A 461,373-nucleotide genomic window follows, 5' to 3' on the forward strand; every position below is an offset into this window, starting at 1 on the left:
ACCCGGCAAAGTGAAAATCCAGGATGGGGTTCGAATTAAAAAAGATTTAAATCACAGCGACCTTCCTGACCCAATTGCTGATCGTTTTAAAGATTTAGAACAAGAAATTGCCAAATTAAGCAGTGAATTAGAGGAGCTTAAGAAAGAAAGGAGTTTGGTTAATGGCCATTCAAATTTATAATACATTATCAAGACAAAAAGAACCTTTCATCCCTTTAGAGGAAGGGAAGGTAAAAATGTATGTGTGCGGTCCAACTGTTTATAATTATATTCATATAGGAAATGCAAGGCCGCCAATTGTTTTTGATACGGTTAGAAGATATTTTGAGTATCGAGGTTATGATATCAAGTACATCTCTAATTTCACAGATGTGGATGATAAATTAATCCGTGCGGCAAATGAATTGGGAGAAGAAGTTCCAGTTATTGCAGAACGCTTTATTGATGCCTATTTTTCAGATGTTTCAGCGCTTGGCTGCAAACGTGCTGACGCTCACCCAAGAGTGACTGAGAGTATGGACATTATTATTGAGTTCATTGAAGCATTGATTGAAAAGGGATATGCCTATGAATCGGAAGGCGATGTCTACTACCATACCCGCAAATTTAAGGAGTATGGCAAGCTTTCCCACCAATCCATTGATGAGCTTCGGTCAGGAGCCCGCATTGCTGTAGGGGAAAAGAAGGAAGATGCTCTTGATTTTGCCCTTTGGAAGGCGGCGAAAGAAGGAGAGATTTATTGGGATAGCCCATGGGGAAAAGGACGCCCTGGCTGGCATATCGAGTGCTCCGCAATGGCGAAAAAGTATTTAGGCGACACGATTGATATTCATGCGGGCGGGCAGGATTTAGCTTTCCCTCACCATGAGAATGAAATTGCCCAATCGGAAGCAGTAAGCGGAAAGACGTTTGCGCGTTATTGGATGCATAACGGCTATATTAATATCGATAATGAAAAAATGTCTAAATCCCTTGGTAACTTTGTTCTTGTCCATGACATTATCAACAAGCATGATCCACAGGTGCTTCGATTCTTTATGCTGTCTGTTCACTATCGAAATCCGATTAACTATAGTGAAGAATTATTAGGAAATACGCGAGCTGGACTAGAAAGAATTAAAACATCCTACCAAAACTTGAGGCATCGTCAAGAAACAAGTGCGAATTTGACTGAAAACAATCAAGAATGGCTAGAAAAAATTGCAGCACAGCACGAAGAGTTTATCAAGGCGATGGACGATGATTTTAATACAGCAAATGCCATTTCAGTTCTTTTCGAGCTTTCCAAATTAGCGAATTATTATTTAATGGAGAAAAACACCTCCGTACAAGTGATTGAGGCATTTACGAAGGAATTCGAAGATCTTTTCCTAGTGCTCGGACTTACTTTGGACTCCCAGAAAGATGAGTTACTCGATGAAGAGATTGAACGCTTAATTCAGGAGCGTATTGAAGCACGAAAGGATCGAAACTTCCAATTAGCCGACCAAATCCGTGATCAGCTGAAAGACATGAACATCATTCTTGAAGATACACCTCAAGGAATTAGATGGAAAAGAGGCTAAACCATGCTTCAATACGATAATCACATTGATGAGAAACAGTTAAACAGCCTCGCCCTTGCTTATATGGGCGATGCTGTTTTTGAAATCTATGTCAGAAGACATCTTATCCAGCATGGACAGGTTAGACCTAATCAGCTGCATAGAGAGGCCACTCATTATGTATCTGCTAAAGCTCAATCCGCTATTATCCGCCAATTGCTGGATTCAGACTTTCTGACAGAAGAGGAAATTGCCGTTGTGAAAAGAGGAAGAAATGCAAAGTCTGGTTCTGTCCCGAAAAATACCGATGTTCAAACATACCGATATAGCACGGCATTTGAGGCGCTAATTGGCTATTTACATTTATCAGGTAAAGAGGAGCGGCTGGAGGAAGTCATCTTATCTGCATTTCGAATGGTAGAAGATAAGAAAGGAGGAAATTCCAAATGAATCAAGATTTTATTATGGGAAAAAACCCTGTGATGGAAGCACTTAAATCAGGACGGGATATTAATAAAATTTTCATAGCAGAGGGGTCACAAGGCGGGCAAATGCAGCAGGTTATTGGGCTTGCCAAAGCGTCAAATGTATTTGTTCAATTTGTCCCAAAGAAAAAATTAGATCAGATGGCGGAAGGGAATCATCAAGGGGTCGTTGCCCAGGTTGCGGCCTATCAATATGCGGAAATAGATGATCTTTTTCAAGCAGCAGAAAAAAGAAATGAAGCACCCTTTTTCTTATTATTGGATGAAATAGAAGACCCTCATAATCTAGGGTCGATCATGAGAACAGCGGATGCAGTAGGTGCACATGGAATTATTATTCCGAAGCGGAGAGCGGTAGGCTTAACGGCGACAGTGGCTAAGGCCTCGACTGGTGCTATTGAGCATATTCCTGTTGTCCGTGTGACAAATATGGCTAGAACGATCGATGAATTAAAGGAAAAAGGCGTATGGATTGCGGGAACTGATGCAAAGGGAAGTGAAGATTACCGCCGTTTTGATGGAACATTGCCGCTTGGGCTAGTGATCGGCAGTGAAGGAAAAGGCATGGGCCGATTAATCCGGGATAAATGTGATTTCTTGATCCATTTACCGATGGCAGGCCATGTGACTTCACTGAATGCATCAGTTGCTGCAGCTCTTTTAATGTATGAGGTATTCAGGAAGCGACATCCTCTTGAGGGATAGAAATGGACATCCTACTTGTTGACGGATATAACGTAATTGGTGCTTGGCCAGAGCTAAGAGAACTTAAAAAAAAGGATTTAGCAGCTGCGAGAGACCGATTAATTGAAAAAATGGCAGAGTATCAAGGGTATTCTGGATATAGAGTCATAGTCGTTTTTGACGCTCATTATGTAAAGGGTACCGAAAAGAAATTTAAGGATTCAAAGGTTGAAGTTATTTTTACACGGACAAATGAGACGGCTGATGAAAGAATTGAGAAGCTTGCCATCAGCCTAAGCAATATCAAAACCCAAGTTCATGTTGCAACCTCCGACTATACAGAGCAATGGGCGATTTTTGGACAAGGTGCACTGCGAAAGTCTTCGAGAGAATTATTAAATGAAATGAATACGATTGAAAGTAAAATAGAAAAAAAGGTGAAGAAGATTCAGGAAAAACAGCCATTCTCTAGAATTCCGCTTAGCAAGGAAATGGCAGAAATTTTTGAAAAGTGGCGCAGAGGAGACCAATGAGTGGTTGACGCTGGAAAAATTCTTACTGTATAATATTTCTATCTATGCTTGGTACGGTCGGGGGGATCTTAGTGGATACTGACTTGAAAACAATCGATGAGAATAATTTAGGGTATACGCAGCTTGAAGATGAAGAATTGATTGATTTAGTGCATAAAGGCGAGAGTGAAGCGTTAGATTATCTGATTCATAAGTATCGCAATTTTGTGCGTGCCAAAGCAAGGTCATATTTTTTAATTGGCGCAGATAAGGAAGATATTGTTCAAGAAGGAATGATTGGTTTATACAAGGCTATTCGTGATTTTAAAGAGGACAAGCTATCTTCGTTTAAAGCGTTTGCAGAGCTGTGCATTACTAGACAAATTATTACAGCTATTAAAACCGCCACAAGGCAGAAGCATATTCCGCTGAACTCATACGTGTCATTGGACAAGCCGATTTATGATGAGGAGTCAGATCGGACGTTAATGGACGTTATTTCGGGTGCAAAGGTAATGGATCCAGAGGAATTAATTATTAATCAGGAAGAGTTTGATCATATAGAGGTCAAAATGTCCGAATTGCTCAGTGATCTTGAAAGAAAAGTACTTTCCCTTTATTTGGATGGACAATCTTATCAAGAGATTTCTGAAGAATTAAACCGTCATGTGAAGTCAATCGATAACGCTCTGCAAAGGGTGAAACGAAAGCTTGAGCGGTATTTGGAGATACGAGAAATTACTTTATAGAGCGGGTGAGAACAAGCAGATCACTCTTTCTTTCGCTTTCCCTGTTATTGACATCGTTTATGGTCCGTGATAAAGTTTTAAGGACGTAATTGTATTTTAGTAGGTGGAATGATGAGAAAAAAAGTAGTACTAGCTTGTAAAGAGTGCGGGTCCAGAAATTATTCAACGATGAATAATAAAGACTCCGAGCGCCTGGAGCTTAAGAAGTATTGCAAAACATGCAGCAATCATACTATTCATAGAGAGACAAAGTAAGGTTATTATATACGAATTTTATATATGTATTTTTCTAAATTTCATAAACTCTTATTCACTAGAATAATCGTAATTTGATTATTTAGTTTGGTTAAATACATTATGAAATTTACTTAGATTATAAGTAAGTTGGGGGTTACAATATGCAGCGCATCTTGAATTTTTTCCGCGATATTGGACGTGAAATGAAAAAGGTTAGTTGGCCAAAGCGAAAAGAAATGACTGGCTATACTGTAACAGTCCTAGCCACTGTTGCGTTTTTTGCAGTGTTCTTCGCTGTGGTTGACTTAGGTATTTCTGAATTGATTCGATTAATTCTTGAATAACCCCTGTATATCCATGGTATAATGGTGAATAGCACAGGAAACATCTGCAAAGCCCGGTAACGGGTTTTTTATTTGGTTAAAAATATGTTTTCAAATCGTAAAAAGGGAAACATTCTTCAAGTTTTAGTCAGTTTTTTACGAAAATAGTCAAAACTATTTTAATGATACAGGGAGGGAAGGACGATTTAGTCCCCTTGAATGGAAAAGAATTGGTATGTTGTTCATACGTACTCGGGTTATGAAAATAAAGTAAAGGCAAACCTGGAGAAACGTGTAGAATCTATGGGAATGCAAGATAAAATCTTTCGGGTTATTGTGCCGGAAGAAGAAGAAACTGATTTCAAAAACGGCAAAAAGAAAGTAGTAAAGCGTAAAGTTTTCCCAGGATATGTGCTCGTAGAAATTGTGATGACAGATGACTCATGGTATGTAGTTCGGAATACACCAGGTGTTACGGGCTTTGTCGGGTCAGCTGGTCACGGCTCTAAGCCGACACCGCTATTGCCTGAAGAAGTTAATGTAATCTTGAAGCGTATGGGTGTTGAAGAAAGACGAGTAGAAATTAACTTTGAAATAGGAGAAATGGTCCAAGTGAAAGAGGGGCCATTCGCCAACTTTACAGGATCAATTGAAGATATTGACAGAGACAAAGCGAAAATTAAAGTCCTTGTTAATATGTTTGGCCGGGATACACCGGTTGAACTAGATTTTTCTCAAATTGAGAAACTATAACGAAATGCGGAGAGCGCCCGGTTAAAGGAACGCAGACTAAGAGCGCCACGTCCTGTGGCAACGTCTGCATGACCCGCATCCTGCAGGCCTCAAGCATTAGACGAGCCTGCATGAAGGTTGTACTTTAATCTTCTTGCCGGATTGGCTTATGACCTCGATCCGATGGCGCTCAGAGCTAGACAGCTCTCTAACTTCAAAAAGGTATCCTTTCTATTTTTACAAAAAAACTTGAAATTAGCTTTGAAAAGTGGTAATATTTCAAAGGTCAGTATGTCTCAGGTTCAGAGACCGGACTATTGTTTGTTCTTTATCTTGATATAAAGACTATAAGTTGAGTGGGAGGGGACCCTAACAGTCACTAAGGCCCCAATTACCACATCACGGACTTTAAGGAGGTGTGTCTCGTGGCTAAAAAAGTAATCAAAATTGTAAAATTACAAATTCCAGCAGGTAAAGCTAACCCTGCACCGCCAGTTGGACCTGCACTAGGTCAAGCGGGTGTTAATATCATGGGATTCTGTAAGGAGTTTAACGCACGTACAGCTGAACAAGCTGGCCTAATCATTCCTGTTGAAATTACGGTTTTTGAAGACCGTTCATTTACATTTATTACGAAAACTCCTCCTGCTGCCGTTCTTTTAAAAGTAGCAGCTGGAATCCAGTCTGGTTCTGGTGAACCAAACCGTAATAAAGTAGCAACAGTCAAGCGTGACAAGGTACGCGAGATTGCTGAAACAAAAATGCCTGACCTAAACGCTGCTAGCGTAGAAGCTGCAATGCTTATGGTTGAAGGTACTGCACGCAGCATGGGTATCGTTATCGAAGATTAATCCATGCTTAAAGTATTAGGCAGTTCAATGGGGTTGCGTTGCTGAGCTTAGTTTCACACGCAACCTTTGTTCTGTCTAAGACTTTTGTTTTTCTAAGTGGGAGGATATTCCGCTAAAACCACAATTTTAGGAGGAAATAAAAATGGCTAAAAAAGGCAAAAAGTTTTTAGAAGCTGCAAAGCTTGTAGACCGTATGAAGGCTTATCCAATCGAAGAAGCAATTGATCTTGCAAAGAAAACAAACTTTACTAAGTTTGATGCGACTGTAGAAGTTGCTTTCCGTTTAGGGATTGACCCTAAGAAAGCTGACCAGAATATTCGTGGAGCAGTTGTGCTTCCAAACGGTACTGGTAAAACTCAACGCGTTTTAGTATTCGCAAAGGGTGAAAAAGCGAAGGAAGCAGAAGCTGCTGGAGCGGATTATGTTGGCGATGCAGACTACATCAACAAAATCAGCCAAGGCTGGTTCGAATTTGATGTAATCGTTGCGACACCTGACATGATGGGTGAAGTTGGTAAGCTTGGTCGTGTATTAGGACCAAAAGGCTTAATGCCAAATCCTAAAACTGGTACAGTTACATTTGATGTGGAGAAGGCTGTTAACGAAATTAAAGCAGGTAAAGTAGAATACCGCACTGATAAAGCTGGTAACATCCACGTTCCTATCGGTAAAGTTTCTTTCGAAAACGAAAAGCTTATCGAAAACTTCAACACAATTTTCGAAACAATGCTTAAAGTTAAACCATCTGCTGCAAAAGGTACTTACATGAAGAACGTATCTGTTACTTCAACAATGGGACCTGGCGTTAAAGTAGATCCTTCAACTGTTACAGTTAAGTAATTATTGGAAATAAACTTATAAGATTGACAAACAAAACTACATTTAGTAATATGTATTTTGTTGTTAAAATATATTACCATTTGTACCGTAGACAGCAGGTGCTTCTTGCTTAATATCCTGCCGAGGTCATACGATAGATTATTGTTTTCCCTATTGTATACTCCCTCCATGTCTGCTTGATGTGGAGGTTTTTTATTGAACGGTATAAGTGCAGAAATTTCTACAGGAGGTGTAAAGATGAGCAGCGCTATCGAACAAAAGAAACAAACTGTCGAAGAAATTGCTGACAAACTAAAGGCTAGTGTATCAACAGTTGTTGTTGACTACCGCGGTCTAACTGTTGCTCAAGTAACTGAACTTCGTAAACAGCTTCGTGAAGCTGGTGTTGAATTCAAAGTATACAAAAATACTTTAACACGCCGTGCTGCAGAAGTTGCTGAACTAACTGCTTTAAACGAAGTATTAACTGGTCCGAATGCTGTTGCATTCAGTAGTGAAGATGTAATTGCTCCAGCAAAAATCATCAATGATTTTGCTAAAAAGAATGACGCACTTGAAATTAAAGCTGGTGTCATTGAAGGAAACGTTGCAACTGCAGAAGAAATTAAGGCTCTTGCAGAACTACCATCTCGCGAAGGCTTACTATCTATGCTACTCAGCGTGCTTCAAGCACCTATCCGCAATCTTGCTCTTGCTGCAAAAGCTGTTGCAGATCAAAAAGAAGAACAAGGCGCGTAAGTTGAATTTTTTAACGATTAATACATCGGTTTAAACCAAATATAAGGAGGAAACATTATCATGACTAAAGAACAAATCATTGAAGCAGTAAAATCTATGACTGTTTTAGAATTAAACGACTTAGTAAAAGCTATTGAAGAAGAATTTGGTGTAACTGCTGCGGCTCCTGTAGCTGTTATGGGTGGCGCTGCTGGTGCTGCTGTTGAAGAAAAAACTGATTTTGATGTAATCCTTGCTTCTGCAGGCGATCAAAAAATCAAAGTTATCAAAGTTGTTCGTGAAATCACAGGTCTTGGACTTAAAGAAGCAAAAGAACTTGTTGACAACACTCCTAAAGCAATCAAAGAAGGCGCTTCTAAAGAAGAAGCTGAAGAAATCAAAGCTAAACTTGAAGAAGTTGGAGCTGGCGTTGAAGTTAAGTAATATAAAAAGAAAAAAGCCCGCTGTATAGCGGGCTTTTTTTAACCTCTCATTATTTCTGCAACCAAGTCCCCATTGGAGGTGATGATATCATGTCAGAACATTATTATTCCAAAACGCAAAGTACAGAAAGCAATCCTAAATATTGGAACTTTACTTTAAAGGGTCATCCATTCCGTTTTAAGACAGATAATGGAGTATTCTCAAAAAGTGAAGTTGACTTTGGATCAAGGCTGCTAATTGAAACGTTTGAACAGCCAGCAATTGAAGGAAACATTTTGGATGTTGGCTGCGGATACGGACCGATTGGACTTTCAGCAGCAAAGCTAATGGAAGACCGGCTTGTCCACATGGTAGATGTCAATTCAAGGGCGTTAGCTCTCGCGCGTGAAAACGCAGAGTTAAATAAAGTTAAAAATGTATGTATTTATGAAAGTGATCGACTTGAAAATGTAAAGGATGACAAATTTGCGGCAATATTAACGAATCCTCCAATTCGGGCGGGCAAAAAAGTTGTCCAAGATATTTTTGAGCAAAGCTATCAAAAATTACAGAAAGGCGGAGACCTCTGGGTAGTGATACAGAAAAAACAGGGAGCCCCGTCAGCAATTGAAAAGCTATCAGAATTTTTTAGTGAAGTAGAAACGGTAGAAAAGAAAAAAGGCTATTATATTTTGCGGGCAAAAAAAGATTGACTTGACTTTTTGCGTATGTTAGCATTATATAATGCCAACATAATATATTCCGATTATTTACTAAAATGCACAAAAGTTGTATAAATTTGGTTCTTAATGGGAAAGATAACAAAATAATTGTCGTAATGTGAAAATGTGGTTTTTTGAACTAAAAACCCTTTTTCTTTTTGTCTTGGCTGAATTAGTGATTGTTGTTGATTTAGCCATATGTGCGCATGTGACCGGTTCAATTCGGGACGAAAACATTCGAAATCATGTGCGTAATGGCGATTTGTAAGTCAACAAAATTAATTAATATAGCTTTTGTCTTAAGATAGGACAGTTGTTCTATTTGAGAATATTATTGCCATTAAGCTTGATTTGAGGGGTGAATCAGTTGATAGGTCAACTTGTTCAGTATGGACGACACCGCCAACGTAGGAGTTACGCGCGAATCAGTGAAGTTTTAGAATTACCAAATCTAATCGAAATCCAAACCTCTTCTTATCAATGGTTTCTTGATGAGGGTTTACGTGAAATGTTCCAGGACATTTCGCCGATTGAAGACTTTACTGGTAATTTATCGCTTGAATTTATTGATTACAGCCTTGGCGATCCAAAGTATTCCGTTGAGGAATCGAAAGAACGAGATGTTACATACTCTGCACCATTACGTGTAAAGGTACGTCTTGTAAACAAAGAAACAGGCGAAGTTAAAGACCAGGATGTCTTTATGGGTGACTTCCCGCTTATGACTGAAACAGGTACATTCGTGATCAATGGAGCGGAACGTGTAATCGTTTCTCAATTAGTTCGTTCACCGAGTGTATACTATAGTGGAAAATTAGATAAAAACGGGAAAAAAGGCTTTACGGCAACTGTAATCCCGAACCGCGGCGCTTGGCTTGAGTATGAAACAGATGCCAAGGATGTCGTGTACGTTAGAATAGATCGTACTCGGAAACTGCCCGTTACGGTTCTTTTGCGTGCCCTTGGGTTCGGTTCTGATCAAGAAATCATTGATTTGATTGGAGACAATGAATACATTCGCAACACGTTAGAGAAAGACAATACAGAAGGTACAGATAAGGCGTTATTAGAAATTTACGAACGCCTCCGTCCTGGTGAACCTCCAACTGTAGACAATGCGAAAAGCTTATTAGTTTCAAGGTTTTTTGACCCTAAGCGTTATGATTTAGCAAACGTAGGAAGATACAAAATTAATAAAAAGCTTCATATTAAAAATAGATTGTTCGGACAAAAATTAGCTGAAACGCTAGTAGATCCGGAAACAGGTGAAATTATTGCTGAAAAAGGGGTAACTCTTGATAGGCGTACACTTGATCGCATTCTGCCAAACCTTGAGAAGAACATCGGCTTCAAGACTGTCAGCCTTGTAGGTGGAGTTTTAGAAGAGGATATTACACTTCAGTCTATTAAAATTTATGCGCCTAATGAAGATGGCGATAAGGCTATTAATGTAATTGGGAATGCGTATGTGGAAGAGGCTGTTAAGAATATTTCGCCATCGGATATTATTGCTTCTATCAGCTACTTCTTTAACCTACTGCACTCTGTGGGAGATACTGACGATATTGACCATCTTGGAAATCGCCGTCTGCGCTCTGTTGGTGAGCTCTTGCAAAACCAATTCCGTATTGGCCTTTCCAGAATGGAACGCGTTGTTCGTGAAAGAATGTCCATTCAGGACACAAACACAATCACTCCGCAGCAATTAATCAATATTCGCCCTGTGATTGCATCTATTAAAGAGTTCTTTGGAAGTTCACAGCTATCTCAATTCATGGATCAAACGAATCCTCTTGCAGAATTAACACATAAACGTCGTTTATCTGCATTGGGACCTGGTGGATTAACGCGTGAACGTGCTGGTTTTGAAGTGCGTGACGTTCACTATTCCCACTATGGCCGTATGTGTCCGATTGAGACTCCTGAGGGACCAAATATTGGACTAATTAACTCATTATCATCCTTTGCGAAGGTAAATCGATTCGGATTTATCGAAACACCTTATCGCCGTGTTGACCCTGAAACGGGCAAAGTAACAGACCGTATTGACTACTTAACGGCTGATGAAGAGGATAACTATGTAGTGGCTCAGGCAAATGTGCTTCTTGCTGATGACGGCTCCTTCCTTGAAGAGGAAGTTGTTGCCCGTTTCAAAGGTGAAAACACAGTTGTCCCTCGTGATCGAGTTGACTACATGGACGTTTCACCGAAGCAGGTTGTATCCGCCGCGACTGCGTGTATACCGTTCCTTGAAAATGATGACTCCAACCGTGCGCTAATGGGTGCAAATATGCAGCGTCAAGCTGTACCATTGATGCAGCCGGAAGCTCCAAGAGTGGGTACAGGGATGGAATATGTATCAGGAAAAGATTCGGGTGCTGCAGTTATTTGTAAGCATGAAGGAATCGTTGAACATGTTGAAGCCCGTGAAGTATGGGTTCGCAGAATTGTTAATGTAGATGGCCAAGAAGTAAAAGGCGATCTTGATAAATATAGAATGCTGAAATTCATCCGTTCTAACCAAGGAACTTGCTACAACCAACGCCCAATTGTTGCTGTAGGCAACCGTGTTACAAAGGGTGAAATTTTAGCAGATGGTCCATCTATGGAGCTTGGAGAACTAGCGCTTGGACGTAATGTTCTAGTTGCCTTCATGACGTGGGATGGATATAACTATGAGGATGCTATCATCATGAGTGAGCGTCTCGTGAAAGATGATGTTTATACCTCTATCCATATTGAAGAGTATGAATCTGAATCTCGTGATACGAAGCTTGGTCCTGAAGAAATTACTCGTGATATTCCAAACGTTGGGGAGGATGCTCTTCGCAATCTGGATGAAAGAGGAATTATTCGTACAGGTGCTGAGGTTAAGGATGGCGATCTTCTAGTAGGTAAGGTAACGCCTAAGGGTGTAACGGAGCTTACTGCGGAAGAAAGATTATTACATGCTATCTTTGGTGAAAAGGCTCGTGAAGTACGTGATACTTCCCTTCGTGTTCCACACGGCGGTGGAGGAATCGTTCTGGATGTTAAAGTCTTTAATCGAGAGGATGGAGATGAGCTGCCTCCGGGTGTAAATCAGCTTGTTCGTGTGTACATTGTTCAAAAGCGTAAAATCTCTGAAGGGGATAAGATGGCTGGACGACATGGTAACAAAGGGGTTATCTCGCGTATTTTACCAGAAGAAGATATGCCTTATATGCCAGACGGAACACCAGTTGACATTATGTTAAACCCATTAGGGGTACCATCACGTATGAACATTGGACAGGTGCTTGAGCTTCATCTTGGAATGGCTGCGAGATCTCTAGGTATTCACGTAGCATCACCTGTATTCGATGGTGCTACTGAAGAAGATGTTTGGTCTACGATTGAAGAAGCTGGAATGGCTCGTGACGCGAAAACAGTTCTTTATGACGGACGTTCCGGAGAGCCGTTTGACAACCGCGTATCTGTTGGTGTCATGTATATGATCAAGCTTGCACACATGGTTGACGACAAACTTCATGCTCGTTCGACAGGTCCATACTCTCTTGTTACACAGCAGCCGTTGGGCGGTAAAGCTCAATTCGGCGGACAGCGTTTCGGAGAGATGGAAGTATGGGCGCTTGAAGCGTATGGCGCTGCTTATACATTGCAGGAAATCTTAACGGTTAAATCGGATGATGTTGTAGGACGTGTGAAAACGTATGAAGCTATCGTCAAAGGTGAAAACGTTCCAGAGCCTGGTGTACCTGAGTCATTTAAAGTATTAATTAAAGAACTTCAGAGCCTGGGTATGGATGTTAAGATTCTTTCAGGCGATGAGGAAGAAATTGAAATGCGTGATATGGAGGATGAAGAGGATCTGCAGCAAGCTGAATCCTTCACAATTGCTCCTGAACCGCAAAACTCAGAAGCCGAAGAAGTTGTTACAAAAGAGTAGGTTACGGATAAAATTTAATATTAGTTCACAGCCTTCGCTTATTTAAGCGGGGCTGGAACATTAAAATTGCACCCCAATTGCTTTTTATGGGCAAAATGGGCATAGCCCGGAGATAAAAAGGGAGGTAGGCCCCTTGCTAGATGTAAACAATTTTGAGTATATGAAAATCGGTCTTGCTTCACCAGATAAGATCCGTTCATGGTCACATGGTGAGGTAAAAAAGCCTGAAACGATCAACTATCGTACGTTAAAACCAGAAAAAGACGGTTTATTCTGTGAGCGTATTTTCGGACCAACAAAGGACTGGGAATGTCATTGCGGAAAATATAAACGTGTACGCTATAAAGGTGTAGTCTGTGACCGATGCGGCGTTGAAGTAACGCGTGCAAAGGTACGTCGAGAAAGAATGGGTCATATTGAGCTAGCTGCTCCTGTTTCCCACATCTGGTATTTCAAAGGAATCCCAAGCAGAATGGGACTTGTTCTTGATATGTCTCCTCGTGCGCTGGAAGAAGTCATTTACTTTGCGTCTTACGTAGTGACTGATGCGGGCGACACAGCCCTTGAAAGAAAGCAATTGCTTTCAGAAAAGGAATACCGGGCATATCGTGAAAAATACGGCAATAAGTTTCAAGCTTCGATGGGTGCTGAGTCCATTAAAAAGCTTCTTTCTGATATTGATTTAAATAAAGAAGTTGATATTTTAAAAGATGAACTTAGAACCGCACAAGGACAGCGAAGAACACGTGCGATTAAGCGTTTAGAAGTACTGGAGGCTTTCCGTGGTTCAGGCAATGAGCCTTCTTGGATGATCCTTGATGTGCTCCCTGTTATCCCACCGGAGCTCCGCCCGATGGTTCAGCTTGATGGCGGCCGTTTCGCAACATCTGACCTAAATGATTTATACCGCCGTGTGATTAATAGAAATAATCGTCTAAAGCGCTTATTGGATCTTGGTGCGCCTAGTATCATTGTTCAAAACGAAAAGCGCATGCTTCAAGAAGCTGTGGATGCATTAATTGATAATGGCCGTCGCGGCAGACCTGTTACAGGGCCTGGTAACCGTCCATTAAAATCACTATCCCACATGTTAAAAGGTAAGCAAGGACGCTTCCGTCAAAACCTATTAGGGAAACGTGTTGACTACTCTGGCCGTTCGGTTATCGTTGTTGGACCTAACTTAAAGATGTATCAGTGCGGACTTCCGAAAGAAATGGCATTAGAGCTTTTCAAGCCATTCGTTATGAAAGAGTTAGTCGAGAAGGGCTTATCTCATAATATTAAATCGGCCAAACGCAAAATTGAACGTGTTCAGCCAGAGGTTTGGGATGTTTTAGAAAGTGTTATTAAAGAACATCCAGTTCTTCTTAACCGTGCCCCTACTCTTCATAGATTGGGCATTCAAGCGTTTGAACCAACATTAGTTGAAGGCCGTGCTATTCGCCTTCATCCACTCGTTTGTACAGCCTATAACGCTGACTTCGATGGTGACCAAATGGCAGTTCACGTTCCACTTTCATCAGAAGCACAAGCTGAAGCGCGTCTATTAATGCTTGCAGCCCAAAACATTCTGAATCCGAAAGATGGAAAACCAGTCGTTACTCCTTCTCAGGACATGGTATTAGGAAACTATTACCTGACTCTAGAAAGAGATGGCGCTGTTGGAGAAGGTATGATTTTCAAGGATATTAATGAAGCGTTGCTTGCGTATCAGAATGGATATGTCCACCTACATACACGTGTGGCAGTTCATGCTGGTTCTTTGAAAAATCCAACATTTACACCGGAGCAAAATCAGAAGCTTCTTATTACAACAGTAGGGAAACTTATTTTTAATGAGATTTTACCAGCGTCATTCCCTTATATAAACGAGCCTACAAGACAAAATTTAGAGGAAGAAACTCCAGCTAAATATTTTGTGGAAAAAGGGCAAGAAGTACTTTCGGTTATTCGTGAAATGCCGCTTGTGGATCCATTTAAGAAGAAGATTCTTGGTAATATTATTGCCGAAGTTTTCAAACGGTATAAAATCACTGAAACATCAAAAATGCTTGACCGCATGAAAGACCTTGGATTTAAGTACTCTACAAAAGCAGGTATTACAGTTGGTGTTTCTGATATTGTAGTACTTGGTGAAAAAGAGCAGATTATCCAAGAGGCGCAAGTAAAAGTTGATAATGTTATGAAGCAGTTTAGACGCGGTCTTATTACAGAGGATGAGCGTTATGATCGTGTTATCTCTATTTGGAGTGCTGCGAAAGACACTATTCAAGAAAAATTGATGAGATCACTAGATAAATCAAACCCAATCTTCATGATGAGTGATTCCGGAGCCCGTGGTAACGCGTCTAACTTTACCCAGTTAGCGGGTATGCGCGGACTGATGGCGAACCCGGCCGGTCGAATTATTGAGTTGCCTATTAGATCAAGTTTCCGTGAAGGCTTGACCGTATTGGAATACTTTATTTCTACTCACGGTGCTCGTAAAGGTCTAGCCGATACAGCACTAAAAACGGCGGACTCAGGTTATTTAACACGCCGACTAGTAGACGTGGCTCAAGACGTCATTGTTCGTGAAGATGATTGTGGTACAGATAGAGGCTTATTAATCAGTTCATTGAAAGACGGCACGGAAGTAATTGAAACTCTTGAAGAACGTCTAATTGGGCGACATGCAAGAAGGGCTATTAAACATCCGGAAACGAAAGAAGTAATTGTGCCTGAAAATGGTCTAATTACTGAAGATCTTGCTCAAGAGGTTACAGAAGCAAACATTGAACAAGTATGGATCCGTTCAGCATTTACTTGTAACACGCGCCACGGCGTATGTAAGAAATGTTACGGTCGCAATCTAGCAACAGGTCAAGAGGTTGAAGTAGGAGAGGCAGTAGGTATTATTGCTGCTCAATCTATCGGTGAACCTGGAACACAGTTAACGATGCGTACATTCCATACTGGAGGGGTTGCGGGAGACGATATTACACAAGGTTTGCCGCGTATCCAGGAATTGTTTGAAGCACGTAACCCTAAAGGGGTAGCTGTCATTTCTGAAATTGAAGGTGTTGTAGTAGGAATTAATGAAGGCAGAGACCGCCAGCATGAGATAGTTGTCCAAGGTGAAGTGGAATCCCGCACATACTCAGCGCCATACACTGCTCGTCTTAAAGTAGCAGTGAATGACCAAGTAGAACGCGGACAGGAGTTAACAGAGGGTTCGATTGATCCGAAGGAATTAATCAGAGTGAAGGACGTCACGGCTGTTCAAGAATACTTATTACGCGAAGTACAGAAGGTTTATCGTATGCAAGGGGTTGAAATTGGTGACAAGCACATCGAAGTAATGGTCCGCCAAATGCTTCGTAAAGTACGTGTCATTGATGCTGCTGAAACAGATGTATTGCCAGGGACTCTTCTTGACATTCATCAGTTTACAGATGCTAATGAAAAAGCGCTTCTTGCTGGTAAACTACCTGCTACAGGACGTCCAGTTTTACTGGGAATCACGAAGGCATCTCTTGAAACAGATTCATTCCTATCTGCTGCATCATTCCAAGAAACAACAAGAGTTCTTACAGATGCGGCAATTAAAGGAAAACGCGATGAGTTACTGGGATTAAAGGAAAATGTTATCATTGGTAAGCTAGTCCCAGCTGGAACAGGAATGCAGCGATATCGCAGAGCAGAACCTTACACGAAGGAAGAAGCGGCTGAGGATGCACTTCCTGTAGAATAAATTTAAATGATCGGTGCTGGCTCAATTGCTTGGCCAGTACCGTTTTTTTGAAGTTACTTCATCATTTAATTTTTAAAAATATAAGTTTGATTGTTGACATCGGAAAATGAAGATGGTAATATAGCAAAGGTGCTCCTATTAACTGGATACTTTGGAGGATGTCACATATGTCTTATGAAAAAGTATTGCAGGCAAAAGGTATAATAATAGGAACTAGGCAAACAGTGAAAGCACTGCAAGCAGGAACAATTAAAGAAATTGTCATTGCCAAAGACGCGGATCCGAAAGTGATAGCGAAAGTGGCAAGTAAAGCAACTGAGGTAAATGTTCCGATTCTCTATGTAGACTCCATGAAAAAGCTTGGAAAAGCATGTGGGATAGATGTTGGTGCAGCAGCTGTTGCGATTATCATTTAAAAACTGTTTTTGTAGAATGGCTCTGCAAAGACTTTGTTTTTTGCAACAAAATGAACCACCTGGATGTGTGGGCTTAACAAAATAGTGAAGGGAGGACAATTCAATGCCTACAATTAACCAATTAGTGCGCAAGCCTCGTCAAACAAAAGAGGATAAATCAAAATCACCTGCGCTAAACAAAGGCTATAACAGCTTCAAAAAAGCACAAACAAATGTTTCTTCACCACAAAAACGCGGTGTATGTACTCGTGTTGGTACAATGACTCCAAAAAAACCAAACTCAGCATTACGTAAATATGCTCGTGTGCGTTTATCTAACGGAATCGAGGTTAATGCTTATATTCCTGGTATCGGTCATAACCTGCAAGAACACAGTGTTGTTCTAATTCGCGGCGGACGTGTAAAGGACTTACCGGGGGTACGTTACCATATCGTTCGTGGAGCATTAGACACAGCTGGTGTTGCTAACCGTATGCAAAGTCGTTCTAAATACGGTCAGAAGAAACCAAAAGCAGCGAAAAAATAATTTCAATAAAATAAAGAAAAGAATTTTTGAAAGGAGGAAATAATATGCCACGTAAAGGTCCTATAGCAAAAAGAGACGTATTACCGGATCCGATTTACAACTCAAAGCTTGTTAGCAAACTTATCAACAAAATGATGGTTGACGGTAAGAGAGGTAAATCTCAAGCAATTCTTTACTCAGCATTTAATATTATTAGCGAGCGCGCTGGAAAAGAGCCAATGGAAGTTTTCGATCAAGCGCTTAAGAACATCATGCCTGTACTTGAAGTAAAAGCACGCCGTGTCGGCGGATCAAACTACCAAGTACCAGTAGAGGTGCGTCCAGATCGTCGTACAACTCTTGGTCTTCGCTGGTTAGTAAACTACTCTCGTCTACGTGGAGAAAAGACGATGGAAGAGCGTTTAGCAAACGAAATTCTTGATGCAGCTAACAATACTGGTGCATCAGTTAAGAAACGTGAAGACACTCACAAAATGGCAGAAGCTAACAAAGCATTTGCTCATTATCGCTGGTAGAATTTATTCTCAATACAAAATATTACTCATACTAGGAAGGAGAAAGACCCAATGGCAAGAGAGTTCTCCTTAGAAAATACTCGTAATATCGGGATCATGGCACACATTGATGCCGGTAAAACAACAACAACTGAGCGAATTCTGTACTACACAGGAAAAATCCACAAAATCGGTGAAACACACGAAGGTGGAGCTCAGATGGACTGGATGGAGCAAGAGCAGGAGCGTGGGATCACAATTACATCTGCAGCAACAACTGCACAATGGAAAGGTCACCGCGTAAACATCATCGATACACCAGGACACGTAGACTTCACAGTTGAAGTTGAACGTTCACTTCGTGTACTTGATGGTGCAGTAACTGTACTTGATGCTCAATCTGGGGTAGAACCACAAACTGAAACAGTATGGCGCCAAGCTACAACTTACGGCGTACCACGTATTGTTTTCGTAAACAAAATGGATAAACTTGGTGCGGATTTCTTATATTCTATCAGCACACTTCATGATCGTTTACAAGCGAATGCAGCAGCGATCCAACTACCAATTGGTGCTGAAGATACATTCAGAGGTATCATTGACTTAGTTGAAATGGACGCTACATTCTACAACAACGATCTTGGAACTGATATTCAAGTTGGAGAAATCCCAGAAGAATATCAAGCTCAAGCCGAAGAATACCGCGAAAAGTTAATAGAAGCAGTATCTGAATTCGATGAAGATTTAATGGAAAAGTATCTTGGTGGAGAAGAAATCACTAAGGAAGAGCTAAAAGCAGCGATTCGTAAAGGTACTTTAAGTGTTGAATTCTATCCAGTATTGTGCGGAACTGCTTTCAAAAACAAAGGTGTTCAAAAAGTTCTTGATGCAGCAGTTGATTACCTTCCATCTCCTCTGGACATTCCTGCTATTAATGGTGTGAACCCAGAAACAGATGAAGCAACAGAACGTCATGCAGATGATGAAGAGCCATTCTCTGCTCTTGCATTTAAAGTTATGACTGACCCTTATGTTGGTAAACTTACATTCTTCCGTGTTTACTCTGGTACATTGAACTCAGGTTCATATGTGAAAAACTCAACGAAAGGTAAGCGTGAGCGTGTAGGACGTATTCTGCAAATGCATGCTAACTCACGTGAAGAGATTTCGATTGTACATGCTGGAGATATCGCAGCAGCTGTAGGTTTGAAAGACACGACTACAGGGGATACACTTTGTGATGAAAAATCTCCTGTTATCTTAGAATCAATGGAATTCCCAGAGCCAGTTATTCAATTATCTATTGAGCCAAAAACTAAGGCTGACCAAGATAAAATGACAACAGCTCTTCAAAAACTTCAAGAAGAAGATCCGACATTCCGCGCACATACTGACCAGGAAACTGGAGAAGTAATTATTGCAGGTATGGGTGAGCTTCACCTTGATATCCTTGTTGATCGTATGCGTCGTGAATTTAAAGTGGAAGCTAACGTTGGTGCACCTCAGGTTGCATACCGTGAAACATTCCGCGGTTCAGCTTCAGTTGAAGGTAAATTTGCTCGCCAATCTGGTGGACGTGGACAATATGGTCACGTTTGGATTGAATTCTCTCCAAACGAAGAAGGTAAAGGTTTCGAGTTTGAAAATGCTATCGTTGGTGGGGTTGTTCCTCGTGAGTATATCGCACCTGTACAAGCAGGTCTTGAAGATGCGCTTGACAGAGGAGTTCTTGCTGGATTCCCATTAGTTGATATTAAAGCTAAATTATTTGATGGATCATACCATGATGTTGACTCATCTGAAATGGCATTTAAAATCGCTGCATCAATGGCGTTAAAAAATGCTGCGTCAAAATGTAACCCTGTAATTCTTGAGCCGGTAATGAAGGTTGAAGTTATTATTCCTGAAGAATACATGGGAGATATTATGGGTAACGTTACTTCACGCCGTGGTCGCGTTGAAGGTATGGAAGCACGCGGCAACGCTCAAGTTGTTCGTGCAATGGTTCCACTTTCAGAAATGTTTGGTTACGCTACTTCATTACGTTCAAGCACACAAGGTCGTGGTGTATTCTCTATGACATTTGATCATTACGAAGAAGTGCCAAAATCAATTTCTGAAGAAATTATCAAAAAACACAAAGGTGAATAAAAGTAATTGATTTTACCTTTTTAATCAAGTATAACTACTATTGTAGGCATCATGGCTGCGAAAAGGATTTACCTTTTCGCAGCTCAAAAATACTTAATTTTTATATATTAAAGGAGGATTTTCCTAATGGCTAAAGCTAAATTTGACCGTTCAAAACCCCATGTTAACATTGGTACAATCGGACACGTTGACCATGGTAAAACTACTTTAACTGCTGCTATCACTACTGTTCTTGCAAAGAAAATGGGTGGAGAAGCAAAAGGTTACGACCAAATCGATAACGCTCCAGAAGAAAAAGAGCGTGGAATTACTATCTCAACTTCTCACGTTGAGTACGAAACTGAAAACCGTCACTATGCACACGTTGATTGCCCAGGACACGCTGACTACGTTAAAAACATGATCACTGGTGCTGCTCAAATGGACGGCGGTATCCTAGTAGTATCTGCTGCTGACGGCCCAATGCCACAAACTCGTGAGCACATCCTTCTTTCTCGTCAAGTAGGTGTACCTTACCTTGTTGTATTCATGAACAAGTGTGACATGGTTGACGATGAAGAGCTTCTTGAATTAGTAGAAATGGAAGTTCGTGACCTTCTTTCAGAATACGACTTCCCAGGAGATGACATTCCTGTAGTTAAAGGTTCTGCTCTTAAAGCTCTTGAAGGTGAAGAAGCATGGGAAGAAAAAATCGTTGAGCTTATGGCTGCTGTCGATGAGTATGTTCCAAACCCAACTCGTGACACTGACAAGCCATTCATGATGCCAGTTGAGGACGTATTCTCAATCACTGGTCGTGGAACTGTTGCTACTGGACGTGTTGAGCGTGGAGTAGTTAAAGTTGGAGACGTTGTTGAAATCACTGGTTTCACAGAAGAGCCAAAATCAACTACAGTTACTGGAGTTGAAATGTTCCGTAAATTACTAGATTACGCTGAAGCTGGAGATAACATTGGTGCTCTTCTTCGTGGTGTAGCACGTGAAGATATCCAACGTGGACAAGTGCTTGCTAAGCCAGGTACAATCAAGCCACACACAGTTTTCAAAGCTGAAGTTTACGTATTATCTAAAGAAGAGGGTGGACGTCATACTCCATTCTTCACTAACTACCGTCCTCAGTTCTACTTCCGTACAACTGACGTAACTGGTATTTGTAATCTTCCTGAAGGCGTAGAAATGGTTATGCCTGGAGATAACATTGAAATGCACGTTGAGCTTATCGCTCCAATCGCTATCGAAGAAGGAACTAAGTTCTCAATTCGTGAAGGTGGACGTACAGTAGGCGCTGGCGTTGTTGCTACAATCGTTGAATAATAATTAATGATAGAAACCAGGTGGGTGACGATCCATCTGGTTTTTTATTTTGCGTTTTTTTATAGAGGCTAAGGAAATAACTCTGTTTCTTCTATAAATATATGTTGAATAAAATTATTGCTGATATCAAAATGAATTGAAAATAGATTTATGAAATTATTGGATTCTTCCAGTCACGCTTGAAAAAATGAATGAATGCCGCTATAATAATACGAGTGTGAAAGACATCTAGAAATTGCAGTATTTACTGTTGCAATTCACTTGTGTTTTCTGTATAATAGACAATGTTGGTCTTTGACTGCGATGAAGTGAAAGGTTGCTGACACACCCGGCCGCTTTGCCATGGCGAGTGTGTGGGAAATTTTCACGGAGAATGTCTATTTTAAAATAGGCGAAAAGGAGGGAAAATAATGGCAAAACAAAAAATTCGTATTCGTTTAAAAGCGTATGATCACAGAATCCTTGATCAATCTGCTGAAAAGATTGTTGAGACTGCAAAACGTTCTGGTGCGGCTGTATCTGGTCCGATTCCATTACCGACTGAAAAGTCTATCTACACAATCCTTCGTGCGGTTCATAAGTACAAAGATTCTCGTGAGCAGTTCGAAATGCGTACGCACAAACGTCTAATCGACATCGTTAACCCAACACCACAAACGGTAGATTCACTAATGCGTTTAGATTTACCATCAGGTGTAGATATCGAAATCAAACTTTAATGAAATAAATTTAACTTAACTATCTAGGAGGTGTGACTGAAATGACCAAAGGAATCTTAGGAAGAAAGATTGGTATGACTCAAGTGTTTGCTGAAAACGGTGATTTAATCCCGGTAACAGTAGTTGAGGCAGCTGCTAACGTTGTTCTTCAAAAGAAATCAGTTGAAACTGATGGCTATGAAGCAATCCAAGTCGGATTTGATGACAAACGTGAAAAGCTATCTAACAAACCTGAAAAGGGCCATGTTGCTAAAGCTAACACTGCTCCTAAGCGCTTCGTTCGTGAGTTACGCGGAGTAAATTTAGGAGAATATGAAGTTGGTCAAGAAGTCAAAGTTGATATTTTTGCAGCAGGTGAAACTGTTGATGTAACAGGAATCTCAAAAGGTAAAGGTTTCCAAGGCGCCATTAAACGCCACGGACAATCACGCGGACCAATGTCCCACGGTTCACGTTACCACCGTCGTGTCGGTTCAATGGGTCCTGTTGCTCCAAACCGTGTATTCAAGGGTAAATTATTACCTGGACGCATGGGTGGAGAGCAAGTGACAGTACAAAATCTTGAAATTGTAAAAGTTGACGTTGAACGCAACCTTTTACTAATCAAAGGTAATGTACCTGGAGCTAAAAAAGCTTTATTAAAAATCAAAAGTGCGGTTAAAGCATAGTAATAAGTCGGAAAGGAGGAAATAAGAATGCCGAAAGTAGCATTATTTAACCAAAGCGGATCTCAAGTTGGTGAAATCGAGCTTAATGATACGATCTTTGGTATTGAGCCTAATAACCACGTTTTATTCGAAGCGGTTGTTATGCAAAGAGCTTCTTTACGTCAAGGAACTCACAAAACTAAAATTCGATCTGAAGTAGCAGGCGGCGGTCGCAAGCCATGGCGCCAAAAAGGCACTGGCCGTGCTCGTCAAGGTTCTATCCGTTCACCACAATGGCGTGGCGGTGGTACTGTGTTTGGTCCTGTTCCACGTAGCTACAGCTATAAGCTTCCTAAAAAAGTTCGTCGCTTAGCGATCAAATCAGCATTATCTTCTAAAGTGTTAGCAGAAAACATTTTAGTATTAGAAAGCCTTGCTTTCGAAACTCCAAAAACAAAAGACTTTAAAGGTGTTTTAAAAGGTCTTTCTATTGAATCCAAAGCACTTATTGTAACAGCTGACCTTGATGAAAACGTAGCATTATCTGCTCGTAACATTCCTGGTGTAACTGTTGTAACTGCTACAGGAATCAACGTTCTGGACGTTTTAAATCATGATAAATTAATCATGACGAAGGCAGCAGTTGAAAAAGTAGAGGAGGTGCTTGCATAATGGATGCACGCGATATCATTAAGCGCCCCGTAATTACTGAAGCTTCTTCTGATTTAATGGCAGATAAAAAATATACGTTTGAAGTTGACGTTAGAGCTAATAAAACTCAAGTTAAAGATGCTGTAGAAACTATCTTCGGTGTTAAAGTTGAGAAAGTAAACGTTATGAACTACAAAGGTAAATTCAAGCGTATGGGACGTTTTGGCGGATACACAAACAAACGTCGTAAAGCAATTGTTAAATTAACAGCTGACAGCAAAGAAATAGAATTCTTTGAAGTTTAATATTAATTGAAGAGGAGGGAATAAAATGGCGATTAAAAAGTATAAACCTACCTCTAACGGTCGTCGCGGCATGACAGGTTTCACTTTCGAAGAAATCACTACTGATAAGCCCGAAAAGTCCCTGTTAGCTCCATTAAATAAAAAAGCAGGCCGCAACAACCAAGGTAAGATAACTGTTCGTCATCAAGCCGGCGGTCATAAACGCCAGTATCGTATTATCGACTTTAAACGTAACAAAGATGGCATTCCAGGACGCGTTGCTACGATCGAGTACGATCCAAACCGTTCATCAAGAATTGCACTAATTAACTATGTAGATGGTGAAAAGCGCTACATCCTAGCTCCTAAAAACCTAGAAGTAGGTATGGAAGTAATGTCTGGTCCAGAGGCTGACATTAAAGTGGGTAACGCTCTGCCATTAACAAACATTCCAATGGGTACTGTAATCCATAACATCGAGTTAAAGCCTGGTAAAGGTGGACAATTAGTCCGTTCTGCAGGTACTTCTGCTCAAGTTCTTGGTAAAGAAGGTAAATATGTTCTTGTTCGTCTAAACTCTGGCGAAGTACGTATGATCCTTGCTACTTGCCGTGCAACTATCGGCCAAGTTGGTAACGAGCAACACGAGCTTATTAACATCGGTAAAGCAGGACGTTCCCGCTGGTTAGGTAAGCGCCCAGCTGTTCGTGGATCTGTAATGAACCCTAACGATCACCCACACGGTGGTGGTGAAGGACGTTCACCAATCGGACGTAAGTCTCCAATGACTCCTTGGGGCAAACCAACACTTGGTTTCAAAACACGCAAAAAATCAAACAAGTCGGATAAGTTTATTGTTCGCCGCCGTAAAAAATAACGGGATTGTCCTACGGTTCACGTATGGAACCGTAGATCAATCGCGAAGGGAGGTTCACTCATGGGTCGCAGCTTAAAAAAAGGACCTTTTGTTGATGATCATTTAATGACTAAGATCGAAAAGCTAAATGAAACTGATGGCAAACAAGTTATCAAAACTTGGTCTCGCCGTTCTACGATCTTCCCGCAATTCATCGGACACACAATTGCAGTTTACGATGGTCGTAAACACGTTCCTGTATATGTCACTGAAGACATGGTAGGCCACAAGCTTGGAGAATTTGCTCCAACACGCGCTTACAAAGGGCATGGCAATGATGATAAGAAAACAAGACGTTAATGAGAGGAGGGCATTCTTATGCAAGCTAAAGCTGTTGCAAGAACAGTTCGTATTGCTCCTCGTAAAGCTCGTTTAGTCGTAGATTTAATTCGAGGAAAGCAAGTAGGTGAAGCAGTAGCGATTTTGAACTTAACTCCAAAAGCTGCTTCTCCAATCGTAGAGAAAGTTTTGAAATCTGCATTAGCAAACGCTGAGCACAACTACGAAATGGACGTTAACAATTTAGTGGTTGCTCAAGCATTCGTTGACGAAGGACCAACACTAAAACGTTTCCGTCCTCGTGCAATGGGCCGTGCAAGCCAAATTAACAAACGTACTAGCCATATTACTATCGTTTTATCAGAAAAGAAGGAGGGATAATCAGTGGGTCAAAAAGTAAATCCAGTCGGTTTGCGTATCGGTGTTATCCGTGATTGGGAATCAAAATGGTACGCAGGCAAAGACTATGCTGATCTTTTACACGAAGACCTTAAAGTTCGTGAGTACATCACAAAGCGTCTGAACGATGCTTCTGTATCAAAAGTAGAAATCGAACGTGCAGCTAATCGTATAAACATCACTATTCACACTGCCAAGCCAGGAATGGTTATTGGTAAAGGTGGTACTGAAGTTGAAGCACTTCGTAAAGCTCTTAACTCACTTACTGGCAAACGTGTACACATCAATATTCTTGAAATCAAAAAAGCTGATATCGATGCGAAATTAGTTGCGGAAAACATTGCTCGTCAATTAGAAAACCGCGTATCTTTCCGTCGTGCTCAAAAACAAACTATTCAACGTGCAATGCGCGCTGGTGCGAAAGGTATCAAAACAATGGTATCTGGACGCTTAGGCGGTGCTGATATCGCTCGTTCTGAATCTTACAGCGAAGGAACAGTTCCACTTCATACTCTTCGTGCTGATATCGATTATGCTACAGCTGAAGCTGATACAACTTACGGTAAGCTTGGTGTGAAAGTATGGATTTATCGTGGAGAGGTCCTTCCTACGAAGAAGAAATCTGAGGAAGGAGGCAAATAATATGTTACTGCCTAAACGCGTAAAATATCGTCGTGTGCACCGTGGAAATATGCGCGGTCAATCAAAAGGCGGCACAGAAGTGAATTTCGGTGAATTCGGTCTGCAGGCTACTGAAGCTTCATGGATCACGAACCGTCAAATTGAAGCAGCTCGTATCGCTATGACTCGTTACATGAAACGTGGCGGTAAAGTTTGGATTCAAATATTCCCTCATAAGCCATACACTGCCAAGCCTCTAGAAGTCCGAATGGGTTCCGGTAAGGGTGCTCCTGAAGGATGGGTAGCAGTTGTTAAGCCTGGGAAAGTAATGTTCGAAATTGCAGGTGTTTCTGAAGAAATTGCTCGTGAAGCTCTTCGACTTGCTGCACACAAGCTTCCGCTTAAGTGTAAGTTTGTAAAACGAGAAGAAATTGGTGGTGAATCAAATGAAAGCTAATGATATTCGTGACCTTACCACTGCCGAAATTGAACAAAAAGTCAAATCATTAAAAGAAGAATTATTCAATCTTCGCTTTCAGTTAGCGACTGGCCAGCTTGAGAATACAGCTCGTATTCGTGAAGTACGCAAATCAATCGCTCGTATGAAAACAGTGATTCGTGAAAGAGAAATTGGTTTTTCAAAGTGAAATTGAGAGGAGGTTCGCACAATGAGTGAACGCAACCAACGCAAAGTTTACACTGGGCGTGTTGTTTCAGACAAAATGGATAAGACCGTTACTGTCCTTGTTGAAACTTACAAAAAGCACCCTTTATACGGTAAACGCGTTAAGTACTCTAAAAAATTCAAAGCTCATGATGAGCAAAATACAGCGAAAACTGGCGATATTGTCCGTATTATGGAAACTCGTCCGCTTTCAGCTACAAAACGCTTCCGTCTTGTAGAAGTAGTAGAAAAAGCAGTTATTATCTAATTGTTCGGAAAAGAGTTAATTCCGAAGGGAGGTTACACACATGATTCAACAGGAATCACGTTTGAAAGTTGCAGACAACTCTGGTGCTCGTGAAGTACTTACAATTAAAGTTCTTGGTGGCACTGGCCGCAAATACGCTAACATCGGTGATATTATCGTTTGTACAGTGAAACAAGCAACACCAGGTGGCGTTGTTAAAAAAGGTGATGTTGTTAAAGCAGTAGTTGTTCGGACAAAGAGCGGTGTACGCCGTAATGACGGTACTTACATTCGTTTTGATGAAAACGCATGTGTAATTATTCGTGACGATAAGGGTCCTCGTGGAACTCGTATCTTCGGACCTGTTGCTCGTGAACTACGCGACAGCAACTTCATGAAAATTATTTCTTTAGCTCCAGAAGTTCTATAATTAAAACTAAATTGCCTTTAAGGAGGTGCTTACTGATGCATGTGAAAAAAGGTGACAAAGTTATGGTCATCTCTGGTAAGGATAAAGGCAAAACGGGTGTCATTCTTGCAGCGTTCCCTAAACAAGACCGAGTACTTGTTGAAGGAGTAAACATTGTGAAAAAACATTCCAAGCCATCCCAAGTGAATCCGCAAGGCGGAATCATTAGCCAAGAGGCTCCGATTCATGTGTCAAACGTTATGCCTGTCGACCCTAAGTCTGGCAACCCAACACGGGTAGGCTATAAAACGGTTGATGGCAAAAAAGTACGTGTAGCAACAAAATCCGGTGAAGTTCTAGATAAATAGTTTATAGAAGAAGGGAGGTACAATGAATGAGCCGCCTAAAAGAAAAGTATACAAAAGAAATTACTCCTGCTCTTATGAGCAAGTTCAACTATAAATCAGTTATGCAAGTACCTGCGATTGATAAAATCGTTATCAACATGGGTGTTGGTGATGCTGTTCAAAACGCTAAAGCATTAGACAATGCGGTTGAGGAATTAGCGCTAATTGCTGGTCAAAAACCAGTTGTTACTCGTGCAAAAAACTCCATCGCTGGATTCCGTCTTCGTGAAGGTATGCCGATCGGTGCTAAAGTTACACTTCGTGGAAAACGTATGTATGAGTTCTTCGATAAGTTAGTCTCTGTATCACTTCCACGTGTACGTGACTTCCGCGGAATTTCCAAAAAGTCATTCGATGGACGTGGAAACTATACTTTAGGTGTTAAAGAGCAGTTAATCTTCCCTGAGATTGATTACGATAAAGTAAACAAAGTTCGTGGTATGGATATTGTTATCGTAACTACAGCTAATACTGATGAAGAAGCTCGTGAACTTTTAACTCAATTTGGAATGCCGTTCCAAAAGTAATCGCTAAATAGAGGGAGGCGAAAACGTGGCTAAAAAGTCAATGATTGCGAAACAAAAACGCACGCCTAAATACAAGGTACAAGAATACACACGCTGCGAACGTTGCGGACGTCCACATTCTGTTTACCGTAAATTTAAGCTTTGCCGTATCTGTTTCCGTGAATTAGCATATAAAGGTCAAATTCCTGGCGTGAAAAAAGCTAGCTGGTAAACCTATAGGTTTAGGAAGGAGGTAAAAACAATGGTCATGACAGATCCAATTGCAGATTTGCTAACTCGCATCCGTAATGCGAATATGGTACGTCACGAAAAATTAGAAGTTCCTGCTTCTAATATCAAAAAAGAAATCGCTGATATCCTTAAGCGTGAAGGTTTCGTACGCGATGTTGAGTTTATTGAAGACAACAAACAAGGAATCATCCGCATTTTCTTAAAATACGGTTCAAACAACGAACGTGTAATCACTGGTCTAAAGCGTATTAGCAAACCTGGACTTCGTGTATATGCAAAAGCTGATGAAGTTCCACGTGTACTTAACGGCCTTGGAATTGCACTAGTTTCTACTTCTCAAGGAGTTCTTTCAGATAAAGAAGCTCGCGCAAAACAAGTTGGCGGAGAAGTTTTAGCATACGTTTGGTAATAGAGTTTCTTAATGAATGGAGGTGCAATAAATGTCTCGTATAGGTAAAAAACCAATTGAAGTTCCAACGGGTGTTACAATTAACATCGATAGTAAAAACACTGTTACAGTAAAGGGCCCTAAAGGTGAACTTACTCGTTCATTCAGCCCAGACATGATGATCCAACTGGAAGAGAGCGTACTTACAGTTTCTCGTCCATCTGAGTCAAAAGAACACCGTACTTTACACGGTACAACTCGTGCATTACTTTCTAACATGGTTGAAGGTGTATCCAAAGGCTTTGAAAAAGGTCTTGAGCTAATCGGGGTCGGATACCGTGCTCAAAAGCAAGGTACTAAACTTGTACTAAACGTAGGATACTCTCACCCTGTTGAAATCGAACCTGAAGCTGGCGTGGAAGTTGAAGTTCCATCTAACACAAAGGTTATCGTTAAAGGTATCAATAAAGAACGTGTTGGTGCTTTAGCAGCTAACATTCGTGATGTTCGTCCTCCAGAGCCTTACAAAGGAAAAGGTATCCGTTATGAAGGCGAATATGTGCGTCGTAAAGAAGGTAAAACTGGTAAGTAATGCCGCATAGGTAAACGAAAGGAGTGACTTAAATGATTACGAAGGCTGACAAAAATGCAGTTCGTAAGAAAAGACATGGCCGTGTACGCGCTAAACTTTCTGGAACTGAAGCTCGTCCTCGTTTAAACGTGTTCCGCTCTAATAAGCATATTTATGCTCAATTAGTTGACGATGTTAAGGGAGTTACTTTAGCAAGTGCTTCTACTTTAGATAAAGAAGTAAGTCTAGAATCTGCTGGCAATGTTGATGCAGCGACTAAGGTCGGAGAATTAGTTGCAAAGCGTGCTGTTGAAAAAGGCATCAAAGCTGTCGTATTTGACCGTGGAGGATACCTCTATCATGGCCGCGTTAAAGCATTAGCTGATGCTGCACGCGAAAACGGTTTAGAATTTTAATAGACAAAGGAGGGACACAAAAAGATGCGTCGTATTGATCCAAACAAACTTGAACTTGAAGAACGCGTAGTTACGGTTAATCGTGTTGCGAAGGTTGTTAAAGGTGGACGTCGTTTTCGTTTCTCTGCTCTTGTAGTAGTAGGTGACAAAAACGGTCATGTCGGCTTTGGTACTGGTAAAGCACAAGAAGTACCAGAAGCAATTCGTAAAGCGATTGAAGATGCTAAGAAAAACTTAATCGAAGTACCAATGGTTGGAACAACGATTCCTCACCAAGTTATTGGTAACTTCGGTGCAGGGGAAGTACTTCTAAAACCTGCATATGAAGGTACTGGAGTTATCGCTGGTGGACCAGTTCGTGCGGTACTTGAATTAGCTGGTATTGGTGATATTCTTTCTAAATCTTTAGGAACAAACACACCAATCAATATGGTTCGAGCTACTTTGAACGGTTTAACACAATTAAAACGTGCTGAGGACGTAGCTAAATTACGTGGTAAATCAGTAGAAGAACTGTTAGGATAAGGAGGGAAATCAAATGGCGAATAAACTAGCAATTACCCTCACTCGCAGCGTGATTGGCCGCCCAGGGGACCAACGCGAAACAGTTAAAGCTCTTGGCTTACGTAAAATGCACCAAACAGTTGAGCATCAAGATAATCCGGCTATTCGCGGAATGATCAATAAAGTTGCTCACCTTGTTACGGTAAAAGAAATATAATATTCACTCTTCTACAAAATAAGGAGGTGCCAACATGAAACTTCATGAATTAAAGCCTGCAGAAGGTTCACGCGGGGAGCGTAAACGTAAAGGCCGTGGAATCGGTTCTGGTAATGGTAAAACTGCTGGTAAAGGTCATAAAGGTCAAAATGCTCGTTCTGGCGGCGGAGTACGCCCTGGTTTCGAGGGTGGTCAAACACCTTTATTCCAACGTTTACCGAAACGTGGTTTTACAAACATTAACCGTAAAGAATATGCGGTAGTGAACCTTGATGCTCTAAATCGTTTTGAAGAAGGAACGGAAGTAACTCCTGAACTTCTTATCGAAACAGGTGTAGTCAGCAAGGAAAAAGCAGGAATCAAGATTCTTGCAAAAGGCAAAGTTGAGAAAAAGCTTACTGTTAAAGCTCATAAATTCTCCTCTGCTGCAAAGGAAGCGATTGAAGCTGCCGGCGGTCAAACTGAGGTGATTTAATGTTTCAGACAATCTCCAATTTTATGCGCGTGGGTGATATAAGAAGAAAGATCATATTCACCCTTTTAATGCTGGTTGTATTCCGCATCGGTACATTTATACCGGTACCAGGCGTGAATGCGGAGTTTTTGAAGTCACAAGATCAATTTAATGTATTTGGTCTTCTAAATACATTTGGCGGCGGAGCATTAATGAATTTCTCCATATTGGCAATGGGAATCATGCCTTATATCACGGCATCCATTATCATTCAGCTTTTACAAATGGACGTTGTTCCTAAGTTTACTGAATGGTCAAAGCAAGGAGAAGTGGGACGTCGTAAGTTAGCTCAGTTTACCCGCTATTTTACAATTGTACTTGGTTTCATCCAAGGTTTTGGTATGTCCTATGGGTTTAATAACCTGGCAGGTGGGCAGCTGATTGAAAATCCAGGCATTGGAAGCTATCTTCTGATTACAACTGTATTAACGGCTGGAACTGCATTTTTAATGTGGTTAGGTGAGCAAATTACATCTAAAGGTGTTGGGAATGGAATCTCTATCATCATCTTTGCTGGGATCGTAGCTGGTATTCCATCAACACTTAACCAAATCTACGCTCAGCAATTTGAAAATGCTGGAGAGCAGCTATTCCTTCGCATCGTTACAGTCGTATTAATTGCTATTGCTGTTGTTGCTATCATTGTAGGTACCATTTTTATTCAGCAGGCTTTAAGGAAAATTCCTATTCAGTATGCAAAAAGAATGGTAGCAGGCAAAAGCCCTGTTGGAGGTCAATCCTCACACTTACCTTTAAAAGTAAACGCTGCTGGTGTTATTCCGGTTATCTTCGCTGTTTCTTTTATTGTTACTCCTAGAACAATTGCCTCGTTCTTCGAGCAAAATGATGTAACACTCTGGATTCAACGAGTATTTGACTACTCACATCCAATTGGAATGGTAGTGTACAGTGTACTTATCATTGCCTTTACTTATTTCTATGCTTTCATTCAAGTGAATCCGGAACAGGTTTCTGATAACTTGAAGAAGCAGGGTGGGTATATTCCTGGCATCCGACCAGGAAAAAATACGCAAGAGTATTTAACGCGCGTTCTCTATCGTTTAACATTTGTAGGTGCCTTATTCCTGACAGCTATTGCGATTCTGCCAGTTATATTCATTAATATTGCCGGCTTGCCGGAATCAGCTCAAATTGGAGGAACTAGCTTACTCATTGTTGTCGGTGTTGCACTAGAAACGATGAAGCAACTAGAGGCTCAGCTTGTTAAACGTCACTATAAAGGCTTTATTAAATAATTTGGTTTTTAGGGAACCACGAAGGTCCCTAAAAGCCAATCATATTTAGGGGGATTTCACATGAACCTAGTATTAATGGGGCTCCCTGGTGCCGGAAAAGGTACACAAGCAGAAAAGATTGTCGCTAAATACGGCATCCCTCATATCTCTACTGGAGATATGTTCCGTGCAGCCATCAAGGATGAAACGGAACTTGGCCTTCAGGCAAAATCATTCATGGACAAAGGCGAACTTGTTCCTGATGAAGTAACAATCGGCATTGTCCGCGAAAGATTATCCAAGGACGACTGCCAGAAGGGCTTCCTGCTCGACGGCTTTCCTCGAACTGTTGCTCAAGCAGAAGCATTAGAAAATATCCTTGTGGGACTAGACAAACAGATTAACTACGTGATTAATATTGATGTTGATAATAGTATTCTTATGGATCGCCTTACTGGCCGTCGCATCTGTAAAGATTGCGGTGCTACTTATCATCTTGTTTTCAATCCTCCTGGAAAAGAGGGAGTATGCGATCGCTGCAACGGAGAGCTGTATCAGCGTGCTGATGATAATGAGGAAACTGTGAAGAATCGCTTAGATGTTAATATTAAACAAACAAAACCACTGCTCGATTTTTACGAAACAAAAGGTTATTTGCGCAATATTGATGGGCAGCAGGAAATAGATAAAGTATTTTCTGAGGTCAACCAATTACTTGAGGGTTTGCAATAATGATCATTTGCAAAACACCGCGTGAAATTGGAATTATGCGCGAGGCTGGTAAAATCGTAGCATTAACTCATGAGGAACTGAAAAAACATATTGCGCCCGGCATTACAACGTTAGAGCTAGATGCAATTGCGGAACAGTTTATTCGAAAACACGATGCAATTCCATCCTTTAAAGGTTATAATGGCTTTCGCGGCAGCGTTTGTGTTTCAGTTAACAATGAGCTTGTCCATGGCATTCCTAGTAATCGGGTATTAAAGAATGGCGATATTATTAGCGTTGATATCGGTGCTAAATATAACGGTTATCATGGTGATTCTGCTTGGACGTATCCTGTAGGTTCAATTGATAAGGAAACTCAAGTTCTTCTTGATGTGACCGAGGAATCATTATATAAGGGCCTTATGGAAGCTAAACCAGGTGTGCGTCTGTCGAACATCTCACATGCGATTCAAACGTATGCGGAATCATTTGGTTTTTCCATTGTACGTGAGTATGTGGGTCATGGAATCGGGCAAGACTTACATGAGGATCCGCAAATTCCTCATTATGGTCCCCCAGATAAGGGCCCGCGTTTAAAACCAGGAATGGTTCTTTGTATTGAACCCATGGTGAATGCAGGAAGCCGATATGTGAAAACGTTAGAAGACAATTGGACAGTTGTGACGGTAGACGGCAAAATGTGTGCCCATTTTGAGCATACGATTGCGATCACCGAAACAGGCTATGAGATTCTTACCAAAGCTTAAGTCAGGTTATATATCTCACTGTTAATGCAATTTGTTCTGCTTTTAGTCAAACCGTATTGGTTCTTTGCGGACTAGATGCTATTGATGTGGTATAATAATAAGGTTGTTGTATGGCTGATATTTTTCTAAGATTCATCTTAAGAATACACCAGACTGCATCTGTAAATTTATTGATCATGCATCTCCAGAAGTTCAGGAAGTTTACAAGAATCCGGTTGTGTAATGGATGGAATACACTTTGATTTTTATGCACAGTAAAGAAATGAATTCGTATATATTTGAAAAAGGGGGACTTGTTCGATGGCGAAAGACGATGTAATTGAAATAGAAGGTACTGTTGTTGACACTTTGCCAAATGCCATGTTTAAAGTAGAATTAGAGAATGGTCATACTGTACTTGCTCATGTTTCTGGGAAAATTCGCATGCACTTCATTCGAATTCTGCCTGGAGATAAGGTAACAGTTGAGCTTTCTCCATATGACTTAACTCGCGGAAGAATCACTTATCGTTTTAAATAACCACTGCACTCCGTACTACTAAGGAGGTTAGGATAATGAAAGTAAGACCATCAGTTAAACCAATCTGCGAAAAGTGTAAAATTATCCGCAGACGTGGAAAAGTTATGGTTATCTGTGAAAACCCTAAACATAAACAAAAACAAGGCTAAAAACAAGGAGGTGCGCAAAGAATGGCACGTATTGCTGGTGTAGATATTCCACGTGAAAAACGTGTAGTAATCTCATTAACTTACATCTATGGGATTGGTAAAGAAACAGCTAAGAAAGTTTTATCAGAGGCTGGTGTTTCTGAAGACACTCGTGTTCGTGATTTAACTGAAGATGAATTAAATAAAATCCGTGAAGTCATCGATAAATTAAAAGTTGAAGGTGACCTTCGCCGTGAAGTATCACTTAACATCAAGCGTCTAATGGAAATCGGATGCTACCGCGGTCTTCGTCACCGTCGTGGTTTACCTGTTCGTGGACAAAATACTAAGAACAATGCTCGTACACGCAAAGGTCCTCGTAAGACTGTAGCGAACAAGAAGAAATAATCAGTAAAGGAGGTACTTTAAATGGCACGTAAAACTAATACACGCAAACGCCGTGTGAAAAAGAATATTGAACAAGGTGTTGCTCACATTCGTTCTACTTTCAATAACACAATTGTAACTATTACTGACGCTCATGGGAATGCACTTTCATGGTCAAGCGCTGGCGCATTAGGTTTTAAAGGTTCTCGTAAATCTACTCCTTTTGCAGCGCAAATGGCAGCTGAAACTGCAGCGAAGGCTTCTATGGAGCATGGAATGAAAACTCTAGAAGTAACTGTTAAAGGACCTGGTGCAGGTCGTGAAGCTGCAATCCGTGCACTTCAAGCTGCTGGTTTAGAAGTTACTGCAATTAGAGACGTAACTCCAGTTCCTCATAATGGTTGCCGTCCACCAAAACGTCGCCGTGTATAATTTTTCTGTATAATTTTTGTATCCTTGTCTATAATGGGATATGATGGAAAAGTTTTTTGCTTTTATACAGACTATTATTCAAGTTGTTGTGCGCAAAACGGGAACGTATACATGGGGAATTTCGGTTATGAATATAGCCGGGGTTTCGACGTTTTGAAGGAGGGTGTATTTTCATGATCGAAATAGAAAAACCAAAAATCGAAACGGTTGAGATCAGCGATGATGCCAAGTACGGGAAGTTCGTTGTAGAGCCACTTGAGCGTGGATATGGTACAACTTTGGGTAACTCCTTACGTCGTATCCTTTTATCCTCACTTCCTGGTGCCGCAGTTACATCAATTCAAATTGATGGGGTACTTCATGAGTTCTCAACAATTGAAGGCGTCGTAGAGGATGTAACATCTATTATTTTGAACATCAAAAAGCTTGCACTGAAAATCTACTCTGACGAAGAGAAGACGCTTGAAATTGATGTACAGGGCGAGGGTGCTGTTAAGGCTTGTGATATTACTCACGACAGTGATGTTGAAATTCTGAATCCAGATCTTCACATTGCAACTTTAGGCACAAATGGCCATTTACGCATGCGTTTAACTGCTAAGCGCGGCCGTGGATATACGCCGGCTGTCCAAAATAAAAGAGAAGATCAGCCAATTGGTGTCATTCCAATCGATTCAATCTATACACCAGTTTCACGTGTTTCTTTCCAAGTAGAGAATACACGAGTAGGCCAAATGACTAACTATGATAAGTTAACATTTGACGTTTGGACTGACGGAAGTACTGGTCCTCAAGATGCTGTTGCACTTGGTGCTAAGGTTTTAACTGAGCATTTGAATATCTTCGTTGGTTTAACAGACGAAGCGCAAAATGCTGAAATTATGGTTGAAAAAGAAGAAGATCAAAAAGAAAAAGTACTTGAGATGACGATCGAAGAATTAGATTTATCTGTTCGTTCATACAACTGTTTAAAACGTGCTGGTATCAATACCGTTCAAGAATTAGCTAATAAAACGGAAGAAGATATGATGAAGGTTCGTAACTTAGGCAGAAAGTCTCTTGAGGAAGTTAAACACAAACTAGAAGAGCTTGGGTTAGGCCTACGAAAAGATGATTGATAAGCAAAGCGTTTTGAAGCATTTTTAAGTAGCTACTAAAGCTTAAAGAATCACTTCAACAAAGGAGGGAAACTTTCATGGGATACAGAAAGTTAGGACGTACTAGCTCTCAACGTAAAGCTATGCTACGTGACTTAGCAACAGACTTAATCATCAACGAGCGTATTGAAACAACTGAAGCTCGTGCGAAAGAACTTCGTTCAGTTGTTGAGAAAATGATCACTCTTGGAAAGCGCGGCGATCTTCACGCTCGTCGTCAAGCAGCTGCATTTGTTCGTAATGAGGTAGCTAACGCTGAGAATAATCAAGATGCAGTACAAAAATTATTCAGCGATATCGCTTCTCGCTATGAAGAGCGCCAAGGCGGATATACTCGTATTATGAAGCTTGGACCTCGTCGTGGAGACGGAGCACCAATGGTCATCATCGAGTTAGTATAATTTTTTAACAAAAGGGGCGAGAGACAGTTTATTCAGAAACTTGTTCATTGCCCCTTTTCTATAAAAAACCCTTCTGCCTAAATGTGGCACCCGAGGGATAAAGTAAAAAGTGAGCGTTACGATGAGCATATGGGAGTTTTCTTTACTTTTTGGCTTTAGCCAAATGGTATGTTCATATACCATTCATATGACTGGTCTAGCTCTTGCACCTTTCCGATTTTTTAGCACACGTATAACAGGTGGGGCCTGTTTTTTCGGAAAGGTGCAGGCTTTTTAAATTAAGGAAGTAAAATGACAACTGTTGTATGGGCTTTTAATAGGGAGGCAGATTTGGCATTTTATACAGCTCAGATAACAGATTTGAATTTAGAGATTTTCGTTTCTTTCTTGAGGGAAGTGTAATTTCTGATGTATTTGTTATCAGCATTATTTATATCCACTGTCATACTATTGAAGCTCGCCAATTGTGGCGGGTTTTTTAATAGACAAAAATCCTATATTTGTGTTGATTGTCTGGCAGTACAGTTTAGAATAGAGAGAGATGAGTGAGATGAGGGGAGGAACAACTATGAGCAAGAGACCGCTAGTCCAGCTTAAAAATATCTCATTTCAATATGATATTCAAGCACCGTATGCACTTCAAGATGTGTCCTTTGAGATTTATGAAGGGGAATGGCTTGCGATTGTAGGTCATAATGGCTCTGGCAAGTCTACATTAGCCAAACTGTTAAATGGTTTGCAGTTCCCACAGGAAGGATCCATTACTGTGAACGGTATCCCTTTAACAGAAGAGACAGTTTGGGATACTCGAAAAATTATTGGAATGGTCTTTCAAAACCCAGATAATCAGTTTGTTGGAACGACTGTTCAGGATGATGTGGCTTTTGGTTTGGAAAATAACGGAATTGCTAGAGATGAAATGATAGAAAGAGTTCAAAACTCCTTGGAAAAGGTGAAAATGGCGCAATTTCTCGATCAAGAGCCGCACCATCTATCAGGTGGCCAAAAGCAAAGGGTGGCGATTGCAGGTGTCATTGCTCTTAGGCCTTCCATTATTATTTTAGATGAAGCAACATCCATGTTGGATCCAAGAGGCAGGGAAGAGGTTCTAGAAACTGTTAGGGAGTTAAAAGAAACCAATAATATGACCGTCATTTCCATTACACATGACTTAGAAGAGGCGGCAAAAGCTGATCGCATTATTGTGATGAATAAAGGCAAGCTGTATAAAGAGGGGACGCCGGCTGAAATTTTTCAAATGGATGAAGAGCTGGTGAAGCTGGGATTAGATATTCCCTTTCCTGTCAAAATGAGTAAGCTATTAAAGGAACAAGGCATTTCCTTATCTAGGCATTTTTTATCTGAAGAAGAGTTGGTGACTGAGCTATGGACATCTCACTGCAAAAAGTAGAATATCGCTATCAGGTAAATACCCCTTTTGAACATTTGGCAATTAAGGATGTTTCCATTGATATCCCGTCTGGAACGTTTCTGGCGATAATCGGTCATACAGGCTCGGGAAAATCTACGGTACTTCAGCACTTAAATGCCCTGCTACGGCCAACAGCAGGAAAAGTCGTTGTTGGCGATAAAGAAATCACATCGGATAAAAAGCAAAAAAATCTGAGGGAAGTACGACAAAGAGTCGGCATTGTCTTTCAATTTCCGGAGCATCAATTATTCGAAGAAACGGTAGAGAAGGATATTTGCTTTGGCCCAATGAATTTCGGCGTTTCCGAGGAGGAAGCGAAGAAAAGGGCTAGAATTGCTATCAAGCAAGTAGGGATAGCTGAAGAGATTCTGGAGAAATCCCCGTTTGATTTATCTGGTGGACAAATGCGCAGAGTTGCGATTGCTGGGGTATTAGCTATGGAGCCAGATGTGATCGTCCTGGACGAGCCTACAGCAGGCCTTGATCCGAGAGGGCGTAAGGAAATAATGGATATGTTCCATGCACTTCATCAGGAAAGAAAGCTATCAACCATTCTCGTCACTCACAGTATGGAGGATGCTTCTCGATATGCCGATCAAATTGTGATTATGCATAAAGGAGAAGTGTATAAAAAAGGAACCCCTGAAGAGATTTTCTCATCGCCTGAAGGCTTAATTGAACTTGGGCTGGATGTACCAGAGGTTGTCCGTTTTCAGCAAAAAATTGAAAAGGCCTTTCAAATGAAGTTTCCTCAAACGTGCTTATCTGTTGAAAAGCTAACGGAGGAAATTGCTGCTGTCGTAAAGAGGGGTGACCAAAAATGATGGAGAAAATGATTTTTGGCCGCTATGTACCAGCTCAGTCTGTTATACATCGAATGGATCCGCGTTCCAAGCTGATTGTGATTTTTCTTTTTGTTTGTATCGTTTTTATTGCAAACAACAGTTTCACCTATGGGGCTTTATTGATTTATACTTTTTTAATGGTTTCGATGTCAAAGGTTCCTTTGCGATTCATTCTTACAGGTCTGAAACCTGTTCTTTGGCTTGTGCTATTTACTTTGCTCTTGCATTTGTTTTTGACAAAGGACGGGGAAATTCTCTTTCAAGCAGGCTGGTTTACCATTTATGAAGAGGGATTAAGGCAAGGGCTGTTTATTTCTATGCGCTTTTTCCTGCTGATCCTAATGACGTCTATTCTAACGTTAACAACGACACCCATTGAAATTACAGATGGTCTTGAAAGCTTGCTGCATCCTTTAAATAAAATTAAGTTTCCCGTTCACGAGCTTGCTCTCATGATGTCCATCTCTCTTAGATTTATTCCAACGTTGATGCAGGAGACGGATAAAATTATGAAGGCCCAGACAGCAAGAGGTGTAGATTTTACAAGCGGACCGATTAAAGACAGAGTGAAGGCAATTATTCCACTTCTCATCCCGTTATTTGTCAGTTCCTTTAAACGGGCAGAGGAGCTTGCGACAGCCATGGAAGCAAGGGGATACCGCGGCGGTGAAGGAAGAACCAAATATAGGCAGCTCAGCTGGAGCTTTACCGATTCATCGATGATTGTACTTCTTGGAATTTTAACGATTGTTTTATTCTTATTAAGAACTTAATGGGGACCCTTGATAATGAAAAGAAGGTTTAAGTGTTTAGTAGCTTATGATGGAACCCAGTTCTCTGGCTATCAGGTTCAGCCGAATAAGCGGACTGTACAAAGTGAATTGGAAAGAGTCTTGAAGAAGCTTCATAAAGGGGCGGACATAAAGGTAAGTGCTTCCGGGAGAACGGATGCAGGAGTCCATGCAAGGGGACAGGTCATTCATTTTGACTCTGAGTTAAATATTCCGCTGGATAAGTGGGATATCGCGCTTAATTCTCTTTTGCCTGATGATGTTGTTGTTATGAATACAGAAGAAGTTGATGGCGGATTCCATGCCCGATTTGATGCAAAGGGGAAGGAATACCGGTATTTTATGAATCTTACCACAAAGAGAGATCCTTTTAGCCGAAATTACGCCTTTCAGTACCCTTATCCTTTGAATATTTCAGCAATGAGAGAGGCAGCTGCCTACCTAATTGGAGCTCATGATTTTACGAGCTTCTGCTCTGCCAAGACAGAGGTAGAGGATAAGATTAGGGAACTACAGGAAATTGATCTGAAAGAGGGGGAAGGCTCCCTTGAGTTTCGCTTTGTTGGCAATGGCTTTTTGTATAATATGGTTAGAATTCTGGTGGGCACTCTTCTAGAGGTTGGAGCTGGAGAGAGAGACCCGAATTCCATGCGGGACATTTTAGAAAAAAAGGATCGATCATTTGCGGGAAAAACAGCTCCCGGTCATGGGCTTTATTTGTGGAAGGTTTTTTATTAGTGAAATTTTCAAGAATAAAATTTGAAATTCCTGTAAGAACCACGCGGTCGCGTTGTGAAGGCATTTTTGTGAAAAAAAATGTATCAAAACAACTAAACCACGCGTAACATTTTATTGACATTAGCTGTATAAAAGTGTATCATAGCAAAGGTATTGTTATTAAAACCACGATAAGCCCCGGAACTTATTGTGTCTAAGATAAATGAAACCAATGAAATGATGAAGATGGAATTTTTAGGAGGGAAAATAATGCGTACAACGTTTATGGCGAATGCAAACAATATCGAGCGTAAATGGTACGTGGTTGATGCAGAAGGCAAAACTTTAGGTCGTCTTGCTAGTGAAGTTGCGTCAATTCTACGTGGTAAACATAAACCAACTTACACACCACATGTTGATACTGGTGATCATGTAATTATTCTTAATGCAGCAAAGATCGAATTAACTGGTAATAAATTAAATGACAAAATTTACTACCGTCATACAAACCATCCAGGTGGTTTAAAACAAAGAACTGCTAATGAAATGCGTACGAACTTTCCTGAGAGAATGTTAGAGCTTGCTATTAAAGGCATGCTTCCAAAGAACACTCTTGGTCGTCAAATGTTCAAGAAATTACACGTATATGCTGGCGCTGAACATAAGCACCAAGCACAACAACCTGAAGTTTACGAACTTCGTGGATAATTTATAGGGGAGGTTATTAACTTGGCACAGGTTCAATATATTGGTACTGGTCGTCGTAAGAGCTCCGTTGCACGAGTTCGTTTAGTTCCAGGCGATGGTAAAATTATTATCAATGGTCGTGAAATTACAGATTATATCCCATTTGCAGCATTACGCGCAGTTGTAAACCAACCGCTAGCAGCTACTGAAACTCAAGGCAGCTATGACGTGCATGTAAATGTAAATGGTGGAGGTTACACTGGTCAAGCTGGCGCAATCCGCCACGGTATCGCTCGTGCGTTACTTCAAGCTGATCCAGAATACCGTCCAACACTTAAAGCTGCTGGACTATTAACTCGTGACGCTCGTATGAAAGAACGTAAAAAATACGGTCTTAAAGGCGCTCGTCGTGCACCTCAGTTCTCAAAACGTTAATATTGGCTTTTCAAGGCTCTCAGACCTTTTGGTTTGGGGGTCTTTTTGTGTTGTTAACCTTTATTTCTCCGTGGAGAGGAAAGGGTTGTTCGTGGTAAAAGAGGCGAGGTTTCATTACCCGTAGGAGGGGAAAAAGGGTTTTTCATGGTAAAAGAAAAGAAGTTCTATTGACCACGAAGGGAAATAGTTTTTTTTCGTGGTAAAAGAACTTCAATTGGAAGGCCCTTAAAAGCAAAAGGATACTTATAGTGCCAAGTAAATAAAAATCACATTAAAACAATACTGCAGCTAGTGTTACCTAAGAGTTTTGTTTGTCATTTAATTGCCATTCACACAAAATATCTATGCCGTCTAGATCCAATCGATTTAAAGTTCTGCAGAAGAACCCATCTAATCGTTTTTTTTGACGTAACCACTTTACACCATTCATGAACGGAGCTAGTAGTTATGCTTTTATCCGGAAAAAGCAGCCTAAACTCTTTAATATTGCGTAAGACCGCAGAGTCAATTTCCTCCATACACCTGCATTTAACACATACAATTTCCCTATCTCCAACGGAAACCTCAAAAGATTGACAGGCTGCACAAGGAATTCCCTTTTGAAGTTGATCATACTCATAAGATGGTATTCGGGTATACGGGGATTTAGTCTGATGAAGCGAGATTAAAAGGTCAGAAAGCTTCTTATGATGATTATTAAGCTTTGAGGGTGTTTCATTTAACTTTTTAGAAAGCGATTTAGCTGGGTTGGTAAAATTATCGAAGCATTTAAAGGGGCTTGATATAAAGTGAATTCGGGGTTTACAAAGGTGAGGTATCCTTCAATAGGTAGATTAGTTCCATGATTTTTAAGTAAAGAACGGAGTAATGACTTGCTGCGTTTTAACTGATCCAATGGATTCGTAATTTCAATATTAGATGAGACTCCACGGAATTCTTCTGAATCGTATAGGTAATCACCTTCAAATTTTTTTATTTCTATAAGGAAAATTGTAAGTTGAGAAATGATTAACGTATCAATTTGAAATACAGAGCGGTTAAACTCAAGGCATAAATCATTTAAAATATACAAATCACATTCAAGTTTCGCTGTTAGTTCATCAAAAAATACTTCACCTTGATATCCTTTTTCAAGTTTTAAATAGTACCTTTTATCATTGGGTGTCAAGTTCATTCGTGCATTTAAATACCTGAGAATTTCCAATTCATTTGACACAACACGAGCCTTTACATGCATAATCAAATTTCAGCTCCTATTCATAATTTTCTACACTACTCAATATGGACAAATCTAGCCTTAGTTCTAAAGGTGAAAAGGAAATAAATGGTTGTTGGAAGGGGGGTATCAACGGAGTTTAAGCAAGGGGTTTAGGTCCTTAGTTGTTTCAATGGGTCTACTCTTTTATTGTAGCACAGTCAATAATTTAAATGGAACTATGTTTAAGCCCCAAGCACCTCTTATGGACTAGAGGTACCTGGGGCTTTTCTTATTTTAAAGATATTTTGTCCGACTAATCTACGCGCTTTTCGCTCATCAGTTCGCTGACGGTACTGAGTTTGTATCCTTTTGATTTAATTTCGGTTATCATGCTTTCCAACCCTTCAGCGGTAGGCTTTGTTGGATGCATGAGAACCATTGATCCATTCTCTACCTTCGACACAACCCTTCTAACCATTTCGGAAGCAGCTGGTTTTTTCCAATCAACCGTATCGACTGTCCAGAGAATTGTTTTCATATGAAGACGGTTAGCGACTTGAATGGTGATCTGATTGAAACTCCCGCTTGGTGGGGCAAACCATACTGGTGTAATGCCAAGGGTTTCTTTAATAACATCATTCGTCTTTTTCAACTCCATCATAGTTTCACCCTCAGAACGCTGCTGAAGATTTGGATGACTATAGGCGTGGTTGCCAATCTCATGACCGGCCTCCTTAATCAACTTGGCTAGATCTGGATTCTTTTTAACCCAACTTCCATCGAAAAAAAACGTTGCCTTTGTTTGATGCTTTTTCAAAACATCGAGCATCCCTGGGATGTATTCATTTCCCCAGGCCACATTAATTAAAAAGGCGATCATAGGTTTTTCCGGATTCCCCCTATAAATCGGTTGAGGACCCAGATCTTCTAAATGGACATTTGGCGATATTTCCTTAAAAACAATATCGTTTTTATTGAATTCACCACTTGTTTTCATTTTTTTATAACTTGCATTAATGTCTACACTCAGCCCATTGTAACCGGGTATCGCTTTCCATATTCGATCTACTTTTGCATCGATCGGCTCAATATAGTGCTGATCACTGTATGCCTTAATTTCTCTATAAAGTTGATTGTCTTCATTCATTTCGGACGAAGTTGTAAGTACGACCTCATGATCGGACAAAATTGCCTTAGCATAATATGGGCTGATGAAAGTCCCTAGCAATAAAACGAACGTACTCAATATAATCTGCTTTCGTATCAATGATAACCCTCCATTTTGTATTCTGATGGTATTATGTTTCCCATTCACAAGAATAAAAATAGGTTTGGATGTAGGAAGAATAGGTAGTGCAAAGAAAAATCTGCGGCTTTTATTAAAAATTGGCAGCTCGACTTTTAGTATGTCTCCCCTTGCATCGTTAAAGACTATTTCTAAGAGGTGAGACAGCATGAATGTAATTACAACCTTTGTAGAAAAGAAAAGAGAAAAACAAATTAAATATGAAAAATCCGTATTACGTGAAATTTCTATAAAAGCTCTAAAAGAAAAAGTGCAGCAGCATTTTGGTTCCTCACGATTTATGAACGGGCTGCTGATGAATAGTGGAATAGAAGAAGCCTGCTATGATGTGGCCATTGAAGCGTATTTATTAGGTGCACACTTTAGCAGGTTTGGATATTATGGAGAAAGCGCGGAGGATGTGAGATACCGCTGTCGGCAAGAAGAAAAGCATTTGGTTGATACGTTATACCATTTCCTGCTGTATTGGGGGCATGGGGAAGAAGGGGTAATCAGTGAATCCCTTTATTATTTATGCGAGCAATACGTATTATACTGGTGGATGGAAGGCTTTAATAAAGGGGAGAAAAGACATAGATTGAGACTTCATTAATGTATTTGTCTAGCTTCAGGTCCATGTCGACTAGAGTAAGCCGCTTACGCATTCCAAAGTTCTAATACTCCAACTCGTCCCATATATTGAAATGAGGACGAGCGGGAGGGCTGACTATTTAATGGGGAAAAGACTAAAAACGGGGGCATTTGCCATAGGCCTTATTATTTTGTTTTTTATTCTGCAATATGACTTCACAGATAATGACTCGTGGGAATCATGGAATTTGCCTCTGACAGGAAAAATTATACTGCTGGATCCTGGTCACGGCGGGCCGGATGGGGGTGCTGGTGATGATGACGCACTTGAGAAAGAAATTGCTCTAGCAGTATCTCTGAAGGTCCGCGATCTTCTCCAGCAGCAGGGGGCACTTGTTTTGATGACAAGAGAGGACGATCGCGATTTAGCTCCAGATGGGACAAGGGGATACAGCCGAAGAAAAGTGGAGGATCTGAAGCAAAGGCTGGAAATAATCAATAACTCAGGAGCAGAGTTTTTTGTAAGTATTCATTTAAATTCGATTCCATCTCCTAGGTGGAGCGGAGCCCAAACCTTCTATGCTACAAAACGAGATGAAAATGCTCGAGCGGCTAAGTTTATTCAAGATGAGCTTCGGCGAAATCTTGAGAATACAACGAGAAAAGCAAAAGTGCTAAACAGTGTTTATATATTGAAGAACGCAAAAATTTCCGGCTCACTCGTAGAGATCGGTTTTTTATCAAACCATGCTGAGAGAGCGAACTTAAAGAAAGAGGAATATCAGAATAAAGTGGCCGCCTCTATTTACAATGGGATTTTGCGTTACTACTCTGATGAAAAAGAATTAATAGAGACGGAATAAAAGGTGCTGCTTAAAAAGCATCTTTTCTTTATTATTGTGCCAATAAGGTGTGATACAATTAACAGTGGGGAATAAATGATATGGTATACTTTAATGGAAACGAATACAAAAAGGCAGGTGCTTAATTTGTTAACTGAACAAAATATAAGAGAAGTCTTAAGTGGAATCCAGGAGCCATTTTTACATAAAACTTTAGGTGAATTAAACGCAATTGAAGAGATAAAGATTAAAGAAGAAAAGAATCATGTAAGTGTGAAGGTGCTAATTGCCAAAACAGGAACAGCTGAGCAGCTTCAGCTCCAAACTCAAGTAGTAAACGTTCTAAAAGAGGCAGGGGCGGCTACGGTCGGAATTCGATTCAGCGAGCTGCCAGAAGAGATTTTATCACAATATCGCCAAGCAGCAAAAGAGGAAGATAAAGGATTGCTCTCCCCAGATAGCCAAACAACCTTTATTGCGATTGCGAGCGGAAAGGGCGGGGTAGGAAAATCGACTGTTTCTGTAAATCTAGCCGTTTCATTAGCAAGACTAGGCAAGAAGGTCGGTCTGATTGATGCAGATATATATGGATTCAGTGTGCCTGATATGATGGGCATTACAACTCGTCCTGTCGTAAGAGGGGAAAAGATTATTCCAGTGGACCGATTTGGTGTAAAAGTTATTTCGATGGGATTCTTTGTTGAAGATAATTCACCGATCATTTGGAGAGGTCCAATGCTAGGAAAAATGTTAAACAGCTTCTTTAATGAAGTCGAGTGGGGAGATATTGATTACTTGCTGTTAGATCTTCCTCCAGGAACAGGGGATGTAGCATTAGATGTTCATACTATGCTTCCGTCCTGTAAAGAAATCGTTGTGACAACTCCTCATCCAACAGCTGCTTTTGTTGCAGCCCGTGCAGGTGCCATGGCGATTCGAACAGAGCACGAAATATTAGGGGTCATTGAGAATATGTCCTATTTTGAAAGTAAGGTTACGGGTGAGAAGGAATATGTCTTCGGAAAAGGCGGCGGGGAAAAGTTGGCTGAAGAGCTTAGTACTAGCTTGTTAGGGAAATTGCCATTAGAGCAGCCTAATTGGAATGAAGAAGATTTTGCTCCATCCATATATGATGAAGAACATAAGCTAGGTAAAATCTATAGCGATATTGCGCAAAAGATTGTACAAACATTAGAAAAATAACAGTAAAAAGAGGCTGTCCTTGCTTTAGACAACCTCTTTTTAGGTTTGGCAGGGGCGTTATTCGCCTCCGCCGCCCTCTGAGCCACCGCCAGATTCCTCGCCACCGCCGCCCTGTTTTTCTCCACCCTTCTCGCCACTTTTTACTTCCTCAGCAGCTTTTAAAAGAATGTCCTGAATTTTGGCTTTAAAGAGCGGGCTTTCAAAGGTTTCCTTTACAACAGATTGCAAATGTTCACGGTATTCCTTGCTTTTTAATACTTTTGTTACTTCTTTTTCTAGTTCAGGGTCTTGTAAGACTTCAATCATCATACCGCGATACTCAGGATCCTTCATTAAATCTTTTAGAAGCTTTTCATTTTCTTTTTTCATGCTTTTTGCGATGCTTTCAGCAAACTTAGGATCCTCAAATGACTTCTTCCAGAATTCCGTTCCCTTATCGGATGTTAATGTTTTTTCGATTGTCTCTGTAACGATTTTCTGATCCATGACAAGCTGCTGTTTTATTTTATCATCTTCCATTAGTTCTTTTATCGCTTTTTTACCGTCATCGGTTTTTAGAATATCGACAACCATCTTTTTTGTTTGCTCATAATCCATCTGTTTTCCGCCAGTTTCACCTTGAGCACAGCCCGTCATGAGAATGATCAGCAGAATTGGCAGGAGCAAACGGAATTTCTTTATCATATTTTGAAGCTCCTTTCAGGAGAAGGTATCCTTATTTCTAGAATGAAGAAAAAGACCAAATTTTATTCGCCTCAAAATACAATACCTAGATTTTTCAAAGCATGGTTGGTACAATCATATAGGTGAATAATTTTTACTATGGAGGAAAAACAAATTGACTAGCCGAAATTGGGTAAAGCTGTTCCTGTCCACACTTTTAGTAGGGGGATTAACTACTGGGGTTGTGGGTTTTATTGTTCGATGGAAAGAATTCGAATCTATATTTGTTCCTTTTGATTTTCTTGAAGTATTATCAGTATTATTATGGTTAATTGGTGTTGGATTAATTTTTAGTATTCTTAGTCAAATGGGCTTCTTTGCTTATCTAACAATTCATCGATTCGGATTAGGTATTTTTAAATCACGATCTTTGTGGAATGCTGTTCAAGTTTTCCTTATTTTTTTCGTTCTATTTGATTTAGTTTATTTCCGCTATACTGCTTTTGCAAAAGAGGGAGAAAGCATAATGCCTTATATCGGCATTGCTTTATTTTTATTGGCTGTTGCTATTTTTGTAGCATTCATTAAGGTAAAGCAAACGAATAAGGATGCGTTTATTCCTGCTGTATTCTTCATGGTTGTCGTGACAACGATTGAGTGGGTTCCGGTCTTAAGGGTTAACGAACAGAGTTGGGTATTCCTTATGATATTTCCATTATTAGTATGTAACGCCTATCAACTGCTTATTCTTCATAAGCTTAATGAAAAGTCTCAAATACATAGACAACGAATTTCATCAAAAAAGCCGTCCAAATAATGGGCGGCTTTTACTTAATTTCTTTAGTTCTAGTTTCAGCATTGGCGAGCATCTCAGAAACGGTCACGAGCTTTAGCCCTTTTTTATTAATATTATTTATGATCGCCGGCAGGGCTTTTGCCGTTTGTTTAGCAGCGTCTGAAGCATGAAGGAGAATAATATCCCCCTTTTTTGCCCGTGAGACATTATTGACAATTTCCTCTATACCTGGGTTCGTCCAGTCCTTTGAATCAATGCTCCAATGAACGACTGAATACCCAAGCCTTTCAGCAATTATTAGAGTCCTTTGATCGAAATGACCAGTCGGGGCGCGAACAAGCTTAATATCTTTTACGTTTAATTTTTTAAACACAACTTGAGCCTTTGCTAAGTCCTGCCTGATTTTGGCATCCTCAAGATCTGAATAATCCTCATAGTTATATCCAAGAATGCCAATTTCAAATCCTTCTTTTACAATTCTAGCCACTAAATCCGGATGGCGCTCTGCCCATGAACCTGAAAGGAAGAAGGTAGCTGATTTAACATTCTCCTTTTGTAAGACATCAAGAATAGGTTCTGCTTTCTCGTCCCCCCATCCAATATTAAAGGTAAGGGCTAGATCCTTTTCTCCCTTATATACAGCCTTTGGTCCATCTTTCGTTGAAAAAGCCGGCATGTGGACAATGTTCCCGATATATAAGAACCATGCAGCAAAAAAAGCAAAAACAATAATTAAACCCATTTTTTTTATTGACTTTCCATCCCAAATATAAAAGAAATTCATTTCTCTCACCTCGTCCAATACTCCTTGTCTCAATCTTATGCTCAGAATTTTAATAAATGAGTTTAAAAACAAATTCATAAATTATTTTTATTTGGAAAATACTACAAAAATCAAATGACATGAGAGAGTGATATAGCGTGCTAGGATTTTTAATTAATGATAGAGAACAGAAGGAAATGCAATACTTAATTAAGAGAGAAATGGATGAGATTCTGTTTGACTTAAATGATGAGCGAATTGATCATATTGTAAAAAGAGCAATGGAAGAGAGATATAAGATATTATTTTCTTTATTCAAGAGGGTAGCTCCACCAGAGGAGATACTGCGATATACACGCAACATTCAGTGGAGAGAACAAAAAGGGTAAAATAATAAAATAAATTCTATTGACTTGTGTAATAATTGCTGTTATAGTAATAAACGTCGCTGATGACGAGTTGAAATAAACTTTTAAAAAAGTTGTTGACACTTTAGGCGAAAGATGATAAATTTAAAAAGTCGCTTCTGAGCGATAAGATAGTTCTTTGAAAACTGAACGAACAAAAACGTCAACGTTTAATCTTTTAGTCTTTTTATTAAAAAAAGACATTTATGAGCTAATCAACTCACAATTTATTGGAGAGTTTGATCCTGGCTCAGGACGAACGCTGGCGGCGTGCCTAATACATGCAAGTCGAGCGAACTTGCGGGAGCTTGCTCCCAAAAGTTAGCGGCGGACGGGTGAGTAACACGTGGGCAACCTGCCTGTAAGACTGGGATAACTTCGGGAAACCGGAGCTAATACCGGATAATTCTTTTCTACTCATGTAGGAAAGCTGAAAGATGGCTTCGGCTATCACTTACAGATGGGCCCGCGGCGCATTAGCTAGTTGGTGAGGTAACGGCTCACCAAGGCAACGATGCGTAGCCGACCTGAGAGGGTGATCGGCCACACTGGGACTGAGACACGGCCCAGACTCCTACGGGAGGCAGCAGTAGGGAATCTTCCGCAATGGACGAAAGTCTGACGGAGCAACGCCGCGTGAGTGATGAAGGTTTTCGGATCGTAAAACTCTGTTGTTAGGGAAGAACAAGTACCGTTCGAATAGGGCGGTACCTTGACGGTACCTAACCAGAAAGCCACGGCTAACTACGTGCCAGCAGCCGCGGTAATACGTAGGTGGCAAGCGTTGTCCGGAATTATTGGGCGTAAAGCGCGCGCAGGCGGTCCTTTAAGTCTGATGTGAAAGCCCACGGCTCAACCGTGGAGGGTCATTGGAAACTGGGGGACTTGAGTGCAGAAGAGGAGAGTGGAATTCCACGTGTAGCGGTGAAATGCGTAGAGATGTGGAGGAACACCAGTGGCGAAGGCGACTCTCTGGTCTGTAACTGACGCTGAGGCGCGAAAGCGTGGGGAGCGAACAGGATTAGATACCCTGGTAGTCCACGCCGTAAACGATGAGTGCTAAGTGTTAGAGGGTTTCCGCCCTTTAGTGCTGCAGCAAACGCATTAAGCACTCCGCCTGGGGAGTACGGCCGCAAGGCTGAAACTCAAAGGAATTGACGGGGGCCCGCACAAGCGGTGGAGCATGTGGTTTAATTCGAAGCAACGCGAAGAACCTTACCAGGTCTTGACATCCTCTGACAATCCTAGAGATAGGACTTTCCCCTTCGGGGGACAGAGTGACAGGTGGTGCATGGTTGTCGTCAGCTCGTGTCGTGAGATGTTGGGTTAAGTCCCGCAACGAGCGCAACCCTTGATCTTAGTTGCCAGCATTCAGTTGGGCACTCTAAGGTGACTGCCGGTGACAAACCGGAGGAAGGTGGGGATGACGTCAAATCATCATGCCCCTTATGACCTGGGCTACACACGTGCTACAATGGATGGTACAAAGGGCTGCAAGACCGCGAGGTTTAGCCAATCCCATAAAACCATTCTCAGTTCGGATTGCAGGCTGCAACTCGCCTGCATGAAGCCGGAATCGCTAGTAATCGCGGATCAGCATGCCGCGGTGAATACGTTCCCGGGCCTTGTACACACCGCCCGTCACACCACGAGAGTTTGTAACACCCGAAGTCGGTGGGGTAACCTTTTGGAGCCAGCCGCCTAAGGTGGGACAGATGATTGGGGTGAAGTCGTAACAAGGTAGCCGTATCGGAAGGTGCGGCTGGATCACCTCCTTTCTAAGGAAGATTTGAAGTACTTGATACTTCAATAAAAGACGTTACTTGTTCGTTCAGTTTTGAGAGAATTATCTCTCAAAACTTTGTTCTTTGAAAACTAGATAATAATTTGAAGAAGCAATAACCGAGTAATCGCCATTTTAGTTATTCTCTCTATTATATATAGAGTTTAAAACCAAATCACAATTCAGAAGAGTTGTGAGGGGGATGAGAAGCAAGCAGATCAAGGAAGCGACAGAACGAGCACCGGAGCGTACGTAGTTGGTACGCGAGGAGCACAGTGACGGAGCTGACGCAGAGATGCGCCGCTTATCATTCACCGAACAAGGTTAAGTTAATAAGGGCGCACGGTGAATGCCTTGGCACTAGGAGCCGATGAAGGACGGGACTAACACCGATATGCTTCGGGGAGCTGTAAGTAAGCTTTGATCCGGAGATTTCCGAATGGGGGAACCCACTGTTCGTAATGGAACAGTATCTTTACCTGAATACATAGGGTATTGAAGGCAGACCCGGGGAACTGAAACATCTAAGTACCCGGAGGAAGAGAAAGCAAACGCGATTCCCTGAGTAGCGGCGAGCGAAACGGGATTAGCCCAAACCAAGAGGCTTGCCTCTTGGGGTTGTAGGACACTCTATACGGAGTTACAAAGGAACGAGGTAAATGAACAGGTCTGGAAAGGCCGGCCAGAGAAGGTAAAAGCCCTGTAGTTGAAACTTCGTTCCCTCCAGAGTGGATCCTGAGTACGGCGGGACACGTGAAATCCCGTCGGAAGCAGGGAGGACCATCTCCCAAGGCTAAATACTCCCTAGTGACCGATAGTGAACCAGTACCGTGAGGGAAAGGTGAAAAGCACCCCGGAAGGGGAGTGAAATAGTTCCTGAAACCGTGTGCCTACAAGTAGTCAGAGCCCTTTAACGGGTGATGGCGTGCCTTTTGTAGAATGAACCGGCGAGTTACGATTACATGCAAGGTTAAGTTGAATAGACGGAGCCGCAGCGAAAGCGAGTCTGAATAGGGCGTATGAGTATGTGGTCGTAGACCCGAAACCAGGTGACCTACCCATGTCCAGGTTGAAGTCCAGGTAACACTGGATGGAGGACCGAACCCACGCACGTTGAAAAGTGCGGGGATGAGGTGTGGGTAGCGGAGAAATTCCAATCGAACTTGGAGATAGCTGGTTCTCTCCGAAATAGCTTTAGGGCTAGCCTCATGTTGTTAGAATCTTGGAGGTAGAGCACTGTTTGGACTAGGGGCCCTCATCGGGTTACCGAATTCAGACAAACTCCGAATGCCAAAGATTTATCCATGGGAGTCAGACTGCGAGTGATAAGATCCGTAGTCAAGAGGGAAACAGCCCAGACCACCAGTTAAGGTCCCAAAGTATACGTTAAGTGGAAAAGGATGTGGAGTTGCTTAGACAACCAGGATGTTGGCTTAGAAGCAGCCACCATTTAAAGAGTGCGTAATAGCTCACTGGTCGAGTGACTCTGCGCCGAAAATGTACCGGGGCTAAACGTATCACCGAAGCTGTGGATGGACATCTGCGATGTCCGTGGTAGGAGAGCGTTCTAAGGGCGTTGAAGCTAGACCGTAAGGACTGGTGGAGCGCTTAGAAGTGAGAATGCCGGTATGAGTAGCGAAAGATGGGTGAGAATCCCATCCACCGAATGCCTAAGGTTTCCTGAGGAAGGCTCGTCCGCTCAGGGTTAGTCGGGACCTAAGCCGAGGCTGAAAAGCGTAGGCGATGGACAACAGGTTGATATTCCTGTACCACCTCTTTACCGTTTGAGCAATGGGGGGACGCAGGAGGATAGGGTAAGCGCGCTGCTGGAATAGCGCGTCTAAGCAGTTAGAGTGCAAGCGAGGCAAATCCCGCTTGCGTTAAGCTTGAGCTGTGATAGCGAGGGAAATATAGTACCGAAGTTCCTGAATCCACACTGCCAAGAAAAGCCTCTAGCGAGGGAAAAGGTGCCCGTACCGCAAACCGACACAGGTAGGCGAGGAGAGAATCCTAAGGTGAGCGAGAGAACTCTCGTTAAGGAACTCGGCAAAATCACCCCGTAACTTAGGGAGAAGGGGTGCTCATTTGGGTGAATAGCCCGGATGAGCCGCAGTGAATAGGCCCAGGCGACTGTTTAGCAAAAACACAGGTCTCTGCGAAGCCGCAAGGCGAAGTATAGGGGCTGACGCCTGCCCGGTGCTGGAAGGTTAAGAGGAGGGGTTAGCGCAAGCGAAGCTCTGAATTGAAGCCCCAGTAAACGGCGGCCGTAACTATAACGGTCCTAAGGTAGCGAAATTCCTTGTCAGGTAAGTTCTGACCCGCACGAAAGGCGTAACGATCTGGGCACTGTCTCAACGAGAGACTCGGTGAAATTATAGTACCTGTGAAGATGCAGGTTACCCGCGACAGGACGGAAAGACCCCGTGGAGCTTTACTGTAGCCTGATATTGAATTTCGGTACAGCTTGTACAGGATAGGTAGGAGCCTTGGAAGCCGGAGCGCCAGCTTCGGTGGAGGCATTGGTGGGATACTACCCTGGCTGTATTGAAATTCTAACCCGCGCCCCTGATCGGGGCGGGAGACAGTGTCAGGTGGGCAGTTTGACTGGGGCGGTCGCCTCCTAAAGAGTAACGGAGGCGCCCAAAGGTTCCCTCAGAATGGTTGGAAATCATTCGAAGAGTGTAAAGGCATAAGGGAGCTTGACTGCGAGACCTACAAGTCGAGCAGGGACGAAAGTCGGGCTTAGTGATCCGGTGGTTCCGCATGGAAGGGCCATCGCTCAACGGATAAAAGCTACCCCGGGGATAACAGGCTTATCTCCCCCAAGAGTCCACATCGACGGGGAGGTTTGGCACCTCGATGTCGGCTCATCGCATCCTGGGGCTGTAGTCGGTCCCAAGGGTTGGGCTGTTCGCCCATTAAAGCGGTACGCGAGCTGGGTTCAGAACGTCGTGAGACAGTTCGGTCCCTATCCGTCGTGGGCGCAGGAAATTTGAGAGGAGCTGTCCTTAGTACGAGAGGACCGGGATGGACGCACCGCTGGTGTACCAGTTGTCTTGCCAAAGGCATAGCTGGGTAGCTATGTGCGGACGGGATAAGTGCTGAAAGCATCTAAGCATGAAGCCCCCCTCGAGATGAGATTTCCCATAGCGTCAAGCTAGTAAGACCCCTGAAAGATGATCAGGTTGATAGGTTTGAGGTGGAAGCGTGGCGACACGTGGAGCTGACAAATACTAATCGGTCGAGGACTTAACCACATTTAGTATGATTACTCGAATAACTTCTTCAGCATTATCTAGTTTTGAGGGAACAAACCTCAATAAAATAGGTCTAGTGGCGATAGCGAAAAGGTCACACCCGTTCCCATCCCGAACACGGAAGTTAAGCTTTTCAGCGCCGATGGTAGTTAGGGGCTGTCCCCTTGTGAGAGTAGGACGTCGCTAGGCCTTAATTTTTTACTATTCCGCAGTAGCTCAGTGGTAGAGCATTCGGCTGTTAACCGAACGGTCGTAGGTTCGAATCCTACCTGCGGAGCCATTTTTTTGATGATTTAAATGAGCAGGTAGTTGTGATGCTTCCATAGCTCAGCAGGTAGAGCACTTCCATGGTAAGGAAGAGGTCAGCGGTTCGAACCCGCTTGGAAGCTTACCTTAATAATATTATATGGCCCATTGGTCAAGCGGTTAAGACACCGCCCTTTCACGGCGGTAACACGGGTTCGAATCCCGTATGGGTCACCATTTCGGAGGATTAGCTCAGCTGGGAGAGCATCTGCCTTACAAGCAGAGGGTCGGCGGTTCGATCCCGTCATCCTCCACCATATATGCCGGCCTATCTCAATTGGTAGAGGATTATAAAAGCTTACAGCAACGAAGCTTTTTTACCTCGAATGGCAAACTTTTAAAATCTGCGACAAAGACCATAGGGCTTTGGATCACAGTTATCAGCAGCAACTAAATTAGAAATGATTATTTAATTATGCCGGCCTAGCTCAATTGGTAGAGCAACTGACTTGTAATCAGTAGGTTGGGGGTTCGAGTCCTCTGGCCGGCATCTTATAATTTGGTGGGGTAGCGAAGTGGCTAAACGCGGCGGACTGTAAATCCGCTCCCTTTGGGTTCGGCGGTTCGAATCCGTCCCCCACCACCATTTATTTTTAATAAAAATATTAAAAATGGACATGTTATAACTAGTCCTTTTTATTTTGTAAATTATGTAGTTTACAATGGGCTATAGCCAAGCGGTAAGGCATCGCACTTTGACTGCGACATGCGTTGGTTCGAATCCAGCTAGCCCAGCCAGTTTTTTTAAAAACAGCTATGAAGCTTTACATCGTTGAATAGTTTTTAAAAAAACTTGCGACAAAGACCGAAGGACTTTGAAGCAATTTCCGACTACAATCAAAATTCAAGAAACAACATTACATTACGAGCCATTAGCTCAGTCGGTAGAGCATCTGACTTTTAATCAGAGGGTCGAAGGTTCGAGTCCTTCATGGCTCACTTAAGTAAATGAAAGAAGACCTTTAGGAAGATAATTCCTAAAGGTCTTCTTTCATTTTTTTTGATGAACCCTTTTTATCCGAAATATTAAAGGTGCCGGGCAATCAAGAAAAGGTAATGATGCCTATCCAGCCTAAAAAGTAGGTGGACCGGTCACCAAAAAGAGGTTCTGATTCCCGTCCGACCAGAAAAACAGAGAGAAAGCCCCTCATAAAGTGTTTATGATGCCCCCCTTCCTCTAAAGAACCACTCCTAAAACCACAACAAAGCATGCTGCTGAATATAAACGGTCCAAAAAGTAAAAAAATTAGGTTAATTCCGCATATATATACAGACTTTTGTCGAGTTGAGTCATTTCCTTGAATGGGGTTAAAATAAAAGTAGAAAATGAATTATTGGCTTAAGGGGAGGGCTTTTTTATGAAAAAGTTGGCGATTATTGGGATGCCTATGGATTTGGGTCAAGCGAGACGTGGAGTAGATATGGGGCCAAGTGCCATTCGATATGCAGGTGTGAATGAACGATTAAAAGCATTGTTTGATGAAGTTCATGACAAGGGGGATATTGCCATAGGCAGACCAGAAGTAGAGGTGGATCCGGTCTCCAACCTGCGTAATTTAAATTTAATTGCGGAAAAAACGGAATTGCTCGCTAAAGAGGTGGATCAAGCCATTGAGGATCAAGCATTTCCACTTGTGCTTGGAGGAGATCATAGTATTGCGATTGGCACGTTGGCTGGGGTCGCAAAGCATTATAAAAATTTAGGCGTTATTTGGTATGATGCTCACGGGGATTTAAATACGGCCGAGACTTCCCCTTCAGGAAATATCCATGGGATGCCGCTTGCTGTTAGTTTAGGCATGGGTCATCCATTGCTTACCAATGTGGGTGGCTATGCTCCGAAAGTAAGGCCTGAGAATATTGTTATAATCGGAGCTCGTGCTTTAGATGAGGGCGAAAGGGAACTAATAAAAAAGCTGGGTATTAAAGTGTACACGATGCATGAAATCGACCGTTTGGGAATGACGAAGGTTATGGAAGAAACGATTAGCTATTTGAAGGGAAAAACGGATGGGGTCCATCTGTCTCTTGATTTGGATGGCTTAGATCCCCATGATGCACCAGGAGTAGGAACTCCGGTTATTGGCGGTATTAGCTATCGGGAAAGTCACTTAGCTATGGAGATGCTAGCCGAAGCCCGATTAATAACCTCAGCTGAATTTGTGGAAGTAAATCCTATCTTAGATGAAAAAAATAAAACAGCATCAGTTGCTGTTGCATTAATGGGTTCATTATTTGGCGAAAAGCTTCTATAATAGAGAAACAGGCAGTGGCTCAAAATAGCCCTGCCTAATTATTTTTAATCTGGGTGTAGTATAAATTGAGCAGCCTATCTAATTCTGTGCTCATGTCTACTACTCGTTGGCTAGACAGAGGTGAGGAGGATGCTAAATTAATCATTTCTCTCCTGCAATCTTCTATATCCTTTAATAGTTTACATTCACACACATGAGACCACCCCTTTTTTGCTTATTGGGAGCTTAGGATTATCTGTTAAATAATAGAAATGCCTAAGCATGTACACCTTTTGGCAACTTTTCTTACTATAATCCCCGTAAAATAAAATTATTAAACCACAGCAGTAAAAATTTGTTAATATAGATATGGTTAGTATTTTTTAAAAAAAATGAAACCTTTTCCGCTATCGATCGTAATATCGATTAGCCGCACTAGAGCGGAGGTAAAAGAAAAATGGAGACAATCGTAAAGAAAAGGATTAAGCAGGTATTAAAAGGGGATCAGGATGCCTACGCAGAAATAGTAGAAATCTATAAAGAAAAGGTTTATATGATTTGCTACAGAATGCTGGGAAATAGACATGAAGCAGAGGACATCGCACAGGAGGCTTTTTTAAGAGCTTACGTGAACATTCATAGTTTTAATATAAATTTGAAATTCTCTTCATGGCTTTATCGAATTGCCACGAACCTATGCATTGATCGGATTCGAAAGAAGAAACCCGATTATTATTTAGATGCAGAGGTTGCAGGGACTGACGGGTTAACGATGTATTCACAAATCGCCTCTGATACGAGTCTTCCTGAGGAGGACCTCGAAAGTCTAGAGCTGCAAGAGACGATTCAAAGGGAAATATCCAAGCTCCCAGAAAAATACCGTACAGTGATTGTTCTTAAATATATTGAAGAGCTTTCCTTAAATGAAATAAGCAAGATATTGGATTTGCCATTAGGTACGGTTAAAACACGAATTCATCGGGGAAGAGAAGCATTAAGAACCCAATTACGATACGTATAACTTTATTCAGTAATCTTCCACCTCTTTAGGTGGTGAATTTGATGCAAATGAGTATCCAATTCAGCAGGGGTTCAAACCCTGGCTGAATAAAGTTAAGCCTCCGGCGAGCCTTTCAATTTTTTAAAGGAGTTTATCGAGCTAGCTCAGGTAAATCTGGGTGCAAATACGCCAGGGCGAATTTGATTATGAAGAGGGTGAGAACTTTGAAGTGTCCATCAGAAGTGATTCTTTATATGCATGAATATTTAGATGAAGAGATCTCAGCCGAACATGAAGCAGAGCTAAGAGAACACTTGCAAAGCTGTAAGGACTGCCAGACGCATTTCCATGAATTACGTAAGACCATTGCACTAGTCAGAAGCACTTCACATATACAAGCGCCATCCGATTTTACCGCAAATGTGATGGCCAAATTGCCTAAGGAGAAGCGAAAGGTCGGCTTCCAGCGATGGATTAGACAGCATCCATTAGTAACAGCTGCGTCTCTATTCCTCGTACTCATGATGGGAAGCATCATATCCTCATGGGAACAGGATCATCAATTTTCTGTGTCGAGACAGCCCAATCTTGTTGTACAAAATGACACAGTCATTGTGCCTGAAGGAGAAGTAGTCAAGGGTGACGTCATCGTTAAAAATGGCAAATTAAAAATAGAAGGACAAGTTGAAGGAAATGTGACCGTTATTAACGGAGAGAAATATTTGGCATCGGCTGGGAAAGTCACTGGAGAAATAAAAGAGGTGAATGCTGTTTTTGACTGGATGTGGTATCATATCAAGAAAACAGCTAAAGAGGTAGTAAGCATCTTTGAAGGCAGCGAACCTGAGACGGTTCAATAACAAATGATAATTTCAAAACGGAATCTTGCTTTTAGGCAGGATTCCGTTGTTTTATCTTGAAAGTAAACAGTGTGCAGTACGGGTGGTATTGCTTGCTTTATGGTATAATATGAAAGCTACGTTAATGAATAAATAAGGCTTTTAATATAGATTTGGAGGAAGGATAATGTCGTTTTCAGATTTCTCTATACTGAAATTATTAGCTAATACTGTTGACATTCTCCTCGTTTGGTATGTCATCTATAAACTGATTGTCATTGTCAAAGGGACGAAAGCCGTTCAATTGGTAAAAGGAATCTTCGTTATTCTTCTTGTAAAAGTGATCAGTGATAATTTCCACCTCCAGACACTTGGGTGGATGATGCAGCAAGTACTTACTTGGGGATTTGTAGTGATTGCGATCATTTTCCAGCCGGAGTTAAGAAGAGCCCTTGAACAACTAGGGCGGGGACGATTCTTTTCTCGAACGGGTAATCAGGAATCGGAAGATCAGGAGAAATTGGTAGAGTCGATTGTGAAGGCTGTCGATTATATGGCAAAGCGCCGGATAGGTGCTTTAATATCCATAGAACGGGAAACCGGAATGGGCGATTATATCGAAACAGGCATTCAGCTAGAATCGAAAATTTCGTCTGAATTACTGATCAATATTTTTATCCCCAATACACCATTGCATGATGGGGCTGTTATTTTACAAAAAAATCAGGTGGCTGCCGCTGCATGCTATCTCCCATTGTCAGAAAGTCCATTTATTTCGAAGGAGCTTGGGACCAGGCACAGGGCTGCACTTGGGATTAGTGAAGTGACAGATAGTGTAACGGTAGTTGTTTCAGAAGAGACGGGCAGTGTTTCGCTTACAAAAAATGGCGAATTATACCGTGATTTGCAATCTGAAGACTTTAAGGAAATGCTAACAACAGAATTAATTACACAAAGCCGAGTAAAACAAGCTTCTTCCGCTCGTTGGAATTGGAGGGCGAAGAAAAATGGATAAATTAATTGACAAGCTAATTGGTACACGCTGGTTTATGAAGATTACTTCATTAATTCTCGCCATGCTTCTCTTTACTTCTGTTTACGATCCGCAAAAGGAAGTTTCCAACATTAATGTACCAAGCGGTGAGGATTATGAAATTCTATCGGATATTCCGGTTAAAAGTTATTACGATACCGACAACCTTGTTGTGAGAGGTGTTCCAGAAACAGTCAAAGTGACCTTACAGGGTCCAAAAAATCTGCTGCAACCCGCAAAAGCACAACGTAATTTCGAAGTATATGTTGACTTAGCAAATGCAGAAATTGGCACAAAACGCGTTCCATTGGAGATTCGCAATCTTTCAGACAAGCTGAAAGCAACGATAGACCCTGCCTATGTAAATGTCACTATCCAGGAAAAGATAACAAAGGAATTCAAAGTGGAAGTTGAATTTGACAAGACCTTATTAGAGGAAGGCTATATTTCGGAGCCTCCTGAAGCAGAGCCGAAGAGTATAAAAATTACAGGCGCTAAGGATGTTATTGACAAAATCAGCTATGTGAAAGCAACCGTGAATATTAGGGGAGCCATAAGGGAGACAGTTCGAAGAGAAGCACGGGTTCAAGTGTTAGATCGAGATATGAATAAGCTTGATGTGTTGCTAGAACATGAGATGGTTGATGTCATTATCCCAGTGAAAAGCTTGAGTAAAACAGTTCCAATTAACGTGATAGAAAAAGGAAGTCCGCCAGAGAACATTAAGATTGATTCCATCACAACTGATATAAAAGAGGCGAAGATATTTGGTGCGCAGGATGTGTTAGATAGGACGGATAGTGTAAGGGTGGAAGTGGATGTTAGCCGAATCAATGAGGACACGGAACTATCACTGCCTGTCATTATTTCTGAAGGAATTAATGAAGTAAATCCTAAAGTCATCAGGGTTACGATCCAAACAAGTGAAAATCAGCAAGAAGGAGATCAGGAGACGGAAGCAGATGAGAATAAAACATTCTCTAATCTTCCAATCAGTTTATCTGGTCTTCCTAATCAATATGAGGCAGAAGTGTTATCACCAAATAACGGTGCCAGTCTAACCGTTACAGGAAAAAGTGAAATGATTAAACAATTAAAGGCTAGCGATTTCCTCGTATTTCTAGATTTAACTAATCTAGAAGCGGGAGACCATGATGTCAAAATTAATGTAAATGGTCCTTCGAATGTGCTTTGGAGCCTGGCAACGGATGTAGCAAAAGTTACGATTACACAAAAGGAAGCTTAATATAAATTTATTAAAGGAGCGTATGCATTAATGGGAAAATATTTTGGTACGGACGGGGTACGTGGAGTCGCAAATAGCGAGTTAACTCCTGAGTTAGCTTTTAAATTAGGGCGTTTTGGAGGATATGTTCTGACTAGGGATAAAAGCCGTCCAAAAGTATTAATTGGCCGCGATACTCGTATTTCTGGACACATGCTTGAAGGAGCTCTTGTTGCAGGTCTTCTATCTATTGGGGCGGAGGTTATGCGTCTTGGCGTCATTTCAACGCCTGGTGTTGCTTATTTAACAAAAGCGCTTGGGGCAGAAGCGGGTGTCATGATTTCTGCTTCCCATAATCCAGTGGCAGACAACGGCATTAAGTTTTTCGGTCCTGATGGGTTTAAGTTATCAGATGAACAGGAAAATGAAATTGAAAGCTTTATGGATCAAGAAGAGGATGGGCTGCCAAGGCCGGTTGGGGCAGAGCTTGGACAGGTGAATGATTATTTCGAAGGCGGACAGAAATATTTACAATTTTTGAAGCAAACTGTAGATGAGGACTTTTCAGGCATACATATTGCATTAGATTGTGCTCATGGGGCAACTTCATCACTTGCTTCCCACTTATTTGCCGATTTAGATGCAGATTTATCCATGATTGGGGCTTCTCCAAATGGATTAAATATCAATGATGGTGTTGGCTCAACACACCCAGAAACACTTGCTGCATTTGTAAAGGAAAAGGGAGCAGATGTTGGCTTAGCATTTGATGGAGACGGCGATCGACTTATTGCAATCGATGAAAATGGTGACATCGTGGATGGCGACCAAATCATGTATATATGTGGTAAATATCTGAAAGAACAGGGCAGACTTCGCCACAGTACAGTTGTTTCCACAGTTATGAGCAATCTTGGTTTTTATAAAGCGCTAGAGGCGAACGACATTCAAAGTATTCCAACAGCGGTTGGCGATCGCTATGTAGTAGAAGAAATGAAGAAGAATGGCTATAATCTTGGAGGCGAGCAGTCCGGTCATATTATCTTCCTTGATTATATTACGACTGGCGATGGACTATTAACAGGTCTTCAGCTCGTAAATATCATGAAAATGACGAAAAAGCCATTATCAGAGCTTGCAAATGAAATGCAAAAGTTCCCACAAAAGCTTGTAAATATTCGTGTGACAGATAAGCATCATGTAACAGATAATGAAAAGGTAAGTGCGATTATTTCTGAGGTAGAAAAAGAAATGAATGGAAATGGCCGCATTTTAGTTAGACCATCTGGAACAGAGCCGCTTGTACGAGTGATGGCAGAGGCACCAACAGAAGAGCTCTGCAGCTCCTATGTGGAGAGAATTGCTGCAGTTGTCGTAGAAGAAATGGGATTGAAAGAAGAGTAAACAGGCTATGCATAAGGGAACCGAATTGTTCTCTTATGCATATTTTTATTATATAGGGGGGTCTTCTCCCTGTATTTTCAATTGACGAGAGAGTTTTTTGTGTGTATGATATTACTGTTTTTGTAAATTAAATAGAAAGAAAGGTGGGCAGGTTTTTGGAAAAATAAATAGAAGCGCCTGGACTAATCCAAGGACGGAAATGGCTTAGTTGACGAGGAGGAGGTTTATCGAAATGTTCGGCGGATGCCTCCCGGTTCCAAGCAAACCGTTATTCCATCTTTAAAACATTAGGGTAACTTAATGCACAAAGAGATGGGAATGCTAGTCATAAGAATGACGTTCGATTGAGTCAGCTACTGTAAAAAACACCTTTACTAGTCGCTTGTCAAAAGAAAACGTCAGAAGATAAATAACAGAGATGAGGGGCAAGACTGTCCCAAAAGGCTTCTTGCCCCTTCCGAATTAGGAGGAAAAGAAGTATGTGCGGTATCGTGGGATATATTGGAAATTTTGATTCGAAAGAAATTTTGCTAAAAGGCTTAGAAAAGCTTGAATATAGAGGATATGATTCAGCAGGAATTGCTGTAATGAACGAGAATACTGTCCATGTTTTTAAAGAAAAGGGCCGTATTGCTGATTTAAGAAACATGGTTGATTTTGATGTTAATGCCGAACTAGGAATAGGTCATACTCGCTGGGCTACACATGGAGTGCCAAGTGTAGCTAATGCTCACCCACACCAAAGCGCATCTGGTCGTTTTACGCTTGTTCATAATGGTGTCATTGAAAACTATGAAATCCTAAAACGTGAACATTTGCAAGGCGTTCTTTTTAATAGTGATACAGATACGGAAGTCATCGTTCAGCTAATTGAAATGTTCGCGAATAAGGGATTGTCGACTGATGAAGCGTTCCGAAAGACGCTTAAGCTATTACATGGCTCTTATGCACTTGCCCTTTTAGATGAAAGAGATAATGAAACCATTTATGTAGCGAAAAATAAAAGCCCGCTGCTAGTCGGATTAGGTGACACATTTAATGTGGTCGCATCAGATGCAATGGCGATGCTTCAAGTAACGGACCAATATGTAGAATTAATGGATAAAGAAGTCGTCATTGTGAGAAAAGATGAAGTGGCGATCGTGAACCTTGATGGTGAAAAAATCAGCCGTGATCCTTATACAGCGGAATTAGATGCAAGCGACATTGAAAAAGGAACATACCCGCATTATATGTTAAAGGAAATTGACGAACAGCCTTTAGTGATGCGAAAAATCATCCAAAGCTACCAGGACGGAGAGGGAGCTTTAACGATTGATGACGAAATTCTTCAAGCAATGAATGAGGCTGACCGTATTTATATCATTGCAGCGGGAACTTCCTACCATGCAGGACTTGTTGGAAAACAGTTCATTGAAAAAATGGCGAAAATCCCAGTGGAAGTGCATATTTCCAGTGAGTTTGGCTACAATATGCCATTGCTTCCTGAAAAACCTCTATTCATCTTTATTTCACAGAGCGGGGAAACTGCAGACAGCCGTGCTGTACTTGTGAAAATTAAAGAAATGGGCTATAAAGCGATTACGATTACCAATGTGGCGGGCTCAACACTTTCCCGTGAAGCGGATTACACATTACTGCTTCATGCTGGCCCCGAAATTGCTGTTGCTTCGACAAAAGCGTACACAGCACAGCTTGCGGTATTAGCGATTTTAGCTGAGGTTACAGCAAAGAGCCGTGGAATGGAAATGGATCTTGATCTTTCTCGAGAGCTTGGCATCATTGCGAATGCGATGGAAGTGCTTTGCGATGAAAAGGAAGAATTTGAATCCATTGCCCGTGAGTTTTTGTCAGTTACTCGAAATGCGTTCTTCATCGGTCGTGGGCTAGACTTCTATGTTGGTCTTGAAGGCGCACTGAAGCTGAAGGAGATCTCTTATATTCAGGCAGAAGGGTTTGCTGGAGGTGAATTAAAGCACGGTACGATTGCTTTAATCGAGGAAGGCACTCCGATCATTGCCTTAGCTACACAAGAACGCGTCAACTTAAATATCCGCAGCAACGTCCAAGAAGTCGCTGCCCGAGGAGCCAACGCGTGCATCATTTCTATGAAAGGTCTGGAAGCAGACGAAGATACTTTTGTCATTCCAGCCGTGCACGAACTATTAACACCTCTTATCTCTGTTGTACCATTACAACTAATTTCTTACTACGCTGCCCTACACCGTGACTGTGATGTCGATAAGCCGAGGAATTTGGCGAAGAGTGTAACGGTGGAGTAGTAGGTAAATTAGGAAACTGATGCTGTTGTCTCCAGACAACTCAGTCGTGACCTAGTGTTTTTAAAAAATTAAGATGTACTCTTGAAAAGTAAGTTGTACTCTTGAAAATTTAAAGGAATGTCTCAATTTTGGAGACATTCCTTTTTTCTAACTTATAATAATTAATTGCTTCTTCAACAATCGCGCCCTTTAATGGAATAACTAAATTTGATTTCATTAATAAACCCAATTATTTCTTCCTTCACCAAAGCACCGGCACGACAATAAGGGAAAGGCGACAGCTTTTAATTAGCTATCGCCCTTTTTATCACCATTTAGATTTTTGACTTTAAATTTTAATATCTATTCTTATAGAATTTAAAATTACTACTTTCCTTTATAAATTATTACTAATGATGCATTACTTAAAAATCTGCTATCGTGGGTTCTACAATATCCTTTCTTCGATAAACATTTAAAATGAGTCCTAAAACAGCAGCGTAAAAGAGGATCTCACTTCCTCCATAACTAATAAACGGCAGGGAAACTCCCATGATTGGCACGATTCCAAAGCCCATCAAGATGTTCCAAGTAGTAGGAACGGCAAATAATGCAGCACCACCAATTACGATCAACCTCCCATAAAGGTCCTTTGTTTTAAACGCATTTTTTAAGATTCTTGAAATAAATATCAGTAGGATCAAACAAAGAACGATTCCGAATGCCCAACCAAGAGAATAGACGAGGAAGGGGAAAGCAAAATCTGTATGTGATTCTGGTTGTCAAACTAAAATAAAGTTTGGCGTATGAGAAAAAAGTCTGCTTAAGAATAAAAAAGTTTGCATAAAGTCTCGTGGGTGTATCCAGAGTATGGGTATATTCACGGGGCTTTTTTATGTTTATTGTGGGCTACCAAAGTTTTTTCGTGAGGATCAAGATGCCCCTAACGGGGGGTAATTCCTGCATAAGTACAGCACAAGGGACATTTCCTAAAACTCTGAATAAGAAGCACGGTTTCAAACCAATAAAGGAAAGCCCACGTCCAGCAACGTGTAACACGCCCCAAGCAAGGTTCTCGCCCTTAAAAATAAATATATATAAATAATTAGGCATAGGTGAATTGGTAAGTATGGGGAATGACGGTGGTACAGGGGAAACCGTAAAGTATAGTAGAGTGCTCATTTTTCATGGGAAGCCCACGTCCAGCAACGTGTAATACGCCCCAAGCAAGGTCCTCGCCCTTATAAATAAATATATATAAATAATTAGGTATGGGGTCAGGAGGTAAGTATGGGGAATGGCGGTGGTACAGGGGAAACCGCAAGGTATAGTAGAGTGCTTCATCTTCCAAGGGAAGTCCACGTCCATGAAGGTATACCATGCTTCAGACATAAGCACTCGCCCATAAAGAAATAATGAAAAATAAAAATAAATAATTATGTATGGGTAACGTGGAAAGTATGGGATTGACGGTGGTATATGAGAAACCGTAAGGTGCTAGGTATGATGCAGATGGATGAAAGGTATCTTCGATACCTCATTTATTGGCGAGGTGCGAATATCATTACTGAAACACCCGCTAAACAGATACCAGCACCTATCCAATCGTATAAATCAGGTGTACCCCATCTTCATATACGGAAGGACTCCTCCATAGCAGCATATACTCTGTATGGAAATGTTCGAAATGTAGTAATTACCACATTATTACGCCAAGGCTACTCCTCCGAAAACACCCCAATAAGTGGCTTTCTTTTCTTAAACAATAGCCAAATTAGATCCCCCTCCACCAATTTCGGCAATTCCAACAAATATAAAAAATACAATTGCATAGGCACCTCATTAGAAGGAAAGAATCGGTTATGGTACAGGGGGCACCGTTAGGTGCCCTAATTGGGTTTTGGTCACTCCTCTAGTATGGTGATCTCTCCACTATGTTTAAGCAAACTTTATTCTTATCATTTTTATTTTTCGAGTTCATTTTCGGCAGAAAACGGGCAAATCCTTGAGCAAACTTTATTCTTAAGGAATAATCTGGATAATCCCATTGAAGTCAGATTTGGCAAGGGGTGAACGTGATTCCTCGCTTCTACAAACTTTATTCTAATTTAACATAGTTACAAAAAGTTATTTGCAGTAAATATCTTAGGTGAAAGAAGAATGATAATAATGTTCCCTTAAAATCATAAAAAAGATTGCTGAGGGATATTGAATGTGTCTAACCGGCCCGTTAGAATCGAGTTACAAAAATTCACCTTATCGTAGCAGAGGAAGTGAAAAATGACTAAACGTAATCAATCTTGGAATGAGAATAAATATAATCGGTTTGTTAAAGAAGGACGGGGACAGGGAACAGGTAAGGAATATAAACCATGGTTGACTATTCAGGATTTTCCTTCTATGGGGAGAGTATCACGAATACTAGGGTGGAAGAGTGGTAGAGTACATCATTTATTTTCAGATTTGCAGGCTCGCTACTTTTATATGCTGGAGTGGGAAGATACAGTTGTTGACATTCGAGAACATTATCCCCTGTTGGACCTTGAAGATAATATTCAACATAAATCAGATTTGAATTTCAAACTATTTACAGATAAAGATAGTGGATATCCATATACACTAAGCACTAATTTCCTAATAACGATAAACAGAGCAGACGGAGTTAATTTGCATTTAGCCAGAAGCATAAAAATGGCTTCGGAACTTGAGAAGAAAAAGACATTGGAAAGATTAGAGATTGAACGCCGATATTGGACGGAAAAAGGAATAGACTGGGGAGTTGTTACTCAAAAAGAAATTTCTAATGTGCTTGCAAAAAATATTGAATGGGTGCATTCCTGCTTATATTCATATGCTGAAAGAGGTTTTACACAGGATGAACTAATTTATTTAGGCACCTCTTTAATAGAAAGATTAGTAGATGCCAAGCATTCAATTAGAAAGATTACTGCTGACTTTGACAAGGAATTTAATTACGATTCAGGAACAGCGTTGTTTGTGTTTAAGTTTTTAATTGCTTCCAAACAGATTGGGATAGATATGACTAACCAAATTGACGTAAATCTATCCAATCCAACAATAGAAGTAAAGCCACGAGTTACGAATGAGGAGGTAAAAAGAAAATGCTTGTAGTTAATAATCTTATTTCCTTCACTGATTCAGAAAACGAGAAAGTAGTAGAAAGGGTATTATGGCTTAATAAAGAACATGATTATGGGTATTTTTTTAATATTCATACCACCTCTTTGCCCTATGAAAGGAATATTTCAGAAGTGGAAGAGGGGCTTAACAAGGGTAGCATAATTCTTGTTGAAAAGGACCCATTCAGTCGGTTGATAAATGAACATGATATTCCTAAAAAACATCTGTCCTTACGTGACAGTACTTGGGAAATCATAAAGGATATTGTGGAGTTGGAGCCATTTGTCTACCACTCTGCAGAAAGAAGAAAATTAATTCTAAAAAAGAGTGAAGCCCACAATATTCATGAAAGTACTGTTATCCGCTATTTAAAGAAGTATTGGCAACGCGGTAAGACAAAAAATGCTCTTTTACCTGACTATTATCTGTGTGGAGGTAAAGGAAAGGAAAAAAAGGCCAGTGAGGTAAAAAGAGGACGGCCTAGAAAGCATGGACAGGTAACAGGTGAAGGAATAAATATTGATGAAAATATCAAAAAAATGTTTAGGTCTGCTATAAACAAGCATTATTACTCCTCTACCGAAAAATCACTTACTCTTACCTACGAACTAATGTTAAGGGAGTATTTTAGTATGGATAGTAAAGTGAAAGGAGATGTGGAAATACCCGTAATAAAATCCTACGGAGAGTTACCATCACTAAATCAATTTAGGTATTGGTTTGAAAAGGAAAGAGATATCAAAAAAGAAATTAGCCAAAGAAAAGGTCGGAAAAATTATGACCAAAATCATAGAGCAATTATAGGCGAGTCAACATCAGAAGCATTAGGTCCCGGTGCAGTTTATCAGATTGATGCAACAGTAGGCGATTTGTACTTGTTATCAAGATTTAATCGTGATTGGATAATTGGACGACCTGTAATTTATTCCGTAATGGATGTTTATAGCAGAATGATAGTCGGTCTTTATATTGGATTAGAAGGTCCATCTTGGGCTGGTGCAATGATGGCTTTGGCTAATGCTGCTTCTGATAAAGTTAGTTTTTGTCGGGACTTCGGAATTGAGATTGAAAAACATGAGTGGCCAGTTGCACACCTTCCAGAATCTATTTTGGCTGACCGAGGGGAATTAGAGGGAAATAAAGTTGATCCCCTAATTAATAACTTCGGAATAAAAATTTTAAATACACCTTCATACAGGGCTGACTTAAAAGGAATAATTGAACAACATTTTCGAGTTACCAATACAAGAACGAAGGCTTTTCTACCGGGTTCGGTAAAGCCTGTTAAAGAACGTGGTGATCGTGATTACCGTTTGGAGGCACAGTTGGATATTTACCAGTTTACTCAAGTGATTATCAAATGTGTTTTATATCATAATAATCAACATTATCTTACAAACTATCAGCGTGAAGAAATGATGGTGGAGGACGGAATAGAGTCTATTCCAATACAACTCTGGGAATGGGGGATAAACAACAAATCTGGAAAGTTACGTCATGTTTCAGAAGATGTTGTAAAACTCAATCTCATGCCAATGGGCAAGGCTACCGTAACTGCAAAGGGGATTGCGTATAAAGGATTACTCTATGGTTCAAAACAGTCTTTAAAAGAAAGATGGTTTGAAAAGGCACGGAACCGGGGCACTTGGAAAATTGAAATAAGTTATGATCCAAGAAATATGGATTATTTATATTTACGGGATGAAAATGGTTTGAGTTTTGATAAATGCTTTTTATTGGAACACCAGCAACGATATAAGGGCAAGGTGGTTGAAGAAATTAATTACTTGCTAGAATACGAGAAAATGAAAGAAAAGCAACACAAGGAGAAAACATTACAATCAAAAGTTGATTTAAACACTGAAATCGAAGAGATCGTAAAACAGGCTAAACTGGAAACATCCCAAAAACAAACGGATGTAATTAGTAAAAGGAGCAAAATAGGGAGCATTCGAGCAAACCGTGCTGTTGAAAAAATGATACAACGTGATGAAGAGGCTTTTGAATTAAATAAAGTTAATATTGAAAACTCTAAGATTGTTCCTTTTAATCAATCAGAAAGTGATGAATTTATGGGAGATTCAGGGTTTGATTTGTTGTTGAGAAAGCAGAAGGAGGCTTTAAAAAAGAAAGATGAATAAGATTATTATTCAAAATGGCAGTGATGCTATTGTTGCTGAATACGGGGAACAGGTTATCAAGGAATATAGTGGGAATCCTTTCATTGAAGCACTTCCTTCTATACTCTCTACAGAGGAAGCCATTGAAAAAATGGCTATATATGCCGAATACAATCCAAAAGAAAGAATGCTAGATAAACATTATCGCATTCATTTAGTACAAAGATTATTCCAATGCTTTCAGCCGTTATGGATACACTTGGACTTAGAAAGTAGAATCTCCAGAGTAATTCGTCAGGGGTATTTGGCAAGAAATCCTTTTCGAGCCGGGTATGCACAGGGCTTGCAGGAAGGACATCGAAATATCAAAGGATTGCAAAGTGAACTAAGCAATAATAGTGTTTTTAGAACAACTGCAGCAGGTTTTACGATAATCGGTGTGAGTGGTATGGGAAAAACAACTGCTATAAATAGGATTTTGTCCTTATACCCTCAAGTTATCGTTCACAAAGACTATAACGGAATAAATTTCAGTATGTATCAACTTTCATGGCTTAAACTCGATTGTCCTTTTGATTCTTCCTTGAGAGGACTAGCCTTGGAATTTTTTCGAAAGGTCGACGATTTATTGGGAACAGAATATCACAAAAAATTTGGGCTAGGTAGAAAAACGATAAATGATATGTTGGTGATTATGTCTCAAATAGCGAGAAACACAGGGCTGGGTGTTTTAGTTATAGACGAGATTCAGCATTTAAGTAAAGCAAAAAGTGGTGGGGATCAAAAGATGCTGAACTTTTTTGTAACACTAGTTAATACAATTGGTGTTCCAGTTATTTTAGTAGGAACTCCCGCTGGATTGTCTATTTTGCAAAGTGAATTTAGACAGGCAAGGCGGGGAAGTGGTCAAGGAGATATGATTTGGGATAGATTAAAAAACAACCAAAACTGGGAGTTATTGATTAATGCGCTTTGGGGTTATCAATGGACCAAGAAACAGATTCCTTTAACAGGTGATTTTAAAAATACCTTGTATGAGGAAAGCCAAGGTATTATTGATATTGCGGTAAAACTTTACGCTATGGGTCAAATTGATGCCATTATGACAGGGAGGGAAGAAATAACACCAGAAACCATTAGTCAGGTGGCTAATAAGCATTTACAACTTGTTAAACCAATGATTCAGGCTTTGAAGTCGGGTAACATTAGTAAGATTGCAAAGTTTGAGGATATCAGTACAGTAGATGTAGATTTTTTAGGATTTATGGATAGAGAAAGGGCTTCTATTGATTTGCAAATGAAGATAGAGGCAATAAAAAGAACGCAAAAGAAAAAAGAACAAGAAATGAGTATATCCATAAAAGAAAAGGCAATTTTGAAACTTATAGAATTGGATTTTGAACCAAACGAGGTTCAAAAGGTTGTAGAGGAAATTACTGAAAAAGAGGGAAATTTGGATATAAACGAATTGGTTGTGAGAGCCATTCAGGGAATATCTGTTGCATATAAACGAAAGAAAAGGTCAAAGAAGGAAGAATCTTCGGTAGTGAATGATATAAGAAATTTAGTTATTGAGGGACGAAAAGAGAACAAGACAGCGTATGAAATTCTTAGTAATGGTGGCTTTATTAAAAGTCATGAAAACGATTTTGGTTGGACAGGGTGATGGGAAATGATGACCTTCTTTCCTGTCCCGTATAATGACGAACTTTTATACAGTGTTTTGGCGAGATACCACGTACGTAGTGGAAACGTCAGTATCAAAGCAACACAAAAGGATATATATGGAACGGACAGTATTACAGCAATAATGGACTTGCCTTCTCATATCTATCGTATTATGGAAAACCTTCCTGTCGGGCATCATTATACACCCGAATACCTAATTGCAAATCATACACTGTATCCATTTTATGCTGCTTTCCTGCCTCCTGACCATGCTGCTAAAGTTAAAGAATCTATGATTGGGGATAATGGGGGCAGCATTTATAATAGGATTGGTTTGATGGCAAGTTCAGTTAAGTTTAATCAGTACTTTAAATTTTGCCCCCAATGTGCTGAAGAAGAGATGGATAATCTTGGGGAAATGTATTGGCATAGGATTCATCAAATACCGGGAGTTCTTGTTTGTCCAGATCATAACATTCCACTGTATGATAGCCAAGTAACTGTTAGAGGTTATAACAAGCATGATTATAGATTAGCCGCTCCTGAAACCTGCAAAAAAAGTGCTTCGGAATCAATTTACACTGATATGATTATGGAAAAGGCAATCAAAATTACAGAAGATATTAAATTCCTGTTAAGTAATAAGGTAGAAAATAAGTCGTTGGACTGGTTTAAAGAGCAGTATTTAAGTAGGTTAAAAGAACTTAGTTTTGCAAATGTAAACGGTAGGGTAAGAAAAAAAGAGTTGCTAGAGTCCTTTTTGGATTTTTATGGACATGGATTACTGGAAAAAATGCAGTCAGATATTAATAATAATAACAATTGGCTAAATGATATGCTTCGTAGAAACCGTAGAACTACCCATCCCTTAAGACACCTATTATTTATACAGTTCCTCGGAATTTCCATTTCGGATTTTTTTAGTAAAGAAATCGAATATAAACCGTTTGGAGAGAAACCTTGGCCATGTTTGAACCCTGTTGCTAGTCATTATTTGAGCCCCGTTGTTACCGACATAGAATTAAAGCATGGTACGGATAGTAAAAGTCCCATTGGGTTATTTAGGTGCGATTGTGGCTTTATTTACCTCAGAACAGGTCCTGATAAAGAAGAGAAAGACAGATACAAAATAACTAAGATTAAGCAGTTTGGCCCAGTATGGGAAGCCAAATTAAAACAACTTACTAGACAAAGACTAAGTTTAAGGGAAACGGCAAGGCAATTGAAGGTAGATCCAGCCACAGTCAAAAAATATGCTAAGAAATTAGGTTTACAAACATATTGGATAAAAAGAAGTGAGGAAGAGGATAGAAGTAAAAATTCCATTAAGCAGGATTCTCCTTCCAAGAAGAGAGAAGGATACAGAAGAGAATGGCTTAAATTAAAAAAACAATATCCCAGCAGCAGTAAAACAGAATTACGCCAACTTAACAATAGTGTGTTCACATGGTTATATCGTAATGATAGGGACTGGTTGAATCGAAACTCCCCTAATTTAAAATCAACCGCCAATGATAATCATAGGGTTGACTGGAAGTATCGGGATGAGGAAATTTACGAAAATGTAAGAGTTGCAGTCAATGATTTGTTATCTGTCGAGAAGCCCAAACGTATTACAATAAGTTCAGTAGGCAGTAGAATTGGAATTAGACCATTATTGGAAAAACACCTTGATAAACTTCCAATGACAAAAGGGTATTTGAATGACAAAACTGAGAGTATTAAGGACTTTCAAATTAGAAGGTTACAATGGGCAGTACAGGAGTTAAAGGAAGACGGACATGATTTGTCCTTATGGAGAGTTTACCGAAAGGCTGGAATAAGGGAAACATTCCAGTATGAACTACAAGAAGAGGCATTAAAATTAATTATTGAAAACAATTATTTGTAAACGTATTAATTATTATTGTATCCTATATTTTATCAGAAAATATATAATACAGTAAGGAAGAAGGGGCGGGGTGGGATAGGATTTCCCACCTTGCTTTTAAACTATTTGTCTATTACAATGAACTTTTATCACTGAAAAATGAAGGGGAAAATGGCTCTTAAATCCAAGTTAATGGTTTCCCTATATGTTTGTATAAGATTAATGCAAAAAACAATTTGAAATTTCCCCCTAGGATTATAAATCAAAAAGTACTATCTTCTAACCTTTTTAATGCCTTCTCATATGCCACGTTCCTTTCTTTTTCCTCCCAATCAAGCCTCTGTAATATCCGTTGCCAATATATATTTCCCTCAACTGCATAAGATCTAGCAGTCTCCCTCCATAAAAATGCCTCAGCCTCTTCAAGGACAATATAGTGCCTACTATAAATTTTAAAGTGAGGCATACCATCTTCTTTGATTAAACTATAAATTGTAGAAGGACTTGTCCGAAAATGATTTGCTGCTTCTTTTATAGTCAAAACAGTTCTTCCGTAGTAACTTTCCTTATCTTTCTTTGCATAGTTTTTTATTTCATTTGAAAAACTGGCTAATTCTTCCCTGATTATCTTTCGAAGTATTTCATCAATCATCGTAGGTTCCTCCTTTGTCTTTTGAAAGTTGTCGATTTCAGATTGAACTGTTTTCACATCCCAATTTTTATCTGGATCAGTCCAACCAAACTTTTTATAACTCTCAATTGTTTCTATAATTTCATTCTCATCTAGTATTATCCGAGATTTAACTTTTCGATGAGGCATTGCTCTTGATAGTGTCAATTGTCGAATTACGGAAGAACCAATACCAGTTAATGAGGATACTTCTTTGATAGTTAGATATTTTTTTATTGGATATTGTTCACTCTTGTTTAATTTATTTACTGAAATAGATATTTCATCTTTAAGGATGGATTCCAAAAGGTACTCAAATGAATAACTACTTAACTTTTTTCCCATTTATAGACCTCCTTTATTTATATATTTTTCCATTTTAAATCACCAATTTTTAGGCTTCCATTACTATTTTTATCTAAAATCACATCGAAATTGTGTTTCTTATAAAAGTGAACCAATCTATCTATATGACCACTATCAACACTGGATATCCAGCCAGTGATACTATTTATATTCCTTTGCTTTGCAATCTCAATAAGGCTACTAAGTAATATGCTTCCGTAACCGTGATTAGATAGATATTCTTCAATTTCAATGTCGGCTAAAGAAATACTAGTAAAGTCATCATTGAAAAATGCTTTTAAAACCGGATCTGGGTACAGGATTCCCTTCTTCGTTATGACTCTAACCCCAAGAAAAATGGTTGTTTCTTCCTCTTTGGGTGTTTCGTCATAAAAGTGTCTATATAGAATTAAATTGGCACCTTCCTTTTGGATTGTTGACATTAATTCAAAGCCTTTAGATGTTATCATTTCGGATTGGTATTTTCTCTCAAATTCAATATCACTTTTCCTTTTTAATGGTGCAATTTTACTTCTACTAAATATTTGCTCAAATATATTCATAAGCAACCACCTAACTAATTTTTACGAAAATATGTTCGTATTTATTGTATACTATTATATATTTTATGGTACAATTTAACTACAGAATTTTACAAATTTTTTATATTAGGGGAGATTAGAGTGGCTTTATTTTCAAGAAGAGACTTAATTAATAAGGCAAATTCTGTAATACAGAAAAGTTACTACACTAAATCGGCTTCAACTATATTAAACGAAAGTTACAAAGCCTACAGTCCATTTAAAACATACGATATTTTTCTTTCTCATAGTTACCAAGATGCAGAGGTGATTTTAGGATTAAAAAATACTTTAGAGGAAAGGGGATATGAGGTATATGTTGATTGGATAGAAGACAAGCAATTAAGCAGGGGGAATGTAAATGCACAAACAGCAAATCAGATAAGAAACCGAATGAGAACTTGTAGAAGTTTATTCTTTGCTACTTCTGATAATTCTTCTGATTCGAAGTGGATGCCATGGGAATTAGGATATTATGATGGTTATAAAGGAAAAGTAGCAATACTACCAATAAATAATTCATCATATCAGAAAGATTCCTTTGAAGGGCAAGAATATTTAGGATTATATAACTATGTTATTGATAACCATGGATTTGTGTATATTAAATATTTAAATGGAACAATTAAAAGTTTTAGAGAATGGGTCTCGGAATAAAAAGGGGGAACTATTTTGGAACTAAGTAGGGAAATCAATAATTTTATAGATGAATATGTTATTGCATTAAAAGAAGGAAATGCTGCAGTTTTTGCAGGTGCAGGTTTATCTATACCTTCTGGAGTTGTTAATTGGAAGGAACTATTAAGGCGTCCTGCGTCAAGACTAGGACTAGATGTGGAAAAAGAAAGTGACTTAGTATCATTGGCACAATATATCTATAATGATTCCAAAACCAAAACACCTTTAACGGAATTAATAAATAATCACTTTAGTCAAACAGGAAGAATAAACCGCAATCATGAAATCATTGCAGAATTGCCTATACGAACATTTTGGACAACTAATTACGATAAACTAATTGAACAAGCCTTAATCCAAGCAGGAAAGAAACCTGATGTAAAAAAACGAGTTAATGATTTGGCTGTGATTAAAAGTAAAAGAGATGCTGTTGTATACAAAATGCATGGTGATGTGGAAGTAGCAGATGAGGCAATTTTGATTAAAAATGACTATGAGTTATATGAGAAAAATAACCAAATGTTCACAATTGCTTTAAAGGGTGATCTAGTTTCTAAGACCTTTTTGTTTATAGGCTTTAGTTTTGAAGACCCGAACCTAGAACATATCTTAAGCCGAATTAAAATATTATTAGATGACCATACTCGAACCCATTATTATTTTATAAAAGAGGTGCTTGAAGAGGATTACCCAGATAATCAGAAGGGGAAAGAGCAGTTTCAATACGATAAAATTAAACAAGATTTAAAATGTGTTGATTTAGAACGATATTCCATTAAACCCCTTATGGTAAAGAGGTATGAGGACATTACTACAATATTGGAGGTTATCACTGAAAGATTTAATAGAAATAATGTACTCATATCTGGAAGTGCAGATGAATTTAGTGACTATACAGTTTCAGGAATAAGAGCACAAGATTTTATTCATAAACTAAGTAAAACTTTGAACCAAAAAGAATTTAAAGTTGCCACTGGATTTGGTTTGGGTGTGGGGAGCGCCGTAATAAATGGTGTATTAGAAGGAATGGAGGAATTAGGAACACGAAATATTAATGAACACTTAATAATGAGACCGTTCCCTCAATATGCAACAAACGGTAAGGATATAAGCCAATTATGGGAGAAATACCGACAACAACTCCTAAGTGAATGTGGGATAGCCATATTTATGTTTGGAAACAAAATTATTAAAAAGCAAGACACAGAAGAAGAGACTGAAGTTGTAGAAGCAAATGGTGTTATTAGAGAATTTGATATTGCGGTAGATAAAAATGTAAAGGTGATACCAATAGGCGTTACTGGATATGCAAGTCGAAAGTTATGGGAACAGGTAATAAACGATTTTGATAGATATTACCCTGATTATCCATATTTAAAAGATAAGTTTATTAAACTAGGTGAAGACGGTATTGATTTTAATCAACTAATTAATATAGTAACAGATATAGTTATTGAATTTAGAGGAGGAGAATAATGGCTAGAAAAACATTTTTCAGTTTTCATTTTGAAAGGGATTCTTGGAGAGCAGGTCAAGTAAGAAATAGTGGGCAATTTAAAGGAGATAAAGCAGGATTTATTGATAAAGCAGATTGGGAAGAGGTTAAAAGAAAAGGTGATCAGGCAATTAAAAATTGGATTGATAAACAATTAGAAGGTACTAGTACAACTGTTGTACTTATAGGGAGTGAAACATCTGAAAGAAAGTATGTAGGTTATGAGATTGAACAAAGTGCAAAAAGAGGTAATGGACTATTAGGTGTTTATATACATCGTGTTAAAGATGCTAATGGCAGTACGGACACGAAGGGGAAGAACCCTTTTGATAATTGGTATTATGAACGGGATGGAAAAAAAGTTTATTTCTCAGAAATTTATCCTACATATGATTGGGTAAGTGATAATGGACGAGATAATCTAGGTAAATGGATTGAAGCAGCCGCCAAAAAGGCTGGTAAATAATATTTGAACTTGGTCAATGGAATAATTGACTAGGTTCAAATATTTACGAAAAGAATTAAATTATGAAGCATTTAAATTTTATTACCATAATTAGTTAAGGTACAGAAAATGAGTATAGCATTGCTATACTCGATTAAAATACCTTATTTCGAATTGTTCAGTTCTCGTTAATTGATTGATTAACTCATTATCAAATTCATTTTCTAAAGGTTTGTTTAAATATATGTAGTCTAATTCTGAAAGAGGGGAGTTAAGTAATTCCATTAATTCAATGCTTTGATTGAAGGTATCTAGAAATACTCCTTTAATTACATGGTGGGTTTCTAATTGTTGAATTAATTCATTGACATGGAGTACTGCCTGTTCTGTACTTTCTTCTTTGTTTTTTTGATAATAAATTGCTACATTTGCCACTTGTTTCACCCTTTCCATTAGGGTATTGTTAAAAAGTAACTTATATATGATATCACATAATTCGACTCAAGTTAAAGATTTTTTGTTATAATTGGCTTACTAGAACAAGTTGAAGGGAGACTATAAATATGTTATATAAATTTATTGACTTGTTCGCAGGAATTGGTGGTATTCGTCTGGCGTTTGAAGAATATGGAGAATGTGTATTCTCTTGTGAATGGGATATGAAGGCTCAAGAAACATATGAAGCAAACTTCGGACATAAACCAGTAGGTGATATTCGATCAGTAGATGAAAAAGAAGTCCCAGATCATGATATATTGCTTGCAGGATTCCCATGTCAACCGTTCAGTATTGCTGGTGTTTCTAAGAAAAAATCATTAGGTAGAGAACATGGATTCCTTGATGAAACACAAGGGACTTTATTTTTTGATATAGCACGAATTATTAAGGAAAAGCAACCACAGGCATTTCTTCTTGAAAATGTTAAGAACTTAAGAAGTCACGATAAAGGTAAAACATTTAAGGTAATAAAAAAAGTATTAGAAGAAGAGTTAGGCTATACAGTTTACGATGAAGTTCTAAACGCTAAGGGTCTTGTTCCTCAAAACAGGGAACGGATCTATATTGTAGGATTTAAGAAAAGATTGAAATTTGATTTTCCCAAAATTCCTAAAGAGGGTCCAGCATTAAGAACTATCCTAGACGATAATGTTGATGATAAATATACATTATCTGATAAACTCTGGGAGTACCTACAAGCCTACAAAGAGAAACACGCTAAAAAAGGTAATGGTTTTGGTTATGGGCTTGCAGACTTAGATTCATATTCAAGAACTCTTAGTGCTAGATATTACAAAGATGGAAGTGAGATTCTAATTCCTCAAGGTGAAGGAAAGAATCCTCGTAAATTAACTCCAACTGAATGTGCCCGCTTGCAGGGTTTTCCAGAAACGTTTAAGATTGTAGTATCGAATACTGCTGCCTATAAACAGTTTGGAAATTCTGTAGCAGTTCCCGTTGTTCGTTTAATTGCTGAAAAAATGGTACAGGCAATAGAACGGGACGAAATACTACCAGTGGAAGAGGGTCAATTGGAGTATGCAACAGTCGGAAAAGTTAACTAGTTTGTTGGAGGCGGCCAGAAAGATTGGCCGCTTTTATTGTAAGTATGTTACTGCTAACGATGTTGGTCTTACCAATGCACATCAAGAAGGATTACATATTGCAAAACCTGCTTGGAATATCTTTTTTGAAACGCAAGGAGTAAAAGGGGAAAACAAGGATAAATATGTAAAAATACATATAGATGGATTTTATCCTTTTGAGAGCCGTGTTATTTACTATGGTAGAGGGACAAGGAATGAATACCGAATAACTCGTTTTTGGACAAATTCACCATGGGACAAAGACCAACAAGTAGGAAACCTTATTGTATTTCTACCAATAAGTGAAGAGGATTTCAAGGTTTACATACTAGATACAGAAGAAGAGATTGAAGACTTTACTGATCACTTTTCATTAAACTTAATGGGCAACAATGCTATCTATGACGGTGGTAGAGTTTCAGATATTGACCTGTCTAGGAGGTTGGAAGAGGAAATAGAATATGCAGTATCACAGTTTGATGATTTCCCTGCAACTGCTGACATGGCCGATATTACAAGACAGATACACCATGAGGTTTATAAACGGAAACCATTTACTCCTGATCTGATTATACTTGAATGGGTGAAAACAGAATACAGCACATTCAAGGCACTTGAAAGGCATCTATATCAAGAGTATTTAACGGAGCCATTCGGGGAAGTAGAGTTTTTAGTTGAAGTTGCTAATACTATTCTAAACCGTAGAAAGAGTAGAGCAGGAAAGAGTTTGGAACACCATGTAGATTACTTATTTTCTTCTTTTAATCTACCATTCTCTCATCCCGGTAGATCTGAAGGAAACAAGAAACCAGATTTCTTACTTCCCTCTAATGCTGCCTATGCAGATATGTCTTATCCAGCAAGTGATTTAATCTTCTTAGGTTCTAAAACTACTTGTAAGGATAGATGGAGGCAGATTCTAAACGAAGCGAATAGGATAGAACGTAAGCATTTATTAACCCTTCAACAAGGAATATCCCCAAACCAATTAAATGAAATGGAAGATGAAAAGGTCACCTTAGTTGTTCCTAAACCGTATCATACTCTTTATCCAGAACAATACCGTGATCGCTTATGGACGGTTGAAAAGTTTATACAGTTTGCAGAGGAGAAGTACAAATCTTGAGACCTTTCGAGGTCTCTTTTTGTTATTATTTAAAGGTAGTATTTTGTATTCTAGGAGGACAAAAATTGAAATCATTAGGTGAGTATTTTCCATCATTAATAAGTGAATGGCACCCCACTAAAAATGGAGAAAAATCTCCTTTTGACGTTTCATATGGGTCTGACTATGAGGCATATTGGAAGTGTACTATTTGTAAATTTGATTGGAAAGTACGAGTGGCTAACAGAACCCTTCATAAAACAGGATGTCCTAATTGTAATAAAAGATGGAACCATTCGTTTCCAGAACTCGCGCTTCTTTATTACATAAAACAAATATTTTCCGGTGCAATACTAGATTTTGAAATCGAACATGATCGTTTTAAGGGAGTAGATATTTTCATTCCATCTATCCATACCGTAATTGAATATGATGGTTACTTTTATCATAGAAAACAGTTGGATAGGGATCGTGAAAAGACGAGACTCCTCTTAGAACAAGGATATTATGTCATTCGAATTAGAGAAGGTAAATTGCAGGATTTAGGGATTATTCATTCAAAACTGCAAGTTTACTTATACCACAGAAATGGAGAACCTTCAGTAAATAAATGTATTAAGGACGTCTTATTATTATTATGTAATATCCATAATATTGACAAATCTGCGCAGCAGTTAATATTTAAATTCAAAGAAGAAGTAAATATCATTAAAGACACAATCCCAATTCTTGGACAATTACTTCCTGTTGTCCAAGAGAATAATCTTCTAGAAATGTACCCGGAATTAGAAAAAGAGTGGCACTTTGAAAAAAATCAACCTTTTCTACCACAACATTTCAAAGCAAAATCAAACTATTCTGTCTGGTGGAAATGTGATAAAGGTCATGAGTATGATACGAAAATTATTAGTCGTACAAAAGGTCACGGTTGCAGGTTTTGTGAAGGCTTAGAGGTTACACAAGATAATAGTTTATTAAAGTTATATCCAAGCATTGCAAAAGAATGGCACTATCAAAAGAATGGTATTATTACCCCCGATAAAATACATGGCCGTTCTAATAAAAAAGTTTATTGGATATGTCCAAACTGCAATTCCTCATACGATAAAATTGTGAATGAACGTACTGGTGGAAGAGAAAATTGCCCATATTGTGCGGGAAAAAGGGTTAATAACACAAATTCATTAGCAACAATGCGGCCAGATTTAGCCAAAGAATGGCACCAAACTAAGAATGATAAGAAGCCAGACGAAGTATCTACGGGTTCTCATTACTACGCTACTTGGAAATGTGATCGAGGACATACCTATCAGGCATACGTATATGAACGCAGTGGGGGACGAGGTTGTGGAATATGTTATGAAGAAATCGGGCGGTTCAAACCTCATAAGGTTTCAATTGAAAAAAGTATTATAACCAAAAAGCCCTATTTATTAGCCCAATGGGATTTTGAAAAAAACACTGTTATTCCTGAAGAGGTTGGGGCATACGCAAGGCAACTCATTTGGTGGCGGTGTTCAAACGGATGTAGTTGGCAACAAGAGCCAAATTCAAGAAATAGTTCAAGATGTAAAATTTGTAGAGTTAAAGATTGAGATTGCTAACTAATAGTTTTTTAAGAGGTGAAATATTTGATTAACTATGTTCTTGTGCTTCTAGCATTATTGATAATAGGTGTTTCTTTGATTATTCGCGCTGGTCGTACTGAATCAAAAAATTTAGATGAAGCGTATGAGTATCTAAACAAGTTTCGTGAATATGGTAATAGTATTTTCAAAGGAAAGGAGAATTACGAGGCCTATGAATGGCTAACAATGAGAGGGCCAAAAATGCAAGCCAAGGTTGGGGAATTAGGAATTGCAAGAGGGTTTATTCCCCCGTATTCAAACATTCAATATAACACATATCAGATTATCGTAAATGCACTTCCTACATTAAGAGATGAGGCAAGAGATCCAATGAGAGGCTATAACAGCCTTCAGAATATATAGTTCAAAACTACCTCACAATGATTGATGATGTGCTATTAAGGTATATAGGAAGGTTAGAAAATAGACTGGAAGATTTTAAGGCACAGTTAAAGAACCCTTTTATTTGGTTAAGAGAGGGTGTTCAATTTTTTGTGCAAATACCAATTCTCCTTTTATATTGGAGTGGATTAATTAAGTATGCTACTTATTATCGGTTCACTAATAATATCATAATAAAGTTTATAACTTTCATTATTATTGTAGTTGGCTTAATCAGTTCAATAATCACTATTGTAACTGGATATAATCCTTTCATGGAAATATTTAATAAGTATTTAGGTGATTTAAAGTAAAATGTATTTTTCAACATTGCTAGAAACGGGGCTAAAGTCAAGAGAGTTTCAATTATACTAAATATTTAAGGGGATCGAAATGACTAAATCTGGAACTATTACAATTGAATCATTTGAGTTATCTGCTTTAGAACAACTCTCAAAAATAATCGGTGATAGGTATACCGGTTCTGGGATAACGAATTTTTTCCATAAAGCAGGATTTACAAAATATCAGCATGACGGAACAACCAAGTGGAGATTTGTTTACGAAGTTTTACAAGATATCCAAAGCATACCTTCAGGTCAATATCATATTATAAAAATTATTCAATTACTATGTAATCCCCAAGAATACATAAATAATGGCGATTACCATGAAGAAATTGTGGGACAAGTAAACGAGATAATAAAGTTTTATGGTCTAAAAATAAGTTTAGAGACTGGTCAAATTGTTTATACAGGAAAAAAAGACACTAGATTAAATCGAAATTCACAAGAAGTAAAAGCATTTGATTCAAGGAATTACCATGAGGAGATTCGTAAGCATGGAAGGGAACTCTTTGCTGAAGGTAGATATTTTCACGCAGTCTTTGAATGCTGCAAGGCATTTGATAAGTATGTAGCAGATAAGGCGAAATTAGATAAACATGGATCAGATTTAATGAGTGCAGCATTATCAATGAAAGGTAGTTTAAAACTAAATAAACAAGTAACTGAAACGGATCGTAATGAGCAAGAGGGTATTATGCACCTTTGTATGGGCGTTATGAGGGCAATTCGTAATCCTAAAGGGCATGAACTTGCCTTAGAATGGCCGATTGATGTCAAGGATGCTCTAGATATTCTTTCTTTGTTAAGTTTCTTATTTCGCCAAATTGATAAGTCTATTTATTGGGGATAAACTTTCTGTGTTGGAATATTAGGAAACCGATGTAACTTTGTTTAATTTGTGATTCAAGAAAAGAGTGAGAAATTCTCACTCTTTAAAATTCGTCCATTTTAATATGATTAGATAAAATTGAAAAAAACAGTATAGAAGTACTTAATTTATTGTATTTTAATTGCTTGTTGCAATTTTGCTTTATAAAGTATCTCATTAATATTCCACCATTCGTTGTTAGGGAATGTTTTAATTATTAGAGTTGTTCTAATATCACGATAGGAATCCACCTTATCAACTGACACTGTAACTGTAATTTCTGGTTCCGCTGCTAACCAATTAAGACTTAATTCATATGTATTCGGCTGATTTTCTGGTTGGCCAGCGATGGGGTTCCTTGTTACCTTTATTAAACCTAACTGTTCAAGTTCTTTAATATGATCTATTGCTTTGTTCTTAGAGCATCGTGCAGCAGTTGCTATTTGTTCATATGTCATATAGAATTGGCTATTCTCCCCTCCGAAGCGTTTGGAATGAATTAGTAACGCGTTGATTGTATAGTGCAACTTTTTGGGATATTGATAAATAGTCAACATTTCACTTCTAGATACTATAATTTCTGTTTTTCCTTCAGCCAGCACTATGTTCTTTTTATAAACAAGATTAACAATTCGTGTAATTTCTTGAAAGCAAGTTTTAAGAGGGGTTTTATAAAATTTAGGATCTTGTTTTTCCATCCATTCTTTAAGTCTTTGCTCACATTCTTGTTTTGAAATCTTTAAGGTATTAAAATAGATTGCTAGTTTACAAAGAGAAGCATTTCTGGAATTTGGTTTTTTCAGTCCATTCTTATATAACGCTGCTAATGAATTTGGGGTTTCTGCAGCCAAGTCTAGATGAGATAGGTCTTGACTAGTTTCATTTTTAATTGGTTTTACATTCTCCAATATACTTTTTGTTACTTCTGGTAAATCATTGATTAAATCCTTTATAATCTCAGCATTTATAGGCTCTATTGTTAAAATAAAATCTAAGGATCGAATAGGCTTAAAGCCATTTTGGACGTCAACATACCAGCAAATATTATCAAGCGGATTCTTATTTTTAAAATTGATGCTCAAAGGGAGTTTTAAGCCTTGAGTAGGTGAAGGCCTTTTTTCAATTTGACCGTTAATAATTCCATCTAGGAGATTAAGTGTTGATTTGACCGCTGCATTATAGAGTTTTTCCATTGATTTGTATGGAATCTCCTTTGAAAAGTAAATATCTACATGATATCCCTTCGTACCGCTCCAACTTGTGAAAATTTTATCGGTTTGGATACCTAAGCCATTTAAAGATTCATAGAGAGCCAAAACCACCCTTCTAGCCTCTGCTTTATCGGGGATATCTACATCAAATGTCAAAAATTTAGTGTGTGTTTTTCTGCAAAAGATACCGTATGTATTTTCTCTCATTAAGTGCGACACTAAAAATCCATCGTGCAGACGTTTATGACTTTTGTTTTCATACGCATTAAAAGTTTGATAACCATTACCATCGTTATTTTGTTTGATGTACTTGTATCTTACTGTAATGAATAACTCCTTTAATTTGTTCAAAACTGCATTTAATTCATCCAAAAAATCACGTCCTTTCTATTTTTTAATCAAATCTTCTATTTTAATATTCCCCCTTATTACAATGTTCACGGCTTAATATTGTTATATCATAAGAGCAAAAAGACCAGATTAATATGTTAGAACATAATTGTGGCGAGTTGTATTCGGCAATCAAAAAATGCTGTTTATGGCAGTATGTTTTATGAATGTAAAAAGAGCCTGAATATATAAGAAATGCATAAATTCTTGCATACTATAGGCTCGAAAATTTTATTCCTTGTTGTATTAATGCCCCCGTTACTTTAAGTACAATTCTTCACAATATGAAAGTTGTTTATTTCTTTAGGATATTTCAAACTCTAATTTTTTTACTGTAGTAAAAGTGAAACTGCACATTGCAAAAGTAATAACGCCAATATAATATTTACTATTTGATAATGTTTGATATATGTCTTTTGTAATAATCCTCCAAAAAATATCCAAGTCAGGGTAGCAATCGTACCTACTGTGGCAATAATCATTTCAAAAAATAAAAGCGTCCCCAGTGATGAGTAATAAGGTGTAATATATCCTGTTAGTGCGGTAATTCCAAATAAAAATATCTTTACATTCACAATTTGTAAGACAAAGCCGGTCCAAAAAGAGGGTTGTTTGTCAGAAGTTTTATTGTCTGGCTTACTAATTGCAACCTGATAGGCGAGCCACACAATATAAATAGTTCCCGCATATGTAAGGACATTCATGATTGGATTTATTAAGTTGTCTAATCCAAAAATAAAGAAAGCACATAATGCTTGTACAAAAAAGTAACCGGCAAAGATACCGAAGTATAATGGTTTTCCCTTTTTCCACCCATAATTTGTCATCGTATTTAATGCTAGAATATTACCGGGTCCCGGTGTAAAAGCATTAATTAGTGCGTAGATCACAAATGAAAATAACACTTGAACTCCCATATCAAAATTCACTCTCCAATTTTACAAATCTCTTCATTCATTATAAGGGAGTTTCCTAGGTATACTGTAATGTTAAATCAACATAGCCTGATATAACAAAAGGTTATATCAGGCTGCCTATTAAGTCGATTTTCAATTATAATTCCTGTGCAACCTTTTTTAAGGCATCTACATATATTTCACCAAGTCTAGTTAATGTGACATCACTATGCTTTATTATTCCTACACGTATGACTTCATCTACATTAAGAGGTACAGCAATAATATCATCCCCATGAAGATATTTAGGAAAAACTCCCGAAGAAATGGTATAACCGTCGAGACCAATCATGAAATTAACAATTGCTGCTCTGTCACTCACTTTGATACTTTTCTTTACACTTCTTGTACTTAAAATTTCTTCTGAAAAGTAAAAAGAATTGTATTCTCCTTGCTCAAAAGAAAGGCATGGGTAGTCATCTAATTCATCCAAATTAATAGATTCTTTGTCGGACAACGGATGTCTTTTACTAATAAACACATGGGGTTTTGCAGTAAATAGTTCTGAAAAGGTTATGTTACTTTCTCTTAACAGTTTTAATATTACTGATTCATTATAGTTACTTAAATAGATAATACCTAACTCACTTCGTAAATTTTTCACATCTTCAATGATTTCATAAGTTTTCGATTCTCGAAGTGTAAACTCATATTCAGCAGCCCCAAATTCTTTTACAAGTTCCACAAATGCATTGGCTGCAAAAGTATAATGCTGGGTTGAAATACAAAAATTTTGCTTAGTCGGCTCTTCACTTAAATATTTTTCTTCAAGCATATTAAACTGTTGTAATACCTGTCTGGCATAACCTAGAAACTCAGACCCTTTATTAGTAATAGTAACTCCTCTATTTGTTCTAATGAATATAGTGATTTTAATTTCCTCTTCTAATTCCTTAATCGCATTCGATAATCTTGGCTGGGAGATGAATAAACTTTTTGCTGCTTCATTCATGGACCCCTTACTTGCTACTTCTAATACATACTTTAATTGCTGTAAAGTCAAACTGAACACTTTCCTTTCAAAGGTAGTCATTCATCGAATAAAAGAAGCATCTTCATTAGAAAATATATCATTAATAAAATTGGGATGCATAGTTAATATGTTTGATGGTAAAGCGTATTTATGAAAAAATTTATAATCTAAAGATTCGTTTGAATTAAAACGAAGTGTTCCTTCTGTAATTTCTGCTAATAAACAAGTTGTTAATAGTTAGGATCAGAATAAACACCTATCATTTTTTTAAAAGTTTAATTGATTATAACACAGCAACATAAGCATTAATATCCAGACCTTTTTGAAAATCTTATTCCTTTAAATGGGCAAATCGTTGTTCACAAGGTAAACCCCACTCTTAAACTAAACTGCCCGTTAATACAATAAGCACTACCAATTGTGTATAAACATAAGCGTTTATACAGTTTTCCATTGAGAAATGATACAAAATGATTTATAAACATACTGCCAAAACCTACATCATTTAAATGCCAGAAACACGAGTTTTGTGAAAATGTGAAATGCCTATTTAATCAAGATATTCTAAGCATATAAAAACATTTTAAATACAATAATTAAGTACTTCTGTACTATAATTTTTAATTACGTCTATCTATACTAGTATGGCTTTTTAAGGAATATTTTTATTTTGGAATTAAACAGATTGAAAACAAGGATAGATCATATGTGTGTATAAAGTAATATGTGTAAAATATTTTCACTAGAAAGGTGTGTACACTCATATGGTTAGCAAGGAAAGACAAAAGAAATTGGATTACGTTAAGGCGATTCACAATGATTATACTATTGTCATTGCAAAGCATCCCCGCTTCGAATGGGTAAATCATTCGGAAAGCAAGTTTATTTACTTTTTATACATTACGAAAAGTCAAAAGTGTTTCGTAGATAAAAACACAGCCCATGTAGGTGAATTTAATATCCTTTGTTTTCAAAATTTCTATTCATCCTTCATAAGTCTAATGAAGGTGATTGTACCTATACTGGCTGAATATATTTTAGACAATGACGAACTCTTTAAAATAATCATGTTATGTGAGGAATTAGAAGATCCGGATGAAGAGCCGCTCCATGAGAAGGATAGCGATGAATGATTAGAAACGGCAAGGATACTATCCTTGCTATTTTTTTATTTACAAAAATCTACAACAATATCTATATGGGTTTCATTAATAATAAAGGTTTTTCCTTTCTAAAAAAGAAGTTACAAATAGAGCATTCCCTTGAAATAGGGGATCATGAAGAAAGGAGAGGAGATAAATGGGCAAATATGAATTTAGCGTTCATGAGTTAATTAGAATAAATGAGTTATTTAATGATGCAGCAAGTGTCTTATTTCATAACTTAAATAAATTTGTTTACGTGGAAATAATCGATCGTGAAGGTGAAAAGAATTGTTTTACTTTGACTAAGAGAGATTTTAAGGCGATTCAAACTGATTTTTTTATTAGTGTATTGAATGATATAATCCTAGACGGATTGGACGAAGAACTAATTATGAGTGTTAAATTAAATCCCAGTGTTGAGAATTTTCCAGTTGAAATCATTTTTAAGTATCAAAATGAAATTCATGAAAGGTACTTTTGCAATTTCAAAGAACTAGGATTTATCTATAATTCATTGAAAAAACAAAAAGAAAATGTTAAATAGATAAAATTAATTGAAGGACAAAAGAGTGCTCACCAATGACAAAGCCTGTATTAGCGTAAATATTGATTGTAATACGTTGATGCAAAGTAGGGAGGTGTGCATATGCAATTGAAAAATGAACCAACAATCATGGGAATAGATGCCTCACTATCTTCTACTGGCGTTGCTATAACAACCCTCGAACAAAAAATTGTCATTCTTCATACAATAAAAACCAATGCTGATACACCCATTCACAAAAGGATTCATTTTGTATATATGGAACTTGAAAAAATAATTGACGATCACTATGTACAACTGATTTTATGTGAAAATAATTATACTGGTGGAAGTAAGGAAGTAAATTGGGTTATAGGAATAATCTTTCTCATTGCAGCAAATAAAGGGATAGCAATAAAGACATATGCTCCGGCTTCCATTAAGAAGGCTGTCACAGGTAACGGAGGAGCCAGTAAGAAAGAAATAAAACCGGCTATTCATAAAATTTACGGTGTTCTAAGAACTAACGAGCATGTACGTGATGCATTGGGGATCATACATTGTTATTTTGTCAAAGAAGGGGAGGTAAGAGATCTATAAATTAACGGCTCCAGTAGTATTGCATATTGAAGAGTAAACATAGCGTTTGCTCTTTTTCATTTTTGTAAATACTATCAATAAAAGGAGTTGAGCATGATGTATAAACATGAAATACATAAATCATTCACATATTTATTTTTCTTTGTAGTAACAATAATTTTTTTAATCTCAACGGTTCCTATATCGTTCCAAGTTGACGAATACACATACATGACTGCCTTGATCTTTTCTATAATTGGTACGGTTTGTTTTAGTGAGATATATTTCGGATTACATGAAACAATCAAGGATAAGGATTTCCTTGCAATATTCGTCCGAAATCTTTTTCTACTCTCCGTTTTTTTGATTAACTGTTCCATAGTGTTACTAGGAAATTGGTTTGTACTGCAGTACGGACTAGTAGATACGTTAAATTATACATGGTACACAGTTATTGCTGGCTTTATATGGTTAATTAGTTTTCACATTGCCAAGATAATACCAAATCTCCCAGCAATGGTATTGAAGAAGAAGGAGCAATAGATCCCGCTCCTTTTTTCTATTGTCAAAATATGTCGAATAGGTACTTTATTTGCCGTTGATTTGGCCCTGACTGTAACTCTCGATCAACGTATAATAATAGAATATCCATAATTTTTAATAGAGTGGAGGGGTTTAATATAGATTTGCTAATACCTAACAAGAAGAAAAGAGTGAATACTCACTTATATAATGCCTTGTGTAGAATGCTTTTAATCTTATTGTTTACTCCTTTGACCTTACAATTCTGGGATCACAGTTTTATGTCTTTTATCATTGTTGCATATCTAACCATGCAGGCAGGGGGATTTATATATAAGCGTATGTATATTCCAACGTATCAATACGCTGTCTATGAGAATGAATATAATAAAAAAATGCCAACTGTTTTTTCGTGGGTTATGCTTACTTTAGTATTATTTGTTTCAATAATATCTGGACTGATACTATTCTTTCAAGGAAACAACGTGTTTTCTGCTTTCTTCATGCCTTTCTTTTTCTTCATGGGAGCATTCTGTTGGAATCTAGTAATTAATACTTTCACCGAAACGAGGGAATACCATGAAGGAGATTAATTCAAATATCCGTTTTGTTGTTACATTTTTTATTTGGGCAATCATATTTTGTATTATTTATTCAGTTTTGTTTTACCCAATCAATTATTTTATCTTAAAATTTAGTCCTAAAGACTATTTTGGTTTATTTGCTGGGGTTTTCATTTGTAGTGGTGTGCTTTTTCACCGTTTCTATTTAAACCTATTTGATAAAGTAGTACAGTACTTTCAAATCAAGAATGAGACATTCTGGAATGGTATTGCACTTATTGCTTTTAACTTTACAGGTTTGTTCGCAGGTTTCCTAGTTTACCTGATTACTAAAGACTTGACCTACGCAGAAGTTACTGCAATGGTTTATAGTTGCGGGGCAATTAGTTGGTTTATACCCCTAAATATAATTAGAAGGGAAGTAAAGGAAAGACAAATTAGGGAAGAAAGATCTAACAAAATCTTTATAGATGAGAATGGAATTAAGAGACTTTATTTTAAATTATAGGTATTGATTAGTAATAATTAATATTAGTTAATAACGATTCAGAATTTTTTATGTGCGATAATAACAATGTAAATAAGTTATTTCAAAATGTCATTAATTAAAAAGGAAATTGCTACTTGTTATTGAACTAGCCTAGTGTCAGGACTAAAGATTTCTCATAGATTCCTGATGGTTAGTATTCCTTGAAATGTCTTAGATTCCTTTCTTGTGCATACGCCCTTTTCGTTTGGAATAATAATTATGCACATAAGACTAGATAGTGATATTTGCTATTTGGTCTTTTCATTTTTGAAAAATAAGACCGAATATAGTAGTTTTTTGTGATTTCCATGCCTTACTTTTAGGAAAATTTTATTAATGAAAATAATAAATTCACCTTCCGAAAAAAATCCATAGATAGTGATTAATGTAATTGTTTATTGTCTAGAAAAAAGAAAGAAAACGAATAAATTAGATTTTCAATAACATTTATTTATTTTGAAAGTTTATGGCAATATTCAGTACTTTTTGACTGATTTTAAGGATAAGCCGTTTGACTAATCATGTGAATTTTCGGATCAGACATGGGCAATTTTTTAAAGGTTTATGCTCCTAAAAGTTTAATAGATACATCAAAAAAGAAATACTGAAAGGAGAGTACTCATGACTGATTGGGAACAATTCACAGAATGGATAGAGCATTTAGGGACAGGTTCTATAGTAACACTATATGTAATAATTTTTGGGGGGCTTTTTTTACTTTGTATAAATGCTTTAGTTGAAAGGGCATTGAAAGATAATATAAAAAATTTAATTATCTCAAAGTATATTTATAATTATTGTGTGCTTTTTCTTCTTGTTGGAAGTATTATTCTTGGTTTAACCCTTTGAAATAGGGTGTATTTGGTAATTGGAAAATGCCGTTAATGGTAGTATCTTTATGAATATAAGAAGGCCTAAAATACGCAAGTAGTGCATAAAAACCTACATATTTTAGGCTGTTTTATTTTATTCCTTATTGTGTTAAGCCTTCGTTAGTTGAAGAGCATAATTAACTTTTAATGCTATTTATATACTTTGTAACATTACCCAAACAGCAACTTCCCTGTGGATTGTTAACTTCGCAACCACATCGGTTTTCCTTTATGTTTTCTCGAATATGTTCAATTGGATTAAGGGAAAGTTCTTGTTTAACATGCTTCTTAATCTTCTCTTTTGTCCAGTCAAAGCAATAGCAAATAGGTGTTGTAACATGGTCATCTTTTTGATGTGTTGCTACCTTTATGTCAGATGTAAGATACTTCCTATTATCGGCATCAAAATAAACTACATCACACTCTTTACTTGAACAGAAATAGTGATTTACATTCGCATTTAAAGTTTCTAATGCAGTCGGTTTAAGTAATGACTTTAGTGTAATCAACTTTACGTTTTTTGCTTTATTATTACAAGTTGGACAAACACCATCATTTTCTATTTTCACTTCATTAACCTTACTACTACAACAATCCATCGTTCTCCCACCTTTATTTATCATTCATTACGGTTTCAATAATAGGACATTCACGTAGAGATTTTTCATCAGGACAACATTCTTTTAATTTCATTAGCATGTGTTCAATTCGTTTTAAATTTCTAATTTTGTCTTGTACTTCATCAATTTTTCGGTTTACAAAGTCATACATATCCCTACATCTTTCACTATCTTTATCAACAACTCCAAGTAATTTATTAATTTCTGCTAAAGAAAATCCTAAATCTTGCATTCGTTTGATAAAATTTATGCGATTAACAGTATCATCTGAATAAACCCTATAGCCTGAGTCTGTTCGGGATGGTTCAGAAAGTAACCCTATCTTTTCGTAGTATCTAATTGTTTCTTTATTTATACTACATTTTTCAGCAAGTTCACTAATTTTATATCTCAACTGAATCCCCCCCTATAAATTATAAACCCTGTACCATAGTACGGGGTAAAGAGTGTTTTAAAATTATTTTTTTATTGAACCTAACCGCCCCATTAGTGAATAATCTCTCCGTTATTGCAGGACTAATTTCCTGTTATTTTTTTAAGGGAAATTTACCTTATTACTTGAAGATGATTAGATGCGCGGTATAATCTTCATCATCAAATACAGAGGTGAAGAAGTGAAAAGATATCTTGGAATTATTACTGACATAAATGACCTTGAGAGTTATAAAGAAAGTTTGAGAAACTTTGCAGCAAGAGTTAATAAAGAAATAGATGTGATTTTTTTAAAGGAAACAAAATTGATAGCAGAATTTATCAAAGAAAATCATGAGAAATATTGCAGGGTCATTTTTTATGATTATGAGGAATTTAATAATATTAAACAATTGCAAAATGTCTTTCGGCTTTGTCAACACTATAATTTAGAACTGTCAATTATTAAACAAGATATCCATTCTGATGTTGCGGTAGAGTTGTCATATCTTCTGCAGGTTATATAATAGGTAGGAGTAGATATTGTTAAAAAAAGGCTATACAGATATTAATAATGGTATAGGAGATAGCATATGATTTGTGAATGTGGTGGAGTTCTAAATGTAATACGAATAGAAGAGTATCCAAAAGATCTGAAAGATAAAATTAACTATAAGCGTCTTTGTGATGTAGAGTGTTTAAAATGCGGCAGTGTTAAATATAGTCAACCTTATGATTGGGGTAATATTTTAAACCCAGTTAGAAATCTTAATTGGACAAATAAGTAAGAATTTTATCAGTATTGAGGTTTGTATCATGATCCAAAAATTCTTAACAAAATGACATTAAAAATAAAGGAAATAAACCCGATAAGTGGAACTAGAATAATATTAGAATTCCCCTTAATTCTAATATTTTGAGTATGTGATAAAAATTATACTTTGCTCTTCCTTTAAAATTGACTAAAGACCAGACATTAATTTTGTTTGGTCTTTTCCATTAATATTCATTTTATTTTTACTGAATAAACTCGCCACAATTATCTTTTAACATACCGATCTCGTCTTTTGCCTAATATGTTATAACAATTGTAAGCCAATCAAATTGGCAAAATGAAAGGAGAGGATGAGGAATGGAAAAATTAATAAAAGAAGAAATGGAAAACTTATTTAATATAGGTGTAGGAGATCAATTTAATTTCGTTGGTTGTTATAAGGGTGAAAAGGGAAGTTATCTTATTGATCGAACTGATGGCCAAACGTACACTGACGACTTTTTAGCAGAAAATACAACTGAAGCGATTGAAATTCTATTTGAAAAGGTTGAAGAAATGATTGATGATGCGCAGAGGTGGCTATCAAAAAGATATTCGGAGTTAGACCGAGAAAATCCTTATGAAAGTAGAGAAGAAGAGTTACGAGAAGAATTACAGGATAAATTGAAAGAGGTGGTCATAACTGCCCTTTATAGGCTTCAATATGAAAATTTGAAGAACATAATTACAGAAGAGCAAGAGTTACAATTGGCCGAATTAAAATATAATAGGTTAGTTAAGAAATATGGACTTAAAGAGGAAGTAGATTTACATTTTAATAACTATAAATAGGGTAATAAGGAGGAGACAAAAAAATGGAACTATTGAATAGTAATGACTTAGAGGTTGTTAGGAGTATGTATCTGCAAGCACAAAATAAAAGTGCCAGCCTCAACAGTGATGGTACATACAATTTATATTTGAATTTCGGTTACGGGTGTGACGAATATAAGGTTACTGAGAAACAACTAAACTACATTCGACAATAAACAATACGCAGTATTATTTGAGATCCTTCAAAAATGAAATGGTGCTGGCAATGAGTTTAAAACGCGCTATAATACGACCAATAACAAGTTTGTCAGATAATATGTCTTATGCGACAGAACCTATTGCTTAGGCTATATTTTTTCGTCGCATAACATAAATAATCATAATTCAATTTTTGTCGTATAACATTGTGTAGGAGGCGTTGTCCTATGGAAATCATTTCAGTCACTTTTTCTCAAGCATTCGAGGGATTTAAAAACTATTTATTTGAAAAAAACAGAAGTATCAATACCATTAAAAGTTATGGTCAAGATTTACGCTTCTTTGAAAGTTGGTTGTATAATAATATACACTCTAATCCAATCATGGTTCAGGAAATAACGAAAACTGATATAAAAGATTTCGAGCGTGAAATTAAAGCAATCCCTTCTTTATCACCAGCGACTATTAACCGCCGACTGGTAGCAGTTAAAAAGTGGGCTGATTATTTGTTTATATCCAAATTTTCACCTGTAAACTTAGGTGATGAAATTGAAGTCAAAAAGGTCCAAAAACAGAATACCATTCGTTGGTTAACGAGACAAGAGGTAGGGCGATTATTACATGCAGTTGAAATGACGAAGCACAAAAATCTCCAAAAGGGATTATTACATGAAACACTTATTATTCTTCTAGTTAATCTCGGTTTAAGGATCGATGAGGCGTGTTCTTTAACCAAGACCTCAATTTCTTTTCGCAATAGCATAGTAAATGTAACCGGCAAAGGGAATAAGCACAGAATCGTTCCCTTAACAGAAAAAACCAAAGCACATATTCAAATGTGGCTTGAAAATAGGGACAAAGATTCAGATTACATTTTGATTAGCAGCAAAAGCAATCAATTAAGTACCAGAGCCGCCCAGCATATCTTAAAAAAATATAGCACCCAACTTGGAATAGAGATAACACCACATTCATTGAGACATACATATTGTAAGCAACTTGCAAATAGTGGGGTTGGTCTTCAAAGTATTGCAGAATTAGCCGGGCATTCCTCAATGGATACCACACGTATATATGTTACGCCGTCAATAAAGGAACTTCAGATGGCTTTGAAGAAAACAGAATTTTAATAACCAGTATTCATCTGATCAAATAGGGAGATAATTTCCCTATTTTTTTATGTTCACCTAGGAGCCACACCTTTTTTCGTTTGCGGACAAAAATATTAGGACGCGTTAGAATATTCTTATAAAGTTATCAAACAAACGTCATTTTTTGTCTGAATGGAGAAGATAAAATGTATTATTTAGACTTAGTATCTAGTTATTTTTGTGTAGTAGGTCTTTTATGGTTCATAATGATAATTTTTGTTAAGTTTGCACCGTCAATCTTGAAACAAGGAAAAGAAATGGCGGCTATATTGCAGGCAAAACTTCTATTGCTAAGTATTCCTTTATCGTTCCTGCTGGGATATTTTATATTTCATTTTCTCAATATTTATGAGTATATGAGTTTAGTTTAATGGATAACTGTTTAAAAGTATCCTTAAATAACAGTAAACTTTTTGGTGGCAAGATGATCGCTTTCACAAAAATGAAGGGTAGGATCTAATGTGTTTGGATACTTTAAAATTTATTTAAAAATTGATTATTATAGTGAGATTGACTTGCCGGTAGATGTTGGACTCCCAAAAAATAAACGGTCACTTAGTTTAGTGGCTGATTTAGAAATTCTAGAACTATTTTTACTAAATATTGATAGAAAAGCAGTAATTCGAGTAGTGCTATATAGTAGGAACAATAAACTAAAATTAGAGTACTATCAGAAGTTTAAGCAGATTTGCAGTAAGTATAATTTTAAGCATGGAATTGTTTAAACGGTTCATTTTATGGTATGGGGTTATTTGGATAGTCCTATTGATGAATTTGAAAAAGAACACGGAGTAAAGGAGTCAGTTAATGTTGCAATTGAAGACCTTGAATTGGAACATTAATATCAAAAAAATTATTGAGATAGCCTTGAGACAGCATTGAACTTTTATGATAAGTCGATACCCCAATAGAAGAAGAACATAGAGAAGATTAGTGATAATGGAGTGGTTCTGCCACTCTTTTTATTTTCTTTTTTACTACTTTTTTCAATAATCATATTTCCTTGCCTCATAATCCAAGGCCAGAAAAGAATAACGCAGGAGGCTGGTATTATATTTTATCTGAAATGCTAAGTGGACGGAATATAGTGTTTACTGATGCAAAACACTAATAATTAATGATACTTTTTTCAAAAATTTTAAGAGAAACAAGGGTTTCAATATTGGATAGAGAAGATAAAGGTATCAGGAAACTTCCCCTTAGATTCCTGATGGTACTCCTTAATACCTTGAGTGTTTTTCTTGTGTAAATCCTTTTCTTGGATGTCTTAAAAGACCAAACAGATTATTATTACTGTTTGGTCTTTTTGTTTAAAAAAATAAGGCTGCTATGATGTTTAGCCTTACGGAAAACAATATTATTTTCTTTCGCTAAGTTCCTGAAGTAATTCTAATGCCTTTTGACTATTCTTCATATTTACATGAATATATGATTTTAATATTTCAATTTTTTCCTCATCAGTTTTATCTTCTCGTTTTTCTAGTTCATTTATTATTGAAGCGTCCTTGAAACTATAGCCATCATCAATGTTATTAAAAATACTACCTAACATACCCTTTAGTTCATCAATATGGAAATGTTTTTGTTGAGCCATCCTAATAGTTCCATAAAAAATTGAGATTATATAATCAATTAATTCCTTTTGAACTTCTTTTTCCTCCTCCGTAAAATCTTCAAAAGATTTTCCTTCAGATAACAATAGATGGGTTAATGCAAATAAAAAAATGTAGTTCGAATCATTTTCAGGTAATTTAACCCCTTGCTTTTCTAAGAAATGTTCTTTAATTTTTTCCGCTGAAAAATTTGCAAATTCCTCTAAATAATCTGGAGCCCAAGTATCTAATATATATTCCCTGTTTCCAACCAAAAAGTCTACAGATGTATTAAAAATATTTGCTAGTTTGATGATATCTTCTAAAGCAGGTCTTCTAACATTCGTAATGTATTTGTGTAAATTTGATTTGTTAAAACCGTGTTTATCCATTAAAGATCCTTTTGAAATATCCATATTGTTCTTGTCTAACAGAATCTGTAGGCGATCCCCAATCATTACTTTTTCATCACTCATAACGTTTCACCCCGAAATATGATTTAAATAAATAATATTACTTATTGAACCAAATGTCCATCTGTTTGTTCTGCTTTTTAAAAAAGTTTACCTTTGGGTATTTACAAATAATAAACAACAGTGATATCATAAATCTACAGTTTGAACCAGATGTCCACTTTTAGTCTATTTCATATTATTTTAGTTTCTTTTTGGGTGAATAAAATCATTAGGGGGAGATTTTATGTTGAAAATGGAAGATGCCAGTAGAATTATGAAACCGGGTTTTATGAATGTCGTTGCAATTAAAAATCAAAAATTGAATACCATAGAGACAGTATTTATCATTAAAGATTTTAACTATAAATTGGAAAAATTAATGAAATCACATTATGCAAATGTAAGAGCAACTGTACAAGGAAATGAAAAAGCAAATGGATTAATCTTTATGACAAGGTTTAGTGGGATGAAAAATAAGATTTACCACTCTTGGTTTGATAAGACATTACAGGTGAATGAATTGTTCTATTTAATTAATCAAGAACGATTGCAGTACTTTTTAGTTGATGAGAAAAACAAACCATTTGATATTTTAGTGATTCCAAATGAAATAAGGGAAATTGCTTGTAAATATCTTGAAGGAGAAGACCTGTTGTGGTCAATTGATGAATTTAATCAGATGGTACAAGAAACTATGAATAAGTATAAATCAACTAATCGTATATGGGACCTTATAACAATGAAGGCATGAATAGGGGTGGCAGGGAATGAATAATTCAAGGTATAAAAGATTACAAGACTTGGAAGAGGAACTACGTATCATTCGTTCTTTATATGATAGATTTTGGACTGAAATGTCTCAACAACAACAAGATTATCTAGGAAACATTGAGCACAAAATTGTTAAAGAAATTCGTATTCTTGAGGAGCATTAAATGGTTTGCCTTCCATAGAGATTTAAATTAACGCTTGGGAATTATTAGCCAGCAACTAATTTTAACTGTTTGTAAAAGGAAGTAAAGAGAAAATTATGACGAAAGAAGGGATTTTTTATGATTGGAAAATTACGATATTATCATTCAAAACTACCTAAAGAACTCGACTATTATTATGTATGGCTGCCAGACTGCGGTCATTCAATTATGTGTGTATTGTCACAACATATAGATGATGCAAGAAAAGGTGATATTTCGGATTATATGTTGCCTGTTCCTGTTAAATATGTATTGGAAAAAGGTTATATTGCCCATCCAGAGTGTATTGAGGTGAAAGCACGATATATTTTGCCATTTGGCCTTCTAATAGAAGGAAATTACGAAGAGTGGTAAAACTGATTGTTTATAGCATTTAATAATCGAGTAGTTAGAGATATGCATGCTTTACAAAGTCAATTATTAGGAGGAGTTTTAATGAAGAAGAAAACCAACATTTCAACAATTTGCTGTTTAGAGATTTTTGGGAAGAATTACAATGTTGAATTGTATCATCAGAAAGAAGACGATCCCAAAGAAATGAGGAATATATTAGATAACATTACTATGGCTATGTATCTAACAAAGGCAGATAACATAAAAAAAATGAAAGATTTAATAAGAGAGATTAAGTGTCCATACCTTATTGAAGTTACAACAGTTAAGATTTAAATCTACAGGTAAAATCAAACACATTAGAGGAGATGTTTACACATTTCCACAGGTTTCTAAAAATAGAAGTCAGCCTCCCACACAAAAATGTTTGAGTGGGTCTTCATGAATTTAAAAGGGACAAGGAGGGATTATATGGACTTTGAAGTTCATTTATACAGAATAATAATCGGTTCATTTATTGAAGATTTAAGTAGTGATTATGAATTTGATGATTTTTCCATCATTAATAAATTTGAGGAAGAACTCGAATTGAAGGAATCGGTTAATGCTGCAATGGAAGATTTTGAGTTAGAACATCTATATCAACAAATTATTGATCACTGTCCTTCTTTTAGGAATCCAGAGTATTGGGTTAGCCTTAAGACAGCATTAAATATTTATGATAAGTCGATACGGCCAACAGAAGAACGGTATTGGGAAGATTAGTAATTTTAGAATTTAAAGGACAGGTAAAAATGGGTAAGTATGTTCTTACATTTATGTGCTTTTTCTATATCAATTTTCTAATATAGGGAGGAGATTTTATGGCATTTAAAAAACTGCCTTATAAAAATGCTTTAGTAATGAATGTAAATGGCAATCTTCAAGATGTTACCAATTTAATTGATAATTTTGCAATAGGAATCTTTGAGATTGCTGATGTCAATGATGAGGATTTTAAGAATGTACAGAGAAATTTTGGACTTACCTTAGAACTCAGGAAATTCCTAATCGAAAAAAATGTAGATGTTATTGTAGTAAATAGCATTTCGGACTTTACTCAATTTGAACAATTATATTCCTTTGTTCATCTATTTACTTTATTGAAATTTAATATAGTTTTTGCTAAAGAGAGGATTGACACGGGAAAGAAGCAGAATCTTTTTGAAGTACTAAAGTATGTTCAAACTTCTATTTCAAGAGCAGGATAATATACTTATCCTGCTCTTGCTAGTAGGCTTAATTATTTTAATAGAAAGTTTATTCAATTAGGAGTTTAAAATTTCCTAATCTTTTTGCTGTATATTGGATATGTCTTATTGCTCAACTAAAGTCTCGTTAATGAATGGAGGTAAAAGGCTTTTATTTACCTACATATTCAATCCTAACCCCATTTACCTTCCTATTCATTTCGGAAGATTCAGAGGAGTTATCATAAATAACCTTTAGGGTATTTTCATCAATCCATTTAATAGAAAAATCTTTATCTGACCTAAATGTATTTCCAGATTCATTTTTAAAATCTTCATCTTTATCTAAAATAGATAATTGTGGTGAAAAACCTGTTGTTGCACCACAACTTCTTTCGAAAATATAAGCCACATTTTCGCCATTGGGAGAAGGGAACTTTTGTTTAATATCATTTCCACACATATCCTCAAATAAAAAATCCAATAGATACTTACCAGCCATAAATCCAATTAATATTATGATAATCATCATTAAAGTCGTATTAAACCTTTTTGTCATAGTACCATCCCGAAAATTCGAAATATATTTCTAGCATCCTGACCCATTAACACAAGAAGCGATTGCTCTAATTGAACGATCATGCTCAGACAGTACAATAAAGTTTAAACTTCTTCCTGAAATATTTCTGATTTTATCGGCTTTAAATTTAAAGGAATTTTAAACTCCTGAAGGTTTTCTATATGATTAAAAAAATCATCTATATAATCATAATCCATTGACCATTCTCCTGTTTCTAACTTACTCAATTCATCTGTGGGTTTAAATAAAAATTTACAGTGGAGTTGTTCCATTCGTGAGTATTCATCTTCTTCATACACAGTAAACTGACGTACAAAATCAAAGAGAAATAGTTCTTCTCCAGTAAAATTATAAACACCACATTGGAATAGGATTTCTATATCTTCTTCTCCCACAACTGGTTTCTTACAAAATACCTTAAATGTTTCCCAAACCCTTTTTATATCATCGGTATCTTCACCAATCATATTTTTAAGGTAACTTTCAGCATTCTTAACCGTAATCATTACAACACCACCGATATTATTATGTGCTTCCTCTTCTTCCTCAACTAAAGCCCCGCTAATTGAAGAATTGGTGAAAAACTATTAAAAGGACTCCTAATAAAATCAAACCAAAAATAATGATTAATCCACTGGTATCCAATAAAACACCTAATATTGCCCAAGTGAGATAGAAAATTTTAGTCTTTGTATTTTCATCCTTATAATTCTTGTAGGCTTCTTTGATTAACCACCCTAAAATACTACATCCGAAAACAACCAAAATAATCCCAATAACCACTATCTTCATAATCGTTCAGTTTTCTTACTCCTTTTTTTAAAAGGTTCTATATCAGTAAGTTTGTCACTTTTTTAAATCCACTATTCTGCCCCTTACTTTAAGATGAAAAAAGCATTACTGTTGTTCCAGTGATGCACTCCTTATTGAAGAAAATACTCAATATTCGAATCAATCTTTGTATCCTTTATAACCACGACGTTTTAGAATTACATCTTCAACGAATTGATTAAATTTCTCCTCCGCTTCAGTTCGTAATTTGACTGTAAAAAGGTAAGGATAATCAGGATTTTTCTTGTAGAAGGAATCAAAAATTTCAATTTCATCTTTAGAACAATACTCAAAAAAAATGTCCCACGTTCCTTGATCATTTTTATACCCAATGGCTTCTATAAAATCATCATTTTTTTCGACGTAATAGCAAATATGCCAATGGCGTCCTTTTAAATGTTCCTCTATTTCTTCGGCATACGGGTCAAAGGATGTCTCTACCTCGATTAATTCCATCCCTTGGGAAAGGTGGTTTCTTTGAATAGTGATTGGTTCAGGTAATTCTTCATTATCATATAAGATCCCCGCCAAAGAGTATGCCAAATCCATTTTTGCATTTGTTATCGCTTCACGTTTTGTTTCTCCTCTTGATAAGGGGAAGTCCCACCCTGATTCAGGAAACAAAGTGGGGAAATAAACACAAAATATTCCTTCATCGTCCTGTTGGATGAATGCTGGATAAACTAATTTATCGGAAATTACCATAGCCACACATCCTTTAATCAATAAGCCTTTTTATAAATCGGTAAAGGTTTAAACCCACCATTTATTTCTTCTTTAAATATTTGCAACTATTAATAACCTGCTGCTATCCCTACTGAACTATACTGCCGCCATTACTTTAATAATGCGATATCAATAAGATAAAAATATGGCTATAACACCGAAAATAACTGCAACAACCCCCAAAATAAGTCCTTTTGATAATTTTTTATCCCATTTATTTACAAAGATATTTGATATACTTCTATCGTCATTTATCGCCTCTTTAAATTCTTTCTTGAATCTAAATGTTTGTATGAACAGTATCATTAATAAGATTATAGAAATTAAACCTAAAACTACTCTTAGCCAATCCAATAATTATCAGTCCTTTATTCAAAAGGCTTTATTACACCATATTTTTAATGCTAACTCTTTCTATACTTTTGTTCCATCGCCATCCAATATAGTAAGCCTCCAATAAGTCCACAAATCATAAAAATTATAACGCTCTGAGTTTTAATCATAATATTCTCAGACCAATGCGTCCAAAGTGAGTAAATTAAACCCACAGGAAGTCCCCAACCAAGCATACAACGTAAGAGAATAAATCTAATCTTCCCTTTTGAATGAACCTTTTTCCACTTTTCTTTTTGTTCACTATTCATATACTCCACCCAAATAAATCATTAAATTTGTATCAAATATCATATTTTGCCCAAGGGTTACACTATTCTGCAAGTTAGTTGAAAAAAGGCAAGTCTAATTTGACGGCCTTTCTTAATCGATTAACACCCATAATTAATTTTAGAACAAATATTTTAGTGAATTGAAAATAGAATAAGAAATACTGATCAAGCCTAATATAAATAAAAATATACTCAATTTGAGGTAGCCATTATTATCCTTAAATTCTTTATACGCTTCAAAAAATAAAAACAAAGAAAATACCATAAGAATCATGCTTTTTACCATTGGTTCATTTGAAAAATATTCAGCAACTAAATATAAAAGCATAAAAAAGATGTATTTTAAAATTATTGCCCCCTCCCTTTTTGTCCATTTATAACAATTAATAAAAATATAGACATCTGCCACTAACTGCTCCGTTACTTCAATAAAAAGTAATCCCATATAGTTTCTTCAACCATAAAAAATTCTTCGTGTGAACATACGGCTAATATACATTTTTCATTGTGATAAAACATTAAGTCTTCTGGTAGTTCAGGGCTAATCCAATCAAAAAGAGAATTGCAACGTTCTTTTAAAAACTTACTTGTAGTATTATTTAAATGAAAATAAAAGACGTATGCTGTACCCCCAGCAAGTTTTGTTGTTTCCCATTCTCGTTGAATTTTCCTTTCGAGTAAATATCCTTCAATATCGGTGATCAAATTATCAATATAGGCAAGACGCACTTCTTCAATCTCCATCATTTGTCTATTCTCAACAAAAGCAAAACGATTGCAATGTTTTGATAAAATGTCAATTAATTGTTTATATCGTTTGCCCTCTACATTTTCCGTAAACATTAACATATTAATTCCTCCCCGAATTCCTGCTTTTTTCACGCATTTAACTCTTCTGACTTAGTTTGCAAAAAGAGCAACTGCTTCTTGTTTCATAATCGCTTCTGTTTGTTGAACAAGGATTTTAATATACTTTCTTTTCAAATATAGCAAGTTTCTTAAATTTTTTATCAAAACTTTGCCGTTGAATTAGATTATTCAACCAAAACTTCGCCCTTTCAAAATCTTCATTTTTAATAAATGCTTCTATGGCTTGTTTAAAATTATTACTGTATTTAAAACTCTCATTTATCATTATTTCAAGCCCTTGATTGTAGCAGTCAGATGCTAATTTATATTCCTTTGTTTTTGTATATAACATTCCCAAATAAATTAAACCACTTGATTTTTCTTCTTTACTGAAATTTGTTTGTTTAAGGGCTGAATTCATAATCTGGATTGCCTTTTTTCTTAAAAATAAACTCTCATATGTATAGGCTCTATAAAAAAAGTCCTCATACTTCCTTAATGGTTTGATTAGTGAAAAAATACTCATTTATTCCATCCTCTATACTTATTCTTTGTTATTTATTGTTTCCTTTAAATTAAGGTTTTAGATTTATTTTTTTGTCAATATAACCTGTTTTCGTTAGTTCCATATTTCCTAATTCTAGTTTTATATAAAATTTCAAATACTATGTCTATATCTAAAATAACAAAATCGGTGGAATATTTTACAACCTCATTACAGGATTTTTAGAAACAAATATTTGTTTGTATGTTTGTATCTATGTCAAACTAAAATAAAGTTTGGCGTATGAGAAAAAAGTCTGCTTAAGAATAAAAAAGTTTGCATAAAGTCTCGTGGGTGTATCCAGAGTATGGGTATATTCACGGGGCTTTTTTATGTTTATTGTGGGCTACCAAAGTTTTTTCGTGAGGATCAAGATGCCCCTAACGGGGGGTAATTCCTGCATAAGTACAGCACAAGGGACATTTCCTAAAACTCTGAATAAGAAGCACGGTTTCAAACCAATAAAGGAAAGCCCACGTCCAGCAACGTGTAACACGCCCCAAGCAAGGTTCTCGCCCTTAAAAATAAATATATATAAATAATTAGGCATAGGTGAATTGGTAAGTATGGGGAATGACGGTGGTACAGGGGAAACCGTAAAGTATAGTAGAGTGCTCATTTTTCATGGGAAGCCCACGTCCAGCAACGTGTAATACGCCCCAAGCAAGGTCCTCGCCCTTATAAATAAATATATATAAATAATTAGGTATGGGGTCAGGAGGTAAGTATGGGGAATGGCGGTGGTACAGGGGAAACCGCAAGGTATAGTAGAGTGCTTCATCTTCCAAGGGAAGTCCACGTCCATGAAGGTATACCATGCTTCAGACATAAGCACTCGCCCATAAAGAAATAATGAAAAATAAAAATAAATAATTATGTATGGGTAACGTGGAAAGTATGGGATTGACGGTGGTATATGAGAAACCGTAAGGTGCTAGGTATGATGCAGATGGATGAAAGGTATCTTCGATACCTCATTTATTGGCGAGGTGCGAATATCATTACTGAAACACCCGCTAAACAGATACCAGCACCTATCCAATCGTATAAATCAGGTGTACCCCATCTTCATATACGGAAGGACTCCTCCATAGCAGCATATACTCTGTATGGAAATGTTCGAAATGTAGTAATTACCACATTATTACGCCAAGGCTACTCCTCCGAAAACACCCCAATAAGTGGCTTTCTTTTCTTAAACAATAGCCAAATTAGATCCCCCTCCACCAATTTCGGCAATTCCAACAAATATAAAAAATACAATTGCATAGGCACCTCATTAGAAGGAAAGAATCGGTTATGGTACAGGGGGCACCGTTAGGTGCCCTAATTGGGTTTTGGTCACTCCTCTAGTATGGTGATCTCTCCACTATGTTTAAGCAAACTTTATTCTTATCATTTTTATTTTTCGAGTTCATTTTCGGCAGAAAACGGGCAAATCCTTGAGCAAACTTTATTCTTAAGGAATAATCTGGATAATCCCATTGAAGTCAGATTTGGCAAGGGGTGAACGTGATTCCTCGCTTCTACAAACTTTATTCTAATTTAACACTGGTAACAATTGAAAATTCATGTCAAACTAAAATAAAGTTTGGCGTATGAGAAAAAAGTCTGCTTAAGAATAAAAAAGTTTGCATAAAGTCTCGTGGGTGTATCCAGAGTATGGGTATATTCACGGGGCTTTTTTATGTTTATTGTGGGCTACCAAAGTTTTTTCGTGAGGATCAAGATGCCCCTAACGGGGGGTAATTCCTGCATAAGTACAGCACAAGGGACATTTCCTAAAACTCTGAATAAGAAGCACGGTTTCAAACCAATAAAGGAAAGCCCACGTCCAGCAACGTGTAACACGCCCCAAGCAAGGTTCTCGCCCTTAAAAATAAATATATATAAATAATTAGGCATAGGTGAATTGGTAAGTATGGGGAATGACGGTGGTACAGGGGAAACCGTAAAGTATAGTAGAGTGCTCATTTTTCATGGGAAGCCCACGTCCAGCAACGTGTAATACGCCCCAAGCAAGGTCCTCGCCCTTATAAATAAATATATATAAATAATTAGGTATGGGGTCAGGAGGTAAGTATGGGGAATGGCGGTGGTACAGGGGAAACCGCAAGGTATAGTAGAGTGCTTCATCTTCCAAGGGAAGTCCACGTCCATGAAGGTATACCATGCTTCAGACATAAGCACTCGCCCATAAAGAAATAATGAAAAATAAAAATAAATAATTATGTATGGGTAACGTGGAAAGTATGGGATTGACGGTGGTATATGAGAAACCGTAAGGTGCTAGGTATGATGCAGATGGATGAAAGGTATCTTCGATACCTCATTTATTGGCGAGGTGCGAATATCATTACTGAAACACCCGCTAAACAGATACCAGCACCTATCCAATCGTATAAATCAGGTGTACCCCATCTTCATATACGGAAGGACTCCTCCATAGCAGCATATACTCTGTATGGAAATGTTCGAAATGTAGTAATTACCACATTATTACGCCAAGGCTACTCCTCCGAAAACACCCCAATAAGTGGCTTTCTTTTCTTAAACAATAGCCAAATTAGATCCCCCTCCACCAATTTCGGCAATTCCAACAAATATAAAAAATACAATTGCATAGGCACCTCATTAGAAGGAAAGAATCGGTTATGGTACAGGGGGCACCGTTAGGTGCCCTAATTGGGTTTTGGTCACTCCTCTAGTATGGTGATCTCTCCACTATGTTTAAGCAAACTTTATTCTTATCATTTTTATTTTTCGAGTTCATTTTCGGCAGAAAACGGGCAAATCCTTGAGCAAACTTTATTCTTAAGGAATAATCTGGATAATCCCATTGAAGTCAGATTTGGCAAGGGGTGAACGTGATTCCTCGCTTCTACAAACTTTATTCTAATTTAACAATTCAAATCATTATAAAGTCCGTTACCGAACCATCCCGCTTCTGCAAGGACACTCCTAACCGCCATATACATATACCCTGTTCCATTTGGGTCGGCATCTGGGTTTATAAAAGCAAGTAATCTAGTAAACAAATAACTTTGGCGTGAGGTCATGATGATCATAATTACGAAGATGGCACCAGCCATTAGATTAGTTACGACTAGTTTGATAGTTAATTTCTTATGAACTCGGGCAAAAGTAAACATTCCTAGTAAACAGAAGAAGTAAATGATACCAACCATAAAGTCTGGCACCATCATGTAGAGCAAGATGGGAATCCAAAATAAAACAAGAAGAAAACCTTGTTTTTTCCAACTACGAAACTCATTCATTTTGTTAAAAATTCCCGCCCAAGCAAGAAAAAAGAAAAATAAGCTCATTATAGTGCCATCGACCGCGAGGCCTGAAAGTGAAACCCACTTTTTTGCTCCGTTGACCATATATCCAAATAAATGGAGATATAAATGGATCAACAAGCCGATAGCATAAAAGTTCATCCACCAGTTCATTATTTTTTGGTAATCAAAGAAAAAGAACACAATAATTACAGGAACAGCTAGGGAGTACCAGATAGCCTGTCGCTCCATAAAATAGGTGCTTGATAAGGAAACTTCGGGAATTCCACCAACTAACGGAAGAAAACTAATACTAGCAAAAATAACAAATAAAACAATAAGAACCCAATCGATTTTTGGCTTATGAAGGGGATTTAATTTCTCTCCGATGGAAAAAGGATTTCCCATTTCTTGAATGGCCTTTTCATCTGAATCCTCCTCAGAAAATCCTCTTTTTTTGTAAGATTGACTTAACTCTTGCAGATGATGAGTAAGCTCTTTTTTTATCATGGTGTGTGCTTCCTTAGATTTCACTTTGGAAGTAACTTTACTTAAAAATTCTTCAAATTTGGGAGAACTCATAAGGATGCCTCCTTTATTAAGTGTTTAAGGGATATCTCTTGTTTTGAGATATCTTCTTTATAAGTAGCTAAGTATTTTTTTCCTTCGGAATTTAAGGAGTAATATTTCCTTTTATTAATCCAATTAGAAGTAAGAATTTCTTTATTTTCTAATAGATGTAGAAGTGTATAAAGCTGCCCTTCATTTTTTTGGAAAGTACGTTCGTTTTTTTGAAAAAGTTGGATGGAAATATTGTAGCCATCCTTTGATTCATGCTGAACAGATTCTAATATAGCTATAATGGTTTCGCTATTCCAATTATCAAATTGTGATTGTTGATTCGTACGAATGGCTTCTTTCACGGCACTTTTTCTTTCATTTGAAAAAGAAAGATCCTTAAAAATTGATTTTTTCATCGAACTCTTTAGGTTCATAAATGGATCATTCATCTCCTAAACCTCCTCTATCATCTTGTCTTTTAGTAATTCTTTCGCACGCTTTAATCTCGTTTTTAATGTATTTATATTTACTGTAGTAATCTTGCTTATTTCTCTTAAAGACAGTTCTTCATAATAATGCAGAAATACGACTTCTCTGTACTTTAGAGGTAAATTCATGACAGCATTAGTTAAAATATCTTCTTCACTATTTTTGATAATTTCCTCTTCAACCTGTTTTGATTTTGAAGGGATATAATCCAAAATTTTATCGCTAAGCGTTATTTTTCGATAATGCCAGCTTCTTAAATAATCCTTACAATGATTACTAGCAATACGATATACCCAAGTCTTTATTGTTGCCTGCTGATTAAACTGATTTAACTTTTCATAGCACTTTATAAATATCTCTTGCGTTAAATCTTCTGCTGTAGCTCGGTTTTTAACATATGTATAAACGAGATGCAGGATATCATCGCTATATTCATGCATTAATTGATCAATTATCTGCTCTCTCTCGTCCAGCATACTTTCGTCTGTCACCGCCAATTGTTTTAGTCCATTCATAGTGTCACCCTCTCACATAGTTTAGACGAAGCTAACCTTCATCCGGTTTGAAGAAATAAAAGATTTTTTATGAGCATCTGTAATCTAGAGTATAAATAAAAAGGAACAACCTCTTATCAGATTGTTCCAGCATGTTGAAGGTAGGTTAAATGGCTTATAAAACTACTTATTCGACTATTGATTCCTTATTTCTCAGAAGGAACTGAAATGACAACAACTCCTAAATTCAGCATTGCTTATCGTTGTAAATCTGCATTTTCCGTTGTCAAATAGTTTAAGTGTAAACCCTCACAATATCTACTTTGCATAAAAATTGTTATTCAACAATCTGGCCCGTTTGTTGAACAAAGGTAAAACTTATTTCTAAACTAATCCGCTCCGATGTTTAATAAAAAAAGCGATCCTTCATTATTGAAGAATCACCATCCGTTATATATCTTCCAAAGTTTCCTGATTTCAAACTTATGATTTATTAATTTAATGGCGACCTTGTAGTTTTCGAAGCTAATAGGTCACACTTAGTTTGTCTATAAATGTACAAGGGAACAAATTATGGGTCATATTTGAGTTGTTTAATATTAATTTATTTTGCATCATTAATCAATGTTTCAAGGAAATTTAGGTCACGACTTTGTTGTCTGAGAACAGCTGTTGTCTCATAGAAAAAAAGTTCTTTGCTCGATAAAAAAGTTCTTTACTGAAAATTAATGTTTTTTACTTGAGTCCTTTAAGGTTTCCTTAAAGGACTTTTTTTATTTTTTAATCTTTATATTGTTTGTGAAATGTTTTACTTAAACTAACGGATCAGGTTAGTGAAGAAGGTGTTTTCAATCTCTTAGAAAAAAGCCTTAAAGAAAGAATTCAAATGGAAGTTTCTTGTAATTATAATTTTGTCATCAACCCATAATCCTTTAATAGCAGTGTTTTACAATAGACATACGTTTTTGTTAATAGGGTTGTTCCTATGTGGACGAGTCACATTATTAGTAAAGTATCTTCAATTATGATAAATTTATGAACGAAAATATTATATTGAAAAACAGGATGGTGCGGATGATGTCAATAAAACAACTTAAAAGTATTGAAGAATTAAATGAATTTGTTCAACAACCTGGGAAACATTTGTTATTAAAACATAGTACAACTTGCCCAATCAGTGCCAAAGCGAATGAAGAATTTCAATCATTTGTTAATGAAAATGAAACTACTTCTGCCGCAATGGTCTTGGTAATAGAAGATCGACCTGTATCAAATCATATTACTGAAGAATTTGAAATTAAACATGAATCTCCACAAATCTTGCTATTTGATAATGGAAAAGTTTCTTGGAATACTTCTCATTGGAAAATTACAAGAGATTCGATCAAGGAGGCTCTGAACGCATGAGCAAACAAGTCATCGTTTATTCCGCGCCTGGTTGCGTAGAATGCAACTACGTTAAACAAATGCTAGAAGAGGAAAAAATTTCATTTGAAGTAAGAGACGTAATGTCAAGTGTGGAATATCAACAGGAAGTCGAAAAATTTGGCTTTATGGGTGTACCTGTTACCGTAGTTGGAGATAAAGCAATTAAAGGCTTTAATCCCGAATTAAAAGAACTTATAGAAACAATTGAAAAGTAAGGTTAGCCAAAGTCATGATGTAAAGTCATGGCTTTTTTAGTGCGCTAAAAGTATTCCATCCCTTCAGGATTGACCAGAGACGAGAGATGGTATATAAAAAAAGTAAAGTTGTCGCTAAATCGGTGCTCTCCATCCCTGCTTGTTTCGCAATCGGGCCAGATTGTGGAACAACATCCTTCAAAGAAAACTTTATTTTTAAATTAAATTTTAGAAGAGTTTGTGAGGGGTTGTTCTTATACTAACGGGAGGTTAGTTTAACAAGAAAAGATATTTCAGGTTAAACTCCCTCGTGTTAATGTTACTCTAACGTTAATTTCAAACCTTTTTGATAATATTGTGTCATCATTTCTTCAGGAACCATGCTTCCACCAGTCCCCCAAAATAATATGTGTTCCCTTACTCATCTTTTCCGTTAAACTATGCTTCCGTAAATAATCGATTCCCTCTTTATATAATTTACTTGGTCCTATCATGCCTGCTAGTGCAGAAGGTTCTAAATGAATCCCCTCTGTATCGACTAGTTCTTTTAGCAACTTATACAACTGTTCATCGCTAACTGTATAATTACCACTTAAAAAAGGTTCCATAGTTTTACCCACAAACCCAGATGGCCTTCCTACAGCAAGTCCATCCGCGTCTGTTACATTATCTATACCAACATCTTGTACAGAAACTTTATCATTAAGTCCAGTCATTAAACCGAGTAACATACATGGTGAGTGGGTAGGTTCTGCAAAGAAACAGTGAACATGGTCTTGATACAATAATTTCAAACCAAAAGGATGTAGCCACTGCATATCCTAAAAATAGGTCGTGAGAATTTTCATCATCCACAAAATAACATGTTGGGTCACTATCTGCTTGGTTTCGACCTTCCTCTACTGCTTTACTATAATCAGCTTCATATTCAATAATTTTGACATTTTTGCTTCTAAGCAAGTCTTTTTTCCATTGTTTTGCCTCAGCTGACATATGAACAGAAACATTAAAACCCAACTTTGCACTGATGATGCCAATACTAAGTCCTAAATTTCCAGTCGAGCCTACTGCGATTGAATATTGTGAGAAGAAGGTTCGAAGCCTATCACTATCTAAAATCGAATAATCATCATGAATCGTTAACAATTGATGTTGAAAAGCTAATTCTTCTGCATGTTTGAGAATTTCATAAATCCCGCCTCTTGCTTTAATAGATCCTGAGATAGGAAGGTGACTATCACATTTTAGTAATAATTCCTCTAATATAGGTTGTTGATAATTCTGTTCTAAGGATTGTTTCATGGCAGGAACTTTCACTAAAGGAGATTCTATGATACCATTCATTCCTTTTGTTTCAGGGAAAACCTTGGCGATATATGGAGCAAAGCGTTTCAACCTTTCCTCTGCCTCTCTTACATCTTCTTGAGTTAGGGGGGATTTTTTAATTCCCGATTGAAAGGAACAACAACGGGGTTAGAAAAAACAGCAGGGTTTTATGCAGACAAGGACACTACCTAACCCCTTGAAAATCCTCTATTTTCCATTTTTTCACCAAAAGTACGCTTTGTTGTTTAGTTGTTGGGTCTACCCCTAAGGGTCTTCCACCATACTATGTCAAAGGCACATTTTCATTTTTGCCGTTACCCTACGGCATGATTTGGAATTTACTGTTACTAAGAAACAAGCTTCCAGATTTTCGAAAGGAAAGGGTGCACAGATTATGGGAATCCGTCAAATACCTACTTTATCTTTTGTAAGGGCCACAGATTCAATTATTTTAGAGCTTAATAATGACCTGACATTACTTACATTAGACCCTATCACCACGACCGCTGGTCAAAAAATTAAATTCGATGCTATGATTGAGCTCTTTACTGTTTTCGAGGTGAATGCGAATTTCTTCTGGGGTCTCAGTTATCAATTAAAACGTCAAACGAATGGATTGCCGCCGGTAACGGTTGTAAGAAATGTATTACAGCGTCTGGGAACCAGTTTTGATTTTACCAATGTTGAGACGCTTGTTCCAAACCTGACATTTGTTGATACTCCAGATGCCGGTACTCATATTTACACGATCACTTTTGAATTATTCAGTGTATTAAATATTAGAAATATTGCTGCAGAAGAACGCAATATGAGTGCAAATGTTTTCCCTTGAACTTGACAAAAATGTATTTTGGGTATTTTTGCACATCCCCCCGAAAAGGTTGATTAAGAGAAAAAGCAACACATGTCAAAACGTATATAATACTATTGACATGTTTCAAATCACATTATGTTGTAGTTATTCCATTATCGGCCGCTTTACTGAAATAAGGAAAGCGTCTTTGTTTATGAAAAGGGCCGTTTAATGGAGGAAGAATAGCAATAAATATTCATATTTATGGTACAATTGCAAAAATCTTATTAAATAAGGCGGTAAAGTAATGACTATTAGATGGGATGAAATAACCTATGATAATTTAACTAATATAGAAAAGGCGTTGGAAATTTTTGACCAAGCATAATTTATTAGAGTTATTTTATAAAGAAAAATATTGGTTAGTAAATGGAGTAGATAACAAGATTCTTAGGAATTGCTTAGAAAAGATGGGTGTGGAAAAAGTACCATTATTCAACTAAACAAGCCAATAGAAGCTAATCCTTATTTCATAATCGGGCGCAATTCTTGAATTGGAATTGTGCCTTTTTCAATGCAATGGACTCTACTAATCTTTATTGGAATTTAATACTACATACTTCGAACTAAGTATCTACTGTAATAAAATTAATTTTGTAATATGCTATTACAAGTAGGTTAACAATGTTAATTTATGTTTTATTCAAAGCTCTCTAGAATGTTCAGTAAAAAATACTATAAAGAGTCCTAAAATGAAAAAGAAAATAAACTATTTAATCTTACTTCTAACTGCCATCTTTATAGTTGGTTGTTCTAACGTAGAAGATGCATCCGTTACAGATAAAGAAACAGATTCACAAGATGTAACCACAGTTGAAACAAATTCAAATAATAGCGCAAAAGAAGAGACGATCACAACGGTTGTAGATGAACCAGTAGTGGAAGAAACGCCAACCGAACAAAATAATGACCTGTTCTCGGGATACAAACTTATTGAAGTTGATGGTGGTGATTTGTCTGGACATCGTGAACCTAACGTCGTTGTTGACATTGGTTATGGGGACCGAAAGTATTGGGCCTTCACGAATGAATTTGGGCAACTAGTCCGTGTCATTGCTGACGAAATCATTCTACAAGATGACCGTACCGAACCTGTAACATCGTCTGGCAGATACTACTCTGATGAAGCAAAAGTTCCTGGTGTCGAAAGAGCAGATTTAGATGAAGGACATATCATTGCGGATTCTCTCGGAGGGGTATCGAATGCTTATAATATTACTCCACAAAATAGTACGCTCAACCGACATGGTGATCAAGCATATATGGAGGATGCCATTCGTAAAGCTGGCGGGGTTACTAATTTTGAAGCTATTATCACATATCCTAATACGGAAACACAGATTCCTTCTCATTATAAGTACACTTACACTTTAAAAGGGAATAAGATTGTGGATGAGTTTGATAACGGCAACCCTGATGAAATAAATAAATCTCTAGGCTTAACAGAAAGTAAATCAACTAAATCAAGTTCTAATAAGTCCAATGCTTCGAATGGTGCTGAAGATATTTCTAGCGTTGATACAGATGGAAATGGTCAAGTAACAATTAAAGAAGCAAAAGCAGCGGGTTACAGTATGCCTATCACCTCGGACCATTGGCTCTATAAATTTATGGATGATCGTGATGGAGACGGTACCGTTGGTGAATAAACACCTAGAACTCAAGGCAAATTAAATGAATGAATAAACGGGTGACTTTACAGAAACAATCGGGCGCGATTCTTCAATAAAGAAGATCGCTTTTTTCCGTTTTAGGGCCATTAAATGGAGAAAGAATCTCAAGAAAAATTGAATACTTATTTAATGATAGTATGTTTGTTTGTAAAAGATTGCTTAAATTAACGGGGCAGTTTAAATTAGCTCCACGTCAAGAATATCTTCTTATTCAAGTAACAGGGTGCGATTCAGATATAGGAATAATAGAAAAGATAAAATGAACTCCTTTTTTGTTGAGGCAGCCATATATGGAAAAAAAGCCCTGTGGTTTTAATTCCACAAGGAGCTTGGAGCTATTTATATCAGTATAAAGTAGGGATTGGATAGCAGGCAGCCGTTTCAATGAATCTTTCATCAAAGCCATAGAACGTCCAGAATGTACCGTTCCACCTATATCCTGCAACTTCACCATATTGAAGATACGTTGGGTAAAACCAGAATCCCTCCCCATTCACTAACCAAACATAAGTGTAATTATTTAAACAATCGACTAAATAGTGTGAAGGAAACGGTTTTGGTGGAACGTATGCGGGTGGAGGGGATTGAGGTTGTTGTCTCATTGTACCTTGAGGTGGAAAGAATGCCATCTATTTTCACTCCTTTATTAGATAATTACCCAACATAATATGCTGAAAAATATTGAAGAGTTAAAAATTAGGGCAAAAATCAAGGTGAGTTAGGATAAAAAATATCCAGCTTGTGAAGAATTATTCTTAAGCTACGGGTGCTATTCTTCAATAAAGGATTTATTCAACAAATGGGGCGCTTTTCTGTAAATTACAGAAAAGCGCTTGATAATGGAATTAAATATTTTGTTCAACTACTAGTGTCTTTTTACAGAGTGGCATAATTATTTACTATTTTTTAATCTCTCTTTCATCACTTCTGCCAATTGTTGAGAATTTAAATTGTCTTCTTCTTGTAATTTTTCAACGATGTTATGATAATCCTCTTTATTTCGATTCTGACTTAATTTATAAGCAGCTTGAACTTCTTGCACTTTTATTTTAAAACCGACAATCCCTTTTAGTTGACTTTCTAATAGCTGAGGCGATAACTTAACCCATAATACTGGGTTTTCACGTTGTTTTTCATACTTCTCTAGTAACTTTGTAAGATCTAGTTTCAATTCCTCTTCACCTAATATACTTGCTTGGCCATATACATGTACTGCTTGGTAATTCCATGTAGGTACATTTTCATGTTCGTACCATGAAGAAGAAATATAACCATGTGGTCCTTGAAATATGACTAGAACCTCTTCACATGTTTCAAATGTTCTCCATTGAGGATTCCCATATGCCATATGTCCAGTTAAATAATATTCCTCTCCATGTTTATGAAGCCCTAATGGAAGGTGGGAAGCAATGGGTTTCCCTTTTTTTGTTGTGACCAATGTTGCAAATGAGTTTCCCTCAATAAATTCTATAATTTCACTGATATTTGTGACTTGAAAGTATTTTGGAATATACATAATAGCCTTCTCCTTTTTATCACTATTTTTGATGGGTATGGATATTCATTATTGTTTATAAGCGAAAAATGGAGTGCATCGTTTCAGAATTAAAAAAGCAATTCAAACAACATATTTCCATAATTGGAGAGCAGTCTGGTTTGTACCTATTAGTTAAGATACATCAAAAACGTTCAGAAGGCAGGTTAATTGAGCGTGCAGCCTTTAATGGTGTGAAAGTATACCCTACTTCGATCTACTTCATTAATAACCATTCTGATGAACCCATTATAAAACTTGGTTTTAGTAATCTTACTTGTAAAGAAATTCAATTAGGCGTGAAGCTTTTAAAAAAGGCTTGGTTATAAAAAAAGCCAAAAACCAAGAGAGAGCTCTTGGTTTTTTGGCTATTACTTACCCGTTTCAGCAAAACGTTTGATTCTCTCGCCCACTTCATCACGAACACGTTGGAAGAAAGCCCATTTTTCTTCTTCTGTTCCTTCAGCTTTTGCTGGGTCATCAAAGCCCCAGTGTTCACGTTTAACATGAGGTGGTGTCATAGGACATTTATCAGCAGCATCTCCGCATAATGTTACAACTAAGTCAGCATTATTTAAGATTTTAGGATTAATAATATCTGAAGATTGATTAGAAATATCCACTCCTGCTTCTTTCATTGCCTTTACAGCATTTGGATTTAGACCATGTGCTTCAATCCCAGCACTGTACACATTCCACTCATTACCTAGATAGTTCTTTGCCCATCCTTCTGCCATTTGGCTTCTGCAAGAATTTCCTGTACATAAGAAGTAAATTGTTTTTTTAGGCATACTGTATTTCTCCTTTTATAATTAGTGAATGATTAACAGCCATATATATAAGCCAACTAATGTAATAAATAGGGTTGGGATGGTTAAAACAATACCTGTTTTAAAGTAAGTACCCCATGAAATCTTAACCCCTTTTTGAGATAAGACATGCAGCCATAATAAGGTGGCCAGAGAACCAATTGGCGTGATTTTCGGACCTAAATCTGATCCAATCACATTTGCATATATAAGCGCTTCTCGTATGACACCACTTGTATTTGTATCTGCAATAGCTAATGCATCAATCATGACGGTAGGCATGTTATTCATAATCGATGAAAGAATAGCTGCTATGAATCCCATTCCAACAGTAGCTGCAAACAGACCTTGATCGGCAGTCACTTGAATAAGATCAGATAAAATATTCGTTAAGCCTACATTTCTTAATCCGTAAACGACAACATACATGCCAATAGAGAAAAAGACGATGGCCCAAGGCGCACCCTTAATAACGGTGCGAGTGTTAACAGCATGGCTTCTTCTAGCCATGAAAAGGAAAAAGATAGCTGCAATACTAGCGATTATTGAGACAGGAATGCCTGTAAATTCACTTGCAAAATACCCTACGAGCAGTATCGCTAAAACACCCCAAGATAATCGAAACATTTTCATGTCACGAATAGCTTCTACAGGCTTCTTTAATTGGGCTATATCATAATTTTTCGGTATGCTTTTCCGAAAGTATAAATATAAAACAAAAATACTTGCAGCTAAAGAAAAGAAGTTGGGGATAATCATCCTCGAAGCAAATTCTGCGAATCCAATACCAAAGAAGTCTGCAGACACAATATTAACTAAGTTACTTACGACTAGAGGAAGAGATGTTGTGTCCGCAATAAATCCACTTGCGATGATGAATGGAAAAACCATTTTTTCATTAAACTTAAGATTTCGAACCATTGCCAATACGATAGGAGTCAAAATAAGCGCGGCACCATCATTCGCAAAAAACGCTGCTACTAAAGCTCCAAGTACGGACACATAAATAAACATTAGAATACCATTTCCTTTTGCAGCCCTAGCCATATGAAGAGCGGACCACTCAAAGAAACCAATTTCATCTAATATAAGAGAAATAATGATGATTGCGACAAATGCCAATGTCGCATTCCAAACGATGGAGGTTACATCGATTACATCTTTAAAATCAACCACTCCAACAATTAATGCCAGGATAGCGCCACCACACGCTGACCAGCCGATTGATAAACCTTTAGGCTGCCATATGACTAAAATAAGTGTTATTAAGAAAATCACTGATGCTAATATAACTGATGTCAAAACTTAACCTCCTATTACTCACACGAAATGCGTAATCCCTGTTCTTCTAGTTCTTGTAATTTAAAATCCTGACTTGGAAGATGCTCGAGCATTTTTTTAATCAATGGATAATACTCGCTATCTTTATTTAAAGAATAAATATTCCACTGACCGCGTCTTGTTTCTCCAACGATTCCAGCATCTTTCAGCTTACGAACGTGTTGACTAATAGAAGGCTGACTTGCCTTAAATATTTCAACAAACTCACAAACACAACAATCGTGAGAGTCTAAAATTTTTATCATTGTTAGGCGTGTTTTATCACCCAACAATTTTAAGACAGTTGCAGCTTTTTCTATTTCAATCGTTGATACTTGCATGAAAGCACCTCCTAATTTCATCCGTGTATCAATATATAATAATTTGCTTATATAATCAATAAGAAATTATTTTTAGTTTTTAAATTTATTCATTAACTTATTCATATATTGAGATAGGAAAGAGGGACCTTTCTCATTTCTTCTTAAAAGGTATATTGAAATAACCAGAACAACAGCAACAAAAATTAAGCAGGGTATGATTTTTATAAATATTTTTAACTTACTCTCTAAAAAGCTACAAAGTTGTGTTACATGTCTCTAATTCTTGATCACACCCAATACTTTTCTTTAGTTCAAATGGATTAACATAAAATGAAGTACCAATTTTCTCAATAAAATGGTCTGTAGGATGCATTTTACTAAGTTCAAGATTAATAATTGTATTTTCAGTAGTTTCGGTTGCTTTGGCTAATTGCGATTGTGTAATTCCTAACCTTTCACGAATTTTTCGAAGCCCCAATCCATAATTTAAACAAGGTTCATTCAACACCCGCATAACCTCCCTTAATAGATATATCAATATATAATAATTTACTTATATAATAAATTGCTTATTTGGTCGGTTCAAGTGTTTCATGTGAATTTTTTGTAAATATTTTTATAACTAGCCAATTGTGTATAGTTTTATCCTCTAATGTGAGTAAAAAAAACAAACCCTGTACTTAGGGCACAGGGTAATGGGATAATATACAATATTTATTTTAACTAGAAACAATCTACCTCTTCTTATTTATTTTTTTTGACTTCTTCAATTTCTTCAATTTTCACAGCGCAACAAGAGCTACCTTCTTCTTTGACTTCTTCTATCTTTACATTACAGCAAGACTTATCTTTGCTCTTTTTAAACCATACCATTATCCTCACCTCCTTTAAATTAAGTAAAAGAGAAATCCTGATATAGAAGCCATAAGAACAACAGACACAACAAATGCCGAAACAAGACGTTTTTGAAAGATTGAATTTAACAGTGCTACTTCTGGCAAGCTAGCGCCAGTTGAACCAATCATTAATGCCATAACTGGCGGGAAGGCCATTCCTTTTGCAATAAGTATTTGAGATAAGGGAATCATCGTTGATATTCGTATATACAGTGGAATTCCAATGATTGCAGCAACCGGAACTAACCACCACATATCGGCTCCGAGATAAGTAGTAATCCATTCTGTCGGAACTGCTCCATGTATGACTGATCCGATCCCAGCCCCTAATAAAAGATAGGGATAAACATTTTTCATGAGGCTCAAAGTCTCTCTTAATGCACCCCTGAAACTGAACTTAACACTCTTCTCGTTAAAACCCGTCATGGTTACTTTTTTAACAGCTGTTTCAAAACCAAGTTTTTCTAATGTTAAACCGATAAAGATGGATAAGGCTGAAGTAACGAGAGTATAAATAATTGCAACCTTAACCCCTAGTAGAGTTGCCATAAGCGTGATGATCGTTGGGTCTAAAACAGGGGAGGCAAATAAAAATACCATCACTACGCCAAAACGAACCTTCTTATTCAACAAGTTCACTATTACTGGAATAGTAGAGCAAGAACAAAAAGGAGTGATAAACGCGAATGAAATGGCTGCGGAAACTCCGATAAACGTGTTTTTTCCTGATAAATATTTGTTAAGTTTTTCGTAAGGGATTACCCCCTGAAGTAGACTAACTAGAAAAGAAATTGCTACAAAAAGGATTGTTAGTTCCAATGCAATCGATATAAAATCTTGAATGATTTTTTCAACCATCTTAAAAACTCCTTTATTATTTGCATTTTGCAAGTATTTGTTATGTTTTTAGAACAAAAAACCTAACACTCTGATTTTCTATATCGATCTATAAAAAATTGTAAGATTATGCATGTTATTTACTTGCAATTTACAAGTATTGATGAGAGGGAATTACCCCCAAAAAGGCTTGCAACACATGCTGGATTTTGCCATTGCATCATTTAACAACTTTATCGAACGAATAACAGTTTCTTTTTCAAATTCATTCATATGAGAAAATACTTCATTTAAATACTCATTCACTTTTTGATCGATTGTTGTTGCAACATATTTACCCTCTGTTGTTAATGAAAGAATGCTAATTCGTTTATCATTTATATCCGGTGTTTTTTTCACTAATTTCATTTTCACTAATGATTGCACCTGGCGGCTAAAAGTTGTGATGTCTGTGCCCAATGTATCTGCTATTTGTTGCATCGATGGTTCGTGTTGATTGTCAATCTCATAAAGAATATGACTTTGAATGAGCGAAATATCAAAACCACCAGCACTGCAGCAATTTTTGTTCAAATGACCAAAGCGTCGGGTTATAACCTGGAATAAACTTCGAGTATTTTCCATTTTCTTCACTCCTTATATTTAATTATATAAATTAATTTGCAAAATGCAACTATTTAATAAATTAAATTTCGTAATTTAGGAAGACCTTGATAGGTGTACCATAGCAACCTCTTAGCGAAATTTTCAACTTATCCTGTTTGGCATTTATCCGATACAAGCAGGATTAGGAAAGAGAGGGAAAGCATTTTTTCCACTTACTAATTTATTGGCTCGCTATGGAATCAAAACTTTGAACGAAAAGCTACATAAAAAGTAACAAAACAAAAAAGTTAAGCATTTGAATTTGGTTAATTTTTCATTTATCATTAGCTAGGAAACTAATTTTTATTTAGAGTTATTATTAATGGAGGTAATAGATTATGAGTCATTCTCGGACAACTGCTTACCTAATTGATCAAGTGTTTTTAGATCGATGGTCTCCTCGATCTTTTATGGAAAAAGAAGTTTCTGATGAAGTTTTATTTAGTCTCTTTGAAGCAGCTCGTTGGGCTCCATCTGCTTTAAATATCCAGCCTTGGAGATTTATTTTAGCCAGAACACAAGACGATCGTGAAAAATTCTATTCTTTTATTTTTGAGGGAAATCTTGCTTGGTGTCGGAAAGCCCCTGTTCTCGCGTTAATAATTTCAGAGATGAATAATGAAAAAGGGCTTAATAAGTCCCACGCCTTTGATAGTGGAGCCGCATGGGGTTTTCTTTCACTAGAAGCCACTAAAAAAGGGCTTATTACTCATCCAATGACTGGGTTTGACTTTGAAGCAGCCCGCAAGGTTCTCGATATTCCGGAAAAATATGCAATAAATGCATTAGTAGCGATTGGATACCAAGGTGAAAAGGAGGATCTTCCAGAAATACTGCAACAAAGGGAAAATCCATCTCCAAGGCGTGAAACGAAAGACTCCCTTTTTGAAGGAAGTTTTGGTCATCAAATTAAAGAGTATGTTCATGTATAGAAAATACTATATTACTCTATAAATTTAAATTATATTATCTGAGTTAGATATTTTTAGTAATAGATAAAAAAATGGGTCTGTTTTTAGCAGATCCATTTGATATCGTGATATTCCAATTCCCTTAATAAGCAGTATGCACTTTTTTAATAATCTGGAATTCCAATCAGCCCGTTTTGATTTCCAAAACAACCTTCCCCTTTGTACGCCCAATCCTAACATATTCTCCAATTTACCTTCTCTTACTTGTATAATTGTAAGTATTTCGTGGTTTTCTCCTCTTTATTTCTAAAGATTCAGTTAATCTTAAACAGATCAATTTTTAATAAATCACTATGCAAGCTTTCCTGCAAATCTTTTACTTTTTTGCAAACAAAGAGGCAAGTGCAGACTGATTGAATCCTTTTACTATGAGCCAAACTGCTAAAATCATTTCATTCGCTGCTACCGGTATAGCCAGAATACCACCCCAAACAGAAAGTTGAGGAAATACGCCGAACATGACGAACAAGGCACAAATAAAAATTAGAGTTGCCCCTGTCATACCTAAAATGGCTATAAATCTTGGTACGAGCCTGGTTTTATAAAATATATAACTGTACATCATTGTATTAATTCCTAGCATGAAATTGGGGCCAAGCAAAAAAGTCCAGTCATGGATTGCATGCAGTACTATTCCGGAGGTTTGATAAGATGCGGTATCTGGGGATCCTAATGCGACAAATTCTCGGCTTAATGTCAAAAGGGACAATACGCTGATTACACCAATAGTAATAATAATCGCTTCTAGAAATCTGAAACAAACATGCCATAGTGCGATCGTTTCATTATATTTTCGTAAAATCGGAAACATGATTGTTGCAGTACCAACCGCTGAAACGACAAGAATGAGTTCCATAAGTGCCCCCAGTACGATTTGATTGGCATGTTCAGAACCATTCACTAAGTAATCAGGACCGTTTAGGATAGGGTCGTATAATAAAAGACCTGCAACCGCCGAAACAGCTGCAAGAATAAACAGTGTCCCCACAATTTTGGCTGCTTTTTTGTTTGAATTCATATATTTATCCCCTTCTTTTAATAAATTTACAAACAGTAAAGCAAAAACAATAATCATTCTTACAGCTTTGAGTTGTCCCCATAAAAGAATACTTCTTCTAGCGGTAAGTTAAAGGCGTGGGCAATGCGAAAAGCCAATTCTAGAGATGGGGAGTAGTTTCCCTTTTCGAGAGCCACGATTGTCTGTCGTGTAACGCCAACCTTGTCTGCCAATTGCTGCTGTGTCATTTCATCATGATTGAAGCGTAATTTTCGGATGTGATTGCCGACAAGATTCTTCTTGCTCATATTAGACTCCTCTCCGATAGTGATATAGTCTCGTAGCAGATCCGGTTAAATCGGAAATGAATCCCGAAGTGATCAGGATAATGAACATTACATGTAAAGGCTGGTAGATGATCAGGGATCCCATTGCAAGAAGAAAGCCGATGATAAAAACAAAAAACGCATTCCGGAACGCTTTCAAGTCAATTAATTTATCCAATTCATCCGCAAAATTTGGTTCCTTTTCTCTGGTTGTAATTCTAAAGACGATATTAAAAATAATGCTGATAATGATGTGTGCGATGATTGAAACCAAAGTCAAGATGAGGACGAAGGAACCCCAATAACGAAAGGACTCTGCCGACTCCATCTCCCCGCCGGGATATTGCGGGTACATGTACAAACAATAAAATCCAAAAATGAGAATAGTACTGATCAACGACAAGATACTTTTCTTCTCTTGATAGGTCATATTCAACCTCCTTGTGTAGTTATTTTTACATCATGTTAAGTTTGATAAACATAATGTAATATAAACTATACATCAAGTCAAGTTTTTGTTACATAAAAAATAGAAAAATTTACCTCCTCTTGCCAATGTGGCAATAAACGAACTTCGTAAAAGCAATATCAAGATCTTTTATACTAATGATCTTGTAGGGCTGAAGAGAAGTATAGAGGTAGAAAAGTTTACTTTTTGATAATGATTTCATACAATAAAGTGGATAATGATTATCCGAGTTATTGTATTTAGTGTAAATATTTATAAGAAAAATTATTTTAGAAATAGGCGGTGATTTGAATGCAGATGAAAACTGGAGTAGAACAGTCAGTGTATGCCATTTTTATTCTTAACATGTTACCGGATAAAGCGGTATTACCTGGGGAAGCGATAAGTCAACAATTGGGAGCTTCACCAACATATTTCCAAAAATTGTTAAGGAAGTTAGTCAGTGCGGATTTGATTACTTCTGTGCCAGGGGTAAAAGGTGGGTTTAAATTACGGAAAAAACCTGAAGACATTCGGATATACGATATTTACCTAGCTATAGAAGGTCAGCAATCTCTTTATTCTTCCAGTGGTGTTTTGAATGACATGCTTGAATTAGAAGAAGAGAATAGCTGCTGTATGTTAACAGACTTGATGGAAGAAGCAGAGTCTTCTTGGAAATCTGTGCTGAAACGAGAAACAATTGCATCCTTATTTGAGGAAATTAAGGATGGATTTCAACCCAAAGTGCATGAACTGCAAGAATGGATAAAAGAAAAAATGGTTTTATGAAATTCACGGAAAAACAATTAGTAAGAGCTTGATCAAAATGAAATATTTTTATCGTTTGAGAAAACGGACAGGTTAGACAACTTCATATCAATTTAAATATCCATTTGTTCTAGTGTCGCGTGAACATCTGATCTCAGATGCATTGAATTAGATTTAAGCACAGACTAAAAAACTCGATTTACCGATAGAATAAGCTGATTGGAAGGATGTTAAAAAATGAGATTAAGTATATTGGACCAAGCTCCCATTACAAGAGGGAATACGGCAACGGGTGCTTTAAAAAAGGCGGAAGAGTTGGCTGTTTTGGGAGATGAGTTAGGCTATTATCGAATGTGGATGGCAGAACATCATGGAACAAACGATTTTGCAAGTTCAGCTCCTGAAGTAACCGCAGCTCATTTGGCTGCAAAAACGAGAAATATTCGAATAGGCACTGGGGGAGTGATGATGATGCATTATTCTCCATTAAAATTAGCTGAAGTATTTAAAACGTTAAGCGCATTTTCGCCAGGCAGGATTGATTTTGGTGTTGGCCGAGCTCCGGGTGGCGACCAGCGTTCCATCTATGCTTTATCTGAGGGACGTCAGCCGCTGCTGCATAATATGTATGAAAAATTTGATACGGCATTGCAGTTAATCAATGATGAGGTACCCGAAGATGACTTATATAAGCATACAATTGCCACACCATCCCAAGTCGTTTTGCCAGAGGCTTGGCTGTTGGGGTCGACTGGCAATAGCGCTGTTCAAGCTGGACGGAGAGGGGTAGGCTATTCTTTTGCACAGTTTTTCAATGGTGAAATGACTAAAGAGATTTTAGCTGCATACAAAAGGAACTTTCAGCCTTCAGCTTTTATGGAGAAACCGCAAATCAATGTTTCCTATATGATAACAACAGCCGAAACAAAAGAAGAAGCTGAATATGAAGCAAAGCCACAAGATATTTGGCGATTACTGTTTATGAGAGGCAGATTCGAGGCAGTTTTATCACCTGAGGAAGCCCGAGATTATCCATTGACGGAAATGGATCGCATGATTATTAAAGAAAATCGCAAAATACATTTAGTTGGGGATGCGAAAGAAATAGCAACTTTGCTACAAAAAGAACAGGAGCAATACGAATTTGATGAAGCGATGATCGTTAGTATTCCTCATTCCCAAGAGAAACGTTTGAATGTTTATCGATTATTAGCCCGGGAATTGTTATGAGTTTGTGGGTAGGAGAAAAGTGGAACAATTCAAATCAAGAACCTAGATTTTTCTAAAAATGGATCCGGAACAGTCTAATATAAGTATTTTGTAGAAATCGCAGCAAACCCCTAACAACATATAAAGTGCCAATAAAAATATGCCTGCCTCTCCTCGAGTTTTGTCGAAACGGCGCAGTAGCTTCGACTTTTCAAGGAGAGACAGGCACTGTTGTGCTTTTTTGTCTCAAAAGGCTTTATTCTGGATAGCTTCCCATCATTAATAGTTGGATTGCATGTTAGAGAAATCAACTGGACCGTCTTCGGCTAAGTGACAAGCTACCTGATGGGCTTTCCCAGGGATTGAGTGTAGCTTCGGCTCTTCCTTTGCACAGCGGTCAAATGCGAATGGACAACGTGTATGAAAACGACAGCCAGATGGCGGGTCTATTGGAGAAGGCACATCTCCTTTTAATACGATCCGCTCTTTTTTCTCTGAAATGTTTGTACTTGGTATGGCAGATAATAAAGCCCTTGTGTATGGGTGCTGCGGGTTTTCAAATAGAGAATGTTTATCTGCGATTTCGACAATTTTACCAAGGTACATAACAATAATCCGATCAGATATATGGCGTACAACTCCAAGATCATGTGAAATAAAGAGATAGGTTAACTTGAATTTCTGTTGCAGATGCTTTAATAAATTCAATACTTGAGCTTGAATGGATACATCAAGTGCTGAAACAGCTTCATCGCAAATAATCAGTTTTGGATCAACAGATAATGCACGGGCAATCCCAATGCGCTGACGTTGCCCACCGCTAAATTCGTGAGGATAGCGATCAACCTGATGTGCACCAATGCCAACAGTCTCAAGCAGTTCAACAATTTTTTGGCGTCTGTCTTTACGAGGAACAACATTTTGAATTTCAAGTGCTTCCTCTAATATTTGACTTACTGTTTGACGCGGATTCAGAGAGGCATAAGGATCTTGGAAAATAATCTGCAAATCTTTACGCTTCTTTCTCATTTCAGATTTACTTAAGCTAAGTAAATCTTCACCTTGGAAATTAATTTCGCCGGAGTAAGGATTATCTAGACGCAAAATCGCTCGGCCTGTCGTAGATTTCCCACAGCCGGACTCACCGACAATACTTACTGTTTCTCCTTCATTCACATAAAAACTTATGTCATCTACTGCTTTAACATGATTCACTGTTCTTCCAAGAAGTCCGCCTTTAATCGGGAAGTATTGCTTTAGGTGTTTTACTTCTAACAATGCTTGTTTACTCATGACCAACCGCAACCTCCTCTTGCCATTTTTCTGTATGAATCCAGCAACGAACTTTATCACCATTTTGCAAATCTTTTAGCTCAGGTAACTCAGAATGGCAAATCTCTTTCGCATGCGGACATCTTGGAGCAAATCTACAGCCTTTCGGTAAGTTGAATGGGCTTGGAACAGAGCCATTGATCACCGACAAGTCACCATCAACATCTTCATCATGTTTCGGTACGGAGTTTAAAAGACCGATTGTATAAGGATGCTTCGGATTGGTAAATAACGTTTTTACATCCGCGTATTCAACTACTTTCCCGCAATACATGACAGCAACCTTGTCACACATTTCAGCAACAACGCCAAGGTCGTGGGTAATCATCATTAAAGAAGTGCCAAGTTCTTCTTGTAATTTTTTTATTAATTCAAGAATTTGTGCCTGAATCGTAACGTCTAAAGCAGTTGTAGGTTCATCAGCAATGAGTAATTCAGGATTACATGCTAATGCAATCGCAATCATCACACGCTGACGCATCCCGCCCGATAATTCAAACGGGTACTGCTTTGCCCTCTTCTCCGGCGAAGGGATACCTACTAAGCTCAACATTTCAATTGCTTTATTCCATGCATCTTTTCGATTTAATTTTTGGTGAATTCGTATCGATTCGGCAATTTGTTCACCACAAGTTAATGTAGGGTTCAATGATGTCATTGGCTCTTGGAAAATCATTGAAATATTATTTCCCCGAATGCTCATCATCTGCTTTTTTGATTTCTTTAGCAGATTTTCACCTTTAAAAATAACTTCTCCTCCAACTACTTTTCCAACAGGCTCCTTCAGAAGACGAAGAATGGATAGGGAAGTAATACTTTTTCCAGAACCTGATTCTCCGACGATTCCAAGCGTTTTCCCTTTTTCTATGGAGAAATCAACTCCATCAACCGCTTTTACTTCCCCCTCGTCTGTAAAAAAGGAAGTTCGCAAATTTTTAACCTCAAGGATTTTTTCCGTTTTTGATTGTGTCATCTCTTTTTCACCAGCCTTAATTCAAGTCAATCCGTTTGTTAATTAAACGGTAAGTAATATCTACGAGGGTATTTACAAAAACAAAAAGAACAGCACAAATCAGAATGGTCCCTTGTACCATAGGGAAATCATGAGCCCGAATGGAGTCAATAATCAATCGGCCTAACCCATTAATAGCAAATACCGTTTCGGTAACTACAGCGCCACCTAATAAACCGCCGAATTGGAGTCCAACTACAGTTACTACCGGGATTAACGCATTTCGCAACGCGTGTTTATAAATAACTAGTTTATCACTGACACCTTTAGCATAAGCAGTACGGATATAATCTTGGTCAATTACTTCTAGCATGCTTGAACGAGTCATACGAGCAATAATGGCAGCTCCCCCAGTACCTAAAGTAATAGCTGGAAGAATCATGTGTTCCCAAGATCCCCATCCAACGACTGGCAGCCAGCCTAAGTTGACAGAGAAGAAATAAATTAACATAATTCCGAGCCAGAAGTTTGGCATTGAAAGACCGAATAAAGCCGCAAGCATTAGCGATACATCTGCAAAAGAATATTTTTTTGTTGCAGAAATAATACCTGCGATTAATCCGGTAATGACAGCCAAAGCCGTTCCAATTACAGCCAGTTGAACGGTAATCCAAAAGCGTGACTCAAAAATTTCATCTGTGACAGGACGTTTTGTCCGAATGGAATTTCCTAAGTCCCCTTGAACTGCATTCGTTATATATCGAATGTATTGCTCATGAAGCGGATCATTAAGCCCTAAATTTTCCCTCATTTGCTCTACCTGTTCTGGATTGGCGTTTTCCCCAGCCATAATCTGTGCAGGGTCTCCGGGAATTAAATGCATCATTAAAAATACCGCTAGTGTAACCCCGATCATAACGGGAATCGTTTGAAAAATTCTGCGAATAATGTATAAAAACATGTAGCTCACCTTCCCAATTTTATTTCTTCGCTTTTGGATCTAATGCATCACGCAATCCATCACCAAATAAGTTAAATCCAACTACAACGAGTAAAATGACAAAACCGGGGAACAAGGTTAAATGTGGTGCTTGAGCCACATAAGATCGTCCTTGTGCCAGCATCGTACCCCATTCCGGAGTTGGCGGCTGTGTACCCATTCCAAGGAATGAAAGTGCACTCGCGGTAATAATAGCTGATGCAATGTAAAGTGTAGATTGAACGATGATCGGTGAAAGAATATTGGGAAGAATATGCTTAAAGATTATTCTAAAATCACTTGACCCCATAGCCCGGATCGCATCTATGTATTCTAATTTCTTCACACTTAAAGTAGACCCGCGAACAATACGGGCGAATGTTGGTATAGCAAAAAAGGCAACGGCAATTATAACATTCGTCGTACTGGCTCCTAGTATACTCACAATCGCTAAGGCTAGAAGAATACCTGGAAAAGCAAGTAATACATCACAAATTCTCATAATAACGGAGTCTATCCATCTACCGTAATATCCTGATACTATTCCTAAAACAATTCCAACAACTGCACCAAGTACCGTTGATAAAATCCCTACAGTTAATGAGATTCTTGAACCGTAGAGCAGCCTGCTTAAAATGTCGCGGCCCTTATCATCTGTACCTAGCCAATGTTCAGATGAAGGAGTTTGAAGTTTCTTGCTCATTTCTATATGACTGGGATCATATGGTGCGATAACTGGAGCAAGGATTGCTAAAATAGCAAAAATAATGACAATAAATGCCCCTGTCATGGCGGCTTTATTTTTTGAAATCTTTTTATAAAAGGCTCCCCATCGAGCTGCTTTTGCATTATGCTCTTTGACAGGAATGGCTGTCGAAGATTGAATTTCTGGTTGATGATCCATACCCTTTCATCCTTTCTCTACTTGACTCGAATAATTTTTCTGGCAAATAAAACATAGTTTTAATCATAACGATGCTATTCTGATATTACAATATTTTAATATTTTAGGTCGTCCTTCACCCTCCGCCCGCTAGTTTTCTCGAATTCGACATTGTATTACTCTAACATAATTGCTTTTAATATTGGAGATCATTAGTTTTTTTATGATGTATATTACATTTTTATTAAACTATTAACAAGTTTTTTATATTTTTCTAAAATAATTCTTGTGTGAAATTAATTTTTAGATTAGTATAACAATTATGCTGTAAAATTTAAGGAGGTAATTTCATTGAAGAGTAAGAAAAATTTATTTCTAATGCTAGTATTAGCACTCGTACTTGTCCTAAGTGCTTGTGGCGGAAATAATACTTCATCAGGAGAAGATAAGAAAGGCAGTTCTGGCGCTAAGGGCGGCGGAGATTTCGTATTTGTAACTGGGGCAGATGCTCCAACTCTTGATCCACACGGTGTAAATGACACTGCAACTACTGATGCAACGTCACAAATTTTTGAGCGTTTAACTGATTATGCTGAAGACGGATCTGTTGTTCCATTACTAGCAACAGAATTCAAAACAATTGATGATACTACTTGGGAGTTTAAGCTTCGTGAAGGGGTTAAATTCCATGATGGAACTGATTTCACAGCTGAAGCAGTCAAAATGTCGCTTGATCGTTTAATCGACCCTGAATTTGCTTCACCACGTGCAGTTGTTCTTAATATGATCGAAGAAGTAAAGATTGTTGACGATCATACTGTACATATCAAAACGCAGAACCCTTTTGCTCCACTTCCTGCTCACTTAGCACATAATGCTGCTTCAATCATCGCTCCTTCTGCAATTAAAGAAGAAAACGATGGTGGTAAAAAGGTTGACGAAAACCCTGTAGGTACGGGAGCATTTAAATTCGCAACTTGGAACCGTGGTGCTGAGCTTAAATTTGAAAGATTTGAAGATTACTGGGGAGAGAAAGCAACTCTTGATACAGTTACGTTTAAAGTTGTTCCAGAGCAGGCAACACGTGTTGCTATGCTAGAAACTGGTGAAGCGAATGCAATGTTACTAGGATCTTCTGATGTTGCTCGTGTCGAAGCAATGGATCAAATCGAAATTAACCGTGTTCGTGGAACTCGTATGGACTATGTTGGTTTCAATATGAATAAAGCGCCATATGATAATTTGAAAGTTCGCCAAGCAATCGCAATGGCAATTAACAAAGATGAGATCGTTGACGGTATTTTAGAGGGACAAGGTGTTGCGGCTGTTGGGCCATTAGCTCCGACAGTAGTAGGTAACTCTCAAGAGTTAACTCCTCTGCCATATGATGTAGAAGGTGCGAAGAAATTACTTGCTGAAGCTGGATTTGCTGATGGTTTCAAAACGACGATTTTTGTAAATGAAGGAAGCAAAGAACGTGCTGACATCGCTGAATTAGTTCAAGCTCAACTAGCTCCTCTTGGAATTGAAGTATCAATCGAAACAATCGAGTGGGGTACTTTCATTGAAAAAACGGGTGCTGGTGAGCATGAGTTATTTGTCCTTGGGTGGACAACTGTAACTGGTGATGCTGACTACGGTTTATACGCATTATTCCATTCTTCTATGCATGGTTCAGCTGGTAACCGTTCATTCTATACAAATGCTAAAGTTGACGAATTATTAGACAAGGCTCGTATGAGTCCTGATCAAAATGAGCGTAATGCATCTTACAAAGAAGTTTCTGAAATTCTTATCGAAGAAGCTCCAATGGTTTATTTACAACATCCTGATTTTGTCTTTGGATCAAACGGTGTTGCCTCTGGATTATTCGTTAACTTCAGTGGTACTCCTTACTTTAAGGATGTTAAATTAAAATAATCTTACTTTTTTTACACACAACAAGTGCACGCTTCTGAGGCGTGCACTTTTTATTATAGAAGAAAAGCTAAGGAAGCAATCGCTCCAACTGTTATGAGAACAATTATGATTTTTGCCAAGAGGGTGACAGAATCTTTTTCTTTTTGGTTAACTTTTGCTTCCTGTTCATTGACAACCTTACGATATTCCGGACTGCAGCAGCCCACTTAGGCCACCTGATTCCAGTCAGAGACATCTTCCTCGAGAGGGAGGTTGTTGGCGCGAGCCTTGGCAGCAGCACGGAAGAACAGGGTAATTAAGATGGCAGCGCCGATGATCCCGCCAATCCAGGCAATGTTCATAGGCAGGCCGAACCCAATTTGTGCATTTAAGATGTAAGTGATTACCATTACTAACATGAATGAACCAGGTATCAACGAAATCCAGTAATTTTTTCTGGCAATATATAAATACATGGCACCAACGAAAAGGGCAATGACCGCCGTCGCTTGGTTAGCCCAGCTGAAATATCTCCATAAAAGGTTGAAGTCAATTTGAGTTAACACAACGGAAATTGCAAATAACGGAATAGCAATCCAAAGACGGCTTGATAATTTTCTTTGCGCAATGTTTAAGTATTCAGCAATGATCATTCGAGCGCTACGGAAAGCAGTATCTCCAGAAGTAATTGGCAGGACAACAACCCCAAGAACAGCAAGCGTTCCGCCAATTGCACCCATCATTGTCATAGAAACTTCACTAACAATTGCACCTGGTCCACCGGCAGCAAGCAGGTCGCTTAATCCAGTATAACCGTCGAATAGGCTCATGGCAGCTGCAGCCCAAATCATCGCAATGATTCCTTCTGCAATCATCATGCCATAGAAAATTTTGCGTCCCTGTTTTTCTTTTTGTGTCGTGCGAGAAATAATTGGTGTTTGTGTCGCATGGAATCCTGAAAGCGCACCACATGTAATCGTAAAGAAAAGTAATGGAAAAATTGGCGCGTTAGCAGGATGGAAATTTTGGAATGAAAGTTCTGGAATTGGTGCACCTGTTACGATTAATCCGATCCCAACTCCAAGAGCACTGATGACAAGCAATGCACCGAAATATGGATAAAAACGTCCAATGATTTTATCAACTGGAAGAAGTGTTGCTAAAATGTAATAAATAAAGATAGCAGCAATAATTAAGCCAAGAGCTACTTTTCCGTCCATCAAAACATTAAGCAGGGCAGCTGGTGTAGAAACAAACACAGTCCCAACTAATAATAACAGTAGAACAGCGAAGGCATTTACCACGTGGCGCATAACTTTCCCTAAAAATTTGCTTGCCAGTTCAGGTAAATGAGCCCCTTTATTACGGATGGAAATCATCCCCGTTAAATAGTCGTGCACAGCACCGGCAAAAATACAGCCGACAACAATCCAGATAAATGCTACTGGGCCGTAAAGTGCTCCCATGATGGGACCAAAGACAGGTCCTGTTCCAGCGATATTTAATAGCTGAATTAATGAGTTCTTCGGTGTACTCATTGGCACATAGTCAATTCCATCATTATTAACATAGGCAGGAGTCGCTCTTTCTTCTTTCACCCCGAAGACCTTTTCTACGAATTTGCCATATGTGAAATAACCAATGATCAGTAAAGCAACGCACGCTAAAAATGTATACAAATCCTCTTCCCCCTTTATAAAAGATGAATGCGGTTACATAGTCTAGTATAAAAAAGAAAGGAGGTGAGAAGGGGGATTTGAGATTAACAGGTAGAAATTTAGGGCTATGATGTTTTATAAAAGGACTAAAATACAAAATATTGTGAATAGTGGTGAATCTAATAAGCTAAGTATAAGATTAGATCTCTAATTTAGTCCTTAATGCTTTGATATAATTTCTACTGACCGATAACATCTCCTTTCTTCCTTCTATTTGTAATTGATAGGCTCCATTAAACCAGGGTGAGAGCCGGGTGACATGCTCTAAGTTTACAAGAAAACTTTTGTGAATTCGGAAAAAGCCATAACCAAGAAGCCTGCTCTCCAAGTCTTTCAAGGGTGTTTTTGTTTCAAACTCGCCATTTCTTGTAATAAGTTTTGTCAGCTTTTCATCTCTAACGATATAGAGAAGTTCCTTTGGCTCAAGATAATGGATTTCACCGTCTGCCTCGATCGCAAGTTTTCCCGTTGATTTTCCAATGTCCTTTTCCTTATGAGCACTAAGTTTCCGTTCAATTCGCTCGATTGTCTCCTGTAATTGATCCTCATCATAGGGCTTCAGTAAATAGTCAACCGCGTCGTACCGGAAAGCTTCAGCGGCAAATTGTGGATAGGCCGTTGCAAACACAACTAAAGGTGCCTTTTTCAGCTCCATTAGCGCCTTGGCGGCCATCATTCCGTTCATTTTTGGCATCTCCACATCAAGGAATACGACATCGGGCTGCAGCTGAATGGTCTTCATCACACCTGATTCTCCAGATTCTGCTTCACCTGCGATGTGAATTGAAGAGAAACCCTCTAATAAATGCCTCAATTCATCCCGGCTGTATGGTTCATCATCGACAATGAGGGCTCTGATGGATTGTTCCACTGGTGTTTCACCTCCGCAAATGGAATGGAAAAAGAAATTTCCGTCCCTTTTTCTAGTTCACTATTAATTTTAAGAGCAGCGTGATCTCCAAAAATATTAGTCAGTCTGCGATTTACATTATAAAGGGCCAGGCCACTCCCAATCTCAGAAGTTATTGGTGCTTTGCAGATTTGATCAGACCGATCGGCGCTCATTCCATGCCCATTATCTGTTATTTTTACATGGGTAGCTTGATTATGGGTGAAAATCGTCATTTTTATCATACAGTCACGTTCTTTATCCTTCATGCCATGTTTAATGGCATTTTCAACAATCGGCTGCAGAGTGAGGGGAGGGATATTCTGTAATAATACCTTTTCCTCAATTTCATAGATAATTGTAAGTTTATCTATAAATCTAGCTTCTTCAATTGCGAGATAGGCCTTAACCTGTTTTAGCTCCTGCTCAAGTGTCGTTAAGGCTTGAGTTGTAACGGATAGATTTTGCCGTAAAAAATGGGACAGATAGACAAGCAACTTCCGAGCCTTGGCTGGATTAATCCGAATGAGTGAGAGAATCGTATTTAGTGTATTAAAAAGAAAATGAGGGCTTATTTGTGCCTGCAGCGCCTTGATTTCTGCTTCTTTTGCTAGCTGATAAGCTTTGTCCGAATCTGCCAATTCCAGCTGATTGCTGAGGAGGGCGCTGAGACCGGAAATTAGCTCCATAATGACCGGATTGATTTCTTTTTCCGACCGAAAGTAAAATTTAAGTGTTCCAATTGTTTTCCCCCGTTGTTTTAAGGGAGCAATTACTGCCGCACCTAGCTTGCAGCCCTTTACACGGCAACGAATTGTCTCGTGATCCGCGGTAATCATTTCGCCTTTTTTAATGACGGCCCAAGTGATTTGTGTTTGGATAGGGCTATCTGGGCGGTGATGATCATCACAAAGACCGACATGGGCTAAGATTTCCGATGAGTTGGTCATAGCAACTGCACTTGCATTAATTTCTTTATGGATGATTTGACAGACGGCTTTTGCTGATTCACGATGTAACCCGTTTCTTAGGTGGGCCAAAGTTTTTTTCATAATTCTCAGTGTTTTTTGCGCCTGTATGGCCTCTGCTTTTTCCTTTTCATTGATGACACTTTTAATGATGAGGAGGAATAAAGCGCAGCCGAGTCCGTTTGCTAGTATCATCGGCAAGCCAATGATTTCAACAAGAGTCCAGGCTTTATCAAACGGGCGGGCGAGCAGCAAAATAATCAGCATTTGCAGGGATTCAGCAAGAGCACCGATGAAAAAAGCTGAGCTCAATTTCACATGTTTATTTTTCCGGTAAAACAACCCTGCAAGGATTCCTGAAATGATTGTCGCTAAGCCACAGGAAAGGGCGGTAAATCCCCCTAACGAAAAACGGTGGATGCCGGCAACCAATCCGGCGCCGATTCCGACTCGGTAACCGCCTAGCAGGCCGGCTAAGACGACTCCAATAACACGAGAATTGGCAATCGCTTCGTCATCGGTAAGGTCCGAGGTCCAGCGGTTAAACTGCAGACTATCTGTACTAAGCGATAACCCAGAATACGTCCCAATGATCCCGAAAAAGCCAAAAAACAAAATTGCAATTATTTGCTGTTTTCGATTTAATTGATTCTGGTAAATCATACTGCGGAAAAAATGAAATCTCGTTAACACAAACGCAATCGTGACAAGTATTCCAAGCCGCTCCACCATCGTCACTAGCAATTCAAACATAGCCGTACCCGCCCTCCTCTTTTATCCAAATATTTAATCTATTTATAATTGTAGCAGTTTTTTGAAGGGTCGTAAATTTGGAAAAAAGGCAGATAAATAGTATGAGTAAAATATAACTTTGAGAGTTTTCATAAATAGCATTCATTGAAACAACTAAAAGTTAAAAGGGTTATTGACAAAAGTAAAAATAAGTATTATTATTATCTCGAATTAAAGATAATTTAATTCAAGATTATTAGGGGGTGAAATAATATGGAGAGAAAATGCACGAATTTACCCTTTCTGATATTAATGCAAACATCTAAAGAAATTCATGAGCGAATAAAAGAAGAAATGACAAAAAACAAATTAAGTATAACGGAATTTTCCGTTTTAGAGGTGCTTTACCAAAAAGGGAAACAAACCATTCAACAAATTGGAAAGCGCATTTTAATCTCAAGTAGCTCGATGACCTATTGTTTAGACAAGTTAGAGCAAAAAGGTTTATTGAATCGATCCGCCTGTCCAGATGACCGCCGAGCGATACATGTGATGTTAACTGATGATGGAAATGTATTGATGAAGGAAATCATGCCGAAATATCATGAGTTAGTTGATGGTCTGTTTGATTCACTAAATTCTGATGAGGCAGAGACATTGGTGCACCTATTGAAAAAGGTAAGAGATAGGGTATAAGCTAAATTTTTTTAAAAATATACTTCGAAATTGAGATACTTCAATTGAAGGAGATGTGCATGAATGGCAGATTTTATACAGCTAGTAAAAGAACGGAGATCTGCAAATAATTTTCTTCCTGATCAATTAATAAAAAAAGAAGAATTAAATGAAATATTTGAGTTAGTCAAACTTGCACCATCGGCTTTTAATCTACAACATACAAAATATGTAACTGTCATAGACCAAGCAATGAAGGAGAATTTAAGAAAGGCTGCAAATGGGCAATATAAAGTATCGAGTGCATCTGCGGTTATTCTTGTTCTTGGTGATAAACAGGCATATCAGCAGGCACCTGAAATTTATGCAGGATTAAAAATGTTAGGCATAGTAAATAAGCAAGAATATGATCATATGGTCAATGATACGGTTTCTACCTATGAAACAAGGGGTAAGGAATTCCAAAAGGATGAAGCGATTAGAAATGCTTCTTTATCAGCTATGCTCTTTATGATGGCTGCCAAGGAGAAAGGATGGGATACTTGTCCGATGATAGGATTTAATCCTGAAGCGGTCAAGAATCTATTAAATATAGGTGACCAATACGAAGCAGTGTTAATGATTTCACTTGGGAAAGAGAAAGTAGAAAGCCGAAAACCACGAGGGTATCGTAAGCCAGTTAGTGAATTTGTAACTTATATCTAGTTTGATAAATAGGAGTGAAATAGAATGGATAAAAAAACAATGGGTATTCATCATATTACGGCAATCGTAGGTCATCCCCAAGAGAATATAGATTTCTATGCTGGAGTTTTGGGCCTGCGTTTAGTGAAACAAACGGTTAATTTTGATGATCCAGGCACGTACCATCTATATTTTGGCGATGAAGGCGGGAAGCCAGGAACAATTATTACTTTTTTTCCATGGGCTAATGCGTATCAAGGAAGGATTGGCGATGGTCAGGTAGGCGTAACTTCTTATGTTGTTCCTAAAGGGGCCATGAGCTTCTGGGAAGAGAGATTAGGGAAGTTTAATATTTCTTTTACTAAGGCAGAGCGGTTCGGTGAACAGTATCTGGCGTTCGATGATCCGCATGGGTTACACTTGGAAATTGTGGAGCGGGAAGAAGGAGAAGTCAATACTTGGACCTTTGGAGGGGTAACTCCAGAAGTAGCGATCAAAGGCTTCGGCGGTGCAACATTATTATCCGCTCAGCCAGACAAAACAGCAGAACTGTTAGAAAAAGTAATGGGGCTTGAGCTTATTGGGAAAGAAGGAGACTTTATCCGCTTCCGTTCTCTAGCTGATATTGGAAATATTATTGACCTGAAAGCAACTCCGTCTGGAAGAGGGCAAATGGGTGTTGGAACCGTGCATCACATCGCATGGAGAGCGATTGACGATCAAGATCAATTGGAATGGCAGAAATACGTGGCAGCAAATGGCTATGGTGTAACACCTGTTCAGGATAGAAATTATTTTAATGCCATTTACTTTAGAGAATACGGAGAAATCTTATTTGAAATTGCCACAGATCCTCCGGGGTTCGCTCATGATGAATCTCAAGAAACGATGGGAGAGCAGTTAATGCTGCCTGCACAGTATGAACAATATAGAGCTAAGCTTGAACTCAGTTTAATACCAATTAAGGTGAGAGAATTAAATTAATTTTGCAAAGGAATGATTCCTATGCTTTCCATTGATCCTCATACAAATACGGAACGGGATAATTATAAACTTCTAATTGGAAGCATTATTCCAAGGCCGATAGCATTTGTTACAACTTTGTCCGAAGATGGCGTTTTAAATGGGGCTCCTTTTAGTTATTTTAATATTGTATCTTCGAATCCCCCAATGATTTCTTTATCGATACAACGTTCCGCAGGGAGACAGAAGGATACTGCCAAAAACATTCTTGAGAAAAAGGAATTTGTCGTTCATATTGTTGATGAACAGAATGTAGAAAAGGTAAATAAAACGGCTGCCAGTCTGCCTCCTCAGGAGAGTGAAGTAGAGTTAGCAGAACTTACACCAATCGAAAGCATGAAAATCTCTGTTCCAGGTGTTAAACAGGCAAAAATTCGAATGGAATGTATACTGGAACAATCCTTAGAATTGGGAAACCAAGAAGTACCCAGCTGTGATTTTATCATCGGAAAAGTGGTTCAGTTTCATATAGAAAATGATATATATGAAAATGGAAGAATCGATTTTGAGGGATTGGCAGCTGTTAGTCGATTGGCAGGTAATTATTATGCGAAAATCGGAGAAGTTTTTGAAATAGAAAGACCTAAATAGTAGGAGGATTACTAATGAAACATATTTTTAACAAAGGAAAAGATTCCAATAAACCGACTTTATTAATGCTTCATGGAACGGGAGGAAATGAATTAGATTTATTGCCTATCGCCGGAATGATTGATGATGAAGCTTCTGTATTAAGTGTGAGAGGGAATGTTTTGGAAAATGGAATGCCTCGATTTTTCAGAAGATTAGCTGAAGGGGTTTTTGATGAAGAAGATCTTATTTTCCGAACAAAAGAATTAAATGAGTTTCTTGATGAAGCGGCAGAAAAATATGGCTTTGACCGAGATAATATTATTGCAATTGGTTACTCAAATGGAGCGAATATTGCTGCAAGTTTATTATTTCACTATCAACATTCGCTGAAGGCTGCTATTCTTCATCACCCTATGGTGCCTAGAAGAGGGGTAGAGCTTCCTGATTTATCCGGAAAATCTGTGTTTATTGCAGCTGGGACAAACGATCCTATTTGTTCACCAGCAGAATCTCAAGAACTGCAATCACTATTAGAAAAGGCGAATGCAAAAGTTGAACTTCATTGGGAAAATAGAGGTCATCAATTGACAGCTGAGGAAGTTAAAGCAGCTGGCAAGTGGTATCTGACTTTATAATATCGGTTAATGGTCTGACGAAATAGGAAGGCTAATTGATATTTTTTGAATATTAACCAATGCATTAGGTGGTCATGATGAACTCGGTATATCAACCTTTAGCTACTGAAAATATATTGGATCTCATTTGGAGTAATTCAACAGATGCTATTTTTGCCCTTGATTATGATGGCTCAGTAATTGACGCAAATCCAGCCTTTCAAAACATGCTTGGCTGGAATACGGAGGAACTATACGGTATTGCGTTTCCTCCGTTCATTGTCAATATGAAAACAGTTTTCATCTAGATAAAATCATAATTCCATCTGGAAAGTATGAAAATACCATTTTACAAAAGTGAGCATATATCTTGAAGTCAAAATATATTAAATGATAATATACGAACTAGGAATTAAATTTCGGAGGAGACATCTTATGAAAAACAAAAATGAAATTGGAACTTTTTTACTTCGAATTGTGTTAGGACTTGTCTTTTTAGCAAATGGAGCTGCTAAGTTCCAAGGCGGTATAGGGAATACAGCAGGCTGGTTTGAAAGTATAGGAATTCCAGGATCCCTTGCTTATCCAGTAAGTATTATTGAATTAGCGGGTGGTATTGCAATTATTCTAGGCTTAGGAACAAGGATCGTTTCAATGCTATTTGGTATGATCATGATTGGCGCAATAGTTACTGTGAAATTGCCAGCAGGATTCCTAAATGGATATGTTTACGATCTTGTACTTTTAATCATTGCAATTCACATGGTATTGAATGGAAGTAAGTGGTTTTCACTTGGTCAATTGCTATTTAGAAGCAAGGAAGCATAGAAATTCAATAAATCATCCCATTATATTTAAACTGAGAATTATGAGTTTAATATATAATAAAATCCTGAAAACAGGGAATAATGGAAAGCAGAGCATTGAAAATCACTCATTTTCAATGGGGGTGGTTCTTATAAGGATTATTAAAATAAGTTAGAAGGAAGGTATCATAGATGGGCTTTTTAGATAAATTATTTGGAAGATCAAAGGAGACGAAAAGTATGTCAAACGTTAAATTAGCAGTAGTTTTTTATAGCATGGGTGGAACAAACTATCAATTAGCAAAATGGGCTGAAGAAGGAGCTAAAGAAGCTGGTGCTGAAGTGAAAGTATTAAAGGTTCAAGAATTAGCTCCAGAATCTGTTATTGCGGGAAATGAAGCTTGGAAAGCAACTGTCGATGCAACAAAAGACGTTCCAGTAGCTACATCGGCTGACATTGAATGGGCGGACGCAATCATCTTCAGTGTTCCAACTCGTTTTGGCAACATGCCATCACAAATGAAGCAATTCCTTGATACTCAAGGCGGACTATGGGCTACTGGTAAAACAGTGAATAAAGTAGTAAGTGCGATGACCTCTGCACAGAATCCACACGGTGGTCAGGAAGCTACACTGTTATCATTATATACTTCTATGATGCACTGGGGTGCGATTATTGCCACTCCTGGTTACACAGATCCAGTGATCTTTGGTGCAGGCGGAAATCCATATGGAACAAGTGTAACTGTCAGTCAAGATGGTAAAATGATTGAAGACGTTCAAGGGGCTGTAAAGCATCAAGCAAAACGTACTGTTACAGTTGCAGAATGGGTTAAAAAAGCAAACCAATAAGGATATTCAATAAAATAGCACCCACTTTAAGGGTGTTATTTTATTTACAGATCAAGTTAAATATATATAATTAATACAGTCGTATTAGTAAAAAAATCCCGATGGGGAATTTTACATTTGAAAAATGCAATAAAAAGGAGTAAAATTTACTATCAGATTCATCACAATATAACCAATAACGATGTATAACCTCTAGAATATGGCTTGAGGGTCTCTACCAGGAACCGAAAAATCCTGACTACAAAAATGAATTGATCATTTTTGTAGTCAGGATTTTTTTTTTTCTGAAAAAAAAGCACTTTTAGATGATAGTTTAACACTTTTATAAAAGAATTAGAAAGGAATAGTGATTTCATAATGAATTTGAAAGTTTTTATATTGGCACTCTCGACAGTTGCCGTTGGATTAGTTGAATTAATTGTGGGCGGCATCTTACCTGCCATCGCGGATGATTTTAATATTTCACTTAGTACTGCAGGACAGTTGATAACAGTGTTTGCACTTATATATGCAATTGCAGGCCCTGTTTTACTTGTTTTAACCAGGAAAGTTGAACGAAAAAAATTATATCTTATTTCATTATTTATTTTTTTTATTGGCAATGTCATCACGTATTTCAGTCCAAACTTCACCTTAATGATGATTTCCAGAGTATTGACCGCTATGAGTACAGCATTAGTTGTCGTACTTTCATTGACCATTGCTGCGAAAGTTGTCAAACCATCCCATCAGGCAAAGGCGTTGGGGCTTATTTATATGGGAATCAGCTCATCCCTTGTTTTAGGTGTCCCTTTGGGTATTTTAATTTCCAACACATTTGGATGGCGAATCATATTTCTAGGTATAGCGATCTTATCCATCGGATCGATTATACTCATTTCCCTGTTTTTAGAGCAGATACCTGGTGGTGAAAAGACAATTCCCCTATCAGAACAAATAAAAGCGGTTGGCAGCCCAAAGATAGGAAGTGCCCATCTTGCTACTTTATTTATGCTGGCAGGACACTATACACTGTATGCTTATTTCACACCATTTTTGGAAACGAATCTCCATCTCAACTCAAATTGGATCAGTGTATGCTATTTTATTTTTGGACTAGCGGCAGTAAGTGGGGGAGCATTGGGTGGAACACTTTCTGATCGGATTGGCGCTGAGAAAAGCATTATCATTTTCATCAGTTCATTTGCTGTGATCCTATTTTTGCTTCCATTTACGACTTTTTCCCTTGTAGTATTCATACCAATGATGATGATTTGGGCTGCATTGAGCTGGAGCCTTGCACCACCGCAACAAAGTTATTTGATTGGAGTCGATCCTAATACATCTGATATTCAACAAAGCTTTAATAATTCAGCCATACAAGTGGGAATTTCACTTGGTTCTGCTATAGGTGGCATTGCTTTAGAACAAACTGGTTCGATCTCCAGTATGGCTTGGGTTGGAAGCGTTATTGTTATCATTGCTTTACTGTGTGCAGTATTTTCTTTGACTAGACCTGCTACTTCCAAAAGGTCTGAATTGAAAAGCGCATAATTCTGTTGTTCTCACCTATTACTCACAAATCATTAGATCTTAACAGAGCATTTGGTTCCCCTCTTGTGTAAAATTCTGCTGGAGCGGGAACCAATTGCAACGAATAAAGACCATGGCTAGATTTTTTTGCAGATCATGGGCAAAAAAAAAGAGAATTTCCTTCACAGCATTAAAGAAAATTCCTACTTTCCTGTTTTCGTAGTCTTTTTTATTTGTTGTAGATAATGACGAACCTCTTCTATTGTAATACCGATCTTCTTAGCTTCAAGAATTAGTGCCTTCCACTCTTTATCTAATTCGCCTTTCATGCTTTTCCCCCTATTCACTCCTTAAATTCAATTAGACAGCTGTAACTGCTCTATAATATAGGCCATACGATTTTAGTTCGATAACTACGCTAGGGCTAGCATAGGGAATTGTCTAGTTTGATAAGCATTCTTTAGCGGTTTTATACAATGAGGGCAGGGGAAAAATAAGATTATTATTCTTCCTATGCTAAACTTTTAAAGAATAATTTAAAAAACGGGCTTTAATATCATCAAAATAAATAGCAGCGTGCCCAGTCCTGAGGCGACATAGTATAAACGATTTGCTTTCCCAAGATAAGCAGACTGAGGCTCAGGAAGAGGTTCATGATCGGGTAATGTAGGATCTTGCAGCCAGGCAGATAGTTGTTTTGTGACAGGAGCTATGAATCCAACAACAACAATTTGGACTCCTATATACAAGAGGATGGAGGCCAAAATCCATAATTCAGTAAAGGACAGACTCGATAAAACGACAAGGGCAATTCCAGTTAGCACGGCAATCGTTCCGCCAATCTTAGGGAAATATTCAAGCTTTTTTGATAGCATAAGAGACTGCTTGAGCTCACCAATGGATTGCTTCTTTCTAAGGAAGATATGCCCAAAATAAGTGGGTCCCACTCCGATGATAGCGGATAAAACATGAATAAGTACTAGCCATTTCATATTGTATTCCTCCTAGGCTTAAGCATTTCGAGTGCTTTTCCTCATTTATCATAGCTGAATATCTGTCATTAACATAAGTTACAAGTGTCATATAATTGTCATTGAATGAACCGCTTTTCATAAGATGTTATTATTAGCCATTACTGTATATGGATTATGATAAAATATGGTTAAAGGAAATTACTGTCAGGTTCGGATGAGAGGTGAGCGTTATTAAGAAGCTGCGAATTGTGATTGCCGATGATCAAACATTATTTCGGGAGGGCCTGCAAACTATTCTTAATTTAGAAGATGATATGGAGGTAGTAGGGGTGGCTGATAATGGCCAGAAGGCTCTGGAGATTGTGCTTAAGCATGATCCCGATGTGGTCTTAATGGATGTCGAGATGCCAGTCATGAATGGGATTGAGAGTACTCGCCACATGAAAGAGCAGTTTCCTAACACAAAGGTATTGATTCTATCTACCTTTGCGGAGGATAACTACATTGTGGAAGGACTAGCCCATGGTGCTTGTGGTTACCTGCTGAAGGACCTCCATGCGGATACTTTGATTTCCAGTATACGAAGTGCTGCGACAGGGCAATTCATACTTCCAGCACCGATTGCGGCAAAATTGGCTTCACGACTCTTAAAAGCATCTGAGATAACCGATACACCTTTCGCTCATCACCGGAAACCTGAACATTTGATTGAAGAATTAACAGAGCGTGAGAAGAAAATGGCGAACTTAATCGTTAAGGGCTTCACGAATAAAGAGATAGCGGCTCGCTTGTTTATGAGCGAGGGAACAGTTCGGAACTATATTAGCGTCATTTATTCCAAGCTAGGAACTAATAATCGAAGCAAGGCGATCTTATTATTAAACGACCTCTTAGGTGAAGATAAAGCAAATACATAGAAAAAGACATCGGGCCAGCTCCAGTTTAAGGAGAGGCGGATGTCTTCTGTTTTTAGTTTCACAATTAGGATACGGGAAAGCGGATATCCAACACATAATTCCATGCTTCTTCGGAGTGAATATGAAGGATTCCTTGCTGACTCTCTACACGTTTTTGCATCGTTGTTAATCCAAAGCCGAAATCCTTCTTGTGAGTGGGTTCACCATTATTTTTTAGTTGAAATAGAATCAAATCGTCCTCCTGTTTCAAAGTAAAGAAGAATGCCTGACAGCCCCCGTGCTTAATTCCATTTGTTAGGCCTTCTTTCAATGCCATAAAGATCATATTTTTTTGAATGATTGAAAGTGGAGGAAGCTTAGAGATCGAGCTTTCAATTTGAACTCCAGCATATTTTATTGTTTCTTCTATTATATGGAGTAAGGCTGCAGGTAAGTCGTAATTCCAATCGGCATCTTTCAACAGGCGGACCGATGTTCGGATTTCATCTAACCCTTTGCGAATAAGCTGCTGAGAGATTTCCATTCGTTCGATGGCCTGTTCGGGTTGTTTAGCGATTAGCCTTTTACCGGCTTCAATCTGTACGATGGTTGTCGTTAATGTGTGTCCAACGATATCGTGAATTTCTTGTGCAATGAGATTTCTCTCTTCAAGTGCAGCAATTTCTACAGCCGCTGCCGTACCCTCTTGAATGCTCTCCACCAGCTGTTTGTGAGTCTTTTCAAGCTCTCTCGTTCTTTCTAAGACTCGTTGTTCTAAAAGACGGTTATCCTCTTCTAGCTGTTTGGATAATAATTGTAAGCTGGCAGCATACTCCTTTGCATGAGTATCTGCTTGCCGGTATCTTCTTATGATGATAAGCGTGCCTGGTAAAACAATGGCAAAAGGACGAACGATTTTGACCATATTCATTATGTCCATCAAATTAGCTGCTAGAGCTAGATTAAGAGCAATTTCTAAAAAAATAAAAAGGATGAGTCCAGAGGAAAAGAGTATTAACTCCGGATTTTTTTGCTTTTTTATTGAGAGTATTGAAACGACTAGAATGAGCAGTACATTGAGCGCAATAAGAATGCTAAGCACGGGAAATAGAAGGGCGACAATTTTTGCATGAATAGCTGTGGCAGCAATGCCAGTGATTCCTACCGCTGTAAAAAGATAAGTAGACCAAAGCACCGATTTCCTGTATACGTGATATATGATTTCACGGAAAAGCAGCAATAAGAGTAAGATAGCGATGAATTGACCTATTGCTATTAAATAGAACTGAGTGACAGCTGGTATAGGAAAGAACAGCTGCCTAGAAAGCGAATAGGTAACATACGGCCATATCGAGAAATGAACAATGATAAATAAAGCATAAAATAATAGCAGGCGTTGTTTTCGATTGTATAAATATAGGAATAGCGCAAAAACACCCGTGACAAAAAAGCCGATGATACTAACTATATTTATAGCATCCATCTTTAATAGATAGTCTATTACTTGAGCTTCAGAGCCTAGGGTATGGTGATAAGGAATTTTCCCCTGAAGGCGAATATATACATCATCTGAAGAGTTATTAAGGTTAAAACTATCCCAACGTGGTACCCCCTTTCGGGGATCCCTATCGCTTAGATCTCCAAATTGATGGATTAGCTGATTGTTTTGGTATACCTCATAGTAGAAAGGACTAGGATAGAAGAATAGCTGCAGCCTCTCACTATTTTTCTCAAGTGAATGCTGGATTTGCAGTTCATCTTGAAGGTCGGATATAGAGAGACGGAGCCATATTAAGGCATTGCCACTATTCTTTTGGTGAGCATATGGGGTCCAAGCAGAATCTGTAGGTATCGTGGTTGGCTGTGAAGCATGACCCTGTTCACTAAGCGGTTCCAAATGGTATTGGATGGAGGAGTGGGGTATCTCTACATAGTCACTAAACCCATCGGAGCCATTTGCTTTTGCAGGGAGGATGCTGAGTGTGGAAAGGATGAGAACAAGCAATAGTAAGAGAATAGTAACATATTGAAATTCCTGTTTAATAGTATTCATTAGCTTAACCATTGAAATTCCCTCCTCAATCCCAAATTGACTATGTTCTTTTGTAGCGGCTTTAGTCAAATTATAAATCAGGTAATGTCACATGAGGAAGTTACATCTGTCATTTTTCAGAAAAGGTTCAAAGTGTCTATTATTGGTGTGCTTAAGGACATTTCGAGTGAAAACAGGAGCTGAACTGTAAATGCTTGATATTGGGGTCCAATTATACCCTTTTCGTCAAGAGGGATTTGGATGGTTAGTCCATAATCATTTGAAAAAATCTTTTACAGCAATATCTAGCTAATTATCGTATTTCAGTTTGCAATAAAGTTGCACCCTTACACCCATTTGGATAAAATTGTCTAAACAGGTGTTCTTATGTCCAAAGGAAAAAGATTCTGAAATTGAAGAGTGAGAATTAGCAAGGTCGTAGTTCGGATTTTGGGGTTGACTATGGTAATGGTAATAGATTCAAGGTGCATCCTCATTATGAAAACCTACGAGATTAAAAAGTATAAAGACTTACAGACAACATGATTTACTATCAGAATTGGAACAAAACTATTCCCTTAATTGTATTATTTGATATTATTGTTGAAATTTAATTGAAGGAGAAACGTTTCAAAACTATCATCTACTTATAAAAGCCACACATAATTTGGCTTCAAACAGCTGGTTTTAATACTTGAAAAATTAATCTTTTAAATTTAAAAATGATTTTTTTTCTATTTTAATTGAAAAAGAGGTACTGAATATGGATAATAAAAAGCTTGGAAATCGAGTTAAATCAATTAGAAAAAACAATAAAATGACATTAAAACAGGTTTCTGAAAAGACAGGTTTATCTATTAGTTTTTTGTCACAGGTTGAACGTTCTAAGAGCTCAGCTACTTTGTCATCAATAAGAAAAATTTCTGAAGCACTGGGTGTTAATCTTAGTGATTTTTTTCAAACAGATTGCGATCCTAAATCCGGAATCATAAAAAAGGAAGACCATAAAGAACATCGTTCTGATGAAGTGAATTTTACATTTACAAATTTATCAGGTATTACAAACCCTATTTTTGAACCCATTTTAGCTACACTTTATCCAGGTGATAAAAATATAAGTCCATACACACATAATGGTCAGGAGTTTATTTATATTCTTGAAGGGACTCTTTCAGTTATATTGGACAATAAAGAGTATAGTTTACGTCCTGGGGACAGCATACATATCGAATCTACAACCCCCCATATTTGGTATAACGATACGGAACAGATAGTAAAACTATTATTGATAACCTCCCCTGTTATTTAAGAAGAATCTAGGAATAAATGAGGTTTACCTTAGAATGAATAAAGTGATTTAATTAGAAAGGAGTCCTAATATAATTTATTGAATAATCTGAATTATTTGTTGACACATTTCAACTATAATTTATAATTAAAATTAGCATTATAAATTCAATACTACTTAATTCCATGTGCTATTGCATTTTTTAAAACAATAAAAATTGAAGTAGCACTTCAAAAGGGGGTATTTCTTGTTTAGTGGCAAAATCATGTTCATATTATTTGTTTAAAAATTGAAGTAAGACTTCAATAATTGATTGGTTTTAGGAACAAAGCCGTATAAAGAAAGGGTCTTTTTTTTACTAATAATTGAAGTGTAGCTTCAATTATTGATCATTTACTAGTTCTGAGGGGAATATTCTTTCTGTCAAAACAAAAAGAAATCAATAAGAACTTTGATTAAATTTAAAAATAGGGAGTGAAATGGCAATTATGTTCAGAAAAATCAGAAAACAATTAATGGTAAGTGTTTTGTTAATAATGGTTATCTCTATTTTAGCGGCCTGTAAATCGGAAACGACTGCTCAGGATGGTTCACAAGTTTCAGGAAAAGTATATAAATGGAGAATGGTCACACATCAAATTCCTGGAACTTCAAGATATGAAGGGACAGTTGTTCCATTTATTGAAGCAGTAAAAGAAGCTTCTGGCGGCAGATTGATCATTGAGCCATATGGAGCTGACACCCTTTTTCCAACAACAGATACATTTGATAATGTTAAAAATGGTGTTGTAGAAATGGCTGCTATTTATACTGGTTTTTGGTCGGGTAAGGATCCTGTATTTGGCCTAGGTGGTGGAACTATACCTGGTGATCCAATTAAAGGATTTAGTCAACATTATTATCGTTCGGAAAAGTTAGAACCTCTTTTAAGTGAAGTTTATGAAAAACATGGAATTAAAAACTTAGGTTCATTCGACTTGGCACCGGAGGAAATATTAATATCTTCAGTTCCTATACGATCAATTGAAGATTTTAAGGGAAAAAATATAAGAGCTGCTGGTATTGCAAATTTATTTTATGGAAAATTAGGAGCCTCATCCATTTCTCTGTCTCCACCTGAAATTTATACAGGATTACAGTTAGGGACAATAGATGCAGCGGAATATAATGACTTTCTTGTAAATAAAGAAATGGGTTTACATGAAGTAACAAAGTACGTTATAAATCCAGCGCTTCATGTCGGACCAAGTAGTGACAAGGAGTTAATTGTTAATCCAAAAGCTTGGGCAGAACTTCCTGACGATTTGAAAGCTATTGTTCTTACTGCTAGAGACAAGGCAAGATATTTATCCGCAATGTCCTATTCTGTAGAAAACCTTAAGGCCAAACAAGAATGGTTGGACAAAGGAGTAGAAATTATTGATTTACCAGAAAAAGATATTGAGAAAATGAGAGAAGTGGCATTTGAATTACTACTTGAATATAAGGAACAAAGTTCAGAAACTGAGAAATATATTGAGGCCTATGCGGAAGTTTTAAACGATCTTGGATATGTCGAAGAAGCGAAAAAATTAGGATATTCTAAGTAGATTAGTAAGCAGTTTAGTTTTTTATTCCATCAATATAAATCTTCTAAAATCTTTTAGAAATATGGTGATCTTTTTATGAGGAGTCTTCAAAAGATAATTACCAGAATAACTTCATGGTCGTCATGGGCTGTAAGCTTTTTAATAATTCCTCTCGCATTAGTGGTAGTTTATACGGTTATCATGAGGTATTTTTTTGCAAAAGCGCCAGTATGGGGATTTGAAGTCCCAATATTTTTATACGGAATATTCTTTATGGTAGCTGGAGCAGAAGGTCTTAGGTTAAAAGTGCATGTTACAGTTGATGTGTTTCCTAGGATGCTTTCATTAAAAGGGAAACAATTTTTGGAAATATTCTCCACTATAATTATTATTATCGTTTGTTTAACTTTAACATGGCACGGATATAACATGGCATGGGACTCTACTTTAATAAACGAACATTCTACACATCAGAGTACATTTAATCCCCCAATTTGGTGGTTTAAATGGTTCATACCATTGTCAGCAGCATTAATTTTATTGCAGGCCTTAAATGAGCTTATCATCTCAATTAATAACTTCATGGGAAAGGAGCGTAAAAACAATGCTTGATTTTACACCAATATTAATGTTTGTTACTCTATTTCTCATGCTTTTTCTAGGAGTTCCTATCGCTTTTTCTTTAAGTTTTACAGGCATTGTTTTTGCCTTTTTTCTTTGGGGGTTTGATAGCACAAGTCTATTAGCCAGTGCTGCCTGGGGAGTCATGAATAACTTTACACTTATTGCCATACCGTTGTTCATTTTTATGTCAGTTCTTTTGGAAAAATCCAATATAATTGCTGATCTTTATGAAACCTTTTACAAATGGTCTGGAGGGCTACGGGGAGGGCTAATAATTGCAACTATTGTTGTTGGAGCAATATTAGGTGCAGTTTCAGGTGTAGTAGCAGCAGGGGTTATTGGATTAGGATTAATCGCCTTTCCATTGATGAAGAAATATAAGTATCAAGAGAATCTTAGCTTAGGCTCAATAATGGCGTCAGGAACACTAGGGCAGCTTATACCTCCTAGCTTAAATATGATCGTTTATGGTGCTATTACAGGAGTTTCCGTTTCTCAGCTATTTGCCGGGGGCTTAAGTGCGGGTATCTTTTTGACAATATTATTTATTATTTATATCTTCATCAGAACATTGATAAATAAAGATATTGCACCTGCACTAGCTAAAGAAAATAGAGCGACATGGGAAGAAAAAATTTCCTCATTAAAAGCTGTTTTTCTTCCAATGTTACTCATTATTATTGTTTTGGGGGCAATTTTTTCAGGTGCTGCTACTCCTACAGAAGGTGGAGCTGTTGGAGTAATGGGAACATTAGTTCTTTGCTCGTTAACGAAAAGAATCAATATCAAAAGTTTATTAAGTTCCTTAAAGGAAACCATCAAAATGTCTACGATGGTTGGATGGATTTTGATAGGTGCCTCCTGCTTCAGTTCAGTTTTCTCCGGAATTGGTGGAAATCGAATGGTAGCTGATATTGCTAACGCAGCACCAGGTGGTAAGTGGGGAGTCCTAATATTATCAGTTTTATTTATTATCTTTTTAGGAATGTTTTTAGAAACAGTAGCCTTAATCATGCTTGCTGCTCCAATTATATCTCCATTAATAGCTAGTTATGGTTTTGATCCATTATGGTGGGGAATCGTCTTTATGCTTATATTGCAGATGGCTTTTCTGACACCACCGTTTGGATTCGCAATATTTTATTTAAAAAGTGCTGTGCCTAAAGATGTTCCAATCGAAAGGATATATAAATCGACCATACCATTTATCTTAATACAGCTATTAGCTGCTATCATCTTTATTCTTTTCCCAGCACTAGCATTATGGTTACCGAAATTACTCCAGTGAAAAATATAATATTATTATTCTATGAGAATCAAATTAATTACGAATATACTTATTGACTGGAATTTCAAAATTGGGCAAATCGTGAAAGCCAAGAGGGAAGTAATACAGTCTTTTATCAGAGTTGTTAATAGTTAGATATTACTTGATTTTAGGAGAGGAAAAGAACATGACCACAATTAGAGGAGCATACCCAGTTTTAATTACCCCAATGACAGAGGCTCAGGAAGTTGACTGGGGCGGTGTAAAAAATAACGTAAACTACTTTCTAGGCCAAGGAGTCGCAGGAATCGTTATCAACGGAAGTACAGGCGAGTTTGTCAGCCTAACAAAAGAGGAAAAATTCCAAATGGTCGAAACGGTTATAAAAGAAGTAAACGGGCGAATCCCAGTCATTGTCGGTACAGCTGCAGAAACAACGAAGGAAACGATTGAATATACAAAACAGGCGGAAGCATATGGGGCTGATTGTGCATTAATTATTAACCCTTACTATATGAAGCCAAAGGAAAATGAAATTTACTTCCACTATAAAGAAATCTCTAATAATGTCAATATTCCAATCATGCTTTATAACAACCCGTTCACATCCGGAGTGGATTTGAGCACAGAGTTAATGCTGCGAATTGGACATGACTGTGAAAAGGTTACGCACATAAAAGAATCTAGCGGAGAAATTGCCAAAGTAAGAGACCTTGCAAGAAAAGGAAAAGGTAATTTTGAAGTGTTCTGCGGTGCAGAAGAGCTTGTCATGGAGTCGTATTTGGTTGGTGCTACAGGTTGGATTTCAGTTGCTGGTAACATCGTGCCGAAGCTTGTTACTGACATGTTCAATCATTTCCAGAATGGTGAGCTAGAAGAGGCATGGGCAATCAACGATCGTATTTTACCTCTTTGTTCTTTCCTTGAAGGATCAGGAAAATATGTGCAAATCGTTAAGAGAGCAATGGAGCTTACAGGTCAAGCAGGCGGCCCAGCTCGCTTCCCGCGTCTAAATTTATCACCTGAAGAAGATCAACACTTAAAAGACATTTTATCGAATCTATCTGTTGCTACTAGAGTATAAGAATAAAGATTAAGTTGATTTACTTAATATTCTTTCAAAGGATGAATATAGATTACTATCAACTTTAATTCGAATTAGTTACAGGTCCGCCTAAGTCGATTTAGATAAACTTAGGCGGACTCTTTTTTCCTTTAAGGTTTACGCCTTGTAGATGACTTTGGGGGTCTCTCTAATAACAGATGATCCTCCTTTTTGGATTTGGTGGAAGATAATATATGTATAATTATGGTAATATAAAGTATATACATTATCAGTGATTGGATGACCTTGCCTGTAGGTTAATGTCATATCACTTTCAAAGTTTTTCTCGTTATTTTTCATAACTTTTCCTCCATTTAGGTTGGTATAAGATTAGTGTCCATTACTAAATCAGATATGAATTAATTACCAATTGGTTGTTTAATTAAAAGTTCACTATGATTAAAGGCATTTGCAGTTTATGGGTTGAAAAATTATGGGGATTTATTGCGATATATTATTATTATTATTAAAGTAATACATAGCCAGTACACCAGCACACTATCGGGGGGAAATTAAAAATGGAATCAAATAATAAACAAACTATTTATTGGTCCTTGTTAAAGAATAGGGAATGGAATTTTTATCTTGCTTCTACTTCGAAAGGGCTTTGCTATGTAGGCTCCCAGAACGTATCATTCAAGGAATTGTCCGAATGGGCGAAGAAACGCTTTCCCGGGAGTCCTCTTGTTGAGGACGATAAAATGCTTGAGCCGTATGCGGTTGAAATCACCCAGTATCTAGAAGGTGAAAGGAAAACCTTTACTGTTCCATTTGATTACAGCGGGACAGCATTCCAGCTTGCAGTCTGGAACGCACTTTGTGAGATTCCGTATGGACAGACAAAATCCTATTCTGATATTGCAAATTATATTAATAAACCAGCAGCTGTTCGCGCTGTAGGGACAGCAATTGGAGCTAATCCGGTATTAATAACCGTGCCGTGTCATCGAGTAGTAGGAAAGAATGGATCGTTAACCGGCTATCGCGGTGGTTTGGAAATGAAAACACAGCTTTTGGACCTTGAAAAAAGGCCATCCAAAAATGAGTGAACAATTTTTTTTGAAATAAGTTATTAAATATTCATTATATTGGGACAGTTATGCTGAGATTTATATTAAAATAGAATAGGAGTCTAAAATAGTAAGAAAGGATGGCTTTGAATGTGGCTTATAAATCCAGAACTGAACCCGATAAATTAATTATTCTCAGATTGTTAAACACACGAATGACTTTGACTGAAAAAGACAGCCAACACTATTTCAGTCTTAAAAAAGGTTATGAAGGGGAGTTGATGTTCGATGCAATGACTGAAGAACTTCAACGTGATTGTTATATTTTAAATGACTTGCTATTCAGGTTTAACAACACCATGTTTCAAATCGATTCTATGATTATTTTTTCAGAAAAAATCTGCTTTTATGAAGTGAAAAATTTTGAAGGTGATTATTTTTGCGAATCTGACAGATTATACAAAGTGCCAAGAACTGAATATAATAATCCCCTTCATCAAATATACCGAAGTGAATCCCTACTCCGCCAGTTGCTCCAGCATATAGGTACTCCCCTCCCTATTGAAGCCAATGTAGTTTTTATCAATCCAGAGTTCACTCTATACCATGCTCCTCTCGACAAGCCGTTTATTTTCCCAACACAGGTAAAGAGCTATTTAAAAAAATTAGATATGACGCCATCTAAACTAACTGGTAAACACAAGAAGCTGGCTGATCAGCTTATTTCTCTGCATAGTGAAGAAAATCCTTATACTTTGTTGCCAGCCTATGAGTACGGGCAATTAAGTAAGGGAATTACTTGCCAAGCCTGTAGTTCATTTTCGATTTCTGTTCATGGACATTACTGTGTGTGCGGTGATTGTGAGCAGGAAGAACTGGTAACAGTTGCTGTTTTGCGGAGTGTGAGGGAATATATGCTTCTTTTTCCTGGGGAAAAAATAACTACTAATATTATTTATGATTGGTGTGGGGGAGTAATAGATAAAAAGACAATTAGAAGGGTGTTATTAAAAAATTTTAATAAGATAGGGACTCATCAGTGGACCTACTATGAGTAATAAAGGCGAGATGACGGACACTTCTTGTGAAATCCTGCTGCAAAATGTCCGTCATCGGTGTTATGAAGGACAAATTAAGTTCAATCGAGAGGCGAGATGTCCGTCATCGATGTTATGAAGGACAAATCAAGTGCAATCGGGAGGCGAAATGTCCGTCATCGATGTTATGAAGGACAAATTAAGTGCAATCGAGAGGCGAAATGTCCGTTATCGGTGTTATGAAGGACAAATTTAGTGCAATCGAGAGGCGAAATGTCCGTCATCGGTGTATGAAGGATAATGCATCACCCAATAGCGTGACAATTACCAACAAGGGCAGGTATATTAAAAGTGCTATTGTTTAATTCATGAAATTCCCTTTGGGGATCTGTCTCATAAATTGAAAGGATGTTGATAAGAATGAATTTATTCCTTAAAGATAAGGCGGTTTTAGTGACGGCATCGAGTAAAGGACTCGGGAAGGCAACAGCGCTGGAGTTTGCCAAAGAAGGCGCTAAGGTTTTATTGTCTAGTCGGAATGAAGAATCATTAAAGAAAGCTGCCGAAGAGATCAAACAGCTATCCGGCAACAGTGAGGTTTATTTCAAAGTTTGTGATATGTCTTCGGCAGAGGATATCTCCAATTTGGTTGCTGCTTGTAAAAGTTTGCTTGGAGGCGTGGATGTACTTATCAATAATACGGGTGGACCGGTTGCGGGAGGATTTGATGCAGTTACAGACGAGGACTGGTTTGCTGCGTTCGAAAAGAATCTTCTTAGCTACATAAGGACGACACGTGAAGTGATTCCATATATGAAAGAGAATGGTTTTGGGCGAATCATAAATATCTCTTCATCTTCAACAAAAGAAGTGATAGACAACCTTATCCTTTCAAACACATTCCGATCTGGGATGGTTGGATTGACTAAATCATTGGCACGCGAAATGGCACCATTCAATATCCTATTAAATACGGTTGGGCCTGGACGAATTGCAACTGATCGTGTGGCTGAACTTGATCTGATTAGTGCAGAGAGAATGAGCATACCTGTCGATGAAGTCGTTTCTAAATTCAAAGGTTTAATTCCGATGGGCCGCTATGGGGAGCCAGAAGAATTCGCAAAAGTCGTTGTTTTCCTCGCATCAGGGGCTAACACATACCTTACAGGGCAATCACTTGTCATAGATGGCGGCATGCTAAAGGCTTTATAATTGTTTAAGTGAGTGATACTGATGTGTTATGTCTATTAGATTGAAATAGATTCTGTGGGAGATCACCTCCCACATTATTGTTTAGCAAGCTTTAGCTTTTTTATCAGCCTCTCAAATAACTCTTTTATCATTCAGGAATCTAGCCAACTGTGGCTAGATTTTTTTAAGTAAAATAGGTCTGCACTCAGGCAACTTGTCGCCTTTATTTGAAATTAATATCGATAAGTTATTAATACTAATGGCAAAAAGAGTAAATACTATCATAAGCAGTTGGCGGTAAAGGATCTTGTAATAGTAAGGGGGGTAAAAGTGGCAAGAGATAAAAGTACAATCATTCATATAGTATTGCTGCTGCTTGTTACTGCTGTTTTTATATGGTCAGTTATCCGGCCAGCTGGATATTTGATATGGATAATGGAAGTTTTACCCGCACTTGTGGTATTAATCATCGTAATTGCAGTCTATAATAAGTTTCGTTTCACCACACTATCTTATATCATTATTTCCATACTTTCGGTTTTGACGTTTATTGGCGGTCATTATACATACTCAGAGGTCCCCCTTTTTAATTGGATAAAGGATCATTTTGATCTAAATCGGAACCACTATGACCGGTTCGGACACTTCCTAAAGGGTTTATTTGCTATTGTGATCAGAGAAGTTTTAATAAGAAAGACTCCATTAACGAGAGGGCCGTGGTTAGTGGCCATTACATTAAGTTTCTCACTTGCAATAGGGGCCTTATATGAAATTATCGAATGGTTATCCACCAAAATAAAAAGAGGCGGAAATGAAACCAAAGAATTTTTGGGAATGCAGGGAGATATTTGGGATGCACTGTGGGATATGTCGTTAACATTTCTTGGTTCTATACTTGCATTACTTATTTTTTCAAAACTTCATAACAAGCTGTTGGAAAAAAGGGCTTCAGGAAATAAAAGATGATCGTGCTACGGAATAAGTGGAAATTGAGTCATTGCTCTATTTCCACTTTGGCTTTTTAAGAAGATTGAGGAATAGAACTGATTATCCCTAATGCTAATCAGTTCTTAACAACGAATACATGTACAAATCATCAAATTTACCACAAGTATTTTCATATTTTCTTAAAAGGCCTTCACGCTGAAACCCACTACTTTCAAATAATTTAATAGATGGGATATTTGGCGGTTCGATCAAAGCCTGGATTCTCATTAAATTAAGATGGCTAAAGCCATAGGCGATAATAGCAGCTAAAGCCTCGGACATTATCCCTTTTCTCCAATAATCCTTTGAGAGCTCAGCACCAATTTCAGCTCTCGAATGCTTTATGGACATGTTAAGAAAGCCGCAGCTCCCTATCACTTCATCTTTTTCCTTTAATGTAATTCCCCAGCGTATTCCTGTGTTTTCTTCAAAAATCTCTTTATACCATTGGATTTCTTCGATTGCGTCATCTTCACTTTGAAAGGGCTCCATTCCAAAGTATTTCATGACCTCTATATCTGATAGATAGGTTAATAAACATGCTGCGTCTCCAGGAACAACCTCTCTCAGGATTAACCGCTCCGTTTCCAATATAGGGAAGGCTTTTGATAAATTCATACGATGATTCCCTCCAATTTTAAACTCTATTATTAATAATTCTCCTTATAATACAACGGTGAGTCAATATTATAGGTGCCTTGGATTCGGGGATAATAAGAACCTGCATCGGTTCCGTGGATATATCCAAATTATCGTGCAAACAATCCAAGTATCGTGCATTACCAAAGTATCATGCATATATCCAATGGTTGGAAACTACCTGTTTGAAAAAATTTTGGGAGGATAAAAACAGTAACAATGTCCATATTATTAGGAAAAGTAATGGAAAGTCCAATCAAGGGTGTGTAAAGGTTGAATGCATTTTATGGATTAGTGTGGATTTTTGCATTGGTTAAATGGGGGGATTTGAAATACTGGAAGAAGTATTACCCCACCATATTATTTTTTGCCTTGTGGGACTTGGTCTATCTCTATTTATTATCGGATCTTTACCCAATGTGGAAATTTAGTCCCCAAGGTTTGGATGCCAATGTCGGGTTAACCAGTGCCCATATATCCCTATCCATCATTCTCATAAAATACCCTGCCACCGCCATTATTTATCTATATAATTTTCCAAATAAAAAAAAGTTGCGTCAATTACTCTATGTGATTAGCTGGGTTCTCATTTACACACTAAATGAATTCATTGATTTTAAGCTTAACTTGATAAATTATTACAATGGATGGAACTTATATTGGTCAACCCTATTTAATTTTGTCATGTTTTTGATACTAAAAACACACTATACACGTCCATTACTTGCATGGGTATTCTCTCTTCTGTTTGTTATATTTTTGTGGAATGTATTTGATGTTCCTAGTAAAGTATTCAGGTAAAATAAAGCCCTCCATAATGCATAAAATAAAATCCTTATCTCAACTGGTGTATTGGTAATCTGTATAGAGTGAGCTGGAAAGTTTAAAAAATAATCAATGCATATTTTTCTTCTCGTGATATTATTGTTTTAGTCAGGAGGAGAAAAAAAGATGAAACGTTATATTGGGGACGGTATGCTGCTTATAACAGCCATTGTTTGGGGAAGTGGCTTTGTTGTCACAGCCATAGCATTAGAATATTTAACCGCTTATCAGGTTATGGCTGGAAGATTTGTTATTGCGACCCTCATACTTATGCTCTTATTTGGATATAAATTCAAAGGGTTTACAAAGTCTATCCTATGGAAAGGCGCCCTTTTAGGAACTTTTTTATTTATCGGCTTTGCCTTGCAAACGGTTGGTTTGGAGTATACAACCCCATCCAAAAATGCCTTTTTAACAGCTGTTAATGTTGTCGTTGTACCTATTATTGCTTATCTCTTATATAAGCGCAGAATTGACCGTTATGAAATGATTGGCTCCTGTATAGCCATCGTGGGTATTGGATTCTTGTCATTGCAAGGTACGATGACTATCAATATTGGTGATGCATTATCTCTCGCATGTGCAGTTGCTTTTGCCTTTGATATTTTTTATACGAATCTTTTTGTCCAAAAGGAAGATGCCATATCACTAACGATAGTCCAGTTCATAACAGCATCTTTACTAAGTGTTGCTGCGGTGTTAATTCAAGGAGATATTCCGACAACGTTTGAAAACGAAGCTATCTATTCAATTGTGTATCTAGCCGTATTCTCAACAACGATTGCTTATCTTTTTCAAAATATCGCACATCAATATACAACGGCGACTAAGGCAGCTATCATTCTATCAACCGAATCCTTTTTCGGAATGGTATTATCGGTTATTTTTTTACATGAAGTGCTGACTGGCCGTATGATTATCGGTGCTGTGTTAATCATGCTTGCTATTTTATTTGCCGAGGTTAAGCCAGTGTTCCGTAAAAAACGGGCGTTGGTGAAATAAACCTTTGTTCATTTTCTTATGATTAGAAAATAACAAAAATTACCTTGTCTGACAGTTGACAATTATATGAAAAAGATGGTAATCTTCAAGAACACTAAACAATTTAGCAAAGGAGCATTCCTGTTAGAAGTATTTTCGGGGACTTGAAAAAAAAAGAGCCCTCTTGGTATGATACGGGGTGTCAAATCGTGTGGCGAATTGACCCCTAACTTAGTTAACCAAGGAGGACTCCAAAATGGATTTTAAACAAAATCAGAAAATAAATCAAGTCACCGAAAAAACACTAGTTGTGGGAATCGACATTGCCAAGCGGACACACTTCGCTTGTTTTGTAGATGACCGTGGACGAGTGCTCCAAAAATCATTCTCTGTTTCTCAATCTGGAGATGGATTCGAGCTTTTCTATCAACGTATTCTCGCTGCAATGAGAGAAAACGGAAAAACAGAAGTCATTATCGGGATTGAACCGACTGGCCATTATTGGCTCAATATCGCCTATTTCCTTGAGGAACGGGGCATCCCCCTAGTCATGGTTAATCCTATGCATGTTAGACGGTCGAAAGAGTTGGATGATAATTTGCCAACGAAGCATGACCGCAAAGATGCACTTGTGATTGCTCGTCTTTTAAAAGACGGACGGTTCAGCTATCCCCGTATCTTGAAAGGTATGGAAGCTGAACTTCGCGTCGGGTCAACGTTAAGAAGCAAATTGACAGAAGAACTAGGGTCTGTAAAAAACATGATCATTCGCTGGTTAGATCGCTATTTTCCTGAATTCACTCAGGTTTTCCCATCATTCGGAAAAATGGCTATGGCCGTACTTGAATGTACTCCATTTCCAAGTGATCTTCACCAGAAACAGCCTGAAGAAATTTTAGCGCTTTATCGGAAGGTCGATGGGTTAAAATCCCCTCAAAGACCGAAAGCAACGAGAATCATTGAAGTCGCCGAGAGGTCTATTGGTGTAACTGAAGGACATAAGATGGCCCGTATTGAAATAGCCACACTTGTCCGCCGTTACCATCAGCTCGAAAAAGATATCGAAAGCATTTCTCAACACTTAGTTAATCTTGTAAAAACGACTGTAGAATATGAATGGTTATCAACGGTTCCAGGGCTTGGAGATACAACAATTGTCGATTTATTAGCTGAAATCGGAAGCTTTTCTCACTACGAAGATCCACGCCAACTAATCAAACTCGCGGGATTAACGTTACGTGAAAACTCCTCTGGCTTGCACAAAGGACAAAAGCGCATCTCCAAACGAGGCAGAAGAAAACTACGTGCCCTCCTGTTCCGAGTGATGATGCCGATGATTCTCCACAACGAAGCCTTTAAAAAGTTACACGAGTATTATACAAACCGTAAGGTTAATCCCTTACGCAAGAAGCAATCCATCGTAGTTCTATGCGGTAAGCTATTAAAAGTACTACATGGGATAAGCACTAAGCACAAAGCGTTTGACGAACAGCGAATGATGAGGGATATTCCTAGTCTCGTAGAGGCTGCGTAAAGCTCTACGTCCCCTTATACCTAGACAAAAGGATGACACGGAGAAGCTGGCAATATTTTCACCATTCGACCGAGAGTCCCTAAAGGAGCTTCGCTAGCCTCTGCCTTATGACTAGACCGAACGAAGGAATGTAGGCACACTGATGCCCAGAGACATGGGAGGGTACGTCATCATAAGCTACGCAGAGATCCATTGTGCATCTCATAATTTCCTATCACTACTTTCTATTATTATCCAGTAGTGACCGCGAAGCGTACCCATATGTTGGAATAGTTTCACATAATATAAAAATATTGTTAGGAATCGTGTCGAAAAATATTTTTTTGACACCTCAACAATGGGTTAAACCATTGATATATCAACATTTATAGAGGGAGGTAAGGACAATGAGAATGGTGAAAATGAACTTCAAGATGAAAAATTTCATACATTGTCCATGCCTAATCTCTGTGTAATTGTGAATTCCAGAAGCATAGAAGGGTATGGGGGAATTTCTATACCTTTTTGGAGATGCATGCTCTTTTTAGGGTATGCATCTTTTTTATTGGAATTTTTTAGTTAATATAAGAGTGAGGAGTCGTTGACAATGCGAAACTGGCAAAGAAGACTGATTTTCAGAAAGGAATCTCTAGATAGTGGGTAGCTATGTTCGTAACCTGAAAGAGAAAGAGGGTTTGATCGATGTTTGATGTTTTAGGGAAGTTGAATCGGTTTTTCGGTCAGTATTGGAGACAATATACAGTTGCCGTTTTCTTTTTAATTATTGCTAGTGTACTTGAGGTGGTGCCTCCGTATTTACTTGGCTCCATTATTGATATTTTGACTGCTGGTGTCATGACAAAAGCGCTATTAGGCCAATATATTCTCATATTCATTGCGATTATTATTGGTGGCTATTTCTTGAACTTCGTTTGGCAGTACCGCTTATTTGAAGGGGCGATTAATCTCGAAAGGATCATGCGCCGTAAGTTAATGCTTCAATTTCTCAAAATGACGCCAACCTTTTATGAAAAAAATCGTACAGGCGACTTGATGGCGCGTGCAACAAATGATTTAAATTCTGTTGCACTAACAGCGGGCTTCGGGATTATGACACTCATTGATTCTACTTTATATTTAGGTGCGATTATTTTGGCAATGGGTTTTATGATTTCATGGAAATTAACGCTCTTTGCCATGTTGCCTGTGCCAATTATGGCGGTTCTCATTCAGTATTTTGGGAAGCTTGTTCATGAACGATATATGAAAGCACAGGATGCATTTGGGGAACTGAATGATAGTGTTCTAGAATCTGTTGCCGGAGTGCGTGTCATTCGTGCTTACGTGCAGGAGAAAAAAGATGAAGTGGACTTTGCCGTCAAGAGTGAAGAAGTATACGAAAAAAATATGCATACAGCGAAAATAAACGCATTATTTGGTCCGATCACGAAAATAGGAACAGGTATTAGCTATGTTGTAGCACTCGGCTACGGTGCTGTTCTCGTATCAAATGGTGAAATGACGGTCGGTCAGCTCGTCACTTTTAACGTTTATTTAGGTCTTGCGGTTTGGCCGATTTTCGCGATTGGCGAGCTAATTAATGTGATGCAGCAGGGGAATGCTTCACTTGATCGTGTGCAGGAAACGCTTAACTATGAAGCGGATGTTCAAGACACGAAGGACCCGGTTGCTGTTGCGGCTCCGAGTGCCATTGGATTTGATGACCTTATGTTTCAATATCCAACGAGTCAGGTGAAAAACTTAAAGAAAATATCCTTGTCACTCAAAAAGGGAGAAACACTTGGAATTGTTGGGAAAACAGGTGCGGGAAAAACAACTTTCCTCAGACAATTACTGCGTGAATATCCACTTAATGAAGGGCAATTACAAATTGGCGGAATCGACATCGCCTCCCAAACTAAAGATCAGATTCTTGATTGGATTGGGTACGTCCCGCAGGATCATGTATTATTTTCACGGACGATTCGGGAAAATATTTTATTTGGGAAAGAGGATGCAACAGAGGCTGATTTGGAAAAAGCCATTCACCTTGCGTACTTTAAAAAGGACTTAGAGAATCTGCCAAGTGGACTTGAAACATTGGTTGGCGAAAAAGGGGTTTCATTATCAGGCGGGCAAAAGCAGCGTGTGTCGATTGCACGCGCGCTCATTAAAGACCCTGAGATCTTAATCCTTGACGATTCTCTGTCAGCAGTCGATGCCAAAACAGAGGCTAGTATTATTAGAAACATTCAAAATGAAAGAAATGACAAGACTACCATTATTACAACACATCGTCTGTCTAGCGTGCAGCATGCAGATCAGATTATTGTTCTAGAAGATGGGCAAATTATTGAGCAGGGAACACATGAAGAGCTTCTCGGACAAAAAGGCTGGTATAAGGAACAGTTTGACCGTCAACAGCTAGAAGGAGGCGGGGCATGAGTACGAGTAAACGATTAACGAAGTATGCGATGCATTTTAAGCGGACCATTTTTATTGGGCTATTTTTCTTATCGGCTGCGGTCTTTACTGATCTTGCAGGCCCGTTTATCGCTAAGAAAATTATCGATGAGCATATGACAATGGGGATCATTGAAATAAAGCCGATTGCTTGGCTGCTCTGTTTATATCTTAGTTTAGCGATCGCAACAGCGATATTACGCTATTTTATGTATATTTATTTGCAAATGGGCGCAAATCGAGTTGTTCAAAAATTGCGCAAGGATGTGTTTGGGCATATACAAACATTGCCAATACAGTATTTTGACAACCTGCCAGCTGGGAAAATTGTCGCACGTGTCACAAATGATACAGAAGCTGTAAGAAATTTATATGTGCAAGTACTTTCAAATTTCGCGACCAGCTTCATCTCGATCGCAGGTGTCTATATTGCGCTGTTTATTTTGAATTGGAAACTGGCGATGATTGCTTTAATTATGATTCCATTTATTTATCTGTGGATGATTGTATATCGAAAATATGCGAAGCGGTACAATGGTGTGATTCGGACGAAAATTGCCGACATTAATGCGATGATTAATGAATCTATTCAAGGAATGACGATTATTCAAGCCTTTCGTCGTGAGCAGCAGATGACGAAGGAATTCGATGATATGAATGAAGAGCATTATGCCTATCAGAGAAAATTATTGTTTTTGGATTCAGCAACTTCCTTTAACTTAGTAAATGTCATACGGCTTATCATGTTTACCATTTTTATCGTATATTTTGGCACCCGTTCCATTACGGCCGCTGAAATGGTGTCTGCGGGAACTTTATATGCATTCGTTGATTATTTAACAAGATTGTTTAATCCTATTACGAATGTTGTAAATCAGTTTTCGCAGCTTGAACGCTCGCTTGTTGCGGGAAATCGTGTGTTTGAGGTATTAGATATCAAAGGTGAAAAAGTATCACAGGAAACAATGCCAAGATACGATGGGCATGTCGTATTCGAAGATGTATCTTTTGCCTATAAAGATAATGATTACGTACTGAGGGAGTTATCCTTTGAAGCGAAGCGCGGAGAAACAGTGGCACTTGTTGGCCATACAGGCTCCGGAAAAAGCTCTATTATGAACTTGCTGTTCCGTTTCTATGATCCGTCAAAAGGGAAGATCTATATTGATGGTGTTGACATAACATCCATGCCAAGACAGACGATCCGCGAGCATATGGGCATTGTTTTACAGGATCCGTATTTATTTACAGGAACGATTGCCTCAAACGTTAGCTTAAATGATCCAAAAATCACGCGGGAACAAGTAGAAGAAGCCTTGAAAGCAGTAGGTGCCGAACGAGTATTAGGGCATCTGGAAAAAGGGATTGATGAGCCAGTGATTGAAAAAGGCAGCACCCTTTCATCTGGACAGCGCCAGCTCATTTCCTTTGCACGGGCACTCGCATTTGACCCCGCGATTTTAATATTGGATGAAGCCACATCCAATATCGATACAGAGACGGAGGAAATTATCCAGCATGCAATGGATGTTCTGAAAAAAGGACGGACAACGTTTATCATTGCTCATAGACTTTCAACGATTAAAAATGCTGATCGGATTCTTGTGTTAGAACGAGGCGTAATTAAAGAACAAGGCACCCACGATGAACTGCTGGCACAAGGCGGCATCTATGACCAAATGTATCAAATGCAAGCTAAGTCATTGCATAAAAAAGTGAGTGTTGGCTAGAGCAAGTAGATATGCTTTTGGGAGAAACATCAGATGGGCATGAAGTTTAATAATAAATATTATTTATAAATAAAAATGACCTCTAGAAAATAGACTTTCTAAGAGGTCATTTTTAGTTTCGCAAACAACTCGGTGAGTTTCGCAAACAACTCGGTGAGTTTCGCAAACAAACTGGTGAGTTTCGCCAACAACTCGGTGAGTTTCGCAAACAAACCAGAGTTTCGCAAACAAACTAGTAAGTTTCGCAAACAAATCGAATATATTTGAGATATATTATTTCGCTCACTAATTTTACATGCGATTATTTGCACGATAATCCGGATTTACGCACATTACTAGTCAATTTACGTTATTCGCCGCGCGAATGAACTTTTTCCCCTTGAACCCACACTTCACGAATGTTTTCGGGGCGTGCAAGATACATAATTTTCTGGAAGATGTCGATTAATTCTTCATTTTCATCAAATAACGGTATTTTAGCTGTGCCTATTTTCGTATCAATAATTTGTACATCCCAAGCGAAATTTTCAGCTAGGCGGCCGATTGGCAGGCTTAAGCTTTCCCCTCCGCCGGCTGTTGCAAGATAGAAAGCTTCATTAATTGTAATCCGAGAATTAGGTTTCCCGCGCTCTTCAGCAGGTACATTCGGATTAACGCCATCCTCTAGCATTCTAGAAGACATAACAGCTTGTCTGACATTATCAAAAAGGCTTGGTGAGAACCCTCCTGAAATATCAGATCCGAGGCCAATTTCTACTCCTTTGGAATGGAGGTGGGCGATTGGAATAACGCTGTTGGCGAAATAAGCATTTGAGATTGGACAATGGCCAATAGCTGTGCCTGTTTTAGCAAATAACTCGGCATCGTCATCATCTAAGAAATTACAATGCGCCATAACGGATTTTTCACGAAGCAGACCAAAATCGTGTAAAGCAAACGCATCGTTCTTATTAAATCGTTCTTTCACATACCCATGCTCCCAATCACTTTCGCTGCAGTGGGACTGAACATAAGTATCATATTTTACTGCTAATTCTCCTAAACCCTTCAATGCCTCATCCGTGCAACTAGGAATAAAACGCGGTGTTACAACTGGATAAACACCCTGTTTCGTTGATTTTGCTAATTCCTTGACGGCTAAAATAAATTCCTCCGTATCCGCTAAGGCTGTCTTCGCATCTGCATCCCGATAATATTCAGGGTTCTGCTCGGGATCATCCATTACAACCTTTCCGACTAAACCGCGTTGTCCCTTTTCAGCACATATTTTTGCTAATTCTAAACTAGCTTGTTTATGAACTGTGGCAAAATAAAGCGCCGTTGTTGTGCCATTTGCCAGCAAAGTGCTGACGACCTCCTGATAGACCTCGTTTGCAAAATCTAGATCAGCAAACTTGGACTCAATCGGGAAGGTATAGGTATTAAGCCAATCGTAGAGCGGAATATCTAATGCTGTACCAGACTGCGCCCATTGCGGTGCGTGAACATGTAAATCGACAAAACCAGGCAAAAAATACTGACCATCAGCTAAGCTATGGAAGTTTTCCTTGCCTTGATACTCATCTAGTAAGGATTGATAATCTCCATCATCCGGGGAAACCATTTTTTCAATCATTCCATCCGAATTAATATAGAAAAGATAGTCTCTTAAAATTTTAACTTCTTTAGGCGACTCGCTGGAAAAAGCAGTCCCTTTGAAAACCACCGAATATTTATTCATTTTTATACACCCTGTTTTTTAGTTTTTTGAAATAATATTCAAATATTATAAGTGATTAAAATAGTAAAGTCTAATTCACATTGTTAATTCACTAGCTTGCTTTTTCGATTGCCAAAAATAAAGAGGAGGATTGTACAGAAAAATATAACTTGCCCTATTATTCTATAAAATTTATAATTATCTTAACACTCGGACTTTTTTATAAATTACCCCCAAGTAAGAAGAGAAGCAAAACAATTGACGATTTTATCTATACATCTTAGTTGCTAGTTTATTTTATAAAAAGAATGGGGTAATAGAAAACCGATGGTGCAACATTCATAAGGGGGGTCATATAGTGAGTAAGAAGAATTTTATCTTTATTAGCATGCTGCTAGTTCTCAGTATGTTCTTAGCGGCTTGCGGCGGTGCCAAGAAAACAACCACCACTGAAACACCAAAAAACAACGAAAATGGTGGAGAAAAGCAAGAAGAAAAGGCTGAAGTGCCACAGAATTTACGAATAAATATTAATACGGAACCACCTTCTTTACATCCAGGTTTAGCGAAGGATACGACTTCTGGTGCAGTATTGCTTCAAACATTCGAAGGTTTAACACGTATTGATCAAGAAGGTAAGCCTGTAGAAGCGGCAGCAGAAAAAATTGAGGTTTCAGAAGACCAAAAGGTTTATACTTTTACTATTCGTGATGCACAATGGACAAATGGTGATCCTGTAACAGCAAATGATTTTGAATATGCTTGGAAATGGGCTTTAGACCCGAATAATCAATCTGAGTATGCATACCAGCTTTATTATATTAATGGTGCAGAAGCTGCAAATACTGCTGGCGGATCACTAGATGAAGTTGGTGTTAAAGCTTTAGATGAGAAAACGCTTGAAGTCACATTAGAAAACCCGACTCCATATTTTACAGAACTAACAGCGTTTTATACTTATTTTCCAATTAACAGCAAAGTAGCTGAAGCTAATCCAAATTGGGCTAACGATGCTGGTGAAAACTACACATCTAACGGACCTTTTGTTATGACGGAATGGGCTCATAGTGATAAAATTGTCCTAGAAAAGAATGAGAATTATTGGGATGCCGGTGCTGGAAAATTAGAAAGAATCGAAATGATCATGGTTAATGATCCTAATACGGAATTATCTATGTTTGATAATGGGGAGCTTGACTGGGCAGGATCGCCTACAGGTAATCTGCCAACAGATGCTATGCAGGCTCTTAAAGATCAAGGGCGTTTAACTACTCAAGCTATTGCTGGTATTTACAATTACAAGTTCAATACAACAATTGAACCTTTTAATAACGTAAACATCCGTAAAGCTTTTGCTCATGCAATCAACCGTCAAGAAATCATTGACAACATTACTCAAGGTGAACAGCTCCCAGCGATGGCGATTGTACCTCCATCTATGTTCCCTGAAAATGAAAAGGGTTACTTCCCAGACAATGATGTTGAAAAAGCAAAAGAATTTTTACAAAAAGGCTTAGAAGAACTTGGTTATAAAGATGTATCTGAATTCCCTGCTGTAACGCTTTCCTACAATACGTCTGAAGCACATCAAAAGATTGCACAGGCGATCCAAGATATGTGGAAACAAAACCTAGGAGTTGAAGTTACGCTTGATAATGCGGAGTGGGCAGTATACTTGGATAAATTGCATTCACTTGATTACGATGTTGGTCGTTTAGGCTGGTTAGGTGACTTTAATGATGCAATCAATTTCTTAGAAATGTACCGTGATGCTGATGGTGGTAACAACAATACTGGCTGGGAAAACAAAGAATTCCAGGACTTACTTGCTAAATCTGCTGTTGAAGGCGATGCAGCGAAGCGTCAACAATTATTAAAGGATGCTGAAGCAGTCTTTATGGATGAAATGGCAGTCGCTCCAATTTACTTCTACACACTAAACTGGGTAAAAGTTGAGAACTTACAAGGTGTTCATGTATCTGGACTTGGTGATGTTCAATACAAGTGGGCTTATTTTGAATAAAGCAGGGCTTTGTAAAAAACAGCTTGAAATTGATCTGAAAAAAATATAAATAACAGGGGACGGTTCTCTTGCTTTCTATTATATTGAAAGCAAAAGGACTGTCCTTTTTGTCATAAATCAAAGATTGATCTCATTTAGATGGTATTTCTTTCAGCGGTTCCTTTTAACTCACGAGAAACAAGCTCTGTCCCCATTTCCCATCTTCTTAAAAAAGTAGTGTGAATATTCCACCACACGGGAATCTCCCGTGTTATAATGATTCAAACAATAGGATAAAGGATTAGTGAATATCAATTGAAATATAAACAAATAAAACCCAAAAAAATATATGAAGAAGTTACTGAAGCCATTTATGGAATGATTCAGTCTGGACAATTAATGCCAGGTGATAAATTGGATTCTGTGCAGCAGCTAGCGGAGAATTTTCAAGTGGGGCGTTCCGCCATCAGAGAGGCCTTATCTGCCTTGCGTGCAATGGGGTTGCTTGAAATGAAGCAGGGAGAAGGTACGTATGTGAAGGCGTTTGATTCAGAGCAAATCCATCTTCCCCTTTCAACAGTCATTTTAATGAATAAGGAAGATATTAAGAACTTGCTTGAGGTAAGAAAAATCATCGAGACTGGAGCTGTGGCAATTGCAGCCAAAAACAGGACAGAGGGAAATTTACATGCTATGAAAGAGGCCCTTGATGATTTGAAAAACGCATATAAGAATGAAGGGTTAATTGAGAAGGCAGATTTTAAATTCCATTTAGCTATAGCAGAGGCTTCACAGAATGTATTACTTGCTAGTCTATTAAACCATATTTCAGAGTTAACACAAGAAGCAATGAAGGAAACGCATAAAATATCGGAATTTTCCAAGCAAGCCTCGAGTGAAGAAATATATGAAGAGCATCTGGAAATTTATAAAGCAATTCTTGAAAGTGACGAAAACTATGCAGTAAGAGCAATGCTTAAGCATTTAGATCATGTTGAAGCCATCCTAAAAAAGTACTTTTAATAAAAGTAATAAGGGATTTTTTATATAACAGGTCATCAGATGACCTGTTGATCAGTAAGATGCTTATAGCTAGGCAATATTATTTAGAGAAGAGGATGAAAATATGAAAGTATCTCTTTTTGCTACATGTTTAGTTGATATGTTTCAAAGTAATGTTGGGAAGGCAACGGTGGAACTATTAGAGCATTTAGGGTGTGAAATTGATTTTCCCGATTCACAGGTTTGCTGCGGGCAGCCAGCTTATAATAGCGGGTATGTTAAGGAATCGAAGGAAGCGATGAAAAGAATGATTAACACCTTTCAGCACGCTGAATATGTCGTATCTCCTTCAGGTTCATGTGCCTATATGTTTCACGAGTATCCGAAAATATTTAAGGGAGATCCTGTTTGGGAGCCAAGGGCAAAAGCGCTTGCTGAAAAGACATACGAATTAACACAATTTATTGTTGAGGTTTTACAAATAGAAGATGTAGGAGCACGTCTAGATGGAAGAGCAACATTCCATACCTCATGCCATATGACAAGATTGCTAGGAGTAAAAGAAGCACCGATGAAGCTATTAAGCCATGTTAAAGGGCTGGAATTTACAGAGCTTCCAGGAAAACATAATTGCTGCGGCTTTGGAGGAACATTCTCGGTAAAAATGTCGCAAATATCAGAGCAAATGGTGGACGAAAAGGTCCAGCATGTAGAGGAGACGAAAGCAGAATATTTAATTGGAGCGGATGGGGGCTGCCTGATGAACATTGGCGGAAGAATCGAACGGAAAGGCAAACCGATTAAAGTCTTGCATATTGCGGAAGTATTAAATAACCGTTAGTAACATTTCACAGAATTTGTGTTTTTCGAAGGGGGAAATAAGAATGCCAATGAAAATTGGAACGGATGATTTTAATAACCGGGTGGACGCCGGTATTCAGAATGCCTTTATGAGAGGAGCGGTTGCCAGTGCACAGGATAATTTAAGGGCAAGGAAACTGATTGCGGCAGAGGAGCTTGGAAACTGGGAAGAATGGCGTTCTCATGGAGAGGAAATCCGACAGCATGTACTTGAAAATTTGGATTCCTATTTATATCAATTAAGTGAAACTGTATCTAATAGAGGCGGGCATGTGTTTTTTGCCAAAACAGCCGATGAAGCGAATGAATATATACGAGGAGTTATTGAAAAGAAAAACGCCAAAAAAGTTGTCAAATCTAAATCGATGGTGACAGAAGAAATTAATTTGAATGCCTGTTTAGAAAATGCAGGCTGTGAGGTCATTGAAACGGATTTAGGAGAATACATTCTTCAGTTGGATGATCATGATCCGCCTTCCCATATTGTTGGTCCAGCCATGCATAAAAATAAAGAGCAAGTGAGAGACGTATTTGCGAAAAAAATAAACTATAAAAAATCTGAAAAGCCTGAAGAGCTAGCCTGGCATGCCAGGGAAACCCTTCGCCAGGAGTATTTAACAGCAGATGTCGGAATTACAGGCTGCAATTTTGCCGTTGCTGAAACGGGTTCCATCTGCTTAGTGACAAATGAAGGGAATGCCGATTTAGTAACAGCATTGCCGAAAACACAAATAACGGTGATGGGGATGGAAAGGCTCGTTCCGACATATGAAGAATTGGACGTCCTTGTTAGTCTATTAACAAGAGCTGCGGTCGGTCAAAAGCTTTCAAGCTATGTGACTGTCCTAACTGGTCCAAGAGATGAAGGGGATGTGGATGGGCCGGAAGATTTCCACTTAGTCATTGTTGATAATGGAAGATCAGGAATCCTAGGAGGAGATTTTCAGTCCATTCTCCAATGTATTCGCTGTGCTGCCTGTGTGAATGTTTGTCCTGTTTACCGTCATGTTGGTGGACATTCTTACGGTTCGATTTACTCAGGGCCAATCGGGGCGGTCTTATCTCCACTGTTAGGGGGCTATGATGATTACAAAGAGCTTCCTTATGCGTCAACATTGTGCGGGGCATGTACGGAAGCCTGTCCGGTAAAAATCCCTTTACACGAATTGCTTCATAAGCATAGACAAGTGATTGTGGAAAAGGAAGGCAAGGCGCCAATTTCAGAAAAGCTCGCTATGAAGGCATTTGGGCTCGGCGCTGCTTCTCCTGCACTTTATAAATTAGGCTCCAAAATGGCACCATCTGCAATGAATCCCTTCACTGTTGGAGATAAAATCTCGAATGGGCCTGGTCCGTTAAAGGCATGGACTGAAATCCGGGAATTTCCTGCACCGAATAAAGAACGTTTTCGTGATTGGTTTAAAGAGCGGTCCAAAGGAGGGAACAATTAATGAAGGGTGCTATACAGAATAGAGATTTGTTTCTTAGCGATATCGCGGGGCGCTTAGGGCGAGATCAGTTCAATGTTAAAGTGGAAAGACCGCGATGGAAGTATCAACCTCAGGATGCAGTATTAAAGGATGCAGATTCGAATGAATTACTCGAAATTCTTAAAATTCAATGCACGAAAATACACACGGATCTCGTTGTAACAAACAAAAACGGATTAAATGAAACAGTGAAAAAGATTGTATCCAACTACGGCGGAGGACCGGTTTTGTCATGGAAAGACTCCCGTTTTGAGGACTTTGGACTAACGTCTTTGTTTAATCAAAAATGGCCAGAAGAAAACATTGAATTTCATGAATGGGATCCGTCAAGAGGAGAAGAAAATATTGAGCTTGCAGAAAAAGCAAATGTGGGCATCACGATAAGTGATATTACCCTTGCTGAATCTGGGACAGCGGTTCTTTTCAGCAACAATAATAGAGGAAGAACTGTTAGCTTCCTGCCTGCATCATCCGTTATCCTTATTCCTAAAAGTACGATCGTGCCAAGAATGACTCAGGCAGCGAGAATCATGAGGGAAAAAGTAAAAAGCGGTGAGCATGTCGCTTCTTGTATAAATTTTATTACAGGACCAAGTAACTCCGCAGATATAGAATCGAGACTTGTCGTTGGTGTCCACGGACCGGTTAAAGCTACTTATATTGTGGTAGAGGATTTATAAAAAGCATAAAAAAAAGCAGGAGTTCCAGAATTGGTTCTCCTGCTTTTTTTATAGTAACTCCTCGTCTTGAGAAGGAATGTCCTTGTCCTTGCTCGGAGGTTTGAAGGCTGCTTTTCTCGCATTCCGGGAGAAAATCCGTCACTAACTAATTTGTCTTTCTTTCGTGTCTGCCACCAAGCTGTGGATGAGTGTTTCTAACATGAATGGCAGCTGGACAAAGGCACTTTCGATATGAAGGCGCTCGGTGCGTTTGTGAGCGTCTTTTCCGAAAGGCCCCACGTTTAGTACTGGAGCTTGTAACTGCTGCATTTCAGTAAATGGAATGCTGTATGTGTCTCCCCATACTGGTGTATTTCGTTCAAAGGCGGTCCAGCCATCAGCATCATCCTGATAAGAAACGTAGCTAAGGTCACAAATACCATTAAAGTAATGAATTTGATTCACTTCTAAATTAAATTTCTCGATACCGATTTTTTTCATTAATTCAACCGATTCGATAACGAGCGGATCATTAGATGTGTTGACCGCCGGGTAGTATGGAGGTGCATAAAGCAGAACCATTGTCGGTCCAAGTTCTTGACACTGGATCATGAGGGAATCCACGATACGGATCGACTTCTCGCGGTCATCCCAATTTGTATTTGATAAAGCGTTAGATTTAATTTTTGCAACAGCTTCAGCACCTAATTTTTTCTCAGCATACTGGAGAAGATCTTCATAGCGTAAGACTTTCACTTTTCCGACCGGCTTAACACCTTCGTGTTCACAAATTTTTAAATAGGCAGTATTACAAGCTTCAGCCGCTTTATTGGCTACTTCGGTGAAAATATCCATTACTTCAGCAGCGCTCCGTTTCATCAGGAAGACGTTATATAGAGCTGCCGCCCGATATGGCGTTTGGGTCGAGTATTCCATTTTTAAGTCTTTTTGCTGAAGTGAAACAGGTAATGGTGTGTTTTCGCCAAGATCAGACTCACGGAATATTGGATTCCATTCCATTTGCTGCGTTAAAAAGGATGCCATAAAGTTAGCAGTCATACCGCTCATCGGCTCTCCGACATGTGTTTCTTTTCCATAGAATAAAACAGCAGGCATGATTTTCCCGATCGTTCCAGAATAAATATAATAGTTGGGATCTCCTGGCGACTGGGAGAATGATGGTTCGCTATTTAAGAATAATTTATATGTCAATTGGTGCTCATCGCGTAAACGTACTAACTCTGGAACTGCAGCACGCATACCAGCTGAGTTCACTTCTTCATCTGGTACAGTAACGAGTAATAAATTGATTGGCCAGTTCTCTATACTCGCTTTTTCAATCATAGCCATTTGAAGGGCTAGACCCATTTTCATGTCCATCGTGCCGCGACCGAATAAGTATTGGCCAGACTCAAGGTCAATCCGTGCGTCTTCTGGAAGCTCGTCTAAACGAGTCATTAATATTTTCGTCAGTTCTTCTGGTTGGAACGCCAGCGGCTCGAGATCCCCGTATTCTTCTGTGTGAACCGTATCAAAATGACTAATAAGGACAATCGTTTCAGTCACATCCGGGTTTTTATATAAAGCGGTAACAACATTGCGTCCTAATCCAGAGTCATGCAGAGCTGTGTGGGTCGGGTTCTTTTTGAAGTAATCTAGCTCCATTAACTTCGCTTTTACAAGATAAGCGAATTCGCACTCTCCTTCTGTAAGGGTTCTGCTCTGCCAGCTTACAAGCTCGCAAAGTAAAGCGCGTAATGATTCTGGTGTGCCCCATTTTACATTACTCATTTCAATAGCTCCTTTTCCAATGGAAGATTTAGGATTTTCCATCAGTTTTTAATACTTGCTAGTGTAAGTCCTAAATACTAACCTTTTTCTCATTTTGCTTTCTTAATGTTACAATAAACTGCTCTAGCCTATCCATTCCTTTTTCCAGCATCGGCATCGCATAAGCATAGGAGATACGAATATAGCCTTCTCCATGTTCAGTAAACGTGCTGCCAGGAACGACTGCTACTCCACCTTCGTAAAGAAGTCTCGTTGCGAATTCGTAAGACGGCATCCCAAATGCTTTAATGGAAGGGAAAATATAGAATGCTCCATTTGGCTTGACGACATCAAGTCCCATATTTGTAAGGCGATCGTAGACAAAGTCCCGGCGCTTAATATATTCAATATTCATTTTTGCAGGCACATCCCGGCAAGCTGTCAATGCTTCGATTCCTGCATATTGGCTTGGCAATGACGCGCAAATTGAGTTATACAAATGGACGTTTAAAACATGCTGCATTAATTTTTCGGGTCCTAAAACAAAGCCAATTCGCCATCCTGTCATAGAATGAGATTTTGATAATCCGTGAATAAGAAACATACGATCACGCAGCTGCGGATAAGATGCGAAAGAGTGATGCTTGCCACCAAAAGTATTTTCGCTGTAAATTTCATCTGACAAAATATAAATCTCTTCGTTTTCTAATACCCCTGCAAGAGTATCCATTAAGTTAGGTTCTAATGTAATTCCTATAGGATTCGAAGGATAATTCAATAGAATGGCCTTTGTTTTCGGCGTAATCATTGCTTTCAAACGTTCCGGTGATGGAAGAAAGCCAGTATCTGACGTATCTAAGTAAACCACTTTTGCCCCGCATAATTCAATAATCGGCTCATACCCCGAATAAATAGGGGCAGGAATGATCACTTCATCGCCCTCTTCAAGGATTGTTCGAAAAACAGAATCAATTCCTTCACTTGCCCCATTTGTTACGATTATCTCTGATTCAGGGTCGTATGAAAAGCCATAAATATCTTCGAAAAAAGAAGCGGTAGCCTGCCTTAACTCTAGTAAACCAGCATTATGTGAATAGGCTGTCTGATTGTTTTCAATGGCACGTATGCCTGCATTTTTTATAGCTTCTGGGGTCGGAAAGTCCGGCTGACCTATCGTTAAATTAACAGCGTCTGGAAAGTTTACAAGTTGATTAGCAAATTTTCGGATTCCCGGGGCCTCCAATTCTTTTGCCTTATGATTTATTGATAGTGACATGCTCTTCACCTTTCTTGGAGTAATCTATCAAATCTATTTAGTAGATGAAATTTTTCTTTATAAAGCAAGTTTATTTTATTTAAATAAACCTGGCAGCCATAATGACAGTGCTGGAATAAAGGTAATGACCAATAGGCAAATAATCATCGAAACCATGAATGGAATAATGGCTTTGACAATGCGTTCGAACTTAACTTTCCCAACACTTGAAGCAACGAAAAGATTGACGCCAAGTGGTGGCGTGATGAAGCCGATAGCTAGGTTCGCAACAAGAATAACGCCAAAATGAATAGGGTCTACCCCTACTGCTATAACAATAGGCAATAAGATAGGAGTTAAGACAACTAATGCTGAGATCGTATCAATAAACATTCCGACTATTAATAGCAAAATGTTGATGGCGATTAAAATAATATATGGATTAGTTGATAACTCTGTTAAAAAGGTAGAAATATCATTCGGAATTTGTTCGAGTGTCATAAAATAGGCAAATGAGACAGATAAACCTATGATAATCATTGTTGTTGCATTAATAACAACGGCCTCACGGAAGCTTTCGAAAACACTTTTCCAATCCAATTCTTTATAAACAAACATTCCGATGATAAGTGCATAAACTACAGCCACAACAGCAGCTTCTGTTGGAGAGAAGATTCCTCCGTAAATACCTCCCAAAATGATGACAGGGATTAAAAGCGCCCACTTTGCATCATTGGTAGCTTTCAGTACGCTTTTGAAATCAAATTTCTGTACCACTTCAGGCTTATAGCCTTGTTTTTTCGAAATAATATAGGATGTAATCATTAAACCAGTCCCAATAAGAAGACCGGGAATAATTCCGGCTAGGAATAGGCTTCCGACAGATACACTTCCAATAACACCGTAAAGGACAAATGGGATACTTGGTGGAATAATAACGCCGATTGAACCTGCGGATGCTGAAACGGCGGCAGCAAACCCGCCATCATATTTTCTGGCAACCATGGCAGGTATCATAAATCCGCCGATTGCTGCCACGGTTGCTGGACCTGAACCTGAAATCGCTGCAAAGAACATACATGCAACTATCGTAACCATTGATAAACCGCCGGTCATCCAGCCAACCATAGTTGTTGCCAGGTCAAGAAGGCGTTTCGAGACTCCGCCTTTCCCCATTAGAATACCAGCGAGCATGAAAAAGGGGATAGCTAGGAGCGGGAATGAATCGAGTGATGTGAATGCCTTTTGAGTAATAATATCAAGTGGCAAGGTTGAGCCAAAGTATATGGCAACGAGGGCTGATACACCTAACGAAATGGCGATTGGCACCCCGATGAACAAACAAATAAATAGTGTTCCGAATAATAATGCAACCGTCATCCGATAACCTCCTCACTTTCCGGTTTCTCATAGTTGCCTTTCCAAATCTCAATTAATTGCTGAATTAACCGAATGGCCATTCCAGCGCCCCCAATTGGTATAGCCATAAATGGAATCCAAATTGGCAGCTGTAAGGCAGGTGTTACCTGTCCGTGCTGGAGACTAATTAAAACAAGCTTTGTACCGAATACAGCCAAGAATAAGGAAATACAGAACCAAATTAATACTCCAAGGCCTTCGAAAATTTTTCTTGGTGTTCCTTTTAAGCGTGTAATAAATGCCTCTACCCGTATATGCTGGCGAAGCTTAACAGCATAGCTTGCACCGACCCATACTTGAAAAATATGAATATAGCGAGCCAGTTCCTCCGTCCAGCTAGGTGCCGACTGGAAGATATATCGACCGACTACTTGACCGAAAATGAGCGCCACCATCAGGACAAGTGTCCATACTAAAATGACCTCTTCGAATCGAGCAAATTTTTTTGCCATGCTTTACACATCCTTTAATAAGGAGGAATCAAGATTAGAATCTTGATTCCTCAAATTTTTACTTATTTGCTTCTAATGCTTTATTAACTAAATCCTCACCAATACTAGGTACATGTTTGTCATACACTGCTTTTGCAGCTTCGCGGAATTTTTCACGCTGCTCCGTACTTAATTCATTAATTTCCATTCCACTTTCCTTCAGCTTTTCTAAAAACTCAACATCTTGTTTTTGTGCAAGCTGACGCTGTTCATCACGGAATTCCTCAGCTTTTGCTGTAACTAATTGCTGAAGATCCTCAGGAAGGCTGTTATAAAAATTGTTGTTCACAAGTAAAATAGTTGCCGCATATACGTGACCACTCATTGTTAGATATTTTTGGACTTCGTAAAATTTATTTGTGTAATAAAGGGAGATTGGTGCTTCCATTGCATCATAAGTTTTTTGTTGAAGAGCCGTGTATAGCTCGCCAAATGCAAATGGGGAAGCGTTCGCTCCAAATGAAGAAAATGTATCCGTATGAACTGGATTTTCTAAAGTACGGAATTTAATGCCCTTAAGGTCTTCTGGAGATTCAATTGGGCCATTGTTATTTGACATATGACGGAATCCGTTTTCACCAAAAACAAGACCTTTCAAGTCATTTTTCTCTAGTTCTTTTAATAAGTCTTGTCCAAGTTCGCCATCAAGAGCTTTATAAGCAGCTTCGTTATTATTGAAAAGGAATGGCAGATCGAAAACCATAAATTTCTTGTTAAATGAAGCAAGAGGGGCTAGGGCAGGAATGGTCATTTCAATATTCCCAAGCTGTACAGCTTCGATCGCTTCACGGTCAGACCCATAAAGCTGCCCATTTGGATAAAGTTCAACCTTTAAACGTCCATCGGATTCTTTCTCAAGCTTTTCTTTAAAATCAACTGCAGCTAAATGTGTAGATTGCTCTTCAGAAACTAAGTAAGCAATACGAAGAGTATGAACCTTCTTTTCACCATCACCGCTTGAAGTGCTTTCTTTTGGACGTCCACATCCTGTGATGACGAGCAAGCCGATAAGTAATAATGCGATTAGTTTTTTCATTATTTTTCCTCCTTATGGAAATAACTTAAGAATCGTTTTTCAACGTTTTGCAGATGTTTAAGCATTTTCTCCTTCGCTAGTGAAACGTCTTTAGACTCAAGGGCCTCAACTAGCGTTACGTGTTCTTCATAGGCTTCGTATGCGCTTACATGGAGTGTGTTAGATAATAAGAGGAATGCACGGTTGACGCCTGTGTTTATTTGATGAATCATTTCCTGGAATTTGGAATTGCCGTTTCTAGAAACAAGAATTAAATGGAATTCACGGTCTAAATCGATGAAATTGTGATAATGATTTTGTTGAACAGCCTCCAATTGATGTTCTAAATTTTCCTTTAATTCATCGAAAAGAAGTTGATCTAATAGGGGCATAATTTTTTCAATGTTATGGATTTCCAGTACTTGCCTCAGTTCCATATATTCCAAAGAATCTTCCTTTGTAAAAGTAGCGACAGTGGCAGGACGTCCCTTTTGCAAAACGATTAGGCCTTCTGTAGCTAGCCGTTTTAACGCTTCCCGTAGCGGGGTGCGGCTAATGCCAAGGTCTGCTGCCAGCTTTTCCTCAGGTAATTCCTGTTCTGGTGCAAGTACAGCGGAGCTAATGTCCTTCTTTAATAAATTGTAGGCTTGGTCAGCCAATGAAACATTATGGATAATTCTTCGCAAAGATCACTCCTCCTTTTAGTATTCAGTATACTGTATACAGGAATATTAAATTATTATAAAGTATTTGTAAATAGAAATATTTATATAATTTTAAATATTAGAAGGAATCAACTAAGGAGTGATCTAAAAAAACATATTATTTAGTAGGGAATATGCATATAATAGATTAATAGAAAAATTTGAAAGTTTAGCAAAATATAATGGATGAGGGGGTTTTCCTATGTTTGTACAAAAACTTATCGAATGTCTAGGCAAAGACAAGGTTAGCCGAAGTGAAACAGAATTATTCCGTCATAGCCATGATGAATCATTTCATAAAGCAGTAGAGCCTGATGTAGTTTGTTTTCCAGAGAGCCGTGAAGAAATTGAGGCTATTCTGGAAATTGCCCGCGAGTATAAAATCCCTGTAACCCCTTATGGAGTTGGTTCAGGACTTGAGGGTCAGGCGATTCCTATTAAAAAAGGGATTTCTATTAACTTTAGCAATATGAATCAGGTTGTTCATTTTTCTCCGGAGGATTTACTCATTACTGTTCAGCCCGGAATCACACGCATGGAATTAAATAAAGTAGTAAACCGGCATGGATTAATGTTTCCGATTGACCCAGGTGCAGATGCAACCATAGGCGGAATGGTGGCAAATAATGCGAGCGGGACAACGGCTGTTCGTTACGGCTCGATGCGTGATCAGCTGCTAGATTTAGAGGTTGTATTGGCTGATGGAACAGTCATTCACACTGGATCTCATGCGAAAAAGTCATCCTCCGGCTATCATTTGACAGGGCTCTTCGCAGGGTCTGAAGGAACCTTGGGCATTATCACAGAAATAACATTAAGGCTCCATGGAATTCCTGAACATACATTAGCAGCCCGCTGTACATTTGACACACCTGAAGAAGGTGCGAAAGCGGCGAAAACAGTTTTGCTGAGCGGAATTCCTGTAATGCGAATGGAGCTAGTAGATGCAGAAAGTATTTCTCAAGTCAATTCATATGGAGGCTATCAATTCCCAGTTAACCATTCTCTATTCTTTGAGTTTGCCGGGACAAAGGGAGCGGTGGAAGAAGAGGCGAAAGTAACGGAACAATTAATGCGTGAGCTTGGATGTGGAAATTGGGAGGCTGCCAGCGGATCGAAGGAGCGGGCGGAGCTTTGGAAAGCTCGGCATGAAATGGCCTATGCATATCGGCATATTAAGGGAATGGCCAATACTGGCGCGGATGTATGCGTCCCGATTTCTCGTCTGCCTGAGCTGGTCGTGTATGCTAGACAGTTAATTGATGAAAGTGGACTAACGGGCGGCGTGCTGGGACATGTTGGTGACGGAAATTTCCATACTATGATTATTTATGATCCTAAGGTGCCTGGTGAAAAGGAAAAAGCCGAATACACGAATGAAGCACTTGCCTTAAAAGCGATTGAGGTTGGCGGGACCTGTACAGGGGAACATGGTGTAGGGCTTGGGAAAATGAAATTCCAAGAAGCCGAGCATGGGAATGCTGTTATTATTATGAAGCAGATGAAAAAAATGCTTGATCCGGAAGGTTTGTTAAATCCGGGGAAAATATTTTTAATGGATTAATAGATATGGAATTGAGAAATTAATAGTTGATTGTTTAAGAGAAACGAATCCTTCTTTTAGATTGGGTTCGTTTTTTAACTGTAAAAAACATCATGTTTTCTATGTGATCCTTAGGAATAAATAGAACCTCTGCAAAGACCTTGAAAGTCTAGCGGAGGTTTCCTATCATTCTCTTTCAATTCTTACACTCACTTCTTTTAAACGTTCAGTTACGAGGGGGACAACCGTATGGAAATAAGCGTTTGCCTTGAATTTTAATTGATTTCCGTCCTTAAAAAAGAATTCATATTCGGGATAGTCCCCTTGCTTGCCTTTATAATAAATGACTCTTTCCACTTCGCTCCAAGTATAGGAAAGTTCTTGCTTAGAAAAGAGAGTTCTATATGAGAGTCCATCCTCCGAAACCAACTTAAAGGATTGGGATGCAGCCCAAAAAGGTATAACACTTAAACATAAACATGCAATGCTCAAAATAATAGAAAGCCTCCGAATATCTAATATGGAAATAAGAATCGCAGCAATCACTAATAAAAGCAATCCTACCCCGTAAACAGTGTAATTTTCACTTGGTACAAAAACTTGAGCAATTCCCTTTTTATGAATAATATCAGCGACTGTTTGAGGAGCAAAGATGAGGAGAAATGGTGCTGAAACGGCTATACATATTCCAATTGCCAAAAAGACATGCTTTGACCGATAATTTTTTTCCAATTATTATCCCCCTAAAATGTTTAATCTTTTAAGCCGTAAGCAATGTTTGAGTAGTAGAGGACAAGGCAATAGCCCTGTCCTATGTCCATATTAGTTTACTTTTCACAGGCGATTTTATCTTTATCTCTATCTAGTTTTTTATTTGCATCGTACACTTCTTTTGATACATGCGGTTTATGTTTCGTTTTCCCGCCTTTGTTTTTTGCTGATGAAGACTCCGCTACTCCCCCCTTGTAACCTTTGTTTAATTCTGTGCAATTTTTGTAAGATTTAGCGGAGGAAGCTGCGTTTGTTGATAAACTTGTTCCAATTCCAAAAATTAGACTACAAGCTAGTAAAGTAGATAAAAGTTTTTTCATTTTCACGTTATCCTTTCATTTGTTATTGATTCTATTTTAGGGAATATTTCCAATATTTTCAATCCTGTTTATGAATGATTGGGACTTTTTATGAATTGGCTTGGATAAGCAACCTTTTTATAAAAATATCCGTCTAATTAAATGGAGGTATAAGTGGATGAAAAAATACGTTTGTTTATTATTTCTGTTTTTCCTAATGTTAGCTGGTTGTTCTAATCAAGAAGAACAATTAACAAGAGTCGATGCTCAAAAGGTGAATGAAGAAGGAAAATACGAAGAGGAAGTTATCATTACTGATAAAGAGATGATAGATTTACTAAAGAATTCCTTTAAAGAAGTGAAGTGGGAGCCCAACACAAAAGCGGAAATGTCGAGAAATGAAGATGTCTTGGCTACTTTATTTTACACTTTTGATAAGAATATGCCTGAAAGACTTTATGAATATAGAATTTGGTTTAATAGCAATGATTCAACCACCATTATCAGTAATCATGAAAAGGAAGGTTATGGAACCTTAGATGGCAAGAACTCAAAAATAATAAAGAATGTTTTTCTTAGTAAAGACTAACGTATGTAGAAGGCCAAATTGCAAATGATTTGGTCTTTTATTATTAATGTTGCAGAACAATAAGCGGATCATGTGACTTGGAGGACACAAAGTCCGTTATTTGTGAAAAAACAGGTTATTTTCTTAAGTTTCCGGACACAGATTCCTCTATTCAGTGGAAAATCAACGATTTCAATGTGTTTTTTCGTAAATAGAGTCCTTGGTGTCCGCTATCCCCTTAAACTAGGGTCATTAAATGAGAATAACGGATGTAAGGTCCGAAAATGTCTTCATCAAAAAGCTTTTTAACAATAATGTTGCCTTTAACTAATCTGATTAGTTAAAATGGTAATATAATTAGTCCCTATGAGAGGATGCGAGAATATGAAAATAACAAAAATGCATTCCGTTTATCAATTAGCTTTTATGCCACGATTATTCCCTGTAAATTGTTATTTAGTTGAGGAGGAAACTAGTCTCACTCTGATCGATGCTGCCATGCCGTACAGTGCAAAAAGTATCATCCAGGCGGCAAAGACGATTGGCAAGCCAATCAAAAATATCATTATTACTCATGCTCATGCCGATCATGTAGGCGCATTAGACATACTAAAAGAGAATTTGCCAGAAGCACAGGTAAGCATTTCTTCCAGGGATTCACACCTATTAAGAGGAGACACCACAATCCTCTCGAGTGAAAAAAACACCCCGATACGTGGTGGGGTTCCAAAAAATATTAAAACCCACCCAGATATTTTGCTTAATGAAGGAGAACATATAGGTTCATTAGAGGTTATTCATTCACCCGGCCATACACCAGGCTCTATCTCCCTTATGGATAAAAGGAATCGAAGTTTAATTGTTGGAGATGCGTTCCAGACTAGAGGTGGGATTGCTGTCTCTGGAACGGTGAAGCCATTATTTCCTTTCCCGGCATTAGCCACTTGGGATAAAGAATCCGCGCTTAAAAGTGCGAGAAAATTAATAGCGTGTCAACCAAGCTTGCTTGCAGCAGGACACGGAAAAATGATTGATCATCCAATGGAGCTGATGAAATGGGCTATTGAACAAGTAGAATGAAATTAGCGTAAGAGAATAGGGGTAATGAAGATGACACGCCGTATGAAAATAGATTTAGCTGTAATTTTACTAAAAGCAACACAATTAATTGATGAACAAGGCTTAGAGAAACTTTCTCTTGGTATGCTTGCTGAAGAGCTGCAAATTCGTCCGCCTTCCTTATACAACCATTTGAATGGATTAAATGAATTGAAGCAAAAGCTAGCCATTCATGGCTCAATAAAGCTATATGAAACTATGCTGCAAGCTGCTGCTGGACGCTCAGGTGACGATGCCGTTAAAGCCCTAAGTGAAGCGTATATTCAGTTTGTTAGAAATCACCCTGGACTTTATGAGGCAACCTTTAGATTTTCTGATACAGATGATAAGGAATTACAGGAAGCACAGGAGTCCATTGTCCGTCTTGCTGTCCAAGTATTGCAAGTGTATAACCTGGAGGAAGAACAAGCGATTCATATGGTCAGGGGCTTCAGAAGCATTTTGCATGGATTTGCCTCCATTGAACAAATGGGTGGCTTTGGACTGCCCTATAATACAGATAAAAGTTTGTCGATTCTCATAGATACATTCATTAAGGGTATTCATTCTTATGAAAATGAGAAGGTGAATAAAGATGATTTTAGAGAGTCTTAAGCTAGTAAACGTCATCCTTCGTTTTTTGCTGGAGCTTATTGGTCTGACTGTTTATGGATATTGGGGATACAAATTGGGGACGACTGCCATTATGAGGTGGGGGCTTGCGGCTGGAATTCCTTTTATGATCGCGGTTGTGTGGGGATTATTTGGATCGCCAAAAGCAACTTTTCAGCTTTCGGGACTCTCTCATTTATTGCTAGAAGCATGCATCTTTCTTGTGCCTGCCGTACTGCTAATTAATCTAGGAAAGGTTCAATTAGCTTGGTTTTATGGGATAATAGTGATTGTGAACCGTATTTTAATGTATGTTTGGGAGCAATGATAGATATTTGATTCAGGATTATGTGATTTGTTAAAGTAGAAAAAGAGGCAGGTGGACAAAATTGGCTAAAACAATCGTTGAAAAACTAAATCTAACCAAATATAAAAAAGCTGCGGTTTTGGGAATGCCTGAGGGTGCAGATTATCTAACAGAATTAAAAGATTATGATACAGAGCTTACGAACAGTCCGTATGACCTTATTTTTGCCTTCGTGTTAGATATGGAGTCTTTAAAAGGCGTTGTGGACCGAGTGATTGAGAACAGTGATTTAACTGAAAATGGATATATCTTTTTGGCTTATCCGAAGAAGGGGAATAAAGTATACCCTACCTTTATTCACCGCGATGATTTATTAGGCGGGTTAGGTGCGGATGAGGATGGTTATATCGGTGCAAGCAATCTTAAATTTGCCCGGATGGTTGGACTGGATGATGTCTTTACCGTTGTTGGCCTTAAAATTGATGCTAAAAGTAAAGAAAGCACTTCTACAAAACCAAGCCAATGTGTGGATGATTATATCGAAATGATTCCAGATGTGGAGAAAGACTTGCAGGATACGCCAGAGTTGCTTGCCTTTTATCGGACATTAACATACGGTTACCAAAAAGATTGGGCTCGCTATGTGTACAGCGCCAAACAAGAGGCAACAAAAGCAAAACGGCGCGATGAAATGAAAATGATACTCGGTGAAGGCTATAAGAGCAGGGATTTGTATCGAAGAGATCATAAGTAAAGAAGTAAACCCGTAAACAAAAAGACGTTCATTAAGTAAAACTAACTTGATGAACGTCTTTTTATGTGTAAATAGAAATAGTCGGTCGACCTATTATTGAATAAACCTTGATGCACGAATTTATTTTTGTTTCAGTAGAAGTGGCATTAATCCTGAAAAGTTAGTCAAAGTTTTAAAAAAATCAGAGTATTTTTTGAAAAATAGGTTGAAATAGGTTGAAATATGGTTTAATATGTTTTTAAAATATTCAAATAATAAATGGGTTATTAATTGTTAAATGACCCATTCTAGCAATTTGAAAAATAGAGGGGGATTAGATGAAGAATTTAATATTGGCTATCGGTTCTGTAGTGCTTTTCGCTTTTTCTTTTTCTGTTGTGCAAGCTGAAGAAGTGAAGCCAACGATAGAGAAAGCAAATGTAGAAATTGAAATACAGGATGGGGATTTTGCTGTAGTTGAACATATAAAACTATTGAATCCGTCAAGTATTGCAGACGGAAAAATCGAACATAGCTTTGCAAAAATTCATGACTTAAAACCTGAAAATGTAGAAATTACCTCAGCAGATCATCAGGTGTTAAAGGCTGAAATTCAAGAGGGGGAAACGCTTGATCGTGTTTTTATTCCAGTGCCAAATAATTTTACGGACTCATTCGAATATACAATCAAATATACAGTTTCAAAGTCTGATGACTTTAAATTGCCATTATTTGTACCGTTACTACCAGGCGAATCGAATGAAAACAACGTAACAATTTCATTTCAGGCACCAGAAGGTACTTTTGTCCAAAAAAATTCATTTCCTATTGTTAAAGAAGCGAAGAATCATGTTGAGAATAAATTAAGCAATCTTCCTTCACATGTTAATTATGTTTATAGTACTAATCCAACTATTTTCCATTCGTATAATATTATTTCAGCAATAACCATTATCGTATTTTTTATCATTCTTGGTGTTTGGGCAAGAGTTGAAAAGAACAATGCGAAAAGGAGGATGGCGTAAATGGGATTTAGCTTTTGGGGAATTGTTGCATTTTTTATTATTTTTATATCTTGTTATTTTGTATGGGCTACGAAAGCGGATCATGAGGAATGAATAAGTTAGGCAGGGAGGAAATTTAATGTTTGAGATTAGTCCAGCATTTTTTTATGTGATTATTGGTTATTTTATTATCATTTTAGCAATTGGGTTAATAGCGGGAAAAGGCAACAAAACAAGTGAGCAGCATTTAGTAGCTGGGCGTTCCATCGGTCCGGTTATTGGAGGAGCGGCTTTAGCAGCAACGCAGTTAAGTGCGGGAACATTTGTAGGTACAATTGGTGTTCTTTATTTAACAGGTGCAAGTTATTTATGGTATTGGCCAGGCTTATTCGCCGGCTGGCTTGTGTCGGCTATATGGATTGCGCCGAAGTTTCAGAAGTTTAATGGAGTGACAGTTCCTGACTATGTAGAAAAACGATATAACAGTAAAGCGGCTAAAGTTCTTGCAGCTGTATTAATTGTTGTAGCGTATTCCGTTTATTTAATTGCTCAATATGTTGCGGGCGGAATAATATTGCAAATGCTTTTTGGTCTTCCAATGATTTGGGGAGCGGCAATTACGGTAGGAATTACCACGATTTATACGATGAAAGGCGGTATGAAGGCAACAACATATAGTGATTTCATTCAGGCAATTATTATGGGAGGATGCTTCTTTGTAGCTATTCCTGTTTTATATTCACAAGCGGGTGGTTTTACGCATGTCGGCAACTTTTTATCAGAATTACAGCCAGATTTAACAGGCTGGCATTGGAGATTTAGAGATCTTCTTGGCTTTGCCTTAGCATTCGGTCTTTCAGTTGCTATTGCACCATATGAGCTAGCACGTATGTATACAATGAAAAATAAACGTACAGTACGTTTAGCAATCGGTTTCTCCTTTATTTTCCAGGCTGTAATTGGAATTGGTGTAGGTCTTGCTGGTTTTGCCATACGGTCTCTATATCCTGTATTAAATAGTGCGGATACGGCTTCATCTATAATGGCCATTAATATTTTACCGCCTGTTATCGGAGCCTTATTTATGGTAGCTATACTAGCTGCTATTATGAGTACAGTCTCAGGAATTATCATTGTTTCCTCCTCTGCAGTATCACATGATATTTATGGAATGATAAAGCCAAATGCGACTGATAAACAGAAAATGTTCGTAAACAAGATTGCTGTTGTGATTTTATCAATCATTCCACTTGTTTTTGCGATAAAGCCATTTGATATGGTTCAGTTTATTGTTTTAGTTCAAGCCTCTCTAGTGGCTAGCTTTTTCTTTGCTGTTGTTGTAGTAGGTTTGAATTGGAAACGGGCAACTGGAACAGCCGCCTTAATTTCAATGATAGGCGGTGTTGTTACAGTATTAATTTGGTATATATTAGGGAAACCATTTGGATTAAACGAAGTAATACCGGGTGTGCTTGTTTCAACCATTTTGATGTTTGTCTGCAGTTTGTTCACAAAGCCAGTTCCAAAAGAATCATTGGCACCGTTTTTTAAAAATTAATAATAGCTAATTGCGCATATTTCTAAATAAGCAAATAATTGGGCTGGATAAAAGTGTCAGACTTCTCTAACAATCTCTCCATATAGTTCCGTTACTATATTTGATGTTAGAGGGGTCTGACATTTTACCGCCAAAAAAATAAATTTGCTTCTATATGATTGTATTCAAGGGAAAATTTTAATTAAAAGATAGGCAGGTAAAGTAATGAAGGAAATCGTCAGCTTTTTACAGGAAAAGCAATCAGAAATGGTTGATAAATTAAAACAATTAGTTGAAATGGAATCACCGTCTAACGATAAAGAGTTAGTAGATAAAATCGGCGAAAAAATCGCCGATCTATTTGAATCCTATACAGGCGGTAAAATCACTGTTATTCCTAATAATCACTTTGGAAATCATTTGCGCGGGGAGTGGGGAGAAGGTGAGGATGGACAAATTCTCCTTTTGGCTCACATGGATACTGTTTGGCCAAAAGATATATTACAGACTCTTCCTTTTCGGATAGAAGGAGACAAAGCTTATGGACCGGGTGCCTTTGATATGAAGGGAGGCATTGTCCAGGGAATCTTTGCACTTCATGCATTAAAGGAATTAAATATTTCACCAAAGAGAAAAATAATTTTTCTTTTTACGAGTGACGAAGAAATTGGCAGTGGAACGTCACGTCAATTGATAGAAGAAGAGGCGAAGAAAAGCAGTGCTGTTTTTGTGTTGGAATCAGCTGCTTCTAAAGAGGGAGCCCTTAAGACTGCCCGGAAAGGGGTAGGTATTTTCAATTTAAAGGTAAAAGGAATAGCGGCCCACTCTGGAATTGAGCCTGAAAAAGGAATAAGTGCCATTAGTGAACTTGCATCCCAAATAACTTATTTGGACTCATTATCAGACTATAGTAAAGGAACAACCTTGAATGTAGGTGTAATTAAGGGAGGTTCCTCATCCAATGTTGTAGCTGCAGAGGCAATGGCAGAAGTCGATTTAAGAGTAACAGCTAATAAGGAATTTGATCGCGTTATCCCTTTAATACAAGATTTGCAATCAACTATTGAAGGAACAAAGATTATGGTAGAAGGAGGAATCAATCGTCCACCGTTTGAAAGATCACAAGAAGTAGAAGAACTGTATCTTCTTGCTAAAAACATTGCAAAAGAATATTTAAGCTTTGATTTAATGGAACAATTGAGCGGGGGAGGAAGTGATGGAAACTTTGCATCACAGTATGCCCCTACACTTGATGGATTAGGTCCAGTTGGCGATGGGGCCCACGCAAACCATGAGCATGCAATCATATCTCAACTCCCAGTTCGCAGTGCCTTGTTAGCCCTATTAATTAAAGAACTTGGATAATAAAAGAGAAAAAAGATTGAAAGAGGTGCCAAATAATGGACGGTTTACGAAAACAGTTACTAGAAGAAGTAAATGAAGAGAAATTAATGGAGTATACAAGAAATATTGCGAGGGAAGTTCGATTCTCGGGTTCCGAAGAAGAATTGCGTGCTTTCCAATATGCAAAGAGTCAATTAGAAGAGTTCGGTTTTGAGACGAAGCTTCATTTCTCAGACGGCTATATTAGTATACCGGTAAGCGGCGAGTTAGAGGTAAATGGTCAATCGTTTAATGCCATTACTCATTCGATGGGAGCAACAACAAATAGTGCAGTTGTTGCTGAACTTATTTATGTAGGAAAAGGAACTGCTGAGGACTTAAAAAACGTTGATATACGCTCGAAAATCGCCTTAATTGACGGTCTGGCAGTAGGTCCTTCGGTAGAGAGAATACAGGCGGCTGGGGGTGCTGCAGCTGTATTTATCAACGCAAAGCATACACATGAAATGATAGTTTCATCCGTTTGGGGAAGCCCTACAACAGAAACCATTTCATTATTACCAAATCTTCCAATAGTCTCTTGCAATTATTATGATGGAACTCTGATTAAGGAAATGTTATCAAGAGATAAGGAAGTGAGGGCTCGTGTATCAACCAAGGTTGATACACAATGGAGAAAAATCCCTACATTAATTGCTGAAATAAAAGGAATGGACGAGCCCGAAAAATTTGTGTTATTTAGCGGCCATATTGATTCATGGCATTACGGAGCAATGGATAACGGATCTGCCAATGCAACTATGCTTGAAGTAGCAAGAATTTTAGCAAAAAGAAAAAATGAACTGAGAAGATCTTTGCGAATGGCATTTTGGTCTGGACATTCACATGGACGCTATGCAGGATCAACGTGGTATTGTGATAATCATTGGGAAGATTTGCATGATAACGGGGTCCTTCATATAAATATTGATTCAGTTGGGGCAAAAGGAGCAGCCGTTTTAACAGAAGCCAACTGTATGACAGAGACGAAGGAACTTGTTCGAAAGTCTGTTCAGGAAGTGGCAGACCAATTTTTTAATGGCACAAGATATAGCCGTGCAGGCGATCAATCATTTTGGGGAACAGGGATGCCATCCTTGTTAATGGGATTATCCGAGCAGCCGCCAACCGATGACCCGGCATCACAAGCTTTTGCCAGTCTATTTGGCGGTGCCAACTCTGGAGGTTATGGTTGGTGGTGGCATACAACAGAGGATACCATAGATAAGATTGATCCAAAAAATCTAACAAGAGATTGCAAAATATATACAGACATTGTCTATAAAGCTTGTACAGAACCAATTGTACCCATTGATCAGCGAGAAGCGGTGAAAGAGTTAAAAGGAACTCTTGAAACTTATGCTCAATTAGGAAATAAGGCACTAAGCTTCGAACTTTCTCTTGAAAGGATTACTGGGTTAGAGGAAAAAGTGACACGATTATATAAGATTGGACAAACGGAGAATTTATCCAGCGAGAAGATTACAGTATGTAATATTGGAATTATGAAGCTATCAAGAGTTCTAGTCCCTTTAAATTATGTAAACGGAAGTAACTTTGAGCATGATTTAACAATCAATCCATCTTGTATTCCTGTCTTAGCAAAAATGAATGAAATTACAGATTTACCGATTAATTCCTCTCAATACTACTTATTAAAAACAGAATTAACGAGACAGTTAAATAAAGTAAATTATGCTTTAAAACAAGCAATAGAAATAGCAGAGGATACCCTATCTAAATTAAGAAGTTAATATTTAGCACAATGTGTTAACTGTTTTATGAATGGTCGTGCACATTGTGCTTTTTGTTTTGTATAATACATTTAAGATAGAGTGGCTCTTAGCTAATATTATTTGCGGGACGTGTACCACATGAAAAAGAGATTAATCATTATTGCAATTCAAGATGAAAATCTTATAAGTTTAAAAATTCAATTAGAGCATATTCTTGGAGATTTTATAGAAATTAAAGGACAAACGCTGAAGGATTTAAAGTTTGGCTTTATTCAATCGGACGATGTTGTTCTTCTTTCAGCAGAAGCTCTTAAAGGATTAGTCGCTCCGTTTTTGCCTGAGGATTGTACTTATATTGCTTCAAGTAGGGATGTAAATATAGTTAATTTGAAAGAGTTAATAGGTTTACCTCCAGGACAAAATATTCTTGTTGTGAATGATCATTATACCGAGACGATGGAAACGGTTAAATCATTGAAACAAGTGTTATTTGAACATTCATATTATCCATATCTTCAGGGCCAGCCTTTGCCTGAAAAAATTGATTATGTTGTAACCCCTGGAGAGAGACATTTAGTTCCAGCAGCATTAGGTGAAATTATTGATATTGGCCCTCGTATTTTGTCATTTGATACAATAAACCAAATCACTCCATATTTCCATATCGAAATAAACCCATCAGTTCTAATGAATCGATATATAAAATCACTTGTATCGACTTCGAAAAGAGTGAAAAATACAATTACTTATTATGAAAATCAGAATCAACATAGGCTGTTTGAAGAAATAAGGACAAATAATAACGCCATGAGAGAAACAATTGACATTGCTAGAAAGGTGGCCAAAACGACTCGCTGTATCCACGTAGAAGGAGAAACAGGGAGTGGCAGGAAGATGTTTGCTGAAATGATTCATAATGAATCGGCATATAGGAACGGTAAACTTCTGACTTACAACTGTTCAGATAAGACAGAGGAATTATTGGACGCAGAGTTATTTGGCAAAGAAGAGGGAAATCATGTTGTACAGGGGATTATTGAAGCAGCCAATGACGGAAGTTTATTTATAAAAAATATTGAGTGTCTGTCTGAATTGCTGCAGGGGAAATTACTTTCATTACTAGAATCAAATGAAATTCAACGAGTCAATAGTACAATATCCGTCACAGTGAATGTAAGGCTTATTACTTCTACTACTGAAAACTTATTATCATTAATGGAACAACAGAAAATCCGGACTGATTTATATTCTTATATCTCTTCGTATATCGTAAGTGTCCCAGCTCTTTCGTTAAGAAAAGAGGATTTGCCTATCTTAATAGCTGACTATAAAAAACAATTAAAAAGAGAAGATATTACCTTTTCTGAAGAGGTTTTGGAAGTTTTTAAACTTTATAACTGGCCAGGAAATGTTAGGGAACTATTTAATGTTATTTCTTATTGTGCATGTTTAGAGTTCTCTAAAATTGAGTTAACCTCTTTGCCGCTGTATTTCCGTGCTGGCTACAAGGAACATTCAAAAAGTGACATTGATTTTAAGCCTATTATTAAAAAGATTGAAGAGCACGGTTTCCTAACCGAGAGCTTAGCGATATTAGCTATTTTTAAAAAAGGGAAGGAACAGCATCAAGCATACGGCAGAACAAAAGTAAAACAATTTCTTGAACAAATAAACATTCATTTAACCGATCAGCAATTACGCCTTCGCATAGATGTGCTAAATGAATTGGGACTCATAAACGTCAGACAAGGCAGAGCAGGCACCACCATTTCTAATAAAGGCGAATACTTTTTAGAAAATTACTAGGGTGCGTTTTGAGCACTTGGGGGTTGTGATCCTAAAAGTAGACACAATAAATTCCTATTTACCGAAAATAATCAGGGGAATAAAGCTGCAGGGAAAAAGACGTTCATTAAGTAAAACAAACTTGATGAACGTCTTTTTTAGCTTACATACATACTTCTTACCTTAAAAATCAATCTTCACTATCTAACCAAACACCCTCCACATACTTTCTCTTTTGCTGCTTATTAATTTTCCGATATTCCTTCGACTTGAAAATGATATCGAAGTCATAGTTTTCGGGGTACAATTCCCGTCCTTTTATATATAATTTTAGCCTTTTGTGATTAACTGTCCGTTTTTCACCATGAATTTGAACAACATAATCACCTTTCGAATCTGGGCCTTTATAAATGATCCCCATTTCGTTTGTTTCGGTTAATAAAACATTATCTCCCTGTTCAAATTGGAAGAAGCTTTCTGTGCTTGAATCCACATATGGCTTTTTAGCAGATCTTCTCGCATATTTATTAATGGCAATTTGTTTTTGATAGCCAGGCTCTTTTAAAATAGCTGCATCCAATTCGTTACGATAGGAGCGATTAGTTTTATAAGTGATTTGATAAGCTTTTTCGATCAATTCTGGATGCATGCCAAGCTTGATAGCGATGTCAAAAGCTTGGCTGTTTCCGCTTTGGCCAAGAAGAAGCCTATAGGTTGGCCGCAACGTATCAATATCAAATTCCATCATCCCATTTAGAAATCCGCTTGTTTTCTCCGCAAATTCCTTCATTTCATTGTAGTGGGTAGTGGCAAATAAAGTAGCACCCTTTTGGTATAGCTGCTCTAGAATTACAATCGCTAGTGCCATGCCTTCGCTTGGGTCTGTCCCGGAACCTAATTCATCAAGAAGGACAAGGGAGCGGTCATTTGTGACTCGCAGAATATCAATAATATTTACAAGCCTTGAACTGAATGTGCTTAAGTTCTGTTCAATGCTTTGCCCATCTCCAATATCAACGAAAATATGCTGAAAAATGGCAATCTCGCTCCCGGGATTAGCTGGTATAGGCAAACCCGTTTGTGCCATCATGGTGAGCAGACCAACTGTTTTTAGAGTGACCGTTTTTCCGCCGGTATTCGGTCCAGTTATTACTAAAGCGCGATGCTCTTCACCAAATCGAATGGATAGTGGAACAGCCTTATCGCCAAGCATCGGGTGCCGAGCTTCTTTTAAGTTGATCACATAATCTTCATTTAATGCAGGAGTCGAACAGCCTGTTTTTCGGCTATAGGCTGCCTTTGCAAATAGGACATCATAATGATGCATCGTTTCAATGGCGATTTTAATTGTATGGTCATGCTGCAGCACTTTGTCCGTTAATTCGTATAAAATCCTTTCCGTTTCCTGCTCTTCAGACATGCGCAAAAGTTCAATCTCTTCTTGAATAGAACCTAGTTCAGAAGGCTCCATATATAAGGTTGACCCTGATGCGGATGAATCGAGAACGGTTCCTTGAATTTTGGAGCGATATTGTCTTTTCACAGAAATGGCAATCCGTCCACTCCGTTCAACGAGTAATGTATCCTGCAGATATGCTGCATATCTCTTAGATTTTACGAGCTGCTGGGCTTTTTCCTTTAGCTTATCTGTTTGGATTGAAAGCTGTCTCCGCAAATAAGCTAAATCGCTTGAAGCATGCTGGTCAACCTGCCCATGACGGATGCAACGGTTAATTTCCTCCTCAAGCTCCCGCACCTCACCAATCGATTCAGCATATAAACTTACATTCGGAGCTGCATAATACTTATCCCTCATGAATTGTTTTAGCTTCGAACAATGCTGCAGGAACGATAGAACATACGTAAATTGATTAGCACGAATATAGATCCCTTTTCGTGCCTGTGTTAAATAAAGCTCCATTTCATCCAGCGTGTGAATAGGGACACTGCTGCTAATTTTGATAATTTCCTCTGCTTCAGCAATCTCCTTTAAAGATAACTCCATTCGCCTTTTATCTGGTAATGGGCGTAATGCTTGAAGGGTGTTCTTCCCACGATTCGTTTTCGCAAAATTTGCGATTTCGTTTAGAATTTCTTGATACCCCAATACATCAATGGTTTGCCGATTCATTTTGAATCCTCCTATTATGATCTTTTATTTGAACCATTTAAACTGCATAAAAAAACCGCCATGAACAAAATCGCTCATGACGGTAAGAAGAAATGGAAACATGCAATGGCAAACTTAAATTGCGCGCAGGACAATAGGGAGGGAAATACCCTCGTTTTCCCTATTTTTGCACACAAAAAAGCTATGACAAAACATGCCATAGCGGGTTCACCAAATCTTCTATGCTATGATGCGTGTTCTTAACATCCCTCGAAAAAGCACATACGAAATAAACCAGTATTTTGACCGGTTTTTTGCATTTTTCAAGGCCGTATGAAAATAACGGTTAGTTAAGAACATTCACACTCATAAAACAAACTCCTTTGAGTTTACATTTTTATACAAATCAAGTATAGCTTAGATGTGGTGGAGAGGTCAATACAAGAATGAAGAATAAAAAGAGGAGTTTAGATTTTTAAATGGAATATTTTAATAATTCTATGCAGGATTTGATTGTGTCAAAACTTAAACAATAAAAATTAGGAGGGATCCATTTGAAAGCCATTATTATAACTGAATTCGGAAATCCTGAAGTAATGAAATATGTTGATACTGATATTCCACGTATTAAGCCAACTCAAGTATTAATAGAAGTAGTAAAAACAAGTGTGAATTATGCGGATGTAAAAGCGAGATATGGAAAAAAGGGCAGCTGGAAATCACCATTTATTCCGGGGCTAGATGCGGCTGGCGTCATTGTTGAAACAGGATCAGAGGTTCAGAATTTATGGGTAGGACAGCGGGTTATTGCTTTTCCATCAGAAGGATCTTATTCGGAATATGTAGTCTCAGAGGAAATGCTTACTTATGAAATCCCAGATAACATTGATTTTGACACGGCAGCTGCTTGTCCAATTGTTTCTTTTCTTTCACATAAGATGCTTCATGATATAGCAAGGATCGAACAAGGAGAAACGGTACTAATTCATTCAGCAGCTGGTGGGGTAGGAACTACGGCTATTCAAATGGCAAAGCTTTTAGGTGCAAGCAAAGTAATTGGAACAGTGGGAGATGAAAAGAAGGGCACGGTTGCTATTCAAGCAGGTGCAGATCATGTTATTAGTTATGACAATGAAAATTTTGCCGATCAGGTGAATGGGTTTACGGATGGGCAGGGGGTTAATATAGTTTTAGATTCCGTTGCTGGGGTGGTCACTGAAAAAAGTCTACTCTGCTTAGCGCCGTTTGGCCGGTTGGTTCAATTTGGTAATTCAAGCGGAACTGCAGGCATATTTAAAACAAGTGATTTGCACGCAAGTTGCAGATCAGTACTCGGGTTCAGTTTAGGTACAACGAGAAAGCTTAGACCCCAATCGCTGCAGGATACAGCCAAACAAGTTCTTCAATACATAAGCGAAGGAAAACTGAAATTTGAAATTGCTCATCGTTTTCCTTTGAAAGAAGCAGTACAAGCTCACAAGCTTATTGAAAGCAGGAAAAGTACGGGAAAAATTTTATTGGATGTAAACTAACTAATGAAAAGTAAAAGTATTGGGGCCAGATTTTTCAATACTTGGTCCCTATAGAAATCCCCAGTATAAATACTCTTTAGAATTTTCTAAAAACATGTTGACGATTTTATTGGAAGCATTTACAATCAAATTAGTAACTTGCATGGTACATGGTAAACCTAATTTATTTAAAAAACTGCCATGGTACATGGTAAATAAACAGAAGCGTATATTTTTTTAAGAAAATCTACCATGGTACATGGCAAAGAAAGGGGCATTTCACATCATGTCTATTCTGACTACGAGTATCACAGCTCAAGTAACGAACGCAATTCGAGATGCGATTGTCACTGGTGAATATGAACCGGGAAAAAAGCTCTCAGAAGCTGCTTTATCTGAACAATATGCAATTAGTCGAACACCAATCAGAGAAGCGTTAAAGCAATTAGAAAGGGAAGGATTAGTTGAAATCATTCCAAGAGTGGGGACGTGTGTTTCAAAGCCGACAGAAAAGGAATTAACCGAGCTATTTACTGTCAAGGAAGTACTGGAGGGGCTTGCTGCGGGCCTGCTTGCGGAAAGCGGAAACGAGGAAATGATTAAAGAAGTCGAAAAAGCTGTTGCTGAAATGGAAAAGGCAGTTCAGACATCTGATCATAAGCTTTATGTTGAGTCGAACAACTTGTTCCATAAAGCGATCCTTGAAGGATCAGACAATTCTAAACTAGATTACTCGTTAAATTTGCTGCTCAATCAAATTCCATATAGCAGGTATGTTTATCTCAGCATTGAGGTACCAAACCGGTTGGAAAAATCACTTCAGGAGCACCAGGCTGTATTAGCGGCTATATTAAGGGGTGACAGAGAGGAAGCAGAGAAAGCCATGCGTGAGCATGTAAGGGCAAGTGGATTGCAGTTAAAAGCAGGAATTGCTAAAAAGCTATACGAAAAAAACAAATAGGGAGGATGCTATATATGAAATTCGGAATTTTCGCAAATTTAACAGGACCAGGACGTCATGAGGAATATCATAAAGTTCTTGATGAAGCAAGAGAGCAAGCTATCTATTGTGATGAAAATGGATATGATTCCATTTGGTATACAGAGCACCACTTTGGCCATGAAGGAAATGAGTTGATTTCAAATCCAATTTTAATGGGTGCAGATATTGCGGCACATACGAAGAGAATTCGCATTGGTCAAGCGGCAAACGTTATTACATTTTGGCATCCGCTTCGACTAGCCGAGGATATTGCGATGCTTGATCAGCTTAGTAAAGGGCGTGTGGAAGTCGGTCTAGCCCGCGGATTATATGGAAGAGAAGCAGCGAATTTAAATACGCTTGCTGATCCAAAGAACCAGGAGCAAAACCGGGCGTTATTCGAAGAAACGTTAGAAATTTTGAAGAAGGCATGGACGAACCGTTTCTTTTCACATGAAGGAGACATTTATCAATTTCCTCCGAAAGGGTTGAAATGGAGCCATCCAATGAGTCCGGCAACACCAGAATATATGGATATGGAAAAGGGAGAAATAGAAAAAATCTCAATTATGCCTGGCACGTACCAAAAGCCTCATCCTCCATTATGGCAAGTAATTGATTCTCCGAGATCCATTGAATGGGCCGCAGAGAATGAAATTAAAGGGATCTTCTGGATGCCAACCGTTAAAGAGCTGAAGGGGCGCTTTGAACTTTATCGTGAAAAGGCTTCGAAAGCCCGAGGGTATGAAGTTCCGCTTGGTGAAGGCATTTCGTTAGTTCGTGATGTTTATGTAGCTGAAACGATGGAGCAAGCACGTCAAGATGCAGCAGAGGCAGTATTAAATAATTATCGCTGGATTTGCCATTGGAGAGGGCTAGGTAATCTAATGGATCCAGGCGAACAAGTAAAGCCAGGACAGGAATTGAACTATGACTTCCTGCACCCAAGAAACTTATTGTTCGGAACTCCTGAATATGTAGCTGAGAAAATTCAAGAACTGAAAGAGGAATTAAATTTACAAGAATTATTACTGTGGGTTAATCATAACGGATTGCAGCATGACAAGATGATGAAGAGTCTTAAATTGTTTACTGAAGAGGTCATGCCTAAATTTACAAACATAAAAGCGGGGGTTTTATAAAATGTTGGAAATTCGAAAAGTTTATACAGCTATTGAAGAAACACGTGTTGAGGGCGGGAAGCAATTAGATAAGCCAGTTAAAATGATCGCAGCTATGCTTGTCATGAAAAATCCTTGGGCTGGAAGAGGTTTTGTGCAAGATTTAATGCCTGAAATTAATGAATACGCACCGGAAATTGGCGAAATATTAGTCGCTGAATTGTTTAAACATATTGATTCTGCTGATGATGTTGAAGCATTTGGCAAGGCTGCTGTAGTTGGGGTAGATGGGGAAATGGAACACGCATCTGCATTTATTCACACATTGAAATTCGGAAACAAATTCCGTGATTCTGTACAGGGAAAAAGCATTTTAAGCTTTACGAATAAACGCGGCGGAGCAGGCTCAGCTGTATTAATTCCAATGGTTCATAAAAACGATGAGTCGAAAAGATCTCATTTCCTTACGTTTGAAGCTTCTATTCCAGATGCACCAAGAGCCGATGAAATTGTCGTTGCCATCGGAGCCTCTACGGGAGGACGCCCGCATCCGAGAACAGGTGACCGTAATCAAGATATGGTTGAAATGGGGCTTGTCTAATGCCTTTAGCCATGTATGATCAAACGACCATTCGTTATGAAGAAAAAGGAAATGGTGAGCCGCTCATTATGATTCATGGTGTTGGCTTGGATCATACAATGTGGGATCAGCAAGTGAAAGACCTGTCAAAAGAGTTCCGAGTCATTGTATACGATATGGTAGGTCATGGAGGATCTGAGCATCCTCCCGGCCCTTACTCACTTGCCCAATTTGTTGAGCAACTGGAAGCACTCATGAATCACTTGCACATTGAGAAGTCCCATCTCATCGGTTTTTCTATGGGCGGCATGGTCGCTCAGGCATTTGCACTGAAACATAAAGAAAAATTAAAGACACTCACAATCATGAATGCCGTTGCGAACCGGACGGAAGAACAGCGGAAGGCAATTTTAAAAAGGGTTGCGGAAGTAAAGAATACAGGACCTGCTGTTACGATCGAGCCTGCAATTGGGCGGTGGTTTAATCAAGAGTATCTAATAAACCATGAAGATACAGTGAACAGAATTCGTAAACGGCTCCTGACAAATGATCCTGCTTCCTATTTAGCGGCATATAGCCTTTTTGCAGCAGCAGATGAGGAATTATGGCTAAAGCTTCATGAAATTAATCTGCCGACTTTCATTATGACAGGTGAAAATGATATAGGATCAAACCCTGAAATGGCTAAACAAATGCATGAGAAAATAGCACATTCAGAATTGCTTATTGTTCCAGAAGTGAAGCATATGCTGCCGGTAGAAAAGGCGGAAATTGTGAATGAAGCGATTCGTATGTTTATTCGAAAACATACGGAATCGGGGAATGAAGGGAGAGATGAATGTGACTGAGTTGAAAAAATATAAGATGTATATAAATGGAGAATGGACAGAATCGTCAAGCGGAGAATACTTTCCAAGCTATAATCCAGCTACTGGAGAACCATGGTGTACTGTAGCAAAAGGAACTGCGGAAGATGTAGATCGCGCTGTGAAAGCTGCTCACCATGCGTTTTTGCACTCAGAATGGGCAAGAATGACGTTTACAGAACGTGGCAGACTTGTCCGCAAGCTTGGTGAGTTGATTGCTGGAAGAGTTGAAGAGCTTGCTGAGTTTGAAACGCTTGACAATGGAAAATTAATTCGCGAAATGCGGGGACAGTTAAGTTATTTGCCAGAATTCTTCTATTATTATGCAGGGCTTGCAGATAAAATCCACGGAAAGACGCTGCCAATTGATAAGAAGGATATGTTCGTCTTTACTTCTAGAGAGCCGCTTGGAGTTGTAGCGGCAATTACACCTTGGAATTCACCGCTCTATTTAACCACTTTGAAGCTGGCTCCTGCTCTTGTGGCTGGAAATACAATTGTGATCAAGCCTTCCGAAATGACTTCAGCTTCTCTTTTAGAGCTTATGAAGCTTGTGGAGGAAGCGGGCTTTCCACCTGGAGTTGTCAATGTTGTAACTGGATTTGGCATACCGGTTGGAGATTCACTTACTTCTCATCCACTCGTTAGACGCGTTGCATTTACAGGAGGTGAGGAATCTGCCCGACATGTTGTGAGGAATTCGGCGGACAATTTTGCACAGGTATCTCTTGAACTTGGCGGAAAATCGCCAAACATCGTTTTTGAAGATGCAAATGCTGATAATGCGGCTATGGGAATTATCGCAGGTATTTTTGGAGCATCTGGTCAAAGCTGTGTTGCGGGTTCTCGTGCGTTACTGCATGTCGATATTTATGATAAGGTGATGCAAAAGTTGGTTGACCGTGTGTCCAATATCAAAATCGGCAATCCGCTTCATAATGACACAGAAATGGGGCCGCTGGCAACGAAAGCTCAATTGGATCGTGTAGAACAATATGTTGCGCTTGGAAATGATGAGGGCGGAAAGCTTGTTTACGGCGGTAAAAAACCAGAACATCTACAGAAGGGCTGGTTTTTTGAGCCTACAATTTTTGAACATAATGATCATAATTCACGGATTACAAATGAAGAAATATTTGGACCCGTATTAAGTGTTATTCCATTTAGGGATGAAACAGAGGTTGTCCAATTAGCAAATAGCACCGACTACGGTTTAGCTGCAGGTATCTGGGTAAGTGATATCGCTAAGGCTCATCGAGTAGCAAAAGCAGTCCGAGCAGGAATTGTTTGGGTGAACACATATCGAAGTATATCGCCGATAGCTCCGATTGGCGGTTCAGGTCTAAGTGGATATGGCAGAGAGAGCGGATATGAAGCAATTCATGAATACACACAAAGCAAAGTTGTTTGGGTCAATACTTCATCTGAACCGATTCCCGATCCATTCATTATGAGATAGGAATAACTGAAAGTAAGTTGTATGAAAACAAAAATTAGAACATCCAATTTGGGAGGGAATTATAATGAAATTATTAGCCATCTCTGGAACAATTACTGGGTCGAAAACAAAAGTGGTGGTACAAAAAATAGCAGAAGAGGTAAAACAGAAACATCCGGAAGTTGAAGTGGAATTTCTAGATTTAAAAGAGTATGATGTTCAGTTTTGTGATGGCCGTGATCCTTCAACGTATACAGGAGATACGAAAAAAGTGATCGATATCGTTTCCTCAGCAGATTTTTATGTAATAGGCACACCTATTTTTCAAGGCTCAATCACTGGCGCACTTAAGAACCTGTTTGACCTAGTTCCTCCAAAGGCTTTTCGCAATAAGGTCATGGGGTTTGCCGCCACAGGCGGAACATATCAGCATTACTTAGTAATCGAAAATCAGCTGAAGCCGATTGCCGGTTATTTCCGTGCCTTTGTTGCTCCGGGTTATGTGTATGCACATAATGACCATTTCAGCTCCACAAATGAATTGGTTGATTCAGAGGTTTTGGAGCGTGTCTCCTCATTAAGTGAGGAAATCGTTTTTATGCAAAAAGCATTAAAAGAACCGAAGCCTAACCCCCAATATAGTTAACTACTATGTTGTATTAAAGTAAATATTTTAATAGCTAAAATGATGGCAGAGTGATTCGCATTCACTAGATTTGACGAAATAGCAACGCCTTTTCCGGTTAGGAGGAGTATGATGAATTCAAATCCAGAAGAGAAGATCCATCTAAATGATTTATCTTTTATACATTTTTGCAAGGAAAAGTACGGGGTTAATAGAGGGGTATACAATACGATTGATGCTTGGTTTTATGATCAAGGAGTTGTCAATATTTTAGAGCGGCGACATTATATTTTATCCTTTCTTGATTCTTTAAATGGAATGCAAATGACAGAGGGCTCCCGACCGAAATTCGGAAATGGCGGCTTAACAATAAAATTACGTGAGTACTTCTTTAGAAGGGATGAAAAAATAATTTCCAATATGGCTTCGAACCTTTAGATAAATCCACTTAAAGACGGAAGGGGTTATAGATATGACATACGTAGATAAAATGATAAGAAAACACTTACTTATCAATGGGGAATGGATTGAAGCTAAGGAATATAACCAATTGCGGTCCCCTTACTCAGGTGAGATCATAGCCGAAATTCCGATTGCAACAGAAGCTGAAACAGATCTAGCAATTGAAGCGGCATTTAAGGCTCGGAAGGTGATCGCCCAAATGCCTGCTCATTTGCGGGCCGAGATTTTGGAAAATTTGGTCAAATTACTTGAAGAGCGAAAAGAAGCAGCAGCTAGGATTATTGCTCTAGAAGCAGCCAAACCTATGACAACAGCTAGGGGAGAAGTAGCTCGAACCATTGAAACCTATAAGTTTGCAGCTGAGGAAGCGAAACGTATTCATGGGGAGACCATTCCGTTAGATGCTGCTCGTGGCGGTGAAAACAGGCTCGCCTACACAGTACGCGAACCAATTGGCGTTATTGGGGCGATTACCCCGTTCAATTTCCCAATGAATCTAGTAGCTCACAAAGTAGGTCCAGCGATTGCTAGCGGGAATACGATTGTCTTAAAACCTGCTTCCCAAACGCCGTTATCTACTTACTTTATTGCAGAACTTCTTCAAGAAGCTGGCCTGCCAGCTGGTGTACTGAATGTTGTCTCGGGAAGTGGAAAAGTTGTTGGCGACAAAATTGTTTCCGATGATCGGGTAAGCATGATTACCTTTACGGGAAGCCCGGCTGTAGGAATTGGCATTCGCAATAAGGCAGGATTGAAACGTGTAACCTTAGAGCTTGGCTCCAATGCAGCGGTCATTATCGATAAAGGTGTGGATCTGGATAAAATTGTTTCGAGATGTGTAACCGGTGCCTTTGCGTTCCAAGGGCAAGTCTGTATTTCTTTACAGCGTGTATATATTCAGGAGGAGCTATACGAAGAGTTTGTCGAAAAGTTTGTTGAGGCGACAGAAAGATTAGTAGTCGGCGATCCGCTTGATTCGAAAACAGATGTCTCCGCGTTAATTTCATCTGCTGATGTAGAGCGCAGCCTCAGCTGGATTCATGAGGCACAGAAAGCTGGTGCCAAATTGGCAGCAGGCGGTACAGCAGAGGGGAACGTTCTACTGCCTACCATTCTATTGGATGCTGATGCAGCATTGAGGGTATCTTGCCAAGAAGTGTTTGCACCGATCGTCTTAGTAAACAAAGTGAAATCTGTTCAAAAAGCGATTGAGCTAGTAAATGATTCACGGTACGGGCTTCAAGCGGGAATTTACACAAACAATGTCCATACAGCACTGGATGCAGCCGATCATTTACATGTTGGCGGGGTTATGATCAATGACATTCCGACATTTCGTGTAGACAATATGCCATATGGCGGCGTGAAGGAAAGCGGTTTTGGCCGTGAAGGATTAAAATACGCGGTTGAAGAAATGACGGAATTAAAGCTAGTCGTCTGGAACCGTAATTAAGGGGGGCTAAAATGGCTTATTATGCAGCATTGCTACACATGCTCGACCCAGAAAAAAACAGTGAAGTTCTCCCGCGTCATATCGCGTACTTAGAAGATCTAGATAAACAAGGAAAGATTTATGGCAGAGGGCCTTTCGCAGATGGATCAGGGGGTCTAGTTGTATATATAGCAGATTCATTTGAAGAGGCGCTTTCGTTAGCAGAAAAAGATCCCCATATTATCGAGAAGGTTCGCCGCCTTGAACTTAAAGAGTGGAAGGTCGTTTAGGATTATTTTTCTTTTAGTCTTACATGGTACATGGCAGCTTAGTAAATTTGATTTTTATAGATTAATAAAAGGGGTGGGTCACTTTGGATTTAACAAAAACGGCTCTCTTACTAATAGATCTTCAGAAAGAAAGCGGAACGTCCGATGTTGTTGGAATGAATGACATTGTTCAAAACGCAAGGGCCCTCATCAACGCATGTCGGATGCAGGGGATTCCGATCATTTACACTCGACATATCGGCAGAGCCGATGGTATAGGCCTTGCCAATAAAGAACCTGTGAATGAGCAGGGTGAACCAATTTATTATCATTCTGGAAAGGAAACCATTGAGATTATAGATGAGATAAAGCCGCAAGATAACGACATTATTATTGATAAATACCGATACAGCGGATTTTATGAATCAAGCCTTGATTTAATGCTCAAAAGCTTGGGTATAAAACATTTGATTATTGGCGGTGTGCTTACGGATTGTTGTGTAATGGCAACAGTGTTAGATGCCTATTATCGTGATTACCAGGTTAATCTCATAAAAGACATTTGTGGGACTACAACAGTAGGAGCGCATATGGCTTCAATCCTCATGCTGGCAAATTGGATATATGATTTAAAAGTTTATGATACAAGTCAAATAGAAAATAAATTGCTAGGGAAAAGCCATCATGTTTGGGAGTCTGAAGTTCCTGATCAGTTACAATTTACTCCAGAGAATGTCAGAGAAGTATTTGGGAAATTATCAAGTACGTCAATGGCTGTTAAGTCCTGAACATAGGCGTTTCATAATATAAAAATACTACTAAATAGGAAAAGGCAGGTGTATAAGTTTGGAAGAATTGCGGCAAGAAGTAGAGCTTGGTACCAACGCAGCCGATCATCTAGATGAAATATCTGTGGAGTATTACGCAACAGAAGAAGTCCCAATGAGTCAAAGAAATATCGGATTTTGGGATATGGTTTTTGTTTGGATTGGAGCTAATTCAAATAACGCATCGTGGTATGTAGGGGGAACGGTCGCCGGTGCTGCATTTACTGGGGCCATTATTGTGGCATTAGTAGCGAACCCAATTGCCTATCTCGTGCTGGCACTTGTTGGTTATATGGGCTACAAGGTTGGTACTTCTACAATGGCTTTGACTAGGCCAGCCTTCGGAATAAGGGGAAGCTTTCTCCCAACAGCATTGAATACGATTACATTTCTAGGCTGGGCGGTTGTTAATACGTTTATTGCAGTTATATCCATGAGTTTTATTTTTAAAGATTTGTTAGGCTGGCCTGCATATGGGGAACCAGGGAGTACCTGGCCAATGATTTTAGGAATAATATTCATGAGTGCCTTGAATTTGGTTGCTGTCTCCTTAGGAAGAAAGTCAATTAAAATAGTAGAAAGAATTGGTGTCGCATTAATTCTAATTCTGGGGATTTGGATTACAGCCATTGTATTTAAAGCCCATTCATTTTCCGACATTATTAGTTGGAAACCCCCTACTGAATCGAAAATGCCGTTCGGCACTGCGATCGATATAATGGCAGCCTTTAGCTTAGCGTGGGTTCTTGGTATTGCTGAATTCACAAGGTATACAAGAACTACTAAAGCAGCAACGATTGCGCCGCTTCTTGGGGCCTGCAGTTCACTCATATGGTTTGCCTTTGTGGGTATCGTAGCAACAATTGGAGCTGCATTATCTACTGGAACCTTTGATCCGAACAATTCTGATCCAAGTACGCTTGTCACTAATTTAGGGCTAGGCTGGGTTGCGCTGATTATGATTATTGTTGCATGTATAACTACGAATGTAGTTAATTTAATGGCAGCAGGGGTTTCCGTTACGAATGTAACGAAGAAAGTAAAGCCGCTGCATTCGATTTGGCTTGTTACAATCATCTCAGGATTTTTAATGCTTGTTCCCCTTTATATGGCAAGCTTCTTAGATACATTTATGATTTTCTTAGAATATATTGGAATGGTTTTAAGTGCCTTACTCGGAATTTTAGTTGCCGATTACTTCTTTATTCAGAAAAAGAAATACGAAGTAAAAGAATTGGAATTGGAAGGCGGAAAGTACTGGTACACGAATGGAGTAAATGTAAAGGCAATCGCAGTCTGGGTTATTGGTGTTGTCTTTTTCCTTGCGATTCGTGATGTAACAATCTTTACAAGTACTACTGGTGCTGTTTATCCGACAATTATTGTAACAGCAATCCTATATAGCATTGTTTCAATGTCAAGAAGGAAAGCTGTTTAATAAAACTCTATTTAACACTATTTCCATAGTTTATATAATCCGAAGTTGAATATTTTGTATGTTGGGAAATTTTGCTAGTTTAATTTTCAAAATGTATTTAAAATTTAAGAAAAGTAGATAGAAAGCACTTGGGAGACAAGTGCTTTCTGCCTTTTTTACTAGAGTTTAGATAATCTAGCATTCTTCGGGGGAGTGTTTTATGTATCATATGAACTTAAGAAAAAAACTCATATTTGTTTCATTCATATTTTTATGTGTACCAAGTCTTCTTATTGGGTTAGTAAGCTACCAGTTATCGCTAAATAGTCTGAATGAATCAGGAAAGTTAATGTTAAAAAACAGTGTGAAACAAACGATTGAGCTAATTAATACAATGGACCAAGAAGTGAAAATGGGTCGTATTAGCTTGGAAGAGGCTCAAGAATATGTAAAGGTCTCCATTTTAGGGGAAAAACTGGCCGATGGGACCCGTCCTATTAATAAAAATATTAATTTAGGGGAAAATGGCTATTTTTACATAATCGATGAAAAAGGGATGCAAGTTGCCGACCCATACTTGGAAGGGACAAATACATGGGATTATAAAGACAGCGAAGGAGAATACTTTTTTCAAAAAATGATTAAAGCAGTTCAAACTCAAGGATCCATTTATATTGACACTATGTGGGAGCTGCCGGATAAGCCGGGGGAAATGGCACTAAACGTTAGTTACGCAGAGCTTGAGCCAACCTGGGGATGGATTGTTTGTACAAATAGTTTCTATCAGGATTTTAATCAAAGAGCGAACGATATTGTAACCGTTCTTGCGATTACTTTAGCTGTATCATTGGCGGTCGGCGGAATTATTATCATTCTTTTCTCGCGCATGATTTCGAATCCTTTAGTGAAATTGGCGAATCAAGTAAAGCAGGTTGCAGATGGAGATCTCACTATGGATGTTCTAAATGTAAAGAATAAGGATGAGATAGGTGTACTTGTACAGGGCTTTCACCAGATGGTTCAAAACATTAAAATGTTAATCTCCCAAATCATGTTTATGTCACAACAAGTGGCAACCTCCTCCGAACAGTTAACAGCTAACGCAGAGCAGAACGCCAAAACTACAGAGCAAATTGTCAGTGCTATTCAAGAAGTTGCCAGCGGATCTGAAGCGCAGACAGCTGGGGCAGAGGATACTGTGCGGAAAATGTCCGGTATGGATATTGGGCTTCAAAGTGTCGCTGCTAACTGTGTAGAAGTTTCACAAGAAGCGGAAAAGTCCTCAATCCAAGCTGAGGAAGGAAATGTTTCCCTACAGCATCTAGTTAGCCAGATGAAAATGATTCGTTCCACTGTCGAACAGTCAAATTCGTCCATCAAGAAATTAAATGATCGTTCATTAGAAATTGGTAACATTTTAGAAATTATTCGCAGGATTGCCGATCAAACAAATTTATTAGCATTGAACGCAGCCATTGAAGCAGCAAGAGCTGGCGAACAGGGCAGAGGATTTGCTGTCGTAGCCGGTGAAGTGAGGTTACTCGCAGAACAGTCAACCAACTCCGTACAGCATATAGCGAACATCATTCAAGAGATTCAAGCTGAGACGGAAAAATCAGTGCACACAATGGATGTGGTGAATGCAGAAGTAGATACTGGACTAGACATCGCGAAGGAAACGGAGCAAAAGTTTCAAGAAATATTAAGCTCACTGCGCCACGTTGCCAATCAAATCCAAGACGTATCAACGACTTCGCAGCAAATGTCCGCAAGCAGTCAGGAAATAACTGCTTCTGCTGAGGAAATGAGTCGGATTGCTCAAAACTCCTCTGATTATTCTAGAAGCGTAGCAGCTGCTAGCGAAGAACAGCTGGCTTCTATGGAAGAAATCGCTGCTTCAGCTTCATCCCTATCCGATTTAGCCGAAGAAATGCAGGCTTTAGTTTCAAAGTTTCGTGTAGAGTAATGGCGGGGCCTTCAATTGGCACTAAGTTCAGCATAAACACAAAAGCAGGAGTATTCTCCTGCTTTTGTGTTTACTAATGATTTTAGAATTCGTACGATAATTGATGATGGTTTTTGGAAAATTCAGGTCCTTCTATATAAAAGGATTGTAAATAAACTCTTAAGACAAAGGGAAATGTAGTGGATTTCCAGAATATATAACCTAATACAAAAATGGAGTGAGAGAATGTTTCCGGCATTAGAGACAGAAAGACTGCTATTAAGGGAAATTGTTGAAGATGATGTGCAAGAGATTTTTAATTGTTTTACGAATAGCGATATGCTGTGTTATTACGGGCAGGAACCGTTAACAAGCATTGAGCAGGCAAAAGAGTTAATCAGATCATTTGAAAAAAACTATCATGAAAAACGCGGAATTAGATGGGGAATCCAAGTTAAAGACCAAAAAGAACTTATTGGTACAATTGGGTTTAATTTATGGTCCCCAAAGCATAAGAGAGCGGAGATCGGATATGAATTGCATCCTAATTATTGGCGAATGGGATATGCGGCTGAAGCTGTTTCTGAGATCATATCATTTGGGTTCAATGAACTTAATTTTACACGAATAGGCGCAGTTGTTTTTATAGAAAACCAATCGTCTAATAAATTATTAACAAATCTTAGATTCGAAAAAGAAGGCGTATTGAGAAATTACATGTATCAGGATGGTGTTCCTTTTGATACATATGTTTATTCTTTATTAAACCCCGATTTAATCAGTCACTAAATAAGAGGAGACTCGAATGTTAATTGTTAGTAAATTAAACTTAGACCCAACTAGAAGAAGTATTATAATTTCAGATATCCATGCAAATCTATCTTTATTTAAAAGACTCTTGGAAAAGATTAAGTACAATGAAGATGACTATTTATTTATTATCGGAGACCTTTGTGAAAAAGGAGAAAACAGTTTAGAAATCGTTCGCTATGTAATGAAGATGACAGAGCAATCCCCAAATGTTTTCGTCACGAAAGGGAACTGCGATATTTTACACCGTTATGTATTTATGGGGAATGAAAAAATTCTCAACTATATGAAGGCAAGAAAAAATTCTATCTTAAATGAAATGCTGGAGCAGGGTCAACAGTCTTTAACGCATTTCAGTCAGATTCAACAGCTTGCACAGTATTATGATACTCATTTTAAAGAAGAACTAAATTGGTTGGAATCATTGCCTGTGGCTATTGAAACAGAGAACTTCATAATGATACACGCTGGTATTGAGGACCGGGCCGATTGGGAAGAAACAGATGAAAACTTCGCTCTATCTGTCGATTCCTTTTTTGATAGAGGGCATCAGGCTAAGAAAACCGTCATAGTCGGACATTGGCCAGTTGTTAATTATCGATTTGATTCCGAGAGCTCCAATAATCCTGTGATTGATTTGGAGAAAAAAATTATTGCCATTGATGGGGGCAATCGGATTAAAAGGGATGGGCAGCTGAATGCCCTTATTTTCGAGAATAATCAATTTTCGTTCGAGTTTGTTGATGAGCCTCATGAGAAAAGGAAAGTTAAAAAAGACTACTTAGATCAGACAGGTCGTGTCGGAACAGTCACCTATCCCAATTATGAAATGAGTATTATTCGCAAAGAACCCTACTTTACCCTTTGCAGGAATATTAAACTTGGGATTGAGCAATGGGTAAAAAATGAGTATTTGGTTGAAGATGATGAGGGTGTGTGGTGTAAAAATGATTTAAGCACTACATTTTTATCTGTCCGACATGGTGAAATTGTAAAGGTGCTCAATGCTGAAGTATCTGGCTACACATTAGTCAAAAAAAGGAACGGTTTAGTTGGTTGGGTGCCAATGGAGGTGTTAGAAGGATTATCATCATGATTATTCATTCTAAAGGCAACCGATATAACTATCATAATAATTTAAAAAAAGGAGAATTCTGATGAGTTCAATTCAGCCAAATATACTTGTTTTTACACCTGATAAGAAAGATGCCGAAGCTTATGCTGACTGCATTCGTAATTTTGGATTTACTTCAGTGAAGGCTGCTGCAACCTTAGAAGAAGCAGAAAAAAACTTACCGCAGACTGAAATCATTTTAGGATGGAAGTTTCCAACTTATATATTAAATCAGCCAATTTCCTCAAATATTCGTTGGTTTCAATCAATGGGTGCAGGGGTTGATGATCTTGTTGCAGATCAATCAATACCTGAAAGTATTCAATTAACCCGTATTGTTGATCAATTTGGAACCTATATATCTGAATATGTATTTACATACCTTTTGCATATTGTGAAAGATGTTTCGCGAATGAGTCAATCCCAAATGGAACGGAACTGGGATCCTTTCATTTCGGAATCTTTAGCAGGGAAAACGATAGGCGTTGCTGGACTTGGATCTATAGGAGCTGAAATTGTGCGTAAAGCAAGAGTTTTTGATATGAATGTGCACGGATTAAGCTTTAGCAGAAAGCAAGCTTCATTAGTGGATCGCCACTATACTTCGAATAGCTGGGCTGACTTTGTTAAAGATCTTGACTATTTAGTCACAATTCTTCCATTAACTGAGGCTACGCATCATATAATCAACGAAAAACTTCTATTAGCGATGAAGCCGGATGCTTGTCTTGTCAATGTGGGCCGTGGGGCATTAATAGATGAAGGGGATTTGTTATCAGTTATGAAGACAGGACATCTTCGTGCAGCAGTTCTCGATGTGTTTGAGAAAGAACCGTTGCCAAATGACCATGCCTTTTGGTCAATGCCGAATGTGTATGTTACCTCCCATTTGTCAGGGCCAAGCACGATCGATGGTGTATGTAGCTTTTTTGCGGAAAATTTAAAGCGATTCATGAATGGACAGCCTTTACACGGGCTAGTAGATCGTGAACGTAGGTATTAAAATGATTATATATTATCCAAATAAAGGTAAAGTTGTATAGAAAAAGGACAAATCAAAAAAGCCGATTCCTAAATATTTTATTAGGGAATCGGCTTTATTTGGATGAAAATCTGCTAAGTGACGGAAATTACCGCATAATAGCGGTACCCTAGATCAATATCAATTGAACTCTCTACAATTGTAATGATGATTGATTGAATGGATAGATTTAACATTTATAAGACTATTGATTTAAGTGACTCTTCCTATAACCATACGTAAAGTAAATGACAAGACCGAGAAATAGCCAAACAGCGAAACCTTTCCATGTAAATGCTGAAAGCTGCAGCATTAAATAGACACAGAAGATAACTGCTAAAGCTGGAATAACTGGAACCCAAGGCGTTTTAAATCCACGTTTGAGATCTGGTCGAGTTTTACGAAGTACAGCAACCCCAAGAGAAACAGCTGTGAAAGCAAATAATGTACCAATACTTGTCAGCTCAGCTAATTTATCAAGAGGAACTAGACCGGCAAGAGAGGCAACCAGTATTCCTGTTACCCATGTGCTTTTTAAAGGAATTTTAGTTTTTGGATGAACAGCGGATAAAGCCTTTGGCAGAAGCCCATCTCTGCTAATGGAATAGAACAGACGTGTTTGTCCAAACATCATGACGATTAGGACTGTTGTAATTCCAACGATGGCTCCAAGAGAAATAAAACCTGCTGCCCAATCTTGATCAATAAATTGCAAACCAAAAGCTACTGGATCTTTCACATTTAGCAAATCGTACGGTACTATCCCAGTCAGAACTAAAGAGACAGCGATATATAAAATTGTACAAACTGCTAATGATGAAATGATTCCTATTGGGAGATTACGCTGAGGGTTTTTGACTTCTTCAGCAGCAGTAGATACCGCATCAAAGCCAAAGTAGGCAAACACGACAACCGCAGCTCCCGTAACGACTCCAGAAAATCCAAACGGCATAAACGGAGTCCAGTTAGCTGGTTCAACATACCAAACCCCAATGATAATGAATAGAAGTACCACAGCCACCTTAACAACAACCATGATGGCATTAAATTTAGCAGATTCTTTTACTCCTCTAGAAAGTAATAAGGTAACTAAAAAGACGATAATAACAGCTGGTAAATCGATAATTGTTCCTTTTGTGGAATCAAAAGCATAGGTAAAAGCCATTGGCAAATGAATTCCGAATCCTGATAATAATCCTTGGAAATAACCTGACCACCCACTTGCTACAGCAGAAGAGGCAAGTCCATATTCGAGAACTAAATCCCAGCCTAAAATCCAAGCAAATAATTCACCGAAGGCCACATAACTATAAGTATAAGCACTGCCCGATGCTGGAATCATCGAGGCAAACTCTGAATAGCATAACGCTGCAAATGCACATGCTAAACCTGCAATGATAAAGGAGAGGATTAAGGCAGGGCCGGCATATTTTGCTGCTGCAACTCCTGTCAAAACGAATACCCCTGTTCCAATAATAGCCCCAACCCCAAGCATGGTTAAATCTACAGCGCCAAGAACCCTTTTGAGTGAGTTATTAGAGGTTTCATTGCCTATCGATTTTTTGCGAAATAAATCCATGTTCTTCTCCTATTATCGATGTCGTTTTTTGCCGAAACAATAAAATTAGATGCTAATTTATTATTTGTAAAAAAATCGTAAGACAGCCTAAAATAAAAATACTTTATTCCTATTTTTACATAGCTATTATAAGGATTTGGCACCAAAATTATACATTTCGATATGAAACCTTTATTTATTAAAATCGTCTATTCGGATAGAAGGGGGAATAAAAGTCATATGAAAAAATTATTTACCTGGTTATTATTATTCTCTTTTATTTTAGTAGGTTGTAATCAAAAGAATGATGTGAAAGGTGAATCCGATATAAAAGGAGTAATTCTTGAGGTTAATAAGGAAGTGGGTAGAATTTTAGTAGAAGATGTTGAAAAGGGCTTGGTTTGGATTACGCTAAAAGCTACAGAGGATATTAATAAATTCCAACCGTATCAAGAAGTCGCAGTCTGGGTTGAGGGTGCCATTGCTGAATCCTATCCGAGTCAAGCAAAAGCATTACATGTTGAAATCATCCCCCCAAAGGAAGCTGTAACGACAAGTGCTGAGGCAGCTGAAGGGGATTTCATCTATCGTATTGTGACTGAAAATGCAGAGTATAAGGAGAATAACCCTGTTAAACTATACGCTGAATTAGAATATGTTGGTGATCAAGAGGAAATTACCATATATCATGCATCATCTGTTTTCCATTTCCCGATGATTGAGAAAACACGTGATATTCCCATTGACTATGCAATGAACCAGCCATTAGTTAGCACCATAATGAAGAAAGGTGAGCCGCTTAGGGAGCGATACAATGGGAGTGGCGGTTATGCAGAAGAAGATGAAAAAGAACTTAAACAGTTTATGAAAAGGATCATGGAGAATCAATTTCCGGCAGGAGACTATTTAGTCAGTGGATTTGCTGACTTTTATATTAATACGGATGAGGAAGAGCAGAAGGACTTTAAGATAAGAGCGCAAATTGCTTTTAAGGTAAAATAATAAACAGGATGAATAAGTCTCTTAATTAAATAAAAGATCGTAAATGGTTGCCAATAATGATTATGTCATTAATGGCAGCCATTTTTTATTTTCACCTTTGTTTTCTTTAAAATAAGCAGGTTAAAGAAAATTTTATATTTTCAAAAAACATGTTGCCATTTTGAAAAAAGTGTAATAGAATAACTTACAATCATTAAACATAGTATTTTCATAGGAATTAGATGAATTATAGATTTTGTCTTCTTAAGGAGGATAGAGGGCTTGGTTGAATCGGCTTTTATTAGGGTGGACAATGTGAGCAAAGCGTTTAGGAATAAGGGGCAAACTGTACGTGTATTAAATGATGTGGCCTTTGAGATTAAAAGGGGAGAGATGATCTCCATATTGGGAGAGAGCGGATGCGGGAAGAGTACGCTGCTTAATATTATTGGGGGATTTGAAAAGCCCGATGAAGGAAAGGTTATTATCGATGGTAATCAAGTGACTCAGCCAAATAGAAAATGTATTATACTTTTTCAAAATTATGGACTTTTACCATGGAGATCTGTTTTGGAAAATGTGGAGCTTGGGTTAGAAGGGGGGAAATTAGGAGTTAAGGAGCGGAAAGAAAGAGCCCGCACATATTTAAACTTGGTTGGATTAGGGGATAAGGGTGATCTATTTCCGCATGAGATTTCCGGGGGGATGCAGCAGAGGGTTGCGATAGCAAGAGCTCTTGCTATCCAGCCAGAATTGATTTTAATGGATGAGCCCTTTGCGGCTTTAGATACATTTAACCGCTATTATTTGCAGGATGAGCTTCTTCGTATTCAAGATCAGGAGAAGACGACCGTTATTCTTGTTACGCATGATATTGATGAAGCCATCTATTTATCAGATAGGGTGATTATGATGAAAGCAAATCCAGGTGAAATAGACAAAGAGTTAACGATTACTCTTTCAAAGCCTAGAGATCGAAGTCATGAGGACTTCCAGCGATATCGAAAGGCAATATTTGAACAATTTCACTTTAACCGCCCTGCACCTTCGATTGAGTTTAATATTTAAATATTTTTATATAAAGAGGAGGGATACGATGAAAAGTTATAAAAAGCTTTTATCCTTATTGATTATTTCAATACTTGCGGTGAGCTTAGCTGCTTGTGGGTCTAACCCATCATCAGCAGGGAAATCCGGAAATGAGGAAAAGCGAGTAGTGAAAATTGGCTATTTGCCGATTACTCATGCGGTTCCTTTGTATTTAGAAAATGAACAGGATTCGTTTAAAAACTTTAAATTGGAGCTTGTTAAGTTTGGTTCATGGCCGGAGTTAATGGACGCCCTTAATACAGGCCGAATAGATGGTGCTTCTGTTCTTGTGACTCTTGCTATGAAGGCAAAGGAGCAAGGGATTGATTTGAAAGCTGTGGCACTTGGCCATAGAGATGGGAATGTATTGGTTTCAGCTAATGATATTAACAGTGTTGAGGATTTAAAGGGGAAAAACTTTGCGATCCCTCATAAGTTTTCTACTCATAATATTTTGCTCTATCAAATGCTTAAACAGGCAGGGCTGAAATATGAGGATGTGAAGGCTATTGAGCTGCCGCCTGCTGAAATGCCTGCAGCTTTATCTGAGGGAAGAATTTCAGGGTATGTAGTTGCAGAGCCGTTTGGAGCAGTCTCGGTATCTATTAAGAAAGGAAAGGTTCTTTATCAGGATACGGATATTTGGAAGGATTCAATTGATTGCGCACTCGTTTTAAGAAATGACTTTATTCAAAAGGAAAATGAAGTGGCTCAGGAATTTGTTAATGAGTATGTCAAAGCAGGTGAATTAGCCGAGAAAAAAGATGACCATACACTGACAGCTTCTTCTAAATATATGAAGGTTGATAAAGAGGTAATGGATCTTTCGTTTCAATGGATTTCTTACGATGATTTAAGAGTAAATAAAAGCAGCTACGATGAATTAACAAAAACTTTAGTGGAAATGGGTTTATCAGAAAATCCTCCTTCCTATGAGGAGTTTGTCGATAATTCACTATTTGATAAGGCGAAGTGATGAAATGGGAAGTGTAAAAAAACTCTCAAATGTCATAGCTGGTTTTGTTCTTCTGATCGCTGCCTGGCAAATAACGATTGCTATCGGGAATTATGATGAAGCCCTTCTGCCTCCGCCGCTTAAAGTGTGGGATGGAATTGTTTCGCTCATAAAGGACGGTTCATTCTTTGTCCACCTGCAAGTAAGCATGATGAGGTTTTTAATTGGTTATTTGGCGGCAGTAATTATTGCTGTCATTTTGGGGCTCATCTTAGGAAGGGTTCTAGCACTTTGGAATATCTTGGATCCGGTAGTGCAGGTTTTAAGGCCTGTTTCACCAATAGCCTGGTCGCCTTTTATCGTTTTGTGGTTTGGGATTGGTGATATTCCCGCCATCGTCATTATTTTCATTGCTGCATTCTTCCCTGTCTTACTATCAACTGTTTCAGCAGTAAGGAAAGTAGATCCAACCTATCTGAAAATTGCTCAGAATTTTGAAATAAGGAAATCGCATTTACTTGTTAAAATTATTCTTCCCGCCGCATTTCCTTTCATTGCAAATGGCTTGCATATTGCTTTAGGAACTGCCTGGATATTCCTGGTTGCTGGGGAAATGGTGGGAGCGCAGTCAGGGCTAGGCTACTTAATAGTAGATGCAAGAAATTCTATGAACTTAGATTTAGTGTTAGCGGGTATTATTTTTATTGGGGTTTGCGGGCTTTTGCTTGATAAGGCAATTGGCTTATTTGAGAAATGGGTAGATAAGCAATGGGGAAGGGCAAACCAATAGCATATTAAGAAAGTTAACAGGTTAGTTTATCTAACTAAATAATAATAACTATATCCTTGAGGAGGAAGAGAAACATGGCGCTATATCTTGTTGAATCTATTTTGAATGAGGCAGTAAGAACTAAGGAAGCATTTGAGGCTAAGGTATCCGAGGTACAGGAATCAGTTAGTGGGAAAAATACTAGTTTAATTGAAGTTCAAGTTTCAAAAGAGTTTTCTAGAGCCTTCTTCATTTTTGAAGGTGAAGACCGAAATGCGGTTACTGAAAGTTTAAGAGAATTAGGAATTTCCGTAGCTCTAATTAAGCCAGTGCGTTTAGTCGGCCAAGATTTGGCGAAGGTTAAGGAACAGAAGGAAAAAGTAAATTATTTAGTCGAGTGGAATCTCCCGGAAAATTTGACTATGGAACAATATCTAGATAGGAAGACGACAAATTCCGTTCATTATGCAGAGGTTCCAGAAGTTTCTTTTTCCAGAACTTACGTATGTGAAGATATGACGAAATGCCTGTGCTTTTATGATGCGCCGGACGAAGGAACAGTAAAAAAAGCACGTGAAGCGGTTAAAGCTCCAATTGACACAATAACTGAGCTTTCATAAAAATGAAAGGAAAACCTCCTTTATGGAGGTTTTCTTAATAAATAAGAAGATTAAATTGTAAAAAGGTGAAACTCCTGCTTGATTTTTCTAAAGAAAGGGGATGGCTGCTTATATGAATTTTGAAAGTTTGCTGCAGACACATCTGAAACCTCTAGTCAGAAAGATAGATTCAGAAGCCCACTACCCAGAAGATTTCCTAAAGGCTATTGGCAAAGAGGGGCTGCTTAGTTCGAAGGATTTGCCGAAGGGAGAAAGACTATCGCGAGAAGTGTATCTGGTAAAAGAAACGGCTAAGGTATGTATGACGACAGCTTTTAATATATGGTGTCATTTAGCTTCTTTAACTTATATCCGAAACACTGATAATCCATTTCTAAAACATGAAATTCTTCCTTATCTTGAAAGCGGGGAATTATTAGGCGGCACTGGCTTATCAAATCCGATGAAATATTATGCGGGTCTAGAGTCTTTACATTTAAAGGCAAAGAGGTCGCAAGATGGCTTTGTAGTTTCAGGGAATTTACCTGCTGTTTCTAACCTAGGAAAAGACCATTGGTTTGGAATTATTGCTGAGGTAGATGAACGCCAACGAATAATGGCTTTTGTCCCGTGCTCAGCTGAAGGATTAACTCTAAAGGAAAAACGAGAGTATATGGGAGTAAACGGAAGTGCCACCTATTCTTGTGCATTTAATGATGTAAGGATACAAGAAGAGTGGATAATTGCTGAACGGGCAGATGAATTTATACTTAATATTCGCCCGGCTTTTGTGCTATATCAAATTCCTCTCGGATTAGGAGTGACAGAGGCATCGATTAAATCTATTCAAAAGGTTTGCAACAAGCAGGGTGGATGCAATCAGTATTTAGATATTCAAACAGATGAACTGCAAATTATTTTAAATGAAATGACTAAGAAAACATTCCAAATTGCTGAAAGCCCCAATATTTCTGAGAAATGGAATGAGTTACTGCAGCTAAGACTTGATGCTGTGAATCTAACATTAAAATCCGTACACGCATGCATGCTTCATCAAGGTGGGGCGGGATACTTGAAAAATAGCGACCCAGCAAGAAGACTGAGAGAATCCTATTTCCTTGTTAATTTAACTCCAACTGTTAAGCATCTGCAAAAGATGATTCAGAAGAACATCACTTTGCCACTTTAAATTTATTTAATAGAGGAAAATTTCAGCTATTAAACCGAGTAATCACATTCGAATTCTAAAACTCGATAATATGAGCTTAGTAATCTCCTATAGGAAAGAAAAGGGTTCCAATAAAAGTTTTGGTAAGACAGACATAAGAACCCCTTGTGATACGAATTACTATTAAGTAATTCGTATTTAACATAGAGAGATATGGGGGAAAAGAAACATTGAACACAATTTCAACTAAGCGAAAACAGAGAATTGCTGAAATGCGCAAGCAAAGAATGAAAGCTCGTAATAAAAAAGTGGCTATTACTACTGCTGCTGGAGCTATTACAGCTATTATCTTATTAAACGGCAAAGCAGAAGCATATAGCTCAGCTTATACAGTTAAACCAAAAGATAATCTATATAACCTTTCTAAAAAGTATCAAGTAAGTGTAGAACAACTAATGGAAGTAAACGGTCTAGTGTCAGAAAAAATTATAGTAGGCCAGCGCCTTCTTTTACCTATTCAACACACTGAAGAGGGTTCTGTTTCATATACGGTCCAAAAAGGGGATACGATATACTCACTCGCTAAACAGTATGAAATATCTATTAATGATTTGAAAAAGAAAAACAATATGAATTCCGACAAAATAATTGCGGGGGAAAAACTCTTATTGCCACTAGAAACCCATAGCGATGTGGAAAGTTACTATACGGTTGTAGCAGGAGATACGTTATGGGGAATAGCAAAGCGCTTCGGGATGACAGCTAAAGAACTAGCTGGTGCAAATGGGCTTAGTAAGGAAATGGTTCTAATTGGACAGAAACTAAATATTCCTGGATCTGTTCAAATTTCTAAAGCGGAAGTGGTTGGAGCTGCTGATAGTTTTACTGTGGAATTTACGGAGCAAGGAAAACCTCTTGTTTTACAAGTGCCCTATGGAACAGCTTCAGATTATCAGAAGAAATCTAGTCAGAAAGTGCATGTGATCCATAAAAATGGATCAGTAATACAAATATATTAAAATGTTGTGTAAAAAAGTATGTGTCGCTCTTTATATAAAGAGCGGCTTTTCAATATGAACATCGAAGGAAACAATTATAAATGGGTTGCCCGTTTCAAATTCTTATATATGATATTGTTTTTTATTCTTTATATAATAATACTAATATAGTTGTTGACATATAGAAAATATAATAGTAATATAAAAATCTCGCTACGAAATACAGGCGAGGAGATGAAAAAGAATTTCTATATATCATATAAAGTGTTGACAATCACAACTGAAAATGATAATATAAGATTCTGTCGCAAACACGATACAAAAATTATTTCAAAAAAGTGTTTGACATCACAAAGATGATCTGATATAGTATTATCTTGTCAGCAACATTAGTTCTTTGAAAACTGAACGAACAAAAACGTCAACGTTTAACTTTTGGTCTTTTTCTAAAAAAAGATATTTATGAGCTAATCAACTCACAATTTATTGGAGAGTTTGATCCTGGCTCAGGACGAACGCTGGCGGCGTGCCTAATACATGCAAGTCGAGCGAACTTTTGGGAGCTTGCTCCCAAAAGTTAGCGGCGGACGGGTGAGTAACACGTGGGCAACCTGCCTGTAAGACTGGGATAACTTCGGGAAACCGGAGCTAATACCGGATAATTCTTTTCTACTCATGTAGGAAAGCTGAAAGATGGCTTCGGCTATCACTTACAGATGGGCCCGCGGCGCATTAGCTAGTTGGTGAGGTAATGGCTCACCAAGGCAACGATGCGTAGCCGACCTGAGAGGGTGATCGGCCACACTGGGACTGAGACACGGCCCAGACTCCTACGGGAGGCAGCAGTAGGGAATCTTCCGCAATGGACGAAAGTCTGACGGAGCAACGCCGCGTGAGTGATGAAGGTTTTCGGATCGTAAAACTCTGTTGTTAGGGAAGAACAAGTACCGTTCGAATAGGGCGGTACCTTGACGGTACCTAACCAGAAAGCCACGGCTAACTACGTGCCAGCAGCCGCGGTAATACGTAGGTGGCAAGCGTTGTCCGGAATTATTGGGCGTAAAGCGCGCGCAGGCGGTCCTTTAAGTCTGATGTGAAAGCCCACGGCTCAACCGTGGAGGGTCATTGGAAACTGGGGGACTTGAGTGCAGAAGAGGAGAGTGGAATTCCACGTGTAGCGGTGAAATGCGTAGAGATGTGGAGGAACACCAGTGGCGAAGGCGACTCTCTGGTCTGTAACTGACGCTGAGGCGCGAAAGCGTGGGGAGCGAACAGGATTAGATACCCTGGTAGTCCACGCCGTAAACGATGAGTGCTAAGTGTTAGAGGGTTTCCGCCCTTTAGTGCTGCAGCAAACGCATTAAGCACTCCGCCTGGGGAGTACGGCCGCAAGGCTGAAACTCAAAGGAATTGACGGGGGCCCGCACAAGCGGTGGAGCATGTGGTTTAATTCGAAGCAACGCGAAGAACCTTACCAGGTCTTGACATCCTCTGACAATCCTAGAGATAGGACTTTCCCCTTCGGGGGACAGAGTGACAGGTGGTGCATGGTTGTCGTCAGCTCGTGTCGTGAGATGTTGGGTTAAGTCCCGCAACGAGCGCAACCCTTGATCTTAGTTGCCAGCATTCAGTTGGGCACTCTAAGGTGACTGCCGGTGACAAACCGGAGGAAGGTGGGGATGACGTCAAATCATCATGCCCCTTATGACCTGGGCTACACACGTGCTACAATGGATGGTACAAAGGGCTGCAAGACCGCGAGGTTTAGCCAATCCCATAAAACCATTCTCAGTTCGGATTGCAGGCTGCAACTCGCCTGCATGAAGCCGGAATCGCTAGTAATCGCGGATCAGCATGCCGCGGTGAATACGTTCCCGGGCCTTGTACACACCGCCCGTCACACCACGAGAGTTTGTAACACCCGAAGTCGGTGGGGTAACCGTAAGGAGCCAGCCGCCTAAGGTGGGACAGATGATTGGGGTGAAGTCGTAACAAGGTAGCCGTATCGGAAGGTGCGGCTGGATCACCTCCTTTCTAAGGAAGATTTGAAGTACTTGATACTTCAATAAAAGACGTTACTTGTTCGTTCAGTTTTGAGGGAATTATCTCTCAAAACACTATGTAAATTAGTGTTTTTTGTTCCTTGAAAACTAGATAATGATTATGAAGAAGCAATAACCGAGTAATCGCCATTTTAGTTATTCTCTCTATTATATATAGAGTTTAAAACCAATCACAATTCAGAAGAGTTGTGAGGAGGATGAGAAGCAAGCAGATCAAGGAAGCGACAGAACGAGCACCGGAGCGTACGTAGTTGGTACGCGAGGAGCACAGTGACGGAGCTGACGCAGAGATGCGCCGCTTATCATTCACCGAACAAGGTTAAGTTAATAAGGGCGCACGGTGAATGCCTTGGCACTAGGAGCCGATGAAGGACGGGACTAACACCGATATGCTTCGGGGAGCTGTAAGTAAGCTTTGATCCGGAGATTTCCGAATGGGGGAACCCACTGTTCGTAATGGAACAGTATCTTTACCTGAATACATAGGGTATTGAAGGCAGACCCGGGGAACTGAAACATCTAAGTACCCGGAGGAAGAGAAAGCAAACGCGATTCCCTGAGTAGCGGCGAGCGAAACGGGATTAGCCCAAACCAAGAGGCTTGCCTCTTGGGGTTGTAGGACACTCTATACGGAGTTACAAAGGAACGAGGTAAATGAACAGGTCTGGAAAGGCCGGCCAGAGAAGGTAAAAGCCCTGTAGTTGAAACTTCGTTCCCTCCAGAGTGGATCCTGAGTACGGCGGGACACGTGAAATCCCGTCGGAAGCAGGGAGGACCATCTCCCAAGGCTAAATACTCCCTAGTGACCGATAGTGAACCAGTACCGTGAGGGAAAGGTGAAAAGCACCCCGGAAGGGGAGTGAAATAGTTCCTGAAACCGTGTGCCTACAAGTAGTCAGAGCCCTTTAACGGGTGATGGCGTGCCTTTTGTAGAATGAACCGGCGAGTTACGATTACATGCAAGGTTAAGTTGAATAGACGGAGCCGCAGCGAAAGCGAGTCTGAATAGGGCGTATGAGTATGTGGTCGTAGACCCGAAACCAGGTGACCTACCCATGTCCAGGTTGAAGTCCAGGTAACACTGGATGGAGGACCGAACCCACGCACGTTGAAAAGTGCGGGGATGAGGTGTGGGTAGCGGAGAAATTCCAATCGAACTTGGAGATAGCTGGTTCTCTCCGAAATAGCTTTAGGGCTAGCCTCATGTTGTTAGAATCTTGGAGGTAGAGCACTGTTTGGACTAGGGGCCCTCATCGGGTTACCGAATTCAGACAAACTCCGAATGCCAAAGATTTATCCATGGGAGTCAGACTGCGAGTGATAAGATCCGTAGTCAAGAGGGAAACAGCCCAGACCACCAGTTAAGGTCCCAAAGTATACGTTAAGTGGAAAAGGATGTGGAGTTGCTTAGACAACCAGGATGTTGGCTTAGAAGCAGCCACCATTTAAAGAGTGCGTAATAGCTCACTGGTCGAGTGACTCTGCGCCGAAAATGTACCGGGGCTAAACGTATCACCGAAGCTGTGGATGGACATCTGCGATGTCCGTGGTAGGAGAGCGTTCTAAGGGCGTTGAAGCTAGACCGTAAGGACTGGTGGAGCGCTTAGAAGTGAGAATGCCGGTATGAGTAGCGAAAGATGGGTGAGAATCCCATCCACCGAATGCCTAAGGTTTCCTGAGGAAGGCTCGTCCGCTCAGGGTTAGTCGGGACCTAAGCCGAGGCTGAAAAGCGTAGGCGATGGACAACAGGTTGATATTCCTGTACCACCTCTTTACCGTTTGAGCAATGGGGGGACGCAGGAGGATAGGGTAAGCGCGCTGCTGGAATAGCGCGTCTAAGCAGTTAGAGTGCAAGCGAGGCAAATCCCGCTTGCGTTAAGCTTGAGCTGTGATAGCGAGGGAAATATAGTACCGAAGTTCCTGAATCCACACTGCCAAGAAAAGCCTCTAGCGAGGGAAAAGGTGCCCGTACCGCAAACCGACACAGGTAGGCGAGGAGAGAATCCTAAGGTGAGCGAGAGAACTCTCGTTAAGGAACTCGGCAAAATCACCCCGTAACTTCGGGAGAAGGGGTGCTCATTTGGGTGAATAGCCCGGATGAGCCGCAGTGAATAGGCCCAGGCGACTGTTTAGCAAAAACACAGGTCTCTGCGAAGCCGCAAGGCGAAGTATAGGGGCTGACGCCTGCCCGGTGCTGGAAGGTTAAGAGGAGGGGTTAGCGCAAGCGAAGCTCTGAATTGAAGCCCCAGTAAACGGCGGCCGTAACTATAACGGTCCTAAGGTAGCGAAATTCCTTGTCAGGTAAGTTCTGACCCGCACGAAAGGCGTAACGATCTGGGCACTGTCTCAACGAGAGACTCGGTGAAATTATAGTACCTGTGAAGATGCAGGTTACCCGCGACAGGACGGAAAGACCCCGTGGAGCTTTACTGTAGCCTGATATTGAATTTCGGTACAGCTTGTACAGGATAGGTAGGAGCCTTGGAAGCCGGAGCGCCAGCTTCGGTGGAGGCATTGGTGGGATACTACCCTGGCTGTATTGAAATTCTAACCCGCGCCCCTGATCGGGGCGGGAGACAGTGTCAGGTGGGCAGTTTGACTGGGGCGGTCGCCTCCTAAAGAGTAACGGAGGCGCCCAAAGGTTCCCTCAGAATGGTTGGAAATCATTCGAAGAGTGTAAAGGCATAAGGGAGCTTGACTGCGAGACCTACAAGTCGAGCAGGGACGAAAGTCGGGCTTAGTGATCCGGTGGTTCCGCATGGAAGGGCCATCGCTCAACGGATAAAAGCTACCCCGGGGATAACAGGCTTATCTCCCCCAAGAGTCCACATCGACGGGGAGGTTTGGCACCTCGATGTCGGCTCATCGCATCCTGGGGCTGTAGTCGGTCCCAAGGGTTGGGCTGTTCGCCCATTAAAGCGGTACGCGAGCTGGGTTCAGAACGTCGTGAGACAGTTCGGTCCCTATCCGTCGTGGGCGCAGGAAATTTGAGAGGAGCTGTCCTTAGTACGAGAGGACCGGGATGGACGCACCGCTGGTGTACCAGTTGTCTTGCCAAAGGCATAGCTGGGTAGCTATGTGCGGACGGGATAAGTGCTGAAAGCATCTAAGCATGAAGCCCCCCTCGAGATGAGATTTCCCATAGCGTCAAGCTAGTAAGACCCCTGAAAGATGATCAGGTTGATAGGTTTGAGGTGGAAGCGTGGCGACACGTGGAGCTGACAAATACTAATCGGTCGAGGACTTAACCACATTTAGTATGATTACTCGAATAACTTCTTCAGCATTATCTAGTTTTGAGGGAACAAACCTCAATAAAATAGGTCTAGTGGCGATAGCGAAAAGGTCACACCCGTTCCCATCCCGAACACGGAAGTTAAGCTTTTCAGCGCCGATGGTAGTTAGGGGCTGTCCCCTTGTGAGAGTAGGACGCCGCTAGGCTAGCCCCAAGAGGGGCTATTATTTTTGATGAATGCATGATCAATTTAAATAAATTGGCCCGTTGGTCAAGCGGTTAAGACACCGCCCTTTCACGGCGGTAACACGGGTTCGAATCCCGTACGGGTCACCATTTTACAGCATAGTAGAAGTGATATATGTTTAACTAATATGCACTTGCACTTTTTGCGCTGAGGAGGATTAGCTCAGCTGGGAGAGCACCTGCCTTACAAGCAGGGGGTCGGCGGTTCGATCCCGTCATCCTCCATCATTTACCGGTGTAGACCTGAACAACTGACTACAATAAATTGGTTAGATGTTAACTTCTATCCGGTATTTTTTATAAAGTACTTACCTCACCATTTTTGATGTGCGGAAGTAGTTCAGTGGTAGAACACCACCTTGCCAAGGTGGGGGTCGCGGGTTCGAATCCCGTCTTCCGCTCCAAAAATATTTTTTGCAGTATAGGAATTAATTCTAATTGTGTTCCTTTATACCTTTATGTATGGGGCCTTAGCTCAGCTGGGAGAGCGCCTGCCTTGCACGCAGGAGGTCAGCGGTTCGATCCCGCTAGGCTCCACCATTATTATATCAAACTAAATGTCTTTTCTTAATTTGGCGGTGTAGCTCAGCTGGCTAGAGCGTACGGTTCATACCCGTAAGGTCGGGGGTTCGATCCCCTCCGCCGCTACCATATTTATGATTTTAATGTGGAGGAATACCCAAGTCCGGCTGAAGGGATCGGTCTTGAAAACCGACAGGCGGGTCAAACCGCGCAGGGGTTCGAATCCCCTTTCCTCCTCCATATTATGCTTAGTGAAAATTATATAAATACCATTATCGCGGGGTGGAGCAACGAGCGTTACTCCTTGAATAAACTGCGAGTTGTACCGATCGAGCTGCTGCTTGATTTAGCATTCTGAGATTGGGACAGTCCTTATGCTATATATGAGCATAGTAAAAAATCATATTAATATTATTATCGCGGGGTGGAGCAGTCCGGTAGCTCGTCGGGCTCATAACCCGAAGGTCGCAGGTTCAAATCCTGTCCCCGCAATCTGGTCCGGTAGTTCAGTTGGTTAGAATGCCTGCCTGTCACGCAGGAGGTCGCGGGTTCGAGTCCCGTCCGGACCGCCATATTTATATTAGGCTCAGTAGCTCAGTCGGTAGAGGATTTTAAAAGATTGCAGCTGCGAAGCATTTCTTCACCGAATGGCAAGCTATTAAAATCTGCGACAAAGACCGTAGGGCTTTGAAGCACATTCCCAAAGCCACACAAACTTTAGGAAGTTACATTAATTAGGCTCAGTAGCTCAGTCGGTAGAGCAAAGGACTGAAAATCCTTGTGTCGGCGGTTCGATTCCGTCCTGAGCCACCATAAAATTTTCAAAATCCCTATTTTTCCATATGGTGGGGTAGCGAAGTGGCTAAACGCGGCGGACTGTAAATCCGCTCCCTTTGGGTTCGGCGGTTCGAATCCGTCCCCCACCACCATTTATAGGGGTATAGTTTAATGGTAAAACGAAGGTCTCCAAAACCTTTGATGTGGGTTCGATTCCTACTACCCCTGCCAAATATAAAAATATGTGAATTATGGCGGTTGTGGCGAAGTGGTTAACGCATCGGATTGTGGTTCCGACATTCGTGGGTTCGATTCCCATCAGCCGCCCCATATTATTTTACAGAGAAGCAATTCTTGAGGTTACTTCAGTGGGCTATAGCCAAGCGGTAAGGCATCGCACTTTGACTGCGACATGCGTTGGTTCGAATCCAGCTAGCCCAGCCAGTTTTTTTAAAAACAGCCCCGAAGCCTTACATCGATGAATGGTTTTTAAAAAAACTTGCGACAAAGACCGTAGGACTTTGAAGCAAATTTTGACCACAATCAAAATTTAAGAAATGGCGGCATAGCCAAGTGGTAAGGCAGAGGTCTGCAAAACCTTTATCCCCGGTTCAAATCCGGGTGCTGCCTCCAAATTTATAAATGCGGGTGTAGTTTAGTGGTAAAACCACAGCCACGAGCGAAACATCCATGTATAATCTTCGAGTTGCCTCGACACATTCACATCCTTGAATTTGCTAGAAGAGGAAGAGGCATGAATGAGCGTAAATTAAATTTAATTTTGTATCAATCAAAAATGCGGGTGTAGTTTAGTGGTAAAACCACAGCCTTCCAAGCTGTTGATGAGGGTTCGATTCCCTTCACCCGCTCCATATAATTTTAATGGGCCTATAGCTCAGCTGGTTAGAGCGCACGCCTGATAAGCGTGAGGTCGATGGTTCGAGTCCATTTAGGCCCATATATTTACTATTCCGCAGTAGCTCAGTGGTAGAGCATTCGGCTGTTAACCGAACGGTCGTAGGTTCGAATCCTACCTGCGGAGCCACTTTTTATCTGTATTGAACAACAGCCTCCTAAGGTGTTGATTAAAGATTAATATTTCTAATTGTACATTAATTACCAATTGGTCTAACCTAATAAAACCGCTATTTCCATATATATATTGTGGATTAGCGGTTTTTTGTATGTATTTGTAAATTATTGTTTAGTAAGCTACGAAAATTGTTTACCTGATGGGAAATTATTAGTTATTCTATGCAACAGAAATGAAGATTCTTTCAATTTGGTTGAAAGTGATAGGAATAGCTCCTTGTTTCGATGAACTAAGGATTTGTCTAAATAAAAGGTAGAAATAGAGTGGTCCAACATTACGTCAATCCCTGTTTGCAGCTTATTTGTGTTGATTGCTTCGTCAAGCTCAGGCATGAAGACAAAATCCTTAATTGAATCCTTAATTGTGATAAGGATAAACCAGCCCGTTCCATATACAAACTTGCCTTGGTTCGTAATTGTCATAATATCCCCGTATTGCAGATGAATAAAGCCACTGACCATGTTTTCTCGCCTGGATCCGTAATATAATGACTGTAGCGTTAACCCTTCCTTAGCTCTCACAATGAATTCCAACGCAGTTACCCCTTCACCGATATGATTATCAGATTAACGGGCTGGATAACCCCACTGATTGAAGTTCCATCTGTTTTACCCTTTAATATCAATTCATATTTCTGTTTTTTTGCTATTATTCCTAGAAAATGATTGTCAGTTTCATGTCTTTTATTGGACAAACATCTTAAAAAGTAAGTGTCATACCAGATTGAAATACTAATTGCGATTGATAATTATTTTCATTTATTCATTGACAATCATTTCCTGACTGTTATAATAAAAATTGTGAGTTGTAGTGATAATGATTTTCAGTATCATTAAAGCTTACGAAAATGTTTACTTATTGGAGATAGTTATGAAAAAAAGATACCTTATCGCCTCGCTCATTGTTCTATCAATCCTATCCCTTTTCGTTGGTGTGAGCCATATAACACCGAAGGATTTGCTGAATCTGCAATCTGATGAAACTCAAATTTTTCTCATCAGCCGCTTGCCAAGATTATTGGCAATCTTATTTGCAGGAGCAGGGATGAGTATTGCAGGGCTAATCATGCAGCAGCTCAGCCGGAATAAATTCGTTTCACCAACAACAGCGGGTACACTCGATGCTACTAGACTTGGAATTCTAGTGTCAATGCTGTTATTTGCGAATGCGTCTCTTCTTGAAAAAATGGTCGTTGCCTTTGTATTTGCGCTCGCCGGCACGCTTTTGTTTATGCAATTGCTTGACCGAATTAAATTTAAGGACGCAATTTTTATTCCGCTTGTTGGTTTAATGTTTGGAAACATCTTATCTTCGATTACGACCTTTTTTGCCTATCGGGCAGATGTCATCCAAAATATGTCTGCATGGCTCCAGGGTGATTTTTCAATGATAATGAAGGGACGATATGAGCTTTTATACATAACGATTCCATTGTTAGTAGTGGCCTATCTATTTGCGAATCGCTTTACAGTCGCAGGTATGGGGGAAGATTTTTCGAAAAACTTAGGTTTGTCCTATAAACGAGTTGTGAATTTTGGACTTATTCTTGTAGCACTAATAACCGTTACGGTTGTTCTAACAGTTGGAATGATTCCATTTCTTGGCTTAATTATCCCAAACATTGTTTCAATTTTTAAAGGGGATCATTTGCAAAAGACCTTACCGCATACCGCATTACTTGGCTCATCCTTTTTGCTTGTGTGTGATATATTGGGACGGGTTATTATTTACCCTTATGAGATTTCGATTAGCTTGATGGTAGGAGTCATTGGCAGCGGAATCTTCCTCTACTTACTATTTAGGAGGAAGGCGTATGCGTAATTCTATAAAAATGATCATTCTCGCTGTACTAGCGATTTTGTTTATCAATATTTATTTATTTCACGGTTTAAATGGCAGCTTCGATTATGCATTGCCGCGAAGAGGAATTAAAGTCATTGCTATGGTTCTAACAGGTATATCCATTGCGTATGCAACAGTGGTTTTCCAAACGATTGCGCATAACCGAATCTTAACACCGAGTATAATGGGGCTTGATTCCCTCTATTTACTCATCCAAACGATTATTATTTTCTTTTTAGGATCCGGTCATGTATTGGTCGCCAATCGGCAGTATAATTTCTTTTTATCAGTTGTAGCTATGATTGTATTTGCCTTATTACTCTATCAACTGCTTTTTAAAAATGGAAAGCGGCCGATATACTTCCTTTTGCTTGTTGGGATAATTGTAGGAACGTTTTTTTCCAGCATTTCTACTTTCCTGCAGGTGCTTATTGACCCGAATGAGTTTCAAAGAGTGCAAGATCGGATGTTTGCAAGCTTTAATAATGTGAATGGTGATTTAGTATGGCTTGCGTTAATCATTATTATCGCCGCAATTGTAATAGGTGTAAGGTCAATGAACTATTTGGATGTTATCTCGCTTGGCCGTGATCATGCCGTAAACCTTGGTGTTCCGTACGATCTAATTGTGAAACGAATGCTCGTTTTGGTAGCTATATTAATTTCTGTTGCTACTGCATTAGTTGGCCCGATTACGTTTTTCGGTCTGATTGTAGCTAATTTATCATATCAGTTTTTCAATACCTACAGACATACCACAATCATTAGTGGTGCAATGGTCATGAGTATCATTGCGCTTGTGGGGGGGCAGTGGGTTGTGGAGCGAATCTTTACGTTCTCGACAACTCTTAGTGTCATCATTAATTTTTTCGGTGGCGTGTATTTCATTTATTTACTGCTAAAGGAGAGTCGATCTAAATGATTCAAGTCCGTGCCTTATCCAAATTTTATGGGAAAAAGCCTGTCGTTGAAAATGTGACAGTCGATATTCATCCAGGAAAAATTACTTCCTTTATCGGTCCAAATGGAGCTGGGAAATCAACGCTGCTTTCGATGGTTAGCCGATTAATCGAAGCGGATACGGGTGAGGTGCTGATTGAAAACTCTCACGTAAAGAAAATGAAATCGAATGACTTTTCCAAGCGTGTGTCCATTTTAAAACAATCCAACTATATGAATGTAAGGCTGACGATTCGTGAACTCGTGTCGTTTGGGAGGTTCCCATATTCAAAGGGGCACCTGAACGAGGAAGATGAGAAGATGGTCGATCAAGCGATTAAATATATGGGATTAACCGATATGCAGCATGACTTTCTTGATGAACTATCTGGTGGCCAGCGCCAGCGAGCATTTATCGCCATGGTAATTGCACAGGATACGGACTATATTTTGCTCGATGAGCCGTTGAATAATTTAGATATGAAGCATTCCGTCCAAATTATGAAAATTCTCCGCCGCCTAGTGGATGAGTTAGGAAAAACGGTTGTCATTGTCCTGCACGATATCAATTTCGCCTCTGTCTATTCAGACCGGATTGTGGCTTTGAAGGACGGGAAGGTTGTAAAAAATGGACCGACAAATGAAATCATTCAGTCGGATTCATTAAAAGAAATATATGATATGGATATTCCAATTAAAAAAATAAATGATTGCCGAATTTGCGTTTATTTTAGTTCATAGAAAAGGAGATTATCAGATATGAAAAAATGGTCATTATTTACCTTAATATTAACAGTTTTCCTTGTACTTGCCGCATGTGGATCGAAGGAAGCAACAAAGGAAGAAGAAAACTCTAATACTGGAAGCGACAAGCCAGTTGAAGAAACTGTGGAAATAAAAATTAAGCATGAACTTGATGAGCAAGAGGTTGTTTTAGACAAAACGCCAGAAAAAGTTGTTGTTTTTGACTTTGGTATTTTGGATACGTTAAATGAGCTAGGTGTTCCAGTTACTGGATTGCCACAGGCAACCATTCCGCCATATTTAGAAAAATATGCTGGATCTGACTACACGAATGTAGGAAGCTTGAAAGAGCCGGACTTCGAGGCGATTCATGCATTAAAACCAGATGTGATCTTCATCTCCGCTCGCCAATCTGATATGTATGAAGAGTTCAAAAAAATTGCACCAACAATTTATGTAGGAGTCGATTACACAAATTATATGGAATCCTTCACACATAATATGGAAGTGATTGCACAAGTATTTGGCAAAGAAGAACAAATGAAAACAGAATTGGAAGAAGTAAATAAGGCGATTGCTGCAATAAAAGAAAAAACGGAAAGCTCTGATGCAAGAACATTAATTATTATGGGCAATGAAGGTAAAGTAAGTGCTTACGGACCAAGCTCCCGCTTCGGCATCCTTCATGATGTATTTGGCTATGAGCCTGCTGATGAAAAGATTGAACAATCAACTCATGGACAAAGCATTTCGTTTGAATACATTTCTGAAACAAATCCAGACATTATGTTCGTAATCGACCGTGATGCAGCATTTGACAGCAATGCAAGTGTAAAGGATGCTATTGAAAACGAGCTTGTGCAAAAAACAAATGCATTTAATAATGGTAAAATATTCTACCTAAATGGCGGTCCATGGTACCTATCTGGTGGTGGACTACAGTCTATGAAACTAATGATTGAAGATGCAAAAGTAGGTGTAGAATAATGTTTTACCAGATTAAAAGAATGGTTGTGAAGGAAGGCTTTTCTGCTACAGTGGTGGAGCGCTTCAACGGTGAGGGACTCATTGAGAAGCAGCCGGGATTTGTTGATCTTCAAGTTCTAGTCAAAAATGTCCGCCGTGGTGACGAGGAAGTATTAGTACTTGTCAGATGGGAAACTGAAGAGGATTGGAAGAACTGGGAGAAGAGCCCAGAGCATATTGCCGGACATAAAGCGAATGCTGGAAAACCAAAGCCTGATTATATAATCGAGTCAAGCCAAAATGTCTATACTGTGGCAGTTAGTAAGTAAATAAGAGATAAAAATGAGGCACCTATTATTGGGTTGCCTCATTTTTGAGTGTTGAGCTACCCGTTTTTCGGATTCTCCGATGGAAGCCTGTGTTAATTCTTTTTCCCCATGTATCATGCAACTTTTAGGAGATTTTGCTAATGCCCCATTAGACTTAGATAGAACCACACTATCTTAATTCCAAAAAATAACATAAAATATAAATAAATGTGTTTCAAAGGAGAAGTGAAGATGAATAAACTCATTGATACCCTTCAAAAGAAAAGAGTTAAAGTAACGAAGATTCCAAAATGGGGAACGTATTTACGGAAGCAATGGGAAGATCACTTTGCGAGTCATCTTAGTGAGGAAGAGAAGAAATCTATTCATTTACATGACAGAAGTAAAAGCAGTGGCTTTTTGTGGCATGTATTCAGCTATGAAACAAAGGAATGCTTGAAAGAGGAACAGGCGAATGAAGCATTTAATCAAATACAAAAGAAGGCGTGCTATGTTTTTTATCAGCATTCTGAAGATGCGTTAATACTTGAGAACGTGTCTAGAATGACTGCCGCTGACTTTGTAAATGAACAGGATGTCTATGTGGTAGATAAGGAATTTGCATGGACTTATGTGAGTACTCATGAAAAAGGGTTGTGCGGACCTTATTTTTCGGGGAAATAGGGATTGGCTGACAAACTCCTTGATTTGGCTAACAAACATTCAAATCTCGCTGATAAATTACTGAAGTTGGCTGACAAACCATCAAATTTCGCTGACAAACTATAAAAAATCAGCATTCTATAGAAAACCGAATCGAAAAATGACTATAATAATAGAAAAACTATCTAAAAGGAACTCATGATGAAGAAAAAACATGTGTGGCTTACAGTAGCTATTGTGTATTGTATAGCTATTTTTATAACGACGGCTTCTCCTGCTTCGACTGGTGGAAATACACTAATGATAATAGCAGAAATTTTCCATCTATCTGAGGAGCAGGCAAGAATGGCTAATCTTCTATTTAGAAAGCTTGTACATTTATCAGCATTTGGGGTGCTTGCTATATTGTTTTACAATAGCTTTGAAAAGCATCGATTTATAAAAGCATGGCTATACACAACAATCTATGCAGCATCCGATGAAATTCATCAGGCTTTTCTCCCAGACCGGACAGGCTCCATTGTGGATGTTGGAATTGATTCCTTTGGTGCGTTGATTGCTTTGATCATAATAAAAATGGCTACCCTCAGAAGAAGGTAGCTTAAACAATTTTCTTCCGAATATAGCCTGATAAAAGATCAATGCATGTGACCATGACAATGATACCTAATAAGATGATCCCCACGCGGTCCCAGTCACGTGAGCTAAGCGCAAAAATCAACGGAGTTCCAATTCCACCTGCTCCAATAATTCCAAGAATGGCAGCAGATCTCACGTTAATTTCAAACCGGTATAAAGTATAGGACAAGAATCCGGGCATCACTTGCGGGAGGACGGCGAACCAGAGAATTTGCAGGCGGTTTGCTCCGGTAGCTGTCAAAGCTTCTGCAGGGCCTGGATCAATATTCTCGATCTCTTCCGAGAAAAGCTTTCCTAGCATCCCGATAGAGTGCAAACCTAATGCCAGCACACCAGCGAAGGATCCTGGGCCAACCGCTTTAATGAACATAATTGCCATAACGATTTCCGGAAATGTCCGAACAAAGCTGAGAATGAATTTTCCTGTATGGGAAAAACTTCTACCCTCGCTCATATTTGCAGCCGCCCAAAAAGCAAATGGAAGGCAGAGGAAAGCTGAAATAAATGTTCCTAAAATCGCAATGGCAAGTGTATCTAGCAGCCCTCGTAATAAATCCTCTCCCTTAGGTAAATACACATAGTCCCAATCAGGGTTAAATATTCCTGAAAAAATCGCTTTCGATACTTGAGCAGCTGTTTCTTTAACCCCTGTTAACGGCATCCCAGAAAAAGCCCAAATATAAATAAGAGCTAAAGCGAGATAGATGATCCATAGACGAATATTCTTTTTCGGTGGCTTCACGATATTTCTTGATGGTTGGCTCATATTAATTTCTCCCGTAATTTAGTACTGATGTAGTCGATCAATAAGACAACGACCAATGTGAAAATAATAATGGAGCTTGTTTTATCATACTCAAAGAATCCAAGTGTTCGGTCATAATAGAGTCCAATTCCTCCGGCACCGACAAGCCCTAAAACAGCAGCCGCCCGAACATTTACTTCAAATGTATAAAGTACATAGGAGATATAATAGGGAAGTACTTGTGGAAGGACACCAAAAAAGATCCATTGAACTTTGTTTGCGCCCACGGAAGTCATGGCTTCGAGAGGCCCCGGATCAATGGCTTCAATCGCTTCATATGTTAATTTTGCCACTAAGCCTATCGAGAAAATCGTTAATGCTAGAATGCCAGGCAGTGGCCCTAATCCGAAAATGGATACGAAAATAGCTGCTAATAACAAGTCAGGAATCGTACGAATTAAGTTCAATACAAAACGCACAGGATAGTAAAACCACGTATTTCGAATAATGTTGCTCGCAGAAAATAGCGCAATCGGAATCGCAATAATAGCGCCAAAGGTAGTCCCGATTAAAGCCATTCGAATCGTTTCAAGCATCGGATGGACAATTTTTCCGAAGTACGACCAATTTGGAGGTAGCATCTGTGCCAGCAGCTCCATCATATTAGGAGCACCGATGATAAGCTCAGTTATCGTTGAATTTGTCTGTATCGCACTGCCGCTAAGCAGCAAAATAATAATAAAAACGGTAAAATAGGTTTTTAGTTTACGAGGAGGTTCAGGTAGAACCTTCTTTTGCGGCTGACTCAGCATACTTCTACCTCTAATAGTTCATCCTTCATAATTGGGCGGCCATAAATTTCCGCGAATGCCTCATCGGTTGCTTTCTCAACAGGCCCGTCAAACACAACCTCACCTGCTCGTAATCCAATAATTCTTGTTGCATATTCCCGAGCAAGATCAATAAAGTGGAGATTCACAATAGTGGTAATCCCTAACTCCTGATTAATTCTTTTTAGGTCATCCATAACTTGTTTGGTTGTTAATGGATCGAGAGAGGCAACAGGCTCGTCTGCTAGTATGATTTTTGCTTCCTGTGCTAATGCACGGGCAATCGAAACGCGCTGCTGCTGTCCACCGGAAAGTTCCGTTGCACGGGAGTAAGCTTTTTCAAGAATATTTACCCTTTCTAAAGCATCGAATGCTAGATTCACATCTGCTTTTGGAAAAAGTCCTAAAATGGTACGCAAAGTAGAATGATAGCCAACCCGGCCTGATAGTACATTTCTTAAGACAGAAGAACGCTTTACTAAGTTAAAGCTTTGAAAAATCATACCTATGTCACGGCGGATTCGTCGTAAATCTGATCCCGTTGCCGTCGTAATCGATTTGCCATTGATAAAAATTTCACCTTCAGATATATCAATCAAACGATTGATTGAACGCAATAGGGTTGATTTTCCTGCACCCGACAAGCCAACGATGACGACAAACTCACCATCATGAATCTTTAAATCAATATTGTTTAATCCTTTTACACCATTTTGGTATGTCTTGGAGACATTCTTAAATTCAATCACTCATATTCCACCTTTGGTTATTAATAAAAAATGCCAAACCAGTTCATTACCCTTCACTGGCTGGCATTTTTGGCTTGCTAAATTATTCGGTTTTTACTCTTTCTGCATAATCGCGAACAATATCAAACACTTTATCTTCAGATGGAGTATAGCCCTCATGGGAGTAAATATCTTTAATGATGGCATGACCTTCTTCATCCTCGCCAATTGCTATAAAGGCATCCTGAATTTTCTTCGCCCATTCCTCACTCATATCGGAGCGGATTGAAATCGTATCGTTTGGAATTGGTTCAGTGAAATGAAGAACTTTTGTCTCCTCGAATACATTTGGATAATCGCCTTTAACAATATTTCGTGCATCTTGGAATATAACTGCTGCATCAACATCACCGTTTAGTAACGCAATCACTGCTTGGTCATGTCCTTTTACTGTAATCCCTTCAACATCCGTAAGCGGATCAATCTTTTCATCCATTAAGGCAGCTGCAGGCCAAACATAACCTGCTGAGGATGTAACGTCTTGGAAAGCAATTTTCTTACCTTTTAAATCTTTCACACTTTTAATATCTGAATTTGCTTTCACTATAAACATAGATTTGTAGAAATCGACTAACTTATCATTGGGTGCCCCTGTTTCATCGTTTACACCGAAGCGTTGAGCTTGCAGAATAACATTTGCGGCCTCTTTTTCATGGGCTTGTACATATGCCGTTGGGGGCAAAAAGCCAACGTCCACTTTTTTCGATGCCATTGCTTCAACAATCGTGTTGTAGTTAGTTGATACGCTGACAGTTACAGGAATTCCTAGTTTGTCCTTCAGTAAACCTTCTAATGGTTTAGCCTTTGCTTCTAATGTGTCTGCGTTTTGCGATGGTACAAATTGAACAGTTAAGCTCTCAGGGGTGTAATCTCCGCCTGATGTTTTGTTCGAGCCGCATGCACTCAAGATGCCTGTTGTTAGAGCAAGAGACAGGCCAATCGTTGCCAATTTCTTAAACATTTCAGTTACCTCCAAGTGGGAAAAAATATTTTACGATTTGAATTATAGCAAACAAGATGGATAGTTCTGTAAAATGGATGTTAATTAATGTAAATTTTTAGTATAGTTTGTTATAAAATAACTTTACATGAAAGAACTGCCTTTATAATTGGAAAGTAATAAGAAGGGACGTGAAGTGAAAACAATGGAAAATGAACGCTGTGAGCTTATTATTATGGAAACAAGCGATCTGCACGGGAATGTGTTTCCGATCAATTATAGGGATAATGAAGAAGTGAATGCAGGGCTAGCGAAGATTGCCACAATTATTAAAAGTGAGAGAGAAAAAAATCAATACTCGCTTCTAATAGACAATGGCGATGTGATTCAAGGGACTCCTCTAACATATTATTATGCAAAGTTCCTTCCAGAAAAGAAAAATCCGCTTGTAAACCTACTAAATGATTTGAATTATGATTGTGCAGTCATTGGAAATCATGAGTTTAATTACGGATCCGAACTAATACAGGCAGCTGTGAACGAATCTCAATTCCCATGGTTATCAGCCAATATAATAATAGGAGAAACGAAGGAAAGTGCATTTGGTCCTCCATATCTTGTTAAGGAATTTGAAAATGGGCTGCGCGTTGCGGTCTTAGGCATTACTACACATTTTATTCCAAATTGGGAAAACCCAAATCATATTGTGGGACTCCAGTTTGAAGATGCGTTAGCTTGTGCCAAAAGATGGATCGACTATATTCAAAAGAATGAAGATTACGATTTGCTTGTCGTTTCCTATCATGGAGGATTTGAACGGGATCTCTCGACCGGGGAGCGGGGAGAAGCCGTGACTGGCGAAAATCAGGCCTATGCTATATGCCATGAAATTGAAGGTATCGATATTTTGCTGACGGGTCACCAGCATCGAATGATTGCGGATACTTTGAACGGAGTGACAGTCGTTCAACCCGGCTACAACGGTCAGGCTTTAGGTAAAGTGAAAGCAGTTTTTGAAAAATTTGAAGGTAAATGGGCTTTAAAAAGCTGCTCCTCACAGCTTATAGAGGTTGACCATTCTGTTCAAGCTGATCCTCACATATTGAAAATGACTGAAAAGTATGAGAAGGACACTCAAATTTGGCTTGATCAGCCAATTGCCAAAATAATAGGGGATATGACGATTTCCGATGCATTAGAAGTAAGATTAGGAGATCATCCGCTTATTGAATTTTTTAATCATGTGCAAATGGATGCATCAGGCGCAAGGATTTCCTCTACTGCTTTATTTGATAATCGCTCTCGTGGTTTTCAGGAACAGGTGACAATGAGGGACATCGTTTCTAATTATATTTATCCGAACACGTTGAAGGTCATTCGAATCACTGGGCAGGATATGAAGGATGCTTTGGAGATATGTGCATCTTATTTTATGCTCGATAAAGACGGTGAGATTCAGGTTAATCCTGCCTTTGCTGAACCGAAGCCCCAACACTATAACTACGATATGTGGGAAGGAATTGAGTATGAGTTTGATATAAGAAACCCTATTGGGGAGCGGGTCGTTAAATTAAGTATTAAGGGAGATCCTGTCCAGATGAAAGTTGAATATGATGTCGTCATGAACAACTATCGAGCCGGCGGGGGTGGCAACTACAATATGTTCAAAGATAAGCCCGTCATTAAAGAAATTCAAACAGATATGACAGAGTTAATCGCTAACTTTATGTTGAAAAGAAAAACGATTTATGCCTCCTGTGACCATAATTGGAAGGTTGTTCGGTGATTAATAACAGACTCGAACGTCCGCAAAAGTGCAGATCTCTTAAAATGCAATAATTAAGAAGTTGATATCAAGGTTTTAAACAATGTAAAGGGGTATCCAAAAGTTGAAAATATAACTTTCTGGACAGCCCCTAAAGCGATTAACCATATTTAATTACAATAGTGTTGAATTCTTTTCCTTTAGTAAACCGGTACCCAGCCTTCTTCTGTTACGAAAATACGGACAGCAACTACTTTTCGGTCGTCTGCGAGTGTGAAATAATGGCGAATATATTCTGGAACAGAGATTAAATCGCCAGGGTTTAAATGCACTTCAAAAAAGCGCTTATCTTTCCCTTGGATTACGAATACCCCGTGTCCGCTTGCGATAAAGCGAACTTCGTCATCTGTGTGATGATGTTCTTTTTGGAAGTTTTTTAATAGCTCGTCAAGATTAGGCGTTGTATCGGATAAAGAAATAACGTCAGCTGTTTTGTAGCCGCGGCGTGCTGAAATATCATCAATTTCAGCTTGAAAAGCACTTAAAATCTCAGCTTTTTCTTCAGCACTTAAATTGAATTTTTCACGAAGGTTATCTGGAAGTTTTTCAATATCCCATTGCTCATAAATAACTTCTTGCCCCTCTAAAAATGCTGCAACCTCGCTTTGCTCTACAATTACTTCATCTGTGCCTTGAATTGTGATTGTTGCCATTAGAATCTCCCTCTCCTATTTAATAGTTGATTTAGCATTAATCAATGCTAGTTGATATTGAAATAAAAATTCGCATGCTTCTAATAGTTTCTTAGCTTCAAAGCCATCTTTTCCCCAGACGGTAATGCCATGGTTTCTAATAAGGACGGCTCCTTTATCAGCATGAATATGCTCTTGGAACTCATCGGCTAAATTAGGGATATGCGCATGATTATGAATAATTGGGATGGTTAGCTCAGCATCCTCTTCCCAAAGATCAAAGGCCTTAATTAATTCTTGATATTGAAAGGTTACTTTTCCTTTTTCACCGTACAGCTCTGAGATGACATTGTTTGCAACTGTATGAACATGAAGACTGCAGCCCGCTGTAGTTTTTTGAAAAACAGCGCAGTGCAGCAAGGTTTCAGCAGATGGTTTAAGATGAGTTTCCTCAACAGCTTTGCCATCTCGGTCGACTAGCAGAAAATCTTCTAACGTTCTTTTTCTCTTATCTTTTCCGCTTGCTGTTACGAGAAACTGCAATGGTTCAGTGTGAACCTTGATGGCCAGATTACCGCTCGTTCCCATAAACCAGTCCCTTGAAGCCAATTCATCCTTAATATCAGCTAATTCATTCCATTTGGATACGAGTGTACTCATACTTTCACATCCAATCTAGATTCAATGATATGGATACAGTCTTGGAAACGTTCGAAAGGCTCGTAAGGAATATTCAATTCCTTGCACTTTTCAATGAGGAAATCTCTGGCAATCACAATATCTGCAAGCTTAGCAGCTTGAAGATCTGTAATTGAATCCCCAATAACGATTCTAGTGTTTTCCTCCGAAGCTAACTGACGAATAATGGAGGGCTTACAGCAGCCACAGCCCTTGCTTGAACAGTTATCATCACACTCATAAGGAAAGACAATTTGAATGTTCTCACTTGAAAAATCAGCTTTATTGCAATAAATTTTTTCAAATGGTCCGAAGGGTTCAAGAACAGGATACACGAAAAAGTCAATTCCACCGCTCACGATATAAAGCGGAATATTTGCCTCTCTAGTAAACTGAACGAATTCAGCAAAGCCTTCTCGTATCACTGCATCCTTCAGTACAAATGAGATAATTTCATCTTTTTTAGAAGAGGGAAGAAGCGAGAACAGCTTGCCGACCCCTTCCTGAATGGAAACCTTTTGACTTAATATATCATCCTTGATGGCGTCCCATTCCGGCGGAGCGAATTCTTTCATAATGTTGATGATATTATCTTTATTCGTAATAGTCCCATCAAAGTCGCAGAAAATCACTGGATTCTTCATTTTGAACCTCCCCATAACTCTAGGGCTATTTTCAATTCTTGGTGTTCTTCTGCAGCGTTGGCCAAATTTTTACCTGCTAGAACAGCGTCAACCGCCTGTCTAAAGGCCTTTCCACCGCCTGCTGCTCCGTGAGGGTGACCGTGAACGCCGCCTCCAGCGTTGATTACGCAATCTTTTCCATAGTCGTCCATTAACAGAGGCACTAGCCCAGGATGAATTCCTGCAGATGGTACTGGAAACGCCCGTTTTACTGCGGATTCTTCAGTCAGGTTCTCACCGATTGCTAATGCTGCACTCTTTTCAAGAGCAACACTGCCATACGGAGAAGGGAATAAGGAAAAGTCAGCACCCGCATATCGTGTTAGCTTGCCAAGTACAAGCTGACTTGCTACCCCGTAAAAAGCAGAAGAGGTGAAGGCTCCGCTATAAGCTGGATGTGCCATAAGCGGGAGTTGAACTTCCTGATCCTCCGCGATTTCCTGCAGAACATCCAGACCATAAGTATGAACATTAAATAAAAGGGCATCTGCACCAAGCTCACGGGCTCTTTTCGCTTTAACCCTTAATTCAGAAGTCCGGCCTGTCAAGTTTACAGCATAAAGAGTACGATGACCTGTTTCCTCATAGACCTGCCGCAAAACATCTTTACTTCTTAAAATACGTTGCTCGAAAGGTGTTAACGGATTATCAAAAAGGATTTCATCATCCTTCACAAGATCCACTCCGCCAAGAGCCTGTTCCCTCAATTGAGCGGTCAAATAATCGATGTCTCTTCCAATAACTCCCTTGAAAATGCTCATAGTCAGTGGTCGATCATAAACATTTAAAGTTTTCCGAATGCCTTCAATTCCGAACCGTGGGCCAGGAAAGCTGCTTAATAGTTCCGAGCTAAACTCTAAATCAAGTAATTTGACCTCACCGTCTAAGGAAAGCTTCCCGAACACCGTTGTTAAAATAGCTGGTAGATCAGCTGAAAAATTCGCACTTGGATAAGCAATTTTTACTTTGCTTAAAATATCATTTTGTTTAACAGGGTGGCGCGTGTCCGAGAATTCCTCGACAGAGATGACGCGTCCTTTATGTTTCTTCAACTGCTCCTGCTCAAGCAGCGGCAAATCTGTCCATGAACCGATCGTTAAGCCAAGTGCGATCCCCTCCGCTTTTTTCTCAAAGGATCCTGGCTTGCCAAATAGCTGATAGGTAGCGATGATTTCACTCATGTTGGTTCATCCTCCTTGTAAAATTAAAATTCTCTATAAAATAAATAAAACCTCTTCAAATAAGAAGAGGTCAATAGACAAACATCTTCTTATTTCTCAGCATGAAAGCTGCAAGAATTAGCACCGTGTCAAATCATTTGATCGGTTGCCGGGTTTCATAGGGCTCGTCCCTCCACCTGCTCTTAATAAGAAAAATATATTCAATTAATTTACGATTCAAAAGTAACTGCCTTTTATTATTGCACCGCTTAAAAATTCTGTCAATACAGTTTGTGTGATTATTTTTTCTATTAGGAGTGTTGTAAAGTGAAAAAACAATTCAGAAAAAAGTGTTGACACTTTCAAAAACAGGTGCTAACATTCATTTCAAGCAAACTAACGTGAATATGTTAAATACTCTTATCATGAGCAGGCAGAGGGATTTGGCCCGATGAAGCCCAGCAACCGACCGTAATACCGTTGTGAAACGGGGCGCTATTAGCGCCGGGATTTTCCCGCAAGGCACGGTGCTAATTCCAACGGAAAGGAAACTTTCTGAGAGATGAGAGGCAGAGAATTTGTATTCGTAAGCCTCTTTCGTGATGAGAAAGAGGCTTTTTATTATTTTCATAGATAGGGTGAGAAAAGATGACAATTTTAGAAAAGAAACAGTATGAGCCGTTGACTGATGAGACAGCGGTGAAGCTTGCGAAAGAGCTAAATCTATTTTCTGAAGGTTCAGTATTGAACTGTCGCGAAATTGGTGATGGCAATCTGAATTATGTATTCCATATAACTGACTCAATAAATGAAAAAGGCGTTATTATCAAGCAAGCTCTCCCTTATGCAAAGGTAGTGGGGGAAAGCTGGCCGCTCACATTAAAGCGGGCAACGATCGAAACGAATGCGCTGAAAAAGCATGGTGAGTTTGTTCCCCAGCTTGTTCCGGAGGTTTATCATGCAAATGAAGACCTTGCCATTACGGTTATGGAAGATTTGTCGCACTTAACGATTGCTCGTGAGGGACTTATTAAAGGGGAATCTTATCCAAAGCTATCAAGCGATATTGGTGAATATTTAGCAAGAACACTATTTTCAACATCGGATTTTGCTTTGCATCCATTTGAGAAAAAACGTTTAGCAGTCGAATTTTCAAATCCAGAGCTTTGCAAGATTACAGAAGATCTCATTTTTACCGATCCATTCTTCGACCATGAGACCAATGATTTCGAACCGGAATTGCGTGAGGATGTAGAGGCCATTTGGAATAATAGCCTTTTGAAGCTTGAAGCGGCTAAGTTAAAGATAAGTTTTTTAACTGAAGCAGAAGCGTTATTACATGGGGATCTACATACAGGCAGTATATTTGCAAGCAGCACAGAAACGAAAGTAATTGATCCCGAATTTGCTTTTTATGGCCCGATTGGATTTGATGTTGGATTATTTATCGGAAATCTATTTCTTCATGGAATTTCAAGAGAGGAAGCGAATCGATCTGTTATTTTTGAGCATATCGAGAATACCTGGGACGTTTTTTGCTCAGTATTTACTGAATTATGGGAAGAGTCAAATCTCGAAGTCTATACAAAGGTCGAAGGCTATAAAGAATACATTTTACAGAAAATCTTTTCTGACACGCTTGGGTTTACTGGCTGTGAGTTAATTAGAAGAACGATTGGTCTTGCTCATGTGAAGGATTTAGACGGTATTGAGGATCATGAGAAAAGAATTGCAGCTAAGAGACAGGCACTTGCATTAGGCGAAACATTAATCTTAAATCGCCACGTGTTAAATTCAGTAAGAGAAGCTATTTCACTGTTAGGAGAGAGAAAGGCATGAAGGTTCCAACATCAATTGAATGGAAAAATGGACATCTGATTATTCTTGATCAGCAAAAGCTCCCTCATCAAATTGAGTATCTTCAGCTTGATACGATTGAGGAGATATTCAATGCTATTGTCACATTAAAAGTCCGTGGAGCGCCTGCAATTGGGATAACTGCTGCATATGGACTTGCGATCGCGGCGCAGCAATATGAAACGATACAATTAAAGGAATTCCACGAACATCTTCAAAAGGATTTTCGTTATCTAGCAAGTTCCAGGCCAACAGCAGTCAATTTATTCTGGGCGCTTGAAAGAATTGCAGCAGTGGCGGAGGAAGCGAAAAGCGTTAATGAAGCAAAAACGGTCATTCTTGAAGAAGCCATAAAGATCCATGTAGAAGATGAAGAAACGTGCAGACAAATTGGCGAGCATGCCCTGTCACTGCTAAAAGGATTTACAAATGTGATGACAATATGCAATGCAGGGTCCATTGCTACGGCTAAATACGGGACAGCACTTGCGCCTTTCCATCTTGGCATTGAACGAGAAAAACAGTTTCATGTGTATGCATGTGAAACGCGTCCAGTATTCCAAGGCTCAAGGCTTACCGTTTGGGAGCTGCAGCAATCAGGTGTCGATGTCACTTTGATCACGGACAGCATGGCCGCCCATACGATTTACTCAAAGGGAATAGAAGCAATTATTGTCGGGGCTGACCGAATTGCTGCTAATGGGGACACGGCAAATAAAATTGGTACCCTGGGCTTGGCGATTTTAGCTAAACATTTCAATATCCCATTTTATGTAGCAGCTCCAGCCTCAACCTTTGATCTTTCAATTTCGAGTGGAATGGAGATTCCAATTGAAGAGCGAAAAGCGGAGGAAATTACACATATTGGCGGAATCCCAGTAGCGCCACTTAATACAAATGTTTTTAACCCGGCATTTGACGTCACTCCGGCGGAATATATTACGGCCATCATTACGGAAAAAGGGATTATCTATCCAAACTTCAATGAAAATATCAAAAGCCTTTTAGGCGAGCTAGTTAGAGAGGGAGAAAAATAATGAAAAAACAACTATCGATATTACTTTTAGCTATTTTATTAGTATCGGCATTTTTAGTGGGATGTCAGCCAAAAAGCAATACGGCTGCTTCCGATCAAAAAGAATCGGATGCACCAAAAAATGCAGAGAAATCAGACCATCCGCTTGCTAATAAAAAAATTGCATTAGTGATGCAGCAAAACTTAGGGACATTTTCAGCTCAATATATTGAAGGTGTTAAAGAGCAGGCAGAAAAATTCGGCGGAACGGTAAATGTTTTTACATCTGAAGGGGACTTAGCAAAAATGGCCTCTAACCTGGATGCAGCCATTAACCAAGGCTTCGATGGGATATTAATCGATCACGGAACAAAAGAAGCTTTAAATAACGGAGTTGAAAAAGCTGTAGAAAAGGGCATTCCGGTCATTGTATTTGATGCTGATATTGAGGTTGAGGGAGTCTCTGTGTTAGAGCAAGGCGATCAGAAAATGGCCGAAATGACATTGAATAAACTAGGCGAAGATGCAAATGGTGAAGCTAATATCGTAAAAATTTGGGTAGCTGGCTTTGCACCAATGGAAAGAAGACAAGTAGCTTATGAAGCATTTTTGAAAAACAATCCTGGCATTAAAGAAATTGCTGCATTTGGAGCGGCGACAGCTAATACAGCATTAGATACACAGGCACAAATGGAAGCAATCTTGAAGCAATATCCGAAGGAAGGACAAATCACAGCTGTTTGGGCAGCTTGGGATGAGTTTGCTAAAGGTGCTGTTCGTGCCATTGAACAAGCTGGAAGAACGGACATTAAGGTTTACAGCATCGATATGAGTGATGAAGATCTACAGATGATTCAAAAGGAAAATAGCCCTTGGGTTGCTTCTGCAGCAGTTGATCCTAAGGATATCGGTCGCATCCAAGTGCGTTATTTATACCAAAAAATTAATGGCGAAAATCCAGAGCAAAAAATTGTCCTAAATCCAGTATTTGTAGACAAAGACAAGCTTCCTGATCAACAAGTTACTACAAACGAGCTAAGCGAATACATCGAAGGCTGGGGAGCAAGTGAACAAGGCTACAATGAAGCATTAAAGGAATTAGAGGAACAGCTTAAATAAGGTATATAGAAAATGAAACGAAAGAAATTGAACGGGAGACCAATTGTTGAATAGTTTCCCGTTTTTCCAGGGAAACACGAGAAAAGTGGAAAGAAGGTTTCGTTAAGGTCTCGTTAGTTTCCCGTTAGTTTCCCGTTTTTCTAGAAATAACGATAAAAGTGGAAACAAAGGCAAAATAGTTTCCACTTTTTATAGAAAACACAAGAAAAGTGGAAACAACGAATGTCCAGTTTAGAAAGGAGGTATTTTCATGACGGATACGCTGCTTGCGATGGAAAAAATACAAAAACAATTTGGGAAAGTATCGGCACTGAATGATGCCTCTTTTCAGCTTAAAAAGGGAGAAATCCATGCACTGCTTGGTGCGAATGGGGCAGGGAAAAGTACGCTCATGAAAATTCTGTCTGGCGTATATGAGCATGACGGCGGGGAAATTCTCCTTGATGGAAAAGAGCTTCGGTTCAAATCACCAAAAGCAGCGAAGGAACAGGGAGTATATTGTGTTTACCAAGAGGTCGATACAGCCCTTGTACCTGAACTTTCTGTTGCTGAAAATATTATGCTTGATACATTTGCCTCTCAAAAAGCTCTCTTCATTTCTAAGAAAAAGATCAATGAAAGAGCAAAAGAGGCATTAAAACAGCTCCAGTCCGAGCATATTTCCGTACAAAAGCAAGCCTTAGAGCTAACGCTTGCTGAAAAACAGATTGTGCTAATTGCACGGGCATTAGTTCACTCGGCAAAAATTATTATTTTCGATGAACCAACTGCCCCGCTATCCTTTCAAGAATCGGGGCGGCTGTTTTCAGTCATGAAAAAATTAAAAAGTCAGAGTGTTGGCTGTATATTTATTTCACACCGGCTTCCAGAAGTATTTGAAATATGTGATCGAGTAACAGTGATGCGGGAAGGGAAGACAGTGAGTACATCAGAAACAGCCTTAACCACACAAGACCAAGTTGTTGAGGACATGCTTGGCTCAGCTTTTACTAGTGAACTTGGAAAGCAAGAGAAGCACATCGGTTCAACATTACTAGAAGTATCAGAGCTAACCGATGGCCATAAGCTTCACGATATTTCTTTCTCGGTTTCTGAAGGAGAAATTGTTGGAGTTGTTGGTTTAGTTGGTGCTGGAAAGACAGAGCTTGCGAAGACTTTATTTGGGGTGACTCCGGCTAAGCAAGGGAAAATTTCACTTAACAAGAAAGAGGAAAAAATTCACCATCCATCCGATGCCATTAAAGCGGGAATTGCCCTAGTTCCAGAAGAACGACGGAAAGAAGGCCTATTTGTTCATGAATCTCTAAGAATCAATTCCACCTTTCCAAATCTGCGAAAATTTACGCGGGGCTTTTTTATGCATAAGCCATCAGAAACTGCCTTTGCCGACCAAATCATCGCCAGTCTCCAAATAAAGACAAATAATACCGAAACTCCGCTTGTAAATTTAAGCGGCGGGAATCAGCAGAAGGTGGCGATAGGAAAGTGGACCTCGCTGGATTCAAGCATTTATTTGTTCGATGAGCCAACGAAGGGTGTCGATATTGGAGCAAAGGTTGATATTTTTAAACTCATCCGGCAAATTTCAGAAAAGCAAAAAGGGGTTATTTATTTTTCTAGTGAAATTCATGAAATCCTTGGAATATCAGATCGAATTCTTGTCATGTACGATGGCAAAATCGTGAAGGAGTTTTCCCGTAACGAAGCCACACAAGAGAAAATTTTGCTGTATGCAAGCGGCGGAAAGGAAGAGCAGCATGAAAGAGAACAGCATTCAGTTTCTATTTAAATATGGTGCTATTGCCCTAATGATATTTATTATCCTCTACTTTAGTTTGATTAGCGATGCGTTTTTCACATATGGGAATTTTGCCGACATTCTGCGCTCAATTTCCATCGTTACGGTACTGGCTTTAGGAGTAACATTCACTTTAGTCGTTAACGGTTTTGACTTGTCAGTTGGATCAACGATGTCATTGTCAACCGTTGTTACAGCCTCATTAATGGTCTGGTATGATATGCCGCTTTGGCTTGTGCTGATTTTACCCATCCTTGTAGGTGTCCTAGTTGGGGTGTTCAATACGTTATTAATTGTCGTCATTGGGATTCCTGATTTGCTTGCTACATTAAGCACGATGTATATTGTTGCGGGGCTTCACCGAACGTATACAGAGGGCTATTCGATTTATAATCATATGCCCTTAACCTCAGGAGGAACGGCGATAGGTGAATTTTCAAGTGCCTTCCTCTGGATCGGACAAGGGAAAATGCTCGGACTTCCTGTTCCTGTGTGGATCATGCTTTTATTAGTGATCTTTGCATATCTAGTGTTAAATCATACGAGATGGGGCCGAGTTTTATATATGACGGGGGGCAATGCGGAGGCTGCCACTTTATCGGGTGTAAACGTCAAGAAGGTAAAGTTTGCGTCCTATGTCGTCTCTGGCATTTTTGCATCAATCGCTGGGATTTTATTTACAGCACGTGTGGGGTCTGGACAAATTGATGCCGGAGCTCCACTCTTAATGGAGGCTGTTGCTGCCGTGTTTGTTGGATATTCCGTGCTTGGTGCTGGTAAACCAAATGCAATCGGGACATTTTTCGGGGCAGCCGTTATTGGAATTTTGCTAAACGGACTGACCATTTTAAATCTACCATATTATGCTTTTGATATTGTAAAAGGTTCTGTATTAGTGCTGGCATTGGCCGTTACTTATATGCATGCAAAAAATAAGCTATCCCATTAAATGGTGCCTGAACTTCGAAGCGTTGGAATTTACGCATTAGGGGTCAGGCATTTTTTTTCCTCATAATAGGTTGTAATATTCATTGGTATCAAAGTATAATAGGATGATTCTACAGGTACAAGGATGGTACATAAATGAAAAAAAGGATTGTAGATATTGTATATATTTTAATAGGATCTTTCCTATTTGCAGTAGGGGTTAATGTGTTTATTATTCCGAATGAGCTGGGAGAGGGCGGGGTAACGGGGATTACCATTATCGCCTACTACCTCTGGCAATGGTCGCCGGGTCTCGTGAACTTTGTCCTAAATTCAATCTTGTTAATTGTTGGTTATAAGTTTTTGAGTAAAATGACCACTATTTATACCATTATTGCTGTTGTCTTTAATTCTCTTTTTTTGCATTTGACAGAGGGCTGGACGATTAATTCAAACGAAATTGTCGTTTCCACGATTTTTGGAGCTGTTATTATTGGTGCAGGGATTGGAATAATCATACGTGTAGGCGGGACAACGGCTGGGTCTACAATCTTAGCAAGAATTACCCAGAAATATCTTGGCTGGAATTTAGCCTATGGGTTGTTATTTTTTGATTTAATAGTGGCGTTTTCTTCCTATTTTATCATTGGCGCTGAAAAGCTGATGCTGACGATTATGATGCTTTATATTGCAACAAAGGTAATGGAATTCGTTATTGAGGGGATTAGCACGAAAAAAGCTGTAACGATCATTTCAGCAGAGCCTGACAAAATAGCGCAGCAGGTGAATGAGGAGATGCATAGAGGTGTAACTGTTTTTTCTGGAAGCGGCTATTACACAAAAGCGCAAAAGGATATACTCTATATCGTCATAAGCAGCCAAGAGATTGTGAAGCTGAAGAAAATCGTAAAAGAGGCAGACCCGAGTGCGTTTATTGCCATTCATGATGTGCGAGATGTGTTTGGACTTGGCTTCGGAGAGATTTCAAAAGCAGATTAATAATAGAAGAAAGTTGAAAAGGATGATTGAAATGGAGGCTAGGCTTCCTTTTCAAACATCCTTATTTGTGGCTTACAGCCGTTTCGCTACATGACACTAGTGCAAACCTATTCGACAGCTTCACCGCTCTTTAAATTGATATCCCCTCATCCATTCTCGCTTCATACCGCCTCATCTTTTTCTCTAGCAGGGCGAAAAGAACTTCAAAGACAAAACAGAGAAGCCAATATATCAAGGCTGCCACTAAATACATTTCCAAATATTTATAGCCATCATTTGCAATAATTTTTGCCATCCCCATGATTTCAATCACTTTAACCGCAAAGGCAAGGGATGTCGCTTTTATAAGACCAATAAATGTATTGCCTAGATTAGGGAGAGATAGGACTAATGCTTGTGGCAAAATAATTCTTCGCAAGCTTTGAGCTGTTGTCATACCTACTGAATAGGCAGCTTCCATTTGACCGGCATGGGTGGCATTGATGGATGCACGGAAAATCTCGGACTGGTAAGCAGCTGTATTCAAGGTATAGGCAATTAAGGCGTATACAATGGGGGATATTTGATCCGCATTTAGACTCCAGCCTAGCTGTTTGTTTAGGAGATCAAACAGAGCGGGTATCCCATAGAATAATACGAATAGAAGCACAATCATGGGCACCCCTCTAATAAAGGAGACGTACACCATGGCGATCCGATGCAAAACGGGCACTTTATAAATTCGGCATAAGGCAATCAAAAGGCCGAACATGATTCCGAGGATCATTGAAAAAACCGCGATGACCAGAGTTAAAGGAACACCCTTCAACACCTCTGGAAATTGCTTTAATGCAAAGTCTAAGTCGAAAATAGACACGAGAGATCACTACCCTTTAAAAAATTAATCTGCAATGCTGACACGGCCCTTTTTTAATACCTTTTCTAAAAGTGCAATCAAATTTTCAATAACAATACACGTGCCCCAATATACTAACGAAATGGTAAAGTACACTTCAAACATGCCAATTCCGTAATTATTTCCTAAAATAATCCGAACCTGCCCCATAATATCAATGATGCCAATCGTAAATGCAAGAGAGGTATCCTTCAGCAATTCAATTATATTATTTCCTAGATCAGGTAAGGCCACTAAAAATGCTTGTGGCAGGATGATTCTCCGCAACGCCTGTGAGTAGCTCATTCCAACACTGTAGGCAGCCTCTAATTGATCCTTTCCGACTGCCATGTAGGCGGATCTAATCACTTCAGAAAGGTAGGCACCTGTATATAATGAAAAGGCAATCACAACAAAAACAAAACGATCCCAGCCATTAATATCAATATTTACAAGCAACAGTAGCTGCGGGAGTCCAAAATAGACAAGGAATAGCTGTACTAATAACGGTGTACAGCGCATAAATGACAAATAGAACGTGGCAATAGCATATGAAATCGGTCTTTTTTGAATCCGAATAATGGCGACAATGACACCGATAATTAAAGAAAAGAAAAGAGAAACACCCAACATAAGTAAAGTAAGTGGGAGCTTATTTAACACTCTCATTAATAAGTCCAGCCAATCAGAGAATCCCGAACTAATCATTTTATTTCACCGCCTGCTGTAAAAATGACTCCGATGATTATAGAAACTGCCATCGGAGTCAATCTATGAAACTATTTACTCAAATTTAAAGCCTTCTTCATTGATATAATCCAAATCCTTAAAGAAGTCGACCTCGAACCATTTTTCAGATAGCTTGGAAAGGGTGCCATCTTCAATTAGCTCGGCAGTCGCTTTATCCATCTTCTGAGCAAGCTCGGTTTCCTTTTTATTGAAAACAACCCAAATTGGTTCTTTCGAAACGATTCCGCTAACTTTTAAATCAAGATTCATTTGTTTCTGCATTTCATTAAAGGTTGTTACATTTAGGAATATAGCATCAGCCTTACCTTCCGCTACTCTTTTTAAATTATCAGCATTTGAAGCATGCTCAATGGTATCGAGTGTTAACGGGTTATCTTTGTGCTGTTCGTTGTATGAATTAAGAATGGTACGCAATCCGCCGCTTGGGGCCATTGGCGGGAACTTTTTGCCAACCATGTCATCCAATGTTTTAATATCATTGCGATCCTTCTTGGTCACAAGTGATGTAAGTGAATATCCGAATTCTTGTTCAGGAAAAAGGAACTTTTCTTGTCTTTCAGGATTTTTAAAGAACCAATTTATTGCGAATGTGTATTTGCCTGTATCAACACCAACTAGATTGGCTTCTTCCTCTCCAAAAAGATATTCGAATTTATATTCAGGAAGCTTTTTCTCGATTTCCTTCATGTAATCCATGTCGTATCCAATTGGCTCATTGTTTTCATCTGTGTATAAGAATGGAGGATTGACTTCATCACTTAAGGCAACCTTTACAACTATTTTTCCATCGTCTTTTTCTGACCCTGTACTTTGCGAGCAGCCTGCGAGGCTAAGTATGAGCACGAATGCCAGAATCGCTATTTTAAATAAACCTTTCATAATAGGAACCTCCAATTTTTAAATTAAATATTCTGGTTCACGGACCAATCGTTTAAGAAACTGCTTCAGCCGCTCGTGCTTTGGATGAATGAGAACATCCTGGGGATGTCCTTGCTCCACAATGACGCCTTCATCCATAAAGACAACTCGATTTGCCACTTCTCGAGCGAAATCGATTTCATGTGTCACGATCACCATGGTAATGCCTTCACCTGCTATTTGCTTAATAATGGACAGCACTTCTCCAACCATTTCTGGGTCGAGAGCGGAAGTGGGCTCATCAAATAATATAACCGATGGGTTTAAAGCAAGTGCACGTGCGATGCCAACGCGCTGCTGCTGTCCGCCGGAAAGCTGTGAAGGATAATCATTTACTTTTTCAGCCAGCCCTACCTTCTGAAGGAGAGATAGGCTAATATCCTTTGCTTCTGTTTTAGGCAGTTTTTTAGCAACTATGAGCCCTTCCATCACATTTTCCAGAACGGTTTTATTCTTGAATAAGTTATAGTGCTGAAAAACCATGGCGGTTTTCCTTCTTAATGTGAGAATATCCTGCTTAGAGGGATGCTTGCCTTGAATGGTAAACCCATCAACGTTTATCTGGCCTTCATCTGGCCGCTCCAAGTAATTGATACATCTAAGGAGTGTGGTTTTTCCTGATCCGCTCGGGCCAATAATAGCAACAACATCCCCTTTATTCACTTCAAGGTCAATCCCTTTTAACACATGATTCTTTTTAAAATGCTTATGGATGTTCCTCAGTTCAATCATATTCCCCCTCCTTGTATGGAAAAATAACTTAGATAACACTATTTAGAATGTTCAAATATCATAAACCATACATTAACATCATTAATCATATCTGTAAAGTAGGATTTAGAGGGTTTTAAAAATTTTATTAATAGATGGTCCAAAGGAAATATTAACAATAAGTTGATTAAACTTAATAAAAATTCTTGACGCTATGATTGATTTTCGTTATTATCAAAGCCAATAAGAATAATCGGAATTATAGGAATATATATATGCCCGAAAGTCATTCTGGTTAAGGAAGTGTGGAGAAAATGTTAGATTTATTTATAAAAAATGATACTCAAAGAAACTGGGTGCAAAAGCTGCATGTAAAAGAAGCTGAATTTAAAAGTAAGTCTGCTAAATATGATGAACAATCAAAATTTCCCAAAGATAACATTCAAAGATTAATAGAAATGGGATATACAACACTCACATTGCCAGCCGCTTATGGCGGAGGTGGCTTAAGTACTTATGATATGACTTTACTTCAAGAAACATTGGCTAGCTTTGATGGGGCAACAGCCCTCTCCATTGGCTGGCATATGGGAGTAGTCGGTGAAATCTATGAGAAAAAGCTTTGGGATGACGGAAAATTGGACTTCTTTGCTGATGAGGTGCTGAAAGGAGCATTGGTCAACCGGGCCGTGAGTGAGGCGCAAACAGGAAGTCCGACTAGAGGAGGACGCCCCGGCACCTATGCGATAAAAAAGGATGGCCATTGGATGATTACGGGCAGAAAAAACTTTACAACCATGTCCCCAGTTTTAACGCATTTTCTTGTTTCTGCTTGGATGGAGGAGAAGGAAGCAATCGGGTTCTTTTTGTTACACAGGGATTTAGAAGGGCTAAGCATCGAGGAAACATGGGATGTTATTTCTATGAGAGGAACAGAGAGCCATGATTTAGTCCTTGAAAATGTAACGGTAGATGAATCCAAGCTTGTTGAGATCAATCATGGGCCAAGAGGAAATCAACTCAATGGCTGGGTCCTTCATATTCCGGCGTGCTACATCGGAATTGCACAGGCAGCAAGGGATTATGCAATCCAATTTGCTAATGAATACTCGCCTAACAGTCTAAATGGACCAATTAGCCAGCTGCCGAACGTTCAGAATTTAATTGGACAAATCGATCTCGAGCTAATGCAAGCAAGACATTTTCTCTACAGTGTAGCAGAGGCTTATGATGATGATTCTAGAAGGCCATTTATCACAAATGAACATGGTGCTGTGAAACATACGATTACCAATTCTGCGATTTCAATTGTCGACAAGGCCATGAGAATCGTAGGGGCGAAAAGCTTACAGCGCGCAAATCCTCTTCAAAGATATTACCGGGATGTAAGAGCGGGTCTGCATAATCCGCCAATGGATGATGTGACCATTCAGAAGCTTGCATTAACTGCCTTAAACAAGAAAAAAGGAGTTTAAATTCTAAAAATTAAATCATTCCTTTTGCTTTACAGTGATAAAGGGTGTTATCATCAACCTAATTAATGTAAAGAAAGGAAGAAGTCTATGTCGTTTGAGAGTGTTAAGGCTCATTTTAAAAAGTGGAATCGCGATGAGGATATAATGGAGTTTGACGTATCAAGCGCGACTGTCGACCTAGCAGCTGAAGCTATTGGCGTTATTCCTGCACGAATTGCTAAAACCTTATCCTTTAGAGGAGAAGGGGACCATGCTATTCTAATTGTTGCAGCAGGCGATGCGAAAATTGATAATAAGAAATTTCGCCAATCCTTTGGTTTTAAAGCGCGGATGCTTTCGGCTGAAGAGGTGGTGGAGCAAACTGGCCATGTCATTGGGGGAGTATGCCCTTTTGGTTTGGCCAATGATTTAGACGTCTATTTAGATGTTTCAATGAAACGCTTTGAAACACTTTTTCCTGCATGCGGCAGTACAAACTCTGCAATCGAGTTGACCTGTGATGAAATTTTTGAATATGCAGCGGCTAAAGAATGGGTTGATGTCTGCAAGGGATGGGAAGAGGAACAAGAGAGAGAAGCTGTTACAGCACTTACCAATCAGACTGGAAATTAAATTTAACTAGATAAGTTCGGGTATAGAAACACCCTATTCCATTCACGTCGATAAAGACAAGAATGAAATAGGGTGCTTTTTTTGAAAAATTGACGAAATCCTTACTGAGATTTTCCCTTCTGTCATGGTTGTAACCAAACTGTAAATAACTCGGGTAAACCCTATTGGGACAAGGTTTGTAGTCTGTAATATTTCTTAATGGAAGGATTTGGAGCAAAAGCCCCTTTTAGTTCCATGTTAAAATTAGGACAAGTCAAAAAAACACATCAGGAGGTAACACATGAATAAGCGAATAGTTACAACAACACTTGCAGTAGCGCTAGGAGTTAGTTCTTTAGGTGCATTTCCATCCGTTATGCAGCCGCTGAAAGCTTCTGCAGGAACAGTAGATGCAATGAAGGCTCCGGCACCTTTCCAGCCGATAGAAGCTTCTGCAGCAACAGTTAGTTCTACGAGTAATCAGAAAGCTGTTGAAGCAAAGGCTGATGAAATCATTAAATTTGCTAAGAGTTTAATTGGGAAAGCGACATATGGAGGAAATTACAGCTATACTTATCCATACCAATTTAAATGTGCATCGTTTATAGACTTTGTATTTCAATCTAAAGGTGTTCATTTAGGCAGCCGTGATGAAGATTATATGATTAAGCAAGGGACGTATGTTCCTAGAAGTCAACTTCAAAAAGGCGATTTAGTTTTCTTTAGAAGTTCAGCTACAGCAACCGTTCCAAACCATGCTGGGATCTATATTGGAGATAATAAAATTATTCATATGGCAAACACAAAATTAAACATTACTATTTCCGATTTAGATAGCACTTCCTACTATAGAAATAATTATATGACTGCACGTAGAGTACTGCCATCTTTACTGCCATCAAACCCGCCAACTAAAGCAGATAACATTGTTGAAGATGCTTATGATCTTATGGATAATGTAACAATGGGCCGAGTTAACGATGAAAAATCTATGAAATTTACTGGCGCTGGCTACGTAAACTATATTTACAAATTAAATGGCGTTAACTTAGGAAAAACTTCTGTAACTCAGCTTTCAAAATTAGGTAAAACAGTATCACGCTCTAACTTGAAAAAAGGCGATTTAATTTTTATTAATAGTACAGTAGGTTCAACAACACCAACTAGGGTTGCTATTTATGCTGGTGAACACCGTATTATAGTGCCAAGTTCACAAGGCATTAGTTCAAGAGTTCTATTGTCCGATTATTATAGCAAGCACTATATGTATGCAAAGCGCGTATATTAATAGAATAACTGTGTTAGGACAAGTCATGTCCATTTAGAAAAAATTCAAAAGAGGCATTCGTATGCGAAAGAGCTGCGAATGCTTCTTTTTATATCCTAAAAAAATCTGCCTAATTGCCGATTTGATCTTCGAGATGCATTTTCCGGATCGCTTTGATTCGTTTTCGCATTTCCCCATTGCCAATCTTAGAAAAATTGCCGACTCCTGGGCTTGTATTTATTTCAAATATTACTGGTTTCCTAAACTGATTAATGCCAAAGTCTATCCCATACTCTATTTGTGGTACTGCTGATGCAGCCACTTTTGCTGATATTGCAGATGCTTCCATTATGAGCTTAATCATATTATTCTTCTCTTTATTTCTCATCTTTAAATGTTCAGATAACAATGTATCAATCGTCATAACTTGAGCTCCCCGGTTTGCATTGATCACTCCATTTTCCGTTGTTTCTTCCGTTGCAATCTTTCCATATATCCCTCCAATCAGCCATTCCCCCCTAAGAATCTGAGCATGTACTCGAATGGATAGAGGAAACCCATCGGGAGTTATGCTTTGGATACCCTCTTGAACAATATATCCCCCAAATCTATTAATTGGATGCAGATGGGGTTCGAAATCTTTAATGTTGACGACGTCCATTTGTATTTTTTTTCCATCAAGACTATAGCCATTAAAACAGTAAAGTCCATTTTTATTTCTATAAACTTTAAAAATGCCTTTTCCTTGCCCGCCTCTATCATTTTTTAAATAGACATATTCATACCGATCTAGTAAATCAGTTAGGTTTTTAGTGGTATATAGCTTTGTTTCAGGAATGTATTTAGTGAGTAAGGGATGTTCACTTAACAGTGTATATTGCCTCCATTTACCAAGTCGTTCCTTCAATACATACACCTCATTTATGGTAATTTGGTCTTACTTTTATTGTATGGATTTAGCGGCAATTCCGTTTGGGTAAGTGTATTAGAAAAACTTAACAATTAATTTGAGTCATTTTTATTCTTTCTTTGGCTCTTCATAACCTTCCTAATATTCGTGTAGATGTCTTTATCCTTTAGTCCTGAAAACATCGAAAGGTCAGGTTTATAGTTTCCTTCAATGATCCAAATGTCCCCTTTCTCGCTAATTCCGATGTCAAAGCCAATCATCTTAATATCAGGATGGTTTACTTCAAGCTGTTCGCTTGCAAAAATACAGATGCTGTCTACTTCATATTCCAATTGGTTCAAATTTGTCACTGAAAAGTTTGAGTTATGAAGACTTTCACCAAGACTTAATAGCTTCTGAGCGGCATTCGTTACAAAGAAACCTTTACCAGCCACTTTTACAATTTTTCCGGTTACTATCCAGGATGATTCCACCTTCTGGACAATGACTCTAACATCTAGCGGACAGCCATCTATCTCTGCTAATGACAATCTTTCCTGAACAAGATATTGATTCTTTGAAAGATATTTAGTGTGAATAAAATCATAGGTTTCTTCCATATTGGATTTAATTTGCTTTATTCTTCCTGTATGGATTTCAAAGGTAGAAGAATCTGTCATAGTAATCTTTACAATTCCTAATCCATGTTGGCCAACACAAGGCTTAATGATAATTTCATTATATTTATTAAGGTATTCGTTAAAGGAAACTTTTGTAAGTAAGTCCGTTTTCGGCACGAATGGAGAGATTGAATGATTTGTAGAGAGTGTCTGGAACTGGTTCCATTTACTTTTCGGAAAATGCAGAATTGAATCTTGAATCCAGAGACCTCTCATTAACTCGTATCCAATCTCTAATACAACAGTATGACAATCGGGATAAAAGTCTCCTAGCTTTTTGGCAGCCAATATAGATAAATTCTCCATTTTATCATCAAAATTGAAATACTTACCTATGGGGGAGCCATATTTGTCTGTACTAGACATATAGTGCCACTCTGTTGCAGGCGAATTTCGGTGAAGGGTGACCAAATAGAAGTAGAATGGACCTTGAAATAAACCTGAGTGTGGCCTTGCTGGCTGAATAATATTATTCTTATGTTTTAATTTATTTTTTCTTAAATACTGATAAAGATCTTCTCTATCTATAAATGCATCCTCGTTCACTTCTGAGAAGATCTTAAACTTATTATTTTTAAAGGTAACAAAGACTTCGCCCCAGCCAAAAGCAGGTTTAATGACAACCGACTTATACTTCTCTAAAAATGAAAATAATGTTGCTTCAGAAAATAATTCAGTTTCTAAAAGATGCTTAGAGAAGCTTTCATCTGAATGTAATATTTTAAATTGACTCATTCGACCTTTGCTGGGCCTCAATGTTCCCATCTCCCTAAAATGTTCATGCATTATTATATTCAGTCAAAGAGTTTTTTCTTGGATGTTTAGGTAATTTACAGCTAGAAAAAACTCTCGGCATAAATGCCGAGAGTTCCAAGGCTTTTATACTTCCTGACAGCCTTGTGCGATAATGGATCCTTGATCAATAGGAGCAGCTCCAGTTTGATTAAAGAAACCTGTTATTTCAAAACTTTGAACATCATCTACCTGTGCTTGCCCAACCATGTCTCTGAACACTGCTTCAAAAGAGAAGTTCTCCATTCCGCCGTTAATCGTCCCAGTTCCTGTTACTTCAATACTGCAGTTTTGACCCTGCTGCGTACATACAACAGAAGTAAATGCATTTGCTGTAAAAGTAAAGTTGTTTTCATCTGGAGTTTCCGTGTCTTCAAACCTCAAAGTAAGAGTAGAAGTTTCAAGTCTAGTTACACAAATATTAGCCCTATAAAACAAATCTCCTGTTATTGTGCCTCCTTGGCCTTCAAATTGTACATTATTACTTGTAGAAACAGCTTCATCATTAGGATCTTGAGGGTTTTGAACGATGACTCCACACGGACAAATAACACCCATTGCTTTTTCCTCCTTTCTGTTTAGGATAATTCAATATATTGATGACCTTAGAAATGTGGCACAGTGTTTGTCCTAAATAAAGTCATTAAAGGTAAAAAGTATGATAGTTTAAGGAGCTATTGCTTCATCCGTAACTTTGACGCCAATTCAATCATTTCCTTAGAATACATATTTCCTTTCAATAAGACAATTGTGTTTTCATCTATAATCTTTTTTAACAAACGATAAACATCACTGCTTTTGCTATAAGAGTAGGTCTGCAGATTTGTGCTGCTTTTCTCTGCTTGATCTGCCATTATACGTGCTAAGCTATTGCCTTTTACAATGAGAATATCTACATCATGTTGAGCAATCATTTCTCCTGCCTGCCTATTAATGGATTTACCCCAAGTCCCTAAACCAAGAATGCTTCCAATTACTGCGACTTTTTTCTTGCCTTTTCCAAGCTGTGTTAATACTTTTATAGCAGCCTCTAATGAGGTGGAAGTTATGCTCCATGTATCGTCCAGAAGAGTCGAGCCATTTATTCCTTCAATCACTTGGAGCTGCCTGTCGAATTTTTGGAATGATTTCAACCGTTCAATAGCTTCCTGAAGATCTATCCCCATTTCATAGACCGCAGCAATCGCTGCTAAAGCATTATATACTTGGTGCTCTCCATATCCTGGTACGAATACAGGATAGATTAGATTATTATGAATAAGGTCAAACTGCATTCCTTCTTCATGGAATTGAATATCTATTGCTCTAAATTGGCTGGAGGGACTCTTGCCAACTTTAATAATCTTTCCAGGAAAATTCGCAAAATCAATTTTACTAGTGTTTTTGTCTTCTGAATTAATAATCAAAATCCCATTATGATCAAGTATTTTTATCATTTCACCTTTAGCCTGAATGTAAGCATCAACTGTTTTGCATTGGCTTAAATGATGTGCACCGATATTCGTAATAATTCCAATTGTAGGCTTGAAGTAATTACCTGCATTTAATACATCCCCGGGTGAACCAACTGCTGTTTCGATTACGGCTGCATCGGTATCATTATCAATGCTTAGGAGGTATTGGAGATGAGCGGTACGCGAATTAGCTGTCTTTTTTGTAGCCGTAACGTTCTTATTTTTTGAGAGAATATGCCGTATCATTTCCTTTGTAGTTGTTTTTCCACATGTTCCTGTTACTGCAACAATAGGAATATCAAATTGACTTCGGTAATAATTTATAAACGTCCAGTATGCCTCATCCACTGAGTCTACCATTACGATAGTTAAGTTGTTAGGGAGCCTGCTGCCACTATAGTCCTTGTGTGTTACAAGAATTAAGGGAAAATACCCCTGTAAATTGTCCCAATCCCTAATTTTATATTTTGCAAATAAAATTGTGTTTTTTTTCTTTAATTGCTTAAGCCGATATGCACCATAGCGGACTATTGTATCATCAGCCCCATGTATTAATTCTCCGCCTATAATGGATCTAATTTCGCTAACTGATATGGGGTTCATTCGGATATTACACTCCTTTCTCATCGTATTTTATGCATCAGTACGGCTTTCTGCTTGTATAGATAACTAGGTAAAATTTAGCTATTTTTAATAATTTGGCTGCTTGTATAGTTTAGATAACTATACAAATATGAGTTGGATACATAAACATATAAACGAGACGAGTTAATGGATATATATATAGGGAGTGGGCTTTTTGAAAACGATATTATTTATTGGAACAAATAAATCGGGTTCGAGCAGAGATGCAATCATGGCTGCGAATAACCTAGGTTACCATACGGTTTTATTTACTAAAAACGCTAAGCAAATGCAGCAAAGAGATCAATATCCCGATGTCCATAAAATGATTTATATTGATACGGATAATCTTAAGGTCATGAAGGAGGAAATAAAGCTGCTGCGCTCTAATGGGTTGGATATTAAGGTGATCGTTAGTTTCATTGATACCTATGTTTGTAGTGCTTCACTTCTTTGTGATGAATTTTGTGAGAATAAATTTTCATCTGAAGCGATAAAGCTAATGAATAATAAGGAGCAAACTAGATTATTTTTGAAAAACCAGCCTTATACACCTAAATTTACTGTTATTAAACCAGGCAAAGAGATTTCATTCGAATCAATTCTACCGATGTTTACCTTCCCTCTAATGGTAAAGTCACCCAGCTCGACAGGTTCAAAAGACGTATTATTAGCTGAAAATAAAGATCAATTATTAGCACATACTTTAATGCTTCGGGAAAAAGATCCGAAAGAGTCAATTATTATAGAAGAATATATTGTAGGGGATCAATACTTGGTTGAGGCAGTAGTTTACAACAAAAAGGTAATGATTGCCGGCGTTATTGAACAGGAAATTACGAGTGGAAAGAGATTTATTATTACCGGCTATGGTGTCATGGTAAATGTCCCTGAGGATATTATGGCTGGAATTAAAGAGGTGCTTTATTCTATTGTTGAGCAATTTGGAATTGTAAACGGAGCTCTGCATTTAGAACTTAGACACGCAAAGACAGGCTGGAAACTTATCGAAATCAATCCGCGAATCTCTGGTGGTGCTATGAATCGAATGATTAAAGCTGCCTATGGATACAGTTTAGTGGAAGAAACACTTAAATTGCACCTAGGTGGAAAACCCTCCATTATTCCGATGTACAAAAAATTTGTGTTCACCCAATTTAAAATCATTTATGAAAAGGGTGTATTAGAAAGAGTGACAGGGAAGGGGAGGGCAAGAAAATCCCCAGGAGTAGTTGAGATTTATGTAAAGCCTAAAAAAGGAACTGTGTTATTTCCGCCTCTATCAATGGGCCATCGGTATGCATATGTAATTGCAACGGGTAGTAGTATGGAAGAAGCAAAGAATTATGCCAAAAATGCACTAAAAGAAATACAGTTTCACCTCAATAAAGAAAAGTAGGCACACCTTCAGAAAAATGACTCTGGTATCACTTACCCAGAGTCATTTTCTATATATCACTATTTAAATGTTTGTTTTAGAAATTTAATGGTTTCATACATATTGGCCCGACTAGCGCCTTTCACCAATACTGTATCGTTATTCACAATCACTCCCTTTAAAAATTCATGCAGTTTGTCTCTATCCTCAAAGTGGAATACATTTGTGGAGGAAAAGCCCTTTTTAATTGCTTGGTCGCCCATTACATCTGTTTGATTGCCGTAAGTGATGAAAAGATCAATATTCTTTTCGTGAATATATTCTCCAATTTTTCGATATTCTGCTTCTCTTAATTCTCCAAGTGCTCTAATTTCTCCTATGACGGCAATTCTTCTTTGCTTTCCGATATTCGAAAGTACATTTACAGCAGCTTTTACCCCTTCAGGATGGGAATGAACCGTATCATCAATGATGGTAATATTATTTTTCCTGTTAAAAACGGTTAATCTTCTTGGGGGCTTCTTAAATATTAAGCCAGCCCGAATTTCAATTGGGGTAAGTCCTAACTGATCTGTTACGGCAATCGCATTTAAAGCATTGTATACATGATGTTCACCGTAAATTGGAATGAAAAATTTCTCTTCATTTCCATGGAGAACTACTTTGAAGGACATGCCGTTATTGGAGTATTTGACATCGAACGCTTTATAATCCGCATTTGAAATTAAACCAACCGTCATAATTTTCCCTTTGAACTGTTCAATTTCCAATAACTCGGAGTTGCGGTCATCCTTATTAATGATAAGCAGACCATTCTGTTCCATGCCATGAATTAATTCTGATTTAGCCTTAGCAATTCCCTTGATGTCGCCATTGAAATAGCCGACATGAGCAAGCCCTACATTCGTTACAACACTAATATTTGGTTTAATGATGCTGCAGTGTTTAGTAATCGTTCCTGGAGAGGCCATCCCGTACTCTAGAACAACAGCCTCATGGGAAGGAGTGATTTCAGAGGCATGGATTTCTGTATGTTCTGCGGTGTTCCAATAGTCTTTAGATTCAAAGGTATTCCACTTTTTAGATAGGATGGAAGCAATAAATGATTTTGTAGTAGTTTTCCCGGCACTTCCTGTTATGGCAATAATGGGGATGGTGCCCTTTGTTTTCATTTTACTTTTTGCTTGATCGATTTTATCTTTTACGGCTTGTTGATTTTTTGCTAAATACATAGCATATCTTATAGAATTTATAACGACATCCATCTCTAAATAAAATGTAGGAGGGCATCCTGGAAGCCAGTTTACTTCATAAACCCAAATTTTTTGATTTTCATCTAATCCGATATCTATCCCCATTTCATCAATTACCTCTTCATATAGCTGCATTTGCAGCTCATCAAGATGCTGAGCCAATGATAATGTAAAATATTCAAGGGTCTTTTTTACATTCATCGCTTCATCTTTAAACTCTTGCGTTAAGAATGGATCTAGATAATTGGTGTACCCTCCATTATTAATATTTGGAATAATGGATCCGCTAGGGGCTATCCGTGGGTAAATGGCCGTAATAACCCATTCTCCTTCGCCATTTTTCTGAACGTGGAGTCTGAAGTCATAAACCTGGCCAGATTTTGTAATAGATTTAATATAAGGCTGCATAATAAAAGTTCCCGAAGAAAGCCTTTCTTCAATTAATACCTTTAATTGATTCTTTGAATACGTCTTTGTCGATGAATTATGGGTCACTAGATATTTATCCTTTTCTGAAGAAATAAAGTAGATGCCTTTTCCTTTCCGTCCGTCAAATGGTTTAAAAACAATATTTTTAAAGGCAGATAAGAATTGAAAAAACTTATCAGTATCTCCTGTAATCCTTTCGGAAGGGATTAAATAGTGAGAAAACTCCTTCCCTTTTTTTAACCTTTCGTATACACTCCATTTGTTTCCTATTGAGTTTGTTGTAAAGGGAATCTCATTTCTTAACTTTTGAATAACGTCTTCCGATTTCGCTAATTTATTCGGATCACCAGCATTGTAAATGACATCTGGGAAGGGCATGCTTCGTTCCACCCATGAGCCATTTTCATAAACCTTTCCTCTAATTGACTGATTGGAAAAATCAACAGCTTTCGGCGTGAAGTAGAAAAAATCAGCCCCTTCAGCTTTAGCGACCGCTGCGAATGCATAGGTCTTATTAACCTTTGTCGGATCCTTCCGATGGTGCAACATTCCTATAAGTGTCATAGCATATACTCCTTTTACAAACTGTCTAGCTTCAGTGCCTAGGGGCTCGCCGACTAAATACGCCACGTCCTGTGGCAACATCGGCACTAGTACGTCCTGTACGTCGGAGGTCATAAGCCAATCCAGCAAGAAGGTCAAAGTACAACCTTCTCACTGGCTAGTCTTATGCTTGTCGCCCCTGGGCAAGGCGCTTCCGCTTTTCTTACTATCAACCTATTTATATTACATTCACTTAGTCAAGCTTTTGAAACGGACATACGTTGAATTTTTAGAATTAAAAAAGTTGAACACGGCTGTTATAGGTTTTGAAAGGGGAAATGTTAGGCATTACAACAAACAAATATGTGATGAATTCATATATTGAAAAGACGTGAAGACACATCAATGGAGTGAATGATATGAAAGAAACCTCAAAAATGAATAAGTGGTATAAGCATCAATTATTAATGGAATGCAATGAGGTAAAAAGGTTTTTACCCGAAACTCACTTATATACAATAGATACGTTTTGGAACATGATGAATCGGAATGAAGATATAATTTTAAAGCCGGTTTTTGGTAATGGGGGCAAAGGAATAATAAAGGTTTCAAAGATTGATCATCAGTTATACAAGGTTTACCTTCAGAAATCAAAAAACGTCATTGTACGTAGAAACGAGCTTGAAAGTCTATTTCAGGAAAGAATGAAAGGAAAACAGTTTCTTGTCCAGACTTATATCCCCTTGGCAAAAGTAAACGGAAACATTATTGACTTCCGTTATGTAGCCCAAAGAAAAAAGGGGGAACAAGAGTGGGTTATTACCGGGAAGTACGGGAAGATTGCTGAAAGTGGTTACTTTACTACTAATATATTGAATGGGGGAACGATGGTATCGGTAGAAGAGGCTCTTCGACATTCAAATATCAACAAATTGGACTTAGAAAAGATATTAGCCGATTTAGAAATCCTATCATTGGCGGCTTCAAAATGTTATTCCAGGAAATTTAAAAATCAACATATTTGGGGATATGATCCGGCCGTTGATGAAATGGGTCAGGTTTGGTTGATTGAGGCTAATGCAGCCCCGATGGTAGACGCATTTGAGCATAAGGATTTCCTTGATATGCACAACACGGTACAATGGTATATTGCTTATAACAAAAGAATGAGAAGACCCCGCCAAGATTCTTAAATTATTTCAGCCTCCACCCAATGAAGTGTGAGGCATTTTTGAATTAATGCTTTTTACTGAAAAAAGCCCTCAGTAAATTAGAGGGCATAAAAGAAAAATATTTACCATTTAGGTTCAACAACAATTTTCCGTTTTAACAGTTCAGTATCTAAAACCTGAATGGCACAAATACAGGAAATATCAATCTCGATGCATTTCGATGTCTTTGCTAATTTCATTACATCGCAAAATGAGTTTGTGAGTTCCCCTTTAATATTCATGGGACGAAGAATTGAAATTCTTGCACAGCAAGTATCTTTATCAATAGACTCAAGCCTAAAAAAAGTAGATTCAAAGCACTCATGTTTTCCGGTTATTTCATTGGTATCCATAATTCTATGAGAAAGTGGTCCATCTTTTTTTATTAATAAGAAGGGTATTGTATCGGTGCCAGCAATTTTGGAGAGTAGTGCCCCGAAGTGTTTGGTCGAGGAATTGGTTAAGATATCTTGTAAGTTTTTTAATTCAATGAGTGCTTCACATAAACAGTGTTTGTGCTCCAAATCATGGTTGCCCAATTAGTTTTCCTCCCCCCGTCTGTCCTTTGATATTATTTTATTGCGAGCAGTTAGGGATTGTGAGGACTTTTGGGGAAATATAGACTTGGCCAATGGACCCAATTATTTTTTAATTTATTAAAAGGGTTCGAGGTAAAATTTTAATTCCTGTGCAGCAGCTATGGCAGTTTCTTTTGCAGATTCAGGGGACTCCGAGGCGGCGATAACACAGGCATAGCGATTACCCATGGAGTAAGGGACCGTTACTATTTTCCCCATCATGGGTTTCACATAGACGTATTTGACTCCTTCGTACTGCCAAGCAAGTTCTTCACCAGTCACCTCCAGCAATCTGCCGCTCGTACCGATCGTCAAATATTTAGCGTAGACGTGTTGATGTCGAGTTGGTATTAAGGAGAACTGCTTTCCTAGATTCATTTTTAATATTTCCTTTACAAGGTTAATTCCTGTTCCTTCCTCAAAAATCCGATTCATTGTCCCGCCAGACATTCTTGGATTAATCTCAACCAGCTTCCAAAGCCCTTGTACATATCTCATTTCCAGATGGCAAGCCCCGTCTTTAAGGCCAATCTGGTCAATTATTTCCACTACAGAATTTATTAATTTTGAATGCATTTCATCCTCTATTAAAGCTGGAAATTTATAACCAATGATAATAAAGGGATTTTCTTCGGAGAATTCCTGTTCAATAATTCCAGCAATTTCTGCTTTTCCTTTGTGCACGAGAACTTCAATTAGGTATTGGGGTCCAAGTAAATATTCTTCTACAAGTATAGGAAGCTCCTTTTTTTGCAGCCATTTTAACCCGCTTTCTAGTTCTTCCAAAGTTTCAGCTAGATAAACGTCTTTCGAACCATTTGAAGTAGGGGATTTTAATATTAATGGTAAAAAGGCTTGATGCTCCTCGATGAAAGTATGAATGGAGGAATCAGGATGAAAGACGGCATAAAATGAGGAGGAAGGATGTTCTTTTAATGTATCCTTTACGTTAATTTTATTTTCCATTATCGATAAAGCATCAATAGAAAGTTCAATAAGGCCAAGGTTTTTGGCAAGTTCAGCTGTGTAAGAAATGTAGGGGTCAATAAAGCTAACACATGCACAGATCTCTTTTCCAATCTGTTGGAAGGCTTCGATTTCTTCTTGAACCTTTTTAAAATTAAATAAATCTCTTAAGTAAACAAAATGATTCACTTCAGGAAATGCAGTTGGATTGATTTGTTTTTTTTTCTCTGTAAATAAAATCACACAGTATCCCATATCTCTTGCTACTGCCAGCGCTTCTTTACTGGTTCCAAATTGCTGACATCCAATAAAGACAATTGTTTTCATGACTCAACCATCCTGCCCAATAATAGATTTCTTATTGTATGCGGGAAATTGATATAGGTGCCTAGAATTATATTTGAAAATATGCGGAGGAAATGGCGAACGAGGGACAGAGACTTGTTCCATTTAACTTCTAAAAATTTGATTTAGATCTATTTCTAGCCCTCTTAAGGTCGGAACTTGAATAGTATCTTCTTTCGTAAACACCCCAAAAACCACATATTGCTGATCATCTAGTACGTACACTTCTATGGATTCATTCATTGTATCAACAATCCAGTATTCCTTTACTCCAGCTTTTTCATATAGCTGATACTTCTTCAGGCGATCCAATTTAACAGATGAAGGAGATAGAATTTCGATGGTTAAATCAGGTGTTCCTTTGCACCCTTTATTATCCAATTTCTTCTGATCAAGAATGACTGTTAAATCTGGCTGCACGAAGTTATATACTTCATCGTCCTCTTTTTTCTCTGATTGCAAGCGAACGTCAAATGGAGCGAAATAAGCTTCCCCTTCCCTTTCACGGAGGAAAAGTGAAAACTCGATTGAAAGTTGTCGAAGGACTTGTTGGTGCTGGCGGGAATGAGCAGGGGGTATTCTATAGACTTCACCATCAATAATTTCAATTTTCTCGCCTTCACCCCATGAAAGATAATCAGCATACGAACATTTTCTTTCCCCCGTGTTAAAGACCACACACATCACTCCCTCCAGAGTTAATTCTACGGTTCTATTATTTAATATATTATATGATAAGTTTGTTACGAACATACTAGATGTTCCTGGTACATTTCACGTGAAATGTATCTTTGTTAATGTCTAAATATAATAGTTGAAAAATGAAGCTTCCCGACCCTGTTAAAAAAGGGTCAGGCAGTTTTAAACTTTTAATTCCTGTTGAATATTTAATCTCGTGTTTTCTTTCTCTTTCCCATTTGTCAGTATCAAAATGGATGGCAGGAAAATTCCTCTTATTAAAAAGGTATCTAGTAAGATTCCCATCGCCATGGTAAAGCCGAATAGAAAAAGTTCTTGTAAAGGCTGTGTCATTAAGACCGCGAATGTAGCAGCAAGGATTAAGCCAGCTGATGAAATGACGCCACCCGTTACAGCAACTCCTTTTCCGACAGCCTCTTTCCAAGACAGCTTAGTGGCTTCCTCTTTAATCCTTGAAACTAGCATGATGTTATAGTCAATGCCGAGGGCGACCATAAAGACAAAGGTGTAGACAGGCAGGCGATAGCTAATCGCGTCATAGCCCATCAAGTGTTTGAAAATCCACCAGCCGAAGCCCAGTGTTGAAAAATAGGATAGGAGAATCGTTGACATCATCAGAATGGGCATCAGTATTGATTTTGTTTGGAAACCTAGCGTTACAGTCAGCAATACCGTCACTAAGGAAAATAAAACGACCATATCCCGCTGATTCAGATGGTTAACGTCAAGTTGCTGAGCAGTTTGCCCCGCGAAGTGAAGCTTTATGATTTCCGTTGAAAAACCACTTCCCTGAATTAAGCTATTTTCCGAATCACGAAGCTTCTGAATAGTATCGAGGGCTTCTTTTTCATAAGGGTTGCTGTTCAAAATTAGCTGAAGTCTAACGGCTTTTTCGGATTCGGATAAAAAGTTTCGCGGCAGCAACCGGGTATCCTTCATCGCTTGCTCAGAAATGAGTGGAGTTACGGAAACAACGCCATTGCTGTCAGCCAATTTCTGTGTTAGTGAATTTACTTTATGAAAAAACCTTTCATTTATCTCAAATTCTTTATCCGATGTTAATAAAACCGTTACAGGTGCTAATTGCCCTGCAGGATAGTTGTTCTCTAGAAGCTCAAAGCCTTGGCGGGAGGGCATGTCCTCTGGAAAGGACTTCAATAGATTAAATGAATATTGGATCGATGGAAAATTAAATACACCAATCAGTAAAACAATAAGTAGAATGCCCCCTAATAATGCAGGCTTTTTCATGACCTGTTTACTGATCTTTAACCAAATTCCATTTTTCATTTTGCTTTCATTCTCAATCTTGGGTACAAACGGCCAAAACGCTTTTCGTCCCATTAAAGCAAAAATGCTTGGGATGAGTGTTAAGCCTGCCATTAAAATAACGACAACTGCCACTGAAAAGACTGGAGCAAAGTGATTGTATGGTTCGAATAAAGTGACAAATAATGTAAGCATCGCCAATAGGATGGTTCCGCCGCTGAATACGATCGGCTCAGCCACGTGATGCATCGCTTCTTGCATGGATGCATACTTTGATTCTTGCTTATTTAATTCCTCCCGGTAACGTGAAAAGACAAAGAGGCTGTAATCAGTTAGAACGGCAAATAGCAGAATAAGCATAATGGAAACGGCAGAGCTATCAATCGTAAACCAATCATTTTTTCCTGCCAAGCCTAATATTCGATTGACCACCCCATAGACCAAACCAGCGATGACCAAAGGTGTAATCGCAAGTACCGGAGAGCGGTAAATGGCGATTAAAAGGATAAAAATTAGACCAATTGTCGCCAGCATTAAAACGATGTCAGCACTTTTGAAAAGAGAGACTGTGTCAGCTGCAATTCCAGCTGGACCTGTGATTTCGAACTTCATTCCATCCATGCCGATGGCTTTTACTTTTTCTCTGATTTTATCCATTGTGGCAAGTGCTTCTACTGATTCCAAATCATGCTCTAATAAAAAGCTGATTAGTAGAGTCGATTCATCCTCAGAATACATTTGTTTTTGAACAGATGGGGGCAGCTCATGAAAAGGCAGAGCACTTAAGATATGTTCAGGCTTCTCATTAGAAGAGAGCCATTTACTAAATTCGGTCAATTTTTTTTTGTCTTGCTCTGTTAAATGACCATCACGATGGAAAACAAGAAGAGCTGCTAATCCTTCATTGGAGGGAAACTGCTCCTTTAATATTTGATTAGCCATTTCAGAGGGAGTGTTCCCTTTGACACTACCTTCTTTACTATTAACTTTGTAATCATTTGCAGATGGTGCAAGAATACTTAAAAAAACAACTGCCAAAATCCAGGCCATAATGACAAATTTTGCTCCCCTTGAACTGCTCGCAAATTTAACTACTCTTCGAAAGGGCTTTAGCATTTATTTACAACTCCTTTTCGTCTTTCTATGCCCATATTTTAATAAGCGAATATGAACGGGGAATGAATGGGAGATTTCATTTGAGGGGCAGCAGTGTGTTCGATTTCTTGGCTACATTAAAAGCCGGAAACAAAAGGAGTGTTTGACAGCGGAAGATGAATCCAATAAAATGAATGAAAGTCAGTCATTTTACAAGAGGGGTAAATTTAATGAATAAAAGAGAAAAAATTGTTCATGCAGCGATGGAAGTTTTCAAGGAAAAAGGGATTGAGAAAACAAAGATATCTGACATTGTGAAGTTGGCAGGGATTGCCCAAGGTACATATTATTTGTATTTTCCTTCTAAGCTGTCTGTAATGCCAGCGATAGCCGAGGTTATGGTGGAGAAATCAATCGCAGCCGTGAAAAATGAGGTGCAGGCAGATGCACCATTTCAAGATCAGCTTGCACAAATAGTAGAGGCAATCTTTAAGGTGACGAGAGATTATCGGGAAATTCTAGCTCTTATGTACGCTGGTTTAGGAGCTACCGAACATATTAAGGAATGGGAAACGGTTTATCAGCCGTTCTATTACTGGATTAGTGAATTTTTAAATGAGGCGAAGGCTTCAGGCGTTATTCGAGATTCGATTCAGGTAGAGCGGACATCCAAGCTGTTAATAGGCCTTATCGAAATTGCGGCGGAGCAAATTTATTTGTATGACCATCGTCAGGACAATCAAGCGGATATACAAAAAGCGGAAGTATTGGAGTTTTTGAGACATGCATTAGGTATTCGAGAATAAATTCTGTGAGTGTTTCTATTAGTTTGAAACACTTCTTATAAAAAATGAATGAAAGTCAGTCATCGAGGTGAAGGGACTGTGAAAAATCAAGGTTGGATTTACGTCATGTTAACATGTCTTTTTGAATTAATTTGGATATATGGATTTAATGAAGCGAGTACTTGGTGGCATTGGGTTATTGTGATTGGTATTATTTTTATCGATTTTCATTTCCTTCCGAAAGCGTGCGAAACACTGCCTACCGGCACCGTGTATGCTGTTTTTGCTGGGGCAGGAACAGTGGGGACGGTCCTAATGGACGTTTTTCTTTTTGGAGGTAGCTTTAGTTTAGGCAAGATCTTTTTTATTGCTTTATTGGCAGCAGGAGTTATTGGTTTAAATATGGCTGATAACAAGGCGAAAAAGGAGGCTATGTAAATGGGATGGGTATTTGTATTATTTGCTGCCTCTAGTGAAATTGCTGGTGTCATCGGTTTGAAATTATATAGCCAGCAAAAATCTTTTCGAAATGGCCTTTTATATATTGGCGGTTTCGGTGCATCATTCGCTTTTTTATATTCATCATTCACATATTTACAGGTAAGTATTGCCTATGCAGTTTGGATTGGAATAGGAACAGCGGGAGCAGTAATGCTGAACATGCTCCTTTTTGGGGAATCAAAAAGCATAGGGCGTTTGCTCAGCGTGGTCTTGATTGTTATTGGGGTAGTGGGATTGAAGGCACTTTCATAAAGGGGATGTAGGGACAGGAACCTAGTCTTTAATGAAAATGGCAGTGGGACAGAGAACCTGTCCCACCTTTTGTTACTTGCCAATAAACATTTGAGTCCAGTGATTACCGTTTTGCTCATACCCTACTCCAATATGGGTAAAATTATTACTTAGAATATTCTTTCTGTGACCCTCACTATTCATCCATGCTTGAACGACTTCCTGAGGTGTTTGTTGTCCCTGTGCAATGTTTTCACCTGCACTTGTATATGTCACACCAAAGTCTCTCATCATATCGAAAGGTGACCCATAGTTGGGACTTGTATGTGAGAAGTAATTATTTTGCTGCATGTCTTCTGACTTCTTTTGAGCAACACCATTTAATTGAGTATCCGCTTTTAAATCAGACAGGCCGTTTTGTCTACGTTGTGTATTCGTTAAATCAATAACCTGTTGTACAGCCTGACTAATGTTTTGTGGTGCCCCCGTTTGAACTTGTCCTTTCTGTGCGGGTGCAGGCTGTTGACCTGGCCCTTCAGCAGTCTGTCTTTGTTGCTGTGTTGGTGCTTGTTGAAGAGCTGGTGCTTTAGCAAACTCTCGATTTTGCTGTGGTTGTGCTTGTCCATAATTTGGCGGCCTGGCAGCTTGTCTTTGTCCCCAATTTGGTTCTGGCTGACCAGCTTGGTCTTGCTGCTGATTTGGTGCTTGTCCATAATTCATTGGAGGGAGTTCTGCTTGAAAATTTACATCGCCTCCAGGATTTAGTGGGATAAACTGATATTTTGCATCTTGAATCAATACCGCTCTTGTATGAGGGTAGTTTTCACTGGTCATTGTTGTAGTCATACTAGAAATGTTATTATCGGTTTTATCCCCATTTCCATTATTTGCATTATTATTACATGCAACCAGTCCTAACATCAGGATAGATGATAGGAGTATTCCTGTTCTTTTACTTTTCAATATAATAGCCTCCTTTTTTAAAACTCCTTCCTTTCATATTTTTGATCTTTCTTTATAAATATTGATGGTAAATAATCGGGAAAAATAAACTTGGGACTCTTCCCACTTCCTTAATAAGACTTGTATTTGTTAATATATAAAAGTATTTTTTGTTAGGAGGTTTGACTGAATTATGTTTTTGGAGATTTTTACCTCATATGAAAATCTTAAGGAAATAGGGATATCAATCGGGATTTTTTTGCTATTTCTCCTTTTTAGGAAAATTTTTGTAAAATATGTTTTTGCACTATTGGTAAGGATAGGGAGAATAGCTCCTGGTGAATTTTTATCCAAAATTCTTATAGCTTATGAAAAGCCTGCTCAGTGGCTATTTATTATTATTGGAATTTACTTTTCCCTGCAGCAATTTCCGTTATTTAACCATACAAATCCGTTGTTTTTAAAAATTATCAGATCATCGATAATTTTGATTATTAGCTGGGGCTTGCTAAATCTTTCTTCGTCCTCTTCATTACTATTTAAAAAGTTAAATGCCTCAAAATATAATATTGAATTTGATGAAATTCTGATTCCGTTTTTATCTAAGGCATTACAATTTGTGATTGTAGCCATAAGTATTAGTATAATTGCACAGGAATTTCAATATGATGTGAATGGCTTTGTAGCGGGGTTAGGATTAGGCGGACTTGCCTTTGCTTTAGCTGCAAAGGATGCCATCGGTAATTTATTCGGCGGGATCATTATTATTACCGAAAAACCTTTTTCAATAGGCGATTGGATTAAAACAAACAGCGTGGAAGGAATTGTTGAGGATATAAGCTTCAGAAGTACAAAGGTACGGACCTTTGCCCAGGCGCTGGTTACTGTTCCGAATGCTACTTTGGCGAATGAGGCTATCATGAATTGGAGTAAAGCAGGGGAAAGACAGATTACCTTTAATTTAAAGCTGCCACAGGATACTTCACAGGAAAAATTAAAATCTGTAGTAAAGCAAATTGAAAGCTACCTAAAAAATAACTCGGATATTCATCAAGATACAATCTATGTTACCTTTGACCAATTTAAGGAAATGGAGATCTTAATAAACTTTTTTACAATCACAGTTGATTGGGGAGAGTATTTAAAAATCAAGGAAGAATTCAATTATCAAATCATGGATATTCTTGAGCAGGAAAAATCATTGGCAGAGAGCCGTGTATAATTGAAATGGAACAAGTCTGTTTCATTTAGAAACAGACTTGTTCCATTTTAATTATTTTCGATTAGCTGCTAAAAATACTTCCTGTGCCACTTTTACCCCAGCTCCTGATTCAAAGGAGAAAGAGAAATCTTGTAATGCGGCCTCCATTAAGGAAACTGCTTGGAGTACATCACTTGGGAAGCAATAGCCCATATGACCGAACCTGAAGATCTGCCCTTGCAGATGCCCGAGTCCTCCGGCAAAATCTAAATAGTATTTTTGCTTAAGGTGTTTCATAAATGGTGCCAGTTCAATGCCCTCCGGGGTGCGAATAGCAGTGATGGTAGGTGAGGCATATTCATCGACTGTTAATAGCTCGATGTTAAGTGCCCTCATTGATTCACGAACCATATTTTTCATTAGCTCATGTCTTGCGATGGTTTGTGCAAATCCTCCTTCTTCGTCAATAAGGTCACAAACAGCGGCTAATCCATAAATAAGCGTAACTGCTGGAGTGTTAGGAGTCATTCCTTTCGCTGCCCATTCGCGATAGCTTAAAAGGTTTAAGTAATAAGAAGGGGCTTTATTACTTTCAATTACTTTCCAGGCTCTATCGCTGACGCTTAAGAGAGCCAGTCCTGGCGGCAGCATCATCGCTTTTTGTGATCCTGTTACTAGAATATCGATGCCCCATTTATCCATTTCCGCAGGTGCACCGCCAATACAGCTGACCCCATCTACGATGAATAGTGCATCTGAGTGTGTACGAACAACATTCGCAAGCTTTTCAATTGGGTTAAGAATACCTGTTGATGTTTCGTTGTATGTGGCAAAGACGGCCTTCACATCTTTTAAAGGCTTTAGGAATTCTGCTAGATCTTCCTCTGTACAAGCTTGGCCCCATTCTTTTTCAAGTTTATGTACATTAAATCCGTACTTTTCACAAATGGAAACGAAATAGTCTCCAAATGCGCCAACCGTTATAACCACTACGTTTTCACCCGGCGAGACCGTATTAACAGCTGCCGCCTCTAAAGCTGCTGTGCCGCCTGATGGAAGCAAAAGAATATCCTGTTCAGTACCGAAAATCGGCTTCACACGGTTCGTTGTTTTATGGTAAAGCTGAATAAACTCTTCACTTCGATGGCTTATAATATCTTCGGCCATAGCTAGTTGAACCTTTTTAGGAATAGGAGTAGGACCGGGGTGTCTTAAAATGTTTTTATACATAATCTTCCCTCCAGAAATGATGATTTAATGAGTATTTTAGCCTAAAGGCGGGAGGTTAACCACATTTATGATTAGTCTCCATATCAATACCTTATATTGTTACCAAATTTTAAATTTTCTAATTATAATAGTATCATATTAGGAATTATTAATTAAGAAATAAGAGATTTATTTTGATAAAAACAAGGGGGAGATTTGCATGGCTACAATAGATTTGCAGAAAAAAAGTGTAAGGATTGTGTTGGAAAAGAAGAATTTAGCAACGGTTACTGCACGGGTTGGACTAGTTTTAGACATCACCGGTTCTATGAGAACATTGTATAAGAATGGCACTGTGCAAAAGGTAGTTGAACGAATATTAGCGATTGCCTCACAGTTTGATGATGACGGTATGCTGGATGTTTGGGTGTATGATAACGAATTTTCTCGATTAAAGCCCGTCACGGAGCGAGATTTTGATGGGTATGTCAATCGAATTATAATGGATAATGACTTAATCCATAAATTTGGCCGAAATGATGAACCTCCTGTTATGAAGGATGTAATAAAAAAATATATCGATGAAGAACCGAGCAAGGATCCGGCTTTTATCGTCTTTATTAATGATGGCGGCTGTAAGAAAACGATTAAGCCCATTATTGAAAGCTCTGCAAAACATCCGGTATTCTGGCAGTTTGTAGGGATAGGAAATGGCAATTTTGACTTTCTAAAGCAAATTGATTCAATGGAAGGCCGTATTGTGGATAACGCAAATTTCCTGCATATTGAGGAAATTGATAAAATGTCTGATGATCAACTCTATCATTCACTATTAAATGAGTTTCCAAGCTGGCTGAAGGAAGCGAGGGAAAAAGGAATTTTAGCAGATAATCGTGAGGAGTCGCAGTTAAATGAGCCAAAACAAGAACCAGAAAAGAAGGGGTTTTGGAAAAGGTTATTTAATAGGTAGATAGGGGGGGCGTTTCATTGAGTTTGAGCAATTGGCTGATAAAGTACTGAAATTGGCTGATAAATTATCTTATTTGGCTGACAAATGGAGAAATTGGCTGACAAAACATAAGAATTGGCTGACAAATACTAAAATGACAAACCAAACATGCAGATAGCTGAATATGTAGTCAGCTTTAATATAATTTTTGCAAGAGTGGGTGATTTCTTGGCGGTAAAGGGTTTAAATCATTTTTTATTCTCGGTTTCAGATTTAGAAATGTCTATTCAATTTTATCAAAACATTTTCGATGCCAGGCTATTAGTAAAGGGTAGAAGCACTGCCTACTTTGATCTAAATGGAATGTGGCTTGCGTTAAATGAAGAGAAGATGATTCCTCGAAATGAAATAGCCAAATCCTATACCCATATAGCTTTTTCCATAGATGAAAAAGACTTCGAAGATATGTACAAAAAATTAACAGAGCTAAGCGTGAATATCCTTCCTAGTCGTCCAAGAGATGAAAAGGATAGGAAATCAATTTATTTTACAGATCCAGATGGCCATAAATTTGAATTTCATACAGGGACTTTGCAGGATAGACTAGAGTATTACAGGCAAGAAAAAGGATATATGGAGTTTTTTTAGTAATTTTTATATCTTAGGAGGACATAGCAGCCGTTATATTTATGAAATGACCTCAATTTTAAGGCTAAGCGGACACAGAGTACGTAATTTACAAAAAAACACAAAGAAATCACTGCATTTAAGCAAAATAGCGGCTTCTATGTCCTCAAACATAAGGATATACCCCATTTTTTCACACATAACGGAAGTGATGTAACACATAAACACCAAAATTAGAAAAGGACCTCCACTTCATGGAAGTCCTTTAGCTCTATACAATAATAAAATCTCCATCCCGCAATCCATAAAAATACAGCCGATGCAGAGGCCTTGTCATGGCCACATATAGAAGCTTAATATCTAGTTCAGAGTCTCGACAGAATGATTCCTCAAGTGAAATAATCAGGACAGCATCAAATTCCAATCCCTTTGCCAAAAATGAAGGCACAATAACAATTTCATCTTTCGGGATCTTTGCTTGTTCTGCGAGCAGTGTGACGGGTTCATCGGAATGTTTCTTGAAAAGAGAATAGAGAAGCTGACAATCTTTCATGGTTTTTCCGATGACCGCGAACGTTTTATAGTTCTCCTCTTTTAGACTTGAGACTTGTTTTTCGATTTGCCGGACAAGCTCTTTTCCTTCTTTTCTCTTGATAAATCTTGGCTGCTCCCCATGCCGGACAACTGGTTCTACTTTCGGAAACGAGTAGGGTAGAAGTTTCAGTAGCTCGTTTGCTTTTTCCATAATCTCAACGGTGGTACGGTAGCTCTTTTGTAATTCCGTATATGTCGCTCTCGGGAAAATGTCCTCTAAAACTCCATTCCACGATGTTAAGCCTCTATAGGAATGAATTCCTTGTGCAAGATCACCCACTAGCGTAAACATATCAGTATCAAGTGCTTTCTTAAGGGATAGCAGCTCCATGAAGCTGTAATCCTGTGCTTCATCAATGACAATATTTTTTGCTTTAAACTCTTTCGGAATGCCAAAAAGGTTCACCTGTAAATAAAGCAAGAGAGAAAGGTCTTCTCTTTCATATTTCTTTTTCGCGAAAAGTTGCTGGCTATATTCGCATAACAATTTTGCTTCTTGATCAGTTAGCCCTCCTTCAGCCCACCTGCAAAGCTTAACGGGATCATCAAAAAGCTCGTGATAATACTGTAGGAGCGTTTTTTTCGGAAATTGTTTCATATAGGCTGGAACAGCATTTCGAAGGGCCCTTTTGATTTCATCGAGCCGAAGTGCCTTTTTATCAAGTGCATCTGAAACATATTGCCTTCTTTTCTCTGCGTCTTGTCCGCGATAAAGAGCCCTTTCAATTCGTTCATCATAAAAGGTTTCAATTTTGTTAATTATATTTTTCTTTTTTTTCGCTACGTCATTTTGCAGAACGGCCTTTAGTTTATCCAGCCTTTTAAAAAGAGGAAGATAATTATAATCATTTTTAAATAGATGAATGAATTTCTTATAGCTGAACAGCCGAAATTTATCGACCATGAAATCTTTTGTTGGAAAAAAGGTTTTATAAATGCTTTTCAGATAGTTAGATAGAATAACATGAAAGATTGGAGATCCCTTTGCTGATGAAATCCATGCGGAAATTTGGCAATCTCGGCTTTCAGGTTCTTCTAGCAGCCTGACTAATTTATGATCATTAACGATGTTAAGTTGATGGCTGAGACAAACTTGCACATATTCATGGTAAGTGGTTTGTCGAACTCTCTCAACGCCTAGCTCAGGCAGTGCTTCAGATATGTAATCAATAAACAGGCGGCTTGGTGCCAGAATCATAAGCTGTTCTGGTGCAAAGTTTTCCTTGTACTGATAAATAAAATAACTGATCCGATGTAGAGCTATTGTTGTTTTTCCGCTGCCCGCTGCGCCTTGAACAATAATGGGCTTGTTTAAGTCGGCTCGAATAATTCGATTTTGCTCTTCTTGTATTGTTGAAATTATTTCTGTGAGGCGGTTACTAGCACTTTTGGAAAGCGATTCTTGGAGCAATTCATCAGTCGTGGTTAAATCAATGTCACGAATTTCATGAAGGTCGCCCTCTTCAATCATAAATTGCCGCTTTAAAGATAAATAGCCGTTAAAGCTTTCCTCGTAGGAGTCGTAACGAACCTCGCCAAGTCTTCCTTCATAGTACAGATTGGCGATGGGCGATCTCCAATCCACAATAATTTGTTCCTGATTTTCCCGCGAATATAGGGAAGTCTTTCCAATATAGAGAATTTCCTCGTCTTTAAGATCCTGTCTTTGAAAATCAATTCGGGCAAAATAAGGTTTGTTTCGAGCGTTTTTTAAGCTTTTTAATTCATCACGAGACATTTCGAAAAATCTGGCATTCGTTAATAGCGAAGAATAGCTTAAGCTCGATTCCAGCCAATCTACATCTTGGAAAGCCTCCTTCATGTTTTCTTGAAACTGGTCTTTACTTGATTCAGCGGTCTTTATGACGACATCCATATACTTTTTCGTAAAATCTAATCGTTGAATTTCTGCCAGAAAATCGGGGTGTTGTTGAGATGACATTAATCTTCCTCCCATTTCATTTTCAGCCGCAATGGGGAAGTACTTTGGAGCATGAGTGATAAGAAATTTATATTATCAGAAAAGTTAGTAGGAAGCAATATTTTTCCAAAGATCGCAATGATCGTAATTAGAAAGATCACAGTTAGTGCTGCTCCTTTACCGAAGAGGGAAAAAGAGGAGGTCCACGGTAAATAGCTAATATCATTTATCTATTCTCAGCAAGCATCCTCGGTGCGATAAGGGCATGTTAGCTAGAAGCCTCCCTTTAGCTGTAAGATATATTTTCTTTGATGAACAGTTTTATTACCTGCCGATAACAACTGCAGAATTTCTTCTTGGTGTTGGGGCAACGGTTCTCTATTTGTTCTGTATCAGTGCAATTGGCTATTTATTGGGGCGCTTGTACAAGTAAGCAAGCTGTTTGTTGTTTTCGTACCTTTCCTGATTATTGGGTTGCTGTTTCTTGATGGGGTCATGAATAGGGAGCCATTTTTAGTAAATATTTTTCAATTCTACCTTCAGGAATCATCCATCGGATTGTTCATTATAAAAATGTCAGTTACGGCTACCTTATTTTTTATCGGTTCTATAGGAGTCTAGTGGCAAAAGAAAAATTGGAATGAACATCGGGCAAGAGATCTTTTCTATACTTCTTTACAAGAAGGGAAAGTCGATCAATTAGAGGGCAGGCAATTAGTTAATGCAATGAATTATGATTATCCAAATAACTCACTTAATATCGAACTAACAGGGGATGATGACCGTATTTATGTGGAGCGAAAAGACGATGATGATGGGGTAATCGAAGCTCGTGTTTATACGGATGGTATGATTGTGGGCGGATTTGATTTTTCGAATAAAATAACTCCTGTTAATTTCAGGTTAAACGATGATACACTAAATATAAACTATCCTAGTCATCAAATAATAAATATCTCAGTAGCCAGAAAAGAATTTACGATTAATCAATTTACCGGCCAACATCCAATTAATGATGTCATTGGAGATGGAGTATTAGCTGTATATTTAATTATTCCTAAATCACTTCAATTGCAAAGCCCAAATGCAGATTTTCAATATGTTAATGAGTAGGGGCTGTCCTAAAGCAAAGGTGCCTGGCTCCACGATTCGTGATGATGTTTATCGTGAAGCCAGGCACCTTATAGAACAGCCTCAGGAAGGATGATAATTTTGGAACAGGATAAACAGCCTTATATCTCAAAGGAGCTTGATGAAGAGACTCTTTTTATTGTTTCCCAAACTTTTAAAGCCTTATCAGATCCAACTCGAATTCGGATCCTGCATTTATTATTTGAAGGGGAGCATTCGGTGAATGAAATTGCTGAAAGTCTTTCTTTGCTCCAATCAACCGTATCGCATCAGCTTCGTTTCCTTAAAAATTTACGTTTAGTCAAATTTAGACGAGAAGGAACGTCCCTCTTTTATTCCTGTGATGATGACCATGTGATGGATATTCTCAAACAAACGATTGAACATGCGAACCATCATTAATTACAGCTTCCATGATGATTCGGGCAGCCGAATTCTATTTTTTCAACCTGAATAGTACTATGCTCAATCCCGAAGTCATCGTGGAGAATGGATTGGGCATGGTGCAGAATGACATCATGAATCCCATCATTTTCAATGACAAGGTGACAGCTTAACATCGGCATTCCGGATGTAATCGACCAAATATGAACATCATGTACTGTATTAACGAATGGAATTTTAAGAAGAGCTGTCTTGACCTTCTCAATCTCAATGTGAGCGGGAGAGCCTTCCATCAAAATGTGCAAGGATTCCTTCGTTACCCTCCAGCCGCTTACGATGATGAGACCGGCTACAATGACGCTGGCAACCGGGTCGGCTATTCCCCATCCGAAGAACATCATAAGCAGTGCGGCAATGATAGCGCCTACTGATCCAAGCATATCTCCGATTACATGAAGAAAAGCACTTCGGACATTCAAATTCTCCTCTTTATCCCCACGCATTAAAATCCAGGCTGCCAGAATATTGACTAATAATCCAATGGAAGAAACAATGAGCATTCCGACACTTTGAACCTCAGGCGGATTGAAAAAGCGGTGATAGGCTTCGTAAAAAATATAAAGCGAAATAAGAATTAGTGTAATTCCATTTAAAGCAGCAGCAATAATTTCAAATCTCTTGTAGCCAAAAGTTTTGGAAGCCGAGGCCTTTCTTTCTCCGAGTTTGATTGCAAAAAGACTCAATCCCAATGCAGCTGCATCACTAAGCATATGACCTGCATCGGAAAGAAGCGCTAAGCTATTTGTCATAATCCCGCCGATTATCTCAACAACCATGAAGGAAGCTATTAAGAGAAATGCTATAGATAATGCTTTTTTATTTTCAATGTTTCCATGAGAGTGGTTATGTCCATGAGCATGACCATGATGATGCCCCATAGTAAAACCCCCTATTTTCATATATGAATATATACTCATATATAGTATGGCAAAAGCCGTAAAATGTTTCAACTATTATCTTTGGAAAAATGCAAACAAATTATCAAAAAACATTCATGATTTTGCGATCTCAACCTAGAATGTAAATGTCGTTGGCTTCATTTCTCTGCGCTGGTGATTACTCCGTATATCAAGGCTTGTTCAATGAATCCAACGACAATTTAGTTTTACACAGAAAAAAGAAGAAACCGTTTAAAAATAATGAAATCAGGACCAAACCTCAATGGATTTGGCCCTAATTTGTGTTAAATGACTATTGTAATGGCTTATTCCTTATATAATCTGAATACTGCAGAATGAGCAAAGTGTTATCAATTTTTTTTTGGAGGCCTTTTGTGTTCTTGGATTTCTTCATAGTTTTTCGATTAAATAAAGAAGCGGGGTCCTTAGCGCTTGGTGCAGTGTACAGGATTTCATTACTGATGAAAGATCCCCCGGGCATATAGTAACGCATCCCCAGAAGGTTATTTTCATATTGAAACAGATTATGTCCGATCATTTGCACATCATGCTCAATTCCTAGAAGGTTCAGAAGGGTTGGCATGAGGTCGATTTGGCCGCCAAGTCTAGAGTAAGTTTCTCCCATGAAAATATCCGGCGCGGTGAAAAGAACAGGTACAGTAAAGCGGTCATGGAGATTATAGCGATGACCCAGTATTTCTTTTAATAATTTCTGATCCTTTTCCGTTACGGGTGCTCCGTGTAATCCTGAATGATCTCCGTATAATAACAAAATGGAATGTTCATAAATCCCAAGATCCTTCAGCTGTTGGACAAACAATCCGATTTGTTCATCCGTATAGCGAACCGATTGTAAATAGTTTCCGACATATGTCCCTTTAAATTCTTCGGGCAAATCAAGATATTCCATTTGGGGTGGCATCTCAAAAGGGGTGTGGCTTGTTAAGGTAATGATATTCGAATACATTTTATCATGTGTTTCCAGCTGTTCCGGTAATTGTGACACGACAAAGTTAAATAAGATCTCATCGGCTGGGCCGAATCCAATTAGCTTCTTGTTCGGAATTTCGCTGCTTGTATATACATAGTCAAATCCAAGCGCAGGATATAATTTATCACGGCTCCAATAAGTAATATCATCTGCATGATAGGTAGACGTTCCATAGCCATGCTTTTTCAAGGTGCGGACTAGTGACGGGATCCCGCTGCCATCAATGACATTCACAGTTGGATCCATTCCCTCGGGATAAAGGGACGTATGCATGAGCCATTCCGCATCTGATGTATTGCCGGCGCCAATTTGCTGATACACATTATTGAAATAGGCGCTATCCTTCAATAGTTCATTTAAATGAGGGGTAATTTCCTGTCCATTAATTGTTTGATTAATAACAAATTCCTGTAAGGATTCTACCTGAATCACAAATACATGCCGATCCTTTGCAATGCCAAAGGTCCGCTGCTCGGTAAAAGGCACATACATATTTCCTTTTAATTCCGCCAATTCCTCATCTGATAAGTACTCATTTTGAGCAAAGGCTGTGCCAAATCCGCGTTCATATAATTGCACAAATTGAGATTGAATATATCCGTGCTTTTTGGCGAAATAAGATACATCCACTAAGGGATAGAAAAAAGCAAGAACAGTAGTAGCTAATCCTATACAGCTAAATCTGACCGCCCATCTTTTTGCTTCGCTGAAATGTTGGTTGCCATCTGATTTTGAAAAATACCAGATAAGCGGAAGAATGATTAAGACATCTAAGAAAAATAAAAAATCATAGGGTGTCCCAAGCAGAGCGACTGTCCCTTTGACCGAATTGGATTGATAGATTTGTTTCACATCATAATAGGAAGGGATCGTTGAAAAGTATCTTGTGTAAAAAATAACAATGATAAATAGGACAGATAAGCCAAGACTATAAAGCCAGATCGAAAGCCATTTACGCTTTTTTGAAAGGAAAATAAGTACAGATAAACCTAGGGCCCACATAGGGAATTCGATAAATAAAATATGAAAAATAGATGTATTATTAAAAATTAAAATCTGAAAAGCTGTTAATTTAATAAAAAGAATGAGCATAACTAAGCTATAAGGATGGAGCACAGCTTTTTTCAATTCTGTTGGCCAATACTTATTCATTGACAAAGGCACCTCTTGAATGTAATTAATCATCCTAAACTTTACCAAAAAGCATTGGAGCCTTGCAAACAATATATATGAAAATGAAAATAAATTATGTTGAAAGTGGATGTCGAAAAAATAATTTAAAAAGAGCTGCCTCCTCAAATAAAGGAAGGCAGCTTGTGATTTTTTTGTAGATTTAATAAAAATTAGTTATTTCAATACTTTACTTAAAAATGCTTTCGTACGTTCATGCTGAGGGTTTCCGAACAACTCATTTGGTTCGTTTTCTTCCACAATGTAACCGCCGTCCATGAAGATGACCCGGTCACCAACTTCACGGGCAAATCCCATTTCATGTGTGACAACTACCATGGTCATTCCCTCTTTGGCAAGCTGCTTCATTACCTCTAGCACATCGCCGACCATTTCAGGATCGAGTGCAGATGTTGGCTCATCAAAAAGCATAATTTTTGGATTCATGGCTAAAGCTCTAGCGATGGCAACACGCTGCTTCTGACCGCCTGATAATTCCCCTGGATAGCTATTGGCCTTATCCTTAAGCCCGACCTTATCAAGAAGATCAAGAGCTGTTTTTTGGGCAGCTTCCTTAGTTGTTCCGTGGATTTTTATCGGACCGAGTGTTACATTCTCCATGACTGTTTTGTGAGGAAATAAATTAAACTGTTGGAAAACCATTCCAACTTCTTGTCTGACTTTGTTAATATTAATTTTTTCATCTGTAATATCATAACCGTTAATAATAACTTGACCGCCTGTAATATCCTCAAGACGGTTCATACACCGTAAAAAGGTGCTTTTTCCAGATCCAGATGGCCCAATTACACATACTACTTCTTTTTCTTTAATTTCAGCATTAATATCTTTTAATACTTCTAACTGGCCAAATGATTTTTTTAGGTTTCTTACTTGAATAATACTCATCGTAATTCAAATCTCCTTTCCAGGAAGCTAGCAAGCAAGGAAATTAAATAAATGACAATAAAATAAATGACACCAACAGCAAGCCAAATGTTAAATGCCTCGAAAGTCGCTGCGGATTGAATTTGGCCTTGCTGTGTTAAATCTGCAATTCCAATGATAGAAAGGAGGGAGGTATCCTTTAAGCTAATAATTGATTGATTCGTAATAGTAGGAAGCATTCTTCTAAATGCTTGAGGAAGTACAATATAACGCATAGCCTGAGAGCCTGTTAAACCAATTGATCTTGCCGCTTCGGTTTGACCCTTATCAATAGATTGTATTCCCGCACGGATGATTTCAGAAAAATAGGCACCCGCATTAATAGCAACCGTAATAATACCTGCTGTCGTATTATTCAATGATATAATGCCGAATGAATTTAATCCAAAGTAAATAAAGAATAACTGAACAATGAATGGAGTTCCACGAATGGCATCAACAAAAATTTTGGCGATCCAATTCAGAACTTTTAAGGGTGAAAGTCTCAATAATGCAACAACCAACCCGATTAGGAATCCGAGTATGATGGCAATAATAAAAATATAGGCAGTTACTTGAAGACCTTTTAATAAATATGGCAGGACAGATAAAATTGTTTCCATCTTGAAGTCATCTCCTTTCAAAAAGAAAGCGCGCTTGTGTGCGCGCCTTTAAGTTTGTGTCTTAGATTATTGCTCACCAAGATAAGTTTTTAAAATTTCATCATATTTTCCATTTTCCTTAAGTTCAGCAAGACCTTTATTGATCTTTTCTAATAGATCTTGATTTTTACCTTTCAATACAGCGATACCGTATTGATCTCCATTTAAACGATCTCCGGCAATTTTTAATCCAAGGTCTTTTTGAGCAATGGCGTATGCAATAACGGGGTAATCTTCAATAAGAGCATCCGCATTGCCGTTAGCTACTTCTTGGAACATAGCTGGGCTGTCATTGAACTGTACCACTTTAAATCCTTTGCTATCAGCATTTGCCTGTGCAAAGTTAGCGCCTGATGTTCCCTTTTTAACAGCTACAGTTTTTCCCTTTAAGTCGTCAATTGTCGTAATATCGTTATTATCTTTATGAACAACCAGTGTAATACCAGCATCAAAGTATGGCTCTGAGAAATCTACAATTTTTTTTCTTTCTTCTGTAATACTCATTCCTGCAATCCCAACATCAAGCTGGTTAGCTTGCATAGCTGGAATAATGCCGCCGAAGTCCATTGGGTTTAATTCAATTTTAAAGCCTTGGTTTTCTGCAATGGCATTAATTAAATCGATATCAATTCCTTTATATTCTCCGCCTTCTTCAAATTCAAAAGGAGGATAGGTAGTATCTACGCCAATTTTATATACTTTAGAATCATTAGATGAACCTTCTCCTGACTTTCCTTCATTTTTATCTGTGCCGCAAGCAGCTAATAGAAGGCTGAGGATAACAAACAAACTAAGTAAACTAAATTTCTTCATTTTTTAATCACTCTCCATATTCTGACTATTGATAATTTGTGAATATTTTATAAATATAGCATAAAATATCAGGAAGGGATACAAAATTCGACAAAAAATATTATTTCATATGATTAATTTCCTTATTCCAAAATAGTTAGAATATGGGTATTATCCATAAATTCTCAGAAAATTAATCTTAAAATACTTTTCTTTATAGGTATTAAAGGTAAATAAGAGAGAATAATTAAGATCGTTTTTTAAGGTTATTTTTATTTAACTTTTTGAACATTTATTATTCTTGAATAAAGGGTTGAATACTTGATAAAAACGAATCATTTCTTTCATGTAAATTGAAACCTCGTATACAATGTATTACGATAGAAAATAATACCACCGTATAAGAAAATAAAAATAAAGACACAAAAGTTTTATTGAGAGGAAAGATTTATTTGGAAACTAAAAAGGTATTACCAATACTATTTCTAGTTATGTTCCTAGTCATGGTGGGCTTCGGAATAATTATTCCAGTTCTGCCTTTTTATGCAGAGGAAATTGGGGCAAGTCCCGCTGAACTAGGCTGGTTAATGGCTGTCTATTCTTTAATGCAGCTATTATTTGCACCGATGTGGGGGAGAATTTCTGATCGAATCGGAAGAAAACCGGTGATTGCGATTGGTATTGCTGGTTTATCATTATCGTTTTTCATTACGGCTGTTTCAACCGAGCTTTGGATGCTGTTCGCAGCGAGAATTATAGGGGGGCTATTATCCTCTGCAAATATGCCAACCGTTATGGCGTATGTAGCAGATATTACTTCAGAGGAAAACCGCGGCAAAGGAATGGGCATCATTGGTGCTGCTACTGGGCTCGGTTTCATATTCGGCCCAGCTATCGGCGGAATGTTTTCAAAAATGAGTTTAACGATGCCGTTTTATATAGCAGGGACAACGTCTGCGTTAACCTTTTTGCTAGTACTGATTCTATTAAAAGAATCATTAACAGAAGAAAATAGGCAGCAGCAGGCCAAAAACAAATCATCCTTATGGAGTGCATTCACTGGATCCGTATCCATATTATTTCTATTACAGCTGTTTATGTCCTTGTCACTATCCGGTCTAGAGGCTACTTTTGCTTATTTTGCGGCAAAAAAAGCTGGCTTAGGGACCGTTCAATTAGGCTATATATTTATGATTATGGGGCTTGCTAGTGCCTTTGTTCAAGGAGGCCTAATAGGGAGGCTGACGAAGAGATTTGGAGAGGGAATGGTCATACAGGGGGGAATCATCGTTTCAGCCATTGGGTTCGCCTGTATTTTGCTCGTTGATAGCTTTTCAACTGCCGCTTTGTTCTTAACGATTTTTGGGATTGGCAATGGTGTGATTCGTCCTAGTGTATCTGCATTAATTACGAAAAAATCGATGGCAGGTCATGGAAGCTCAACAGGGCTGCTATCTTCCTTTGATTCGCTTGGCAGAATTATTGGACCGCCATTAGGAGGCTGGCTATTCTCGATACAAGCAGGGCTTCCATACATATCTGGGGCTGTTTTATCACTTATTGCATTTGCTTTATATAGAATATATGCAATAAAATCTAGTAAAACAATATTTTATAAACCCGAGCTAGATAGAAAATAGAGAAATAAAAATCCCGAATCTATAAAGACTCGGGATTTTTTGAAAGATAATAAAGCATAAGTTTTCTCGAGTTTGAGAACTGTCTAGCTGCGAGTGCCATCGGCTCGAGGTCATAAGCCAATCAGTCAAGAAGGTAAACTGCAACCTTCTCGCCTGCTCGTCTTATGCTTGAGGCCCGCAGGATGCGGGTCATGCAGACGTTGCCACAGGACGTGGCGTTCTTAGTCTGCGTTCCCTTTATAAGCGGGCACTCTCCGCATTTCTATTTTGCACCTTCAACGTTTGGGCGGTTGTTTTCGTCAATGAACATAACAGCAACGGTACCGACAAGTAGAAGTGCACCAGCGAAATAGAATCCTGTGTTTAAGCTTCCTGTAACGTCTGTAAGGAATCCTGTAATATAAGGTGCTAAAATGGATCCGCACATTCCGATAAAGTTATAAACACCAAATGATGTACTATACGCATGTTTTGGTGCATTATCGGCGATAACTGCAACTAAAACAGGGTTTGTACTGATTTTACCGAAGATACCATATCCGATTAAAGCCGCATATAATACTCCCATATTATCGAAGAAAACAATGGATACTAGTGCAATGATGGATAATGGCATCATGACTAATAGAACTGGCTTACGTTTACCCATTTTGTCAGCAATCCAGCTGAAAAGAATGGAGCCTGGAATCGCTGCCCAAGGAACAAGGGATGATACGAAGGCAACACTTCCGCCTGTAATGCCGCGCTCCTGCTCTAAGTAGAAAGGAATCCAAGTGATAACTACGAAGAATGCGTAGATAGCACTGAAAATTGTAATATAAGCTGCAATCAAGTTTTTGTTTTTAAATAACTCTCCAAGTTTAAGCTTTTCGCCATTATTTTCTGCAGCTTTCTCTGCTTTCGATTTTGGCTTTTCTTTAATTACCCACCACATAGCTAATCCAATTAAAACGACAGGAATAGCAATGATGAAGAATGGTGATCTCCAGCTCATTCCAAATTCATGAACAGAATAACTTGAAATATAGTAACCAATTGACGTACCGAAAGCCATTCCGCTGTTAATGATCGCGCTGCCTAATGTAATGCGGTGTTTAGGTATCGCTTCAGATGATAGACCGTAAGAAGGTCCATAGAAGAAGCCTTGGAAAATACCTACCATTAACCAAGTTGTCATAAATAGGAAGAATGATGGCATCATACCAGTTACCGCTGCAAAAACACCGAATAGAATAACCCCTGGTACAAGCACTCGTTTTTTCCCAATTTTATCTCCTAGAATACCTGAAGGAATATTAAGTCCTGCATAGCCTAAGAAGAAGATACTCATAATTAAACCAAGTTGTGAATTACTTAAACCAAACTCACTTTGAATGTCGCCCATGATTGGGTTTAGAATTGTACGAGTAGCATATAATGCGACCCAGCCTAAAAAGAATACGGTTACAATCTTGACCCAATACGGAATTCCGCCTTTTGCTGAAGGCTGCTCATGTTGCTCCAAAACCTTTGCCATGTTGTTTTCCTCCCATTTAATTATTTTATATGCTGGCAGTAAGGAAAGGTATTAATGATTACACTCACACTATAAGACATCTTGCGTTGCAGACGAATAAAAAAGGTAAGGTTAACATTACAAAAAGATTAAAATCAAAAAAAATTCCCATATTGCAACCAGCAATACGGGTAGAGAAATCATTAAATTTTCGGAACATTCCGGAGCATATATCCAAGACCAGGATACGTTACGATATATTCTTCTTTAGTCAGCAAAAGCTCTTTGATCTTACGGCGAATTCTTGCGATGCAGACACGCAAATATTCTACATCATCTCTGTATTGCGGTCCCCAAACTTCTGACAATAAGGTTTCATGCTGGACAACTTTGTCTAGATTAAGCGCTAATATTTCCATAACGGAATACTCAGTTTGGGTAAGTTTAAATTCTTCATCATTAATCCAGCAGCGCTTGCTGCCGAGATCAATGGCTAAATCACCCGTGCGAATAATCGGGGTTTTCGCCAAACCAGGCTCAGCATTGCTTGAATGACTTCTTCTCAAAACGGCATTAACCCTGGCGAAAAGCTCATCTAATGAGAAAGGCTTTGTTAAATAGTCATCTGCACCAACATTCAAGCCATGAACTTTATCCTGTGGATTGCTTCTAGCTGTCAGCATTATGACAGGAACGTCCGAGAATTTGCGAAGCTTGTCGAGCACATAGAACCCATCCTGTCCAGGCATCATAATGTCCAGCAGTATTAAATCAGGTGAAATGAGGTCGAATTTATCGAAAAGTTCTTCGCCAGAATTGACCGTTGTTACTTCATAACCAATTGATTTTAAGTTAGCTGAAACAAATCGCAATATTTTTGGTTCATCATCTACAATACAAATCTTTTGCCCCTTCATTTTATTCTTCTCCTCTCATTATTGGGAAATATAGAATAAAGGTACTTCCTTTATCCAGCTCACTTTTTACCTCAATTTTCCCCTTATGAGCCTCCATAATTCCTAAACAGATAGAAAGACCTAAGCCCGTACCGCCTGTTCGCCGCGTTGCTGTTACATCTACTTGATAGAAACGATTGAAAATTTTTGTTAAATGATCTTCAGAAATACCAATACCGTTATCAGAAACTGTAATCTTAATATAATTATTTTCAACCTCTAGAGTAATATCGATTTTCTTTTCAAAGGAATCATTGTAACGAAGGGCATTCGTAAATAAATTGACTAGTACTTGCTGAACGCGCATTTTATCTGCATAGAAGGTGAAGCCGTCCCGCAGTTTGTTATGAAACTTCAAGCTAGCCCCTGCTTTAAGTGATAAAGGTATTTGTTCCATTGATTGTTCAATAACATGGTCCGCACGAATCATGTTTCGTTCCACATACATAGTTCCTGATTCAATCTTAGAGATATCCATCCAGTCATTAACTAAATGTAAAATTCGTTCAATATCCTCGTGAACGCCTTCTAAAAGCTCCTGCTGGAATTCAGGCTCCCATTCAACCTCAGAACGAAGAAGCGTTTCTACACTGCCTTTAATATTTGTTATCGGTGTTTTAAATTCATGAGAAGTCAGCGAGATTAAATTGTTTTTTAATGTATCAATTTCCTCTTCCTGTGTAATATCTCGTAAAACTAAGCCTTCACCGATAATGTTTTCATCTAGCATAACGGAAAATCTATGAAGTAAATAATATTTTGGCTTCTTTGATTTTTTCTTTTCTTCTAGTTTAAGCTCTCCTTTTTCGTTCGCGAAGAATGCGGACAAATCTTCCTTTTCCACATCAAATAGAGTAATAAAGCGTTTATATACATCATCTAAGCTTACTAATCCGTTACGGTACTCATAGTCAATTTCATCGTCATCGTCTTCATCTTCATCACTTGCCACAACTTTCAAGAAAAATTCATTGACATACTCTACTTCTTTTTGATTATTCAATAGCATTAATCCTTCTGACATACTTTCCAAGACAGCCTCAAGGACAGCATGTTTATTGCGGATTTCTTCAAATAAAAACTTGTTTTGCAGCATAACGGATAATGAACTGGCAAATGTATGAAGAAATTCTTGATCACTGGACTTAATTGTTTTATCGCTGGTCATGTCAACAATTAAATACCCTTTGTTTTTTTGTTCTATTTGTATTGGTTCCATATACTGCTGATCTCCAGTCATATTTTCACTGAGATATTGCAGTAAAGTTTGGTTTGTATGAATGGAATTGTTCGTAACAGCTAAATCTAGAAAGTATATATGAATAGAGTAGTTCATAAATGGTTCAATTTCTTTTAAACAGTGCTGAATAAAATGGGCCAAGTCTTTATTGGAAGAAACGGAGGTGATTAATTTATTTACTGCTTTTAATTCTGAGTTCTTATGCTCAAGGACTGCTGTCCTTTCCTGGACTCTGCCTTCAAGCTCTTTATTTAGCTCCATTAATCCTTTTTTATTTTTTTCGACCTCTTCAATCATGTTATTAAAATAGTAAAATAACTCTTCCATTTCCTGCGGACCTTGAATCTTCTTTGTTGACTCACGCTTCTTCTTGATGCCTATCGTGTAATCTTTAATGTAATTCAGTAATTGATGAATCGTTCGTTCCAGGCGATTTGTTAAGAGCAGGCTGACACCAATCATCAGAATGACTGTAATAAGCAGAAAGACCACTATCATCATGATGGCATTCTTATACGTTTTCATGATCACATCAGTCGGTTTTTCTATCCAAACAGTCCAATTAAGAGGGGGGATCTTCACATACGTAATATAGAATTCTTCCTGCTGATTTTCGATATCAAAAAAATTACTGCCTTCATTATTGCGCTGTTCTTCGATATACCGTGTGACCACTGACCCTGAGAAGTTTACGAGCTCTCTTCTCGTATCAATAGTTGGATGAACAATCACATTTTTATCCTGGTCAATCACAACTGCTTGGCCGCCTTCTCCAAAGGTGCGTTTTTGTATATGTTCACCTAATTCGTTCAAATCTAAAGCACCAAGCACATAGCCAATCATTTCGCCTTCTTCATTTTTGATCGGAGAAACGATCGTTACCAATAGAATGTTTGTGCCGCCCCTGCCATGAAAGACTGGAGAGATGACAGTGTCCTTAGTTTTTAGTAATTCCTTATAGTAGGATCGGTCACTAAAGTTAAGATTCTCTCTCTCTACCCCATCAGTGAATACCTCTGGATAGAAAACAATGGACTGTCCCTTAGTATTTCCAACATACATATTGACGAAGCCAGGATAGTTCTCTTTTATGTTTTTGAGCTGAGTTTGAATACCTTCCACATCTTGATTAATAAATTTTTCTCGGATAGTTAGTGATTCTGTTTGAATGGCTTTTTTATGTTCTAATACATAGTTTTGTATATAATCTGATAAATAGTTAGTCGTTTGTGCCTGACTTTTTTGATTTTCATTAATTAATGAATACAACTGATAAACTTGAAAAACTCCAAGTATCGCAATCGAGAAAAAAGTAATGGTTAAGAAGGAAGAAATGAGTTCTTTTTTAAAGGAACGGGCTTTTTTCATGTATGCCTTCCTTTCGAAAGAGAATTAGTAAAAATGGTATCTGCCCATGCTATATCGTAAGCATGAACAGACACCATGTTTGTAAACCAATTATTTAGAAACTTGTGTACCAGCTTTACCTTCCATAGCAAGGTCTGCTTGGTCTAATGAACAAATTATCGCACGTCCGCCTTGTTCAGCAAATTTAATAGCAGCTTCCATTTTTGGACCCATGCTGCCTGCGGAGAATTGTCCTTGTTCTACGTATTGTTTTGCTTCTTCTAATGTAATATTAGTTAATGCTTTCTGATCAGGCTTGCCATAGTTAACATATACATTTTGTACGTCTGTTAAGATCATGAAAACATCAGACTTCACTTCTTCAGCTAATCTGAAACCGCTGCGATCCTTATCGATAACCGCTTCGACTCCTGTGAAAGTTCCATCTTCATTTTTTACTACAGGAACACCGCCGCCGCCTGCAGCAATAACGATGACTTGATCATCTGTTAATTTCTTAATAATTTCAGAACCTTGAATAGATTTAGGCATTGGAGAAGGAACGACACGTCTCCAGCCGCGTCCAGCATCTTCCATAACTGACCAATTTTTCTCTTCAGCTAATTGTTTTGCTTCTTCTTCTGTATAGAACACGCCAATTGGCTTATCTGGATTTTGGAAAGCAGGATCATCCAAAGAAACTTCTGTTTGAGTTAAGATCCCAACTACAGAATTGTTTAAGTCAAGCTTACGCAATTCATTTTTCAATGTTTGATCCATCATATATCCGATGAATCCTTGTGACTCAGCACTGCACACATCTAATGGCAGTGGAGGTACGACTTCTTTCGCCTCTTCATTTTGGCGAAGAATATTCCCAACCTGTGGACCATTTCCGTGTGTAATAATGACGCTATGGCCATTCTTTACGATACGTGCAATAATTTCACTGCTTCTACGTACGTTTTCTAATTGATTTTCATAAGTTGCTTCCTGTTTCGGTTGTAAAATTGCGTTTCCGCCTAATGCAATAACTACTTTTTGACCCATTATTGTTTCCTCCAATATTTAATAGATAGAATCCCTATTAATAGCCCGAATGCTGTATCTACTCCAGAGCTGTGGCCTACCGTCATTAATTCTAATAGATTTTTATTCACCATTCCAGCATTCCACTCATCTGATGAAAGGTGGTTTACTATCTGAACAATTGATGAACTAAATTGGCCATTTAACGCATAGAAGAGATATTCCTTTGCGATATCTGTTGTGACAGATTCGTGCTTAAGGATTGTTTGAAGCGAGTTCACGAAGACAGGGCTAAAGGCATGTGAAACTTCATGTATGGCTAGTATTCCAACGAGATGGTCATCTCCAGAAGGGGTGAGACCTCTTCCTCTTCCTAAAAAATAGCGTACTGCTGCTTCGGCTTCTGCTTCATTGGCAGTGTGGAGAGCCTCCATCAGACGGTATATGGCTTTAACTGTAGGGGACTCGTCCTTTCTGTCACTTAGATAATCGATAATAAATTCTGCTATATCAATTTCTAATCCTGTGTTCTCCACAGAAGAAGTCAAAGTGGCAATAAATGCCTGCAAAGCCTCTGCAGACATTTGGAAATGACCTTGAGAGCTTTTTACAATGTTTGAGTAGGGTTTTCCTTGCTGAAAACTAACAGAGATTGGGCAGTTTTCGAAAGAGAGTTGTTTTTCAGCTTCGTTCCAGATGACTTGAGCTGGCATCTGGATGGTGGCTAAAACCTCTTGAACGGCTTCGTAATGAACATGAATACCGAACGGAAGCTTGCCGTTTTTTACGGTTCCAATAAAAAACAAACGATTTCCCATAAGGATGTTCATACCGTTATTAAAAACGCTATGAACAGTCCCAACCTTATTGTTTGCAAGGAAGAGAGGAATATTCTTCTCATATTCCTCCACCCAAATTATTTTGTTTGTATTCATGGTTTTATTATTAGCCAATTTTTTATTATTAGCCATACCTTTTTATTCTTAGATAAGACCTAATTTGATTGCATAGGCTTCAAGCGCTTTTTCGAAACATTCTTTTGGTGCCCGCACTGTTCCAGCACCAACTTGTCCAACACCGGCTTTTTTATGAGCAATCCCTGTGTTGATTACTGGTTCAATGCCAGTTTCTACAACTTTACGAGCGTCAATTCCAAGACAAGCTCCTTGGAAATCCCAAGTTGGGATCGTGAAGTTGCTGTTTTGATCTATACAGATTTCCATCATTTCATTACTTGTAGCAAGTGCATCATTAAAACCACCAGCTCCAACGAAACGAGTTACACCAGGAGCTGCGATCATAGCCATACCTCCTACACCGAATGTTTCAGTGATAGCACTATCACCGATGTCCGGGTTAGCATCATCTTGGGAATATCCAGTAAAGAACAGACCTTGAGGAGTGTTAACTGGAGCTGTGAACCATTCATCACCCATCCCGCTAATACGGATACCAAAGTCTTTACCATTACGGCACATAGCTGTAACCACTGTACCTTCTTGGATTTTTCTAGCTCCATCCATTACAGCTTTGCTAGTAGCCATAGCAATATTTAAGAAGAATTGATCAGTATCAGCTAAGAACTGGATAACATCTTTCAGATCTTTATCATCCATATCTAATTGAACAATATATGGGCTTATTTCTTTAAGGAAAATAAGGGACGCAGCAATATTACGCTGGTGGAATTCATCACCCATTGTAATCGCTTTTGCAATCATAACGTTCAGGTTTAAACCATCTTCCGTAAGCTTTAATGCTTTAGAAATAGTCGGACCTAACACATTTTGCATCCATTTTAAACGATTGATCACTTCATCAGAATAAGCACCGAAACGAAGAACCTTTCCAATACCTTCGTTCATAATGCAGTAAGCTTCGTTTCCTTCTGAACGGTTTTCCACAACAAAGACAGGCATGTTTGCAGATGTAATACCGCCCATTGGACCAACAGCGTTAACATGATGGCAAGGAATAAATGTAACTTCCCCATTAGCAAGCATTTGAATAGCCTCTACGTCAGAACTAGCCCAGCCCTCAAACAAAGCAGCACCAATACAAGATCCTTGCATTGGACCAGTCATATCATCCCATTTAATTGGCGGTCCAGCATGAAGAAGGACTTTGCCTTCATTTAATTCTTTAATTTTCTCTTTTGCTGGAACTACATCAACTAGGAAAGGAGCTGCTCCAGAGATTTTTTGTATTACGGCTTTGTTTGCTTCGTCCATTGAATTGTATAGCATGTTTATCCCCCTCACAATATTTTTATGAAAAAATCTATCTATTTTTTCTAAATTGCTAGTTTGAAAAGGCAGAATGACTGCCTTTTCAAAAGATAAATTATTTTAAAAGAGCAAGAATTTTTCTCATTTTTTCATTTCCGCCGGCAATTGGTCTCCAGTCATATTGAACGACAGACGCGCCATTTGCGACTAATGCATCTGCAAAGCTCTTTAATCCAACATTGATAACCGTTGGTTTATTATTTACAAGCTTGGAAATATGCTCTGAAGTAGTTAAATCAAAGCCCTTTGCAGAGGATGCTGACTCTTCATGAACTTTTTTCACATCATTTACTTCAAGGCCAACAATACTTAGAGCCGTACGGACTGCTTCATTATTATTATCCTTAACAATAATTCCAGCATCTGCAAGACGCATTTTGTGGCCGTTATAATCCTGTGGATCGTTTAGCGTTCCGCAAACGGATGCAACTACATACAGGTTGCGGCCATTTTCTTTCGCATATGCCACTGCCTTTTGAATGGAAGGAAGTAATGCACTCGCCATATCCTCATGAGAGCCGTAGCCAAGCACGAAATCTAGCAGGATAACAGCTGTTTTCTCATCCTGTGCAGCTTTTTCAATAAATTTAGCGCGTGTTTCAGGATCGATCATTGGATGCGGTTTACCTTGTGTATATTTATCATCCCCAAGGTCAACTACTTCGTGGCCATCTTGTCTTAAAACATAGCCTTCTTCATTCTTGATTTCAGTGCCAAGTCCAAGTGCATCTGAAATTAATACAGCTGCCTCAGAAGCCATAGTTCCGCCTGAGAAAAGCCCTTTAATTGAAGTTTGTGCAGGTGTTAAGGAAACATCAGCTACTGTGTAGTCACCAGCATTATAATCTTCTTTAATTGGGTTTCCTCTAACAAGGTCAACAGCAATTTTTGCTGTTTCTGCAAGAGTATAAGCTTGATAAACATTTCCTTCATGCTTAGCTGGCTTTTCTCCAATAAAAATCGTCACTACTGGTTTAGATAAGCTGTGCAGCAATTCAACTACCTTATTGCGCACTTCTTTTGCTGGCGGCTTAGAAATAACAACAATAATATCTGTTTGTTTATGATTTTCTAATGCTTTAATTCCGTCCATCATCGTAATGGCACCAATTGAATCCTTAAGGTCGCGTCCGCCTGTTCCGATTGCATGGCTAACACCTTCTCCGAGACGGTCAATGACTGTAGATACCTCTTGAATACCCGTTCCAGATGCGCCAACAATTCCAATTCGTCCTTTGCTTACAACGTTAGCAAATGCAAGTGGAACTCCTTCTAAAATACCTGTTCCACAGTCAGGACCCATAACAATAAGACCCTTATCATGTGCTTTTTGCTTAAGTCTAACTTCTTCTTCTACAGGTACGTTATCACTGAATAGGAATACGTGAAGACCAGAATCTAATGCTTTGTCCGCTTCTTCTGCCGCATACTGACCAGGTACAGAAATAAGTGCTAAGTTAGCATCAGGGGCTGTTTTAATGGCTTTATCCCAAGTACGAACCGTTTCAAACTGCTGGCTTTTTCCACTGATTGCTTGATTTTTTAAGTATTCTTCTACTTTCTCAAGAACTTCAGCAACCTTGCTTTCATCATCCGTATCAATAACAATAGCCATATCGTTTGATTCAGCAGCGCCTAATTCATCTGTGTACAAGCCCGCATCCTTAAAAATATCTTTGTTAGAAGGGGTTGCCATCATGATTTGAACTTTGTTAATTCCCTCTGTTGTTGCCACCGCATTCGTGAGCAGCATTAAGTTAATAGAATCCTGATACGAATTCTTTTGAATAATTGTGTGAAGCACTCGTAATCACCTCTATACAATTTTTGTAGGCTAAGTCTTTTTGACTTACTACCAACTAAAGCCGAAAATATATGATTAATATCTCTTCCTAATTGATCGTAGCCTAACAAGCATTACATTCGAATAAAATAGTAAGGGTTTACATTAAAAAAACATAAAGATCTTAATTTATGCGGATTTTCTTTGAATAGGGTACAGAAAAACTATTTTAGTAATTTAGACTTTGTTTTTTCAGTTGCTTAAACTCCACAAATTACTTTCCCAGTAGGATTTATTAAGTGAAAGCGAAGACAACGTATTGTTCCGAAATAGACCAGTATATACATTTTTTAAGAGAGTAAAGGTCTGAAAAATAAAGGGTTTTGATCAGATGAGGTAAAACTGTGCGGTATTTTTGTTATTTAATCTGTGGCTTTACAACCGATATAAGAAAAGACCAAAAATAGAAAATATTAGAGGGGAAAAAGTATGAAACTAAATCTTAGAACTAAGCTCGTAGCCATTACCTCTGTATTGTTAGCCCTCCCAATATTGATTATTGGGATCGTTAGCTATACTACTGCAAAAGATAGCTTGGACGAGTTAGGGGCTACTGGACTCAAAAACAATGTCGAGATGGCTATTCAAATGATTGATATATTGAATATGGAGGTAGAGAAAGGAAGCCTATCTCTTGAGGAAGCCCAGGAACAAGCAAAGCTTAAATTACTAGGGGAAATGAAAGAGGACGGTAAGCGCTCCATTGATACAGAGGTGGATATGGGGGAATACGGCTATTTCTTCGTGCTGGATAAACAAGGACTAGCCATTGCTCATCCAATGAGGGAAGGGGAAAATCTTTATAATTCTCAGACGCCAGATGGTACATATTCCACACAGGAGCTCATTAAGAAGGCTGAAAGCGGCGGGGGATTCGTTACTTTTGACTTTGCCGTTCCTGGAAATGAAAAAAGCATTGAACCAAAAATTAGTTATACAGAAATTGATCCTAATTGGGGTTGGGTAGTGGTAGCTGGCTCCTACTTGATGGATTTTAATAGTGAAGCAAACCAGCTGTTATCAGTGCTCCTAATTGTTCTAGGTTGTTCCCTCTTAATTGGAGGCATTCTGATTATCTGGTTTTCAGGGCATCTCTCTAAACCAATTAAATTAGTTACTGAACAAATTGCCAAAGTAGCAGATGGCGATTTAAGCTCAGATCAGCTATTCATAAAAAATAAAGATGAAATTGGACAGTTAGCAAACTATTTTAATCAGATGACGACCAATTTAAGAGAGATCATCAAGGATGTCTCAAATACGTCTTTGCAAGTAGCAGCTACATCGGAAGAACTATCAGCTAGCAGTGAACAAATGAGTCAATCTGTTGAGCAGGTAGCCGTTTCTATCCAGGAATTAGCGACTGGCTCGGATACTCAAAAAGAAAAGACATTGGAAACGAATCAAGTCGTTTCAACCATTTCTAATAAAATTGTCCACATTGCAGAAAATGTAGAGGTTGTTCATGAGATGTCACAGCAAACTGCTTCTGTAGCGGAAAATGGAAATGATATTATTAATAGAACGATTAATCAAATGAGACAAATTCAGAGCGAAACAGACTCTACCGCAAATCGAATGAATGCATTAGAAGAAAAATCAAACGAAATTGGAAAAATAGTATCGATGATTACGAGTGTTGCCGAGCAGACAAACCTACTTGCATTGAATGCGGCTATTGAAGCGGCAAGAGCGGGCGAACATGGAAAGGGGTTTGCCGTAGTTGCTGATGAGGTTCGTAAATTAGCTGAACAATCAAGGGAAGCAGCAAAGCTTGTCAATCAACTGATTATGGGTGTTCAAGAAGATATTAATCAATCTGTATTAGCGATGAACGAAGGCAAGTCCTCAGTAGATGGAGGAATCGAACTAGTTAATCATGCAGGTGAATACTTCCAAAAAATAGTTGAAGATATTAAACAAGTATCTTCTCAAATGAATGAGGTATCGAAAGCAGTCTATGAGATATCCTCAGGTGCTGAATCAATGGTATTAAAAATAGATGAAACAACGAATATTGCTGAGGAATCTGCTAGTCATTCACAAAATATTGCAGCGATCGCGGTAGAACAAAATGCCTCGATGGAAGAGATTGCATCAGTCTCAGATGAATTGGCCAAAATGGCAGAAAAGCTTCAGGACTCGATTAGAACTTTCACTATTTAATAAAGACTGTCAGGGGATTCCCTGGCAAATAGGCAAATAGGCCGCTTCGAAAATAAGTCGAAGCGGCCTATTTCATTTTGAATAAATCTGGGGTTATGATGGACATTTCATTGGGTAATCCCTGGTAAAGTGTCCATCATAGGGGCTATGACGGACAAATTAAGAGGAAACTTGAGTCAAAATGTCCGTTATTCGGGTATTGACGGACATTTCAAGAGGAAAACCAGCTTAAAATGTCCTTCAACAAGCTAATATAATTCATCTAATGGCACTTACATTTTTTTGTGCCAGAAACTACCTATGCTATTTGGCCGAAATTATCCAATATCTCTTGCAGGTTTACTTAATTCTATGTCAATATCTATATATTGAAGAATATCGTACGAAGGTATTCAAGGAGATGAGAGTTTGAATAATAAAGCTGTTATTTTAGGATGTAATTATTATATAGGTTTAAGTACAATTCGCTGCTTAGGGGTCCATGGCATTCATACGGTTGCCGTTGATTATTCCGAGGATGATAGATATGGCGCCGAATCTAAGTATTGCTCTGAGAAACTGATAGCCCCTTATTATAAAAAAGATCCAAAAGGATTTATCCAATTTTTAATTGAATACGCGAAAAAGCAGAGTGTAAAGCCAGTTCTAATTCCTTGTCATGACTCATATGTAGAAATCGTTGATGAGTACTTAGATGAGATAAGAGAGTACTATCTTATTCCTCAAACAGAAAAAGGTCTTTACACGAAAGTAATGAATAAGGAATCTTTGCATGCTTTAGCTGTGGAAAAGGGAATGGCTGTACCAGAAACGGTTAGGATAGATGAAGAAAACTTTATTGAAAAAGTGGAAACGGTGCTTAAATATCCGTGTATCGTTAAGCCGACCGATTCGCCGGCATTTGTTGCGCATTTTAGAAGAAAGCTTTTTAAAGTTTTTAATCGGGAAGAATTATTAGCTGCTCTCGAAAAAGCAAAGAGTGCTAATTTAGAAGTTATCGTGCAAAGAATTATTCCAGGCTTTGATGATCATATGTATACATTTGATGCTTATTTAGATCAGGATGCAAAAGTGACACATTGGGTGACATGCCAAAAGCACCGCCAATATCCAATTAATTTCGGAGCTTCTGTGTATACAGAGCAGAAATATGTTCCAGAGCTTTACGATATTGGGGCTCCATTTCTTGAAGCGATTGGATTTAAGGGGTTTGCAGAAATTGAATTTAAAAAAGATGCGGAAACAGGCAAGTTTTATTTAATAGAAATCAATGCCCGGATTACTAATTTAAACAATCTCCTCTATAAGGTAGGGGTTAACTTCCCTTACATTACTTACCGTGAGCTAACGGGGTCCCCTCTTGAGCCTTATGCAGTAAAAGAGGATAAGCACCGTGTATTTTGGTATGCCTATGAGGATATATTGGCAATAAAGGGCTATATAAAGACCGGTCAGCTAACTAAAGGACAAGTGATAAAATCGCTGATGAAGCAAAAGGCTTATGCTATTTGGGATTGGTCTGATCCGAAGCCCGGCATCGTTTACTTTAAGAAAATCGCCGGAAAGCTAATGAAAAAATAATGAAAATACCTAAACAAAGCAGTCGAGAAATGGACGCAGAAAAGAGGTAGAAACGAATGAAGCTAGAAAACCTCCTTCAATCAATAGAAGTGAAAAATGTGAAGAATGATCAGGATTTAAATATTTTCGGAATTTCCTACCATTCCCAAAAGGTTTCGAATGGACACCTTTTTGTTTGTGTGCGAGGATATAAAACGGACGGGCATAAATATTTGAAACAAGCAGCAGAAAATGGAGCGGTAGCAGCTGTTGTCGAGGAGTTCAACGAAGAGGTTACTATTCCGCAATATCTTGTAGAAGATAGCCGAATTTCCTTAGCTCGATTAGGTGCTCACTTTTATGACAATCCGTCTAAGAAGCTTAATATGATCGGAATCACTGCTACAAATGGGAAAACAACTACTTCCTATATGACAAATGCTATTTTAGAAAATGAAGGCTTCAAAACAGGGCTGATTGGAACAGTCTCGATTAAAATTGCTGATACATCGATTCCGTCAGAACTGACCACACCTGAATCTTTAGATTTACAATACTATTTAAATGAAATGGCTGAACGTGATGTCACCCATGTAAGCATGGAGGTTTCATCACAAGCCTTGGAAATGCACCGGGTTGAACAAGTAGACTACGATATTGTCACACTTAATAATGTCAGCCGTGAACACATTGATTCGCATGGTTCATTTGAAAAATACTTTGAAGTAAAATCTAGCTTAATTCGCAATGCCAGTGAAACTAGCTTTGCTGTTCTTAATCTGGATTGTCCTTACTCGGCCTCTTTAGTCAATGCGACAAAGGCTCAAGTCATCACATTTGGTGTGAAGAGCAATGAAGGGCATATTTATTGTAAAAATTTAGATTTATCGACTGGTCGTGCAAAATTCACAGTAGAAATTATGAAGTCATTTAAAGTAAATGATACAGAATATATTCCAGGTGAATTTGATATTGAACTTGCCGTTCCTGGTCTTCATTCCGTCTATAATGCAATGGTAGCCATTACGGTAGCACTTCTGTCGAACGTGGCTGTTTCAACCATCCAAAGAACATTGAAGACGTTTGGCGGAGTAGAACGCCGCTTTGAGTTTATTTTTGAAGATGATTTTAAGATTATTGATGATCATTTTGCTAATGCGGGCAACATCAACGTTACTCTGGAGACGTTAAAATTTATGGATTATAAGAAGCTCCATTTAGTTTATGCCATCAGAGGAGAAAGAGGCCCTACAGTCAATCGAGAAAACGCAGAGACGATTGCAAACTGGGCTCCAAAACTTGGCTTTAATGAAGTGATTGCCACAAAGAGCATCTCCCATGTTACGTCAAAAGATAAGGTGACAGATGAAGAGCAGCAGGTGTTTGAAATGGTAATGGATCAAGCCGAAATAAAAGTCCAGCTATGTGATGAGCTTCCAGATGCCATCGCAAAGGCACTGGCAAGAGCAGAAGAAGGAGATTTAATTCTTCTGGCAGGCTGCCAAGGAATGGATCACGGGGCTGAAATTGCTTTACATCAAATAGAAAAAATCAAGAAGGATTTTTCAAAAGAAAAATTATTCATGCCTCTTCGCAAGCGTGTTTCAGGTCAGTAAGAAATAGTGTAAAATTATTTCTTGGATGGGGCCCCAGGGCCCCGTTTTGAGGTTAACAATCTAAAATAAAGGTGATAGAAAATGTGCGGTTTCGTTGGTTTTGCTCATGCTAATCCAGAAATAGATAAGAAACAAACAATCAATGACATGATGGATACCATTATTCATAGAGGACCTGACAGCGGAGAATCTTTTACAGATAAGAATATTGCCTTTGGCTTTAGACGTCTTAGCATTATTGATTTATCTGAAGAAGCCGGTCAGCCAATGTTTAATGAAGATAAAAGCTGTGTGTTAATTTTTAATGGGGAAATTTATAACTATCAAGAATTGAAAAAAGACCTGATAGAAAAAGGCCATATTTTCAAAACAGATACAGATAGTGAAGTATTAATCCACGGTTATGAAGAGTATGGTGTAGACTTATTGCAGAAGCTAAGAGGAATGTTTGCCTTTGCTATTTGGGATACGAAAAAGGAAACGATGCTCCTGGCACGTGATTTCTTTGGTATTAAACCTCTTTATTATACACAAAACACAACAGACAACTCCTTTATCTTTGGTTCCGAAATTAAATCATTCTTAAAGAACTCAAGCTTCAAAAAAGAATTAAATAAGGATGCATTAATGCCTTATTTAACCTTCCAATATTCAGTTCTGGATGAAACCTTCTTTAAAGGTGTGTACAAGCTTAAACCAGGTCATTATATGATCTACAAACAAGGAAAAATGGAGATTAAGCAGTACTGGAATGTAAATTTTGATGAGCAAGAGAATAGTTTAGATTATTATATTGAACAAATAAATAACACGATGAGAGAATCAGTCGATTATCACAAAATCAGTGATGTAAAGGTTGGATCCTTCCTTTCAGGCGGAATTGATTCCAGCTATATTACGGCTTTACTGAAGCCTAATAAAACCTTCTCAATTGGATTTAAGGATTATGAAGGAATCTTTAACGAAACGAATTTGTCTAAAGAACTATCAGACAAACTCGATATTGAAAACTACCGTAAGCTAATGAATGCTGATGAATGCTTTGAGACCTTGCCGACCATTCAATATCATATGGATGAACCGCAGTCGAACCTTTCATCTGTTCCACTATACTTTTTATCTAAATTAGCTAGGGAACATGTAACTGTCGTTTTGTCCGGTGAAGGTGCAGACGAGATTTTCGGCGGGTATGTGTGGTATCAGAAATCAGCTAAACAAGAAAAATATGAAAAAGTCCCATACATCATCAGACGTGCGCTATCTAAAGTAGGCAGTGCCCTTCCGCAAAATAAAATGACCACCTTCTTAGTTAAAGGCGGCCAAAAGATCGAAGAGAAATTTATTGGACAGGCTAAAGTCTTTGAAGAAGAAGATGCTTTCAAAGTGTTAAAAGATGAGTATAAAAACGGTCCCACTGTACAAAGTATTACAAAACAAGTATTTGACCAAGTAAAAGGGAAAGATGATGTAACCAAAATGCAGTATCTTGACCTAAAGCTTTGGCTTCCTGGAGATATTCTCTTAAAAGCGGATAAAATGAGTATGGCTCATTCCATTGAATTAAGGGTTCCATTCCTAGATAAAGAAGTCATGTCAATGGCATCCAAATTGCCTAGCTCATTACGCGTGAATCGCAAAGATACAAAATATGCATTGCGTGCTGCTTCAAGTGAAGTGCTTCCTGATGAATGGGCAAATCGTCCAAAGGTTGGGTTCCCTGTACCGATCCGTTTTTGGCTGCAAGAAGAGAAGTATTACCAGATCGTTAAGGAAATGTTCCAATCAGATATGGCGAAAGAGTTCTTCAACACTGATGAGCTATTGAGATATTTGGAAGAGCATTATTCAAAGAAACATAACTATGCCCGCTACATTTGGACAGTTTATGTGTTCCTTGTTTGGTATAAGAAGTTCTTTAAAGAAATGTGAGATTGAAAAGCGGAAGCGACTAGCCAGGAGCGGCAAGCATAAGAAGAGCTTCCTGGAAGGGGGTACTGTACCTTTCCAGGAGGTTTCATTTATGACCCCGAGGTCGGCAAAAACGCGATGTCCTCCCAAAAGCTTCACTTTTGGTCGTGAGATGTGTCGCTGCCGAAGCCTTCATTGTCCTGTCGCAATGCCGACACTAGTACGTCCTGTACATCGGGGCTTGAAGATGAAGCTGGACAGTAACTATAGGGGATGAATATGAGTGAGGAAAATAGTAGTCAGCACTATTTTTATAGTCCTTGTATTTGTCGTTTATTTGACAATAAACACGGTAAATAGCGAATCAAAGGTAAACAGCAGTGCTAATTCGGAAATAGACTTTACAGGCATTGAGGCCATTACAAAAATCAATGTTCCGACTTATGTAAAAAGGTATGACTGGACAAAAGAAGGCCAGATGAAAATAACAGAGGTTTTTATCCCTGTACAAACAGTTAAACAATTACCTGAACTCCCGCATGGCTGTGAAATTACTTCTTTAACGGCTATTCTGAATACGTTTGGTTATGAGGTTTCAAAAACGGAGATGGCAGATCAGTATTTGCCAAAACAGTCATTTTCCACGAAGAAAAATCGCCGATACGGAGCCAATCCTTATAAGGCGTATGCCGGAAACCCTAGAAGCGAGACTGGCGGCTTTTTCAGCTATGCACCTCCAATTATTACAGCGGCGGAGAAGTATACTAAGGTTGTGGGTGAAGAAATTCAGACCCTTGATTTAAGCGGAAGCAAGAAAGAGGACATAATTAAACAGCTTAATAAAGGAATTCCAGTATTAGTTTGGGTAACTTTAGATCTAGGGAAGCCGAAATTAAATTATTCTTGGTATTTTCATGATACAGGGGAGAAATTTACTGCTCCAACTAATTTACATGCTGTCGTATTAAATGGCTATGATGAAAAGAAAGTACATGTTATGAATCCATTAGTCGGACAAATGACGTATGATATAAACGCATTTTTTAAAAGCTACCAGGAGCTTGGCAGTCATGCCATGGCTGTAGTAGTCAAAAGTGAAAACTAAACAGTGAGAGCAAAAGAAATTCCATTTAGGCAATGGGATATTTCTTTTGCTTTCATCTTTTTGATAATATATAGAAAAATGTCAATAAATTAAGAAGGATGAGACATGCAAAAGAAAAGCTTAGGCGTTATTGGCGGGATGGGGCCAATGGCCACATCTGTTTTTTTTGAGAAGGTTATTGAAAATACAGTGGCGAATTCAGATCAGGAACACATTAATATGGTTATTCTAAACCATGCTTCCTTACCTGATCGCACGAGTGTGATTTTAGAAAATAAAGAAGAGTTATTTTTAAACGCAGTCGCAAAAGATATGAAGCTTCTTGAAGCTGCAGGCGTTGACCACATCGCTATACCATGTAACACATCCCATTTTTTCTATAATCAAATGCAGGAAATGACCAATATAAAGATTATTAATATGGTAGATGAGACTTGTAAAGAAATTCATAGAAAACATGGAGATCATAGCAAGGTTGCGATATTAGCTACAAACGGAACAGTGAGCAGCGGGATTTATAGACAGGGATGTAAAAACTATAAGATGGAATTACATATCCCTGATGAGGTCTCTCAAGAGCAAGTGATGAATACAATATATAATATAAAAAGTGATTTGAAGGTAGATGCTGCGGCAATTGAACAAATCATTATGGATCTTGTTTATAAAGAAAATTGCTGCTGTGTTATTCTCGCTTGTACCGAGTTATCATGTATGCATTTAAGTGATGACGTCATGAAATATTGCATCGATGCTATGGATGTTCTAGTTGAAAAGTCGATTGAATATTCCGGTGGCATTGTCAAGAATCCAATAGAGTGGGGCAAGCCTTAATCTATTTGCGTATTTGAATTCGGTCAATCTTTAAAGGGAGGGATCAATCTTGAAAGTGAATGAAGCGGAGAAGTTTAGAGAGTTTTTGAAAGAATCTTTTGGTGCTGGAGTCAAAATTAGAGAATTGCGGTTATCTGATGAGGAAACAGAATACATTAAAAGAATTTATCCAAGGGCTAGTTTAAATAAAAGTATCCCAACTGAAGCTCCTGACGGAAAGAGATGGTATAAAGTATCCCTTCGGCCTCCTAAGAATGACAAAGAATTACAAGTAAAAGATCATCTGTCAGCCATTCAACAAGAAAATTTACAGCTAAAGCAAGAACTTGAAAGGTTAAAAAGAGAGAAAGGCCGTGCTGAATAACGATGTAAGGTATGAAAACTTTTTTGACATTATTAAATAATAGATGCCACCGCCAAATTTTGTTTGGCGTTTTTTTTGTTTGTTGGTTGAATATTTTTTCATAAAAGATACCATTCTCTTGAAATATATTTGTAATAATTTTCGGGATTAACTTTTGATTAGACAATGTTATAATATAAAATGTACGATTATAGGACAAAAAATGACCAATATTGCTAAATTCTTCCACCATTCTTTTTTGGAATTCTACAAACTGTTCCTATTTTCAACATATTTATTTTCCTTACAGACTTAGTATTAATACAGATTGGAAGATAAAAAGATTTACATAAATATACATACAGGCCACGCAAGTAAAAAACATAGAAGGGAGAAACGGACAAATTGAAAAGGAAATTTCTCATTCTAGGAATTGGAATCATCGTTGGGCTTGGCAGCTTATTTCCTCCGGTTTCTAATACAGCACACGCAGTTCAAGCGAATAAGCAGCTGGAAGAAAAAAAGAAGGATATCCAAAACAAACGATCAACTATTCAATCGGAAATTAATCAAACTAAAGATAAAGTAGATGAAATCAATGCTGAACAGGCAGCTACTACAGCCGAAATTAAAAGATTAGATTTTGCAGTTGCGGATACCAATAATCAAATTCGAGAAAAAGAAGTCCAAATTGAAGAGGCTCAACAAGAAATTAAGAGGCTTCGGGAGGAAATAGCCATCCTAAAGGAGCAGATTCAGAAACGGGACGAGCTTCTTAAGGAACGTGTACGCTCTATTCAGGAAAATGGCGGGGTCATCAACTATGTGGATGTTTTGCTTGGTGCACAAAGCTTTGGCGATTTTATTAATCGTGTAAGTGCTGTAACAACTTTCATGCAGGCAGATAGGGACCTGCTTAAAGCTCATCAGGAGGATAAAGCTGCCCTTGATAACAAAGAAGCTGAAGTGCAAAGACAGCTTGAGGAATTAAGCCAGAAGAAAGTACAGCTGGAAGAAATGAAGAAAAAGCTTGAAGGTCAAGTGGCTGAGAAGAATAAGTTACTTGCTCATTTAAATGAACAGGAAGAAAAAATGCACGAGGAGCTTCATGAGCTTGAAGATCAAGCAGGACTTCTTGCTGCACAAGAAAAGGCAATAAAACGAGAAATAGAAGCTTGGAATAAGAGACAGCGTGAGCTTGAAGAACAGCGTAAAAAGGCAGCGGCAAACGGTTCTTCTGTTGGGCCAATGCCAACTATTTCAAATGGAGCTTTCATGAACCCAACAACAGGCAGACTCACATCCCACTTCGGCCAACGCTGGGGAGCGTTCCATTCAGGGATTGATATAGGAAAAGGTGGGCGTTCGGGATCAATACCGATTGTTGCAGCAGCAGCTGGCTCAGTTATTCGTGCGAATTATGATCGAAGCTACGGAAATGTCGTGATGATTACACATGTTATTGATGGACAAGTAATGACGACTGTATATGGACACTTGGAGAGTCTTAGCGTTTCAAACGGAGCTCGGGTTGAAAAAGGCCAAATGCTAGGCTATATGGGCAGTACGGGACATTCAACTGGACCACACCTTCATTTCGAAATCCATCATGGTCCATGGAACGGAAGCAGGACGAACGCAGTAAATCCACTTAAGTATGTTTCTTATTAGGTAATCTTAAAGATTGAGAGAATGCAAGGGACCTTGCGACTCTCAATCTTTTTTGCTATTTAAAAGGATATTATTTGTCCTTAATAAGCCGTTAGATACAGAATTACGGATACTTACTGCCATTTGCCCTATAAAAAAAAGAGAAATTGAAGGAAAATCCCCCTTTTTTGTCGAATTATTCGTATAATTAGATTTATTATGTTTATTTGGTGACCTTTAGGGAGGGGGAGAGTAATGAAGTTTATTAAAAACTTTAAAATAAAAAACAAGCTATTTATTTTAGTTATGACTTCCATCATTTTTCTTATTACGATTAGCGCCGTTGGTTATGTTTACATGAGCCAAATGTCTAATAATACGAAGGAAATGTATACGGAACGGTTAATCCCAATTAAAAATATTAATCTTATACGGAATAACAATCGTGCGCTTGATTCATTTGTTCTTGAATTAATCATTACGGAAGATAGAGCCAAGCAGGTTGATTTAGAAACAAAAATTAATGAGAGATTCCAGCAAAATAATCAGCTTATGGAGGAGTATGAATCGACTGGTTTGTATGGGGATGAGAAGCAAAACTTCACTCACCTGCAAGAGCACCTGAAAGCTTATGAAAGGGAGCTTAATGAAATAGTTGCTTTGGCCTTGGCTGGTGAGCGTGAACAGGCATATACGGCGTATTCTACACAGCTTAATAGTGTTAGAGTCTCTGTAAGCGGATATTCAGATGTAATTAGCGACAGCAATATTAAAGCTTCTGAACATCTAAACCAGGTCAATGTAGAAATGAAGAACCAGGCAACGATGATTATGCTGTTTGTTTCTTTGCTTGCGGCAATTCTCTTTACATGTATAGGATGGGTTATTATTAATCTTATAACGAACCCTGTGAAGGAAATTCAGAATCTTATGTCTAAGGCGGAGAAAGGTGATTTTACTATTCAGGGCAAAGTCGATTCTAAGGATGAAATTGGACGATTAACCCAATCATTTAACAGCATGATAAATGGAATTCAAGGACTGATTACTCAAGTTTCCCAAACATCTGAACATGTTGCAGCTTCTGCTGAAGAACTGACAGCAAGTACAGAAATGACTAACAAAGCAACAGAGCATATTGCAAGGACCATTCAAGAATTAGCTGCTGGAACAGACCAACAAGTTCATAGTGTTGGAGAAACAAAGAAAACCATTAATGAAATGTCTGAAGGTATTCGTCAAATTGCGGGTAATGCGCAAAATGTGTCCGATACAGCATTAATTACCTCTGAAAAAGCTTTAGAAGGAAATGAAACCATATCAAATGCCATTCTCCAAATGAATTCAATCAATCAAACCGTTTCTTTATTAGGAGATACGATTAAGGGGTTAGGAGAACGGTCAAAGGAAATCGGTTCGATTATCGAGGTAATTACAGATATTTCAGCTCAAACAAACCTTCTCGCCTTGAATGCGGCGATTGAAGCTGCCAGGGCAGGAGAAAGCGGACGCGGATTTGCTGTTGTAGCGGATGAAGTTCGAAAGCTGGCAGAACAATCAGCAGGTTCAGCTCAAAAAATTTCAACATTAATTACCTCTATCCAAAGTGAAACGCAATCAGCCATTTTATCAATGGAACAAGCTTTCACTGAGGTAAATGAAGGAATTGGAATCGTCAATACAGCTGGAGAATCATTCCAGCAAATTCAAAGTGCTGTTAAAGAGGTTGCTAGTGATATACTCGATGTTTCGTCGGCCGTCCAGCAAATGGCAGCAAGTTCAGAGCATATCCTGAACGCTATTAATATTGTGAATGAAGTAGCAGCAACGGCAGTGACAGGAACCGAGGAAGTTTCATCTGCAACTGAAGAACAGCTCGCATCAATGGAGGAAATAGCCGCTTCATCTCATGCTTTGGCGAAAGTGGCTGAGGAATTAAAGATGTTAATTGGGAACTTTAAGGTTTAACCTCAGATATTTAGATGGCTTTTATAGAAGACGGGCATTTCACTAAAGTGTAGAAAGCCCGTTTTTTATATCTTGATTAGAATTGTACAGCGTCAAAGTAATATGTGTGCCATGAATATCAATTGAAAACCTTACCTATTATTAGTTTCATACAATAACAAATAATTTTCTTAGCAAATTCAATCAAAAGTTTGTATAAATTGATATTCTCGAATTTAATCAAACGTTTGTTTAACAGTTCGTTCTTACAGCCTCAAACAATCTAAGTTTCAATTAAACGTTTGATTAATAGACTTTTTTGAAATTTAATTAAACGTTTGATTAACAAAAACTTGCATAAGAATGCCAAAATTCTCTGCATTTCAAATAATTTTCCCACAGATAATTTTATTAAATACCCTATATTTTAAGTCTTATTTTCTCAGTAAGCTCAGGAAAATCAATAAAGGGGTTACGGCTTCCTTGAATTCGATATATAGCTCAATTTCGATGTTTTTCATATCAGCTAATGATTCACTTACATCATTCTTAAAAGATTGCTCCAATTCATTAAAGCTGTCTATTTATATATTTTCGGATTGATTTTCTCCTTCCATTCCAATCCGCTCCTTATTAGCTGCCTTTATCTGTTTATACCATATTACTAAAAAAAATGTCACCTGGCAGATGGAATGTTGACGACAAGGTCTCTAGATAGCGGGTGTTTAATGAGTTTTTTTACTATAACATATTACAATTCAATCAGTTATTAACTAAACGTTTGTTTAAATAGCTAATTTTGAATTTAATTAAACGTTTGATTAATGAGTTAAGCTTACAGCCTCAAGGGATTAGGACTTAATCAAAACGTGTGTTCAATAGACTTTTTCGTAATTTAATTAAACGTTTGATTAAAAATGTATTGCTTAAATTCGAGCAAATAATAAATTTCCGAATAACTTATTTGGTGCTTTTATGGGAAAAGTCATATTTTATGGCGGTTCATTAAAAACACGTGCTTTGGACCCTTATAGTTAGTATTTTTCATAGAAAGCACTGAAATCTTTGCCATGAAGCCAATGTTTTTTATATATTACAAAAACAAGTATTCATAAATGATAAGTCAATCGGCAATCAAACTATTTATAATTCAATCAAACGTTTAATTAATTGATTTTTCCAATAGTGCCAAGGGATACGCGATTTAATTAAACGTTTGTTTAAATATCATTTTTCAAAATTCAATCAAACGTTTGATTAATAAAAATCATAGGCATTTCCTGTCTTTAGAATAATATTAAGCAGTCATTTGTTAAAAATATGCTTAAGCGAATGATATAATAGTTAGAAAACTATAAAACTGGCGCGACTTTAAAAGAGGTGTCTGCTTGAATATTCATATGCTTGCAAAGGATCAATTAGAGGAACAGGGAATTCGCTGGATCATTGAATCGCATTTAACTGGGGTCAAGCTGAGTCAAACAGTTTCACTGGAGGGGCTTTTTCAGTCTGTACAGAAACAGCGGCCAGATCTTGTCATTTTTGATATGGACAGGTGGGGTCAGGAGAGTGAGCGATTTTTAGAATTACTCCAAAAGTATAAAATTCGCTGGCTTGGGATTTCTTCCGAAAGAATATTTCAAACTGCATATCGAGCCCTTCGTTTACGTGCGGAGGATGTATTATTTAGGCCATTTTCAGCGGACGAACTTGTTAAACATATCCAGCAAATCCGCTATCAAACCCGAAACGAACTGCCTTCTTCATATAGCCAAAAGGTATTAAAAACCGATATTAATGCAATTGATTATCCTGATCTTTTTCTGACGGATCAACAGTATGACTACCCAATTACGATGGTCGCGTTTTTAACGCCTAATTCAGATATGCTTCACCATGTTTTTGAGGCATTACAGCGATCCCCTTTTCCGGATAAATATAAATTGTTTGCTTTATCGGATTTTATTTTATGTGTACAGGAGCCAGAAAAGATGGAGACATTGCAGGAGATGTATCATTCTTTTCTTACTAGGTGGAAAGAACGGATGGACGAGCCTCTAGCCATTGTTATCAATAATATTGGCTCCTCAACCGATTCTTTAAAGCAAAAATACCAACAAATTCAACAATTAGCAAAAAGAATATTTTTTGAAGGCTATGATATCATCTTGGCTGGAAAGGATCAAATGCTCTCTCGAGAAATGGATCCTTTCCTAACGCCACTTGAGCAGCGTCAATGGATCGAAATGCTAGAAAAACAAAATATACAGGCAATCAGAGAATGGGTGGAACATGAGTTTTTAACGTATGAGCAGCCATACCCGGATCCTGAAATGGTGCGGATTCGTCTAACTAGTGTACTTGCGCAAATTCGCCGGCATATGAAATCGTATAATCTCCAAAGTGAACCGTTAGAAGCTCGGTATCATGAGGTATTTCAGCAGATTATTCATAAGCCGGTAATCTATCAGATTGTGCAGGAGCTACTTGCATTCACCGTCCGTTTGCTAGATCAAGTTAAGGCTCAGCAGCTTCAGGAAGGACCACGTTCCTTAGTTGAAAAAGCAAGGGAATTTATTGAATCTAACTATTGGGATGCTGGATGGAATTTGGCCGCGTGCGCAGATGCCCTCAGAATTAATAAAAGCACACTTAGCAGACGTTTTGCTGCAGAATCAGGCATATCTTTTAGGGATTTACTCCATCAAGTAAGGATACGAGAAGCAAAACGCCTTCTACATGAAACAGATTTATCTTTAGAAGAAGTAGCAAAATTAACGGGCTATGCTCATCAAACGTATTTTAATGCAAAGTTTAAACAGCTTGAAGGCTGCACACCATCTGCCTATCGAAGTGGTTATAGCCATTAAACCTTTTTAACTAAGGTTTTAAGTTAACGCCCATCGGCCAGTTTTTTTCGACATGAAGGGCGTTTATGCCCCTCCCTTATCGCCCATTTTTCCGAGACGGACATTTCGAGCTGCTCTTACACCCGAAATGCTTTTAATATCCCTATCTACTAAAATTGAAATAAATCATAAAAAACATAGTTTAAATAAAAAGTAACGCAATCAATCATAAAAAAGTCAATAAATTATAAATAATTATCTGAAATTTCCCTATAGAATAAAAATATAAACGAATAGGAGGTATGTAAAATGAAAACGGTTGCGAATGAAAAGATTATTAGATACAGAGGAACAGATTTAAATACAAAAGGGTGGCAGCAAGAGGCAGCACTGCGAATGCTGATGAATAACTTAGATCAGGACGTAGCGGAGCATCCAGAAGAGCTTGTAGTTTACGGTGGCATTGGAAAAGCCGCGCGAAATTGGGAATGCTTTGATGCCATTGTAAAATCCTTGACAGAGCTAGAAAATGACGAAACCTTACTCATTCAATCAGGTAAGCCTGTAGCTATTTTTAAATCACATACGGATGCACCTAGAGTTCTTCTAGCAAACTCAAATATTGTCCCTGCCTATGCGAATTGGGATACATTCCATGAACTCGATAAAAAAGGTTTAATGATGTACGGGCAAATGACAGCGGGCAGCTGGATTTATATCGGTTCACAAGGAATTGTTCAAGGAACTTATGAAACGTTTGCTGAGCTTGCTAAGCAGCATTTTAATAATTCACTGAAACATACAATTACATTAACAGCTGGCCTAGGTGGAATGGGTGGTGCTCAGCCGCTTGCTGTTACGATGAATGGCGGAGTATGTATCGGTATTGAAGTCGATGAAACAAGGGTTGACCGCCGAATCGAAACACGCTACACAGATGTGAAAACAAAATCCCTTGATGAAGCGATTCAATGGGCTCAAGAAGCGAAATTGTCTGGCAAGGCTCTATCGATTGGTTTGATCGGAAATGCATCAGATATTTTACCAGAAATGATTGCCAAAGGATTTATCCCAGATGTATTAACAGACCAGACCTCAGCCCATGACCCATTGAATGGATATGTTCCTTCAGGCATGACTTTGGAGGCTGCTGCTGAGTTACGCCAAGCTGATCCAGTAGAATATGTAAAACTCTCCAAGGCTTCAATGGCAAAGCATGTTGAAGCGATGTTAGAAATGATGGAAAAGGGAGCAATTACATTTGATTACGGCAACAATATCCGTCAGGTTGCGAAGGATGAAGGAGTAGAAAATGCATTTGCGTTCCCTGGATTCGTTCCAGCCTATATCCGTCCACAGTTCTGTGAAGGAAAAGGCCCTTTCCGCTGGGCAGCTCTTTCTGGCGACCCTGAGGATATTTATAAAACAGATGAGGTTATTCTGCGAGAATTTAGCTATAATACTCATCTTTGCAACTGGATTCGGATGGCTCGCGAAAAAATTCAATTTCAAGGCCTGCCTTCCCGTATTTGCTGGTTAGGCTATGGCGAACGTGCCCGTTTTGGAAAAATCATCAACGATATGGTGGCAAAAGGCGAACTGAAGGCGCCGATAGTTATTGGACGTGATCATCTCGATTCAGGCTCCGTTGCTTCACCAAACCGTGAAACAGAAGGAATGAAGGATGGCTCTGACGTGGTAGCGGACTGGCCAATTTTAAATGCGATGATCAATGCAGTTGGCGGCGCAACATGGGTATCTGTCCATCATGGCGGCGGTGTTGGTATGGGCTACTCTTTGCATGCTGGAATGGTCATTGTTGCAGATGGAACGCAGGAAGCAGAGGCGCGTCTTGAGCGTGTGCTGACAACTGATCCAGGAATGGGAGTTGTCCGCCATGTTGACGCAGGCTACGAGCTAGCTGAGAAGACAGCGAGGGAAAAAGGCGTCAATATTCCAATGCTTAAAAAAGGGAATGAATAAGAATGATAAAACCGATTTGGATTAAACATATTACGCAGCTAGCTACTCTTGCTTCGGAAGTTAAGGGACCGCGTTCTAGGGAAGCGATGTCTGAGCTAGGATTAATAGAGGACGGAAGCCTATGGATTGAAGATGGTGTTGTTCAGGCTGTTGGGACAACGAAGGAACTTGAAAAGCTTTACGCCGCAAGAGTACAAGATGCTGAAATTGTAGATGCTGCTGGGCACTTAGTTACCCCGGGGCTTGTTGATCCACATACACATGTTGTTTATGGCGGCAGCCGTGAACGTGAATTTGAAATGCGTCTTGAGGGCGCAACCTATATGGACATTATGAATGCTGGCGGCGGGATTCATGCGACAACCCGCATGACCCGTGAAGCATCAGAGGAGGAACTGATCGAACAAACGACACGCAGGCTTGACTCCTTCCTTCAACACGGTGTGACAACTGTGGAAGGTAAAAGCGGCTATGGCATGAATCTTGAAACAGAGCTGAAGCAATTAAGGGTAATGAAAAAGCTGCAGGAATCTCATCCAATAGATCTGGTTCCGACCTTTATGGGCGCACATGCTGTTCCACCAGATTTTAAAGGAAGAGAGGATGAATTTGTCGATCTTCTGATTGAAGACATGCTTCCTATAATAGCAGAGGAAAAGCTGGCAGAGTTTAATGACGTTTTCTGTGAAAAGGGTGTTTATACTCCTGAACAATCAGAGCGTATTTTAGAAGCGGGAAAACGATTCGGCTTAATCCCGAAAATACATGCAGATGAAATTGAGCCTTATGGCGGGGCAGAGTTAGCGGCCAAGGTTGGTGCCATTTCAGCTGAACATTTATTGAAGGCATCAGATGAGGGGGTTCAAGCAATGGCGAAGTCTGGAACCATCGCCTGCCTGCTCCCAGCAACTGCTCTTTACTTACGCGAACAGGCTGCTGCTGGAAGGAAAATGATCGATGAGGGTGTAGCAGTTGCTATCTCTACCGATTGTAACCCAGGCTCCTCTCCAACGACCTCAATGCCGCTCGTTATGAATCTAGCATGCATCTCTATGAGGCTTACACCTGCTGAAAGTCTAACTGCTGCAACCTATAATGCTGCTTGTGCGATCAATCGCCAGGATAAGGTCGGGTCCTTAGAAGTTGGCAAACAAGCAGACATCGTTCTTTGGAATATAAAAAGCTATCAGGAATTGCAATATTTATTCGGCGTCAACCATGTGAAATCAGTTTGGAAAAAAGGTGTTCAGGTGGTATAGGAATAAGAAAGAGAATTGGCTGAAAAAGCCGGAGTGGTCATTGAATTAGGGAGAAGGAGAGTCACCTATGTACATCCTTGGGTTCCGCCACTTGATGAAGTGGAGGCAAAGCCTAATAATTGATGGCGGCATTGTAAAAGGCTAACATGTTTTTAATATCGGACTGCGCGGGAATAAGTAGTTCAGATAAGAGAAAAAAACCACTTTGATTAGCAGTGACGCTCAGGGTATTTTGGCCCTGAGCGTTGATTTATTTAAAATTATTCGGACACCCATTCCGCTATTTACTTAATATCCTGCTACTTTCAAATGAAAATGGACACCAGTTCCGTTAATAGATGAAAATCATACAAAATTCACCTCCTTGAGCCCCATCAGCGGAACCCAAGTCCGATAAGACTATGAAAACAAGGCTATTTTGCAAAATAGCGGAACCACAGTCCACCAATTTTGCCCTCCCAGCAGCAATCGCGATTACAGTTTTTACAGCTGGTCAAAACGGGTTTGTCACCGATTTTCCTGAAGCATCTCAATCAGAAGTATTAGCTGGTGGAGTCAAATATGCTTTCTATTTTGTTACAGGGATTTCTATAGTTGGATTAATATGTTCTTTCTTTGTAAAAAAATCAAGTGCAGTAGAGGAAAAATCTCCTGCTGCGGTGAGAGCAACAGAACCAGTACGTGGGTAGTAGAATTTCGACTTAAATATCTTTTAAAGGATAGAACAGCCTTTTTTAAATGCTAAAATAATTTCGAGAAACCATTCATAAAGGTGTATTATTTACGAATGGTTTCTTTTTTTTGTTATGATGAAATAATCTTTTTCGCAATATTATTTATAATGTCTCTTCTGCTCAGAACACCAATGACGCAGGAGAGGTCCATTTTGGCATATTGATTTCATTCGCCTCAAGATTCCCGTATTCGATGATCGGAGACTAGAGAAATACTTAAAAAAATAACAAATCAGTAGGAGGTTATTCCCTACTGATTGTTTAATTTTATTTATCCTCATAATCAAAGCCCGCCAAATATTTAGCATACCGAAAGGGCGATGTGACAACCTTTTTATAAAGAGTCCGATCGTCCATATGGAGAGGAAATCGGTGATACGTATCAAGTGTATTGACCTCTAGAATCCAAATATTCTCATCTTGGTCCACCATTAGGTCCATTCCTAAGTCCCCATAATTGCCATATTCGTCAAACACCTGACAAATGCGAAAAGCAATCTTCTTTAGTTCTTCTATTTTCTTCAAAGACTGTTGATCATTCATATTGAAGGCAATCTTAAAGGTGTCTATTCCAGATCGAATAAAGCCATTCCGAGAAAAGTTCGTAATAATATTGCCGCTTTTGCCAAACTTCCCAAATATTCCAGAACAATCCCATTGTCCTGTCCCGTTTTTTTGCATGATAACTCGAAAATCAATAGGTTTGTTTTTGTATCTATTCATCGTTATGGCTTGCTGTGCAAGATATTTTTTATTTTTGAGCTTATTAAACCATTGGTCAATGCTTTCTTTTCTATCCAATTGTCTTTGAACAGTCCCTTCCCTTTTTTTTCGTTGGGGATAGGTAATAAGGTATCCAGTTGGGCTTTTCACTACCTTCATTATTCCTTGGGATAATGTACCGCCTGAAGGTTTTAAATAAATCGATTGATGGGCTTTAAGCATGTTATCTAAAGAAGGGAGATCAGTTAACTGCTCTGTAGCAGGGAGGTGAGGGTACAGTTCCTCTACTGGCGATAATCGTTTCCAAAGTTCCCACTTATTAAAGGAACCGTTGGAATAGCTGTTAAAGACACAATCTCCTATAGTACCTACTAAATCATAAAAAGCAGCCCTTGGCATGGCAGTTCGGTTATATGCAGAGTTTGGATATGGAAACGTACCGAATTTCCAGCGTTTGCTGTCGTCTTTTTCATAACGGTCATAGTAGTAGCCCTTTATTTGTTTCCTTTTCGTATCAATAGTGTTCCAAGCACATAGATAAATTAGGCCATTAATTTTAGCATATTCATAGAAATATCCTTTGTAGATATTAAGTTTTGAGGGAGTCATTTCGTCTAACTTTGAAAAAACAATTAAAGCAATAACGGGCCCTAGTTTAAGAGTATTATTCATTTTTTTAAGTTCATAAGGGAGTGTGTCTGGGATCGTTTGATGACTGGTCCAATGTTGAGGTAGTCCAATTCTGTCTTCAGGGAAATCTGAATCGACTTGAATGTCTATTTCTTGTTCAAAGGAGCCAAATTGAAATGTCATCATCCCTCCGGAAATCTTATATTTATTTGCTGTCTGCAAAGCCAGATGGACTCGATTGTCCCCTTGGTCCGTAACCCATTTTATAAACATATCCTAGCAATCCTTTCTATAAACTTCTTATTAAAATGCTCCCCATCTTCATGGCTCTCGTATGAATAACTTTTTAACAAAACGCGCTCCATAGCCTCATCAAGGTCCTCGTATGAGGCAATTTTTTAACAAAACGCGCACCATGACCTCTTTATGGCTTTCGTATAAGGTCCATATAAAAACGCGTCCCATGAACCTCCCGTGGCTCACGTTTGCGCAGTTTTCTTTTTAAATTATGCAGCTCGAATGGAGTTGCTTGGACAACTGGCTAGATAAAGTGATTAATAGACAAATAAACAGGCAAATGGAAAGACTCGTACATATTGTAAAAGGAGATGAAAATGAAGTTATCATGAGGTGTGAAAAAAATGCTGTTTTTCTCAAAGAAGATCAGGTTGGGAGATTGGAAGTTTAATGAAATAAAATTGAGGGATAAAAAGCTCTATTCGAAATACATTAAAGCCACCAAGTATCCAACTGACTTATGGTCTTCAAATTTTGATTATCTTTGGGCTGTTTCCAACCCTAAGTCAGAGCTCACTTTGTGGAAAATTGTTGATAGAATGCTAGTTACCTTTAAGCTTTCAAGAAAGCAAAATCTTCAGCTTGCCTGCCTACCCTTTGGATCCGGTAACCCTAGAAAAGTCACGAAGGTGTTAGTAAAGTGTATGAGGTTTTGTGAGCAATGGAATAAAAGAGAAGGAGGTGCTACCTGGTTAAGGGTTTTGACAGGGCAGCAACTAGCATATATACAGGAATCTCCCCTTTTTGAACAACACTTTCGCTATAGGAAACTAGAAGGGGTGGATCGGCATATAGGTGTGAAAAAGGTAATGGAATTAAGTGGAAAGGAGTTTAAGGAAATTAGGGAGAACATTAATCGATTTAAAAGAGATTATCCGGATGTCATCTTTAGAAGGGCTAAGCCTGAAGATTATCAGGCTTTAATAAATTTGAAACAGGAATGGAATCAGACTTTAGGTAAAAAATATTCAAGAATTTGGGATGATCAATTTTACAAGCAAATTATTGAGAATTATCAGGAATTAGATCATCTAGTGTTTGTTGCAGAAACTGGTAAACAATTAATTGGAATGGTAACAGGTGGAATCCTTCCACATGGTCAGGCGTGGGGTGCACTATCAAAGAGACGGGATGGCTACGATGGTTTATCTGAATATCTAAATGTAGAATTCACCTGTGAAATTCATAAAATGGATCCTAAAGTAGAGCTGATCAACTTAGGATCAGATTCCAGCCCTAATGGAGGACTGCGTGTGTATAAGAATAAATTTAGGCCAGTTTATAATTCTGAAAGATACCGTCTAATTTTGAAAAATGAATAGTGAATCTATGTAAATTTTTTGCGTGCAGGGAGAATGGTCCTACAACCCCGCCCTTCCTGCTCTTTTTACTTTAATAGTTCTGAAGGCACTTATGCTTTTCTCTAAATAATAAATCTTTCGATTATTTCGCGTATTACCTTGTAAAACTGCTTTTTTTCAGTCAAAATAACAAGATAAAAAGGAAGAAAAGAGATGATTTTGATGCAAGCTGATGTTATACAAGGGAAATCGGTAGAAGAATGGGAAGAGAAGTACCCGGTGCTTTCAGATATGATCAAGCTAAAGGAAGTTTTTTGGGTGAATCCGAAATTTAAGTCTAACGCGGAGCCTTCTTCCGTGACGATGGAGGATGTCATTGATGCTGAAAAAAGATTGGCGCGTTTTGCTCCATACATAGCTAAGGTATTCCCGGAAACAGCGAAAGAAAAGGGATTCATTGAATCGCCGCTCTTTCCGATTCCGAAGATGAAAACTAGGTTGGAAGAGTGTTATCAACAAGTTTTACCTGGAAGCTTGTTTTTGAAGGGGGATAGTCATCTTCCGATTTCAGGCTCTATTAAAGCGAGAGGCGGAATTTATGAAGTACTGAAATACGCCGAAGAATTAGCCCTAACACATGGGCTGCTTTCACTCGAGGATGATTATTCCAAATTGGCCGAGCAAAAATGTAAAGACTTTTTTTCAGGCTATGCAATCGCTGTCGGTTCAACAGGGAATTTAGGACTTAGCATCGGTATTATGAGCGCGAAGCTTGGCTTTAAAGTGTTTGTCCATATGTCAGCTGACGCCAAGCAGTGGAAAAAGGACTTACTGCGCGAAAAGGGCGTAGTTGTCGTTGAGCATCAGTCGGATTTTAGTGAAGCCGTTGCACAAGGTCGAAAGCAGGCAAATGAGGATCCGAATATGTATTTTGTCGATGATGAAAGCTCCAAGCATCTTTTTCTAGGCTATTCAGTAGCAGCCATTCGTTTGAAGAAACAGCTGGAGGATAAGAATATAAAGGTGGATGAGGAGCATCCATTATTTGTTTATCTGCCATGTGGTGTGGGAGGAGGTCCAGGAGGGGTTACATTCGGACTTAAGCTTGTATTCGGAGATAACGTCCATTGTTTCTTCGTAGAGCCGACTCATTCTCCGTGTATGCTCCTTGGTCTAATGACGGGACTTCATGATGAAGTAGCCGTTCAGGATTTCGGCATAGATAACAAAACGGAAGCTGACGGATTAGCTGTCGGGCGCCCATCCGCTTTTATTGGCAAAATAATTGAAAACAAAATTAGTGGGATTTCAACTGTGGAAGATGAAAGGTTATTTACTTACCTGGCCTTGCTTGCCGATACGGAGGAGATTTTTCTCGAGCCTTCCGCTCTTGCAGGATTCTCTACCTATACCGAATTATTACAATCCGAAGCGGGAAAAGCATATACCGAAAAGAATCACCTTCATTCAAAATTAAGTAATGCAGCACATATTGTCTGGGGTACTGGAGGAAGCATGGTGCCTGAGAAAGAAATGCATCAATATTACGAAAGAGGAAAACAAACGATAGAATAGTTGTTTTCAAGAAGAAGCAAAGGAGATTAAAACATTGGACAGTAAGTTATATTACAAGGATCCTTATATGAAAACCTTCCGTGCCCATTTACTCAAACAGGAGCAGGATGAGCAGGGCAGATGGTTTGCTGTTTTAGATGAAACAGCTTTCTATCCAACGGGCGGGGGACAGCCTCATGATACTGGCGCCTTGAATGGTGTGAAGGTTATTGACGTGGAAGAGTTAGATGGAGAAATCCGTCATTATTTAGAGGCCGAGCTTGAGAAAACCGTTGACTTGGTTACGTGTGAAATCGATTGGAATAGACGTTTTGATCATATGCAGCAGCATGCGGGCCAGCATATATTAACGGCTGCATTTGTAGAGCGCTTTAATTTTGCAACGATAGGTTTTCATTTAGGAAGAGAACTGGTATCGATTGATTTAGATATAAGCGAGCTTTCAGAAGATCAGGCAAGGGAAGCGGAGCGGTTGGCGAATCGAATTGTCTTAGAGGGGCGGCCAATCGAGACGAAATGGGTTTCGGAGGATGAACTTGCCAATTACCAATTACGCAAGGAGCTGGTTGTTACTGATAATATCCGCCTTGTGATCATTCCCGATTTTGATTATAACGGCTGTGGCGGGACTCATCCTAATTCTACAGCTGAAGTTGGCCCCGTCAAAATATTGGATTGGGAACGGCAAAAAGGCAAGATCAGGGTTCATTTTGTTTGTGGTGGACGGGTTCTAACTCAGCTTCATCAAAAGCATAAAGTACTAAGGGAATTAACAGATCTATTGAATGCACCGGAACAAGATCTAGCGGAAGCTGCTAAAAAATTGATTGAAAATGGAAAAGAACGTGAAAAGTCATTAGAGGCTATGCAGGAATTGCTTTTGTCGTATGAAGCAAAGGAACTTCTTAATTCTATAGATCATACAACAAATAGAAAGATCGTTAATGAAGTCTTTCAGAATCGGTCCATTCAGGATCTTCAGAAGCTGGCTCGAATGGTATGTGCGCTTTCTGATGAAGTGATTGTTTTCTTAGTGAATGAAACGGAAAGTAAGCTGCAATTTGTTTGTGCAAGAGGCTCTCAGCCAACTGCTAGTATGAAGAGTATTTCAAGTGAACTGCTGACTTTAATAAACGGAAAGGGTGGAGGAAACGATCAGTTTGCTCAAGGCGGGGGAGAGAGGCTGATAACTGGTGAGCAGCTTCTTCAGCATGCAAGGGAAAAGGTATTTATGGACGTAAAGTAAGCAATAAATAACAAAGTTAGTTAATAAAATATTTAGAAAAATCTTATAAAGTGGTTGTCAGTCGGTCTCTGTTGTATTACAATCCTAATAAGGGCTTATGCATTACATTGAATGTTTATGTTATCCACATAAACACCCCATGTAATATCCTTGCTCTGCAGGAGGCATGTTCATGTTTCAGCAAAATACTGTTTATATTATTGGAGACAGTAAGACTTCTTCGAACAATCCGATAATGCAAAAATATAATGGTTTCTTCATCGGGCTTGTCATCAACCGAGAAACCGACCGTATAGTGGATGCGGAATGTTCATCCACGATTGCATTGACTTCTTCTTTTATTAAATCACTGTTTGTAGGAAAATCCATTATCGAAGTGGATCAAGTGGTGGAAGAAATCGAACAGCGTTATTTTGGATCATCCCAAAAGGCTTTAATGGTCGCTTTTAAGAACGCGAATATTAAATATACACAAATTATGAATAAATAAGCTGCTTTTTCTGTTAAACGCAGATGAAATCCAGCTGTTGGAGATGATTGATTTTCTCTGACAGCTGTTTTTTTTGTACCGTTTTCTGTATTTTCCTCAAAAGAAGTTATTTTTTGATATTATTCTACAAAACTATAAAAAAGGGGGACATATAAATGAAGCTATACATATCTGTTGATATGGAAGGGATCACAGGTCTGGCAGACTATACACATGTTGATTCATCCAAGCATAATTATGAACGTAGCCGAAGGATAATGACTGAGGAGGCTAACCATGTTATTACAGCAGCTTTTGACCAAGGATGCCAAGAGGTTTTGGTGAATGATAGCCACTCAAAAATGAATAATCTTCTCATTGAAAACCTTCATCCAGAGGCTCAAGTAGTGGTTGGAGACGTTAAGCCTTATTCAATGGTTCAGGGATTGGATTCGACCTTCGCTGGGGCTGTTTTTGTCGGTTATCATGCAAGGGCTTCCATGAAAGGGGCAATGTCCCATTCGATGATTTTTGGCGTACGCAATATGTATATCAATGATGTGGCAGTTGGAGAAATGGGCCTCAATGCATATGTTGCAGGCTACTATGGAGTTCCAGTCATTATGGTAGCGGGAGACGACCGTGCGGCATTGGAAGCGGAGCAGCTAATTCCAAATGTAACGACTGCTGTTGTAAAGGAAACGATTACTCGTTCAGCCGTTAAATCATTGACACCTGCAAAAGCAGGCGAGCTTCTAAGAGAAAAAGTGGCTGAGGCTTTAAAAAATCGGGACTTAGTGAAACCGCTTGCACCGCCAGATCATCCGCTTCTCCGAATCGAATTTGCCAACTATGGGCAAGCAGAATGGGCTGCTTTAATGCCGGGAACTGAGATTGAAGAAAACTCGACCATTGTCCGTTATCAGGCAAAGGATATTCTTGAAGCCTATAGAGCAATGCTTGTCATGGTTGAATTAGCAATGAGAACATCATTCTGTTAGGAAGTGTTATTAAATGACAACATACATTGTAAAACGCCTCATTGCCATGCTCGTAACACTTTGGCTAATCGTTACACTTACCTTTTTTCTCATGCATTCGATACCAGGCTCTCCTTTTAACGAAGAAAGGGCTACGAATGAGACGGTTCAAAGGAACCTGGAAAAGTTCTATCACTTGGATAAACCGCTATATGTTCAATATGGAATGTATTTGAAATCAGTTGCTACATTAGACTTTGGACCTTCTATCAAAAAGTCATCTCAAACCGTTAATGAAATGCTTGGAAGGGGATTCCCGGTTTCGTTTGAGTTAGGGATTGTTACATTAATTGTTGCGGTGCTATCCGGCATAACACTTGGGGTAATTGCCGCCCTTCGTCATAATGGCTTTATTGATTATTTGGCCATGACCATAGCTGTTCTCGGGATCTCAATTCCAAACTTCGTAATGGCTACCCTTCTTATTCAACAAGTGGCCGTTAACTGGGGTATCCTTCCAGTTGCTACATGGGTGAGTCCGAAGCATATGATACTGCCAACGTTAGCGCTTGCAACTGGCCCAATGGCCATTATCGCCAGGTTAACGAGAGCCAGTATGCTTGAAGTACTGACACAGGATTATATTAGGACAGCAAAAGCAAAGGGATTGTCACCAGTGAAAATTGTTTTTAAACATGCATTAAGAAATGCACTATTGCCGGTCGTTACCGTATTAGGCTCACTTGCAGCCAGTATTCTTACGGGGACATTTGTTATCGAAAAGATTTTTGCCATCCCGGGCATGGGAAAGTATTTTGTGGAAAGTATTAATCAGCGAGACTACCCGGTCATCATGGGGACAACAGTCTTTTACAGCTCAATTCTAATTATGATGCTATTTTTAGTGGACATTGCTTATGGCATCCTCGACCCTCGAATCAAGCTGCATAAAAAGGAGGCGGCCTAATGGAACTAAAAAAACAGCATGATCGACATATTGCAGCAGACATTCCTGATGAATGGTTTGTCCCGAAAAAAAGTAATCAAGCTGAGGCTGAGGCCGTTGTTCGTCCAAGTCTTAGCTACTGGAAGGACGCATGGAGACGCCTATTAAAGAATAAATTAGCCATGGCGGGACTGACATTTCTCATTTTTCTTGCCTTTATGGCGATATTTGGACCAATCATTTCCCCACATGATGTCACAGAGCAGAAGCTCATGAATCAAAATTTGCCCCCTTCAAGTAAACACTGGTTTGGGACAGATGAACTGGGAAGGGATGTATTTTCTCGAACGTGGTATGGAGCTAGAATATCCCTGTTTGTTGGGATCGTAGCTGCATTAATTGATTTTGCCATTGGGGTTGTCTATGGAGGAATTGCCGGATATAAAGGCGGAAAAACAGACAATGTTATGATGAGAATTGTTGAAATTTTATACGGACTGCCATATTTATTAATAGTTATTTTAATAAGTGTTGTCATGGGGCCAGGTTTATTTACAATTATCTTTGCCCTTACTGTAACAGGATGGATTGGAATGGCCCGGATTGTAAGAGGGCAGGTCCTGCAAATAAAAAACTACGAATTTGTTCTTGCATCTAAGACATTCGGAACGAAAACATCAAGGATTATTAAGAAGAATCTGCTTCCAAACACAATGGGGCCGATTATTGTACAAATGACTTTAACCGTACCATCTGCTATTTTCGCAGAAGCTTTTCTAAGCTTTCTGGGACTAGGCATTCAGCCGCCTTTTGCTAGCTGGGGGTCAATGGCAAGCGATGGTTTGTCTACTATTCTATCAGGTCATTGGTGGAGATTATTTTTCCCTGCATTCTTTATTTCACTGACCATGTTTTCGTTTAATGTGCTCGGGGACGGACTCCAGGATGCACTTGATCCGAAGTTAAGGAGGTAATCATCATGGAAAAAGTTCTCGAAGTAAATAATCTCCATGTTTCGTTTAAGACATACGGCGGAGAAGTGAAAGCTGTCCGAGGGGTTACCTTTGACTTATACAAAGGAGAAACTCTAGCTATTGTGGGAGAATCGGGCTGCGGCAAAAGTGTAACATCACAAAGTATTATGCGCCTTATCCCAAATCCGCCTGGTAAAATTGTCGATGGCTCGGTTCTATTTAAAGGAAACGATTTAACTAAATTGAAAGAGCCGGAAATGAGAAATATTCGCGGGGCTGATATATCGATGATTTTTCAGGATCCGATGACAGCTCTTAACCCTACTTTAAAGATTGGCGAACAGATTATTGAAGGGATTTTGCAGCATAAATCCATTTCCAGACAAGAGGCCAAAGAGACAGCGTTAGAAATGCTGGAATTAGTAGGCATCCCTGATCCAGAGGAGAGGTTAAAGCATTATCCTCACCAATTTAGCGGGGGGATGAGGCAGCGTATTGTCATTGCAATGGCTCTCGTTTGCCAGCCAGAGGTATTGATTGCTGATGAGCCTACAACGGCACTGGATGTAACGATACAAGCACAAATATTAGACTTATTTAAAGATATTCAGAAGAAAACAGGTGTATCTATTATTCTTATAACTCATGATCTTGGCGTAGTTGCTCAAGTGGCTGACCGGATTGCGGTCATGTATGCTGGGAAAATTGTAGAAGCCGGATCAAGAAGAGATATATTCTATCAGCCGCAGCACCCATATACGAAGGGATTATTGAACTCTGTTCCTCGTCTAGATTTAGTTGGTGCTGAGCTTGTCCCGATAGGCGGCTCTCCTCCAGATCTATTTTCTCCACCTAAAGGCTGCCCTTTTACTGCAAGATGCAGCTATGCGATGGAAGTTTGTGAGCGGGCTTATCCATTTAAAACCCACCTAAGTAATGAACATCATGTTGATTGCTGGCTGCAGGACGAACGTGCTGTTAAAATGCTGGCAAGTATGAAGTAGGTTAGACCTAACAAAGGATTGCTAGTTTGGAAGCAGAACTGAATTCTTAAGTTTAGCGGGAATTTAGTTCATATATGCGAGTCAGGAGCTAGCAGCCTTTCTAGGTTCTTTTCTATCAGCGATCATCATATAGCTGAAAATAGTAAAAATGATCATTATTTTTATGAAGGGGGAATTGGCATGAAAAGATTTTTATCGCTTTTGATGACAGGCCTATTAATCATTATACTTGCGGCCTGTACAGCAAAGCAGGATGCAGGAAAAGAGCCTGTAGAAAAAGACAATAATGATGAGGGCACAAAAGAAGAGGTAGTTACTGAAAAGGTTCTATATCTAAACAATGGCATGGAGCCAACATCGTTTGATCCGCCAATCGGTTTTGATAATGTCTCTTGGGCTGCGTTAAATAACTTAATGGAAGGTTTAACACGCTTAGGCACTAACCATGATCCAGAGGCGGCAACGGCTGAAAAATGGGATGTTTCAGAAGATGGGAAAATATATACTTTCCATATTCGGGATAATGCAAAATGGTCAAATGGCGATGATGTAACAGCAGGCGATTTTGTATTTGCATGGAAACGACTTTTAGACCCTGAAACAGGATCTCCAGCTGCATTCCTCGGCTATTTCATCGAGGGAGCAGAAGCTTATAACAATGGCGAAGGTTCAGCTGATGATGTGAAGGTTAAAGCAGTTGATGATAAAACATTCGAAGTAACTTTAATTAGTCCACAAGCTTATTTCTTAAGTGTTATTACAAACCCAGCTTTCTTCCCAATTAATGAGAAGGTAGCTACTGAAAATCCAAAATGGTTTGCTGAAGCAGCATCATTTGTTGGAAATGGACCTTTTAACTTAACAGAATGGCAGCATGACAGCCATTTTGTAATGGAAAAGAATGACCAATACTGGGATGCTGGAACAGTGAAGCTAGACAAAGTTCATTGGGCCATTATCGATGATACAAACACGGAATACCAAATGTTCCAAACTGGAGAACTTGATGTATCTGCAGTTCCAGCAGATCTAGCTGAACAAATTCTCGCAGAAGGGAAAGCGAAGGTTGAAGATCAGGCAGGAGATTATTTCTATCGTTTTAATGTAACAATGGAGCCGTTCCAAAACGTAAATATTCGTAAAGCCTTTGCTATGGCCATTGACCAGCAGCAAATTGTTGATTATGTTACAAAAAATAAACAAAAGCCAGCATATGGCTTCGTTGCCTATGGATTTAATGATGCGAACGGCAAGGATTTCCGTGAAACAGCTGGAGACCTTGTGAAAACAGATGTCGAAGAGGCAAAAGCTCTTTTAGCAAAAGGAATGGAAGAGGAAGGCTATGAGACACTTCCTGAAGTAACAATAACTTACAGCACAAGTGATTCCCATAAGAAAATTGCTGAGGCTCTTCAGCAAATGTTTAAGGATAATCTAGGTGTAGAAGTGAAGCTTGCTAATATGGAGTGGAACGTATTTGCGGAAGACCAAAAAGCCTTGAAATTCCAGTTCTCACGCAGTTCCTTCCTTGCTGACTATGCGGATCCAATTAACTTTCTAGAAAACTTCCAGACTGGTCTATCCATGAACCGCACGGGCTGGAGCAATGCAAAGTATGATCAATTAATTAAGGACGCAAAAAATGAAGCAGATGAAGCAAAGCGGTACGAAATGATGTACGAGGCTGAGAAAATCCTATTTGAAGAAATGCCAATCGTCCCTCTTTATTTCTATAACCAAGTTAATTTAGAGAATGAAGCTGTTTCAGGCATCGTTCGCCATCCTGTTGGATATATGGAGCTGAAGTGGGCGGATAAAAATTAAAAGCGGAAGCGCCTTGCCAGGGGCTTATGACCTCTAGCCCCTAGTCTATGCTAACTTACTTGTAAGTTAAATTAAATTTGAAAAGGGATGTTCAAGTGAACATCCCTTTTTTGAAAAAGAGAGGTACGAGGGGACTTTTTGAATATGATGGTATGGAGAAGGACCTAAATTTCAAAAGGGATGTGACAGCATGTTAGTAAAACCACGAGCGTTAAAGGCTGGAGACACTATCGGAATTATCGCGCCAGCTAGTCCGCCAAATCAGGAGAATTTGCATCGTTCCTTTGCTTTCATTGAAGATTTGGGGTTAAAGATAAAGCTTGGAAAACATGTTTATGATCAATATGGATATTTAGCTGGAAAAGATGAAGATCGATTGGCAGATTTACATATGATGTTTGCAGATAATGACGTAAAGGCAATTATCTGTGCAGGCGGAGGATATGGGACAGGGAGAATTGCTTCCCAGGTTGATTACGAGCTTATTAAAAGCAACCCGAAAATTTTCTGGGGCTACAGCGATATTACCTTTTTGCATACGGCTATTCGCAAGCTAGCAGGACTTATTACTTTTCATGGCCCTATGCTTGCATCTGATATCGGAAAAGTGGATGCAGATCCACTTTCGAAGGAATATTTTAAGCAATTATTCGAACCAACTGAGATCCAATATAACGAAGAAATTTCTCCATTAGAAACTTTAATTGAGGGCAAGGTCAGTGGAGAAATAACTGGTGGGAATCTGACCCTTATAGCGAGCACAATTGGCACCCCATTTGAGATTGATACTAAGGGCAAGCTTTTATTAATTGAAGATATTAATGAAGAGCCTCGTTCTATAGATAGAATGTTAAATCAATTGCATATGGCAGGGAAGCTTTATGATGCAGCAGGACTCCTTATTGGTGATTTTAATAACTGTGTTCCGGAAAGAGAGTTATCTTTATCCCTTGATGAGGTAATTCAACATTATTCGCTCTTGGCAAATAAGCCTGCCGTTAAAGGTTTTAGATTCGGTCATTGCTCACCGCATATTTCCATCCCCCTTGGCGTGAATGCGGAATTGGATACAGAAAATAAACAATTAATAATCGAAAGCGGCATACAGAAAAAAAAGATTTAGTTCAAAGGGTGATAGGCTTCAGTTCCTTTTGAACAACCTTAAAGGGTGGTATAGATGAAAATAGACAAAATTGAAACATACAGGGTAGCAATACCACTTATAAAACCATTCAAAACAGCACTGCGCACTGTGACTACAGCTGAGTCAATCTTAGTAAAGGTCTCATGCGACAACGGAATAACAGGCTGGGGGGAAGCTCCGCCAACTGTTGTCATTACCGGAGAGACTCTTTCAAGTATTGAATCAGCCATTCATCAAGTTTTAAAACCATATTTAGAGCAGCAAAGTCTATTAAATTATGAAGCTATTTTTCAAGGGATCCAATCAATTTTAATCGGAAATTCGAGTGCAAAAGCAGCGATTGATATGGCCCTCTATGATTGTCTGTCACAGCAGTGCAAGCTCCCGCTTTATCAGTTTTTAGGGGGGCATAAAAAGGAAATAGAAACCGACTATACAGTAAGTGTAAACGGACCTGAAGAAATGGGAGAAGACGCTGTTGCATATGTGCAGCAGGGATTTGATGTGCTGAAGGTAAAGGTTGGAAAGGATAATGTTCTGACAGATATTGAGAGGATTCGTGAAATAAGGGGACGTGTCGGCAAGGGAATTAAAATTCGCCTTGATGCAAACCAGGGCTGGTCACCGAAGGAAGCCATTCAAGCTATTCGTAAAATGGAAGCGCTGGATTTAAATATTGAGCTTGTTGAACAGCCTGTAAAAGCTTGGGATATAGCTGGTCTTAAACAGGTAACTGATCATGTGGATACTTTGATCATGGCGGACGAAAGTGTTTTCTCACCGCGGCAGGCCTTTGAGGTGATAAAAACTAGGAGTGCAGATTTAATTAATATTAAATTAATGAAATCTGGCGGAATCTATCAGGCCCAAATTATCAATCAGCTTGCAGAGGTAAGCGGAATGGAATGTATGGTTGGAAGTATGATTGAAACGCGGATTGGTATTACAGCTGCAGCACACTTTGCGGCTAGTAAGAGAAATATTACCCGCTTTGACTTTGATGCTCCATTAATGTTAGCGAAGGAGCTAGTTGAAGGCGGTATTAAATATAACGGCAGAAAAGTTACACTGCCATCAGAGCCAGGATTAGGCATACGTCATGTTCATGTAGAGGAAGGTGCTTCAATTGGCAACTCAATATAAATGGCTAGTTAATGTTCCGGTCGCAACCGTCTGGACATCTCATGACTCAGCGAGGGATATCGATAAAGAAGCGGTGGAGTACCCAGCTGAAGTGGAATCGTGGATAAATGGCTTGACCTATGAAACGAGCCTAGGGCTATGTAATCAAAACCTCGTTCAAACGCAAGTGTTATTTGGGCAGGAGGTTCTTGTTACAGAGGAGAAGGAAGATTGGGCACAAATCCTTGTCCTCGACCAAGCTTCTTCCAAGAATCCGAAAGGCTATCCCGGATGGGTTCCGAAGGCTCAGCTTGTTGAGTCTCGAGACTGGAAGCTGCAAGAGGGACCAATTGCAGTCGTAGAAGAGAAAAAAAGTACTCTATACGGAAGCGATTATGAGCCTATTATGACATTAAGCTATCAAACTGTATTGCCTGTCATTGGGATAGAAGGTGATTGGGTACGGGTTCAAACACCATCAGGTGAGGGAATGTTAAAGGCTGGAGAAATCAGTCAGCATGAATCCTTGCATGCCCGACTGAAAGGAAATGGACAAAGTATTGTTGCAGCAGGTGAGCAATTCCTAGGGTTGCCTTATTTATGGGGCGGAATGAGCAGCTTCGGCTATGATTGTTCGGGATTTAGCTACTCAATGTGTAAGGCAAATGGATACACGATTCCCCGTGATGCACATGATCAGGCAGCCTCAGGTCAGGAAGTAAGCTTGAAAGATATAAAGCCCGGTGATCTGCTGTTCTTTGCATATGAAGAAGGGAAAGGCCGTATACACCACGTTGGCATTTATTACGGAGAAGGAAAGCTGCTGCATTCCCCTAATACAGGGAAAACTATTGAGATTATTGATTTAAAAGACACGAACTATGAAAAGGAATTATGTGCAGCTAGACGCTATTGGCAAGAGACGGGGGAATAGTAATGACAAATGAAGCATTGTTAGAAGTAAAGCACCTTAAGAAACATTTTTCTTTAGGAAAAGGACAAATTTTAAAGGCGGTTGACGATGTTTCATTCTATATAAAAAAGGGAGAAACGTTTGGGATTGTAGGGGAGTCTGGCTGCGGAAAATCAACAGCCGGACGCACCATTATTGGGCTGTATGATCGGACAGAGGGCGAAGTTATATTTGACGGCAAAAATGTCCATGAAATGAATGAAAAAGAAAGATTCGCCTTCCATCGAAAGATGCAAATGATTTTTCAGGATCCATATGCTTCATTAAATCCGCGTTCAACCGTAAAGGAAATCATATCGGAGCCAATGGAGGTTCACGGGGTATATCCAGATAAGAAAGAACGCCTCGAAAGAGTATATCAATTATTAGAAGATGTTGGTCTAAATAGGGACCACGCGAATCGCTATCCGCATGAGTTTAGCGGCGGACAAAGACAGAGGATTGGTATTGCCCGCGCCCTTTCGTTAGACCCAGATTTTATTATTGCAGATGAACCGATTTCTGCTCTGGATGTTTCTGTTCAGGCACAGGTGGTCAATCTTCTGAAGAATCTTCAAAAGAAGAAGGGGTTAACTTATTTATTTATCGCCCATGATTTATCCATGGTCAAACATATTAGCGACCGGATTGGCGTTATGTATTTAGGGAACCTTGTGGAATTGACGGAAAGCGCTAATCTTTACAAAAATCCACTTCACCCATATACACAGGCTCTTTTATCAGCCATTCCGATTCCAGATCCGGATGTAGAAGACAGGCGTGAACGAATTATCTTACAGGGAGAGCTTCCGAGTCCAATTAATCCGCCGAGTGGATGCGTATTCAGAACTCGCTGTCCATATGCGATGGAAGCTTGTGCAACGATGAAGCCCGAGTGGCAGGAAGTGGAGGAGAGCCATTTTGTTGCCTGCCATTTATATAATAAAAACATAACAGGTGATGTTAACGGCTCACAAGTCGCTGTTACAATCCGCTCGAGGGATTGATATGGACATCGGATTTTTAAAAAGGCAGATATCGGAGTTAATCACTCATTGTGATGGCAGAGTGGGAGTAGTGATTGAAACTCAAGAAGGCAGAATAGAAGTCAATGGAGCTGAGAGATTTTCTGCGGCGAGCCTGATTAAGATTCCGATTCTTATTGAAGGATTTCGGCAGAGTGATCATGGGGTTCTAAACCTTGAGGAATATTTGCCCGCCTTGCCCTCTAACAGAGTCGGAGGGGCTGGAGTTCTTCAGGCTTTATCAGAGGATTTGAAACTGAAAATCATTGATCTAATGGTCTTAATGATCATTGTATCTGATAATACAGCCACCAATCTATTGATCAATCGGCTAGGAAAAAATAAAATCAAGCAGTGTATGAAAACTCTAAACCTGCAAAACACGGAACTTAACCGGAAGATGATGGACTTCGAAGCAATGAAAAATGGGCTGGACAATTTTACATCTGCGAATGATATGGTTACCTGCTTAAAGGTTATTAATCAACATAGTTTTTTATCAAAAGAAAGCTCAGAAAAGGCCTTTGGCATACTAGCAAAGCAACAATTTAAAAATAAGCTTTCCAATAGGATAGATTTAGAGATGGTTAAAGTTGCTAGCAAAACAGGTGAACTGCCTGGGATTGAGCATGATTGTGCCATCCTTAAACATGGCAGTAAAACTGTATATGCAGCCATTCTGATCGATCAGCTTTCCGAGCAGGATGATGGCAGGAAAACACTAGCACAAATCGGCAATCTACTTTCACGATATATGATAAATGATTAAGGAGCGTTCTATCTAACGAGATAGGGCGTTTTTTTGAGGGGAGAAATTTTATTAAATATGAAAAGGAATGACTCTTTAGAACCACTCCTTTTCAGTGTACTGGTCAATATAGTCTTTTTAAATAGCTTTCCTCAAGAGATGTATGAATGGTCTCGCTATTTACATCTGGTAAATTAATATGATCTGCTAATATTTTTGCCGGATAAGGCAACTGCTCTTTGGGCAGCCAAGTTTCTGGGTGCCAAAGCTTAGAACGCTTAAAGGCCTTTGCGCAATGAATATAGCATTCTTCTACTCTAACCCCGATGCCGAGTAAAGGGACCTTGCTGTTAACAGCCATTTTTTCGAGAATATCCGAATCTTTAATAATGCATGCCTTTCCATTCATTCTTAAAGTTTCTTCGAGGCCCGGAATGACAAAAATAAGACCGATATGCGGATTGGCAATGATATTCCTCAGCGAATCGGATCGTTTGTTTCCGGGTCTTTCAGGTATAACAATATGCTGTTGATCTAGAACATGTACGAATCCAGGTGCATCCCCTCGGGGAGAAGTATCGCAATGTCCATTTGCATCTGAGGTAGAGATAAATACCATTGAAGACTTTGCGATAAAATCCTTGCAGTGATGATCTACATGATCGATCGCTTTATTGGTCACATTTTTGCTGGGCGTTCCTAATAAGGTCCGAAGTTCTTCATCGGAAGAAATGGTTTCTTTGAAAATCATTATCTATTTCCCTCCTAAAATCTATCAAGTACCTAAACGATTTCGAGACATTTTAATAAACTGAAGCTGGGGAATGGAAATGCCAATTAAGATCAGTGCAATCCCAATTGTTTGCGCACCCGATATTCTCTCTCCCAAAATAAGCATGGCAGCGACAATCGCAGCAGGCAGTTCGGCAGATCCGACAATGGCAGCTAACCCCGCATCAATTTTCGGTGTTCCGATGGCAAAGAGAACAATCGGAAAAATCGCACCAAAAAAAGCCATTGATAAACTATATTTCCATAGACCATCGAGGTGAATCCCATTCGTAATAAGCATAGGACCTGCAATGAATACAAGAACGATAAGTCCGCCAAGCGTAATAAAAAGACTGCGTTGAATGGTCGGTACTTCTTTTGCCACTTTCCCGCTTGCAAAAATAAATACTGCATACGTAACAGCAGACAATAATCCATAAACCAAACCATCTATTTGAAGAGGCTGGCCGCTGCTGCTTAAAAGATTGCTAGCAAAAATAGTTCCAACAATTAGAAAGACGACAGAAAGAATTTTATTTTTGCTTGGCATTTTCTTTTCATAAATGGCTTCTATTAATATACCAATCCATGTGAATTGAAATAAGAGAACGATTGCTAGGGAAGCAGAAACACGTTCAAGGCTTAGCCCGTAAAAAATACCAGTCAGGCTTAAGGCAGTGCCGGTTAACATAAGTGCCCCAGCTTGTTTAAAGCTAATCTTTATCCGCTTAATGAATGGAAAAGTTATTAAAAGCAGTAAGAAACCAAATAAATACTGGCTGCCAGTTAACTCATAGACAGTATGGCCTGCAGTTAAACCTGTTTTGACGATAGAAGCTAAAATCCCATAGCTGCATGCCCCGATGAAAATAAAGAGTGAGTACTTGAAGCTGTTCATATGCTGTTGCTCCTTACACATATTCAATAAGATTATTATAACATTTTCTTGAAATCCTGGAAATTATTTTAGTAATGGACTCTCCCCTTGAACATGTTCCTCGTCATTATCTACAGAAGACTTTCCTAATTCCTTGTTAATAAAATAAAAACCGCTCAATGACACAATAGTAAAGCCCCAGTTTAGTACTTGTCTTAAGATGATCCCTTTATCAAATGCCTCTACACCATATTGTTGAATAAGCCATGTTTTAATAGATGCCAGAATGACAAATTTAAGGGCAAATCCAGCAGTGATCCAGCTGAAGATGGTTAATATTTTCTTCCTAAAGAAGAGGGACTTCATCACTGATCGATCCTGTCCTTGCATTTCCGTCAAATCAAGCGCCATATATAAAAAAATAGGTTTTTTGACGATAATCGTCCCAAAGAAAACAGCACCTAGAATATAGGAATAAATGACGTTGTTCCACAGCAGCTGAAGGGCTGAGCCAGCTAGTACATCGATGAGGAAGGTAATGATCAGATTGGTAAGTAAATAAATACCGAAGAAATTTATTTTCTTGAGCTCAAAGAAGCGATACAGGCTGTAAAGAATACCAGGTACTGTGGATAGAATCATGGCCAGGTAGTCTCCGAACCACTCTCGTCCTAAGTTCCATACTGCTAACGGAAACACAACATAAAAAATAATATCAAGCAGAACAATATATTTCTTCAAATGACCACATCCTACAAAATAGTTATTAATAGAAAAGCGGAAGCGCCTTCGGAACAATCAAATGACAATTGTTCCTGCGATGACTAATCGCAGAAGCTATCCTTTGTGCTCAGCCCCGACAAGCATAAGACAAGCAGGCGAGAAGGTTGTTCTTTAACCTTCTTGACTGATTGGCTTATGACCTCGAGGGGCTAGGCGCTGCAGCTAGACATTGTAATAGTTCACTATTTAGAAGTAAATTCCTCTTTTTAACGCAAAAAGCCAGTGAGATATCTCACTGACTTTTTATATTTCTTATATTATTCTCCTAGGTAAGCGCTAAGCATCCAAATATGGATATCAATTTTCCCTATCAGCCCTACAGCTAGATCATTAATTGCGTCTTCATTGTGTTCGTCAGCCAAATCGGCAAGATCTTTTAGCTCCAACTTTAATTGCTTATAATCGGCAATTAGGCTTGAAACCATTTCATCAGTAGTTGTTTCACCTTTTGTTTCTTCTATGGTTGCTAAACTTAAATATTCTTTCATTGTTGAAACGGGTGTTCCGCCAATTGTAAGCAGACGTTCAGCTACTTCATCAACAGTGCTTGCTGCTTCATGGTAAAATTCCTCAAATTTCTCATGAAGTGTAAAGAAGAATGGTCCTTTTACAAACCAGTGATAGTGGTGAAGCTTTGTGTAAAGGACACTCCAATTTGCAATTTGAACATTTAATGCTGAATATAAGTTTTCCATTATTTTATCCTCCTCTGATATGTCTATAGTTATTATAACATATACAATATTAAAATCAATACTTAATTACAATTATTATAATTAAGTATTAAGTATTAAAAAACCTAGCCCTCAAAGGAGCTAGGAATGATTTGTATTAGTTTTTCTTCTTTTTTCGAACAAATACATATATTATATAACCAATGACGATAACGAGAGAGGCAATAATGGTTATTAGTGTGAAGTTTTCTTCAATAAAAGGCCTAGCATTTTCGCCAAGTGCCATAATGAATAAAGCCTCTAGAAAGAAACGTGCCCCACGACCGATAATAGACCAGATGACTAAAACGCGTAGACGAATTTTCGATATTCCTGCGAATATCGTAAAAACTTTATACGGAATAGGCGTAAAGGCTGAAATGAGGATGGCCATTGCGCCATACTTCGAAAAATATTGTTCCACTTTTTGAATTTTTTCCTCAGAAATAATTAATCTAAGGACAGGGCGACCAAGTTTTTTTCCAATAAACCATCCCAATATTGCACCTAGTACGGAGGCAACGGTTGTCAGAAACGCGTACCATAGGACGCTATCGGGATTGGAGATCCCCATTGGAATTAATAATACGTCTGGGGGAATCGGAAAAAAGGAAGAATCCGCAAAGGATACAAAAAATAATCCCCATATTCCGTACTCCATCAGCCACTCTTCGATTGCATGTATCATCTCAGACATAAATCAAATTCTCCTTTAATAAACTTAATGAAGTATAACATTTCTAATGCAGGCTCGTCATGTTTAACAATAAGTAATTGTGGAACAAGGGAAAGGTAAAGCCAAATAAAAACAAGTAAGTGGATAAGAAATCTCACTTTTGCAGCATTACACGGAAAACATTTAGTATTTAGTGGATAAATCATCTACAATATAGGAAAGTCCGTGTTCAGTAAGGAGTTTTATGATGCTCATAAGTTTATTTTTTCTATTAGGTGCCATTATTAGTGTATTATCCGGTTTCTTCGGGGTTGGCGGTGGATTTATCTTAACCCCTCTGCTCATGCTTTTTGGCTATTCTCCCATTGAAGCGGTGACAACAAGCTTATTATTTACACTTGGGACTTCATTTTCAGGAATCACAACACATATTCGCCTAAAAAACATCCTGTGGAAGATTGGAATTATTCTTGGCATAAGCGGAATTGCAGCCACTCAGCTAGCAAGGCCATTTGTGCTTTTTCTAGAAAAAAGAGGATTAGATGAGTGGGTTATCCCAATTTTCTATATTATTTTACTCTCTTATTTCGCAATGAAAATGTTTAAGCAAGGGCGAAAGTCGGAGGGATCCTCGGATAATAGTAACCCTATAGCTCCATCTGTTATTAAAATGATTCTTATTGGCGCATTCGCTGGATTTGTTTCCGCAACATTAGGTGTAGGCGGAGGTTTTATTATTGTGCCACTTTCGGTTGCCTTTTTAGCATTGGAACCAAAGAAAGCGATAGGAACAAGTCTTTTTACCATCTTTCTAATCGTTCCAGTAGCCTTTTTATCTTATGCGTTCACTGTTCCGATCAATTATAAAGTAAGCTTGCTGCTTGTTGCAGGCGGTCTAATAGGCTCGTCCTTTGGCGCGAAGCTGACGAGATATTATGAAAATAAAGAAATAAGCCTTCTTCTTAGCGGAATTTATATTGCAACCTTAATGAGCGTCATCCTTAAGCTTGTGAATTTAAGTATGGTCGGGCTTATTTTATTAGGCTGCTTTATTCTGTTTTTCTTTATAAAATCTATTATGAAGGTTCAGAGTTATAAAGCAAAAATAAAAGAATCGGCATGAAAAAATCGGGCGTAAATGCCCGATTTTTTTGCGGTCGTGTGGGAAGGTACATCGTCTAAGGGAAGTTAAGCTGTCCACAATGTCCCAACTAGTTTAGTTAGCTCTTTTCGCCACGAATTTTGAATCAGAAGCAAACATATAAGCTTTATGGTGGTACCTGATACTGAATATAAGCCCCATTGCCATCATATTCCCCATTAAAGAGCTTCCTCCATAGCTGATAAAAGGAAGAGGGATTCCTGTAATTGGCAACACTTGAATGGTCATCCCAATATTTTGAAAAACGTGGAAGGTAATCATGCTGATTACGCCCACACAAATATACGTATTAAATGGATCCTTCGTTTCAAGAGCTGTTTTCGTTAAATGGTAAATGAGCAGGAAAAATAAACTTATGACCAAACTGCCGCCAATAAATCCATACTCTTCACCTATTACGCTAAAAATGAAATCCGTATGACTATCTGGAATATAAACCTGTCTTTCGCTAAAGCCTTTTCCAGTTAAAAGGCCGGAGCCGATTGCCTGCAATGACTTATACAGCTGTAAACCCGCACCCTGCTTATGGCCTGCTGGATCTATCCAGGAGTATATTCGAAATAATTTATAGGTTTGAATATTAAAGTGTTTTTCCAAAAACTCAGGTGCCCAAATGACAAGGTATAGAATAGCCCCGCCAAAAACAGCGCCTAATCCATAAATAGGAACGATGATCTTCCATGAGATCCCTGACACCAAGATAATCCCAGTCACAATAGCGATAATGACTAAGGCAGTACCTAAATCATCAATAATAATGAGACCTAACGGGATAGCTGTTACAATTCCTAACTTCAATAAAAGAAATAGATCAGTCTTTATCGTTTTGACGATAAACTTTTCATAATGATTGACAATGATTCTGCTTAGGGCAAGGATAAGAAAAATCTTAACGAACTCGGACGGCTGGAAGGAACCAAGTACAGGGAATCTATACCAAAGTCTTGCACCTTTTATCTCTGGAACTAAACTAAGGGGTGAAATAAATAGTCCGATAAGGAGCAAAATTCCAAGCCCGTAAAGAATCCAAGAAAGTCTTTTGATTTGTTCACTGTCAAAATACATGACAATTCCTATTATCACAATTCCCACTGCATAATTCTTAATTTGGCTCAACACAAAGTTTCCTTCATATTGACCGGATGCTTGCCCGCTATATATAGCCATACAACTTATTAAAAAAAATATAAATAAAAGGAGACACAATGTCCAATCGAATCGTTCCGATACCTTTATTGGTTTATTCATCAAGCATGCACCTATTTCTTTTCATTCTTTCCATTTCATCGTAACAAAGAAAAAAATCCCTTTCAATGTATTTCCTCCTGCATACTTATATGACGAAAAAAAGAGCCTAGGGGTTTCCAAAAAAATAAAAGCACGGAAGATCCATGCTTTTACATAAGATGATTAATAAACATTGTCGCAATCCCAAAGTATGTTACAAGGGAGAAAATATCATTTAATGTTGTAATTAACGGTCCTGAGGCAACAGCAGGGTCGATTTTGAACCGGTACAAAATTAAAGGTATGATCGTTCCTGCAAGTGTCCCAATAATTAGCGTAAGGAATAATGAAACGCCGACAACGACTCCTAAAATGGCATTATCTTGCCAGAAATAAGCAATAAGAAATATTAAAATTCCGCAAATTAAGCCAATAATCAAGCTTACCCCAAATTCTCTCATAATGAGGTTAAATACAACTTTTTTGTCTATATCATTGGAGACAAGCCCTCTGACAACGACAGCAAGGGATTGGGTGCCGGTATTTCCGGTCATTCCAGAGATCATAGGCATGAAGAAGGCGAGTGCTACGACTTTCTGAAGAGTATCTTCATAGCCGCTAATAATACTCCCTGATAAAATTCCGATAAATAAGAGTAAAATCAGCCACGGCAGTCTTCGATAGGCTGCAACGAAAGCCTTTGTTTCAAAATCAATTGATTTCCCCGAAGCAGAAAGTTTTTCAAAATCTTCATTTGCTTCTTGAATAACAACGTCAATAATATCGTCAACAGTAGCAATTCCCATCAATACATTTTCTTCACTGACGACAGGAATCGCTAGAAAGTCATATCTTTCAACGAGTCTCGCAACTTCTTCCTGGTCGGTTGTCACGGATACCGAAATAACCCGTTCGTACATAATATTCTTAATGACCTCGGAAGGCTCAGCAATCAGGAGGTCACGGTATGATACAACGCCGACAAGTTTCCGTTCCTGATCTATGACATATAAATAATTGATGGTTTCCGCAAATTCGGCAAAAGATTTCAGCTTTCCAACCGCATCCATAACAGTATAGTAATCCCGAATCCAAACGAAGCGGTTTGTCATTAACCGCCCAGCTGTCTCAGGCGGATAATTCATAATGTCCTGAACGATTTGGGATTCGCTTTTCTTCATTCCAGAAAGAAGCGAAGCGATTTTCTCAGGAGATAAATCATCCAAGAGGAGGGCTAAGTCATCATTGTCCATTAAATCGAGAACTTTTCCTGTTTTCTCGATGCCCAATTTATTTAAAACCGCTAGCTGATCTTCTTTACTTAGCTCTTGTATTAAGTCAGCAAGCCGGTCAACATTCATATAAAGCAAAAAACGAGTCTTATGCTTTTCTGGGAGGTCTTCGTAAATTTGGGCAATATCATAAGGCTGCAATTCATCAAGAATGGTTTCAAACTCTTTTTTCTTATTTTCCTTTAATGTTTTAATAATGTGAAGAGTGATCTGATTTTCTGTCATATTCTGAATCATTCGTCTCACACTCCTTTCGCGGGAATGAGGTTTTATCTATATGGCACATGGCATAATGAATAACATATCATGAATATTATAAAAAAAGTTGCTATTGAAAGAAATGCAGTTATGATAAATATAATTGAAACTTTTATGTGGAAAATAAAACTAGTGATACTTTAAATTGATTTTTATTGATAAGATGATTTTGTTATTAAATGTCTTTATTTATTCTAAAAATGAAAGCATATATTTATTATAAGTACGGAGGTTTCACCATTGAAAAAAAGGAACCATAATATTCGAGACATCATCTATATTCATTTGAATGAACGTGAGCAATATGTTGTGACGTACGGAATTGAATTTGCTGAGTTCGCACAAGCTTTGTTCGAATCAATCAACAATCTCCTATTATTAAAGCACCGCTATGATGATGCGGACTTTAATATGCACACCTTACATGAATATATATCAAAAGACAAGCTGAGAAAGCTGATGGATAAAGACGTATATGGGTATGGTGATTTCTGCTGGATTGATTTTGAAGAGGAAGAGGATTTAAATGAGCTTTCTGGTCAGGCTATCGCGGAGCTATTATACATTGGACATTTAAAGGAGCATCTAAAACCGCCATTTTATAATAATTTAAGTAACCGATTTGTATATTTAGCTCATGATGACGGCTGGTTTAATAAAACATATTATCGGGATTTCGATGATTTTTTCCATATGCTCGGGGATGTCATTCCTGAAAAGATGGCAAATACAAAGGTAGAGAAATCACTGCTAGGCTTGAAGAAAAAGAAAACCTATCCGCCGATATCAAATGATATACTTCGTACATTGAAACCCCTTATGAGAGAAGGGGTCGTACTGTCTATTAAGGATATTGATCAAAGTCGGACAAAAATTGAAATTCCCATTTGGCCCATAGGGGATTTAACCGATATGGATGAAATGTATGAGGAATACGAATATATTGCGAAAACCCCATGTTCTGCAAAACTTGTCTTTGATAAAAAGCTAAGGGAATGGAAAATGTATGGCCAATAACGGATGTATATCTGTTATTGGTTTTTTGCTGGAGGGAAAGTGTAAGATTCATGGATCTCACTTTGATTTAATCCCAAGAGAAACGGTCACCATAAAGGTTTATGAATTACGAAAAAACTTGAATTTATTAAGGGAAAATAAATAACCTTTCTCCTTTTTCAAAAATATAGTGTATAATCGAAAGTGCGGAAAAATTTCATACATATTTAAAGAATGGGTGTCTTTTTAAAAGATAAGAGAGCATAGGTTTTCTCGAGTTTGAGAACTGTCTAGCTCCAGCGCCTAGCCCCGACAAGGCGCTTGCGCTTTTCTTAATAAGACTTAAAAGGGAAGTTGGTGTAATTCCAACGCGGTCCCGCCACTGTAATTGGGAGCTTACTGCAATTAGCCACTGTACATGTATGTATGGGAAGGCGCAGAAAAGCAATGACCATGAGCCAGGAGACCTGCCTAATTCTTACGCACCACAAGCCTACGAGGATAGGAGGTGTTTGACAGGTACAAGTCTTATTTTCTGATATACCTATTCAAACATCTCCATATTAAATGTGGGGATGTTTTTTTTATTTTAAAGGAGTTAGGAATTTCAAAATTGGAGGAATTTAGAATGAAAAAGCTATATTCATTATTATTCGCACTGCTTCTTGCTGTTGGCGTTTTGGCCGGATGTGGGGGAAGTGCAGAAGAACCAAAGGAAAATAATGCAGAGAAGGAAACACAACCAGCACAAGAGGAAAAAGCTGATTTTCCAGTCACAATAAAGGATGCCCTCGATAATGAGGTTGTCATAGAATCAAAGCCTGAGAAAATTGTTTCTCTGATTCCAAGTAATACAGAAATTGCGTTTGGATTAGGTTTAGGTGAGGAAGTCGTTGGTGTGTCTGATTACGATAACTATCCAGCTGAAGCTTCTGAAAAAGAGAAAATTGGCGGCATGGAATTTAATGTTGAGAAGATTATTTCCTTAAGCCCGAACCTCGTATTGGCACACGCTTCTAGCGCTCAAAGTGCAGAAGCTGGTCTTCAGCAGCTAAGAGATGCAGGAATTAATGTCCTTATTGTTAATGATGCAGCGAATTTTGATGAAGTCTTTAATTCTATTAACATGATAGGAACTGCTACTGGGAAGAAGGTAGAAGCAGAGGCTCTTGTTGAAAGCATGAAAGCAAAGCTTGAAGAAATTAAAGAAAAAGCTAAAGCCATTAAGGACGAAGAGCGCAAGAAAGTGTTTGTTGAAGTTTCCCCAGCTCCAGAAATTTATGCTGTTGGAGCCAACACGTTTATGGACGAAATGCTTCAAATGATTCATGCAGATAACGTAGTAACCGAAGAAAATTGGCCAAAAATGGATCCAGAGGCGGTAATTGAAAGAAATCCGGATGTAATCATTACAACTCACGGATATTATACAGAAGACCCTGTTGGCAATGTACTAGCCCGTGATGGCTGGCAGGATATTAATGCCGTTAAAAATAATCAGGTGGTAGACGTAGATTCTGATACAGTTACGCGTTCAGGCCCAAGGCTTGTTGAAGGAGTAGAGCTACTTGCAAAAGCAATTTACCCGGAAACATTTAAATAATAAGGTTTTTGCTTATATTCTAGCATCGGCATTTTTAGTAACTGCTATGCTGTTAGGCATTTCCATTGGAACGGTTTCGGTTCCAGCTATAGATATTATTAAAATTATTGGTGCAGAAATTTTCCGCATGACACCAAATGAACAAATTGATTCCATGTTTTCAAATATTGTCATGAATATCCGTCTTCCTAGAGTTATTCTGGCAGGCTTGGTTGGCGCATCTCTCGCAATTGCGGGAGCCGCCTTCCAAGGTTTATTAAGAAATCCTCTCGCAGACCCGTATACGCTAGGTGTTTCTTCAGGTGCCTCAGTGGGAGCTGTTATTACACTATTCTTCGGACTTTCCATTCCGTTTGTGGGCCTTTTTACGCTTCCATTGTTAAGCATCCTTTTTTCATTTGCTACCATTTTTCTCGTCCTGCTGTTTGCCCGTCATGTGGAACGGTCGATGAAGGTAGAGACGATTATTTTAACAGGTATTATTTTCAGTTCCTTTTTAGGAGCATTTATTTCACTGATGATTGCTCTAACAGGTGAGGAATTAAGACAAATAATTGGCTGGCTGCTCGGCAGTGTATCGATGCGCGGATGGGCTTATATCAAAATTATCATTCCATTTTTCATCATTGGGTCAGTTATACTGATAATAAATAGCAATGAACTAAATGCCATGTCCTTTGGGGAAGAAAGAGCCCAGCATATAGGCGTGAATGTGCAGAGAAGAAAGCTGATGATTCTTATTGCAGGCTCAATGCTTACAGGAGCGGCTGTGGCGGTTTCGGGTACGATCGGTTTTGTAGGGCTCGTTATTCCTCATTTGACTAGGCTGCTGTGGGGACCGGATCATAAGCACTTATTGCCTTTATCCATATTAACAGGCGGCGGCTTCCTTATACTTGCCGATCTTGTAGCAAGAACCATTATCTCTCCAACCGAGCTTCCCATTGGGGTTATTACAGCGCTTATAGGGGCACCTGTATTTGCAATCATTTTGATGAAACGAAGAACGGAAAGAAGAGGATAAATTATGCTTAGCGTCCAACAGATAACAGGAGGATATACAGGAGAGTCTGTCATCAAGAATGTATCCTTTGAACTGGAAAAGGGAGAGCTATTCGGGATATTGGGTCCGAATGGAAGCGGGAAAACGACGTTGCTCAAAATGCTTAGCGGCATTTTGCCTTTTAGCAGCGGGGAGGTCTTATTAAAAGGAAAATCATTAAGTGATTACTCCACTAAAGAATTGGCGAAAATCATTGCTGTTCTGTCCCAGCATTCCAATCAAAGCTTTTCTTATACTGTAAGGGAAACGGTTTCATTAGGCAGGTATGCCCATCAAAAAGGATGGTTTCATTCATGGTCACAGGAGGATGAACGGATAGTAAAGCAGGCAATGGAGCAGACAGGCGTTGAGCTTTTTGAAAGCCATTATCTTCATGAGCTTTCAGGCGGAGAAAGACAAAGGGTTTTCTTAGCACAGGCACTGGCACAGGAGCCCGAAATTTTGCTGCTGGATGAACCGACGAATCATCTTGATCTTTCCTTTCAAAAAGACTTGCTCGATTTGTTAAAAAGCTGGACAAAAAATCGCGGTCTAACCGTCGTCTCTATTTTTCATGATTTGAATCTTGCGGGTTTATATTGTGACCGGCTTTTGCTGTTAGAGAAGGGTGAAATTAATATAAACGACACACCAAATGAAGTGTTGCGGGAAGACCGAATACGAGGTGTCTACAAGACGAAGATTGAAAAGCATCCCCATCCAAAGGTGCCTGCCCCACAAATGGTGCTGCTCCCTGAAGACTTAGCAAGGGATCAGGAACGTTTATGCTTAGATGAAAGTTTTCTAGAGCTTTCTGATGAGCATGTTGTTTTCCGGTCGCCTATCCCTCTTCGAACGATGTCATCGGGAGTTGTTGGCTCCGGAACAGGCTGGCATCAACTATTTGTAAATCGCCATGTGGATAAAAATTATGACTGCATTGATCATCGGAAAGAGATGGTTGAGTATCTAAAGGCTCATGGGTTCGAGTCAGGAGAAACCGTGGGTATGATGACAGCCGTCATGCTTCAGGATGTGAGCTTTCAGCTTTATCGAGACGAAAGTTTTGCAGCGTTTGTTATTGTAACAGCTGGTGTTGGAAACGCCGTTGACGCGGCCAAAGCTAATGAACATGTTTTTCAATTACAGCCGGGTACGATTAATACATGGGTTTTTGTCAGTGGAGACATGACAGAGGAAGCCATTATACAGAGCATCATGACTGCTACGGAAGCAAAGGTAAAAGCGTTGCAAGACCTAGAAGTAAAGGACCCTGTTACAGGCACAATCGCGACAGGAACATCGACAGACAGTATATTAATTGCATCTACTCAAAGAGGCCAGAAGCTAGAATATGCCGGCACCATCACGCCGCTTGGAAAAATGATCGGTAAAGGCGTCTATGAATGTACAAGGGAAGCGATTCAAAAGAGCAGAAAAAGGGTGAAGAAATGATTTTGTATCACCTGATTGCCCTGACGATTGCCGTACTAATCGATTTAGTCGTAGGTGACCCGCCACACTTTCCGCATCCTGTTAAATGGATGGGTTCTTTCATTTATAAATTAGACAAAAGCTGGAATAAAGGAAGCTCGAGAAGATTAAAAGGAGCAGCTATGTTGTTAACGGTTTTGCTGACAGTAGCAGGCATTACTCTCCTTCTTGTCTATATTTTGTATGGTATCCATCCGATTGCCGGCATACTTGCAGAAGCGATTTTGATCTCAACAGCGATTGCACAAAAAAGTCTAAAAGAGGCTGCAATGACTGTTTATGAGCCCTTGATAAAGGGAGACATCGTAGAGGCTAGACATAAGCTTTCTTATATTGTTGGAAGGGATACTGACAAGCTGAACGAGCCTGAAATTGTAAGGGCAACGGTTGAAACCGTTGCTGAAAATACAAGCGATGGGATTACGGCTCCGCTTTTCTGGGCGCTCATTGGAGGAGCTCCATTTGCTCTTGTTTATCGGGCGATTAACACCTGTGATTCGATGGTTGGCTATCGCAACGAGAAGTACGAAGACTTTGGCTGGGCTTCTGCCCGCCTAGATGATGTCGTTAACTGGATTCCGAGCAGGCTGACTTCTGTCTGTATGTTAGCTGGGAACCGACCTGCTCATACTAAAATGAAAAAGGTGAGGGAGATTGTTTTCCGTGATGCCAAAAAGCACCCAAGCCCAAATTCTGGCTGGGGAGAGGCGGCAGTTGCTGGGCTATTAGGTATTCAGCTTGGCGGCATCAATTATTACAAAGGGAACGTTTCGAATCGGGCAACCATGGGTGACCCCCTTTATAGCTTAGAGAAAGTCCATATTCTTAAGACGAACAACATTGTTACTCGAACCGTACCAATCTTTTTAATCTTGCTATGGATAGGAGGGATGCTCATTGAATTGGCCCGTACATGGTTCTAATCCTCAGTATTTATTCGCATCATTAAATATGGCTATGCCACATCATATGATTGATTTTAGCGCAAATATAAATCCGCTTGGTCCTCCACCAATATTGAAAGAAAAGTGGGCGGAGCTTTTTTCAGTGATAGCTGATTATCCTGATCCTAAAGGACATAGGTTTAAGAAGAAACTTGCCGAAAAAGAAAAGCTGTCGGAAAGACAAATACTAATTGGCAACGGGGGAGCGGAGCTGATTTCCCTTATTGGCAGGATGCTTGCTGGAAAAAGAGTTCTGATTGTTCAGCCAGCTTTTTCAGAATATGAAGAAGCATGCCGGATTAATAGCTGTACGATTGATTATCATCAGCTGAGTCCCGAAAAATGGGAATTGAATGTAGAAGAGTTAGCGGAGAAATTGCCCAATACAGACGCTTTATTTATATGTAATCCATGTAATCCAACAGGTGTATACTATTCTAAATCTAACCTGATTGCACTTATGAATGAATGTCAGAAACAAGATTGTCTCTTCATTGTGGATGAAGCCTTTTATGATTTTCTTTCCGAATATGAGTCGATCGTTTCTTGCATAAATGAATATTCCAATTTGATTATCATTCGATCGATGACGAAAATGTTTGCGATACCGGGCTTGCGATTAGGATACTTAATGGCAAATCAAACGATTATTGATTATTTAGCAAGCTTGCAGCCGCATTGGAGTATGAATGCACTTGCCTTACAGGCAGGGGAATGGTGTCTTGATAGTGAATCCTATGTCTGGGAAACTAGAGAGCTAATCAACAAGGAAAGAAAAAGGCTATTTGATTTTTATCGACAGAAAGATTTAATGTTATCCCCATCGAGGGTTAATTTTTATTTGTTAAGAGATCCGGTCGTACATGATCAGTTTTCATTATTTCAATTTCTACTCTCAAAAGGGATCATCCCAAGGCACACGATGAATTTTCCGGGAATAGAAGGAGAGTGGCTGCGTTTTGCTATAAAGGGGCCAAAGGAGAATGACAAACTCATGGGGGCGATAGAGGAATGGCGGAATCGACCATAATCTTTATTAGCGGTGGCGTTCGGAGCGGAAAAAGCAGCTTTGCTGAACAGCTTGCAGCAGAAGAAGCGAAAAAAACGGGTGGACAGCTTCATTACATAGCTGCAGGACAGGCAAGTGATTCGGAGATGAAGGAGCGAATCCTTAGGCATCAAAAGGACCGGCTAGATAGCGGCTTAAACTGGAAAACATGGGAAAAGCCCAATGAGCTACAAGAGTTTTCAGGCTTCTTTACAGATACAGATATTATATTGCTAGACTGTCTAACAACTCTATTAAATAATGAATTCTTTAGTGTGGATGAGCAATGGATGAAACTTGAATTTCAACAAAAGGTCATGCAGGGGATTCTAGAGGGAATTAAACAGATTTCGCAAAATTGCCATCGGCTCATTATCGTTAGCAATGAAGTGTTGAATGAATCGCAAGGAAGCAATGAGCTGGTCTTCATCTATAGGAGAATGCTTGGTCAGCTTCATCAGCAAATCGTTGCCAAAGCTAAACAAGCTTATCTCGTAGAAGCAGGCATTCCCATCCTGATGAAAGGAAAAGAATGAGCATGAAAGGCATTATGATACAAGGAACCGCATCGGATGTAGGCAAAAGCTTAATTGTTACGGCTCTGTGCCGAGCTTTTGCCAATGAAGGCTATAAAATAGCTCCATTTAAATCACAGAACATGTGCAATTTTTCTTATATAACAGAGGATGGCAAGGAAATTGGCCGATCACAGGGGCTTCAGGCTGAAGCCGCCAAAACAGTAGCTACTGAATGGATGAACCCGATATTATTAAAACCTCAGCCCAATCAAAATTCGGAGGTAATTTTACTGGGAAAGACTTTAGAAACGGTTTCGGGAAAAAGCTACAAGGAATTGTTTTATGAAAAGGGTCTCCAAACGATTGAAACGGCCCTTGAGAAATTATCAAAGGAATTTGACCTGCTCGTGATGGAAGGAGCAGGGAGTCCAGTTGAAATCAATTTAAAGGATAAAGAGCTTGTCAATATGAAGGTTGCCGAAATGGCTGATGTACCGGTCATTTTAGTAGCGGATATTGAAAGAGGCGGTGTCTTTGCCAGCATTGTTGGCACATTAGAGCTGCTGACCGCTGCAGAAAGAGCGAGAGTGAAGGGGCTCATTATTAATAAGTTTCGCGGTGATCATTTATTATTCGAGGATGGCGTTAAATGGCTGGAGGAAAGAACGGGTATTCCCGTTTTGGGCGTTCTCCCTTATGTAGATAACCATATGATTGCCGAGGAGGATTCTCTATCCATGCCTTCCGGGAAATCCGTTATTAGCAAAGCATCCCATCCATATGAATTAGGAGACGAAAAGTACGATGAGCTTGCATCCCGATTATTAGAGCATTTTGATTGGGAGAAGTTAGAGGAGATTATTCTTAACTGGGGTATGGCTGATGAAGTGGTTTAAAGGATTGCTTATCAATCTGCAGTTTTTTACTTCCATTCCGATTCCTTTCCAACTGCCAATGGATAAAGCTCATCTTGAAAAATCGATTAGGACTTTTCCGCTGCTTGGTCTCATACAGGGTGCTATTTATGCATTGATTCTTTATGGTTTTCTCCACTGGACACCGTTTTCCACTTTAACGGCTGCATTTGCCGTGTGGCTCGCGGGGATTATTTTGACAGGCGGTATCCATCTCGATGGGTGGATGGATGCAAGTGATGCATTCTTTTCTTTTCGGGACCGAGAGAAAAGGCTCGAAATCATGGGTGATCCGCGGACAGGGGCATTTGGTGTGCTATCTGTCATTGTTATATTGAGCACCCGTTTTCTTTTTATCTATGAGATTGTCCAAATGATCCATCCAGTTTCCTATGTCCTTATCGGATTGCTGCCGTTTTTCAGCAAAATGGTGATGGGCGTGCTGCTATTAATAGTGAAAGCTGCTAAAAAAGAAGGCTTAGGGCCCCTTTTTAAAAATGCAGCTAATGAAAAGACGCTGTTCGTCTATCCGATTTACATCGTTATTCTGCTTATCATCATTGTGTTTTTTCTAAAGGAAGCCATCTGGGGAATGCTCTTCTTTATTTTAGTATCAGGATTCATTTTGCTTTTTTTACGAAGAAAAATTGTGAACTGGTTTGGCGGGATGACAGGGGATGTTCTCGGAGCAAGTGTGGAGGGGACGGAGGTGCTGCTATGGATGACGCTGTGGCTATTACATTATTTCGCCATGGGCTGACAGAGGCAAATAAACGACAAGCTTATCTTGGCTGGACGGATTCACCTCTTTGTCAAAAAGTAGAGAGAGCTTCGGAAAAGTATGATTATCACTTTTCTAGTAATTTAGGAAGATGCATAGAGACGGCAAACATGATGTTTCCAAATGACACAGTTCATACAATTGAAGAACTTCGGGAGATGAACTTTGGCGGGTGGGAAGGAAAAACATATAAAGAGCTAAAGTCTAATTTGGATTATCGGCTTTGGCTTTCTGATCCCTTTTCCAAAAAGCCTCCAGAGGGAGAATCTTTTGACGAGTTTTCTGAACGGGTTAATTTAGGGTGGCGTAAGGTGACGGATATCATTATTCACCTCTCGTTAGACAAAACTGCGATTGTCACACATGGAGGGGTCATCAGGGCATTATTAACAAAATGGGCCCCGATGGAGAAGGGCTTTTGGGAATGGGAAGTCCCCCATGGTAAGGGCTATGAGCTCATCTGGAAACGGGATGACTTTAGGAGGGGTGAACGATGCACTTTGTTACGGGAGGCGCCTTTAATGGCAAATCTAAATGGATAACAGAATATTATCATTTAAAGGATACTCCTCACCTATGGATTTCCTGCCATAAACATGAACACGCTCCTTTGAGATTTGATGATCATCTAATTATCATTCTTGAAGGAATTGAACTTATGCTAAAGGATTTATCAGCTCAATCTGAAATCAGTGAGGCTAGGAAGCGATGGCAGCGTCAGCTTTCTCGGTGGATGAATTGGGAGAATGAAAATCCACGCAGAAAAATAATATTAATAGGAACAGATATGAATAAAGGAATTGTTCCTATGCTTGCAGAAGATCGTAAGTGGCGTGATTTGACTGGCTGGGCTTATCAGGATGCCGTACGGGCAGCATGCCGAGCAGATTTAATCTGGTATGGAATTAGCCAACGTTTAAAATAAAAAATGGCTATGACCGTAAGAGGTTTGTTTTAAAGAGATTGCGATTACCATTTAATAAACCATAAATTTATAAAGGGGCAGTGACAATGAGAATTTACACACGTACAGGTGATAAAGGGAAAACAAGCATTATCGGAGGAAGAGTGGATAAGGATGATATTCGGGTTGAAGCGTATGGAACGGTTGATGAAGTAAATTGCTTCGTTGGCCAGGCAATGACACAGTTGGATTCAGATAAATTTAAAGATATTTTGGATGATTTAGAAAAAATCCAACATGAATTATTTGACTGTGGCGGCGATTTAGCGAATGTTATGAAAAATCGTGAGTTAAAGCTGCAAAAGGAATCCGTTGAATACTTGGAGAAAAAAATCGATGAATTGACTGAAGAAGCGCCTAAGCTGGAAAGATTTATTTTACCTGGTGGAACACCTGCAGCCGCATCGATCCATATTGCCCGAACAGTAACGAGAAGAGCGGAGAGATTAGTTGTTTCTTTAAAGAAAGCAGATCCGGAAATTTCAGAGGCAGCTCAGCAATATTTAAATAGATTATCAGATTATTTCTTTGCGTTAGCTAGGGTCATTAACTTCCGCTTGAATGAAAAGGATGTTGAATATATCCGTAGTGCGAAGGTTTTTCGTGAAGGGAAACGCAAGGAGGATAAATAAATGAAAAGCACGAAAATGGCTTTAATTGCTTTATTAGTGGCGTTGACCGCTATTGGTGCGGCAATCAAGATTCCTGCGATCATTGGCAGCGTGGCATTAGATGCATTTCCTGCACTGCTCGCTGCGGCCATATTAGGCGGTCCTTCAGGTGCTGTCGTTGGGGCTATGGGTCATTTGCTATCGGCTTTACTAGGCGGGATGCCGATGGGTCCGTTTCATGGGATTGTTGCTGTTGAGATGGCCATCTTAGCCTATGTTTTTGCCGTTCTTTACCGTAAAGGGATGAAGTGGCAGGCTGGCATTTTCTTTATTCTTGGAAATTCATTTGCCGCGCCGCTTCCGTTTATGTTTTTAATGAGCGAAGCCTTTTATTTGTCTATTGTGCCTTCTCTGTTAATCGGCTCAGCCTTAAATACAATCCTTGCCTTAATTCTGATTCCGAGACTTGCCCGATTGGTTGAGCCCATTCTCTCTAGAGTGGGAACACACCAATGAGGGATGTACTAATTATCCCTTTTAATGGAGAGGAATCCCTTGTCATTGCTAGTGATAATAGCGGAGGGATCGGATTAAAGGAGATGGATGAAGTCTATGTTCCTTATGAGGTGGTTGCTTATTATAGCTTCCGCGTAGCGGTTATGGAGTGTATGGCTGCTGGCGGGGCCCCCTTTGCTGTAACGTTGCTGAACTTTTGTGGAGAACAAGCTTGGAAAACGTTAATGGATGGAATTCACCGTGGGATTGAAGAGCTGGGTTTAGCGAGAATTCAGGTTAATGGCAGTACGGAAAGCAATTTTTCACTTGTACAGTCAGCGGCGGGGTTAACTGTTCTTGGAAAGGTGCAGAACGATGCTGTTGATAATTGTTTGGAGTTTTCAGAGGAGACGATGGTTGCGGTTATTGGTAAGCCATTAGTAGGCAATGAGGTTGTCGAGTTTGAAGGGGAGGTTGCACCTCTTTCCCTATTTAAGGAGCTTTGTTTATTAGAAGATGTCATTCTTTTACCAGTTGGCTCAAAGGGGATTTTATATGAGTTGAACCAATTGTTTTCAAACCGGACATTTAAGGAGACAGAAGTATCTTCTAGTTTAGATATAAAAAAGTCAGCGGGGCCGTCCACCTGTTTTCTTGCTGTTTTTAGCCAAGAGAAAAAGGAAGAGATCATGGCGGAAGCTGGTCGATATTTTCATAAAGTTGAAGTGATCAAATGTTAAATTTATATGTGATTAGACACGGGGAAACAGAATGGAATAAGCAAAAAAGAATGCAGTGCCGGCTAGATTCTGATTTGACAGAAAAGGGCAAGAAAGACGCGCGATTATTGGGAGAAAGACTAAAGGAAACAGAGTTCGTGCGGATAATTTCCTCCCCTAGCAAGCGAACATATGAAACAGCTAAACTGGTTGTTGGGGAAACAAACGAGGCTATTGAAACCGATGAAAGATTAATGGAGATTCATTTGGGAGATTGGCAGGGGAAAGTAGAAGAGGATATTAAGAGGGAGTATCCAGACCAGTTTCATGCTTATTGGAATTTGCCGGCTTCCTTTGAAAGTGTGGATGGAGAGAGCTTTCATGATGTGAAAGAGAGGATTTTAGAGTTTTTAATGGAGTTAGAGAGATATACACCTTCAGGAAATGTTCTCGTTGTTACACATGGAGTCGTGATCAAGGCACTTTATCTTTTATGCAGAAATGCCCCTATTGAAGAAATTTGGAATCCCCCTTTCATCTATGGAACTAGTCTTACAATGATTAAAATGCAGAATGGAAAAATGGACTTGGTTTTGGAAGGATGTACAGAACATTGTAGCTAGACTTGCTTTTTAGCAGGTCTAGTTTTTTATTGTTTTTAGCGCTAATTAAGTGAAATGGACTTGGATCGGTAGTCAAAGAGCATGAATGGTGACCTTTTAAAGAGAAAAAGGCATAGAGCGGTAATTAAGAGAGTTTATGTTGAGGTTCAGAGTGACAATAATAATTAATGTAAAAGTTGATAAAAAGGATTTTTACTAAAAAAAGAGAAAGTTAATGAAGAAAATAAAAATTAGAGGTGATTTCATGAATCTAAAGTTGGGGTATGTCATTTTATATGTTGAAAATCTTGAGAAAACAAAGCGTTTTTATGAAAACTTATTAGGATTAGAACTAAGGAATGAATTTGGAACCTATATAGAATTTAACACGGGATCAACGATTCTTTCTTTTAACACAAGAGAAGGGGGACGAGAGGTTACAAGTCTTCCGATTCCAAATGGCATTAGAAAGGAACAAACCTTTGAACTGGGATTTGTTACGGAGGACGTAGAGGGAGTTGTTGATGTCCTTCGTGAAGAAGGGGTACCAATTCTAATAGAACCAGTTGAAAAGCCTTGGGGTCAAAAGGTTGCATATGTTGAGGATCCTGATGGACATTATATTGAGATTTGTTCGCCGATTGAGTAAAAAATGCTTGAGAAATTGGTCATGTTTAATTGATATGTAGCCTTGAAACGCTTGGCATACCTAATGCGGAGGCCATTTAATTAAACGTTTGATTAAAACTAAACAAACGTTTAATTAAATTTAATCAAACGTTTAATTAATCATTTTTCCTTAAAATATTACTTTTATAGAAAAAGGATTCCTAGTATTTATCCTCGAACGATTAGTAAAGAGGTGAAACAATGATAACGTTACAGCCAATTGGTTTTGCTTATAATGAAAGAACGGAAATAGAGGATGATCATTGGGGAGAAGTTATTTCTAAGATCATCCTAAATGACTCTCTTCCTGAGGAGTCTTTATTTGAAATAGAAACTTTCTCACATTTGGAGATCATTTATTATTTTCACAAAGTCGGCAAGGAGAAAATTATTACAGGTGCCAGACATCCCAGAAATAATACTGACCTCCCTAAGGTTGGAATTTTTGCACAAAGAGGTAAAAATAGACCTAATCTAATAGGACTAACCACTGTTAAATTTATAAAAAGAGAAGGTCGGCAATTATTTGTCCAAGGTCTTGATTGTATTAATGGAACACCGATCCTAGACATAAAGCCAGTGATGAAAGAGTTTCTGCCTAAAGAACCGATAAAGCAGCCAGCCTGGACAAATGAAATTATGGAAAATTATTGGAAATGAATAATACCTTGCCCTCCAATTGGCGGGTTTTTCATTTGAAACGACTTTATTTTATCTATCTGAAAAAAAGAGATACATAAAGAGAATAATAGCATTTGCCTAGTTTATGCGCTTTCACTTGATTTGTAATTTACTAGAAATATGGTAAGATGGATTTTGTTTTTAACGGCCCTGACTTCGATGAGAGTTCGAAGTCGTTTTATTAAAAAATGTGCAGAAAGCTGCAATTTAAAGGAGTGTTCATTTGAAAGTACTAACAACTAAAGAACAATGGTTTGGTAATGTTCGCGGAGATATTCTTTCTGGGATTGTTGTCGCATTAGCCCTAATACCAGAAGCGATTGCTTTCTCGATTATTGCCGGGGTCGATCCTATGGTTGGGCTTTATGCTTCTTTCTGTATTGCTGTTACGATTGCGATATTTGGAGGCAGACCAGGGATGATTTCCGCTGCAACAGGGGCGATGGCATTATTAATGGTTACACTTGTTGCTGATCATGGTTTGCAGTATTTGTTTGCTGCGACTATTTTAACGGGAATATTCCAAATTTTATTTGGCGTTCTTAAGTTAGCTCGTTTTATGAAGTTTATTCCGCGGTCAGTAATGGTAGGCTTTGTTAATGCATTGGCCATCTTGATTTTTATGGCTCAGCTAGAGCAATTTGTGGGAGCCACTTGGGTTATGTATGCAATGGTCGCTGGGGCACTTGCCATTATTTATCTTTTTCCAAGAATTACGAAGGCTATTCCTTCCCCGCTGGTGGCAATAATTGTTATTACACTCATTGCTATTATGACGAAGAGTGACGTTAGAACGGTAGGGGATATGGGGGCATTGAGCTCTGCCTTGCCAACCTTCATATTTCCAGACGTTCCTCTGAATTTTGAAACATTAAAAATTATTTTTCCTTATTCAATTGGTCTGGCGATTGTTGGTTTATTAGAAACATTACTAACTGCTACCATTGTAGATGACATGACAGATACGGCAAGTGATAAAAACCGCGAAAGCCGGGGGCAAGGGATTGCGAATATTGTGGCTGGATTTTTTGGCGGGATGGCTGGGTGTGCCATGATTGGCCAATCAGTCATTAATGTGAAATCTGGGGGAAGAGGAAGACTTTCTGCTCTTGTTGCCGGGACGTTTTTGATGTTCCTCATTTTAGTATTAGGAAAAGTTGTCGTTCAAATCCCAATGGCAGCCCTAGTCGGGGTCATGATTATGGTGTCTATTGGAACATTTGATTGGTCTTCTATTAAGGGGATGGCAAAGATTCCCGTTACGGATTCAATCGTAATGGTGACAACAGTGTTAACAGTTGTATTTACACATAATTTATCAATTGGAGTATTTGCGGGAATTATTTTAAGTGCGATTTTCTTCGTAGCAAAAATTTCAAAAGTCCATGTTACTTCTAAAGTGGTTGGGGATAAGAAAGTTTACGCCGTGAAGGGGCAAGTATTCTTTGCCTCTGTAAATGAATTGCTTTCTTTTATCGATTTTAGCAGTCATGATAAAAATGTGGAAATTGACTTCAGTGAAGCCCATGTATGGGATGATTCGGCTGTTGCAGCAATTGATAAAATAGTTTTAAAGCTAAGGGAAAACGGTTCGGCAGTTCAGCTTATTGGCTTGAATGCACCGAGCTCTAATTTAATCGAGCGGGTGGCTGTCCATCATAAGCAAGGAGCATAATTATCTGGACATTAGAAAAAGGCGCAGGGTGATCTGCGCCTTTTGTGTATAAAAATATAAAAAAATCGGATATAGGCTTCTGATTAGCAATAATAATAAACATAAATTAGTTTCAATACTGAGTTATTTACATAATAATAATGTATGGGCGGATTTTTGAAAAAAATTCCTCAATAAATCACACCTTAATCACTCCCTTTCTTAATTCACTAAGTGGTAAAATAGGAAAGTGATTCGAGAATGGAGGTTCCAATTATTTATGAAAACAAAAGTCGGGCTTTTATACGGCGGTAAATCTGCTGAACATGAAGTTTCAATGCAAACAGCTATGGCTGTCATTAAAGCGTTAGATTTAGAGAAGTTTGAAATATATCCTATTTATATATCAAAGGACGGACAATGGAATAAAGGGCCACAGCTGCACGGACCCGTTACGAACGTAAAGGAACTGGCATTTTCTAATATGGAGGCATTAGCGCCAACAGCACTAGCACCAGCTATGTTTAAAGCAAATGAAGCGGAAAAAAGCACATTTGATGTCATTTTCCCGCTTTTGCATGGTCCAAATGGCGAAGATGGTACAGTTCAAGGACTCCTTGAGCTTCTTAATCTACCTTATGTTGGGAATGGCGTTCTCTCCTCTTCTGCAGGAATGGATAAGGTAATCATGAAAAATATCTTTGCCCAGGCTGGTCTTCCCCAAGTAAAATATGTTTGGTTTATTCGTGGTGAATGGGAAAAGTCGAATGAGGATGCTTATCAGAAGGTTGAAGATGAACTAGGCTATCCATGCTTCGTTAAACCGGCAAACCTCGGCTCAAGTGTAGGAATTAGTAAATGTTCGAACAGAACGGAGCTCGAAAAGGCATTTGCTGAAGCATTCCAATTTGACCGAAAAATTATTATCGAAGAGGGAGTGACAGCAAGAGAAATTGAAGCAGGCGTCCTTGGGAATGACAACCCTGAGTGCTCCGTTGCTGGTGAAATTGTACCGAAGAAAGAATTCTATGATTATAAGGCAAAATATGAAGATGGAAACACAGCTCTTATTATCCCTGCAGAAATTTCAGATTCTGAGTATAACGAGCTTAAGGAAATGGCGATTCGGGCATTTAAAGCGTTAGATTGTTCCGGACTTGTAAGAGCGGACTTCTTTTTAACAAGAGAAGGAAAATGGTATATCAATGAGGTTAATACTATGCCTGGATTTACACCATTTAGCATGTTCCCTCTTCTTTGGAAGCATACTGGGGTTGAGTATCCTCAGCTTATCGAGCGCCTTGTGAATTTAGCTATTGAAAGACATGCGGAAAAGCAGCATATTAAATATACGATGGAATAAGTGGGCGAAAGCGTATGGAGACACGGCGATTTGCCGTGTTTCTTCAATAAAGGGATAATCTCAGTCTATTTGGAGGTAACCGATGATAACAAAAAGTGTTAAAGAAGTTTTCGAGATGATTAATATTGAAAATGATATCTCTAGTTTTCAGGATACGGTTATAAGCGGTGTAAGTATTGATACGAGGAAAATACAGCCGGGCAATTTATTTGTTCCTTTTAAAGGTGAGAATTTCGATGGTCATCGCTTTGTGGAGGAGGCAATTAATAAGGGTGCTGCAGCAGCCCTTTGGCAGAAGGATGTACCAAATCCGCCATTGCATTTGCCGATTTTAATAGTTGAAAATACACTGCTCGCTTTACAAGAGCTTGCAAGAAATTACCGACATATGCTCGGTGTTCGCATTGTTGGAGTGACAGGCAGCAATGGTAAAACAACAACAAAGGACATGACAGCTAATTTGCTGTCAATTAAATATAAAGTCCATAAAACAGAAGGAAATTTTAATAATGAAATCGGTTTGCCGTTAACGATACTTGATCTTGATGGGGATACGGAGATTGCTGTCCTTGAGATGGGGATGAGCAGTAGAGGGGAAATCGATTTTCTAACGCGGTTGGCTGAGCCTGAGGCTGCGATTATTACAAATATCGGTGAGTCCCACCTACTCGATCTTGGGTCAAGAGAGGGAATTGCAGAAGCGAAGCTAGAAATTATTCATGGACTGCAGGAAAATGGGGTAATTGCATATTATGGTGATGAACCACTGCTGGATGAAAAGCTATCTGACTATAAAGGCAATGTTAAGATTAGAACTTTTGGCAGAAGTGGCAGGAATGATATATATCCAGTAGATATAGAACAAAATGATATCGGAAGCACTTTTAGAACAAATGTTGCGGATATAGAATTTAAGCTTCCGGTTCTTGGAACTCATAATGTATTAAATGCGTTGGCAGCTATGACGGTTGCTAGTCATTTTGGGGTTCCGTTCGATCGAATGAATGAAGGCTTCTCGAAGCTGAGGCTAACAAATATGAGAACCGAGCTTTTGCAAGGCAAAAAAGGCGAAAAAATAATAAATGATGCTTATAATGCGAGCCCAACCTCCATGCATGCAGCGATCGAACTCCTTTCGCATCTCCCAGGGTACAAAAATAAAATTCTTGTTCTGGGCGATATGCTTGAATTAGGGCCACAAGAAAAGGAATTTCATTTAAAAATGGGTGAATCAATTGACCCTGAAAAAATCGACTACGTCTTTACGTTTGGGAAGCTAGGAGAATGGATTGCAGAAGGCGCCAAAACAAAATTGCCTGCCAGTCGAGTTTTCGCATTTGCTGAAAAACAGCCTCTCATTGAAAAACTTGAAAAGCTTGTTGATAAGGAAACGATTGTATTAGTAAAGGCGTCAAGAGGTATGCAGCTTGAAGATATTGTTGCGGCACTTCAATAGCGGGAGAGAACCTTTGATTTTCGCTTAATGCCTAAATATCCTGCTGTACTTGAACCATACCCCATATGAAAAAAGAAAAATCCCTATTTCCAAGCGAAATGGGGATTTTCCTTTTAATAATTCTCACTATCGATATTACTCCTATCCATCGGAATAAAAAATTCAATATAATATTTACGTAATTTTAACATTTATTTAGTTTTTTCACATTAATTTTTATATAAAATTAGATCATGAAAATTATGGATTAAATAATGGGGGAAGTTTCCTTATTTATGTGACTAAAGTCATATTTTTCTAAAAGGGATTCATTTATGTTTAAGATGGGGTAATTTCATTAAAAGGAGGAATCGAGTTGATTAGTATTCCTTTCAAGTCATTGATAGCAAATGAAAAAGGGGCTCTAAGCCTTTTTAAAAGAAGGAATAGGGAACAAGCAGTATATCAAGAGGATTCTTTGAACAACAAAAGTTTTGTTAGTCATGCTGTTGATGAATTAAAAGGCAGCAAAGAATATTCTCAACTATTATTTTTAGGATTATCAGACATGGATATTGAGAATCTTGTACAGATACGTCCTATTATTGAAAAAAATGCCACGGATATAGTTGATAACTTTTATATGAAAGTTCAAGCATTGCCTAATTTATTCGAAATTATTCAGCAGCATTCATCAATTGAACGTTTAAAACAAACGTTTATACAGTATTTACTTGATATGGTCTCAGGGGAAATAGGAGAAGAATATGTGAATCGGCGGAAGGTTATTGGCCATGTTCATAACCAGATAGGCTTATCTCCACAATGGTATTTGGGTGCATACACATTGCTCCAAAACGAAATACATTCTGTGTTAATGAAGGAATTTCATTCAAGTGAAAAGGTATATACATATTATTCTTCATTTCAGCGGCTCTGTTCCTTTGACATGCAAATAGCAATAGAAACTTATATTGAATCGTATACGTCATCGATGCTGAAGCTTGGTGAAATTGAAGAGTTCCAAACTAGCTTAAAAGATTCCTCTGCTACTTTGGCGGCAAGTGTTGAAGAGACAACATCCACCATTGCAGATAAGGAAATCGTTGTCGAGCAAATGCGTGGAGAAATACTTGAGATTCAAGTTTCATCGAAGCACATGATTACACATGTAGAGGAAGGAAAGCAAGAAGCGTCAAATGCCTTATCTAAGGTTGATCGAGTTGTCGAAATAATTGATACAACGAAAGCAGTAGCAAAGGAACTCAGTGAAAGTTCTGCACAAATCGGACAGATAGTTAATTCAATTCGAGGGATTTCTAACCAAACGAATATTCTTTCATTGAATGCGGCTATAGAAGCGGCTCGAGCAGGAGCACATGGAAAAGGATTTTCAATAGTAGCACAGGAAGTAAGGAAGTTGGCTCATCAAACAGAAGAAGCACTTGATCACATCCAAGGACAAATTAAAGCGACACAAATAACGATTGAAAAATTTGAACATAGCTTTCAATATATTGTTGGAGAAATAAATATATACAGGGATGCTAACCTCAATATTATTAAGATTTTAGAGAAATTCGATGAGAGTGTACAATTGACAGACACAAGAATCGGTCATTTTAGTGATTATGTGAATGAATTCAAAAAGGCGTTTGCAGATATTTCGATCGCTTCACAAGAAATTGCCGAAATGGCTGAACAATTGAGCGGAATGAATCATGAATTAGCTGATAAGTTTAACAGATAAAAAAGTTTCTTATTGTAAGCCTTTGTGAAAATGCATAAGGCTTATTTTTAATATTTGCCAAATCAAAAATCAGCATGCCTCCGAGAAAAAGGTGTAAAATATGATTAATCTATATTTAGGCTGGTGGTGATTTTGGTGATTGGGTGTTTATGTATTCATGGTTTTACGGGGGCACCTTTTGAAGTAGAGCCGCTTGTAACCTATTTAAAGAAACGGACGAATTGGGAAATTGCAGTCCCGACACTTCCTGGACATGGAGATACGTTAAGTTTAAAAGGGATTGAATATAAAAATTGGATAGAACATGCTGAACAGGAATTGCAGCAGCTCATAGAGAAGTGTGAGACTGTATATGTCATTGGATTTTCAATGGGCGGTTTGATTGCGAGTTACTTAGCTGTCCATTATCCTGTGACGAAATTGGTGTTACTTAGTGCAGCCGCCTATTATGTAAATCCAAAGCAGCTGCTTTTAGATATTGGTGAGATGGCGAAAGACGCTTTTCGCGGCAGATTAACAGAAAATGAAATGTTTATGAGATATAAAAGAAAAATATTAGCTACTCCTATTACGGCAACTCTCCAATTCCGGAGGCTCGTGGCTGCCACAAGGCCGATTTTGAGCAAAATAGAAATTCCGACCCTCATCGCTCAAGGGGAGTGTGACGGGGTTGTTCCGCCAAAAAGTGCGCAATATCTTTATCACAGGATTGGGACTTCGGCGAAGAAGCTCATTTATCTTAAAGAGTCAAAACATCTCATATGCCATTGTGAGGAAAGAGAAAATCTTTTTTCCGAAATTTATCACTTTTTATTGAAGAGGGAACCTGCATAATAAGTGTTCTCTTCTCCGCATTAATTGCAAACACCCTTATTAAATGATAGAATTATCAACAAAGTGCCAAGAGGAAACTTTTTTGAAACATGGACATACTCCCGTAGGAGAATGTCTTTTTTCACTTTCAAGTAGGATTAATTGAATGTGAATATATAATGAACTTAGATTAGTTTTTTTAGAAGGAGAGAAAACAGTGACAAAGTTTCAAGATCTGGGAATTAGCCCTGCAACGATGAAATCCCTGAAGCGAATGGGATTTGAAGAAGCTACACCAATTCAAGCGCAAACGATCCCATTAAGCTTGGAAAATAAAGATTTAATCGGACAAGCACAAACGGGTACTGGAAAAACAGCTGCGTTTGGAATACCAATGATTGATAAAATAGATTATGAAAAAGATGTCATCCAAGGAATTATTATTGCCCCTACTCGTGAGCTAGCGATCCAAGTTTCTGAGGAATTATATAAAATTGGCTATGGAAAAAGAACGAGGGTACTTGCCATTTATGGCGGGCAAGATATTCACCGTCAAATCCGCGCTTTAAAAAACCGCCCTCATATTATTGTAGGAACGCCTGGAAGAATATTGGATCATATCAACCGCAAAACATTGCGTCTTGAGAATGTTCAAACAGTTATTTTAGATGAGGCAGATGAAATGTTGAATATGGGCTTTATTGAGGACATAGAAGCGATTCTTTCTCAAATCCCAGAGGAGCGCCAAACGTTGTTGTTCTCAGCTACGATGCCGCCTCCAATTCAAAGAATGGCTGAACGGTTTATGAAGGACCCTCAGATTGTTCGTGTAAAGACAAAAGAAGTAACAGTTCCTTTAATTGAACAATACTATCTGGAAGTACAAGAGAGAAGCAAGTTTGATATTTTGACAAGACTTCTTGATATTCAATCGCCAGAGCTTGCTATCGTGTTCGGACGAACAAAGCGCCGTGTCGATGAGCTTGCAGAAGCATTAAACCTAAGAGGTTATAACGCGGAAGGCATTCACGGGGACTTAAGCCAGGCGAAACGCATTTCTGTTCTAAGGAAATTTAAAGAGGGCTCAATTGATGTTCTTGTTGCGACTGATGTGGCAGCCCGCGGATTGGACATCTCTGGAGTTACGCATGTTTATAACTTTGATATTCCGCAGGACCCTGAAAGTTATGTACATAGAATTGGGCGTACAGGACGTGCAGGAAAGTCAGGAATGGCAATGACCTTTATCACTCCAAGAGAAAAGTCTTACTTACAGGTCGTTGAAAGAACAACAAAAAGAAAAATGGAAAAAATGAAGCCGCCGACATTAGATGAGGCTCTAGAAGGACAGCAAAAAGCGGTTATGGAGCGTATTCTGCAATCGGTGGAATCGAATAACCTTCAATACTATAAACAGGCAGCAGAAGAATTGTTGGAGCAGCAGGATGCAACGATTATTGTTCAGGCTGTATTAAAAATGCTGACGAAGGAACCTGACACAACTCCTGTTAAGTTAACGGAAGAAAAACCATTGCCTGTAAAAAGGGATCGCAGACAAGACGATCGCGGAAAATCTTACGGAGGCCAAAGAGGCAGACAGAGTGCGCCGGTAAGGTCTCGCCAAGGTTCATCAGGAAAACGCTACAGCAATAATAACAGCAATCGAAGCGGTTCTAATAATTATCGTTAAGTTAGAAGAGAGCGAGGCTCTCTTCTTTTTAAAATTCAATTCACAAAGGATTAAGCCTTTGTCATGTTCAAATCCCACACTGTTCCAAAGGCATCCTTCACTTTTGCATATTTCGCTCCCCAAAATGTATCTTGAAGCTCCATTAAAACAGTACCTTTATTACTTAAGCGGTCATAAACCCTTTGGATTTCATCTTCTGATTCGAACTCAAGAACTAGCGAAATATTATTGCCGATTTGAACATCGCCATCTGAAAAGGAATCGGAAGCCATAAAAAATAAATCATCTTTTCTAAATTGTGCGTGCATAATCCGATTATCAGCTTCTGGTGGAGTTGGGTAATCCGCATCGCCAAAGGTTTGTAAATTTAAAATCTCACCTTCGAATACTTCTTTATAATATTCTAGTGCTTCCCTTGCATTTCCGTTGAATGTTAAATAGGGTGTTGCTTGGCCTTTCATGAATATCACTCCTAAATTTTTGTCCATACCATATTTCCCATTATAAAGAATATTTAATCAGAGGTGAAGAACAAGTGTTCGACAAATGGAAAAGTTATTCATTTCAAGTTAGATCATTTTAGATTTTGAATCCTATCTAGTACTATTTACGTAATGATACTTAGCTCTACATTTAGGAGGTACGAAATGGTTTTAGAACCGCAAAGCAGGATATCTGAAAGAGGACTAACGGTCTGGAGGATTTCCGGTGGAATTCATTCGTTTTTTTCATTATTGCTAACTGGTGGAGTTATAGCTCTTACCATTGTATTTAATTGGCCAATGTGGATTATTGCCGTTGCCCTTATATTGTTTGCCATTGATATGTATTTAGTGATAGTGCTCATCCCTACTATGAGATGGAAGCGTTGGCGCTATGAGGTTAGGGAAAATGAAATCGAGCTTCAGCATGGAGTGTTCGTCATAAAAAGGACTCTCGTTCCGATGATTAGAGTTCAGCATGTTGATACCCGGCAAGGACCGATTTTGCGAAAATATTGCTTAGCCACTGTGGCCATTTCCACTGCTGCAACTGTACATGAAATTCCGGCATTGGATATGGATGAGGCAGAGGAGCTAAGGTTTTTTATTTCGAAGCTAGCAAGGGTGGCTGATGAAGATGTCTGAGCCGAAAAGACTCCACCCTATTTCTGCAGTTGTGAACTTCTTAAAGCAATTGAAAGAATTAATTATCCCATTTCTTGTTTTTGTTGTATTTGGAAGCAGGGATGGGAATATTCAACTTATTATTTCAGTTGTTGTTATTGTATTCATACTAATCATAGGAATAATATCCTGGCTAAGATTCACGTACCGGCTAGAAGAAGGAGAGCTCAGGATAGAATACGGTGTATTTGTTCGAAAGAAAAGATATATCCCATTTGACCGGATTCAGAGTCTTGATTTATCGGAAGGAATTTTGCATCGTCCATTTGGTCTTGTAAGAGTGAAGGTGGAAACGGCTGGGCCAAGCAGCAAAGGAGAAGCTGAAGCAATGCTAACCGCCATTTCAAAAGAAGAGGCGAATCAAATTCAGCACATTCTTTTTTCGGCAAAAAATGAAAAAAAAGAATTCGATGCAGTGGTTTCTGTTGAAGACGATCAGGGGAAAACACTTTATAAAATTACCCCGGCAGAGCTCCTGCTTATGGCGTCTACCTCTGGAGGTGCTGGTGTTGTTTTCTCAGCGTGTTTTGCTTTCATTTTCCAATTCGAAGAAATGATCCCTTATGAAAGACTATTTAAGGGGTTTCGGGATGTTATTTCAAACGGAGTCCTTTTTGTAAGCATTCTAGTATTTATTGGCTTCTTGATTGCATGGGTTGCTGCTTTAGTAGGGACCATGGTAAAGTATGCCGGATTTACTGTAAGGAATGAAGGGAAGGATCTTATCATAACGCGAGGCCTTTTAGAAAAGCGTCAGCTGACTATCCCGTTACATCGGATTCAAGCCATTCGAATATCGGAAAATTTAATTAGACAGCCTCTTGGATTTGGAACCGTTTTTATAGAAAGTGCAGGCGGGTCTGCTATTGATCAGGAAAGTGCGCGGGTGATGTTGCTTCCAATCATCAAAAAAGATCGCATTGCTAAAATATTAGCTCCTTATTTAAATGGTTATTTATTTGAGTCCGGTATTCAATCTGCACCTAGGAGGGCACTTAAACGATATATGTTTAGAGGGTTTCTGTATAGCTTACCGATAGCGGCAGTACCCGTCATCTTTTTCAGACCTTGGGGGTACTTAGCGCTATTGTTCGTTCTCTTATCTATTGCTTGGGCGTTTGTAAAGTATAAAGATGCTGGCTGGGGAATTGATGAGCTGCAGCTGACTTTAAGGTATCGTGCAGTGAATAAAACAACTGTTTTTATGAATAGAAACCGGATTCAGTCATTGAATATGAAAGAAAGCTATTTTCAGAGGGGGAAAGAGCTTGGGACTGTTACTGCGGTTGTCATGTCTGGATCTGGCGGAACAGGCGGTACAGTTGTCGATTTAGAAAAACAGGATATAAACGATATATATAAATGGTATTCCTATACAAAATAAAGCGCCTAACAGGCGCTTTTCGTATTTAAAAGTTTAGGATTTTAGCCGATAGTAATAATGGACTAGATTTCATTATAGTGCTATCCCTCTTTCAAGTGAGCAATTCATTTCTCGGCTAATGAGGGGAGGGAAAGGGCGTTCTATTGAAGGTGGTCGAAGTGGATAAATGTGACTCAGGGGGGAATTTATTTGTTTACGACTAAGAAGAGAAATATTCAACTGGCAGAAGAGAATACAGAATTAAAAAACCGTTTAAAGGTTATTTTTGAAAAGGCACAGCAAAATGAGGAATATCTTAACGAATTCATTGAAGGCTTTAATGCTGAATTAACCATTGCGATTGAGCAGCATGAAAAAGTTAATGGGCAGCACGATGTCCTTGGAGAATTAGTCGGAAAATTAAATGAACGGTTTGATAAAGTAAATGTTATTAGCCAGATGTCCTATGATAAATCCCTTGGCCTGCATGAGAAAGGTCAGAATTTAATTGAGTCAACCGCAGATATGGTAAAGATTTCAGAGGAAGGCAGAGACTCTGTAAGTAAGGTTGAGGGACTAATTGCCAAATTGGGTGAGCAGCTTCATGAAACTTCAGTAAAAATGAACCAATTAAATGAAAGATCGAAAGAAATCGAAATGATTGTGAAGGTAATCAAGGAAATTGCCGATCAAACCAATTTATTAGCACTAAATGCTTCCATAGAGGCTGCAAGAGCGGGAGAACATGGCAAAGGGTTTGCAGTTGTCGCAGAAGAGGTAAGGAAGCTTGCAGAAAATACAGCTGAAAGCACCCATAATATCAGTGTACTTACACAAAATATTCAAAAAGATATCGAGGACTCACTGCAATCGACAAAGGTGAGCACAGGGTTAATCGAAAATGGGATTCAGCTTAGTACTGACACGACCAGTAAAATAAACTATATTTTAACTGTTTTTAATAACCTCCAATCTGAGGTGAAGGACGTGATTGGCACAATCGAAGAGCAAAGAGAATATTCAAATGATGTGATGAGCGAAATTAGTGAAACACAGGCTATTTTTGAACAGGCAAATGAGATGATAATTAGACATATTAATGATGCAAGTGTTGTTGATGAGAAATTAGAAGGCGGCATTAGACAGATTGCAGAATTAAGCAATTGGGGCAAGGTGCTCAAAGAAAATAATGAATAGATATTAATAAAAAAAGCGATGCCATTTCGATTTCGTAATGACATCGCTTTTTCATTTAGTAATCTTACGTTTACCTGAATAGTAATCCTACTATCGCTAAAATGATAATGCCGCACCATATTATTAATTTTGGAGCTGATACCCCTTTGAAAGATGCGGGATGTTTTTTTCCTAAGTTAAAGTTGAATCTTATGTTTGGTCTTTGCTTATGTGGCAGCAAGGCTAAACCTAACAGAAAACCAGCTAGCAGACCGAATAAATGGGCCGTAACATTGATATTTGGCTGCAAAAACGTCATAATCAAGGCGATAATGGTGATAGTCAATATGAGTTGAGAATTTGCCTTTGACATTAAATCTTTCCTATACATAATGACAGAAGCATAATATCCGAACAGCCCGAAGATAGCTCCGCTTGAACCGACATGTATATAGGTTAAGGGCTCCAAAATTAGCGTAGCCACATTAGCGGCTATTCCGGCCATGAAATATACAAAAATGAATTTTCCCTTTCCCAGCATACGTTCTAAGGCAGGTCCAAAAAGGACAAGGGAAAAGCTATTAAAAAGCATGTGCGGCAAATCGCCATGCAGGAGAATCGGTGTGGCAAGACGCCAGTATTCCCCCTCAGCAATATAAAGGTTTACCCCAGCGAAATGTTCATAAAGCCATAAATTGGGGAGCAAAGGGAAAACTGATAGGAAGTAAAGAATAATATGAATGGCAATAATGATTGAAATGATTGGATAATATCGCAGAAATTCTTTAAAGCTTTCTGTCCGTGTAAACATAAGGCTCCTCTTTTCTCTCTTTTCACTCCATCATAGCCCAAAAAGGAAATGAACATGATAATATATGTTTGAAAAACACCCGGATTTGCTGTTCTTATACTATTATTTATGCAAAATTTATCTGAATTAGAAGGATGATAAGAGATGATTACTGGAATTGGAATAGATATTGTAGAGCTAAATCGAATAAAAAAAATATATGAAAGACAAGAGAAATTTGCAGAAAGGATTTTAACAGCGAAAGAAACCGCTGCATTTCAGGCATTAACTTCTGAAAGGAAGATAGAATATTTGGCGGGGCGCTTTGCAGCAAAAGAAGCTTTTTCTAAAGCAATGGGGACAGGAATTGGAGGAAGCCTATCTTTTTTAGATATTGAAGTTGAAAAGGACGAAAAAGGGAAGCCTTACGTTTCAAAACCGATCTATAAGGGTGTGCATCTCTCCATTTCTCACAGTAAAGAGTACGCTGTGGCCCAGGTCATCATTGAAAAAGTATAGGTGAAAAAGAAAAAGCTTGTCATTCAACCTAGCATATTCCGGATGGTTGTCTCATATATTCATAGTGCAATAGGAGAGACAAGGCTAGACAAGGGGATATTTGTCATAATCCACTTTCGTTTATCCTTTACCTCCTCCACGGTTAGCGCAATGCAAAGTCACGTATTTAACAAGGAAAGTCGATAGCATTATTCTTGAAAAAGATGGACCTTGTTGGAAAAATGACTTAGGTGCTGTGGCTGGACAATACACTGAATAGAGGCAAAAGGGGTTGAAGGAATGAGGAGAAAATGGTTAATGCTGCTAATCGGGATATTGGCAGTGGTTGCGTTGTCTGCCTGCGGAACGAAATCCAAGGACGATGTTGTAAAAGATCTAAATGGCAAAGTCGAGGATCTAAAGGGGTACAAGGCAAACGCGAAGATGACATTAGAAATGGGAACTGAACCACAGGTATATGAGATTGAGGTTTGGCATAAAGATCCATCCTACTACCGTGTCAATCTCAAAAATGCTCAAAAGGACCAAAGCCAAATGATTCTGCGCAATGATGATGGGGTTTTTGTTCTGACGCCAGCACTGAATAAAAGCTTCCGTTTTCAAAGCGATTGGCCACAAAACAGCAGTCAAGCCTACCTTTATGAGTCTTTAGTAAAAGATATTGTCGAGGATGAAGAGGCTAAATTCACTGCAACGAAAGATCATTACGTTTTTGAAACGAAAACAAGATATCAAAATAACCAAATGCTTCCTACCCAAGAAATCACGTTAAAGAAATCTGATCTCTCTCCAGTAAGTGTTAAGGTCATGGATACGGATAAAAACACGCTCGTAAAGGTTGAATTCACTGACGTTAAATTTAATGCCGCTTTTGATAAAAAAGATTTTGATATGCAAAAGAATATGACAAGTGCTCAACTATCTGTTCCTGTTTTAGCGGAAGTGGGCAGCGATGAATTCTCGGTCAAATATCCTTCAGAATTACCGGGAGCTGATTTAGTTGATGAGAAGGCAATTAAAACAGAAAACGGTAAACGAGTGATCTTAACCTATGATGGGGAAAAATCTTTCACAATCGTTCAGGAAAAAGCGGTCGTTATGCCAGCCTCCTCTTCCACTACAATTAGCGGCGAACCAGTAGATTTAGGCTTTACAATTGGTGCATTATCAAATAATACAATTAAATGGACGTACCAAGGGGTTGACTATGTTATTGCCTCTAATGACCTGACAGAACAAGAACTAGTTGAGGTTGCAAGATCTGTGCAAGAAAGTACGGTAAAATAAATTCTTCATAGGCTCTGAATAAGGGCCTTTTTTGTATGTAAAGCTAAATGGTCAGCGGATTCAGCAGAACTTATCCTTTACGAAGTCATCACTAGCGCAGAAAAATGAAGCCTTTTAACTTTGCATTTTTGGTTGGGAGCAGATATATGCTCATGGTTATTTTTATATTGAGATATTCCTGAAAACTTGGAAAATTAATTGACAAAGGTGTCGAAGGGGGTCGATAATCGACATATAAAAAAGAAAAAAGGGTGTTCAAAAATGGCTAAAGTTGCAGATTGCCAAACTACTTTTTATCGAGATACGTGGGCAGAAATTAATTTGGATCATATATCATATAATGTTGAGGAAATGAGAAATCATGTACATGCTGACGTTAAGATATTTGCTGTTGTCAAGGCAAACGGATATGGACATGGGGATGCAGAGGTTGCTAAGGCGGCGTTAGCGGCAGGTGCTAATTATATTGCTGTAGCTACTCTGGACGAGGCGCTTTCCTTAAGGAAAAAAGGGATATCTGCGCCAATTCTTGTTTTGGGTGCAAGCCGGCCAGAGGATGCGGAAATTGCGGTTGAACAAAATATTACATTAACTGTCTTCCAGCTGGATTGGCTTGAAAAAGCTAAGCAATATGTTGGGGCTGATCGAAAATTAATGATCCATTTAAAGCTAGACACCGGAATGGGCAGAATAGGAATTCGGAGCGGGAAAGAGCTTCAGGAGATTGAGGCAGTTGTTGCCAAAAGTCATGCCTTCCATATAGAAGGGGTGTTTACTCATTTTGCAACAGCTGATGAGATGGATTCTGCTTATTTCACTATGCAATTGGAACGTTTTAAGGAAATGGTTTCATGGCTGAAGAAAAAACCAGAATTGATTCATACAAGTAATAGTGCGGCATCATTAAGATATTCGGAAGCACATTTAAATGCTGTCAGAATGGGGATTGCTATGTATGGATTAATGCCATCTGCAGAAATGGAGCCGACCCTCCCTTTTCCTTTAAAACCTGCTTTTACTCTTCATACGAAGATTGTGAATGTTAAAAAGGTGAAAAAAGGGGAGAAGATTAGCTACGGTGCAACTTATGAAGCAAAGGAAGATGAATGGATTGGAACGCTGCCAATAGGGTATGCTGATGGATGGACACGTATGCTCCAGGGGCAGGATGTACTTATAGATGGGAAAAGAGCCCCGATTGTCGGCAGAATATGCATGGATCAGTGTATGATCAAGCTTCCTTCTGATTTACCAGTTGGGACAGACGTGACTCTTATAGGACAGCAAGGAGAAGAAAAGATCACAGCTGATGACATTGCAAAGAGCCTAGGAACTATAAATTATGAAATCACTTGTATGATCGGGGCAAGAATTCCTAGGGTGTACAAGAAAAATGGGCAAGTCGCAAAGATTATAAACAGCCTACTCTAGATTGGGATTACATTGAAACTGACCTCATTTTTAAAAGGAATCAGGAGAAATTTAATTTCTTCCTTATGAATGCATTACTTTATGCATAAAAGAATAATTTCTTGGCGGATAATAGAGAAGAATTGATAAACCCCCTTTGCATGAGGTCGGATTGATGTTAATATTAAAAATGGTAGATATAAAATGGTGTGTAGTGATGGTGGAGGTGTTTGTTTGTGTCTGAGTCCAGCGCAACAACAGAGATTATGGTGAAATTACCGCAACATCTTGTAACCGAGTTAGATGGCTTTGTAAAGCAGGAAAACGTAAATCGGAGTGAATTCATTTATCAAGCAACCAAAATGTATTTGCGTGAGCGGAAAAAGAGACAAATTCGTGAGGCCATGAGACGTGGTTATATGGAGATGGCTAAAATAAACTTGACGATTGCATCTGAAGCATTTCTCGCAGAATTCGAGGCAGAACACACAGTTGAACGTCTAGTTAGCGGAGGGTAATCCCTTGATTGTCAAACGTGGTGACGTTTATTTTGCAGACCTATCCCCAGTTGTTGGTTCAGAACAAGGTGGCGTCCGTCCAGTGCTGATCATCCAAAACGACATCGGGAATCGGTTTAGTCCCACAGTAATTGTTGCTGCAATCACTGCTCAAATTCAGAAGGCTAAGCTGCCTACTCATGTTGAAATTGATGCGAAGCGCTATGGCTTTGAACGGGATTCGGTTATTCTTTTAGAGCAGATTCGAACAATCGATAAACAGCGCTTAACCGATAAAATTACCCATCTCGATGACGAAATGATGGAAAAAGTGGATGAAGCCGTTCAGATTAGTTTAGGGCTCATCGAATTTTAATTCAAAATACGCTCTTTCCAAAAGGGCGTTTTTATTTGTGGCACGACAAGTGGTCTTTTATTTATCTAATTAGTATTAACATCTACCCGCGGCAAGCATTTTTAATGCTTGCCTTTTTTTATTTTTTTTATTTAAGGCTTGTGGACCTTGATTATCCTTACCCATCCATTATTTCTGCTAAACTGTTAATAATCATTTTAAAAAATATAAATAAATAGGTTTATTCATTCAGCAAACAGGGAAGTAAATATCCAATTGATATGCAAAAAGGTGGGTCTGTTATGAATATGTCAGTAAAAATTCACGAGCAGGGAACTCAAATGAATGTGATTGTTCAAGGTGAGATTGATGCGTTTACTGCACCAAAGCTTAGAGAGAGGCTATTTCCTCTTTCAGAAATAGAAGGAATAGAAATGATCATTAACCTATCTAATGTATCCTACCTGGATAGCACAGGGTTAGGAGTGTTTGTTGGTGTGTTTAAAAATTTACGCTCCAATCAAGGCAAGCTTCGGATAGTTGGATTATCTCAGCGTTTATTGAGGCTTTTCAAAATGACTGGTCTCGCCAATATTATTGATATTTCCAGCCAGAATGAAGGTGAAGAGAATGAATCAATCGTTTGATTATATTGAAATTAAGGTCCCTGCAAAAGCGGAATTCGTGAATGTGGTTCGGCTTACCCTATCGGGAATTGCGAGCCGGATGGGCTTTGCATATGACGATATTGAAGATTTAAAAATTGCTTTAAGTGAGGCCTGTACAAATGCTGTACAACACGCATATAAAGAGGAAGAACATGGAGAAGTGGTCGTTGGTTTCGGGTTATACGAAAACCGGCTGGAAGTAATGGTTGCGGACAATGGCAAAAGCTTTGACTTTTTATCCGCTAAGCAAGGGATTGGACGGTATCAACAGACAGAATCCATTGAATATTTGCGTGAAGGAGGTTTGGGGCTGTACTTAATTGAGTCATTAATGGATGAAGTTAGAATCCATGATAAAGAGGGTGTGACGGTATTCATGATCAAATACCTAGAAGGAGAGCAGGTGGAGATGGATGCTAAAGCACTCTCGACCTAATCAAAAATCAAAGGATGAAATCAACCAGCTCATCAAAGCTTATCAGCAGCACCAAGATGAAGAAGCTCTAAATTCACTCGTGTTATACTATCAGAATTTGGTCGAATCCATTGCACGAAAATACTCAAGGGGAAAAGCCTTTCATGAGGATATAATTCAGGTTGGGCTAATTGGACTGCTAGGTGCTATACTCCGATATGATGAAACCTTTGGGAAAAATTTTGAGGCATTTGCAGTCCCGACTATTATCGGAGAAATCAAGCGGTTTTTACGTGATAAAACATGGAGTGTTCATGTGCCCCGCCGGATTAAGGAGCTAGGACCGAAAATCAAAACAACGATCGAGGAGTTAACAGTTAAACTCCAAAGGTCTCCGAAAATGAACGAAATTGCGGAAGTATTAGACATTGAAGAGGAAGAGGTTCTAGAAGCCCTTGAAATGGGTAAAAGCTATCAGGCTCTTTCTGTTGATCATTCGATAGATGCTGATTCAGAAGGTGGAACCGTTACCTTACATGATATAGTGGGTCAGATTGATAAGGGTTACGAAAAGATCAATCAGATGCTTGTATTGGAAAAAGCATTGCATGTGCTAACAGAGAGAGAGAAACAAATCATCCAATACACATATTTAGAAAACATGAGTCAAAAGGAAACGGGTGAAAAATTGCAAATTTCCCAAATGCATGTTTCAAGGCTCCAAAGACGAGCCATTAAAAAACTGCAGGAAGCGATACATGCAGAATCAGTCAACTAAGAATCAACAAATACTTAATGTTGCTGAAATGGAGGCTGCCTAGTTGTAGGCAAGCTTCTTTTTTTGGAAATAGCGTGGAGTCACAAATGAAACTTAATCAAGAATTTGGTAAAATGAAAAACAAGACTTAAATGGCTGGGGGTAAAATTTTGGAAACAACTATCGTAAATAATCAAGTTTTTGAAAAAATCGCATCAGAACAATCGTTATCTGTTAAACAAGTTAGAAACACAATCGGCCTTTTGGAAGAGGGAAACACGGTCCCTTTTATTGCCCGTTATCGTAAAGAACAAACTGGCGCTTTAGATGAGGTCCAAATTCGTGACATCATGGAGCGCTGGCAATACATACAAAATCTTGAGCAGCGGAAAGAAGAAGTAATTCGACTAATAGATGAGCAAGGAAAGCTAACAGATGAATTAAAAAACAACATACAGAATGCAGAGAAGCTGCAGGAAATTGAGGATTTGTATCGCCCATACAAGCAGAAGCGCCGGACGAAGGCAACTATTGCGAAGGAAAAAGGCTTGGAGCCATTTGCAGAATGGATGCTAACCTTTTCATTAACACAATCTCCAGAGAATAAAGCAAAGGAATTTCTCTCAGAGGAAAAAGAAGTAAATTCCGTTGAAGAAGCGATTGCTGGGGCAAAGGATATCATTGCAGAATGGGTATCCGATGATGCAGACAGCAGAAAATGGATTCGCGAGCAAACGGCAAGAACAGGAACGATAGAATCAACAGTGAAGGACGAATCAAAGGACGAGAAAAAGGTTTTTGAGATGTACTATGAGTACGAAGAGCCCATTTCAAAAATCGTTCCGCATCGCACATTGGCATTAAACCGAGGTGAAAAGGAAGAGATTCTCCGTATCAGCGTCAAACCCAACACGGATTTTATTTTGAAGTTTTTATCTAAAAAGTGGATCAAAAATGAAAAATCAGCAGTCACGCCAATTGTTCAAGAGGCCTATGAGGATGGGTACAAACGTTTAATTCAGCCATCGATTGAAAGGGAAATAAGAAATGAATTAACAGAAAAAGCAGAAGAACAGGCCATCATGATTTTTTCAGAGAATTTACGAAAGCTCCTTCTGCAGCCGCCGTTAAAAGGAAAAGTTGTGCTGGCAGTGGACCCGGCTTATCGGACTGGCTGTAAGCTAGCTGTTGTAGATGAGACAGGAAAGGTGCTGAAAATAGCAGTCATTTATCCGCATCCCCCGGTTTCAAAGACGAGAGAAGCAAAAGCACAAATTATTGATATCATTCATACGTTTCAAGTAAAAATGATCGCGATTGGAAACGGAACTGCTTCGCGAGAGACGGAACAGTTTGTTGCTGATATTTTAAAAGAGCTTAAAGAAGAGGTTTATTATCTTATCGTAAATGAAGCGGGAGCGAGTGTATATTCGGCTTCTGATCTGGCCAGAGAAGAGTTCCCAGATTTACAAGTAGAGGAAAGAAGTGCTGTCTCTATTGCCCGCCGCCTGCAGGATCCATTGGCAGAGCTAGTGAAAATTGACCCAAAGTCTGTTGGAGTAGGGCAATATCAGCATGATGTATCACAAAAGAGATTATCAGAATCCTTAACATTTGTCGTAGAAACGGCTGTAAACCAAGTAGGTGTAAATGTCAATACAGCTTCTTCTTCCTTGCTCCAATATGTTGCAGGGCTTTCCAAGACGGTCGCCAATAATATAGTAAAGATGCGGGAGGAAGAAGGAAAATTTTCAACTCGCAAACAGCTTAAGAAAATTCCGCGCCTAGGAGCTAAGACATATGAGCAGGCTATCGGTTTCCTAAGAATTATAGATGGAAAGGAACCGCTAGATCGTACAGGCATCCATCCGGAAAGCTATCCGGAGGTTATAAAATTGCTTGATAAACAAGGGTTTAAAACAAGCGATTTAGGTTCATCAGCATTAAAGGATTCACTTTCAAAATTAAATGTTGCCCAAACAGCTGCAGAATTAGGGATAGGGGAGCTTACTCTAAAGGATATTATCGATGCGCTTGTCAGACCGGAAAGAGACCCGCGTGATGATTTGCCAACACCGTTATTAAAGAAGGATGTTTTACAGCTGGAGGATTTGAATGCAGGTATGGAGCTGCAAGGGACTGTCCGTAATGTTGTGGATTTCGGCGCTTTTGTTGATATCGGAGTAAAACAAGATGGGCTTGTTCACATATCTAAATTAAGCCGCAAATTTGTTAAGCATCCACTAGATATTGTTTCAGTCGGTGATGTTGTTACCGTTTGGGTCGATTCTGTAGATAAAAATAAAGGTAGAGTTTCTTTAACTATGCTTGCCCCAAATGAATAATGATTTTTTTACGATGAATTGCGCTAGGTTGAACACCCTAGCGCTTTTTTACTTTAGAATAGGCTTGTTCCGTAGAAAAGGTGATTAATTGTTTTATTAAGAACAGTGTTTCTTTCTGTAGAAATACCAGCATTGATTTAATAACTTTATAGTGGAACGATCTTTTGTTAAAAAAGCCCGCTGCATTTGATTTCGAAACCAAACAGGCACTTGAATACCTCCTTTGATAAGGACTCGGAATTTAAAATACCCAGAAAGAAATGAAAAGAACATTGTTCTAAATGTGTAAAGGGGATTTTTGGGATGTATCTTCTAGAATGTAAGTTAAAATGTCTTCAAAACCTATTTAATATTAAATGGTATATATAACCTATGCTATAATAGGTTGTCACGTTCACATAAAGTGAAACTTCAATCAGTTGGGTTCTTACAGCCCGTTAATCTGCGATAAATTTAGAGGAGAAAAATGGGATGGATGACTTAGAACTGCAAAAGTTAGTTGAGGAGATTTCGCTAAATAGCTTTGGGAAGGTATTTAGGCATATGGCTTATTTTAATGGAAGGCTCAGGTCAACTGGCGGGCGTTATATGCTTGACACTCATAATATAGAGATAAATAGAAAATACTTAGAACAGCTCGGGTTTGAAGAATTATCTGGAATTATTAAACATGAGCTTTGTCACTATCACCTTCATATAGAAGGGAAAGGCTACAGGCATAGAGATCAGGATTTTAGACTTTTAATGAAAGCCGTTGGAGCACCAAGATTTTGCTCTCCTCTACCTGAACGGGCAAAAAAAGCTACGCTTAAAAGAGTTATCATATATTCCTGCATAAAATGCGGCCAATTGTATGAGCGGAAAAGAAGTATCAACACACAAAAATATGTTTGCGGAAAATGTAAAGGGAGCTTAAGAAAAATTAAAGAGATAAAACAGGGATAAGTATTCATTTAAAATGGATAATTATTCTTTAAAACCACAGATGATTTTTTTAAAAAACATTCTTGACTTTTAAGGTCTAGGTTTTTATAATAGTAAGAGTCGACAAGATGATGTGTAAAAAAAACACAGTATTTTGTTGATAACGGGCAGTGATTATTCCGCAGTAGATTGTGGAAGCTTGCAGTCCGGCGCATTACTTCCTTGAATAGCAAGCTGCAGCAATCTGCAACAAATCACGTAGGGATTTGGAGCACATTCCCAAAGCTAATCAAATTTTAGGGAACAATACAAACTATTCCGCAGTAGCTCAGTGGTAGAGCATTCGGCTGTTAACCGAACGGTCGTAGGTTCGAATCCTACCTGCGGAGCCATTATGGGGAAGTACTCAAGAGGCTGAAGAGGCGCCCCTGCTAAGGGTGTAGGTCGCGTAAGCGGCGCGAGGGTTCAAATCCCTCCTTCTCCGCCAGAGATATTTATATATGATATGGCCCATTGGTCAAGCGGTTAAGACACCGCCCTTTCACGGCGGTAACACGGGTTCGAATCCCGTATGGGTCACTTTTTAAAAGAAATATAATATGGTCCGGTAGTTCAGTTGGTTAGAATGCCTGCCTGTCACGCAGGAGGTCGCGGGTTCGAGTCCCGTCCGGACCGCCATATAAACTTCAATGGGCTATAGCCAAGCGGTAAGGCATCGCACTTTGACTGCGACATGCGTTGGTTCGAATCCAGCTAGCCCAGCCAAATTTTTAAAAAACAACATCGAAGCTTTGCTTCTCTGAGTGGTTTTTTAAAAATTTTGCGACAAAGACCAATAGGGCTTTGGAGCAAGTTATGACCACATTCAACATTTAGGAAATAACATCCTATAATGAGCCATTAGCTCAGTCGGTAGAGCATCTGACTTTTAATCAGAGGGTCGAAGGTTCGAGTCCTTCATGGCTCACCACCTTAAACAAAAAGTCGGATAAGTAATTTATTTTTCTTTTGTTTAGGATCTATGCGGGTGTGGCGGAATTGGCAGACGCACCAGACTTAGGATCTGGCGCCGCAAGGCGTGGGGGTTCGACTCCCTTCACCCGCACCAAAAAAATACCAGTTGAATAGCATTATGATCTTTGGTATTATAGTCTTTGTCACTTCTTATAAAGCGGTCGTGGCGGAATGGCAGACGCGCTAGGTTGAGGGCCTAGTGGGGGCAACCCCGTGGAGGTTCAAGTCCTCTCGGCCGCACCAAAAAAAGTTGTTGACATTCAAAACGAAACAAGATATACTATAAAAGTTGCTTTAATAAATGCGCCCGTAGCTCAATTGGATAGAGCGTCTGACTACGGATCAGAAGGTTATGGGTTCGACTCCTTTCGGGCGCGCCATATACGGGAAGTAGCTCAGCTTGGTAGAGCACTTGGTTTGGGACCAAGGGGTCGCAGGTTCGAATCCTGTCTTCCCGACCATTAGGATTAATGAAAAAATGATATCGCGGGTGTAGTTTAGTGGTAAAACCACAGCCTTCCAAGCTGTTGATGAGGGTTCGATTCCCTTCACCCGCTCCAGAAGATAGTTCTTTGAAAACTGAACGAACAAAAACGTCAACGTTTAACTTTTAGTCTTTTTTTAAAAAAAGACATTATGAGCTAATCAACTCACAATTTATTGGAGAGTTTGATCCTGGCTCAGGACGAACGCTGGCGGCGTGCCTAATACATGCAAGTCGAGCGAACTTGCGGGAGCTTGCTCCCAAAAGTTAGCGGCGGACGGGTGAGTAACACGTGGGCAACCTGCCTGTAAGACTGGGATAACTTCGGGAAACCGGAGCTAATACCGGATAATTCTTTTCTACTCATGTAGGAAAGCTGAAAGATGGCTTCGGCTATCACTTACAGATGGGCCCGCGGCGCATTAGCTAGTTGGTGAGGTAACGGCTCACCAAGGCAACGATGCGTAGCCGACCTGAGAGGGTGATCGGCCACACTGGGACTGAGACACGGCCCAGACTCCTACGGGAGGCAGCAGTAGGGAATCTTCCGCAATGGACGAAAGTCTGACGGAGCAACGCCGCGTGAGTGATGAAGGTTTTCGGATCGTAAAACTCTGTTGTTAGGGAAGAACAAGTACCGGAGTAACTGCCGGTACCTTGACGGTACCTAACCAGAAAGCCACGGCTAACTACGTGCCAGCAGCCGCGGTAATACGTAGGTGGCAAGCGTTGTCCGGAATTATTGGGCGTAAAGCGCGCGCAGGCGGTCCTTTAAGTCTGATGTGAAAGCCCACGGCTCAACCGTGGAGGGTCATTGGAAACTGGGGGACTTGAGTGCAGAAGAGGAGAGTGGAATTCCACGTGTAGCGGTGAAATGCGTAGAGATGTGGAGGAACACCAGTGGCGAAGGCGACTCTCTGGTCTGTAACTGACGCTGAGGCGCGAAAGCGTGGGGAGCGAACAGGATTAGATACCCTGGTAGTCCACGCCGTAAACGATGAGTGCTAAGTGTTAGAGGGTTTCCGCCCTTTAGTGCTGCAGCAAACGCATTAAGCACTCCGCCTGGGGAGTACGGCCGCAAGGCTGAAACTCAAAGGAATTGACGGGGGCCCGCACAAGCGGTGGAGCATGTGGTTTAATTCGAAGCAACGCGAAGAACCTTACCAGGTCTTGACATCCTCTGACAATCCTAGAGATAGGACTTTCCCCTTCGGGGGACAGAGTGACAGGTGGTGCATGGTTGTCGTCAGCTCGTGTCGTGAGATGTTGGGTTAAGTCCCGCAACGAGCGCAACCCTTGATCTTAGTTGCCAGCATTCAGTTGGGCACTCTAAGGTGACTGCCGGTGACAAACCGGAGGAAGGTGGGGATGACGTCAAATCATCATGCCCCTTATGACCTGGGCTACACACGTGCTACAATGGATGGTACAAAGGGCTGCAAGACCGCGAGGTTTAGCCAATCCCATAAAACCATTCTCAGTTCGGATTGCAGGCTGCAACTCGCCTGCATGAAGCCGGAATCGCTAGTAATCGCGGATCAGCATGCCGCGGTGAATACGTTCCCGGGCCTTGTACACACCGCCCGTCACACCACGAGAGTTTGTAACACCCGAAGTCGGTGGGGTAACCGTAAGGAGCCAGCCGCCTAAGGTGGGACAGATGATTGGGGTGAAGTCGTAACAAGGTAGCCGTATCGGAAGGTGCGGCTGGATCACCTCCTTTCTAAGGAAGATTTGAAGTACTTGATACTTCAATAAAAGACGTTACTTGTTCGTTCAGTTTTGAGAGAATTATCTCTCAAAACTTTGTTCTTTGAAAACTAGATAATGAAATGAAGAAGCAATAACCGAGTAATCGCCATTTTAGTTATTCTCTCTATTTTATATAGAGTTTAAAACCAAACGATTCTTACGAATCGTGAGGGCGATGAGAAGCGAACAGGTCGAGGAAGCGACAGAACGAGCACCGGAACGTACGCAGTTGGTACGTGAGGAGCGCAGTGACGGAGCTGACGAAGAGATGTGAAGCTTATCATTGACCGAACAAGGTTAAGTTAATAAGGGCGCACGGTGAATGCCTTGGCACTAGGAGCCGATGAAGGACGGGACTAACACCGATATGCTTCGGGGAGCTGTAAGTAAGCTTTGATCCGGAGATTTCCGAATGGGGGAACCCACTGTTCGTAATGGAACAGTATCTTTACCTGAATACATAGGGTATTGAAGGCAGACCCGGGGAACTGAAACATCTAAGTACCCGGAGGAAGAGAAAGCAAACGCGATTCCCTGAGTAGCGGCGAGCGAAACGGGATTAGCCCAAACCAAGAGGCTTGCCTCTTGGGGTTGTAGGACACTCTATACGGAGTTACAAAGGAACGAGGTAAATGAACAGGTCTGGAAAGGCCGGCCAGAGAAGGTAAAAGCCCTGTAGTTGAAACTTCGTTCCCTCCAGAGTGGATCCTGAGTACGGCGGGACACGTGAAATCCCGTCGGAAGCAGGGAGGACCATCTCCCAAGGCTAAATACTCCCTAGTGACCGATAGTGAACCAGTACCGTGAGGGAAAGGTGAAAAGCACCCCGGAAGGGGAGTGAAATAGTTCCTGAAACCGTGTGCCTACAAGTAGTCAGAGCCCTTTAACGGGTGATGGCGTGCCTTTTGTAGAATGAACCGGCGAGTTACGATTACATGCAAGGTTAAGTTGAATAGACGGAGCCGCAGCGAAAGCGAGTCTGAATAGGGCGTATGAGTATGTGGTCGTAGACCCGAAACCAGGTGACCTACCCATGTCCAGGTTGAAGTCCAGGTAACACTGGATGGAGGACCGAACCCACGCACGTTGAAAAGTGCGGGGATGAGGTGTGGGTAGCGGAGAAATTCCAATCGAACTTGGAGATAGCTGGTTCTCTCCGAAATAGCTTTAGGGCTAGCCTCATGTTGTTAGAATCTTGGAGGTAGAGCACTGTTTGGACTAGGGGCCCTCATCGGGTTACCGAATTCAGACAAACTCCGAATGCCAAAGATTTATCCATGGGAGTCAGACTGCGAGTGATAAGATCCGTAGTCAAGAGGGAAACAGCCCAGACCACCAGTTAAGGTCCCAAAGTATACGTTAAGTGGAAAAGGATGTGGAGTTGCTTAGACAACCAGGATGTTGGCTTAGAAGCAGCCACCATTTAAAGAGTGCGTAATAGCTCACTGGTCGAGTGACTCTGCGCCGAAAATGTACCGGGGCTAAACGTATCACCGAAGCTGTGGATGGACATCTGCGATGTCCGTGGTAGGAGAGCGTTCTAAGGGCGTTGAAGCTAGACCGTAAGGACTGGTGGAGCGCTTAGAAGTGAGAATGCCGGTATGAGTAGCGAAAGATGGGTGAGAATCCCATCCACCGAATGCCTAAGGTTTCCTGAGGAAGGCTCGTCCGCTCAGGGTTAGTCGGGACCTAAGCCGAGGCTGAAAAGCGTAGGCGATGGACAACAGGTTGATATTCCTGTACCACCTCTTTACCGTTTGAGCAATGGGGGGACGCAGGAGGATAGGGTAAGCGCGCTGCTGGAATAGCGCGTCTAAGCAGTTAGAGTGCAAGCGAGGCAAATCCCGCTTGCGTTAAGCTTGAGCTGTGATAGCGAGGGAAATATAGTACCGAAGTTCCTGAATCCACACTGCCAAGAAAAGCCTCTAGCGAGGGAAAAGGTGCCCGTACCGCAAACCGACACAGGTAGGCGAGGAGAGAATCCTAAGGTGAGCGAGAGAACTCTCGTTAAGGAACTCGGCAAAATCACCCCGTAACTTAGGGAGAAGGGGTGCTCATTTGGGTGAATAGCCCGGATGAGCCGCAGTGAATAGGCCCAGGCGACTGTTTAGCAAAAACACAGGTCTCTGCGAAGCCGCAAGGCGAAGTATAGGGGCTGACGCCTGCCCGGTGCTGGAAGGTTAAGAGGAGGGGTTAGCGCAAGCGAAGCTCTGAATTGAAGCCCCAGTAAACGGCGGCCGTAACTATAACGGTCCTAAGGTAGCGAAATTCCTTGTCAGGTAAGTTCTGACCCGCACGAAAGGCGTAACGATCTGGGCACTGTCTCAACGAGAGACTCGGTGAAATTATAGTACCTGTGAAGATGCAGGTTACCCGCGACAGGACGGAAAGACCCCGTGGAGCTTTACTGTAGCCTGATATTGAATTTCGGTACAGCTTGTACAGGATAGGTAGGAGCCTTGGAAGCCGGAGCGCCAGCTTCGGTGGAGGCATTGGTGGGATACTACCCTGGCTGTATTGAAATTCTAACCCGCGCCCCTGATCGGGGCGGGAGACAGTGTCAGGTGGGCAGTTTGACTGGGGCGGTCGCCTCCTAAAGAGTAACGGAGGCGCCCAAAGGTTCCCTCAGAATGGTTGGAAATCATTCGAAGAGTGTAAAGGCATAAGGGAGCTTGACTGCGAGACCTACAAGTCGAGCAGGGACGAAAGTCGGGCTTAGTGATCCGGTGGTTCCGCATGGAAGGGCCATCGCTCAACGGATAAAAGCTACCCCGGGGATAACAGGCTTATCTCCCCCAAGAGTCCACATCGACGGGGAGGTTTGGCACCTCGATGTCGGCTCATCGCATCCTGGGGCTGTAGTCGGTCCCAAGGGTTGGGCTGTTCGCCCATTAAAGCGGTACGCGAGCTGGGTTCAGAACGTCGTGAGACAGTTCGGTCCCTATCCGTCGTGGGCGCAGGAAATTTGAGAGGAGCTGTCCTTAGTACGAGAGGACCGGGATGGACGCACCGCTGGTGTACCAGTTGTCTTGCCAAAGGCATAGCTGGGTAGCTATGTGCGGACGGGATAAGTGCTGAAAGCATCTAAGCATGAAGCCCCCCTCGAGATGAGATTTCCCATAGCGTCAAGCTAGTAAGACCCCTGAAAGATGATCAGGTTGATAGGTTTGAGGTGGAAGCGTGGCGACACGTGGAGCTGACAAATACTAATCGGTCGAGGACTTAACCACATTTAATATGATTACTCGAAAATTCTTCTTCAGCATTATCTAGTTTTGAGGGAACAAACCTCAATAATTGTATTCGTTGAATATTAATTGTAAAACATAGTACATTGAATGTCTGCTCCTGCGCCGCAGCATATTCGGGGAAGTAATCCCTCAGCTCGTCGCAAGCCAGCAGGGAAGAATATTCAGTGTAGTCGGCTTAGTGGCGATAGCGAAAAGGTCACACCCGTTCCCATCCCGAACACGGAAGTTAAGCTTTTCAGCGCCGATGGTAGTTAGGGGCTGTCCCCTTGTGAGAGTAGGACGTCGCTAGGCTGTTTTAAATATTATTATCGCGGGGTGGAGCAACGAGCGTTACTCCATGAATTATCTGCGAGTTGTACCGATTGAGCCGCTGCTTGAATAAGCATCCTGAAATCGGGACAGTCCTTATGCTATATATGAGCATAATATAAATCATATAAATATTACTATCGCGGGGTGGAGCAGTCCGGTAGCTCGTCGGGCTCATAACCCGAAGGTCGCAGGTTCAAATCCTGTCCCCGCAATCTGGTCCGGTAGTTCAGTTGGTTAGAATGCCTGCCTGTCACGCAGGAGGTCGCGGGTTCGAGTCCCGTCCGGACCGCCATTTACATACGTAAACAAGTACGAAACTAGGTTTCGTCTTTTTTATTTTTAAAGCATGTTTTGCTAGCAGATTTAAAATCATGTACACTATATATGAAAGATACCTTAGGATGGATCCTAAGGTTTTTTTGATAACAAAAAAGTGAGTTAGTAACTCCAATTTAAGAAAAATAATGGTGATCAATTATTATGAGTATATATGAGTTTATTTCGAAACATCCTGATGATACAATGGAATTTTCAAAACGTCTGGCTAACCTTTTGCAGCCTGGAGATGTCATCGCTCTTGAAGGAGATCTTGGCGCAGGGAAAACAACGTTTACGAAAGGATTGGCCATTGGATTAGAAATTAATAGAAATGTTAACAGTCCTACTTTTACCATTATAAAGGAATACCAGGGCAGGCTTCCGCTATATCATATGGATGTTTACCGGGTAGAAGATTCCTTTGAAGATCTAGGATTTGATGAATACTTTGAGGGTGATGGCGTTACAGTTGTTGAATGGGCACATTTAATAGAAAGTCAGCTGCCTAATGAATTGTTAACCATCAATCTTTTTCTAGGTGAAAATGGTTCTAGAAGATTTGTATTAGAACCAAAGGGTAAAAGATACGAGGATTTATGTAAGGAGATATTAGGATGAAGGTGCTTTCGATTGATACATCTAATTATACGTTAGGTGTTGCGTTATTGGATGGGGATCAAGTAAAAGGCGAATATATCACTAATCTAAAAAAGAATCATTCCGTACGAGTTATGCCCGCTATTGAAGCACTATTGAAGGACTGTGACATAAAGCCAGCAGACCTTTCAAAAATTGTTGTAGCCAAAGGGCCAGGCTCTTATACAGGTATTAGAATCGGCGTAACCATTGCGAAAACATTAGCTTGGACACTTAACATTCCATTAGTGGGAATTTCAAGCCTAGAGGTTTCTGCTTCCACAGCTGGACGTTATTTCGAGGGTGCTATTTCACCATTATTCGATGCCAGAAGAGGACAAATCTACACTGGCCTCTACCAGTTCGTTGACGGAAAAATACATACTTTACAAAAAGACCAGCTACTATTATCCACAGAATGGGCGGCAAAGCTTAAGGAACTGAATCAGAGAATTCTATTTATCGGCAATGATTTGCCGCTGCATCAGCCTATTTTGTTAGAGTTGCTTGAAGGCCAGGCTGTTTTTGCAGAAATCACGGAACAAAATCCTCGGCCGTCAGAGCTCGCTTTGCTAGGAAGAGATAAAGAAGGGGAGGATATACATTCCTTCGTTCCTAACTATATCCGTTTAGCAGAAGCGGAAACGAATTGGCTAAATGCTAACAAAGAGAAAAAGTAATATGGTGAGGAAGAACATAATGACGAATTCTATCACTTTTCGTGTTTTGAATGAAAATGATGTTCCTGAGGTTTTGAAAATTGAACATGCCTCATTTACATTGCCGTGGACGGAAGAGGCTTTTAGAAATGAGTTTAAACAAAACAAATTTGCCGTATATATCGGATTAGAAGATGAAGGAACATTAATTGGGTACTGTGGTGTTTGGATAATCGTTGACGAAGCGCATATTACAAATGTAGCCGTTTTGCCTGAATACCGAGGGCTGAAGCTTGGGGAAGCGTTAATGAGGAAGATCATGGAGATCTCCTCAGAAATGGGTGCTAAAACGATGACACTTGAAGTACGTGTGTCCAACTCGATTGCCCAGTCATTGTACCGAAAGCTTGGCTTTCAGGATGGAGCCATTCGGAAAAGTTATTATACGGATAATCGAGAAGATGCACTAGTAATGTGGGTGAATTTATAATGAATAATGATCAATATATTATGGGTATTGAAACAAGCTGTGATGAAACATCAGTGGCCATTGTCAAAAACGGCAGAGAAATTGCTTCAAATATAGTGGCATCACAAATAGAAAGCCATAAAAGGTTCGGGGGCGTTGTACCTGAAATTGCTTCGCGGCATCATGTGGAACAAATTACGATAGTTCTTGAGGAGGCATTAAAGCAGGCAGAAATAAGCTTTGATGATCTTGATGCTATTGCAGTCACAGAAGGTCCAGGCCTTGTAGGAGCGTTGTTAGTGGGCGTTAACGCGGCAAAAGCAATTGCCTTTGCACATAACATTCCATTAGTCGGTATTCATCATATTGCAGGCCATATCTATGCAAATCGGCTTGTTACGGAGCTAACATTTCCATTACTCTCCCTCGTTGTTTCAGGCGGACATACAGAGCTAGTCTATATGAAAGAACAAGGACACTTTGAAGTCATTGGTGAAACAAGGGATGATGCTGCTGGAGAGGCGTATGATAAAGTAGCTAGAACCTTGAACCTGCCTTATCCGGGTGGACCTCATATTGACCGGTTAGCACAAGTTGGGGAAGCTACCATTAACTTACCAAGAGCTTGGCTGGAGGAAGGCTCTTATGATTTTAGTTTTAGTGGATTAAAATCAGCAGTTATCAACACTGTCCACAATGCAGAACAGCGCGGGGAAAAGATATCCCCAGAAGACCTAGCGGCAAGCTTTCAGGATAGTGTAATTGATGTTCTTGTAACTAAAACGATGAAAGCTGTTGAAGAATATAAAGTAAAACAAGTATTATTAGCAGGTGGGGTTGCTGCGAATAAAGGTTTGCGGTCAACACTGCAAAAGGAATTTGATAAGATGCCAGGGATTGAATTAGTCATCCCGCCATTAAATTTATGTACAGATAATGCAGCAATGATCGCAGCTGCCGGGAGTATCCTATTTGAAAAAGGTGCGCGATCAACTATGGCATTAAATGCGAACCCAGGTCTTGAAATTACTATCCACAACTAATTCGTATATGAGAAAAATGTCCCTGTTACTACAGGGACATTTTTTGTGGATAAAGTGGCAATTGTTGAAATTTTATGTGTATAATGTGGATAAAAACCTAATTGAATGTGGATAATGTGGAAAAGTCTGTGGAATCCAGTTATTACAGCTGTTTATAATGTGAATAATTATGTGGATAAAAAAAACCAGGAGTGAATAAACTCCTGGGTCAAATTTCAGATAAAAAAGATTATTCTGCTACTCTGCTAATACTGTCCACTCTTCAACTAATTCATCTAGTTTAGACTTTGCTTCGTTATTTTCTTTCGTTATTTCCAAAACCTTCTCATGATCTTGATAGATTTCAGGCTCACAAAGAAGCTGTTCGAATTGGGCAATTTGGGCTTCCAACCCTCCAATTAGCTTTTCAACTTCTTCTAATCTTCGCTGCTTTTGTCTTTCGAGCTTTTTTGCTTCCTTATCCATCTGATAGCTATTTTTGTCTTGATTAACTTGAGTAAAGGAGGATGTCTTTTCTGCAAGGTCCAAGGTTTTCAACTCTTCTTGTTCCTGCTTCTTCTCAACATAATAATCGTAGTCGCCAAGAAACTCCGTTGCTCCATTTTCATGAAGCTCAAGAACTTTTGTTGTAATTCGATTAATAAAATAGCGGTCATGAGAAACAAACAGTATCGTTCCAGGATAATCAATTAAAGCATTTTCTAATATCTCTTTACTATCTAAGTCGAGATGGTTTGTTGGCTCATCCAGGATTAAGAAATTGGCTTTTTGCATCATTAACTTGGCAAGTGCTAAACGAGCCTTCTCTCCTCCGCTTAATGTAGAGACGGTTTTTAGGACATCATCTCCAGAAAAGAGAAAGTTCCCTAATACAGTTCGGATTTCCTTTTCTGGTGTAAGTGGATATTCATCCCAAAGCTCATTAAGTACGCGTTTATTTGAGGTAAGCTCAGCTTGTTCCTGATCATAATAGCCAATGGCTACGTTGGATCCGTAGTGTATATTCCCTGCAATTGCAGGAAGCTTATCAATGATCGTTTTTAATAGTGTGGATTTACCAATTCCATTTGGACCCACAAGAGCAATACTTTCTCCACGAGTAATCCGGAAGGATATGTTTTTCGAAATCGCTTCATCGCTGTATCCTACCGCAACAGATTCCACCTTCAGTACTTCATTGCCTGTTTGCTTTTCAATTTGGAATCCAAAATTAGCGGACTTTTCATCCCCTAAAGGGCGGTCCATTAATTCCATTCTCTCCAGCTGTTTTCTGCGGCTCTGAGCCCTTTTCGTTGTGGAGGCCCGGGCCAGATTGCGCTGAATAAAGTCTTGCAGTTTAGCTACTTCTTCCTGCTGCTTCTCAAATTGCTTTAAGTCCCGTTCATAGTTTGCCGCTTTTTGGTCAAGATAAGAGCTGTAATTACCGGTATATTTTCTGCTTTGATTTCTGGATAATTCGTAGACTTGCGAGACAACTTTATCTAAAAAATATCGATCATGGGAAACAATTAAAATAGCCCCGTCATACGTTAGCAAGTATTGCTCGAGCCAAGATAACGTATCAATATCTAAATGGTTGGTAGGCTCGTCCAAAATTAAAATATCAGGCTTCTTTAAAAGTAGTTTTCCTAGAGCGAGCCTTGTTTTTTGCCCCCCGCTTAAAGTGGATATTTTCGTATCATAGCTAAAGGATTGAAAGTTCAGGCCATGGAGAACCGAGCGAATGTCCGATTCGTATTGATAACCGCCTTGTTCCTTAAATTGAACTTGCCGATCATCGTATTCTTTTAAAATGCGTTCATATTTGTCGGGATTTTCCATTGCTTGCGGATCAGACATTTCATTCTCGAGTCTTCGCAATTCCTTTTCAAGCTTTTGCAGATGTTCGAATACAGTTAACATTTCATCCCAAATGGATCTTTCGGATTCAAGACCGGTATTTTGGGCTAGGTACCCAATTTCCACTTCCTTTGGCTTAATAATGTCACCAGAATCATAAGACATTTGGCCGGCGATCATTTTTAAAAGCGTGGATTTACCTGCTCCGTTTCGTCCCACAAGGGCAATTCTATCTCTAGTTTGTACTTCAAGCTTTATATTCGATAATATAACTTCAGCACCAAAGTTCTTTATTAATTGATTGACTTGTAATAAAATCATTTTGTTCACCTCAAGCTTTATCGCAGATTAACGGGCTGTAAGACCCCCACTTTAAGAAGTTGAGTAAGCAAAAATTACTAAGTGGGGGATCAACAGCCCGTAAATGCCCGAATTTAGGAACACAGACTAAGAACGCCACATCCTGTGGCAACGTCTGTGTGACCCACATCCTGTGGGCCGCAACTAACAATCAATGGGGGATGAAGAAAACCCCCACTGATTGAAGTTTCACTTTATAGAATAAGTGTAACTCATTCATATTTGTTGGGCAATGTATGTGAGGATGGACAAGAATTATTGTGAAGTGTTTTACACATTTGCCTAAAAATAGTGTATGATTTTGTTGTGAGGTGTTTTAAATGTCTGATTTTACCCATTTTAATCAAGAAGGCAGAGCAAAGATGGTCGACATAAGCGAGAAATCGGTGACGGCGAGAACTGCGATTGCTCATTCCAGTATTACAGTTAATAAAGAAATATATGAAAAAATCACTTCTAATAAAATGAAAAAAGGTGATGTACTCGCGGTTGCACAAGTCGCGGGAGTGATGGCGTGCAAGAAGACGTGGGAAATCATTCCAATGTGTCACCCAATACCATTAACAGGAGTAGATATTTCGTTCTCATGGAGCCTCGATCAAGAAGAATATACACTGCTCATTGCCGCTACTGTCAAAACAAAGGGGAATACTGGAGTTGAAATGGAAGCGTTAACAGCTGCATCCGTATGTGCATTAACAGTTTATGATATGTGTAAGGCAGTTGATAAAGGGATGGTCATTGGCAAAACCTATTTAGTAGAAAAAACAGGCGGAAAAAATGGAGATTTTAAAAGGGATTCCAGATTATAATCTATTGATTATAAATGAAATAAAGCTCCTAAATAATTAAACATTTGTCACAATGTGTTGAGCAAACGTAAGAGAGGAGATAAGATAATGGCGAATGAGTCATTAAAAATTCCACAAGCAACAGCCAAAAGGCTTCCTTTATATTATCGATTCTTAAAAAATTTGCATGCTTCTGGGAAACAAAGAGTCTCTTCTGCAGAATTAAGTGAAGCAGTAAAGGTTGATTCTGCTACAATTCGGCGGGATTTTTCCTACTTTGGAGCTTTAGGGAAAAAAGGATATGGCTATAATGTAAATTATTTACTAACCTTTTTTCGGAAAACGTTAGATCAGGATGAATTAACGAAAGTAGCCCTTATTGGTGTTGGTAATTTAGGCACTGCCTTTTTAAACTATAATTTCCTCAAAAACAATAATACGAAAATTGAAGTAGCCTTTGATGTAGACGAGGGAAAAGTTGGGACATTCATTGGTGATGTACCAATTTATCATATGAGTGATCTGGAAAAAGTAATCGAGGACCAACAAATTCAAGTCGCGATTTTAACTGTTCCCGCTCCTGCAGCACAACCTATTGCTGATCGAATTGTCCAAAGCAGTATAAATGGAATTTTGAATTTTACTCCTGCCCGTTTATCTGTACCGTCCTCAATCAGAATCCATCATATTGATTTAGCTGTAGAGCTGCAGTCGCTTATATACTTTCTTAAGCATTATCCTGCAGAGGAAGAATAAGCTAAACAAAGAAAATGAGCACTATTCATGTGCTCATTTTCTTTGTTTGTTATTGATAATTTTGAAATGAATTGCAACCATCCGCAGGCCGGTACCTAAGTCAAAGGTTGCGATAATAATTAGAAAGTAAGTAAATATTCCCCAGCCTTCGTTTCTTTGAATGTTTTGGATCGCGATATAAGTAAAGAGGATCCCTAGAATAATATAGATGATGCCTGATAACAATGGTGTCCTTCTCATAAAAATCCTCCAATAAAGCTTTGCATTTTTTCCGCTTCTTTTATCCAGTTTTCAATGTTTTCTCTGTTAAATTGGATAATGACGACAAGTGTATTCATAGCCACATGCGCAAAAATCGGTACTAGAATTTGCTTTGTTTTCACATATAGGAAAGCAAAGGTAAAGCCCATCGCTGAGTACAAAAGAATATGTTCAAACTCAAAGTGAGCAAGAGCAAAAATAACAGAACTTATTAAGGCAGAAAGAAAAAAGTTCAGCCTCTGATAAAGCGTTCCGAAAATAATCTTTCGGAAGATAATTTCCTCTAGAATTGGACCAATAATAGAGCTGACAACAACGACTAAGGGTGATGCTTGAATAAGTCTAATAATTTGTTGTGTGTTCTCTGAGCCCATTTCAATTCCAATTAAATTTTCTATATTGGCGGCAATAGATTGCGCAAATAAAGCAAGGAATACTCCACCAATGGCCCAAGCTATGGAAGATCCGGCAGACGTTGCATTTCTCAATGAAAGGCTTTCCTTCATTTCTTTTCGGAGGAGTGCCAACGTAATAATTAATGTGATTGTAAAGCTAATGACAATCCAAGAAGTGACAGCGATGGTTTCCATGTCAGCCATGCTTTTGCCGTATAGTGTTCCCCAAAACGCTATGAACGGAACCCCGATTAAACTAGATAATTGCATCCCTATATAAGCAATGAGAATATACCAATATTCTTTTCTCAATATTTTATCTCCTTATCCATTGTGTATACCAATCCTCATTTTACCCGTAAAAAGGTCCAAGTTTCAAATTGTAGACTTAAAAAGATGGTTTGCTGCCTGGATTTTAAGGATAAACTATCATTTGGCAATGTCTGTAAAAGTTAAGTGGCCCATCTTAAATATTTTTTACAAAAAATTTGAGCTTCACTCTTGCAAATATACAGCAGATTCATTAATATAATAATTGTGTTAGCACTCACTAGATGAGAGTGCTAATAAATAAAATTTACATATTTATTGAGGAGGTTGTTTCACTTGTTAAAGCCACTAGGTGATCGAATTATTATCGAGCTTGTTGAAACTGAAGAAAAAACTGCAAGCGGCATCGTTTTGCCGGACACTGCAAAAGAAAAGCCTCAAGAAGGCAATGTAGTTGCTGTCGGAACTGGCCGCGTTCTTGAGAACGGTGAGCGTGTAGCCCTTGAAGTTGCTCAAGGCGACCGCATTATCTTCTCAAAATATGCTGGTACTGAAGTGAAGTACGAAGGCAAGGAATATTTAATTTTACGCGAAAACGACATTCTTGCTGTTATTGGTTAATTAAGCCATACAGCTTTACAACTTTATTAGTTTGAACTGCCTATTTAACTATTTCGAGGAGGTTATTTATTATGGCAAAAGAGATTAAATTTAGTGAAGATGCACGCCGCGCAATGCTTCGTGGAGTAGACGCTCTTGCAGATGCAGTAAAAGTAACTCTTGGACCAAAAGGACGCAACGTGGTTCTTGAGAAAAAATTCGGTTCTCCGTTAATTACAAATGACGGTGTAACAATCGCGAAAGAAATCGAATTAGAAGATGCTTTCGAAAACATGGGTGCAAAGCTTGTTGCTGAAGTTGCAAGCAAAACAAATGATGTAGCTGGTGACGGTACGACAACTGCAACGGTTCTTGCTCAAGCGATGATCCGTGAAGGACTTAAAAACGTTACAGCTGGTGCAAACCCAATGGGTATCCGTAAAGGAATCGAAAAAGCGGTTGCGACTGCTGTTGAAGAATTACAAGCTATCGCTAAGCCAATCGAAGGCAAAGAGTCTATTTCACAGGTTGCTGCAATTTCTTCTGATGATAAAGAGGTTGGTGCTCTTATCGCTGAAGCTATGGAGCGCGTTGGTAACGATGGTGTTATCACAATCGAAGAATCAAAAGGCTTCACTACTGAGCTTGATGTAGTAGAAGGTATGCAATTTGACCGTGGATACGCTTCTCCATACATGGTAACAGATTCTGACAAAATGGAAGCAATTCTAGAAAATCCATATATCTTAATTACAGATAAAAAGATCACAAGCATTCAAGAAATCCTTCCAGTTCTTGAGCAAGTGGTTCAACAAGGCAAGCCATTACTGCTTGTTGCTGAAGATGTTGAAGGGGAAGCGCTTGCTACATTAGTAGTGAACAAACTTCGCGGAACTTTCAATGCTGTAGCTGTTAAAGCTCCTGGCTTTGGTGACCGTCGTAAGGCAATGCTAGAAGATATCGCGATCCTAACTGGCGGTGAAGTAATCACTGAAGAATTAGGCCGTGACCTTAAATCTGCTACAATCGAATCTTTAGGACGCGCTTCTAAAGTAGTCGTAACGAAAGAAAACACTACAATCGTAGAAGGTGCAGGAGACAGCGCACAAATCGCTTCTCGTGTAAACCAAATCCGCGTTCAATTAGAAGAAACTACTTCTGAATTCGACAAGGAAAAATTACAAGAGCGTTTAGCTAAATTAGCTGGCGGTGTAGCAGTAATCAAAGTTGGTGCTGCTACAGAAACAGAATTAAAAGAGCGCAAGCTTCGCATCGAGGACGCATTAAACGCAACTCGTGCAGCTGTTGAAGAAGGAATCGTATCTGGTGGTGGAGTAGCTCTACTTAATGTTTACAACAAAGTAGCTGCTTTACAAGAAGAAGGCGACATCCAAACAGGTATCAACATCGTATTACGTGCGATGGAAGAGCCTGTACGCACAATCGCTCAAAACGCTGGCCTTGAAGGTTCAGTTATCGTTGACCGCTTAAAGCGCGAAGAAGTTGGAATCGGCTTCAACGCTGCTACTGGCGAGTGGGTTAACATGATCGAAGCTGGTATCGTTGATCCGAAGAAAGTAACTCGTTCTGCTCTTCAAAACGCTGGTTCTGTTGCTGCAATGCTTCTAACAACTGAAGCTGTTATCGCTGACAAACCAGAACCAAACGCACCTGCAATGCCTGACATGGGCGGCATGGGTGGAATGGGCGGCATGATGTAATAAGCCGCTTCATCCCTTGATAGATAAGGGTTTTATGTAAGATGAGAGTGGAATGTTAACATTTTGTTAACATGAGGTTCTTAACGGAGGCTTCTCATGAGTTGAGCAAACTTGTGGGAAGCTTCTTTTTTCATATCTTGCGTTACATGCAGATAGACATTTTTTGTAATTTGATCATCGGTATGACCGAGTCTATCCATGATTTGTTCAAGTGAGACACCCGCCTCGGCAAGAAGTGAAGTATGTGTATGGCGTAAGGAATGTGGTGTTAATGTTGAATCATCTCTTCATCCACAATGATTTTTCGTTTAGATTTTCTTGTCTTTGGTGTAACCAGTTGGTATTCCAGAGCATTATTATTAGGATTGTAATATGTTTTGGTATGTTGATTGTGTAGTTTTTAAAATCAACATCTTTCACTTGAGGGCCACTAAATTCTCCAACCCTAATTCCCGTATAGGCTAAAATCATAAAAACTAAGTAATCATGTTCGAGGCTATTGGCTTTAGCTGTTTCTAAAAATAAGGCAAGCTCTTTTTTTTCAAGATCCTTAGGAACTTCCTCTTCTTCTAATTGTTCAATCGGTTTTTTATGCTTTTTCACATAAGCGAATTCAGTTGGATCCTTCTTAATTAGCTCAAGTTCCAAAGCTTTTCGAAAAATCATCCTTCCTGTTCGATGAATCACTTCCCTTATAGAAAGAGTGGTTCAATATCATATTGAAGATGACATCTACGAAAACGGAAGAATTGATCCTAAAGGGTTAGCTGCCGTGAGCCGATTGGCTGGTGCTAATTATGCGAAAATCGAAGAAACTTTTGAGATAGTACGACCTAAGTAGGGTCAAGGGACTTGTCCCTCTGTCTCTAATGAATGGAGAGAATGAGATGCAAAAAACATCTGGTATCCATCATATAACAGCAATGGTCAACGATGCCAAAGAACTATTGACTTTTATGCTGGTGTTCTTGGGCTTAGCTTGTTAAAAAAACCATAAATTTTGATCGCCCAGAGGTCTATCATGTATTGTTCAAAGTATGGAAAGATAAGTGGTTTTTATTAATTTTTATGAATTTAATACACAAGAGATAATATAGTTATTATGAGTCTAAATATGAGGGGAAACATAATTGTATAGTGAAAATTTCACAATTTTACCCTTTTAAAATCCCTGTTTTTTCACTGGTCTTGAACCGTCCCAGTGTTTCATTACAATGAAAAAGGCCTTCAACAAAAATGCTGAAAGCCTTGATTTAATATGAAAACTAATAAATATAATTATTAATTCAGGTGTACCTGCCAACTTGTTATTTTTCAAGGAGTTCTTCTTTTCCTTCATATTCCGCAAGAAACTCTTCTAATAGTTCCTTGTCCCACAGAAGTGTGCCCCAAATTATTTCAATGAATCCACTGTAAAAGCCTAAGCTGCCATTATTTTTTGCATCGTCATACAAATTAGGAATCCAAGAGAGTAAATGCTCATCCATAAAGGCAAGCTGATCTTTGATGATGTTTACTTGTCTTTGTATGTCTTCATTATGCAGTTGTTCTGTTAGAACGGTTAAATACAGCAGCTCAAGACCCAAGTGATCTTCAGGCTGTCGTCCACTATGCTTACTTTCTAAGCCTTGTTTACTTAGTAAGTCTTTCATCACATAGGCAGTCGTTCCAAAGAACAGTTTCTTCCTCGTATTATAAAACGATTCCCAAGGTGGTGATTTCGGTACACCAGGTCCTATAAAAAGCTCTGTGTACTCTACATTCACTTCTTCAATGGAATTTATCATATCTTGTTCATCCAATTTAGACGTAAAGTTTACTAACTGCTCAAGACCTGACATAATTTGTTCATTTGCCGCTTCTAAAGGAAATTGACGCCAAAATTGCTCCGTAACTATCTCTTTGTTTTGCTCTTGTACAGGCTCTAGCAAATAGTTTGCGAAAAAGCTGTATAATTGTTCTTGGAAGCTCCATACTTCAGCCCAAGTTTTTGTCATCATAAACTCTCCTTTATGCGTTTAGCATTGCTGTAATTCTCGACATGATGGTTAGCCGTTTTCAACCATGGAATAGACTTTTGCCTCTTTTTGTGATGATTTTTGCACAAGAATCTTTTTAGCAAGAAAATTGAATAAAAGAATCCCGAATGAAATTAATCCTACAGAAATCATCAGCTCCACTATAGATGGTGAATACGTACCAACGGTGGACCAAATATTTTCTTGGTTATAGCCAAGCGTAACTCCTTGACCTTCAGCAATGTTCGGATGAACAAAGGCAGAGAAAAGGAGCCAGATTCGCTTACACAACACTCCAAAGACAATTAATGCGGATGAAAAGATGACTAATCCCAGTTTTTCTCGATTTTTTTTGAATAATAGGATCGCTAACGGTACCACAAGACCTAAAATCACTTGTATCCAGAAATACGGAGCCAGTTGGCCGCTAATAAGCACCTCAGCATGATGCAAGCCTTCCCCTTGTGGGTAAATCATTGTTATCATTTCAGCCAGAAGAAGATAGGCATCAACTGCTACAAACGTTACTAAAAGTCCTGCTAATGTCGTAATGAGCTTCTTCTCTACCACAAAGACATTAAAGGTCATTAATAGAACCAACGTAATCAGTAGTAGAGCGAGTCCTGAGTCTAATGCGGAAGCGACAAACAGCGGGGCCATAATTGCTGTATGCCAAGCTCCACGAGCAATTTGTAAGCCGAAAATCCATGCCGTTACGGAGTGAACAAGAATGGCAACTGGCAGGGCAACGGAAGACATAATTTTCATTGCTTTTTGGTTCGGTTTTTCTCGTGTCATGAGATATAGATATAACACGTTAATGACCAAGTAAAGGGAAATCACCATCACGTCCCACATCAACGGTGATTTTAAATTGCTGTGCAATAGTAAATTTAACATACGAAACGGATTTCCTAAGTCAACCATAATAAAGCCAGCAGCAACAATTACACAAACAGTTGATAATATGGTTGCTGGTTTTGCAACGACTTTGAACGACGGGATATTAAATACCGTTGCGGAAGAAGAAACAATCAATCCTCCAGCTGATAATCCAACAAAGAACATAAATAACATAATATAAGTTCCCCAAGAAACGATATTATTCATCCCTGTTACGCCAAGTCCATTTACAAGCTGATAACCGATGGCTGAAAACCCCATTATCGCGAGAATACCTAATATGACGGTAGGTAAGTTTAATTTAGTCTTGATTGTCATCGATTACATCTCCCCATTCAAGCCTAAATAGTAAACTTTCGGCTTCGTTCCTTTTTCTTTCAGCAGCTGCTCACCGTTTCTTTCGCGAATTAACCTGGATACTTCGCTATTTGGATCATCTAAATCACCAAAGACCCGTGCTTCAGCTGGACAGCATACTACACACATTGGATCTAAACCTTCACTTGTTCTTTCTTTACAAAATGTACATTTTTCAACCACACCCACGTCACGTACAGGAACGATTCCATCTCCATAATTAAAATCTGGATGACGCTCTGCTTCTTCCCAGTTAAAGACACGTACATTATAGGGGCATGCGGCCATACAGTAGCGACAGCCGATACAGCGGCCATAATCAATTTGTACCGCTCCGTTTTCATCATAATACGTTGCGCCAACCGGACATGCTTTTTGACAAGGTGCATTATCGCAATGCTGACAGGCAATAGGGATGTATTTTCTCTTCACATTTGGAAAAATTCCTTCTACACTGTCTAACCCTTCATCTCCTTGGCTAACGACACGATTCCACAGCATACCTTGTGGAATATTGTTTTGCATTTTACATGAAATTGAACATGTATGACAGCCCATACATTTATCTAAATCGATTACCATACCATATCTCATCGTCATGCCACCTCCTATATCTTCTTCACTTCAACTAACGTATCATTGTACGGAATAACTGGACCATATCGAAGTAAGTATTGGCGTTCATTTAATGTGTCGTTCGTTACATTTTGAAGATTTCCTGCCTTCATATGCTCCGTCCACCAACCTTCATGTAACCGAACTTGTCCTGGACGTAAATATTCTGTAATTTTACATTTTGCTTGGAACGAACCTCGATCGTTAAAAATTTCTACAAGATCTCCTGTTTTCAGTTTTCTAGACTCAGCATCCTTAGAATTTATTTCTAGCTTTGGACCTGGATCGATTTGGTTAATCCATCTTGAATTTGTAAATTGTGAATGGACACGATATCGAGTATGAGCCTGACTAAATTGTAAAGGATATTTTTTAGCTAAAGAGCTGTTTTCATTTGCTTCAGATGGTAAGTCTGAGTTTGGTAAGGCTTGGTCAAATTGGGCCATTTTTTCGTGATAGATTTCTAGTTTTGTAGAAGGCGTTAAATATTTTTGATCTGTAAAACCACGGTACGGCTCATTTGGCACTTTTAAACGCATAATGAAATTGTTTTCTCTCAATGCCTCAATCGTAATTCCTTCTAATCGTGGATCACCGGAATTTAAACGATGTCTTTGCAGGTCTTCTGGCGTTTTTGGTAAATGATGATCTAAACCAAATCTAGCGGCAATTTCCTTTTCGATTTGGAAGTCTGACTTACTTTCATGTAGTGGCTTAATTACTCTTTGTGAAAGCAATACGTGCGAACGATTCACTTGCATGTTAATAATGTCATATTCACTTTCGAATGCTGTACTTGCCGGCAAAACAATGTCCGAATAATTGACACTAGGGTTATGGAAAGGATCGATTGTGACAAGGAAGTCGAGACTGTTAATCCATTCCTCTGTTTTACTTAAGTTCGCAAAATGCTGCTGTAACGTATTCCCTAAGTTAATCACGACTCGTACAGAGTTTTCTTTTATACGCATATCTTGGGTTGTCATTTCTAGCGGTGTTTGGGCGAATTGTGGTGGCAGTTCCCAAGAGTTGAGTGCTGCAGACCATGAGGTACCATGGTACAAAGCATTTCCAACAGCTCCACCAGCTCGGCCGATATTTCCGGTTAAAGCACCAAGAATAGCTCCTGCATGTCCCGCAACATCTGCGTTTGTCCATTTGTCAATTCCACCAAATCCCCAGCCAAGAACGGCAGGTCCTGCTGTTGCATATCGTTTCGTTAACTCGTAAATCACAACTTCTTCAATTTCTGTTTTCTGTGATGTCCAGCTCAGTGTATATGGCTTTTGGTTTTCTTTTAGTGCAGTAAAGACCGTTTTTACCTTTACGCCGTCTACTGTGAACTCGCCTTCAAGTTGAGGTTTTACCCCTTTAGCGTTATAAGGCATTAAAGAGTTGCTATTTTCATCCCAGACATAGAACGGATTTTCCTCGTTTCCTTCTTTAGATTGATCGACTCTTAACAATTGTTTGTTATCTTCTCTTACTAAAAATGGTGAGGATGTGTTTTTCGTTAAGTACTCTGCATCATACCAATTTTTTTCGAGAATAAGTGTAACCATTCCTAGTAGTAAATCTCCGTCTGTACCAGGTCTAATGGAAATCCATTGGTCTGACTTCGATGCGGTTGTAGAATAGTTCGGGTCGATTGTAATGATCTTCGCCCCTGCATTTTTCGCAGCATAGAAGAACTTCGAATCGGTTAAGGTCGTTTCTAGGATATTACAGCCTAGGAAAATAATCGTTTTTGAGTTAACCCAGTCTGATGTTTCATTTTGCACATACCCGTATGCTTGACCACCAATACATTCCTCCAATCCGTTAGCAAGGCCAACGTCAATTCCAGCTTCACATACATATTGTGCACCAAGTAACGTAACTAATGGCTGATACGTATATTCAATGCCTGAAGAGGCACTAAACAAGATCGACTTACTACCGTATTTATTAACGGAGTTTGACAGCTTCTTATGAATTTCAGTTAAGGCTTCATCCCATGAAATTGCAACGAATTTCCCCTCACCGCGTTTACCTACACGCTTTAAAGGTGTTTTTAATCGATCAGGGCTATAAATACGTTCAATCTCACTTAGTCCTTTTAAGCAAACCGTTGAAAATCTTGTGTCTGTCCAGTTATTTGGAACAATCTTTACAAATTTTCCGTCTCTAACGGTACACTTAAATGCGCATCGTCCTCCACAGTTCGTTGTATGGTAAGTGAACCTTGTTACTTCATTGGGAGCGTTTTCAGCTGCAGCCGACTGGAACCACTTTCGTGAAGTGAACATGCCAGATAATCCAAGTGTTGTACTTCCCGCTACCCCGGCTTTAATAAAATTTCTTCTTGAGATATTCATAAATGAATCCCCCCCATTTTATATTTTTGTTACATATTTATTGAGGAAAAATAGTTATTAACTATGGAATATAATCTTATTATAATTTCTAATCAAAGGTATGAGGAGTGTTGAATCATACACACTTAACCATCCATGTTTGTTAGCTTTTCACAGACCTTTTTTCCCTTTCTATACAAATATGTCGATTTTATAAACATGCACAGTTTTATAAGATAAAAAAACTAGCTTTGCGCAATGAAGCGAAAGCTAGTTTTCTTCATGATACACATACCTAATCGACAAGTGCCAGGCGCTTGTTGATTAGTGGGAAAGTAGGTTTTAGTTCCCTCATAAAGAGTGCGATTGTGGTATTTATAATTTTTCAACATTCACAAAGGTGTCATAAAGTGTGTAGTTTTTAAAAATAGATTCCTGGTTGCTCATGCCTTCTTGCTTTGCAGGTATCAGATCGTTAATGGTAACATCTGAATCTGGATACCACCCTTGATATACCATGACAATATCTTTTGGAACTTGTTTGCTGCATACTGCTTTCATCTCAATACAAGCTTGATCATTGTAAATTTTAACAATATCCCCGTTTGCAATGCCAATATCTGTGGCTGCTTGTGGATGGATGACCACAAATGCTTCTTTCTCATTATGAAGATTTAAAAAGTGAAATTGAGAGTTAAATGCATATGGATGATGAGGAGTGATAAACCAGAAAGGGTATTCTTTTGGCGGTAACATCCCCATCATTGGGTTAAAATCTATATTTTGTTTCGCTGCATTAGAATATTGCTGCTGCACTCTAGTATCAGGAATAGTCCCTGTCATGCTTCTCTCTTTTAAATCTGATATGTTTCTAACCGAATAACGGTTAAATACCTGATGATTAAATTGTGCATTGAGATATTCCTCTTCGGAAGAATAAATAGGAAAAGTACAAAGTGATGGCAAATGCTGATTCAGCCTTCTTGCTAATTCTGTCATAATCCACCACTCACTTCTACTATCATAATAGGGAGATAGGGCTTTTTCGTTTAATGCAATTTCTTTATGCCACCAGCTGATAATAATATCCATTTCCTCAAAATGGGTGGTTGTTGGCAGAATGAGATTTGAAATTTGTGCTGTCGGTGTCATGAACTGATCCACCGTTACAACGAATGGAATGTCCATAAGAAACTGCTTAGTAGATGTCGAATTAGGTTCTTGAATTAATGGGTTTGCACATGAAACCCATAACATTTTAATAGGAGGATCTCCCACATAATCCCTATTATTTATATCCATGATTCGCTTCTTTCCTAATAAATGTTCAGCGGTTTGATTATTAAAAACCATCGTGTCTTTAGCATCTCTTAAGTAAATTCCCCCGCCCATTTTGTCTATATCCCCGTGAACGGTAGCTAATAGTACAATCGAACGAATCGTATGTCCAAAATTAGAATGTTTTTGCAGCCCTGAACCGATGACATACGAAATCGTATCGGCATCCGTCATCCAGGTCAACAAAAGGTGGGTTGCTTCTTTGGATACATCACAATTCAGTAAATATTCTTCTACATCAATTTTATTTATGTTATTTATTAATTGATTAAATTCAATAGAATTTAAATCGAAAAAACTTTTATCAAATGTATTATTTTCAATCAAATGTTTGATTAATAAACTTGCCAACGCCCCGTCTGTACTTGGCCGCAATTGGATATATAAATCTGCTAACTCAGCCGTTTGTGTATAAAGGGGGTCGATGACAACAATTTTTGCACCTTTTACTTTTGCTTCTATTAGATAAGGGATGAGGTGAATATTGGTTGCAGCTGGATTAGCTCCCCAGATGACAATCAGTGAGGCCTCTTTGATGCTAGAAGGAACAGGTCCATTCTTAACAATCTTATCAGAATCAAGAGCATTTAATCTTGAAAGCAAGGATGAAGTGCCAAGCATTCTTGTTGTTTCTCCTATATGTGAAAATAAGTCATCTGTTACATAATGATGCACGCCAATATTTCCAGAGCCCTTAAACAAGGCGAGAGGGAGAAGGCTGCCAAAATGATGATGAATACTCAATATTTCACTTATTATGAGCTGCAAAGCCTTTTCCCATGAAATTTGAACATATTTCCCTGATCCTTTTACTTTTTGATAGTAAGGATATTTTAAGCGATCTCTATGGTTATTTTTTTCTGCATATGAAAACCCTTTCGCACAAAGTTTTCCCTTTGTATAGGGGTGGCTGATATCTCCTGCAATATGATGAATGGAATCCTTTTCTATGTGGGAAATAATCGTGCATGAACTTGGACAATTTCTAGGACAGACATTTCTGAATTTCCTGGCTGCATGATGTCTCATTCATATTCTCCTCGTCTAAGTAATCACAGTACATTCTAGCAGAAATCCATTTTCTGCGAATTGTTTAATATCACTCTTTATTGATGGTACTTAATGGAATAGCTTTTTGACCGCTGCATGTGCCCGATATCACTGTGAATAGTCAAAAAAAATGTAAAACTATAAGGAGTTCACAAAATTACAGTTATAAGTTTAAGAAATCTATTCTTCTTTAACATTTATTTATAGGTGATAAAAGGAGTTTTCAGAAATATTTAAGAAAGAAGGAATTACTTTATGACATCGCATTTAGTATTTTCCATCGATCTTAACAGGTGTATTAATTGTAAAACCTGTGAAATGGCTTGTAATGACTTTTATGGATTGATGGGGATGCATCGCAGAAATGTAATGACAATTGAAACAGATGTAGATGAACCGCCACTGCATATTTCGATCTCTTGTAATCATTGTATGAATCCGGTTTGTGTATATATTTGTCCTGAGAATAACTTTCAAGTACGCGAGGACGGGATTGTTGTCCATAATCCAAGCCGCTGTAAAGGGTGTCAGAGATGCGTTGAGGCATGTCCTTTCGATGCTTTAAAGTTAAATCCAAAAACAAATCGGGTGGATAAATGTAATTTTTGTGTGGATCGGATTGAAGAAGGCTTAAGACCAGTATGTGTAGAAAACTGCATAACAAGTGCATTGAGCATCATGAGGGTATCTTCAGATGAAATTACGTCTAATAATTTCCAAGATGCAGATGTGCCTATTGTTGCATATACACGGCCTTCTATTAACATACTAAAAAAACAAAAGGGGCATATTTTTTTAAGAGAAGGATGATAAACATCTATGAAGATTTTATTACAGGATGTTTTATTTCGTATTCCGCTATATCAACTTACTTTTTTAACTTCCTTGCCAAAGGAAAATACTTATTTTGAAACCGTTTCAACCACCATTCCTGATCAATGGTTTGAAAGTTCAACTTTACTTCTGCTTGATTCGGATGAGGAATGTTTAAAGCTAAGCAATAAAAATTTCGTCAATCAATTGATTCAAGATTCAAATCTCATTGGAATCATCCTTTGTCATCGACATGAAATCAACATTCAAGAGGATTGTCTTTTACTGCTGCGCGAATGTAAAGTGCCGCTAGTGAGAGCAGAAGAAGCTTTATCTATTTCAGATTTTCTTGAAGTTAAGAAACAGCATCATGCCTTCAGTATGCTGAGTATGGAGTTAAATGGTTTTATGAATAAAGGGTTTATGAAGATTGCTGAAAATCTTTCTGCAGCTTTAGAAACACCCTTTCTTTTTTTTGATGAAAATAACCAGCTCCTTTGGCAAATCGGTTCAGAAGAAGATATTGAAAAGGTGTTACAGTGGCTGCAAAATGATAGGCGTGATAAGAGGAAGGCAAACAATTCGAACATTTCCTTACCTGAAGATAACCCTGTTATGGGAGTAGATGAACCTTATGAACAATATATCATGAACATTGCGGGACAAGTTCAGCTAACCCTAGTGACTTTAGCGAATTTGAAGGAATGGCAGAGGATCATCCTTGATAAATTCATTGGATTGTCAGCTCTCTTTTTTCAAACAGAAGAAATCATTCGAGAGCAGCGGGAACAAATGAAAGAGCATTTTATTTATGATCTTCTCTATCGCAAGTTTGAGTCCAAAAAGGTCCTAATCAAACAAGCAAAAACGTGGGGGTGGGACTTAGAAAAGCCGCATCATCTATTTGTCATTGATGCTGCCTTGTCAGATGAGTGGATGATGAATTTGGAGTGGATGGATGAGATGATTGTTTTTTTACAAAATCATCTATCCTATTTAAATGATCAGGTCATTCTATTTTCGTTTCAGGATCAAATGGTTGTTCTCTTGAAAGATGATGAAAATCGCAATCCAAGTAATAGGAAGAGCTTTGTCTTTGAAATAGCTGCAACGATTGAAAAGGAGCTTTCGAGTCATTGGTCCGGCTGCCAATTTCATATAGGTATCGGGAAATGGTGTCAGGACAGCGTGAATCTTAATAAAAGTTATCAAGAGGCCAAAATGGCTTTGTCGTTTGGCAAAGTATGGTTGGAAAATAATCATGTCTTTCATATTAATGATCTAGGTATATTTAATCTCATCATTCATTTGCATAAGGAGATTCTACATGATTTTTGTGAAGAATATCTGTCATCTTTAATTGAAAGTGACAACAAACTCGGAACAGAATATCTAAAGACCCTTAAAGCCTATTTTCAGTATCAAGGAAACATTAATGAAGTATCAGAGGCGTTGTACATTCATCCTAATACGTTAAGAAACCGGCTTAAAAAGATTGAAGAAATGACCGGTGTGTACCTTCAGAATAACGTAGATTTTCTAAACTTAATGGTCGCTGTTAAAATTCATTATTCAATATCTTTTTAAGTTCATTCAGTGTAATTCCACGTTTAAAGTTAAAGGATTTTGTCTGTTTTATGACGGAGTGTTTAAGGATAAAACCCATAAATAAATTAGGTTTAATACAAAATTCATCATTTGTTCACCAATCATTCAATTGTTATTCGAATTTTGCTTTATATAAGTAGGAATGGACTATTAAACATGCACAATTTAATAGGCTTAAGTGTAGAGGAACCCACACTCCTCAGATTGAACGGTTCCTATTAGAATTAAATTGTGAGAGAAAAGCACTCAAAAATAGGTGGTGGCTTAGATGGCATTATTAAGTAAGTGGGTAGAAAGCTTAGATTATGAATATGAAATATTATCTTCCTGTACTCGTCATAAAAGCCATCATTCTAATTGTACAAAATGTGTGGAGGCCTGTGAAAAGCAAGCTATTTCAATAAAGAACGGAAAGCCGGTTATCGATCATTCTGAATGTGTGCAGTGCGGAGAATGTATGGCAGCATGCCCTGTTCAAGCTGTTGCGGGCATCCTTCCGAAAAGGGAAATCAAACAAAATTGTCTAATGATTTCAAATCGCCATTTTCCAACAATAAACGAATTGCTTATTCTTCATAAAAAGGGCGTTCATTCCATTATTTTTGAAGATGAATCCTTCATCCAAGAATGGATGCATCGGGTGGAACGAGTAAACCAAATGCTCTTGGAACTAGGGGAATCTCCTTTTTCGATTTCGATCGATTCTGTGAAGGATGAGGAAATTTACTCGAGAAGAGAACTTTTCTCATGGTGGAAAAAAGAAAGTAAATCTTTAATGAAGCAGATGACACCTGCTAAGTGGCGTTTTAATCATGATGCTTTAAATTTGCGTCAGTATTATACTGATTTCCAATTTATCAACATAACGGTTGACATGGATAAATGTACGCTCTGTGCGGTTTGTGAAAGAATTTGTGACCAAAAATGTTTTGATATTCAAGAAGGACACTTTTCTCTCTCAATGCAGGGATGTAATTCTTGCGGTTTATGTGCAGATATTTGTCCTGAGAAAGCAATCATAGTCGAAGATCAAATTATAAAAACGAAAGAGATTCATTTTCCTGTTTACGAGAAAACATGCCATGCTTGCAATCATTCTTTTAAAACAGTGCGTGAACATGATGAAATCTGTACGATCTGTACAAAATTGAATCATTTATCGCAGAAAGGAGAGAGGGTAGGATGATATCCAATATTGGAATTCCAGGATTAATTTTAATCTTAGTTCTTGCACTAATTATTTTTGGACCTAAAAAATTGCCTGAATTAGGGCGTGCGGTTGGTCAAACCTTAAAAGAATTTAAAAGTTCTACAAAGGATTTAATCCTTGATGAAGATGATAAGAATGAAAAATAGGCAGAGTGACAGTGCACGACCTGTATTTGTCCCAGTTGAAAAACTGGGCTGTTTTTCAAAACCAGGAAGAATAATTAGTTCTGAGACAAGAGCACGCCTGATAAAAAAGCTAGAGGCCTACAATGTGAATATTATCACTAACCATAACGTTTCTAAGATACTTACGGAAACTATTATTATACAAGATAAAATATCGGGAGAACAAACCATAATCGAAACGGATCAAGTGGTGATGGCGATGGGGGTTCAGCCTTTTAATCCTTTAGAAGCAACCCTAATAGATCATGTTTAAAACTTATATGTAATTGGTGACGCAGCGGGGTATTCTTCCCTAGCAGATGCTATTCATCAGGGATTTAAAGTGTCCTACTCCCTGGGAACAGAAAACGAATAACTAGGGAATTTGGAATAATAAAATCTATTAGAAATTGGGTGGTAGTATGTATAGCAATGGACATCCTCGTAGTTCCGGTAAAACAATTGACTTTAACAAAAACCCATTTATTGCAATTTGGGAGGTTACGAGGGCCTGTCAGCTTCGTTGTGTACACTGCCGGGCAGATGCACAAACTAAACCTCACCCAAATGAACTCACCCATGAGGAAGGCATCCAACTGATTGATCAAATCTATGAAATGAATAATCCAATGCTCGTCTTTTCTGGTGGGGATTGCATGATGAGAGAGGACTTATTTGACTTGGCCAATTATGCCGTGAAGAAAGGTATGCGTGTTTCCATTACACCAAGTGCAACAGATAATGTCACAAAAGAAAAAATGGAAAAAGCAAAAAAAATCGGATTATCCCGTTGGGCATTCAGTCTTGATGGTCCTAACCCTGAAATCCACGATCAGTTTCGTGGAACATCTGGCTCCTTTGATTTAACTATAGAAAAAATAATCTACCTTAATGAACTCGGTATGCCATTACAAATTAATACGGTGATCTCCAAATATAATTACGATTACCTGGAAGAAATGGCAGAATTAGTAGAAGATTTAGGTGCGGTCATGTGGTATATTTTCCTCATGGTACCCACTGGAAGAGGTCAATTGGATACGTGTATTACACCAGTTGAACATGAAAAAGTATTTCGCTGGCTCTATAATCTAAATAAGACATCATCCTATGATATTAAGCTAACTGCTGCACAACATTATCGCAGAGTTGTTCTACAAGAAAAAGTTAAAGAACACAAGCTGAACAAAAACAAGATTCATTATGAAGATACGATCACTTCTGATCATGCTTCACGGGTTGATGGATTAGGACGGGCACCAAAAGGAGTGAATGATGGAAACGGCTTTATTTTCATCTCACACACGGGTGATGTAATGCCTAGTGGGCTTCTCCCCATTAGGTTGGGGAATGTTCGTGATCAGCCGTTAAAAGAAATTTACCGGGAATCCCCAATCTTGAAAGATATTCGCAACCCAGATATGTATAAAGGAAAATGCGGGATTTGTGAATACCGGCATGTATGCGGCGGCTCACGATCTAGAACGTACGCTATAACAGGAGACTACATGGAGAGTGAACCATTTTGTGTGTACATACCAGAAGCAATGCGATATAAACGGAAAGAAAACGGTATGCCTTCCATATAAGTGTCGTGTCATAGTAAATGCTGACATTTTGTTAACATGAAGTTTAACGGAGGTTTCTCATTAGTTGAGCAACTATTGAGAAGTCTCTTTTTCATGTCTTTTCGTTACATGAAGATGAATAAAAGATCTTACTAACTTGCAGGCAATTCAATAATAAAGGTAGTTCCTTCATTTTCTATAAAATTGAATATGAACGGAAGATGAACAGCTAAATTACATTTAAAGTAAGAAGAGAGTGGAATGTTAACATTTTGTTAACATGAGGTTTTTAACGGAGGCTTCTCATGAGTTGAACAAACTTGTGGGAAGCTTCTTTTTTGATTTCTTCGGTTACAAGAGGGTACACATTCTTCGTAAGTTGATCATCGGAATGGAGCATTGATTATCTCTTCATTAATGTTTTACAAAATCAACATCTTTCCACTTAAGTTCAACTAATTGCCAACTCTAACCCCTGTATATGAGAGAATAAGAAACACCGAGTAATTATGCTCAAATCCATAATTATTGGCAGTTTTTTAAAAGTATATGGTGCAATTTTAGTTAAAATCTTTTCTTTTAAACGATTTAAAGTCTAATAAACCCACCAACATAATTGTTTTAAAATGCTAACATTTTGCTAACGCAATCTCATGAAAAATAGTAAATGCCCGTTATAGATGTTACAACTCAGATTCAGGAAAACCTTGGTTTATCGCTTTTTACGTACATCATGTTAAAGATATTACACCCTCTCACCTTAAGGGCGGCATGATGTAAGGCTTTTGAGCCTTTCATAGGAGGAATAGTTAAGGCTATTTCTCCACCTAATTTTCACCTGTTTTGTGAAGTAGTTATGTAAAAATTTATATCAATAGCAATAACCACTTCCTATAAAAATTAGGGAGTGGTTTTTTGTGTTGTTAAACTTTGTGTATCAAGACTTTAAGAGGAATTCAAACTGATTCTATTTAAGTGTCAACTAGGATTGTTGAAGTATGAATGAAAATAGCGAACAGTGGCTGTTGCCGTTCGCTAAAAAAATAAAATTTTATTAATATTTTTCCTGCAAAAAACCCATTATAAATTTTCCATTAGACGTTTTTTGATTAGTTCATAATCGTCCCTAGTAATACCAGGAGCAAATTCTTCAGGTAATTCCTCTAAGTCTGGGATTGGTCCGCCTTCAGGAGTACCAATTTTCACTTCAAGCGGTTGCCCATTTTCCGGATTTGTTCCTTTCCAAATCATTCCGATATCCCTGTATTCTGTTTCGCTCCAAGTGAATAGCACATTGCTTAAGCCTTTTTCTATGAACGGTCGGGCATAATCAAATTTTGAGTTATCAAGATTTGGAACTGGAAGCATTTTTGTCAAGTCTGCCCCTGTAGCAATTTCGATTGCTTTCGCATAGGCGAGGATATGTGTTCCTCCACGAACAAGTAAATACCCAATCATGGTTCTAGCAACTGGGTTATCAGTCATCTCATAAACTCTCATTTTATGTGTACGTGCACCAATCTCTAGAAAAAAGTTATGTGTTAAATCTAAAACCAGATTACCGCTATTGAAAACATTATCACCAGTCCAAGGTCTTCCCATTGAATCACCTGGTATAGCCGTTTGAGCTGTGGAAATAAAATGGTGGGTGTTTCTCGCATCCTTCCCATTTTGAAGTGGAGTGATATCTGGATTCCCTGGAAAAGTATTACCTACTGATAACAAATTAATCGTATTAGAAACAAGTTCTACATGACCAAATTCTTCTGCTGTAATGCTTGCCACTAACTCATAGAATGGCTTTAGCTTTTTTTTATTTCTGAAGTTAAAAGACTGAAACATATAGTTATTTAAGGTAGACATCTCCCCAAACTTGCCACCTAAGAGCTCTTGTACTGCTGCTGCAGCATTCATATCGCCGTGTGCAGGTATAGGAAGTTCAATTGCCAATTTATTTATTCTTTTAATCATTATTTTCCCTCCCCTTCCTTTTTGCTAACCAGGAAAAACCCAAATAATTTGCTGGGTACGAATAAAGAAGGGAGTTCCGTTAGACTCAACAACTATGTGATCTGGCAATACATTTTTCAAGGAACCACGGACGCTGCCTCTTATGGTTTGAACAGTAACCGTACTTCCAACAATGGTTGCTAATGTCTGATAAACATAGGGATCATAGAAGCTTAACAGGTCGTTGTTTGTCATTTATATCCTCCTATTCTAACGTCATCCTTACTGAGTATATGTTTCTCGATATGTAAAAAGACTGAAACAACTGTTCAATTTGACTCTTTTTGTTAAATACTATTCTGAAAATAATAAACGGAAATAGCACATTTTTGGCAATACGAAACTAGACCTAGCAATCTGTTTATATAAAATGCTTCTTAAAAGTGCACTAAACTTTTGGGAGGCTTTTTTTGTGATGTAGAGGTACATATTTTTTCGTCATTTGTTCTTTTGTATGAAACTACTGTCAAGATTTCGGTTGAATTATGAAAAATTAATATCAAAGCTTTACAAATTTAATTTTTAGGGGGATTTGGGAATACTGAAGGTAAAATGAATAAAATTCTTCATTTCATTACAGCTGTCTGTAATATGGAAAATATTATATTAGGAAAATTTCAGTTGATATCGAACGATAAATAGAATAAAATATAAAACGTTCGTGTTATATGTTTTCCTTTCGATATATTACAGTTTTTTGTAAATTAATATTGTTAAATGCGAATGATATATTAAAGTGAATTTGAAATATATGGGATGGAAATGAGTGATAGAAGTATCCTCAATAACCAATAATAAATATATGAGTGAAATTAAAGATGTTTGAAAAATTAAATTATATCTATTAGAAGGGGTAAACAAATGATTTTCAAAAACCAATACGAGGAAATAAAAAAGTTTGCAGAAGATTTATATTATCATCCCGAATTAGGATATAAAGAGGAACGCACGAAAGAGAAAATTATTGATTCTTTGAAGTCTATTAATGAGAATGTTCAGATTGAGAAATTCAGTCTAACTGGTTTCAAAACAACTTTGGGAGATCAAGATAAAAAATTACATGTTGCTTTTATTGCAGAATTAGACGCGGTGTATTCCCCTTCACATATGCATGCAGATAAAAATACGGGTGCTGCCCATAACTGTGGCCATTACACACAGGTTGCTATTGCCCTTGCTTTATACAATTACTTTGTGAAGTCAAATGTATACAAGGATTTTAACTATAAAATTTCCTTTATCTTTGTGCCAGCAGAGGAATATTTGGATCTAGCTTATCGTGAAGAATTAATAAAACAAAACAAGATCACGCATTATGGAGGTAAGCCGGAAGCGATGAGACTTGGTGTGTTTGATGATATTGATTTGGGCATCTCTGTTCATGCTATTGGCGGGGATTTTGCTAAACGAACGATTAATACGAATTGTGATTTAGCTGGATTTCTATATAAAAAATATAAATTTATCGGAAAGGCAACTCATGCAGGATTTGATCCGTTCTCCTCAAAAAATGCGTATAACATGTCTACATTGTTTAATGTAGCTGTCGGCTTAAGCCGTCAACAATTTAAGGATTCTGAAAAGGTACGAGTTAATCCGATTGTGATGGAATCAGATATGTCAACGAATGTTATACCAAATGCTATTACAGTAGGGACGGATTTGCGAACATTATCCACTGAATATATGAAGGAAGCTGCAGTTAAACTAGATGATGCTGCAAAAGGAAGTGCAATTGCACTGCAAGGAGACGTGGAAATTTCTACTCAGATGGGTTATTTACCTTTTAAACAAGAGCGTTATTTATCAGAATTTGTATGGGAAGCATTTGAAGAAAATGATGAAATTGACGTGATATATAATGATGATCCGATCAGTGCAGCCGGAGATATTGGTGATCTGTCATATATGATTCCTTGCATTCAGATTGGTTACAGCGGGTTTACTGGAACAATTCATGGAGATGACTTTATCGATATCGACCCTCAATTTATTTATGAGATTTTCCCGCGATTTTTAGCACAGGTTTTTGAAAAAATGAATGGGAATATTGACACTTCAAGATTGTATAAAAGAAGTTATGAAGAATATATCGATTTAATCAATGAAATTATGGACAAGAAAGGAATCGGAAATGAATAAAAACTTTATTTATCTCATTATATTTGCACTAGTAGTCATTACAGCTGCTGAAATGATTGGGTTCCAAAGTATTCAAATTGGTACTTTTACAATTGGCTTATTGCCGCTTGTGTTTGCGATTATCATTACGATGGTTTTAGGATTGAATGTTTTCCGTAAAGGCTTATGGAAAAAGGTTTATAGTGAAAAGAATGTTGAATTCGCTGGAAAGTACTTGATTTTCATTATGCTGCCTCTTATGGCGCGATATGGTGCAGATGTTGCCCCAAAATTAGGTGAAATTCTTCAGATTGGCTGGGTATTCTTAGCTCAGGAACTTGGAAACCTCGGAACTGTTCTACTAGGTCTACCGGTTGCGCTTATGCTTGGATTACGACGAGAAGCCATTGGAGCTACTCTTGGAATTGGTCGTGAAGGTGAACTTGCTTATATTTCAGAAAAGTATACATTGGATTCTGATGAAGGAAGAGGGGTCTTATCCTTATATATTATCGGTACATTATTTGGAACGATATTTTTCAGTATTTTCGCCCCAATATTACTTAAATTTGGTTTCAGTGTTGAAGCTTTAGCTATGGCATCAGGTATGGGCTCTGGAAGTATGATGAGTGCCGCTGCCGCTTCTTTAGTTGCACAAGTTCCAGAAATGGAGAGCACTATTTTAGCCTATGCATCTGCAAGTCAGTTGCTAACTAGTTTCCTAGGTACGTTTACAATGGTATTTCTTGCGGTTCCATTACAGAAGTTCATGTATAGATTTTTAACCAGAGGTGATAAAAATGCAAAACGCACTGCGTAATTCATATATTAAATATGGTTTAATCATTTTATTTAGTCTTTCACTTATCATGTTTACCCAGTTTATTAAGCATTTAAAAAACCCTGAATCTATGGCAGTTACCGGGATGACGATAGTAGGGCTGATTGCGTTATGGGTGTTTTCTATGATTGGAATTCTTATTTCGGAAAAGCTCAAAACGAGTCCAATTAATTTTCTAAGGGAATTTCCAGTGTTAGGATGGGTTGCGATTACTTCACTTCTTATGTGCCTGATCTCTGACTTTTTTGTGCAAGCCATTCGAGCGGTGGATTTCCTTTCTATCACAACGCCAATTCTTACCTTTGCTGGAATTTCTGTCGCCAACCGATTAGTGGATTTAAAAAATACCTCTTGGAAAGTTGCCATTGTTGCTATTTTCGTATTTAGTGGAACATATATTGGTAGTACATTGATGGCACAAATTGGGTTGTTTTTGGCAGGAAGGTAGCGAGCATCTATTTTCTAAGTAAAATTCATATTCATGAGTAGTTAGAATTGTGGGAAATTGAAAAGAATTTGTGTTAGTAAAATGCTAACATTTTGCTAATATATAGGTAAATTAACTGAAGCTTCTCATAAGTTCACTGAACTTGTGGGAGGCTTCTTTTTCTTTCATATTTAGTTAGTCTGGAATTATTTCACATACTAATCTCCTATTAATTTCTTAATGTTAAGGATATCTTATTGAAAATTCGTTTTATATGAATATTTTGAAGTGGTTACCATCCGATTTGCGAATGTTGATTACTTTTTTGAAATAAATGTTCGTGTTTTTATTGACGATTAGAATTTCTGATGTTACTATGGGTTAGTAAAAATTAAATATTATTCTCGTATAATGTTGGGGATATGGCCCGAAAGTTTCTACCAAGCTACCATAAATAGCTTGACTACGAGGTTGTGTATATAAAAATGGAGATAAGTTTGTTCGTTATTTCCATTAGCTACCTTCCTGAAGTCAAGCACCGGTGTAACACGGTGCTTTTTAATTTTTACAAAAACGACAATTCAACATGATTATCAGAGGAGGATAATTTCAATGAATAAAAGTACAAAGAAAATCGTAATGATATTATTTCTTGCTTTAATGACTGTCGTAATGGCAGCATGCGGAAATGACTCAGCTAATGAAAAAGAAGCTAAGTCTGGAAAAGGTGAAGAAGGATTAAAAATTGCCATTGTAACTAGTCCTTCAGGCGTTGATGATGGCAGCTTTAATGAAGATAACTATAATGGTATTTTGAAATTTATTGAAAAGAATCCAACAGCAACAGTAAAGGCTGTTAGAGAAGAAACTGGTGATCCTGCTGCGGCTGTACAAGCAGTTGCTGATATTGTGGCAGATTATGATGTTATTGTAACACCTGGGTTTCAATTTGCTGGAGTTTCTAGTATTGCTGTAGAAAATCCTGATAAAATCTTTATTTTAAATGACTCTGAGCCCGCACCTGTAGGTGACCAAAAAGAGTTCGATAATATATATGCGATGAATTTCGCCGAACAAGAAAGTGGCTTTTTTGCAGGAATGTCTGCAGCACTTGAAACAAAATCAAATAAAGTAGCGGTTGTAAATGGGATAGCTTATCCTTCAAATGTAAATTATCAATTTGGCTTTGAATCTGGTGTAAATTATGCCAATAAAGTATTTGGAAAAAATGTTGAACTTGTTGAATTATCAGGTTATGCAGGGACGGATGTAACAGGTGCCGATGTGGGTGGTAACTATGCAGGATCTTTTGCTGATGAAGCAACTGGTAAAGTTATCGGAAATGCGTTAATTAAACAAGGTGCAGATATCATCTTTGTTGCTGCAGGTGGTACTGGTAATGGGGTATTCACAGCAGTCAAGGAAGCTAAAGGCAATGTAAAAGTAGTTGGTGTGGATGTTGACCAATTTGATGAAGGTGTAAATGGTTCTGAAAATATCGTATTAACATCTGCGGTAAAATTCATGAGTATGAATGTTGAAAAGGTATTAAATTCTGTTGTTGATGGAAGCTTTAAAGGTGGAAATGTCGTTCTTTATGCAGATACAGATTCAACTGGTTTCATAAAAGAAGAAGGACGTCATCAATTATCAGAGGATACACTTAGTAAATTGAATGAAGCTTACGAGTTAGTTAAAGGTGGTAAAATCGTACCTGCATCTAATTTTAATGGCCATACTCCTGAAAAGTTTCCGGGATTATAACATTAAATAGCAATCACTATAATAAATGAACCATAGAAGTTTATCATTTCCTAATTTAAGAGAAACTAGGGAATGATGAACTTCTTTTAACTTATTTTTCCTGATAAAGGAGACGAAAAATGTCTGATTATATTGTAGAAATGAAACATATTACCAAGCGATTTCCTGGAATAGTAGCAAATGATGATGTATCCCTTGGCATTAAGAAAGGAGAAATTTTCGCCTTACTTGGGGAAAATGGTGCAGGTAAATCAACTTTGATGAGTATTCTTAGTGGTATGTACGAACCGGATGAAGGAGAAATTTTTATTCGGGGAGAAAAGGTGCAAATCAGTTCACCGAACCATGCGGCAAAGCTCAACATTGGAATGGTCCATCAGCATTTTAAATTAGTTTCTGATTATACGATTACAGAGAATATTACCTTAGGAGTCGAGCCAATCAAAAAATTAGCAGGTCTATTTCCATACGTAGATATTCGAAGTGCAAATCGTAAAATTGAAGAACTGTCTAAAAACTTTGGCTTAGAAGTGGATCCTACGAAAAAAGTAGCGGATCTTACTGTTTCGATGCAGCAACGGGTGGAAATTTTAAAGGTGCTTTATCGTGAAGCAGAAATCCTTATTTTTGATGAACCAACTGCAGTCTTAACGCCGCAAGAAATTGATTTCTTGCTTGGTATTATCGAAGGCTTAAGAAACGGTGGAAAAACAATCATCTTAATTACACATAAGCTAGAAGAAATTAAGAAAGTCGCCGATCGTTGTGCTGTATTGAACAAAGGCAAATTAGTTGATGTGTTTGATGTAAAGACAACATCGGTTAATCTTATGGCTCAATTAATGGTCGGCAGAGAGGTAAATTTTGAATCTGAAAAAGCACCTGCTCAGTTTAAAGAGGAAGTATTGAAGGTAGAACATCTAACTGTTAAAAATGAAGATGGATTTGAAGTAGTGAAAGATGTATCCTTTACCATCCACAGTGGCGAAATATTTGCTATTGCTGGAGTCGCAGATAATGGTCAAGTTGAAATAGCGGATGCCATCGCTGGATTAACAAAGGTTAGTGGCGGGAAAGTATTCCTTGAGGGTAAGGACATTACGAAAGAAAGTATAAGAAATAGAACAGAAATTGGCATATCTTATATACCTGAAGATAGACAAAGCTTTGGACTATTTTTGGATTTTGATTTATCTATTAATTTAGCATTAAAGCAGTACTATAGGGAGCCATTTTCTAGTAAAGGAATCTTAAATAAAGAGGAATTTGAACAAGTTGGCAGTCATTTGATTGAAAAATATGATATTAGAAGTGGACAAGGTATTAAGACACAAGTTCGTTCGATGAGTGGCGGTAATCAGCAAAAAGCCATTATTGCTCGCGAAATCGAGTTGCAATCGCCGCTTATGATTTTCGTTCAGCCTACACGAGGAGTAGATATTGGTGCGATTGAAAATATTCATAAAATGATCATTCAAGAACGAGATAAAGGAAAAGCGATTTTACTTATCTCATTAGAGTTAGATGAAATTATGAATGTGGCGGATACCATTGGAGTTATATATAATGGCCAACTTCAAAAAATTGCAAGCAGTGAGTCATTATCGAAAAATGAAGTCGGCGAATATATGATGGGGGCAAAGCATGAGTAAAGATAAAAAGAAAAAAACCTTAAGTTATAGTCTTATTCGACCAATTAGTAATGAGAAATGGCAGCCTATCACCATTCCATTAGTATCCATAATTATAAGTTTTATAGCTGCGGCTGTAGTTATACTTTTAATTGGAAAAAATCCCTTACAGGCATTTTATAACTTATTCCAAGGGGCAGGAATCTTGCCTAAGCCTTCTTATGCTGGCTATAAGAGCATGATGACTGATTTTTTGAGTTTGCTAAATGCTATGACCCCACTTGTGTTTGCAAGTTTGGCAGTTGCTGTTGCTTTTAAAGCAGGTCTATTTAATATTGGGGTTTCCGGTCAAATGCTTGTCTCTGGTTTTTTAGCGACGATTATAGTTGGTTACAGTGGTTTAGATGCCATCATCGCAAAGCCGCTTGTGTTAATAATCGGATTTGTCGCTGGAGGATTAATAGGAGGATTAGTAGGGTGGCTAAAATATAAGTTTAACATTAATGAAGTCGTATCTACAATTATGTTAAATTATATCGCTCAATATGTCATAAGCTTTTTTATTCAGATGTTTTATATTGATCCTGTTTCAAGACAATCCAAATATATCTCTGAAGCAGCAAGATTAACTTTAGTGAATGTTGAAATAGCCAACTTGAAAATGGATATTCCATTGGGCTTTATTTTAGCCATCATTACTGCTATTTTAGTAAAGTTTGTCATGGACAAAACAGTAGTTGGCTTTGAACTTAAAGCGGTTGGTTCCAACCGTAATGCAGCAAAATATTCAGGAATTAATGTCGGAAGAAATACAGTCTTAGCTATGGTTATGTCAGGAGGCTTGGCTGGTCTTGCAGGTGTCACATATTATTTAGGTTATTTTTCTTCCATACAGCCAAAAGTATTATCAAGTCTCGGTTTTGATTCCATCGCTGTATCGCTATTAGGAAACTCCCATCCAATTGGTGTTATTTTTTCATCATTTTTAGTATCTATTATAGATCAAGGAAGCACGTATATGAGTTCACAGGCTGGAATTAGACAAGAAATTTCCTCAGTTATCATTGGGTTAATCTTATTGATTAGTGCATGTGGTGAATACATGAAATATAAAGTCCGACGCCTGAAGGAAAAAGAAGTGGATCGAAAGGAGCGTGAATCATAATGGATACAATAATTATTGATGGATTATCCTTTGCTCTGCCTCTTTTTATTTTGGCAATAGGCGGAATATATAGTGAAAAGAGCGGTATAATCAATTTAGCACTTGAGGGCTTTCAAGGTTTTGGGGCATTCATCGGAGCGCTGTCAGCCGTTTTAATCGCAAATGCATCTGGTGCAGATGTCCAAGATCTATTTTACGTGGCGTTGCTATTTGCGATGATTGGCGGGATGACTTTTTCCATTATTCACGCTGTGCTATGTATTAAGTTTAAAGCCAATCAAGTGATCAGTGGTGTCGTAATAAATATTTTAGCGTTAGCATTAACGACTTTCTTAACGACACAAATAAATGCACTTGTATTTGGAGCGGCTTCGGACAAGTTTCGATTAGGTGTATCGGAGCGGTTTACGGTTGAAGGTTTAGCCAATATCCCAGTGATTGGTGCGGTCTTTACGAACGTGTATCCGTTCGAAGTGATTATCGTAGTGATTGCTATTTTTGCTTGGTATCTTTTATATAAAACTAAATTTGGCATGCGCTTAAGAGCGAGCGGGGAAAATCCTCAATCGGTTGATGCAGCAGGTGTAAATGTATCGAAAATTAGGTTTTCTGCTGTCCTCATATCGGGTCTATTATCAGGTCTAGGCGGCATGTGTTTTGCCTATTCCATTTCAGCTAACTTTTCTTCAAATATTTATATGGGATATGGATTCTTAGCTATTGCTGCATTAATTTTTGGTAATTGGAGAATTCTCCCTACTTTAGCTGCTTGTCTATTATTTGGTTTTGCAAAATCTGGGGGAGCGTTTATTGCGCAATCAATGGCATTACCAAGTAGCTTCACTGATTTATTCATGATTTTACCTTATGTATTAACGCTATTGTTATTAATCTTTTTCTCTAAATCAAATCGTGCTCCAAGAGCATTAGGTGAAATTTATGATAAAGGAAAGAGATAGATAAATTTTCTAAGCAGTTTCCACCGTATAAAATGTTAACATTTTGCTAAGACCAATTGAGGACAGGTTCATTAAAACTAGAAAAGCGGTCAAAAGGAGTTTGTACTCTGGCATATTCCAGAAAACAAACTCCTTTTCTTCATAAAAGCTTTTTTACGTGCTATGTGAACTATTTTTATCACTTGTCCCAATAGAATCTAAAAGGAAACGAGCATATCTAATGGGTGTTGCATACGTTTCTTTCCATACATCATACATATCAGCTTCTTTGAAGGAATATCTTTGATCTCGACCATTGCACTCAATAAACATTGGGAATCCTTCATTGGTAATGCCAATATCCAATCCAACATCAGCAAGGTTAACGTAATAGCTGCTTAAATCTTTCACTACTTTAAGAGATAGTTGCTCGATACTTTTAAATACTTCTTTTGCCTCAAGATAAGGAAAACTTTCTAATATTACTGCGAAATCTTTACATTCTCCACCTTTTGCAACATTTGTGAGATACCCTCCGGATTTTGCCACTTTCGCAACTATTCCAGTTACTTGCCACTGTCCACATCCGTTTCGTTGTACGGAAACCCTTAAATCAAAAGGATTTCCCTTGTAGGTAGCCAATGGGATTCTTTGCTGAATGATATTTCCACGGGACAGTTTTTTTGTAATAATATCCGGTAATTCATTAGAAAATACGATTTCCTTCAATCCTTTTCCTATCTGCTGATCATATTGAACCTTCCAAGTGTGCTCTTTGCCTTTGCTGATGCTTATTATTCCACTTCCAAGCCCCCCGCTTGTGGGTTTAATGATAATTTCTTTATACTTTTCTAACATTCTATCAAAGTTTTCTCCATTAGCAGGGACAGTTTCAGGTAGATGTGAAAACAAGTCATCATTTTTGATTAGTATTAAATAGACTTGCCATTTTCCAATCTTACTAAATTCATTAAAAATCCAGTGCCCCATTTTTGAAAGGTCTTTAATTTTTTTCTTTGCAAATATGGTAGAAGTTACCGCCCTGTTATGAATAACCATCGGAATTTGTATTTCTTTTTCAACTAAAAACCCTTTCTTATTTCTAACTTGTGCAATCGTTTTTCGAGATTCAACATTAACATCATCCAAACGAAAAAAACATATGCTCATATCTAATGAATTGGCCGCTTCTTCATAAAAAGAAAACTTCTCATAGCGTTCTTTTCCTGATCTTAACTTCTTATACATGTAATTATCTATTAGAATACCAACTCTAGGATCATCCACATGATTACCTCCCAGTTTGTAAAAAAGATTAATTTTCCATATAAGCATTCACTTTAATAATTTGCTTTCCATCTTGGTTTTAAGCGGATTCCATCACTCTACAAAGTTGTCACTTTCTTAAATACTTGTAAGTATTGACCCGCTGTTCGTTCCCAAGAGAATTCTTTTGCCCTTTCAAATCCATTTTTGGATAACCTTTCACTTAATGAATTTGATTCAAGCAATGAGAGAATAGAATGAAATAGCTCCTCCTTAGGATTATCAATGGTGAGGATGATTCCAGTTTCTCCGTGCTTTACTACCTCTGGAATACCACCGTTATTTGTAGTGACTACAGGTTTCGTGGAAGCCATTGCCTCTAAATTAACCAATAAAAAGGGTTCATTCCAAATAGAAGGAGTCACGACAATATCTGCAAGCTGATAAATGTAAGGCATATCGATCGGTTTCACAAAATTTGTGAACACAACATGATTATTTATTTGTTTTGCCATTGTTCTAATCTTTTTCATATATGACGTATCTTTGTTATTCCCATATTTGGGACTTCCTGTGATAAGCAACTTGAGACGAGGGATTTTTTCAATCAGTGCTGGCATTACTTCTAGTATCAAATGAACGCCTTTTTTTTCCATTACTCTTCCAGCAAACAGTAAAGTAGGATCTTCACTCGATAACCGATATTTCTCTCTCCATCGGCTAATATTTTCTAAATCCATTCTTGCTGTTTCATATGGAGTCGTGTCAATCCCCAAATGAATCCCGTACGATTTCCCTTTAAAAGCTGGATACTTATCCGCAAAAAAATTTTCCAATGCTTTACTATTGGTTATCAGGGCATCAACATTCCGGGAAACTTCAGTCATCTCCTCTTTGCGAATATTAGGCGGCAAAGAAAAAACATCTGAATGCATATTTAATACAATTGGGATCTTTGGGCATGCATGTTTTATTTGCGTAACATAAGAAGGACGATTTTCGATGATAATCACACTTGGTTTTTCTTCTTGAATATGTTTGATTACTTGCTGCAAATAAACATCCGGGCTGTAAAAGCGGAACCGTTTGTAGTGGAGATTTCCTTCTAATGTAGATTCCGGAAATTGCCGGCATTTTTTTGTGTATACAATAACCTGATTATTGCGTTCCAGTTGCTCGGCAACATGGTGAATGACATGTTCTACTGATGTCCCAATGACAGGAGGAACAGAATACAATCCCGGACTGATGACAGCAATCTTCAATGGTAATCCCTCCTTTTATTAATCAGGCTTCACTTATCCAATCATCCGATCTAATCATTATTTAATCTGCTTAATGCTCTTAAATGTTTCTAAACTTTACTCCTTAATAACAATATGCTTAATTCAAAAAATAGTACTAGGGGTTGTCCCTATTTTTATTCAAAAAAAAGGACATCTAAGTACTATCATATTTGTTCGTAATAGCATTTTTTTTAGAAAGGATGGCAGGACAGATAAGGAATGGAGTTTTTCACCATAAAAGAAAGGTATAAAACAAGTAACGATTACTTGTCTTCTGAATACTGTAAATATAAAAAGTCAAGAAAGGTGGAGCTTAATTTGGTAAGAAAGGCCATTATCCCAGCGGCAGGATACGGTACTAGGAGTTTACCTATTACGAAAGTAATCCCAAAAGAGATGCTTCCGCTTGGGTTAAAACCCGCTATACATTATATCGTTGAGGAGGCAGTAAATTCAGGAATTGAGCAATTATTAATTATTACATCAAAGTCAAAAGACATGATCGTAGACTATTTTGATAACTCCTTAGAATTAGAGACTATATTAAAAAAAAGCAATAAGTCGCATCTCTTAAAACATCTGGAATTGCCAAAAATAGAAATTTCATATAAAAGACAGCCTGATATAAATGGACTTGGGGCTGCTATTCGATTAGGAAAGGATTTTATTGGAGATGAACCGTTTGCTGTTCTTTTACCAGACGATTTAGTTTTTTCGGGACAAGCACCTGCCTTAAAAGAATTAATCGATATTCATAAGGAAACAAACTGCAGTGTTTTAGGGCTAAAAAAAGTAAATCCAAATCAATTAAAAGATTACGGAGTTATACAAGGTATTGCTGGCACGAAAGTGGTCGAAATTCAAAACATAGTAGAAAAACCAAAAACAAGTTTACCTTCAGACATGGCTGTGATAGGCAGATATGTTTTTACCCCGGAAATCTTCCAGTTTTTATGGAAAATAAACCTGGGGGTAAATGGCGAAATACAGCTTACTGATGCTATTAAAGAATTGTTAACTATTCAATCTGTCTATGGGACAATCATATCCGGTGACCGCTATGATATTGGGAAACTGGAAGAATACGTAGAATTAATAAATGTTGTAGTTAAGGAAAATTATTAATTGTAGAATCCTTAAGTTTATTTCAAGTTCTTCGAGTGTTACTGACAATGTATATTGAGTATGTTTCTGCAACCTCCAGAAGAAACAACCCTGGGAAGTTGTTTGAACTTCGGCAGAAATCAAGCGAAATTAAAATATGTGGCAAAGTGGGACGATAATGATTATTATGGGAGTGCTTACCTATATGAAGCCTTAAATACATTTGAGTGTACAAAGGATGATATTGTTGGAAAAAGGACTGGTTTCATGTATTTCCCGAAAACTAAGGAATTATGATTACGATTCCCGGGCCACGAATCAAAAAGGGTTAGATTAATATTCGGGGGAACTGTTATTGCTGAAAAATGGTAATGGAGGAAGTCCCTTTTTTAGATGTATCATTGGGGGAAGATGAGACTTTTCTGAAAAATGCAAAGGCTAAGGGATATCATATCTTTTCGACCAGTCGATATAATTATACTTACTTCAGATGGGATTCCAGTGAGCATACATGGAGGCCTGCAAGCAAGTATTTAAAAAGTACATCACGACACATTAGTTTTATTGATAATTTTAGAAGTATCGTAGATAAAGAAATTCTTGAATAAGTAAGCCACTTGAGGACAGGTTCATTAAATCTTGAAAAGCAGTCAAAAGGAGTTTGTACTCTGGTATATTCTAGAAAATTTCAGGGAGTTCATCAATCTTCATCCTTCCTTTCGAGATTTTACAGTGGACCCGTCTTAATGAAGAACTATAACTTAGTTGTTATGCAAATAAGTATTTTGGGACAACCGGGGACAGACCCTAATTATTCCACTCTATTAAAAAGGCCGCGTAGAATAGATTCTCACGTAGCTTTTGCTAGTGCTTTTATTATTTTTCTCCACCGATTTCAACAAGAATTTTGGCTTGTGACAGGTCACTAGACAAGGTATGGAATCCTTCTTCAGATCTAGCTTAATCTTCTTTGTCATGATTGGCTTAACATTGTTATTATCATCACCTAAATTTCAATTGATTTTTTAAATGTATTAGCTCTAGATGCCGCTATTGAAGCGGCACGTACAGGAGAAGCAGGAAAAGGGTTCGCTGTTGTGGCTGAAAATTCAGTTTACTCTTCCTAACCTTTAAATTTCTTCTAATTATATTTGTTACTTTGGGAATTGAATGTTTTCTGTAGGGTTAGCTTTAACTGCCGCATTCAATCCTCAAGAAGAGTCCTGATTGTATCGTATCGCTGGGCGATATAACTTGCAAATAAATCTAAAAACCTTCATATTTAATAGTAAAGGAGTTTAATAGTAAAGGAGGACCGATATGCGACGTGATATACAACCGAATGAACAAGCTTTCTCTTCTAAGGAAGTGGCGGAAGAGGTAGGGATTGCAACTCCCACTGTTAGAAAGTATGGCCAAATCTTAGAGCGAAATGGATATGAGTTTTTGAAAGATGGGGATCGACGTATCTTTGTTCAATCTGACATCGAAGCGCTTATAGCGTTACGCGATACGGATAAGCCGCTAGACGATACAGCTAAAGACCTTGTGATTCAACAAAAAGAAAGATTAGAAGAATCGCATGAAACAGAGATTGCGATAACCGATACATATGGAAATTTACCTTATGACCCCAATCAATTAAAAGAGGTCTTAACGTTTTTAGTCAATGAACTCGCAGCCGCACGTGAGTTGAATGTTCAACTGACGAATGATATGTCAGAGCTTAAAACAAAGGTTTCCCGACTCCAGCAAGATCATCATGTTATTAGTTCTAGCATTGGAAATTCAGCTCAAAAAACTAATGTTAAAATTGAAAAATTAACTGAACAACAAAATATCCATTACGAAGCATTGCTGCAACAAGAAAAACAAAAAAGTGAACTCTTACAAAAAGAAATACAAAATATGCGTGACGAACAGAAAAAAGAATGGAGTTCACAAAATGACTTTAATAAACGTTTAGAAGAAGCGATACAAAAACCTAAAGAAAAATGGGGAGGGCTTTTCTCCATATTCCGAAAATAAGGTGACTGTTAAAGTTTATTATGCCTGTCTGTGTAAAGATTTGTGGAAGGAAATTTTTGATGTGTAAAATTTAAGCGATAGGCATCAAAGAATAAACACAGCATGATTATAGCGTTGCCCGATACGGACATGTTTCTAGAGGATATAGCAAAAACCTTGTGCATCAACAAAAATAAAGATTAGAATGAACCAATGAACTTGTAGCCTCGCGAGAATCGATACCTAACTTTTATTCAATCTGTCAGTTTCAAACAAAGGTTTCCCGGCTCCAACAGTTCATCAGTCCTTAATAGAGTTCCTCAAAGAACAGGGCTGGCCAGCTCAGTTTTTATTCGTATCGCTAGGCGATATGCCTCGTAAGAAAATCCCTGGAACCTTTCTCTTTAAGAAAAGCAAGTCTGATATATGACATGATATAGATCTGATGAACAAGTATTCTCTTCCAAGGAAGTAGGAATGCAACACCCACTATTCAAGAGTATGGCCACATTTTAGAGTGAAAAGGGAATAAGTTTTTAAAAGAGAGATCGATCCGCGTATCTTTGTTCAATCCGACATGGAATTGCATATAGCGTTGCCCGATACAGATAAGCCTCCAGATGATACAGAAAAAGACCTCTTGAAAAACAAAAATAAAGATTAGAATGAACCAATGAACTTGTAGCCACGTGTGGATTGATACATACCGGATAATCAATATGTATCAGTTTAAAATAAAGGTTTCCCGGCTCCAACAGCCCATCATGTCCTTAATAGAGTTCCTCGAGAACAGGGCTGGCCAGCTCTGTTTTTCACCCGTATCGCCGGGCGATATGCCTTGCGATAAAATCCCCGGAACCTTTCTCTTTATGAAAAGCAAGTCTAATATGTGACATGATATACATCTGATGAACAAGCATTCTCTTCTAAGGAAGTGAGAATGCATTACTCACTGTTCAAGAGTATGGCCACAATTTAAAGCGAAAAGGATGTAAGTTCTTAAAAGAGAGTGATCCGCGTATCTTTGTTCAATCCGACATCGAATTGCTTGTAGCGTTGCCCGATACAGCAAAAGACCTCATGAATCAACAAAAAGAAAGATTAGGGGCAACCATTGAAACGTAGATTGCGATACCTAATACATTTGAAAATTCCCCCCTCGACCTAACCAATTAAAAGAAAACATAATAATTCATATTTCAACAAATTTCCTGGGGAATATCGACAAATTATAAGTAGATATCGACAAAAGTTAGCAGCATTTGAAAAAACATTAATTTTGCAAATATGAAAGTAAGCATACTATCGGATGGTACGGTAGGACTTCGCATTATTAGTCTGAGCTCTGCTGACAGCGGTTATTATAATAGAAGCAAAAAGTATGAACAAAAAAATAGCATTAGGAAAAGATAATGAGCTCCATATCTTAAAAGATGTAAACTTGGAAATAGAAGAAGTGAATTCGTATCGGTCATGGGACCATCCGGAAGCGGGAAGTCAACACTGCTATATAATGTAAGCGGTATGGATAGAATTACTTCTGGCAGTGTGAAATTTAAAGGCAGTGAAACCAGCAGCCTAAAAGAAGAAGAACTGGCAAAGATTCGACTGAAAACAATGGGATTTATCTTTCAGGATATTAATCTATTAAAGAATCTATCACTGATTGACAATGTTATGTTTCCTGCTCTTGTATCAAAAGGTGCGGATAAAAATGCGGTAAATCAAAAAGCAAAAATCTGCTGGAAATGACCGGAATTGAGAAGCTTGCAGACAATAATATCACCCAGGCATCTGGCGGACAGCTGCAGAGAGTCGGCATCTGCAGAGCAATGATAAATAATCCGGATATCATATTTGGAGATGAACCGACCGGAGCATTAGATTCCAAGTCGACAGAAGAGATTATGTCTATTCTTGCAGAGATTAATAAAAAAGGGACAACCGTAATGCTTGTTACGCATGATGTGAAGGTGGCAGCAAAAACTGAAAGAATCCTGTTTATGGTAGATGGAAATATTGTTGCACAGAAGAAAATGCGTAAATACGATATGCAGCATGACGATATTAAGCAAAGAGAAGAAAGCATTATGAAGTGGCTAGTGGAAAATGGGTTCTAATTTTTTATTGGTTTTTGCATAAAATTCATATGCGAAATTTATTTGGTATGTTCTAAAGGGAAAATTTTTATAAGTAAAGATACGCTAACAATTTGCTAACGCTATTAAGTGGAAACAAGATGTTACAATGGTGATTGTCAATAACCTTGATATACTGAAATTTACACACAAAACGTGAAAGATATTACACTCTCTCACCATGACGGCGGCATGATGTAATAAAGCCTTACCAAATAAAAAGAAGCTTCCCACAAGTCATTAGACTTTTGAGAAGCTTTTTTTGCAAGATAAATATAACTTTTCTCTCGATGTTTTGAGTAAGCCAATTCTTAAATAAGTGATACATGCACGTCCTACCGCTTATTTTTCAACCAGCTAACGATTCCATAAATAATAAGCAGTAACACACCGATCTCAATGGCGTGGTCGGCCAAGTTAAGAATTCCACCAGAGCGAATGATGAAATCTGTCACCTGACCAAACAAGAGTCTATCAATGCCATTTCCAATTGCTCCTCCTACTAGGAAACCAAAACTACTATCGATGAGAGCTCCCTTCATTTCTCCAGTTCTGCGAAAATATAAAACACTTATCACGAACAACACAGCCACAACTCCGAAGAGCCGTGCATAGCCTGGCAAGAAACCTCCTGCCATCCCACTATTTTCGATGTGTGTGAGTTGTATTCCCCACAAGGTAAATGTTTCATTAATATCAATGTATATACGAATTAGATATTTAGAAACCTGATCCATCACAATAACGAGGATTGCAATTACATAAAATAGCATATATATCCTTCTTTCTTACAGAATTTTTTGCATCCTAATCATCATTATAATTGAAGGTTTTTTTTCTAACCTATCATGACGCTCTTGTATGTTTGTTCAATAATCTCTTTCAAATCGATGGGTTTAAAAAGCAATGGTGAAAGTGTACCGCTTCTATTTTCATTTCTTATGTTACAATGGAGATATTCATATTAGGGGATTTATGAAAGTGAGGGGATCGGAAAAAATGTCCACTGTTCTTACATATTTTGTTACCCTTATTGCCATTGTGATTTCAGTATTTGTTACACTTTATATCAAGTCTGAACTAGAGCGGATGTTTCAAGAAGAAAAAGATGTGTTCGCTTTTCATATATGTAATGTGATTATTATCTTAATGGTTGCTTTTATAGTAAATGCTGTAATGACTATTTATATCAGTGGGAATGGATTCAATTGGATGTTGCAGTTAGTCATTCTCGTACTCATCAGCTTACCCATTTATATTTCGGGGCATTTTGCATTTGAAAAATATAAGTTTGTTTATCGAAAGTACAATACTGCTGAGAACGGAAAAGTGATTGTACTTAATGAAAAGTACCTAGGGAAAAAACGGCCGGCAATATTCAAAGCTTATAATGCTGCTGCTAAGGAAAGTAATTCAGATAAATATAGAAAAAAGAGGCTGCACCATCGTTAAGGAAATTGATGGGAGCCTCTTTTTTATTTATCCAAAGGGAAGTACAATTTTAAGATCTAAGCTAGTCTTTTTAACTCATGCCGTGCTTCTATCCGTTTTTCAATTTTCTCTAAAGCCTTCTTGTCATTTAATAGTTCCTGTTTATTTTCTTCTATAAGTTCCTTCAATGTTTTACGCATTATTTATCCTCCTGTTGTCTATGTTTAGTCAGAATATTCTATACTTATATGATACACCTATTTGCACCTGTTAAAACTTAAATATTTGAACAATTTGTGAAGTTTTGTACTTAATTTAAACTTCGGGAAAATTATGTGTTTTATATATGAAAGTAATTTGGAATTTGATAAGGTTTTCATAAGATGGTCCTATAAGACAAAGGCAAAAGGTGGAGAAGTATTTGTGAAACGCATAATGGTAGTTGGTATCTCCTCCGGGGTAGGTAAATCAACCTTTGCACGTAAGTTGGGGGAAGTGCTGGATATTCATGTGTATCATTTAGATGCTCTTTTTTGGAAGCCAAACTGGGTGGAAGCACCAATAGATGAATTTTCAGAGGCTCAGCGTCAGATCGTCAATCAAGATCAGTGGATAATAGAAGGAAATTACACGCCGACTTTTAGCATTCGTACAGAACGGGCAGATACAATCATATACTTAGAGCTTCCTATATATATTTGTTTGTACCGTGTGCTGAAAAGATGGGTAATGAACATAGGAAAAACCCGCCCGGATATGGGAAAGGACTGCAAAGAAAAAATAGATTGGGCTTTTATTAAATTTATACTGACTACTTATTATCCACGTAAGAAAAAAATGGCCGAACGATTTCAGGCATTTCAAGCCACGGATTCTAAAAAGGTAATCTTGTTGATAAATAAACAGGAGATCGAAGCGTTTTTGAGAACTTATGTGGATAAATAGTATAAAATCAATAATATAGAAAAATAGATAAGTAATGACCGTCTATCATTAGTAGAAATATAATTTTAAACAATAGACTGCTGAGTTCCCAATCTCATTGGCTAAAATAAAACACAGTAAACTAACATCTTTGTATAAACAGAGGTGTTTTTTATTACTTTAAAGCCTGAAAGATTTTTTCAATTTTCTGTTGTTTGTAGGTGGATAGGCATGGTATTATCAAAATATTACAATTAATAATACTTGATTAGATTCCTAATAAGTTCAAGTAGAGTAAAACTAGTAGAGTAGAGGAGAGAAGAAACATGAAAAAAATTTGGATGACCCTATTATGCTGTATGTTGCTCGTGCTTGCAGCTTGCGGAAACAGCAGTGAAAGCAGTAGCAGCAGTAGCAGCACGGACAACGGAGGAGACAATAAAGAAGCAGAGAAAACAGTTAAAGTTGGAATTATTCAGCTAGTAGAACATCCGTCTCTAGATGCAGCTCGAGAAGGTTTTGTTGCAGCATTAAAGGACGCTGGATATGAGGAAGGAAAAAACCTGAAGCTTGATTATCAGAATGCTCAAGGTGACATGAATAATAATATGTCAATTGCCCAAAACCTTGTGGCTGATCAAAACGATGTCATTCTTGCTATTGCAACGGCTAGTGCACAAGCAGTTGTACAATCTACTAAAGAGATCCCGATTCTCTTTACAGCGATTACAGATCCAGTAGGTGCAAATCTAGTTGAAAGCTTTGAAAGCCCAGGCGGAAATGTAACTGGTACATCAGACACACATCCAGACGCCATCAAAAATACAATTAACTCTATTAAAGAGTTCATTCCTGATGCGAAAAAAGTAGGGATTATCTACAATTCAGGTGAACCCAACTCAGTGGTTAACGTAGAAAACGCGAAAAAGGTTATTGCAGAAATAGGATTGGAAGCTGTTGAAACATCCGTTTCAACAAGCTCAGAAGTCAAGCAGGCTGCTGAATCTTTAGTCGGAAGAGCAGACGTTTTCTATATTCCAAAAGATAACACAGTTGTATCAGCTCTTGAATCAGTAATCACTGTAGCAAATGACAAGAAAATTCCAATGTTTGTTGGAGAAGGAGATTCCGTCAAGCGTGGAGCTTTTGCATCATACGGACTTGACTATCATGATCTTGGCTACTCAACTGGAAAAATGGCAGTCGACATTCTAAACGGTAAAAAGCCAAGTGATATTCCAGTCGGCTTCCCTGAAAACCTAGAGCTTGTCATTCATAAAAAAGCTGCAGAGCTTCAAGGGATAACATTGACTGAAGAAATACTGAAGGATGCAAAAATAGTTGGAGAATAATTTATGAATGAAAACCGATGTCGGTCATGACATCGGTTTTTGTGTTTTTTACAGAACGGGTTATGTATCCTAAGTATTTCATTGGTAGGACAGTTTTACTAGTTTCCCGTAAAACGCTTTCATCTAGCAAAATATATTCGAAACTATTCGACAATGTAAAATTTTATCCGAAATTCAAAAAATAATATAAAAGTCCTATAAAATGTAATTTTTGTCATCTTAATCATACGAAAAATTTATTTATATTACTATAAATCTCAGAAAAAATGACAAAGGAACCGTTTCTGACTAAGGCGTTTTTCCTGAAAAAAGCACTAATTTCAAGATATTTACAGGAGTAATTTAACAGACAATATTCGACAAAAAATATGGGAGTATTTGACCAAATTGTGAACAGATGTTACTAAATATATAACGAACAATTAATTTCAATAATTTGGATTTTTTTAATGTGAAATAGAGCTACAAGGAAATTTGGACATGTGCCTTAGGGGGAGACGAGTTTGAAATTAATACATATAGCACCAGTTTTTCTAAGTATGTTGTTTGTAATCGCAGGATGTTCAAGTGTCGAGACAAATGAGAAAGAAAAAGAGTCGAAACTATCTGCGGTGGAAAAACAAAAGGAAGAAGAAAAACAGGCTGTAAAGATTGAATACCCAGCGGCTGCAACGGAAGCTGAGGAAATTGTCCACCAGCTGATTGGCGTGAAGCTGGAAGGTATGTATTCAGACGCTAGACCGGATAAGGAAGACGTGGATATAGATAATCTAATGTCCGAATTTGGGGTAGAAGAACTTGGAAATGAAGAAATCTATAATGGCTTGGTGCATTGGTTTGGTTTGGACTATACAGAAGTAAATGATGTTCTAGCCAATTATGAGCCGGATTTTGGAGAACTGGACATAACAAAGGAAAAGAAAAAAATCAAAAACATAGCTGTCCATATTGACTCAAGCGGAAGCATGGCAGCAGTGGTTCCTGGAGGAGAGAAAATGGCATTGGCAAAAGGAGCAATAAATAGATTTGCTTCAGGACTGCCTTCAGATTCAATAATTTCTCTGCGAGCCTAGGGACATAAAGGAACCGGAAAAAACGAGGATAAGATAATATCCTGCTCAAGTACAGAAGTCATGTACGAAGCAAATACTTTTAATGAAACTGAATTCAATGAAGCACTAAACAAATTTAAGCCAAGCGGCTGGACACCTTTGGCTTCATCGATCAAGGCTGGCTATGAAGATTTAAAGGCAAAAGCGGGAGAAGACACTGAAAACATCTTATTTATTGTCAGTGACGGAATTGAAACATGTGATGGCAACCCAATCGAAGAAGCTAAGAAACTAGCAGAGTCAGACCTGAAAGTAAAGGTTTATATCATTGGCTTCAATGTGGATGATGCCGGTCAAAAGCAGCTTAAGGATACGGCCGCTGCAAGCAATGGAGAATATTACACAGTGAATTCAAAGGTGGAACTGGAGAATACATTCAAGAAGCTAATGGAAGAAGCCGTTAACACGATTGCCAAAAACAATCAGAAAGCCGTTAATGGCATTAATGTCAATTTCCGAACAGCGGATTTAAGGGAACAATTACGTGGAATTGAATCATCATTTATGAAGGTAGTCAGCCTGGAAAATGATGTTATTAGGGAAGCTCTCTCAAAGCTTGAAGCAGAGGGGAAAATTGAAAGCGCTGATGTTGACGAAATTCAAGATAAGCTAAAGGCCCGGTACGACGCACTGGACGTCTATGCAGAAAGCCTTGTTGATCAAGGGATGGAAAAGATTAATAACAAAAGAGAAGAATTGTTCAGCATTATAAATGGAAGTTGATTTTGTAAATAATGTTCATAGAACAGTTAACGTTGAAGAGGGAAGAGAGGATTCAAAGTGCATATCATTATAGATGAATCTTTAGGATTACCCGAGAGTGTGACAGAATCAGCCTTTATTAGAAGCCCCAAATTGAAAAAGGACTTTCCTTTAATGGATTATTTAAATGGCAGTAAAAAAACTTTTAGTCAAAAACTGCCATTAATCAATAGGGGACTTCAAGACGAGCTAGAGGATGTAGACAAATGGTTAAAAGAATACAAGGAAGTTCTCTATGTATATGATTCATTCATCACTAGCAAAGAGAGCATCAATAGACTAAAAAACTGGTATTTTCCCAGTCATAAACTAATCACGTTGGATGGTGCAATCAATAAATCAGCTGCTATTTACATACTTCAGAGAATTCAAGAGCAAGAAGAGGAGAATATACTCCCTTCTTTTATTCCTCTGCAAAGATTTACCATTACCAATCATTCGAAATTTCATACAGCTCCCAACTACTTGAAGCTAAAAAGAAAGAAACGAAAGAAGAATAATAAATATTATCTGATGGACAGCCTTTCTAAAGAATTACTCTTAACAGGTCCAAAAGAAGAATTACTCAGGAAGGTTCAAGAAATGAGTCAAACAAAATCGATTTTTATTGCTTCAAGAGAGAATCTTGACATCGATTTAGCATCTGTATCATTTTTTCAGCTTGAAGAAAATAGTTTACCTCTTAGTTTTGACAATATTGATATTTTCATTGCTTAAGAGACAGATAGATAAAGAAAATATTGGAGTGACAATGGATGATCGATGCTAAAAGGAAAGCCATTATATTTTTAACGATTTCTTTTTTGCTGGCAATCGTTGCAGCCGGTGTAATTCTTGTTCAGATCAATCAGGCTCAGCAAAAATTAGGGAAAACCGTTGCAGTAGCTACAGCAGCAAAAGATATTAAATCCTATCACGAAATTAAAGAGTCAGATATAGAGTGGATACAGATGCCGCAATCGAGTGCTTATTCTTCCTTAATTACAAGTGAAAACGAGTTTAAGGATGCAATTTCAGTAGCGGAAGTTAAAGAGGGGGAGCTGCTGACTAAAGCTCTCGTCCGTAAGAAATTAGATATTCCTATCAATGATCGTGTCGTATGGCTAAATGCAACAAAAATTGTCTTAATTGATCAAGATGTTGCTGAAGGAGATCTTGTTGATATTATCGTTTCGGAAGAAGTGAATGGCAGTCTGCAAACGAAAAGGCAATTCCAAAATGTAAGTGTTGTTCAAGTGGATGAGCAAGAGGAAGGTCGATCAAGAATAAAGATTTCTTTAAACGTTGAAAATGCAGAAAGAATTATCCATTATCAAAATTCGGCTGTACAAATAAGGGTCTTACGGGTGAATCAAGCTTCTTCAGGTGAGCAAGACCAGAAAAAAACAACTGAACAGAAAGCTTCAGAAAAGCAAGAAAAGGCAAGTACTACCCCACCTGCTGCAGAAACGGCTGAAGATCAAAAAGCAAACACAAACAACGATGCTAAATCTGAAGAACTGGCAAAAGACGTTGCAGAAGAAAAAGAAAAGCCAGTGGAACAAAGTCAACAACAGCAATCTTCTAATGATCCAAAGTCTGAAGATAAAAAGTAAAATACGAAAATGAAGTTTTGGAAGGGTGCAATACATGAGTGCATATAAAGGGTTGCTGATCACGAAAGATTCAAGATGGAGTGAACTCATCCAACAGCTAATTGAAAATGAAAATATTGATATTACAGTTATGCCTGAATGGAAACGAACTTTTCAGGAACAGCATAACTATCATTATATTTTTGCTGATATTGACTCAATTGAAAATCCTGAGCAGCTAAAAAACAACTCTAAAAGCAGCTTAATTGCCCTTGCAAGGAGCCATGACTTTCTCCTTGCAAGAACGTGGCTAGTTTCTGGGGCAAAGGATGTTATTGTTTTCCCGGATGAAAAGGAACGATTAATTGAATTAGTCCGATATACAAGAGATCAGTTCCGGCTGCAAAAGGAAACAAACGCAGGATATGGTACAGGGCAAGTCCATGCTTTTTATAGCGCAAAGGGCGGCAGCGGCAAAACGCTTTTATCGGTATTAGCAGCTCAGTCTCTCAGCATTCATCACAATCTAAAAGTTTTATTAATTGATATGAATGCACAATTTGGAACAGCTGATTCCTTATTTGGCATACAGCCAATTAGGTCCTATTATGACTTAATTCCGGTTTTGGATGAATTGGATATTAGACATATTCAGAATGTGTCCAATGTTCATGAGGAAACGAGGGTGAGCATTTTAAATGGTCCAGCAAATCCAGCAGTTGCGCAGACTATTCCAGATGAACTCATGAACAGAATAATTAGAGTGGCCAGCAATCACTATGATTATATTATTCTAGATCTGCCAACGAATATCGACAACCTAACCTTTACTGGCCTTAGCCTTGCTCAGCATATTCATTACATAATGACTCCTGATAGTTTAGGGATGCGGGCTTATAAGTATGCGGAGGATCTTTTTGAACGTTTTCAAATTGGAAGAGGGGAACATTTTTCATTGATTGTCAACCGTAATCATTCTAAGTCCGAATTAACAGTCAAGGACATCGTAAAGATTATCGGAAAAGAAATACAAGGAACCATTAGTGCAGATTATTTTGCTATTCAGCCCTATCTCAATATGGGAGAAAGCTTCTTTAAGAAAAAGAAGGATAAAGGAGCAAGTAAAGTAACAAGAGATATGAAGAAATATGTGGAGGAATTACTAAAGCGTTAAGTAAAGGAGTGAAAAAATGTCCTGGGTTGAAAAGGCTTCTGTACTAGGATCGAAGCAATCAGCGCTACAGCATGACTGGAATATTTCAGAAACACAAGTTGATCAGTTAGTTAAGCATTACAAGTCCCGTTTAATAAAGGAAGCGAATCTGGAAAACATTACGACATTAACTCCAATTGATCGAAAACGAAAGATTGAACGCTTAGTAAAACAAATGATTGATGAAGAAAAAGTGATCATCACATCTGATCAAATGGAACAAATCATTCAACAAATCATTAATGAATCAGTGGGATATGGGCCGCTTGAAAGCTTGCTGAGGGATGAATCCATAACGGAAATCATGGTTAATGGTCCATACGAAGTTTTCATTGAGCGTCAAGGGAAGTTAGAGAAAAGCAATGTACGCTTCAAAGATAATGAACATGTCCGGCATATTATTGATCGTATCATCGCCCCTCTTGGGAGAAGAATTGATGAAAGCTCACCGATGGTAGATGCCCGTTTAATGGATGGAAGCCGTGTGAATGCTGTTATTCCGCCTATCAGTGTGGATGGACCCTCTATTTCGATAAGGAAGTTTAAAAAGGACCCTTATTCTTTAGAGGACCTGATGAAATTTGGAAGTTTTTCAGAGGATATGGCTGAATTTCTAAAGGCTGCAGTTAAGGCAAAAGCAAATATTTTAGTTTCTGGAGGTACTGGAAGCGGAAAAACTACTTTGCTAAATGTCCTCTCAGATTCCATTCCACAGGGAGAAAGAATCGTTACTATTGAGGATATGGCCGAGTTGAGATTAACATACGATAACCTTGTCCGCCTTGAAGGGCGTCCTTCAAATATGGAGGGAAAAGGTGAAGTAACAATTAGGCATCTCGTTAAAAACGCTCTCAGGATGCGTCCGGATCGCATTATAGTCGGGGAGGTCCGTGGCTCGGAGGCAATCGATATGCTGCAGGCAATGAATACTGGTCACGAAGGTTCATTAACAACGATTCACGCAAACAGCCCAAAGGATGCTTTAGGAAGGCTTGAATCCATGGTGATTATGTCTGGCCTGCCGTTAACAGTTGAGGTTATTAGGGGGTATTTTGTCGGAGCATTAGATCTGATTGTTCAAACATCCCGTTTTTCTGATGGAAAAAGAAGAATTGTCAATATCGCTGAGCTTGTAGAAGAAAATGGGGTAATATTCGCTAAAGATATATTCAGATTTAATAGAAAGGCGACACTTCCGGACGGAACAATCCTTGGTGAATTTGAAGGCACAGGTTATGTCCCTAATATATATCAGCGTTTTATCTCATATGGGATTGATTTTTCGAAACATATCTTAGAAGCTGGTGCCCTCAAATGAGCTTGGCGTGGGGACTATTGACAGGAAGCATATTTAGTTTTTTGGCAGGCGTATTTTTCATCCTATCAAGCCGGAAAACGCGGAACTCGTATAAGCGGATGGATAACTGGTTTGATAGGGAAAATGAATTTGAGCGCAAAAGCTTTGTTCTGCTGATTGGAGATAAATATGATTCATCAGAACTTGCATCAGAGCTGAAAAAAAAGCTTATTCAAGGAAATATAACGCTAAAGCCTTCCGAGTATATGGGAATCTATATTTTGCTACTAGCCCTATTTACCTTTATGAATCATTTTCTGTTTGGTTTGTTTCTATTAATGTCTGTACTCGTAAGCTATTTAATAGTATCCATCGGATCAAGATTTTATTTAAATTCTAGGAGAAATAAACGGACAGAAAGCTTTAATAAACAGCTTCCAGAAATATGCAGAATGATGTCAAACGGAATTAAAGCGGGACAAACGATTCCACAAGCCATTGAAATGGTAGGAAGAGATATGAAAGATCCAAGCCAATCAGAGTTTCGAAAAATGAACTATCAATTCAAATTAGGCGATAGTTTAGAGATGGTTTTGAACCAGTTCAGGGAAAGAGTCTCAAGCAATGATATCAATATTTTTGTCAGTACTATTCTCATCCAGCAAAAGGTGGGGGGAAATTTAGCGGAGGTACTGTCATCTATGGCGGAAACGCTAGAGGAAAGAAGCCGCGTTCACAAAGAAATTCAAACTGTAACAGCAGAAAGCCGATCTATTGCTTATATTTTAGTCGCTATGCCCTTTTTAATGGTTTTAATGATGAATTTATTTATTAAAGGATTTTTAAATGTCCTGTTTACGCCATTTGGATTATTAATTTTTGCTGGTTTTTCTGTGATTGTTTTCTTTGCATTCTTCATCATAAAAAGACTTTCGGATATAAGGGTGTAGTCAATATGAAACTATTAGGCTTTTTTTCACTCGTCATGTTTGTATTGATATTAATTCTGCTATTTATTGGCTTTGTTTATATCTATTTATATATAGCAAAGAAAGAAAAACTATTAAAAAACCAGGGTTATCAATATCAAAAAGATAAAAAGAAAAAATCTTTAAGGGAAAGAATTATACAGCCATTGGTTCGCTGGGGGAAAAAAGCTGGTCCAGTAGGAATCAAATATCCATTTTTTGCTGATATAACAAAGCACGAAAGAATGCTGAAGGAAGCAGGAAATCCACTTGGATTTCATTTACAGGATTTTTATGGCTTTCGTTTTGTCTTAGGCTTAATAGGGTTAGGATTTGGCAGTTTTTATAGTTTCCTAGGCATGCCTTGGGGATTACAGATCCTGTTAATTTCGATTCTAGGAGGTTTTTTGGGACCTAGTGCGTGGTTGTACTTTAAAGCTAAAAACAGGCAGGAGCTCATTACCATTATGATGCCTGACTTTTTAGATACAGTCAGTGTCACTCTTCAGGCAGGAGTAAGCCTAGATAATGCTTTACAGCAAGTGACCCAGCAGTTTGAAGGACCATTGAGCGAAGAAATTGACAGGTTTAATAGAGAAATAGATTTAGGCGTTCCAAGAATTTCTGCTTATCAAAGCTTAATGGATCGAAATTCATCGAAAGAGCTGCACTCACTTGTAAATGGCTTAATTCAAGGATCCACTCTAGGAGTGCCTGTGTCGAGAACTTTTAAACTGCAAGCCGATGACCTCAGAGCAACAAGGGGGTTTGTAGCTAAGGAGAAGGCTGCAAAAGCAAGCCCGCAAATTACATTAGTCACCACATTTTTTGTGGCACCAGCAGTATTTGGTCTAATAATTGGCCTGCTTGTATTAAACATTATGTATAATCCGGCTGCTTTTGGGTTGGACTCCTTCTTTAAATAGAAGGATTAAAATAAGAGAATCTGAGGAGGAATCAGTATGTTATTAAAAGCTTGGATTAAGGTGAATGGGATTTATTCTCGTTATGTAAAAAATGAAAGAGGGGCGCAGGCACTTGAATGGGTGGCTCTAGGTCTCGTTGTATTAGCTGTTATGGGTGCAATTGCTGCAGGTATTGGTGATAACACAAGTATAGGAAAGACAATTATATCCAAGTTGGAGGAATTGATCGGTAATATCGGTACTGGCGGCGGTGGTGGAGGCAGCTAATAATAAGTAGCCGGAGTGAGTAAATTGAGAATTTTTTTTAAACGGTATGTAAAAAATGAAAGAGGCTCACAGGCCATTGAGTTTGTTGCGATGTTTCCGCTTGTTATTTTGGGATTCTTAATCATTTGGCAAATTGCCTTAATCGCTTTTTCACTTGTTGTGGCAGAGTCAGCTGCTCGGGACGGGGCCCGGGCAGCTGCTATTCACGATCCCGATTGGAAAAAGGTTGCGGAGAGATCAGCTTCAGGCTTTAAACCAGTCGTTCGTGGTGGTCCTGGTGAGAAGGAAGCTAGGGTAGAGGTTTATATAAAAGCACCTGTGATTGCACTTCCATTTATAGCTGATATGGAATTCGAATTTACTGCGGATGCCGTTATGCCGATGGAGGAAGATCCTGATGAGACAGATTAAAAGAGTCAAAGAGCATATTAATAATGAACGTGGCAGCGGGATGTTAATCATCATGGTTGGCATGCTCATGGCTGCTATTTTTATAGCTTTGCTGTTTTTTGACTTCTCAAATGTGTTTATTCATAAGCGTGTTACACAAACGGGGGCTGATGCAGCGGCTTTAGCAGCAGCGAAGAGCTCTAGGGAGTATATGGAGGATGAGCTTCAAAAGGAAACGCAAAAAGAATTAGAGGCTCTCGGAGCTAGATGGGAAGCTTTTCTTGCAGCTGTTTTGGCGGCAGTTAAAGAGGATGAAGAACCGCCATCCGAAGAGGAGATATTAGCTGATTTTATTCGTAAGGAAGAAGCAAGTCATGGCGGAAGATCAATGCCAGGGGATGTAGTTAGCTGGTTAAGAAGTCCGTCAGTCGAAGTTGAGGCGAATCCCGCCATGCGATTTTTCTTTGGAGATGCTGGTGTGAATGATCTAGCCTGTGAGGCAGTAAGAGATAACTTCGATAATGCTAGAAAAGAAGCTGAAAAGTTCGCAAAGGAAAACCAAAATGATAAAGTTAAAACTTTAAACTTTATCGGCGAGGATTTTCGTGTCTACGTGGTGACAGAGCGGAAGGCAAAGTTTACTACAGTATCTGATGAAAGTATTTCTGCCATAACATCTGAGGCATCGGTTAAAATTGGTGAACCGAAGGCCTTTACCATTAAGTGTGATTAGCTTTTTTATAAGGCTCTTTTCGTAAAGATTTTTGTTATATAAAAAATTTGCGAAAAGAGCTTTATTCATAATCATTATCCGTTTATATGATTCCATTTTTGAATGGTGCGGTATCCAGGATTAAACTAAGAGTTTTTAAGTTTAATATGAATAGTCAAAGGTCAATATCTTCATCATTGTGTTTTTTCAAAAGTGACCGACTGTTTCATGAAAAAACATGTGAAGGGAGAAGGCATGAATAATTTTCTTAAGGTAAAAGGAAGTGTGCTGACACTCATATTCCTAATGGGGCTCCTTTTTTCATTTATTCACCCAGCAGCAGCGAATGTCGGTGAGGTAGAGTCAGATAGTAATGGAATCAGGAAGACAGAAGTGCATGATGCTAAAAGCGGCGTGCCAATGACTGGTGATGCTTCATGGTTTGACAAGTTATTTGATAACTTAAAAAAAATGAAAGATGCGTTTATTGAAAAGCTCGAAAATGCAAAAGCATGGATGAAGGATGGATGGGAGGAATTTAAAGATTGGTTCGGTCCTAAGTGGGAAGGCTTTACCGACTGGCTCGGAGATTTATGGGAGGGAGTTAAAGATTTCTTCTCACAAGAATGGGTTCAAACTCTCTTAAAAGTAATCGGAGCTATTTTAGTTGTGGTGGGTGTTATTTTACTGGGTGTATGGGCTTTAGCTGCCATCGGAATTGCCCTTTCTATAGGTACAATAGTAGCCGCTGTCGGCTTCGGGATTGCTGGAGTGGTGTTTACATTTGCTTCAGGAGAAAGGAGCTTTTGGGGGATGGTGGCAGGCGGCCTTGCCTCAGGAATTTCTTTCTTTGGCGGTTTAGGGGTGCTGCGATTATTAGGAGCATTTAGACTAATTCCAGCATCTGGATTACTCCGTTGGGTAACATTAGGTGGACTTGGAGGAGCGGGAGCGGTAGGTTTCACTATTCTCCATGGCGCCCTGCATTTCCTTTTTACAGGAGACAGCAGTCTTTGGAAGCATGCATTTACGTTCGAAAGCCTGTTCTTCAACTTTACACTTGGAGCAGTTATGGGGCCGGTAGCGGCAAGAATTTTCGGAAGCTTAGGGGTAAAACAAATTTTAAGCAAGCAGGGGAACTTGCTGGCAACGGTTATTGCCCGAATTGTGAAACGGCCAGTATCTCAGGTAGCCAATGTTCTAGGCCGCATTTGGGCAGCAGTAAAGGGTTCAACGATATACAGTGCCATAACAGCAGGGGTTTTTGCTGTACTTGACACCATTATTCAATGGAAGGAAAACGGGAAAGTTGACTGGTCGCAAACAGGCAAACGAGCAGCCATTGTCTTTACCACAACCCTTGTCATTGGATTAGGCACCTTTGCTATCCCGAAGTTATCTACAATGGGATGCGCGTGTGGAGATGAAATTGCTTCAAGCGTAACCAAGCAGGGAAAGAGTTCAGCAACTGTTAAACAGGACACCCCTGACCTGGCCAATACAAAAACAGTTAATGAAACAACAGCAGAGGAAGTTAACGCATGGTGGAAAGACTCCATGGGCTACGATCAGCCTCCCTATAAGCCAGGGACGAAGGTTAAAGAAATTGAGTTAACCGAATCAACAACCTTTGTCAGAGTCTACGATGGCGAAAACTCTACGATGTATGGCGGCTGGATGATGAGAGCAGAAGACATCCAAGGATTAACAGCAAAGGAGATCCAGGATAAATTCGCCTTGCCATATACTCCTAAATTCATTGCGGATGTTAATTTAGCTGAAGGAACAGTAATAAGAACCGGAATTGTCAATCCTCTATTCGGCCATAAAGGCGGAGGGACCCAATTTGATCTAAAGGGACAGCGAATTGGGGACTTTGGAAATGAGCGATCGATAGAGACTGTTTTAAGTAATAAGGGTACGGGGAATGGATATAATTATTGGAATAAAACGACTGAATTTAAAAATGTGAAAGTATACCAAAGAGATGATATTATAGACCCAAATATGAAAGACGCACGTGGAAGAACTAATCTTGAGAGAATGAAAAAGGGCTTGGCTCCACTTGGACCTGATGGAAAGTCTGTAAATCTTCATCACACGACACAGAGAAATGAGAGTTCAATAGCTGAAGTTACACAGACGTTTCATCAGGAAAATAGTTCTATAATTCATATTAATCCCAACACTATACCTTCGGGAATAAATAGAACTGAATTTAATAAATGGAGAACTGAATACTGGAAAAACAGAGCCAAGGATTATGAATTAGAAAATGGGGGATGAAAATGGGTGTTGAAACTTATCAAAAAGCAAAGCAAATAATATTGAATGAAGAGGAAATCTCTGACTTTGTTGGAGGTCGTACAATTGAATTAATAAATTTGGCTGAAGAAAAGTTAGGATTAAGGTTTACGGGCTTATATTTAGATTATTTAAAGACATTTGGTGCAGGTAATTTCGGGGCACAAGAGATTTACGGAATTATTAACAATGATTTTGAGAACTCCTCCGTTCCAGACGCAATTTGGTATACCTTAACAGAACGAAAGGAAATTAATCTTCCTAGTAACCTTTTAGTTATTTATGATACTGGAAGTGATGAACTTTTTTGTTTAGATTTTAATCAAACTGATGATAATGGAGAACCGAAGGTAGTTTCTTTTGTGCCAGGCGTTGAGTTAAAAAGCCAAACATATGAAATAATTGCTAATGACTTTGGTGATTTTTTATTAGATTTAGTTAAACAAGAAATCTAGAAAAGCAGGAAAACCTATATATTCAGGATTTAAATTGAATGGATATTTCGGAAAAATACTCATGAGAAAATTCCAGATATTCTTATAAGCAAATCTCCAGGCGCTGTGGTTGAAATTCCTAAAATATAAGGTAACTAAACCTTGTTTGGCTGTCTGCCTTTCAAGGTTTCTTTATTAGGTAACAATCATGCAATTGGGGAAGCGGCTTACAAATTAGAAACAGCGATAAAAAGAAAGAAATATGCAGAGGAGGAAATTTAGTGGATTCAGTGACTTTTGCAGGCAATGAGCTGACCATTGGTAAATACATTTTACAATTTGATAAAAGTATTCAAGAAATAAAAGTTGTAAATAATGTCGTTATCGTTCTCTTAAACATTCCAATGGATGATCATACTTTAGACAATGTGTATGGTGTAAGTTTCAATGGAAAAATACTTTGGAGAATTCAGGAACCTGATAAAGAATTAATAGGGAGTTTAAGATACCCTTATGTAGGCATCAGTCATAATGAAAATAAAGTAGGGGTAATAGATTTTTATGGCCGAAGATTTTTTATAGATGAAATGAATGGAAAGATAATGGGTAAAAACTTTGTTAAATAATTTGCAACAAAGTTAATCATTATGAATTGTTCTATTTTTTTATTAGCACACAAGGTATTAAAGAGCGGTTAGTTCATTTACCGTCTAGGGTAGAATGAGCTCTTAAGGTAAAAGAACGGTCAATTCATTTACCGTTAAAGCTCAAAATGGGCTCCAAAGGTAAAAGAGGGGTCAGTTCATTTACCGTTAAAGCTTAAAATGGGCTCCAAAGGTAAAAGAGGGATCAGTTCATTTACCATTAAAGGTCAAAATGAGCTCTTAAGGTCAAAGAGGGGTCAGTTCATTTACCGTTAAAGCTCAAAATGAGCTCCTGCGGTCAAAGAGCGGTCAATTCATTTACCGTAAATGCCAAATTTGGCTCCTACGGTAAAAGAGAATTCAGTTCATTTACCGTCAAAGTTCAAAATGGGCTCTAAAAGGTAAAAGAGCGGTCTATTTATTTACCGCCCAAGTCCTAAAATGGCTTCCAAGGGTAAAACCAGTCCTGTTAATTGGAGATCCACTAAATTTTTACCGGTAGGACGCACCTGCCGGTTTTTTTATTTTTTCCAAGAAACCTAGTTAAGATAAGTCTTTAGTCACGATGTCGATGTAAAAAAGAGGAATTAATACTCAGAAACTAAACAATTGTCCAAACGTAAGTTTAACTGAATATAACCAAAATATTTTTACATAAATTTGGGGGAACAAGAAATGAGTGCGAAAAGAAATTTCTTTACGTTTTTATTATGTTTGTTGAGCTGCGTTTTTATCCTTTCAGCTTGCAGTAATGCTAGTCCAAGTGATTCAGAGACAAAAGCTTCTAAAAAACAGGAACAAAAGCAAGAAAATAAATATGAAAAACTGGCAGAGGAGAAAAATAAAGAATTTGAACTTGAACCGATAAAATTGACTTCGTACAGTGAAGAGATCGGTGCAACTTTTAAGAAGCCTGAATATAAAAAGTTTGCAGTAAATGGAAAAATTATGGTCGAAGGAGAGATCGAAAAGCACTCCCTATTGAAATTTCATTACGCTTGGATCAAGGTCCATTCTGATGAAGAAGGACCAGCAGGGAATAAGCATGAATACTACACACCAATTAAGGACGGCAAATTTAAGCAGGAAATTCATTTCTTCAATGGAGAGGGCGAATACCGAATAACTGTCCAGCTTCCTAGTACAGATCGTGAAAATTATTATTATGATACGGCCAAATTCGAAGTTTATAATGTAAATCCTGGAATTCAACGGGATATTACGTACACTCCTTTTGGTCAGGATGCTGAGCTTGCCCTAAATTTGGATTCTAGCTTTGTAGAAGAGGATGGAATCTTTCAGTTAAAAGGCAAGGCCGGCAGTTTGAGAGACGAGGATACAATCATGCTCAGGCTCAATAAGGACTCTGAAACATGGAAGCATGTGATTCCAGTTAAAAATGGGGGATTTTCCTATGATATTCCTTTGTTTTATGGTGAAGGGGTACATAAGCTTGAAGTGTTAGTTCCTGATAAGGAGCGGGATAATTATTACCAAACGGCTACAACGGTTTTAATAGATAACAAATCTAATCGGACGATGAAGCCGATCGAGTATTCTAAAACTTATATGGAGCGTGGAGTTACATTAGAGTATCCTCTATTTGGCGGGGAAGAGTCGGAAGGGACTTTTAACATTAAAGGTTCAATTGATCCAAAAGCAGAGTTTGCGCCGGAAACAACACATATTTACATTACATCGAAAAAAGGCGAGGATGAAGCTTTAGATGTTATCCCTGTTAAGGATTTTCAATTTGATGACTCTTTTTATTTGCGATTTGGTCCGGGTACGTATGAAGTGACAGTTAGTGTACCTGAAATAAAAGAAAAGAACAGTGATTACTTCCGATACTTCGGTTTTGCGCAGTTCGAAGTAGAATCAAAAGCCCTTAATGATGAGCGGGATCTTCTCCCTTCCCGTGGCGTTCAATCAGATGCCCCTCAAATCGAAGAACTGGCAAAGGAGCTTACTAACGGTAAAAGCACAGACCGGGAAAAATCAAAAGCCATCTACGATTATGTGGCCCAAAATATTAGCTACGATGTTGGGAAATACAAGAATGATGAATTCGAATGGGATGACAGTGCCTTGAAAACGTTGGAGCTGAAAACAGGGGTTTGCCAAGATTATGCTTACTTAGCAATTGCGCTGCTTAGAGCAAGTAATATTGAAGCTAGGTTTATAGAAGGAATGGCGCGCGGCGGATTTTGGCCTGCAAGGCATGCATGGGTTGAAGCGAATATTGATGGCAGCTGGGTGACGATGGACCCGACATGGGGTGCAGGTTATTTAAAAGATAATCAATTTGTTGCTAAATTTACTGAAACTTATTTTGATCCGAATATGGAAGAATTCAAAAAGACACATACACGGACAGGTGTTTCTTATTAATAAAATAGTGGAATCTCTGAATCTTCCTTTTTCAGAGATTCCATTTTTACTGTTCTTAATCACCCTTTATTTCCCATAAGAAAAGAACTCCAGTATTTTAGAAAAGGTATTATACTAAATATATAGAAATAGAAGTTGTATCACTCTTTAATCAAGCTTGCGTTCATTCTTCAAATAAAAGATTAGCAGAAAATTACAGGATTTTGACAAAATCTATCGAATTAATTACATGGTAAAGGAATGGCAATTTTAAGCGGAAATATAAGCTTGTAGCTTTGTTTTTTCTCGAATAAATATTGAAATGACGCACAACAGGAGGAAATATATGACTAGTGAACACATGCATCCTATGATAGAGAAAATTTTAGCAAATATTGAGAAGGTTATGATTGGAAAACGACGTGTCGCTGAATTAAGCTTAATTGCTTTGTTGGCGGAAGGGCATGTTTTATTAGAGGATGTACCTGGTGTAGGAAAGACGATGATGGTTCGTTCCCTTGCAAAATCGATCGGAGCGAATTTCAGAAGGATTCAATTCACACCTGATTTATTGCCTTCAGATGTGACAGGGGTTTCTATTTATAATCCAAAGGAAATGGAGTTTCAATTTAGACCAGGTCCGATCATGGGGAATATTATTTTGGCGGATGAAATCAATCGTACTTCACCGAAAACGCAGTCTGCTTTATTAGAGGGAATGGAAGAAAGCAGTGTGACGATTGACGGAGTGACACATATACTCGAAAAGCCGTTTTTCGTTATGGCGACTCAAAATCCGATTGAATACGAAGGAACCTATGCTCTTCCGGAAGCTCAATTAGATCGATTTTTATTAAAAATGAAAATGGGCTATCCGGATATAATGGAAGAAATGGAAGTGTTAAATCGCGCACAAAAGGCTAGACCCATTGATGAGCTGGAGCCGGTTATTGATTTAATGGAATTAAGAGATTTACAGGAAAAAATAAAGCAAGTTCATGTGGATGACACGATCAAACGCTATATCGTTGACCTGGCAAACCGGACGAGAACTCATTCAAGTGTTTATTTAGGTGTTAGTCCAAGGGGCTCTATTGCTTTAATGAAGGCTGCGCAAGCCTATGCCTTTATGTATGGAAGGGATTATGTTCTTCCAGATGATGTTCAATATTTAACGGAAGCTGTCTTTGCCCATCGGATTATTTTGAAATCAGAAGCGAAGTTCGAAGGCATTACTGCAGAAGAAGTAGTTGAACGTGTAATGGCAAGGACGCCAGTTCCAGTACAAAGGCTAGTGAAGTAAATGAAGCGCATATTAACGATTTTAAGAAAGGCATGGAAGCTCGCCGTTTTGTACATCTTAATCTTGGTCACATTCTCCTACGCCATGTTCCAGGGAGGGTTTGTCAGCTGGTTTTTATTTTATAGCTTTGTCCCTTTTGCGATCTATGCGCTTCTTCTTTCCTTTTATCGTCTCAATCATATACACGTATCCCGTGTATTCCTAAAGAATGAATATAATGCGGGTGAATCAATTAAGGTAGAGATTACAATGAAAAGGAAAATGTCATTCCCCTTATTTTATATCGTAATAGAGGACGAACTCAGCGATCAGCTTCGTTATTCGCAAGAAAGGAATCGTGCAAAATCCTTCTTTTTTCCCTGGTTTAAAAAGGAGATCCATTGGGATTATCAAATCAATGATCTGCCAAGAGGAGATCATCATTTTCAGTCAATAAGGGTGAAGACGGGTGACCCCCTCGGTTTAATTGAAAAAGAAATACACATAGGAACAAATCAGAAAATCATGGTGTACCCGGCCTATGAAGAGATAATCTACAGACCGCTTGAAAACCATTTTGATCAAGGAATGACAGCTTCAAAGGAACGTGTGCAAAGAGATACGTCCATGGCTATTGGAATAAGGGAGTATCAGCCTGGGGACCGATTTTCATGGATTAATTGGAAGGCAACAGCTAAGCGAAATGATATTATGATAAAGGAATTTGAGCAGAAACAATCCCACGATGTGTTCATTCTTATGGATTGTGCGCCTACCAGCCGTTTTGAAGCCATTGTTTCTTTTTCAGCCTCTATTATTAGAGCTATTCTCCAAAAAGGTGCACAGGTTGGTTTTCTTTCTTCTTCTTCAGAAAGAGTCGCGTTTCCTACAAGAGGCGGGGAAAGCCAGCAGCTGCAATTATTCTATCACCTGGCGAAGGTGAGAGATAATAGCCCTGTTCCAGTAGACCGAGTTCTTGAAGCTGAAGGATTTTTACTGCAGCAAAATAACCTCATGCTAATCACTGCACAATTGACTAGAAGCTTAATTGAAAAAGCAGGACTATTAGTTTCGAAAAATGGCTCTGTGACGATATTTATCGTGAAAAATGAAATGGAATCCCTTTTACCGGATGAGCTTGCACTTAAGGGAGCTGCGAATGCAAGAGGACTGCGGGTTGTATTAGTTCACAGTGGAAACTATAAGGCTGTTTTTTCGGAGGTGGCTCGAGCATGAAGTCTCGTAAGGTCCAAAAGGATTTAGCTTCATTTCTGCTATATACATTTGGCTTCCTGTTGCTATGGGAGTGGCTAAGACCGTTAGAGCAGCTAACAGATACATCGAATATATGGGTTTTTCTCCTTTTCAGCATTGTGTCACTGCTATTGGCCTATTTAGGCACGCATTTTTTGATAAGCGGTTTTATTAAATGGATATTAATTTTCTATGTATTGCATTTCTTATACTTTGAGGGATCGTTTTTTAGATTAGATTGGATACCTGTTTTTATGGGGGATTTTTATAAGAGCTTATTGCTGCTTGTCGAAAAGGACACATCTAGCTTAAGTAACTTTTTTAAAAGCTTTCTATTTTTTATTCTCCTCTGGTTAATGACTTATTTAATTCAATACTGGCTCATTAGAAGAAGGCAGATTTTTATCTTCTTTTTCATGACATTAATATATATTACAGTTCTTGATACGTTCACTCCTTACGAAGCGGAAGTGGCGATTGTCAGAGCCGTTATTACTGGATTTGTCATTATGGGGATGCTTACCTTATATCGACTTATGGATAAAGAAGTTATTCATAGAAGGGCCGAACTCTCACGCAAATGGCTGACGCCTTTAATGGTCATGATTGTTATTAGTGTTGCTTTTGGGCTTGCTGCACCAAAGGCAGATCCGATTTGGCCAGACCCCGTTCCTTTTATTAAATCTTATGCTAAGGGCAGCGGAGATGAGAGTAGCGGTGTTCAGAGAATTGGCTATGGCCTGGATGATTCCCAACTAGGGGGACCTTTCTTAGGAGATAATCAGGTTGTGTTTCGAGCAGAGGTTGAATCACGCCAATATTGGAAGGTAGAGACGAAAGATGTTTATACAGGGAAGGGATGGATTACTTCTGGTCCAAGAGAGGAAGTCACTCCTTTTCGTATGGAGGAAGTAGTTCCAGTTTCTTCGTTTATCAATCATGAAGGTGTAAACAAAGTCGAGGAAATAAGCTTTATAAATGCCTCCATGGAATATAAACATATTGTATATCCTTTAGGTATTAAAAGAATTGATACACCTTTTCATCCTGATAGTTCTTTTGAAATCGAAAATTTTACTGAAAAAATCCATACTTTATTAAGTGGTGTACCTAGGACGATTTATAACTACTCCGTTATTTATGATGTGCCGAAATATAGCGTGACTGCCCTCATGAATGCAAGTTCCGAAATCAACAGTACGCAAAATAATGCATTCATCGATAGATATACTCAACTTCCTGATGAATTGCCTCAACGAGTTAGAGAATTAGCCTTGACGATAACAGAAGGCAAGAGTACATGGTTCGAACAAGCAAGAGCGCTAGAGTCGTATTTTAAAAAATCAGGCTTTGTTTATGATCAAAAGAATGTTGCTGTACCTGGTGCTGATGACGACTATGTTGACCAGTTTTTATTTGAAACAAAAACAGGGTATTGTGATAACTACTCTACTTCCATGGTAGTGATGGCAAGATCTCTCGGTATCCCTGCAAGATGGGTTAAAGGGTATACAGAGGGTGAGTACAAGGGGCTTGCTGAAAATAGCCGCAGGATTTTTGAGGTTACGAATAATAATGCCCATTCATGGGTAGAAGTGTATTTTCCTAATATAGGATGGGTTCCGTTCGAGCCTACACAGGGCTTCTCTAACAATGTTCAATTTAATTTTGACCAGCCGTCCCAGAGCAATTCCCAACCTGAAGATACTCAGCCAAAACCGGAAGAAAGGGAAAAGCCTGAGATTGAAAAAGAAAGTCCTGAAAAATCAGCTTCGTCCTTTTCGTTTACGAAGCTTACTCAATCTGTAAAGGGATTTTTCGCAAAGGCCTGGAAGTGGCTGCTAGGATCTGTTATATGCTTAGCCCTATTGCTATTAATCATTTATCGCTTACGCGGCAGATGGCTTCCTTATTATTTAGCCTTAAGGTTTAAATGGACTAAAAAGGATGAAAACTTCCCTAAGGCATACATGCTTCTATTAAGAGAATTGCAGCGTTACGGGCTGCATCGCAAAGAAGGGCAAACCCTTAGAGAGTATGCTCAGTATGTAGACCGTTTCTATTCAACCAGTGAAATGAGTAAGCTTACCTCCCGTTACGAGAAATTAATTTATCGAGGAGAAGTAGCAAAAGGAAGCTGGGAAGATACAAAAGAATTGTGGGAAAATTTAATTAAAAAAACAATAGCTTGACCGGAAAATTAACCTGTTGATACAATAGGTTCGTTAATCTGCGAAATATAATAATTGAATGCAATCCTTCATATATCCTCGATAATATGGTTCGAAAGTTTCTACCAAATCACCGTAAATGATTTGACTATGAAGGCAGATTTTTCGATTCCTTTTTAGGGGTTTTTCAAACCAGAATGTCTGCCTTCGCCAACTATGGGGAGCAGTGTCTGGTTTTTTTATTTTATTTGCGTGGTTTTATGAAATGTATTTGCGTTAATTTTTTATGTAATTGAGAACACTATTTATAATTAATGGTATTTTATTAAATTTGTGGGGTGAACAGCTTGACGGCAAAACTAGAAGGACAAGAAATGATCGTTGTGTTGGATTTTGGAAGCCAGTACAACCAGTTAATTACACGTAGAATTAGAGAATTTGGTGTATATAGTGAATTGCACCCTCATACGATTACAGCTGAAGAAATTAAAGAAATGAACCCGAAAGGTATTATTTTCTCAGGTGGCCCGAACAGTGTATATGAAGAGGGAGCTTTCCGCTGTGATGAGAAAATCTTCGACTTAGGCTTGCCTATTTTTGGTATTTGCTATGGCATGCAATTAATGACGATGCAATTAGGCGGAAAAGTGGAAAAGGCAAAGAATCGTGAGTACGGCAAGGCTGAATTAAAGATTGAAAACGAATCTAAGCTTTTTGCTAATCTTCCTTCCGTCCAAACGGTTTGGATGAGCCATGGTGATTTAGTTGTAGAGGCTCCTCAAGGATTCACAGTTGATGGGATAAATCCGTCATGTCCAATTGCGGCTATGAGTAATGAAGAACGCCGCATGTATGCTGTTCAATTCCACCCAGAGGTCCTTCATTCTGTTTATGGGAATGACATATTAAAGAACTTTGTGTTTGGCGTTTGCGAATGCAAAGGCGATTGGTCAATGGGGAACTTTATTGAGGTTGAAATGGAAAAGATTCGTCAAACCGTTGGCGATAAAAAGGTGCTTTGCGCGTTAAGTGGCGGTGTGGATTCTTCTGTTGTCGCGGTGCTTATTCATAAGGCCATTGGCGATCAGTTAACATGTATTTTTGTTGATCATGGCTTACTTCGCAAAGGGGAAGCAGAAAGTGTTATGAAGACATTTGCTGATGGCTTCCATATGAATGTTATCAAGGTTGATGCGCAGGAGCGTTTCTTAAACAAGCTGAAGGGTGTAGCTGATCCTGAGCAAAAACGTAAAATCATTGGTAATGAATTTATTTATGTTTTTGATGATGAGGCAACTAAGCTTGAAGGCATCGAGTTTTTGGCACAAGGTACACTTTATACAGATATTATCGAAAGTGGCACGGCGACCGCACAAACAATCAAGTCCCATCATAATGTAGGCGGACTTCCGGAAGATATGCAATTTAAGCTAATCGAGCCGCTTAGCACATTATTTAAAGATGAGGTTCGTGCTTTAGGAACAGAGCTTGGAATTCCAGATGAAATTGTTTGGAGACAGCCATTCCCAGGTCCAGGTCTAGGTATTCGTGTTTTAGGGGAAATTTCTGAGGACAAGCTAGAAATCGTTCGGGAATCTGACTATATTTTACGTGAGGAAATTGCAAAGGCTGGTCTAGATCGTGATATTTGGCAGTATTTTACTGTCCTTCCTAACATTCGAAGTGTTGGGGTTATGGGAGATGCCCGTACCTACGATCACACAATAGGCATCCGTGCGGTTACATCAATCGATGGCATGACATCCGATTGGGCTAGAATTCCTTGGGATGTACTAGAAGTTATTTCTTCAAGGATTGTTAATGAAGTAGCTCATGTTAACCGGGTTGTGTATGATATTACGAGCAAGCCGCCGTCAACAATTGAGTGGGAGTAAGAAAAGCGGAAGCGCCTTCGGGTCAAACTGTTCCTGCGGTGAATATTCGTAAGGGTGTTTATAGAGTTTGGCAAAAATACGAACAATACAAAAAGCGGACATGAAAATGTTCGTTTTTTGTATTGACGGACTTTCGTCATGCTGTTAAAATAGGGTTGAATTTAATAAATAGATACTTTATCGTATAAATCTGGAAATATGGTCCAGAAGTTTCTACCGGGCTACCGAAAATAGCTTGACTACGAGGTAACTGTGATTATTCGGGCTTCTCTTTAACAGTCTTTATGTATTTTTATATTTCCCGACTTATTGCATGTAACTTGTCGTCAGCGCTCTGGGATAAACCTGAGCGTATTTTTATTGCTCCCGGTAAAAATATAGTAATCATACTTTAGGGGGAAATATAGTGAAAAAGTACTTCAGATTTGAAGAGCTTGGCACAAACTATCGCCGTGAGTTTATTGGCGGATTGACGACATTTTTATCAATGGCCTATATTTTAATTGTTAATCCACTTACATTGTCGTTATCTTCCGTTCCAGATCTTCCTGATGCCATGAGAATGGACATGGGAGCAGTATTCGTTGCAACAGCACTAGCAGCTGCAGTAGGATCCTTGTTTATGGGGTTGATAGCCAGGTATCCAATAGGCTTAGCACCGGGAATGGGTTTAAATGCATTTTTTGCTTATACCGTTGTTTTAACAATGGGTATCCCTTGGCAACATGCTTTGGGTGGTGTTTTAATTTCTGGTGTAATCTTTATCATTCTTTCCTTATCTGGATTGCGCGAACTAGTCATTAACGCGATCCCAGCAGAACTTAAGTATGCGGTTGCTGCAGGTATAGGATTATTTATTACATTTTTAGGTTTTCAAAACGCCGGAATTATCGTCAATAATGATGCTGTTTTAGTAGGGCTTGGTGACTTTACAAACGGAAATACATTGTTGGCTATCTTCGGGATCATATTAACAGTCATTTTTATGACTAAAGGTGTTAAAGGTGGTATCTTCTACGGAATGGTCATTACAGCTTTTGTGGGCTGGATGTTTAATTTGGTAGAGGCACCTGATAAAATTGTTGATGTAGTTCCTAGTATCGCACCAACGTTTGGAGCAGCTTTTCAATCCTTTGGGGATAGCTCTTTTTATTCAACACAAATGCTAATAGTCATTTTGACTTTCCTTTTTGTAGACTTTTTTGATACGGCCGGAACTCTTGTAGGGGTTGCGAGTCAAGCGGGATTAATGAAAGATAATAAACTGCCGCGTGCTGGAAAAGCACTTCTTGCTGATTCTTGCGCGACTGTGACTGGAGCCATTTTTGGTACATCTACAACAACTGCGTATGTTGAATCTACAGCAGGGGTTGCTGCAGGTGCAAGGACTGGTTTTGCAGCAATTGTAGTAGCGGGCTTTTTTGGACTCTCTTTATTTTTCTTCCCTTTATTGAACGTTGTTACACCAGCTGTAACGTCACCGGCATTAATAATTGTTGGAGCATTGATGGTTTCATCACTTGGTAAAATTGATTGGACACGTTTTGAAATTGCGGTACCAGCCTTTTTAACGATTATTGTTATGCCGCTTTCTTATAGTATTGCAACTGGTATTGCTATGGGATTCATTTTTTACCCGATTACAATGATTGTCAAAGGACGCACAAAAGAGATTCATCCTATTATGTATTTCTTATTTGGGGTCTTCATTCTTTACTTCATATTCTTAAAATAATTTATTTAGCGGAGATTCGATACAATTCGAATCTCTATTTTTATACACATAAATATAGTGGATAAAAATGGTTGATTATTTTTTTGTATTTAGTGTTGACGATGAATCTAGGCGGTGGTATTATATAAAAACAGTCGCTGACAAGTTAATAACATTTTTGATAATAAAAAAAGTTGTTGACATCACGGTTGAGAAAATGATATATTAATAAAGTCGCTTCTGAGCGACAAGATAGTTCTTTGAAAACTGAACGAACAAAAACGTCAACGTTTAACTTTTAGTCTTTTTATAAAAAAAGACATTATGAGCTAATCAACTCACAATTTATTGGAGAGTTTGATCCTGGCTCAGGACGAACGCTGGCGGCGTGCCTAATACATGCAAGTCGAGCGAACTTGCGGGAGCTTGCTCCCAAAAGTTAGCGGCGGACGGGTGAGTAACACGTGGGCAACCTGCCTGTAAGACTGGGATAACTTCGGGAAACCGGAGCTAATACCGGATAATTCTTTTCTACTCATGTAGGAAAGCTGAAAGATGGCTTCGGCTATCACTTACAGATGGGCCCGCGGCGCATTAGCTAGTTGGTGAGGTAACGGCTCACCAAGGCAACGATGCGTAGCCGACCTGAGAGGGTGATCGGCCACACTGGGACTGAGACACGGCCCAGACTCCTACGGGAGGCAGCAGTAGGGAATCTTCCGCAATGGACGAAAGTCTGACGGAGCAACGCCGCGTGAGTGATGAAGGTTTTCGGATCGTAAAACTCTGTTGTTAGGGAAGAACAAGTACCGGAGTAACTGCCGGTACCTTGACGGTACCTAACCAGAAAGCCACGGCTAACTACGTGCCAGCAGCCGCGGTAATACGTAGGTGGCAAGCGTTGTCCGGAATTATTGGGCGTAAAGCGCGCGCAGGCGGTCCTTTAAGTCTGATGTGAAAGCCCACGGCTCAACCGTGGAGGGTCATTGGAAACTGGGGGACTTGAGTGCAGAAGAGGAGAGTGGAATTCCACGTGTAGCGGTGAAATGCGTAGAGATGTGGAGGAACACCAGTGGCGAAGGCGACTCTCTGGTCTGTAACTGACGCTGAGGCGCGAAAGCGTGGGGAGCGAACAGGATTAGATACCCTGGTAGTCCACGCCGTAAACGATGAGTGCTAAGTGTTAGAGGGTTTCCGCCCTTTAGTGCTGCAGCAAACGCATTAAGCACTCCGCCTGGGGAGTACGGCCGCAAGGCTGAAACTCAAAGGAATTGACGGGGGCCCGCACAAGCGGTGGAGCATGTGGTTTAATTCGAAGCAACGCGAAGAACCTTACCAGGTCTTGACATCCTCTGACAATCCTAGAGATAGGACTTTCCCCTTCGGGGGACAGAGTGACAGGTGGTGCATGGTTGTCGTCAGCTCGTGTCGTGAGATGTTGGGTTAAGTCCCGCAACGAGCGCAACCCTTGATCTTAGTTGCCAGCATTCAGTTGGGCACTCTAAGGTGACTGCCGGTGACAAACCGGAGGAAGGTGGGGATGACGTCAAATCATCATGCCCCTTATGACCTGGGCTACACACGTGCTACAATGGATGGTACAAAGGGCTGCAAGACCGCGAGGTTTAGCCAATCCCATAAAACCATTCTCAGTTCGGATTGCAGGCTGCAACTCGCCTGCATGAAGCCGGAATCGCTAGTAATCGCGGATCAGCATGCCGCGGTGAATACGTTCCCGGGCCTTGTACACACCGCCCGTCACACCACGAGAGTTTGTAACACCCGAAGTCGGTGGGGTAACCGTAAGGAGCCAGCCGCCTAAGGTGGGACAGATGATTGGGGTGAAGTCGTAACAAGGTAGCCGTATCGGAAGGTGCGGCTGGATCACCTCCTTTCTAAGGAAGATTTGAAGTACTTGATACTTCAATAAAAGACGTTTCTTGTTCGTTCAGTTTTGAGAGAATTATCTCTCAAAACATCATTGCTCCTGCGCCGCAGTAGATTCGAGGATGTATTCCTCAGCTCGTCGCAAGGCAGCATGAAGAATTGCTACGATGCGAAATCACGATGTGATTGAAATCAGTAGCCTTGTTCCTTGAAAACTAGATAATGATTATGAAGAAGCAATAACCGAGTAATCGCCATTTTAGTATTTCTCTCTATTTTATATAGAGTTAAAAACCAACCAATCACGAGAATAGCAATTAATGTATTCACAAATCGTGAGGGAAATGAGAAGCAAGCAGATCAAGGAAGCGACCGAGCGAGCACCGGAACGTACGCAGTTGGTACGTGAGGAGCACAGCGAGAGAGCTGACGCAGAGATGCGCCGCTTATCATTTGCCGAACAGGTTAAGTTAATAAGGGCGCACGGTGAATGCCTTGGCACTAGGAGCCGATGAAGGACGGGACTAACACCGATATGCTTCGGGGAGCTGTAAGTAAGCTTTGATCCGGAGATTTCCGAATGGGGGAACCCACTGTTCGTAATGGAACAGTATCTTTACCTGAATACATAGGGTATTGAAGGCAGACCCGGGGAACTGAAACATCTAAGTACCCGGAGGAAGAGAAAGCAAACGCGATTCCCTGAGTAGCGGCGAGCGAAACGGGATTAGCCCAAACCAAGAGGCTTGCCTCTTGGGGTTGTAGGACACTCTATACGGAGTTACAAAGGAACGAGGTAAATGAACAGGTCTGGAAAGGCCGGCCAGAGAAGGTAAAAGCCCTGTAGTTGAAACTTCGTTCCCTCCAGAGTGGATCCTGAGTACGGCGGGACACGTGAAATCCCGTCGGAAGCAGGGAGGACCATCTCCCAAGGCTAAATACTCCCTAGTGACCGATAGTGAACCAGTACCGTGAGGGAAAGGTGAAAAGCACCCCGGAAGGGGAGTGAAATAGTTCCTGAAACCGTGTGCCTACAAGTAGTCAGAGCCCTTTAACGGGTGATGGCGTGCCTTTTGTAGAATGAACCGGCGAGTTACGATTACATGCAAGGTTAAGTTGAATAGACGGAGCCGCAGCGAAAGCGAGTCTGAATAGGGCGAATTGAGTATGTGGTCGTAGACCCGAAACCAGGTGACCTACCCATGTCCAGGTTGAAGTCCAGGTAACACTGGATGGAGGACCGAACCCACGCACGTTGAAAAGTGCGGGGATGAGGTGTGGGTAGCGGAGAAATTCCAATCGAACTTGGAGATAGCTGGTTCTCTCCGAAATAGCTTTAGGGCTAGCCTCATGTTGTTAGAATCTTGGAGGTAGAGCACTGTTTGGACTAGGGGCCCTCATCGGGTTACCGAATTCAGACAAACTCCGAATGCCAAAGATTTATCCATGGGAGTCAGACTGCGAGTGATAAGATCCGTAGTCAAGAGGGAAACAGCCCAGACCACCAGTTAAGGTCCCAAAGTATACGTTAAGTGGAAAAGGATGTGGAGTTGCTTAGACAACCAGGATGTTGGCTTAGAAGCAGCCACCATTTAAAGAGTGCGTAATAGCTCACTGGTCGAGTGACTCTGCGCCGAAAATGTACCGGGGCTAAACGTATCACCGAAGCTGTGGATGGACATCTGCGATGTCCGTGGTAGGAGAGCGTTCTAAGGGCGTTGAAGCTAGACCGTAAGGACTGGTGGAGCGCTTAGAAGTGAGAATGCCGGTATGAGTAGCGAAAGATGGGTGAGAATCCCATCCACCGAATGCCTAAGGTTTCCTGAGGAAGGCTCGTCCGCTCAGGGTTAGTCGGGACCTAAGCCGAGGCTGAAAAGCGTAGGCGATGGACAACAGGTTGATATTCCTGTACCACCTCTTTACCGTTTGAGCAATGGGGGGACGCAGGAGGATAGGGTAAGCGCGCTGCTGGAATAGCGCGTCTAAGCAGTTAGAGTGCAAGCGAGGCAAATCCCGCTTGCGTTAAGCTTGAGCTGTGATAGCGAGGGAAATATAGTACCGAAGTTCCTGAATCCACACTGCCAAGAAAAGCCTCTAGCGAGGGAAAAGGTGCCCGTACCGCAAACCGACACAGGTAGGCGAGGAGAGAATCCTAAGGTGAGCGAGAGAACTCTCGTTAAGGAACTCGGCAAAATCACCCCGTAACTTAGGGAGAAGGGGTGCTCATTTGGGTGAATAGCCCGGATGAGCCGCAGTGAATAGGCCCAGGCGACTGTTTAGCAAAAACACAGGTCTCTGCGAAGCCGCAAGGCGAAGTATAGGGGCTGACGCCTGCCCGGTGCTGGAAGGTTAAGAGGAGGGGTTAGCGCAAGCGAAGCTCTGAATTGAAGCCCCAGTAAACGGCGGCCGTAACTATAACGGTCCTAAGGTAGCGAAATTCCTTGTCAGGTAAGTTCTGACCCGCACGAAAGGCGTAACGATCTGGGCACTGTCTCAACGAGAGACTCGGTGAAATTATAGTACCTGTGAAGATGCAGGTTACCCGCGACAGGACGGAAAGACCCCGTGGAGCTTTACTGTAGCCTGATATTGAATTTCGGTACAGCTTGTACAGGATAGGTAGGAGCCTTGGAAGCCGGAGCGCCAGCTTCGGTGGAGGCATTGGTGGGATACTACCCTGGCTGTATTGAAATTCTAACCCGCGCCCCTGATCGGGGCGGGAGACAGTGTCAGGTGGGCAGTTTGACTGGGGCGGTCGCCTCCTAAAGAGTAACGGAGGCGCCCAAAGGTTCCCTCAGAATGGTTGGAAATCATTCGAAGAGTGTAAAGGCATAAGGGAGCTTGACTGCGAGACCTACAAGTCGAGCAGGGACGAAAGTCGGGCTTAGTGATCCGGTGGTTCCGCATGGAAGGGCCATCGCTCAACGGATAAAAGCTACCCCGGGGATAACAGGCTTATCTCCCCCAAGAGTCCACATCGACGGGGAGGTTTGGCACCTCGATGTCGGCTCATCGCATCCTGGGGCTGTAGTCGGTCCCAAGGGTTGGGCTGTTCGCCCATTAAAGCGGTACGCGAGCTGGGTTCAGAACGTCGTGAGACAGTTCGGTCCCTATCCGTCGTGGGCGCAGGAAATTTGAGAGGAGCTGTCCTTAGTACGAGAGGACCGGGATGGACGCACCGCTGGTGTACCAGTTGTCTTGCCAAAGGCATAGCTGGGTAGCTATGTGCGGACGGGATAAGTGCTGAAAGCATCTAAGCATGAAGCCCCCCTCGAGATGAGATTTCCCATAGCGTCAAGCTAGTAAGACCCCTGAAAGATGATCAGGTTGATAGGTTTGAGGTGGAAGCGTGGCGACACGTGGAGCTGACAAATACTAATCGGTCGAGGACTTAACCACATTTAGTATGATTACTCGAATAACTTCTTCAGCATTATCTAGTTTTGAGGGAACAA

Annotated in this window: 434 protein-coding genes, 38 tRNA genes, 11 rRNA genes, 12 pseudogenes, 7 riboswitches and 1 other annotated feature (1 of these 503 running past the window's edge); of the genes and pseudogenes, 364 read left to right on the plus strand and 131 right to left on the minus strand. The window is 38.8% G+C overall.

Going from position 1 to position 461,373, the window contains the following annotated elements:
* From cysE to rpsI, 57 genes are all read left to right on the plus strand, one after another.
* Positions 1-181 carry the final stretch of a serine O-acetyltransferase gene (gene cysE, locus RRV45_RS00575; RefSeq protein WP_315666852.1) on the plus strand. Its footprint begins 488 nt before the window's first position, so the window shows 181 of its 669 coding nt (coding positions 489-669); its start codon lies beyond the left edge, outside the window; the stop codon is at positions 179-181.
* Positions 162-1,565, plus strand: a complete 1,404-nt coding sequence (cysS, locus tag RRV45_RS00580) for a cysteine--tRNA ligase (RefSeq protein WP_315666853.1) — start codon at positions 162-164, stop codon at positions 1,563-1,565. The genes cysE and cysS overlap by 20 nt, the downstream gene beginning before the upstream one ends.
* 3 nt (positions 1,566-1,568) lie before the next feature.
* Positions 1,569-1,994 carry a Mini-ribonuclease 3 gene (locus RRV45_RS00585; protein WP_315666854.1) on the plus strand — a complete coding sequence of 142 codons (426 nt, stop codon included), beginning with the start codon at positions 1,569-1,571 and terminating at the stop codon, positions 1,992-1,994.
* Positions 1,991-2,734: a 23S rRNA (guanosine(2251)-2'-O)-methyltransferase RlmB gene (gene rlmB, locus RRV45_RS00590; protein ID WP_315666855.1), complete on the plus strand. Its 744-nt coding sequence runs from the start codon at positions 1,991-1,993 to the stop codon at positions 2,732-2,734. Before RRV45_RS00585 ends, rlmB begins: the two co-directional genes overlap by 4 nt.
* A gap of 2 nt (positions 2,735-2,736) precedes the next feature.
* On the plus strand, positions 2,737-3,246 hold the full coding sequence (locus RRV45_RS00595; RefSeq protein ID WP_315666856.1) for an NYN domain-containing protein: 510 nt from the start codon (positions 2,737-2,739) through the stop codon (positions 3,244-3,246).
* Positions 3,247-3,290: 44 nt separating this feature from the next.
* A complete protein-coding gene (gene sigH / locus RRV45_RS00600; protein ID WP_410489321.1) occupies positions 3,291-3,974 on the plus strand; it encodes an RNA polymerase sporulation sigma factor SigH in 684 nt (227 codons plus the stop codon).
* Positions 3,975-4,085: 111 nt separating this feature from the next.
* Positions 4,086-4,229 (plus strand): 50S ribosomal protein L33, encoded by a 144-nt coding sequence (gene rpmG / locus RRV45_RS00605; protein ID WP_315668897.1) that lies wholly within the window; start codon positions 4,086-4,088, stop codon positions 4,227-4,229.
* 143 nt (positions 4,230-4,372) lie between these two features.
* Positions 4,373-4,555 carry a preprotein translocase subunit SecE gene (secE, locus tag RRV45_RS00610; protein WP_315666858.1) on the plus strand — a complete coding sequence of 61 codons (183 nt, stop codon included), beginning with the start codon at positions 4,373-4,375 and terminating at the stop codon, positions 4,553-4,555.
* 198 nt (positions 4,556-4,753) lie between these two features.
* A complete protein-coding gene (gene nusG, locus RRV45_RS00615; RefSeq protein ID WP_315666859.1) occupies positions 4,754-5,287 on the plus strand; it encodes a transcription termination/antitermination protein NusG in 534 nt (177 codons plus the stop codon).
* A 404-nt stretch (positions 5,288-5,691) separates the two neighbouring features.
* Positions 5,692-6,117, plus strand: a complete 426-nt coding sequence (gene rplK / locus RRV45_RS00620; protein WP_315666860.1) for a 50S ribosomal protein L11 — start codon at positions 5,692-5,694, stop codon at positions 6,115-6,117.
* Positions 6,118-6,259: 142 nt separating this feature from the next.
* Positions 6,260-6,958, plus strand: coding sequence for a 50S ribosomal protein L1 (gene rplA, locus RRV45_RS00625; RefSeq protein WP_315666861.1), 699 nt, complete (start codon positions 6,260-6,262; stop codon positions 6,956-6,958).
* 67 nt (positions 6,959-7,025) lie between these two features.
* Positions 7,026-7,161 (plus strand) — a sequence feature (ribosomal protein L10 leader region).
* Positions 7,162-7,195: 34 nt separating this feature from the next.
* Positions 7,196-7,696, plus strand: coding sequence for a 50S ribosomal protein L10 (gene rplJ / locus RRV45_RS00630; RefSeq protein WP_315666862.1), 501 nt, complete (start codon positions 7,196-7,198; stop codon positions 7,694-7,696).
* 60 nt (positions 7,697-7,756) lie between these two features.
* Positions 7,757-8,119: a 50S ribosomal protein L7/L12 gene (gene rplL / locus RRV45_RS00635; protein WP_315666863.1), complete on the plus strand. Its 363-nt coding sequence runs from the start codon at positions 7,757-7,759 to the stop codon at positions 8,117-8,119.
* Between the two features lie 89 nt (positions 8,120-8,208).
* Complete coding sequence (locus RRV45_RS00640) at positions 8,209-8,811, plus strand: class I SAM-dependent methyltransferase (protein WP_315666864.1); 603 nt, start codon at positions 8,209-8,211, stop codon at positions 8,809-8,811.
* A gap of 376 nt (positions 8,812-9,187) precedes the next feature.
* Positions 9,188-12,748 (plus strand): DNA-directed RNA polymerase subunit beta, encoded by a 3,561-nt coding sequence (gene rpoB / locus RRV45_RS00645; protein ID WP_315666865.1) that lies wholly within the window; start codon positions 9,188-9,190, stop codon positions 12,746-12,748.
* Positions 12,749-12,881: 133 nt separating this feature from the next.
* Positions 12,882-16,481, plus strand: a complete 3,600-nt coding sequence (gene rpoC, locus RRV45_RS00650) for a DNA-directed RNA polymerase subunit beta' (RefSeq protein ID WP_315666866.1) — start codon at positions 12,882-12,884, stop codon at positions 16,479-16,481.
* A 167-nt stretch (positions 16,482-16,648) separates the two neighbouring features.
* Positions 16,649-16,897: a 50S ribosomal protein L7ae-like protein gene (locus tag RRV45_RS00655; protein WP_315666867.1), complete on the plus strand. Its 249-nt coding sequence runs from the start codon at positions 16,649-16,651 to the stop codon at positions 16,895-16,897.
* Between the two features lie 103 nt (positions 16,898-17,000).
* Complete coding sequence (gene rpsL / locus RRV45_RS00660; protein WP_315666868.1) at positions 17,001-17,423, plus strand: 30S ribosomal protein S12; 423 nt, start codon at positions 17,001-17,003, stop codon at positions 17,421-17,423.
* Between the two features lie 44 nt (positions 17,424-17,467).
* Positions 17,468-17,938, plus strand: coding sequence for a 30S ribosomal protein S7 (gene rpsG / locus RRV45_RS00665; RefSeq protein ID WP_315666869.1), 471 nt, complete (start codon positions 17,468-17,470; stop codon positions 17,936-17,938).
* A 51-nt stretch (positions 17,939-17,989) separates the two neighbouring features.
* Entirely contained in the window at positions 17,990-20,068 is a 2,079-nt protein-coding gene (gene fusA / locus RRV45_RS00670; protein ID WP_315666870.1) for an elongation factor G, read from the plus strand.
* Between the two features lie 126 nt (positions 20,069-20,194).
* Positions 20,195-21,382, plus strand: a complete 1,188-nt coding sequence (gene tuf, locus RRV45_RS00675) for an elongation factor Tu (protein WP_315666871.1) — start codon at positions 20,195-20,197, stop codon at positions 21,380-21,382.
* Positions 21,383-21,792: 410 nt separating this feature from the next.
* On the plus strand, positions 21,793-22,101 hold the full coding sequence (gene rpsJ / locus RRV45_RS00680) for a 30S ribosomal protein S10 (RefSeq protein ID WP_009336571.1): 309 nt from the start codon (positions 21,793-21,795) through the stop codon (positions 22,099-22,101).
* Positions 22,102-22,142: 41 nt separating this feature from the next.
* The gene (gene rplC, locus RRV45_RS00685; protein ID WP_315666872.1) at positions 22,143-22,769 is read left to right on the plus strand and encodes a 50S ribosomal protein L3; all 627 of its coding nucleotides are present in this window, start codon (positions 22,143-22,145) and stop codon (positions 22,767-22,769) included.
* Between the two features lie 27 nt (positions 22,770-22,796).
* Positions 22,797-23,420: a 50S ribosomal protein L4 gene (gene rplD, locus RRV45_RS00690; RefSeq protein WP_315666873.1), complete on the plus strand. Its 624-nt coding sequence runs from the start codon at positions 22,797-22,799 to the stop codon at positions 23,418-23,420.
* Positions 23,417-23,704 (plus strand): 50S ribosomal protein L23, encoded by a 288-nt coding sequence (rplW, locus tag RRV45_RS00695; RefSeq protein ID WP_315668898.1) that lies wholly within the window; start codon positions 23,417-23,419, stop codon positions 23,702-23,704. Before rplD ends, rplW begins: the two co-directional genes overlap by 4 nt.
* A 25-nt stretch (positions 23,705-23,729) precedes the next feature.
* Positions 23,730-24,560: a 50S ribosomal protein L2 gene (gene rplB, locus RRV45_RS00700; protein ID WP_315666874.1), complete on the plus strand. Its 831-nt coding sequence runs from the start codon at positions 23,730-23,732 to the stop codon at positions 24,558-24,560.
* Between the two features lie 60 nt (positions 24,561-24,620).
* A complete protein-coding gene (rpsS, locus tag RRV45_RS00705) occupies positions 24,621-24,899 on the plus strand; it encodes a 30S ribosomal protein S19 (RefSeq protein WP_066301517.1) in 279 nt (92 codons plus the stop codon).
* 18 nt (positions 24,900-24,917) lie between these two features.
* Positions 24,918-25,259: a 50S ribosomal protein L22 gene (rplV, locus tag RRV45_RS00710; protein ID WP_009336582.1), complete on the plus strand. Its 342-nt coding sequence runs from the start codon at positions 24,918-24,920 to the stop codon at positions 25,257-25,259.
* 3 nt (positions 25,260-25,262) lie between these two features.
* Positions 25,263-25,919, plus strand: a complete 657-nt coding sequence (gene rpsC / locus RRV45_RS00715) for a 30S ribosomal protein S3 (RefSeq protein WP_315666875.1) — start codon at positions 25,263-25,265, stop codon at positions 25,917-25,919.
* Between the two features lies 1 nt (position 25,920).
* Positions 25,921-26,355: a 50S ribosomal protein L16 gene (gene rplP / locus RRV45_RS00720; protein WP_315666876.1), complete on the plus strand. Its 435-nt coding sequence runs from the start codon at positions 25,921-25,923 to the stop codon at positions 26,353-26,355.
* A complete protein-coding gene (rpmC, locus tag RRV45_RS00725) occupies positions 26,345-26,545 on the plus strand; it encodes a 50S ribosomal protein L29 (protein ID WP_057776544.1) in 201 nt (66 codons plus the stop codon). Before rplP ends, rpmC begins: the two co-directional genes overlap by 11 nt.
* 21 nt (positions 26,546-26,566) lie before the next feature.
* Complete coding sequence (gene rpsQ / locus RRV45_RS00730) at positions 26,567-26,830, plus strand: 30S ribosomal protein S17 (protein WP_066301504.1); 264 nt, start codon at positions 26,567-26,569, stop codon at positions 26,828-26,830.
* Positions 26,831-26,870: 40 nt separating this feature from the next.
* Entirely contained in the window at positions 26,871-27,239 is a 369-nt protein-coding gene (rplN, locus tag RRV45_RS00735; RefSeq protein WP_066301501.1) for a 50S ribosomal protein L14, read from the plus strand.
* 35 nt (positions 27,240-27,274) lie between these two features.
* Positions 27,275-27,586 carry a 50S ribosomal protein L24 gene (rplX, locus tag RRV45_RS00740; RefSeq protein ID WP_066301496.1) on the plus strand — a complete coding sequence of 104 codons (312 nt, stop codon included), beginning with the start codon at positions 27,275-27,277 and terminating at the stop codon, positions 27,584-27,586.
* Positions 27,587-27,612: 26 nt separating this feature from the next.
* Positions 27,613-28,152 carry a 50S ribosomal protein L5 gene (gene rplE, locus RRV45_RS00745; RefSeq protein ID WP_315666877.1) on the plus strand — a complete coding sequence of 180 codons (540 nt, stop codon included), beginning with the start codon at positions 27,613-27,615 and terminating at the stop codon, positions 28,150-28,152.
* A 25-nt stretch (positions 28,153-28,177) separates the two neighbouring features.
* The gene (rpsN, locus tag RRV45_RS00750; protein WP_009499044.1) at positions 28,178-28,363 is read left to right on the plus strand and encodes a 30S ribosomal protein S14; all 186 of its coding nucleotides are present in this window, start codon (positions 28,178-28,180) and stop codon (positions 28,361-28,363) included.
* A gap of 30 nt (positions 28,364-28,393) precedes the next feature.
* A complete protein-coding gene (gene rpsH / locus RRV45_RS00755) occupies positions 28,394-28,792 on the plus strand; it encodes a 30S ribosomal protein S8 (protein ID WP_066301490.1) in 399 nt (132 codons plus the stop codon).
* A 31-nt stretch (positions 28,793-28,823) separates the two neighbouring features.
* Positions 28,824-29,363, plus strand: coding sequence for a 50S ribosomal protein L6 (rplF, locus tag RRV45_RS00760; RefSeq protein ID WP_315666878.1), 540 nt, complete (start codon positions 28,824-28,826; stop codon positions 29,361-29,363).
* 32 nt (positions 29,364-29,395) lie between these two features.
* Positions 29,396-29,758, plus strand: a complete 363-nt coding sequence (gene rplR, locus RRV45_RS00765) for a 50S ribosomal protein L18 (protein WP_315666879.1) — start codon at positions 29,396-29,398, stop codon at positions 29,756-29,758.
* A 24-nt stretch (positions 29,759-29,782) separates the two neighbouring features.
* Positions 29,783-30,283: a 30S ribosomal protein S5 gene (gene rpsE / locus RRV45_RS00770; protein WP_315666880.1), complete on the plus strand. Its 501-nt coding sequence runs from the start codon at positions 29,783-29,785 to the stop codon at positions 30,281-30,283.
* Positions 30,284-30,296: 13 nt separating this feature from the next.
* On the plus strand, positions 30,297-30,479 hold the full coding sequence (rpmD, locus tag RRV45_RS00775; RefSeq protein ID WP_315666881.1) for a 50S ribosomal protein L30: 183 nt from the start codon (positions 30,297-30,299) through the stop codon (positions 30,477-30,479).
* Between the two features lie 34 nt (positions 30,480-30,513).
* Entirely contained in the window at positions 30,514-30,954 is a 441-nt protein-coding gene (gene rplO, locus RRV45_RS00780; protein WP_315666882.1) for a 50S ribosomal protein L15, read from the plus strand.
* Positions 30,954-32,249 carry a preprotein translocase subunit SecY gene (gene secY, locus RRV45_RS00785; protein ID WP_315666883.1) on the plus strand — a complete coding sequence of 432 codons (1,296 nt, stop codon included), beginning with the start codon at positions 30,954-30,956 and terminating at the stop codon, positions 32,247-32,249. Before rplO ends, secY begins: the two co-directional genes overlap by 1 nt.
* Positions 32,250-32,309: 60 nt before the next feature.
* The gene (locus RRV45_RS00790; protein WP_315666884.1) at positions 32,310-32,960 is read left to right on the plus strand and encodes an adenylate kinase; all 651 of its coding nucleotides are present in this window, start codon (positions 32,310-32,312) and stop codon (positions 32,958-32,960) included.
* Positions 32,960-33,706, plus strand: coding sequence for a type I methionyl aminopeptidase (gene map, locus RRV45_RS00795; protein ID WP_315666885.1), 747 nt, complete (start codon positions 32,960-32,962; stop codon positions 33,704-33,706). Before RRV45_RS00790 ends, map begins: the two co-directional genes overlap by 1 nt.
* Positions 33,707-34,006: 300 nt before the next feature.
* Positions 34,007-34,225, plus strand: a complete 219-nt coding sequence (gene infA / locus RRV45_RS00800) for a translation initiation factor IF-1 (protein ID WP_009336604.1) — start codon at positions 34,007-34,009, stop codon at positions 34,223-34,225.
* Positions 34,226-34,260: 35 nt separating this feature from the next.
* A complete protein-coding gene (gene rpmJ, locus RRV45_RS00805; RefSeq protein ID WP_152154137.1) occupies positions 34,261-34,374 on the plus strand; it encodes a 50S ribosomal protein L36 in 114 nt (37 codons plus the stop codon).
* Between the two features lie 21 nt (positions 34,375-34,395).
* Entirely contained in the window at positions 34,396-34,761 is a 366-nt protein-coding gene (gene rpsM, locus RRV45_RS00810) for a 30S ribosomal protein S13 (protein WP_066301463.1), read from the plus strand.
* A 21-nt stretch (positions 34,762-34,782) separates the two neighbouring features.
* Positions 34,783-35,172 (plus strand): 30S ribosomal protein S11, encoded by a 390-nt coding sequence (gene rpsK, locus RRV45_RS00815; protein WP_057776559.1) that lies wholly within the window; start codon positions 34,783-34,785, stop codon positions 35,170-35,172.
* Between the two features lie 173 nt (positions 35,173-35,345).
* Positions 35,346-36,290, plus strand: a complete 945-nt coding sequence (locus RRV45_RS00820; protein WP_315666886.1) for a DNA-directed RNA polymerase subunit alpha — start codon at positions 35,346-35,348, stop codon at positions 36,288-36,290.
* A gap of 77 nt (positions 36,291-36,367) precedes the next feature.
* On the plus strand, positions 36,368-36,730 hold the full coding sequence (gene rplQ / locus RRV45_RS00825) for a 50S ribosomal protein L17 (protein ID WP_315666887.1): 363 nt from the start codon (positions 36,368-36,370) through the stop codon (positions 36,728-36,730).
* A gap of 568 nt (positions 36,731-37,298) precedes the next feature.
* Complete coding sequence (locus tag RRV45_RS00830) at positions 37,299-38,141, plus strand: energy-coupling factor ABC transporter ATP-binding protein (protein ID WP_315666888.1); 843 nt, start codon at positions 37,299-37,301, stop codon at positions 38,139-38,141.
* Positions 38,117-38,986 carry an energy-coupling factor ABC transporter ATP-binding protein gene (locus tag RRV45_RS00835; RefSeq protein ID WP_315666889.1) on the plus strand — a complete coding sequence of 290 codons (870 nt, stop codon included), beginning with the start codon at positions 38,117-38,119 and terminating at the stop codon, positions 38,984-38,986. Before RRV45_RS00830 ends, RRV45_RS00835 begins: the two co-directional genes overlap by 25 nt.
* Positions 38,983-39,780 carry an energy-coupling factor transporter transmembrane component T family protein gene (locus RRV45_RS00840; RefSeq protein ID WP_315666890.1) on the plus strand — a complete coding sequence of 266 codons (798 nt, stop codon included), beginning with the start codon at positions 38,983-38,985 and terminating at the stop codon, positions 39,778-39,780. Before RRV45_RS00835 ends, RRV45_RS00840 begins: the two co-directional genes overlap by 4 nt.
* A 15-nt stretch (positions 39,781-39,795) precedes the next feature.
* On the plus strand, positions 39,796-40,536 hold the full coding sequence (gene truA / locus RRV45_RS00845; RefSeq protein ID WP_315666891.1) for a tRNA pseudouridine(38-40) synthase TruA: 741 nt from the start codon (positions 39,796-39,798) through the stop codon (positions 40,534-40,536).
* A 249-nt stretch (positions 40,537-40,785) separates the two neighbouring features.
* Positions 40,786-41,223, plus strand: a complete 438-nt coding sequence (gene rplM, locus RRV45_RS00850; protein WP_315666892.1) for a 50S ribosomal protein L13 — start codon at positions 40,786-40,788, stop codon at positions 41,221-41,223.
* A gap of 21 nt (positions 41,224-41,244) precedes the next feature.
* Positions 41,245-41,637, plus strand: a complete 393-nt coding sequence (rpsI, locus tag RRV45_RS00855; RefSeq protein ID WP_066301440.1) for a 30S ribosomal protein S9 — start codon at positions 41,245-41,247, stop codon at positions 41,635-41,637.
* Positions 41,638-42,355: 718 nt separating this feature from the next.
* Here rpsI and RRV45_RS00860 read toward each other — a convergent pair.
* Positions 42,356-42,874, minus strand: a complete 519-nt coding sequence (locus RRV45_RS00860) for a nuclease-related domain-containing protein (protein ID WP_315668899.1) — start codon at positions 42,872-42,874, stop codon at positions 42,356-42,358.
* Positions 42,875-43,148: 274 nt separating this feature from the next.
* Positions 43,149-44,102: a polysaccharide deacetylase family protein gene (locus RRV45_RS00865; protein WP_315666893.1), complete on the minus strand. Its 954-nt coding sequence runs from the start codon at positions 44,100-44,102 to the stop codon at positions 43,149-43,151.
* A 187-nt stretch (positions 44,103-44,289) separates the two neighbouring features.
* Here RRV45_RS00865 and RRV45_RS00870 point away from each other — a divergent pair, with 187 nt between their 5' ends.
* The 3 genes from RRV45_RS00870 (at position 44,290) to RRV45_RS00880 (ending at position 46,756) form a co-directional block, all read left to right on the plus strand.
* Positions 44,290-44,733, plus strand: a complete 444-nt coding sequence (locus RRV45_RS00870) for a YbaK family protein (protein WP_315666894.1) — start codon at positions 44,290-44,292, stop codon at positions 44,731-44,733.
* 121 nt (positions 44,734-44,854) lie between these two features.
* Positions 44,855-45,574, plus strand: coding sequence for an N-acetylmuramoyl-L-alanine amidase CwlD (gene cwlD, locus RRV45_RS00875; protein WP_315666895.1), 720 nt, complete (start codon positions 44,855-44,857; stop codon positions 45,572-45,574).
* Between the two features lie 126 nt (positions 45,575-45,700).
* The gene (locus RRV45_RS00880) at positions 45,701-46,756 is read left to right on the plus strand and encodes an Mrp/NBP35 family ATP-binding protein (RefSeq protein WP_315668900.1); all 1,056 of its coding nucleotides are present in this window, start codon (positions 45,701-45,703) and stop codon (positions 46,754-46,756) included.
* A 57-nt stretch (positions 46,757-46,813) separates the two neighbouring features.
* On the opposite strand, the gene gerD is transcribed toward RRV45_RS00880, so the two are convergent.
* A complete protein-coding gene (gerD, locus tag RRV45_RS00885) occupies positions 46,814-47,440 on the minus strand; it encodes a spore germination lipoprotein GerD (protein ID WP_315666896.1) in 627 nt (208 codons plus the stop codon).
* A gap of 154 nt (positions 47,441-47,594) precedes the next feature.
* On the opposite strand from gerD, the gene RRV45_RS00890 reads away from it, so the two are divergent.
* Positions 47,595-48,236: a KinB-signaling pathway activation protein gene (locus RRV45_RS00890; RefSeq protein WP_315666897.1), complete on the plus strand. Its 642-nt coding sequence runs from the start codon at positions 47,595-47,597 to the stop codon at positions 48,234-48,236.
* Between the two features lie 10 nt (positions 48,237-48,246).
* Here the strand turns inward: RRV45_RS00890 and pdaB are convergent, their stop codons facing one another.
* Positions 48,247-48,999: a polysaccharide deacetylase family sporulation protein PdaB gene (gene pdaB, locus RRV45_RS00895; RefSeq protein WP_315668901.1), complete on the minus strand. Its 753-nt coding sequence runs from the start codon at positions 48,997-48,999 to the stop codon at positions 48,247-48,249.
* Between the two features lie 137 nt (positions 49,000-49,136).
* On the opposite strand from pdaB, the gene RRV45_RS00900 reads away from it, so the two are divergent.
* The 13 genes from RRV45_RS00900 to rocF all read left to right on the plus strand — a co-directional run bounded on the left by RRV45_RS00900 (position 49,137) and on the right by rocF (position 56,986).
* A complete protein-coding gene (locus tag RRV45_RS00900; protein ID WP_315666898.1) occupies positions 49,137-49,367 on the plus strand; it encodes a hypothetical protein in 231 nt (76 codons plus the stop codon).
* 245 nt (positions 49,368-49,612) lie between these two features.
* Positions 49,613-51,163 (plus strand): 16S ribosomal RNA (locus tag RRV45_RS00905).
* A gap of 327 nt (positions 51,164-51,490) precedes the next feature.
* Positions 51,491-54,425: ribosomal RNA gene (locus tag RRV45_RS00910) — 23S ribosomal RNA — on the plus strand.
* 72 nt (positions 54,426-54,497) lie between these two features.
* Positions 54,498-54,614, plus strand: a 5S ribosomal RNA gene (gene rrf, locus RRV45_RS00915).
* The 16S, 23S and 5S rRNA genes sit together here with 8 tRNA genes alongside, the layout of an rRNA operon.
* A gap of 16 nt (positions 54,615-54,630) precedes the next feature.
* A tRNA-Asn gene (locus tag RRV45_RS00920) sits at positions 54,631-54,705 on the plus strand.
* 36 nt (positions 54,706-54,741) lie between these two features.
* Positions 54,742-54,814, plus strand: a tRNA-Thr gene (locus tag RRV45_RS00925).
* A gap of 19 nt (positions 54,815-54,833) precedes the next feature.
* A tRNA-Glu gene (locus RRV45_RS00930) sits at positions 54,834-54,908 on the plus strand.
* Between the two features lie 4 nt (positions 54,909-54,912).
* Positions 54,913-54,988 (plus strand) — tRNA-Val (locus RRV45_RS00935).
* A gap of 160 nt (positions 54,989-55,148) precedes the next feature.
* Positions 55,149-55,221 (plus strand) — tRNA-Thr (locus RRV45_RS00940).
* An 11-nt stretch (positions 55,222-55,232) separates the two neighbouring features.
* Positions 55,233-55,317: transfer RNA gene (locus tag RRV45_RS00945), tRNA-Tyr, on the plus strand.
* A gap of 77 nt (positions 55,318-55,394) precedes the next feature.
* A tRNA-Gln gene (locus tag RRV45_RS00950) sits at positions 55,395-55,469 on the plus strand.
* A 128-nt stretch (positions 55,470-55,597) separates the two neighbouring features.
* Positions 55,598-55,670 (plus strand) — tRNA-Lys (locus tag RRV45_RS00955).
* A gap of 419 nt (positions 55,671-56,089) precedes the next feature.
* A complete protein-coding gene (rocF, locus tag RRV45_RS00960; RefSeq protein ID WP_315666899.1) occupies positions 56,090-56,986 on the plus strand; it encodes an arginase in 897 nt (298 codons plus the stop codon).
* A gap of 34 nt (positions 56,987-57,020) precedes the next feature.
* On the opposite strand, the gene RRV45_RS00965 is transcribed toward rocF, so the two are convergent.
* Positions 57,021-57,179, minus strand: coding sequence for an aspartyl-phosphate phosphatase Spo0E family protein (locus RRV45_RS00965; protein WP_315666900.1), 159 nt, complete (start codon positions 57,177-57,179; stop codon positions 57,021-57,023).
* Positions 57,180-57,422: 243 nt separating this feature from the next.
* On the opposite strand from RRV45_RS00965, the gene sigW reads away from it, so the two are divergent.
* The 6 genes from sigW (at position 57,423) to glmS (ending at position 64,748) form a co-directional block, all read left to right on the plus strand.
* On the plus strand, positions 57,423-57,986 hold the full coding sequence (sigW, locus tag RRV45_RS00970) for an RNA polymerase sigma factor SigW (protein ID WP_315666901.1): 564 nt from the start codon (positions 57,423-57,425) through the stop codon (positions 57,984-57,986).
* Positions 57,987-58,189: 203 nt separating this feature from the next.
* Positions 58,190-58,825 carry an anti-sigma factor gene (locus tag RRV45_RS00975; RefSeq protein ID WP_315666902.1) on the plus strand — a complete coding sequence of 212 codons (636 nt, stop codon included), beginning with the start codon at positions 58,190-58,192 and terminating at the stop codon, positions 58,823-58,825.
* 166 nt (positions 58,826-58,991) lie between these two features.
* Positions 58,992-59,819, plus strand: coding sequence for a diadenylate cyclase CdaA (gene cdaA, locus RRV45_RS00980; protein WP_315666903.1), 828 nt, complete (start codon positions 58,992-58,994; stop codon positions 59,817-59,819).
* Positions 59,812-61,083: a CdaR family protein gene (locus RRV45_RS00985; RefSeq protein WP_315666904.1), complete on the plus strand. Its 1,272-nt coding sequence runs from the start codon at positions 59,812-59,814 to the stop codon at positions 61,081-61,083. The genes cdaA and RRV45_RS00985 overlap by 8 nt, the downstream gene beginning before the upstream one ends.
* A 30-nt stretch (positions 61,084-61,113) precedes the next feature.
* Entirely contained in the window at positions 61,114-62,466 is a 1,353-nt protein-coding gene (glmM, locus tag RRV45_RS00990; protein ID WP_315666905.1) for a phosphoglucosamine mutase, read from the plus strand.
* Positions 62,467-62,945: 479 nt separating this feature from the next.
* Positions 62,946-64,748, plus strand: coding sequence for a glutamine--fructose-6-phosphate transaminase (isomerizing) (gene glmS / locus RRV45_RS00995; protein WP_315666906.1), 1,803 nt, complete (start codon positions 62,946-62,948; stop codon positions 64,746-64,748).
* Between the two features lie 404 nt (positions 64,749-65,152).
* On the opposite strand, the pseudogene RRV45_RS01000 reads toward glmS, so the two are convergent.
* A pseudogene (locus RRV45_RS01000) lies at positions 65,153-65,506 on the minus strand (FtsW/RodA/SpoVE family cell cycle protein); the annotation flags it as partial.
* Between the two features lie 762 nt (positions 65,507-66,268).
* Positions 66,269-66,328: a hypothetical protein gene (locus RRV45_RS22030; RefSeq protein WP_410489352.1), complete on the minus strand. Its 60-nt coding sequence runs from the start codon at positions 66,326-66,328 to the stop codon at positions 66,269-66,271.
* A 679-nt stretch (positions 66,329-67,007) separates the two neighbouring features.
* Here RRV45_RS22030 and RRV45_RS01005 point away from each other — a divergent pair.
* Genes RRV45_RS01005 through RRV45_RS01020 form a run of 4 tightly spaced genes read left to right on the plus strand, consistent with a single transcriptional unit; the run spans position 67,008 to position 73,547 of the window.
* Positions 67,008-67,859, plus strand: coding sequence for a TnsA endonuclease C-terminal domain-containing protein (locus tag RRV45_RS01005; protein WP_315666907.1), 852 nt, complete (start codon positions 67,008-67,010; stop codon positions 67,857-67,859).
* A complete protein-coding gene (locus tag RRV45_RS01010; RefSeq protein ID WP_315666908.1) occupies positions 67,850-70,009 on the plus strand; it encodes a Mu transposase C-terminal domain-containing protein in 2,160 nt (719 codons plus the stop codon). Before RRV45_RS01005 ends, RRV45_RS01010 begins: the two co-directional genes overlap by 10 nt.
* Positions 70,002-71,654 carry an ATP-binding protein gene (locus tag RRV45_RS01015; RefSeq protein WP_315666909.1) on the plus strand — a complete coding sequence of 551 codons (1,653 nt, stop codon included), beginning with the start codon at positions 70,002-70,004 and terminating at the stop codon, positions 71,652-71,654. Before RRV45_RS01010 ends, RRV45_RS01015 begins: the two co-directional genes overlap by 8 nt.
* Positions 71,655-71,660: 6 nt before the next feature.
* Positions 71,661-73,547: a TnsD family transposase gene (locus tag RRV45_RS01020; protein WP_315666910.1), complete on the plus strand. Its 1,887-nt coding sequence runs from the start codon at positions 71,661-71,663 to the stop codon at positions 73,545-73,547.
* Between the two features lie 241 nt (positions 73,548-73,788).
* Here the strand turns inward: RRV45_RS01020 and RRV45_RS01025 are convergent, their stop codons facing one another.
* Together RRV45_RS01025 and RRV45_RS01030 are read right to left on the minus strand one after the other, a co-directional pair.
* Positions 73,789-74,541, minus strand: coding sequence for a helix-turn-helix domain-containing protein (locus RRV45_RS01025; protein ID WP_212138527.1), 753 nt, complete (start codon positions 74,539-74,541; stop codon positions 73,789-73,791).
* A 17-nt stretch (positions 74,542-74,558) separates the two neighbouring features.
* Positions 74,559-75,104: a GNAT family N-acetyltransferase gene (locus tag RRV45_RS01030; protein WP_315666911.1), complete on the minus strand. Its 546-nt coding sequence runs from the start codon at positions 75,102-75,104 to the stop codon at positions 74,559-74,561.
* A gap of 120 nt (positions 75,105-75,224) precedes the next feature.
* Between RRV45_RS01030 and RRV45_RS01035 the strand changes: the two genes are divergently transcribed.
* The 3 genes from RRV45_RS01035 to RRV45_RS01045 are packed head-to-tail and all read left to right on the plus strand — an operon-like array spanning position 75,225 to position 77,761.
* Positions 75,225-75,779: a toll/interleukin-1 receptor domain-containing protein gene (locus RRV45_RS01035; protein ID WP_212138525.1), complete on the plus strand. Its 555-nt coding sequence runs from the start codon at positions 75,225-75,227 to the stop codon at positions 75,777-75,779.
* A gap of 15 nt (positions 75,780-75,794) precedes the next feature.
* Positions 75,795-77,276 carry an SIR2 family protein gene (locus RRV45_RS01040; protein WP_315666912.1) on the plus strand — a complete coding sequence of 494 codons (1,482 nt, stop codon included), beginning with the start codon at positions 75,795-75,797 and terminating at the stop codon, positions 77,274-77,276.
* Complete coding sequence (locus tag RRV45_RS01045) at positions 77,276-77,761, plus strand: TIR domain-containing protein (protein ID WP_212138523.1); 486 nt, start codon at positions 77,276-77,278, stop codon at positions 77,759-77,761. Before RRV45_RS01040 ends, RRV45_RS01045 begins: the two co-directional genes overlap by 1 nt.
* Positions 77,762-77,884: 123 nt before the next feature.
* Here the strand turns inward: RRV45_RS01045 and RRV45_RS01050 are convergent, their stop codons facing one another.
* Positions 77,885-78,175 (minus strand): hypothetical protein, encoded by a 291-nt coding sequence (locus RRV45_RS01050; protein ID WP_315666913.1) that lies wholly within the window; start codon positions 78,173-78,175, stop codon positions 77,885-77,887.
* Positions 78,176-78,303: 128 nt separating this feature from the next.
* Here RRV45_RS01050 and dcm point away from each other — a divergent pair, with 128 nt between their 5' ends.
* From dcm to RRV45_RS01075, 5 genes are all read left to right on the plus strand, one after another.
* Positions 78,304-79,302 (plus strand): DNA (cytosine-5-)-methyltransferase, encoded by a 999-nt coding sequence (dcm, locus tag RRV45_RS01055; RefSeq protein ID WP_212138521.1) that lies wholly within the window; start codon positions 78,304-78,306, stop codon positions 79,300-79,302.
* On the plus strand, positions 79,277-80,449 hold the full coding sequence (locus RRV45_RS01060) for a type II restriction endonuclease (protein ID WP_315666914.1): 1,173 nt from the start codon (positions 79,277-79,279) through the stop codon (positions 80,447-80,449). Before dcm ends, RRV45_RS01060 begins: the two co-directional genes overlap by 26 nt.
* Before the next feature lie 65 nt (positions 80,450-80,514).
* On the plus strand, positions 80,515-82,023 hold the full coding sequence (locus RRV45_RS01065; RefSeq protein WP_315666915.1) for a zinc-ribbon domain-containing protein: 1,509 nt from the start codon (positions 80,515-80,517) through the stop codon (positions 82,021-82,023).
* Between the two features lie 36 nt (positions 82,024-82,059).
* On the plus strand, positions 82,060-82,419 hold the full coding sequence (locus RRV45_RS01070) for a hypothetical protein (RefSeq protein WP_315666916.1): 360 nt from the start codon (positions 82,060-82,062) through the stop codon (positions 82,417-82,419).
* A 411-nt stretch (positions 82,420-82,830) separates the two neighbouring features.
* A complete protein-coding gene (locus RRV45_RS01075) occupies positions 82,831-83,634 on the plus strand; it encodes a TIGR02391 family protein (protein ID WP_212138517.1) in 804 nt (267 codons plus the stop codon).
* 146 nt (positions 83,635-83,780) lie between these two features.
* Here RRV45_RS01075 and RRV45_RS01080 read toward each other — a convergent pair whose 3' ends face one another.
* The 3 genes from RRV45_RS01080 to RRV45_RS01090 form a co-directional block, all read right to left on the minus strand.
* Complete coding sequence (locus RRV45_RS01080; RefSeq protein WP_315666917.1) at positions 83,781-85,235, minus strand: TOTE conflict system archaeo-eukaryotic primase domain-containing protein; 1,455 nt, start codon at positions 85,233-85,235, stop codon at positions 83,781-83,783.
* 347 nt (positions 85,236-85,582) lie between these two features.
* On the minus strand, positions 85,583-86,170 hold the full coding sequence (locus tag RRV45_RS01085; protein WP_315666918.1) for a LysE family transporter: 588 nt from the start codon (positions 86,168-86,170) through the stop codon (positions 85,583-85,585).
* Positions 86,171-86,306: 136 nt separating this feature from the next.
* Positions 86,307-87,212 carry a LysR family transcriptional regulator gene (locus RRV45_RS01090; protein WP_315666919.1) on the minus strand — a complete coding sequence of 302 codons (906 nt, stop codon included), beginning with the start codon at positions 87,210-87,212 and terminating at the stop codon, positions 86,307-86,309.
* Positions 87,213-87,946: 734 nt separating this feature from the next.
* On the opposite strand from RRV45_RS01090, the gene RRV45_RS01095 reads away from it, so the two are divergent.
* From RRV45_RS01095 to RRV45_RS01120, 6 genes are all read left to right on the plus strand, one after another.
* The gene (locus RRV45_RS01095) at positions 87,947-88,315 is read left to right on the plus strand and encodes a hypothetical protein (protein WP_315666920.1); all 369 of its coding nucleotides are present in this window, start codon (positions 87,947-87,949) and stop codon (positions 88,313-88,315) included.
* Between the two features lie 166 nt (positions 88,316-88,481).
* On the plus strand, positions 88,482-88,871 hold the full coding sequence (locus RRV45_RS01100) for a hypothetical protein (RefSeq protein WP_315666921.1): 390 nt from the start codon (positions 88,482-88,484) through the stop codon (positions 88,869-88,871).
* A 102-nt stretch (positions 88,872-88,973) separates the two neighbouring features.
* On the plus strand, positions 88,974-89,450 hold the full coding sequence (locus tag RRV45_RS01105) for a crossover junction endodeoxyribonuclease RuvC (RefSeq protein WP_315666922.1): 477 nt from the start codon (positions 88,974-88,976) through the stop codon (positions 89,448-89,450).
* 782 nt (positions 89,451-90,232) lie between these two features.
* The gene (locus tag RRV45_RS01110) at positions 90,233-90,544 is read left to right on the plus strand and encodes a hypothetical protein (RefSeq protein WP_315666923.1); all 312 of its coding nucleotides are present in this window, start codon (positions 90,233-90,235) and stop codon (positions 90,542-90,544) included.
* The gene (locus RRV45_RS01115; RefSeq protein ID WP_315666924.1) at positions 90,531-91,022 is read left to right on the plus strand and encodes a hypothetical protein; all 492 of its coding nucleotides are present in this window, start codon (positions 90,531-90,533) and stop codon (positions 91,020-91,022) included. Before RRV45_RS01110 ends, RRV45_RS01115 begins: the two co-directional genes overlap by 14 nt.
* Positions 91,023-91,664: 642 nt before the next feature.
* The gene (locus tag RRV45_RS01120) at positions 91,665-91,892 is read left to right on the plus strand and encodes a hypothetical protein (RefSeq protein ID WP_315666925.1); all 228 of its coding nucleotides are present in this window, start codon (positions 91,665-91,667) and stop codon (positions 91,890-91,892) included.
* Positions 91,893-92,052: 160 nt separating this feature from the next.
* On the opposite strand, the gene RRV45_RS01125 is transcribed toward RRV45_RS01120, so the two are convergent.
* Together RRV45_RS01125 and merR are read right to left on the minus strand one after the other, a co-directional pair.
* Entirely contained in the window at positions 92,053-92,514 is a 462-nt protein-coding gene (locus RRV45_RS01125) for a putative iron-sulfur cluster-binding metallochaperone (protein WP_315666926.1), read from the minus strand.
* 13 nt (positions 92,515-92,527) lie between these two features.
* A complete protein-coding gene (gene merR / locus RRV45_RS01130) occupies positions 92,528-92,929 on the minus strand; it encodes an Hg(II)-responsive transcriptional regulator (protein ID WP_315666927.1) in 402 nt (133 codons plus the stop codon).
* A gap of 220 nt (positions 92,930-93,149) precedes the next feature.
* Here merR and RRV45_RS01135 point away from each other — a divergent pair, with 220 nt between their 5' ends.
* The 3 genes from RRV45_RS01135 to RRV45_RS01145 all read left to right on the plus strand — a co-directional run bounded on the left by RRV45_RS01135 (position 93,150) and on the right by RRV45_RS01145 (position 95,862).
* On the plus strand, positions 93,150-93,473 hold the full coding sequence (locus RRV45_RS01135; protein ID WP_315666928.1) for a hypothetical protein: 324 nt from the start codon (positions 93,150-93,152) through the stop codon (positions 93,471-93,473).
* Positions 93,474-94,078: 605 nt separating this feature from the next.
* Positions 94,079-94,552, plus strand: coding sequence for a hypothetical protein (locus RRV45_RS01140; protein WP_315666929.1), 474 nt, complete (start codon positions 94,079-94,081; stop codon positions 94,550-94,552).
* A 407-nt stretch (positions 94,553-94,959) separates the two neighbouring features.
* Positions 94,960-95,862: a tyrosine-type recombinase/integrase gene (locus tag RRV45_RS01145; protein WP_315666930.1), complete on the plus strand. Its 903-nt coding sequence runs from the start codon at positions 94,960-94,962 to the stop codon at positions 95,860-95,862.
* 1,378 nt (positions 95,863-97,240) lie between these two features.
* On the opposite strand, the gene RRV45_RS01150 is transcribed toward RRV45_RS01145, so the two are convergent.
* Complete coding sequence (locus tag RRV45_RS01150) at positions 97,241-97,951, minus strand: helix-turn-helix domain-containing protein (protein ID WP_315666931.1); 711 nt, start codon at positions 97,949-97,951, stop codon at positions 97,241-97,243.
* A 223-nt stretch (positions 97,952-98,174) separates the two neighbouring features.
* Between RRV45_RS01150 and RRV45_RS01155 the strand changes: the two genes are divergently transcribed.
* The 6 genes from RRV45_RS01155 to RRV45_RS01180 all read left to right on the plus strand — a co-directional run bounded on the left by RRV45_RS01155 (position 98,175) and on the right by RRV45_RS01180 (position 100,487).
* The gene (locus RRV45_RS01155) at positions 98,175-98,681 is read left to right on the plus strand and encodes a hypothetical protein (RefSeq protein WP_315666932.1); all 507 of its coding nucleotides are present in this window, start codon (positions 98,175-98,177) and stop codon (positions 98,679-98,681) included.
* Positions 98,682-98,697: 16 nt separating this feature from the next.
* Positions 98,698-98,865, plus strand: a complete 168-nt coding sequence (locus tag RRV45_RS01160; protein ID WP_315666933.1) for a hypothetical protein — start codon at positions 98,698-98,700, stop codon at positions 98,863-98,865.
* A 117-nt stretch (positions 98,866-98,982) separates the two neighbouring features.
* On the plus strand, positions 98,983-99,258 hold the full coding sequence (locus RRV45_RS01165) for a hypothetical protein (RefSeq protein ID WP_315666934.1): 276 nt from the start codon (positions 98,983-98,985) through the stop codon (positions 99,256-99,258).
* An 81-nt stretch (positions 99,259-99,339) separates the two neighbouring features.
* Positions 99,340-99,573 carry a hypothetical protein gene (locus RRV45_RS01170; RefSeq protein ID WP_315666935.1) on the plus strand — a complete coding sequence of 78 codons (234 nt, stop codon included), beginning with the start codon at positions 99,340-99,342 and terminating at the stop codon, positions 99,571-99,573.
* A 135-nt stretch (positions 99,574-99,708) separates the two neighbouring features.
* Positions 99,709-100,002 carry a hypothetical protein gene (locus RRV45_RS01175; protein WP_315666936.1) on the plus strand — a complete coding sequence of 98 codons (294 nt, stop codon included), beginning with the start codon at positions 99,709-99,711 and terminating at the stop codon, positions 100,000-100,002.
* A 98-nt stretch (positions 100,003-100,100) separates the two neighbouring features.
* Positions 100,101-100,487 carry a hypothetical protein gene (locus RRV45_RS01180; protein WP_315666937.1) on the plus strand — a complete coding sequence of 129 codons (387 nt, stop codon included), beginning with the start codon at positions 100,101-100,103 and terminating at the stop codon, positions 100,485-100,487.
* Positions 100,488-100,638: 151 nt separating this feature from the next.
* Here RRV45_RS01180 and RRV45_RS01185 read toward each other — a convergent pair whose 3' ends face one another.
* The 13 genes from RRV45_RS01185 to RRV45_RS01235 all read right to left on the minus strand — a co-directional run bounded on the left by RRV45_RS01185 (position 100,639) and on the right by RRV45_RS01235 (position 109,507).
* Positions 100,639-101,025, minus strand: a complete 387-nt coding sequence (locus RRV45_RS01185) for a DUF5412 family protein (RefSeq protein WP_315666938.1) — start codon at positions 101,023-101,025, stop codon at positions 100,639-100,641.
* A 104-nt stretch (positions 101,026-101,129) separates the two neighbouring features.
* A complete protein-coding gene (locus RRV45_RS01190; RefSeq protein ID WP_315666939.1) occupies positions 101,130-101,552 on the minus strand; it encodes a hypothetical protein in 423 nt (140 codons plus the stop codon).
* 445 nt (positions 101,553-101,997) lie between these two features.
* A complete protein-coding gene (locus RRV45_RS01195; RefSeq protein ID WP_315666940.1) occupies positions 101,998-102,582 on the minus strand; it encodes a type II toxin-antitoxin system HicB family antitoxin in 585 nt (194 codons plus the stop codon).
* 150 nt (positions 102,583-102,732) lie between these two features.
* The gene (locus RRV45_RS01200; protein WP_315666941.1) at positions 102,733-102,957 is read right to left on the minus strand and encodes a hypothetical protein; all 225 of its coding nucleotides are present in this window, start codon (positions 102,955-102,957) and stop codon (positions 102,733-102,735) included.
* Positions 102,958-103,007: 50 nt separating this feature from the next.
* Positions 103,008-103,247 carry a hypothetical protein gene (locus RRV45_RS01205; protein WP_315666942.1) on the minus strand — a complete coding sequence of 80 codons (240 nt, stop codon included), beginning with the start codon at positions 103,245-103,247 and terminating at the stop codon, positions 103,008-103,010.
* Between the two features lie 139 nt (positions 103,248-103,386).
* A complete protein-coding gene (locus tag RRV45_RS01210; protein ID WP_315669130.1) occupies positions 103,387-103,713 on the minus strand; it encodes a hypothetical protein in 327 nt (108 codons plus the stop codon).
* Positions 103,689-104,150 (minus strand): stage III sporulation protein AH, encoded by a 462-nt coding sequence (locus tag RRV45_RS01215; protein WP_315666943.1) that lies wholly within the window; start codon positions 104,148-104,150, stop codon positions 103,689-103,691. The genes RRV45_RS01210 and RRV45_RS01215 overlap by 25 nt, the downstream gene beginning before the upstream one ends.
* 82 nt (positions 104,151-104,232) lie before the next feature.
* Positions 104,233-104,643: a hypothetical protein gene (locus RRV45_RS01220; RefSeq protein WP_315666944.1), complete on the minus strand. Its 411-nt coding sequence runs from the start codon at positions 104,641-104,643 to the stop codon at positions 104,233-104,235.
* Between the two features lie 996 nt (positions 104,644-105,639).
* Complete coding sequence (locus RRV45_RS22035; protein ID WP_410489352.1) at positions 105,640-105,699, minus strand: hypothetical protein; 60 nt, start codon at positions 105,697-105,699, stop codon at positions 105,640-105,642.
* Positions 105,700-106,994: 1,295 nt separating this feature from the next.
* Positions 106,995-107,054 (minus strand): hypothetical protein, encoded by a 60-nt coding sequence (locus tag RRV45_RS22040; protein ID WP_410489352.1) that lies wholly within the window; start codon positions 107,052-107,054, stop codon positions 106,995-106,997.
* A 507-nt stretch (positions 107,055-107,561) separates the two neighbouring features.
* A complete protein-coding gene (locus RRV45_RS01225; protein ID WP_315666945.1) occupies positions 107,562-108,524 on the minus strand; it encodes an FtsW/RodA/SpoVE family cell cycle protein in 963 nt (320 codons plus the stop codon).
* Entirely contained in the window at positions 108,521-108,952 is a 432-nt protein-coding gene (locus tag RRV45_RS01230) for a PadR family transcriptional regulator (RefSeq protein WP_315666947.1), read from the minus strand. Before RRV45_RS01230 ends, RRV45_RS01225 begins: the two co-directional genes overlap by 4 nt.
* A 3-nt stretch (positions 108,953-108,955) precedes the next feature.
* Complete coding sequence (locus RRV45_RS01235) at positions 108,956-109,507, minus strand: sigma-70 family RNA polymerase sigma factor (protein WP_315666948.1); 552 nt, start codon at positions 109,505-109,507, stop codon at positions 108,956-108,958.
* Between the two features lie 1,056 nt (positions 109,508-110,563).
* Here RRV45_RS01235 and ytxJ point away from each other — a divergent pair.
* Together ytxJ and RRV45_RS01245 are read left to right on the plus strand one after the other, a co-directional pair.
* Positions 110,564-110,893: a bacillithiol system redox-active protein YtxJ gene (ytxJ, locus tag RRV45_RS01240; protein ID WP_315668902.1), complete on the plus strand. Its 330-nt coding sequence runs from the start codon at positions 110,564-110,566 to the stop codon at positions 110,891-110,893.
* Complete coding sequence (locus RRV45_RS01245; RefSeq protein WP_315666949.1) at positions 110,890-111,129, plus strand: glutaredoxin family protein; 240 nt, start codon at positions 110,890-110,892, stop codon at positions 111,127-111,129. Before ytxJ ends, RRV45_RS01245 begins: the two co-directional genes overlap by 4 nt.
* 298 nt (positions 111,130-111,427) lie before the next feature.
* On the opposite strand, the pseudogene RRV45_RS01250 reads toward RRV45_RS01245, so the two are convergent.
* A pseudogene (locus tag RRV45_RS01250) lies at positions 111,428-112,560 on the minus strand (D-serine ammonia-lyase); the annotation flags it as partial.
* Between the two features lie 268 nt (positions 112,561-112,828).
* Here RRV45_RS01250 and RRV45_RS01255 point away from each other — a divergent pair.
* Positions 112,829-113,266, plus strand: coding sequence for a hypothetical protein (locus RRV45_RS01255; protein WP_315666950.1), 438 nt, complete (start codon positions 112,829-112,831; stop codon positions 113,264-113,266).
* A gap of 713 nt (positions 113,267-113,979) precedes the next feature.
* The gene (locus tag RRV45_RS01260) at positions 113,980-114,936 is read left to right on the plus strand and encodes a DNA/RNA non-specific endonuclease (RefSeq protein ID WP_315666951.1); all 957 of its coding nucleotides are present in this window, start codon (positions 113,980-113,982) and stop codon (positions 114,934-114,936) included.
* A 368-nt stretch (positions 114,937-115,304) separates the two neighbouring features.
* Here RRV45_RS01260 and RRV45_RS01265 read toward each other — a convergent pair whose 3' ends face one another.
* A complete protein-coding gene (locus tag RRV45_RS01265) occupies positions 115,305-115,589 on the minus strand; it encodes a transporter (protein WP_315666952.1) in 285 nt (94 codons plus the stop codon).
* Positions 115,590-115,852: 263 nt separating this feature from the next.
* A complete protein-coding gene (locus RRV45_RS01270) occupies positions 115,853-116,476 on the minus strand; it encodes an FMN-binding negative transcriptional regulator (protein ID WP_315666953.1) in 624 nt (207 codons plus the stop codon).
* A 50-nt stretch (positions 116,477-116,526) separates the two neighbouring features.
* Here RRV45_RS01270 and RRV45_RS01275 point away from each other — a divergent pair.
* Positions 116,527-116,823 (plus strand): annotated as a pseudogene (locus RRV45_RS01275) (PLP-dependent aminotransferase family protein); the annotation flags it as partial.
* A gap of 42 nt (positions 116,824-116,865) precedes the next feature.
* On the opposite strand, the gene arsC reads toward RRV45_RS01275, so the two are convergent.
* The 7 genes from arsC to RRV45_RS01310 all read right to left on the minus strand — a co-directional run bounded on the left by arsC (position 116,866) and on the right by RRV45_RS01310 (position 121,303).
* Positions 116,866-117,285 carry an arsenate reductase (thioredoxin) gene (arsC, locus tag RRV45_RS01280; RefSeq protein WP_315666954.1) on the minus strand — a complete coding sequence of 140 codons (420 nt, stop codon included), beginning with the start codon at positions 117,283-117,285 and terminating at the stop codon, positions 116,866-116,868.
* Positions 117,286-117,306: 21 nt separating this feature from the next.
* Complete coding sequence (locus RRV45_RS01285; RefSeq protein ID WP_315666955.1) at positions 117,307-118,605, minus strand: arsenic transporter; 1,299 nt, start codon at positions 118,603-118,605, stop codon at positions 117,307-117,309.
* Between the two features lie 14 nt (positions 118,606-118,619).
* A complete protein-coding gene (locus tag RRV45_RS01290) occupies positions 118,620-118,964 on the minus strand; it encodes an ArsR/SmtB family transcription factor (protein WP_315666956.1) in 345 nt (114 codons plus the stop codon).
* Positions 118,965-119,199: 235 nt separating this feature from the next.
* Positions 119,200-119,454, minus strand: coding sequence for a helix-turn-helix transcriptional regulator (locus tag RRV45_RS01295; RefSeq protein WP_315666957.1), 255 nt, complete (start codon positions 119,452-119,454; stop codon positions 119,200-119,202).
* A gap of 236 nt (positions 119,455-119,690) precedes the next feature.
* Positions 119,691-119,819, minus strand: a complete 129-nt coding sequence (locus RRV45_RS01300; RefSeq protein ID WP_315666958.1) for a hypothetical protein — start codon at positions 119,817-119,819, stop codon at positions 119,691-119,693.
* 14 nt (positions 119,820-119,833) lie between these two features.
* Positions 119,834-120,700, minus strand: coding sequence for a permease (locus RRV45_RS01305; RefSeq protein ID WP_315666959.1), 867 nt, complete (start codon positions 120,698-120,700; stop codon positions 119,834-119,836).
* 153 nt (positions 120,701-120,853) lie between these two features.
* On the minus strand, positions 120,854-121,303 hold the full coding sequence (locus tag RRV45_RS01310; RefSeq protein ID WP_315666960.1) for a MarR family winged helix-turn-helix transcriptional regulator: 450 nt from the start codon (positions 121,301-121,303) through the stop codon (positions 120,854-120,856).
* 359 nt (positions 121,304-121,662) lie between these two features.
* Here RRV45_RS01310 and RRV45_RS01315 point away from each other — a divergent pair, with 359 nt between their 5' ends.
* Positions 121,663-122,256, plus strand: coding sequence for a nitroreductase family protein (locus RRV45_RS01315; protein WP_315666961.1), 594 nt, complete (start codon positions 121,663-121,665; stop codon positions 122,254-122,256).
* 355 nt (positions 122,257-122,611) lie between these two features.
* Here the strand turns inward: RRV45_RS01315 and RRV45_RS01320 are convergent, their stop codons facing one another.
* From RRV45_RS01320 to RRV45_RS01330, 3 genes are read right to left on the minus strand one after another with little or no spacing between them, the layout of a single operon-like run.
* Positions 122,612-123,313 (minus strand): DUF4386 domain-containing protein, encoded by a 702-nt coding sequence (locus tag RRV45_RS01320; RefSeq protein WP_315666962.1) that lies wholly within the window; start codon positions 123,311-123,313, stop codon positions 122,612-122,614.
* Positions 123,314-123,372: 59 nt separating this feature from the next.
* Positions 123,373-123,600, minus strand: coding sequence for a helix-turn-helix transcriptional regulator (locus tag RRV45_RS01325; RefSeq protein WP_315666963.1), 228 nt, complete (start codon positions 123,598-123,600; stop codon positions 123,373-123,375).
* A gap of 1 nt (position 123,601) precedes the next feature.
* Positions 123,602-124,048 carry a hypothetical protein gene (locus RRV45_RS01330; RefSeq protein ID WP_315666964.1) on the minus strand — a complete coding sequence of 149 codons (447 nt, stop codon included), beginning with the start codon at positions 124,046-124,048 and terminating at the stop codon, positions 123,602-123,604.
* Between the two features lie 330 nt (positions 124,049-124,378).
* Here RRV45_RS01330 and RRV45_RS01335 point away from each other — a divergent pair, with 330 nt between their 5' ends.
* Both RRV45_RS01335 and RRV45_RS01340 read left to right on the plus strand, forming a co-directional pair.
* Positions 124,379-124,858, plus strand: coding sequence for an RrF2 family transcriptional regulator (locus RRV45_RS01335; RefSeq protein ID WP_315666965.1), 480 nt, complete (start codon positions 124,379-124,381; stop codon positions 124,856-124,858).
* A gap of 216 nt (positions 124,859-125,074) precedes the next feature.
* Complete coding sequence (locus RRV45_RS01340; protein WP_315666966.1) at positions 125,075-126,067, plus strand: LLM class flavin-dependent oxidoreductase; 993 nt, start codon at positions 125,075-125,077, stop codon at positions 126,065-126,067.
* 258 nt (positions 126,068-126,325) lie between these two features.
* Here the strand turns inward: RRV45_RS01340 and RRV45_RS01345 are convergent, their stop codons facing one another.
* Genes RRV45_RS01345 through nikC form a run of 4 tightly spaced genes read right to left on the minus strand, consistent with a single transcriptional unit; the run spans position 126,326 to position 130,213 of the window.
* Complete coding sequence (locus RRV45_RS01345) at positions 126,326-127,339, minus strand: ABC transporter ATP-binding protein (protein WP_315666967.1); 1,014 nt, start codon at positions 127,337-127,339, stop codon at positions 126,326-126,328.
* The gene (locus tag RRV45_RS01350; protein ID WP_315666968.1) at positions 127,332-128,351 is read right to left on the minus strand and encodes an ABC transporter ATP-binding protein; all 1,020 of its coding nucleotides are present in this window, start codon (positions 128,349-128,351) and stop codon (positions 127,332-127,334) included. Before RRV45_RS01350 ends, RRV45_RS01345 begins: the two co-directional genes overlap by 8 nt.
* Positions 128,352-128,367: 16 nt before the next feature.
* Entirely contained in the window at positions 128,368-129,291 is a 924-nt protein-coding gene (locus RRV45_RS01355; RefSeq protein ID WP_315666969.1) for an ABC transporter permease, read from the minus strand.
* A gap of 19 nt (positions 129,292-129,310) precedes the next feature.
* On the minus strand, positions 129,311-130,213 hold the full coding sequence (gene nikC / locus RRV45_RS01360; protein WP_315666970.1) for a nickel transporter permease: 903 nt from the start codon (positions 130,211-130,213) through the stop codon (positions 129,311-129,313).
* Between the two features lie 330 nt (positions 130,214-130,543).
* Here nikC and RRV45_RS01365 point away from each other — a divergent pair, with 330 nt between their 5' ends.
* A complete protein-coding gene (locus RRV45_RS01365; protein WP_315666971.1) occupies positions 130,544-132,112 on the plus strand; it encodes a glutathione ABC transporter substrate-binding protein in 1,569 nt (522 codons plus the stop codon).
* Between the two features lie 53 nt (positions 132,113-132,165).
* On the opposite strand, the gene RRV45_RS01370 is transcribed toward RRV45_RS01365, so the two are convergent.
* The 4 genes from RRV45_RS01370 to RRV45_RS01385 all read right to left on the minus strand — a co-directional run bounded on the left by RRV45_RS01370 (position 132,166) and on the right by RRV45_RS01385 (position 136,419).
* Positions 132,166-132,318, minus strand: a complete 153-nt coding sequence (locus RRV45_RS01370; RefSeq protein ID WP_315666972.1) for a hypothetical protein — start codon at positions 132,316-132,318, stop codon at positions 132,166-132,168.
* The gene (locus RRV45_RS01375; protein WP_315666973.1) at positions 132,319-133,770 is read right to left on the minus strand and encodes a carbon starvation CstA family protein; all 1,452 of its coding nucleotides are present in this window, start codon (positions 133,768-133,770) and stop codon (positions 132,319-132,321) included. It abuts the gene before it with no gap.
* A gap of 178 nt (positions 133,771-133,948) precedes the next feature.
* Entirely contained in the window at positions 133,949-134,680 is a 732-nt protein-coding gene (locus RRV45_RS01380) for a LytR/AlgR family response regulator transcription factor (protein ID WP_315666975.1), read from the minus strand.
* Complete coding sequence (locus RRV45_RS01385) at positions 134,620-136,419, minus strand: sensor histidine kinase (protein ID WP_315666976.1); 1,800 nt, start codon at positions 136,417-136,419, stop codon at positions 134,620-134,622. The genes RRV45_RS01380 and RRV45_RS01385 overlap by 61 nt, the downstream gene beginning before the upstream one ends.
* Before the next feature lie 252 nt (positions 136,420-136,671).
* On the opposite strand from RRV45_RS01385, the gene RRV45_RS01390 reads away from it, so the two are divergent.
* The 9 genes from RRV45_RS01390 (at position 136,672) to RRV45_RS01430 (ending at position 143,158) form a co-directional block, all read left to right on the plus strand.
* Entirely contained in the window at positions 136,672-137,094 is a 423-nt protein-coding gene (locus RRV45_RS01390) for a MarR family winged helix-turn-helix transcriptional regulator (protein ID WP_315666977.1), read from the plus strand.
* Positions 137,095-137,157: 63 nt separating this feature from the next.
* On the plus strand, positions 137,158-137,778 hold the full coding sequence (locus RRV45_RS01395; RefSeq protein WP_315666978.1) for a nitroreductase family protein: 621 nt from the start codon (positions 137,158-137,160) through the stop codon (positions 137,776-137,778).
* A 24-nt stretch (positions 137,779-137,802) separates the two neighbouring features.
* Complete coding sequence (locus RRV45_RS01400; protein WP_315666979.1) at positions 137,803-138,741, plus strand: ring-cleaving dioxygenase; 939 nt, start codon at positions 137,803-137,805, stop codon at positions 138,739-138,741.
* A gap of 21 nt (positions 138,742-138,762) precedes the next feature.
* A complete protein-coding gene (locus RRV45_RS01405) occupies positions 138,763-139,371 on the plus strand; it encodes a flavin reductase family protein (RefSeq protein ID WP_315666980.1) in 609 nt (202 codons plus the stop codon).
* A gap of 14 nt (positions 139,372-139,385) precedes the next feature.
* A complete protein-coding gene (locus RRV45_RS01410; RefSeq protein ID WP_315666981.1) occupies positions 139,386-139,988 on the plus strand; it encodes an alpha/beta hydrolase in 603 nt (200 codons plus the stop codon).
* A 74-nt stretch (positions 139,989-140,062) separates the two neighbouring features.
* A complete protein-coding gene (locus tag RRV45_RS01415; protein ID WP_315666982.1) occupies positions 140,063-140,275 on the plus strand; it encodes a PAS domain-containing protein in 213 nt (70 codons plus the stop codon).
* A 127-nt stretch (positions 140,276-140,402) separates the two neighbouring features.
* The gene (locus RRV45_RS01420; RefSeq protein WP_315666983.1) at positions 140,403-140,795 is read left to right on the plus strand and encodes a DoxX family protein; all 393 of its coding nucleotides are present in this window, start codon (positions 140,403-140,405) and stop codon (positions 140,793-140,795) included.
* A 218-nt stretch (positions 140,796-141,013) separates the two neighbouring features.
* Positions 141,014-141,625, plus strand: a complete 612-nt coding sequence (gene wrbA / locus RRV45_RS01425) for an NAD(P)H:quinone oxidoreductase (RefSeq protein ID WP_315666984.1) — start codon at positions 141,014-141,016, stop codon at positions 141,623-141,625.
* Positions 141,626-141,786: 161 nt separating this feature from the next.
* A riboswitch (purine riboswitch) is annotated at positions 141,787-141,886 on the plus strand.
* Positions 141,887-141,982: 96 nt separating this feature from the next.
* Complete coding sequence (locus RRV45_RS01430; protein WP_315666985.1) at positions 141,983-143,158, plus strand: MFS transporter; 1,176 nt, start codon at positions 141,983-141,985, stop codon at positions 143,156-143,158.
* Positions 143,159-143,340: 182 nt separating this feature from the next.
* On the opposite strand, the gene RRV45_RS01435 is transcribed toward RRV45_RS01430, so the two are convergent.
* Together RRV45_RS01435 and RRV45_RS01440 are read right to left on the minus strand one after the other, a co-directional pair.
* Positions 143,341-143,466, minus strand: coding sequence for an anti-repressor SinI family protein (locus RRV45_RS01435; RefSeq protein ID WP_315666986.1), 126 nt, complete (start codon positions 143,464-143,466; stop codon positions 143,341-143,343).
* Between the two features lie 207 nt (positions 143,467-143,673).
* The gene (locus tag RRV45_RS01440) at positions 143,674-144,129 is read right to left on the minus strand and encodes a DUF2269 family protein (RefSeq protein ID WP_315666987.1); all 456 of its coding nucleotides are present in this window, start codon (positions 144,127-144,129) and stop codon (positions 143,674-143,676) included.
* Positions 144,130-144,332: 203 nt separating this feature from the next.
* On the opposite strand from RRV45_RS01440, the gene RRV45_RS01445 reads away from it, so the two are divergent.
* Positions 144,333-145,028 carry a response regulator transcription factor gene (locus tag RRV45_RS01445; RefSeq protein ID WP_315666988.1) on the plus strand — a complete coding sequence of 232 codons (696 nt, stop codon included), beginning with the start codon at positions 144,333-144,335 and terminating at the stop codon, positions 145,026-145,028.
* 64 nt (positions 145,029-145,092) lie between these two features.
* Here the strand turns inward: RRV45_RS01445 and RRV45_RS01450 are convergent, their stop codons facing one another.
* A complete protein-coding gene (locus RRV45_RS01450) occupies positions 145,093-147,072 on the minus strand; it encodes a sensor histidine kinase (RefSeq protein WP_315666989.1) in 1,980 nt (659 codons plus the stop codon).
* A 730-nt stretch (positions 147,073-147,802) separates the two neighbouring features.
* On the opposite strand from RRV45_RS01450, the gene RRV45_RS01455 reads away from it, so the two are divergent.
* From RRV45_RS01455 to dapA, 5 genes are all read left to right on the plus strand, one after another.
* Positions 147,803-148,348 (plus strand): helix-turn-helix domain-containing protein, encoded by a 546-nt coding sequence (locus RRV45_RS01455; RefSeq protein ID WP_315666990.1) that lies wholly within the window; start codon positions 147,803-147,805, stop codon positions 148,346-148,348.
* Between the two features lie 467 nt (positions 148,349-148,815).
* On the plus strand, positions 148,816-149,916 hold the full coding sequence (locus RRV45_RS01460) for a TRAP transporter substrate-binding protein (RefSeq protein WP_315666991.1): 1,101 nt from the start codon (positions 148,816-148,818) through the stop codon (positions 149,914-149,916).
* Between the two features lie 75 nt (positions 149,917-149,991).
* Complete coding sequence (locus tag RRV45_RS01465) at positions 149,992-150,507, plus strand: TRAP transporter small permease subunit (RefSeq protein ID WP_315666992.1); 516 nt, start codon at positions 149,992-149,994, stop codon at positions 150,505-150,507.
* Complete coding sequence (locus RRV45_RS01470) at positions 150,500-151,807, plus strand: TRAP transporter large permease (RefSeq protein WP_315666994.1); 1,308 nt, start codon at positions 150,500-150,502, stop codon at positions 151,805-151,807. The genes RRV45_RS01465 and RRV45_RS01470 overlap by 8 nt, the downstream gene beginning before the upstream one ends.
* 166 nt (positions 151,808-151,973) lie before the next feature.
* Positions 151,974-152,870: a 4-hydroxy-tetrahydrodipicolinate synthase gene (dapA, locus tag RRV45_RS01475; RefSeq protein WP_315666996.1), complete on the plus strand. Its 897-nt coding sequence runs from the start codon at positions 151,974-151,976 to the stop codon at positions 152,868-152,870.
* A gap of 138 nt (positions 152,871-153,008) precedes the next feature.
* On the opposite strand, the gene RRV45_RS01480 is transcribed toward dapA, so the two are convergent.
* Positions 153,009-153,191, minus strand: coding sequence for a hypothetical protein (locus RRV45_RS01480; protein WP_315666997.1), 183 nt, complete (start codon positions 153,189-153,191; stop codon positions 153,009-153,011).
* 218 nt (positions 153,192-153,409) lie between these two features.
* On the opposite strand from RRV45_RS01480, the gene adaB reads away from it, so the two are divergent.
* The 4 genes from adaB (at position 153,410) to RRV45_RS01500 (ending at position 157,095) form a co-directional block, all read left to right on the plus strand.
* Positions 153,410-153,940, plus strand: a complete 531-nt coding sequence (gene adaB / locus RRV45_RS01485; protein WP_315666998.1) for a methylated-DNA--[protein]-cysteine S-methyltransferase — start codon at positions 153,410-153,412, stop codon at positions 153,938-153,940.
* 113 nt (positions 153,941-154,053) lie between these two features.
* The gene (locus tag RRV45_RS01490) at positions 154,054-154,959 is read left to right on the plus strand and encodes a nuclease-related domain-containing protein (RefSeq protein ID WP_315666999.1); all 906 of its coding nucleotides are present in this window, start codon (positions 154,054-154,056) and stop codon (positions 154,957-154,959) included.
* Between the two features lie 399 nt (positions 154,960-155,358).
* Complete coding sequence (locus RRV45_RS01495; RefSeq protein WP_315667000.1) at positions 155,359-156,150, plus strand: SDR family oxidoreductase; 792 nt, start codon at positions 155,359-155,361, stop codon at positions 156,148-156,150.
* 309 nt (positions 156,151-156,459) lie between these two features.
* Positions 156,460-157,095 carry a DUF2238 domain-containing protein gene (locus RRV45_RS01500; protein ID WP_315667001.1) on the plus strand — a complete coding sequence of 212 codons (636 nt, stop codon included), beginning with the start codon at positions 156,460-156,462 and terminating at the stop codon, positions 157,093-157,095.
* Positions 157,096-157,188: 93 nt separating this feature from the next.
* Here the strand turns inward: RRV45_RS01500 and RRV45_RS01505 are convergent, their stop codons facing one another.
* Positions 157,189-157,734, minus strand: coding sequence for a GNAT family N-acetyltransferase (locus RRV45_RS01505; RefSeq protein WP_315667002.1), 546 nt, complete (start codon positions 157,732-157,734; stop codon positions 157,189-157,191).
* Between the two features lie 315 nt (positions 157,735-158,049).
* Here RRV45_RS01505 and RRV45_RS01510 point away from each other — a divergent pair, with 315 nt between their 5' ends.
* The 5 genes from RRV45_RS01510 to RRV45_RS01530 all read left to right on the plus strand — a co-directional run bounded on the left by RRV45_RS01510 (position 158,050) and on the right by RRV45_RS01530 (position 165,267).
* Positions 158,050-158,556 (plus strand): CBO0543 family protein, encoded by a 507-nt coding sequence (locus tag RRV45_RS01510; RefSeq protein WP_315668904.1) that lies wholly within the window; start codon positions 158,050-158,052, stop codon positions 158,554-158,556.
* A gap of 150 nt (positions 158,557-158,706) precedes the next feature.
* Positions 158,707-159,582, plus strand: coding sequence for a DMT family transporter (locus tag RRV45_RS01515; protein ID WP_315667003.1), 876 nt, complete (start codon positions 158,707-158,709; stop codon positions 159,580-159,582).
* A 235-nt stretch (positions 159,583-159,817) separates the two neighbouring features.
* A complete protein-coding gene (locus RRV45_RS01520) occupies positions 159,818-161,095 on the plus strand; it encodes an IS110 family RNA-guided transposase (protein WP_315667004.1) in 1,278 nt (425 codons plus the stop codon).
* 681 nt (positions 161,096-161,776) lie between these two features.
* Positions 161,777-163,519 carry an ABC transporter ATP-binding protein gene (locus tag RRV45_RS01525; RefSeq protein ID WP_315667005.1) on the plus strand — a complete coding sequence of 581 codons (1,743 nt, stop codon included), beginning with the start codon at positions 161,777-161,779 and terminating at the stop codon, positions 163,517-163,519.
* On the plus strand, positions 163,516-165,267 hold the full coding sequence (locus RRV45_RS01530; RefSeq protein WP_315667006.1) for an ABC transporter ATP-binding protein: 1,752 nt from the start codon (positions 163,516-163,518) through the stop codon (positions 165,265-165,267). Before RRV45_RS01525 ends, RRV45_RS01530 begins: the two co-directional genes overlap by 4 nt.
* Positions 165,268-165,616: 349 nt before the next feature.
* On the opposite strand, the gene guaD is transcribed toward RRV45_RS01530, so the two are convergent.
* Positions 165,617-166,987, minus strand: coding sequence for a guanine deaminase (gene guaD / locus RRV45_RS01535; RefSeq protein WP_315667007.1), 1,371 nt, complete (start codon positions 166,985-166,987; stop codon positions 165,617-165,619).
* Between the two features lie 337 nt (positions 166,988-167,324).
* On the opposite strand from guaD, the gene RRV45_RS01540 reads away from it, so the two are divergent.
* The 5 genes from RRV45_RS01540 (at position 167,325) to RRV45_RS01560 (ending at position 173,001) form a co-directional block, all read left to right on the plus strand.
* Complete coding sequence (locus RRV45_RS01540) at positions 167,325-168,989, plus strand: peptide ABC transporter substrate-binding protein (RefSeq protein ID WP_315667008.1); 1,665 nt, start codon at positions 167,325-167,327, stop codon at positions 168,987-168,989.
* Positions 168,990-169,283: 294 nt separating this feature from the next.
* Entirely contained in the window at positions 169,284-169,991 is a 708-nt protein-coding gene (locus RRV45_RS01545) for a FadR/GntR family transcriptional regulator (RefSeq protein ID WP_315667009.1), read from the plus strand.
* A 103-nt stretch (positions 169,992-170,094) separates the two neighbouring features.
* Positions 170,095-170,811, plus strand: a complete 717-nt coding sequence (locus tag RRV45_RS01550) for a (Fe-S)-binding protein (protein ID WP_315667010.1) — start codon at positions 170,095-170,097, stop codon at positions 170,809-170,811.
* Positions 170,812-170,854: 43 nt separating this feature from the next.
* Entirely contained in the window at positions 170,855-172,282 is a 1,428-nt protein-coding gene (locus RRV45_RS01555) for a LutB/LldF family L-lactate oxidation iron-sulfur protein (RefSeq protein ID WP_315667011.1), read from the plus strand.
* Positions 172,282-173,001, plus strand: a complete 720-nt coding sequence (locus RRV45_RS01560) for a LutC/YkgG family protein (RefSeq protein ID WP_315667012.1) — start codon at positions 172,282-172,284, stop codon at positions 172,999-173,001. Before RRV45_RS01555 ends, RRV45_RS01560 begins: the two co-directional genes overlap by 1 nt.
* Positions 173,002-173,142: 141 nt before the next feature.
* Here the strand turns inward: RRV45_RS01560 and RRV45_RS01565 are convergent, their stop codons facing one another.
* From RRV45_RS01565 to RRV45_RS01590, 6 genes are all read right to left on the minus strand, one after another.
* Positions 173,143-174,771, minus strand: a complete 1,629-nt coding sequence (locus RRV45_RS01565) for a M20/M25/M40 family metallo-hydrolase (RefSeq protein WP_315667013.1) — start codon at positions 174,769-174,771, stop codon at positions 173,143-173,145.
* Positions 174,772-174,841: 70 nt separating this feature from the next.
* Positions 174,842-176,026: an aminotransferase class I/II-fold pyridoxal phosphate-dependent enzyme gene (locus RRV45_RS01570; RefSeq protein WP_315667014.1), complete on the minus strand. Its 1,185-nt coding sequence runs from the start codon at positions 176,024-176,026 to the stop codon at positions 174,842-174,844.
* A 75-nt stretch (positions 176,027-176,101) separates the two neighbouring features.
* On the minus strand, positions 176,102-177,385 hold the full coding sequence (locus RRV45_RS01575) for a TRAP transporter large permease (RefSeq protein WP_315667015.1): 1,284 nt from the start codon (positions 177,383-177,385) through the stop codon (positions 176,102-176,104).
* The gene (locus RRV45_RS01580; RefSeq protein ID WP_315667016.1) at positions 177,382-177,876 is read right to left on the minus strand and encodes a TRAP transporter small permease; all 495 of its coding nucleotides are present in this window, start codon (positions 177,874-177,876) and stop codon (positions 177,382-177,384) included. Before RRV45_RS01580 ends, RRV45_RS01575 begins: the two co-directional genes overlap by 4 nt.
* A gap of 58 nt (positions 177,877-177,934) precedes the next feature.
* Positions 177,935-178,951, minus strand: a complete 1,017-nt coding sequence (locus RRV45_RS01585; RefSeq protein ID WP_315667017.1) for a TRAP transporter substrate-binding protein — start codon at positions 178,949-178,951, stop codon at positions 177,935-177,937.
* On the minus strand, positions 178,951-179,616 hold the full coding sequence (locus RRV45_RS01590; RefSeq protein ID WP_315667018.1) for a GntR family transcriptional regulator: 666 nt from the start codon (positions 179,614-179,616) through the stop codon (positions 178,951-178,953). Before RRV45_RS01590 ends, RRV45_RS01585 begins: the two co-directional genes overlap by 1 nt.
* A 220-nt stretch (positions 179,617-179,836) precedes the next feature.
* Between RRV45_RS01590 and RRV45_RS01595 the strand changes: the two genes are divergently transcribed.
* The gene (locus RRV45_RS01595; RefSeq protein WP_315667019.1) at positions 179,837-181,198 is read left to right on the plus strand and encodes an FAD-binding oxidoreductase; all 1,362 of its coding nucleotides are present in this window, start codon (positions 179,837-179,839) and stop codon (positions 181,196-181,198) included.
* 165 nt (positions 181,199-181,363) lie between these two features.
* Here RRV45_RS01595 and RRV45_RS01600 read toward each other — a convergent pair whose 3' ends face one another.
* Both RRV45_RS01600 and RRV45_RS01605 read right to left on the minus strand, forming a co-directional pair.
* On the minus strand, positions 181,364-181,909 hold the full coding sequence (locus RRV45_RS01600) for a hypothetical protein (RefSeq protein ID WP_315667020.1): 546 nt from the start codon (positions 181,907-181,909) through the stop codon (positions 181,364-181,366).
* 95 nt (positions 181,910-182,004) lie between these two features.
* Positions 182,005-182,268: an excalibur calcium-binding domain-containing protein gene (locus RRV45_RS01605; protein WP_315667021.1), complete on the minus strand. Its 264-nt coding sequence runs from the start codon at positions 182,266-182,268 to the stop codon at positions 182,005-182,007.
* A 157-nt stretch (positions 182,269-182,425) separates the two neighbouring features.
* On the opposite strand from RRV45_RS01605, the gene RRV45_RS01610 reads away from it, so the two are divergent.
* The 10 genes from RRV45_RS01610 to RRV45_RS01655 all read left to right on the plus strand — a co-directional run bounded on the left by RRV45_RS01610 (position 182,426) and on the right by RRV45_RS01655 (position 193,031).
* Positions 182,426-182,836 (plus strand): hypothetical protein, encoded by a 411-nt coding sequence (locus RRV45_RS01610; protein ID WP_315667022.1) that lies wholly within the window; start codon positions 182,426-182,428, stop codon positions 182,834-182,836.
* A gap of 363 nt (positions 182,837-183,199) precedes the next feature.
* On the plus strand, positions 183,200-183,895 hold the full coding sequence (locus tag RRV45_RS01615; protein ID WP_315667023.1) for an MBL fold metallo-hydrolase: 696 nt from the start codon (positions 183,200-183,202) through the stop codon (positions 183,893-183,895).
* Between the two features lie 30 nt (positions 183,896-183,925).
* Positions 183,926-184,528, plus strand: a complete 603-nt coding sequence (locus tag RRV45_RS01620) for a TetR/AcrR family transcriptional regulator (protein WP_315667024.1) — start codon at positions 183,926-183,928, stop codon at positions 184,526-184,528.
* Positions 184,509-184,853, plus strand: a complete 345-nt coding sequence (locus RRV45_RS01625; RefSeq protein WP_315667025.1) for a YrdB family protein — start codon at positions 184,509-184,511, stop codon at positions 184,851-184,853. The genes RRV45_RS01620 and RRV45_RS01625 overlap by 20 nt, the downstream gene beginning before the upstream one ends.
* Before the next feature lie 61 nt (positions 184,854-184,914).
* Positions 184,915-185,586 carry a YdeI/OmpD-associated family protein gene (locus tag RRV45_RS01630; protein ID WP_315667026.1) on the plus strand — a complete coding sequence of 224 codons (672 nt, stop codon included), beginning with the start codon at positions 184,915-184,917 and terminating at the stop codon, positions 185,584-185,586.
* 317 nt (positions 185,587-185,903) lie between these two features.
* Positions 185,904-186,590: a hypothetical protein gene (locus RRV45_RS01635; RefSeq protein ID WP_315667027.1), complete on the plus strand. Its 687-nt coding sequence runs from the start codon at positions 185,904-185,906 to the stop codon at positions 186,588-186,590.
* Positions 186,591-186,708: 118 nt separating this feature from the next.
* The gene (locus tag RRV45_RS01640) at positions 186,709-188,127 is read left to right on the plus strand and encodes a sodium:solute symporter family protein (protein ID WP_315667028.1); all 1,419 of its coding nucleotides are present in this window, start codon (positions 186,709-186,711) and stop codon (positions 188,125-188,127) included.
* Between the two features lie 204 nt (positions 188,128-188,331).
* On the plus strand, positions 188,332-189,471 hold the full coding sequence (locus RRV45_RS01645; RefSeq protein ID WP_315667030.1) for a M20 family metallopeptidase: 1,140 nt from the start codon (positions 188,332-188,334) through the stop codon (positions 189,469-189,471).
* A gap of 35 nt (positions 189,472-189,506) precedes the next feature.
* Positions 189,507-191,243, plus strand: coding sequence for a M28 family peptidase (locus tag RRV45_RS01650; protein ID WP_315667031.1), 1,737 nt, complete (start codon positions 189,507-189,509; stop codon positions 191,241-191,243).
* Positions 191,244-191,363: 120 nt separating this feature from the next.
* The gene (locus tag RRV45_RS01655) at positions 191,364-193,031 is read left to right on the plus strand and encodes a sigma 54-interacting transcriptional regulator (RefSeq protein ID WP_315667032.1); all 1,668 of its coding nucleotides are present in this window, start codon (positions 191,364-191,366) and stop codon (positions 193,029-193,031) included.
* 169 nt (positions 193,032-193,200) lie between these two features.
* Here RRV45_RS01655 and RRV45_RS01660 read toward each other — a convergent pair whose 3' ends face one another.
* Positions 193,201-195,141, minus strand: a complete 1,941-nt coding sequence (locus RRV45_RS01660; RefSeq protein WP_315667033.1) for an endonuclease MutS2 — start codon at positions 195,139-195,141, stop codon at positions 193,201-193,203.
* 533 nt (positions 195,142-195,674) lie between these two features.
* Here RRV45_RS01660 and RRV45_RS01665 point away from each other — a divergent pair.
* From RRV45_RS01665 to RRV45_RS01740, 16 genes are all read left to right on the plus strand, one after another.
* Positions 195,675-196,652 carry a quinone oxidoreductase family protein gene (locus tag RRV45_RS01665; protein WP_315667034.1) on the plus strand — a complete coding sequence of 326 codons (978 nt, stop codon included), beginning with the start codon at positions 195,675-195,677 and terminating at the stop codon, positions 196,650-196,652.
* Positions 196,653-196,917: 265 nt separating this feature from the next.
* Positions 196,918-197,592 (plus strand): GntR family transcriptional regulator, encoded by a 675-nt coding sequence (locus tag RRV45_RS01670; RefSeq protein ID WP_315667035.1) that lies wholly within the window; start codon positions 196,918-196,920, stop codon positions 197,590-197,592.
* A gap of 14 nt (positions 197,593-197,606) precedes the next feature.
* Positions 197,607-198,755 (plus strand): LLM class flavin-dependent oxidoreductase, encoded by a 1,149-nt coding sequence (locus RRV45_RS01675; RefSeq protein WP_315667036.1) that lies wholly within the window; start codon positions 197,607-197,609, stop codon positions 198,753-198,755.
* 1 nt (position 198,756) lies between these two features.
* A complete protein-coding gene (locus RRV45_RS01680) occupies positions 198,757-199,335 on the plus strand; it encodes an amino acid synthesis family protein (RefSeq protein WP_315667037.1) in 579 nt (192 codons plus the stop codon).
* The gene (locus RRV45_RS01685) at positions 199,335-200,162 is read left to right on the plus strand and encodes an alpha/beta fold hydrolase (RefSeq protein WP_315667038.1); all 828 of its coding nucleotides are present in this window, start codon (positions 199,335-199,337) and stop codon (positions 200,160-200,162) included. The genes RRV45_RS01680 and RRV45_RS01685 overlap by 1 nt, the downstream gene beginning before the upstream one ends.
* Complete coding sequence (locus RRV45_RS01690) at positions 200,149-201,639, plus strand: aldehyde dehydrogenase (protein WP_315668905.1); 1,491 nt, start codon at positions 200,149-200,151, stop codon at positions 201,637-201,639. The genes RRV45_RS01685 and RRV45_RS01690 overlap by 14 nt, the downstream gene beginning before the upstream one ends.
* 64 nt (positions 201,640-201,703) lie before the next feature.
* Positions 201,704-202,264: an NADPH-dependent FMN reductase gene (locus RRV45_RS01695; protein WP_315667039.1), complete on the plus strand. Its 561-nt coding sequence runs from the start codon at positions 201,704-201,706 to the stop codon at positions 202,262-202,264.
* Between the two features lie 108 nt (positions 202,265-202,372).
* The gene (locus RRV45_RS01700; protein ID WP_315667040.1) at positions 202,373-202,681 is read left to right on the plus strand and encodes a hypothetical protein; all 309 of its coding nucleotides are present in this window, start codon (positions 202,373-202,375) and stop codon (positions 202,679-202,681) included.
* 34 nt (positions 202,682-202,715) lie between these two features.
* Positions 202,716-204,158, plus strand: coding sequence for an aldehyde dehydrogenase family protein (locus RRV45_RS01705; RefSeq protein ID WP_315667041.1), 1,443 nt, complete (start codon positions 202,716-202,718; stop codon positions 204,156-204,158).
* An 11-nt stretch (positions 204,159-204,169) separates the two neighbouring features.
* Positions 204,170-204,427: a YciI family protein gene (locus RRV45_RS01710; RefSeq protein WP_315667042.1), complete on the plus strand. Its 258-nt coding sequence runs from the start codon at positions 204,170-204,172 to the stop codon at positions 204,425-204,427.
* A gap of 83 nt (positions 204,428-204,510) precedes the next feature.
* Positions 204,511-205,194, plus strand: a complete 684-nt coding sequence (locus tag RRV45_RS01715) for a cysteine hydrolase family protein (RefSeq protein ID WP_315667043.1) — start codon at positions 204,511-204,513, stop codon at positions 205,192-205,194.
* Positions 205,195-205,252: 58 nt separating this feature from the next.
* The gene (locus tag RRV45_RS01720; RefSeq protein WP_315667044.1) at positions 205,253-206,671 is read left to right on the plus strand and encodes a purine-cytosine permease family protein; all 1,419 of its coding nucleotides are present in this window, start codon (positions 205,253-205,255) and stop codon (positions 206,669-206,671) included.
* A 199-nt stretch (positions 206,672-206,870) separates the two neighbouring features.
* A complete protein-coding gene (locus tag RRV45_RS01725) occupies positions 206,871-208,616 on the plus strand; it encodes a methyl-accepting chemotaxis protein (protein ID WP_315667045.1) in 1,746 nt (581 codons plus the stop codon).
* A 225-nt stretch (positions 208,617-208,841) separates the two neighbouring features.
* Positions 208,842-209,384, plus strand: coding sequence for a GNAT family N-acetyltransferase (locus RRV45_RS01730; RefSeq protein WP_315667046.1), 543 nt, complete (start codon positions 208,842-208,844; stop codon positions 209,382-209,384).
* A gap of 16 nt (positions 209,385-209,400) precedes the next feature.
* Entirely contained in the window at positions 209,401-210,501 is a 1,101-nt protein-coding gene (locus RRV45_RS01735) for a metallophosphoesterase (RefSeq protein WP_315667047.1), read from the plus strand.
* Positions 210,502-210,562: 61 nt separating this feature from the next.
* On the plus strand, positions 210,563-211,522 hold the full coding sequence (locus RRV45_RS01740; RefSeq protein ID WP_315667049.1) for a D-2-hydroxyacid dehydrogenase: 960 nt from the start codon (positions 210,563-210,565) through the stop codon (positions 211,520-211,522).
* A 223-nt stretch (positions 211,523-211,745) separates the two neighbouring features.
* Here the strand turns inward: RRV45_RS01740 and RRV45_RS01745 are convergent, their stop codons facing one another.
* Positions 211,746-213,119, minus strand: a complete 1,374-nt coding sequence (locus tag RRV45_RS01745) for an amino acid permease (protein ID WP_315667050.1) — start codon at positions 213,117-213,119, stop codon at positions 211,746-211,748.
* A gap of 219 nt (positions 213,120-213,338) precedes the next feature.
* Here RRV45_RS01745 and RRV45_RS01750 point away from each other — a divergent pair, with 219 nt between their 5' ends.
* From RRV45_RS01750 to RRV45_RS01880, 27 genes are all read left to right on the plus strand, one after another.
* The gene (locus tag RRV45_RS01750; RefSeq protein WP_315667051.1) at positions 213,339-214,100 is read left to right on the plus strand and encodes a DUF3221 domain-containing protein; all 762 of its coding nucleotides are present in this window, start codon (positions 213,339-213,341) and stop codon (positions 214,098-214,100) included.
* 261 nt (positions 214,101-214,361) lie between these two features.
* Positions 214,362-215,147: an ABC transporter ATP-binding protein gene (locus RRV45_RS01755; RefSeq protein ID WP_315667052.1), complete on the plus strand. Its 786-nt coding sequence runs from the start codon at positions 214,362-214,364 to the stop codon at positions 215,145-215,147.
* 28 nt (positions 215,148-215,175) lie between these two features.
* Complete coding sequence (locus RRV45_RS01760) at positions 215,176-216,144, plus strand: ABC transporter substrate-binding protein (protein ID WP_315667053.1); 969 nt, start codon at positions 215,176-215,178, stop codon at positions 216,142-216,144.
* A gap of 4 nt (positions 216,145-216,148) precedes the next feature.
* A complete protein-coding gene (locus tag RRV45_RS01765; protein ID WP_315667054.1) occupies positions 216,149-216,913 on the plus strand; it encodes an ABC transporter permease in 765 nt (254 codons plus the stop codon).
* Positions 216,914-216,987: 74 nt separating this feature from the next.
* The gene (locus RRV45_RS01770) at positions 216,988-217,512 is read left to right on the plus strand and encodes a DUF4242 domain-containing protein (protein ID WP_315667055.1); all 525 of its coding nucleotides are present in this window, start codon (positions 216,988-216,990) and stop codon (positions 217,510-217,512) included.
* Positions 217,513-217,624: 112 nt separating this feature from the next.
* Entirely contained in the window at positions 217,625-218,680 is a 1,056-nt protein-coding gene (locus RRV45_RS01775; protein WP_315667056.1) for an acyl-CoA dehydrogenase, read from the plus strand.
* 209 nt (positions 218,681-218,889) lie between these two features.
* Positions 218,890-219,678 (plus strand): LysM peptidoglycan-binding domain-containing protein, encoded by a 789-nt coding sequence (locus RRV45_RS01780; protein ID WP_315667057.1) that lies wholly within the window; start codon positions 218,890-218,892, stop codon positions 219,676-219,678.
* A gap of 462 nt (positions 219,679-220,140) precedes the next feature.
* Positions 220,141-221,691: ribosomal RNA gene (locus RRV45_RS01785) — 16S ribosomal RNA — on the plus strand.
* 346 nt (positions 221,692-222,037) lie between these two features.
* Positions 222,038-224,972: ribosomal RNA gene (locus RRV45_RS01790) — 23S ribosomal RNA — on the plus strand.
* A gap of 72 nt (positions 224,973-225,044) precedes the next feature.
* Positions 225,045-225,161: ribosomal RNA gene (gene rrf, locus RRV45_RS01795) — 5S ribosomal RNA — on the plus strand.
* Between the two features lie 55 nt (positions 225,162-225,216).
* A tRNA-Glu gene (locus RRV45_RS01800) sits at positions 225,217-225,291 on the plus strand.
* 62 nt (positions 225,292-225,353) lie between these two features.
* Positions 225,354-225,426 (plus strand) — tRNA-Val (locus tag RRV45_RS01805).
* Between the two features lie 104 nt (positions 225,427-225,530).
* Positions 225,531-225,605 (plus strand) — tRNA-Gly (locus RRV45_RS01810).
* Between the two features lie 60 nt (positions 225,606-225,665).
* Positions 225,666-225,741: transfer RNA gene (locus RRV45_RS01815), tRNA-Ala, on the plus strand.
* Between the two features lie 34 nt (positions 225,742-225,775).
* Positions 225,776-225,852: transfer RNA gene (locus RRV45_RS01820), tRNA-Met, on the plus strand.
* Positions 225,853-225,870: 18 nt separating this feature from the next.
* Positions 225,871-225,963, plus strand: a tRNA-Ser gene (locus RRV45_RS01825).
* Positions 225,964-226,141: 178 nt separating this feature from the next.
* Positions 226,142-226,215 (plus strand) — tRNA-Met (locus RRV45_RS01830).
* A 3-nt stretch (positions 226,216-226,218) separates the two neighbouring features.
* A tRNA-Asp gene (locus tag RRV45_RS01835) sits at positions 226,219-226,295 on the plus strand.
* A gap of 165 nt (positions 226,296-226,460) precedes the next feature.
* Positions 226,461-226,536 (plus strand) — tRNA-Phe (locus RRV45_RS01840).
* 31 nt (positions 226,537-226,567) lie between these two features.
* A tRNA-Tyr gene (locus tag RRV45_RS01845) sits at positions 226,568-226,652 on the plus strand.
* 5 nt (positions 226,653-226,657) lie between these two features.
* Positions 226,658-226,731: transfer RNA gene (locus RRV45_RS01850), tRNA-Trp, on the plus strand.
* Positions 226,732-226,754: 23 nt separating this feature from the next.
* A tRNA-His gene (locus RRV45_RS01855) sits at positions 226,755-226,830 on the plus strand.
* A gap of 39 nt (positions 226,831-226,869) precedes the next feature.
* Positions 226,870-226,944 (plus strand) — tRNA-Gln (locus RRV45_RS01860).
* A gap of 115 nt (positions 226,945-227,059) precedes the next feature.
* A tRNA-Cys gene (locus RRV45_RS01865) sits at positions 227,060-227,133 on the plus strand.
* 165 nt (positions 227,134-227,298) lie between these two features.
* Positions 227,299-227,372 (plus strand) — tRNA-Gly (locus RRV45_RS01870).
* A 12-nt stretch (positions 227,373-227,384) separates the two neighbouring features.
* Positions 227,385-227,458: transfer RNA gene (locus RRV45_RS01875), tRNA-Ile, on the plus strand.
* A 12-nt stretch (positions 227,459-227,470) separates the two neighbouring features.
* Positions 227,471-227,545 (plus strand) — tRNA-Asn (locus RRV45_RS01880).
* Between the two features lie 167 nt (positions 227,546-227,712).
* Here RRV45_RS01880 and RRV45_RS01885 read toward each other — a convergent pair.
* The gene (locus RRV45_RS01885; protein WP_315667058.1) at positions 227,713-228,126 is read right to left on the minus strand and encodes a hypothetical protein; all 414 of its coding nucleotides are present in this window, start codon (positions 228,124-228,126) and stop codon (positions 227,713-227,715) included.
* Between the two features lie 337 nt (positions 228,127-228,463).
* Here RRV45_RS01885 and RRV45_RS01890 point away from each other — a divergent pair, with 337 nt between their 5' ends.
* The 7 genes from RRV45_RS01890 (at position 228,464) to RRV45_RS01920 (ending at position 233,655) form a co-directional block, all read left to right on the plus strand.
* Complete coding sequence (locus RRV45_RS01890) at positions 228,464-229,414, plus strand: ABC transporter permease (protein WP_315667059.1); 951 nt, start codon at positions 228,464-228,466, stop codon at positions 229,412-229,414.
* Positions 229,407-230,357, plus strand: coding sequence for an iron chelate uptake ABC transporter family permease subunit (locus tag RRV45_RS01895; RefSeq protein ID WP_315667060.1), 951 nt, complete (start codon positions 229,407-229,409; stop codon positions 230,355-230,357). The genes RRV45_RS01890 and RRV45_RS01895 overlap by 8 nt, the downstream gene beginning before the upstream one ends.
* A complete protein-coding gene (locus RRV45_RS01900; RefSeq protein WP_315667061.1) occupies positions 230,354-231,115 on the plus strand; it encodes an iron ABC transporter ATP-binding protein in 762 nt (253 codons plus the stop codon). The genes RRV45_RS01895 and RRV45_RS01900 overlap by 4 nt, the downstream gene beginning before the upstream one ends.
* Positions 231,116-231,133: 18 nt before the next feature.
* On the plus strand, positions 231,134-232,105 hold the full coding sequence (locus RRV45_RS01905; protein ID WP_315667062.1) for a siderophore ABC transporter substrate-binding protein: 972 nt from the start codon (positions 231,134-231,136) through the stop codon (positions 232,103-232,105).
* Positions 232,105-232,413, plus strand: coding sequence for an antibiotic biosynthesis monooxygenase family protein (locus tag RRV45_RS01910; protein WP_315667063.1), 309 nt, complete (start codon positions 232,105-232,107; stop codon positions 232,411-232,413). The genes RRV45_RS01905 and RRV45_RS01910 overlap by 1 nt, the downstream gene beginning before the upstream one ends.
* Positions 232,414-232,644: 231 nt before the next feature.
* Positions 232,645-233,076, plus strand: a complete 432-nt coding sequence (locus RRV45_RS01915) for a DUF4275 family protein (RefSeq protein WP_315667064.1) — start codon at positions 232,645-232,647, stop codon at positions 233,074-233,076.
* A 180-nt stretch (positions 233,077-233,256) separates the two neighbouring features.
* A complete protein-coding gene (locus RRV45_RS01920) occupies positions 233,257-233,655 on the plus strand; it encodes a VanZ family protein (RefSeq protein ID WP_315668906.1) in 399 nt (132 codons plus the stop codon).
* A gap of 1 nt (position 233,656) precedes the next feature.
* Here RRV45_RS01920 and phnE (RRV45_RS01925) read toward each other — a convergent pair whose 3' ends face one another.
* The 4 genes from phnE (RRV45_RS01925) to RRV45_RS01940 all read right to left on the minus strand — a co-directional run bounded on the left by phnE (RRV45_RS01925) (position 233,657) and on the right by RRV45_RS01940 (position 237,018).
* Positions 233,657-234,460 carry a phosphonate ABC transporter, permease protein PhnE gene (phnE, locus tag RRV45_RS01925; protein ID WP_315667065.1) on the minus strand — a complete coding sequence of 268 codons (804 nt, stop codon included), beginning with the start codon at positions 234,458-234,460 and terminating at the stop codon, positions 233,657-233,659.
* Positions 234,457-235,251, minus strand: coding sequence for a phosphonate ABC transporter, permease protein PhnE (gene phnE, locus RRV45_RS01930; protein ID WP_315667066.1), 795 nt, complete (start codon positions 235,249-235,251; stop codon positions 234,457-234,459). Before phnE (RRV45_RS01930) ends, phnE (RRV45_RS01925) begins: the two co-directional genes overlap by 4 nt.
* Complete coding sequence (gene phnC / locus RRV45_RS01935; RefSeq protein ID WP_315667067.1) at positions 235,245-236,018, minus strand: phosphonate ABC transporter ATP-binding protein; 774 nt, start codon at positions 236,016-236,018, stop codon at positions 235,245-235,247. Before phnC ends, phnE (RRV45_RS01930) begins: the two co-directional genes overlap by 7 nt.
* A gap of 82 nt (positions 236,019-236,100) precedes the next feature.
* A complete protein-coding gene (locus tag RRV45_RS01940) occupies positions 236,101-237,018 on the minus strand; it encodes a phosphate/phosphite/phosphonate ABC transporter substrate-binding protein (RefSeq protein WP_315667068.1) in 918 nt (305 codons plus the stop codon).
* Positions 237,019-237,202: 184 nt separating this feature from the next.
* On the opposite strand from RRV45_RS01940, the gene RRV45_RS01945 reads away from it, so the two are divergent.
* On the plus strand, positions 237,203-238,783 hold the full coding sequence (locus RRV45_RS01945) for a bifunctional metallophosphatase/5'-nucleotidase (protein WP_315668907.1): 1,581 nt from the start codon (positions 237,203-237,205) through the stop codon (positions 238,781-238,783).
* A gap of 179 nt (positions 238,784-238,962) precedes the next feature.
* Here the strand turns inward: RRV45_RS01945 and RRV45_RS01950 are convergent, their stop codons facing one another.
* Genes RRV45_RS01950 through mtnW form a run of 4 tightly spaced genes read right to left on the minus strand, consistent with a single transcriptional unit; the run spans position 238,963 to position 241,996 of the window.
* Positions 238,963-239,475: a 1,2-dihydroxy-3-keto-5-methylthiopentene dioxygenase gene (locus tag RRV45_RS01950; protein ID WP_315667069.1), complete on the minus strand. Its 513-nt coding sequence runs from the start codon at positions 239,473-239,475 to the stop codon at positions 238,963-238,965.
* 15 nt (positions 239,476-239,490) lie between these two features.
* On the minus strand, positions 239,491-240,114 hold the full coding sequence (locus RRV45_RS01955) for a methylthioribulose 1-phosphate dehydratase (protein ID WP_315667070.1): 624 nt from the start codon (positions 240,112-240,114) through the stop codon (positions 239,491-239,493).
* Complete coding sequence (locus RRV45_RS01960; RefSeq protein WP_315667071.1) at positions 240,111-240,776, minus strand: 2-hydroxy-3-keto-5-methylthiopentenyl-1-phosphate phosphatase; 666 nt, start codon at positions 240,774-240,776, stop codon at positions 240,111-240,113. The genes RRV45_RS01955 and RRV45_RS01960 overlap by 4 nt, the downstream gene beginning before the upstream one ends.
* Positions 240,773-241,996 (minus strand): 2,3-diketo-5-methylthiopentyl-1-phosphate enolase, encoded by a 1,224-nt coding sequence (gene mtnW / locus RRV45_RS01965; RefSeq protein ID WP_315667072.1) that lies wholly within the window; start codon positions 241,994-241,996, stop codon positions 240,773-240,775. The genes RRV45_RS01960 and mtnW overlap by 4 nt, the downstream gene beginning before the upstream one ends.
* A gap of 86 nt (positions 241,997-242,082) precedes the next feature.
* Positions 242,083-242,188: riboswitch (SAM riboswitch) on the minus strand.
* A 204-nt stretch (positions 242,189-242,392) separates the two neighbouring features.
* Positions 242,393-242,544, plus strand: a riboswitch (SAM riboswitch).
* 79 nt (positions 242,545-242,623) lie between these two features.
* Between mtnW and mtnK the strand changes: the two genes are divergently transcribed.
* The 6 genes from mtnK (at position 242,624) to RRV45_RS01995 (ending at position 249,690) form a co-directional block, all read left to right on the plus strand.
* On the plus strand, positions 242,624-243,814 hold the full coding sequence (mtnK, locus tag RRV45_RS01970) for an S-methyl-5-thioribose kinase (RefSeq protein ID WP_315667073.1): 1,191 nt from the start codon (positions 242,624-242,626) through the stop codon (positions 243,812-243,814).
* Positions 243,811-244,869, plus strand: a complete 1,059-nt coding sequence (gene mtnA / locus RRV45_RS01975; RefSeq protein ID WP_315667074.1) for an S-methyl-5-thioribose-1-phosphate isomerase — start codon at positions 243,811-243,813, stop codon at positions 244,867-244,869. The genes mtnK and mtnA overlap by 4 nt, the downstream gene beginning before the upstream one ends.
* A complete protein-coding gene (locus RRV45_RS01980) occupies positions 244,869-245,966 on the plus strand; it encodes a sugar ABC transporter substrate-binding protein (RefSeq protein ID WP_315667075.1) in 1,098 nt (365 codons plus the stop codon). The genes mtnA and RRV45_RS01980 overlap by 1 nt, the downstream gene beginning before the upstream one ends.
* 250 nt (positions 245,967-246,216) lie before the next feature.
* A complete protein-coding gene (locus RRV45_RS01985; protein WP_315667076.1) occupies positions 246,217-247,755 on the plus strand; it encodes a sugar ABC transporter ATP-binding protein in 1,539 nt (512 codons plus the stop codon).
* On the plus strand, positions 247,724-248,713 hold the full coding sequence (locus RRV45_RS01990; RefSeq protein ID WP_315667077.1) for an ABC transporter permease: 990 nt from the start codon (positions 247,724-247,726) through the stop codon (positions 248,711-248,713). The genes RRV45_RS01985 and RRV45_RS01990 overlap by 32 nt, the downstream gene beginning before the upstream one ends.
* 134 nt (positions 248,714-248,847) lie before the next feature.
* Positions 248,848-249,690 carry a YitT family protein gene (locus RRV45_RS01995; protein WP_315667078.1) on the plus strand — a complete coding sequence of 281 codons (843 nt, stop codon included), beginning with the start codon at positions 248,848-248,850 and terminating at the stop codon, positions 249,688-249,690.
* Between the two features lie 130 nt (positions 249,691-249,820).
* On the opposite strand, the gene RRV45_RS02000 is transcribed toward RRV45_RS01995, so the two are convergent.
* The 4 genes from RRV45_RS02000 to RRV45_RS02015 all read right to left on the minus strand — a co-directional run bounded on the left by RRV45_RS02000 (position 249,821) and on the right by RRV45_RS02015 (position 252,964).
* The gene (locus tag RRV45_RS02000; RefSeq protein WP_315667079.1) at positions 249,821-250,546 is read right to left on the minus strand and encodes an amino acid ABC transporter permease; all 726 of its coding nucleotides are present in this window, start codon (positions 250,544-250,546) and stop codon (positions 249,821-249,823) included.
* A gap of 24 nt (positions 250,547-250,570) precedes the next feature.
* Positions 250,571-251,272 carry an amino acid ABC transporter permease gene (locus RRV45_RS02005; protein ID WP_315667080.1) on the minus strand — a complete coding sequence of 234 codons (702 nt, stop codon included), beginning with the start codon at positions 251,270-251,272 and terminating at the stop codon, positions 250,571-250,573.
* A 75-nt stretch (positions 251,273-251,347) separates the two neighbouring features.
* Complete coding sequence (locus tag RRV45_RS02010; protein ID WP_315667081.1) at positions 251,348-252,193, minus strand: transporter substrate-binding domain-containing protein; 846 nt, start codon at positions 252,191-252,193, stop codon at positions 251,348-251,350.
* Positions 252,194-252,211: 18 nt separating this feature from the next.
* Positions 252,212-252,964, minus strand: coding sequence for an amino acid ABC transporter ATP-binding protein (locus RRV45_RS02015; protein WP_315667083.1), 753 nt, complete (start codon positions 252,962-252,964; stop codon positions 252,212-252,214).
* 293 nt (positions 252,965-253,257) lie between these two features.
* On the opposite strand from RRV45_RS02015, the gene RRV45_RS02020 reads away from it, so the two are divergent.
* The 3 genes from RRV45_RS02020 to RRV45_RS02030 all read left to right on the plus strand — a co-directional run bounded on the left by RRV45_RS02020 (position 253,258) and on the right by RRV45_RS02030 (position 256,297).
* Entirely contained in the window at positions 253,258-254,418 is a 1,161-nt protein-coding gene (locus RRV45_RS02020) for an acyl-CoA dehydrogenase family protein (RefSeq protein ID WP_315667084.1), read from the plus strand.
* Between the two features lie 87 nt (positions 254,419-254,505).
* Complete coding sequence (locus tag RRV45_RS02025; protein ID WP_315667086.1) at positions 254,506-255,030, plus strand: YbaK/EbsC family protein; 525 nt, start codon at positions 254,506-254,508, stop codon at positions 255,028-255,030.
* A gap of 280 nt (positions 255,031-255,310) precedes the next feature.
* Positions 255,311-256,297 carry a C40 family peptidase gene (locus RRV45_RS02030; protein WP_315667088.1) on the plus strand — a complete coding sequence of 329 codons (987 nt, stop codon included), beginning with the start codon at positions 255,311-255,313 and terminating at the stop codon, positions 256,295-256,297.
* 109 nt (positions 256,298-256,406) lie between these two features.
* On the opposite strand, the gene RRV45_RS02035 is transcribed toward RRV45_RS02030, so the two are convergent.
* From RRV45_RS02035 to RRV45_RS02050, 4 genes are all read right to left on the minus strand, one after another.
* Positions 256,407-257,183, minus strand: coding sequence for a YheC/YheD family protein (locus RRV45_RS02035; RefSeq protein ID WP_315667089.1), 777 nt, complete (start codon positions 257,181-257,183; stop codon positions 256,407-256,409).
* A gap of 95 nt (positions 257,184-257,278) precedes the next feature.
* Complete coding sequence (locus tag RRV45_RS02040) at positions 257,279-258,601, minus strand: YheC/YheD family protein (RefSeq protein WP_315667091.1); 1,323 nt, start codon at positions 258,599-258,601, stop codon at positions 257,279-257,281.
* A 123-nt stretch (positions 258,602-258,724) separates the two neighbouring features.
* Positions 258,725-259,195, minus strand: coding sequence for a hypothetical protein (locus RRV45_RS02045; protein WP_315667092.1), 471 nt, complete (start codon positions 259,193-259,195; stop codon positions 258,725-258,727).
* A 116-nt stretch (positions 259,196-259,311) separates the two neighbouring features.
* Positions 259,312-260,694 (minus strand): Mur ligase family protein, encoded by a 1,383-nt coding sequence (locus RRV45_RS02050; protein ID WP_315667093.1) that lies wholly within the window; start codon positions 260,692-260,694, stop codon positions 259,312-259,314.
* Positions 260,695-260,881: 187 nt separating this feature from the next.
* Between RRV45_RS02050 and RRV45_RS02055 the strand changes: the two genes are divergently transcribed.
* On the plus strand, positions 260,882-262,114 hold the full coding sequence (locus RRV45_RS02055; RefSeq protein ID WP_315667094.1) for an ATP-grasp domain-containing protein: 1,233 nt from the start codon (positions 260,882-260,884) through the stop codon (positions 262,112-262,114).
* 59 nt (positions 262,115-262,173) lie between these two features.
* Here RRV45_RS02055 and RRV45_RS02060 read toward each other — a convergent pair whose 3' ends face one another.
* Complete coding sequence (locus RRV45_RS02060) at positions 262,174-264,339, minus strand: YheC/YheD family protein (protein ID WP_315667095.1); 2,166 nt, start codon at positions 264,337-264,339, stop codon at positions 262,174-262,176.
* A 398-nt stretch (positions 264,340-264,737) separates the two neighbouring features.
* On the opposite strand from RRV45_RS02060, the gene RRV45_RS02065 reads away from it, so the two are divergent.
* The gene (locus RRV45_RS02065) at positions 264,738-265,511 is read left to right on the plus strand and encodes a YheC/YheD family protein (RefSeq protein ID WP_315667096.1); all 774 of its coding nucleotides are present in this window, start codon (positions 264,738-264,740) and stop codon (positions 265,509-265,511) included.
* A 101-nt stretch (positions 265,512-265,612) separates the two neighbouring features.
* On the opposite strand, the gene RRV45_RS02070 is transcribed toward RRV45_RS02065, so the two are convergent.
* The 4 genes from RRV45_RS02070 to RRV45_RS02085 form a co-directional block, all read right to left on the minus strand.
* On the minus strand, positions 265,613-266,068 hold the full coding sequence (locus RRV45_RS02070) for a CotY/CotZ family spore coat protein (RefSeq protein WP_315667097.1): 456 nt from the start codon (positions 266,066-266,068) through the stop codon (positions 265,613-265,615).
* Positions 266,069-266,185: 117 nt separating this feature from the next.
* Positions 266,186-267,400: an ATP-grasp domain-containing protein gene (locus RRV45_RS02075; protein ID WP_315667098.1), complete on the minus strand. Its 1,215-nt coding sequence runs from the start codon at positions 267,398-267,400 to the stop codon at positions 266,186-266,188.
* A gap of 123 nt (positions 267,401-267,523) precedes the next feature.
* A complete protein-coding gene (locus RRV45_RS02080) occupies positions 267,524-268,096 on the minus strand; it encodes a Uma2 family endonuclease (RefSeq protein ID WP_315667099.1) in 573 nt (190 codons plus the stop codon).
* A 183-nt stretch (positions 268,097-268,279) separates the two neighbouring features.
* On the minus strand, positions 268,280-270,502 hold the full coding sequence (locus RRV45_RS02085) for an MMPL family transporter (protein ID WP_315667100.1): 2,223 nt from the start codon (positions 270,500-270,502) through the stop codon (positions 268,280-268,282).
* A gap of 209 nt (positions 270,503-270,711) precedes the next feature.
* Here RRV45_RS02085 and RRV45_RS02090 point away from each other — a divergent pair, with 209 nt between their 5' ends.
* The 3 genes from RRV45_RS02090 to RRV45_RS02100 all read left to right on the plus strand — a co-directional run bounded on the left by RRV45_RS02090 (position 270,712) and on the right by RRV45_RS02100 (position 272,019).
* Positions 270,712-271,287, plus strand: a complete 576-nt coding sequence (locus RRV45_RS02090) for a TetR family transcriptional regulator (RefSeq protein ID WP_315667102.1) — start codon at positions 270,712-270,714, stop codon at positions 271,285-271,287.
* A gap of 78 nt (positions 271,288-271,365) precedes the next feature.
* Entirely contained in the window at positions 271,366-271,704 is a 339-nt protein-coding gene (locus RRV45_RS02095) for a DMT family transporter (RefSeq protein ID WP_315667103.1), read from the plus strand.
* The gene (locus RRV45_RS02100; protein WP_315667104.1) at positions 271,705-272,019 is read left to right on the plus strand and encodes a DMT family transporter; all 315 of its coding nucleotides are present in this window, start codon (positions 271,705-271,707) and stop codon (positions 272,017-272,019) included.
* A gap of 72 nt (positions 272,020-272,091) precedes the next feature.
* On the opposite strand, the gene RRV45_RS02105 is transcribed toward RRV45_RS02100, so the two are convergent.
* The gene (locus RRV45_RS02105; protein WP_410489322.1) at positions 272,092-272,961 is read right to left on the minus strand and encodes a CAP domain-containing protein; all 870 of its coding nucleotides are present in this window, start codon (positions 272,959-272,961) and stop codon (positions 272,092-272,094) included.
* 172 nt (positions 272,962-273,133) lie between these two features.
* Here RRV45_RS02105 and RRV45_RS02110 point away from each other — a divergent pair, with 172 nt between their 5' ends.
* Positions 273,134-274,162: a mechanosensitive ion channel family protein gene (locus tag RRV45_RS02110; protein ID WP_315667105.1), complete on the plus strand. Its 1,029-nt coding sequence runs from the start codon at positions 273,134-273,136 to the stop codon at positions 274,160-274,162.
* 51 nt (positions 274,163-274,213) lie between these two features.
* Here the strand turns inward: RRV45_RS02110 and RRV45_RS02115 are convergent, their stop codons facing one another.
* Positions 274,214-275,371, minus strand: coding sequence for a pyridoxal-phosphate-dependent aminotransferase family protein (locus tag RRV45_RS02115; RefSeq protein ID WP_315667106.1), 1,158 nt, complete (start codon positions 275,369-275,371; stop codon positions 274,214-274,216).
* A 199-nt stretch (positions 275,372-275,570) separates the two neighbouring features.
* Between RRV45_RS02115 and RRV45_RS02120 the strand changes: the two genes are divergently transcribed.
* Positions 275,571-276,320, plus strand: coding sequence for a vWA domain-containing protein (locus RRV45_RS02120; protein ID WP_315667107.1), 750 nt, complete (start codon positions 275,571-275,573; stop codon positions 276,318-276,320).
* A gap of 207 nt (positions 276,321-276,527) precedes the next feature.
* Positions 276,528-276,947, plus strand: a complete 420-nt coding sequence (gene fosM, locus RRV45_RS02125) for a FosM family fosfomycin resistance protein (protein WP_315667108.1) — start codon at positions 276,528-276,530, stop codon at positions 276,945-276,947.
* A 250-nt stretch (positions 276,948-277,197) separates the two neighbouring features.
* Here the strand turns inward: fosM and helD are convergent, their stop codons facing one another.
* The gene (gene helD, locus RRV45_RS02130) at positions 277,198-279,462 is read right to left on the minus strand and encodes an RNA polymerase recycling motor HelD (RefSeq protein ID WP_315667109.1); all 2,265 of its coding nucleotides are present in this window, start codon (positions 279,460-279,462) and stop codon (positions 277,198-277,200) included.
* 51 nt (positions 279,463-279,513) lie between these two features.
* On the opposite strand from helD, the gene RRV45_RS02135 reads away from it, so the two are divergent.
* From RRV45_RS02135 to RRV45_RS02150, 4 genes are all read left to right on the plus strand, one after another.
* The gene (locus tag RRV45_RS02135; RefSeq protein WP_315667110.1) at positions 279,514-279,657 is read left to right on the plus strand and encodes a hypothetical protein; all 144 of its coding nucleotides are present in this window, start codon (positions 279,514-279,516) and stop codon (positions 279,655-279,657) included.
* 49 nt (positions 279,658-279,706) lie between these two features.
* The gene (locus RRV45_RS02140) at positions 279,707-279,874 is read left to right on the plus strand and encodes a hypothetical protein (protein ID WP_315667111.1); all 168 of its coding nucleotides are present in this window, start codon (positions 279,707-279,709) and stop codon (positions 279,872-279,874) included.
* A 359-nt stretch (positions 279,875-280,233) separates the two neighbouring features.
* Complete coding sequence (locus tag RRV45_RS02145; RefSeq protein ID WP_315667112.1) at positions 280,234-280,554, plus strand: hypothetical protein; 321 nt, start codon at positions 280,234-280,236, stop codon at positions 280,552-280,554.
* A gap of 90 nt (positions 280,555-280,644) precedes the next feature.
* Complete coding sequence (locus RRV45_RS02150) at positions 280,645-280,974, plus strand: ArsR/SmtB family transcription factor (RefSeq protein ID WP_315667113.1); 330 nt, start codon at positions 280,645-280,647, stop codon at positions 280,972-280,974.
* Here RRV45_RS02150 and RRV45_RS02155 read toward each other — a convergent pair.
* The 5 genes from RRV45_RS02155 to RRV45_RS02175 form a co-directional block, all read right to left on the minus strand.
* Complete coding sequence (locus RRV45_RS02155) at positions 280,971-281,894, minus strand: cation diffusion facilitator family transporter (RefSeq protein ID WP_315667114.1); 924 nt, start codon at positions 281,892-281,894, stop codon at positions 280,971-280,973. The two genes, RRV45_RS02150 and RRV45_RS02155, sit on opposite strands and share 4 nt — an antisense overlap.
* 313 nt (positions 281,895-282,207) lie before the next feature.
* Complete coding sequence (locus tag RRV45_RS02160) at positions 282,208-284,058, minus strand: LTA synthase family protein (RefSeq protein ID WP_315667116.1); 1,851 nt, start codon at positions 284,056-284,058, stop codon at positions 282,208-282,210.
* A 195-nt stretch (positions 284,059-284,253) separates the two neighbouring features.
* Entirely contained in the window at positions 284,254-284,985 is a 732-nt protein-coding gene (locus tag RRV45_RS02165; protein WP_315667117.1) for an amino acid ABC transporter ATP-binding protein, read from the minus strand.
* Entirely contained in the window at positions 284,982-285,626 is a 645-nt protein-coding gene (locus RRV45_RS02170; protein ID WP_315667118.1) for an amino acid ABC transporter permease, read from the minus strand. Before RRV45_RS02170 ends, RRV45_RS02165 begins: the two co-directional genes overlap by 4 nt.
* Before the next feature lie 66 nt (positions 285,627-285,692).
* Entirely contained in the window at positions 285,693-286,478 is a 786-nt protein-coding gene (locus RRV45_RS02175) for a transporter substrate-binding domain-containing protein (protein ID WP_315667119.1), read from the minus strand.
* A 431-nt stretch (positions 286,479-286,909) separates the two neighbouring features.
* On the opposite strand from RRV45_RS02175, the gene RRV45_RS02180 reads away from it, so the two are divergent.
* Positions 286,910-288,097 carry an MFS transporter gene (locus tag RRV45_RS02180; protein ID WP_315667120.1) on the plus strand — a complete coding sequence of 396 codons (1,188 nt, stop codon included), beginning with the start codon at positions 286,910-286,912 and terminating at the stop codon, positions 288,095-288,097.
* A 262-nt stretch (positions 288,098-288,359) separates the two neighbouring features.
* On the opposite strand, the gene RRV45_RS02185 is transcribed toward RRV45_RS02180, so the two are convergent.
* The 7 genes from RRV45_RS02185 to fdrA all read right to left on the minus strand — a co-directional run bounded on the left by RRV45_RS02185 (position 288,360) and on the right by fdrA (position 298,256).
* The gene (locus RRV45_RS02185) at positions 288,360-289,613 is read right to left on the minus strand and encodes an MFS transporter (protein WP_315667121.1); all 1,254 of its coding nucleotides are present in this window, start codon (positions 289,611-289,613) and stop codon (positions 288,360-288,362) included.
* Positions 289,614-289,795: 182 nt separating this feature from the next.
* Positions 289,796-290,509 carry a response regulator transcription factor gene (locus RRV45_RS02190; protein ID WP_315667122.1) on the minus strand — a complete coding sequence of 238 codons (714 nt, stop codon included), beginning with the start codon at positions 290,507-290,509 and terminating at the stop codon, positions 289,796-289,798.
* A 1-nt stretch (position 290,510) separates the two neighbouring features.
* Positions 290,511-293,156 carry an ATP-binding protein gene (locus RRV45_RS02195; RefSeq protein ID WP_315667123.1) on the minus strand — a complete coding sequence of 882 codons (2,646 nt, stop codon included), beginning with the start codon at positions 293,154-293,156 and terminating at the stop codon, positions 290,511-290,513.
* 90 nt (positions 293,157-293,246) lie between these two features.
* Entirely contained in the window at positions 293,247-294,185 is a 939-nt protein-coding gene (gene arcC, locus RRV45_RS02200) for a carbamate kinase (RefSeq protein WP_315667124.1), read from the minus strand.
* Positions 294,185-295,135 (minus strand): oxamate carbamoyltransferase subunit AllH family protein, encoded by a 951-nt coding sequence (locus tag RRV45_RS02205; RefSeq protein WP_315667125.1) that lies wholly within the window; start codon positions 295,133-295,135, stop codon positions 294,185-294,187. The genes arcC and RRV45_RS02205 overlap by 1 nt, the downstream gene beginning before the upstream one ends.
* A 12-nt stretch (positions 295,136-295,147) precedes the next feature.
* The gene (locus tag RRV45_RS02210) at positions 295,148-296,410 is read right to left on the minus strand and encodes a YlbE family protein (RefSeq protein ID WP_315667126.1); all 1,263 of its coding nucleotides are present in this window, start codon (positions 296,408-296,410) and stop codon (positions 295,148-295,150) included.
* 97 nt (positions 296,411-296,507) lie between these two features.
* Positions 296,508-298,256, minus strand: a complete 1,749-nt coding sequence (fdrA, locus tag RRV45_RS02215; RefSeq protein WP_315667127.1) for an acyl-CoA synthetase FdrA — start codon at positions 298,254-298,256, stop codon at positions 296,508-296,510.
* A 468-nt stretch (positions 298,257-298,724) separates the two neighbouring features.
* On the opposite strand from fdrA, the gene RRV45_RS02220 reads away from it, so the two are divergent.
* The 10 genes and pseudogenes from RRV45_RS02220 to RRV45_RS22050 form a co-directional block, all read left to right on the plus strand.
* Entirely contained in the window at positions 298,725-300,461 is a 1,737-nt protein-coding gene (locus tag RRV45_RS02220) for a methyl-accepting chemotaxis protein (RefSeq protein WP_315667128.1), read from the plus strand.
* Between the two features lie 408 nt (positions 300,462-300,869).
* Positions 300,870-302,042 (plus strand): carboxylate--amine ligase, encoded by a 1,173-nt coding sequence (locus tag RRV45_RS02225; protein WP_315667129.1) that lies wholly within the window; start codon positions 300,870-300,872, stop codon positions 302,040-302,042.
* 56 nt (positions 302,043-302,098) lie between these two features.
* Positions 302,099-303,637, plus strand: a complete 1,539-nt coding sequence (locus RRV45_RS02230; RefSeq protein WP_315667131.1) for a Mur ligase family protein — start codon at positions 302,099-302,101, stop codon at positions 303,635-303,637.
* Between the two features lie 81 nt (positions 303,638-303,718).
* Entirely contained in the window at positions 303,719-305,566 is a 1,848-nt protein-coding gene (asnB, locus tag RRV45_RS02235) for an asparagine synthase (glutamine-hydrolyzing) (protein ID WP_315667132.1), read from the plus strand.
* Positions 305,567-305,828: 262 nt separating this feature from the next.
* On the plus strand, positions 305,829-306,650 hold the full coding sequence (locus RRV45_RS02240) for a C39 family peptidase (protein ID WP_315667133.1): 822 nt from the start codon (positions 305,829-305,831) through the stop codon (positions 306,648-306,650).
* Positions 306,651-306,755: 105 nt separating this feature from the next.
* Entirely contained in the window at positions 306,756-307,484 is a 729-nt protein-coding gene (locus RRV45_RS02245; RefSeq protein ID WP_315667134.1) for a cysteate racemase, read from the plus strand.
* 49 nt (positions 307,485-307,533) lie between these two features.
* Entirely contained in the window at positions 307,534-307,848 is a 315-nt protein-coding gene (locus tag RRV45_RS02250; RefSeq protein WP_315667135.1) for a hypothetical protein, read from the plus strand.
* A 384-nt stretch (positions 307,849-308,232) separates the two neighbouring features.
* Positions 308,233-309,498 (plus strand): murein hydrolase activator EnvC family protein, encoded by a 1,266-nt coding sequence (locus RRV45_RS02255; protein ID WP_315667136.1) that lies wholly within the window; start codon positions 308,233-308,235, stop codon positions 309,496-309,498.
* 234 nt (positions 309,499-309,732) lie between these two features.
* Positions 309,733-310,503 (plus strand): annotated as a pseudogene (locus RRV45_RS22045) (MCP four helix bundle domain-containing protein); the annotation flags it as partial.
* A gap of 300 nt (positions 310,504-310,803) precedes the next feature.
* Positions 310,804-311,445 (plus strand): annotated as a pseudogene (locus RRV45_RS22050) (methyl-accepting chemotaxis protein); the annotation flags it as partial.
* Between the two features lie 399 nt (positions 311,446-311,844).
* Here RRV45_RS22050 and RRV45_RS02265 read toward each other — a convergent pair.
* Positions 311,845-311,946: pseudogene (locus RRV45_RS02265) on the minus strand (endonuclease); the annotation flags it as partial.
* 866 nt (positions 311,947-312,812) lie between these two features.
* On the opposite strand from RRV45_RS02265, the gene RRV45_RS02270 reads away from it, so the two are divergent.
* The 4 genes from RRV45_RS02270 (at position 312,813) to RRV45_RS02285 (ending at position 318,204) form a co-directional block, all read left to right on the plus strand.
* Complete coding sequence (locus RRV45_RS02270; protein WP_315667138.1) at positions 312,813-314,294, plus strand: response regulator transcription factor; 1,482 nt, start codon at positions 312,813-312,815, stop codon at positions 314,292-314,294.
* A gap of 288 nt (positions 314,295-314,582) precedes the next feature.
* Positions 314,583-316,256 carry a urocanate hydratase gene (hutU, locus tag RRV45_RS02275; RefSeq protein WP_315667139.1) on the plus strand — a complete coding sequence of 558 codons (1,674 nt, stop codon included), beginning with the start codon at positions 314,583-314,585 and terminating at the stop codon, positions 316,254-316,256.
* Positions 316,257-316,258: 2 nt separating this feature from the next.
* Positions 316,259-317,515, plus strand: a complete 1,257-nt coding sequence (hutI, locus tag RRV45_RS02280) for an imidazolonepropionase (RefSeq protein WP_315667140.1) — start codon at positions 316,259-316,261, stop codon at positions 317,513-317,515.
* A 401-nt stretch (positions 317,516-317,916) separates the two neighbouring features.
* The gene (locus RRV45_RS02285) at positions 317,917-318,204 is read left to right on the plus strand and encodes a hypothetical protein (protein ID WP_315667141.1); all 288 of its coding nucleotides are present in this window, start codon (positions 317,917-317,919) and stop codon (positions 318,202-318,204) included.
* Positions 318,205-318,516: 312 nt separating this feature from the next.
* On the opposite strand, the gene RRV45_RS02290 is transcribed toward RRV45_RS02285, so the two are convergent.
* The gene (locus tag RRV45_RS02290) at positions 318,517-319,875 is read right to left on the minus strand and encodes a YheC/YheD family endospore coat-associated protein (protein WP_315667142.1); all 1,359 of its coding nucleotides are present in this window, start codon (positions 319,873-319,875) and stop codon (positions 318,517-318,519) included.
* Positions 319,876-320,131: 256 nt separating this feature from the next.
* Between RRV45_RS02290 and RRV45_RS02295 the strand changes: the two genes are divergently transcribed.
* The 15 genes from RRV45_RS02295 (at position 320,132) to RRV45_RS02365 (ending at position 335,230) form a co-directional block, all read left to right on the plus strand.
* Complete coding sequence (locus RRV45_RS02295) at positions 320,132-320,290, plus strand: hypothetical protein (RefSeq protein WP_315667143.1); 159 nt, start codon at positions 320,132-320,134, stop codon at positions 320,288-320,290.
* Positions 320,291-320,438: 148 nt separating this feature from the next.
* Positions 320,439-321,221 carry a phosphatidylglycerol lysyltransferase domain-containing protein gene (locus RRV45_RS02300; protein ID WP_410489353.1) on the plus strand — a complete coding sequence of 261 codons (783 nt, stop codon included), beginning with the start codon at positions 320,439-320,441 and terminating at the stop codon, positions 321,219-321,221.
* 201 nt (positions 321,222-321,422) lie between these two features.
* Positions 321,423-322,775 (plus strand): D-serine ammonia-lyase, encoded by a 1,353-nt coding sequence (locus RRV45_RS02305; RefSeq protein WP_315668909.1) that lies wholly within the window; start codon positions 321,423-321,425, stop codon positions 322,773-322,775.
* Positions 322,776-322,800: 25 nt separating this feature from the next.
* Complete coding sequence (locus tag RRV45_RS02310) at positions 322,801-324,021, plus strand: alanyl-tRNA editing protein (protein ID WP_410489354.1); 1,221 nt, start codon at positions 322,801-322,803, stop codon at positions 324,019-324,021.
* A gap of 172 nt (positions 324,022-324,193) precedes the next feature.
* Positions 324,194-324,511, plus strand: coding sequence for a DUF3870 domain-containing protein (locus RRV45_RS02315; protein WP_315667146.1), 318 nt, complete (start codon positions 324,194-324,196; stop codon positions 324,509-324,511).
* A gap of 155 nt (positions 324,512-324,666) precedes the next feature.
* Positions 324,667-325,491: a M55 family metallopeptidase gene (locus RRV45_RS02320; RefSeq protein WP_315667147.1), complete on the plus strand. Its 825-nt coding sequence runs from the start codon at positions 324,667-324,669 to the stop codon at positions 325,489-325,491.
* 13 nt (positions 325,492-325,504) lie between these two features.
* Complete coding sequence (locus tag RRV45_RS02325; protein WP_315667148.1) at positions 325,505-326,437, plus strand: ABC transporter permease; 933 nt, start codon at positions 325,505-325,507, stop codon at positions 326,435-326,437.
* Positions 326,437-327,390 (plus strand): ABC transporter permease, encoded by a 954-nt coding sequence (locus RRV45_RS02330; RefSeq protein ID WP_315667149.1) that lies wholly within the window; start codon positions 326,437-326,439, stop codon positions 327,388-327,390. The genes RRV45_RS02325 and RRV45_RS02330 overlap by 1 nt, the downstream gene beginning before the upstream one ends.
* A 5-nt stretch (positions 327,391-327,395) precedes the next feature.
* Positions 327,396-328,394: an ABC transporter ATP-binding protein gene (locus tag RRV45_RS02335; protein WP_315667150.1), complete on the plus strand. Its 999-nt coding sequence runs from the start codon at positions 327,396-327,398 to the stop codon at positions 328,392-328,394.
* Positions 328,395-328,574: 180 nt separating this feature from the next.
* On the plus strand, positions 328,575-330,218 hold the full coding sequence (locus RRV45_RS02340) for a peptide ABC transporter substrate-binding protein (RefSeq protein WP_315667151.1): 1,644 nt from the start codon (positions 328,575-328,577) through the stop codon (positions 330,216-330,218).
* A gap of 190 nt (positions 330,219-330,408) precedes the next feature.
* The gene (locus RRV45_RS02345; protein WP_315667152.1) at positions 330,409-331,341 is read left to right on the plus strand and encodes a S66 peptidase family protein; all 933 of its coding nucleotides are present in this window, start codon (positions 330,409-330,411) and stop codon (positions 331,339-331,341) included.
* A 54-nt stretch (positions 331,342-331,395) separates the two neighbouring features.
* Positions 331,396-332,505: a dipeptide epimerase gene (locus tag RRV45_RS02350; RefSeq protein ID WP_315667153.1), complete on the plus strand. Its 1,110-nt coding sequence runs from the start codon at positions 331,396-331,398 to the stop codon at positions 332,503-332,505.
* Entirely contained in the window at positions 332,489-333,418 is a 930-nt protein-coding gene (locus RRV45_RS02355; protein ID WP_315667154.1) for a C40 family peptidase, read from the plus strand. Before RRV45_RS02350 ends, RRV45_RS02355 begins: the two co-directional genes overlap by 17 nt.
* A 2-nt stretch (positions 333,419-333,420) precedes the next feature.
* Complete coding sequence (locus tag RRV45_RS02360; protein WP_315667155.1) at positions 333,421-334,443, plus strand: ABC transporter ATP-binding protein; 1,023 nt, start codon at positions 333,421-333,423, stop codon at positions 334,441-334,443.
* Between the two features lies 1 nt (position 334,444).
* A complete protein-coding gene (locus RRV45_RS02365) occupies positions 334,445-335,230 on the plus strand; it encodes a serine hydrolase (protein WP_315667156.1) in 786 nt (261 codons plus the stop codon).
* A 103-nt stretch (positions 335,231-335,333) separates the two neighbouring features.
* Here the strand turns inward: RRV45_RS02365 and RRV45_RS02370 are convergent, their stop codons facing one another.
* The 5 genes from RRV45_RS02370 to RRV45_RS02390 form a co-directional block, all read right to left on the minus strand.
* On the minus strand, positions 335,334-335,960 hold the full coding sequence (locus RRV45_RS02370) for a pyridoxamine 5'-phosphate oxidase family protein (RefSeq protein WP_315667157.1): 627 nt from the start codon (positions 335,958-335,960) through the stop codon (positions 335,334-335,336).
* 24 nt (positions 335,961-335,984) lie between these two features.
* Entirely contained in the window at positions 335,985-336,878 is an 894-nt protein-coding gene (locus tag RRV45_RS02375) for an EamA family transporter (RefSeq protein ID WP_315667158.1), read from the minus strand.
* Positions 336,879-336,941: 63 nt separating this feature from the next.
* Positions 336,942-337,598 (minus strand): VC0807 family protein, encoded by a 657-nt coding sequence (locus tag RRV45_RS02380; RefSeq protein WP_315667159.1) that lies wholly within the window; start codon positions 337,596-337,598, stop codon positions 336,942-336,944.
* A 299-nt stretch (positions 337,599-337,897) separates the two neighbouring features.
* Positions 337,898-338,335: a Dps family protein gene (locus RRV45_RS02385; RefSeq protein WP_315667160.1), complete on the minus strand. Its 438-nt coding sequence runs from the start codon at positions 338,333-338,335 to the stop codon at positions 337,898-337,900.
* Between the two features lie 136 nt (positions 338,336-338,471).
* The gene (locus RRV45_RS02390; RefSeq protein WP_315667162.1) at positions 338,472-339,050 is read right to left on the minus strand and encodes a YqaA family protein; all 579 of its coding nucleotides are present in this window, start codon (positions 339,048-339,050) and stop codon (positions 338,472-338,474) included.
* Positions 339,051-339,273: 223 nt separating this feature from the next.
* On the opposite strand from RRV45_RS02390, the gene RRV45_RS02395 reads away from it, so the two are divergent.
* Positions 339,274-340,152, plus strand: a complete 879-nt coding sequence (locus tag RRV45_RS02395; protein WP_315667163.1) for a sulfite exporter TauE/SafE family protein — start codon at positions 339,274-339,276, stop codon at positions 340,150-340,152.
* 93 nt (positions 340,153-340,245) lie between these two features.
* Here RRV45_RS02395 and RRV45_RS02400 read toward each other — a convergent pair whose 3' ends face one another.
* Together RRV45_RS02400 and mgtE are read right to left on the minus strand one after the other, a co-directional pair.
* A complete protein-coding gene (locus tag RRV45_RS02400; protein WP_315667164.1) occupies positions 340,246-341,439 on the minus strand; it encodes an FtsW/RodA/SpoVE family cell cycle protein in 1,194 nt (397 codons plus the stop codon).
* A 149-nt stretch (positions 341,440-341,588) separates the two neighbouring features.
* The gene (mgtE, locus tag RRV45_RS02405) at positions 341,589-342,947 is read right to left on the minus strand and encodes a magnesium transporter (protein ID WP_315667165.1); all 1,359 of its coding nucleotides are present in this window, start codon (positions 342,945-342,947) and stop codon (positions 341,589-341,591) included.
* A gap of 261 nt (positions 342,948-343,208) precedes the next feature.
* Between mgtE and RRV45_RS02410 the strand changes: the two genes are divergently transcribed.
* The 23 genes from RRV45_RS02410 to RRV45_RS02520 all read left to right on the plus strand — a co-directional run bounded on the left by RRV45_RS02410 (position 343,209) and on the right by RRV45_RS02520 (position 365,754).
* A complete protein-coding gene (locus RRV45_RS02410) occupies positions 343,209-343,985 on the plus strand; it encodes a hypothetical protein (protein WP_315667166.1) in 777 nt (258 codons plus the stop codon).
* Positions 343,986-344,262: 277 nt separating this feature from the next.
* A riboswitch (cobalamin riboswitch) is annotated at positions 344,263-344,454 on the plus strand.
* Positions 344,455-344,592: 138 nt separating this feature from the next.
* Positions 344,593-345,567: an ABC transporter substrate-binding protein gene (locus RRV45_RS02415; RefSeq protein ID WP_315667167.1), complete on the plus strand. Its 975-nt coding sequence runs from the start codon at positions 344,593-344,595 to the stop codon at positions 345,565-345,567.
* The gene (locus tag RRV45_RS02420) at positions 345,533-346,591 is read left to right on the plus strand and encodes a FecCD family ABC transporter permease (RefSeq protein WP_315667168.1); all 1,059 of its coding nucleotides are present in this window, start codon (positions 345,533-345,535) and stop codon (positions 346,589-346,591) included. The genes RRV45_RS02415 and RRV45_RS02420 overlap by 35 nt, the downstream gene beginning before the upstream one ends.
* A gap of 3 nt (positions 346,592-346,594) precedes the next feature.
* Positions 346,595-348,064 carry an adenosylcobinamide amidohydrolase gene (locus RRV45_RS02425; protein WP_315667169.1) on the plus strand — a complete coding sequence of 490 codons (1,470 nt, stop codon included), beginning with the start codon at positions 346,595-346,597 and terminating at the stop codon, positions 348,062-348,064.
* Positions 348,061-349,026, plus strand: coding sequence for an adenosylcobinamide-phosphate synthase CbiB (gene cbiB, locus RRV45_RS02430; protein WP_315668910.1), 966 nt, complete (start codon positions 348,061-348,063; stop codon positions 349,024-349,026). The genes RRV45_RS02425 and cbiB overlap by 4 nt, the downstream gene beginning before the upstream one ends.
* Positions 349,001-350,077 (plus strand): threonine-phosphate decarboxylase CobD, encoded by a 1,077-nt coding sequence (gene cobD, locus RRV45_RS02435; protein WP_315667170.1) that lies wholly within the window; start codon positions 349,001-349,003, stop codon positions 350,075-350,077. The genes cbiB and cobD overlap by 26 nt, the downstream gene beginning before the upstream one ends.
* The gene (locus RRV45_RS02440) at positions 350,059-350,631 is read left to right on the plus strand and encodes a bifunctional adenosylcobinamide kinase/adenosylcobinamide-phosphate guanylyltransferase (RefSeq protein ID WP_315667171.1); all 573 of its coding nucleotides are present in this window, start codon (positions 350,059-350,061) and stop codon (positions 350,629-350,631) included. The genes cobD and RRV45_RS02440 overlap by 19 nt, the downstream gene beginning before the upstream one ends.
* Positions 350,632-350,633: 2 nt before the next feature.
* Positions 350,634-351,509 (plus strand): cobyric acid synthase, encoded by an 876-nt coding sequence (locus RRV45_RS02445; protein WP_315667172.1) that lies wholly within the window; start codon positions 350,634-350,636, stop codon positions 351,507-351,509.
* Positions 351,496-352,287 carry an adenosylcobinamide-GDP ribazoletransferase gene (gene cobS, locus RRV45_RS02450; RefSeq protein WP_315667174.1) on the plus strand — a complete coding sequence of 264 codons (792 nt, stop codon included), beginning with the start codon at positions 351,496-351,498 and terminating at the stop codon, positions 352,285-352,287. The genes RRV45_RS02445 and cobS overlap by 14 nt, the downstream gene beginning before the upstream one ends.
* A complete protein-coding gene (locus tag RRV45_RS02455) occupies positions 352,245-352,850 on the plus strand; it encodes a histidine phosphatase family protein (protein WP_315667175.1) in 606 nt (201 codons plus the stop codon). Before cobS ends, RRV45_RS02455 begins: the two co-directional genes overlap by 43 nt.
* Positions 352,802-353,233 carry a bifunctional adenosylcobinamide kinase/adenosylcobinamide-phosphate guanylyltransferase gene (locus tag RRV45_RS02460; RefSeq protein ID WP_315667176.1) on the plus strand — a complete coding sequence of 144 codons (432 nt, stop codon included), beginning with the start codon at positions 352,802-352,804 and terminating at the stop codon, positions 353,231-353,233. The genes RRV45_RS02455 and RRV45_RS02460 overlap by 49 nt, the downstream gene beginning before the upstream one ends.
* Before the next feature lie 86 nt (positions 353,234-353,319).
* On the plus strand, positions 353,320-353,904 hold the full coding sequence (locus tag RRV45_RS02465; RefSeq protein WP_315667177.1) for a cob(I)yrinic acid a,c-diamide adenosyltransferase: 585 nt from the start codon (positions 353,320-353,322) through the stop codon (positions 353,902-353,904).
* Positions 353,905-354,399 (plus strand): ECF transporter S component, encoded by a 495-nt coding sequence (locus RRV45_RS02470; RefSeq protein WP_315667179.1) that lies wholly within the window; start codon positions 353,905-353,907, stop codon positions 354,397-354,399.
* A complete protein-coding gene (locus tag RRV45_RS02475; protein ID WP_315667181.1) occupies positions 354,396-355,118 on the plus strand; it encodes an ATP-binding protein in 723 nt (240 codons plus the stop codon). The genes RRV45_RS02470 and RRV45_RS02475 overlap by 4 nt, the downstream gene beginning before the upstream one ends.
* The gene (locus RRV45_RS02480; RefSeq protein ID WP_315667182.1) at positions 355,112-355,720 is read left to right on the plus strand and encodes a histidine phosphatase family protein; all 609 of its coding nucleotides are present in this window, start codon (positions 355,112-355,114) and stop codon (positions 355,718-355,720) included. Before RRV45_RS02475 ends, RRV45_RS02480 begins: the two co-directional genes overlap by 7 nt.
* 244 nt (positions 355,721-355,964) lie before the next feature.
* Complete coding sequence (locus RRV45_RS02485) at positions 355,965-356,348, plus strand: VOC family protein (RefSeq protein WP_315667183.1); 384 nt, start codon at positions 355,965-355,967, stop codon at positions 356,346-356,348.
* Positions 356,349-356,569: 221 nt separating this feature from the next.
* Positions 356,570-357,028: an SAM-dependent methyltransferase gene (locus tag RRV45_RS02490; protein ID WP_315667184.1), complete on the plus strand. Its 459-nt coding sequence runs from the start codon at positions 356,570-356,572 to the stop codon at positions 357,026-357,028.
* 244 nt (positions 357,029-357,272) lie between these two features.
* Positions 357,273-358,724 (plus strand): SulP family inorganic anion transporter, encoded by a 1,452-nt coding sequence (locus tag RRV45_RS02495; protein ID WP_315667185.1) that lies wholly within the window; start codon positions 357,273-357,275, stop codon positions 358,722-358,724.
* Positions 358,725-358,983: 259 nt separating this feature from the next.
* Entirely contained in the window at positions 358,984-360,066 is a 1,083-nt protein-coding gene (locus RRV45_RS02500; protein ID WP_315667186.1) for a D-alanine--D-alanine ligase, read from the plus strand.
* A gap of 82 nt (positions 360,067-360,148) precedes the next feature.
* Complete coding sequence (locus RRV45_RS02505; protein WP_315667187.1) at positions 360,149-361,522, plus strand: UDP-N-acetylmuramoyl-tripeptide--D-alanyl-D-alanine ligase; 1,374 nt, start codon at positions 360,149-360,151, stop codon at positions 361,520-361,522.
* 355 nt (positions 361,523-361,877) lie between these two features.
* Positions 361,878-363,251, plus strand: a complete 1,374-nt coding sequence (locus tag RRV45_RS02510) for a globin-coupled sensor protein (RefSeq protein ID WP_315667188.1) — start codon at positions 361,878-361,880, stop codon at positions 363,249-363,251.
* Positions 363,252-363,386: 135 nt separating this feature from the next.
* Positions 363,387-364,085: an alpha/beta hydrolase gene (locus tag RRV45_RS02515; protein WP_315667189.1), complete on the plus strand. Its 699-nt coding sequence runs from the start codon at positions 363,387-363,389 to the stop codon at positions 364,083-364,085.
* A gap of 196 nt (positions 364,086-364,281) precedes the next feature.
* Positions 364,282-365,754: a DEAD/DEAH box helicase gene (locus RRV45_RS02520; protein ID WP_315667190.1), complete on the plus strand. Its 1,473-nt coding sequence runs from the start codon at positions 364,282-364,284 to the stop codon at positions 365,752-365,754.
* A gap of 50 nt (positions 365,755-365,804) precedes the next feature.
* Here the strand turns inward: RRV45_RS02520 and RRV45_RS02525 are convergent, their stop codons facing one another.
* On the minus strand, positions 365,805-366,215 hold the full coding sequence (locus RRV45_RS02525) for a VOC family protein (protein ID WP_315667191.1): 411 nt from the start codon (positions 366,213-366,215) through the stop codon (positions 365,805-365,807).
* Between the two features lie 186 nt (positions 366,216-366,401).
* Here RRV45_RS02525 and RRV45_RS02530 point away from each other — a divergent pair, with 186 nt between their 5' ends.
* The 3 genes and pseudogenes from RRV45_RS02530 to RRV45_RS22055 all read left to right on the plus strand — a co-directional run.
* Positions 366,402-366,881 (plus strand): PH domain-containing protein, encoded by a 480-nt coding sequence (locus RRV45_RS02530; RefSeq protein WP_315667192.1) that lies wholly within the window; start codon positions 366,402-366,404, stop codon positions 366,879-366,881.
* Positions 366,874-368,304 (plus strand): PH domain-containing protein, encoded by a 1,431-nt coding sequence (locus tag RRV45_RS02535; RefSeq protein ID WP_315667193.1) that lies wholly within the window; start codon positions 366,874-366,876, stop codon positions 368,302-368,304. Before RRV45_RS02530 ends, RRV45_RS02535 begins: the two co-directional genes overlap by 8 nt.
* A 606-nt stretch (positions 368,305-368,910) precedes the next feature.
* Positions 368,911-369,480, plus strand: a pseudogene (locus tag RRV45_RS22055) (methyl-accepting chemotaxis protein); the annotation flags it as partial.
* A gap of 70 nt (positions 369,481-369,550) precedes the next feature.
* Here the strand turns inward: RRV45_RS22055 and RRV45_RS02545 are convergent.
* Positions 369,551-370,270 (minus strand): rhomboid family intramembrane serine protease, encoded by a 720-nt coding sequence (locus RRV45_RS02545; RefSeq protein WP_315667195.1) that lies wholly within the window; start codon positions 370,268-370,270, stop codon positions 369,551-369,553.
* A gap of 144 nt (positions 370,271-370,414) precedes the next feature.
* Here RRV45_RS02545 and acpS point away from each other — a divergent pair, with 144 nt between their 5' ends.
* The 9 genes from acpS to RRV45_RS02590 all read left to right on the plus strand — a co-directional run bounded on the left by acpS (position 370,415) and on the right by RRV45_RS02590 (position 378,502).
* Positions 370,415-370,768, plus strand: a complete 354-nt coding sequence (acpS, locus tag RRV45_RS02550; RefSeq protein ID WP_315667196.1) for a holo-ACP synthase — start codon at positions 370,415-370,417, stop codon at positions 370,766-370,768.
* A 279-nt stretch (positions 370,769-371,047) separates the two neighbouring features.
* Entirely contained in the window at positions 371,048-372,055 is a 1,008-nt protein-coding gene (locus RRV45_RS02555) for a LolA family protein (protein WP_315667197.1), read from the plus strand.
* A gap of 261 nt (positions 372,056-372,316) precedes the next feature.
* On the plus strand, positions 372,317-373,486 hold the full coding sequence (gene alr, locus RRV45_RS02560) for an alanine racemase (protein WP_315667198.1): 1,170 nt from the start codon (positions 372,317-372,319) through the stop codon (positions 373,484-373,486).
* 215 nt (positions 373,487-373,701) lie between these two features.
* Complete coding sequence (locus tag RRV45_RS02565; protein ID WP_315667199.1) at positions 373,702-373,983, plus strand: CopG family ribbon-helix-helix protein; 282 nt, start codon at positions 373,702-373,704, stop codon at positions 373,981-373,983.
* 4 nt (positions 373,984-373,987) lie between these two features.
* Complete coding sequence (gene ndoA, locus RRV45_RS02570; RefSeq protein ID WP_066301680.1) at positions 373,988-374,338, plus strand: type II toxin-antitoxin system endoribonuclease NdoA; 351 nt, start codon at positions 373,988-373,990, stop codon at positions 374,336-374,338.
* 281 nt (positions 374,339-374,619) lie between these two features.
* Positions 374,620-374,964: an anti-sigma factor antagonist gene (locus tag RRV45_RS02575; protein ID WP_315667200.1), complete on the plus strand. Its 345-nt coding sequence runs from the start codon at positions 374,620-374,622 to the stop codon at positions 374,962-374,964.
* Entirely contained in the window at positions 374,948-375,421 is a 474-nt protein-coding gene (gene rsbW, locus RRV45_RS02580; RefSeq protein WP_315667202.1) for an anti-sigma B factor RsbW, read from the plus strand. Before RRV45_RS02575 ends, rsbW begins: the two co-directional genes overlap by 17 nt.
* Positions 375,399-376,178, plus strand: coding sequence for an RNA polymerase sigma factor SigB (gene sigB / locus RRV45_RS02585; RefSeq protein ID WP_315667203.1), 780 nt, complete (start codon positions 375,399-375,401; stop codon positions 376,176-376,178). The genes rsbW and sigB overlap by 23 nt, the downstream gene beginning before the upstream one ends.
* Positions 376,179-376,327: 149 nt before the next feature.
* Positions 376,328-378,502 (plus strand): Tex family protein, encoded by a 2,175-nt coding sequence (locus tag RRV45_RS02590; RefSeq protein ID WP_410489323.1) that lies wholly within the window; start codon positions 376,328-376,330, stop codon positions 378,500-378,502.
* A 96-nt stretch (positions 378,503-378,598) separates the two neighbouring features.
* On the opposite strand, the gene cmpA is transcribed toward RRV45_RS02590, so the two are convergent.
* On the minus strand, positions 378,599-378,712 hold the full coding sequence (gene cmpA, locus RRV45_RS02595) for a cortex morphogenetic protein CmpA (protein ID WP_315667205.1): 114 nt from the start codon (positions 378,710-378,712) through the stop codon (positions 378,599-378,601).
* Positions 378,713-378,973: 261 nt separating this feature from the next.
* Between cmpA and RRV45_RS02600 the strand changes: the two genes are divergently transcribed.
* The 21 genes from RRV45_RS02600 (at position 378,974) to tsaD (ending at position 389,364) form a co-directional block, all read left to right on the plus strand.
* Positions 378,974-379,447 carry a SprT family protein gene (locus RRV45_RS02600; protein WP_315667206.1) on the plus strand — a complete coding sequence of 158 codons (474 nt, stop codon included), beginning with the start codon at positions 378,974-378,976 and terminating at the stop codon, positions 379,445-379,447.
* 296 nt (positions 379,448-379,743) lie between these two features.
* A tRNA-Asn gene (locus RRV45_RS02605) sits at positions 379,744-379,818 on the plus strand.
* Positions 379,819-379,822: 4 nt separating this feature from the next.
* Positions 379,823-379,913: transfer RNA gene (locus RRV45_RS02610), tRNA-Ser, on the plus strand.
* A 20-nt stretch (positions 379,914-379,933) separates the two neighbouring features.
* Positions 379,934-380,005: transfer RNA gene (locus RRV45_RS02615), tRNA-Glu, on the plus strand.
* A 22-nt stretch (positions 380,006-380,027) separates the two neighbouring features.
* Positions 380,028-380,104 (plus strand) — tRNA-Asp (locus tag RRV45_RS02620).
* Between the two features lie 12 nt (positions 380,105-380,116).
* Positions 380,117-380,191 (plus strand) — tRNA-Gln (locus tag RRV45_RS02625).
* Between the two features lie 129 nt (positions 380,192-380,320).
* Positions 380,321-380,396, plus strand: a tRNA-Lys gene (locus RRV45_RS02630).
* A 53-nt stretch (positions 380,397-380,449) separates the two neighbouring features.
* Positions 380,450-380,534: transfer RNA gene (locus RRV45_RS02635), tRNA-Leu, on the plus strand.
* Between the two features lie 63 nt (positions 380,535-380,597).
* Positions 380,598-380,683: transfer RNA gene (locus tag RRV45_RS02640), tRNA-Leu, on the plus strand.
* Between the two features lie 60 nt (positions 380,684-380,743).
* Positions 380,744-380,820 (plus strand) — tRNA-Arg (locus RRV45_RS02645).
* 4 nt (positions 380,821-380,824) lie between these two features.
* A tRNA-Pro gene (locus tag RRV45_RS02650) sits at positions 380,825-380,901 on the plus strand.
* 25 nt (positions 380,902-380,926) lie between these two features.
* Positions 380,927-381,000, plus strand: a tRNA-Gly gene (locus RRV45_RS02655).
* Between the two features lie 97 nt (positions 381,001-381,097).
* A 16S ribosomal RNA gene (locus RRV45_RS02660) occupies positions 381,098-382,647 on the plus strand.
* A 324-nt stretch (positions 382,648-382,971) separates the two neighbouring features.
* Positions 382,972-385,906: ribosomal RNA gene (locus RRV45_RS02665) — 23S ribosomal RNA — on the plus strand.
* A gap of 195 nt (positions 385,907-386,101) precedes the next feature.
* Positions 386,102-386,218: ribosomal RNA gene (gene rrf, locus RRV45_RS02670) — 5S ribosomal RNA — on the plus strand.
* Between the two features lie 159 nt (positions 386,219-386,377).
* A tRNA-Met gene (locus RRV45_RS02675) sits at positions 386,378-386,451 on the plus strand.
* Positions 386,452-386,454: 3 nt separating this feature from the next.
* Positions 386,455-386,531, plus strand: a tRNA-Asp gene (locus RRV45_RS02680).
* Positions 386,532-386,719: 188 nt separating this feature from the next.
* On the plus strand, positions 386,720-387,175 hold the full coding sequence (gene tsaE / locus RRV45_RS02685; RefSeq protein ID WP_315667207.1) for a tRNA (adenosine(37)-N6)-threonylcarbamoyltransferase complex ATPase subunit type 1 TsaE: 456 nt from the start codon (positions 386,720-386,722) through the stop codon (positions 387,173-387,175).
* Entirely contained in the window at positions 387,172-387,873 is a 702-nt protein-coding gene (gene tsaB, locus RRV45_RS02690; RefSeq protein WP_315667208.1) for a tRNA (adenosine(37)-N6)-threonylcarbamoyltransferase complex dimerization subunit type 1 TsaB, read from the plus strand. Before tsaE ends, tsaB begins: the two co-directional genes overlap by 4 nt.
* 19 nt (positions 387,874-387,892) lie before the next feature.
* Positions 387,893-388,342: a ribosomal protein S18-alanine N-acetyltransferase gene (rimI, locus tag RRV45_RS02695; RefSeq protein WP_315667209.1), complete on the plus strand. Its 450-nt coding sequence runs from the start codon at positions 387,893-387,895 to the stop codon at positions 388,340-388,342.
* Complete coding sequence (tsaD, locus tag RRV45_RS02700; protein ID WP_315667211.1) at positions 388,342-389,364, plus strand: tRNA (adenosine(37)-N6)-threonylcarbamoyltransferase complex transferase subunit TsaD; 1,023 nt, start codon at positions 388,342-388,344, stop codon at positions 389,362-389,364. Before rimI ends, tsaD begins: the two co-directional genes overlap by 1 nt.
* Before the next feature lie 237 nt (positions 389,365-389,601).
* Here tsaD and abc-f read toward each other — a convergent pair whose 3' ends face one another.
* Positions 389,602-391,524 carry a ribosomal protection-like ABC-F family protein gene (abc-f, locus tag RRV45_RS02705; protein WP_315667212.1) on the minus strand — a complete coding sequence of 641 codons (1,923 nt, stop codon included), beginning with the start codon at positions 391,522-391,524 and terminating at the stop codon, positions 389,602-389,604.
* A gap of 359 nt (positions 391,525-391,883) precedes the next feature.
* On the opposite strand from abc-f, the gene moaC reads away from it, so the two are divergent.
* Both moaC and RRV45_RS02715 read left to right on the plus strand, forming a co-directional pair.
* The gene (moaC, locus tag RRV45_RS02710; RefSeq protein ID WP_315667213.1) at positions 391,884-392,375 is read left to right on the plus strand and encodes a cyclic pyranopterin monophosphate synthase MoaC; all 492 of its coding nucleotides are present in this window, start codon (positions 391,884-391,886) and stop codon (positions 392,373-392,375) included.
* Positions 392,376-392,462: 87 nt separating this feature from the next.
* On the plus strand, positions 392,463-393,110 hold the full coding sequence (locus RRV45_RS02715; protein WP_315667214.1) for a redox-sensing transcriptional repressor Rex: 648 nt from the start codon (positions 392,463-392,465) through the stop codon (positions 393,108-393,110).
* Positions 393,111-393,143: 33 nt separating this feature from the next.
* Here the strand turns inward: RRV45_RS02715 and RRV45_RS02720 are convergent, their stop codons facing one another.
* Positions 393,144-393,350, minus strand: coding sequence for a YdiK family protein (locus tag RRV45_RS02720; protein ID WP_315667215.1), 207 nt, complete (start codon positions 393,348-393,350; stop codon positions 393,144-393,146).
* Entirely contained in the window at positions 393,347-394,078 is a 732-nt protein-coding gene (locus tag RRV45_RS02725) for a CPBP family intramembrane glutamic endopeptidase (protein WP_315667216.1), read from the minus strand. Before RRV45_RS02725 ends, RRV45_RS02720 begins: the two co-directional genes overlap by 4 nt.
* Positions 394,079-394,372: 294 nt before the next feature.
* Between RRV45_RS02725 and groES the strand changes: the two genes are divergently transcribed.
* Entirely contained in the window at positions 394,373-394,657 is a 285-nt protein-coding gene (groES, locus tag RRV45_RS02730; protein WP_315667217.1) for a co-chaperone GroES, read from the plus strand.
* A 71-nt stretch (positions 394,658-394,728) separates the two neighbouring features.
* Positions 394,729-396,357 (plus strand): chaperonin GroEL, encoded by a 1,629-nt coding sequence (gene groL / locus RRV45_RS02735; protein WP_315667218.1) that lies wholly within the window; start codon positions 394,729-394,731, stop codon positions 396,355-396,357.
* Positions 396,358-396,437: 80 nt separating this feature from the next.
* On the opposite strand, the pseudogene RRV45_RS02740 reads toward groL, so the two are convergent.
* Positions 396,438-396,575: pseudogene (locus tag RRV45_RS02740) on the minus strand (site-specific integrase); the annotation flags it as partial.
* A 61-nt stretch (positions 396,576-396,636) separates the two neighbouring features.
* Entirely contained in the window at positions 396,637-397,023 is a 387-nt protein-coding gene (locus RRV45_RS02745; protein WP_315667219.1) for a tyrosine-type recombinase/integrase, read from the minus strand.
* A gap of 25 nt (positions 397,024-397,048) precedes the next feature.
* Here RRV45_RS02745 and RRV45_RS02750 point away from each other — a divergent pair.
* Positions 397,049-397,198 (plus strand): annotated as a pseudogene (locus tag RRV45_RS02750) (flavin reductase family protein); the annotation flags it as partial.
* 46 nt (positions 397,199-397,244) lie between these two features.
* Positions 397,245-397,389: pseudogene (locus RRV45_RS02755) on the plus strand (VOC family protein); the annotation flags it as partial.
* A gap of 275 nt (positions 397,390-397,664) precedes the next feature.
* Here RRV45_RS02755 and RRV45_RS02760 read toward each other — a convergent pair.
* The 5 genes from RRV45_RS02760 to RRV45_RS02780 form a co-directional block, all read right to left on the minus strand.
* Positions 397,665-398,357: a TorD/DmsD family molecular chaperone gene (locus tag RRV45_RS02760; protein WP_315667220.1), complete on the minus strand. Its 693-nt coding sequence runs from the start codon at positions 398,355-398,357 to the stop codon at positions 397,665-397,667.
* A 48-nt stretch (positions 398,358-398,405) separates the two neighbouring features.
* Positions 398,406-399,596, minus strand: coding sequence for an NrfD/PsrC family molybdoenzyme membrane anchor subunit (gene nrfD, locus RRV45_RS02765; RefSeq protein WP_315667221.1), 1,191 nt, complete (start codon positions 399,594-399,596; stop codon positions 398,406-398,408).
* A gap of 3 nt (positions 399,597-399,599) precedes the next feature.
* The gene (locus tag RRV45_RS02770; RefSeq protein ID WP_315667222.1) at positions 399,600-400,229 is read right to left on the minus strand and encodes a 4Fe-4S dicluster domain-containing protein; all 630 of its coding nucleotides are present in this window, start codon (positions 400,227-400,229) and stop codon (positions 399,600-399,602) included.
* A 14-nt stretch (positions 400,230-400,243) separates the two neighbouring features.
* The gene (locus RRV45_RS02775) at positions 400,244-402,607 is read right to left on the minus strand and encodes a molybdopterin-dependent oxidoreductase (protein WP_315667223.1); all 2,364 of its coding nucleotides are present in this window, start codon (positions 402,605-402,607) and stop codon (positions 400,244-400,246) included.
* Between the two features lie 354 nt (positions 402,608-402,961).
* Entirely contained in the window at positions 402,962-404,953 is a 1,992-nt protein-coding gene (locus tag RRV45_RS02780) for a molybdopterin-containing oxidoreductase family protein (protein ID WP_315667224.1), read from the minus strand.
* A 276-nt stretch (positions 404,954-405,229) separates the two neighbouring features.
* Between RRV45_RS02780 and RRV45_RS02785 the strand changes: the two genes are divergently transcribed.
* The 6 genes from RRV45_RS02785 (at position 405,230) to RRV45_RS02810 (ending at position 410,358) form a co-directional block, all read left to right on the plus strand.
* Positions 405,230-405,784 carry a 4Fe-4S dicluster domain-containing protein gene (locus tag RRV45_RS02785; RefSeq protein ID WP_315667225.1) on the plus strand — a complete coding sequence of 185 codons (555 nt, stop codon included), beginning with the start codon at positions 405,230-405,232 and terminating at the stop codon, positions 405,782-405,784.
* A gap of 9 nt (positions 405,785-405,793) precedes the next feature.
* Positions 405,794-407,374 (plus strand): PucR family transcriptional regulator, encoded by a 1,581-nt coding sequence (locus tag RRV45_RS02790; protein ID WP_315667226.1) that lies wholly within the window; start codon positions 405,794-405,796, stop codon positions 407,372-407,374.
* A 289-nt stretch (positions 407,375-407,663) separates the two neighbouring features.
* Positions 407,664-408,581 carry a 4Fe-4S dicluster domain-containing protein gene (locus RRV45_RS02795; RefSeq protein WP_315667227.1) on the plus strand — a complete coding sequence of 306 codons (918 nt, stop codon included), beginning with the start codon at positions 407,664-407,666 and terminating at the stop codon, positions 408,579-408,581.
* On the plus strand, positions 408,578-408,751 hold the full coding sequence (gene tatA / locus RRV45_RS02800) for a twin-arginine translocase TatA/TatE family subunit (RefSeq protein ID WP_315667228.1): 174 nt from the start codon (positions 408,578-408,580) through the stop codon (positions 408,749-408,751). The genes RRV45_RS02795 and tatA overlap by 4 nt, the downstream gene beginning before the upstream one ends.
* The gene (locus RRV45_RS02805) at positions 408,741-409,043 is read left to right on the plus strand and encodes a hypothetical protein (RefSeq protein ID WP_315667230.1); all 303 of its coding nucleotides are present in this window, start codon (positions 408,741-408,743) and stop codon (positions 409,041-409,043) included. The genes tatA and RRV45_RS02805 overlap by 11 nt, the downstream gene beginning before the upstream one ends.
* A gap of 148 nt (positions 409,044-409,191) precedes the next feature.
* Positions 409,192-410,358, plus strand: a complete 1,167-nt coding sequence (locus tag RRV45_RS02810) for a TIGR04053 family radical SAM/SPASM domain-containing protein (RefSeq protein ID WP_315667231.1) — start codon at positions 409,192-409,194, stop codon at positions 410,356-410,358.
* A 1,059-nt stretch (positions 410,359-411,417) separates the two neighbouring features.
* Here RRV45_RS02810 and RRV45_RS02815 read toward each other — a convergent pair.
* Together RRV45_RS02815 and RRV45_RS02820 are read right to left on the minus strand one after the other, a co-directional pair.
* Positions 411,418-412,308 carry a manganese catalase family protein gene (locus RRV45_RS02815; RefSeq protein ID WP_315667232.1) on the minus strand — a complete coding sequence of 297 codons (891 nt, stop codon included), beginning with the start codon at positions 412,306-412,308 and terminating at the stop codon, positions 411,418-411,420.
* A 24-nt stretch (positions 412,309-412,332) separates the two neighbouring features.
* A complete protein-coding gene (locus RRV45_RS02820) occupies positions 412,333-412,542 on the minus strand; it encodes a YuzF family protein (RefSeq protein WP_315667233.1) in 210 nt (69 codons plus the stop codon).
* Between the two features lie 666 nt (positions 412,543-413,208).
* Between RRV45_RS02820 and RRV45_RS02825 the strand changes: the two genes are divergently transcribed.
* From RRV45_RS02825 to RRV45_RS02855, 7 genes are all read left to right on the plus strand, one after another.
* Positions 413,209-414,489, plus strand: a complete 1,281-nt coding sequence (locus RRV45_RS02825) for a M20/M25/M40 family metallo-hydrolase (RefSeq protein ID WP_315667235.1) — start codon at positions 413,209-413,211, stop codon at positions 414,487-414,489.
* A complete protein-coding gene (locus tag RRV45_RS02830) occupies positions 414,482-415,288 on the plus strand; it encodes a DUF3100 domain-containing protein (protein WP_315667236.1) in 807 nt (268 codons plus the stop codon). The genes RRV45_RS02825 and RRV45_RS02830 overlap by 8 nt, the downstream gene beginning before the upstream one ends.
* Positions 415,269-415,757 carry a hypothetical protein gene (locus RRV45_RS02835; protein WP_315667237.1) on the plus strand — a complete coding sequence of 163 codons (489 nt, stop codon included), beginning with the start codon at positions 415,269-415,271 and terminating at the stop codon, positions 415,755-415,757. The genes RRV45_RS02830 and RRV45_RS02835 overlap by 20 nt, the downstream gene beginning before the upstream one ends.
* A gap of 363 nt (positions 415,758-416,120) precedes the next feature.
* A riboswitch (purine riboswitch) is annotated at positions 416,121-416,222 on the plus strand.
* 126 nt (positions 416,223-416,348) lie between these two features.
* Positions 416,349-417,500 carry a BMP family lipoprotein gene (locus RRV45_RS02840; RefSeq protein WP_315667238.1) on the plus strand — a complete coding sequence of 384 codons (1,152 nt, stop codon included), beginning with the start codon at positions 416,349-416,351 and terminating at the stop codon, positions 417,498-417,500.
* A 119-nt stretch (positions 417,501-417,619) separates the two neighbouring features.
* Positions 417,620-419,152: an ABC transporter ATP-binding protein gene (locus RRV45_RS02845; protein WP_315667239.1), complete on the plus strand. Its 1,533-nt coding sequence runs from the start codon at positions 417,620-417,622 to the stop codon at positions 419,150-419,152.
* A complete protein-coding gene (locus tag RRV45_RS02850) occupies positions 419,145-420,296 on the plus strand; it encodes an ABC transporter permease (protein WP_315667240.1) in 1,152 nt (383 codons plus the stop codon). The genes RRV45_RS02845 and RRV45_RS02850 overlap by 8 nt, the downstream gene beginning before the upstream one ends.
* The gene (locus tag RRV45_RS02855) at positions 420,296-421,255 is read left to right on the plus strand and encodes an ABC transporter permease (RefSeq protein WP_315667241.1); all 960 of its coding nucleotides are present in this window, start codon (positions 420,296-420,298) and stop codon (positions 421,253-421,255) included. The genes RRV45_RS02850 and RRV45_RS02855 overlap by 1 nt, the downstream gene beginning before the upstream one ends.
* A 153-nt stretch (positions 421,256-421,408) precedes the next feature.
* Here the strand turns inward: RRV45_RS02855 and RRV45_RS02860 are convergent, their stop codons facing one another.
* Entirely contained in the window at positions 421,409-422,521 is a 1,113-nt protein-coding gene (locus tag RRV45_RS02860; RefSeq protein ID WP_315667242.1) for a YheC/YheD family endospore coat-associated protein, read from the minus strand.
* Positions 422,522-422,619: 98 nt separating this feature from the next.
* Positions 422,620-423,765 (minus strand): glycosyltransferase family 4 protein, encoded by a 1,146-nt coding sequence (locus RRV45_RS02865; RefSeq protein WP_315667243.1) that lies wholly within the window; start codon positions 423,763-423,765, stop codon positions 422,620-422,622.
* Positions 423,766-424,104: 339 nt separating this feature from the next.
* On the opposite strand from RRV45_RS02865, the gene RRV45_RS02870 reads away from it, so the two are divergent.
* From RRV45_RS02870 to RRV45_RS02890, 5 genes and pseudogenes are all read left to right on the plus strand, one after another.
* Positions 424,105-424,911, plus strand: coding sequence for a UTP--glucose-1-phosphate uridylyltransferase (locus RRV45_RS02870; RefSeq protein ID WP_315667244.1), 807 nt, complete (start codon positions 424,105-424,107; stop codon positions 424,909-424,911).
* A 102-nt stretch (positions 424,912-425,013) separates the two neighbouring features.
* A complete protein-coding gene (locus RRV45_RS02875; protein WP_315667245.1) occupies positions 425,014-425,187 on the plus strand; it encodes a hypothetical protein in 174 nt (57 codons plus the stop codon).
* A gap of 731 nt (positions 425,188-425,918) precedes the next feature.
* A pseudogene (locus RRV45_RS02880) lies at positions 425,919-425,996 on the plus strand (methyl-accepting chemotaxis protein); the annotation flags it as partial.
* 214 nt (positions 425,997-426,210) lie between these two features.
* Entirely contained in the window at positions 426,211-426,918 is a 708-nt protein-coding gene (locus tag RRV45_RS02885; protein ID WP_315667246.1) for a hypothetical protein, read from the plus strand.
* Positions 426,919-428,278: 1,360 nt separating this feature from the next.
* A pseudogene (locus RRV45_RS02890) lies at positions 428,279-429,017 on the plus strand (ABC transporter ATP-binding protein).
* A gap of 353 nt (positions 429,018-429,370) precedes the next feature.
* Here the strand turns inward: RRV45_RS02890 and lspA are convergent.
* Positions 429,371-429,808, minus strand: a complete 438-nt coding sequence (gene lspA / locus RRV45_RS02895; protein WP_315667247.1) for a signal peptidase II — start codon at positions 429,806-429,808, stop codon at positions 429,371-429,373.
* 226 nt (positions 429,809-430,034) lie between these two features.
* Here lspA and RRV45_RS02900 point away from each other — a divergent pair, with 226 nt between their 5' ends.
* Entirely contained in the window at positions 430,035-430,487 is a 453-nt protein-coding gene (locus tag RRV45_RS02900) for a hypothetical protein (RefSeq protein ID WP_315667248.1), read from the plus strand.
* Between the two features lie 56 nt (positions 430,488-430,543).
* Here RRV45_RS02900 and RRV45_RS02905 read toward each other — a convergent pair whose 3' ends face one another.
* Positions 430,544-430,666: an FbpB family small basic protein gene (locus RRV45_RS02905; RefSeq protein WP_315667249.1), complete on the minus strand. Its 123-nt coding sequence runs from the start codon at positions 430,664-430,666 to the stop codon at positions 430,544-430,546.
* 223 nt (positions 430,667-430,889) lie between these two features.
* Between RRV45_RS02905 and RRV45_RS02910 the strand changes: the two genes are divergently transcribed.
* From RRV45_RS02910 to RRV45_RS03025, 24 genes are all read left to right on the plus strand, one after another.
* Positions 430,890-431,411, plus strand: coding sequence for a P-loop NTPase family protein (locus RRV45_RS02910; RefSeq protein WP_315667250.1), 522 nt, complete (start codon positions 430,890-430,892; stop codon positions 431,409-431,411).
* A gap of 305 nt (positions 431,412-431,716) precedes the next feature.
* Positions 431,717-432,742: an ABC transporter substrate-binding protein gene (locus RRV45_RS02915; RefSeq protein ID WP_315667251.1), complete on the plus strand. Its 1,026-nt coding sequence runs from the start codon at positions 431,717-431,719 to the stop codon at positions 432,740-432,742.
* Positions 432,743-433,245: 503 nt separating this feature from the next.
* Positions 433,246-433,815, plus strand: coding sequence for a vWA domain-containing protein (locus tag RRV45_RS02920; protein WP_315667252.1), 570 nt, complete (start codon positions 433,246-433,248; stop codon positions 433,813-433,815).
* 60 nt (positions 433,816-433,875) lie between these two features.
* Positions 433,876-434,577, plus strand: coding sequence for a vWA domain-containing protein (locus RRV45_RS02925; RefSeq protein ID WP_315667253.1), 702 nt, complete (start codon positions 433,876-433,878; stop codon positions 434,575-434,577).
* 57 nt (positions 434,578-434,634) lie between these two features.
* Positions 434,635-435,333: a hypothetical protein gene (locus RRV45_RS02930; RefSeq protein ID WP_315667255.1), complete on the plus strand. Its 699-nt coding sequence runs from the start codon at positions 434,635-434,637 to the stop codon at positions 435,331-435,333.
* Positions 435,334-435,371: 38 nt separating this feature from the next.
* Positions 435,372-436,211, plus strand: a complete 840-nt coding sequence (locus RRV45_RS02935; protein WP_315667256.1) for an SAF domain-containing protein — start codon at positions 435,372-435,374, stop codon at positions 436,209-436,211.
* Positions 436,212-436,245: 34 nt separating this feature from the next.
* Positions 436,246-437,364: an AAA family ATPase gene (locus tag RRV45_RS02940; RefSeq protein ID WP_315667257.1), complete on the plus strand. Its 1,119-nt coding sequence runs from the start codon at positions 436,246-436,248 to the stop codon at positions 437,362-437,364.
* 16 nt (positions 437,365-437,380) lie between these two features.
* Positions 437,381-438,721 (plus strand): CpaF family protein, encoded by a 1,341-nt coding sequence (locus RRV45_RS02945; RefSeq protein ID WP_315667258.1) that lies wholly within the window; start codon positions 437,381-437,383, stop codon positions 438,719-438,721.
* The gene (locus RRV45_RS02950) at positions 438,718-439,650 is read left to right on the plus strand and encodes a type II secretion system F family protein (RefSeq protein ID WP_315667259.1); all 933 of its coding nucleotides are present in this window, start codon (positions 438,718-438,720) and stop codon (positions 439,648-439,650) included. The genes RRV45_RS02945 and RRV45_RS02950 overlap by 4 nt, the downstream gene beginning before the upstream one ends.
* Positions 439,651-439,655: 5 nt before the next feature.
* Positions 439,656-440,594 carry a type II secretion system F family protein gene (locus RRV45_RS02955; RefSeq protein ID WP_315667260.1) on the plus strand — a complete coding sequence of 313 codons (939 nt, stop codon included), beginning with the start codon at positions 439,656-439,658 and terminating at the stop codon, positions 440,592-440,594.
* Between the two features lie 36 nt (positions 440,595-440,630).
* Positions 440,631-440,861: a hypothetical protein gene (locus tag RRV45_RS02960; RefSeq protein WP_315667261.1), complete on the plus strand. Its 231-nt coding sequence runs from the start codon at positions 440,631-440,633 to the stop codon at positions 440,859-440,861.
* Between the two features lie 24 nt (positions 440,862-440,885).
* Positions 440,886-441,272, plus strand: a complete 387-nt coding sequence (locus RRV45_RS02965) for a TadE/TadG family type IV pilus assembly protein (RefSeq protein ID WP_315667262.1) — start codon at positions 440,886-440,888, stop codon at positions 441,270-441,272.
* Entirely contained in the window at positions 441,259-441,984 is a 726-nt protein-coding gene (locus tag RRV45_RS02970; RefSeq protein ID WP_315667263.1) for a pilus assembly protein TadG-related protein, read from the plus strand. Before RRV45_RS02965 ends, RRV45_RS02970 begins: the two co-directional genes overlap by 14 nt.
* Positions 441,985-442,218: 234 nt before the next feature.
* Positions 442,219-444,249 carry an HNH/ENDO VII family nuclease gene (locus RRV45_RS02975; protein WP_315667264.1) on the plus strand — a complete coding sequence of 677 codons (2,031 nt, stop codon included), beginning with the start codon at positions 442,219-442,221 and terminating at the stop codon, positions 444,247-444,249.
* 2 nt (positions 444,250-444,251) lie between these two features.
* Positions 444,252-444,722 (plus strand): SMI1/KNR4 family protein, encoded by a 471-nt coding sequence (locus RRV45_RS02980; protein WP_315667265.1) that lies wholly within the window; start codon positions 444,252-444,254, stop codon positions 444,720-444,722.
* Between the two features lie 260 nt (positions 444,723-444,982).
* Positions 444,983-445,327, plus strand: a complete 345-nt coding sequence (locus RRV45_RS02985; RefSeq protein ID WP_315667266.1) for a hypothetical protein — start codon at positions 444,983-444,985, stop codon at positions 445,325-445,327.
* 693 nt (positions 445,328-446,020) lie between these two features.
* Positions 446,021-447,736, plus strand: coding sequence for a transglutaminase domain-containing protein (locus RRV45_RS02990; RefSeq protein ID WP_315667268.1), 1,716 nt, complete (start codon positions 446,021-446,023; stop codon positions 447,734-447,736).
* Between the two features lie 325 nt (positions 447,737-448,061).
* Positions 448,062-449,018: an AAA family ATPase gene (locus tag RRV45_RS02995; RefSeq protein WP_315667269.1), complete on the plus strand. Its 957-nt coding sequence runs from the start codon at positions 448,062-448,064 to the stop codon at positions 449,016-449,018.
* Positions 449,019-450,233 carry a DUF58 domain-containing protein gene (locus RRV45_RS03000; protein ID WP_315667270.1) on the plus strand — a complete coding sequence of 405 codons (1,215 nt, stop codon included), beginning with the start codon at positions 449,019-449,021 and terminating at the stop codon, positions 450,231-450,233. It begins immediately after the preceding gene.
* A complete protein-coding gene (locus RRV45_RS03005) occupies positions 450,230-452,443 on the plus strand; it encodes a transglutaminase TgpA family protein (RefSeq protein WP_315667271.1) in 2,214 nt (737 codons plus the stop codon). The genes RRV45_RS03000 and RRV45_RS03005 overlap by 4 nt, the downstream gene beginning before the upstream one ends.
* A gap of 48 nt (positions 452,444-452,491) precedes the next feature.
* A riboswitch (purine riboswitch) is annotated at positions 452,492-452,593 on the plus strand.
* 203 nt (positions 452,594-452,796) lie between these two features.
* A complete protein-coding gene (guaA, locus tag RRV45_RS03010; RefSeq protein WP_315668911.1) occupies positions 452,797-454,317 on the plus strand; it encodes a glutamine-hydrolyzing GMP synthase in 1,521 nt (506 codons plus the stop codon).
* 160 nt (positions 454,318-454,477) lie between these two features.
* A riboswitch (purine riboswitch) is annotated at positions 454,478-454,579 on the plus strand.
* Between the two features lie 144 nt (positions 454,580-454,723).
* Positions 454,724-456,052, plus strand: a complete 1,329-nt coding sequence (locus tag RRV45_RS03015) for an NCS2 family permease (RefSeq protein WP_315667272.1) — start codon at positions 454,724-454,726, stop codon at positions 456,050-456,052.
* A gap of 324 nt (positions 456,053-456,376) precedes the next feature.
* Positions 456,377-457,926 (plus strand): 16S ribosomal RNA (locus RRV45_RS03020).
* 455 nt (positions 457,927-458,381) lie between these two features.
* Positions 458,382-461,317 (plus strand): 23S ribosomal RNA (locus RRV45_RS03025).
* The last annotated feature ends 56 nt before the right edge of the window (positions 461,318-461,373 follow it).

It is taken from the genome of Bacillus sp. DTU_2020_1000418_1_SI_GHA_SEK_038, assembly GCF_032341175.1.
Taxonomy (GTDB): Bacteria; Bacillota; Bacilli; order Bacillales; family Cytobacillaceae; genus Cytobacillus.

Bases quoted from the DNA above. Each gene is read 5' to 3' on its own strand.
- cysS (WP_315666853.1), top strand. From the start codon at position 162: ATGGCCATTCAAATTTATAATACATTATCAAGACAAAAAGAACCTTTC.
- RRV45_RS00585 (WP_315666854.1), top strand. From the start codon at position 1,569: ATGCTTCAATACGATAATCACATTGATGAGAAACAGTTAAACAGCCTC.
- rlmB (WP_315666855.1), top strand. From the start codon at position 1,991: ATGAATCAAGATTTTATTATGGGAAAAAACCCTGTGATGGAAGCACTT.
- RRV45_RS00595 (WP_315666856.1), top strand. From the start codon at position 2,737: ATGGACATCCTACTTGTTGACGGATATAACGTAATTGGTGCTTGGCCA.
- sigH (WP_410489321.1), top strand. From the start codon at position 3,291: ATGCTTGGTACGGTCGGGGGGATCTTAGTGGATACTGACTTGAAAACA.
- rpmG (WP_315668897.1), top strand. From the start codon at position 4,086: ATGAGAAAAAAAGTAGTACTAGCTTGTAAAGAGTGCGGGTCCAGAAAT.
- secE (WP_315666858.1), top strand. From the start codon at position 4,373: ATGCAGCGCATCTTGAATTTTTTCCGCGATATTGGACGTGAAATGAAA.
- nusG (WP_315666859.1), top strand. From the start codon at position 4,754: ATGGAAAAGAATTGGTATGTTGTTCATACGTACTCGGGTTATGAAAAT.
- rplA (WP_315666861.1), top strand. From the start codon at position 6,260: ATGGCTAAAAAAGGCAAAAAGTTTTTAGAAGCTGCAAAGCTTGTAGAC.
- rplJ (WP_315666862.1), top strand. From the start codon at position 7,196: ATGAGCAGCGCTATCGAACAAAAGAAACAAACTGTCGAAGAAATTGCT.
- rplL (WP_315666863.1), top strand. From the start codon at position 7,757: ATGACTAAAGAACAAATCATTGAAGCAGTAAAATCTATGACTGTTTTA.
- RRV45_RS00640 (WP_315666864.1), top strand. From the start codon at position 8,209: ATGTCAGAACATTATTATTCCAAAACGCAAAGTACAGAAAGCAATCCT.
- RRV45_RS00655 (WP_315666867.1), top strand. From the start codon at position 16,649: ATGTCTTATGAAAAAGTATTGCAGGCAAAAGGTATAATAATAGGAACT.
- rpsL (WP_315666868.1), top strand. From the start codon at position 17,001: ATGCCTACAATTAACCAATTAGTGCGCAAGCCTCGTCAAACAAAAGAG.
- rpsG (WP_315666869.1), top strand. From the start codon at position 17,468: ATGCCACGTAAAGGTCCTATAGCAAAAAGAGACGTATTACCGGATCCG.
- fusA (WP_315666870.1), top strand. From the start codon at position 17,990: ATGGCAAGAGAGTTCTCCTTAGAAAATACTCGTAATATCGGGATCATG.
- tuf (WP_315666871.1), top strand. From the start codon at position 20,195: ATGGCTAAAGCTAAATTTGACCGTTCAAAACCCCATGTTAACATTGGT.
- rpsJ (WP_009336571.1), top strand. From the start codon at position 21,793: ATGGCAAAACAAAAAATTCGTATTCGTTTAAAAGCGTATGATCACAGA.
- rplC (WP_315666872.1), top strand. From the start codon at position 22,143: ATGACCAAAGGAATCTTAGGAAGAAAGATTGGTATGACTCAAGTGTTT.
- rplD (WP_315666873.1), top strand. From the start codon at position 22,797: ATGCCGAAAGTAGCATTATTTAACCAAAGCGGATCTCAAGTTGGTGAA.
- rplB (WP_315666874.1), top strand. From the start codon at position 23,730: ATGGCGATTAAAAAGTATAAACCTACCTCTAACGGTCGTCGCGGCATG.
- rpsS (WP_066301517.1), top strand. From the start codon at position 24,621: ATGGGTCGCAGCTTAAAAAAAGGACCTTTTGTTGATGATCATTTAATG.
- rplV (WP_009336582.1), top strand. From the start codon at position 24,918: ATGCAAGCTAAAGCTGTTGCAAGAACAGTTCGTATTGCTCCTCGTAAA.
- rplP (WP_315666876.1), top strand. From the start codon at position 25,921: ATGTTACTGCCTAAACGCGTAAAATATCGTCGTGTGCACCGTGGAAAT.
- rpmC (WP_057776544.1), top strand. From the start codon at position 26,345: ATGAAAGCTAATGATATTCGTGACCTTACCACTGCCGAAATTGAACAA.
- rpsQ (WP_066301504.1), top strand. From the start codon at position 26,567: ATGAGTGAACGCAACCAACGCAAAGTTTACACTGGGCGTGTTGTTTCA.
- rplN (WP_066301501.1), top strand. From the start codon at position 26,871: ATGATTCAACAGGAATCACGTTTGAAAGTTGCAGACAACTCTGGTGCT.
- rplX (WP_066301496.1), top strand. From the start codon at position 27,275: ATGCATGTGAAAAAAGGTGACAAAGTTATGGTCATCTCTGGTAAGGAT.
- rplE (WP_315666877.1), top strand. From the start codon at position 27,613: ATGAGCCGCCTAAAAGAAAAGTATACAAAAGAAATTACTCCTGCTCTT.
- rpsH (WP_066301490.1), top strand. From the start codon at position 28,394: ATGGTCATGACAGATCCAATTGCAGATTTGCTAACTCGCATCCGTAAT.
- rplF (WP_315666878.1), top strand. From the start codon at position 28,824: ATGTCTCGTATAGGTAAAAAACCAATTGAAGTTCCAACGGGTGTTACA.
- rplR (WP_315666879.1), top strand. From the start codon at position 29,396: ATGATTACGAAGGCTGACAAAAATGCAGTTCGTAAGAAAAGACATGGC.
- rpsE (WP_315666880.1), top strand. From the start codon at position 29,783: ATGCGTCGTATTGATCCAAACAAACTTGAACTTGAAGAACGCGTAGTT.
- rpmD (WP_315666881.1), top strand. From the start codon at position 30,297: ATGGCGAATAAACTAGCAATTACCCTCACTCGCAGCGTGATTGGCCGC.
- rplO (WP_315666882.1), top strand. From the start codon at position 30,514: ATGAAACTTCATGAATTAAAGCCTGCAGAAGGTTCACGCGGGGAGCGT.
- secY (WP_315666883.1), top strand. From the start codon at position 30,954: ATGTTTCAGACAATCTCCAATTTTATGCGCGTGGGTGATATAAGAAGA.
- RRV45_RS00790 (WP_315666884.1), top strand. From the start codon at position 32,310: ATGAACCTAGTATTAATGGGGCTCCCTGGTGCCGGAAAAGGTACACAA.
- map (WP_315666885.1), top strand. From the start codon at position 32,960: ATGATCATTTGCAAAACACCGCGTGAAATTGGAATTATGCGCGAGGCT.
- infA (WP_009336604.1), top strand. From the start codon at position 34,007: ATGGCGAAAGACGATGTAATTGAAATAGAAGGTACTGTTGTTGACACT.
- rpmJ (WP_152154137.1), top strand. From the start codon at position 34,261: ATGAAAGTAAGACCATCAGTTAAACCAATCTGCGAAAAGTGTAAAATT.
- rpsM (WP_066301463.1), top strand. From the start codon at position 34,396: ATGGCACGTATTGCTGGTGTAGATATTCCACGTGAAAAACGTGTAGTA.
- rpsK (WP_057776559.1), top strand. From the start codon at position 34,783: ATGGCACGTAAAACTAATACACGCAAACGCCGTGTGAAAAAGAATATT.
- RRV45_RS00820 (WP_315666886.1), top strand. From the start codon at position 35,346: ATGATCGAAATAGAAAAACCAAAAATCGAAACGGTTGAGATCAGCGAT.
- rplQ (WP_315666887.1), top strand. From the start codon at position 36,368: ATGGGATACAGAAAGTTAGGACGTACTAGCTCTCAACGTAAAGCTATG.
- RRV45_RS00830 (WP_315666888.1), top strand. From the start codon at position 37,299: ATGAGCAAGAGACCGCTAGTCCAGCTTAAAAATATCTCATTTCAATAT.
- RRV45_RS00835 (WP_315666889.1), top strand. From the start codon at position 38,117: ATGGACATCTCACTGCAAAAAGTAGAATATCGCTATCAGGTAAATACC.
- RRV45_RS00840 (WP_315666890.1), top strand. From the start codon at position 38,983: ATGATGGAGAAAATGATTTTTGGCCGCTATGTACCAGCTCAGTCTGTT.
- truA (WP_315666891.1), top strand. From the start codon at position 39,796: ATGAAAAGAAGGTTTAAGTGTTTAGTAGCTTATGATGGAACCCAGTTC.
- rplM (WP_315666892.1), top strand. From the start codon at position 40,786: ATGCGTACAACGTTTATGGCGAATGCAAACAATATCGAGCGTAAATGG.
- RRV45_RS00860 (WP_315668899.1), bottom strand. From the start codon at position 42,874: ATGCATGTAAAGGCTCGTGTTGTGTCAAATGAATTGGAAATTCTCAGG.
- RRV45_RS00870 (WP_315666894.1), top strand. From the start codon at position 44,290: ATGAATGTAATTACAACCTTTGTAGAAAAGAAAAGAGAAAAACAAATT.
- cwlD (WP_315666895.1), top strand. From the start codon at position 44,855: ATGGGGAAAAGACTAAAAACGGGGGCATTTGCCATAGGCCTTATTATT.
- gerD (WP_315666896.1), bottom strand. From the start codon at position 47,440: ATGATAAAGAAATTCCGTTTGCTCCTGCCAATTCTGCTGATCATTCTC.
- pdaB (WP_315668901.1), bottom strand. From the start codon at position 48,999: ATGAATTTCTTTTATATTTGGGATGGAAAGTCAATAAAAAAAATGGGT.
- rocF (WP_315666899.1), top strand. From the start codon at position 56,090: ATGAAAAAGTTGGCGATTATTGGGATGCCTATGGATTTGGGTCAAGCG.
- sigW (WP_315666901.1), top strand. From the start codon at position 57,423: ATGGAGACAATCGTAAAGAAAAGGATTAAGCAGGTATTAAAAGGGGAT.
- cdaA (WP_315666903.1), top strand. From the start codon at position 58,992: ATGTCGTTTTCAGATTTCTCTATACTGAAATTATTAGCTAATACTGTT.
- RRV45_RS00985 (WP_315666904.1), top strand. From the start codon at position 59,812: ATGGATAAATTAATTGACAAGCTAATTGGTACACGCTGGTTTATGAAG.
- glmM (WP_315666905.1), top strand. From the start codon at position 61,114: ATGGGAAAATATTTTGGTACGGACGGGGTACGTGGAGTCGCAAATAGC.
- glmS (WP_315666906.1), top strand. From the start codon at position 62,946: ATGTGCGGTATCGTGGGATATATTGGAAATTTTGATTCGAAAGAAATT.
- RRV45_RS01005 (WP_315666907.1), top strand. From the start codon at position 67,008: ATGACTAAACGTAATCAATCTTGGAATGAGAATAAATATAATCGGTTT.
- RRV45_RS01010 (WP_315666908.1), top strand. From the start codon at position 67,850: ATGCTTGTAGTTAATAATCTTATTTCCTTCACTGATTCAGAAAACGAG.
- RRV45_RS01015 (WP_315666909.1), top strand. From the start codon at position 70,002: ATGAATAAGATTATTATTCAAAATGGCAGTGATGCTATTGTTGCTGAA.
- RRV45_RS01020 (WP_315666910.1), top strand. From the start codon at position 71,661: ATGATGACCTTCTTTCCTGTCCCGTATAATGACGAACTTTTATACAGT.
- RRV45_RS01025 (WP_212138527.1), bottom strand. From the start codon at position 74,541: ATGGGAAAAAAGTTAAGTAGTTATTCATTTGAGTACCTTTTGGAATCC.
- RRV45_RS01030 (WP_315666911.1), bottom strand. From the start codon at position 75,104: ATGAATATATTTGAGCAAATATTTAGTAGAAGTAAAATTGCACCATTA.
- RRV45_RS01045 (WP_212138523.1), top strand. From the start codon at position 77,276: ATGGCTAGAAAAACATTTTTCAGTTTTCATTTTGAAAGGGATTCTTGG.
- dcm (WP_212138521.1), top strand. From the start codon at position 78,304: ATGTTATATAAATTTATTGACTTGTTCGCAGGAATTGGTGGTATTCGT.
- RRV45_RS01060 (WP_315666914.1), top strand. From the start codon at position 79,277: ATGCAACAGTCGGAAAAGTTAACTAGTTTGTTGGAGGCGGCCAGAAAG.
- RRV45_RS01075 (WP_212138517.1), top strand. From the start codon at position 82,831: ATGACTAAATCTGGAACTATTACAATTGAATCATTTGAGTTATCTGCT.
- RRV45_RS01085 (WP_315666918.1), bottom strand. From the start codon at position 86,170: ATGGGAGTTCAAGTGTTATTTTCATTTGTGATCTACGCACTAATTAAT.
- RRV45_RS01095 (WP_315666920.1), top strand. From the start codon at position 87,947: ATGGTTAGCAAGGAAAGACAAAAGAAATTGGATTACGTTAAGGCGATT.
- RRV45_RS01100 (WP_315666921.1), top strand. From the start codon at position 88,482: ATGGGCAAATATGAATTTAGCGTTCATGAGTTAATTAGAATAAATGAG.
- RRV45_RS01105 (WP_315666922.1), top strand. From the start codon at position 88,974: ATGCAATTGAAAAATGAACCAACAATCATGGGAATAGATGCCTCACTA.
- RRV45_RS01110 (WP_315666923.1), top strand. From the start codon at position 90,233: ATGTCTTTTATCATTGTTGCATATCTAACCATGCAGGCAGGGGGATTT.
- RRV45_RS01115 (WP_315666924.1), top strand. From the start codon at position 90,531: ATGAAGGAGATTAATTCAAATATCCGTTTTGTTGTTACATTTTTTATT.
- RRV45_RS01120 (WP_315666925.1), top strand. From the start codon at position 91,665: ATGACTGATTGGGAACAATTCACAGAATGGATAGAGCATTTAGGGACA.
- RRV45_RS01125 (WP_315666926.1), bottom strand. From the start codon at position 92,514: ATGGATTGTTGTAGTAGTAAGGTTAATGAAGTGAAAATAGAAAATGAT.
- RRV45_RS01140 (WP_315666929.1), top strand. From the start codon at position 94,079: ATGGAAAAATTAATAAAAGAAGAAATGGAAAACTTATTTAATATAGGT.
- RRV45_RS01145 (WP_315666930.1), top strand. From the start codon at position 94,960: ATGGAAATCATTTCAGTCACTTTTTCTCAAGCATTCGAGGGATTTAAA.
- RRV45_RS01150 (WP_315666931.1), bottom strand. From the start codon at position 97,951: ATGAGTGATGAAAAAGTAATGATTGGGGATCGCCTACAGATTCTGTTA.
- RRV45_RS01155 (WP_315666932.1), top strand. From the start codon at position 98,175: ATGTTGAAAATGGAAGATGCCAGTAGAATTATGAAACCGGGTTTTATG.
- RRV45_RS01160 (WP_315666933.1), top strand. From the start codon at position 98,698: ATGAATAATTCAAGGTATAAAAGATTACAAGACTTGGAAGAGGAACTA.
- RRV45_RS01165 (WP_315666934.1), top strand. From the start codon at position 98,983: ATGATTGGAAAATTACGATATTATCATTCAAAACTACCTAAAGAACTC.
- RRV45_RS01170 (WP_315666935.1), top strand. From the start codon at position 99,340: ATGAAGAAGAAAACCAACATTTCAACAATTTGCTGTTTAGAGATTTTT.
- RRV45_RS01175 (WP_315666936.1), top strand. From the start codon at position 99,709: ATGGACTTTGAAGTTCATTTATACAGAATAATAATCGGTTCATTTATT.
- RRV45_RS01180 (WP_315666937.1), top strand. From the start codon at position 100,101: ATGGCATTTAAAAAACTGCCTTATAAAAATGCTTTAGTAATGAATGTA.
- RRV45_RS01185 (WP_315666938.1), bottom strand. From the start codon at position 101,025: ATGACAAAAAGGTTTAATACGACTTTAATGATGATTATCATAATATTA.
- RRV45_RS01190 (WP_315666939.1), bottom strand. From the start codon at position 101,552: ATGATTACGGTTAAGAATGCTGAAAGTTACCTTAAAAATATGATTGGT.
- RRV45_RS01195 (WP_315666940.1), bottom strand. From the start codon at position 102,582: ATGGTAATTTCCGATAAATTAGTTTATCCAGCATTCATCCAACAGGAC.
- RRV45_RS01205 (WP_315666942.1), bottom strand. From the start codon at position 103,247: ATGAATAGTGAACAAAAAGAAAAGTGGAAAAAGGTTCATTCAAAAGGG.
- RRV45_RS01210 (WP_315669130.1), bottom strand. From the start codon at position 103,713: ATGGGATTACTTTTTATTGAAGTAACGGAGCAGTTAGTGGCAGATGTC.
- RRV45_RS01220 (WP_315666944.1), bottom strand. From the start codon at position 104,643: ATGAGTATTTTTTCACTAATCAAACCATTAAGGAAGTATGAGGACTTT.
- RRV45_RS01225 (WP_315666945.1), bottom strand. From the start codon at position 108,524: ATGAGTTCTCCCAAATTTGAAGAATTTTTAAGTAAAGTTACTTCCAAA.
- RRV45_RS01230 (WP_315666947.1), bottom strand. From the start codon at position 108,952: ATGAATGATCCATTTATGAACCTAAAGAGTTCGATGAAAAAATCAATT.
- RRV45_RS01235 (WP_315666948.1), bottom strand. From the start codon at position 109,507: ATGAATGGACTAAAACAATTGGCGGTGACAGACGAAAGTATGCTGGAC.
- ytxJ (WP_315668902.1), top strand. From the start codon at position 110,564: ATGTCAATAAAACAACTTAAAAGTATTGAAGAATTAAATGAATTTGTT.
- RRV45_RS01245 (WP_315666949.1), top strand. From the start codon at position 110,890: ATGAGCAAACAAGTCATCGTTTATTCCGCGCCTGGTTGCGTAGAATGC.
- RRV45_RS01255 (WP_315666950.1), top strand. From the start codon at position 112,829: ATGGGAATCCGTCAAATACCTACTTTATCTTTTGTAAGGGCCACAGAT.
- RRV45_RS01260 (WP_315666951.1), top strand. From the start codon at position 113,980: ATGAAAAAGAAAATAAACTATTTAATCTTACTTCTAACTGCCATCTTT.
- RRV45_RS01265 (WP_315666952.1), bottom strand. From the start codon at position 115,589: ATGGCATTCTTTCCACCTCAAGGTACAATGAGACAACAACCTCAATCC.
- RRV45_RS01270 (WP_315666953.1), bottom strand. From the start codon at position 116,476: ATGTATATTCCAAAATACTTTCAAGTCACAAATATCAGTGAAATTATA.
- arsC (WP_315666954.1), bottom strand. From the start codon at position 117,285: ATGCCTAAAAAAACAATTTACTTCTTATGTACAGGAAATTCTTGCAGA.
- RRV45_RS01290 (WP_315666956.1), bottom strand. From the start codon at position 118,964: ATGCAAGTATCAACGATTGAAATAGAAAAAGCTGCAACTGTCTTAAAA.
- RRV45_RS01300 (WP_315666958.1), bottom strand. From the start codon at position 119,819: ATGGTATGGTTTAAAAAGAGCAAAGATAAGTCTTGCTGTAATGTAAAG.
- RRV45_RS01305 (WP_315666959.1), bottom strand. From the start codon at position 120,700: ATGGTTGAAAAAATCATTCAAGATTTTATATCGATTGCATTGGAACTA.
- RRV45_RS01310 (WP_315666960.1), bottom strand. From the start codon at position 121,303: ATGGAAAATACTCGAAGTTTATTCCAGGTTATAACCCGACGCTTTGGT.
- RRV45_RS01315 (WP_315666961.1), top strand. From the start codon at position 121,663: ATGAGTCATTCTCGGACAACTGCTTACCTAATTGATCAAGTGTTTTTA.
- RRV45_RS01320 (WP_315666962.1), bottom strand. From the start codon at position 123,313: ATGAATTCAAACAAAAAAGCAGCCAAAATTGTGGGGACACTGTTTATT.
- RRV45_RS01325 (WP_315666963.1), bottom strand. From the start codon at position 123,600: ATGAGCAAGAAGAATCTTGTCGGCAATCACATCCGAAAATTACGCTTC.
- RRV45_RS01330 (WP_315666964.1), bottom strand. From the start codon at position 124,048: ATGACCTATCAAGAGAAGAAAAGTATCTTGTCGTTGATCAGTACTATT.
- RRV45_RS01335 (WP_315666965.1), top strand. From the start codon at position 124,379: ATGCAGATGAAAACTGGAGTAGAACAGTCAGTGTATGCCATTTTTATT.
- RRV45_RS01340 (WP_315666966.1), top strand. From the start codon at position 125,075: ATGAGATTAAGTATATTGGACCAAGCTCCCATTACAAGAGGGAATACG.
- RRV45_RS01345 (WP_315666967.1), bottom strand. From the start codon at position 127,339: ATGAGTAAACAAGCATTGTTAGAAGTAAAACACCTAAAGCAATACTTC.
- RRV45_RS01350 (WP_315666968.1), bottom strand. From the start codon at position 128,351: ATGACACAATCAAAAACGGAAAAAATCCTTGAGGTTAAAAATTTGCGA.
- RRV45_RS01355 (WP_315666969.1), bottom strand. From the start codon at position 129,291: ATGTTTTTATACATTATTCGCAGAATTTTTCAAACGATTCCCGTTATG.
- nikC (WP_315666970.1), bottom strand. From the start codon at position 130,213: ATGGATCATCAACCAGAAATTCAATCTTCGACAGCCATTCCTGTCAAA.
- RRV45_RS01385 (WP_315666976.1), bottom strand. From the start codon at position 136,419: ATGTTTGAATTGCTAGTGACGATGGTGGAGCGGCTTGGAATACTTGTC.
- RRV45_RS01390 (WP_315666977.1), top strand. From the start codon at position 136,672: ATGGAGAGAAAATGCACGAATTTACCCTTTCTGATATTAATGCAAACA.
- RRV45_RS01395 (WP_315666978.1), top strand. From the start codon at position 137,158: ATGGCAGATTTTATACAGCTAGTAAAAGAACGGAGATCTGCAAATAAT.
- RRV45_RS01400 (WP_315666979.1), top strand. From the start codon at position 137,803: ATGGATAAAAAAACAATGGGTATTCATCATATTACGGCAATCGTAGGT.
- RRV45_RS01405 (WP_315666980.1), top strand. From the start codon at position 138,763: ATGCTTTCCATTGATCCTCATACAAATACGGAACGGGATAATTATAAA.
- RRV45_RS01410 (WP_315666981.1), top strand. From the start codon at position 139,386: ATGAAACATATTTTTAACAAAGGAAAAGATTCCAATAAACCGACTTTA.
- RRV45_RS01415 (WP_315666982.1), top strand. From the start codon at position 140,063: ATGATGAACTCGGTATATCAACCTTTAGCTACTGAAAATATATTGGAT.
- RRV45_RS01420 (WP_315666983.1), top strand. From the start codon at position 140,403: ATGAAAAACAAAAATGAAATTGGAACTTTTTTACTTCGAATTGTGTTA.
- wrbA (WP_315666984.1), top strand. From the start codon at position 141,014: ATGTCAAACGTTAAATTAGCAGTAGTTTTTTATAGCATGGGTGGAACA.
- RRV45_RS01430 (WP_315666985.1), top strand. From the start codon at position 141,983: ATGAATTTGAAAGTTTTTATATTGGCACTCTCGACAGTTGCCGTTGGA.
- RRV45_RS01435 (WP_315666986.1), bottom strand. From the start codon at position 143,466: ATGAAAGGCGAATTAGATAAAGAGTGGAAGGCACTAATTCTTGAAGCT.
- RRV45_RS01440 (WP_315666987.1), bottom strand. From the start codon at position 144,129: ATGAAATGGCTAGTACTTATTCATGTTTTATCCGCTATCATCGGAGTG.
- RRV45_RS01450 (WP_315666989.1), bottom strand. From the start codon at position 147,072: ATGGTTAAGCTAATGAATACTATTAAACAGGAATTTCAATATGTTACT.
- RRV45_RS01455 (WP_315666990.1), top strand. From the start codon at position 147,803: ATGGATAATAAAAAGCTTGGAAATCGAGTTAAATCAATTAGAAAAAAC.
- RRV45_RS01460 (WP_315666991.1), top strand. From the start codon at position 148,816: ATGTTCAGAAAAATCAGAAAACAATTAATGGTAAGTGTTTTGTTAATA.
- RRV45_RS01465 (WP_315666992.1), top strand. From the start codon at position 149,992: ATGAGGAGTCTTCAAAAGATAATTACCAGAATAACTTCATGGTCGTCA.
- RRV45_RS01470 (WP_315666994.1), top strand. From the start codon at position 150,500: ATGCTTGATTTTACACCAATATTAATGTTTGTTACTCTATTTCTCATG.
- dapA (WP_315666996.1), top strand. From the start codon at position 151,974: ATGACCACAATTAGAGGAGCATACCCAGTTTTAATTACCCCAATGACA.
- RRV45_RS01480 (WP_315666997.1), bottom strand. From the start codon at position 153,191: ATGAAAAATAACGAGAAAAACTTTGAAAGTGATATGACATTAACCTAC.
- adaB (WP_315666998.1), top strand. From the start codon at position 153,410: ATGGAATCAAATAATAAACAAACTATTTATTGGTCCTTGTTAAAGAAT.
- RRV45_RS01495 (WP_315667000.1), top strand. From the start codon at position 155,359: ATGAATTTATTCCTTAAAGATAAGGCGGTTTTAGTGACGGCATCGAGT.
- RRV45_RS01505 (WP_315667002.1), bottom strand. From the start codon at position 157,734: ATGAATTTATCAAAAGCCTTCCCTATATTGGAAACGGAGCGGTTAATC.
- RRV45_RS01515 (WP_315667003.1), top strand. From the start codon at position 158,707: ATGAAACGTTATATTGGGGACGGTATGCTGCTTATAACAGCCATTGTT.
- RRV45_RS01520 (WP_315667004.1), top strand. From the start codon at position 159,818: ATGGATTTTAAACAAAATCAGAAAATAAATCAAGTCACCGAAAAAACA.
- RRV45_RS01525 (WP_315667005.1), top strand. From the start codon at position 161,777: ATGTTTGATGTTTTAGGGAAGTTGAATCGGTTTTTCGGTCAGTATTGG.
- RRV45_RS01530 (WP_315667006.1), top strand. From the start codon at position 163,516: ATGAGTACGAGTAAACGATTAACGAAGTATGCGATGCATTTTAAGCGG.
- guaD (WP_315667007.1), bottom strand. From the start codon at position 166,987: ATGAATAAATATTCGGTGGTTTTCAAAGGGACTGCTTTTTCCAGCGAG.
- RRV45_RS01550 (WP_315667010.1), top strand. From the start codon at position 170,095: ATGAAAGTATCTCTTTTTGCTACATGTTTAGTTGATATGTTTCAAAGT.
- RRV45_RS01555 (WP_315667011.1), top strand. From the start codon at position 170,855: ATGCCAATGAAAATTGGAACGGATGATTTTAATAACCGGGTGGACGCC.
- RRV45_RS01560 (WP_315667012.1), top strand. From the start codon at position 172,282: ATGAAGGGTGCTATACAGAATAGAGATTTGTTTCTTAGCGATATCGCG.
- RRV45_RS01565 (WP_315667013.1), bottom strand. From the start codon at position 174,771: ATGAGTAATGTAAAATGGGGCACACCAGAATCATTACGCGCTTTACTT.
- RRV45_RS01570 (WP_315667014.1), bottom strand. From the start codon at position 176,026: ATGTCACTATCAATAAATCATAAGGCAAAAGAATTGGAGGCCCCGGGA.
- RRV45_RS01575 (WP_315667015.1), bottom strand. From the start codon at position 177,385: ATGACGGTTGCATTATTATTCGGAACACTATTTATTTGTTTGTTCATC.
- RRV45_RS01580 (WP_315667016.1), bottom strand. From the start codon at position 177,876: ATGGCAAAAAAATTTGCTCGATTCGAAGAGGTCATTTTAGTATGGACA.
- RRV45_RS01585 (WP_315667017.1), bottom strand. From the start codon at position 178,951: ATGAAAAAACTAATCGCATTATTACTTATCGGCTTGCTCGTCATCACA.
- RRV45_RS01595 (WP_315667019.1), top strand. From the start codon at position 179,837: ATGTTTGTACAAAAACTTATCGAATGTCTAGGCAAAGACAAGGTTAGC.
- RRV45_RS01605 (WP_315667021.1), bottom strand. From the start codon at position 182,268: ATGAAAAAACTTTTATCTACTTTACTAGCTTGTAGTCTAATTTTTGGA.
- RRV45_RS01610 (WP_315667022.1), top strand. From the start codon at position 182,426: ATGAAAAAATACGTTTGTTTATTATTTCTGTTTTTCCTAATGTTAGCT.
- RRV45_RS01615 (WP_315667023.1), top strand. From the start codon at position 183,200: ATGAAAATAACAAAAATGCATTCCGTTTATCAATTAGCTTTTATGCCA.
- RRV45_RS01620 (WP_315667024.1), top strand. From the start codon at position 183,926: ATGACACGCCGTATGAAAATAGATTTAGCTGTAATTTTACTAAAAGCA.
- RRV45_RS01625 (WP_315667025.1), top strand. From the start codon at position 184,509: ATGATTTTAGAGAGTCTTAAGCTAGTAAACGTCATCCTTCGTTTTTTG.
- RRV45_RS01635 (WP_315667027.1), top strand. From the start codon at position 185,904: ATGAAGAATTTAATATTGGCTATCGGTTCTGTAGTGCTTTTCGCTTTT.
- RRV45_RS01640 (WP_315667028.1), top strand. From the start codon at position 186,709: ATGTTTGAGATTAGTCCAGCATTTTTTTATGTGATTATTGGTTATTTT.
- RRV45_RS01645 (WP_315667030.1), top strand. From the start codon at position 188,332: ATGAAGGAAATCGTCAGCTTTTTACAGGAAAAGCAATCAGAAATGGTT.
- RRV45_RS01650 (WP_315667031.1), top strand. From the start codon at position 189,507: ATGGACGGTTTACGAAAACAGTTACTAGAAGAAGTAAATGAAGAGAAA.
- RRV45_RS01655 (WP_315667032.1), top strand. From the start codon at position 191,364: ATGAAAAAGAGATTAATCATTATTGCAATTCAAGATGAAAATCTTATA.
- RRV45_RS01660 (WP_315667033.1), bottom strand. From the start codon at position 195,141: ATGAATCGGCAAACCATTGATGTATTGGGGTATCAAGAAATTCTAAAC.
- RRV45_RS01670 (WP_315667035.1), top strand. From the start codon at position 196,918: ATGTCTATTCTGACTACGAGTATCACAGCTCAAGTAACGAACGCAATT.
- RRV45_RS01675 (WP_315667036.1), top strand. From the start codon at position 197,607: ATGAAATTCGGAATTTTCGCAAATTTAACAGGACCAGGACGTCATGAG.
- RRV45_RS01680 (WP_315667037.1), top strand. From the start codon at position 198,757: ATGTTGGAAATTCGAAAAGTTTATACAGCTATTGAAGAAACACGTGTT.
- RRV45_RS01685 (WP_315667038.1), top strand. From the start codon at position 199,335: ATGCCTTTAGCCATGTATGATCAAACGACCATTCGTTATGAAGAAAAA.
- RRV45_RS01690 (WP_315668905.1), top strand. From the start codon at position 200,149: ATGAATGTGACTGAGTTGAAAAAATATAAGATGTATATAAATGGAGAA.
- RRV45_RS01695 (WP_315667039.1), top strand. From the start codon at position 201,704: ATGAAATTATTAGCCATCTCTGGAACAATTACTGGGTCGAAAACAAAA.
- RRV45_RS01700 (WP_315667040.1), top strand. From the start codon at position 202,373: ATGATGAATTCAAATCCAGAAGAGAAGATCCATCTAAATGATTTATCT.
- RRV45_RS01705 (WP_315667041.1), top strand. From the start codon at position 202,716: ATGACATACGTAGATAAAATGATAAGAAAACACTTACTTATCAATGGG.
- RRV45_RS01710 (WP_315667042.1), top strand. From the start codon at position 204,170: ATGGCTTATTATGCAGCATTGCTACACATGCTCGACCCAGAAAAAAAC.
- RRV45_RS01725 (WP_315667045.1), top strand. From the start codon at position 206,871: ATGTATCATATGAACTTAAGAAAAAAACTCATATTTGTTTCATTCATA.
- RRV45_RS01730 (WP_315667046.1), top strand. From the start codon at position 208,842: ATGTTTCCGGCATTAGAGACAGAAAGACTGCTATTAAGGGAAATTGTT.
- RRV45_RS01735 (WP_315667047.1), top strand. From the start codon at position 209,401: ATGTTAATTGTTAGTAAATTAAACTTAGACCCAACTAGAAGAAGTATT.
- RRV45_RS01740 (WP_315667049.1), top strand. From the start codon at position 210,563: ATGAGTTCAATTCAGCCAAATATACTTGTTTTTACACCTGATAAGAAA.
- RRV45_RS01745 (WP_315667050.1), bottom strand. From the start codon at position 213,119: ATGGATTTATTTCGCAAAAAATCGATAGGCAATGAAACCTCTAATAAC.
- RRV45_RS01750 (WP_315667051.1), top strand. From the start codon at position 213,339: ATGAAAAAATTATTTACCTGGTTATTATTATTCTCTTTTATTTTAGTA.
- RRV45_RS01760 (WP_315667053.1), top strand. From the start codon at position 215,176: ATGAAAAGTTATAAAAAGCTTTTATCCTTATTGATTATTTCAATACTT.
- RRV45_RS01765 (WP_315667054.1), top strand. From the start codon at position 216,149: ATGGGAAGTGTAAAAAAACTCTCAAATGTCATAGCTGGTTTTGTTCTT.
- RRV45_RS01770 (WP_315667055.1), top strand. From the start codon at position 216,988: ATGGCGCTATATCTTGTTGAATCTATTTTGAATGAGGCAGTAAGAACT.
- RRV45_RS01775 (WP_315667056.1), top strand. From the start codon at position 217,625: ATGAATTTTGAAAGTTTGCTGCAGACACATCTGAAACCTCTAGTCAGA.
- RRV45_RS01890 (WP_315667059.1), top strand. From the start codon at position 228,464: ATGAAAAAAAGATACCTTATCGCCTCGCTCATTGTTCTATCAATCCTA.
- RRV45_RS01895 (WP_315667060.1), top strand. From the start codon at position 229,407: ATGCGTAATTCTATAAAAATGATCATTCTCGCTGTACTAGCGATTTTG.
- RRV45_RS01900 (WP_315667061.1), top strand. From the start codon at position 230,354: ATGATTCAAGTCCGTGCCTTATCCAAATTTTATGGGAAAAAGCCTGTC.
- RRV45_RS01905 (WP_315667062.1), top strand. From the start codon at position 231,134: ATGAAAAAATGGTCATTATTTACCTTAATATTAACAGTTTTCCTTGTA.
- RRV45_RS01910 (WP_315667063.1), top strand. From the start codon at position 232,105: ATGTTTTACCAGATTAAAAGAATGGTTGTGAAGGAAGGCTTTTCTGCT.
- RRV45_RS01915 (WP_315667064.1), top strand. From the start codon at position 232,645: ATGAATAAACTCATTGATACCCTTCAAAAGAAAAGAGTTAAAGTAACG.
- RRV45_RS01920 (WP_315668906.1), top strand. From the start codon at position 233,257: ATGAAGAAAAAACATGTGTGGCTTACAGTAGCTATTGTGTATTGTATA.
- phnE (WP_315667065.1), bottom strand. From the start codon at position 234,460: ATGAGCCAACCATCAAGAAATATCGTGAAGCCACCGAAAAAGAATATT.
- phnE (WP_315667066.1), bottom strand. From the start codon at position 235,251: ATGCTGAGTCAGCCGCAAAAGAAGGTTCTACCTGAACCTCCTCGTAAA.
- RRV45_RS01940 (WP_315667068.1), bottom strand. From the start codon at position 237,018: ATGTTTAAGAAATTGGCAACGATTGGCCTGTCTCTTGCTCTAACAACA.
- RRV45_RS01945 (WP_315668907.1), top strand. From the start codon at position 237,203: ATGGAAAATGAACGCTGTGAGCTTATTATTATGGAAACAAGCGATCTG.
- RRV45_RS01950 (WP_315667069.1), bottom strand. From the start codon at position 239,475: ATGGCAACAATCACAATTCAAGGCACAGATGAAGTAATTGTAGAGCAA.
- RRV45_RS01955 (WP_315667070.1), bottom strand. From the start codon at position 240,114: ATGAGTACACTCGTATCCAAATGGAATGAATTAGCTGATATTAAGGAT.
- RRV45_RS01960 (WP_315667071.1), bottom strand. From the start codon at position 240,776: ATGAAGAATCCAGTGATTTTCTGCGACTTTGATGGGACTATTACGAAT.
- mtnW (WP_315667072.1), bottom strand. From the start codon at position 241,996: ATGAGTGAAATCATCGCTACCTATCAGCTATTTGGCAAGCCAGGATCC.
- mtnK (WP_315667073.1), top strand. From the start codon at position 242,624: ATGACAATTTTAGAAAAGAAACAGTATGAGCCGTTGACTGATGAGACA.
- mtnA (WP_315667074.1), top strand. From the start codon at position 243,811: ATGAAGGTTCCAACATCAATTGAATGGAAAAATGGACATCTGATTATT.
- RRV45_RS01980 (WP_315667075.1), top strand. From the start codon at position 244,869: ATGAAAAAACAACTATCGATATTACTTTTAGCTATTTTATTAGTATCG.
- RRV45_RS01985 (WP_315667076.1), top strand. From the start codon at position 246,217: ATGACGGATACGCTGCTTGCGATGGAAAAAATACAAAAACAATTTGGG.
- RRV45_RS01990 (WP_315667077.1), top strand. From the start codon at position 247,724: ATGAAAGAGAACAGCATTCAGTTTCTATTTAAATATGGTGCTATTGCC.
- RRV45_RS01995 (WP_315667078.1), top strand. From the start codon at position 248,848: ATGAAAAAAAGGATTGTAGATATTGTATATATTTTAATAGGATCTTTC.
- RRV45_RS02005 (WP_315667080.1), bottom strand. From the start codon at position 251,272: ATGATTAGTTCGGGATTCTCTGATTGGCTGGACTTATTAATGAGAGTG.
- RRV45_RS02010 (WP_315667081.1), bottom strand. From the start codon at position 252,193: ATGAAAGGTTTATTTAAAATAGCGATTCTGGCATTCGTGCTCATACTT.
- RRV45_RS02015 (WP_315667083.1), bottom strand. From the start codon at position 252,964: ATGATTGAACTGAGGAACATCCATAAGCATTTTAAAAAGAATCATGTG.
- RRV45_RS02020 (WP_315667084.1), top strand. From the start codon at position 253,258: ATGTTAGATTTATTTATAAAAAATGATACTCAAAGAAACTGGGTGCAA.
- RRV45_RS02025 (WP_315667086.1), top strand. From the start codon at position 254,506: ATGTCGTTTGAGAGTGTTAAGGCTCATTTTAAAAAGTGGAATCGCGAT.
- RRV45_RS02030 (WP_315667088.1), top strand. From the start codon at position 255,311: ATGAATAAGCGAATAGTTACAACAACACTTGCAGTAGCGCTAGGAGTT.
- RRV45_RS02045 (WP_315667092.1), bottom strand. From the start codon at position 259,195: ATGGGTGTTATTTGTCCGTGTGGAGTCATCGTTCAAAACCCTCAAGAT.
- RRV45_RS02050 (WP_315667093.1), bottom strand. From the start codon at position 260,694: ATGAACCCCATATCAGTTAGCGAAATTAGATCCATTATAGGCGGAGAA.
- RRV45_RS02060 (WP_315667095.1), bottom strand. From the start codon at position 264,339: ATGACACTTATAGGAATGTTGCACCATCGGAAGGATCCGACAAAGGTT.
- RRV45_RS02065 (WP_315667096.1), top strand. From the start codon at position 264,738: ATGAAAGAAACCTCAAAAATGAATAAGTGGTATAAGCATCAATTATTA.
- RRV45_RS02075 (WP_315667098.1), bottom strand. From the start codon at position 267,400: ATGAAAACAATTGTCTTTATTGGATGTCAGCAATTTGGAACCAGTAAA.
- RRV45_RS02085 (WP_315667100.1), bottom strand. From the start codon at position 270,502: ATGCTAAAGCCCTTTCGAAGAGTAGTTAAATTTGCGAGCAGTTCAAGG.
- RRV45_RS02090 (WP_315667102.1), top strand. From the start codon at position 270,712: ATGAATAAAAGAGAAAAAATTGTTCATGCAGCGATGGAAGTTTTCAAG.
- RRV45_RS02100 (WP_315667104.1), top strand. From the start codon at position 271,705: ATGGGATGGGTATTTGTATTATTTGCTGCCTCTAGTGAAATTGCTGGT.
- RRV45_RS02110 (WP_315667105.1), top strand. From the start codon at position 273,134: ATGTTTTTGGAGATTTTTACCTCATATGAAAATCTTAAGGAAATAGGG.
- RRV45_RS02115 (WP_315667106.1), bottom strand. From the start codon at position 275,371: ATGTATAAAAACATTTTAAGACACCCCGGTCCTACTCCTATTCCTAAA.
- RRV45_RS02120 (WP_315667107.1), top strand. From the start codon at position 275,571: ATGGCTACAATAGATTTGCAGAAAAAAAGTGTAAGGATTGTGTTGGAA.
- helD (WP_315667109.1), bottom strand. From the start codon at position 279,462: ATGTCATCTCAACAACACCCCGATTTTCTGGCAGAAATTCAACGATTA.
- RRV45_RS02135 (WP_315667110.1), top strand. From the start codon at position 279,514: ATGAGTGATAAGAAATTTATATTATCAGAAAAGTTAGTAGGAAGCAAT.
- RRV45_RS02140 (WP_315667111.1), top strand. From the start codon at position 279,707: ATGTTAGCTAGAAGCCTCCCTTTAGCTGTAAGATATATTTTCTTTGAT.
- RRV45_RS02150 (WP_315667113.1), top strand. From the start codon at position 280,645: ATGATAATTTTGGAACAGGATAAACAGCCTTATATCTCAAAGGAGCTT.
- RRV45_RS02155 (WP_315667114.1), bottom strand. From the start codon at position 281,894: ATGGGGCATCATCATGGTCATGCTCATGGACATAACCACTCTCATGGA.
- RRV45_RS02160 (WP_315667116.1), bottom strand. From the start codon at position 284,058: ATGAATAAGTATTGGCCAACAGAATTGAAAAAAGCTGTGCTCCATCCT.
- RRV45_RS02165 (WP_315667117.1), bottom strand. From the start codon at position 284,985: ATGAGTATTATTCAAGTAAGAAACCTAAAAAAATCATTTGGCCAGTTA.
- RRV45_RS02170 (WP_315667118.1), bottom strand. From the start codon at position 285,626: ATGGAAACAATTTTATCTGTCCTGCCATATTTATTAAAAGGTCTTCAA.
- RRV45_RS02175 (WP_315667119.1), bottom strand. From the start codon at position 286,478: ATGAAGAAATTTAGTTTACTTAGTTTGTTTGTTATCCTCAGCCTTCTA.
- RRV45_RS02185 (WP_315667121.1), bottom strand. From the start codon at position 289,613: ATGGCAAAGGTTTTGGAGCAACATGAGCAGCCTTCAGCAAAAGGCGGA.
- RRV45_RS02190 (WP_315667122.1), bottom strand. From the start codon at position 290,509: ATGAAGGGGCAAAAGATTTGTATTGTAGATGATGAACCAAAAATATTG.
- RRV45_RS02195 (WP_315667123.1), bottom strand. From the start codon at position 293,156: ATGAAAAAAGCCCGTTCCTTTAAAAAAGAACTCATTTCTTCCTTCTTA.
- arcC (WP_315667124.1), bottom strand. From the start codon at position 294,185: ATGGGTCAAAAAGTAGTTATTGCATTAGGCGGAAACGCAATTTTACAA.
- RRV45_RS02205 (WP_315667125.1), bottom strand. From the start codon at position 295,135: ATGGCTAATAATAAAAAATTGGCTAATAATAAAACCATGAATACAAAC.
- RRV45_RS02210 (WP_315667126.1), bottom strand. From the start codon at position 296,410: ATGCTATACAATTCAATGGACGAAGCAAACAAAGCCGTAATACAAAAA.
- RRV45_RS02220 (WP_315667128.1), top strand. From the start codon at position 298,725: ATGAAACTAAATCTTAGAACTAAGCTCGTAGCCATTACCTCTGTATTG.
- RRV45_RS02230 (WP_315667131.1), top strand. From the start codon at position 302,099: ATGAAGCTAGAAAACCTCCTTCAATCAATAGAAGTGAAAAATGTGAAG.
- asnB (WP_315667132.1), top strand. From the start codon at position 303,719: ATGTGCGGTTTCGTTGGTTTTGCTCATGCTAATCCAGAAATAGATAAG.
- RRV45_RS02245 (WP_315667134.1), top strand. From the start codon at position 306,756: ATGCAAAAGAAAAGCTTAGGCGTTATTGGCGGGATGGGGCCAATGGCC.
- hutU (WP_315667139.1), top strand. From the start codon at position 314,583: ATGAAAACGGTTGCGAATGAAAAGATTATTAGATACAGAGGAACAGAT.
- hutI (WP_315667140.1), top strand. From the start codon at position 316,259: ATGATAAAACCGATTTGGATTAAACATATTACGCAGCTAGCTACTCTT.
- RRV45_RS02285 (WP_315667141.1), top strand. From the start codon at position 317,917: ATGAAAACAAGGCTATTTTGCAAAATAGCGGAACCACAGTCCACCAAT.
- RRV45_RS02290 (WP_315667142.1), bottom strand. From the start codon at position 319,875: ATGTTTATAAAATGGGTTACGGACCAAGGGGACAATCGAGTCCATCTG.
- RRV45_RS02300 (WP_410489353.1), top strand. From the start codon at position 320,439: ATGCTAGTTACCTTTAAGCTTTCAAGAAAGCAAAATCTTCAGCTTGCC.
- RRV45_RS02305 (WP_315668909.1), top strand. From the start codon at position 321,423: ATGCAAGCTGATGTTATACAAGGGAAATCGGTAGAAGAATGGGAAGAG.
- RRV45_RS02315 (WP_315667146.1), top strand. From the start codon at position 324,194: ATGTTTCAGCAAAATACTGTTTATATTATTGGAGACAGTAAGACTTCT.
- RRV45_RS02320 (WP_315667147.1), top strand. From the start codon at position 324,667: ATGAAGCTATACATATCTGTTGATATGGAAGGGATCACAGGTCTGGCA.
- RRV45_RS02325 (WP_315667148.1), top strand. From the start codon at position 325,505: ATGACAACATACATTGTAAAACGCCTCATTGCCATGCTCGTAACACTT.
- RRV45_RS02330 (WP_315667149.1), top strand. From the start codon at position 326,437: ATGGAACTAAAAAAACAGCATGATCGACATATTGCAGCAGACATTCCT.
- RRV45_RS02335 (WP_315667150.1), top strand. From the start codon at position 327,396: ATGGAAAAAGTTCTCGAAGTAAATAATCTCCATGTTTCGTTTAAGACA.
- RRV45_RS02340 (WP_315667151.1), top strand. From the start codon at position 328,575: ATGAAAAGATTTTTATCGCTTTTGATGACAGGCCTATTAATCATTATA.
- RRV45_RS02345 (WP_315667152.1), top strand. From the start codon at position 330,409: ATGTTAGTAAAACCACGAGCGTTAAAGGCTGGAGACACTATCGGAATT.
- RRV45_RS02350 (WP_315667153.1), top strand. From the start codon at position 331,396: ATGAAAATAGACAAAATTGAAACATACAGGGTAGCAATACCACTTATA.
- RRV45_RS02360 (WP_315667155.1), top strand. From the start codon at position 333,421: ATGACAAATGAAGCATTGTTAGAAGTAAAGCACCTTAAGAAACATTTT.
- RRV45_RS02365 (WP_315667156.1), top strand. From the start codon at position 334,445: ATGGACATCGGATTTTTAAAAAGGCAGATATCGGAGTTAATCACTCAT.
- RRV45_RS02370 (WP_315667157.1), bottom strand. From the start codon at position 335,960: ATGATTTTCAAAGAAACCATTTCTTCCGATGAAGAACTTCGGACCTTA.
- RRV45_RS02375 (WP_315667158.1), bottom strand. From the start codon at position 336,878: ATGAACAGCTTCAAGTACTCACTCTTTATTTTCATCGGGGCATGCAGC.
- RRV45_RS02385 (WP_315667160.1), bottom strand. From the start codon at position 338,335: ATGGAAAACTTATATTCAGCATTAAATGTTCAAATTGCAAATTGGAGT.
- RRV45_RS02390 (WP_315667162.1), bottom strand. From the start codon at position 339,050: ATGTCTGAGATGATACATGCAATCGAAGAGTGGCTGATGGAGTACGGA.
- RRV45_RS02395 (WP_315667163.1), top strand. From the start codon at position 339,274: ATGATGCTCATAAGTTTATTTTTTCTATTAGGTGCCATTATTAGTGTA.
- RRV45_RS02400 (WP_315667164.1), bottom strand. From the start codon at position 341,439: ATGAATAAACCAATAAAGGTATCGGAACGATTCGATTGGACATTGTGT.
- mgtE (WP_315667165.1), bottom strand. From the start codon at position 342,947: ATGATTCAGAATATGACAGAAAATCAGATCACTCTTCACATTATTAAA.
- RRV45_RS02415 (WP_315667167.1), top strand. From the start codon at position 344,593: ATGAAAAAGCTATATTCATTATTATTCGCACTGCTTCTTGCTGTTGGC.
- RRV45_RS02425 (WP_315667169.1), top strand. From the start codon at position 346,595: ATGCTTAGCGTCCAACAGATAACAGGAGGATATACAGGAGAGTCTGTC.
- cbiB (WP_315668910.1), top strand. From the start codon at position 348,061: ATGATTTTGTATCACCTGATTGCCCTGACGATTGCCGTACTAATCGAT.
- RRV45_RS02440 (WP_315667171.1), top strand. From the start codon at position 350,059: ATGGCGGAATCGACCATAATCTTTATTAGCGGTGGCGTTCGGAGCGGA.
- RRV45_RS02445 (WP_315667172.1), top strand. From the start codon at position 350,634: ATGAAAGGCATTATGATACAAGGAACCGCATCGGATGTAGGCAAAAGC.
- cobS (WP_315667174.1), top strand. From the start codon at position 351,496: ATGAAGTGGTTTAAAGGATTGCTTATCAATCTGCAGTTTTTTACTTCC.
- RRV45_RS02455 (WP_315667175.1), top strand. From the start codon at position 352,245: ATGGATGACGCTGTGGCTATTACATTATTTCGCCATGGGCTGACAGAG.
- RRV45_RS02460 (WP_315667176.1), top strand. From the start codon at position 352,802: ATGCACTTTGTTACGGGAGGCGCCTTTAATGGCAAATCTAAATGGATA.
- RRV45_RS02465 (WP_315667177.1), top strand. From the start codon at position 353,320: ATGAGAATTTACACACGTACAGGTGATAAAGGGAAAACAAGCATTATC.
- RRV45_RS02470 (WP_315667179.1), top strand. From the start codon at position 353,905: ATGAAAAGCACGAAAATGGCTTTAATTGCTTTATTAGTGGCGTTGACC.
- RRV45_RS02475 (WP_315667181.1), top strand. From the start codon at position 354,396: ATGAGGGATGTACTAATTATCCCTTTTAATGGAGAGGAATCCCTTGTC.
- RRV45_RS02480 (WP_315667182.1), top strand. From the start codon at position 355,112: ATGTTAAATTTATATGTGATTAGACACGGGGAAACAGAATGGAATAAG.
- RRV45_RS02485 (WP_315667183.1), top strand. From the start codon at position 355,965: ATGAATCTAAAGTTGGGGTATGTCATTTTATATGTTGAAAATCTTGAG.
- RRV45_RS02490 (WP_315667184.1), top strand. From the start codon at position 356,570: ATGATAACGTTACAGCCAATTGGTTTTGCTTATAATGAAAGAACGGAA.
- RRV45_RS02500 (WP_315667186.1), top strand. From the start codon at position 358,984: ATGAAAACAAAAGTCGGGCTTTTATACGGCGGTAAATCTGCTGAACAT.
- RRV45_RS02505 (WP_315667187.1), top strand. From the start codon at position 360,149: ATGATAACAAAAAGTGTTAAAGAAGTTTTCGAGATGATTAATATTGAA.
- RRV45_RS02525 (WP_315667191.1), bottom strand. From the start codon at position 366,215: ATGAAAGGCCAAGCAACACCCTATTTAACATTCAACGGAAATGCAAGG.
- RRV45_RS02530 (WP_315667192.1), top strand. From the start codon at position 366,402: ATGGTTTTAGAACCGCAAAGCAGGATATCTGAAAGAGGACTAACGGTC.
- RRV45_RS02535 (WP_315667193.1), top strand. From the start codon at position 366,874: ATGTCTGAGCCGAAAAGACTCCACCCTATTTCTGCAGTTGTGAACTTC.
- RRV45_RS02545 (WP_315667195.1), bottom strand. From the start codon at position 370,270: ATGTTTACACGGACAGAAAGCTTTAAAGAATTTCTGCGATATTATCCA.
- acpS (WP_315667196.1), top strand. From the start codon at position 370,415: ATGATTACTGGAATTGGAATAGATATTGTAGAGCTAAATCGAATAAAA.
- RRV45_RS02555 (WP_315667197.1), top strand. From the start codon at position 371,048: ATGAGGAGAAAATGGTTAATGCTGCTAATCGGGATATTGGCAGTGGTT.
- alr (WP_315667198.1), top strand. From the start codon at position 372,317: ATGGCTAAAGTTGCAGATTGCCAAACTACTTTTTATCGAGATACGTGG.
- RRV45_RS02575 (WP_315667200.1), top strand. From the start codon at position 374,620: ATGAATATGTCAGTAAAAATTCACGAGCAGGGAACTCAAATGAATGTG.
- rsbW (WP_315667202.1), top strand. From the start codon at position 374,948: ATGAATCAATCGTTTGATTATATTGAAATTAAGGTCCCTGCAAAAGCG.
- sigB (WP_315667203.1), top strand. From the start codon at position 375,399: ATGCTAAAGCACTCTCGACCTAATCAAAAATCAAAGGATGAAATCAAC.
- RRV45_RS02600 (WP_315667206.1), top strand. From the start codon at position 378,974: ATGGATGACTTAGAACTGCAAAAGTTAGTTGAGGAGATTTCGCTAAAT.
- tsaE (WP_315667207.1), top strand. From the start codon at position 386,720: ATGAGTATATATGAGTTTATTTCGAAACATCCTGATGATACAATGGAA.
- tsaB (WP_315667208.1), top strand. From the start codon at position 387,172: ATGAAGGTGCTTTCGATTGATACATCTAATTATACGTTAGGTGTTGCG.
- rimI (WP_315667209.1), top strand. From the start codon at position 387,893: ATGACGAATTCTATCACTTTTCGTGTTTTGAATGAAAATGATGTTCCT.
- tsaD (WP_315667211.1), top strand. From the start codon at position 388,342: ATGAATAATGATCAATATATTATGGGTATTGAAACAAGCTGTGATGAA.
- abc-f (WP_315667212.1), bottom strand. From the start codon at position 391,524: ATGATTTTATTACAAGTCAATCAATTAATAAAGAACTTTGGTGCTGAA.
- moaC (WP_315667213.1), top strand. From the start codon at position 391,884: ATGTCTGATTTTACCCATTTTAATCAAGAAGGCAGAGCAAAGATGGTC.
- RRV45_RS02715 (WP_315667214.1), top strand. From the start codon at position 392,463: ATGGCGAATGAGTCATTAAAAATTCCACAAGCAACAGCCAAAAGGCTT.
- RRV45_RS02720 (WP_315667215.1), bottom strand. From the start codon at position 393,350: ATGAGAAGGACACCATTGTTATCAGGCATCATCTATATTATTCTAGGG.
- groL (WP_315667218.1), top strand. From the start codon at position 394,729: ATGGCAAAAGAGATTAAATTTAGTGAAGATGCACGCCGCGCAATGCTT.
- RRV45_RS02745 (WP_315667219.1), bottom strand. From the start codon at position 397,023: ATGATTTTTCGAAAAGCTTTGGAACTTGAGCTAATTAAGAAGGATCCA.
- RRV45_RS02760 (WP_315667220.1), bottom strand. From the start codon at position 398,357: ATGATGACAAAAACTTGGGCTGAAGTATGGAGCTTCCAAGAACAATTA.
- nrfD (WP_315667221.1), bottom strand. From the start codon at position 399,596: ATGACAATCAAGACTAAATTAAACTTACCTACCGTCATATTAGGTATT.
- RRV45_RS02770 (WP_315667222.1), bottom strand. From the start codon at position 400,229: ATGAGATATGGTATGGTAATCGATTTAGATAAATGTATGGGCTGTCAT.
- RRV45_RS02775 (WP_315667223.1), bottom strand. From the start codon at position 402,607: ATGAATATCTCAAGAAGAAATTTTATTAAAGCCGGGGTAGCGGGAAGT.
- RRV45_RS02780 (WP_315667224.1), bottom strand. From the start codon at position 404,953: ATGAGACATCATGCAGCCAGGAAATTCAGAAATGTCTGTCCTAGAAAT.
- RRV45_RS02785 (WP_315667225.1), top strand. From the start codon at position 405,230: ATGACATCGCATTTAGTATTTTCCATCGATCTTAACAGGTGTATTAAT.
- RRV45_RS02790 (WP_315667226.1), top strand. From the start codon at position 405,794: ATGAAGATTTTATTACAGGATGTTTTATTTCGTATTCCGCTATATCAA.
- RRV45_RS02795 (WP_315667227.1), top strand. From the start codon at position 407,664: ATGGCATTATTAAGTAAGTGGGTAGAAAGCTTAGATTATGAATATGAA.
- tatA (WP_315667228.1), top strand. From the start codon at position 408,578: ATGATATCCAATATTGGAATTCCAGGATTAATTTTAATCTTAGTTCTT.
- RRV45_RS02805 (WP_315667230.1), top strand. From the start codon at position 408,741: ATGAAAAATAGGCAGAGTGACAGTGCACGACCTGTATTTGTCCCAGTT.
- RRV45_RS02810 (WP_315667231.1), top strand. From the start codon at position 409,192: ATGTATAGCAATGGACATCCTCGTAGTTCCGGTAAAACAATTGACTTT.
- RRV45_RS02815 (WP_315667232.1), bottom strand. From the start codon at position 412,308: ATGATTAAAAGAATAAATAAATTGGCAATTGAACTTCCTATACCTGCA.
- RRV45_RS02820 (WP_315667233.1), bottom strand. From the start codon at position 412,542: ATGACAAACAACGACCTGTTAAGCTTCTATGATCCCTATGTTTATCAG.
- RRV45_RS02825 (WP_315667235.1), top strand. From the start codon at position 413,209: ATGATTTTCAAAAACCAATACGAGGAAATAAAAAAGTTTGCAGAAGAT.
- RRV45_RS02830 (WP_315667236.1), top strand. From the start codon at position 414,482: ATGAATAAAAACTTTATTTATCTCATTATATTTGCACTAGTAGTCATT.
- RRV45_RS02835 (WP_315667237.1), top strand. From the start codon at position 415,269: ATGCAAAACGCACTGCGTAATTCATATATTAAATATGGTTTAATCATT.
- RRV45_RS02840 (WP_315667238.1), top strand. From the start codon at position 416,349: ATGAATAAAAGTACAAAGAAAATCGTAATGATATTATTTCTTGCTTTA.
- RRV45_RS02845 (WP_315667239.1), top strand. From the start codon at position 417,620: ATGTCTGATTATATTGTAGAAATGAAACATATTACCAAGCGATTTCCT.
- RRV45_RS02850 (WP_315667240.1), top strand. From the start codon at position 419,145: ATGAGTAAAGATAAAAAGAAAAAAACCTTAAGTTATAGTCTTATTCGA.
- RRV45_RS02855 (WP_315667241.1), top strand. From the start codon at position 420,296: ATGGATACAATAATTATTGATGGATTATCCTTTGCTCTGCCTCTTTTT.
- RRV45_RS02885 (WP_315667246.1), top strand. From the start codon at position 426,211: ATGCGACGTGATATACAACCGAATGAACAAGCTTTCTCTTCTAAGGAA.
- lspA (WP_315667247.1), bottom strand. From the start codon at position 429,808: ATGCTATTTTATGTAATTGCAATCCTCGTTATTGTGATGGATCAGGTT.
- RRV45_RS02900 (WP_315667248.1), top strand. From the start codon at position 430,035: ATGTCCACTGTTCTTACATATTTTGTTACCCTTATTGCCATTGTGATT.
- RRV45_RS02905 (WP_315667249.1), bottom strand. From the start codon at position 430,666: ATGCGTAAAACATTGAAGGAACTTATAGAAGAAAATAAACAGGAACTA.
- RRV45_RS02915 (WP_315667251.1), top strand. From the start codon at position 431,717: ATGAAAAAAATTTGGATGACCCTATTATGCTGTATGTTGCTCGTGCTT.
- RRV45_RS02925 (WP_315667253.1), top strand. From the start codon at position 433,876: ATGTACGAAGCAAATACTTTTAATGAAACTGAATTCAATGAAGCACTA.
- RRV45_RS02935 (WP_315667256.1), top strand. From the start codon at position 435,372: ATGATCGATGCTAAAAGGAAAGCCATTATATTTTTAACGATTTCTTTT.
- RRV45_RS02940 (WP_315667257.1), top strand. From the start codon at position 436,246: ATGAGTGCATATAAAGGGTTGCTGATCACGAAAGATTCAAGATGGAGT.
- RRV45_RS02945 (WP_315667258.1), top strand. From the start codon at position 437,381: ATGTCCTGGGTTGAAAAGGCTTCTGTACTAGGATCGAAGCAATCAGCG.
- RRV45_RS02950 (WP_315667259.1), top strand. From the start codon at position 438,718: ATGAGCTTGGCGTGGGGACTATTGACAGGAAGCATATTTAGTTTTTTG.
- RRV45_RS02955 (WP_315667260.1), top strand. From the start codon at position 439,656: ATGAAACTATTAGGCTTTTTTTCACTCGTCATGTTTGTATTGATATTA.
- RRV45_RS02960 (WP_315667261.1), top strand. From the start codon at position 440,631: ATGTTATTAAAAGCTTGGATTAAGGTGAATGGGATTTATTCTCGTTAT.
- RRV45_RS02970 (WP_315667263.1), top strand. From the start codon at position 441,259: ATGAGACAGATTAAAAGAGTCAAAGAGCATATTAATAATGAACGTGGC.
- RRV45_RS02975 (WP_315667264.1), top strand. From the start codon at position 442,219: ATGAATAATTTTCTTAAGGTAAAAGGAAGTGTGCTGACACTCATATTC.
- RRV45_RS02980 (WP_315667265.1), top strand. From the start codon at position 444,252: ATGGGTGTTGAAACTTATCAAAAAGCAAAGCAAATAATATTGAATGAA.
- RRV45_RS02990 (WP_315667268.1), top strand. From the start codon at position 446,021: ATGAGTGCGAAAAGAAATTTCTTTACGTTTTTATTATGTTTGTTGAGC.
- RRV45_RS02995 (WP_315667269.1), top strand. From the start codon at position 448,062: ATGACTAGTGAACACATGCATCCTATGATAGAGAAAATTTTAGCAAAT.
- RRV45_RS03000 (WP_315667270.1), top strand. From the start codon at position 449,019: ATGAAGCGCATATTAACGATTTTAAGAAAGGCATGGAAGCTCGCCGTT.
- RRV45_RS03005 (WP_315667271.1), top strand. From the start codon at position 450,230: ATGAAGTCTCGTAAGGTCCAAAAGGATTTAGCTTCATTTCTGCTATAT.
- guaA (WP_315668911.1), top strand. From the start codon at position 452,797: ATGATCGTTGTGTTGGATTTTGGAAGCCAGTACAACCAGTTAATTACA.